Source organism: Bordetella sp. H567 (genome assembly GCF_001704295.1).
GTDB lineage: Bacteria > Pseudomonadota > Gammaproteobacteria > Burkholderiales > Burkholderiaceae_B > Bordetella_C.
In genome coordinates, this window is sequence record NZ_CP012334.1 from 1,195,166 (window position 1) to 1,650,105 (window position 454,940).

A 454,940-nucleotide genomic window follows, 5' to 3' on the forward strand; every position below is an offset into this window, starting at 1 on the left:
CTCAAGGGCAAGACGATCATCCGCGTCCGGCCGTGAGGACGGGGTGATCGCGCAGCGGCCGGACACTGCCCCTCCCGTGCTCGACGCAGTAGCGCTCGCGTGCGAACGGGACCAACGGCGGCTGTTCGCCGGCCTGAGCTTCCAGCTGCGGGCCGGCGACATGTTGCGGGTCCGCGGGCCCAACGGAAGCGGCAAAAGCAGCCTGCTGCGTCTGCTCTGCGGGTTGGCCCGGCCGACGGCGGGACATGTCGAGCTGTTTGGCCAGGCCCTGGCCCGGCAGCGTGGATCCCTTGCTTCCAGGCTGCTATGGATAGGCCACGCCGCGGGCATCAAGGCGCTGTTGACCGCCGAGGAAAACCTGGCCTGGCTGGCAGCCTTGCACGCACGGGGAGAAACCGCCGCGATCGGGCAGGCCTTGGCGGCGGTGGGCTTGCGTGGCTTCGAGGACACACCCTGCCACGCGCTATCGGCAGGGCAACAGCGTCGCATCGCATTGGCGCGCCTGTATCTGCCCGGCACGCCGGCGCTGTGGCTGCTGGACGAACCGTTCACCGCGCTGGACGCGGCAGGAACGGCGCAACTGGAAGCGCACCTGGCCATGCATTGCGGGCGTGGCGGTACGGTGGTGCTGACCACGCATCACGAACCGAGCCGGCGAGCGCAAGCCTACGCCGACCTTGATCTGGGGCAGTACGGCAGTTGAGCATGGCCTTCATTTCCTTATTGAATAGTGAGCTACGTCTGTTATGCCGCCGTCCCGCGGACCTTGCCAACCCCTTGGTGTTCTTCTCGGTTGTCGTCGTGCTGTTTCCGTTGGCGCTTGGTCCGCAATCGCAGCTGCTGCGGCAGGCCGCGCCCGGGCTGCTGTGGGTCGCGGCGCTGCTGGCCGTGCTGCTCTCGCTGGACGGCCTGTTCCGTGCCGATTTCGAGGACGGTTCCCTGGAGCAGTGGATGCTCTCAACCCATCCGCTGGCGCTACTGGTGTTGGCGAAGGTCTCGGCGCATTGGCTTTGCAGCGGCCTCGCACTGGTGGTGCTCGCTCCGCTCGTGGCGCTGATGCTGGGCCTGCCGGCCGATTGCCTTCCGGTGCTGCTGCTGTCCTTGCTGCTGGGCACGCCGGTGCTCAGCCTGCTCGGCGCGGTGGGCGCGGCGCTCACGGTCGGTTTGCGGCGGGGCGGACTATTGCTGGCCCTGCTGATCCTGCCGCTGTATATCCCGGCACTGATCCTGGGCAGCGGCGCCCTGCAGGCGGCCTTGCAGGATCTCCCGGTCGCGGGACACTTGCTGTGGCTTGCCTGCCTCTCCGTGCTGGCGATCACCCTGGCGCCGTTTGCCATCGCCGCGGGGCTATCCATCAGCGTTGCCGAATGACACGCCATCCACGGCGCCGGCGGACGAATCCTCACGAGCGACTCGAATGAACTGGACCTGGCTACACAAATGGGGCTCGCCCAAATGGTTCTACGACATGAGCGGAAGAAGCCTGCCCTGGCTTGCCGTGGCCAGTGCGCTGCTGCTGGCGATCGGCTTGGCATGGGGACTGGTATTCGCGCCCGCCGACTACCAGCAGGGCAACAGCTTCCGGATCATCTATATCCACGTGCCGGCGGCGCTGCTGGCCCAATCCATCTACGTCACGCTGGCGCTGGCCGGTGCCGTCGGCCTGATCTGGAAAATCAAGCTGGCCGACGTGGCCCTGCGTCAGGCCGCGCCCGTCGGCGCCTGGATGACGGCCATCGCACTGGTCTCCGGCGCCATCTGGGGCAGGCCCACCTGGGGCGCCTATTGGGTATGGGACGCGCGCCTGACGTCCATGCTCATCCTGCTGTTCCTGTATCTGGGCATCATCGCGCTGGGCCAGGCAATCACGAATCGCGACAGCGCGGCCCGGGCTTGCGCGGTGCTGGCCCTGGTCGGCGTCGTCAACATCCCCATCATCAAATATTCCGTCGAGTGGTGGAACACCCTGCACCAGCCCGCCACCTTCTCGCTCACGCACAAGCCCGCCATGCCTGCGCAGATGTGGCTGCCGCTGCTGTTGTCGGTGCTGGGTTTCTATTGCTTCTTCGGGGCGGTACTTCTCGCGCGTATGCGCCTGGAAGTGTTGCGGCGCGAGGCCGGCAGCCGCTGGGTCGACGCTGAAATCGATCGACTGCTCAAGGATCGGACATGATTGCATTTCCGTCGCTCGCGGATTTTCTGGCCATGGGTCGCCATGGCGCTTACGTCTGGAGCGCGTATGGGTTCTGCCTGGCACTGATGTCATTGAACGTGATGCAGCCCCTGCTGGCGCGCCGCCGCTACTTGAAGGACCTGGCGCGCCGCCGGCGCCGTGGGGTCTCGCCATGACCCCCGTCCGCAAAAAGCGTATGTATTGGATACTCGCCCTGGTCTGCGGCGCCAGTGCCGCCGCGGCGTTGGCGCTGGCCGCCCTGCAGGAAAACATCAACCTGTTCTACACCCCAAGCCAGATTGCCGCGGGCGAGGCGCCGCACGGCACGCGCATCCGCGCCGGCGGCATGGTCGAGACCGGGTCGCTGCAACGCACGCAAGACTCGCTGGCGCTGCGATTTCGCGTCACCGACGGCGCCCGCAGCATCGTGGTGCGCTACCAGGGCATCCTGCCCGACCTGTTCCGCGAGGGCCAGGGCATCGTCGCTCTGGGCAGGCTCGACGACGACGGCATGCTGCGCGCCGACGAAGTCCTGGCCAAGCACGACGAAAACTATATGCCACCCGAAGCCATGAACGCACTGAAGCAAGCCGGCGCGAGCGGCTATTCCACGCGCAGCAAGCAGGAGCCCGCCCGATGATCCCCGAACTTGGCCTGCTGGCTTTGATCCTGGCGCTATGCCTTTCCCTGGTGCAAGCCAGCGTCCCGCTCGCCGGGGCGTGGCGCGGCGAGCGGCGCTGGATGGCGCTGGCGCGACCTGCCGCCTGGGGGCAACTGACGTTCCTGGTCTTCTCGTTCGCCTGCCTGGCTCAGGCTTTCCTGACCGACGATTTCTCGGTCGCGTATGTGGCGGAAAACTCCAACAGCATGCTGCCCTGGTACTACAAGTTCAGCGCGATCTGGGGCTCGCACGAGGGTTCGCTGCTGCTATGGGTGTTGATACTGTCCGGCTGGACATCCGCGGTCTCGCTCGGCTCCCGCCAATTGCCGGAGGCGATGCTGGCGCGGGTTCTGGCCGTGATGGGCATGATCAGTACCGGATTCCTGCTGTTCCTGATCGGCACCTCCAACCCTTTCGCGCGCTTGCTACCCAATGTCCCCGCCGATGGCCGAGACCTCAATCCGCTGCTGCAGGACATCGGCCTGATCGTCCATCCGCCCATACTGTACATGGGCTACGTCGGCTTCTCGGTCGCGTTCGCCTTCGCCATCGCGGCCCTGCTGGACGGCAAGCTGGACGCTGCCTGGGCACGCTGGTCGCGCCCCTGGACTACCGTGGCCTGGGCCTTTCTGGGCGTGGGCATCGCCCTCGGGTCATGGTGGGCCTATGCCGAGCTGGGTTGGGGTAGTTGGTGGTTCTGGGATCCCGTCGAGAACGCGTCCTTCATGCCGTGGCTGGTCGGCGCGGCCTTGATCCACTCGCTGGCGGCGACCGAGAAACGCGGCGTGTTCAAGAGCTGGACCGTGCTGCTCGCGATCGCCGCGTTCTCGCTCAGCTTGTTGGGCACTTTCCTGGTCCGCTCGGGTGTGCTGACCTCCGTGCACGCCTTCGCCACCGATCCGGCGCGCGGCGTCTTCGTGCTGGCGTTCCTGCTTGCGGTGGTAGGCGGCTCGCTTGCGTTATTCGCGCTACGGGCGCCCGTCGTCAAGAGCGAGGCCGGCTTCGATATCTTGTCGCGCGAGACGCTGCTATTGGTCAACAACCTGCTGCTGTCGGTCGCGGCGGCCATGGTCCTGCTGGGTACGCTCTATCCCTTGATTCTCGACGCCCTGACGGGCGCCAAGCTGTCGGTCGGCCCACCGTACTTCAATGCGATGTTCGTGCCGCTGATGGCGCTGCTGATGGTCACCGCCGCCGTCGGCATGCTGGCGCGCTGGAAAGGCACGCCGGTGCGCTGGCTGGCCCGCATGCTTGCTCCCGTGCTGGCGGCCAGCCTGTTGGTCGCGCTGGCCGCGGCGACGCTGCATGGCCGGTCGCGCTGGGCGGTGGCAATGGGCTGCCTGCTGGCCGCGTGGATCGTGTTCGCCGGCGTGCGCGACATTCTCGACAAGACGCGCAACACCGGGCTGCGCAAGGGCTTGCCGGCCTTGGGGCGCAGCTATTGGGGCATGCAGCTGGGCCACCTGGGCTTCGCCGTGTGCGTCTTGGGAGTCGTGTTGGCCAGTGCGGGAAGCCTCGAGCGCGAGTTGCGCATGGCGCCGGGCAGCACTGTCGAACTGGGCCATTATCAGTTCGTGTTCGAGGGTACGAGCCCCCTGCAGGGGCCCAACTACAGCGGGGACCGCGGCAGTGTAAGGGTCATGCACGATGGCCGGGAGGTCGCGATGCTGTATCCCGAAAAACGCGTGTACAACGCCCAGCGAACCCAGACGACCGAGGCCGGAATCCAGGGCGGCTTCATTCGCGACCTGTTCGTGGCATTGGGAGAGCCGTTGGGCGGCGGAGCCTGGGCAGTGCGGGTACAGATAAAGCCGTTCGTGCGTTGGATCTGGCTGGGTGCGCTGATGATGGCCCTCGGCGGCCTGCTCGCGGCGGCCGATCGGCGCTATCGCGCCAGGGTGGCACGGCCGGTAGCGGACATGCGCATGGCCGGAGCGCGGCCGTGAAGCGATTGCTGTTGCTCCTGCCGCTGGCGGTGTTCCTGATCATCGCGGTATTGCTGTATCGCGGCCTGTTCCTCGATCCAACCCGGCTGCCCTCCGCCCTCATCGGCAAGCCCTTCCCGGTCTTCTCTTTACCGGATATCGACGCGCCGTCGCACATGCTGACGCGCGACGATTTCAAGGCGCGCCCGGCACTGGTGAACGTCTGGGCGACATGGTGTCCATCCTGTCGCCAGGAACACCCGGTGTTGACGAGGCTGGCCGAGCAGGGGGTCTACATCTATGGCGTCAATTACAAGGACGACCGGAATGCGGCGCGGCGCTGGCTGCAGACGTTGCGCAACCCATACCGGCTGACCATCGAGGATGCCGCCGGCACACTGGGCCTGGACCTGGGCGTTTATGGTGCTCCCGAGACCTTCTTCATCGACGCGCGCGGCATCGTTCGCGCCAAGTACGTAGGCGCCATCGACGAGCGCGTCTGGCGTGAAGAATTGGCGCCCATCTACGACAAGCTGCTACGGGAGGCGGCGCCATGAAGCGCCTGATCGTTGCGATCGTCCTGGGGCTAGGGCTTTTGGGCGGCAGCCATGCCGCCATCGATGCCCGCGAACCCGCCGACGAAAGCCAGCGTCAACGCTATTACGAGCTGTCCTCGGTACTACGCTGCCCCAAGTGCCAGAACCAGAACATCGCGGACTCGAGCGCGCCCATCGCACAGGATCTGCGTGGCGAAATCCAGCGCATGCTGGGTGAAGGCCGAAGCGACGAACAGATCATCGAGTTCATGGTCGCCCGCTATGGCGATTTCGTGCTGTACGACCCGCCGCTGTCCTCCCACACGCTGCTTCTATGGTTCGGTCCGGCCGCGCTGCTGCTGGCCGGCGGCGTCGCCGTGGCCGCCATCGTCGCAAGCAGGCGCCGTTCTCGTTCGGGCGCCGCGCGGCCCTTGTCGGACGCCGAGCGGCGTCGCCTGGCCGGCCTTCTGCAAGACCCCAGCCTATCCATCGAGCAAGATCCATGACCGCTTTCTGGCTCTACGCGGGGTTGCTGTTCGCGGCAGCCCTGGCCTTCATCCTCGTGCCCCAGCTGCAGCTCACGCGCAGCCGCGCCGGTACCAACCGCCTCGGTATGAATGTGGCGCTCTACCGGGAACGTCTGCGCGAACTGGAAATACAGCACGACGCCGGTACGCTGGACGCGGGACAACTCGCGGCGGGGCGCGTGGAGGCGGCACGCGACTTGTTGGACGATGCACAGCGCGCCGACCCCGCCGCCGGGGTCTCGCGGAGTCGGGCAATTCCGGTGCTCGCGGCGCTCGCCACGCCGCTGCTGGGATGTGCGCTGTATCTGCACTGGGGCTCGCTGGACCAGCTTTTGCAGCCACGCCAACAGACCGGCCAGGTCGCGCAAAGTATCGGGAACATCACTACGCGCCTGGAAGGATTGCTAGCCGCGTCACCCGACTCGGCCGAGGGTTGGTCCTTGCTGGGACGCGCCTACACGGTCCAGGGTCGCATGGGCGAAGCCGCCCACGCGTTCGAGCGCGCGGCCACCTTGGCGGGGCGTCCGCCGGAGCTCCTGGGGCGCTGGGCCGAGGCCTGGTATTACGCGGGCGGTCGTCAATGGACGCCTCAGCTGCAGGCGCTGACCGACGAAGCCTTGGCCGCCAATCCGCACGAGGCGACCGCGTTGAGGCTGGCGGGCATGGCCGCGTTCCAGTCCGGTCGCTACCCCGAGGCAGCCTCCTATTGGGAACGCCTGGCGGCCACTCTGCCCGAGGGAGATCCGAGTCGCGCCGCTGTCGACGTCGACATCGGACGCGCTCGTGCGCTGGAAAGCCAGCCGCCGCAAGGAACAAGCGGCGCCGTGGCCCAGCCTAGCGGTATCGATCGATGATCTTGAATAGTTGGCGGCACGACGCTGCGACGTGGTGTGCAGGCGCGGTGGCGACCCCGAGCAAAAGACCGGGCAAGGCCAGCGATGGGGCCGCGAACCACGCGGACAAAGGGGAGGGGGCCATGCCCATGGTCATCGCTTCCCGCACGATTTGCACGTCCGGCGCGCCGTCGGGGAGCCGGAGAAGGACGGCCAGGCCGGCATTGACCCACTCCGCGTCGCGGATACGCAGCTGCTCGCATAGCGCGTCCTGCTGGCCGGAATAGAGACGTTTGAGCCGGCGAACGCGCCGGACGTAGTGGCCATCGCGCATGAAGCGAGCGGTGGCGAGTTGGACTACCGGTGAGGGCGCGGGGGCGAGCGTTGCCGCGACCTCGGCGAAAGCGTTGGCCAGGTCGGTCGGCGCCACGATGAATCCAAGGCGCAGCCCCGGGCTGATCGTCTTGCTGAAGGAGCCTATATGGATAACACGTTTTCCCTCATCCAGGGATGCCAAGGCAGGTGCCGGCCTGCCTTGCAGTTGCAGCTCGCTGAGGTAGTCGTCTTCGATGATCCAGGCGTCGCTGGAGGCCGCCCATTCAAGCAGCTGAAGCCGTCGCCGCAGGGACAGGGTCGAACCCAAGGGCGCTTGTTGACCGGGCGTCACGACGACCAGCGCGGCGTCCGCGGCGTTCTCGATCCCATATCCCACGTCGATGCCTTCCGCATCCACGGGTACCGGCACGATATTCAAGCGGGCCAGCTCCAGGCCTTTTCGAGTGACCATGAAACCAGGTTCTTCCATCCATGCTTTCTTACCGTCCAAACCCAGCACCCGCAGTGCAAGTCCCAAGCCGGAGATGTATCCCGAAGTGATGAACACCTGCTCCGGGTAGCAGTGGAGGTTTCTGGCGATGGAGAGATAGCCGGCGATCTCCCTGCGCAGCTCGACTTCCCCTCGGGGATCGGGATAGAGCAGGGACGATAAACCTCCCGTCTTCAGTAGATTGGATGAGCGTGCACGTGCAAACAGCTTTTCCGGCAGGCCTTCGAACGCGGGAATGCCGAGCTGGAAGATGGCCGGCCCGGCGTTCATCTCCTGATAGGACTGCATGAAAGCGCCGAGCCGTGGTGCTTCGGGCTGGCCGCCGGCGGTACGGGGCCGTGGGGCCACTCGGGTACCGCCCGCGCGGAAGGTTTCGATCATTTGCGCGTCGGACAACCGTTCATATGCCGCTTGTACCGTACCGCGCGCCACGCCGAGCTGCGCCGCCAGGTCCAGCCACGACGGCAGGCGGGTGCCAGGTGCGAGCAGGCCTGATTCTATGGCCCTGCTGATGCTCATGCGTATCTGTTCCGACAGGGAGAGCTTCGCCGTCCGGTCCAGCTGTATCCGCAGGTTTGAAGCCATATGCTTAGTACACACAAAAATGAGGAGTCTTGGTTCTTCAGTTCATACCATGAATCGTACAGAATTCCGCCATCAACGCGGGAAGAAATCCGACCACCATCGTTCTCTTGCACCTCAACCTATCCCTTGATCCACAGGAATAAGCATGACCGACAGAATCACCGCGACCAATGCCGTTATCGACTGCATACTGAGCCGCAGCGCCGCCAAGTATTACGATCCGACCGCCACCCTGAGCGACGAGCAGATCTCCGAGCTGGTGCGCATCGGAACCAGTGCGCCGACATCCTTCCACCTGCAGAACTGGCGCTTCATCGCCGTACGTTCGCCTGAAGCCAAGGCCCGGCTGCGGCCCATCGCCTGGGATCAGCCCGCGACCACCGATGCGGCCGTTACTTTCATCGTGTGCGGCCAGTTGGTGGAGACCAGCGTAATACCTGAGCGCCTGGCACCGCTGGTGGCAGCGGGCGTCATGCCGGCAGCCATGGTGCCGGAGTGGGAGATCCCCGCACGCAATCTGTATATGGCCTACCCGCAGCGCCGACGCGACGAGGCCATACGCACCGCCACCTTTGGTGCCGCGGCGATGATCTATGCGGCTCGCTCCATGGGCCTGGGCTCCACGCCGATGATCGGTTTCGACGACGAAGCCGTGCACCGCGAGTTTGGATTGGCCCAGGACGAGGTGCCGGTCATGCTCTTGTCCGTCGGAGCGGAGCGGCCGGGCAACTGGGCGCAGAAGCCGCGCATGCCGGTGTCGGCTGTGCTGGAGCTCGTTTGATCAATCGTAAATCCGGTGTCTTGTGCATGCCACGCTGGCAAAGGACCGCTGCGCTGAAGCCGGAGCAGGGGTTCGAGTCCATCATCGGTTTTGCGAGGACGCTGAAGTAACGCGCATGAACATCCTCCACATCGATTGCAGCCCGCGACCGACGTCGCACAGCCGACGGCTGTCGGCGGCAGTTGTCGAAAAGCTACTCACGCTACTGCCCGATGCGCAGATCATCCGCCGGGACCTGGGATATGAACCGATACCGCATGCCGGCGCGGACTATGCCGCCGCGCTGGCGTCGCCCGCGACGCTGGCGGCCGTAGGGCGGTCCACCGAATCGGTGCAGCTGTCCGAGCAGCTCATTCAAGAGATCGAGCGATCCGGTGTCGTTGTCATCGGCACGCCGATGAACAACTTCACGATCCCCTCGGTCCTGAAGGCGTGGATCGACCAGATCCTGCGTGTCGGCCGCACGATGAAGTCCACGCCGGCCGGCAAGGTCGGGATGCTCCGGGACCGACCGGTTTTCGTCGGGATCGCTTCGGGCGGCGTGTTCACCGGTGACGGCGCCAATCAAACGGATTTCCTCACGCCCTATCTTTCCGCCGCACTCGACTGTATCGGTCTCAAGACAGTCCATTACCTGCCTTTGCAGGCCACCGCTCTCATCGATGAGGCGCGCGCGGCCGAAGTCCGCCACTCGCTTGTCGCGACGATAGAACCCGCGATGCTCGGCCGCGTGCGGGACCTCGCTTAAGTATCCGTATAACCCGCAATTCATAAGGAAGACGACAATGGCAAGAACTGCCGCCCTGAAGCCGGAACACGTGCCGGCGGAATCGAAAGCGACGCTCGATGCGTTCAGCAAGGGCCTGGGGTTCACCCCCACGATGATGGCGAGCTTTGCGCAAAGCCCCATCGCCTTCAACGCCTGGGCGACCCTGCTGGGCTCGCTGAGCAAGGCGCTGGACGTGAAGACGCGAGACAGCATCGGTCTCGCTGTATCGGAAGTGAATGGCTGCGACTACTGCCTGACGGTGCATAGCTTTACGGCCGAACATATGGCCAAGCTGCCGGCCGACGAGATCGTTCTGGCCCGCAAAGGCCATGCCAAGGATCCCAAGCGCGACGCCGCGCTGCAGTTCGCGCGCAAGGTCATCGAGACCCGCGGCCAGGTCGGCGATGCCGATCTGAAGGCCGTGCGCGATGCCGGCTACACGGACGCGAACATCATGGAAATCGTCGCACTGGTGGCCATGTACTCGCTGACCAACTTTTTCAATAACGTGTTCGATCCCGAGAAGGACTTTCCCGCCGTTACGCCGGCCGGCTCCATCTGACCGGTGTCCGCTCGCATCGGTCCTGTCCCTGGGGGCCGGACGGCGTCATGTGATGCGAGCCTGACCCCCAAAGCCCGGAGGCACCCATGGAGAGTTTTGGGAACGCGTCCGGGCTTTTTTGCATGCACAGACAATCCGCGTTGAAGCGGAGAGATCATTTTCAGGGGTAGAGCTGTGAACACGTCACAGAAGGTTGTCGTCGTGACCGGTGCTTCGCAAGGCATCGGCGCGGAAGTCGTCAAGGCATTCCGAAAGCACGATTGCCGCATCGTCGCAACCTCGCGCTCGATCGAGCCGTCGAACGACGAGAATATCCTGAGCATCGCCGGTGATATCGGCGATCCAGAGACCGCGCAACGCGTCATTTCCGCCGGCGTTGCACGATTTGGCCGCATCGATACGCTGGTGAACAATGCCGGCATCTACATCGGGAAGCCTTTCACCGAACACACCGCCGAAGACTACGCCGCCGTGATGAACGTGAACATGGCGGGCTTCTATCACATCACGCAACGCGCGATCGCCGAGATGGAAAAGCATGGCAGCGGCCACGTGGTGAGCGTCACGACCACCATAGACCAGGTGGCGATCAGCGGGGTCTACTCGGTCTTGGCGGCCATGACGAAGGGCGGCATCAATGCAGCCACGAAGTCGCTGGCAATCGAGTACGCGAAGAAGGGCATCCGTGTGAACGCCGTCGCGCCGGGGAACATAAAGACGCCCATGCACGCCCCGCAGAACCACGATGCGCTGGCAGCTTTCCAGCCTATCGGGCGGATGGGCGAAACCAGCGATATCGCCAACGCCATCCTGTTCCTGGACTCGGCGCCGTTCATCACCGGAGAAATCCTGCATGTCGACGGTGGCCAAAGTGCCGGCCGCTGAGAGGGCCCGGGAGCATCCCGTGCAATCAGTCCTGCCTGGCGCGCCCCGTGCGGGGCCTCGTCCCATGACGAACGTCGATTGGCTGAGCCATCTCCTGCAAATGATGACGGTCACGGGACAGCTGGAGGTCCGCTGCGTCTATGGTGCGCCATGGCGTATCGCCTGGGCTCGGTCCGCGGCGCAGGAGATCCCGTACCACGTCGTGCTCAAGGGCCGAGCCTTTATCGAGGATCCGGATACGGGAACGGCCAAGGCGCTGCGGGGAGGAGATATCGTGCTGTTGCCCCACGGGTCTGCGCACGTACTGCACGATGGCAGCGGCCAGGCGCCGGGCCACACCTACAGTCGACAGGACGCTGAAGGATGGACGATCAGCCGCAATGATGGTCAGGGCGCGCAGCTGGACATGTTGTGCGGTCGATTTTTCATCAAGCCGCCCCATGATCGGCTGATACGCGATTATCTACCCACGACGCTGGTGGTGCGGACCATGCACGGCCGTGGCGAAGACGGCAGCGTGTCCGCTTCGGAGCATCTCGCCAGTCTCGTGGGGCTGATGCGCATGGAGTCCGCCGGCGACAAACCGGGCCGATACGCCATACTCAACGCGCTTACATCGGCGCTGTTCACATTGGCCCTGCGCGCGGCCAGCGAATCCGACGCGGCCCCGGCCGGCTTGTTGGCGCTTGCCGGCCATCCCCGACTTGCCCCAGCCATTTCGGCCATCTTCGCCGATCCCGCGCACCCGTGGAATCTGCCAAGTCTGGCCAGCCTGTGCAGCATGTCACGCGCCACCTTCATGCGGCACTTCCAGGAAAAGCTGGGGCGTTCTGCCATCGAACTGCTGACCGATATCCGGATGAGCCTGGCCGCCAACGAGCTGAAGAAGCCCGCGGTAACCACGGAGGCCGTGGCCGATTCGGTCGGCTATCGATCCGTCGCAGCCTTCCGACGCGTGTTCACCGAGAAGATGGGCATGACGCCCGGCCAATGGCGCCGCCTGGCGCGCGAAGGCCAGTAATGCGCGTCGTTTTCGATGTTCGGTTTGGATGGGGCGCCGACCGCCCTTCTCTGTTCAAGTTAGTCTCGTCATCGCGTACATGTTGGAATCGTCTTTATCCGCGCATGTGATCCTGGATCGTTTGCTGGCCACGCTTGATATCGGTGTAACCCATTTCTCGGTTTGCGATATACGTGACGGTTGGGGAATGCACTTCGATTCCTGCAAGGCCGCGAGTCTGCATTACTGCCTGGCAGGCGTCGGTACCCTGGCTGTTGGTGGCGTACCGCCTATTCAACTGGAACCGCACAGTTTCGTACTCTTGCCGCCCGGCGGCGCATACCGCCTTGTAAGCGCCTCGGCAAAGCCCGTCCGGTTTGAACGCCGGGGAGACCTGCGTGGCGTGTCCTCGCAGACATCCGCTTTCACGCTAACCGCCGGCGAAGGCCAGCGGGGCATCGAGACGGCGTGCGCTGAGCTGCGCGTCGGGTTGGCGGATGGGTCTGACCTTTTCGCCTGCTTGGGAAATCCGCTGGTCGTGCACTTTGCCGGCACCGACGGCTTGAGAGAGCAGTTCGTGATGTTGTTGGCGGAGTCGGCCCGGCCTGGCGTCGGCTCGAATGTCCTGAGAGAGGCATTGCTCAAGCAGTGCCTGGTGCTGGCGCTACGGCGGTGGATAGAGCGTGATCCCTGTCCGCTACCCTGGTTGGCCGCCATGGTCGACACGCGGCTAAGTCGCGCCTTGCGCGCGATTTCGGAGCAGCCTGCCGTCGCATATACGGTAGATAGTCTCGCTCTGATCGCGGGCATGAGCCGTTCGGCGTTTGCTTGCTCGTTCCGGCGCGCCTTCGGTCAATCGCCGATGAGTCTGGTCAAGGTGGTGCGGCTACGTCGCGCCGGTGAACTATTGATTACGACGGTACTGCCCGTGGGTGAAGTCGCCAAGCGGGTGGGCTTCTCCAGCAGGAGCAATTTTTCCGTCGCGTTCAGCGAACTTCACGGCATGGACCCGAGTCGCTTTCGGCGTGCGTTTTCAGTCATCGCGGGAAGATAGCGTTGCAAGAAAAAGGGTCCATACCCTGGGCGGCGCCCGGGGGCCATCTTGACCCTGATCTACCAATAGATAAAAATCGCGGTCATGAATGCCGCCACTACCCGCGAACAGCTTTTGAGCCACGCCCAGACCCTTATCCGGCAACGAGGCTACAACGGCTTCAGCTACCGGGATTTGGCCGACCGGGTGGGGGTCAAGACGGCCAGTATCCATTACTACTTTCCCTCCAAGGACGACCTGCTCATCGCGGCGATCGATGACTATGCCGCGCAGGAGGCGGCCCTGATACAGGGTATCGACGCGACACTGCCGGCCAATGAGCGGCTGCAGCGCTATGCGGCCCTATTCGAGGGCACGCCCGCCGACCAGGTTTGCCTGTGCGGCATGCTGGCTGCCGATTTCGCGTCGCTGTCCGACCGTGCGCGCCAGGCCGTCCGGGCCTTTTTCCACGCGCACGAGACCTGGCTTGCCAAGGTCGTTGCCGATGGCCAACGTGATGGAACGCTGGCGTGGTCCGGAAATCCCGAGACCGCGGGACGCTATCTGTCCGCGGCATTTCAGGGCGCCTTGATCACCTCGCGCCTGTTTCATGAGCCGGTCCGGATACACGACGTCGTGGCCTCGCTGCAAGTCGGCCAGCGTGCCGCTTGAGGCCTGGCAGTACGCTGCGTGGCGCCGTCTTTTTCCTCGTGGTGTTCAGGCAGGCGGCCGCTGCGTGCAGGCGCGGTCCACATCGCATGTTTCCTTCACGCCGATCCGTGGAGGCCCAGGGTGGCGGCCAGCAGGTCATCCACACGCTCGCTGTTCTTGAACAAGCGCGCGCCGACGAGGCTGCCCTGCAGCGCCGCGAACATCGAGCGCGCAGCGGCGCGTACGTCGCTTGGTACTTGCAGGCTGCGCTCACCTGCACCTTGCTCCAGCACCCGCACCAGCCAGTCTTCATTGGCACGATAAAAATGCCGGACCGCCTGCCGCACTCCGTCGGGCAATGACGCCGAGTCGGCCGCCAGCGCGGCCGCGAGGCAGATACGTCCGGTACCGCCGAAGGCCTGCCTGTGCACATCGACATAGGCGCGTAGCTTGGCGTCCGCGCGCAGGCCGGCATCGATGGCGCGCTCGGCGGCCTGCCAGCGCGTGTGGTATCGCTGCACGACAGCCAGCAACAAGTCCTCTTTCTGTGGGAAGTAATAGTGGATGCTGGATGTCTTGATTCCGATCAGCGAGGCCAGGTCGCGATAGCTGAAACCGTTGCAGCCGCGCTCCTCGATCAGGCGTTCTGCATGTTGCATGATCTGGGTGCGGGTGGTTTCGGTGTCCATGGGCCTTCCTTAGCCGCGCGACGCGTCGGCCGGGCTATCGCTGGATGGGTAGTCCAACTCGCCAAACGCGTAGGAACCGTTCGCATGCGCTGCGACGGCGTCGGTGTGGACCTGGCCCCGGGTCAGGGTACTGGCGGTGCCCTGAGGAGCAGCCTCCTCGATTTCTCCGAAAGTGACTTGGCCGGCGGCTTGGGCGGCCCGCCGCGCGGCGACGGCCTGATCACGGGTCAGGGAGCCGGTCTGGCTGATGGGCGGCGGGTAGTCCAGCTCTCCCGAAGGTTCGTGGGCGTAGGCGGCAGTGCCGGCCAATGTTGCGGAAATCAGTAGCAAGGAAGCGAGGGTTTTCATGGTCGAAGTCCTGGAAAGCGATTGACGTCAACTATCTACGTGTAGATAGATTGATGGGGAAAATAAAAGCCGGTCAGGCGCCGGTGTCGGGATAGCCTGCGCCCCCGAACGCGACCGGACCGTTTTCGCGGACGGCCGCGGCTTCAGCCTGTACGTCTTGGCGGGTCAGCGTGTTCGCGGCGATCGGGGTAGCAGGTTCGTCGATTTCACCGAAAGTCACTTGGCCGGCGGCCTTGGCGGCGCGCAGTTCGGCCACGACCTGGGCACGGGTCAGCGAGCGGGTCTGGCTGAGGACAGGGGGGTAGTCCAGTTCGCCGGAAGCCTCGTGGGCGTAGGCGGCGGAGGCGGCAAAAGTGGCGGAAACGAGCAGCAAGGAGGCGAGGGTTTTCATGATGTGTTCCTGATCCGATTCGAGGTAAGTAGAAGAAGTGGATTCTATCTATTCATAGATAGGTATTGTGGGTCATAAAAACGCGCTTTCGGCGCGGTGGGCGGGAAGTGAGTGGTGTGCTTCCCATCCATGAACGCAGTTTATCTACTACTAGATAGACTGCGCAAGGCGGTCGTTGTATTCAATTGTATCTGCGGTGCGGGAACGCTGTCCTGGTGCCCCCGTCAGCAAACGGGGCGAAGGTGGCGCTTCCGAAATCCAACGGCCCAGTGCCTGGAGATCCGCATTGCATGGCAGTGGCGAGTTGGAAGGAAGTGCCTCGGCGTTTTGATCCATTCGGGCATTTTATTGAGCAAAGGTAGTCTCGAAATCGGTAACGCGCAGTCCTAAAGTGGAGGCTCCTGACCACCTGAAGAAAGAGCCACGCCATGAGCCGTATCTCTGTTCCCGCGATCGAGTCCGCCGCCGGCCCCGCCACTGATATCCACGCTCAAGCCAATAAGCGTGGCGTTGGCCCTGTCTCGGACACGCTCATGGATGCGCTGCGCGCCAATCGCGGAGATATCGAGCGATGACCCCGCTAGCCTTCGAATTTGACGGCCCGCGCGGCTATCGGCTTGCCGGCAGATTGGAATTGCCCGACGGGCAGCCGCACGCCTGGGCCATACTGGCCCACTGCTTTACATGTGGCAAGGACAGCCTGGCGGCCACACGCCTGTCGCGCGCCCTGGCCGCGCGTGGCATCGGCGTGCTGCGCTTCGATTTTGCCGGGCTGGGCAATAGCGGCGGCAGTTTTGCCGACACGACTTTTGCCGCGGACGTGGACGATCTGGTCGCGGCCGGCAAAGCGATGGCCGAAGATGGCAAGCCGCCATCCATACTGGTCGGTCATAGCCTCGGTGGTGCGGCCGTCCTGATGGCGGCCGGCGAAATGCCGGGCGTACGCGCCGTTGTCACATTGGGCGCCCCTTTCTATACCAGCCATGTCCTGCATCAGTTCGACCCGCAAAGCCTACAAACCATCGATGCAGAGGGACAAGCGGAGGTAACGCTGGCCGGCAGGCCGTTCGTCGTGCGCAAGAGCTTCATCGAAGACCTGGCGCGCCACGACCTGGCATCGCGCATCGCGCAGCTGCGAGTCCCATTGCTGGTCTTGCATGCGCCTCTGGATTCGACGGTGGGTATCGAGAACGCCGCGCGGATTTTTTTTGCCGCGAAGCATCCCAAGAGCTTCATCTCTCTGGACAACGCCGACCACTTGCTGACGCGCCGCGTCGATGCGGACTATGCCGCCGCGATGATATCGACCTGGGCCAGCCGGTATCTGGTTCCGGAATCTTGAAGCAAGCCTCGGAAGGGTTGCTGTACGGACCTTTCCTTTCAATGAAAGCAGTAACTACGGAGATCATGATGGCAAGAACCGCACCCCTGAAGCCGGAACACGTGCCGGCGGAATCGAAAGCGACGCTCGATGCGTTCAGCAAGGGCCTGGGGTTCACCCCCACGATGATGGCGAGCTTTGCGCAGAGCCCCATCGCCTTCAACGCCTGGGCGACCCTGTTGGGCTCGCTGAGCAAGGCGCTGGACGTGAAGACGCGAGACAGCATCGGTCTCGCTGTATCGGAAGTGAATGGCTGCGACTACTGCCTGACGGTGCATAGCTTTACGGCCGAACATATGGCCAAGCTGCCGGCCGACGAGATCGTTCTGGCCCGCAAAGGCCATGCCAAGGATCCCAAGCGCGACGCCGCGCTGCAGTTCGCGCGCAAGGTCATCGAGACCCGCGGCCAGGTCGGCGATGCCGATCTGAAGGCCGTGCGCGATGCCGGCTACACGGACGCGAACATCATGGAAATCGTCGCACTGGTGGCCATGTACTCGCTGACCAACTTTTTCAATAACGTGTTCGATCCCGAGAAGGACTTTCCCGCCGTTACGCCGGCCGGAGAGATCTGAACGCCATTCGCTCGCATCGGCCTGTCCGAGCGCCTTGGCGGTGTCGCCTGATGCGAGCATAACGCCAAGGCCCGTAGGTGGCCTTGGAGATGTACCCGCGGTCTTCACATGACCCAACAAGTCCAGGAGATAGAAAGTGACACTCGATCATCCGATTTTCACACGCTGGCCGGCACAGCACCCGGATCGGCTGCAGCTCTTTTCCCTGCCGACGCCCAATGGGGTGAAGGTGGGCATCATGCTGGAGGAGACGGGCCTGGCCTATGAGCCGCACCGCATCGACATCACGGCGAACGAGAGCCACGATCCCGCCTTCCTTGCCCTCAATCCCAACGGCAAGATTCCGGCGATCTACGATCCGGACGGGCCGAGCGGCCGACCGCTGGCGCTGTTCGAATCAGGGGCGATCCTGGTCTATCTCGCCGAGAAGACGGGACAGTTCCTTTCCAAGGATCCCAACACCCGCTATGAAACGATACAGTGGCTGATGTGGCAGATGGGCGGTGTGGGGCCGATGTTCGGGCAGGTCGGTTTCTTCAACAAGTTCGCCGGCAAGGCCTACGAGGACAAGCGTCCGCTGCAACGCTACGTGGCCGAATCGGCGCGGCTGCTCGGTGTCCTGGACGAACGCCTTACGGGTCGCGACTGGGTAATGGGCACCGACTACAGCATCGCCGACATTTCGCTGCTCGGCTGGGTGCGCAACCTGATCGGCTTCTACGAAGCACGCGAGCTGGTCGGCTTCGACCGTTTTCCTCGCGTGCAGGCGTGGTTCGATCGCGGCCTCGCCCGTCCGGGAGTGCAGCGTGGGCTGCTGGTGACGGCGGCCGAGCCGGGAAGGTGAACATGAAAATCGTCGTGATCGGCGGCACCGGCTTGATAGGCTCGAAGACCGTGGCGATGCTGCGGCAGGGCGGTCACGAGGCAATCGCCGCGTCGCCCAAGGCCGGCGTCAACACCGTCACCGGCGTCGGGCTTAAAGAAGCGCTGGCCGGCGCGCAGGTGGTCATCGACCTTTCCAATGCGCCTTCATACGACGTGAATGCGGTGAGGGAATTCTTCGAGACCTCCGGCCGCAATCTGCTCGCGGCGGAGACCGCGGCCGGCGTCCAGCACCATGTCGTCTTGTCGATTGTCGGGGTTGACCGGGTCCCTGGCCAAGAGTATTACCGCGCCAAGCTTGCCCAGGAAAAGCGGGTCCAGGCTTCCGGTATTCCCTACACGATCATCCGCTCGACCCAGTTCCTGGAATTCCTGGGCAGCATCGCCGATGCGAGTACGGACGGAAGCGTCGTCAGGCTACCGCCGGGCTTGCTTCAGCCTATCGCGGCCGATGATGTCGCGGCCATCGTCACCGAAGTGGCGCTCGCCCATCCGCGAAATGGAATTGTCGAGATCGCCGGCCCGGAACGAGCGCCGTTCAAGGAAATCGTCGCTCGGTATTTGACGTCCATTGGCGACCCGAGGACCGTCGAGAGAGATCCCGAAGCACGCTATTTCGGCGGCCGGCTCGAGGAAAAATCGCTGGTGCCATGGGGCGAGGCGCGCCTTGGCCGCCTCGATCTGGAGCACTGGCTACGTGGTTTGCAGAACGAAATTTGATCAGGGCGGCGCGTGCGCCCCCGAAGCTTTGCGCGAAACAACATCGCGTTCCCACAATGACGAATCGAGGATACCCATGATGGAAATCACTGCCGATATGGAGGCAATCATCAAGCAGGCAATACTGTCGTTCGTCGCGACAGTAAACGAGGATGGAACGCCCAGTCTCTCTCCCAAGGCGTCGTTGAAGGTCGTGAACGGCGTGCTGTATTTCGCCGATATCGCCTCGCCTCGGACGATACGCAACCTGAAGCGCAATCCCGCTGTCGAAATCAACGTGGTCGATATCTTCCAGCGGCGCGGTTATCGCTTCACGGGTCGTGCATCGATACTGCCTCCGGACGATGGCGAGTTTCTGGTGTTCGCCGACTGGGTCAGGGCCACGAATGGCCCGGAGTATCCCGTCGATCATGTCGTCAGAATCGAAACGACTTCGATCAGCCCGTTGCTGTCGCCCGCCCATGTCTTTGCCCAGCCGCCTCGGAGCCAGGAGGAAATCAGGAACACCTACTATCAAAAATACGGTGTGAAACCCGTCGGGGAATCGCCCGAGGTCCTATGTGCCAAGTCGACTGGCTGAGCCATCTACTGGGAATAATGAACATCACTGGCCGGCTGGAGGTGCGCTGCGTCTATGGTGCGCCATGGCGCGTGGCCTGGGGCCGGTCCGCGGCGCACGAGATTCCCTACCACGTCGTACTCGAGGGCCGGGCCGTTCTCGAGGATGCGGAGACGGGGACGGCCACGGAGCTCCTGCGAGGCGATGTCGTGCTGTTGCCGCGTGGTGCGGCGCACGTGCTGCACGATGGCAGCGGTCGACTGCCGGGTTGTACCTGCGATCACCAAGGTCCGGCAGGATGGACGCTCAGCAGGAATGATGGCGAAGGCGAACATCTCGACCTGCTGTGCGGTCGGTTTTTCATCGGGCCGCCTCATGATCGGCTGGTTCGCAGTCTTCTGCCCCCGAATCTCGTGGTGCGGGCCTCGGATAGCCAAGAGGAAGAGGGTGTAGTGTCCGCTTCCGATCCCCTGACGAGCGTTGTGGGGCTGATGCGCACCGAGTCCTCCGGCGACAAGCCGGGCGGAGACGCCATGGTGAACGCGCTCAGCGTGGCGCTGTTCGCCGTGGTGCTGCGCGCGGGGAGCCAATCCGGGCAGGCTTCCGTAGGCTTGTTGGCGCTTGCGGGCCATCCGCCCCTGGCCCCGGCCATGTCGGCCATGTTCGCCGATCCGGCGCGCTCCTGGAGACTGCATGATCTGGCCGATTTGTGCGGCATGTCGCGCGACACCTTCATGCGGCGCTTTCAGGACAAGCTCGGGCGCTCGGCCCTTGAACTTCTCACCGATATCCGCGTGAGCCTGGCCGCCAACAAGCTGAGGACGCCAACGATGAGCACGAAGACCGTGGCCAGGTCGGTAGCGTATCGGTCCTTGGCGGCATTCCGGCGTGTGTTTGTCGAGAGGGTGGGCATGACGCCAGGGCAGTGGCGCCGGCTCTCGGGTGAGGGCCAGTAAGAGGCCACCAAGCGCGGCGTCTCGGTCAAGGCCGGCGCGGACACCGGTGCCGGGCGGTGCCGATCGCTCGAATGCATGCCGTCGCGATGCCAGACCAGACGATGTGGGCCAATATCCGGACTTATGGGCAGCACTATTGATCTACACTGGAAAGTCCTTGGCCGGCTCCAGATTCCTTCGTCCGATCGAATACATGGAGACCGTTCTGGCGACCATGCCGGTCATGGTGCCAGGGCAGCGGCTCTGACTTCGATGGGTGTTTCATGAACAAGGGTGCGGCCGGCCAACATAGCGACCAGCCGATGGCGCGAATCTCCAGCGCTCAACTCGACGGACTGTTATCCGCACTGAGTGTGGACTTCGTGCGCCTGACCGAATGCCTGGTAAGTCCGGGTTGGCGCCTGAACCTGGGAGGCACGTCGGCACCGGGCATACATTACAACCTGTCCGGCCATGGCCGCATGGTCCTGGAGGGACATCCCCCCATCGCGCTTGCTCCGCACACGCTGGTCATTACGCCGCCAAACCAGTATTTCCATGTCGAGGTGCCTTCGGAAGATCCCGAACGCGGGGTGTCCAACGAAGTCGAGGGGCGTTGGAAGGCGTTCCCGCCTGGTGCGATTCGTCGCTTCGTCGCAGGCGGGGAAGGTCCGCAACTGATGTTGATCTGCGGCTACTTCCAGGCGTCCTATGGCACGGCCGTGAACCTTTTTTCGACGCTGACGGCTCCCGTCGTCGAACAGTTCGACAGCGCACAGCAGATTGACCGCACACTGATGTCGGTCCTGCAGGAGCTCATAGACCAGGAAGTCGGCACGGGGGCCATGACGACGACGCTGCTCAAGGTGGTCTTGATCGCATTGCTAAGGCGCTCATTGACTTCAAGCAGCCTATGGGTCGAGCGGTTTTCGCTATTGGGAGACGTCAATATCGCGCGAGCCTTCGCGCAGATGGCAGCGCATCCCGGCGCTGAACACTCTGTCACCGCCCTGGCCCGCACCGCTTGCATGAGCAGATCTTCGTTCATGGCCCGGTTCACGGAAGTGGTGGGCTTGCCGCCCATGACAGTTCTCCGTGGACTGCGCATGCGTCAAGCCGCTTGCATGCTGATCACCGGCGAACTATCGGTCGACCAGGTTGCCCGTTCGGTCGGATACACCAGCCGAAGCAGCTTCCTGAAGGCATTTCACGACGCTTACGGCGTCCATCCTTCCGATTACCGCGCTCAGCGCCACAGCTGAATCGCGCCCACCCGGGCATGAATTGCCTTGTCGTTTTGATCCTTTCAGGCATCCGATTGAGCAAAAGTAGTCTCGAAATCGGTATCGGGTACGCCTACAGTGGAGGTTTCGAGCCACTAATCAAAACCTGAAAGGAAAAACCCGAAATGACCACTGGCGCAAATCCGCTTCGTCTGCAGATCGCTGAAAAAGGCGTTGGCTCTTTTTCTGCTCTGGCCCTGCTCAGATGGGCGCTGGTCGTTATCTTCCTGTGGTTCGGCGGGATGAAGTTCACCGCTTACGAAGCCAACGGCATCGCGCCGTTCATCGCCCATAGCCCGGTCATGGGCTGGTTGAACGGCATGTTCGGTGTACAGGGGACAAGCTACGTGATAGGCGTACTGGAGCTGGCAACCGCAGCGGCCCTGATTATTGGAGCCTTCCAGCCCATATTCTCTGCATTGGGAGCGGCGATGTCGGCCGCGACCTATCTGATCACGCTCACCTTTTTCTTCAGCACGCCCGGCGTGGCGGAAGCGACGGCGGGCGGCTTTCCGGCCATTTCCGCGATGCCCGGCCAATTCCTTCTGAAGGACCTTGTTTTGCTCGCAGCATCGCTTTCTCTTCTTTTTGCGTCGGTCCAGGCCTCCGCGGTCGACGTTCGGAAGTGGTGAGATACGGCTTGGTGCATTAAGCCCGGGCACGCGTCCTGGGCGCGCGAAGCCCTGACGGGCAAGGCGTCATGAGAACGGCTGCACCGGACTGCGATACGCAGTGAGGTGTTTCGGCGCTATCCGTGATGTGACAACGCACTCGTGGGGACGCAGGGTGATCGAGGCAAGCTCAGTGAAATGAAAAAGGCCGAAAGACAAAATCTTTCGGCCTTTCTTATCGCCTGATGGTCTCGGTAGAGACATCGACAAAGAATCTGGAGCGGGAAACGAGTCTCGAACTCGCGACCTCAACCTTGGCAAGGTTGCGCTCTACCAACTGAGCTATTCCCGCATGGCTGCACGACGATGGCCTGGGCCAAATTTTAACCGCGGCGCCAGGCCGCGGTCGTCAGCAGGAACGAGATTATACATGAAACGAAATTCCGTGCTCCCGACGCCGCCCCGTGTCGGGAACGCACCTGCGGTGCGGCTTCCGGCGCGTGCTTCCAGTGCGTGCATCCCTCGCTTGCATCCGGTGCGCGCGAAACGGCAGCCTCAACCTGCGCCATAAGCCGACCTTGGACCGATAGCAGGGGAATGGCGACCATCGTCCCGCCCTGTGACGATACAAGACGCATCAGCGGCAGCCCCAACCGCCCTGCGTGGCAGACCGCGGATACGCTACGAGCGCTTACCCGTCGAGCCTATCGTTACATCCGTTCGTACGAAATCTTTAGGATGAGGCGTCTCATGGCTGAGCTGGCGCGCAGCGGCGCGCGGTTCGGCGATCCTGGACCCTTCTTCCCGTATGCCCATGTCGAATCAAGCCTGCGCCGCCGCGCATCGCCGCATCGCCTTTTTCCTCTTGTTTTCCGGGTTCACCGTGTTCGCCGCCCGCGCCGAGGCAGGCACTGTATGGATGGACAACGGCGACCGCATCACCGGCACGATCCTGTCCCTGGACAACGGCATCCTGCTGGTGAATACGCCCTACGGCGGCGATGTGCGCCTGGAGTTCAAGCATGTGAAGACCCTGCAGAGCGACAAGGACCTGGTCGTGCGCGACAAGTCGGTGGAGCATGACTACTACGCCAAGCTGGTCCGCGCCGACACGGGCAAGGTGGTGGTCGACGGCGTGGAGCGCAGCTCCGACGGCGAAAGCAACGTGAAGACGGACGTCAGCCTGTCGTCCTTGGACAGCATGACCGCCCCCAAGCCCCTGTGGGGCGAGACCGCCGTCAAGGGCAAGCTGGATCTTTCCCTGAACCAGAAGACCGCCTCCGTCAATTCGCAGGACTATGCGGCGGACTTCGCACTGGATGCGCGCCGTGGCTTGTGGCGCAATATCCTGACCGCGGGCTATCACCGCAGCAAGGACGGCGACGACATCGGCGCCGACAACTACGGCGGCGATTACACCCTGGACCGCTTCATTACCCAAAAGGCCTTCTGGCAAGGGCGCCTGCGCTACAAGCGCGATTTCGTCGAGGACGTCAGCCGCCAGACCGCCTACGGCACTGGCCCGGGCTATCAGTTCTGGGACGACGAGCTGGGCGCGTTCTCGCTGTCCGGCCTGGTCGGGCGCATGGACTACGGCTACCGCGACGGCGCGCAGGAAGGCTTCTATGCGGGCGGCCTGCGTTGGAACTATTCGCGATACCTGAGCGGCAAGCAGTTCCAGGTGTACACGATGGGCGAAGTGTATCGAGCCCTGGGCGCCGCCGGATTCGGCATGAACGGGGAAGTGGGGCTGCGGTACCGCGTCAACAACACGCTCTCACTGTATGTGAAGGTCGCGCGGGACCAGGTCAGCGGTACCCGGGAAAGCATGACGGAGTCAACCTACGGCACGGGCCTGGGCCTGAGCTGGTGAGGCGGCCGGGACGAGCGTCGGCCGGGCCGCCGCTCGGTGCGCGGCCACGGACATCGTCCGCGGCAGGCCAGCGCGATATGCGGCCACGCGCACCGTCCGCGGCAGGCCGCCCGGCACGCGGGCATGTGCACCGCCCCGGCGGGCGACCACCTAGACGGACAGATGCCGCCTGACCTCCGCGTCCCCCATCGCCGCCTGTACGCCGCGTGCCACGACTTCCCCGCGCGACATCACGACGAAGCGGTCCGCCAGTTCATGCGCGAAATCGAAGTACTGCTCGCACAGCAGGATGCCGATATCGCCGCGCGCGCGCAGCAGGCGGATCACGCGGCCGATGTCCTTGATGATGGAAGGCTGGATGCCCTCGGTCGGCTCGTCGAAGATGATCAACCGGGGCTGCGCCACCAGCGCGCGTGCGATCGCCAGCTGTTGCTGCTGGCCACCGGACAGGTCGCCGCCGCGGCGCGCCAGCATGGTCTTCAGGACGGGGAACAGTTCGTAGATCTCGTCCTTGATGCGCCGCGCCTTCGACCCCGGGAAGGCGGCCATGCCCATGACGATGTTCTCCTCCACGGTCAGGCGGGCGAAGATATCGCGTCCTTGCGGCACGTAGGCCATGCCCATGGCCGCGCGCCGGTGCGGGGACAGCCGGGAAATATCCTGGCCATCCAACAGCACCTTGCCGCTGGCCACGGGCAGTACGCCCATCAGGCATTTCAGCAGCGTGGTCTTGCCCACGCCGTTGCGTCCCAGCAAGGCCAGGCATTCGCCCTGTTTCACGTCCAGCGACACGCCGCGCAGCGTATGGCTGCCGCCGTAGTATTGGTTGATGTCTTGTACGTCCAACATGTCAGTTTTCCATGGTCTCGCAAGGGCCTGCCACGCATCAAATAGGTGTAGCCAGATCGGGGACGCCGCAGAGCCGGCTTTGCCGGTCCGCCGGCGTCGCCCCCTTGAGGGGGAAGCGCGCAGCGCTTCGGGGGTGGGCTTCATCCCTTAGCGGCCCAGGTAGACTTCGATGACGCGCGGGTGGGCCTGGACATCGGTCATGCTGCCTTCGGCCAGTACCGCGCCTTCGTGCAGCACGGTCACCTTGCCGCCGCCGGCGATGCGGGTAACGAAATCCATGTCGTGCTCCACCACCATCAGCGAATGGCGGCCGCGCAGTTCGTTCAGCAGTTCGCCGGTGCGTTCGGTTTCGGCATCGGTCATGCCGGCCACCGGTTCGTCCAGCAGCAATAGGCGCGGTTCCTGCATCAGCAGCATGCCGATCTCCAGCCATTGCTTCTGGCCGTGCGACAGCAGGCCGGCGGGCCGGTAGGCCTGCGCCGACAAGCGGATCAGCGCCAGGGTCTCGGCGATGCGGTCGGCCTGGGTGCTGTCCAGGCGCGCGAACAGCGTGGGCCGCACGCGCTTGTCGGTCTTCATGGCCAGTTCGAGGTTCTCGAACACCGTGTGGTTCTCGAATACCGTGGGGCGCTGGAACTTGCGGCCGATCCCGGCATGCGCGATCTGCGCCTCGTTAAGGGTGGTCAGGTCGATGTTCTGCCCGAAGTATGCGGAACCGGCGGTCGGGCGGGTCTTGCCGGTGATCACGTCCATCATCGTGGTCTTGCCCGCGCCGTTGGGGCCGATGATGCAGCGCAGCTCCCCGACGCTGATGTCCAACGTCAGGTTGTTCAGTGCCTTGAAGCCGTCGAAGCTGACCGTGATGCCGTCCAGGTACAGGATGGCGCCGTGGGTCGTGTCGACCTCCTTGGGATTGACGCGGCCGTTCATTCCGTGACCCTCCCATCGCCGCGCGGTGCATCCTGGGCGGACGCGGTGGCGCGCGTGTGCGCCCGCGCCGCCGCGAGTCGCCGCACCAGGCCGACGATGCCCTGCGGCAGGAACAGCGTGACCAGCACGAAGATCAGGCCCAGCGCGTATAGCCAGAACTCCGGGAAGACGCTGGTGAACCAGGTCTTCAGCCCGTTCACCACACCGGCACCCAGGATGGGCCCGATCAGCGTGCCTCGTCCGCCGGTGGCCACCCAGATGACCATTTCGATGGAGTTCTCGGTGGACATTTCGCCCGGGTTGATGATGCCGACCTGCGGCACGTAGAGCGCGCCGGCGATGCCGCACATGACGGCCGACAGGGTCCATACGAACAGCTTGAACCCCAGCGGCTCGTAGCCCAGGAAGCGCAGGCGGTTTTCCGCATCTCGCACTGCCGTCAGCACGCGGCCCAGCTTGGATTGGGTGACGGCGCGCGCCAGCACCAGGCAGCCGGCCAGCACGGCCAGGGTGATCCAGTACAGGCCCGCGCGCGTGCTGGCCGAGGTGATATCGAAGCCCAGGATGCGCTTGAAATCGGTGAAGCCGTTGTTGCCGCCAAAGCCGGTGTCGTTGCGAAAGAACAGCAGCATGGCCGCGAAGGTCAGGGCTTGCGTGATGATGGAGAAGTACACCCCCTTGATGCGCGATCTGAAGGCGAAATAGCCGAAGACGAAGGCCAGGGCGCCAGGCACCAGCACCACCAGCAGCGCGGCATACCAGAAATGCTCGGTGAAGGACCAATACCAGGGATAGGACTTCCAGTTCAGGAACACCATGAAGTCAGGCAGGTCGCTCTTGTACACGCCATCGTGGCCGATGGCGCGCATCAGGTACATGCCGTGCGCGTAGCCGCCCAGCGCGAAGAACAGCCCGTGCCCCAGCGAGAGAATGCCCGCATAGCCCCAGACCAGGTCCAGGGCCAGCGCGGCCAGCGCGTAGCACATGAATTTGCCCAGGAGCGCCACCACGTAGGAAGACATATGCAGCGGGCTGCCGGACGGAAAGGCCAGGTTCAGCAGGGGAGGCAGGGCCAGGATCAGCCCGGCGACGGCCAGGGCGAGCCAGGCCCGCCTGGAGTACAGGGGTGGCCGCGCCATCGCGGCCAGGTCCATGGAAGGCGACATCTTCATTCGACGCTCCGGCCGCGCGGGGCGAACAGGCCCTGCGGGCGTTTTTGAACGAACAGCACGATCAGTACCAGGATGGCGATCTTGGCCAGCACGGCGCCCGCGTAGGGCTCCATGACCTTGTTCAGCCCACCCAGGCCCAGGGCGGCGATGACGGTGCCAGCCAGTTGGCCGACGCCTCCCAGCACCACCACCATGAAGGAATCGACGATGTAGCCGCGGCCCAGGTCGGGTCCCACATTGCCCAGTTGGGACAACGCCACCCCGGCCAGCCCGGCGATCCCCGAGCCCAGCCCGAAGGCCAGCATGTCGATGCGGCCCGTCGGCACGCCCACGCAGTCGGCCATGCGGCGGTTCTGCGTGATGGCGCGCACGAACAGGCCCAGCCGCGTGTGATTCAGCAGGACCCAGACGAAGAAGAGCACCAGCAGCGAGAAGACGATGATGACCAGGCGGTTGTAGGTCAGCACCAATCCGCCCATGATGGTGACGCCGCCGCTCATCCAGCCGGGATTGCTCACTTCCACGTTCTGCGCGCCGAACAGCGAGCGCACCAGTTGCATCAGGATCAGGCTGATGCCCCACGTCGCCAGCAAGGTTTCCAGGGGCCGCCCGTAGAGCCAGCGGATGACCGTGCGTTCCAGCGCCATGCCCACCAGCGCCGTCAGGACGAAGGCCACCGGCAGCGCGGCGATTACGTACCAGTCCATCCAGGCCGGCGCCCAGGCGCGGAATGCGGCCTGCACGATGAAGGTGGCGTAGGCACCGATCATCAGCAATTCACCATGGGCCATGTTGATGACGCCCATCAGGCCGAAGGTGATGGCCAGCCCGAGCGCGGCCAGCAGCAGTACGCTGCCCAGGCTGATGCCGTAGAACAGGTTCCCGGCCCATTCGATGGCGGCAAGATGGCGGTCGATGGCGCGCAGTGCGGCGGCCGCCGCGTCACGTACGCCGGCGTCCGGCTCCGCGTAGTTGCCTTGCGCATCGCGGCTCGTCATCGTCGTCAGCACCGGAATGAAACCGGTGTTCAAGCTGCGGCCCAGGATGTCGACGGCATGCCGCCGCACGTTGGCGGCGGGACTTTTCAGTTCGAGATTGGCTTGGGCGATCTCCAGCGCGCCGCGCACGCCGGGGTCTTTCTCCTTGTCCAGCGCCGCCACGATCAGGGGCAGCACGGACGGCTGCGTCGCCTGCTGCAGCCGCTGCGCGGCGGCCAGGCGTTGCGCGGGATCAGCGGCGTGCAATCTGGATTCCGCCAGCGCGCCGTCGATCGCGCGGCGCAGGCGGTTATTGATCATCACCGCGCCCGCATCCGGCGGCATGGGCAGGCTGAGTCCCGTGGACGGATCGACGGCGGCCTTGCCCGCGTCGACCAGCACGTGGCCGTCGGGCGTGGCGTAGAGGCGGTCCGAGCCCATCGCCGCCAGGACCTCGGCGGCAGCGGGATCGGTGGACTGGCCCAGTTTGCCGATCGCTTCCAGCCTGGCGTCGGTGTCGTCGCCGGCCAGCGGCGCGAGCAGCGAGGCATCGAGCCCCGCGCCCAGCGCCGCCGCCATGGGCATGGCCAATAGCCAGGCAGCCAGCAGGCGGCGCGGAATGCTTGCGATGAGCGCGATGCGCATGGCGATGCCGTTCCTTTCCTACAGGGCCTGCTTGCCTTCGTTGCCGGAAATGTAGGGGCTCCACGGCTGCGCGCGGATCGGACCCTTGCTTTTCCAGACGACGTTGAACTGGCCATCGGCGCGAATCTCGCCGATGTAGACGGGCTTGTGCAGGTGATGGTTGGTCTTGTCCATCTCCACGGTGTAGCCGTCCGGCGCATTGAACTTCTGGCCGCCCACGGCCGCGATGACCTTCTCCACATTCGTGGTCTTGGCCTGTTCGACGGCCTGCTTCCACATGTGGATGCCGATGTAGGTGGCTTCCATCGGGTCGTTGGTGACGACCGTATCGGCGTTGGGCAGGTTCTTGGCCTTGGCGTAGGCCTTCCACTTTTTGATGAACTCGGCGTTGACCGGATTCTTGATCGACTCGAAGTAGTTCCAGGCGGCCAGGTGGCCGACCAGCGGCTTGGTATCGACGCCGCGCAGTTCTTCTTCCCCGACGGAGAATGCCACCACCGGCACGTCCGTCGCCTTCAGGCCGGCGTTGCCCAGTTCCTTGTAGAAAGGCACGTTGGAATCGCCGTTGATGGTGGAGACCACCGCGGTCTTGCCGCCGGTGGCGAATTTCTTGATGTTGGCGACGATGGTCTGGTAGTCGGAATGGCCGAAGGGCGTGTAGACCTCCTGGATATCGTCATCCTTCACGCCCTTGGAATGCAGGAAGGCGCGCAGGATCTTGTTGGTGGTGCGCGGGTAGACGTAGTCGGTGCCCAGGAGCACGAAGCGCTTTGCGCCGCCGCCGTCCTCGCTCATCAGGTATTCCACCGCCGGGATGGCCTGCTGGTTGGGCGCGGCGCCGGTATAGAAGACGTTGTGTTCCAGTTCCTCGCCTTCGTACTGGACGGGGTAGAACAGCAGGCCGTTCAGCTCCTTGAAGACCGGCAGCACCGACTTGCGCGAGACCGATGTCCAGCACCCGAACACAACGGCCACTTTTTCCTGCGAGAGCAGCTGGCGGGCCTTCTCCGCGAACAGCGGCCAGTTCGATGCAGGATCCACCACGACCGGTTCGAGCTTTTTGCCCATGACGCCGCCCGCCGCGTTGATCTCTTCGATCGCCATCAGCGCGACGTCTTTCAGCGAGGTCTCGGAGATCGCCATGGTGCCGGACAGCGAATGCAGGATGCCGACCTTGATGGTCTCTTCGGCGGCCAGGGCTTCCGGCAGCCATCCCGTCATCGCCAGCATGCTGGCGGCCGTCAATTGTTTGAGTACGTGTCTGCGGTTCATGTGTCGGGATCCTTAACGGTAAGCCGGCGTGCGCCGGCAGGAGTGCATGGCCTAACTTCGTACAGCCGCCACGTGCGCATCGGACGATGACGCAGGTGCACAAACCTCAAAAGCAAAACGTGTGCCAATTTGCGACGCAGGGGTGATGTGCATGATCAGGCCGATATCGCGCGACGCGGCGCCGTTTGCCGCTGGCAGGCGCCATGGGACAAGATCGAGTCATGGATGCACAGGGCCGTTCATGGCCCGCGCGCGCGTCATCGTGCGCGGGCGGCACCATAAGGAGGCGGTGCGCGCGGGGCGGGGCACGCTTGTGGTGCATGCCCCGGACTGGAGTGGTGCGGGTGGACCGCTAACGGGAGAATTCCGGTAGCCGCTGGGGCGCGAAGGAATCGGGCTGGTGCAGTGGGTCGTGCATCGGCCGCGCGCGCAGGCCGTTTGCCGATTCAGCCTTGTAGCGCCGCGACGCCGTGGGATAGGCGCGCGTCCATCAGCTTCCGTAGTTCCGCCGGCAGGGGTGCCTTCACGAGCGGATAGGCGTCGGCGATACGCTTCACCAAGGATGCGAGATGGGCGGATGCCGCGTCTTTATGCGGCAGTCCAAAACGCCCCGCATCGGCCAGGGTAGCCTCCCGCGTGATATCGAATCGGCCTTCGGACAGTTGCATGGATAGCGCGCGTGGCGTTTCCTCCGTGGTGGGGACGATATCGAAGGCCGGGGAAAGGCGCCACCGCCTCTCTTCGTGGCGATAGATGGCCGCGTGATTGCGCGGATGATCGTCATCGTTGCCGACGATGGCATTGAATACCATGCGGTCGAATAGTTCGATCTGGTCTTCTCGTGGTGCACCTATCCGCCGTAGCTGTTCAGCCATCCGTGGGTAGCTCCACGAGGCGCGCGCTGCCCCGGGATACTCGGTGCTCAGGAGCGTCGCGCCGCTGATCGCCATCAATCGCCGCTCGCCCTGCCTGTCGAATCGGCGGACACGCAGCACGCTCAAGCTGTCGCCGGCCCCGTGATGGACAGACTGCGCGACGCTCAGGCCCGCGGCTGCAGCCCATGACAGCGTGTGGTGTTCCAAGGCCGGAATGTCGACCGTATCGCTTGGCAGTAGGGGTTTGACGAGCCAGCAGTCATGGCCGTCTTTCAGCGTGCCCTTGGGCCGCGCACCGCCCAGACTGGGGGTGGCCATCAGCATTTTCCGCAGTCTGGCATTCACAGGCGGCCGTCGTTCGTACAGGGCAAGCAGCTCGTCGGCCAGTTCTTCCAACTGGGCCAGTTTCGGGCTTTGAATGAGGTCTATCGACGGTTTACGGGATGTGCCTACGGCCAGTGCTCCCCAGAGGTCGCCGTTGCGCGCATAACGGAGATAATCGATGTCAGGTGCATTGTCGGACAGGCCATGTTGTCGCTGGAGAAGCAGCTTGCCCCAGGAATCGGGGCATGTATCACGCAGCGCGTCGTGTAGGCCTCCATACCGTTGCGCCAGGAAATCGATATCGCCGACCAAGGGGATGTTCACGGGATCGATGGACCAAGGATGAGCCGCATCGATGTAGCTGGGGGCGTAGCGGAAAGCGCCAGTGCGGGCATCCTCGCGCAGGGCGTAGCGTCCGACGGTGACCCATTCGCCCGTGTCTGGGCGCTGTAGGTAGACATACAAGGGCTTAGAAATAGTCATCGCCAGCCTCGGATGCCGGAGTACGCGCCCGTGAATTCGGGCGGGATGACCAATACACGGGATCGAGCGGGGGGGCGGCAGTATCCAGGACGCCGAGTATCCAAAGCGCTGTCAGATAGACGGCCGCGCCGGCGCCAGGGTCGCCCCGCTCTATCCGTCGAAGCGTGGCGTCGGAGATTTCCATTCGCCTGCAAAGGTCGACCGCCGGCATGTGCTGGGAAACGCGTTGCGTTCGGATGCAGCGTCCCCAGGTGCGCAATCGTTCCGCGACCAGCGTCGGGACGGCGTCGGCCGGCTGCAGTTTTTTCGGCATGATAGCCCCATAGATATCGTTTTATGCACATTAAAGCGATATCTATAAGGAAAATCAAGTTTGGTTCGCCATCGAGGACCGTCATAGATATCTACTTACAGGTTCTAAACTGTTATCTATGATGATGCACGCGTGCGGCGGACACGCTGGACGTGCCCGGCCAACGAGGCCTTCACGGCAGGGTAAACGCCGTTTTGTCTTCCTGGCGGCCCATGAGCGAGCGCGCGGCGCGGGTGAGTTGGATTGCACAGGCGTTCACCAGTTCGATGCAGCGCGCCGTCTTCCCGGGATCCTTGCGGACGAGCGGCATGGAGATCCCGACGCATCCGATGACCGCGCCGTTGGCACCGAAGACCGGCGCGGCGATGGCATGCGAGCCTTCGTAGCGCTGGCCGTCCGACACGCTGTAGCCCGTGGCCCGGGTGTCGCGCATCAACTGCAGGAAGGCGTCCCAATCCGGCAGCGCGGCGACGCCTTCGCCGCCTTCCTTTTCCCGGTCGTAGATCGTACGCAAGGTCGATTCCGGCAGCTGCGACGCGATGGACCGGCCCGACGCGCCCCACAGCACGGAGTAGGTCTGGTCGGTACGCATGACGTATTGGATGGCGTGGTGCGAGTGCAGGTTGGCGATGAAGCGCAGGCGGCAGACTTGTTCCAGATAGGCGCCGTAGAACGCCGATTCGCCGCTGCCATCCACCAGCAACCGCAGGGCGTCGTTCACGGAAGCGGGGAAGGTACTGGTCGCCACCATCACGGTCGCGACGCGCAGGAAAGCGGGGCCAGGGCTATAGGCGCCGGTCTCTTCATCCTGGATGACGTAATCGGCCAGACGCAGCACGTTCAGGATGCGATGCGTGGTGCTTGCCGGCAGGCCGAGCACCGTTGCCAGCCGCGTGACGGTGATGGGCCGCCCCGCCTCGGCCAGCCCGAAAAGAACCCGGACGCTGCGTAGCAGCGTGCTTTGGGCTTCGTCGCTCATGGATATGGCTCCTGATTGGTTTATTGGCCGTGCGTTGCTCGCTATGTCGTTCCGGTGATGTATTGCGGCCGCTGATTCAAGTGTATAGAATCCCATTCCATTCAGTTCAATAGTACAAGATTCCGGTCAACGGAATGCGAGGAGACGACATGGCCGACGCCAAACCTGCCGCGGCGCTGACCGTACTGCCCTATCTCGAGACGGTCGGCGGCGACGTACACCTGCTTGCCACCCAATGCGACGAATGCGGGTACCACACCTTCCCGCCATCCACCGTCTGCCCACGCTGCATGTCGCTGGCCGTGCGCCCGCTGCGGCTGCAGGGCCAAGGGGTGCTTTACAGCTACACCACCCTGCGTCACGGCCAGGGCACGGCGTACGCGGGGTATGTGGATTTCCCGGAGCGGATCCGCGTATTCGGTCATCTGGGCGGCTATACCGATGCGGCACCGCCAGTGTGCGACAGCCTGGTCCGCGTGGTCGCGGCCGAACCGGTGGAAGGCGCGCGCACCAGCGCGCCGGTCGATTTCAAATTCGTGGCGGCGGAGGCAACCCGATGACACGCAAGGCCTATCTCATCGGCACGGGCATGGTGCCCTTCGGCCGCTTCCCCGGAATGAGCCATCGCGAATTCGCGTGGCCGGCCGTGCGCGAGGCCATCCTGGACAGCGGCGTGGCGAAGGAAGATATCGACGTGGCGTACTCGGCTTCCATGCTGGGTGGCATGCTGACCGGCCAGCAGGTACTGGGCAAGATCGGCTTGACGGGATTGCCCATCATCAACGTGGAGAACGCCTGCTCCAGCGGCTCGACCGCACTGGGCGAAGCGGTCGGCCGCATCCGCGCCGGCAATGCCGATGTAGCGCTCGTATTCGGCGTGGAGATGCTGAGCAAGCTGGGCGGGGGGCCGTTGCCGCTCAGCCCGGACGATTGGGACGCAGCGCATGGCTTGACCATGCCTGGCGTGTATGCGATGCGCGCGCAGCGCTACGTCCATGAGCACGGCATTTCTCGGGGCGACTTTTCCCACGTGTCGGTGAAGGCGCGCAAGCATGGCGTCTTGAATCCCCTGGCGCAGATGCGCAAGTCCGTGACGCTGGAGGAGGTCGAGGAATCGCGCATGATCGCGGATCCCCTCCGCCTGTTGCATTGCTGCCCGACCGGCGATGGCGCGGCCGCCGTGGTGGTCGCCTCGGAAGACTGGGTCAAGCGGACCCAGGTCGAGATGCCCGTGGAGATCTGCGCCACCGTGCTGCATTCCGGCCACTTCGAGCCGGGGCCCAGCTCGATGATCAAGTCGCATGTATCGGGCAAATCGGCCGCGGAGGCCTATGAAATCGCCGGCCTGGGACCCGAGGATATCGATGTCGCGGAGATCCACGACTCGTTCGCGATCGCCGAACTCATGTACTACGAAACCTTCCAGTTCTGCCGTCCCGGCGACGCGGTCAGCCTGCTCAAGAGCGGTGCCACCTCGTTGGGCGGCAAGCATCCCATCAATCCCTCCGGCGGGCTGATGGCGCGCGGCCATCCAGTGGCGGCGACCGGCGTGGCGCAGATCGTCGAGATCGTGCGCCAGTTGCAAGGACGCTGCGGCGCCCACCAGGTGCCAGGCGCGCGCGTGGGCCTGGCACACGCCACGGGCGGCGGCATTTCAGGATTCGAACACGGCGCTTGCGCGGTGACGATCCTGAAGCGCTGAGGCCGCCGCCGCCGTCCTGACACATCAACCAACACCCCCTACACAGACCGGGAACACCCGCACAGAACGGGCAATACGGCAATAACCAAGGAGACAAAGCATGAATTCCGTCCACCCTACGACCCGGGGGCTTCCCCGTTTTGCCGGACGGGCCTGGTCCGGCCTGCTGCTTGCCGCGTCGGCGCTGGCATGGGGCGCGCCGGCCGCGGCGCAATCGAGTGCGCCACTGTTCGACTATCCGGTGCACATTGCCGTGCCGTTCTCGGCCGGCGGCACGGTGGATGTGGCCGCGCGCGTGATCGCGCAGGGACTGCAGAAGCGAATCAACCAATCCGTGGTGGTCGAGAACAAACCCGGCGCGGGCGGCAATATCGCCGCGGTCTATGTGGCGCATGCGCCGGCCAGCCAGCCCACGCTGCTGGTCACCATGGTCAATCACTTCGTCAATCCCGTGATCTTCAAGGATCCCGGTTATGACCCCGACAAGGACTTCGTGCCTATCCTGCAGCTGGGAACCTCGCCTTATGTATTCGTCGTGCCGGGCAACAGCAGATTCAAAAGCCTGTCCGACGTGGCCGCCTACGCCAAGGCCAATCCCGGCAAGCTGGCCTGGGGCTTCGGCGGCATCGGGTCGCCTGGACACTTCTTCGGCATCGAGTTCGCGCGTGCCGCCCAGGTGCAGACCAACCCCATTTCCTACCGGGGCGGCCCGGACCTGCTGACCGCGGTCGGCGGCGGGCAGGTCGATATGGTCGTGATGTCGGCCGAAACCTCCCTGCCGCTGATCCGCGAAGGCAAGCTGAAAGCCCTCGCGAGCACGGGCGAACGGCGCAATGCCGCGCTGCCGGACGTGCCGACGGCAAGCGAGCAGATCGCGGGTTACGCACCCCTGACGGGCTACACCATCATGCTTGCCGCGCCGACCATACCGCGGGACAAGCTCATGCGTCTGCATGACGCCGTCGTCGACGTCGTGAAGTCGCCCGAATACCAGGCGTCGCTGCAACGCGTCGGGGCCACGGTGACCACCACCGCGACGCTGGAGGAAAGCCGTGCCTTCTTCCAGCAGGAAGGCGGCCGGTGGCGCGCCATCGCCACTGAATCGGGACTGCAGATTCAATAAGGAGCCGCGCATGCAACTTGATCTGGCGGGCAAGACCGTGCTGGTGACCGGCGCCTCGCGCGGTATCGGCTACGCGGCGGCTGAACGCTTCGCGGCCGAAGGCTGTGCCGTAAGGCTCGTGTCGCGCAGTGCGCAAGCGCTGGCCGAGGCGGCGGCGAGCCTGCGGGAACGGCACGGCGCCGACGTGCAGACCCTGGCCATGGACATGCGCGCGCCCGGCGCGGTGGATGCCGTGGCGAACCGCTTTGGCGATGAGCTGGACATCCTGGTGAACAATGCCGGCGACATCCCGCACGGCACCTTGCAGGATATCGATGCGCAGCGCTGGCGTACGGCCTGGGACCTGAAGGTGTATGGCTATATCGACCTGACGCGGGCCATGTATGCCCAGATGCGCGAACGCGGCCGGGGCGGCGTGGTGTTGAACGTGATCGGCATGGCGGGCGGGGAAGGCGTGATCCCGGAGTACATCGCCGGCAGCGCGGGCAATGCGGCCCTGGACGCGTTTACGCGGGCGCTCGGCGCGCTCAGCCCCAACGACGGCATCCGGGTGGTGGGCCTGCATCCTGGCATGGTCGCCACCGACCGACAGATCACGCGCTGGCGACAGCGTGCAACCGACAGCCTGGGCGATCCGGAACGGTGGGCGGAATTGACCACGCATCTGCCTTTCGGGCGCCTGGCGCAGCCGGCGGAGATCGGCAACGCCCTTGTGTTCCTGGCTTCAGGCGCGGCCTCGTATATCAGCGGCACCACCTTGACGGTAGATGGGGGGCTGAGCCAGCGGCGGTCGGCCCGATAGCCGACGCCTCGCCTCTACCCCCAGGCGATTCCCGGCCGCCCACCGGAAACCCACTGCATGAACGAGGCAGATCGGGGCCGCGCTGTCAGCCTCCGCCGGAAAAAGGACCCCTCATGAGCACACCTTCCAAAGTTTCTCCCGCCACGCGCAATGTGTCTGAATTGATCGCCGGCGCCCTGGGTACCGCGATGTCGGACCGGCTGGTCGAAAAAGCCAAGCATCACATCGTCGATACGGTGGCCGCCATGGTGTCGGGCGCCGACCTGGACGTCGGCAAGCGCGCGCTGGCCACCGCTCCGCTGTTCGCCGGCCAGGAGCAGGCCACGGTCATCGGTACCGGCCAGCGCCTGCCGGTATTTTCGGCCGCCATGCTGAATGCGATGCTGGCGCATGCGGACGAGACCGACGATTCGCACGAGAAATCGGTGTTCCACCCCGGCTGCGCCGTGGTGCCGGCCGCGCTCGCGATGGCGCAGTTGCACCATCGTGGTGGCCGGGAACTGATCGCTGCGGTGGCGGCCGGCTATGACGTGGGAGCCCGCGTGCTGGAAGAGATGGGCGCGATGGCGCTGAACCATCGTGGTCGTTCGACCCACGCCGTGGGCGCCCTGTTTGGCGCCGGCGCCGCGGCGGGCGCCCTGGCGGGCTTCGATGCCGATGCCGCGCGCCGGCTACTTTCCTACCTGGGGCACGAGGTGTCGGGCCTGTCCTGCTGGATGGTGGATCACGACCACGTGCAGAAGGCCTATGTGTTCGGCGCGATGGCGGCGAAGAACGCCATCTTCGCGACCTTGCTGACGCAGGCGGGCTGGACCGGGGTGGATGACGTGCTGCGCGGCGACCGCACGCTGTTCGTGGCCTTCGGCCGCGGCGAAAAAGGCCGTACGCTGGACGACCCCATGACGCTGGGCGATGAGATCCTGTCATCCAACATCAAGAAATGGTGCGTCGGTTCGCCGGTGCAGGCACCCCTGGACAGCCTGGAAGCCTTGCGCGACCAGTTGCCGCCGCCGGCACGCATCCGCAGCGTCACGGTAGAGATCCAGGCCAACGAGGCATTCATCGTCGACGGGCGGGACATGCCCAACATCAGCCTGCAACACCTGAGTGCGCTGTATATCGTCGATCGTGGCCTGACCTTTGAATCGGCCCACGATTTCTCCCGCATGGCTGATCCCGTGGTATCGGCGCTGCGTGCGCGGATCAAGCTGGTGCCCAGCGAGGAATTGCAGCGTAGCGGCGGACGGCAGGCCATCGTGACCATACAAACCGATGATGGCCGCGTCCTGAAGCATCACACGCCCGCCGTTCGCGGCACCTGGGGCAACCCGATGCCGCGCGAGGAAGTGGACGCCAAGGCGCGCGACCTGATTGCGCCGCTGCTGGGCAGGCAGCGCGCGGATGCGCTGCTGGCGCAATTGTGGCGCCTGGAGACCCTGGATGCCGCATCGCTGGACCGGCTGATGGATACGCTGCGTCCCGCCTGACGCACCATCCGCTCTTTTCGCTTTCATTCACGCCCCATCCGGCGCATTTTCTCGGGGGCGTCATCTTCCAGTTTCCTTGGGCAGAACCATGGCCACCGAAGCCTCCCCCCGCGGCAATACCGCGCCGCGCAAGACCGCGGGTCCCCTGTCGGGGTACCGCGTCCTGGACATGACCACCTTCCTGTCTGGTCCTTTCTGCACGCAGATACTGGCAGACCTGGGCGCGGAAGTCGTCAAGCTGGAATCGCCGTCGGGGGACTCCAGCCGCGCGATCCCGCCTTATTTCGTGAAGGATGAAAGTGCGTATTTCCTGGGTATCAACCGCAACAAGCGCAGCGTCGCCGTCGATATGAAGCGGCCGGAAGGCATGGACCTGACCCGTCGCCTGATGGACGCGGCCGACGTGGTGGTCGAGAACTACCGCCCCGGCGTGCTGGCCCGCATGGGGATCGATATCGACGTGCTGCGGGCGGCGCGGCCGGGACTGGTCTGGGCATCCATCAGCGGCTTTGGCCAGCATGGGCCCTGGCGCGACCAGCCGGCCTACGACATGATCGTGCAGGCCTTGTCGGGCGTGATGAGCTTGACGGGCGAAGCGGGGCGTCCTGCCGTGCGGCTCGGCATTCCGGCCGGCGACATGGTGGCCGGCATGTACGCCGCGATCGCCATCAATGCGGCGCTGGCCGATCGCGAGCGCGGCGGCCAGGGCCGGACCGTGGATGTATCCATGCTGGATTGCCAACTTGCGATGCTGTCGTACCAGAGCACCTATGCCCTGGTGGCGGGCGTCACGCCGCAGCCGCAAGGTGCGCGGCACGATTCCATTCCGACGTACCGTTCCTTCGTGGCGGGCGACGGCCGCGAACTGGTCGTCACGGCGAATACCGAGCGCATGTGGAAGGGATTGTGCGTGGCGCTGGGGCGCGAAGCGCTGGCCAGCGATGCGCGCTTCCAGACCGGCGCCCTGCGCTTGACCCACCGCGAGGCGCTGTGGCAGCTGTTGGAAGAGGCCTTTCTGGCGCGGCCCGCGGCCGACTGGATCGAACCCCTGCAGCGCGAAGGCGTGCCGGTGGCCTTGATCAAGAATGTGCCGGAGGCATTGAACGATGCCCGCGCGGCGGGACGCGGCATGGTGGCGTCCCTGTGCGACGAGGATGGCGATACCATCGAGGTGGTGGGTAACCCGATCAAGTTCAGCGGCGAACCCGCGGCGCCCGCGACGTATCCGCCGCGCTTGGGCGCGGATGCGCGCGACGTGCTGCGCGCCTGGCTGGACATGGCGCCGCCGGACATCCAGGCATTGTCCGATTGCGGTGCGCTGACGGCGGGTGTGGAACCGCCCGGGCGCGGTGCGGATATCCGCTGATCAGCCGATATGGTCCGGGCCGTGTTGGGGGTATGCTAGCTCCATGAGGCGCCGCGCCCGGGCCGGGGCGGGCGTGCGGCGACAGGAGAAATCCATGCCATACGCCTATGATCTGAAGGATCTGCGTCTGTTCAAGGCCGTCGCCCAGACGCGCAACCTGGCGGCCGGTGCGGCGGCTCTCAACATGACGGCGTCCTCGGCCAGCTACCGCCTCAAGAGCCTGGAATACACCGCCGGCAGTCCGCTGTTCGTGCGGAGCCCGCAAGGGATGAGCTTGACGCCTGCCGGCCAGGCCATGGCCAAGCACCTGGAGGTGCTGTTCGCCGATCTGCAAGCCATGCAGGATGAGGTCGGCGGCTATGCCCGGGAACTGCATGGGAAGATCAGGTTGTTCGCCAACAGCAGTTCGCTGCATGGCTTCATCGTTCCCAGCGTCGCGCGATTCCTGGTCGCCAATCCCCGCATCGATGTCGACATCACGGAAATGGGCAGCGAGTCCATCGCGCGGTGCGTCCAGGATGGCGAAGCCGATATCGGCGTGTTCGCCGGCCGCGTGGACGAGCCGGACCTCGTCTGCGAGCTGTATGCAATGGACAGGCTGGTGTGTGTCACGCCGCCGGCTCACCCGCTGGTGCAGCGTTCGCGGGCCGCCCTGAAGGACGTCCTGGATAACGACTTCGTGTGTCGCGACTCGGTCAGCAGCAATACCCAATTCCTGCTGGAACATGCCCAGGAGATCGGCAAGGCCGTGAAGGCACGCGTGCATGCGCACGACTTCGCGGCCGTGATGCACCTGGTGGCGGCCGGCGTGGGCGTCGCGCTGGTGCCCCTCAGCGTGGCCGAGCCTTTCCTGCGCGACGGGCGGGTGGGGGCGGTGAGCCTGCTCGATCATTGGGCCTGCCGCGAACTGCACCTGGTGCGCAAGCGCGCGCCTGAGCAGGAAGAGCTGGTCCGCCAGTTCGCCACGATATTGATGCACGATCCGCTCGTCGTGGCGACGCGTTCGGCGACGCATTGGGTGTGACAGCGGGCCTTCGAAGACACCGCTGGCCGTCGACGTCCCTATTGGACGGCGCGGCGAAATAAGGCCTCCTCCGCCCGGCCTATTGGCAGACCGCGCCCGGCTGCGTAGAATGAATACGAAACCATCCACTCCGCATGGCTGAACAGCCGGATGCGGAGTTTTTTTAAACTGATGATGGTTACGTATTCAATAAAAGCGGACAGGCTTGTTTCCGCGACAAGCCACGGACCGTCACGGCTGCCCTTTGCCCGGGCGGCCGCACGGCCGGGGGATCCGCGCCACCTGGAGAGAGACGACATGAAATTCACCTTCAACCACCTATGGATGCGGCTGGGTGCCGTCGCCCTGTGCGGCGCTTTGTCCGCGACGGCGGGCGCTGCCGATACCGACTACCCGGCGCACGAAATCCGTTTCATCGTGCCCTGGGCCCCCGGCGGGTCCACCGATATCGTCGGCCGCGCCCTGCAGCACCTGGCCGCCAAGGACGGCTACAAGCTCGTGGTCGAAAACCTGGCAGGCGCCAGCGGCTCCATCGGGCTGGCCAAGGTGGCCCGTTCGGCGCCCGACGGCTACACGCTGGGCTTGGGAACGACGTCCACGCTGGTCCTGCATACGCAGGGCGTGACCGATCTGCGGCCTGACCAGTTCACCACCATCGCCTCCGCTTCCGTCGACCCGATGGTGCTGGTCGTGCCCAAGGACGGTCCGGCTACCCTGGAGGCCTTCCTGGACGACATGAAGAAGAACCCGGGCAAGGTGTCGGTCGGTACCTCGGGCGCGAACAACATCAGCCATCTCTTCGCCGTCATGACGAGCCGCGCCGCGAAGGCTCCGTTCATCCATGTTCCCTACACCGGTGGGTCGCGCGTCGTCACCGACCTGGGCGGGCACCAGATCACGGCCGGCATCCTGAAGCCCTCCGAAAGCAAGGCGCAGATGGACGCCGGGGTCATCAAGCCCCTGGCCGTCTACGCGCAGGAGCGGCTGTCCTTCATGCCGGACGTGCCCACCTTCAAGGAGAAGGGTTATGACGTCTTTCCCTATGGCCAGGTTACGCAGGCCAGCTATGTGGTGACGCCCGCGGGGATTCCCGAGCCCGTTCGGAAAAAGCTGGTCGCCGAGTTCCACAAGATCATCCAGAGCGACGAATTCCAAGACTTCGCCCGCCAGAACGGCTTCTTCGTCGAGGACTCCACCGGCACGCAGCTGCAGAAGCAGATCGCCGATATGCAAGTGTCCTTCGACAAGATGGGCACCCAGATCTTCAATACCTCCAAATAAGGCATGCCATGCGAATCACGGACATCCGTTCCTATCCCATCTCGTTCCCGGTGCCGCCCGACAAGTCGGTCACGCTGAGCATCGGCCGCACGGTCAAGCGCGACGCCGTCATCGTGCGCGTCGAGACCGACGAAGGCCTGGTCGGCTGGGGCGAGGCGCATCACGGGCGCTGCCCCGGCGCGGTCAGCCGGGTGGTCGATACGACGCTGCGCGAACTTGCCCTGGGCCGCGATGCCATGGACGTGGTCGGCCTGTGGGAATACGTCTACAGGAAGCAGCTGGCCAGCCACGGCGTCGGCGCCGCCGCCGCCATGGCGCTGAGCGGCCTGGACTGCGCGCTGTGGGACATCCGCGCGAAGGCCGCGGGCTGGCCGCTGTATCGCCTGCTGGGCGGCGCCAACCGCGCGATCAAGGCCTACGCGGGCGGAATCTCGCTGGGATGGCAGGCGCCCGAGGCGCTGGCCGACGAAGCGCGCCGCCTGGTCGCGCAGGGCTATCGCGCCATGAAACTGCGCATGGGCGACGTGCCGGCCAACGACATCGCCCGCGCCCGTGCCGTGCGCAAGGCCGTCGGCGATGACATCGACATCCTGCTGGACGCCAATACCGGCTACACCGTCGAACAGCTGCGCAAGGTCATGCCGGCCTTCGAGGAAATCCAGGCCGGATGGCTGGAAGAGCCTTTCCCGCCGCACGACCGGCATTCCTATGCCAAAGGCGCGGCGCTGGGCAATGTTCCCTTCGCCGCGGGGGAAAACCACTTCACGCGCTTTGATTTCAACAGCCTGCTGGAGGACGGCAACGTGCGCTTCCTGCAGCCCGATATGTCGAAGACCGGTGGCATCACGGAAGGCCTGCGTATCGCGGCGCTCGGCTCGGCACGCAAGCTGTCGTTCAATCCGCATACCTCCACCACCGCCCCGAATATGGCGGTCACGATCCACGTCCTGTGCGCCGTGGAAAACCCCGGCTATTTCGAAGCCGACGTCACGGAGCTGAATCCCTTCCGCGACGAACTGGGCGGACGGGCGCCCTACGAACTGGACGCGGACGGCTGCGTGCGCCCTTGCGACGATGCCAGCATCGGCCTGGAAGTGGACGAAGCCTTCCTGAAGGCGCATCCGCTGATCGAGGGTCCGTGTTACGTTTGAACGAAAGCACAACGAGGAGACCTGGATGAGTAAACAGACTGTCGGCGTGATCGGCCTGGGCGCGATGGGCGGCGGGATGGCGCGGTCCCTGCGGCGCGCCGGCCATGACGTTCACGTGCACGACGCGCGCCCGGAAGCCGCGGCGGCCTTCGCGCGCGAGGGCGGTCAGGCCCATGGAAGCGGAGCCGCGCTGGCGCGGCATTGCGATGTGGTGATCTCGGTCGTGGTGAATGCGGCGCAGACGGAATCCGTGCTGTTCGGCGAACAGGGTTGCGCAGCCGCCATGGCGCCCGGTTCGGTGTTCGTGATGTGCTCGACGGTCGATCCGGGCTGGTCCGCGGCCATGGAAAGCCGGCTGGCGGCGCTGGGGCTGCTGTACGTGGACGCGCCGATTTCCGGCGGCGCCGCGCGCGCGGCCAGCGGCGAAATCACCATGATGACGGCGGCGCGGCCCGAAGCCTATGCCAGATGCGACGCGCTCTTCGACGCCATGGCCGCCCGCGTGTACAAACTGGGCGACCGTGCCGGCGCCGGCAGCAAGGTGAAGATCATCAACCAGCTGCTGGCCGGCGTGCATATCGCCGCCGCCGCGGAGGCCATGGCGCTGGGCCTGCGCGAAGGCGTGGATCCCGAGGCCCTGTACGACGTCATCACCCACAGCGCCGGCAACAGCTGGATGTTCGAAAACCGCATGGCCCACGTGCTGGCGGCGGACTACACCCCCCTGTCGTCGGTGGATATCTTCGTGAAGGACCTGGGGCTGGTGCTGGACATGGCGCGGGCCAGCAAGTTTCCCCTGCCGCTGTCCGCCACGGCGCACCAGATGTTCATGCAGGCATCCACCGCCGGGCACGCGGCCGAGGACGACAGCGCGGTGATCAAGATTTTCCCCGGCATCGAGCTGCCTGGAGCACGCTCATGATCCGCCTTGGCTGCATTGCCGACGACTTCACCGGCGCCACCGACCTGGCCAACAATCTGGTGCGCGCCGGCATGCGCACAGTACAGACCTTTGGCGTGCCGAAGGGCGCGGCCGCCATCAAAGGTATGGACGCGGTCGTGGTGGCGCTGAAATCCCGCACCACGCCACCGGAAGACGCCGTCGCGCAATCGCTGCACGCTTTGGAATGGCTGCGCGAGCAGGGCGCCGCGCAGATCTACTTCAAGTACTGCTCCACCTTCGACAGCACCGCCCGCGGCAATATCGGCCCCGTGGCCGAAGCGCTGATGGATGCGCTGGGCGTCGATTTCACCATCGCGACGCCGGCGTTTCCCGACAATCAGCGCACGGTCTTCAAGGGCTATCTGTTCGTCGGCGATGTGCTGCTGAGCGAAAGCGGCATGCGCGATCATCCGCTCACGCCCATGACTGACGCCAACCTGGTGCGGGTGCTGCGGGCGCAGAGCCGGCGGCCGGTCGGCTTGGTCGATTACCGCACGGTGGCCGCCGGCGCGCCGGCCATTCGCGCGCGCATCGATGCGCTACGCAAGGACGGCATCGGCCTGGCCATCGTCGACGCGGTGTCCAACGACGACTTGCTGCGGCTGGGCGAGGCCGCCAGGGATCTGCCGCTGGTAACCGGCGGTTCCGGGCTGGCTATCGGGCTGCCCGCGAATTTCGGCTTGCAGCCATCGGCGGCGGCGCAACGCCTGCCGGCGGCCGGCGGCGCGCGAGCCATCGTTTCCGGCAGCTGCTCGCAGGCCACGCTGCGCCAGGTGCGCCACTACATCCATGCGGGCGGCGCCGCGCTGGCCGTCGACCCAACGCGGTGGGAGCAGGGGCAGATCCTGGACGAGGTCCAACGGGCGCTCGAATGGGCCCGTCCACGATTGGCGCAGGGCCCGGTGCTGATCTATTCATCGGCCGCGCCCGACGCCGTGCGGCGCGCGCAGGAATCGCTGGGCGCCGATCGCGCCGGCGCGCTGGTGGAGGACGCCTTGGCGCGCATCGCCCATGGGCTGGTCCAGGCCGGCGTGCGGCAAATGATCGTGGCGGGCGGCGAAACCTCCGGCGCCTGCGTGCAGGCCATGGGGCTGACGCAATTGCAGATCGGGGCGCAGATCGATCCCGGCATCCCGTGGTGTTACGGCAAGGGCGCGGACCCCAGCGTGCCTTCCCTGCATGTGGCGCTGAAGTCCGGGAATTTCGGGGCGGACAATTTCTACGTTCGGGCGTTTTCCCTATTGGCGGCCGCGGCGGTCCCGCGCGACGCGCTTCACGATGGGAGCCGGGCAGGGAAGGGCGAATGATAAGATTGCCGCGCTCCCGCGTGCGCCACAACCGCGCATCGCGCGCGTATCCGCGCCATGCCGCCGTCCCGGCTCATCCCGCGTCGTCCAATCCAAATCGTGAGACCGACCAAGAAAACCCTGACCAGCCGCGATATCGCCAAGGTGGCGGGTGTATCGCAAACCACGGTATCCCGCGTGCTGCAGGGGTCGCCGCTGGTGCAGCCGGAAACGCGCAAGGCCGTGCTGCAGGTCATCGACCAGCTGGGCTACCAGCCCAGCCAGGCCGCGCGGTCCATGCGCACAAGGCGCACCAATACCGTGGCGCTGGTGGTTGCCAGCCTGTCGATCAACCCGCTTTATCCCGCGCTGCTGCAGCTGATGTCTGCCGCGCTGCGCCGCAACGGATTGTATGCGTCCGTGTGGGAGGCGGAGGACTCCGACGAGGACACCATGCGGGCGCTGGCCGCGACATCGGTGGACGGCGTGATCGTCGCCACGGCCATGGATGCGGCGCTGCCGCTCCTGGCGCGCATCGGCGAGACGCGTCCCGTGGTGCTGGTCAACCGCACCGTCGCGTCGGATGCCTTCGACCAGATTTCCAGCGACAACCGCGCGGGCGCCGCGCAGGTGGCCGCGTATTTCGACGAACACCGCCGGCATCGGGTCGGCCTGGTGACGGGCGCCCTGGGCCGTGCGCACCCCAGTCCCATCCGCGACCGCGAAGCCGGCTTTCTGGCGGAACTCCACCGCCGCGGCATACCCATGAACGAAGACGTCATCGCCCGCGTGCCGTACTTCGCGTACCAGACCGGCTTCGACGCCGCCCGGCAATTGCTGGCGCGGGGCGACCTGGATGCGATCTTCTGCGCCAACGACATCGTGGCGATCGGCGCGCTGGACGGCGTGCGGGCCGGCGGCGCCAGGGTGCCGGACGACACCTGGGTGGTGGGCTACGACGATATTCCGATGTGCGCCTGGCAGGCGATAGACTTGACCACGGTACGCCAGCCGCTGGACGCGATGGTGGAGGCTGCCGTGGCGCGCCTGTGCGAGCGCCTGGGCACGGGCAATCTGCCGCCGCGTCGCGTGGTGCTGCCCAATACGCTGGTCGTGCGCGGCAGCAGCGCGTGAATGCAGCGCTGCGCATGGCTGGCTTGCCGGTAGCGCCGTCGAGCGCTTTTCCGTCCCGGTGGCTTCGAGCCGGGGCGTACCGTATCGAAGCAGCCGTCATGGAGATCCGATGGATACCGGACTGAAATCGTTGCGCGAGGAACTATGCCGAGCCGGGCGCAGCCTGTTCGAGCGCGGCTATGTGCATGGCACGACGGGCAATATCAGCGCGCGCGTGCCGGCGGCGGATGGCGGCGGCTTCCTGATCACCCCCACCGATGCCAGCCTGGGCTGCCTGGAGCCGGCGCGTCTCGCTTGGGTTGGCGAGGACGGCGTGCAGCGTGACGGCGATCGCGCCAGTAAAACGCTGGCCTTGCATCGCCGGATCTACCAGGCCGCGCCGCACGCCGGCTGCGTGCTGCATACGCATTCCCGCCATCTGGTGGCGCTGACCCTGCGCGGCGTGTGGCGCGATGGCGATATCCTCCCGCCGTTGACGCCCTACCAGGTAATGAAGGTAGGGCACGTGCCGCTCGTTCCTTATTGCCGGCCGGGCGATTCCGCCGTGGCCGAGCACGTGGCCCACCTGATCGCCGACCACGCGCGCGACGGCCGGACGCTGCGTGCCGTCATGTGCGACCGGCTGGGACCGCAGGTGTGGCACGAAACGCCGGCCGCGGCCATGGCGGTGCTGGAAGAACTGGAAGAAACCGCGGCGCTGTGGATTCTGGCCGATGGCCTGGCCCAGCCGCTGGACGACGCACGCATCGATGAACTGCGCCGGCATTTCGGGGCGCAATGGTAAGGAGCCATCGTGGTCAAGTTCGCAGCGAATCTCAGCATGCTTTACACCGAACACGGTTTCCTGGACCGCTTCCAGGCGGCCGCGGAAGACGGCTTCAAGGGCGTGGAGTTCATGTTTCCCTACGCCTGGCCGGCGCACGAACTGGCGGCCCGCCTGCGCGGATGCGGATTGGCGCAGGCGCTGTTCAACGCGCCGCCCGGCAGGGAAGACGCCGGTGAACGCGGGCTCGCCTGCCTGCCCGGCCGCCAGGCCGAATTCCGTGACGGCATCGAACGCGCGCTGGAATACGCGGAAGCGCTGTCATGCCCGCGCGTGCACGTCATGGCGGGGCTGGCGCCGCAGGGCGCGGACCGTGCCCGTCTGCGCGAGACCTATGTCGGCAACCTTGCATGGGCCGCGCAGGCCGCGGTCAAGGCCGGCCGCGACGTGCTGATGGAACCCATCAATACGCGGGACATTCCCGGCTATTTCCTGAACCGGCAGGCCGACGCGCATGCGATCGCCGAAGAGGTCGGGGCGCCCAACCTTAGGGTGCAGATGGACCTCTATCACTGCCAGATCGTCGAAGGCGACCTGGAGATGCGCATCCGCCAATACCTGCCCACCGGGCGCGTCGGGCATATCCAGATCGCGGGCGTGCCCGCCCGTCACGAACCGGACGATGGCGAGGTGAATTATCCCCATCTGTTCAAGGTGCTGGACGAATTGGGTTATGACGGGTGGATAGGCTGCGAATACCGCCCGGCGAACGGCACGCGCGCCGGACTGGGCTGGCTGCGCAGCGCGCGCGCCGCGGGCCTGGGAGCGTGATGCCATGGCAAAGAACACGGGCGTGAAGATATTGATCACCGGCGGCGCGGGCTTCCTGGGCACCCAATTGGCTCGCGCATTGCTGCGGCTCGGCCATTTCCGCGGGCAACCTATCGAGCGGCTGACATTGGCCGACCGCGTGGCCCCGGCGCATCCGGAAGTCGTCGCCGATGCTCGCGTAGCCGCGGACGTCGGCGATCTGCTGCAGCGCATGCCGGCCTTGCTGGCGGGGGCGCAAGATGTGGTCTTCCATCTTGCCTCGGCGGTCTCCGCCGAGTGCGAGGCCGACTTCGATCTTGGATTGCGTTCCAACCTGGACGCCACGCGCGCGCTGCTGGACGGGCTGCGCCAGCAGGCGATGCGCTCGGGCCAGCTGCCGGTGTTGTTCTTTTCCAGCTCCGTGGCGGTGTTCGGCTCGGATCCCGGCATTCCCCTGCCCGCGGTCATCCGAGACGACACCTTTCCCACGCCGCAATCCAGCTATGGCGCGCAGAAATTCATTTGCGAACAACTCATCGCGGAATACACGCGCAAAGACTTTCTTGACGGACGCGTGGCGCGCCTGATGACCGTCTCCGTGCGGCCGGGTCGACCCAACGGCGCCGCGTCCAGCTTCCTGTCCGGGATCATCCGGGAACCGCTGGCGGGGCTGCCGGCCGTCTGTCCCGTCGACCTGGACACCGCGGTCGCGCTGGCATCGCCGGCGAATACCGTAGCCGGCATCCTGGCTGTCGCGCAGGCGGACCGGGAAGCGCTGGGCGGCCGGACGGCCATCAACCTGCCCGCCTTGACCGTCACCGTCCGCCAGATGCTCCAGGCCCTGGAAGCCGTGGCCGGTAAAGAAACCGCCGCCCTGGTCACCCTTTCGCCCGACCCGGCGATCGCCCGGATCGTGGGCGGATGGCCGGCCCACTTCGACAGCCCCCGGGCGGCCGCGTTGGGGCTGAAGCCCGACGCCTCATACCGGGCGGTAATCGAGCAATACATCGCGGACAATAAAACAACGGGTTGACCGCTGGTTCCGCGATGAACGCCGGCCTAGCCGTTGTCGGACCGTGCGGGTGTTGCGCTCGCGGCCTGCCCGCATCGAAGGCGCGTGAGCCCCGCGGCCCGGCCTACTTGCGCCGCGCCGGGATCGTCAAGGCCGCGACCACCCCCAATGCGTGTATCACGCAGAACACCGCGAAGGTGCTGGAGAACGCGAAGGCTTGCCGTGCCTCGTGCGCCGCCAGGCTGGCGTGCAGCCAGATGGCCAGGCAGGTGGTGGCGATAGGCCCGCCCAGGCGCTGCACGATATTCAGCGCCGTGGTGGCCACGGGCAGTTTTTCCCTGGGGATGCTGGCGTACGCGGACGACATCGACGGGATGTTGATGGAGCCCAACCCCATGCCGCGCATCCACAGCAGCACGCAGATCACGGTGTCCGGCATGTCATAAAGGCCGACCAGCATGAAGGGCAGGGTGCCGGCCAACCCCAATAGGGCGCCGGCGGTGGCCACGCGCCGCGAGCCGAAGCGGTCCGTCAGCCGGCCCATCCACGGGAAGGCGCACAGCAGGCCGATGCCCATCGCCGCCAGCAGGATGCCGGCGCGCGAGGGGCTGTATCCGCGCGCGGCGATCAGGTACAGGGGGAACAGCAACTGCCCCCCGTAGGTCATGCAGTTGGTCAGGAACTGCGTGACGGCCGAGGGCGCGAACGAGCGTGCGCGGAACAGGCGGATGTCGATCAGCGCCGCACCGCCGCGGCGCGCGGCATGCCACAGGAAGGCCGCGAGCAGCAGCACCGCGGCGCCCAGTTCCAGCCAAATCGCCTCGGCATCGGCGGCGTCCGCGGTGCTGGCCAGCGTTTCCAGGCTGTGCAAAAGCATGGCCAGCGCGGGCGCCAGCATCAGGAAGCCTAGCGCGTCGAAATTGCGCCGGACGCGCATGTCCCTGTCCGGCGGCAGCACGCGCCAGGCCAGCAGGGTGGCCAGTATGCCGACCGGCAGGTTGACCAGGAAGATCCACGGCCATCCGGCGTGCTGCAGGATCACGCCCGCCAGGGTCGGCCCCAGGATGGGGCCTATCATCACCGGCATGACGGCGAACCCCATGACGCGGGCCATGTGCGGGCCAGCGGTGCGCGCCATCATCATTTGCGACATCGGCGTCAGCAGCCCCCCGGCCATGCCCTGCAGGACGCGGGACACGATCAGGCTGCTGGCGTCTGTCGCAATCCCGCAGAACAGCGACGTCAGGGTGAATATCGAAAAGCAGATCAGGTACACCCGCTTGGCGCCGAGCCGGTCCACCAGCCAGCCGGTCAGCGGCAGCGTCAGGGCCAGGGCGAGCAGATAGCCGCTCGATACCCACTGGATGGTCGTCAGGCTGGTATCCAGTTCCTGCGCCAGGGTGGACAGCGACACGTTGACGACCGTGGAATCCAGCTGCGCCATCAGCGGCGCCAGCATCACGACGCCGGCGATCTTCCATACCTGGGGATCGATGCGGCCTTCGTGGCGGGGCGCGGGGGCGGTGGTCTTGGATTTACCGGGCGATGTGGCGGACACAGGAGCGGGGAAAGGTCGGCTTGCGCGTGGCGAAGGATCTGCGCGGGGAATTCTAGTGGAATTCCCTTAAAAAGACCTGCGATCGCCACCGCGAGGCCCCGCCGTCCGCCGTAGGGCTGGGCTTGCGCCTGGCGCGGTCCCCGTCTTGCGTCAGTGGTTGAGAGCGGCCTCGATGGCGGCGACGCATTCCGCCACGTGCCTGTCGATGAGGCGCTGCCGCGTCTCCGTCATGCGGCTGCTGATGGAAGCCACGAATACCGCGGCGCTGGGCACGCCGCCGCGGTTGCGTATGGCGCGGCCCACCGCGACGATATCGAGCGCCGCGCGGCCTTCGTCCAGCGCGTAGCCCCGGCGGCGCGTCAGGCTGACCCGCTCGCGCAATACCTGTTCGGTCAGGCTATAGCGGCTCAGCTGCGGCGAGATCGCGCTGATCGCGGCATCCGCATCGTTGTTGTTCATGGCAGCCAGGATCGCCAGACCGGCGGCGCCTATCCCGAGCGGATGCCGGTCCCCCACATTGCGGGCCAATGTCTGGATCTCGAAAGCGCCCGCGATCCGCCGCAGGCATACGATTTCAAGGCCGCTGCGCCCGCTCAGGAAGGCCATGTCTCCGGTCGTTCGGGCGAGTTGCCGCAGCGCGGGCTCGGCGGCGTCCTCCACATTGGTCTCGGGAAGGGCGCCAAGGCCCAATTCGTGCAGCAAAGGACCGAGCCGGTACCCCCTTCTCCCGGGATCGCGCGCCAGCATGCGTTCATGCACCAGGCGTTGCAGCAGGCGGTGCGCCGTCGACTTATCCAGTGAAGCCATTTCCGCGATGTCGATCAGCCGCAGATTGTGCGACTTGCTGGATGCGACCAGTCGAATCAGCTGTATGGCCCTGCCCACGGTCTGTGACGTCGATGTGGCGTTGGTCACGATTTGTTCCTTGCGTACCAATGTACAGTCGCCGGCGCGAACGGCGCTACGGCCAGCCGGCCCCACTGGTTTCAAGCCTCGCGCAGCAGCTTCAGCGCCGTACCGCAGCAGATGCATTGGCGCTCCGTGGGCGTCATCCCCGGGACCGCGTCCAGCGTAGCGCCGGGATGGTCATCGGCCATGTCGAATGGCGCATCGGTCCCAATGCAGACATGATCCGCGCCCACAAGGTCGATAAGATAGCGCAGTGCCTGCGGCTCGAAGACAAGGCTGTCGAAATAGATGCGCTTGAGCAGCGCCTTCGGGGTGGATTTGCTGATGCCATGTGTCTCGCCGCGCACCGCATGCCCGTGAACCAGCCGCCCGATCTGGTAGGGAGCGAAGCCGCCGCCATGCGCAAGCACGATCTTCAGGTCGGGCAGTTCGTCGAGCCGGCCGGAAAACATAAGATTGGCAAGCATCACCGTTGTGTCGAGGGGATTGCCGATTAGATTGGTAAGGTAATAATTTTCCAGGCCGCTCTTGGCGCCAACATAATAAGGGTGCGCAAATACGAAGACGCCCAGCTCGGAGGCCCGCCGCAGCAGGGGGCGAAAACGTTCCTCGGCCAGCTGTGCGCCCTCGATGGAAGTGCCGATCTCCACGGCCTTGAAGCCGAACTCCCGGACCACGCGTTCCAGTTCGGCGATCGCGGCATCGGGGTGCTGCATCGGCACGGTCGCCATGCCGCGCAGCCTTGCGGGCGCGCCCGCGACCATGTCGGCGACGCCATCATTCACCAGGCCGGCCACATCGAGCGCCAGATCGGCGTCGGCCCAGTAATAGAACATCGGCGGCGCGGGCGAAATGACGGATATCTCGATGCCCCTGCGGTCCATGGCCTGCAGTTTGGCTTCGGTCTTGTGGAATTCATCGAACAGCGGATAGACATATCCCTGATCGTGAATGACCTTGCGCGCGGCGCCTTGTCCCTCGATACGCGCGCGAAAGCGGCCTGGGTCGGCCGCGATCGCCGCGATGATGCGATCGGGGATGACGTGGCTATGGATGTCGATCCGCTTGGGTTGCATGCCCTTCCTATCCTTCCCATCCTGCGTTTACATGTGGAACCGACCACTGGCTGACCGCCATGGGCTTGAGCACCGGCTCGCCCAGGAACGGTGCCGACAGGCAGTAAAGGCCCGCGTGCGTCGATAGCCAGATCAGCTTGCGGTCCCATTCGATGAAAACGGCTTCCGACGTGCCGCGGCGCCAGCTCATGTAGTCCTCGATTTCGCCGTCGCGCGGCGGCACGAAATACGCAACCTCCGTGGGGGAGGTCGGGTCGGAGATGTCGAAAAGGCGCAGGCCCGCATTGAGATACGACAGCGCCACGACATCGGGGCGAGCTTGTCCGGGCGCGATCCAGTGCTGCATGACGCGCGAACTGAACCGGCCTCGCGCCATCGCGAAATCCTTGTACGGCGCGTCCGGGTGCGGCGTCGGACGCGGGAACAGCCCGATGATGCGCGGATTGGCCGGGTCTTTCACGTCGACGACGTAGCTGGTATGGAAGGGTTCGCGGCAGTCGGATTCGAGGGATTCCGGTATCGCGATAACCAGGTTCTGCAATCGGGGATAGTGCTTTGCATCGGCGGTCACGGGAACGACATGGTGATAAGGAATTCCCCCGATGGCTTCGAGCGGATGCGTCACCTTGCCATACACCTTGGGATTGCGGATGTCGGACAAGTCGTGCACATACATGCCGAAATGGCCCCAGCCGCCGTAGCCGACGGTGCCGCCATCCTCGACCCTGACCGGGACGATGCAAGGGGTACGGTTGCACGTCCAGGAGCACTGGTCTCCGGCGAACGGATAAGTCGCGCGGTAGTACGCTTCCTCGTCCAGGCGCTGGCCCGGGACCCACCAGCGCGATACTTCCTTCACATTGGCGGGATCGGACATGTCGACGATCATCAGTGCGTTGCTGTAGACGCGCTCCGTGCTCTCCATGCGCAGTTGATCGTCCCACCCGCAGGCCAGGTAGGCGTACTTGCCGCCGTCATAAAAAGGCAGGTGGACCCCGTGGCCGGTTTTTCCCGTTTCGAATTCGTTCAGCAGCACCGTCTTTTCGGGGTTGGTCACGTCGTAGGTCTTGATGCCGCGAAAGCCGGGATCGCCGACGGACTTGGCGGCGTATTCATCGTGATATTTTCCGCGCGGATATTGCGTGGTTCCTGGCGTCAGCGGCATCTGGTGCGCAACGACGCGTATCCACTTCTTCAGATCCTTGTTGTAGACGCAGCTTTGGAACGTGGCAAGCCCAGCCTCCGAAATCACAGTCGCCTTCCTGGGATCCGTGATGTCCACCCAGCCGCCCTGGAAAGCGATCAGACGGCGCGTGCCTTTCGCCCACAGGCACGAATGCTCGTCCCCGAAAATCGTCAGCTTGATCGACGGGAAAAAATCGATGATCTCCATGTTGGAGATGTATTGATTGCGGTCGAGATAATTCAAGGCACCGGCTGGCAGCCGGAAAGGCACTGTTCCACCACCCGGCATCACGCCATCGATTCTTCCGGCCTTGGCGGCGGACGTTGAAGACGGAACGTGATCGTCATTTCGTGCCATTGCTGATCTCCTGCAGGTATGGGCTGTTTGTGTTGTGCGCCGATCTGGGGCCGAGTGTTGCGCCGGCGCGTGCCGAAATCGCCTTGCGGCGCATCACGCCGGCGATCGCGACCATGACGAGCGACAGCATCGCGAAGCCGGAGGTCTGGATAACGCCGGCGGCGGTCCAACCGAATACTTCCTTCAGTTCCGCCAGGAGGTAGCCCGCGAAGGCCGCAGGGATGTAATAGGCGGCGATGAACAGGCCGGACCCCTGTGCCGTCTTGGCGGGAGTCATCGATTCAATGATGATGGCGGACAGGTTCGAGTAAAGCAGGCTGAGTATCGAGACCCCGTAGATGGCGGCCAACGCGGCGTGCAAGAACACCGACCGGTTCAGTTCCGTGAAGGAGAGCCCGCCGGAGAGCGCCGCCAAGGGCAGCGCCACGAAAAGGATCCTGCGATAGCCGAAACGGTCGCCAAGCCAGCCGCTGAGGGGGGCGACGAACCCGCCGATCCCGATGGCGCTCATCACGGCAGCGGCCTGCGCCGGCGTGAAATTGAGCGCGTTGCGCAGGTAGGTCGGATAAAGGCCGAAGAGACCGAAAACAGCCACGCCCGCGCAGATCGCCGCGATCCCCAGCGCGATGGTGTTCGGGTTCCAGATGGTTTCGTTCGTTCCCAGCGCGGCGGTCCCGCCCGCCCTGGTCAGGGCTTCTTCGTTTTCCTTGCTTTCGCTGAACCACGGCTTGACCCATATCCAGACGGCGGCCATCGTGATAACGCCCACCAGGCCGAACACGATGAACGGCCTTTTCCAGTCGAATGCATTCAAGAGCATGACCGTGGTCGTGGGCCCCAGGAAGGATCCGATGCCGTAGAAGCATGAGATCGAACCGGTCACCAGCGCGCGGTGCTTGTAGAAATGGCAGGTGCCGATGGCGATCAGTGCGGTTGCCTGCATCGCTTCGCCCAGGCCGGATATGAAACGGTAGGCCAGAAGGTCTGGAATCCCTTGCGCATAAGCGGTCAGCAGCGTGGCAAGGGAAAAAATGAAGAGTCCCAGCAGCACCACCGACTTTCGCGACATGAATCCGAGCAGATAGCCGGTCGGGATGGCGGCGATGCCCATGCCCAGCGTGAACATGGTGGAGGCAAGGCCGACCTGAGGCAACGATAGATTCATCGCGCCGCGCACCTCGACCGCGAGCACCGAGAACAGGCTGCGATCGACCGCGTTCAATATATAGGTCAGCAGCAGGATTAGGAACATTACCAACGCGGCGTGGCGTTTCTGCACGATGTAGCCTCCTTGGGGAGCTGTGACGCGGCGCTCACGCCGCGTTCAGGTGGCTTGCTGTCCTGCTGCGCTCGGTGATGCGTTTCACGTCGGCCCAGGCCCTGGTCATGTCGGCGAGCGCGTCCATCTCATGCGCGGCGATCCGCGCCAGCACGGCGCCGGCCTTGGCCAGATCCTGCTCGTAGCGAAGCACCTTGAAGAGCTCCGACGACGCCTGCATGTGTTCTGCCGCCGACGCTGTCGGCGCCGTTTCCAACCCGCGGATGGCAAGCTCCCGCGTGACGCGGCGCAGATAACCGGCGGCGCCGGCACGGCCGAGCACGCCGTGGTTGGGGATGTTTCCCCGCACGAAAAGCGGAACCGGCGCACCGTCCGGCCCGAACGTATCCTTAACCTTGCCGGTCTGGATCAGTGCCGCGAACGCCGCCATACCGGGCGCGCCGGTCTCGAAACGCGGGATCTGCCATTGGTTGCCGAACATCGCATACGGCTTCGGAAAATCGCCGGACAGGATTTTCAGATTGCGGCGGAATGAATGGCGGATCGATTGCGCGATATCCCAGTCGGGGTCGCGGCCAGGCTCCACCCAGACCATCAGATAGGGGCCATAGCCATCGTGCAGGCTCCATTCGCCCTCGAACGGATGATGATGTTCCCACGGCTCGTAACCGCGCGGACCTCGCTGCGATGCCTGCTCCCAGGCGGCGCGGAAAACATCGATGGGCGCCTCGTAGCGCGAATGAGGCATCAGGTCGTTCGGTTCGAAGATGGTGACGGTACCGCGATCGAGCTCGTAGCCGGCGACCACCACATGATGGCCGAATCCGGTCTTGCCCATCGTTTCATGCTGGAATTTCAGCCGCGGCGAAGTCTTCGCGCCGTACGGCAGCATCAGCGAGTAGTGCAGCCCGACCTGTACGGGAACGCCGCGATCGACCAAGCCGCGCAGCTTCGCGAAAGCCTCCTCGAAGCCGCCTTCATGGTCCTGCTCCCAATAGCCATGGAAGCCCAACGCGCGCGGCGTGTACTCCCATATCTCGTGGAAGGCGCCCGCGCCCCCGTTGAAGGCGGGCGCGCCCCATGCCGGCGTCCAACGGAACGAGAAACCGTCGCCCGAGGTGCCGTCGGCGAATAGGACGTCGCGTTCGCCATGCAAGCGGAACATGCCCAGCAATCCCGTGAAGTAGCAGCGTCCGGCATTGCCGTTTTCCGGATACCCCTTCGGGCCCAGCCACGTCATGGAGTAATAGGCTTCGTCATAAGGCTGTATTACGGGCATATGCGCCTCCCCTTGGGGTGGATGCCGGATTCAAACCAGTGGATTCATCGCCGTTTTGCGTAGTTCGCGTTCGTCGATCCCGAACTGGTCGGTAAGCCAGTCGATCATCAGCTCCTGGCCGATGGTCGGGTTGTCATGCTGGCAGTGGTCCGCGCCGGTCTCGCTTTCGCTTACCAGGCGCAGCGTCACGTTGACGCCTTTCGACTTCGCATAATCGGCGACCTTCTGCGCCGACGCGACGCCAAGGACGTCGTGGCCGCCATGGACGATCAGGTAGGGGCATTTCATGTGATCCAGGTGGCCTTCCAGCGCGAAAGGCCGGGCCTTCTCCAGCGCTTCTTTCATCGAACCGGCGCCGAACACGGTCTTGATGTGATCGGCAAGGCCATGGTCCTCTTTTGCATTGGCCCACAGTTCCGTTATTGACCAGATCGCGCCGTGCGAGATGGCCGCGGCCAGTCGATGTTCATAACAGCCGGCACGCGCCGCGTAATACCCGCCAAGGGACGACCCGCAGACGGCGATTCTTGTGGGGTCGATATCCTGGCGAGTCAGCAGGTAGTCGATGCACTTGCCGATCGGCACTTCGTAGTCGGGCCGGGTCGGTATCTTGTGGCGGCGCAGGGTCCCGCCCTGGCCCGGGCCGTCGATCATCAGTACGGAGATACCCCGTTGCAGCGCGCCGTGCGCCTGCATGAACCACATCTCGTCCTTGATGGAATCCAGGCCGCCCATGCAGATCATCACGGGCTGTTTTCCGTTGGCGAATGGCGCCCGCACGAAATAGGCGTACAGCGGCTTGCCGTTCTCGTAGGGAATCTCCAGCACCTCTCCGGCCGGCGTCAGGTTCTGGATGAATTTGCGCGAGCATTCCTCCATGTTGGTGAAGGCGACGAGCCGGCGCGGGTCCGAATAGTCGAGCCAGAATTCGGTGTGGCGGTAGTAGTTGGCGGCACGCAGCCAGCAGTTCATCGCGGTGCGGACGTGGCCCTTGCCGTATTGTTCGTCGCCGCGGGCCTGATTGAAATCGGCGATGCGTTTCCATTCCTGGTGCCAGCTTTCCCTGTCCCCGGGGATCATGCGGCTGGCCGCGAGGAAGCATTCGGACACGGCGCCTCCGCCTTCCTGGGTCTCGCCCAGCGCGCGCCGGAACTGGTAGGACATCCACGGATGATTCGGCCAATGGTGCCAGCCGTAAGGCTGGTATATGCCGTGTTTCACATCCGTGACCTGATCGATCAGAAGCTCTTCTGCCATGCGCCGACTCCGAAGCTAGGATGGATGGGCAGAAGGGGCCGGTCTCTTGCTGCATGACCGTGCGCCGTTGAACTGCCTGAATGCATCCTAGTGGCGCGTTCAAAATACGGTCAAACGGGATTCGCGGGTTTTCCCACATAGCAATAATTTTTGGGGAAAACGATAGCGGCGTGGCGCGCAGTGAAAAAAGGGCGAATCTTGCGATTCGCCCTTCGATCGGTGCCTACGGATATCCCCGCAATCCAGGGCGCCGGTGCACGGCGCGCTTCAGCCGGAGACCGCGTTGCGCATGCTGCTTGATGGCACGGACGAGCTGCTGGATATTCCGGATACCGCGCCGGATCGCCGCTGTCGCGCCGACGCCCGTCGTTGCACGGGCGCCGCAAAGAAAAGGGGCGAATCCTGCGATTCGCCCCTTTTAACCCTTTGATCAACTTCTTGCAGATTTCCCGATTCTCGTTCTTCATCGGGACACCGCGGATCGGAATTCTGGAGCGGGAAACGAGTCTCGAACTCGCGACCTCAACCTTGGCAAGGTTGCGCTCTACCAACTGAGCTATTCCCGCGTAAAAGCTGCCACTTAAAATCACTGCCGCGTAAGATCACCGCGTAAAATCAGTGAAGAACGAAACTATATCAGGTTGCCAAACGTAATGTCAAACCTATCGGCGTCATCCACCGATCCCGACACACTCACGCCGATAGCGGCCGACCTTACCGCCTTGAACACCTTCGGCCTGGCTTCCACCGCCCAGGCCTACGTCCGCATCGTCTCCCCCCGGCAGCTTCCCGCCTTGTCCGCGCTCGCCAAGCGCCACGGACGCGTGTTCGTGCTGGGCGGCGGCAGCAATGTAGTGCTGCCTTCCACGATGGATGGCCTGGTGGCGCACATGGCGATCCCCGGCATCCGCCTGCTGGAAGCACGCGAAGACGCCTGGGTCGTCGAGGCCGGCGGCGGGGAGAACTGGCATGGTTTCGTCGACCACTGCCTGCGCCAGGGCTGGGACGGCCTGGAAAATCTGGCCTTGATTCCCGGTACCGTGGGTGCTGCCCCGGTGCAGAACATCGGCGCGTACGGCGTCGAGCTGGACCAGCGCTTCCTCGGCCTGAGCGCATGGGACATCGAGCGCGGCGAGATGATAGAGATGTCCGCGCGGGATTGCCACTTCGCCTATCGGGACAGCCGTTTCAAGCATGACGAGCCCGGACGATGGCTGATCGTGGCCGTGCGTTTCGCGCTGCCGCGGCCGTGGCGGCCGGTGCTGGACTATCCGGATCTGCAGCGTCACCCTGCGCTCGCGTCCTTGCCTCCGGCGGGGTCCATCGACACGCGCACGGCGCTTTCCGCGCGCGCCGTGTTCGATGCGGTCTGTGCCATCCGTCGCGAGAAGCTGCCCGATCCCGCCGTCATCGGCAACGCGGGTAGCTTTTTCAAGAACCCCATCGTCACCGCGGACCGCCATGCCAGCCTGCGCCAGCGCTATCCCGGGCTGGTGGCGTATCCGCAAAAGGATGGACGGTACAAGCTGGCGGCAGGGTGGCTGATCGACCAGTGCGGGTGGAAAGGGCGATCGATGGGAGCAGCCGGCGTACACGACCGGCAGGCGCTGGTGCTGGTGAACCGCGGAGGCGCCCGGGCCGCGGACATCCTGGCCCTGGCCGGCGCCATTCGCGCCGATGTCAAGGCGCGCTACGGTGTCGATCTGGAGCCGGAGCCGGTGCGACCGTAGGGCTTTCGCGCTTGCACCGCGCGTCCCCCGGCTGGCGGCTTACAGCCCGAGCACGGCCTGCATGTCGAACAGTCCCTGCGCCTTGTCGCGCAGGAATGCGGCCGCGCGCAGGCTGCCTTGCGCATAGGTTGCGCGGCTGCTGCTGCGATGCGTGATCTCGACGCGTTCGCCGACACCGCAGAAATACACCGTGTGATCGCCGACGATGTCCCCGCCGCGCACCACGGAAAAGCCGATGGTGCCCGGTTCGCGCACGCCGGTATCGCCATGGCGGGTCCAGGTGGCCACCTCAGGCAGATCGACGCCCCAGGCCTTCGCGACGGTTTCGCCCATCTTCAGCGCGGTGCCGGAAGGGGCGTCCACCTTTTTGTTGTGATGCGCTTCGAATACTTCCACGTCGTAGCCGGCGTTCAGGATGCGCGCGGCCATGTCCAGGAGCTTGAGCGTGGCATTGACGCCCACGCTCATATTCGGTGCGAAGACGATGGCGATGCGTTGGGCGGCCTGCGCGATGGCCGCGCGGCCGGCGTCGTCGAAGCCGGTGGTGCCGATGACCGCCTTGACGCCGTGCTGCACGCAGGCGTCCAGGTGGCGCAGCGTGCCTTCGGGGCGGGTGAAATCGATCAGGCAATCCGCGCCGGCCAGGGCCTGCGTATCGTCGGTAATTGCAACGCCAGTGTCACGACCGAGGAACGCGCCTGCGTCCTGCCCGATATGGTCGCCGCCGGCGCGATCGAGCGCGACGGCCAGCGTCATGTCGGGGTGGTTCAGAACCGCTTCGATGAGCATGCGGCCCATCCGGCCACTTGCGCCGGCAATGGCGATGCGCATGGGGAATCCTTGTCGTGGGTGGTTTACGTTTACTGCGCCCCGCCTGGCTGGCTCGTCCGGGACGTGCCGGCGGGAGCTGCGCCGGCTGGCGAGGCCGGGGCCGGCGTATTGACCGGCGGGACGGTGACCGCGGCGCCGTTGACGGAGGTGGAGACCCCGGCGGGCAGCCCGCCGCCCGACGGACCGGCCGGCGCCGTCGTTGCCGGCCCGCTGGGGGCGGGCGCGGGAGCCTGCGGCGCCGGGGCATTGCCGGAGGGCTTGCCCTGTTCATTCGCCAACTGGAAGGGCTGGACGTCCGGCTGCTTGTCGCCTTCCCAGCGCACGACCTTGTCGTTATCGAAGTACACCGTGAACTTTCGTTCCTGGGTCGGCCCGTAGCCCGGCTTGAAGTAGTACGGGTAGTCCCAGCGGTCGGCGTGCAGCACGCTGGTCAGCGTAGGGCTGCCCAGGGCGAAGCGCACCTGCTCGCGGGTCATGCCGGGACGCAGCAGCGATACTTGTTCGCTGGTGATCCAATTGCCTTGCTGAACCGGCGCGATATACGGAAAACCCCATTTGCCGGAGGTGCACCCCGCAAGGGCGGCGGCGATCGCCGTGATGGCGATGGCCGCTTTCAGGCGGCGGGATGTGGAACGTACGATCGTGGACACTCGGGGTTCCCCGTAATGGATACTGGCAAAACCGTTATCATAAAGGTTTATCAAGTCATTCCGCGTGGCGTAGGCGACGGGGCGCGCAAGCGCAGGGGAAAATGGGTCGGCGGCCACGCAAGCCCAGGGTCCCGGGTTCCCGCCCCCACCGACGGCGCGGAACCTCTCCTACTGGACCATGACCGATCAAAGCGACCTCAAGACCATGGGTTTGAAGGCGACCTTTCCGCGCCTGAAGATCCTGGACATTTTCCGCAAAGCGGAGCAGCGCCATCTTAGCGCGGAAGACGTTTACCGCGCCCTGATCGGCGAAAACGTCGAAATCGGCCTGGCCACCGTCTACCGGGTGCTCACGCAGTTCGAGCAGGCCGGCATCCTGGCGCGCAGCCAGTTCGATAGCGGCAAGGCCGTGTTCGAGCTGAACGATGGGGATCACCACGATCACCTTATCTGCACGAACTGCGGAAAAGTCGTTGAATTCAACGACATCGATATCGAAAAGCGCCAGCACAAGATCGCCAAGGACAACGGCTTCCTATTGGAAAGCCATGCGATGGTGCTCTACGGTACTTGCGGGGATTGCGGCACCCGGCGCTAGGCGCCGGCACCCCGAAACGCGCGCTGCTCATGCGCCCAGCATTTCCCGGGCGTGTTCCCGCGTGGTGGCGGTGATCTTGATCCCGCCCAGCATGCGCGCGATTTCCTCGATGCGCGCATCGGCATCCAGTTCGACGATGCGCGAATGCGTGGTGCCGGCTTTTTCAGTCTTGCTGACCTGATAGTGCGCGCCGCCGCGTGCCGCCACCTGGGGAAGGTGGGTCACGCACAGCACTTGGTGCCGCTGGCCCAGTTCGCCCAGCAGCCGGCCTACCACTTCGGCCACCGCGCCCCCCACGCCGCTATCGACTTCGTCGAAGATCAGGGTGGGTACACGCGCGGCGCGGCTGGCAATCACCGACAGGGCGAGGGAAATACGGGATAGTTCGCCGCCCGACGCGACCTTGGCCAGCGGGCGGGGCGTGGTGCCGGCATGGCCGGCCACCAGGAATTCCACCACGTCGTCCCCCTGCGCGGAGGCGGCTGACGCTTTTTCGACCGACACTTCGAAGCGTCCGCCTTGCATGGCGAGCGTCTGCATGGCGTCGGTCACCACCTTGCCGAGTTCCTTGGCGGTCTTGCGGCGTGCGGTCGACAGCTTGGCGGCGGCCTTGGCGTAGTCCGCCTGCGCGGCCTGGGCCTGCGCGCGCAGGGCATCGACGTCGGCGGCCGCGGCCATGTCCGCCAGCTGCGCCTGCAGCGATTCGCGCAGCGCGGGCAGCGCTTCGGGTTCGGTTTTGAATTTGCGCGCCAGTTCAAAGACGGCGCCCAGCCTTTCCTCGACCTGCGCCAATCGCGCGGGATCCAGTTCGACCCGGCTGACGTAGTTGTTCAGGTCCGAGACGGCCTCTGCAATGGCGATGCGCGCGGACTCCAGTTCCTCGCACACGCCTGCCAGGCCGGGGTCGTGGCGCTTGAGCTGTTCCAGCACGTGGGCCGCGGCGACCACCCGGCTATGCGCGGATTCATCGTCGCCGTCCAACGCCTGCAGCGTGCGCGATGCCCCGTCCAGCAGGGATTGCGCATGCGCCAGGCGCGTATGTTCCACCTGGAGGGCTTCCCATTCGCCGGGACGCGGATCGAGCTTGTCCAGCTCGTCGACCTGCCATTGCAGGCGTTCGCGGTCGGCCTCCAGCGAGGCGCTGTCATGTTCGGCGCCTTCCAGCTGCCTGGCGAGCTGGCGCCAGCGCTTCCAGGCCTGGGCAATCGCCTGGCGCAAGTCGCCATGGCCGCCGTGCGCGTCCAGCAGATCGCGTTGGGCGTCCGGCCGCATCAGGCTCTGGTGCGCATGTTGCCCGTGGATGTCCACCAGGCTGTCGCCCAGCTCGCGCAGCTGCGCCACCGTCGCGGGAACGCCATTGATGAAGGCGCGGCTGCGGCCTTGCGGGTCGACCACGCGGCGCAGGACAAGTTCTTCTTCGGCCTCGATCTCGCGTTCGGCCAGCCATTCGCGCAGGTGGCCGGGCGTATCGAACACGGCGCTGATGTCCGCGCGGGCCGCGCCTTCGCGCAGGACGGATGCATCGGCGCGCTCGCCCAGGGTGAGCGCCAGCGCGTCGATCAGTATGGACTTGCCGGCGCCGGTTTCGCCGGAGAAGACGGTAAAGCCCGCACCAAAATGGATGTCGGCTTTTTCCACGATGACGAAATCCCGGATGTGCAGCGTGCGCAGCATGGCGGCGTCATTCCCCGCTATCCGTGGCCTGGGGCATCAGGTTCCAGTGCAGTTTGCGGCGCAGGGTGGTGAAGAAGCTGTAGCCTTCGGGATGCAAGAAGCGGATGGTGTGCGGGGCACGCCGCACGACGATGCGGTCGCCGGGCTGCAGGTCCGACCAGGTCTGCATGTCGAAATGGCAGGAGGCGCCATGTTCGACGCGGCCCATGCCGGTAAGGGTCATGGTCAGCTCCCCGTTGTCGGGAATGACGATGGGGCGGTTGGAGAGCGTCTGCGGCGCGACGGGCACCAGCACCATGGCCTGCAGGCCGGGATGCAGGATGGGGCCGTTGGCCGACAGCGCGTAGGCGGTGGAGCCGGTGGGCGTGGCCACGATCAGGCCGTCCGCCCGTTGCGTGTACATGAAGGTGCCGTCCAGTTCGACGCGGACCTCGATCATGCCGCCGCGGCCCGCGCGGTTGAGCACCACGTCGTTCACCGCGGACGCCCGGAACATCTGCTTGTCGCCGCGCCAGATGCTGCCTTCCAGCAGCATGCGATCCTCGGCCTTGAAGTTGCCTTCCAGGACGCGCGCCAGGGCGTTCTTGGCGTCGTGCAGGGGGATATCGGTGATGAAACCCAGCCGGCCATGGTTCACGCCGATCAGCGGCACGCCGTGGGGTGCCAGGTAGCGCGCCGCGCCCAGCATGGTACCGTCGCCCCCCATGACCACCGCCAGGTCGGCGCGCTCGCCGATTTCGTCGATGTCGGCAACGGGGAATTCCGCCAAGCCGGTGTTGTGGGACGTGTCCCGTTCGATGAGCACGCCGCGGCCTTCCTCGGTCAACATCTGTGCCAAGGCGCGTAGCGGCGCGTCCAGGCCGGTGTCCTGGTACCTGCCGATGAGGGCGACGGTCGGGAAATGCATGCTGGAGAGGCGCTTCCGGGTGGGGGTTGAGCTCGGATTCAACGATTATATGGGGCCATATTTGCCTTTGCGGGACAAAATTGGCACCGTTGCAAAAAAGTTTCCATAAAATAGCCACATGGACGACCGCGCACGCGCACTGCTCAAGGCGTTGATTGAACGCTATATCGCCGACGGCCAGCCGGTCGGATCGCGCACCCTTTCCAAGGTGTTCGACCTTTCGCCGGCCACGATCCGCAACGTCATGGCGGATCTGGAGGAATCCGGCCTCATCCATAGCCCGCACACGTCGTCCGGGCGCATTCCCACGCCCCGCGGCTACCGGCTGTTCGTGGACTCCCTGCTGGCGGTGCGCAGCTATGACATCCAGCACGAGCACATCCGCGAAAGCCTGCCGGCGGCCGAGCCCGCGCGCGCGGTCAACGCCGCGGCGGCCCTGTTGTCCAACCTGACCCAGTTCGCGGGCGTCGTGCTCACGCCCAAGCGCGCCCACGTCTTTCGCCAGATCGAATTCATCCGGCTCTCCGAAAAGCGCGTGCTGCTGATCATCGTCACGCCGGACGGCGACGTGCAGAACCGCATCCTGTTCGTTCAGCGCGACTACGCCGAACACGAACTGCTGGAAGCCGCCAATTTCTTCAACGTCCATTTCGCCGGCAAGTCCTTCGATGCGGTGCGTCGCACGCTGGCCACCGAACTGGCGCAGCTGCGCGACGATATTTCGCGCCTGATGCAGGCGGCGGTGGAAGCGGGCACCGAAGCCGTCGAGGACGGCGACGCGGTGGTGATTTCCGGCGAACGCAAGCTGCTGGACGTCACCGACATCGCCTCGGACATGGACAGGCTGCGCAAGATGTTCGCGCTTTTCGAAAAGAAGACCGACCTGCTGCAGCTGCTGGACGTCTCCAGCCGCGCGCAAGGGGTGCAGATCTACATCGGCGGCGATTCGCAGCTGATGCCCCTGGAAGAGGTCTCCGTCATCACGGCGCCTTATGGCGTCGACGGCCAGGTGGTCGGCACGCTGGGCGTGATCGGCCCCACCCGCATGTCCTACGAGCGCGTCATTCCCATCGTGGACATTACGGCGCGCCTGCTGTCCAACGCCCTGAGTCATAACCACAAATAATCCGGCGGTCCCTGCGGGGGACGGCATGGCTGTCGAGGTATCCGCGTGTTCCTGCGTGCGTTCAAGTATCTGTGGCCCGAACGTTTCCTGCCCGAGCCGGAGCAGGCCGATCCATTCTCCGAACAGGCGCCTTCCGGGCCCGGCAAGACCGGTGTGCTGCTGATCAATCTGGGCACCCCGCAGGCCCCGACGGCCACGGAAATCCGCCGCTACCTGGGCGAGTTCCTGGCCGATCCGCGCGTGATCGAAATTCCGCGCTATCTGTGGTGGCCCATCCTGCATGGCCTGATCCTGACGCTGCGGCCGAAGAAGCTGGTGCCGCGCTATCGCGGCATCTGGATGGAGGAAGGCTCGCCGCTCATGGTCTACAGCCGGCGCCAGGCGCAGGGCCTGAGCCGCCTGCTGGCCCAGCGCGGCGTGCAGGCCGAGGTGGCGCTGGGCATGCGCTATGGCGCCCCCTCGGTGGCCGACGCGATCGACGACCTGCGCCGGCGCGGCTGCGAGCGCATCCTGGCCGTGCCGCTCTACCCGCAGTATGCGGCCAGCACGACCGCCACGGCCGTGGACGCGGTCACCCGCCATGCGGCCCGCCTGCGCGACCAGCCGGAACTGCGCTTCATCAAGCGCTTTCACGAAGATCCCGGCTACCTGCAGGCGGTGGTGGGACGCATCGAAGCCTATTGGCGCGAGCATGGCCGGCCGCAGACGCTGGTCATGAGCTTTCACGGCCTGCCGCGCTATTCCGTGGAGCTGGGCGATCCGTACTACCAGGACTGCCTGCGCACCGGCCGCCTGTTGCGCGAACGCCTCGGCCTGATGCCGGAACAGGCGCTGATCACCTTCCAGAGCCGCTTCGGCACGGCCCGCTGGCTGGAGCCCTATACCGCGCCGACGCTCATGGCGCTGGCGCGGGACGGCGTGACGGAGGTCGACGTCGTCTGTCCCGGTTTCCTGGCGGATTGCCTGGAAACCCTGGAGGAAATTCAGGTGGAAGGTCGGGATGCCTTTCTGGAGACCGGAGGCAAGCGGCTGCGCTACATACCCGCCGTCAACGATGACGAGGCATGGATCGCCGCTTTGACCGACCTGGTCCAGCGCAACCTGCAGGGCTGGCCCACGGCGGCCTGAAAGACAAATAACTTCAAATACTTGGACGAATTCCGGGTTTGTCGCTTAACCCGCCTTGAAATGGGGGCATTGGCCCCCATAGTGGAGGGCAAACGTTATTTGTCACCCGGAGGATGTATCCATGACGGCACAGAACGAGCCTGCCGAGAAAAGGCCCGATAACGACGCAGCCGCCGAGGCGGCCGGTACCGGTACGCCCGGCCAGGGGGCGGGCGACCATGAAAGCCTGGTGGCGGTGCTGCGCGCCGAACTGGAGGCCGCACAGGCCAAGGCCGCCGAAGCCCACGATCAACTGCTGCGCACCCGCGCCGACGCGGAAAACATCCGCCGCCGCGCGCAGGATGACGTGTCCAAGGCCCACAAGTTCGGCATCGAGTCCTTTGCCGAGAGCCTGGTGCCCGTGAAGGACAGCCTGGAAGCGGCGCTGGCCCAGCAGGACCAGACCGTCGAATTCCTGCGCGAGGGCGTGGAGGCCACGCTCAAGCAGCTGGTCTCCGCCTTCGAGCGCAACCGTCTGATCGAAATCGCGCCCGCCGCTGGCGAAAAGTTCGATCCGCATCAGCATCAGGCCATCTCGTCGGTGCCTTCCGAGCAGCCCGCCAATACCGTGGTCCAGACCCTGCAAAAGGGCTACCTGATCGTCGACCGCGTGCTGCGTCCGGCGCTGGTGGTGGTGTCCGCGGGGCAACAGGGCTGACGGAGCGCGCCGTGTCCATCGCCCAGGCTTTCGATCCCGCCCAGGTATTCGACCTGTTCGGGATGCGGCCCGTCGACAGCGGCGGTTTCGACCGCGACGTCGTCCAGGCGCCGGGCGATGACCTGCGCTGCGTATTCCTGTGGGGCACCGACTGCTACAACTGCAATCGCTTCAAGCAGGCCGCGCTGCTGCACAAGGATGCGCTGCTGGCACTGGGGCTGAGCTGGTTCCAGGCCGACGTCTATGCCGACGTGGCGCTGGGGCGGCGATTTTCCCTGCATGGTGTCCCCACTTTTGTGATGTATCGGGCGGGCAAGCGTCTGGGCCGGATCACCGGCTGGCCGGGCCTGCCGCAGTTCTCCGAGGCTGTTGGGCGGCTGCGGGTGGAAAAGCGCTGAATTCCACGCTTGAAAACCCTGGCGGCAGCCCCACTTATCCGCTAACCAAGTTTTTTACCAATCCTAGAACCGACCTCATTCAAGGTAATCCATCATGAGCAAGATCATCGGCATCGACCTGGGTACGACCAACAGCTGCGTGGCTGTGATGGACGGTGGCCAGGTTCGCATCATCGAAAACGCCGAAGGCGCCCGCACGACGCCTTCCATCATCGCGTACATGGACGACGGTGAAACCCTGGTGGGCGCACCCGCGAAGCGCCAGGCCGTCACCAATCCCAAGAACACGCTGTACGCCGTCAAGCGGCTGATCGGCCGCAAATTCGACGAGAAGGAAGTCCAGAAGGACATCAACCTGATGCCCTACAAGATTTCCAAGGCGGACAACGGCGATGCCTGGGTCGAAGCGCATGGCAAGAAGCTGGCGCCGCCGCAGGTTTCGGCCGAAGTGCTGCGCAAGATGAAAAAGACGGCCGAGGACTACCTGGGCGAAGAAGTCACCGAAGCCGTGATCACGGTGCCGGCGTACTTCAACGACAGCCAGCGCCAGGCGACCAAGGACGCCGGCCGCATCGCGGGCCTGGAAGTCAAGCGCATCATCAACGAGCCGACCGCGGCCGCGCTGGCTTTCGGACTGGACAAGGCCGAAAAGGGCGACCGCAAGATCGCGGTCTATGACCTGGGCGGCGGCACCTTCGATATCTCCATCATCGAAATCGCCGATGTCGAGGGTGAAAAGCAGTTCGAAGTGCTGTCGACCAACGGCGATACCTTCCTGGGCGGCGAAGACTTCGACCAGCGCATCATCGACTACATCATCGGCGAGTTCAAGAAAGAGCAGGGCGTCGACCTGTCCAAGGACGTGCTGGCGCTGCAGCGCCTGAAGGAAGCGGCCGAAAAAGCCAAGATCGAACTGTCCTCCAGCCAGCAGACCGAAATCAACCTGCCGTACATCACGGCCGATGCGTCCGGTCCCAAGCACCTTAACCTGAAGATCACGCGCGCCAAGCTGGAAGCGCTGGTCGAGGAGCTGATCGAGCGCACCATCGAACCGTGCCGCATCGCCATCAAGGACGCCGGCGTGAAAGTGTCGGAAATCCATGACGTGATCCTGGTCGGCGGGATGACGCGCATGCCCAAGGTGCAGGAGAAGGTCAAGGAATTCTTCGGCCGCGAACCGCGCAAGGACGTGAACCCGGACGAAGCCGTGGCCGCCGGCGCCGCGATCCAGGGCTCCGTGCTGTCGGGCGACCGCAAGGACGTGCTGCTGCTGGACGTGACCCCGCTGTCCCTGGGTATCGAAACCCTGGGTGGCGTCATGACCAAGATGATCCAGAAGAACACCACCATCCCGACGCGGTTCTCGCAGACGTTCTCCACGGCCGACGATAACCAGCCGGCGGTGACCATCAAGGTCTTCCAGGGCGAACGCGAGATTGCCGCGGGCAACAAGACGCTGGGCGAGTTCAACCTGGAAGGCATTCCGCCGGCGCCGCGCGGCGTGCCGCAGATCGAGGTGACCTTCGACATCGACGCCAACGGCATCCTGCACGTGTCCGCGAAGGACAAGGGCACGGGCAAGGAAAGCAAGATCACCATCAAGGCGAACTCGGGTCTGTCGGAAGAAGAGATCCAGCGCATGGTGAAGGACGCCGAAGCCAACGCCGACGAGGATCACCGCCTGGCCGAACTGGCGCAGACGCGCAACCAGGCCGACGCGTTGGTGCATGCCACCCGCAAGTCGCTGACCGAGTATGGCGACAAGCTGGATGCCGCCGAAAAGGAAAGCATCGAGGCCGCGATCAAGGACCTGGAAGCCACCTTGAAGGATGGTGACAAGGCCGCGATCGACGCCAAGGTGCAGGCGCTGTCCACCGCGTCGCAGAAGCTGGGCGAAAAGATGTACGCCGATATGCAGGCGCAGCAGTCCGCGCAGCAGCAGTCGGCGGCGGACAACGCCAAGCCGGCTGATGACAACGTGGTCGACGCCGATTTCAAGGAAGTGAAGCGCGACCAGTGATGAACCGCTGCATCCTGTGACGTGAAAACGCCCGGGCCCGGAAATATTCCGGTCCCGGGCGCGGTCGTATGCGAGCAGGGTTCTGGTCGGCGCGGGTCCGTCCCGCCGGATGCGGTGGCGCCCTCGCTAGAAGAAAAGCCTCTGGAAGATCATGGCAAAACGTGACTATTACGAGATCCTGGGTGTCGCCAAGAACGCCTCGGACGATGACATCAAAAAGGCCTATCGCAAACTGGCGATGAAGCACCATCCGGACCGCAATCCGGATAACAAAGAGGCCGAGGAAAAGTTCAAGGAAGCCAAGGAGGCCTACGAGGTACTGACCGACGAGCAGAAGCGCGCGGCGTACGACCGCTACGGCCATGCCGGCGTCGACCCCAATGCGGCGGGCGGCATGGGGGCCGGCATGGGCGGCGGTTTCGCCGATGCTTTCGGCGACATCTTCGGTGAAATCTTCGGTGGCGCGGCCCGCCGCGGCGGCGGCCCGCAGGTCTATCGCGGCGCTGACCTGAAGTACGCCCTGGAAATCACGCTGGAGCAGGCCGCCAACGGCTTCGATACCGAAATCCGCGTGCCCAGCTGGGAAAACTGCGAGGTCTGCCACGGCTCCGGCGCCAAGCCGGGCACCAGCCCCAAGACCTGCCGTACCTGCGGCGGCTCCGGGGCGGTGCGCATGCAGCAGGGCTTTTTCAGCGTCCAGCAGACCTGCCCCACCTGTCATGGCAGCGGCAAGGAAATCACCGATCCCTGCGTCAACTGCGATGGCGTCGGCCGTATCCGCCGCAACAAGACGCTGCAGGTCAAGATCCCGGCCGGCATCGACGACGGCATGCGCATCCGCTCGGGCGGCAACGGCGAACCAGGATTGAATGGGGGCCCGCCGGGCGACCTGTATGTGGAAATCCACATCAAGCAGCACAAGATCTTCCAGCGCGACGGTGACGATCTGCACTGCGAGCTGACCATCCCGTTCACCACGGCGGCGCTGGGCGGCGATCTGCAGGTGCCCACGCTGGGCGGCAAGGCCGAAATCACCATCCCGGAAGGCACGCAGTCGGGCAAGACTTTCCGGCTGCGCGGCAAGGGCATACGCGGCGTGCGGGGCACCTACCCGGGCGACCTGTACTGCCACGTGGTGGTCGAAACCCCGGTGCGCCTGAGCGAAGAGCAAAAGAGCATACTGCGGCAGTTCGAGGCATCGTTGAACGATGGCGGCGACCGCCACTCGCCGCAAAGCAAGTCCTGGACGGATCGGGTGAAGGAGTTCTTCAGCTGATCCTGCGCCGCTGCCGGCGCGCCAGGCTGGCGCACGATGAAAAGGCCGGGTCTCCGAAGGAGCCCGGCCTTTTGTCTGGGGGACCGCTTGCGTCATCGCGACGTCAAGGGATCGCGGCGCGCGCCGCGCGCCGACCTCAGTCGACCTTGGCGCCCACTTCCTTCACCACCTTGCCGTATCGGGGAATATCGGCGTTGATCTGGGCCAGCATCTGTTCCGGCGTCACGGCCACCGGCTCGGCGCCCAGCGTCGCGTAGACGGTTTTGACCTCATCGCTGTTGGCGGCTTCGTTGAAGGCCGCGTTCAGGCGCTTGACGATGGCCGGCGGCAGATTGGCGGGTCCGAGCACGCCGTTGTACAGCACGACCTCGGCGGCCGGGACGCCGGCTTCGGCGATGGTCGGCACATCCGGCGCGGCCGAAATGCGCTTGGGCGTGCTGACCGCCAGTGCGCGCAGTTTGCCGGCGTTTACCTGGGAAATGGCCGGCGGCATGCTGCTCCATGCGTAAGCCACGTCGCCCGACAGCAGCGACTGGATGATGGGCGCGCTGCCCTTGTAGGGAATGTGGACGGCCTGCACATGGGCCGCGCGGTCCATCATTTCGCTGGCCAGGTGGATGATGGTGCCGTTGCCCGACGAACCGTAGGCGTAGCCGCCCGGCTTGGCGGCCAGCATGGCAAGCAATTCCTTCACCGTCTTGGCCGGCGAATCGGCCTTGACCACCAGCATCAGCGGCGAAGTCGATACCAGCGAAATCGGCGTGAAGCTCTTGACGGTATCGAAAGGCAGCTTGGGATACAGGCTGGCGTTGATCGCGTGCGTGGTGGTGTCCTGCAGCAGCAACGTGTAGCCGTCGGGGGCCGAGCGCGCCACCGTATCGGCCGCGATGGTCGTGCCCGCGCCGGGGCGGTTTTCCACGACGATGTTCTGCTTCAGGATCGTGCTGGCCTTGGACGCGACGGTGCGCGCGATCACGTCCGAGATGCCGCCGGGCGGGAAGCCGACGAGCAGGCGGATAGGACGGTTGGGATAGTCGTCGGCCTGGGCCAGGGCGCCGGTGCTGGCCGACGCGGCGAAGAGGCAGGCAAAGACGGTAAGTAGACTGCGGATACGCATGGAGACTCCGAACGGATTTGAATAAACAGGGCGGTTACGCGGCTTGCTTGATCTGCCGCGAGATGATGTGGACGCTACGCGTCCTTTGTTTTCCCCCACCGCCCAGACCCCTTGATTTATCGGCGCCGGCCCATGTCCTTGCAGGCATGGGCCGCTGTCCGGGTGCCGCTTGTGATGTCGCGACGGATGCTCAGGCCTGCTGGGCCTGGTACCAGTCCAGTATCTGCGCGCCGGTCATGAACTTGACATGGTCATGGCCCGCGACGTAGGCCAGCGCTTCCTCGAAGTACTTGATCCGATGCGGCACGCCGCTCAGGAAAGGATGCACGGCGATGCCCATGACGCGCACATGATCGCCGCCTTCCTGGTAGAGCCGGTCGAAGGTGTCCTTCACGCGGATCAACAGTTCGTCCGAGGAATGATGCTGGACCGCCACTACGGGGATGTCGTTCAGCTCCAGGGCATAGGGCATGGCCACCATATCGCCGGTCGCCGTGCGTACCTTGCACGGCTGGTCGTCCAGGCACCAGTCGCCGATATAGCGGATGCCCGCCTCGTGCAGGTAATCGACGGTTTCCAGTGTCTGGGTCAGCCCCGGGCCGAGCCAGCCTACCGGCTTTTTGCCGGTGAACTGCTCGATGGTGTCCACCGTGCGCTTGATCATCGCGCGCTGGTCGTCGACCTGGTGCGTGGGCATCTGGATGAAGCCGTGGCCCATGAATTCCCAGCCGGACTTGTGCGCTTCTTCCGCGACGCGCGGGTAGTTCAGGCAAACGCTCCCGTTGATGGACAGGGTGGGCACGATGCCCAGGCGGTCCAGCGCGGCCTTCAGGCGCCAGAAGCCGACGCGCATGCCGTATTCGTGCCATGCCCAGTTGGCGATGTCCGGCAGGGCCGTGACGCCCGTGGGCGGCGGCAGTACCTGGCGCGGCATATAACGGTCGATCTGCCAGTCCTCCACATTGACGATGGGCCAGACGATCACGCGGGCCCCGTCGGGCGGGGTGAGCTTGGGGCGATCGATGATCGCCGAATAATCGATGCGTTCCTTGGGTATCATGATATGTCCATATGATGGATGTTTGACCCGGGCGTTCCGCCTCTGTATTGTTGAGGTTCAATTTATGTACCGGCAAAACCGCTGTCAACGCGTGCCGGTGAAGTATCCATATTCTGGAATAAATCCTCGTGGTTAACCCTGATCCGGTCGCCGAAACGCCCGCGCCCGACCTCCTTGCCCCCGGCATTTCGGCGGCCGCGGGCGCGGCGCCGGGCGGCACGCAAGCCATCCGCCGCGTCGTCAATGTGTTGAAAACGCTGGCCCAGCACCAGGAAACCGGTTTGCGCTTCGTGGACGTGGCGCGCCTGTGCGGGCTGGAAGCGCCCACCGCGCATCGCATGCTCAAGGCGCTGGTGGCCGAGGGCATGGTGTCGCGTGATGATCGTGCGCGGCGTTACCGGCTCGGCACCCTGGTCTTCGAGCTCGGCCTGGTGGCCGCACCGCAATTCAACCTGCGCGAACTGTGCGCCGCGTCGCTCCAGCGACTGGCCGAGGCCACGGGGGATACGGCCTTCCTGTTCATCCGCCGCGGCAACGATGCGGTATGCATCAGCCGCGTGCAAGGGCATTACCCCATCCAGACGCCCGTCGTCACCGTGGGCAGCCGCCAGCCGCTGGGGGTGAATGCCGGCGGCCTGGCGATCCTGCTGGCCCTCGCGCCTGGCGAGGTCGATCGCGTGGTCGAGGCCATCCGCCCGCGTATCGGCGCCTACGGCGAACTGGACGAACGCGACCTCAAGGACGCCGTGGCCGCCGGGCGGGCGCAGGGGTATGCCGCCATCGGTGAAAAAGCCGTGCCGGGCGTGACGGCCATCGGCCTGGCGGTGCGCAACCCTTTCGGGGCGCCCGTGGCCGCGCTGGCGATCGCGGCGATTTCCAGCCGCATGACGCCCGCGCGGCGGGCGGCCTTGTACCCCTTGCTGCGCAATGAAGTCAACGTAATCGGAACCCTCTTGTATCGGTGACCCCATGACAGAAGCGAACACAGCGCCGGCCTCCGCCGGTGGTCGGCCGGCGGTTGCCGATCCGGCCAATCCCCACGGCGCCTTCGCGCCGGAAGGCAGATTCGACCTGCCCGGCGCCGCAGGCGGGCCCCTGGCCCGGCTGCGTGTCGGCGTGAAGGACATGATCGACATCCAGGGCCGCAACACCGGCGCCGGCAATCCGGACTGGCGCGCCACACATGGGGTCGCCGCGCAACATGCACCCGTGGTGCGCCAACTGCTGGACGCCGGGGCGGACGTCATCGGCAAAACGCTGACCGACGAGCTGGCCTATAGCCTGAACGGCGAAAACTTCCACTACGGCACGCCGGTGAATCCCGTCGCTCCGGATCGCATCCCGGGCGGATCGTCCTGCGGCTCGGCGGTGGCGGCGGCCAGCGGGCTATGTGATATCGGGCTGGGCACCGATACGGCGGGCTCCATCCGCCTGCCCGCGACCTTCTGCGGCGCCTGGGGCCTGCGTCCCACGCATGGCGCGGTTTCCAGTACGGGCGTCGTCCCGTTGGCGCCCAGTTATGACGTGGTGGGCTGGATCACCCGCGATGCGGCCACGCTGGCGCGCGTGGGACAGGTGCTGCTGCCCGCGCCGGCGCCCGGACGGGATAGCCTGCCCGGCCGCCTGCTGGTGGCCGACGACGCCTGGTCTTTGGCATCCGAAGAGGTGCGCCAGGGCCTGGCCGCGCCGCTGGAACAGATGATGGGGCGGTTCGGCGCCGCCGAACATGTGCGGCTCGCGCCCGAAGGACTCCTGGCCTGGCAGCAGGTATTCCGGGTGATACAGGGGCGTGAAGTGTGGGCCGCGCACGGCGACTGGATCACGCGCCACGCGCCGCGTTTCGGTCCGGATATCGCCGAACGCTTCAAATGGGCGTCGACGATCGGCGCCGAGGAAGCCGACGCCGCCTCAGTGGAGCGCCGGCGTATCGCGGCCGGGCTGGACGATCTGCTGGGCGATGCGGTGCTTTGCCTGCCGACCGTGTCTTTCGTCGCCCCGATCAAGGGCTCGACCACGGCGGCCGAAGACCGCACGCGGGCCCTGTGCCTGCTTTGCATCGCAAGCCTGGCGGGCTTGCCGCAACTGACCATGCCCGTGATGGCGGGGAACCGTTGCTCGGTCGGCTTGTCTTTGATAGCGGCACGCGGTCGCGATCTGGCCTTGCTGGAGCAGGCGGCCCGCTGGGCATCGTAAATCCGGCGATACACTGCGTGTCGGCGCTTGCCCATGCGGCCGCGCCGGCGGCCATCCCGGTTCGCCGGCGGCGTCCGCTTTCCCTGTCATTTCCAGGAGCCATCGATGTCCGTCACGCCTTCCGCAGCTTCCCTTGCTCCGGTCCGCTATAGCCGCCCCGCCATCATCCTGCATTGGTTGATTTTCCTGATCGTGGCGGTGGGTTTGTTCGCCATCGAGATCCGGGGCCCGCGCGGCAGCGCGTCGCGCGCGTTCTGGACCGGTATCCATATATGGGCAGGCGTATCGGTCCTATGCCTCACCGCCTTGCGGCTGGTATGGCGCCTGGTGCATGGGGCGCCCGCGGCGGAAAAAGACGGCGGCCTGGCGGCGGCCTGTGCACGCGGGCTGCACTGGGTGTTCTATATCGTGCTGTTGGCCCAGCCGCTGCTGGGTATCCTGATGTTCAATTTCGACGGCCATCCCGTGACCTTGATGGGCACGGGGATTTCCATCTCGATCGCCGGCGCCAACGGCGCGGCCGACACGATCGAGGATATCCACAAGTTCCTGGGCAATACGCTGTACTACCTGATCGGCCTGCATGCGCTGGCGGCCTTGTGGCACCAATACGTGCTGAAGGACGGCACGCTGCGCAAGATGCTGTAGCGTGGACAGGCCTTGCGCGGTCAGCTGCGCACGTAGTAGATCCGCATGGCCTGCTGCTTCTGTGCCGAATCCAGTACCTTGATGGTGACGCCCCGCGCGATGAAGCCATCGGGCAGTTGCAGCGTGCCGCTCAAGTTGTCGAAACGGTCCATGTCCACGGGCAGGGCGTCCGGCGTGATGGTGCCGCTGCGGCCGTTCGGATAGCGGCCCTCGATGGAGAATTCCAGGCTGCCCTTGAACGGCACGCCGGCCGTGCCCTTGTCACGCATGACGAGCACCTGGTAAGTCAACTGCCCGGGCTGCCGCGATAGCGTTGCGGATCGTATGCCGATGGGGCCGCCGCGAGGATCCGGCGGCACGGCCTCCTGGAACAGTGCAAGGTCCTTGTTCAGGCCCTGGATCTGCTGGCGCGCTTGTGCAAGATCCGTGGTCAGCTTGTCGTGCGTTGCGCGCGCGGCGTCACGCTGCTGGGTGAGTTCTTCCACCTGGCCCTGCAGGCGCTGGCGATCGATGTTGGCGGCGCTGAGTTCGCCGTGCAGCTGTTCGGACTGTTCCACCGTCAGCCGCTGCGGCCCGTAGTTGGTTTGCAGGAACAATACGCCGCCCGCGCCCAGCACGACGCCGGCAAGCAGCAGAACCAGCCAGCGCGGCATGCGCCGCGACCGTTTTCCAGGCTGATACACCGAAGGTTTGAAAACCGCGCGCTGCGACCGTCCGAACATCCCCATCCATCCAAAAAAATATCGTCCACGCCGCGCCGGCGGACCGGCTCGCCGCCACTCAAGGGGCTTCTTGCCTTGGGGCGGCCGGCGGAAAAAACACGGCGTGCCTCCTTGGCGTCCCGCCGCCAGGACTGGCGGTCTTGTGACGGTATGCAGGCAATGATGCCGTGTCGGCCATCGGCCCGCCGATGGGCGGGCCGATGGCCGAAAGCCTGCAAGGATAACCCGGCAGGCCAGGGCGTTGCCATTTCGACAAGCCTGGTTGCCTACCTTGATATTGTGAAATATCCCGTCAGGAAGGGGCTTGGCCCCGTAGCCCCGCGTCCAGCGCGGCCAGCCGCTCGGGCGTGCCGACATCCACCCAGCGCCCTTCATGGCGGCCACCGCGCGCCGCGCGCCGGCCGATGGCCTGCGCCAGCAAGGGCCCCAGCCGCGCCGGCGCGCCGGGGGCGATATCTTCGAAAAGCGTAGGATGGTAAATGCCGATGCCTGAAAACGTGAGCCGCTGGCCTTGCGCGGCGTCCAGGACGCCATCCGGCCGGAGATGGAAGTCGCCGGCGGGATGGTGCCCGGGATTGTCCACCAGCAGCAGCCAGGCCAGCGTGGCCTGGCCATCGATATCGCGGGCCAGCGCCGGCGCCTGCGCGGGATCCCAGTCACACCAGATATCGCCGTTGACGACCAGGAAGGGCGCCTGGCCCAGCATCGGCAGGGCCAGGGCGATGCCGCCGGCGGTTTCCAATGCCGTGCCCTCGCGGGAATAGCGCAGGCGGGCGCCATGGGCCGACCCGTCGCCCAGCGCGGCCTCCAGCCGGTGGCCGAGCCAGGCGTGGTTGATGACGATGTCTTTCATGCCGGCGGCGACCAGGCGCTCGATGTGCCAGACGATCAAGGGCTTGCCGCCGGCTTGCAGCAAGGGCTTGGGCGTGGTGTCGGTCAAGGGCCGCATGCGCTCGCCGCGTCCGGCCGCAAGTATCATGGCCTGCATCAGAAGGTATATCCCACCGTGGGCTGCCGGTCGTCCAGCGTGTCCAGCAGGCGCAGCAACGGCGCGAATGCGCCATAGCGGGCCGCCACCTGGCGGACGTAGGTGTTGACGCGGGGTATATGCGCCAGGTAGCCGGGCTTGCCGTCGCGGTGGTGCAGGCGCGCGAACACCCCCAGGATGCGCAGATTGCGCTGCAGCCCCATCCATTCGTACGCGCGGTGGAACTCGGCGAAATCCGGTCGCACCGGCAAGCCCGCGGCGCGTGCCATTTCCCAATAGCGGATCGCCCAATCCAGCTGCTGCGCTTCTTCCCAGGTGGTGCGGGCGTCGGTGACGAGCGAGGCCAGGTCGTAGGTGATCGGACCGGCCAGCGCGTCCTGGAAATCGATGATGCCCGGATTCGGCCCATAGCGGTCGTCGTCGCACGCCATCAGGTTGGGCGAGTGGAAATCCCGGTGCACCAGCACGGACGGCTGCGTGCCGTTGGCCGTGGAAAGCAGCGAAAAGACGCCTTGCAGCGCCTCTTGCGTGGCCGTGTCCAGCGTGACGCCGTGATGGCGCGCCACGTACCACGCCGGGAACAGTTCCAGTTCCGTCATCAGCCGGCTGCTGTCGTAGTGCGCCAGTCCACGGACGGAAGCCTGCTGCATGCGCACCAGAGCCGCGATCGCCTGGCGGTACAGCGTCTGCAGCGTGGCGTCGTCCAGCCCGTCCTGGATGCGCTGGTAGTAGGTGCACGGGCCGAGGTCCGAGAGCAACAGGAAGCCCTGCGCCGGGTCCTGCGCCAGGATGGCCGGGACGTTGAGCCCCGCATCGCGCAGCAGTGCCGCGACGTGCAGGAAGGGACCGGTATCCTCGTGCGCCGGGGGCGCATCCATGACCACCACGGAACCGGCCGCGGCGTCCAGTCGGAAGTAACGGCGAAAACTGGCGTCGCTGGAAGCGGGGCGCAGGGCATCGGGCTGCAGCCCCAGGCGGGCGGGCAGGCCGCGCAGCCAATGGCGCAGGGCGTCCAGGCGGGGATCGGCGATGGAGGACAAGGAGAAGACCTGTGTACGAAAAATGGGGATTTTCGGGGTGCGGGGCGACTGGCCATGCGGGGATATCATGCATGCCGGAAATCCAGCAGCTACGCTGACGCCCGGCTTATCTATAATACCGGCTCTTCGCGGGTTTCACGGGACGGTCGTACCCCGCCGTTTCGTCCGCATCGCCCTTTTTTTTCAGGTCCCCTCGTACGTGCGCATCGTCCGGTCGTTGATCCTATTCCTTGCTGGCGCGGTCTCTGTCGCCCAGGCCCAAGTCGCAACGGATACGTCAGCGAATTCGAAGTCGTCGGCGCCCCCCGTCTCCAACACCGGTTCGCAAGGCGTCGAGGTCCTGGGCCTGCGGTCCTCGCCTGGTCTGCGCGTACACCGCCTGACCAGCGACCAGATGCCCGCCTACCTGGAAGCGGACACCATCGACAGCGATCCGGACTCCAACGTGACGCTCTCCGGCAGCGCGCAGGTTCGGCGGCTCGACACCGTGTTGAAAGGGGACAAGATCACTTATCACCGGGCGTCCGGCGAGGTCGATTCCCAGGGCGGCGCGCGGCTGATGCGTGACGGCACCCTCATCACCGCGCCGGCCATGCAATACAGCCTGGACACCAACAGCGGCCAGATGAGCGCGCCGGATTTCTGGCTGGGCGCCACCGGCGGCTTCGCCAAGGCGGACCACGCGGACATCTTCAGCCGTTCCACGATGCGCCTGCAGAACACCACCTATACCGGGTGCGGCTGCGCCGAGCCATCGTGGTACATCAAGTCCCAGTCGGTGGACCTGGACTTCGACGAGAACGAAGGCGTGGCGCGCAATGGCGTCCTGTATTTCAAGGATGTGCCCATCCTGGCGTCGCCCTACATGACCTTCCCGATCAAGAAGGAACGCAAGTCGGGTTTCCTGCTGCCGACCTACGGCTCCACGAGCCGCAGCGGTTTTGAGATCCAGACGCCGTATTACTTCAACCTGGCGCCCAATTACGACGCCACCTTGTATCCTCGCCTGTTGTCCAAGCGCGGTCTGCAGCTGGGCGGCGAATTCCGCTACGCCGGCCCCGGCTACGGTGGCGTGCTCGCCGGTACCTATCTGCCGAGCGACGCTCAGACCGGTGAAAAACGCTGGATGTACAGCAGCCGGCACGCGCAAGATCTCGGTGATGGTTTCTATACGAGCTGGGACATCAACGGCGTGTCGGATAACGACTACTACCGTGATTTTTCGACTATCGGCCTGAATTACGCATCCACAACGTATCTACCCCGCCAAGGTCTCGTCGGGTGGAGCAATCAGTATTGGCAGACTTATGCCCAGGTGTACAAGTACCAGACCCTGCAAGATGTCAATGCGCTTATTGTTCCGCCCTACGATAAGATCCCGGAGCTCTCCTTGCGTGGGCAGCGCTACAATTTCCACGGATTCGATGCCGAATTCGCGAGTACGGCAACTCGGTTCCAACGCACTCTCGTAGGTCCGGCCGAAAACCTGACGGGCGCCATCAACGGCCATTATGGCCCCGATGGCGACCGCCTCAAGATGTATCCCACGTTGGCGTTCCCGATCGTGCGCCCCGGCTGGTACGTCACGCCCAAGGTTGGCTACAACTTCACGCAGTACCAGAGTACCAATTGGTATGGCGGTGACTGGAACAACCTGGGGACGACGAACTACCCCAGTAGCATGTCGCGCGGCTTGCCGATTTTTTCTGTCGATAGCGGCATGACGTTCGAGCGGGATACCACGCTGTTCGGCAAGGACTCCCTCCAGACCTTGGAACCGCGTCTGTACTACTTGCGCGTGCCCTATCGCAATCAATCGAAGCTGCCCAACTACGATACGGCATTGGCCGATTTCAGTTTTGCCCAGGCATTCGAGGAAAATATCTACACTGGCGGTTGGGATCGCATCGCCAATGCGAACCAATTGACCGCAGCGCTTACGACGCGTTGGCTCGATGCAAATACCGGCTTCGAGCGCTTGTCGGCGTCCGTGGGACAGCAGGTATATTTCGAGGACCAGCGCGTCACGCTACCGAACGAATCGCCGCGCACCAATGTCCGGTCCAACTTCCTGGCTGAAACGACCGCGGCCCTGACCGATACCCTGAGCACCACGGTCAGCGCGCAGTACGATCCCTATAACTCACGATTCCAGCAGGGCCTGGTGTCGGCGCGTTGGGCGCCGCAGCGTTTGACTTCCGTGTCCCTGTCTTACCGCTATCAGCGTGATCCCCCAACGGTGAGCACGGGGGCGCAGCAATCCTATGTGCAGGGACAGAACCAGATCAGCATGGCGTTCCAGTGGCCGTTCACTCAGCGAATCTATGGCGTGGGCCGTGTCGACTATTCCCTGCATACTGGCCCGATCACGGATTCCAACGGCGTGCCCACGCAGGATTCCCGCCGCATTACGCAGGCCATCGCCGGCCTGGAGTACAAAGGCGATTGCTGCTGGACGGGCCGGGTGGTGTTCCAACGCTATGCCGTGGCCGCGGATGAAGTGAATACCGCGGTATTTTTCCAGCTGGAACTGACGGGGCTGGGCGCCTTGGGTACCGACCCCTTGAAGCTGATGCGCCGCAGCATACCCGGCTACGAGTCGGTCAACCCGCCGCCGCAGCCTGGAACGACTTTCGAAAGGTATGAATGATGCGTAGTGTGTTTTCGCCGGTTCGCCTTGCGCGCGGCATCCTGATGCTGGTTGCCTGCGCCGCGTTGCCGCTGGCCGCTGTCGCGCAGGCGCAATCCCCATCCCACGGCCACCCGGCCGCGCAGTCCCGCAAACCCGCGGCCAAGCCCGCTGCTCCCGCGCCGGCTGATACGCCTGCGCAAGCGGCGCCGCAAGGAGACCAGTTCGCCGACGGTATCGCCGCGGTCGTGAACAAGGACGTCATCACGATGCGGGAGGTCAACGAGGGCGTCAAGGCCGCCACGCAGGAGCTGACCCGCCAGAACATCCAGCTGCCGGATCCCAAGGTCTTGCAGCGCCAGGTGCTCCAGCGGCTGATCATGGAAGATCTGCAGCGGCAGGAAGCCAAGCGCCTGAACATTCGCATCGACGACGCCCAGGTGGACCAGGCCATCGGCACCGTGGCCGCCCGCAACAAGATGTCGATGGACCAATTGCGCCAGGCCATCGAAAAACAAGGCATCAACTGGCAGATGTACCGCAAGAGCATCCGCAATGAAGTGCTGGCGGACCGCCTGCGCCAGCGCACGGTCGATGCCAATCTGGTGATTTCCGATGCGGAAGTGGATGCCTTTCTGAAAGAACAGCAGCGCCGCCAAGGCGCCGCGGGCGCGGCGCCCGCCGGCCCGGCGCCGTCTGCCGCGGCGGCATCCCAGCCCCAGATGCCGACCGGTCCGGAAGTCGTCGGCCTGGCGCAGATCCTGGTGCGCGTGCCCGAAAGCGCCACGCGCGATCAGGTCGCCACGCTGCGCAAGAAAGCGGAAGACATCCTGGCGCGCTTGAAGAGCGGCGGCGATTTCGCCAGCCTGGCCGCGGCCACTTCGGACGGTCCTGAAGCCCTGCAGGGCGGCGCCATGGGTGATCGCCCGCTGGAAGGGTGGCCGGACCTCTTCGTCAATGCCATCGCCAACCTGAAGAAGGGCGAGGTATCGGGCATCATCCAGAGCGGCAACGGCTTCCATATCCTGAAGGTGCTGGACCGCCGCAGCGCCGGCGGTCCGGCGCCGGCCCGCAATCCGGCGCAAACGCCGGCCACCGCGCCTGCCGCGCCGCCGACCAATCCCAGTTCCGACGGCGCCATCCCCTTGCCGCAAGGGCCGGTGCAGGTTACCCAGACGCATGCAAGGCACATCCTGATCAAGACCTCCGCCGTCATGACCGACGAGGAAGCACGCCAGCGCCTGGCGCTGCTGCGCCAGCGCATCGTCGAAGGCCACGAGGATTTCGGCGCGCTGGCACGGCAGAATTCCCAGGATGCGAGCGCGCCGCAGGGCGGCGACCTGGGTTGGCTCAATCCCGGCGAAACCGTGCCGGAATTCGAGCAAGCCATGAACGCGCTGCAGCCGGACGAAGTCAGCGAGCCTGTTCACACCCGTTTCGGATGGCACCTGATCCAGGTGCTGGAGCGTCGGCAGAAAGACGTCAAGGACGAGGTCGAACGCCTGCAGGCACGCCGCGTCTTGTTCGAGCGGCGCTCCGAGCTTGCCTTCGACGACTACCTGGAACAGCTGCGCGACCAGGCCTATATCGACAACCGCCTGGAAAAGCGGGACCAGCAGAATAACCAGGACAGCGGTGCCCGGTAAGCCGGCCTTCGTTTCATCAGCCCATGCCCCAGCATCAGGCGCGTAAGCGCTTCGGACAGCACTTCCTGGTCGACGAAGGCGTCATCGACGCCATCGTCCGCGCGATAGGTCCCGCCGCCGACGACCGAATGATCGAAATCGGCCCGGGCCTGTCGGCGCTGACGCGGCCCTTGCTGGACCGCGTGCGGCAATTGAATGTGGTGGAAATCGACCGGGACCTGGCCGAACGCCTGCGGCGCGATCACGCGCCCGACCGCCTGGCGGTGGTCCAGGCCGATGCGCTGACGGTGGATTTCGCGCAGTTCGGCACCGATCTGCGCATCGTGGGCAACCTGCCGTACAACATTTCCAGTCCCATCCTGTTCCACCTGATGAGCGTCAGCGATCGGGTGCGGGACCAGCATTTCATGCTGCAGCGGGAAGTCATCGACCGCATGGCGGCGCAACCCGCGTCGGGCGACTATGGCCGGCTGTCCGTGATGCTGCAGTCACGCTATCGCATCGAAAAACTGTTCGACGTTCCGCCGGAGGCCTTCGACCCCCCGCCGCGCGTCGTCTCTGCGGTGGTGCGCATGGTGCCGCTGCCGTCCGATCGTATCCGCCCGCGCAGCGAAGCGGCGCTCGAGCAGGTCGTGGCGCGCGCTTTCTCCCAGCGGCGCAAGATGCTGCGGCGGGGCCTAGGCGATTGGGCGCCGCGCGTACCGTGGGAAGAACTGGGCATCGCGCCTACCGCGCGTGCCGAAGAAGTGTCCGTGGCGAAATTCATCGCCCTGGCCGATGCCTTGCTCGATGCGGGCCTGGTCGGCCCGGAGCGGCCGCATAGCGCCGAACTGGATACTTGAGGCCATGGCGCGCCGCCTCACGCGGGCTGGTCAGCCGGGCTGTTCGCCGCGCCGTCCCGCCAGGAACAGGCGGGTGGCATCGCGGGCACGATCGGTCAGCAGTTCCGCCGCCTGCGCGCAGGCTTGCGCCAGCGTCATCGGCCCGCAGGCCAGACTGTAGGCCGCCGTAATACCCACCTCGTACAGCTTTTCGTAGCCGCCACCCAGCGAGCCGGCCAGCGCGACCACCGGCACGCCGGCCCGGTTCGCGATGCGGGCGACACCAGCCGGCGTCTTGCCATGCAGGGTTTGTTCGTCCATGCGTCCTTCGCCGGTGAACGCCAGCGTTGCCCCGCGCATCGCTTGCGCCAAACCGCCAAGCTCGGCGACCACCTCCACGCCGGGCCGGAAGGACGCGTCCAGGAAGGCATGTGCGGCGAAGCCGAGTCCGCCGGCCGCGCCGGCACCCGGGCGGTCGCGCGCATCGCGCCCCAGCGTGCGCGCGCACAGGTCCGCGAAATGCCCGAGCGCGGCATCCAGCTGCCGCACCTGGTCGGGCGTCGCGCCCTTCTGCGGGCCGAAGACCGCCGACGCGCCGTGCGGCCCACACAGCGGATTGTCGACGTCCGAGGCGACTTCGATGCGGACGGACGCCAGCCTGGGATCGAGCGCATCGGTGTCTATCGTCACGGCCTGGGCCAAGCCCGCACCGCCATCGGCGACCGGCATGCCCTGGCCATCGAGAATCCGCAGGCCGAGCGCGCAGAGCATGCCGGCGCCGGCGTCGTTGGTAGCCGAGCCGCCCAACCCGAGAATAATGCGGCGCGCACCGGCATCCAGCGCGGCGCGCATGAGTTCGCCAACGCCGCGGCTTGTCGCGCGCAAGGGGTCGCGCCGTTCCACGGGAACCTGTTCCAGGCCTGCCGCCGCCGCCATTTCGATGACCGCCGTGTCTGCTCCCAGCCAGCCCCATGCCGCGGGTGCCATCGCGCCCAGCGCATCGGTCACATCGGTCGACCGCCACTGCCCGCCCGCGGCCGCGAGCACCGCCGCTACCGTACCTTCGCCGCCGTCGGCCATGGGAATCGTGACGATATCGGCATCGGCGCAGGCGGCACGGACGCCGCGGGCGATCGCGGCGGCGGCTTCGGGAGCGGAAAGGCTTTCCTTGAAGGAGTCGGGCGCGATGACGATTTTCACGGGCGTTCTCGTTGCGTGCGGGCTGCGTTGTATGGCCGGAAGGCGACCATGATAACGCCGTGGCTCAGCGCGCATGACCGTTGCACGCCGGCAGGCGTACCATAGGACGCTTGCTCAATTACCAGAGGAATCCCGTCATGGCAGTGCTGCGCCGCACCAAAATTGTCGCTACCCTGGGCCCCGCGACTTCGTCGCCGGAGCGGATCGAGGCACTCGTACGTGCCGGCATGGACGTGGCTCGCCTGAACTTCTCGCATGGCGACCCGGACGATCATCGGCAACGCGCGCAGCTGGTGCGCGAAGCGGCAGCCAAGCAGGGGCGCTTCGTGGCCTTGATGGGGGACCTGCAAGGACCCAAGATACGGATCGCCCGATTCAAGGACGGCAAGGTGACGCTGAAGGTCGGCTCGACCTTCGTCCTGTCCAACAGCCATCCCTATGACGAAGGCACCGCGGAAATCGTCGGCATCGATTATCCGGAGCTGGTGCAGGATTGCCGGCCCGGCGACGAACTGCTGCTGGATGACGGGCGCGTGGTGCTGCGCGTGGACAGCATTGCGCTCGATTCGGTGCAGACAACCGTGATGGTGGGGGGCACCCTGTCGAACAACAAGGGCATCAATCGCCGCGGGGGCGGCTTGTCCGCGCCCAGCCTGACCGACAAGGACCGCGCCGACATCAAGGTGGCGGCGGAGCTGCAGCTGGACTACGTGGCCGTGTCGTTTCCGCGCCATGGCTCGGATATCGACGAGGCTCGCGAACTGGTGCTGGCCGCCGGTAGCCAGGCCTGGATCATCGCGAAGATCGAACGGGCCGAGGCAGTGGCGGACGACGAGGCGCTCGATGCGCTGATCCGTGCCAGCGACGGCGTGATGGTGGCGCGCGGCGATCTGGGCGTGGAAGTCGGCGACGCCGAACTGGCCGGCATCCAGAAGCGCATCATCCAGCACGCGCGCACCTTGAACAAGGTCGTGATCACGGCCACGCAAATGATGGAATCGATGATCAGCAATCCGCTGCCCACGCGCGCGGAAGTGTCGGACGTCGCCAACGCGGTACTGGACTACACCGACGCCGTGATGCTGTCGGCCGAAAGCGCTTCGGGCCAGTATCCCGTCGAGGCGGTCGAGGCCATGGCGCGCGTGTGCCTGGGCGCGGAGAAGCATCCGACTTCCACGCACTCGCATCACCGGCTGGGCGAGACCTTTACCCGCTGCGACGAGACCATCGCTCTGGCCGCGATGTACGCGGCCAATCACTTTCCAGGCATCAAGGCCGTTATCGCGATGACCGAAAGCGGCCACACGCCCTTGATCATGTCGCGCATCCGCTCCGGCGTGCCCATCTATTGCTACAGCCCGCATCCCGTCACGCAAAACCGCGCCGCGCTTTTCCGTGGCGTGTATACGGTGCCGTTCGATCCCTCGTCTTTCGATCCCGCGGAACTGAGCAATGCCGCGATCGCCGAGTTGAAGCGGCGCGGGCGGGTCGAGCCGGGAGATTGGGTCATTCTGACCAAGGGCGATTTCTATCGCGACAGCGGCGGCACCAACGGCATGAAGTTGCTGCCGGTGGAGTAAGCGGCAGGGCGTCTGGCGTTAACAGGCTTCAGGCGAAGAACCAGTAGCAGACGCCGATCGAGGCCAGCACACCGGCCAGGTCGGCCAGCAGTGCGCAACCCACGGCGTGGCGCGCGCGCCGCACGCCCACGGCGCCGAAGTACACCGCCAGTACATAGAAGGTGGTTTCCGTGCTGCCCTGCATGGTCGCGGCCAGCAGGGCGGGAAAACTGTCCACGCCAAAGTGCGCCATGGTGTCCAGCATCATCGCGCGCGCGGCACTGCCGGAGAATGGCTTGACGAGCGCAGTGGGCAGGGCATCGACGAAACGTGTATCCCAGTTTGCCGCGTGTGCCAGCCACCGTATGCCGTCCAGCACGGCGTCCAGCGCGCCGGAAGCGCGCAGTACGCCGACGGCGCACAGCATGGCGACCAGGTAGGGCAGCAGGTCGCGCGCGATATCGAAGCCCTGGCGCGCGCCTTCGATAAACGACTCGTACACCGGGACTTTTTTCCAGGCGCCCAGCAGCAGGAAGGCGATGATGACGCCGAACAAGGCCAGGTTGCCCATCAGGGAGGACAGCGCGGCCAACGCGGCGGCCGACAGGGTGGCCAGCAGCGCGACAAAGCCGCCGAACAATAAGAGTCCCGACAAGAGCCACGCCAGTACCACCGGATCCCCCAGTCGCAGCCGCTGGCACCACGCGACGCTCAGCAGCCCCGTCAATGTCGATACGCACGTGGCAAGCAGAATCGGCAGAAACACCAGGGTGGGATCGGAGGCGCCCTGTTGGGCGCGGTACATGAAGATGGTGACTGGCAACACCGTGAGGGACGAGGCATTCAGCACCAGGAACAGGATCTGTGCGTTCGTCGCCGTTTCAGGCCGGGGGTTGAGCGACTGAAGTTCGCGCATGGCGCGAAGGCCGATCGGCGTGGCGGTGTTATCCAGGCCCAGTGCATTCGCGGCGAAATTCAGGGTGATGAGGCCGATCGCGGGATGGCCGCGTGGCACGTCAGGCATGAGCCTGGTGAACAGCGGCCCCAGTAGCCAGGCCAGGCCCCGGACGATGCCGGCCTGTTCCGCGATGCGGAGCAGGCCCAGCCACAGGGTGAGGGTGCCGAAAAGCAGCACCATGAGTTCCACCGAAAGCCGCGCCATATCGAAGAGCGCGCCCACCATGGCGGAGAAGACTTCGGCATGGCCGCCGGCCAGCCAGCGCAGTGCGCCCGTCACGGCGCTTACCAGGAAAAAAGCCAGCCATACTTGATTGAGCATCGCGTGGCGCGCCCTATGACACAGGTCTGTCGGCAATCTTGCGAAGCGACAACTTTAACTCAAGCGCCGGATGTTCAATCGTCGGCCTTGGGGTCCATTCCCGGAAACAGTACTTCGATGAAGCCGAGTTTGGTCAGGTCAGTCATGCGCGTGGGATAGAGGCGCCCCATCAGGTGATCGCATTCGTGTTGCACGACGCGCGCATGGAAACCGCGGGCCTCCCGTTCCACCATGTTGCCGGCGGGGTCGTAGCCGGTATAACGGATGTGGGTATGGCGCGGCACAAGCCCGCGCAGGCCGGGTACCGACAGGCAGCCTTCCCAGCCGTCTTCGCGCTCATCTGACAGCGGCGTGATGATGGGGTTGCACAGCACGGTCTGCGGTACCGGTTCGGCATCCGGATAGCGTTCGTTGCGTTCGAAGCCGAAGATCACCACCTGCAGGTCCACGCCGATCTGCGGCGCGGCCAGGCCGACGCCCTTGGCGTGCTTCATGGTGTCGAACATGTCCTGCACCAGGGCATGCAATTCCGGGGTGTCGAATTCGCGGACGGGGGCGGCCACGCGCAGCAGGCGCGGGTCACCCATTTTGAGGATTTCGTGGATCATGGCGTCGGCCTTGGAAGGACGAAAGAGGCGGGGGACTGAACCAGTCATTCTAGGCCGTACGGCATGCAATGGCGCATGCCACCGGAAACTCGGATCGATCGCCAGGGCCCTTCCGCGCGGGCGTGCTGCCGCGGTGGCCGCCACGGTGGCGCAAGCGGGTTGCGGCGCGTGGAAAGCCACCCTGGCGTTAACAGGCCCTAGTCGTTCTGCGATCCTTTCTGGATGAATTCGATCTTGTAGCCGTCCGGGTCCTCGACGAAAGCGATTACCGTGGTGCCGTGCTTCATCGGCCCGGCCTCGCGTGTGACCTTGCCGCCGCGTTCGCGCACGCGGTCACAGGCCTCGTACGCGTTGGGCACGTCGATGGCGATGTGGCCATAGCCGGTGCCCAGGTCATAGCGCTCGGTGTCCCAGTTGTGCGTCAATTCCAGCACGGCGCCGTCTTTTTCGTCCTGGTAGCCGACGAAAGCCAGCGTGAATTTGCCTTCGGGATAGTCCTTGCGGCGCAGCAGCCGCATCCCCAGCACGTTGGTATAGAAATCGATGGAGCGGTCCAGATTGCCGACACGGAGCATGGTGTGGAGCAGTCGCATGGTGGTTTCCTTTTTGGCTGGTGAACCCGGGCAATAGACATATCGACGGCCGCTCACGCCGGCGCGAATCACCGTGCCGGAGAGCGACCCGCCGCCTGGTTTGTTGTCCCGACATGAAGACGAGTGCAGTAGCGCTTATTGTAGGGCGAGTCGCGGGAATGTCGCGGCGGAACCTATCGACCGTCACCTCGCACACATCCGCCCGCTATTCATGTGGACAGCCGGATTGGTATTCGAAAAATAGAACGATCGGAGACAAAATGCATTTGTGCAAGCGAGAATTGGCGGCCGTTGCCTTGGTGGGGGGGATGGTTCCGTTGGTAGCGGGCGCTTATGACGCGGAAGTCCTGTATCCCCAGCGTCCCCTCACGCTCGTGCTCGGTTACCCGCCCGGCGGGAATAACGACTTTCTCGGGCGGCTGTTGGCACAGCAAATGGAGGAGCACCTCGGGCAGAAGATCGTGATCGACTACCGGCCAGGCGCCGCAAGCAACATCGGCGCGGAAGCCGTTGCACGCACCCCGCCTGATGGATATACGCTCTATCTCGGAGGCCGCCCCAACACCATCCATAAGGTGATCTATCCGCATATCAAGTACGATTTCGCGCGGGACCTGGCGCCTGTCGGATTGGTTGCCACCACGACATACGTCATGGTCGTCGACGAACACGCGCCTGTTGCAAGTGTCGAAGATATCGTCGCGCTTGCGAAGGCCTATCCGGGCGGCCTGACGTGTGCGTCGGGCGGGACAGGAACGACCGACCATCTGCTGTGCGAGCTCTTCCAGCAGGAGGCCGGGATCGATATGGTGCATGTCCCCTATCGCGGTAGCGCGGGCGCGTTTATCGATGTGATGGGCGGACGGGTGGATGCCTACATCACGCCGCTTGCCGCGGCGCTTCCACATATAAAAGACGCGAAGCTGCGCGCCATTGCCATTATGTCGACCGAAAGGTCTTCGGCTTTACCGCATGTTCCCACGATCGCCGAAGCGGGTTATCCGCAGTTGGCCTTGGGCGCATGGTATGGGCTGCTGGTTCCCTCGGGCACACCGCCGCATGCTGTCGCCCGGTTGAATCTATCCGTCAATACCGCATTGGCGGACCCGGCTTTGCATCAAGCCCTGATGGCGCGGGGATACGGCATCCCTACGCAGCCGAATACCCCCGCCATGCTGGCTCAGCTGATCGCGGACGAGACCGAACGGTGGACAGCCATCCTGCGGGAGAGGAATGTCAAGCCGTTGAATTGATCGCCGCACACCGGTCGATGGCGGTTCGTCAGGCCGCGACGGGCAGTTCGCTCAACGCCTGGCCCATCGCATCCACCGCCCGCGACATGTCGGCGGGTGTGATGGCGCCGATGCAGCCCACGCGGAAGGTGGGCTGCTCGGTGTTGTAGAAGTTGCTGATGACGAAGCCGCGCTGCTTCAAGGCATCGACGAAGCCCTGCAGGCTCCAGCCCGGCACCGTCGGCCATAGGACGTTGACGATGATCGGCCCCTGCAGCTCCGGGGGCAGATAGGGCGTCAGGCCCAGCGCCCTGATACCCTCGTAAAGCGTCTGCTGGTTGGCGGTGTAGCGCGCCAGCCGCGCGGCGCGCCCCTCCTGCCGGTAAAGGTCCATCGCGACGGACAGCGCGGCCAATGTCGGCGCGGGCGGGGTGAAGCGCGCGCCGCCGTTGTTCTTCTTGTCGTGTTCATGGATGTCCGCCAGGTTCAGCGACCAGCTACCGGCGTTGCCGTGGGCAGCCTCCAGGCGATCCACGCGGCAGACCGCGAAGGCGGCGCCCGGCGGCCCTTCCAGGCATTTATTCGACGTCAGGATGACGGCGTCGACCGACGGCAGGGCCGAGACGTCCAGCGGCAGCGCGCCGAAAGCCGATACGGCGTCGACGATGACGCGCCGGCCGAGGTCTCCCGCCACCTGGGCCAGCATGGGCACGTCGTGGCAAATTCCGCTGCCGGTTTCACTGTAGACCAGACCGACATGGGTGATACGGGGGTCGTCGCACAAGGCCTCGGCCAGGCGCGCCGGCTGCACGCGTTCGCGCACGCCCACCGGTATGGTCGCCACCGCGCGTCCTGCCTCGCTGGCCAGGCGCTGCAGGCGGGCGGCATAGGCACCGGTCGCGGGGATCAGGATCTTGCCGGTGCGCGGCACGAAAGTGCGGACCGCGGCTTCCAGCGCGAAATGGCCGCTGCCCGACAGCGGCAGCGCGACATGGGTGTCCGGCGCGCCCCCGGCGGCCTCCCGGATGTCGGCGCACAGCTTGCGCACGATCGCGCGGAAATCGTTGTCCCAGGGCGCATAGTCTTGCGCCAGGGCCGCCTTGACAACATCTGCCGTGGTGACGGGGCCTGGTATGAGCAATAGCATGGTTAGGTTCGCGGGTCAGAACTGCGGAAGCATGGCCGGATCGTGGCGCCGCAGGACCTCGCGCGCCTGCTGGTAGTCGGGCAGGATGTGCCCGACCTCGGTCCAGAAATTGGGGCTGTGATTCATTTCGCGCAGATGCGCCAATTCGTGCACGATGACGTAATCGATGATGGCGGGCGCGAAGTGGATCAGCCGCCAGTTCAGCATGATGTTGCCGTCGCTGGTGCAGGAACCCCAGCGCGTGGCGGCCGACGATAGGCGCCAGCGGCGGATCTTCAACCCGCTGGCTTGCAGGAAATGCGCCAGCCGCGAACCGAAGCATATGCCGGCGCGCTGCTGCAGCCAGGCCTGCGCGGCGTCTCGGATGCGCGATGCCGCGGCATCGGCGGGCAGGGCCAGGCGCAGCGCGTCGCCGTCGCAGGGCGCGTCGGCGTCGCCGGACAGGGTGGCATGCCGTTCGCGCGATCCCAGTTCCAGGACGATGCGCTTGCCCAGATAGGGCAGTTCACCACCCGCGCGCCATTGGGTCTGGGACAGCGCCAGCTGCTCGCGCCGCTTGTGCCAGTCGCGCAGCTTGGCCAGGATCCAGCCGGACTTTTCGACCACGGCTTCGTCGACCTGGCGCAGCGTGACCCAGTTCGGCGCGGTCACGCGCAGGCCATCGTCGCTGATGACGAAGCCGATGGTACGGCGGCGCGAACGCAGCAGTACGAAACCGATCTCCTGCTGCGGCGTCGCCACGGTACGCCAGCGTGCATTGGGCGGCAAGCTCTCCGGACAGGACGTGGCGACGACGAAGCGGCTTGCGGACGACGGTTTCAGGTCGAAGCGGTCCGCCGTGACGAGGTTTCCCGCGGCGTTGACCGCGCTGTGGCCGGCCTCCGTCCGTTGCGCGTCGTCCTTGGCGGCCTGATCGGGCAGGGTGGGCGATCCCGGCGTGCCGCGCGCGCACGTGCCGTGGCCGGTGTCGTGCACGGCCTGTGCCGCCGGGGGCGACGGGAACGCAAGGCCAGGAAGATGCGATTCGGAGGGCGACTCGGGAGCACCGCCGCCCGTGTCGCCGGGCGGCGCGTCGAACAGCAGTTCGAGCTGGTTATTCCGAGACATACCTTTCAGGGTTGAGGCGGCGCATTTCGCCTTCGATCCAGTCCTGGACTTCGCGGTTCAGGGCTTCGGGAGACTTGCCCTGGGATTCTATCGCGGGCCCGATGGAAACAGTGATCATACCGGGGCGTTTGACGAAAGCGTTGCGCGGCCAACACTCCCCGGCGTTGTGGGCAACGGGGATGACGACGCTATTCGTGCGCGACGCCAGCAAGGCCCCGCCCATCTTGAAGCGGCCGGCCTTGCCGGGGGCGATGCGCGTGCCTTCCGGGAACAACAGCGGCCAGCGGCCCTCATTGAGGCGGCGCTGACCCTGTCGCACCACCTGTTCGAAGGCATCGCGTCCCTTGCTGCGGTCGATGGGGATCATGCGCAGCAGCGCCAGTCCCCAGCCGAAGCAGGGCACCCAATGCAATTCGCGCTTGTAGACGAAGCAGACTTCCCGCGGCATGTGCGCCGGAAAGTACAGCGTTTCCCACGCCGACTGATGCTTGGACAGCAGGATTGCAGGCCCGTCCGGCAGGTTTTCCCAGCCGCGCACCTGCCACCGTATGCCGCAGAACACGCGCGCGCCCCAGATCGCCAGGCGGGGCCATCCCACCGTCAGGCGATAACGCCAATGCTGCGGCAAGGGGGCCCACAGAACACAAGCCAGCGCATAGGGGACGACCGTGACGCTAAGGAAGACCAGGTACAGCAGCGAGCGCAAAAAGGAAACGGCCTTCATGCGGCGCTTTCTTCCAGCAGCGCATCGACGACCGCGGCCAGGTCCTCGGCCACCCGCGTGCCGGGCGGCAACTGGCCGGATGCCAGCGTTTTTGGTCCGTTGCCGGTTTTCACCAGCCATGGCGTGCACCCCATGGCCACGCAGGCCTGCAGGTCGCGCAGCGAATCACCCACCGCCGGCACGCCGGTCAGGTCGACGTCATAGCGTTCGGCGATCTGCTCGTACATGCCCGGCAGCGGCTTGCGGCAGCGGCAGTTTTCCTCGGGCAGGTGCGGGCAGAGGAAGATGGCGTCGATCGCGCCGCCTGCCTGGGCCAGTTCCCGCCGCATCTTGGCGTGGATGGCGGTAAGGGTGCTCATGTCGAACAGCCGGCGTCCCAGCCCGGATTGGTTGGATGCGACGACGACGGTCCATCCGGCCTGGCACAGGCGCGAGATTGCATGGATGGCCCCAGGCAGGGCGATCCATTCGTCGGGCGATTTGACGAAGGCGTCGCTGTCCTGATTGATGACGCCGTCGCGGTCGAGAATGATGAGTTTCACTGGGCCAGCCGGGAAATGTCTGCGACCTTGTTCATCAAGCCATGGAGTTCGCCCAGCAAGGCCAGGCGGTTGGCGCGCACGGCCGGGTCGTCGGCCATGACCATGACATCGGCGAAAAACGCGTCCACCGCTTCGCGCGCCTGGGCCAGCGTGCTCAGGCTGCCGGCGAAGTCGCCGGCCTCGAACTGCGACTGCGCGCGCGGACTCAAGCGTTCGATCGCCTGTGCGAGCGCAAGTTCCGCGGGTTCCCGCAGGCGCGCGGCGTCGACGGCGCCGATATCGCCTTCGGCCTTCTTCAGCAGATTGCCCACCCGTTTATTCGCGGCGGCCAGGCTGCCGGCTTCCGGCAGCGCGCCGAAGTTCGTGACGGCACGTACGCGGGCGGCAACCTGGTGCAGCGGCGGCGCCAGGGCGATCACGGCATCCACGGCATTGCGTTCGAATTCCGCGGCCAGCTGGTTGCGGTAGCGTTCGTAGATGAAGTCGCCGACTTCGGCCAGCACGCTGTCGGCGATCTGGCCCGGTCCGAAGCTGTCCGCCGCCAGGCGCAGCACGCCGTGCAGCGCCAGCGGACCGTTTTCACTGGGTTTGAGCCAGCCGCCGGCAGCCAGTTGTTCGAAGGCGCTGATCAGGCCCAGGGCAGCGCGGCGCAGCCCATACGGATCGCGTTCGCCGGTCGGCGCCAGGCCGATGCTCCAGATGCCGACCAGGGTTTCGGCGCGTTCGGCGATGAACAGCACGGCCATGATCAGGTCATCGCGCTGCACCGGCGTATCGAGGCGGTTGCGGTACTGTTCGCGCAGCGCCCGGACCACCTCCGGCGCTTCGCCGTCCGCTTCGGCGTAGTAGGCGCCCATGATTCCCTGCAGCTCCGGGAACTCGCCAACCATCAGCGTGCCCAGGTCGGCCTTGGCCAGCAGGGCAGCGCGATCGGCCGCTTGCGGATCCGCGCCCAGCGCCTGCGCCACGCCGCGCGCCACCGCGCGCACGCGCTCCACGCGCTGCAGCTGGGTGCCCAGCTTGTTGTGATAGACGATGCTGCCCAGCTGGGCCACACGCTCGGCCAGCGGTGTCTTGCGGTCGGTCTCGAAGAAGAACTGCGCATCGGCCAGCCGCGGCCGCACCACGCGCTGGTTCCCTTCGACGATATTCACCGGATCGCGCACTTGCACATTGCTGACGATCAGGAAACGGTGTGTCAGCTTGCCCGTGTCCGGCGCGAAGAGCGGGAAGTACTTCTGGTTCAGGCGCATGGTCAGGATCAGGCATTCCTGCGGCACCTGGAGGAAGCGCGGTTCGAATTCGCCGACGTACACCGTGGGGTGCTCGACCAGCGCCGTGACTTCATCCAGCAGCGCGGGGACTTCCGGATCGCTGCCCAGCGTGGCGCCCAGACGGGTGGCATGGGTATCCAACTGGCGCGAGATTTCGTCGCGGCGGGCGTCGAAGGCGGCGATCACACGGCCGGTGTCGGCCAACTGGCCGACATAGGCGTCGGCATCGCGCAGGGCGATGGCGCCTTCGCTCATGAATCGATGGCCCAGCGTGGCGCGGCCGGCGCTCAGGCCCAGCACAGCGATATCGACCACATCGGCCCCGAACAGCGCCACCAGGCCATGCGCGGGACGCACGAACTTCACGGTGGTCACGCCGTCGGCCAACTGGTAGCTCATGACCTTGGGTATCGGCAGGCCGGCGAGGGCGGCCTCCAGCGCCTGCTGCAGCCCGTCGGCCAGGCGCGCGCCGGGCGCGGTGCCGCGCGCCACCAGGTAATCCTGCTTGCCGTCGGATTCGCGCGCCAGCGTGGCGGCGTCCACGGCATCCAGTCCCTTGGCGGCCAGTTTCTTCAGCAGCGCAGGCGTCGGGCGCCCGTCGGCATCCAGGCCCACTTTCACGGGCATCAGTTTTTCCGCGTAGTCCTGGTCGGGCGCCTGGGCCAGCACGGCCGACAGGTGCACGGCCAGGCGCCGCGGCGTGGCATAGGGCTCGGCGCGGCAATCCGCGGCCAGCAGGCCGCGCGTCGCCAGCCCCTGGCGGATGCCCTCGGCAAACGCATCGCCCAACTTGCGCAAGGCCTTGGGGGGCAGTTCTTCGGTCAGCAGCTCGACCAGCAGCGGGCGGAAGTCGCTCATTGCACGGCCTCCGCGGCGGCGCGGCCGGCAAGCATGGGGAAGCCCAGCCGTTCGCGGGAATCGTAATAGGCCTGCGCGATGGCGCGCGACAGGTTGCGGATGCGGCCGATGTAGGCGGCACGCTCGGTGACGCTGATGGCGCCGCGCGCATCCAGCATGTTGAAGGTGTGCGCGGCCTTGAGCACCGCTTCATAGGCCGGCAGGGCCAGCGGCACTTCCATCAGGCGCTTCGCCTCGGATTCGTAGTCGTTGAAATGCGCGAACAGCATATCGGCCGAGGAGTATTCGAAGTTGTAGGTGGATTGCTCCACCTCGTTCTGGTGAAAGACGTCGCCGTACTTGACCGGGCGGCCGTCGGGGCCGAGCGTCCAGACCAGGTCGTAGACGCTCTGGACGTCCTGCAGGTACATGGCCAGGCGTTCCAGGCCATAGGTGATCTCTCCGGTGGTGGGCGTGCAATTCAGGCCGCCGACCTGCTGGAAGTAGGTGAATTGAGTGACTTCCATCCCGTTCAGCCAGACTTCCCAGCCCAGGCCCCAGGCACCCAGCGTGGGGTTTTCCCAGTCATCCTCGACGAAGCGGATGTCGTGGTGCGTGGGGTCGATGCCCAGCGCCTTCAAGGAGCCGATGTACAGGTCCAGGATTTCCGGGGGCGCCGGTTTCAGCACGACCTGGTACTGGTAATAGTGCTGCAAGCGGTTGGGGTTTTCGCCGTAGCGGCCGTCCTTGGGGCGGCGCGACGGCTGCACATAGGCGGCGCGCCAGGGCTCGGGCCCGATCGCGCGCAGAAAAGTGGCCGTATGGGAGGTTCCCGCGCCGACTTCCATGTCGTAGGGCTGCAGCAGCGTGCAACCCTGCTTATCCCAGTATTCCTGGAGTTTTAGGATGATTTGCTGAAAGGTAAGCATGGTGCTGGGGAAATCGCCGGGTGGGCCTGCCGATAGGAAACCCGGCATTTTACTGGACCCGGCCCGCCTGCCGGAAAATCGTCCGCCGGCGTTGGTCGTATCATTCCATTTCCGCGGCCAGCCCGGGCCCGCAAGCCGGCGCGCCGCCCATCGGAAGGAGAACAACGCCATGGCCGACCTGATCAAGGTTGAACTGGTCGACGGTATTCAGACCATTACCATCAACCGTCCCGACGCCCGCAATGCCATCAACCTGGAAACCGCGCAGGCCATGGCCGCCGCGTTGGACGAGCTGGACAACAACCCGGCCGCGCGCATCGGCATCCTGACCGGCGCCAATAATACGTTTTCCTCCGGCATGGACCTGAAAGCCTTCGCGCAGAGCGGCGAGCGGCCCTTGATTCCCGGGCGCGGCTTTGCCGGGCTGAACGAAGCGCCGCCCAAGAAGCCGCTGATCGCGGCCGTGGAAGGCTTTGCCCTGGCCGGCGGCTTCGAGATCGCGCTGGCCTGCGACCTGATCGTCGCCGCCCGCAACGCCAATTTCGGCTTGCCGGAAGTCAAGCGCGGGCTGGTGGCGGGATCCGGCGGCATGCTGCGGTTGCCCCGCCGCCTGCCCTACCACATCGCCATGGAAGTCATCCTGACCGGCGACATGCTCAGCGCGGAACGCGCCCATTCCTACGGCCTGGTGAATCGCCTGGCGGAGCCCGGCCAGGCGCTGGCCGAGGCCATGGCGCTGGCCCGCGCCATCGTCGAAAACGCGCCGCTCGCGGTGCAGACCGCCAAGAGCATCGTCTCGCAAGCGGTCGACTGGGAGCAGGCCGGCATGTTCGATCGCCAGCGGCCCCTGATCGCCCATATTTTCACTTCCGCCGATGCCAAGGAAGGCTCCACCGCCTTCAAGGAAAAGCGCAAGCCCGTCTGGCAGGGAAAATAAACGACCCGGCGGGCCGGCGCCGACAAAGCCGGCCCGCCGTCCTATACTCTTGCGCCGCGGTTCCGCCGGCCGGTGCCGCCCAAGCTCCCACTACAGCTCACCCCTTACCGCTACCGTACGTCATGACCGTCATCAAGGAAGAAGATTTCATCCAGTCCATCGCGGATGGCATCCAGTTCATCAGCTACTACCATCCCGTTGACTACATCCGCCACCTGGCGCGCGCCTACGAGCGCGAGGAAAGCGAGGCGGCGCGCGACGCCATCGCGCAGATCCTGACCAATTCGCGCATGTGCGCCGAAGGCAAGCGGCCGTTGTGCCAGGACACCGGCATCGTCAACGTCTTCCTGAAGGTCGGCATGAACGTGCGTTTCGAGACGTCGCGCAGCCTGCAGGAACTGTGCGACGAAGGCGTGCGGCGCGGCTATACGAACACGGACAACCCGCTGCGCGCCTCCGTGCTGGACGATCCGCTGTTCGCCCGCCGCAATACCAAGGACAACACGCCCTGTATCGTGAACGTCGAACTGGTGCCCGGCGACAAGGTCGACGTGCAACTGGCGTCCAAGGGGGGCGGGTCGGAGAATAAATCCAAGTTCGCCATGCTCAATCCCAGCGATTCGCTGGTGGACTGGGTGCTGAAGACGGTGCCCACCATGGGCGCGGGCTGGTGTCCCCCGGGCATGCTGGGCATCGGCGTGGGCGGCACGGCCGAAAAAGCCATGCTGATGGCCAAGCAGTCGCTCATGGACGATATCGACATGTACGAGCTGCTGCAGCGCGGCCCGCAGAACAAGCTGGAAGAGCTGCGCATCGAGCTGTACGAGAAGGTCAATGCGCTGGGTATCGGCGCGCAGGGCCTGGGTGGGCTGACCACCGTGCTGGACATCAAGATCGCCACCTTCCCGACGCACGCCGCCTCGCTGCCCGTGGCGATGATCCCCAACTGCGCGGCCACGCGCCACGCGCATTTCGAACTGGACGGCAGCGGCGCCGCGCATCTGACGCCGCCGTCGCTGTCCGAATGGCCGGAAGTCCGCTGGGCGCCGGACTACAACAAGTCCCGGCAGGTCAACCTGGATACGCTGACCAAGGAAGAAGTGGCCAGCTGGAAACCCGGCCAGACGCTGCTGCTGTCGGGCAAGATGCTGACCGGCCGCGACGCCGCGCACAAGCGCATCCAGGACATGCTGGCCAAGGGCGAGCCGCTGCCGGTGGATTTCCGCAACCGCGTGATCTATTACGTCGGCCCGGTGGACCCCGTGCGCGACGAGGTCGTCGGCCCCGCCGGCCCGACCACGTCCACCCGCATGGACAAGTTCACCGACATGATGCTGGACAAGACCGGCCTGATCGCCATGATAGGCAAGTCCGAGCGCGGCCCGGTCGCCATCGACGCCATCCGCAAGCATCAATCGGCCTACCTGATGGCCGTGGGTGGCGCGGCCTACCTGGTGTCCAAGGCAATCCGCGCCGCCAAGGTCCTGGCCTTCGAGGACCTGGGCATGGAAGCCATCTACGAGTTCGACGTCAAGGATATGCCCGTTACCGTGGCCGTGGATGCGCAGGGTACCTCGGTGCATACGACCGGCCCGCGCGAGTGGCAGGCCCGTATCGGCAAGATCCCGGTCGCGGTGGCCTGAAGCGCCGGCCGCGTAGCGGCGGCGGGCACGATACGGCGAGGACCGAAGCATCGGCCCCTCCATCCGCATCAGAATGCAAGCAGTGCCGCGGGTGTCGCGGCATTGTGGCCATCTGATCGGAGCGTCTCGCATGCATCTGGCTTGCACACTGCCGCCCTCGCGGTTCTTCGGCACACGGGTGGTGCGATGCGCCTTCGTGCTCGCCATGCTCGGCTGGGGCACGGGCTTCTACGGGCCGCCCATCTATCTGGCCGAAGTGGCGGCCCGGACCGGGTGGCCGTTGACACGGGTCTCCGCCGCGGTGACGGTGCATTTTCTGGTCGGCGCGCTGGTGGCCGCCAACCTGCCTCGCCTGCATGCGCGCCTGGGATTGGCGGTCACCACCACCTTGGGCGCGGTGATGACCGGTATCGGCGTGTTCGGATGGGCGGTGGCCTGGCACGCCTGGCACTTGTTCGCCGCCGCCCTGTTGAGCGGCGCGGGATGGGTGGCGATGGGGGCGGTGGCCGTCAATGCCATCGTCGCGCGCTGGTATGTCGGCGGGCGGCCCGGGGCCTTGGCCCGCGCGTACAACGGCGCGAGCGTGGGCGGCGCGGTTTTTTCGCCCTTATGGGTGGCGTTGATCCATGCCTGGGGGTTTCCCGCCGCGGCAGCCGTGGTGGGGGCGGCGATGGTCCTTATCGTCGCGGCGATGAGCCGTCTGGTGTTCTCGCGGACCCCCGAATCGCTGGGGCAAGCCTTGGACGGCGGCACCGGCCGGCATGGCCTGGACGGTGGCGCCGTCTTGCATGAGAAGGACGGCGCGGCCATTCAGGCCAGCGGCCGGACGGCTCGATCCCGCCCGGCGGCCGGATTGCCCGGCGGCGCGCTATGGCGTGACCGCGCCTTCCAGACGCTGGCGGCGGGCATGGCGCTGGGCCTGTTCGCGCAGATCGGCTTGCTGGCGCACCTGTTCACGCAGCTGGCGCCTATCGTGGGGGCGCAGGAGGCCGGAATCCTCATGGGTGCCTGCACGGCCTGCGCGATTCTCGGACGCACCGTGGCCGTACGGGCGCTTGCGCCCGGGGGGCCGGCAAGCCGGCTGGCCGGCGCGGCACCGGGGGGCACCGCGCCGTTTGGCGACAGGCGCCTCGTGGCCGCGGCAAGCTACGGGGTCCAGGCCGCGGGCGCCGCCATCCTGCTGGCCGCATGGGGCGGCCCGGTGTGGCCCATCGCCGCGGGCGTGGCGCTATTCGGCATGGGTATCGGTAACGCGACGTCGCTGCCGCCGGCCATCGCGCAAGCCGATTTCGCGGCGGCCGACGTCCCGCGGGTCGTGGCCCTGATCGTCGCGATCGCCCAGGCGAGCTATGCGTTCGCGCCCGCGATATTCGGGATACTGCTGTACGCCGGCCAGCCAGGCTCGTCATCGACCAGCGGCCACACCGCCCTGCTGTTCTCTGGAGCGGTCGCCATCCAGATCGCCGCGGCGGCCATGCTGCTTGCCGGCCGCCGCGCGGGTGGGCACTTGCCGTCCTCGGCAGCGTCCGGCCAGCCTTGATTCACGCCGGCGATTCAGGCAAGGGCTGGATGGCCTGGCCGCCGCAGCGGGCCAGCAGCGTGTCCAGGCCTGCACCGTCCAGCACCATGCCCGGCGCCAGGTCGCGCAGCGGCAGTAGAACGAAGGCACGTTCCCGCATGCGCGGATGCGGCAGGGTCAAGCGCGGCGAGTCCAGCCGCAAGTCGCCGTAAATCAGCAGATCCAGGTCCAGCGTGCGGGGGGCATTGCGATAGGGGCGTTCGCGGCCATGCGCTTGTTCGATCGCTTGTAGCGCGTCCAGCAGCGCCAGCGGCGGCAGCGTGGTGCGCAGGCGGGCGACCGCGTTGATGAAATCCGGGCCGCTCGCATCCACCGGCGCGGATCGGTAGAAGGGCGATGCGGCGCATTCGCCGATGCCTGGGGTGGCGGCGAGTTCGCGCAAGGCCTGGCGCAGTGTCTCCGCGCCGTCGCCCAGGTTGGCGCCCAGGCCGATATAGGCGGTGGCACCGGACGCCGCGGCGTCGGACGGCGCGCATTGCGCGGCCTCTGTCCCGTACGCCGCCATGGCTTTACTCGTCGTGGCCGTGCGCCACCACGGCCTGGCCGCCACCACCGCTGCTGCGGCGGCGCGAACGCCGGCGGCGCGGCGCCGCCGCGTCATCGCCCTTGGCGCGCGGCGCGCGCGCGGCCTCGTCGATCATCTGGGCGCGCGTGGCGTCGTCGGCATTGGCCAGGTCCATCCACCATTGCGCCAGCACGCTGTCGAATTCCCCGGCCGCGGCGCGCAGCTGCAGGAAGTCACAGGCGGCACGGAAGCGAGGCTGCTCCAGCATGCGATAGATGGTCTTGCCCATGCGGCGCTCGAAGCGCGGCTGCATGAACCAGATTTCGCGCATATCGGCGGAAAAACGGCGCTGGATGGCCAGTTTTTCGGTTTGTTCGTCCAGCACCGAATCGGCCGCCTGCAGCAGCGCGGGTATCGGCAGCTCGCCCTGCTTGCACAGGTCGCGCCAACGGACTTCCACCTGCTGCCACAACAGCGCGGCAAAGAGGAAGCTGGGGCTGATGGTCTTGCCGGCGCGCACGCGGGCGTCGGTGCGTTCCAGCGCCAGTTCGACGAACTGCTCGCCCTGCGGCTGTTCCAGCACCACGTCGAGCAGGGGCAGCACCCCGTGATGCAGGCCCACGGCCCGCAACTGCCGCAGGCAATCCATGGCGTGGCCACAGGTCAGCAGCTTGAGCATTTCGTCGAACAGGCGCGAGGCCGGTACGTTTTCGATCAGGCTGGCCATGGACTGGATGGGCGCGCGCGTGTCGTCGTCGATGGCACCGTTCAGCTTGGCCGCGAAGCGCACCGCGCGCAGCATGCGCACCGGGTCTTCGCGATAGCGCTTGGCCGGATCGCCGATCATGCGCACCATGCGCTTTTTCAAGTCGGCGACGCCGTTGTGGTAATCGATGACGATTTCCGTCAGCGGGTCGTAGTACAGCGCGTTCATGGTGAAATCGCGGCGCGCCGCGTCTTCTTCCTGGCTGCCGAAGACGTTGTCGCGCAGGATGCGGCCGTGTTCGTCGGTTTCCGTGTCTTCCGTGGCCAAGGCGCGGAAAGTCGACGTTTCGATGATTTCCTGGCCGAAGACCACGTGGACCAGCTGGAAACGGCGGCCGATGATGCGGGCGCGCCGGAACAGCGGGCGTATCTGCTCCGGCGTGGCGTTGGTCGCGATGTCGAAATCCTTGGGTTCGATGCCGACGATCAGGTCGCGCACCGCGCCCCCGACGAGATAGGCCTCGTAGCCCGCCTGGCGCAGGACTTCACAGACCTTGATGGCATGCCGCGATACGTTGCGGCGGTCGATGCCGTGGCGCTCTTGCGGGATGCGTAGCGGCCCGCGTGCCGGGAATAGCCGGGCGACGAATTTTTTTATGGTTTCCGTGATCATCGAATTCAGGACTTCGCATCTTCCATGTGGGCAAACAGATCCAGCACCTGCCATCCCTTCGCCTGCGCAAGCTCGCGCAGCGCGGGACTGGGATTGGTCGCCACCGGCCGGGTGACCGCTTCCAGCAGCGGCACGTCGTTGATCGAGTCGCTATAAAAAAACGTTTCGGAAAAATCCGCAAGGGCCAGGCCCATTCCGGCCAGCCACTCGTTTACCCGCACTACCTTGCCTTCCTTGAAGCTGGGCGTACCCGCGATGCGGCCCGTATAGCGGCCGGCGACGTATTCCGGCAGGGTTGCGACCAGGTGCGGCACGCCGAAGGCGCGGCTGATCGGCGCGGTGACGAAGTGGTTGGTGGCGGTGACCACCGCGCACAGGTCGCCGTTTTCGAGGTGTTCCTGCACCAGCCGCACGGCGGTGCCTTCGATGGCCGGACGGATGACCTCGGCCATGTATTGCTCGTGCCACAGGGCCAGTTCGAAAGGCGTATGGGCGGCCAGCAGCCCCAGCATGAATTCCGCCGATTGTTCCGCGGTCAGCTCGCCGCGGTTGTAGCGAACCATGAGGTCTTCGTTGCGCGCCCGCGCTTCGTCCGGATCGCCGGCGCGCCCCGTGCGGGCCAGGAAATCGGCCCACTGGTAATCGCTGTCCAGGGGCAGCAGCGTGTGATCGAGATCGAAGAGGGCCAGGCGTGCAGCAGTCATGAGGTAGGGGTATCCGGGTCCGCCAGCATTGCGCGCAGCAGCGGTATGGTCAAGGGCCGGCGCGTGGCCAGCGAATAGCGATCCAGGGCGTCCAGCAGCGCGGCCAGGCGGCGCATGTCGCGCTCGTAATGGGTGAGCATCCAGTTGATGACTTCCGGCGCCAGTTGCAGGCCGCGTTCGGCGGCCTGCGCGGAAAGCGCCGCCAGTTTGTCGGCGTCGGACAGCGGATCGAGGCGGAATACCAGGTCCCACCCCAGCCGGGTGCGCAGGTCCTCGCGCAGCGGCATGGCCAACGGGGCGCGGTCGCCGGCGACGGCCAGGGCGAAGGCATGCTGGGTTGCCGCCGATTCGCGCCAGCGATTGTACAAGGCAAACAGCGCCGCCTGCCCGGCATCGTCCATGCGGTGCAGGTCGTCCACCGCCACGATGGCCGGCATGGGATCGCCCGGATTGACCTGCGCCAGGGTCGCGAGTTCCGCCGCGGCGTCGCGGGCGCCGATATAGCGGCCCCCCGGCGCCCCCGCGATCGCGCGCAGCAGGTGGCTGCGCCCGCAACCGGCCGGACCCCACAGGTACAGCGCCCCCCCCGGCGACAGGCGGCGCGCCGCGTCCAGCGCCTGGCCATTGGGGCCGGCGATGTAGTTGCCCAGCGATGGCGCGGGCTCGGGAAGGACGTCTAGCAGCAGCTGTCGGTTCATGTGGACAAGACGGCCCGGCCATTGCCGGCGCCAGGCGCGGCCGGGCGGAAGGGCCGTCCAGGTACCCGCTGGCGAAGAAAAGGTGGGCTCATCGTAAAATCAGTAGGGCTGACTCGAAAAAATCCCGCAATTTTTACATACCCCACGGTTTTCCTCATGACAAATCAACCTTCCGCCCCGCTGACCTACCGCGATGCCGGTGTCGATATCGACGCGGGCGACGCCCTGGTCGACCGCATCAAGCCGCTGGCGGCCCGCACCATGCGGCCCGGCGTGCTGGCCGGCATAGGCGGCTTCGGCGCGCTGTTCGAAGTCCCCGGGAAATACCGCGAACCCGTGCTGGTGTCCGGCACGGATGGCGTGGGCACCAAGCTGAAGCTGGCCTTCCAGTGGAACCGGCACGATACCGTGGGCATCGACCTGGTGGCCATGAGCGTGAACGACATCCTGGTCCAGGGCGCCGAACCCTTGTTCTTCCTGGACTACTTCGCCTGCGGCAAGCTGGCGGTGGATACCGCCGCCGCCGTGGTCGGCGGCGTGGCCCGCGGCTGCGAACTGGCGGGCTGCGCGCTGATCGGCGGCGAAACCGCCGAAATGCCGGGCATGTATCCGGACGGCGAATACGACCTGGCCGGATTCGCCGTCGGCGCGGTCGAAAAATCCGCGATCATCGACGGCAAGTCCATCCGGCCGGGCGACGCCATCCTGGGCCTGGCCTCCAGCGGCGCGCATTCCAACGGCTATTCGCTGGTCCGCAAGATCCTGGATCGCGCCGGCGCCACGCCGGAACAGGAATTCGACGGGCGGACGCTGGGCGACGCCGTCATGGCCCCCACCCGCATTTACGTCAAGCCCGTGCTGGCGGCGCTGGCCCGCCATGGCGCGGCCATCAAGGGCCTGGCTCACATCACCGGCGGCGGCCTGGTCGAGAACGTGCCGCGCATCCTGCAGGCCGATGTGGCCGCCGTGCTGCATCGTGACGCCTGGCGGATGCCGGCCCTGTTCGATTGGCTGCAGCAGCAGGGCGGCGTGGCGGACGCGGAAATGCATCGCGTCTTCAACTGCGGAATCGGCATGGTCATCGTCGTGGACGCGGCGCAGGCCGACGCCGTGGCGGCCACCCTGCGGGAACAGGGCGAAACCGTGGACCGCATCGGCGAAATCGTTGCCCGCCAGGGCGACGCCCCGCGGACCGTGGTGCGGTAAGGGAAACGCGGCGGGCGAAGGCGCGATGGCGATGCGCGGTCCGGCACTCCGGTCCTGGCGGTGTGGGGCGGTGGCGCGGGCTTACGCGCACGCCTGCGGCCCGGGGAACACGAGGGGGAAGCGCCCCGCCCGGCTCCTCGAGTAGCGCCCGGCCATCGTTTCCTGGAACGCGACCGCCATCACTTTTATGAAGCGCAGTTTTTTCTCGATGGCGCGGTCATCCATCGCGTCGAGGGCGCTCCAGTCGGACAGTGCGTCGCAGGCCTGGCGGTTCATCAACCAGGTTCTTCGATAGGGCGCGCCTGTCAGTGCGGCGGAGAGCCGTTCATGGATGCTGTCCAGCGCGATATTGGCCCCGGCCAGCCGGAACCATGATCCGTCCAGCTGCATTTCAGCGACAAGGGCATCGAGCAGTAATTCTAGGGATCCGGAATCCCTCCAGTTGCCATACGCCACACGGACTTGCGGTGAAGGCCCTGCCTTATGCCATCGCTCGAGTATGTCGCGGATGATGGGCAATTCGGCATATTTGCCCTGGCCGGTGCGCAGCTCCGCGAGCGCCTGTTCTTCGACAGGGTAGAGCGGCCCCGCGAGGGTGCCGGTATCCGTGTCGCCCTGATAGTGCCTTATCGGGTGTTTTGCCCGGAAATCGACCGGCATCGCTACAGGCTCGATCCCGGCGGCTTCGGGCGTGGGCCGATAGGGCGTGAACGAGGCGAAAGAAGCGCCGGCGCCGGTATCCCCGGCTTTTCGCGATGCATGGACCGGAGCGGGCAAAGGTGCAAATGGCGGGTCGGGAAGCAAAGACGGACAGGCTGGCGCGGAAGCGGTGCTGGGAACTTTCATGGCCCTTCTCATTGCGATGTACGGCAGACCGCGTTTTGTGTCCGGATGAGGGTGGGCGGGTTCCCTTTCGGGCGCTGTCGGTCGGCACGCAAGCGGGCGCTGTCCGCCGGCACGCAAGCGGACTTACACCGAATGCAATAGTGGCCCGTCCGGCAGACCGCCCAGGATCCGTGCGTCGAATCAGCCGCCGCGCACGGCAGGGTGCCCGGTCAGCCCGGCAGGCCGTTCCACGCCTTCAGGATCTCGGCGCCGGCATCCGCCACCCGGTCCACGGCGTCCGCGGACAGGCAATCGACGACGATGCGGTCCGGCTGCGCCCGCAGCCAGGTCAATTGCCGCTTGGCCAGCTGGCGGGTAGCGGCAATGCCCTGTTCGCGGGCAGTTGAAAGGTCGGTCTCGCCATCCAGGAAGGTCCATAGCTGGCGGTAACCCACGCAGCGCATCGAAGGCATACCCGCGTGCAGGTCACCCCGCGCGCGCAGCGTGCGCACCTCGTCCACCAGGCCCTGTTCCAGCATGAGGTCGAACCGCTGGGCGATGCGCGCATGCAGCGCCGCGCGATCCGTGGGCTCCAGGCTGATCGTCACGTAGCGGTGTGCGTCTTCGGTGGTTTGCTGGCGCGGCTCGGTCGAGCGCCGCAGCAGGGCGGACATCGGTTGTCCGCTGACGATGCAGACTTCCAGCGCGCGCTGGATGCGCTGGCTGTCATTGGGTTTCAGCCTTGACGCGGTGGCAGGGTCCAGCCGCGCCAGTTCGGCGTGCATGGCCGGCCAGCCTATATCGGCCGCGCGGGCTTCCAGCGAGGCGCGTAGCGCCGGGTCGGCCGACGGCAGATCGTCCAGTCCCTCGCGCAAGGCCTTGAAGTACAGCATGGTGCCGCCCGCCAGCAGGGGTACGTGGCCGCGGCCATGGATTTCGTCGATCAGCCGCAGCGCATCGGCGCGGAATTCCGCGGCCGAATACGCCTGCGCGGGGTCGCGAATGTCCAGGAGGTGCTGCGGCACGCGCGCGCGTTCCTCGGCGCCGGGCTTCGCCGTGCCGATGTCCATGCCGCGATAGATGGTGGCCGAATCGACGTTCACGATCTCCAGCGGCCATCGCTGGGCGAGCGCGAGCGTGGCGGCGCTCTTGCCGGCCGCGGTGGGGCCGGTCAGGCAAAGAATGGGTCGCGCCGTCATGCCTGGGCGTGGCTCTTCATGGGGTTATTGGCCGCGCAGGAACAGGCGGTCCAGCTCGGATACCGACCATTGCACCCACGTGGGCCGGCCATGATTGCACTGGTCCGCGCGTTCGGTGGCCTCCATGCGGCGTAGCAGGGCGTTCATTTCCTCGAGGGTCAGGCGGCGATTGGCACGCACCGAGCCGTGGCAGGCCATGGTGGAGAGCAGTTCGTTGCGCTGTTCCGTCAGCAGGCGGGATACGCCCACCGTGGCCAGGTCGCGCAGCAGCGCCCGCGCCAGCGATTCCACGTCGCCCCGCGCCAGCAGCGCGGGCACGGAGCGCACGGCGATGGACGCCGGCCCCGCGGGCCGCATGCGGAATCCCAGTTCTTCCAGCTGCGCTTCGCATTCCTCGACCAGCGCGACGTCTTTTTCCTGCGCGTTGAACACCACCGGCACCAGCAGGTCCTGGCGCGGCATACTGCGCGCGTCCAGCGCGGATTTCAGCTGCTCGTAGACGACGCGTTCGTGGGCGGCGTGCATATCGACGAGGACGAGGCCGCGCTTGTTCTGCGCCAGGATGTAGATGCCGTGCAACTGGCCCAGCGCCATGCCCAGCGGGTGGTCCTCGTCGTCGGGCAGTGCGGCATTGCCCGCCGACGGTTCGCGCAGGGGCATGGCGGACGGGCCGCCTGCGGCCCCCGCCAGCGCAGCGGCATAGTCCACCACGGCCGGCGGCGCGGCGCTTTCACCGCTGCCCCGCGCGGGGTCTTGCATGGCATGGCCGGATCCGTCCTCCAGCGGACGGTACAGGCTTTGCCAGTCGCCGGCGCCGCCCGTCGCCGGGCCGCCTTGCAGCCGGAAGGGCACTTGCGTATGCGGCCTGGGCGCCGGGAAGGCGGGATGGAGGGGGCGGTATGTCGACGCCGGCGCGGCGCCGCCTCCCGGCGGGTGGGCGCTGCCGGCGCGGAAACCGTCGCCGCCGTCCGCCGCGCCGGGGCCGGTGTCGGGGCGGTCCGGCATATCGGCGTTGACCGATCCCGCGAAGACGCTTTGCCCGCCGGTCTGGGCCAGCGCGTCGGAGACGGCCTGGGAAACGAAGCGGTGGACCGCGCCGCTATCGCGAAAACGCACCTCGTGCTTGGCCGGATGCACGTTGACGTCGACCGCCGCCGGATCGATCTCCAGGAACAGGACATAGGCCGGCTGCCGGTCGCCATGCAGGACGTCGGCATAGGCACTGCGCAGGGCATGGCTGACGGTGCGATCGCGCACGTAGCGTCCGTTGACGTACAGGTATTGGCGGTCCGCTCGGGCGCGTGCGGCGGTGGGCCGGGTGATCATGCCGGTCAGCGCGACTGGACCGATGGCACGATCGACCAGCACGCCCTGGTCGGCGAACTCCGCGCCCAGCACATCGCGGATGCGCTGCGGCGCATCGGCGGGCAGCCATTGGCGATGCGCCCGGTCGTGATGAAACAGCCGGAAGGCGATGCCCGGATGCGCCATGGCGATGCGCTCCATGGCATCCAGGCAATGGCCGAACTCCGTCGCCTCGGCGCGCAGGAATTTGCGGCGCGCCGGCACGGCATCGAACAGCTGCCGCACGTCCACGGTGGTGCCGGGCGGTCCGGACGCCGGCGCGATCTCGCCGCTACCGGCATCGATCTGCGAGGCGTGCGCGTCGTCGCGCGTCCGTGAAATCAACGTCAAACGCGCGACCGATGCGATGGACGCCAGCGCTTCGCCGCGAAACCCCATGGACCCCACGGCTTCCAGTTCGTCCAGCGTGGCGATCTTGCTGGTCGCGTGGCGGCGCAGGGCCAGGGGCAGTTCGTCGGGCGGGATGCCGCCGCCGTCGTCGGTGACCGCGATGCGGCGGATGCCGCCGCCTTCGAGCCTGACTTCGATGGCCCTTGCCCCGGCGTCGATCGCGTTCTCCAGCAGTTCCTTCAGGACGGACGCCGGGCGCTCGATGACCTCGCCGGCGGCGATCTGGCTGATCAAGAGGTCGGGAAGGGCGGCGATGGGGCGGCGATCGGACATGGACGGGGAATGACTAGGGTTTGCGATCGATTTTAGCCCTGGTGCCCGGTCGGCTATAGTCGCGGGCTGGCCCACCCTCCTTACTGATTCCCCTGGCATGCTCGATTTACTCAATATGGTGTTGCACATCGACCAGACTCTGGGAGTCTGGGTCGCCCAGTACGGCTCCTGGGTCTACCTGGTGCTGTTCCTGATCGTGTTTGGAGAAACGGGCTTCGTGGTCCTGCCTTTCCTGCCGGGCGATTCGCTGCTGTTCATCGCCGGTGCGTTCGGGGCCTCCGGCCATATCGACCCCATGCTGCTTGCCGTGCTGCTGATCATCGCGGCAATCACCGGCAACACCTTGAACTATGCGATCGGCCGCTACATCGGGCCTCGGGTTTTTTCCATGAACGTGCGCTTCCTGGATCGCTCGGCGCTGATGCGCACCCATGCCTTCTACGAAAAGCACGGCGGCAAGACCATCGTCCTGTCGCGCTTCATCCCGCTGGTACGCACCTTCGCGCCCTTCGTGGCCGGTGTCGCGGAGATGAGCGTGGCGCGTTTCCAGCTGTTCAATATCAGCGGGGCGGTCCTGTGGGTGGGCAGCCTGGTGACGGCCGGTTATTTCTTCGGCAACATCCCGATGGTCAAGGAACGCCTGAACCTGATCGTGCTGATCGGGCTGGGGGCGGCCATACTGCCGCTGGTCCTGGCCGGTTTGTGGAAGATCGTCCGCCGCCGGCATGGCAGCACGACGCATATTCCCAAGCATTGAACACGGCGCCGGCTTGCCCGCGGGGCGCCGGCTCGATCGTCAGCTGACGTCGCCCACCCGCGCCAGCGGCGGATTGGTGGTCAGGTAGCGCTGGATGCCGGTGAACATCGCCAGCGCCAGCTTGTCCTGGTGCGCGGACGATTTCAACAGCGCTTCTTCATTGGGATTGCTGATGAAGGCGGTTTCCACCAGGATGGAAGGGATGTCCGGCGCCTTCAGCACGGCGAAGCCGGCCTGTTCGACGTCGTCCTTGTGCAGCCGGTTGATCTTCTTGATCTCTTCCAGCAGCACGCTGCCCAGTTTCAGCGAATCGTGGATCTGCGCCGAGGTGGAAAGGTCCAGCAGCACTTTGGCCACTTGCTCGTCGTGCGAGCCCAGGTTGACCCCGCCGATCAGGTCCGCGGCATTTTCCTTGTTGGCCATCCAGCGCGCGGCCGCGCTGGACGCGCCGCGCTGGGACAGGGCGAACACCGAGGAACCGCTTGCGCTGGGCTTGATCCACGCGTCCGCGTGGATGGATACGAACAGATCGGCGCGTACGCGCCGCGCCTTTTGCACGCGCACGTGCAGCGGCACGAAATAATCATCGTCGCGCGTCAGGTAGGCGCGCATGTTCGGTTGCGCGTCGATCAGCGTCTTCAGGCGATGCGCGATGCGCAGCACCACGTCTTTTTCCCGCAGGCCGGTCTGGCCACTGGCGCCCGGGTCCTCGCCGCCATGGCCGGGATCCAGCGCGATGGTCAGCATGCGCTTGCGGCCGCTCAATTTGGGCGAGGGTTCGGAAGGACGTGGCAAGGCCACCGTGGGCGGCGTATTGGGCAGCGGCGCCGGCGGCGGAATGGTGGCGGTCGCGGGCCCCGGCGGATTGCGCGAGATGTCTTCCAGGATGCGCGCGAGCGGGTCGTCGACATCCGGTCCGGCGGGTTTTTTCAGTATCGCCATCAAGGGGTCTTGCGCCACCTTGGGGTACAGGTCCAGCACCAGGCGGTACTGGTAGTCCGCCACCGGCTTCAGCGTGAAGATCTGCGGCGCCACGGCTTGCTTCAGATCGAAGACCAGGCGCACGACGTTGGGGCGGTTCTGCGCGATGCGCAGCGAACGGATATACGGATCGTCGCGGCGGATCCTGGCCGCCAGGTCGTTCAGGGACTGGCTCATGGACAATCCCTGGATATCGACCACGAGGCGGTCAGGATTTTCCAGGGTGAATTGTTCCGCCTTGAGTTCGCTGTCCAGTTCCAGCGTGACGCGCGTGTATTCGTCCGCGGGCCAGGTGCGTACCGCCAGTATCGTGGCGGCCCGCGCCAGGCGGGGAATGACGGGCAGGACGAGCAGCGTGGCCGCGGCGCCGATCAGGCGTCGCCGGGAGACGGCGCGCCGGGAGACCGGGGCGCCTGGAGGGGGACAATCGCGTTCAGCCATAGTTGTCCTCGAGCGGTATGCGCGGTCAATGTGGCATCCCGTCCTTGCCCGGCGTAGGCCAGGTCAATGTGCAGATCGGGTGGGGGTAAAAGGCCCCCCGCCCGTTCCGGCCATTCGATCAAGACGACCACATCATCCCGCAGTAAATCGCGGAATCCTGCGTCCAGCCACTCGCGTGGATCGCTAAATCTATAAAAATCAAAGTGATAGAAGTATAAGTTAGAAACTTTATAGGATTCAAGCAGCGCATAACTTGGGCTTTTGATCCGGCCCTTAATGCCGCTTTCCCGCAACAAGGCGCGTACGAAGGCGGTTTTCCCCGCCCCCAGGTCCCCGGAAAGGTGGATGCGGCCCCCCGGCGCCGCGGTGCCGGCCGCGCCGTTCAGCAGGGGCGCGACGCGACGCGCCAGGTCGTCGGTGGCGCGGTCGTCGGGCAAATGCAGGGTCAGGCTGCTGAGGGCGGACATGACGCGGGTCGAGTGGTAAAAACAGGGGATTATAGAAACCGCCGGCGCGTGCCGCGCAGGCGAACCAAGGAGCCGCATCGCCATGAAGACCCGCACCGAGAAAGACACCTTCGGCCCCATCGACGTCCCCGCCGATCATCTCTGGGGCGCGCAGACGCAGCGATCGCTGCAGTTCTTCGCCATCTCCACGGAGAAGATGCCGGTGCCCCTGGTCGATGCGATGGCGCGGCTGAAGAAGGCGGCAGCGCAGGTCAATGCCCAGCTCGGCGAACTGGACCGGGGCATCGCCGATGCCATCGTACAGGCAGCCGACGAAGTCATCGCCGGCAAGTGGCCCAACGAATTTCCCCTGTCGGTGTGGCAGACGGGGTCGGGCACGCAAAGCAATATGAACATGAACGAAGTGCTGGCGAACCGCGCGTCGGAAATCCTGGGCGGTGAACGCGGCGAAGGCCGCAAGGTGCATCCGAACGACCACGTGAACCGCGGCCAGTCGTCCAACGACACGTTCCCCACCGCCATGCACGTCGCGGCCGCGGTGCAAGTGGAACAGCATCTGTTGCCTGCGCTGAAGGCGCTGCGCGCCACGATGGCGGAAAAGAGCGCCGCGTTCTACGACATCGTCAAGATCGGCCGCACGCACTTGCAGGACGCGACGCCGCTGACGCTGGGGCAGGAGTTCTCAGGCCACGTCGCGCAGCTCGATCTGTCCGAACAGCAGATACGCGCGGCGCTGCCCGGCCTGCACCAGTTGGCGATCGGCGGCACGGCGGTCGGCACCGGCCTGAACGCGCATCCGGAATTCAGCGCGCGCGTGTCGGCCCAGCTCGCGCACGATACCGGCGCGGCCTTCGTGTCGGCGCCGAACAAATTCCAGGCGCTCGCCTCGCACGAGGGCTTGCTGTTCATGCACGGCGCGCTCAAGACGCTGGCCGCGGGCCTGATCAAGCTGGCCAACGACGTGCGGTGGCTGGCCAGCGGTCCGCGCTCAGGCCTGGGAGAAATCAGCATTCCTGAAAACGAGCCGGGCAGTTCCATCATGCCGGGCAAGGTGAATCCCACGCAGTGCGAGGCGATCACCATGCTGGGCGCCCAGGTGCTGGGCAATGACGTGGCGATCAATATCGGCGGCGCCAGCGGCAATTTCGAGCTCAACGTCTTCAAGCCGCTGCTCATACACAACTTCCTGCAGTCGGTGCGCCTGCTCGCCGACGGCATGAACAGTTTCAACGCGCATTGCGCCAAGGGCATCGAGCCCAACCGCGAGCGCATCGCCGAACTGGTGGACCGGTCGCTGATGCTGGTGACGGCGCTGAATCCCCACATCGGCTATGACAAGGCCGCGCAGATCGCCAAGAAGGCGCACAAGGAGAACCTGTCGTTGAAGGAAGCCGCGCTGCAGCTTGGCCATGTCACCGACGCCCAGTTCCAGCAATGGGTCGTGCCCGCCGACATGACCAACGCCGTGCGCAAACCGTAATTGCCGGCATTCGGGTTTCGCAAGTCCGCGGTCGCGGGACCAAGGGCTTGCCCCGGTACCTCGTGTAAAAAAATGCTGCTATCCTGCGCGGTCGTGCAGGAGCGTGCACCTGCCCATGAGGCGAAGGAATGCACGCCCGCAGCCAAATCAGCCCGCAAAGGGCGGGTTGAAGAACATACAGGAGATCAGTCCATGATGAAAATCCGCACGCTGGCGATGGCCATCGGGCTGGGCGCGGGTGCCCTGGCCGCATCTGCGCAGGCCGCCGACAAATACCCCAGCCATGCCATACGCGTAATCGTGCCGTTCGCTCCCGGCGGCTCCACCGATATCATCGCGCGCCTGGTCACGCAGCGCATGAGCCAGGAGCTGGGCCAGCCCATGGTGATCGAGAACAAGGGCGGCGCGGGTGGCGCGATCGGCGCGGCGGAAGCCGCCAAGGCCGCGCCCGACGGCTACACCTTGTCCATCGCGACGGTGTCGACGATGGCCGTGAACCCGGCCTGCCGTCCCAACGACCTGCCCTACGATCCGATCAAGGACTTCCAGCCGGTCACCAACTTCGCCAACACCGCCAATGTGGTGTCGGTGAATCCGAAGAAGCTGCCGGTCAAGGACTTCAAGGAATTCCTCGATCGGCTGAAGAAGAATCCGGGCAAGTATTCCTACGGCAGCTCGGGCACCTGCGGCGTGCTGCACCTGATGGGCGAATCGTTCAAGCTGGCCACGGGGACGGACATCGTGCACGTTCCCTACAAGGGCTCGGGCCCCGCGCTGGCCGACGTGGTGGGCGGCCAGATCGAAATCCTGTTCGACAACCTGCCGTCGTCCATGCCGCAGATCCAGGCGAAGGCCATCAAGCCGATGGCGGTGGCGTGGCCGACGCGCATCAAGTCCATGCCTGACGTGCCGACCTTCGCCGAGGTGGGCTACCCGTCGGTCAACCAGCCGGTGTGGTATGGCCTGCTGGCGCCCGCCGGCACGCCCATGGACGTCGTGAACAAGCTGCGCAATGCCGCCGTGGTGGCGCTGAAGGATCCCAGGGTGATCAAGGCCTTGGACGAGCAGGGCTCCGAAGCTTCGGGCAATACGCCCGAGGAATTCGCCAAGGAAATCCGCTCGCAGTACGACTGGGCCAAGGAAATCGTGAAGAAGCAGAACATCAAGCTCGAATAAGCGGCGCGATGCCGATGGGAAAAAAGCCAGGCCGGTGTGCCTGGCTTTTTTTTCCGCGGCCGTGCCTGGGCGTAGCAGCATGCGCGACGTACCCCGGCATGGCGAGCGCCTACAATGCCGCCATGAGCAAGAGCCGACACGTCTCCGAAACCCCGGCGACGCAATTCTTGAAGCAGCACAAGGTGGCCTATACCGAGCACACCTACGACTACGTCGACCACGGCGGGGCCGGCGAAGCCGCGCGCCAACTGGGCCTGGACCCGCATGCCGTCGTCAAGACGCTGGTCATGGAAGACGAGGCCGCGCGGCCGCTGATCGTGCTGATGCACGGAGACCGCGAGGTCTCCACCAAGAACCTGGCGCGGCAGGCCGGCCTGAAGAAGGTCGCGCCGTGCCAGCCGGAAGCGGCGCAGCGCCACTCTGGCTACCAGGTGGGCGGCACGTCGCCTTTCGGCACACGCAAGCGCATGCCGGTCTGGGTGGAGGCCAGCGTGCTGGAGCACTCCACCATCTACATCAACGGCGGCCGGCGGGGCTACCTGGTCGGCATTGCCCCGGCCGTGCTGGTCGACCTGCTGGGTGCGCGTCCGGTCTCGGTGGCCTTGGATTAGTGGCGGGACGCCTTGCCGGTGTCGCGATGGCAGCGCGGCCGGGAATGTCCCGGCGATGCGCGCCAGGCGCCGCGCGCGGTGGGCGATGCGGCGCGTCCTTCACGCGTCGTGCGGATGCGCATGGCGGCGCCTGTATTCGGCCGGGGTCACGCCGACATGCTTGTAGAAGGTGCGGCGCAGCGTATCGGCATTGGCGAAGCCGCATTCCGCCGCGACCTGCTTGGGTGTCCGCGAGCCGCTTTCCAGCAGGGAACGGGCGGCCGATACGCGGGCCGCTTCCACCCATGCCGCGGGCGTGATGCCGGTCTGGGTGCGGAACAGCCGGGCGAAGTGGCGCGGACTCAGTCCCGCGTGTTGCGCCAGGCTCGGCACGTCATGCCGCAGCCCCGGATGGGCCGCAACCCAGCGCTGCACCTCTTGCAGGACGGAACGGCCGGCGGGATGGGTTTCGCCCTTGCGGCTGAACTGCAATTGGCCGCCGGGCCGCTTGAAGAACATGACCAATTGGCTGGCCACGCGCCGCGCGATCTCCCGCCCCAGGTCTTCTTCCACCAGCGCCAGGGCCAGGTCCAACCCGGCCGTTACGCCGGCGGCGGTGCGCAGCTTGCCGTCGCGCACGTATAGGGCGTCTTCGTCCACCGTGACCGTGGGGTAGGCCTGGATCAGCGCTTCGGCCGATGCCCAATGTGTGGTGATGTGGCGGCCATCCAGCAGCCCGGCCGCGGCCAGGACGAAGGCGCCGGTGCAAACCGAGCCGTAGCGCCGCGATCGCGACGCGCAGTCGCGCAGCCACGGGGCCAGATGCGCGGGCAGGTGCAGCTCGTGGGCGTGCGGGGCCCCTGCGACCAGCAGGGTATCGAACCGGTCGTCCGCCTGTCCGGCCACCGTATCCGGCAGGATCCGCGCCCCGGAGGAGCTGCGGACCGGCCCTGGCTCGCAGCCGATCACATGCAAGGTGTAGTACTCCCGCCCGGCCTCCAGGTTGGCCTGGGCGAACACATCCAGGGGACCGGAGATATCCAACAGCTGGACGCCCGGCAGAGCAAGAACGGCAATGGATTTGGGCATATTTGGATGAGGCGCGACGCCATGTCTCGATAGCACGTGAAATGGCAGTATACGACGTATTGCGCCGATTGATGCCATGAGGCCGCGGTTTCACAATGACTGCACACACTTTTTTTGGAGTAGCCATCATGACCCTCAAGATCGGCAACATCGCCATTCCCGACAGCCAACTCGCCCGCGAGATCACGGACCTGGTCCGCGATACCGAATCGCCGCTGCTTTTCCACCATTCCAGCCGGGTGTATTACTTTGCCGCCCTTGCCGGGGAGCGGCGCGGCCTGAAGTTCGACCCGGAGCTCCTTTACGCGGGCGCCATGTTCCATGACATGGGGCTGACCCATGAGCATGCCAGCGACAATTTGCGTTTCGAAGTGGACGGGGCCAACGTGGCGCGGGGCTTCCTTCAGAGCCGCGGTATCTCCCACCAGGATGTCGACCTGGTGTGGACCGCCATCGCGCTGCATACCACGCCCGGCATTCCTGAGCACATGCACCCCGTCGTCGCGCTGCTGACCGCAGGGGTGGAGATGGACGTCCTGGGCATCGACTATTCGGGATTCAACGAAGCCGACCGCGAAGCTGTCGTGCACGCGCATCCGCGCGGGGACAACTTCAAGGAAAACATCATCCAGACCTTCTACGACGGCATCAAGCACAAGCCCGATACGACCTTCGGCAACGTCAAGGCCGACGTCCTGGCCGACAAGGACCCGCATTTCCATCGGGGCAACTTCTGCAGCGTCATTCGCCAGTCCTCCTGGCGCTCCTGACGCCATGCCATGTGCCAAGGCGGGCGCGGCTACAATCGCTGGCGCTTTTCCGGCGCCGCGCAGGATTGCGGTGCCGGGAAGGATCCGCGTACCCATCCTCACCGCAACCGACCCCGCCGGCCGCCATGGACAGACTCGACGCGATGCGCCTATTCATCCGGGTCGTGGAGCGCCGCAGCTTCACGCTGGCCGCGCACGACATGGATATTCCGCGGTCTACCTGCACCAAGGTCATCCGCCAAATGGAGCTGCGCCTGGGCGTGCGGCTGCTGCAGCGGACCACGCGCGTGGTGCGGCCGACACTGGATGGCGAAGCCTACTATCGTCGCTGCCTGGGCATCCTCGATGACATCGAGGACGCAGAGGGCGCCTTCCGCGGCCAGCATCCCAAGGGACAGTTGCGGGTAGAGGTGCAGGGCACATTGGCCCGCCATTTCCTGATGCCGGGATTGCCGGCTTTTTTTGCCCGCTATCCCGATATCGAACTCTCAATGAGCGAGAGCGATCGTTGGGTGGACCTGGTGCAGGAAGGCGTCGATTGCGTCCTGCGCTACGGCCAGCTGCGCGACAGCGAACTGGTGGCGCGGCCAGTCACCATGCTGGAACGCCTGACCTGCGCCACGCCGGAATATCTGGAGCGCCACGGCACGCCGGCGGACATCGACGCGCTTGCCGGACACCGGATGGTGGGCATACGGTCGCTGACCACCGGTACGGTCACTCCACTGGAATTCCGCGTGGGCGAGCAGACCCGTGCGCTCGCCCTGCCTTGCACCCTATCGGTGACAGGAACCGAGAGCTACCTCGCGGGGATACGCCTGGGGCTCGGCCTGGCCCAGGTGCCGCGCTTTCATGTGCAAGAGGATTTGCGGCAGGGCAGGCTGATCGAGCTGCTGCGCGAGACGCCGCCGCCGGCGGCGCCCGTATCGCTGCTTTATCCGCGTGCGCGGCAGCTGTCGCCGCGGGTCAGGGTGTTCCTGGACTGGGCCGCGGGCGAATTCGCCGCGCGGCAGGCCGGTGATCGTTGAAACGCCTTGGCAGGCTGGCGTTGACGATCACCATGTCTTTACATCATCGCGACTTCGTTCTGCACGAATTTGCGGATGCGCAAGGCATCGGCGATGCGCGAATACTTGCCCTGCGCGTCCAGCAGCACGATGGCCAGGTCGCGGCCCTGGATGTGAGCCAGCATGACGAGGCATTCGCCGGCTTCATTGATGAAGCCCGTCTTGGACACCTTGATATCCCAGTCGGCATTGCGGACCAGCGCATTGGTGTTGCGGAAGGTGCGCGTGTGGCCCTTGCCCATGTCCACGTCGTATTCCGTGTCGGTGGTGTAGCGGTGGATCATGGGGCGCTGCGATGCCGCGCGCAGCAGGCGAACCAGGTCGCGCGGCGAGGAAACGTTTTCGCTGGACAGGCCGGTAGGTTCGACGAAGTGCGTGTCCATCATGCCCAGGTCGCGCGCCTTGGCGTTCATGGCCTTGACGAAGGCGGGCATTCCGCCGGGGTAGTAGCGTCCCAGCGCATGCGCCGCGCGGTTTTCGGAGGACATCAGCGCCACGTGCAGCATGTCCGCGCGCGTCAGGCGCGAACCCACGGGCAGGCGCGACGCGGCATGGCGCAGCCGGTCGATATCGTCATCGCTGACTTCCAGCACCTCGTCCATGGGCTGGTTGGCATCGACGATCACCAGCGCCGTCATCAGCTTGGAGATCGAGGCGATGGGCCGGATGGTGTCCTCGTTCTTCGAGAACAGCACCGTGGAGGTGGCCAGGTCCTGCACATAGGCGACGCTGGAGCGCAGGGCCGCGGCCTGCGCCGAGGTCGAGGCCGGCGTGGCGGCGGCGGACACTTTGCTGCGCGTGGCGGTGGCGGTATGGCTGACCACCTTCTTGCCCGATTTGGTGGTCGTGTCGGCAACGACTTCCTTGCGCGTCGTGGTGCTTGTCTTGCCGCTGGCGGCCTTCTTGGCCACCGTGGTGGTCTTGGTCTCGGTCTTCGCCACCGTGGTCTTGCTGCCCGCCTTCGCGGTCGTGGTGGACTTGGTCACCGTAGTGGTGGTGGTTTTCTTTGCCGCGGTCTTGGCTTGGACGGCCTTGCAGGCCGACGACTTCGCGTCGGTCTTGCAGGGATCGGCGGCGGCGCGGGCGCCGGGCGAGAGCAATAGCGATGCCGCGACCAGTAGCGGGGCCACCGCTGTCACGACCGAACGTGTCGGAAATAGCGCCATAGGTAAGACGGATCCGTAAGGCTGAGCGACGCGCCCACAGGATGGGCTGTCAGAAAATTGAGTGGAATTATAGGGTTAGCCTGACAATTTAAACAATCTTTTTAAGCTAATCCGGGAAAATTCTCTGACGGGTCCTCGGACCCATCCTGGGGGCCGTGCTCATCCGTACCGCTATATCGCCCACGAGGGATGGGGTCAACCACGAGGAATGGGGCTAATCAATGGAGCGGGGGAGGGAGGCTTGCGTCCGGCGTTGCGCCGAGAGCGCCGACACGGCGACACAGCCGAATCGGGAAAGGTCCCCGTGAAGATATCCGGCGAGTTTTTTTGCCGAAGGGCCAGCGTGGCAAACGGGAGGGCGAGGAGGAGGAGAACGGGGAGGGGGATCGCGGATGCAGGCGCGGTTGGCCTCGCCGGGTGGAATCGAACCACCAATTGACCCTTAGGAGGGGCCGGTTATATCCATTTAACTACGGCGAGATGTGCTTCTTGCAGGGATCGAGCAATCCCTGAAAAACCCTGGATCTTTGTCTAAGCTATTGATTTTTCTAGGGAAGAGCAGGCCAAAACTATATCACGATTTATCTCGCAATCCCATCAGATCCAAATCTTCGACATCTCGTTCATCAACGCAATGTTGATGTCGCGCTGCCTATTCTGCAGGGCCTTCGCGCCTACAGAACTAGGACAGCAGGGCAAGGATCATGGCCGCGATTGCAAAGACCGGCGCCAGGTGGCGCGTGCGGATAAGCAATGCCGGGCGCAAGTCTATCAGCAGGACGTTCGACGCCAAAATCCAGGCGCAAGGCGCCCGGCGATAGTCATATTTCAAGTCTCCATGTGGCTATGGATAGTCGGTCGATACGGGCCGTTCGTGGAAAAGGTGGTTTGCCGGTCCGTGGCTTGTCGGTCCCTTTACGTCCCTGGCTGTATGTGCCAACGGTCGCGTGACAGGCAGCGCTCCCGCCCGGCGAACCTTCGCATGGCGGGCGGGGGTACTTGAGCGTGGCGCCATCCTTTCGATGGCGCGCCCAAGGTCGGATGGCGTTATGCCCTTTGCCACGTGCCGGAAGGCTGCGCCGGCGTTTGGCCGGCGGAAGCGGCTTCGTCAGCCAATTTTTCGCTGCGCGGCGGAGACATCTGCGCATAAGGACGCAGAATATCCTTGAGCTCTTCGGCCATGGAGCGGGCCTGCGGCCGCACGGATTCCATCGCTTGCTGGAATCTCTTATCGAATGACGCGTCCGTTTCCTGGCGGTTGTCTAATTGCCTTACCAGGGGGTACGGGTCTCTTCCGCAGCCCACTACGAATTCGCAGTTTTTCTTGATGTCCAGGGAATAGACGTTGTTGAATTCGCGCGCCTGCTCGGACGTGCTTATTGTTTCAAAACTCTGGATATTGCGAAGCACCGCATCGATGATGTCCATGGCTTCGGCGACTTGCGCCTCGCCATCGACGCCCCGCTGGGCGAGGACGAGTTTGGCTTCCTGGAGCAAAGCCGTCATTTGCCAGCTGGGGATCTCCGTGGTGGGCAGCAGTATGCTCTGCTTGTCCACCAGGATTGCCTCGGTATTGCTGGTCGAAGGCCTCAGCCCGGGAGCCGGGTTCGTCGGCCCGGCCTGCGGCTCCATGTCCGACGCCGGCTGGCCGGCGTAATAGGCGGACAGCCGTGACTGGTCGGGGTTGGCAGGATTGTCATAAATGCGTTTGGCCAGTGCCGTAAAACGATCCTGATCAGAGTCGGGCGAGCCACGCGTCCCCCGGACATTCATGTATTTGATGTCTTCCTTTGGTAGGGTTCTATCCAGGTGCGTAAGCGTATCGCGCATGGGCTGGGACGCAGGCGCGGTGGCATATCCTGTTTGAACTAGGGGCAGTGATCCGATAGTCATGTTTTCGAAGGTCCATGTGGATATTGATACGGGGGAACAACAACGCGTGCGCGCGCCCGCCGTGTTGCCCTCCCCAACTTTCGTTAACGATCGCGCGGGGCGCCCTTACACCGGCTGCCAGGCGGTCTTGCGTTGGGTCTGGTCTTGGCCCGCGTTTTGCGGTTCCTGGCGCGCCTCACCCGACTCCGGCGGCGAAATCTGTGCGTAAGGACCCAGCACGGCCTTCAACGTTTCCGCCATGGTCCGCGCCTGCGGCTGCACGGATTCCAGCACCTGTTGCGCCTTTTGATCGAACGATCCCGGGTCGGCCTTGTAGGCGGCGTGCAGTTGCTTCGACAAGGGATAGGGGTTTCTTCCCATTCCAACCGCGAGCTCGCAAGCCGATTTGACCTCTCCGGAGTAGATCTGGAAGAACTTCGCGGCTTCCTCGGACGTACCGGGTTTGTCGAAGGAGCGGATATTGTTCAGGACCGCATCGATGATGTGGGTGGCTTCGACGACCTGGGCTTCGCCGGTGACGCCGCGTTGGGACAGCACCAGCTTGGCTTCTTCGAGCAATCGGGTCATTTGCTCCTTGGGGCGTTCCCGCGTGACGAGCAAGGTGTCCACGGACTGTTGCAGGGTCGCCTTGGCTTCCTGCGGCAGGTAAGGCTGCTGGAGCATGAAGCCCAGCGAGGCGAGCGCGGCTTCGTTGTTTTGCGCGATCGGCCCGTCGTAGTAGGCGTAGGGGTGGACTACGTCGGGATTGTCGGGGTCTTCCGCATAAATGCGTTGGGCAAGGCTGACGAAAGCCGCCTCGATGTTGGTGTTGGGTTCGCCCCATGCGCCTCGGGCGTTCAAGAATGCCGTGTCTTCCGGCGCCAGATATTTGCGGACCTGGGAATGCTCATCCGGTTGTCTCGCGATGACGGGCACATATGGCGTTGCGATATGGACGGTGGCGATAGTCATATTTCGAATCTCCGATAAACAGCTCTTGATCGCCGAATGCCGATCAATGCGGGCGTTCGTGCCTGGGTGATGGGGGGGGTCCGCCCTGTCCCCGTTTGCAAATGACGTTGCAGACGGGATTACCCCGTTGTCGCGCCCGGCTCCTACGTATCCGATGCGGACAAGCGGCCGCCCGTGTGCATCCCGGGGGGGCGGTGCGCGATCGCCGCACGCGGGTCACGGCGCGTATCGTTATGACCTGCTAGAATCCGTGCTGGCGGGCCCCTTCGCATGGTCCGGCGGTGAACCTGGTCAGGTCGGGAACGAAGCAGCCATAGCCGTTTAGGGTCAGTGCCGGAGTAAGGCTCGCCTTTCGAATACGCCAGCAAAGGACGGATCAGGTGCCCGGCATCGTTCCGTCCTTTCTTGTTCTGCGCGCCGCCGGCTCTACAATCCGCCCATGACCTATCTCGTATTGGCCCGCAAGTGGCGGCCCCGCTCGTTCGATACCCTGGTCGGGCAGGATCATGTGGTGCGCGCCCTCACGCATGCGCTGGATGCCCAGCGGCTGCATCACGCCTGGCTGTTCACCGGTACGCGTGGGGTGGGCAAGACGACGCTGTCGCGCATCCTGGCCAAGTCGCTCAATTGCGAAACGGGCGTCACTTCCAAGCCCTGTGGCGTCTGCCAGGCCTGCACGGAAATCGATGCCGGCCGCTTCGTCGATTACCTGGAACTGGACGCGGCCTCCAATCGCGGCGTCGACGAAATGACGCAGCTGCTGGAACAGGCGGTCTATTCGCCGGGGGCAGGGCGCTTCAAGGTCTACATGATCGACGAAGTCCACATGCTGACCGGCCACGCCTTCAACGCCATGTTGAAGACGCTGGAAGAGCCGCCGCCGCACGTCAAGTTCATCCTGGCGACCACCGATCCGCAGAAAATTCCGGTCACGGTGTTGTCGCGCTGCCTGCAGTTCAACCTGAAGCAGATGCCGCCCGATGCCATCGTCGGCCACCTGCGCCAGGTGCTGGGCGATGAGCAATTGGCCTTCGAGGTGCCGGCGCTGCGCCTGATCGCGCAAGCCGCCTCGGGTTCCATGCGCGACGCGCTGTCGCTGACCGACCAGGCCATCGCGTACAGCGCGGGCAACCTGACTGAAGAAGCCGTGCGCGGCATGCTGGGCACCATCGATCAGCGCCACCTGGTGCGCCTGCTCGATGCCCTTGGCGTCGGCGATGCGCCGGCCGTGCTGGCCGTCGCCGATGAGCTCGCGACGCGCGGGCTGTCGTATGGCGGCGCGCTGGCGGACCTGGCGGGCCTGCTGTCGCGGGTGGCCATCGAACAGCGCGTTGCGGGCGCGATTTCCTCGGACGATCCGCTGGCGGGGGATATCGCGCGCCTGGCGCGCAGCCTGCATCCCGATGCGGTGCAGCTTTTCTATTCCGTTGCCGTGCACAGCCGCGGCGAACTCGCGCTGGCGCCGGACGAATATGCGGGCTTCGTGATGGCCTGCCTGCGCATGCTGTCGCTGAGCGGTGAGGCCGGGCCGCAGGCCATGCCCGCCATGCCGCCGGCCACGAGCGCGGAGGCGCCGGCGGGCGCCGCTGCAACGGCCGCCGCGACATCGACGGTATCCACGGCTTCCTCGGCGTCCACGGCATCCACGGCATCGAACGCATCCACGGCGCCCCCGGCTGCAACGACGGCGCCTGCCGCCATTGCACCTGTTGCCTCTACACCTGCCACCAGCACCGCACCTGCTGCTCCAGCTTTGGCCGCCACACCCGCGGACACGGCGGCTCCGGCCGCAATCGCGCCATCAACCGCCGCTTCGGCCGCAAGCACGCCGTCAACGGCGGCTTCGGCTGCGCCCGCTTCGTCTACGACTACCGCTGCTTCGTCCATGCCGCCCACGCCGGCGGCCGGGCCATCCGGCCCGGGGAGCGAGCCCGCCACGCCGGCACCCGTCTCCGCGCCCGTGGTGGCCGAGGCCGCGCCCGGCGTGCCGGCGCGTACGTCGACGCCAGGAACGTCTTCGCCCGGCGCCGCGGCTCTGGCGGTGACGCCGCCGGCCGCCTCGACTACGCCGGCCCCTGTTCCGGCAGCCGGTATCGCACCCTGGGATGACGCGGCTGATGCAAAGCCCGGCAAGCGGGACGCCCGCGATACCGCCGCGCCTGAACGTCCTCGCGAAGCCCGCGCTGCCCCTGCCGCCACGAACGGTGTCGCGGCGACGCCGAAAGACGACGGCGGGCCGCCGGCGTGGGTTGATGAAATCATCCCCGACGACGCGGAGGGCGGCTATGTATCGTCCGGCCCCGACGACGGCGGCTTCATCGCCAGCCCGGACGACGACGATGACTTCGAGACCATGGCCAGTCCCGGCGACCGTGTCCCGACAGCGCCCGCCGCCGCGCCGGTGCGCCGTGCGCCCGCGTCCGGCGGCAAGTCCCGCCAGCGGCCCCGCCTGGCCGATATGTCGGAGGCGAACTGGCCGGAACTGGCCGCGCGCCTGCCCGTGACCGGGCTTGCCGCCGAACTGGCCCGCCAGAGCGAATGGCATGGCGTGCAGGGCGACACCGTCATGCTGCGCGTGGCCGTCCGCACCCTGGCCGACAGCGCCAGCCGGGTGCGTCTGCAGACCGTGCTGTGTGAGCATTTCGGGCAAAGCCTGCGGCTGGATGTCCTGGTGGGCGCCACGGGCGAGGCCACCGCGCATGCCGTGGCGCAGCAGGAACGCGCCGAACGCCAGCGCGCCGCGGAGGCCGCGGTCCAGGCCGATCCCTTCGTGCGCTCGCTATTGTCGGATTTCGGTGGCCAGGTGGTGCCCGGCTCTATCCGCCACGTGGATTCGCCGCCGGCGGCGCCGCGTTGATCGCCGCCGTCTTCCTCTATTCGTTTATCCGCTGAAAAGGATGCTTCCATCATGATGAAAGGACAATTGGCGGGCCTGATGCGTCAGGCCCAGCAGATGCAGGAAAACATGAAAAAGGCGCAGGAGGCGCTGGCCGACGTCCTGGTCGAAGGGACGTCCGGTGGCGGCCTGGTCAAGGTGACCATGTCCTGCCGCAACGACGTCAAGCGCATCGTCATCGATCCCTCGCTGGTGGGCGACGACAAGGACATGCTGGAAGACCTGGTTGCGGCCGCCTTCAACGACGCCCTGCGCAAGGCCGAAGCGACCGCCCAGGAAAAGATGTCGTCCGTGACGGCCGGCATGCCCCTGCCCCCGGGAATGAAGTTTCCGTTCTGAACAATCGGCGCGCCGGCGGGGCACGCGGAGCGTGTGCCGCCTGGCGCCCGCGCGCCCCATGGATCCTTCACTTCCCGAACCCGAACCGCTGCGCGCGCTGATCGAAGCGCTGCGGCGCCTGCCCGGCGTGGGCGTGCGCTCGGCACGGCGCATGGCGTACCACCTGCTGCAGCACGATCCGCGCGGCGCGGACCTGCTGGGCCAGGCTCTCGCATCGGCCGTGCATAACCTGCGGCACTGCGCGCGCTGCAACAGCTTCACGGAAGACGAGATCTGCGTCACGTGCAGCAATCCCAAGCGGGATCCCACTCAGCTGTGCATCGTCGAAACGCCGGCGGACCAGAACATGATCGAGTCCAGCCACGGCTATCGCGGCCTGTACTACGTCCTGATGGGCCGCGTGGCACCGCTGGAGGGTGTCGGTCCCCGGGAGCTCGATTTCGAGCGCTTGCTGACGCGCGCGGGCGACGGTGTCGTCACGGAGGTCATACTGGCCACCAACTTCACGGCGGAAGGGGAGACGACGGCGCATTTCCTCAATGAAGCCCTGCGTGAACGCGGCCTGTCGGTGACGCGCCTGGCGCGTGGCGTGCCGGCCGGCAGCGAACTGGAATACGTGGATGCCGGCACCATCGCCTGGGCCTTGATGGAGCGCAAGTCCACCTAGGCTCGCGGCATGGCGTCGCCGGCATCATCGGCACGACCGAAGATTCCGGTTTCGAAGCGTCCACGTTCCGAAGACGCCTGGATCCTGGTATCCCCCATCCCGAAGAAGCAGCGGCCGCAACGTCCGGCACTGCGCTGACAAGAACCACGGAGACTCCTGCCATGTCCGCCTTGGCCGGTTTGAAAGTCCTGGAGTTGGGCACGCTGATCGCGGGGCCCTTTGCCGCCCGCCTGTTCGGCGAATTCGGCGCCGACGTCATCAAGATCGAAACCCCCGAGGGGCCGGACGGCAAGGGCGGCGGCGACCCGATTCGCACCTGGCGCCACCTGCATGAAGGCAATTCGCTCTGGTGGACGGTTCAGGCTCGCAACAAGCGCTCGGTGGCCTTGAACATGAAGGACCCGGTCGCCCGCGAAATCGCCTTGAAACTGGCGCTGGACGCGGACGTAATCGTCGAGAACTACCGGCCCGGCGTCCTGGAGAAATGGGGCTTGGGCTATGAGCAGCTGCGGGCGCTGAACCCTGCCACCATCATGGTCCGCCTGTCCGGCTATGGCCAGACGGGGCCGCTGCGCGACCGCCCCGGTTTCGGGGCGATCGGCGAATCCATGGGCGGCCTGCGTTATGTGTCCGGCCATCCGGACCGGCCGCCGGTGCGGGTGGGCATCTCCATCGGCGATTCGATCGCCGCGCTGCATGGCGTCATCGGCGCCATGATGGCCCTGCGCCACCGCGACGCGACGGGGGGGCGCTGGAACGGCGTGTCGGGCGGCCAGGGGCAGATGGTCGACGTGGCGCTGTACGAGGCGGTCTTCAACCTGATGGAAAGCCTGGTGCCGGAATACGACGTGGCCGGCGTGGTACGCGAGCGCACGGGCGGCGCCTTGCCCGGCATCGTGCCGTCCAACACCTACACCACGCGCGATGGGCAGAATATCGTCATCGCCGGCAACGGCGATGCCATCTTCCATCGGCTGATGCTGGCCATCGGGCGCGAGGACCTGGCCCACGATCCCGCCCTGGCGCGCAACGACGGCCGGGCGCGGCGGGTGGACGACATCGACGGCGCCATCCAGGCGTGGTGCGATACGCGCACCATCGACGAAGCGCTGGAGGCCTTGCAGCAGGCCGACGTCCCGGTCGGCAAGATCTATAGCGTGGCGGATATGTTTCGCGATCCCCAGTTCATCGCGCGGGGCATGATCGAGCAGCACCGCTTCGCCGACGGTACGCCGGTCAAGCTGCCGGCGGTCACGCCCAAGCTGTCCGAAACCCCTGGCGGCACGCGCTGGCTGGGGCCGCGCTTAGGGGAACATACCGAGGAAGTGCTGAAATCGCTGGGGTATGATGCTGCGGCTATCGCCGCCCTGGCTGCTTCGGGCGCCATCGGCACATAGGATTCATTACCTGGAGACAAAAAAATGTCCGTGACTCGACGTGATTGGCTCAAGCTTGCCGGTGCGGCCGGCGCCCTGGGCCTGGCCCCCGCCATCGTGCGGGCGCAGAAGCTGGAAAAGAAAGAGGTCGCGATCGCCGTGGGCGGCAAGCCGCTGACCTACTATCTGCCGCTGACCATCGCGGAGGTGCGCGGCTACTTCAAGGATGAAGGGCTGGACGTCACCATCGCCGACTTCGCCGGCGGCGCCAAGGCCTTGCAGGCCGTCGTGGGCGGCAGCGCGGACGTCGTCTCCGGGGCCTTCGAGCACGCGCTGAACCTGCAGTCCAAGGGCCAGTTCTACCGCGATTTCGTGCTGCAGGGCCGCGCGCCCATGATCGGTTTTGGCGTGTCCACCAAGAACATGCCGAACTACAAGTCGCCGGCCGACCTGAAGGGCAAGAAGATCGGCGTCACCGCGCCGGGCTCCTCCACCAACATGGTCGTCAACTTTTTCCTGGCCAAGCATGGCCTGAAGCCGTCGGACGTGTCCATCATCGGCGTGGGCGCGGGCGCCGGCGCGATCACCGCCTTGAAGACGGGCCAGATCGATGCCATTTCGAATACCGATCCGGTGGTCACGTCGCTGGAACACTCCGGCGACCTGAAAATCATCGTCGATACCCGCACGCTGAAGGACACGCAGGAGATCTTCGGCGGCAATATGCCGGCCGGCTGCCTGTATTGCTCGCAAAGCTACATCGACGCCAATCCGAACACGGTTCAGGCCTTGGCCAACGCCATCGTGCGCGCCGACAAGTGGATCCAGGCGCAGAAAAACAACCTGGACGCCATCGCCAACGCCGTGCCCAAGAGCTATCTTCTGGGCGAGCCGGAGGTCTACAAGGCGTCGCTGCGCGCCAGCATGGACGGCTTCTCGCCGGACGGCATGATCCCGGAAGACGGCGCGGCCACGGCCGTGAAGGCGTTGGCCGCCTTCGTGCCCGACTTCGATCCCAAGAAGGTCGATCCGTCCAAGATGTGGACCAACGAGTTCGCCAAGCGCGCCAACCAGAAGTATCCGAATGGCTGACGCTGCACTGTCGCTGGACAACATCACCTGCACTTTCGTTTCGCGGGAAGGGGGCGGACGCTACACCGCCGTCCGCGAAGCGAGCCTGTCCATCGCGCCAGGCGAGTTCGTGTCCGTGGTCGGCCCGACGGGCTGCGGCAAGTCCACCTTGCTGAATGTGGGGGCCGGCCTGCTGGCGCCGTCTTCCGGCCAGGTGCGCGTCTTCGGCGAGCCGCTGTCCGGCATCAATCGCCGCGCCGGCTATATGTTCCAGGGCGAGGCCCTGATGCCCTGGCGCAATGCGCTGGACAACGTGACCGCCGGCCTGCAGTTCGCCAGGATGTCCCCCGGGGAAGCGGCCGACCGCGGCGGCGAATGGCTGCGCCGGGTGGGGCTGGGCGGTTCCGAGCAGCGCTATCCGCACCAGATGTCGGGCGGCATGCGCAAGCGCGTGATGCTTGCCCAGACGCTGATCCGCGACCCCGACATCATCCTGATGGACGAGCCGTTCTCCGCACTGGACATCCAGACGCGGCAGCTGATGGAAAACGAAGTCCTGGAGCTCTGGATGGCCAAGCGCAAGGCCGTGCTGTTCATTACGCACGACCTGGACGAAGCCATCGCGATGAGCGACCGGGTGGTGGTGTTGTCGGCCGGGCCGGCCACCCATCCCATCGGCGAGTTCGCCATCGACCTGCCGCGTCCCCGCGACGTGGCGGAAGTCCGCACGCATCCGCGCTTCGTCGAGCTGCACGCCGCCATCTGGGACGTGTTGCGCGAGGAAGTGCTCAAGGGCTACGCCCAGCAGAAACGGGCCTAGCGGCCTTAACGGAAGGAGCCTCGGCTGCCCGCCTCCACCATGATCAAAACCGATTCCAAATCCCTGCGCATCTGGCAGGTGTCGCTGTTGGTCATCCTGCTGCTGGGTTGGCATATCGCCTCGCGCAGTCCCAACATCGCGTTTTTCTTCGGCCAGCCCTGGGAAGTCGCCCAGCGGATCTGGGCCTGGTTCGTGACCGACGCCGACATCTACCGGCATTTGTGGGTCACCCTGGCCGAAACCGTGCTGGCTTTTCTGATTGGGACGGTGTCCGGCCTGGCCTGCGGACTGTGGCTGGGCTTGTCGCCCAAGGCGAGCGCGATCCTCGATCCCTACATCACCGCGGCGAACTCCATGCCGCGCGTCATCCTGGCGCCCATCTTCGGCATGTGGTTCGGGCTGGGCATCTGGTCCAAGGTGGCGCTGGCGGTCACGCTGGTGTTCTTCATCGTGTTCTTCAACGTCTACCAGGGCGTGCGTGAAGTCAGCACGACGCTGCTGGACAATGCCCGCATGCTGGGGGCGGACCGCCGGCAGTTGCTGCGCTACGTATACCTGCCCTCGGCCACCAGCTGGGTATTCTCCAGCCTGCATACGTCCGTGGGCCTGGCCTTCGTGGGCGCGGTCGTGGGTGAATACCTGGGCTCGGCCAGTGGCGTCGGATACCTGATCCTGCAGGCCGAAGGCACGCTGGACGTGAACACGGTCTTCGCCGGCATCGTCGTGCTGACCCTTTTCGCACTGGTGCTGGACGGCCTGGTAACGCTCGTCGAGCGCCGCCTGATGAAGTGGCAGCCGCGCGCCGGCGAAACCGAGAAGCTATAGCCCACCCCCGAAGCGCTGCGCGCTTCCCCCTCAAGGGGGCGACGCTGGCGGAAGGGAAGGCCCACCCCCGAAGCGCTGCGCGCTTCCCCCTCAAGGGGGCGACGCTGGCGGACCGGCGGAGCCGGATCCGCGGCGTCCCCGGTCTGGGTAGACCTGTGTCATGCGTCGAGAGGGCGAACCCCGGATCCGCGGCGTCCCCGCTTTTGTCGCACCGGTTTCGTGCGGCGGGCGGATGCCCGACATCGGGCGGAAAGCCCCGGCTGGCGCGGCTTTCCGGGGAAAGAGGCCGTTCGCGGTATAATCCCAAGGTTTGCTTACTGATTCTGAAACCGGGGTTTATCGTGCTGCCGCAACTTCTTCCAGGACTTTTCTCAGCAGGGGCTGATGGTCTGCATCGGCCTTCTCCTGCAATTCTGGCTTTGGCGGACGGTACCGTGTTCCGAGGTATCTCCATCGGCGCACCCGGGCATACCGTGGCCGAGGTGGTGTTCAACACCGCCATGACCGGCTACCAGGAAATCCTGACCGATCCGAGCTATGCCGGCCAGATCGTCACGCTGACCTACCCGCACATCGGCAATACCGGCGTCAATGCCGAGGACGTCGAGTCGCGCCAGGTGTTCGCTTCCGGGCTGATCGTGCGCGATTGCCCGGCGCGCGTGTCGAACTTCCGCGCCACCAGTTCGCTGCCCGAGTACCTGAAGGCGCAGGGCATCGTGGCCATCGCCGGCATCGATACACGCAAGCTGACGCGCATCCTGCGCGAAAAAGGCGCCCAGGGCGGCTGCATCCTGGTCGGCGACGACGTCGACCGCGCCGTGGCGCTGGCGCGCGCTTTCCCCGGCATGTCCGGCCAGGATCTGGCCAAGACGGTGTCGATCGACAGCCGCGGCCAATGGGACCAGGGTACATGGCAGCTGGGGCAGGGCTATGCCCATCCCAAGACCGGCAAGTACCACGTGGTGGCTTACGATTTCGGCGTCAAGAGCAACATCCTGCGCCTGCTGGCCGACCGTGGCTGCCACATCACCCTCGTGCCGGCCCAGACGCCGGCCGAGGACGCGCTCAAGCTCAATCCGGACGGCCTGTTCCTGGCCAACGGCCCCGGCGACCCGGAACCCTGCGAGTACGCCATCGAGGCCACGCGCGCCTTCCTGGACCGCAAGCTGCCCGTCTTCGGCATTTGCCTGGGGCACCAGATCATGGGCCTGGCCGTGGGCGGCAAGACCCGCAAGATGAAGACCGGCCACCACGGCGCCAACCATCCGGTGCAGGACCTCGACAGCAAGCGGGTCTTCATCACCAGCCAGAACCACGGTTTCGAGGTCGACGCGGCGACCCTGCCGAAGAACACCCGCGTCACCCATATTTCGTTGTTCGACGGTACGCTGCAGGGCTTTGAACTGAGCGACCGGCCCGCGTTCTGCTTCCAGGGCCACCCTGAAGCCAGCCCGGGGCCGCACGACATCCTCGTGTTGTTCGACAAGTTCATCAGCCAGATGGCCGGCCAAGCCAAGACCGCGTAAAAGATTGCACCATGCCCAAGCGTACAGACATAAAGAGCATACTGATCATCGGGGCGGGCCCCATCATCATCGGCCAGGCTTGCGAATTCGACTATTCCGGTGCCCAGGCCTGCAAGGCGTTGAAGGCCGAGGGCTACCGCACCATCCTGGTCAACAGCAACCCCGCCACGATCATGACGGACCCGGAAACGGCGGACGTCACCTACATCGAACCCATTACCTGGCAGGCCGTCGAAAAGATCATCGAACGTGAACGGCCCGACGCGCTGCTGCCCACCATGGGCGGCCAGACCGCGCTGAACTGCGCGCTGGACCTGGCCCACAACGGCGTGCTGGAGCGCTACAAGGTCGAACTGATCGGCGCCAACGAGCAAGCCATCGAAAAGGCCGAGGACCGCCAGAAGTTCAAGCAAGCCATGACCGACATCGGCCTGGAATCCGCCAAGTCCGGCGTCGCCCATTCCATGGACGAAGCCTGGGAAGTGCAGAAGCGCATCGCCGCGGACCTCGGCACGTCGGGCTTTCCCGCGGTGATCCGGCCCAGCTTCACGCTGGGCGGCACCGGCGGCGGCATCGCTTACAACGCCGAAGAATTCGAAACGATCTGCCGGCGCGGGCTGGAAGCGTCGCCCACCAACGAACTGCTGATCGAAGAATCCCTGTTGGGCTGGAAGGAATTCGAGATGGAAGTCGTGCGTGACAGCGCCGACAACTGCATCATCGTCTGCTCCATCGAAAACCTGGACCCCATGGGGGTGCATACGGGGGATTCCATCACTGTCGCGCCGGCGCAGACGCTGACCGACAAGGAATACCAGATCATGCGCGACGCCTCCATCGCGGTGCTGCGCGAGATCGGCGTCGATACCGGCGGCTCCAACGTGCAGTTCGCGGTGAACCCCACCAACGGCCGCATGATCGTCATCGAGATGAACCCGCGCGTATCGCGTTCGTCGGCGCTGGCGTCCAAGGCCACGGGCTTTCCCATCGCCAAGGTCGCGGCGCGCCTGGCGGTCGGCTATACGCTGGACGAGCTGCGCAACGAAATCACGGGTGGCGCGACGCCGGCGTCTTTCGAGCCGACCATCGACTACGTGGTCACCAAGGTGCCGCGTTTCGCTTTCGAGAAATTCCCCACCGCCGACGCGCGCCTGACCACGCAGATGAAGTCGGTGGGCGAGGTCATGGCCATCGGCCGGACCTTCCAGGAATCCTTCCAGAAAGCCCTGCGCGGCCTGGAAGTGGGAGTGGACGGCCTGAACCAGAAAACCACCGACCGCGAAAAGCTGCAGGTCGAACTGGGCGAACCCGGTCCCGAGCGCATCTGGTACGTGGGCGATGCGTTCGCCCAGGGCTTCACGCTGGACGAGGTCTACAACCTGACGCACATCGACCCCTGGTTCCTGGCGCAGATCAAGGAAATCGTCGACATCGAGCTCGCGCTCGAACAGAAGACCCTGGCCGATCTGGATTTCGATACCCTGTGGCAATTGAAGCGCCGCGGGTTCTCCGATCGCCGCCTGGCCTTCCTGCTGGATACGTCCGAAGCCGAAGTGCGCCGCCTGCGGCATCAGCTGAACGTGCGCCCGGTGTACAAGCGGGTGGATACCTGCGCGGCGGAATTCGCCACGCGTACCGCCTACATGTACTCGACGTATGAAGAAGAATGCGAAGCGGCGCCGACCGATCGGAAGAAAATCATCGTGCTGGGCGGCGGTCCCAACCGCATCGGCCAGGGCATCGAGTTTGACTACTGCTGCGTGCATGCGGCGCTGGCGCTGCGCGAAGACGGCTACGAGACCATCATGGTCAACTGCAACCCCGAGACGGTGTCGACGGACTATGACACCTCGGACCGCTTGTATTTCGAGCCGCTGACGCTGGAGGATGTGCTGGAGATCGTCCACAAGGAAAATCCCTTGGGCATGATCGTCCAGTACGGCGGACAGACCCCGCTGAAGCTGGCGCGGGCCCTGGAAGCCAACGGCGTGCCCATCATCGGCACCAGCCCGGAATCCATCGACGTGGCGGAAGACCGGGAACGCTTCCAGAAGCTGCTGAACAAGCTGGGCCTGCGCCAGCCGCCCAACCGGACGGCGCGCACGGAAGCGGAGGCCTTGACGCACGCCGCCGAAATCGGCTACCCGCTAGTGGTCCGCCCCAGCTACGTGCTGGGCGGCCGCGCCATGGAAATCGTCCATGAACAGCAGGACCTGGAGCGCTATATGCGCGAAGCGGTCAAGGTCAGCAACGATTCGCCGGTGCTGCTGGACCGCTTCCTGAACAATGCCACCGAGGTGGACGTCGATTGCCTGGCCGATGGCGAAACCGTCTTCATCGGCGGCGTCATGGAACACATCGAGCAGGCCGGCGTGCATTCCGGCGACTCCGCGTGCAGCCTGCCGCCGTACTCGCTGTCCCAGGACATCATCGCGGAAATCAAGCGCCAGACCACCATGATGGCGAAGGCGCTGAACGTCAGCGGCCTGATGAACGTGCAGTTCGCCATCCAGGACGGCGACGTCTACGTGCTGGAAGTGAACCCACGCGCCTCACGCACAGTGCCCTATGTGTCCAAGGCGACCGGCCTGCAACTGGCCAAGATCGCCGCGCGCGCCATGGCCGGCAAGACGCTGGCTTCGCAGGGCGTGACGCGCGAAGTGGTGCCGGGCTACTTCTCGGTCAAGGAAGCCGTGTTCCCCTTCGTCAAGTTCCCGGGCGTGGATACCATCCTGGGCCCGGAGATGAAGTCGACCGGCGAGGTCATGGGCGTGGGTGCCAGCTTCGGTGAAGCCTTCGTGAAGTCGCAACTGGCGGCCAATGTGCGTCTGCCGGAGAACGGCACCGCCTTCATCAGCGTCAAGCCGCAGGACAAGCCGCGCGCCGTCGAAGTCGCGCGCGGGCTGCACGCCCTGGGGTTCAAGCTGGTGGCCACGCGCGGCACGGCCGCCGAAATCGAAGCGGCGGGCATCCCCGTGCAGGTGGTCAACAAGGTGACGGAAGGCCGTCCGCACATCGTGGACATGCTCAAGAACGGCGAAGTCTCGCTGGTCATCAATACGGTGGAAGAACGCCGTAATGCCATTGCCGATTCGCGTGCGATCCGCACGCAGGCCCTCGCCGCCCGGGTGACCTTCTACACCACGATCGCCGGCGCGCGCGCCGCAGTGGAGGGGATGCAGTATCTGCGGCAGGGGCATGGCTTGCAGGTATATTCTTTGCAGACATTGCACGCATCGCTGGCCACGGCGGTCTGAACGCCGGTACGGCCGTGTCGGTCCCTGGCGGCAAGCTCAGCTGCCGCCAGGCCGATACCAGCCATAGAAGATACGAAGGACAGCGCCGGGCGCTGGAGGTCGATATGAAATGGTGGGTACTCGCGCTGTTCGTCATCTGCGCGATCGTGGTGCATTATCGTGGGCGGGTACGACATCGTTTCTCCCGTCAGGTGCTGGATCACTCCACCTTTACCGCCCCCATCAACGTGTTCATGTACGCGTTTTCGCGCGTGCCGAACCAGCCCTATCTGTCCCTGTCGGAGTTTCCTGAGCTCAAGGTGCTGCAGCAGCGCTGGCAGGATATCCGGGCCGAAGCGGAAGCCTTGTTTTCCGCCGGCCATATCAAGGTGGCGAACACGTACAACGACGCCGGGTTCAACTCGTTCTTCAAAAGCGGCTGGAAGCGTTTCTACCTGAAGTGGTACGACACCGATCATCCGTCGGCGCGAGCCCTCTGTCCGGTCACGACCCGCCTGCTGGCGGATATTCCCAGCATCAAGGGCGCGATGTTCACCGCGCTGCCCCCGGGCAGCCGGCTGCCGCGGCACCGGGATCCCTACGCCGGTTCGCTGCGCTTCCACATGGGACTGATCACGCCGAACGATGCCGGCTGCTATATCGACGTCGATGGCCAGCCGTATTACTGGCGCGATGGCGAAGCGGTCGTGTTCGACGAAACCTTCATCCACTACGCCGAAAACAAGACGGACGTCAACCGCATCATCCTTTTTGCCGATATCGAGCGTCCGATGCGCTACCGCTGGGCGCAGGCGGTCAATCACTTCATCGGCAGCGTCCTGCTGCGGGCAGCCACCTCGCCCAACCAGGAAGGCGACCGCACCGGCGGCATCAACCATATCTTCGGCTCCGTCTATGCCGTGCGCCGCTTCGGCAAGCGCGTCAAAAAGAAGAGCAAGCCGCTGTACTACGGCATGAAGTGGGCCGTCGTGCTAGCCATCCTGGCCTGGATATTCTGGCCCTGATGCCACCCGTCGCGCCGGCCATGCGCCATGTCTTCATTACCGGCGCCAGCAGCGGCCTGGGACGGGCCTTGGCGCGGCATTATGCGGCGCATGGCGCATGCGTCGGCCTGGTCGGGCGGCGCGAGGACGCGCTGCGCGAGCTCGCCGCGACATTGCCCGGGTCGCATCCCTGGTATGCCGTCGATGTGCGCGATCGCGCGGCCCTGCACGCGGCAGCGGCGGATTTCCTGTCGCGCTGCGGCGGCGTGGTCGACTGCGTGATCGCCAGCGCCGGCATCAGCGCCGGCACCCTGACCCAACAGGTCGAGGATTTCGATGTCTTCCAGGCCATCATGCAGACCAATCTGCTGGCAACCGTGGCCACCTTCGAGCCTTTCATCGCGGGCATGCGGCGCGTGGGCGCGGGACGGCTGGTGGGCATTTCCAGCGTGGCGGGCGTGCGCGGATTGCCGGGGGCGGGTGCGTACAGTGCCTCCAAGGCGGCCGTGACGGTGTATTGCGAAAGCCTGCGGACTGAACTGGCCGCCGATGGCATCCGGGTGGTTACCATCGCGCCCGGCTACATCCGTACCGCAATGACGGCGCACAACCCGTATCGCATGCCTTTCCTGATGGACGCCGACGACTTCGCGGCGCGCGCGGCGGCCACCATCGAACGCGGCCGCGCCTATCGCGTGATTCCGTGGCAGATGGGCATGGTTGCCAAGCTGATGCGGCTGCTGCCCGACGCGGTGTACGACCGTCTCGCCCGCAACGCGCCGCGCAAGCCGCGGCAGGGCGATACAGCCGCCCGGTAGCGCCGCTAGACGATGTCGTCGGCGGCCAGCGCCGCGATATGGGTGACATCGCCCCAGCCCATGACATGCCAGCGCCGGCTCTCCACCGCCAGCCGGTTCACGCCCGCATTCAGCAGGGCCGCATCGCGAGGATGGGTCAAGGGTATGCCATGCGCATGGCGCCACACGATGTCCAGCACGCCGCCGTGGGTGAAGACCAGCACGCGCCCGTCATCATGGCGTTCGGCGATGTCGTCGATGGTGGCGACGATGCGGTTATGGAACTGGCGCAAGGTTTCGCCGCCGTCCAAGGCGCGGTCCGGCTCGCGGCTTTTCCAGGCGGCGGATGCCTCGGGCTGTTCGATGTCCAGGCGATCCATGGTGACGCCTTCCAGCACGCCGTAGCAGCGTTCGCGCAGCCCAGGTTCCGGGCGCACCCGCAGGCCCAGGCGCGCGGCGGCAGGCTCGGCCGTCTGCAGGGTGCGCTGCAGGTCGCTGCTGTACAAGGCATCGAAGCGGCCGTTGCCCGTCTCGTGCTCCAGGCGTTCGGCCAGGCGGCGCGCCTGGTTCTGGCCATGGGCGTTCAGCGGCGTGTCCTTCCAGCCCTGCAGCCGGCGGGCGCGATTCCAATCGGTTTCACCGTGGCGGATCAGCCAGATTTCTGTCATGACGAAGGAAAAGAGTCCGTGGAAATGGGCGGCGCCCTGCCATCCGGGCGCGGCGCGAAACCTCGATAGTATCCGCGATCCGGCCGCGCGGTTCAGGCGGCGATGGCGCACGCGATGCGCACCCGGCCGGCCCGCCGCGACGGATGAGTAACCGCACGCTACCCTAAAAACCCGAGCCCCGATACACTTGCGGCCGCCTTGTATACATCACCGAGGGGAAGGTATGTCCGGTTCGTATTTCCCGCGCTGGCGCGTGGTGCGCGACATCGCGCCCGATGCCGTCATGGCGCCCGATGAACGCCTGCCCTGGCCGAAGACCGTCGCGATGGGGCTGCAGCATGTGGTCGCCATGTTCGGGTCCACCGTGCTGGCGCCATTGCTGATGGGGTTCGACCCCAACGTCGCCATCCTGATGTCTGGAATCGGCTCGCTGATCTTTTTCGTCTTCGTCGGCGGCCGGGTGCCGAGCTACCTGGGTTCCAGCTTCGCCTTCATCGGGGGCGTGATCGCGGTGACCGGTTATGCGGGCGCGGGCCCCAATCCCAATATTGGGGTAGCGCTGGGGGGCATCATCCTGTGCGGGCTGGCCTATACGCTGATCGGCGTCCTGGTCTGGACGGCCAGCGCCGGGACCGGCGGCGGCGCGCGGTGGATCGAGGCGCTGATGCCCCCCGTGGTCACGGGCGCGGTGGTGGCGGTCATCGGCCTGAACCTGGCGCCGGTCGCCGCCAAGGGCGCCATGGGTGCCTCCGGCTTCGACGCCTGCATGGCCGTGGTAACCGTCCTGTGCGTGGGCGGCATCGCCGTGTACACGCGCGGCATGCTGCAGCGCCTGCTGATCCTGGCGGGCCTGATCCTGGCGTGCGTGGTCTATGCGGTCTGCGCGAACGGCCTGGGATGGGGCAAGCCGATGGATTTCTCCGGCGTGGCGCACGCGGCGTGGCTGGGCCTGCCGCGTTTCGCCACCCCCGTCTTCCAGGCCTCGGCGATGGGGCTGCTGGTGCCCGTGGCCATCATCCTGGTGGCGGAGAACCTGGGCCATATCAAGGCCGTGAGCGCCATGACGGGCCGCGACCTGGACCGCTACCTTGGGCGGGCCTTCGTCGGCGACGGTATCGCGACCATGGTGTCCGGGGCGGTGGGCGGAACGGGCGTGACCACCTATGCGGAAAACATCGGCGTCATGGCGGTGACGCGCATCTACTCCACGGTGGTGTTCGCGGTGGCTGCGCTGATCGCCATCCTGCTTGGTTTTTCGCCCAAGTTCGGCGCGCTCATCCAGACCATCCCGGGGCCGGTGCTGGGCGGCATGTCGGTGGTGGTCTTCGGCCTGATCGCCGTGGCGGGCGCGCGCATCTGGGTCGTCAACCGGGTGGACTTCAGCGATAACCGGAATCTGATCGTGGCGGCGGTTACCTTGGTCCTGGGCGCCGGGGATTTCACCGTGCGTCTGGGCGGCTTCTCGCTTGGGGGGATAGGCACGGCGACCTTCGGCGCCATCATCCTTTACGCGGTATTGCGGCCCTTGAACGCCCGGCGCGGCGTCTCGTCATAATCCATGGGGCCTGGCCTCCAGGAAGTGGGGACGAATCCGACCCCATCCTTTGGGCGGCTTGCAATTCAGTCCGACTTTGACCACAATGTCACCTGATCGCCCCGGTTTCCGAGCCGGGGTTTTGTTTTGGTCGAAGCTTGCCGCCGCCGGCGTGGACGCCGGTAGAAAGAGCGGGCATGGCGAGGAGATCCGGCAGGGCTTCTTCCCCTGGAAGACGCCGGGGCGCGGCTGCGATGGCGGCGCCTGGCCCGCCGGCGCACGCGGAAATACGTCCCTGTTTGTTCGCCGCTGGCCGGCACGATGCCGCCTTGCTTAGACCGTTACCGAAACGCCCCGGCGGGGCGTTTTCCACTTTTGGTAGAGATTGCGATATGTCAGCTATTCCGTTGACGGTAGATGGCGCGGAGCGCCTGCGACACGAATTGCACCGTCTCAAGACTGTTGAGCGGCCCTCGGTGATCAGCGCCATCGCGGAGGCGCGCGCTCAGGGCGACCTGTCCGAAAACGCCGAATACGATGCGGCGCGGGAACGCCAGGGCTTTATCGAGGCGCGCATCGCCGAACTGGAGGCGACCCTGTCCAATGCCCATGTGATCAATCCAGGCGAGCTCGATGCCGACGGCCGGGCGGTGTTCGGCGCGACGGTGGAAATCGAAGACCTGGATTCGGGCGACCGGGTGGTCTATCAGATCGTCGGCGATGTCGAAGCGGACATCCGCGCGAACAAGATCTCCGTGTCCAGCCCGGTGGCGCGCGCGCTCATCGGCAAGAGCGAAGGGGATGTGGTCGAAGTCCAGGCGCCCTCGGGCGTGCGCGAGTACGAGGTGATTAGCGTTCGCTACCTGTGAGCATGGCCGCGGCGCGGAGCAATCCGCGCGGCAGCGCCGCGGCGGCGGGGCGGATCGCGTGGCGGTATCGCCGATGCACGCGGCGCCACGGCCGGCTGAGCGCGGTGTCGGCCTAGCGCTTGACGGTCTTGCGAGCCGGCCGCGCGGCACCACCACGGGCGCCGGCCCGCAGGCTGAGCGCGCTGCCGGTGCGGCGCGGGATGCCGTGGGCGGGGGCAGCGCCGGACTTGCGCGTGCTGGGACGGATGGGCTTGCCGGCCTTGTTCAGTTCGGTTGAGCCCGGACGGCGGCTTTCATCCGTGGGCGTGGCCGTCTTGCGCGGTGCGCGGGCGGGTTTTGCCAGGGTCTTGCCTTCCGCGGCCAGTTTTTTCGGGGTGTAGGGCTCTGACGGCTTGCGTTTCGGCGGCGCGGCCGGCGCGAGCAACGACGGCATGCCGGGTTGCGGACGGTACAGAATGAGCATCTTGCCCAGATGATGAACCGGCGCACAGGACAGGGCATCGCAAATGGACGCCAGCATTTCCTCGCGCGTGTCGCGGTCCTCGCCGCCGGCGCGCACCTTGATCAGGCCGTGCGCGGTCAGGTTGGCATCGATTTCCTTCAGGACCGCATCCGACAGTCCTTTATCGCCGATCAGGACGACAGGGCGCAGGGCATGGGCTGCGGACCGCAGCGCGCTGCGCTCTCGGGATGTAATTTCTAATATAGGCATGTCGGAATTGTACGGGAATGGCCAAGAATAAATTTTCCAAGGATTGGTTGCACCAGCATATCAACGATCCTTATGTGAAGATGGCGCAGCAAAAGGGCTACCGGGCCCGTGCCGCCTTCAAGCTGATCGAAATCCTGGAAGCGGAAAAGCTGATGCGCCGGGGCGATGTGGTGGTGGACCTGGGCTCCGCGCCAGGCAGCTGGTCGCAGGTCGCCCGCGAGCGCCTGGTCGGGCAAGGCGGGGTGGTGGACGGGCGTATCGTCGCGCTGGATATCCTGCCGATGGAGCCGGTGGCCGGGGTGGAATTCATCCAGGGCGACTTCCGCGAGGAATCCGTGCTGGGCATCCTGGAGAAAACCCTCGATGGCCAGGCGGTGGACCTTGTTATTTCCGACATGGCCCCCAACCTGTCCGGAGTGAGCGTCGCCGATGCGGCGCGCATCCAGCATGTCTGCGACCTTGCGCTCGAGTTTTCGCTGGCCCATTTGAAGCCGGACGGCGCCCTGATCGTGAAAGCCTTCCACGGGAGCGGGTTTTCACAGATCGTGCAATCGTTCAAGCAGCACTTCAAAAGGGTGGTGGAGCGCAAGCCGAAGGCGTCGCGGCCCAATTCTTCCGAAACCTTTCTAGTCGCGAGGAACCTCAAGCAGCGAGGCTGATATCCGGATATCCCGGGCCCGGGGAACCGCCCTTGACGGGGCAGCTACCCGGATCGGAAACCCTATCCGCCTGCTTTTTACATTTGCATTCGGCCAAATGCGCCAAAAAGCCCTATAACCGGCGTTCCGCGGGGAACGTCCCACGCGTGCCCCACGACGGGGTAGAATCGCTATTGACATACTTGTGGTTGTGTCCTATGGCAGAGGCTGCCGCAATCACCGGTCGGAATCGAAAGCAGGAGATCGACCTTGAATAATTCATTTTCCAAAGTTGCGGTGTGGATGGTGATAGCGCTGGTGCTATTCACCGTCTTCAAGCAATTCGACGGGCGCACCCAGTCGCAGGACGGCGTGAGCTATACGCAGTTCATGGACGACGCCAAGGCGGGTCGCATCCGCAAGGTCGACGTGCAGGGCGACATGCTCTACGTGACGCCGGACGCCGGCCGTCCCTATACCCTGACTTCGCCGGGTGACCTCTGGATGGTCTCCGATCTGCTGAAGTACGGGGTGCAGGTTTCCGGCAAGGCACGCGAAGAACAATCGCTGCTGATGAATATCTTCGTCTCATGGTTCCCCATGCTGCTGCTGATCGGCGTATGGATATTCTTCATGAGGCAGATGCAGGGCGGCGGGCGCGGCGGGGCATTCAGCTTCGGCAAATCGCGCGCGCGCATGCTCGACGAAAACACCAACCAGGTCACGTTTTCGGACGTCGCGGGTTGCGACGAAGCCAAGGAAGACGTGCAGGAGCTCGTCGATTTCCTGCGCGATCCCAGCAAGTTCCAGAAGCTGGGCGGCCGTATTCCGCGCGGCGTGCTGATGGTGGGTTCGCCCGGTACCGGCAAGACGCTGCTGGCCAAGGCGATTGCCGGCGAAGCAAAGGTGCCTTTCTTCAGCATCTCGGGCTCGGACTTCGTGGAAATGTTCGTCGGCGTGGGCGCCGCGCGTGTCCGCGACATGTTCGAAAATGCCAAGAAGCACGCCCCCTGCATCATCTTCATCGATGAAATCGACGCCGTGGGCCGCCAGCGTGGCGCCGGCCTGGGCGGTGGCAACGACGAACGCGAACAGACCCTGAACCAGATGCTGGTGGAAATGGACGGCTTCGAGTCCGGCCAGGGCGTCATCGTGATCGCCGCCACCAACCGTCCCGACGTGCTGGATCCGGCGCTGCTGCGTCCGGGCCGTTTCGACCGCCAGGTCGTGGTGCCGCTGCCTGACATCCGCGGCCGTGAGCAGATCCTGAAGGTCCACATGCGCAAGGTTCCGCTGTCGCCCAACGTGGACGCTTCCGTCCTGGCGCGCGGCACCCCGGGCTTTTCGGGCGCGGACCTGGCGAACCTGGTCAACGAAGCGGCGCTGTTCGCCGCGCGCCGCAACGGCCGCACGGTGGACATGTCCGACTTCGAAAAGGCCAAGGACAAGATCATCATGGGCGCGGAACGCCGCTCCATCGTGATGCCCGAGGACGAGCGCAAGAACACCGCGTATCACGAATCCGGCCACGCCATCGTGGCGCGCATGCTGCCCAAGACCGATCCCGTGCACAAGGTCACCATCATCCCGCGCGGCCGCGCGCTGGGCGTGACCATGCAGCTGCCGGAAAGCGACCGCTACAGCATGGACAAGCTGCGCCTGCTGAGCACCATCGCCGTGCTGTTCGGGGGCCGCATCGCCGAAGAGCTGTTCATGGACCAGATGACCACGGGCGCCTCGAACGACTTCGAGCGGGCCACCGCCATCGCCCGCGATATCGTCACGCGGTACGGGATGGACCAGGAGCTGGGCCCCATGGTCTATGCGGAAAACGAAGGTGAAGTCTTCCTGGGGCGCAGCGTCACCAAGACGACGCACGTATCCGAAGCGACCATGCAGAAGGTGGACGCCTCCATACGCCGCATCATCGATGAGCAGTACGACGTGGCGCGCAAGATCCTGGAGGGCAACCGCGACAAGGTGGAAGCCATGGCCGCCGCGCTGCTCGAATGGGAAACCATCGACGCGGACCAGATCGACGACATCATCTCCGGCCGTCCGCCGCGTCCGCCCAAGACGCCGCAGGGTCCTTCCGACACTGCCGACAGCCCGCCCAGCGGCCTGGCACCCGGCGGCAGCAGCACCGCGCCGGCGGTCTAAGGCCGGCCTGGACCCGACACGCTAGATGGCCAACACGTTCCTGTGCGGGCGCTACGAGTTCGATCTCGAGCGCCCGCTGGTCATGGGGATAGTCAATGTCACGCCCGATTCCTTTTCGGACGGGGGACAGCATGACAGCGCGGACGCCGCCATTGCCCATGCACGGCAACTGGTCCAGGAGGGCGCGCACATCCTGGATATCGGCGGCGAATCCACCCGCCCCGGCGCCGCGCCGGTGTCCGAGCAGGACGAACTGGCACGCGTGCTGCCACTGATCGAAGCGCTGCGCGATTGCGGCGTGCCGCTGTCCATTGATACCTTCAAGCCCGGTGTGATGCGGGCGGTACTGGACGCCGGCGCCGACATGATCAACGACATCTACGGTTTCCGGCAGCCTGGCGCGATCGAGGCCGTGGCCGGTTCTCGCTGCGGGCTCTGCGTCATGCACATGAAGGGCGACCCGCGCACGATGCAGGAACGACCCGAATACAGCGACCTGCTGGGCGAAATCGGCCTGTTCCTGGGCGCTCGCGCGCAGAAGCTGCGCAGCGCCTGGGTCGATCCCCGCCGCATCGTGCTGGACCCGGGATTCGGTTTCGGCAAGACGCCGGAGCAGAACTACCAGTTGGCCAGGCGCCTCGGCAGCCTGCGGGTATCCAGCTATCCCCTGCTGGTGGGCATGTCGCGCAAATCCATGATCGGCCATGCCACGGGCAGGGATGTGCATAACCGCCTGCCCGGCAGCATCGCGGCGGCCCTGGCCTGCGTGGCGCGCGGCGCCGCCATCGTGCGCGTGCACGACGTCGCGGCGACCGTGGACGCGCTTAAGGTATGGCAGGCCGTGGAGCAGGGCGGTATTCCCACCGATGTCCGGAATCCCGTCAGGGAAACCGGTAAATAATCCGGCGCTTACGCTACAGGAATCACTACATGAGTACACGCAAATATTTCGGCACGGATGGCGTGCGAGGTGAAGTCGGCGGTCCCGTCATCAATGCCGAATTCGCGTTGCGGCTGGGCTATGCGGCGGGCAAGGTGTTCGCGCGCGGCATGCGCGGCGGCAGCCGGCCCAAGGTCCTGATCGGAAAGGACACGCGCATTTCGGGCTATATGCTGGAATCGGCGCTGGAAGCCGGCTTTTCGGCGGCCGGTATCGACGTGTTGCTGGCGGGGCCGCTGCCCACGCCGGCCATTGCTTACCTGACGCGCGTGCTGCGCCAGACCGCGGGCATCGTGATCAGCGCGTCCCATAATCCCTATCACGACAACGGCATCAAATTCTTTTCCAGTCTCGGCATGAAGCTGCCCGACGAGACCGAGGCGGCGATCGAGGCCGCGCTGGACGAGCCGCTGGGCTGCGTCAGCTCCGAGGCCCTGGGCCGCGCGCGGCGGCTGGACGACGCGGCCGGGCGCTACATCGAATTCTGCAAAAGCACCTTCCCGAACGACCTGGACCTGAATGGCCTGAGCCTGGTGGTGGACGCTGCCCATGGCGCCGCCTATCACATTGCCCCCCACGTGTTCCGCGAACTGGGCGCGGACGTGTATGCGGTAGGTGTGCAACCCGACGGCTTCAATATCAACAAGGGCGTGGGCGCCCTGTATCCCGAGGCCCTGGCCGCCGAAGTGCGCGCCCGTGGGGCGCAGCTGGGTATCGCCCTGGACGGCGATGCGGATCGCCTGCAGATGGTGGACGCCAGCGGACGCATCTATAACGGCGACGAACTGCTTTACGCCATCCTGAAGGAGCGCATGCAGCGCGGTGCCGTGGCGGGCGTGGTGGGCACCCTGATGACCAACTACGGCTTCGAACGCCGGCTGGAGCAACTGGGCGTCGGCTTCCACCGGGCCGACGTGGGCGACCGCTATGTCATGGAACAGATGCAGGCGCGCGGCTGGCTGTACGGCGGCGAGAGCTCCGGCCACCTGATCTGCCTGGATTGCCATACCACCGGCGACGGCATCATTGCCGCCCTGCAGGTACTGACGGCCCTGCGCCGCAACGACACCACGCTGGCGGACTGGGTCGTCGACCTGCGCATGTATCCGCAGCAGATGATCAACGTGCCCCTGGCGCCGGGGCAGGATTGGAAGACCCACCCCGGGCTGCTCGCCGCCCGCGGCGACGTTGAAAAGCAGCTGGCGGGCAAAGGGCGCGTGCTGATCCGGGCGTCCGGGACCGAACCGAAACTGCGCCTGATGGTCGAAGCGGAGGAATCCGCCCTCGCCATGGCTTGCGCGCAGAATCTGGCCGCCAGCCTGGCGGCGGAATAGTCCTTCTGATTTTTTGCGGTGGGAAGTCAGCCATTCCTGGGCGGGGTGCGGAGCGCCATGCTTAACAATCACGTCACATGTCGGTCAAATACCTGACATACATGCCGCCCACACTACTCGGACACCTAGGAGTTGGCCGAATGCTTGAATTAGTCCGCATCGACCCTGATCGTACCGCCACGCCCGATACGTGGAACCATCCCGCCGAAGGCGGCCTCGTCGTCGGTCTGGCGCGTACCGCGGAAGAGGTCGAGGAAATCCAGCGACTGCGCTTTCGGGTCTTTACCGAGGACATGGGCGCCGTGTTCCCGGACGCCCACGATGGCATAGACCAGGATCGTTTCGATGCCTGGTGCGAGCACGTCATGGTCCGTGAACTGCACACCGGGCGGGTCGTGGGCACCTATCGCCTGCTGACCCCCGAAAACGCCCACCAGGCGGGCGGCTACTATTCCGAATCCGAATTCGACCTGGCCGGCCTGGGCGCCTTGCGCGAACGGATGGTGGAGGCGGGGCGCTCCTGTACGCACCCGGACTTCCGCAATGGCGCCGTGATCATGCTGCTATGGTCCGGCGTGGCCGAGTTCATGCGGCGTGGCGGCTATGACTACCTGCTGGGCTGTGCCAGCGTCAGCTTGCGCGACGATGGCGTGACGGCGGCAGAGGTCTGGCGGGCGGTGTCCGGCCATCTGGGCGATACCACCCTGCCGCGCGTACAGCCGCGGCATCGCTATCCCCTGGAAAAGCTCGCCAGCACCACGCTGCCGGCGCGCGTGCCCCCGTTGATCAAGGGCTACCTGAAACTGGGCGCCAAGATCTGCGGCGAGCCGGCCTGGGATCCGGACTTCAATGCCGCGGATTTCCCCGTCTTGCTGGACATGAAGCGCATGGACGAACGGTATCGCCGGCATTTCGGCCTGATATCGCCCGACGAGGCCGTGCAGGGTGACAGCCGCGCGGTCCGCAAGGCTGCCTGACCTTCAGAATTCCAGCAGCTCGAACGAAAAACCCACCTTGCGCCATTCCGATTCCTCGGCGCGCAGGGTGAAATCGCTCAAGGGGTGCTCGGCCAGCCAGTCGTGCCGCACGCGCACGACGATGGAATCGCCGCGCACGGACACCGACAACGGCAGCGCTGCCAGGTCCTCGCGCCGGCGAAACAGCAATACCGCCAGGCGTAGGCACAGGATGGCCAGCCATTCCTCGCGGTTGCGCACCAGGGGCTCCAGCTTGCCCAGCTTGCCGTGGTGGCCCAGGGCCAGCAAGGCAAGCAGGCGCTGGTCGTCGCGGGAAAAGCCCGGCATGTCCGCGTTGCCCAGCACATAGGCGGAATGCTTGTGATAGTCGTTGTGGGCGATCGACAGGCCGATTTCGTGCAGGTCGGCCGCCCAGCCCAGCGCATGCGCGAGTTCGTGGCGCTCGGTGCCGGCTTCGATGCCGGATTCCTTGAACAGCGTCAGGGCGGCGCGCCGCACCCGTGCAGCCTGGTTCACGTCGATGTGATAGCGCTTCATGAACTGCCGCACCGACTCGTCGCGCTTGTCATGCTGGTCGTCGCGTCCCAGCAGGTCGTAGAGCACCCCCAGGCGCAGGGCACCGTCGCCCGTATGCATGACGTCGATGTTCAGCTCGTCGAACAGCGCGCTCATGATGGCCAGGCCGCCCGGCAGCACGTCGGCGCGTTCTACCTTGATGCCCGGCAATTCGGAAGGGATGACGCGACCCGAGCGGATGATGCGGTCCTTCAGTTTGGCCAGGCCGGCGCGCGTGATGCCCCGGTTGGAAAACCCGCACTCGGTCAGGATCGCGTACAGCGCCTTGGCCGTGCCGGAGGACCCATAGGCTTCCTTCCAGCCCATCTTGCGGTACTGCTTGGCAATGACTTCCGCCTCGCGCCGCGCGGCAAGTTCGGCCAGTTTCATCTGGTGCGCGTCCACGACGCCGTCGCGGAAGAACTGCCGGCTATAGCTGACGCACCCCATGTACAGCGACGACATGAGGGCGGGCTCGTACCCTTTGCCGATGATGACTTCGGTGGATCCGCCGCCGATGTCGATCACCAGCCGCTTGTTCTGGGACGGGGGCAGGGTGTGGACCACACCCGAAAAAATCAGGCGGGCCTCTTCGCGGCCGGCGATGACTTCGATGGGAAAGCCCAGCGCCGCCCCGGCGCGCGGCAGGAATTCGGCCGTATTGCGGGCGACGCGGAAGGTGTTGGTGGCGACGGCGCGCACGCGGCTGGGATGGAAGTTGCGCAATCTTTCGCCGAACCGTTCCAGCACTTCGATGGCGCGGTCCACGGCGTCCCGGGATAGGTGCTTGTCGGCATCCAGGCCGGCCGCCAGGCGTACGGTTTCCTTCAGCCTGTCGATCTGGTAGATCTGGGCGGCGCCTTCCTGCTGGACGACCCGCCCGATGGACAGGCGGAAACTGTTGGAACCGAGGTCGACGGCGGCCAGAAGATGATCCATGCGGCTGAAATGCGAGAAAGCGGGGGACGCGCCATTATAGAGAGGTGACTTTCCCATGGTCGCGTCGAGGGTAAATTGGGCGTAGGCTTGCAGGGTTTGACACCAGGTTGTCATGGAATAGTCACAAAACTGACGTAAAACCCGTCCGCTGGCTTACAAGATACGGAATTCCGAATGACATCGAATGTGGCATCCCAGCCCTTGTTCTTGAACCGGGAGTTGTCGCTCCTGAAGTTCAACGAGCGCGTCCTGGCCATGGCCGAGAATCCGGCGACCCCGCTGCTCGAGCGCCTGCGCTACGTATGCATCGTCAGCTCCAATCTGGACGAATTCTTTGAAATCCGTATTTCCAGCCTGAAGGAGCAGCAGCGCCAGACCCCGAACCTGGTGGGGGCGGATGGCCTGACGCCGGGCGAGGCCTATGCCCAGGTGCAGGTGGCCGTCCATACCCTGGTGGACCGGCAGTACGACCTCTTGAACGAGGAAATCCTGCCCCGCCTGCACGAGCAGGGCATCGTCCTGCACCATGCCTCGGAATGGAACGAGGCGCAGCAGGCCTGGGCCCGCGAGACCTTTCATCGCGACGTCATGCCCTTGCTGACGCCGATCGGCCTGGATCCCGCCCACCCGTTTCCGCGCGTCTATAACAAAAGCCTGAATTACATCGTGCCGCTGCGCGGTATCGACGCCTTCGGCCGCAAGGCCTCCATCGCCATCGTGCAGGCGCCGCGCGCGCTGTCGCGCTTGATCTCCATGCCGCCGGAGCTGTCCGGTCACCCCGACGGCTATGTGCTGCTGACGTCGCTGATGCGCGCCTTCGTCGGCGAGCTGTTCCCCGGCTTGGAGATGCTGGGCTGTTACCAGTGGCGGGTGACGCGCAACAGCGACCTGTTCGTCGACGAGGAAGAAGTCACCAACCTGCGGCAGGCCTTGCAGGGGGAATTGTCGCAGCGCAATTTCGGCTCGGCCGTGCGCCTGGAAATCGACAAGCTGACGCCGCCGGACCTGGAAACCTTCCTGCAGCGCGAGTTTTCCCTGGCTCCCAGCGACACGTACCGGGTCAACGGGCCGGTCAACCTTTCGCGCTTGATGCAACTGTGCAACGTTCCCGACCGCCCCGGCCTGCTGTTTCCGGAGTATCGGGCACCGGCGCCGGAGCCGTTCAACCAGCCCTCGGTGAATCCGGCGACCCTGTTCGCGGCGATCGCGGCCGGCGACCGGCTGTTGCACCATCCTTACCAGTCCTTCCAGCCGGTCATCGATTTCCTGACCGCCGCGGCGCTGGATCCCGATGTGATGGCCATCAAGCAGACCATCTATCGTACCGGCGAGGACTCCGAACTGATGCAGATCCTGCTGGCCGCGGCAAGGGCCGGCAAGGAAGTGACGGTGGTCGTGGAGTTGATGGCCCGCTTCGACGAGCAGACCAACATCAACTGGGCCGCTCGCCTGGAGGAAGTGGGCGCGCATGTCGTCTACGGCGTCGTCGGCCACAAGACCCACGCCAAGATGGCCGTCGTCCTGCGCCGGGAGCAGGGGCGCCTGCGCCGCTATGCCCACCTGGGCACCGGCAACTATCACCCGCGCACCGCGCGCCTGTATACCGATTTCGGCCTGCTCACGGCCGATCCGGCCATCTGCGAGGACATGGACAAGGTCTTCGCCCAACTGACCGGCCTGGGCGCGCGCCGGCCGCTGAAGGCCCTGCTGCAGTCGCCCTTCACCCTGCATGAAAGCATGGTGGCGCTGATCCGCGCCGAAGCCCAGGCCGCCCGGGAGGGGCGCAAGGCCCGCATCATGGCCAAGATGAACTCGCTGCTGGAAACCGGGGTCATCGAAGAGCTGTACGAGGCCAGCCAGGCGGGGGTCAAGATAGACCTGATCGTACGCGGCGTCTGCGCCTTGCGCAGCGGTGTGCGCGGCCTGTCCGAGAACATCCGGGTGCGCTCGATCGTGGGGCGTTTCCTGGAGCACTCCCGCGTGTTCTATTTCCATGCCGACGGCAATGAGACGGTCTATCTGTCCTCCGCGGACTGGATGGACCGCAATTTCTTCCGGCGCGTGGAAGTCGCCTTCCCGGTGCAGGACAAGGCCCTGAAGAAACGCGTCGTGGACGAGGCCTTCACCTATGCGCTGCGTGACAACCAGTTGGCCTGGCAACAGCAGGCGGACGGCGACTACACGCGGGTGCGCAGCCGTGCGGCCCCCTTCAACCTGCACGAATACCTGATGAGCAAGCTCGGCAATGGCGGGGCGGCGTCCGAGGTATTATCACCCGGGTAAAAGTCCCGTATCTGACCGGTATATGACTGTCACTATCTTGTCATTTTTGCCTCTTAACATGCGGGGCATGACAGGAAGCGGGGCCCACCCCGCGGTCATTTACCCACAGACGATAAGGAAACCACAATGCGTGTGTTCAAGCAGATCTCCCTGGGCATCGCCCTGAGCGCTGCGGTATTTGCCGTGCAGGCTGCCGACATCACCGGCGCCGGTGCCTCGTTCCCGTACCCGGTCTACGCCAAGTGGGCGTCGGACTACAAGGCGGCGACCGGCAACGCGGTCAACTACCAATCCATCGGTTCGGGTGGCGGCCAGCAACAGATCATCGCCAAGACCGTGGACTTCGGCGCCTCGGATGATCCGATGAGCGGCGCGGACCTGGACAAGAACGGCTTGCAGCAGTTCCCCGGCGTGATCGGCGGCACCGTGGCCGTGGTCAACATCGAGGGCGTGAGCGCCGGCCAGCTGAAGCTGTCGGGCCCCGTGCTGGCCGACATCTTCATGGGCAAGATCAAGAAGTGGGACGACGCCCAGATCAAGGCGATGAACCCCGACTTGAAGCTGCCGTCGGCCGACCTCATCGTGGTGCACCGTTCCGATGGCTCGGGCACGACTTTCGGCTGGACCAACTACCTGTCCAAGGTCTCCGCCGACTGGAAGTCGCAAGTGGGCGAGGGCAAGGCCGTCAAGTGGCCCGTCGGCCAGGGCGGCAAGGGCAACGAGGGCGTTTCCGCCTACGTCGGCCAGCTGAAGAACTCCATCGGCTACGTGGAATACGCCTACGCCAAGCAGAACAAGCTGGCCTGGACGCAGCTGAAGAACGAAGCCGGCAAGTTCGTGCAGCCGGAACAGTCCGCTTTCGCCGCCGCGGCCGCCAACGCCGACTGGAAGAGCGCGCCCGGCATGGGCGTGGTGCTGACCAACGAGCCGGGTGAAAAGTCCTGGCCCGTGACGTCCGCCACCTTCATCCTGGTGCACAAGGCCCAGGACAAGCCGGTGCAGGGCGAGGCCGTGCTGAAGTTCTTCGACTGGGCCTTCAAGAACGGCCAGAAGTCGGCCGCGGACCTGGATTATGTCCCGCTGCCTGACGCCGTGACGGCCCAGATCCGCGCTTCCTGGAGCGAGATCAAGTCCGCCGACGGCAAGGCTGTCTGGAAGTAAAAGCCGTCCCTGCAAGGCCCGGGCCCCGGTGCCCGGGCCTTTCTCTTCCCCAAGGAAAGCCCATCCATGAGCGCGGTAGTGGATAATAATGTGCCGATTCCGCATGGCGCGGACGTCTCCGCAGTTCACGGCACACCCTCCCCAATGAAGCAAAACAACAACGCGCTGATGGATGCGCTGTTCAAGAACCTTACGCGTCTATTTGCCTTTCTGGTTTTCAGCCTGCTGGCCGCGGTACTGGTTTCACTGATCTACGGCAGCCGGGAAACGCTGGCGCACTATGGCCTGTCCTTCCTGTTCACCAACGATTGGGACCCGGTCAAGCGCAACTTCGGCGCTGTCGTGCCGATCTTCGGCACGCTGGCCACATCGGCCATCGCGCTGATCATCGCCGTGCCGGTGTCCTTCGGCATCGCGATCTTCCTGACCGAGCTCTCGCCCACCTGGCTGCGCCGTCCGCTGGGTACCGCCATCGAAATGCTGGCGGCGATCCCGTCCATCATCTACGGCATGTGGGGCCTGTTCATTTTCGTCCCCGTCTTCCAGCAGTATGTGCAGCCGACGCTGATCGAAGTGCTGGGCAATATCCCGCTGGTCGGCGGCTGGTTCGCCGGGCCGCCGTTCGGCATCGGCATCTTCACCGCCGGGCTGATCCTGTCCATCATGATCATTCCCTTCATCACCGCGGTGATGCGCGACGTGTTCGAGCTCGTCCCGCCGATGCTGAAGGAATCGGCCTACGGCCTGGGCAGCACGACCTGGGAAGTGATGTGGCGGGTGGTCCTGCCGTTCACCAAGTCGGGCGTCATCGGCGGCATCATGCTGGGCCTGGGGCGCGCGCTGGGCGAAACCATGGCGGTGACCTTCGTGATCGGCAATTCCTTCTCGCTGGGCGGTTCGATTTTTTCGCCGGGCAATTCCATCGCTTCGGCCCTGGCCAACGAGTTCAACGAAGCGGGCGGCTTGCAGAAGTCCGCGCTGCTGGAACTGGGCCTGGTGCTGTTCATCATCACCACGATCGTCCTCGCGCTGTCCAAGCTGCTGCTGGCTCGGCTGGCGCTGCAGGAAGGCAAGAAAAACTAGGGCGCCGGGAAATCCTCATGGCCGTATCCGTCATCACCATGCAGAACGCCATCTACCGGCGCCGCACCGTCGTCAACAAGGTCATGCTTACCTTGTCGATGGCGGCGCTGGTGTTCGGCCTGTTCTGGCTGTTCTGGATCATCGTCACCTTGCTGCTGAAAGGCGGCGCCGCGGTCTCGTTCACGCTGTTCACGGAAATCACGCCGCCGCCGGGACAGGCCGGCGGCCTGATCAACGCGATCGTGGGCAGCCTGCTCATGGTGGGTGTCGGTACCCTGATCGGGACGCCGGTGGGCATACTGGCCGGCACCTACCTGGCCGAATATGGCCGGGCGGGCTGGCTGGCGCCCGCCACGCGCTTCCTGAACGATGTGCTGCTGTCGGCGCCCTCGATCATCATCGGCCTGTTCATCTACGCCGTGTACGTCGCGCAGGTGGGACATTATTCGGGCTGGGCCGGGTCGCTGGCCCTGGCCATCCTGGTGGTGCCGGTGGTGGTGCGCACCACGGACAACATGCTGCTGCTGGTGCCCAACGGCCTGCGCGAGGCGACCGCCGCGCTGGGCTGCCCCAAGTGGCGCATGATCACGATGGTCTGCTATCGCGCCGCGCGGTCCGGGATCATGACCGGCGTTCTGCTGGCGATCGCCCGCATCTCGGGCGAAACCGCGCCGCTGCTGTTCACCGCGCTGTCCAACCAATTCCTGTCCTTGAACATGAACGCGCCCATGGCCAACCTGCCGGTGGTGATCTACCAGTTCGCCGCCAGCCCGTTCAAGGAATGGAACAACCTGGCCTGGGCTGGTGCCGGGCTGATCACGCTGGTCGTCCTGGCGATCAACATCATCGCCCGCAACATGTTCCGCAAGTCCTGAACCGACCGACCTGATCCGCTGCGCGCGCCGCCGGCGCGGCCCTGGGAAACGATATGGAAAACTCCGCACAAGCCCTCGCCTCGAAGCTCGAGGTCAAGAACCTGAACTTCTACTACGGCAAGTTTCACGCGATCCGCAACGTGAACATGTCGATCCGGGAAAAGAAAGTCACCGCCTTCATCGGCCCGTCCGGTTGCGGCAAGTCGACGCTGCTGCGCACCTTCAACCGCATGTTCGAGCTGTATCCCGGCCAGCGCGCGGAAGGCGAAATCCTGCTGGACGGCGAAAACCTGCTGACCACGCGCACGGATATCTCGCTGATCCGAGCAAAGGTGGGCATGGTGTTCCAGAAGCCCACGCCGTTTCCCATGAGCATCTACGACAACATCGCCTTCGGCGTGCGCTTGTTCGAGCGCCTGAGCAAGGGTGAAATGGACGAGCGCGTCGAATGGGCCCTGACCAAGGCCGCGCTGTGGAGCGAGGTCAAGGACAAGATCCATCAAAGCGGCAACAGCCTGTCGGGCGGGCAGCAGCAGCGCCTGTGCATCGCGCGCGGCGTTGCCATCAAGCCGGAAGTCCTGCTGCTCGACGAACCCTGCTCGGCGCTGGACCCGATTTCCACCGCCAAGATCGAGGAACTGATCGCGGAACTCAAGAACGAGTACACCGTGGTCATCGTGACGCACAATATGCAGCAGGCCGCGCGCTGCTCGGACTACACGGCCTATATGTACCTGGGCGAGCTGATGGAATTCGGCGAAACCGACCAGATTTTCGTCAAGCCTAAGCGCAAGGAAACGGAAGACTACATCACCGGCCGTTTCGGCTGAGGGCGCTCGGGCGGCCCTCTATCGTTGCAAGCCCAGCCGGTATTCGAAGCGGTCGCCAGGATGGGTGCTGATGGTGATCTGGCAGACCCGGCCCGCGCCGTCCTTGTAGTGGCGGGTGATCTCCAGCGCCGCGTCGTCGGGCGCGCAACCCAGCGGCTGGGCCAGCCGGGCATCCACCTTCACTGCGCGCATGGTTTGCGTGATGTCGACGATGACCACGCCGCACTTGACCTGCATAAGGTCGCAGATCAGGCCTTTTTCCTGCTTGACGTAGCGGCGTATGCGCCGGCCGATGGCGGGATCCAGGTAGACCTCGGTCCAGCAGATGGCCGGTCCCTCGTCGGGCTCGGTGCGCAGCATCTTCACGTTCAGCCAGCGCTGGCCCGGGCGGCAGCCCAGGCGGTCCGCCAGCGCATCGTCGGCGACGATTTCCTCGATGTGCCTGACATGCCGTTCCGTTTCGGCGGCGTACTGCACCAGGTCTTCCACCGTGGCCACGGAGCGCGCATAGCGCGCGGCAGGGGCCATCGCTTCGACACGCGTGCCTGAACGGCGGCGACGCGAGATCAGTCCCAGTCCCTCCACGATATCCAGGGCGGCACGCACGGTGGCGCGGCTGACGCCGCGCTGCTGCGCCATGTCGACTTCGCTGGGCAGCCGGTCGCCCACCGCCATCTGGCCGCCGGCGATCTCCTGCACGATTGTCTGCGCGAGTTCCGCGTAACGCGCTGCCATCCCTGTTTTTCCGTCACGACGCTGGCTGGAGATTGTAATTGACACCGCTATGCGCCGATTCGTAATATTAGTCCGTACCATTCAATGGTACGGACTATAGGACGGCGGCCGGCGCCTGATGGCATGGCGAACGCGCGGCAATACATTGCCGGCTCCGGTTGCCGGATTCCCAACAAGAGCAGAGAGAGAGCAGGCCGCTACGCAGGCCTGATTCCGGGAGGAAGACATGTTCAAGCACATCCTGCGCGCGGCGGCCTTGTCGCTGGCGGCCATCGCGGGCACGGCCGCGGCGCAATATCCATCCAAGCCGATCCGGCTGATCGTCCCGTTTCCCGCCGGCCAGTCGGGCGACCTGATCGGCCGCGTGTTCGCGGAGCAGCTCACCCGACGGCTGGGGCAGTCCGTCGTGGTGGAAAACCGTCCCGGCGCGGGCGGTACCCTGGGAACAGACGTCGCCGTGCGTGCCCCCGTCGATGGCTACACCTTGGTGTTGATCAGCAATGGCCCGTATGCCATCGCGCCAGGGCTCTATCCCAAGCTGACTTACCACCCCGGGAAGGACCTGCGCGGCGTGGCGCTGCTGGGAACGTCGCCACAGGTCTTCGCCGCCAACCCGCAGGCCGGGTTCACCGACATCAAGTCACTGGTCGCGCAGGCGAAGAGCAAGCCGCTGACCTTCGGGTCTTCCGGCAACGGGTCCACGCAGCACCTGACGATGGAGTACTTCGAGAAGACCGCCGGCATCAAGCTGATGCACGTGCCGTTCCGCGGCAGCGCGGATGCGCAGACGCAAGTGCTGGGCGGGCAGATCCCCATGCTGGTCGACTCCGTGCCGGCGTCGCTGGCGCAGATCAAGGCAGGCCGCCTGAAGGCGATCGCCGTCACCTCGTTGAAGCGATCGGAATTCCTGCCGGACGTCCCCACGGTGGCGGAACAGGGCTACGCCGGATTCGAATCCATCGGCTGGTTCGGGTTGGCCGCGCCCGCCGGTACGCCGCAGGCCGCGATCGACACCTTGAACGACGCGGTCAAGGCCGCGCTGGGCGATGTTGCGGTGGTGGACAAGCTGGCGGGGATGGCGGTCACGCCCGCGCCGCGGCAGGCCCCGGCGCAATTCGACCAGTTCCTGTCCAGCGAAATCGCCAAATGGGGCAAGGTCGTCAAGGAATCGGGCGCGACCATCGACTAGGGCCAGTGCGAGGCTCCTTCCAGCGTTAACAGTCCCCAGCATCCGCGGCCGGCCGGCGCTGGACATTCGCCGCGCTGCCGGCCGGATCGATCACCAGGAATCAACCTATCATCATGCGCATCACCGCCATCCAGGAAGTTACGGTCCCGCTCGCGGGCAATATCGCCAATGCGCTGGTCAACTTTTCCCAGCACACGGTGTCGCTGGTCGCCGTGCGGACGGACGTCGTGCGCAATGGCCGGCCCGTGGTGGGCTATGCCTTCGATTCTATCGGCCGCTTCGCCCAGGGCGGCATACTGCGCGACCGCGTGATACCGCGCGTGCTGGCGGCCGATCCGCCGTCGCTGCTGAACGAGGCCGGCGATGCCTTCGACCCGGCCAAGGTGGCGGCGGCCGCCATGCGCAACGAAAAGCCCGGTGGCCATGGCGACCGCGCCTGCGCAGTCGCCGCCGTGGAACTGGCGATCTGGGACCTGAACGCCAAGCTGGCCGATGAACCGGCGCATGCCACCATCGCGCGCCATTTCGGCCGCCAGGGCGCCCGCACCGACGTCGACGTGTATGCGGCCGGCGGCTATTACTACCCGCCGGGCAGCGGCCACACGTTGACGCAGGAACTCCTTGCCTACCGCGAACTGGGTTTCGATGCCTACAAGATCAAGATCGGCGGGGCTTCCCTGGAGGCCGATATCGCGCGCATCGAGGAAGCCCTGAACATCGCGGGCGACGGCAGGCGGCTGTCGGTGGATGCGAACGGGCGCTTCGACCTGCCCACGGCACTGCGCTATGCGCAGGCCATCGCACCTTATGGGCTGCGCTGGTACGAAGAAGCCGGCGATCCGCTGGACTACGGGTTGAACCGTGAACTGGCGCAGGCGTACGGGGGCGCGCTGGCCACCGGTGAAAACCTGTTCTCCCTGCGCGAGGTCGTCAACCTGCTGGACTACGGCGGGCCGCGCCCCGGCCAGGATATCTTCCAGATGGATGCCGGCCTGTGCTATGGCCTGACCGAATACGCCGCCATCGTGGATCTGCTGGAATCGCGCGGATACAGCCGCCGGCAGGCGTATCCGCATGGCGGGCATCTGATCAACCTGCACATCGCCGTGGGCCTGGAGCTGGGCGGCTGCGAAGCCTATCCCGGCGTGTTCCAGCCCTTCGGCGGCTACCCGCCCGGCTGCGGCCTGGCACAGGGCCGCGTGCGGCCGACGTCCGCGCCGGGATTCGGGCTTGAAGAGAAAGCCGAACTGGCGCCCTGGATCGCGAAACTGACCGGCTGAGAGCCGGTGCCCGGCTGCCTTGGCGCAGGGGTCCTGCCTATCGGTGTGCCGTCCCAGAATTGGTTCGCCGCTATACAATTTGCACACTGCGCGGGCGGACGAATCCGCCATGGCGCGGCGCGCCGTGTAGGCGCGTGGCCAATGGGACAGGAGTTTCGGAATGCGCTGGCGCTATGAAGACATAGGAAAACGGGTAAAAGCCTTCAGGATGGCGTCGGGCCTGAGTGCCGACGAGGTGGCGCAGAAGATCGGTATCTCGCGCACAGCCCTGTACCGTGTCGAAAAGGGTGAGATCGCCAAGGTCGATACGCTGGAGCGTTTGTCGGATCTGCTGGACGTGTCCATGCCGACCCTGCTGGGCGTGGGCATCGAATACATGGCCTCGGCCGTCAGCTATTTCGAACGCACCCGCCAGCTGGAGGAAAGCGCGGACCAGATCATCGTTCTGGCCGGCCCCGTTTCCTTCCTGCTGGCCTCCGACGAGTTCGACGGCAACCTGGAACAGGTGCTGCGCGAAAGCGTTCCGGAAGACGCGCCGCGCCGCAAGCGCACGCTGGCCGATATCGACCTGATCATGGAAATACTGCGGGAGCGCAAGCGTACCTACATGCGGCGCCGGCCCAGTATCGTCAACCTGATCTCGGCCGAGCAGATTGCCCGCTTCCTGAACGGTGGCCTGCTGGGGCGCCCGGACCTGCCGGAAAAGGTACTGCGCGAGCGCCACGCGGCGACGCGCGCCGAGATCGAACACCTGGCCCGGCTGATCGAGGCGGACAATCTAGGCGTGCAGATCGGGCTGGTCACCGATACGCTGCCCCAGAACGGCTTCCAGATTTTCCGCCAGGCCGAGCGCAGCACCTTGACGATCAGCCCGTTCAGGCTGGGCGCCCAGCCGAATATCCGCGTCGGCGTGGCGATGCTGACCTCGGCGCCGGAAGCGCTGAAGCTGCATGACCAGATCGTCAAGGATGCCTGGAAGACGGCATTGAAGGGGCCTGCCGCCGTGGACTACCTGCGCGGGCTGCTCGATGCGGACGCGGCCGCGCAGGACGACGGCCGCGAGGGCAGGGGTGTGCAGGAGAAGGCCGGGGCCGTTCGGGCCAAGGCGGGCGCGACGCCGGTGTCGCCCCGGCGCGGCAAGGCCACCGCGCCAACGGACTGAGCGCGCGGCGCGGCAAGCCCGCCGCGCCAACGGACTGAGCGCGGCACAGCAGGCCCGTCACGTGGGTTCTACAGGCGCAGCTGCGGGGCCATCACGGCCAGCCAGTGATTCCAGCATCGCATGATGGGATCGGGACGCAGCGTGCCGGCCAGGTTTTGTTCCTGTTCGCTCAGCGGCTGGACCGCGCCCAGTGCGGCGGCGCGGATCTGGTTGGCCGCATCGGCGCAGCCGTGCACCGTGCGGAAGACGCATTCGTGCAGATCGCGTCCCACCACCGTGGCGCCGTGCCGCCGCATCAGCACCGTCCACCAGGGCCCCAGCGCGCGCGCCAGCGAATCGCCTTCGGCCTGGGTGACCACCAGCAGGCGCGTATCGCCGAATTCGTCGCGGCTGTCCCAATAGGGCACCCGCGCGCCCATTGCCGCGCCGGTCTGGCAACTGGGCAGGAGCGGGGCGCCGGTTTGGGCGAACGGCATGATCGAAGGCGAGTGATGATGGCAAACCGCGCCCACGTCCGGACGGGCGCGGAAGATGGCGCTATGGATGATGCGCTCGGAAAACAGGCCCGCCGACGTGGCTTGCACGGGTTCGGCGTTCATGTCGTATTCGATGATGTCGTCGGGCGTCACGCGGCTGGGCGCGCCCGACACCGGCAGCAGGAAGCGGTCGGGCCGGTCGGGATGCCGCACGCTGACGTGGCCGAACGCATCCATCGCCCCCTGGTCCACGAGCAGGCGGTGCGCCAGGGCCAGATCGCGTTTCAGGGTGGTCAGGTCGGTAGCCATGTGTGCGTGCTTCCAGAGGGCGATGAACCGGCGGTAGCGATTCAGCGGGCGGCGCGAGGCGCGCCGCGGGAAAACGGCAAAGTACCATATTTGGTATTCGTACCGTATTCAGTGCAAACCCTGGATGCGATAGGGGCGCCACCATGTGGCTTATTTCTTCGATGGGGAAGCGGAGGCAACAGGCGAGGTCTCCGCACGGTCGCATTACGTAGACGAGGGCGATCCCGGGTGGGCGGATGCGGAGAAGGCGTTATGCCGGTCCGGAATGGGCGAACAGCCGGGCCTGCATGAACGATGTGAATGCGCGGGCCTTGGCGCTGGCCTGCCTGCCCGTTGGAAAGACGGCCCACAGGTCGAGGGGCGGCAGCTCCCATTCGGCCAGGACGGGGCGCACCTGCCCCGATTCCAGTTCCGGCGCGAACATCCATTCCGATGAAACGGTCAGGCCCAGCCCGGATAACACCGCCTCGCGGATGCCCTCGGCCGCGGTCGCCCGCACCCTGCCCCTGAGGGTAACCGCCGTCTCGTTGGCCCCCTGCTTGAAGACCCAGGCCGCCCCGCCGCCCCGCTGGTCGTAGATGATGGCCTGGTGGCCGAGCAGGTCCAGTGGCGCCGCCGGCACGCCCATCCGCTCGAAATAGGCGGGAGTCCCGAGCACCATGCGGCGCCCCTGGGCGATCTTGCGCGCGGTCAATGCGGAATCCGTCAGCGCGCCCATGCGCAGCGCGACATCGATACCTGCCTCGATGAGGTCCAGATTGCGGTCATCCAGGAACAGGTCGATGTCCAAGGATGGGTACGCCTCCAGGAACTCCGGCAATAGCGGCATCACGTGCAGACGGGCGAAGGTGACGGCCGCGCTCACCCGCAGGCGTCCCGACAGCGCGGCACTGGCGCCGCGCGCTGCCAGTTCGGCTTCTTCCACCTCCTCCAGCGCGCGCTTGGCATGCTCGTAGAAGTTTTGCCCCGACTCCGTCGGGGTCAGGCCATGGGTCGAGCGCAGCAGCAGCCTTACCCCCAGATGCGTTTCCAGCTGCGCGATTGCCTTGGATACCGCGGGCTGGCCGATGCGAAGCTGCCTCGCCGCCCCGGAAAAAGACCCCGTATCGACGACCAGAACGAAGGCTTCCATGGCGGATAGTCGGTTCATGCTTATTCTCCTTTGGAATGAACAATATCACTGATCCGCGGCTACCGCATTGAAAGTGGAATGAGCACATTACGGGTTATGGACTCGCTGCAACGCCGCCCAGGTTTGGCGGGCGACGCGAAGGCCGGTCTGCCTACTACCCACCAAGCAAAGGAAACGCCATGTCTCTTCAAGCCCAACTCGATGCGTTCAAAGCCGACTTCGAAGCTGGAAAGCCCCCGTATAACGTGCCGTATTCGGTCATCGAGACCATGCACCGCGCCACTGCGGAACTCAAGGCCTCCGGCCTGGCCGAACGCGCCAAAAAGGTGGGCGACAAAGCGCCTGCCTTTACGCTGCAAGATCCCGAAGGCAATACGGTGTCCTCCGCCGAGCTGCTGGCCAAGGGGCCGCTCGTCGTCAGTTTCTACCGCGGCGTCTGGTGCCCCTACTGCAATATGGAGCTGCAGGCCCTGCAGGCGGCGCTGCCGTCGTTCCAGGAACTGGGCGCCAGCCTGGTGGCCATTTCCCCGCAGACCGCGCCGAACAGCCGCAAGTCGACCCGCCAGAACAACCTGACCTTCCCCATCCTGTCCGACGTGAAAGGCGAAGTCGGCGCGAGCTTCGGCCTGAAGTTCAAGCTGCCCGACTACCTGGTGGCCTTGTACCAGGGCCTGAAGAACGACCTGCCGCGCTTTAACGACGATCCCGAGTGGACGCTGCCGATGCCGGCCCGGTACGTCATCGCGCAAGACGGCACGATCGTCTACGCCGAAGTGAACCCTGATTACACCCGCCGTCCCGAGCCGGAAGAGATGCTGCCGGCATTGCGCCAGGCCGCCGGCAAGGCCGCCTGAACGGCGCTTCCCCCTTGATTGCGGCGCGGCCCCCAGCCGTTGATGGGGCCACCCCGCTTACCCTGCAAATAGGAAAGAAGATGTCCACGCTGTTCACACCCACCCAAGTCGGCCCTTATGCGGTCTCCCACCGCGTGGTGCTGGCACCGCTCACCCGCATGCGCACCGATGCCGGCGATGTGCCGGGCGACCTGATGGTCCAGTACTACACCCAGCGGGCATCGAAAGGCGCGCTGCTGATCGCCGAGGCCACCGCCGTTTCGCCGCGCGCCATTGCCTATGCCGGCGCACCCGGTATCCATACCGACGCGCAGCAGCGCGGCTGGAAGCGTGTGGTGGACGCGGTGCATGCGCGCGGCGCGCGCATCTTCCTGCAGCTCTGGCACGGTGGCCGGCAGGCGCATCCGGACAATATGGGCGGCGAGCTGCCCATCGCGCCTTCCGCCATCCGGTCGGAGGAGAAGGCGGTGGTCCGGGACGCCGCCGGAGCCTTCCTGGAGGTGGACCAGGTCGTGCCGCGCGCGATGGCGGCCGTGGAAATCCCCCTCGTGATCGAGGAATTCCGGCAAGCCGCCGAACGGGCGAAGCAAGCGGGCTTTGACGGGGTCGAACTGCACGCGGCCAATGGCTATTTGCCTGACCAGTTTTTGCAGGACGGCTCGAACCTGCGCACCGACGCCTACGGCGGCCCTATCGAAAACCGCGCGCGCTTCCTGCTGGAAGCGGTGGAGGCGCTGGTGGGCGTATGGGGCGGCGACCGGGTGGCCGTGCGGATTTCTCCCAGCGGCAAGTTCGGCACCATGTCCGACAGCGATCCAGTCGGGACCTTCGGCTATGTCGCCGAGCAGCTCAATCGATACGGCCTGGCGTACCTGCACGTGGTCGAGCCGCGCATCCGGGGCTACGAGGATCTGGCCTTGGACGCGCCGGCCGTCGCATCGAAAAGCCTGGGCGGCCTATTCAAGGGGCCTATCGTCGCGGCGGGCGGTTTCTCGCGCGAGAGCGCGGAGCAGATTCTTGCCGCGGGCGATGCAGACCTGGTCGCGTTCGGGCGCTTCTTCATTTCCAACCCCGACCTGCCCGAGCGCTTCCGTCTCGGCCTGCCGTTGACGACGTATGACCGGAACACCTTCTATGGCGGCGATCACCGCGGTTATACGGACTATGCGTCCCATCGGGAGCCCATGCCGGCATAGCGCGCCAGAGACGGGTACAATCCATCCCCGTCGTTCTGGAAACCCATCGGGTTTTCGATAGAATGGCGCCCATCGGGGCGTAGCGCAGCCTGGTAGCGCATCTGCTTTGGGAGCAGAGGGTCGCGAGTTCGAATCCCGCCGCCCCGACCAAATCAAGGGCTTACAGATATGACGCTGTAAGCCCTTTTCCTTTTTCGCGGTTTTACCGGCAGCGGTGTGCGGCTGGTGGCTCGTGATAACACCTCGTTTCGGACGTAAAATCGGCAGATCTCTGCCAGATGTCGATGCGCCGTACCTCTGTGTTGGCGGTCTTGAGATGGATCCAGGTCTATGGACAAGCAACGTGCCCTCGATGTCCTGAGGCGCAGCAAACCGGAATTGGCGGCCCGCTTCGGCGTGACGCGGCTGGCCCTGTTTGGCTCCACCGCCCGGGGGGCTGCAACCAGCAACAGCGATGTCGATGTCCTGGTCGACTTCGACGGCCCGGCCACGTCCAAACGCTATTTCGGCGTCCAGTTCTATCTAGAAGACGCCCTGGGTTGTTCCGTCGATCTCGTGACGGAAAAGGCCCTTCGCCCGAGACTGCGTCCGTATATCGCGCAGGACCAGATCAATGTCTGATATCCAAGGCAGGCAATGGCACTTCTACCTCGATGACATGATCGAGTTCGCCGAGAAGGTTGTCGCCTATACCGACGGCTTTGATCAGGCAAGATTCGTGGCAAGTGGCATCACCTACGATGCGACTTTACGCAATCTGGAATTGATCGGCGAGGCAGCCACCCACATTCCGGATGATGTTCGGGCGGCGAATCCCGCCATCCCGTGGCGGATGGTCATTGCCACACGAAATCGCCTTATCCACGGCTATCTCGGGATCGACGATGATACCGTCTGGAGCATCATCAGGGATGACGTTCCCGACCTGCTGTCTTTGCTGATCGGATTGAAGCACAAAGCCTAAGGGTGGTGCGATTGCGGTCGGCAGCGCATGCGGTCGGATCAAGGCGGGGCCGAGCAGGAGAAATCGACCACTCACGTTCCCACGTGGAGCCGCACCGGCGCGATTCAGTATGATTCCCGCCATGCCCTTACTGGAACTGAATCAGCTATCGTCCCCGCGCCTGGCGCCGGTGGACCTGTGTTGCGAGCCGGGCGACTGCCATGCGGTCATGGGGCCCTCCGGGGCGGGGAAATCCGTGCTGCTGCGGCTGATCGCCGACCTGGATCCTGGCCACGGAACCGCCGCCTTGCGCGGCGTGCCGCGGTCGCGGATGTCCGGACCGCAATGGCGGCGGCAGGTCGTGTATTGCCAGGCCGAAGCAGGCTGGTGGCATGAACAGGTGGCGCCGCACTTCCCGGACCCGAACGTCGCCACGCCTATCATGGAACGTCTTGGCCTGTCCGCGGACAAGCTCGATGCCATGGTGCATGAACTCTCCACCGGCGAACGGCAGCGGCTGGGTTTGATCCGCGCCTTGTTGCTGCGTCCTCCCGTCCTGCTGCTGGACGAGCCCACCGCGGCGCTGGATGCGCAGACCACCCTGCGGGTCGAGCAGGAGATCCAGGGCTGTATGCGCGACGGCGCGGCGGTGCTGTGGGTCACGCATAGCGCCGAGCAGGCGCGGCGCGTGGCCACGCATTGCTGGCGCCTGCATCAGGGGCTGCTGGAACGCGCCGCATGAACGTCATCTACCTGAGCGCCGCCGACATCGCCCTGGCCGCCTGCCTGGTGGCGCTGGCCGCGCTGATATCCATGGGCATGCGGCTGGCCCTGCACGGCCAGGTGCTGTGGGCGGCGGCACGCACGATCGTGCAGCTGCTGCTGGTCGGGCACATCCTGCGTCTGGTGTTCTCGCATGCGTCCGCGTGGCTGACCGTGCTGGTCTGCGCGGTGATGATGGCGCTGGCCGCGCGCGAGGTCGCCGCGCGTCCGGCCGTCCGGATGCAGGGGCACGGCAACGGGATCGTCGCCGCGCTCACGGTGATCTCGACGACGCTGGTCACCGCCATGTTCGTCCTGCAGACCGCGATGCGGCCCGATCCCTGGTATGACCCGCGCTATACCATCGCGCTGGTCGGCATCGTATTGGGCAGCGTTTTGAACGCGGCCAGTCTGAGCCTGGATACGATGCTGTCCGGCGTGCGCCGCGAGCGCGCGGGTATCGAAGCTAGGCTGGCACTGGGCGCGCCCGCGCGGCAGGCGTTTTCCGGCCTGCTGCGTGAATCGGTGCGCCGGGGCATCGTTCCCAGCATCAACCAGATGTCGGCCGCCGGCATCATCACCTTGCCCGGCATCATGACGGGCCAGATCATCGCGGGCATGGACCCGGTGGAAGCGGCCAAGTACCAGATCCTGCTGATGTTCCTGCTGTGCGGCGCCAGTGCGCTGGCCGCGATGGGCGCGGCCTATGCGGCGATGAAGCGTCTGACCGACGCGCGGGACCGGTTGCGCCTGGACAGGCTGCAGGACCCCGCGCGCCGGCCCGGCCGGTAACGGGGCGCCGCGCGCCGCGGCGGCGCGGTGCGCCAGCGGCGTAATCCCGCCGGGTATTGCCGCGTGGTTCGTGCATCGTGTCAGCCCAACTTCGCGGCATATCCACCGTCGGCGTGATCCCGCCGTATATTGCCGCGTGCTTCCTGCATCGTGTCAGCCCAGCTTCGCGGCATATCCACCGGCGGCGCTTTCACAGACTTCCCGGCAAAAGCCCAGGAACGCTTCCACGGCGGCCGAGGGCAGGCGCCGCGATGGGCGCACGGCGTACAGCGGATAGGTTTCGCTGGACCAGTCGGGAAACAGGTCCACCAGGGCCCCGCTGGCCACCAGGTGTCCCACGCCCAAGGCCAGCATCTGTGCGACACCGCCCCCCGCCAGGCAGGTCTGGATCAGCGTATCGACGTCGATCAGCGTCAGCCGGCCGCGGGTGGCCACGTGCACGATTTCCTTGCCGCGATGAAATTCCCAGGGGTAGGGCTTGCCCCGCCTGGGGTCGATGAATTGGATGCAGTTGTGTTCGGTCAGGCCCGTGGGCGTCTTGGGACAGCCGTGGCGTTTGATGTAGGACGGCGCGGCCACTGTCAGGACGCGTGTTTCCAACAGCAGGCGCGAGGACATGCCGGACGCCGGCTGCGGACCGAAGCGCACCGCCACGTCCACGCCTTCGGCCACCAGGTCGCCCACGTCGGGCAGTTGCAGCACCGTCAGGTCCAGCTCCGGATAGCGTTCGGTGAACTGGACCAGCCGCGCTGCCATGACGTATTGCGAAAACAGGGGATTCAGGCTGACGCGCAGCGACCCGCGGACCGCGACCGCTGCCCCGGCCACCGTATTGGCGGCGTTTTCGATGCCGGACAGGTGCGGCGCCGCCAGCTGATAAAGCCGGGCGCCTTCGCCCGTCAGGTGCAGCGCGCGGGTGGTGCGGTCCAGCAGCCTGACGCCGATGCGTGTCTCCAGCCGCGACACCGCGCGGCTGACCCCGGACGCCGATAAGCCGAGCACCTCGCCGGCGCGCGTGAAGCTGCCGGTTTCCACCACCGCCGCCAGCACGCTCATTCCCGCAAGCAGCCTGCCATCGAAGCCCATATTCGGCGACCTTTGCTTTTTGGCAACAATGTTGTGAACAACACTATCTTAATCAAAAATCCGCCTGGGCCTATCTTTCGTTCGCGGCGCGACGCAACGGTCGCGGATCCTGAACCCGATAACGAGGAAGCCCACGATGTCATTCATCACCGGCAAGCGTATTTTCAAGGGCGGCACCATCGTGACGACGGATGCCGATGTTCCCAACCTGGCCACTGGCGACGTCCTGGTGCAAGGCGAGCGCATCGCCGCCGTCGGTACCGATATTCCCGCGGATGGCGCGGAGATCATCGACGCCGGCGGCTGCATCGTGATGCCCGGCCTGGTCGACGCCCACCACCATGCCTGGCTGGGGGTCATGCGCCGCATGATGCCCGACGTCGACGACTTGTTCGCCTATATCGGCGTGGTGGCGGAAACGCTGGGCGCGCATTACCGCCCGCTGGATATGTACCTGAGCACCAAGCTGACGGCGGCCGCCTCCCTGGACGCGGGTATCACCACGATCATCGACGCCTGCCACAGCTCGCGCAGCCCCGCGCATACCGATGCCGCGCTGGAAGCGCTGGAATCCGCGGGAATACGCGCCCTGCACATGGTCGGCCCCGCCATGGACAAGCAGGCGTCGTCCGCGCACCTGCCGGGTGACCTCGAACGCCTGGCGCGCATATGGAACACCGGCGGCAGCCGCGTCCGCGTCGGCCTCTTCGGCCAATTCAACCTGGACTGGTGGAAGGTGGCGCGCGGGCTCGATATGCGCATCCTGACGGAATTCATCGGCGATCTGGCCAAGCTGGGGCCGGCGTTCGCACAGCCGGGCGTGCTGGGCCCGCACAACATCTTCAACCACTGCACCCGCTTGCCGCGCGAGACCTGGATGCTGCTGGCCGACGCCGGCGTCAACGTGACCGTCAACCCGCGTTCGGATGCGCTGTTCGGCTTCGACGACGAGACTTGCGCCTACCAGCAGGCCGTGGACCATGGTCTGGCGCCGGCCCTGGGCATCGACCTGGACACGGCCTTCGGCAGCGACCTGTTCGGCGAGATGCGCGCCTTGTTCAACCAGCAGCGCTGCGCCATGCGCTACCGGCGTTTCCGTGGCGAAGCCGATGTGCCGGCGCCGATCGGGGTCGAGGCCGTGTTGCGGGCGGCCACCGTCAACGGCGCGCGCGCGGCGGGACTGGAACGGGACATCGGCACGCTTACCCCGGGCAAGCAGGCGGACATCATCATGGTCCGTACCGGCGGCATCGCCGTGGCGCCCGTCACCCACGCGATCGGTACGGTGGTGCAGGCGGTCGAGCGCGCCGACGTCGACACCGTCATGGTGGGCGGCCGCCTGCGCAAGCGCGCCGGCCAGCTGCTGGACATCGACGTGGCCAAGCTGACCGCGGAAGCCATCGGCTCGCGCGACTACCTGCTGGGCGCCAGCGGCTATCGCCCGGGCCTGTTCGACGGCGCCGCCACGCCGCTGAAAACCGCGGCTTGACCCGGACCGCCCTTTACCGAAACGTGCCCGGCCGTGCCTGCCGCGGCCGGGACATCCATCCATGAACTCCTGGACTTCATCATGTCATCGTTGACCCTGAAATCGGCAGGGCGGGCCGGCGCCACGCCGGCCTACCTGTCCCGGCCCGCCCCCGCCGTCATCGCGGCGCTGTTCTGCGGTTACCTGGCCGTCGGCCTGCCGCTGCCGGTCATGCCGCTGTTCATCCACGACAAACTCGGCTTCGACAGCGTGGTCGTGGGGCTGGTGATCGGCATACAGTTCCTTGCCACGGTGCTGACCCGCGGCTATGCCGGCCGGGTGACCGACCACAAGGGCGGCAAGCGCGCGGCGCTTCAGGGGGCGGGCTTTTCGGCCTGCGGGGGGCTGCTCTATCTGCTTGCCGCGCTGCCCGGCCTGCCGCCCGCCGTCAGCCTGGCCATCGTGGTGGCCGGCCGGCTGGCGGCCGGGCTGGGAGAGAGCCAGTTCGTCACCGGCTGCGTATCCTGGTCGATCGCCTCGGTGGGGCCGGCGCGGGCAGGCATGTCGATGTCGTGGACCGGCATCGCCATGTTCGCCGCACTGGCCATCGGTGCGCCCATCGGCATGTCGCTCTATACCGGCTGGGGCTTCGTCGCGGCCATGGCGGCCTGCATCGTATTGCCCTTGCTGGCGGCCGCCATCGCCTTCGGCGCGAGCGCCTACCTGTCCGCGGGCGGCCAGCGCCTGCCGTTTTACCGCATGATCGGCCAGATATGGCGCGAGGGCCTGGGCTTGATGCTGTCCGGCGTCGGCCTCTCCGGACTGGCGGCCTTCGCCTCCCTCTATTTCGCCGCCCAACACTGGGGCGGTGCGGGGCTGGTGATGACCGCCTTCGGCATCGGGTTCATCTTCGTGCGGCTCGTGCTGGGCCATCTGCCGGACCGGATCGGCGGCTATCGCGTCGCGCTGTGGTCGCTGGCCGTGGAAGCCGCGGGGCAGTTCATGATCCAAGCCGCGCCCAATGTATGGATGGCGCTGGGCGGCGCGCTCGTCACTGGCCTGGGATGCGCGCTGGTGTTTCCCGGTCTGGGTGTCGAAGCGCTCAAGCGCGTGCCCCCCGCGAACCGGGGCAGCGCCATGGGCGGCTTCGTGGCCTTCCTGGACATCGCTTATGGACTGGCCGGCCCCGCGGCGGGACTGGTGGCCGGCACTTTCGGCTATGCCGCGGTGTATGCGCTGGGCGGGGCATGTGCGTTGGCGGGCGTGGCCTTGATCGCGGTTGCCCGAGGGGCTGCCGCGCGATGAGAATTTGCGCCGGATCGAGCGTCACGGTAAGTCGTGGAATGGCCGGCTTCCATCGTCGGGAACGCCAGGAACATTCTGATGGACGGCCGCACACAAGCTGCTCCTTCAGTCCAGGCGAGCAGTATGTACGGCAACAGCAAGAACAGCAGAAAAAAAGGCAGCAGCAAGAAGGAGCGTAGCGGCAAGCGCGCAAGGTTCTGGGGGTGGGGCGGCGCGCTGGCCGCCGGCCTGTTCCTCCCATCCTCGGCCTGCGCGGCGGGCGGTGTGCCGGAATCACGATGGCCGGGGGACTACCGTACGCAGGAATACCAGGCTTCGCAGGGGCTTGAAGCGATCCACGCGGCCGACGCCTACGCGCTTGGATATACCGGAAAGGGTGTGCGGGTAGGCGTGGTCGACGATGGCGACGTCCTGGATCACCACGAGTTCTCGGGGCGTACCTTGCAATGGGCCCTGATAGGACCGGCGCGCTCGATGGAGGTCGGCTGGCGCGGCGAGCATAGTACGGCAGTGGCCGGCGTGCTGGCCGCCGCCCGGGACGGACGCGGCATGCACGGTGTTGCTCATGAGGCCGAGCTCATCTCCATTTCCTACGGCACACCGAATGGTGGTACGCAGGGCGGCGCCGCGATACCAGACGCCGTCGATCGCGGGGCCCGGGTGATCAACGGCAGTTATGGCTACGATGTCTTTCCCCTCCTGTATGCCGACGATGGCAACGGGAATATGGTGCCGCGGCCCCAGGCGGTGCAGACCTTCTTGCTGGACATCGATGGCCGTACGATCGTTGGTCACAGCGAGGAGGTGCAGGCCTTGCGTTACGCCGCCGCCCACGATGTGGTGATGGTTTATGCGGCGGGTAACGAATATCTGGAGCATCCCGTTGCCGCGATGCATCCGTCCAGCATGGGCCTGTTGCCCTATATCCGCCCCGCCAACCATGGCGCCGGTGTTTACCGCATCGTGGATCCTAAACGTATCTTCCACGATCCGCGGTATGGCGCGGAAGACTTCGTGACGATCGACCCCACGGACAGCCGCTTGCAGGACCTGGATTTCAGCGATATCGAAGCGACCGTGATCGCCGTGGTGGCGGTGGGGCCGAACAAGCAGATTGCGTCCTACAGCAATAGCTGTGGTGTGGCATGGCGTTGGTGTATGGCGGCGCCGGGGGGCGACTATCCGTACGATGCCCGATCCTGGTCATCGTCGGCGATGACCGTCCCCTACGGAAAGAATGGCTATGCCGTCGACGGCATAATCGGCACCTCGTTTGCAGCGCCGATGGTAACGGGGGCCCTCGCCGTTATGCAGCACGCCTTCCCCTACATGACGATGCGCCAGCTCCGCGAGATCGTGCTGACGTCCGCCGACCGCACCGGGCATCTGGCCGACCCCTTCGTCTATGGCTGGGGACTGCTGGACCTGGGCCGCGCGGTGAGAGGACCAGTGGAATTTGGCGCGGCGGGCTTCGCGCCTGTCTTCGATGTGGATACCCGGGGGCACGACTCCTGGTGGTCCAACGATATCGTCGGCTCGGGGGGCATGACCAAGCGCGGCCGCGGCCTGCTGGTGATGACGGGCCACAATACCTACACCGGCCCCACCACGGTGAAGGGCGGCACGCTGGGCGTGTACGGTTCGATCGCGCGCTCGGCGGTCCGCGTCGAACGGGACGGCACGCTGGCCGGGACCGGCACGGTGGGATCGGCCGAAGTCGCCGGAACGGTGGCCCCCGGCAATCCCGGCGCGGCGCTGCGCGTGGCGGGCAACTACGTCCAGCACACCGAAGGCATCTATGTCGCCGGCATCAGCGAGGACGGCAGCTCGTCGGATCTTATCGAGGTACAAGGAAGCGCGCGTATCGACAACGCCACCTTGCGCATCGAAGGCATAGGGCCGAAAGCGGTGAACCGGGATTACATCGTGCTACGCGCCGATGGCGGAATCCAGGGCAGTTATGCCAAGGTGCCGGATCCTTATCTCTTCCTGGACCTGGACCAGGGCGTGCGCGGCAGCGATCCCACGCGCTATCGCTTCGCCGTGCGGCGCGATGCCACGCCCTTTGCCACGGCCGCGCGCACGCCGAACCAGCGTGCGGTGGCGGCCGCGCTGGACACGGCCGGCGTCGGGGTGGCACCGTATGACGTCACGGTGATGGCGACGCAAGCCGACGGCCTGACACGCCGCTTCGACCGCTGGTCCGGCGAAGCGCATGCCAGCGCGCTGACTGCGTTCACCATGCAATCCGCACAGGTGCGCGATGGGATGCTGGGCCGGGCGCAGGCAATGGGGCGCGGCTATGGGGCGGGCAGTGGGGCTGGCAGTGGTCGTGGCGGTGGCGGCGCGAGCGCCGTGGGAGGCCGCTTCGCTTCCGCCCAATCGCAGTCCGTCGTCCAGGACGATACCGGCAAGGCGGTGTGGGCCCAGTATGCGGGAGCGCGGGATCGCATGTCCGGCAACCTCGATACGGCAGGGTTCGACGCGACAAGCTCGGGCCTGTTCCTGGGCGCCGACATGCCGCTGCCAGGCCGCGCCGGCGGCGGGGCACGCCTGGGCTTGATGGCGGGTTTCACCAGCGGCGGGATGAAGGTCCGCGACCGCGGCAGCCACGCCAAGGTCGACAGCTATACGCTGGGCGCCTACGGTAATGTGCCACTTTCCGCGCCAGGCGATGGTGCCGCCGATAGGGCGGACCACGCCCGCACGGCGGCCGGCGTTCAGGTCCGCTACGGCGCCGCTTATACCTGGCATGGCGTATCGGCCCGCCGGGAGACAGCCGGGCTGGAAACGGCGGAAGGCCGTTACAAGGCCGGCACGGCCCAAGTATTCGCGGAAGCGGGATTGCCGTATGCATTGGGCGGCGTCACGGTCGAACCCTATGCCGGCCTGGCCTGGGTCGACACGCGCCGTCGCGCCTTCCGTGAATCGGGCAACGCGGCACTCCATGCGGACGCCGCCGCGCAGCGGCTGGGCTATTCCACGCTGGGCCTGCGCGGGGACACCGGCGGGGAGATGAAGGACGGCTCCCGATGGGCGCTGCATGCCGGCGCCGGCTGGCGCCATGCCTACGGCAACATCGCGCCGGCAGCGCGTGTGCGGTTCGCGCAGGGCAATGGCTTCGACGTGCAGGGCACGCCGGTCGCACGCGACGCCATGCTGCTGGAGGCGGGCGCCAGCGTGTATACGGATCGCGGCATGCGGCTCGGCCTGGGCTACACGGCCCAGCTGGCGCGTGGCGCGCAGTCGCATGCGCTCAAGGCCGACGCCGTCTGGATGTTCTAGGCCGCAGGCTGCGCATGGCCTTGCGCGTCCAACCGTGGGGTTCCCCTGGCGTAGGCCATGAGGCCGCCGGCGTCGGCCAGTCCATCCAGGACCCACACGCCGTCGATGATGGCCTGGGGATCGCAGCCGGTGCCGCCATATGCACAGAGCTCGCGCACCTTCTGTTCGATGTCGGCATCGGATAGCGGGTTGGCGGCGGAGCCTCGCGCGGCGGCGACACGATGCGCAAGGACGCGGCCGTCGGCCAGCGTGATGCGGACCTCCACGGCGTCGACCGTGCTGCGCTCGTCATCGTGGAAATGCAGTCGCGCATCCAGGGCGTGCGTGCGTGGATCCGCGACGGCGGCGTCGGAGAATTCCGCCAGGCCGGCGCGTCCGTGCAGCAGGGCGGCGGCGACGGCATGCTGGGCGCTGACTTGCGATTCGCGCCCGGTGCGCACCCCCGGGCGGTCGGTGCGCTGGCGCAGCAGCGGGTGGCCGGTAAGGTCCACCCGCGCCACCCGCGCGAGGTCCGGCGTGGCCAGGGCCGGATCGCGCCGCAGCGCCAGGACGGCCTCGATCACCGGATTGAGCACCACGCCGCAAGGGTAGGGCTTGTAGGTATTGCCGCACAGCTCCCAGCGCAGGCCCAGTTCGTCGTTGAGCCGCGCCGGCGCCGGAGTATCCGACAACACGTTCAGCACGCCGCGCGGTCCTTCCAGCGGCTGGTCGGGACCGGCATAGCCTTCGCGCGCGAGCAGCGCGGACAGCAGTCCGTTGCGGGCGGCGTTGCCGACGGCAATGCTTTTCGCCATCGTCCCCAGGGTCTCCACCAGGCCTCCAGTCTGGTTGCCGGCACTGGCCAGGGCCCAGGCCGTATGGCGCATGTCCAGGCCCATCATGCGCGCGGCCGCGATGGCCGCGCCGAAGACGCCGCAGGTCGAGGTGATATGCCAGCCTCGCGCGTAGTGGCCCAGCGTCAGGGCATTGCCCATGCGGCATTCGATTTCCGCGCCCAGGATGAATGCGTGCAGCAGCCGCGCGCCGCTGGCGCCGTGGGCCTGGGCCAGCGCGAAGACCACCGGCGCCACCGGGGCAGTGGGGTGAATGATGGTGGGAGGGTGGGTATCGTCGAAATCGAAGACGTTGGCGGCCATGGCGTTCAGGCTGGCCGCGTGCAGGATGTCGGTGCGCATGCCGCGCCCGATCACATCGGCCTGCCGGCTTGCCCCGAATGGCGCGAACACGCGTGCGGCGATGTCCAAGGTCGTGTCGGTGGCGCCGGCCAGCGCGACCGCGAAGTAGTTCAGCAGGGACCGCTTGGCTTCGTGGCGTACGGTGTCCGGGATGTCTTCCCATGGCCATTCCGCGGCGAACCGGGCCACGTCGCCGGTGAGGGGACCGAAATTGTCCAGGTCGGGCAGGTCGCTCATGGGTGCTCCAGGCAAACGCCGGCGGATCGTCGTGCCCCATATTCGCGCATGCTCATCGCCCGTGGCCGGGTTGGGATATGCGCGTGCACGGGCTGTCTCGCGAGCCGAGGCGAGGATTGTATGATTGACTGAATATGGCTATAGTGCAGCTCAGTACTAGTAATACAATCATACCGACTTGACCGCAAGGCGTATCGTTGTCCGCCCGCCCCCACGCGGGCCCGGAGACAGGAACGATCATGGAGAACGACGAAGCACTCTCGCCATCCCTGCGCGGCAGGCGTGCGCTGGTGACAGGTTCGGTGGCGGGGCTGGGCTATGCCGTCGCGCACCGGCTGGCCGCCGCCGGCGCCGATGTGATTCTGCACGGGATCGAACCGGACCACGTGGCGCGGGCCGCGGTGGACCGCTTGGCGCGGGAGAGCGGCGCGCGCATCCTGCTGTCGCGCGCGGACCTGAACGATGTCGGCCAGATCGAGGCGATGATGGCCCAGGCCGAAAAAGACCTGGGCGGTATCGATATCCTGGTGAACAACGCGGTGGTCAGGCATTTCGCCCCGGTCGACGCGCTGCGCACGGAACAATGGAACGAGGCGCTGGCCGTCAACCTGTCGGCCGCCTTCCATACCGTGCGTCTAAGCCTGCCCGGCATGCGCGCGCGCGGCTGGGGACGCATCGTCAATATGTCGTCCGTATATGGCGCGGGCGCGACGCCAGACCGTATTGCCTACATCACCACCAAGACCGCGCTGATCGGCATGACGCGCGCCATCGCCATCGAAGCCGCGCGTACGGGCGTGACCTGCAATGCGCTGATGCCGGGCACGGTGCCCACGCCGCCCATCGTCGAACGGATCGCCGGGTTGGCAGCGGAGCAGGGAATTTCCCAAGAAGCGGCCGCGGCGAATTACCTGCGGGCTCGCCAGCCCACCGGCCGCTTCGTCGCGATGGATAGCGTGGCCGCCATGGTGTTGCTGCTGTGTTCGCCGGCGGGCGCGGACATTACGGGCGCCATGCTGCCCGTCGATGGCGGCTGGACGGCGGCCTGAGGGGCCGCGGGCGCGAAGGCTGCCAACCGCGGCAGGCACCCGATGCATATCGGAACAGCAAGAACCCCTACACATCGCGAGACGGAGGCGACAATGAACGACAAAGCCAAACCTGCCCTGGGATTCGTGGGCATCGGCCGCATGGGCGCGCCCATGGCGCGGCGCCTGCTGGAAGCTGGCTACCCGCTGACGATCCACGACACCCAGGTGGACGCCGTACAGGCATTGGTGGCGCTGGGCGCGCGCGCGGCCGACTCGCCGCGCGCGGTGGCCGACGCGGCGTCCATCGTGCTGGTGTCGCTGCCCAAGCCCGACATCGTGACCGAAGTAGCACTGGGCGCGCAGGGACTGGTGCACGGCAAGGCGGCGCGCATCGTGGTCGATCTGTCCACATCGGGCGCACAGGCGGCGCAGCGCCTGGCGCGCGGGCTGGGCGAACGGGGAATCGCGTCGATCGACTGCCCCGTCAGCGGTGGGATGGGCGGCGCGGCCAAGGGCACGCTGGCCCTGATGGTGTCCGGTCCGCGCGACGCCTTCGACACGCTGGCGCCGGTGCTGGAAGTATTGGGCAAGTCCTTCTACATCGGCGAAAAGCCGGGCCTGGCGCAAACCATGAAGGTCCTCAACAACCTTGTCTCGGTGACGGCGCTGGCGGTGACGTCCGAAGCCCTGGTGATGGGCGTGAAGGCCGGCCTGGATCCCGACATCATGGTGCAGGTCATCAATTCCGGATCGGGCCGCAGCAATGCCTCGGAAGACAAGATTCCCAAGTACGTCCTGAGCCGCAGCTTCGGCTTCGGTTTCGCGCTGGGCCTGTCGGCCAAGGATGTGGGGCTGTGCCTGTCCGAAAGCGAGGCGATCGGCGCGCCGCTGCGCGTGGGCAGCGCGGTGCGGGACCTGCTGAACGATGCCCTTGCCCGTTTGGGCGACCAGGCCGACATGACCGAGATCGTGCGACTGGCCGAGGAGGCCGCGGGCGTCGAGGTACGCGGCAAGGCCGCGCAGAAAGCGTGAGGCCGCCATGACGCCCCGAATCACGGCAGCCCTCATCGCGTCCGGCCTGGCAGTCATGGGAACGATGGTCCACGCGCAGGCAAGAGAAGACACCTTTCCGGACAAGCCCGTCACGCTGGTCGTGCCGTACTCCCCCGGCGGAGGCAGCGACAACATCGCCCGCGCGACCGCCAATTTCCTGACGCAGTACTGGAAGCATCCGGTCATCGTCGAGAACAAACCCGGGGCGGACGGCATGATCGCCACCCGCCAGGTCATGCGCGCGGCGCCGGACGGCTATACCCTGCTGATTTCCATCCCCGCCATCGCCGCGCTGAAATACATCAACAAGGCGATGGAGGGCGATCCGTTGGTCGAATTGCGGCCGGTCAGCATGCTGGCGTCCGGCCCCACCGGCATCGTGGTGAAGGGCGGGACCGCGATCCAGACCATCGAGGACCTGAAGCGGGCCTGCGCCCAGGCATCGGCAGGCTGCAGCTGGGCCAGCGGTGAGCCGTTCACCTTGCTGGCCGGCACGGGGCTGGTTGAAAAGATGGGCTTGAAGGATATGACCAACGTGCGCTACGCCGGAACCTCGGCGGCCGTCAACGACATCATCGGAGGACGCGTCACCATGGTCGTGACGGGGCTGTCTTCCGTGGTGCCGCACCACAAGTCCGGCACCATGAAGATCCTGGCGCTGAGCAGCGACAAGCGTCTGCCGGAAGTCCCGGACGTACCGACCTATGCGGAAAGCGGCCTGGGCGACGTCGACTTCACCAATAACTGGTATGGCATCTTCGTGCCGGCCAAAACGCCCGATGCCGTGGTCATGAAAATCGCCGATGGCATGCACCTGGCGGCGCAGGATCCGCAGGTACTGAAGGTCCTGCAGCCCCTGCTGATCCAGCCGGTGGGCAGCACGCCGGACGCGTTCGCCGCGACCGTCAAGCGCGCGCAGGCCACCGTTGACAAGCTGTCCAGCCATCTGACCCAGTAGTTTCCCGCCGTGCCACGGGCAGGCGCCCGTGGCGCCGTCCCCCTATATGACGTCCGGCAGCGTCTCGACGACGTCCCCGTTGAAACGCGCGCGCCAGGTACGCAGGCGGTGTTCCGGATACTCCACGCATTGGCCGTCCCGCAGCCGGAAGTGCTGCTTGTACAAAGGCGAGGCCACCACCAGTTCTCCCCCGAGCTGGCCGACGATGCCGCGTCCCAGTACATTGGCGCCGGACTTGGGATCGCGGTTGTCGATCGCGTACAGGGTCTGGGTTTCATGGCCCGGCAGATAGAACAGCGCGATCTGCGCGTCGTCCAGCAGGGCAACGACGCCGGAATTGCCGACCAGGTCGCGGCGCTGGCAGATGGGGCGCCAGGCCGGCTGGCGCTTGTCGGATGCGTTCATCAGGCGATCTCCTCGACGATGGGAATGGCGCGGATCTCATCCGGCCGCGCCGGCCGGGGCTGGCCGCGTTCCTGCACGAAGCGGATGTCCGGATCGGCGCGCCGGTCGTTGACGAAGGTGCGGAAGCGCTTGAGCTTCTCCGGGTCCTTCAGGGCATTGGCCCATTCGCATTCGTAGCGGTCGACGACCAGCTGCATCTGGGCCTCGAGTTCGGCCGCGAGGCCCAGGCTGTCGTCGATGATGACGGCCTTCAGGTAATCCAGCCCGCCTTCGAGCGCGTCGCGCCATACCGAGGTGCGCTGCAGCTTGTCGGCCGTGCGGATGTAGAACATCAGGAAGCGGTCGATATAGCGGATCAGGGTGGCGTCGTCCAGGTCGGTGGCGAAGAGTTCGGCGTGGCGGGGCCGCATGCCGCCGTTGCCGCAGACATACAGGTTCCAGCCCTTTTCGGTGGCGATCACACCAACGTCCTTGCTTTGGGCCTCGGCGCATTCCCGTGTGCAGCCCGATACCGCGAACTTCAGCTTGTGCGGGGCGCGCAGGCCTTTGTAGCGGTTCTCGATGTGCAGGGCCATCTTCACGCTGTCCTGGACGCCGTAGCGGCACCAGGTGCTGCCCACGCAGGACTTCACCGTGCGCGTGGCCTTGCCGTAGGCATGTCCGGTCTCGAAGCCCGCCGCGATCAGGGCTTCCCAGATGTCGGGCAGCTCGTGCAGCTGCGCGCCGAACAGGTCGATGCGCTGGCCGCCGGTGATCTTGGTGTACAGCTTGTACTGCTTGGCGATGGAAGCAATGGCCAGCAGGCCGTCGGGCGTGACCTCGCCGCCGGGAATGCGCGGCACCACGGAATACGTGCCGTTCTTCTGCATATTGGCCATGAAGGTATCGTTGGTGTCCTGCAGCGGCACCAGGCTGGGGTCCTGGATGGGACGGTTCCAGCACGACGCCAGGATGGACGCCACGGCAGGCTTGCAGATATCGCAGCCGATGGCGCCACGGCCATGCCGCGCCAGCAGCGCCTCGAAGCTCTCGATGCCTTCGACGCGCACCATGCCGTACAGCTCCTGGCGGGTGTAGGGAAAGTGCTCGCACAGGCTCTTGTCGACGGCCACGCCACGGCGCGACAGCTCGTGTTCGAAGACCTGCTTCAGCAGAGCGGTGCAGCCGCCGCAGCCGGTGGATGCCTTCGTGCACGCTTTCACCGCAGCCAGGTCCGTGCAGCCGTCGTCGATGGCGGCGCATACGGCGCCCTTGCTGACGTTGTGGCAGGAACAGATCGTTGCCGTGGCGGGCAGGGCGTCCGGCCCCAGCGCCGGCGCGCCTTGTCCCACCGGCAGGATCAGGCTGGCGGGATCCGCGGGCGGCGCGATGCCGTTCTGCGCGTACTGCAACAGCGTGTCGTAATAGCTGTTGTCCCCGACCAGCACCGCGCCCAGCACCCGCTTGCCGTCACCGGAGACGACCAGGCGCCGATAGCTGGCGCCGGCTTCATCGATATAGCGATAGCTGACCGCGCCGGGCGTCCTGGCATGCGCGTCGCCGATGGAGCCCACGTCCACGCCCAGCAGTTTCAGCTTGGTCGACATGTCGGCGCCCGTGAACGGCTGGGCGTCCTGCCCGCACAGCTGGGCCGCGGCGGTGCGCGCCATCTGGTAGCCGGGCGCCACCAGGCCGAACACCATGCCGTTCCAAAGTGCGCATTCGCCGATGGCGTAGATATGCGGGTCGCTGGTGCGGCAATGATCGTCGATGACGACGCCGCCGCGCTCACCCACCGTCAGGCCGGCGGCACGCCCCAGCCCGTCGCGTGGCCGGATGCCCGCCGAAAACACCACCAGGTCGGTCTCCAGCGGTTCGCCTTCCGCGAAGCGCATGCTGTAGCGGTAGCGCAGGCCCTGCTTGATCGCCTGCGTGGAGCGCGACAGGTGCACGCTGGCGCCCAGGGCTTCGATGCGCGACTTCAATGCGGCGCCGCCGAAGTCGTCCAGTTGCACCGGCATCAGGCGCGGCGCGAACTCCACCACGTGCACTTCCAGTCCCAGCGTCTTCAAGGAGTTGGCGGCCTCCAGGCCCAGCAGGCCGCCCCCCACCACCACCCCGCGGCGCGCGCCCGCGGCCGCCTCGCGGATCATGTCCAGGTCGTCCAGCGTGCGATACACCAGGCCGGCCGTGCCTTCCGCGCCGGCCACGGGCGGCACGAAAGGAAAGGACCCGGTGGCCAGGACGAGCTTGTCGTACGGCTGGCGGCCTTCTTCGGTGACGATCTCGCGCGCGCGGCGATCGATTTCCTGTACCCGGACGCCCAGGCGCAGGATCAGGCCGGGACGTTCGTAGAACGCCGCGTCGCTCATGGCCATCGACTCGGCGTCGCGCCCGCCCAGGTATTCCGAGAGATGCACGCGATCGTAGGCGCGCCGCGTTTCCTCGCCATAGACCAGAATGCGATAGCGGTCGAGCGCGCCCTGGGCGATCAGTTGTTCGACGAAATGATGGCCGACCATGCCATTGCCGATCACCACCAGGGTCTGGAGGGGATGCGTGGGGTGCGCTGCATTCATGGATATCACCGGGGCGTAGCGATTGCGTTTTCAAAAGGCAAAAAGGCGCCGACGACCGTGGGGTCGAAGGCGCCTTTGCCTGTGATGCTCGGATTGTGTGGCCGGGATCGCGCCCGGCATAAACATCAAAGCAATATGCATGCCATGCCGCGCAGGCCCGGCCGGATCGACGTCGCGGCCGCCGTGCGCCACGGTGGTGCCCAATATTGTGCGGCGCGCACGGTTTTGGGGCGGCCGGCGACCGCTACGGCAGGTCCAGGTCCAGGAGCAGGGGCGAGCGGTCCGGATACAGGGCGTGGATATATCGCCGGCAGGTCTTGATGTTGCCGTCGTAGCCGCTACCCCGGACGATGTTGTCGTGGTCCACGTGCAGCTTGACGGTGCAATGGGCGTGCAGGACGACCGGTGTCGTGATGGCGAATTGCGCGCCGTACTCCTTGGGTTTTTCTCCCCCGTACCTCCCCGCGGAGGCCGAGGTGGACTGCGTGACGTAGTCTGTTCGCGTTTCGTTGAGGGACCAGACCAGTACCCGCATGCCGGCGATATTCTCTTCCCCCACCGGTACGCCGAGGCGCTGCATGGCCATTTGCAGGGGTTGGCCATGCAGTGTTTGCAGGCCTTGCTGGAACCTTTGCTGGCTCGTCATGCAGCCTGTCAGCAGGCAACTGCCGAGTACCAGAATCCGGATGCTGTTCTTCATTTCCCGTCGCGGCGTGGCCGTCCTCGTGAGCGGCAGGCGAGGAGAGCCTTGCAGGTCCGCGCTTGCCGAAAATCCGGATAGCCTAAGCGCGGGACGCGGCGGGGTAAGCCGGCGCATGCCGAAAAGAGCGGGCGTGCGGGCTGATAGCGTCGTAGGAAAGGGCTGCCGGCGTCGTCGTCGAAGATGGGTGCCCGCCGTCATGCGCGGCGTCGACCGCGGCTTGCGCAACGTCGGCAGGGCAACGGGGCGCCGCGGGTGGAGCGATCGGGGCGAGCGCCGATCAGTCCAGCAGCCGAGCCATGATGATGATGTCCTCGTAGCGGCCGTCCAGGTAGCGCGCCTTGCGCTTGATGCCTTCCTCGACGAAACCGTAGGACTGGTATAGCGCGCGGGCCACGGCGTTGGCGGCATAGACCTCGAGTTCGACACGCGTGAGGTCCAGCGCCGCCGCGGCGGCGATGGTGGCGTTCAGCAAGGCCTTGCCGATGCCCCGGCCGCGCCAGTCCGGACGCACGCCCATGCCCAGCACGCCGGTGTGCGTGAAACCGCGCTGGCCCAGGGGAACGATATCGCACCAGCCGACGATTTCGCGGCCGACGAGCGCGACGAAATGCGGATGGCGCATCGCGATGTTGTTCATGACGAAGGCGCGCGTCTGCTCCGATGGCGGCGCCTCCAGGAAGCTCAAATGCCGGCGTTCACGCGCAACGGAGTCCAATGCGCGCCGATAGCCGTCGATATGAGCGGGCGCGATCGGCAGGATCTGGTAGTCCGGGGACGGCCCCGCGGCCGCCGCGTCGGATAGGGCGCCGCGTGTGCGCTGCAATGGTTTCATGGTTGCCAGGATGGTGATACGGGCGTTTGCCGCATAGTACGCCGCGCAGGGGGCCGATGCGATCACCGGCGACCGCCTTATGGATGCCACTTTTGGATTTATGCCGTCGGCGTGGAATGACGCGATTGCATGTACGCACCGGGCGGCACGCCGTGCCCACGGCGTGTGCGGAGTTTGACAATCGCGGGGCTGCAAAATTATAGTCCGTTCAACGATATGATGGTTCGATAAACGGAACAATCAGCAGAACAGTCTGACGAGCACAGTCAGGGGGATGCAGGGCGTGGCGGGCCGGGACGATGGCCCGCGTGACACCCGGCGTCGATCCGGCCGGCAGGGGTATTGAACAAGCGCGGCTCGACACGCGCGGATGACGGCATCGGCCTGGCGCGGACCGGTGCATCGCACAGGAGACCAGCGCATGCATGCAACGCTTCCGGCGCAAGCCGTTTCGCCGCAAGACGCGGCACCTCCGCGGACGGCAGCCGCCGGGATGCCCACCGTCGCCGAGCAATGGGCGGCATTCCTGCACGACACCCGCTTCGAGGACTTGCCCGCGGACATCGTTGCCCGCGCCAAGTCGCGGCTGCTGGATGCCCTGGCCACCGCGGTCGCCGCGCGCGACCTGCCGGTGCCTGCCGTGGCGCGCCGTTTCGTGCAGGCCAACCGCGGTCCCGCCACGGTGATCGGCCATGCGGACACGCTGCCCACCGTCGATGCCGCCTTCGTCAACGCAACCCTGGTGAACGGCTGCACCCATGACGATTTCCTGGCGAAGTCCCATCCGGGGGCGGTTGCTATCCCCGCCGCGATGGCACTGGGCGAAGCGCATGGCGTGGGCGGCGCCGAACTGCTGACCGCCATCGTGCTGGGCTATGACATCGTGGCGCGCGCCTATTTGGGATCGCCCGGCATGCTGCCCGCATTTCGCGGCACGGGCGTGGCCGGCGCGATCGGCGCGGCCGCCGCGGCAGGCAGGATGCTCGCGCTGGATCGGGCGCGGATGGTCAACGCCCTGGGCTGCGCGGCGATGTTCGCCTCCGGCTTCGGCGAAGGTTTCCGTTCCGGGACCATGGACGTCAAGCTGAACGTGGGCTGGGCCGCCCGTACCGGCGTATCGGCGGCCGAACTGGCCGCGGCGGGCGCCACGGCATCGCCGCTGGCCTTCGAAGGCGAGTCCGGCTACTTCCGCGCCTTCGGCCGAACGGCCGAGCACGCCGCCGAGGCCACGCGCGATCTGGGCAAGCGCTTTCTCATCGAGGACGTCGTTTACAAGGAACGGCCGGTATGCATCTTCGTGCAGACGCCGGTGCACCTGGCGCTGACGCTGAAGGCGCGGCACGGCTTCGACGCGGCCCGCATCGAGCGTGTGACCATACGCGCGCCATGGCTGACCCTGACCAATCCGGGCTACACCAATGTGGCGCCGTACCAGACGCCGTTGAAAGCGCGCATCAGCGTGCGCTTTACCGTCGCGGCCGCGCTGCTGGGCCGTCCGGTGGACGAATACGCCTACTACGACAACACCGCCGATGCCGACGTCCTGGCGCTGTCCGACCGGATCGAGCTGCTCGATCCGGCGCCGGGGCAGGACGGCCGCGTCGATCTCGAGGTGGTGTGCGCGGGCGCCTCGCACGCGATTTCCGGCCTGGAGATGGACAGCCTGACGCCGACCACCGACAAGATCATCGCCAAGTTCCGCCGCCTGACCGCGCCCACCATGCCGGCAGGGCGAAGCGAGGCGTTGCTGGACATGGTGCTCGCGCTGCAGGACGTGCCGGACATCGGCGCGCTGACGGCCTTGCTGCGACCCGCCCAATGACCCACGGGCCCCGGAGGCCGGGGCCCACCCACAACAATCAGGAGACACCCCCATGAAACTGGCCAGCCTCGTGGCCGCGGGCGCTGCTGCGCTCGCCGTCGGCGCCGCCGCGCATGCCGCCTATCCGGACCATCCCATCCACGTCATCGTGCCGTTCCCGCCGGGCGGGTCCACCGACGTGGTCACGCGCATCGTCGTGGCCAAGGCCCAGGAGCTGCTGGGCCAGAACATCATCGTGGAAAACCGCGGCGGCGCGGGCAGCATCATCGGTTCGGACTATGTGGCCAAGGCCGTGCCGGACGGCTATACGCTGCTGGTCGGCCAGACCGCCTTCGCGGTGAACGCCTCGCTGCGCGAGAAACTGCCCTACGACACCGTCAAGGATTTCACGCCGATCGCGTTGATGGCCGATCATCCGGGTGTCTTCCTGGCCCAGTACACCAAGCCCTACAACACGTTCAAGGAATTCATCGCCTACACCAAGGCCAATCCCGGCAAGGTCGTGTATTCGTCCGCCGGCACCGGCAGCTGGCCGCATCTTGCCATGGCGATGCTGGCCAAGGACGCCGGGCTGCAGATGGTGCACGTGCCCTATCAGGGCACGGGTCCGGCCAAGGCCGACCTGATCGCCGGCCGCGTGGACGTGAAGATCGAGGCCTATGCCACGTCGATGGGCATGGTCAAGGACGGCAAGCTGAAGGTGTTGGCGGTGACCAGCGCGCAGCGCGATCCCATCCTGCCCGACGTGCCTACCATCGCGGAGCTGGGCTATCCCGGCTATGAGACGTCGTACTGGATCGGCCTGCTCGGGCCCGCGAAGATGCCGCCGGACGTCACCGCCAAGCTGGAGAAAGTCTTCCTGCAGGCCGTGAACGATCCGGAGGTCAAGCAGAAGCTGGATGCGCAGACCATCCACCCGCATCCCCTGCCGGCCAAGGACCTGGAGGCGCTGATCCACAAGGAAATCGACAAGTGGGCGGCGGTCATCAAGGACAGCAACATCGATAAGCAATAAGGCCGGAAAGGAGACCCGCATGCAGCAGCGCAATGACACTCCGGCGTCCCCCGCCGCCGGCGGCAGGTTCGCGGACTACGCCGCGGCGCGCCGCGGCGCCGCACGGATGGCGGTGGCCCCCGGCGTGGATATCGCCTATGTGGTGGATGACTACACCGATGGGTGGAAGAACGCCCCTGTCGTGATGCTGCTGCACGGCGTCGCCGAGTCGGCGGAGGCCTTCATCGGCTGGGTCCCGCAGCTGGCGCGGCACTGCCGCGTCATCCGCGTGGACCTGCGCGGCCACGGCCTGTCGTCGCCGGTGGGCGAACACGACGCGCTGTCGATCGCGGACATGGCCGACGACATCGACACGCTGGCGCGGCGGATCGGCGCGCCCGTGCACGTGGTGGGCGCCAAGCTGGGCGCGCAGATCGGGCTGGAGCTGGCACAGCGGGCGGTGCCCTGGATGGCGTCGCTGACCTTGGCCGGCGTGCTGATTTCGCCCGGCGGCGCGCTGGGCAAATGGGTGCCCGAATGGATCGGCCTGATCGAGCAATCCGGCGTGGAGGGCTGGGCGCGCGCCACGATGCCGGGCCGCATGGGCACGGCGCTGACGCCGGAGGGCATGGCCTGGTGGACGCGCTACATGGCCATGGCGCCGGCGGCCACGGTGAAGGCATGCATCCGCATGTTCCCGCGCCTGGCGGAGCCCGCGCGGCTGGAATCCATCGTCTGCCCTACGCAGGTCATCGTGGCGGTGCAGCCTGAGCAACCCGGTGCCTATGACCAGCGCCAACCCGTCGCCGAAGTGCGCCGCTGGCAAACCCGCATACCCGGATCGGCACTGGTCGAGCTGCAGGCCGATTCGTACCACATCGCCGCCACGCATCCCGACGCGTGCGCGGCCATCGCTCTACGTTTCATAGAAAGGATTTCATCATGATGGGATGGCGCGGCCGCATCGGCTTTCTGGTTCCTCCGGGCAACCCCACCGTCGAGCCCGAGATGCAGCAGTTGGTTCCCCGCGGAGTCTCCCTGCACTACACGCGCATGGTGGCCCATGGGCTGACCGGCGCGCATGCCGGCCAGGAAGACCGCAATCGCACGCAGATCGAACACATACCGGAAAACGTCGAACTGCTGGCCATGGTCAAGCCGGGGGTGATCGTCATGGCGCATACCGCCACCAGCTACACCCTGGGCAAGCAGGGAGAAGCCGAACTGGTGGCGCGCATGGAAAAGCAGTACGGGATTCCCTTCATCACGGCCTTCGGCAGCGTGCTGGCGGCATTCCGGCACCTGGGGATAGAGCGCGTGGCCTATGCCACGCCCTATAACGAGCAGACCACGCTGCAGGGCAAGGCGCATCTGGAGTCCTACGGCATGAACGTGGTGGCCCACGGCATCCTGCCCAATGTCGTGAACATCTATGAGGAGACGCCGGAACGCGCCTATGCGCTGGGCCGCCAGGTCGATCATCCGGACGCCCAGGCGCTGTTCCTGAGCGGCGTCGGCATGCCCACCGTGGATGCGATCAACCTGCTGGAACGCGACCTGGGCAAGCCGGTGATATCCAGCGCGACCGCGATGATGTGGAATGCCTTGCGCGTCATCGGCGTACGCGATGCGGCCGCCGAGGGCGGCCTGCTGCTCTCGGGTACCGCCGGCCCCATGGCCGCACGGGTTTAATATTTTTCCTTCGGCGCGAGCCGCATCACACAGGATACCGGCATGGTTCTCTACCTGAATGAATCGGACGTGCGTCAGCTGTTGACCATGTCCCAGGCGGTCGAAGAAGTGGAACGCGCGTTTTCCGCGCATGGCCGCGGCAAGGCAGTGGATGTTCCGCGCCGCCGCACACGGCAGCCCAGCGGGCATCTGCACATCCTGCAGGCCGCCGCGCCGGAGATCGGCTACATCGGCTACAAGGCCTATTACAACCGGCCCGGCAAGCCGCTGAATACCCTGCTGCACATGATGAACCACGAGCAGGGGAACACCGAAGCCATCATCGAATCGGACTGGCTGGGGCGTATCCGCACCGGCGCCGCCACGGGTGTCGCGGCGCGCTACCTCGCCCGCAAGGATGCGCGCATCCTGGGCTTGTTCGGCTACGGCCGCCACGCGCGCACCCAGCTCGAGGCCGTCTGCACCGTGCGCGACATCGCCGAAGTCAAGGTATTCGGCCGCAACCAGGACGGCGTGCGCGCCTTCTGCGACGAGATGTCCCAACGCGTCTCGGCCCGTGTGCGGCCGGCGCAGTCGCGCGAGGAAGCCGTGCGCGGCTCCGACATCATCGTCACCATGACGCGCGCCGCCGAGCCGCTGTTCGACGGCCGTTGGCTGGAGCCGGGGCAGTTCGTCGCCGCCACCGGATCCAATGCGCTGGACCGGCGCGAGATCGACACCGAAACCGTGCGGCGCGCGGACGTCATCGTGGTCGATTCCCGCGAGGTCGCGCAAGGCGAGTGCGGCGACCTGCTGCCCGCCTACGAGAACGGCTTGATCTACTGGGAGAACCTGGCCGACATGGGTGGCGTCGTCGCGGGCCGCTGGCCCGGGCGCACCTCGGACGCGCAGATCACGCTGTTCGAGTCGCACGGAATGGCGGTGCAGGACCTGTACGCGGGCGCCGCCATACTGGCTGCCGCCCGCGAGCGCGGCATGGGCGTCGCCCTGCCGATGGGGCCGGCGGGGGGCTGATGCGTCACACGCATCAATCAACCGAATATTTGCGCTTTACCGGATAAGCGCGCTTGCGCATCATGCTCGCCGTGCCGCCTGAACCAGGCGGCGCTTCTGCTTTCAATCGGATGAGACGAGCCATGACCGCGCCAGCACAAGAGAAAACCCTTTTCACCGAGGCGGAATTGACCGCCCTGGGAACCCGCGCCTTCGTCGGCCTGGGGCTGCCCGAGGCGGATGCCGCCGACGTGGCGCGCGTCCTGGTGCTGGCGGACCTGTTCGGCCTCTCCACGCACGGCCTGAGCCGCATCGAGTCGTACGGCGACCGCCTGCAGGTGCAAGGCATCAATGCCCGCGCCCGCGTGGCCACGCAAACCGTCGCGCCGGCCCTGCGCCTGGTGGATGGGGACAACGGCGTGGGCCCGCTGGTGGGCATGCACGCGCTGCGCGCCGCGATGGAGGCTGCCGAATCCTGCGGCGTGGGCGTGGCCTTCGCGCGAGGCAGCAATCACTTCGGCCCGATTTCGCCGTACGGCCTGATCGCCGCGCAGGCGGGCTTCGCCAGCATCATCGGCAGCAACGCCACCACGACCATCGCGCCCTGGGGCGGCAGCGACGCCCGGCTGGGCAACAGCCCCCTGGGCTTCGGCGTGCCCAATCCCGGGGGCGATCCCTTCCTGCTGGACATGGCGATGAGCGTCGTGGCGCGCGCCAAGATCCGCAACGCGTTCAAGCGCGGCGAGGCCATACCGGATACCTGGGCCACCGATGCCGGCGGCCGTCCCACCACCGATCCCAAGGCCGCGCTGGATGGCTTCCTGCTGCCCATCGGCGGCCACAAGGGCTACGGGCTGGCGCTGCTGGTGGACATGTTCGCCGGCGTGCTTTCCAACGCCGCCTACCTGACGCATGTGAAGTCGTGGGTCGACGCGCCGGACGAGCCGCAGAACCTGGGGCACTTTTTCATCCTGATCGATACGCGCCGCCTGGGATCGACCCAGTGGCTGGCCGACCGGATGAACGATTTCGCGGCAATCCTGCACGACAGCCCGCCCACCGACCCCAAGCAGCCGGTCATCGTGCCCGGCGAGATCGAATTGCGCAAGATGGCGCGCCAGCGCCAGGAAGGCATCGCGCTGGACGCGGCCACCGTGGCGCTGCTGCGCCAGCACGCCGCGAAGGCGCCGGCCTGAGGCCGGCCGATGGGCAGGCGGCGGGGGGTTCCTCCGCCGGCACGAACGTAAAAGAATGGGAGACACCCAAATGCACAAGATCCTCGGCCGTCTGGCCCTGTTCGCGCTGGCGCTGACCGGCGTCGGCGCGCGGGCCGATACCTATCCCAGCAAGCCGATACGCGTCATCGTGCCCTACGTGGCCGGCGGCGCGGCCGATATCACGGCGCGCGTCATGGCGCAGAAAATGTCGATGAGCATGGGCGTGGCGCTGGTCGTCGAGAACAAGCCCGGGGCCAACGGCATGATAGGCACCGACTTCGTCGCCAAGGCGGCGCCGGACGGCTATACCCTGCTGCTGGACGCCAGCGGCCCGCTGGTGGTCAATCCTTCGCTGTATGCGCGCAAGACGCCCTACGATCCGGTAAAGGATTTCGCGCCGATATCGCAGATCGCCAGCTACCAGTACGTGGTGGTCGTTCCGCAGAAGTCGCCGATCCGCAGCCTGGACGACCTGATCGCGCAGGCCCGCGCGCATCCGGGCCAGCTCAGCTATGGATCGGCCGGCGTGGGCGCCGGTGGCCATCTGGCCGGCGAACTGCTGGCCCTGATGACCAATACGCAACTGGTGCATGTGCCGTACAAGGGCAACGCCCAGGCCTTGACGGACGTGCTGAGCGGCCAGCTGTCCTTCACCTTCGATACGGTGGTTACCTCGGCGCCGCAGATACAGGCCGGCCGCTTGCGCCCCTTCGCGGTGTCGGGCCCGCATCGCGCCGCCGTATTGCCCAATATCCCCACCATGGAAGAGTTGGGCTATAAAGGCTTCTCGATCACCCAGTTCCAGGGCCTGTTGGCGCCGGCGGGTACCGATCCGAAGATCATCGCCCGGCTGCACGATGAAGTCGTCAAGGCATCGCGCGATCCGGACGTGGTGCGCAAGCTGGTCACCGAAGGCGGCAACGACATCGTGGCCGGCACGCCGGATGAGTTCGCCGCGCAGATCAGCTCGGACCTGGTGCTGTACCGCAAGCTGATCGAGGATGCCAGGATACCCAAGCAATAAAACCCAGGGCGAACCCATGTACCAACTCGATGTTCTGATCAACGGCTATCCCGGCCGCAGCCTGTTCCATGGCAGCCTGGGCTGGAGCACCACGACACTGCTGCGCGGCGACGGCCGCAATATCCTGGTGGACGTCGGCGCCTTCGGCGCGCGCCATCTGCTGAAGAAGCAGCTGACCGAATTGCGCATGGATGCCGCCGACATCACCGATGTCGTGCTCACGCATGCGCACTACGACCACTCGGTGAATTTCACCTTGTTCCCCAACGCCACGGTGTGGATCGGCGACCGCGAACTGGAATGGGCCGCGGCCCAGCCGCCCGGCTTCGATCCGCTGCCCGAGCTGTATGTCCGCGAGCTGACGGTCTCGCCGCGCGTGCGCCGCATCGCCGACGGCGAAAGTTTCCTGCCGGGCTTCACGGCGATCGTCGCGCCTGGCCACACGCCGGGGCATCTGCTTTTCACCGTATCGGGCGCGGCGCAACCGCTGCTGTTCACCGGCGACGCCGCGAAAAACCGCGCCGAACTGCTCAGCATGACGGTCAACGACACCTACGATATGCAGGTCAGCCGTGCGACGCTGGAACTGATCTGGGCGACATGGCGCCGTCATCCCGATACCCTGCTGATCCCCGGACATGACCTGTGCATGCGCCTGGACGACAAAGGCGAACCCGTCTATGTCGGCGAACGGCGCGCCGCCATGAATGCCTGGTTCGGCGAAAACCTGGAACCTACCGTCATCGACCTGTGCTGCGGCGGCGAAACGGCCCGCTACAGCGCCTGATCCATTTGTCCACCGCCACGGTGCATCCACGAGAGATTCGACATGCCGCTTGATCCGCAAATCCTAGCCAAGTTCATTCCGACCGGCCGCCTGCGTGCGTCCATCAATGTCGGCAATCCCATCCTGGCGCGCCGCGACGACGGCCCCGGCGGCGCGGCGGGCGTGTCCGTCGACCTGGCCCGCGCGTTCGCCAAGCGGCTGGGCGTGGAGTTGGAATTGGTGGTGTTCGACAGCGCAGGCAAATCGGTGGACGCGGTGACGGCCGAGCAGGCGGACATCGGCTTTTTCGCCATCGATCCCGTGCGCGGCGCCGGAATCAATTTCACCGACGCGTATGTGCTGATCGAAGGCGCCTACCTGGTGCGCGAGGATTCGCCGTTGCGCGATCGCGCCGAAGTCGATCGTTCCGGCACCCGCGTCACCGTGGGCAAGGGTAGCGCGTATGACCTGTACCTGACGCGCGAGCTGAAGCAGGCCGAGATCGTGCGCGCCCCGACTTCGCCGGCCGTCGTGGACTTCTTCCTTGCGGAAAAGACCGAGGTCGCCGCCGGGGTCAAACAGCAGCTGGAAGCCGATATGCAACGCGTGCCGGGCCTGCGCCTGCTGCCGGGCAGCTTCATGGTGATCCGCCAGGCGATGGGCATGCCCAAGGGCCGAGGCGACGCGGCGGCCAATGAACTGCGCGCCTTCGTCGAAGAAATGAAGGCCAATGGTTTCGTGGCCGAGGCCCTGAAGCGCCACAAGATCGAAGGCGCCGCCGTCGCTCCCGCATCGGCTTGACCGTTACGGCGCATGAAGGCCGGCAGGGCGTGTGCCCCGCCGGCTTTTTTTATTTCGGGACGACTCGCCCGGTGCGAGGCGCCCTCCAGCGCGAACGAGCCCTGGCTTCCGCGGACGACGCCCGCCTCGATGGTGCATTGATCTTGCTCATTCTTGGTGCATGAACTTGGACCTCAGGCGATGCAGAATAGTCATGCCATTTCAATTTCAGGTAGGAGTACCCAGGCATGAACGTTCGCCACATCGCCGCCGCCCTCTGCTCGACCGCATTGCTCGCCTGGGCTGGCCCCTCGCTAGCGCATGGGGAGGGTGACAAGGTCACGCCCAATTTCCAACAAGCCATCCCCAATATCCCTGGAAAGTCCCTGATTGCGGTAGAGGTGGACTATCCGCCCGGCGGCGCTTCCGTACCGCACGTGCATGCCAAGTCGGCGTTCATCTATGCCTATGTCGTATCCGGCGCGGTTGAATCCAAGGTCAACAATGGCGAGACCCGTGTCTACAAGGCGGGCCAGAGCTGGTCGGAGCCGCCGGGCGCAAGCCATCCGGTCAGCCGCAACGCGAGCAAAACCGAGCCTGCAAAGTTGCTGGCGGTCTTTGTCGTCGATACCAGCGATAAGGAACTGACAACGCCGACCAAGTAATCTAAGAGGGGGGAGCCCACAGGAAAGGAGTAAACATGAAAATCTTTATCGCAGGCGCCACTGGCGTCATCGGTCTTCCCCTGGTGCGTTCCCTGGTGACGCTCGGGCACGAGGTCGTGGGCATGACCCGCGGGGGCCATGGCCTGTCGGCGCTCAAGGAAGTGGGCGCGTCGGCAACGGCCGTCGATGCGCTCGACGCGGCAGCGGTTCGCGAAGCCGTGGGCCATGCCCGGCCGGACGTTGTGATCGACCAGTTGACCTGGTTGCCACGCACACCCGCCGAGGTCTTCGCGTCCTTGCCCCAGGACACCCGTCTGCACGAGGTGGGCGGCGCCAATCTGCTCGCGGCGGCACAGGCGGCCGGGGCCAAACGGTACATCATGCAGTCCCGTGGCTTTTTCCTGGAGGGTGCGGGCGGCCAATTGGCGGACGAGTCGGCAAGGATGCGGAGCGACGCGCCCGGCGTGGTGGGCGATTCCACGCGTGTGTTCGACGCCTATGAGGCCAATGTCCTGGACGCCGCGCTGGAGGGCGTCGTGCTGCGCTACGGCTTTTTCTATGGGCCCGGCACCTGGTACCGCCCCGACGGTGCGGTCGCGGACCAGCTGCGTGCCGGTACGGCAGGCATACTGGGCGAGGGCAACGCGCCCTGGTCTTTCGTCCATATCGACGATGCGGTGGCGGCCACGGTCGCCGCGCTGGATGGACCGGCCGGCGTCTACAACATCGTCGACGATAGCCCGCTGCCGGCGGGCGAGCACCTTCGTGCGCTGGCGCGCTGGGTTGGCGCGGACGAACCGAAACAGATCCTCGATCCCGCGGAGCTTCAGGCGATCGGGCCGGAAGCCCTGTATTACCACACGCGGCTTTCCGGCGCGTCCAATCTTCGCGCGAAGTCGCTGCTTGGATTCAGGCCCCGCCGCCTCTTGTGGCTGCAGCCGGGCACGTAAAGCGCCCGGCGTACGAAGGGGCTGGCGTCCGGCGCGGCCTACATTCTTCGGGCGGGCGTGGGCGCCTCCACCACCCGCGCGATGAAGGCGTCCAGCGCCGGGTTGTCGTAGCGCTCGTGCCAGGCCAGGTAGATGTCCGCATACAGCTTGGTGCGCGCCAGCGGCAGGAAGGACACGCCGTCCAGTCGTAGTTCGCGGGCGGACCCCGGCACCAGGCCGACACCCAGGCCGGCGCGTACCAGCCCCAGCAGCGTATGCGTCTGGCCGGCATGTTGGACGTAATCCGGCTCGACGCCGGCCGCGCCCAGGGCGGCGGCGATCCGGTCGTAGAAGTACTTGCCTTCGCTGGGCGCGTAGGCGACGAACGGCTGGCGGTGCAGGGCGCTCAGCGGCACGGCCTGGTAGGCCAGCAGCGGCGATTTGCGCGGGACCGCCAGCACCAGGGGCTCGCGTTCGATCAGTCGGTGCGCCAGCCCGTCCTGCCGCGGCAGATGGCGGGCCAGCATGGCGTCCAGTTCGCCGGCCACCAGCAGCCGGCCCAGGTCGGTGGAGACACGCTCGCGCAGTTCGATGTCCACGTCGGGCAACAGCTTGCGCGCCTTCATGACCCAGTCCGGCACCAGGCGATAGGCCGCCACGGCGGTGAACCCCAGCGTGATGTGCCCGGCTTCCCCGCCGGAAGCGCGCCGCGCGCTGGAGACGGCGCGCGCGGAATACGCCAGCAGATGGCGTGCGTCGCGCAGAAAGCGGCGGCCGGCCGATGTCAGGGTGACGACACGGCTGCTGCGTTCCAGCAGGGTCACGCCCAGGCCTTGCTCCAGCAATTGGATCTGCCGGCTGAGCGGCGGCTGGGTCATGCACAGGCGGGCCGCCGCGTGGCCGAAGTGCAGCTCTTCCGCGACGGCCACGAAGCATTCGAGTTGGCGCAGGTCCATCGATACAAATCCTGTATGGGTTGGATAGGTCCGCCCACGCCCCATGCGCGCGTACGCTGTGGGGCCGCGGCCTATCGATATAAGCCTTGTATTGATCGTTGCCATTTATAGCTTGATCGGACAGGCCAGGGAAATCGTTCCTATACTCCTGCCTCGACACGTATCGGCCCGCGGCCTTCATCCGGAAGGCAGGTCCGGTTGGGGGCAGGCCGGCGCAGACCGGCCCCACTGCCGGCACGGCGCGGCCGAGGCCCATGGCCCTGGCGCGCATCCCGCGTCGCCGTGTCGCCATCGAAGAGGAGACGACAATGAGGACGAAGCAAGTTGCGCGCTTGCGCGTACGGATGATGGCGGCCGCCTTCGCGCTGGCCGCAACGCTGCCGGGCGCGGGCCGCGCCGCCGACGATTTTCCCACTCGGCCCATCAGCCTCATCGTGCCGTTTTCGCCGGGCGGGGGCACCGATATCTCCGCGCGCCTGCTGGCCGCGGCGCTGGGCCAGCAGATGAATGCCTCCGTGGTGGTCGACAACCGCCCGGGCGCGGGCGGGCAGATCGCCGCCGACCTGGTGGCGCGCGCCACGCCCGACGGCTACACGCTGCTGTTCGCCAATTCCGGCATGCTGGCCATCAATCCGTGGCTGTACAAGCTGCACAGCGATCCGGCCAAGGCCTACGTGCCGGTTTCGCTGTTCTCCGACCTGCCCTTCGTCCTGGTCGTTCCCACCACCCTGCAGGCCCAGTCCGTCGCCGAGCTCGTCGCGATGGCCAGGTCGCAGCCGGGCGCGCATACCTTCGCCAGCTCGGGCACGGGCGGCGCGCCGCACCTGGCGGGCGAGATCTTCCAGCAAGCCACGGGCGTGCAGCTGACCCACGTCCCCTACAAGGGCGGCGGGCCGGCGATGACCGACCTGATGGCCGGGCGCGTCGATATGCTGTTCGCGTCCGTGCTGGAGACGGTCACGTACGTGAATGCCGGCAAGCTGCGCGCGCTGGCGGTGACCGGGCCGGCGCGTTCGCCCGTGATGCCGGACGTGCCCACGTTGGACGAGGCCGGCGTGTCGAACGCGCAGACGGGCTCGTGGACGGCGGTCCTGGCGCCCGCCGGCACGCCGCAGGCCATCGTCGATAAACTGTCGCTCGCGATCCGCCAGGTCGCTGCGCTGCCGGACGTCAAGGAAAAGCTGGTCTCGCAAGGCGCGGTGCCGCACGGCTCCACGCCGCAGGAACTGGCCGAGCTTGCCGCGCGCGAACGCGCGCGCTACGGCGATATCATCAAACAGCGCAAGCTGCACGTCGACTAGCCTGGCCGATATGCGGATGGCGCCCACGCTACGATCCCGACCCATGCAGAAATTTTCCGACCCAAGCAAGACAACCGCGCCGTCCGGCGCGGCAGACGGCGCGGCTTCATCCGCCGCCAGGACGGCCGGCGCCGCGCGCGCCGAACTGCTGATGGCCGGCCCTCTGTTGCCGGACCTGATGGCGCGCATCGAGGCGAAGTACCGCGTCCATCGATGGTGGGAGATCGACGATCGCGCCGGCTTCCTCGCGCGGCATGGGCCGGCCATACGCGGCATCGCCACCAGCGGGCGCCACGGCGCCACGCGCGACATGATTTCGTCCCTGCCGGCGCTGGAGGTGATCGTCAGCTTCGGCGTGGGCGTCGACCCCATCGATATGGCCGGGGCGCGCCAGCACGGCGTCGTCGTGGCCAATACGCCCGGCGTGCTGGACGATTGCGTCGCCGACACGGCGCTGGCGCTGATGCTGTCCGTATCGCGGCGCATCTGCGAACTGGACCGCTTCGTGCGCGCGGGACGCTGGCGCAAGGAATCGCCGCCGATGGGACGCAAGCTCGGCGGGCGGCGCTGCGGCATCCTGGGCCTGGGCAACATCGGCAGGCAGATCGCGCGCCGCGCCGAGGCCTTCGGCATGGAGATCGCCTACCACAATCGATCGCCGCGCGCGGATGCACCGGCGCACTACCTGTATTGCGCCGACGTCCATGCGCTGGCGCGGGAAAGCGACATCCTGGTGTTGTCCTTGCCGGGCGGCGGCGATACGCGCAAGCTGGTCGACCAGCGCGTGATCGATGCCCTGGGGCCGCAGGGCATCCTGGTCAACGTATCGCGCGGCAGCGTGGTCGATCAGGACGCGCTGGTCCTGGCGCTGCGCGAAGGGCGGTTGGCCGGCGCGGGGCTGGATGTCTTCGAGAACGAACCGGACGTGCCCGCGGCGCTATGCGCGATGGAGCAGGTGGTGCTGTCGCCGCACATTGGCAGCAGCACGGTCGAAACGCGCCAGGCCATGGCGGAGCTGGTCCTGGCGAATCTGGATGGGTGGTTCGAACATCGCCGGGTGCTGACGCCAGTGGCTTGATCCGCGCCGCGGGCGCGACCCAGCGGCAGGAAGGGCGCAGGGAACCCGTGCCGGACTGGGGGCCTTCACGCGGCCGCGCTGCTGCGCGTTTCTCCGAGCATCGCATCGGCGATGCGCACCGCGGTATTCACGGAATCCGTCAGCCCAAGATGGCCATGCCCCGCGGCCAGCCACAAGCCCGGCTGGCCCGGCACTTCGCCGATCACCGGCACGGAATCCGGCATGCAGGGCCGATGTCCCATCCATTGGGTACTGGGCGCCTGCCCGATGCCCGCGAAGGTCTCGCGCGCGATCCGTTCCAGTACCTGGCCGCGCCGTGGATCCGGCGCGCGCGACAGCCCGGCGATTTCCACCGTGCCGCCCACGCGCAGTCCTTCTTCCATCGGCGTGACGAAGATCTTGCGGTCCGCCAGCACGACCGTGCGCGAGATCGTCGGCGACGCGCCCTGGAACTGCACGTGATAGCCGCGCTGGCTTTCCAGCTGCAGCCGCACGCCCAACGGGCGCAGCAGAGGCGGCGTCCACGCGCCGGCGGCGACCACGACGTGCTGGAAATCATGCCGCGCGCCGTCGACGGTGAGCGACCAGCCGCCGTCTGCGCGTTGCGGTGTGCCGGCGTGGCCGCGCAGCAGGGCGCCGCCGCGCGCGCGATAGGCGCGCACCACCGCCTGCACGTAGCGCAGGGGATTCAGGACCGTGGCGTGGTCGGCCAGGAACAGGCCGATCCGGTAGCGCGGGCCGACGCCCGGCTCCAGCGCCAGGATGCCTTCGCGGTCCAGTTTTTCGAATCGGTAGCCGTACTGCTCGCGTAGCCGCCAGCCGCCGGCATCCTTGGCCAGCGCCGCTTCGTCGGGATAGAGATGCAGGTGGCCCCGTTGCAGGACGAGCTCCGGCACGCCGATTTCGCGCGCCAGCGCCAGGTGGCGCTCCACCGCGCCCGCATGCAGCGCCGCCAGGCGGCGCGCCGCGTCGGCGACGGCGCTGGCGCGCGACGCCGCGACGAAGCGCGCCAGCCAGGGCAGGGCGCGGGGAAGATAGGACAGCGGCAGGCGCAGGGGGCTTTCCGGATCCAGCAGCATGCCGGGCACGGACTTCAGGATGCCCGGCATGGCCAGCGGTGCCACGGATCCGGGGCTGATCGCGCCCGAATTGCCGTAGCTGCAGCCGCTGCCCGGTTCGTCGCGATCGATCAGCGTGACCTGCGCGCCGCGCCGGCACAGCGTATAGGCGGTGACGGCGCCGACGATGCCGGCGCCGATGACGGCGACGCGCATGCCGGAGTGGCCGCCGCCGGCGCTGTAGGTTCCCGTCGTGTCGCGCATCGCTTAGGGCCTGTTAACGCTGGAAGGAGCCTCGCACTGGCCGAGTCCGGGGCGGCAGACTAGGCGCGGGCGATGCGGCGTGGTTAATCCACGTAAGGAGCCCGTAACGACGTATGCCGCCCCGGACTCGGCCAGCCCGAAGGGTGAGTACGCAATCAGGCGCCTGCCTGCGTTGCGAATGCTCGCCGTGGCACCACCAAGGCTGCGCTTCGCGCCTTGCCATCCACCTGATTGCGTACTCATGCGAGGCTCCTTCCAGCGTTAACAGGCCCTAAATATCCTCGTTGCCGATCACGTATCGCACGAAGCCGCTATGGGACGTGTACTTGTCGTAAAGGCTGCGCGCCCGGTAGTTGTTTTCCTTGGTCTGCCAGTACAGGCGCGACCACTTGCGGGCCTTCATCTCGTCGACGAGCCAATCGATCATCCGCTTGCCCGCGCCTTGCGCGCGTACCGCCGGGTCGACGAACAGATCCTGCAGGTAGCACACCTGTGTCATCGTCGAGGTGTTCTCGTGCAGCAGGTAGTTGGCGATGCCGATCACCATGCCGGCCTCGTCTTCGGCAACGATCGCATGGACAGGCGTGTGCGGATCCAGGATGCGGGCCCAGGTATGGCGGGTCTGGGCTTCCTGGGGTTCGCGTTCGTAGAAGCGCGTGTAGGCGTCCCACAGGACGCGCCAGCGTGCTTCGTCGCGGGCTTCGATGGGACGGATGAGGGGCGTTGTTGACATGGACCGGGCCGGTTGAGCGCCACGCGGACGGCCGGCGCGGCCGTCCTAGCGCGGGAACAGCTGATCGTACACGTCGCTGGCCAGGGCCTGCAATTCCGAGCCCGGCAGGTCGCCGTTCAATGCGTAGCCGTAGCCATTTTCGACCCAGTAGAAGGAGGTGCCGTTGGCCGACTGGACCGAGCGGAAAGCCGTTTCCCCCGGCGCCACGCCGGTCGGGAAGACGGCGACATACAGCGTGACGCGGCGCCCGCGTCCATCCTCGTACATGAACTGGGCGCGTGCCAGCGTATTGGCCGAGGCGCCGCCGGCAGGCTTGGCGGCGGTCCCGGCGGCGGAAGGCGGGGCCGCGGTCGGGGCACCGGCTTGCGCGGCCGGCTCGCCGGGCAGCAGCCGGCCGCCCAGCAAGTGAAAGCCACGGTCCTGCAGCGCCGGCGCCGCCAGGGGCCGCCCCAGGCGGCGGCTCAGCCATTGCACGAGGTGCGCTTCATCCTGCGCGCTGACTTCGACCGGATGGCGTACCTCCGGCGAATACACGACATAGGCGGCGGTGGCGTCGCGCACGAACTGCGGCGGCGCCGAAGCGACGGCCGTCGCCACCGTGCCCAGCCCTTGCTGCCATGCATGCATGCCCGTGGCGCCCGCGGCGATCAGCACGACGGCGGCGGCGGCCTGGGTCCAGGGATTCCAGCGGCGCCGCCGGTGGCGCAGCACCGTATCGGCCAGCGCGGCGGGGGTGGCGCCGGGATCGATATCGCGGTGCAGGCGCCGCAGCGCGAAACGCTGGGCATGCCAATGCGCGACGCGCACCGCGGCGTCCGGGTGGCGTTGCAGATGCCGCAGCACCGCGGACACGCGCGTCGCGTCCAGCTGGCCGTCGACGAAGGCGTGCAGGTCGTCATCCGAGACATGGGCGTCGGTTTCGGTCATCGCTTCACCAGATGCAGGGGAGTGCGCGCGGCCGCATCGTCCGGCGCCATGGCGGCACGAACGGCTTCGCGCGCGCGGTGCAGCCGCGACATGACGGTGCCCACGGGGATCTGCAGGATTTCCGCGGCCTCGGCATACGTGTACTCCTCCACGCTGACCAGCAGGAGCACGGTGCGCAGCGTGGGTGTCAGGCGCGCCAGGGCGCGCTCCAGGTCCAGCATATCGGGCGCGTGGGCCATGGGCTCGTGCGCCAGATCGGTGTGTTCGTCCCAGATGGCGTGATTGTCGTCATGGCGCCAGTCGCGCACCCGGTTCAGGTACAGGTTGTGCATCAGCGTCATCAGCCACGCGCGCAGAGCGGTGCCGGGCTTCCATAGCGACCACTTGGTGCAGGCGCGTTCCAGCGTGTCCTGCACCAGGTCGTCCGCGCCGGCCGCGTCGCCCGCCAGCAGGCGGGCATAGCGGCGCAGCGACGGAATATGGGCGAGGATCTGCTCCACGCCCGGGGCCGATGCCATGGCCGGTTAGGGCTTGGCCACGTGCCAGACGCCGCCGACGCCGTCGCCGGTCTTCTCGCCGGCGGCCTTGTCCTTCGTCCAGTAGTACACCGGCTGGCCCTTGTAGGCCCACTGCTTGTTGCCGTCGTCACGGGTGACGATGGTCCACGATCCGTCCGCCTTGGCGCCGGCCGTGGCCATCAGGGGAGGCCAGTTGGTGGCGCATTTGTCGTTGCAGACGCTTTTGCCGGAATTGGCGGCGTCCTTGTCGAACGTGTACAGCGTCATGCCCTTGTCGCCGACCAGCACGCCATTGCTGGCCTTGCCGGGGGCGGCGGCGACCGCGCAGCCGGCGATCAACAGGGTGGCGGCGCCGAGGGCGGAAAGCGAGAATTTGCGAACCATAAGACCTCCGTGTGGTGGGTTTGCATGGGAGTGAACACCGTTGGCGGCCGATTTATTCCATCGGCGCCTGCGTCAGTCCCGCCACCACGTCCACCACCTGTTCCAGCGCCACCTGGATATGCGCGCGCAGCGCCTTGACGGCGCCGGCGGCGTCGCCCTTTTCCGCGTATTCGATCAGCGCCAGATGCTCGGCATGGGCCTGCTGGCGCAGCGGCACGTTGACAACCTGGAAGCGCAGGTAGCGGTCGCCACGGTCGTGCAGCTGCCGCAGGACGGTCATGGCCAGCTCGCGCCGCGCCGGCAGGTACAGCGCTTCGTGCAGGCGCCAGTTGACCCGCCCCCACTCGGCGGCGTCCGCGTGCCGCGAGGCGTCCAGCGCCGCCCGCGCCGCTTCCAGCCGCCGGCCGCCGCCGGCATGGATGGCTTCGCCGAACAGCCAGGGTTCGATCTGCAGCCGCAATTCGAAGGTTTCGACGACATCGGCCGCGGAGACCCCGCAAACATAGGCGCCGCGATGCGCATGCACGGAGACCAGGCCTTCGGCCTCCAGCCGGCGGATGGCCTCGCGCACGGGGATGCGGCTGACACCCAGTTCTTCCGCCAATGCTTCCTGGCGCAGCGGCGCGCCGGGCCGCAGCTGGCCGGACAGGATCCGCTGGCGCAGGGCTTCCAGCACCAGGTCTACCGTGGTGCGCCGCACGAGTTTGCTGTCCCCTTCAGGCAAGGCAGGATCGTTCATGAAGTCTCTCGTAAACCCCTAGTCCCCATCTTGTTGACCCGAGGGTGAGGGAAGTTTAGCATGAGGTCCGTATCCAGGATATTGGATCCAATTTCTGTGAGAGCGCCATGAATCGCCGTCTTTGCCTTGCCGCCACCCTGGTCGCTGCCGTGGCCAGCAGCTTCAGCCTGCCCACACAGGCGCAGACGCCGGACTTCGTCGTCGGCGCGCTAAGTCCCCTTACCGGTTCCGGCGCGCCCTACGGGCCCGGCATGGTCAAGGCCATCCAGCTCGCGGCCAAGGAAATCAACGCGGCCGGCGGCGCGCAGGGCGCCCAGTTCCGGGTCGTGGTGGAAGACACTCAGACCGCGCCGCAGGCGGCGGTCACCGGCGCCAAGAAGATGATCGAGGTGGACAAGGTCCGCGCCATCCTGGGCTGCTGGAGTTCCGGCGAATCGCTGGCCGTCATTCCGTTGACGAACGAGGCCGACATTCCCCTCATGCATGGATCGGGCGCGCCCGCACTGAGCGCGGACGCCAACCCCAAGCGCCTGGGCTTCCGCTTCCAGGCCACCAACGGCCGCTTCGGCCAGGCCTTCGCCAAGATCGCCCAACGCCAGGGCTACAAGCAGCCCGCCACCATGGCGTTCAACAATGCCTCCGGCATCGGCAATACCGAAGGCTTCACGCAAGCCTGGAAAGCCGCGGGCGGCAAGGTGGTGGCCAGCGTGGTGTACGAGCCCAATCGGCCTTCCTACCGTTCGGAACTGCAGTCGGTGCTGCGCGCCAAGCCGGACGTCATCGTCACGGGCTCCTACCTGGCCGACACCACCATCCTGCTGCGCGAGTGGTACCAGACCGGTATCGACACCCACTGGATCATTCCCGGCTGGGCCGCCAATCCGGACCTTATCAAGGCGCTCGGCCCGAAAGTCACCGAAGGCGTGATCTCGGTGGAATCCGTCAGCAACGAGAACGCGCCCAACTATGCCCATGTGCGCGATGCGCTGGGCAAGGAGGGCGTGGACGTCACGGCCAACGTCTATGCGCCCATGGCCTATGACCAGGCCATCATCCTGGCCCTGGCGGTGCAGGCGCTGGGCCCCAAGGCAACGGGGCCCGAACTGGCCCGCAAGATGCATGAAATGGGCACGCCCGGCGGCGAGGCGGTCTATGGCTACGCCGAGGGCAAGAAACTGCTGGAAGCCGGCAAGCGCATCACCTACGTCGGCGCCTCCAGCGCGCTGAACTTCGACCAGTACAACGACGTCACGCCGGATTTCGCGGCGTCGTTCGTGGAAAACGGCAAACTCGTGCGCAAGTACGTGGTCAAGCTGTAAGGCCGCCGCGTGTCGTACGCCGATTACGTCAATCTGGTCATCAACGGGCTGGTGGAAGGGCTGATCATCGCCCTGCCGGCCCTGGCGCTGACGCTGGTCTATGGGCTGGCGCGCTTTCCTAACGCGGCCACCGGCGACATCGTCGCCGTGGGCGGCTATGCGAGCCTGGCCGCCCACCACTTGACCGGCTCGCTGGTCGTGGCCGGGCTGGCGGGCGCGGCGGGCGGCGCCGCCGCATCGGTGCTGGCCTTCCTGCTGGCGTTCCGGCCCGTCATCCGCCGTTCCGTGATCACGCTGCTGTTGACCTCCATCGGCGTGGGCTTCGTCATACGCGCCGCGCTGGGGGTGGCTTTCGGCCACGATCCGCGCGCCTTCGATATGCCGCTCGAACGCGCCTGGCGCTTCGGCGATGTGGCCCTCGCGCCGGCCGACCTCAGCTTGGCCGCCCTGACGCTGCTGACGCTGGCGCTGGTGTTCATCATGCTCTATGCCACGCCGCTGGGGCGCTCGCTGCGGGCGATCGCGGACGACCCGGACCTGGCGCGGGTCAGCGGCATACGGCGCGAACGCTGCATGCTGGCCATGTGGGCGATCGCCGGGCTGGTGTGCGGCATCGCCGGCACGGTGACCGGGATGCGCACGGTGGTCTATCCCGACGTGGGCTGGAACCTGCTGCTGCCGGCCTTCGCCGCGGCGGTGGTGGGCGGGCTGGGCAACCCCGCGGGCGCCGTCATGGGCGCGCTGCTGCTCGGGGTGCTGCAGGAGCTGTCCACGCCTTTCGTCGGCTTCGTCTACAAGATCGCGCTGGGCTACGTCTTCATGATGATCGTGCTGCTGCTGCGCCCGCAGGGCCTGTTCAACCGTCCGGTGGGGGTGCGCTGATGCTGAGCTATCTGCTCTCCATCCTGGTGATCATGGGCATCTACATGCTGCTGGCGCTCGCGCTGGACCTGCAATACGGTTTTACCGGCCTGATCAATTTCGGCCTGGCAGGCTTCTTCGGCGTCGGCGCCTATGCGTCGGCGTTGTTGACGATGAAGGCGGGATGGACCCCCCTGCTGTCGTTCCCGGCGGCGATGCTGGCCGCGGCGCTATTGGCCTGGCCGCTGGGGCGCGTGGCCTTGCGGCTGCGCGACGACTACCTGGCCATCGTCACGCTGGGATTCTCGGAGATCGTGCGCCTGGTGCTGGTGCAGGAACAATGGCTGACCAACGGCGTGCAGGGCATCCCGGGCGTGCCGCGGCTGGGCGCCGGCTGGGGCAACGCGCGCTTCAGCGACAGCCTGCTGCTGGGGCTGCTCGCGCTGTCCATCGCCGCCGCCGTCGTGCTGTTGCGGCGGGTGACGTACAGTCCCTATGGCCGCACCATCCAGGCAGTGCGCGACGACGAGACCGCGGTGCGCGTGCTGGGCAAGGAGCCGGCCCGCTTCAAGACCCAGGTGCTGATGCTGGGCGCCGCGCTGTCGGGCCTGGCGGGCGCCTACTTCGCCCACTACATGACCTACATCGTGCCCGACCAGTTCGTGCCGCTGATCACCTTCTACGTCTGGATGGCCATCATCATGGGCGGCGTGGCGCGGCTGTCGGGCAGCGTGGCGGGGGCGGTGCTGCTGGTGCTGTTCCTGGAAGGCGTGCGCTTCACGCGCGGCATCATTCCGGGCGTCTCGGACGCCGACATGGGCAGCGTGCAGCTGGGCGTGGTGGGACTGGTCCTGATCCTGTTCATGCGCTGGCGGCCGCGCGGCCTGTTCGGCGCGAGGGGAGCACGATGACCTCCCTGTCGACCAGCGATATTTCACTGTCCTATGGCGATTTCCAGGTGCTGGACGGCGTGACGCTGTCCATGAGCCTGGGCGGCCTGCACGGCATGATCGGCCCCAACGGCGCCGGCAAGAGCACTTTTTTCGCGGTGCTGAGCGGCTTTCTGCAGCCGTCGGCCGGGCAGGTCGGTTTCGGCGGCACCGTGCTGCGCGGGGCCAATCCCGCCGCGCGCGCCCGCATGGGGCTGGGGCGCACTTTCCAGATTCCGCGCGAATTCACCCACCTGACGGTGCGGCAGAACCTGATGGTCGGGCCGCGCGACCAGCCTGGCGAATCCTTGCTGCCGCTGTTCTTCGCGCCGGGCCGCGTGCGCCGGGCCGAAGCGGAAATCGCCGAGCGTGCCCAGGCCATCCTGGACTTCCTGAAGCTGAACGCGGTGGCCGACAAGCCGGCGGGCGGCCTGTCCGGCGGGCAGAAGAAACTGCTGGAGCTGGGGCGCGCGCTGATGTCGGAGCCGAAATTCATCCTGCTCGACGAACCGTATGCGGGCGTCAACCCGGTGCTGATCGAGGAGATCTCGCAGCGCATCCGCGAGATCAATACCGAGCGCGGCATCGGCTTTCTTATCATCGAGCACAATCTCATGGCCCTGAACCGCCTGGTGCAGGATCTGTACGTCCTGGACGCGGGCCGGCTACTGGCGCATGGCGAACCCGACGGCGTGCTGGCGGATCCGCGCGTGCGCGCCGCCTATATGGGAGCGGCGGCATGAGCGCGGTCCTGCGCCTGTCGGACCTGCGCGGCGGCTACGGCGACGCTGACATCCTCAAGGGGCTGTCGCTGCACGTGCTGCCCGGCGAAATCGTGACGATCGCCGGGACCAACGGGGCCGGCAAGTCCACCATCATCAAGGCCGTGATGGGCCTGCTGCCGCGCACGGCCGGCCAGGTCGTGCTGCGCGGGCGCGACCTGGCGGGCCTGAGCGTCGAATCGCGCCTGGAATGCGGCATCGGCTACGTGCCGCAGGTCGCCAATGTGTTCGCGTCGCTCACCGTCCACGAAAACCTGCTGGTGGTGCAGGGCGTGAAGCGCCCGCGCGCGCGGGCCGACGCCATGTACCAGATGTTTCCCGCCCTGGTGCGCCATCGCCGCCGCGCGGCCGGCACGCTGTCCGGTGGCGAGCGCCAGCAGCTGGCATTCGCGCGGGCCTTGATGCGCGAGCCGGATATGCTGCTGCTGGACGAGCCGACGGCGGCGCTGTCGCCGGCGCGCGTGGACGAGATCTTCGCGTATGTGCGCGGCCTGCCCGCGGCGGGCACCACGGTGCTGATGGTGGAACAGCGCGCGCGCCAGTCGCTTGCCGTCAGCCAGCGCGGGTACATCATCGATCAGGGCGTGGTCGCCATGGAAGGCGCCGCGCACGACCTGCTGCATGACAGCCGCGCGGCCGATCTTTTCCTGGGCAAACATGATGCGTAATACGGATAGAGCATGACAGAACTCGTCGTCGTGGGCGCGGGCGTGATCGGCCTGGCCTGTGCCCGCCGCGCACAGCAGCTGGGCTGGCGCGTCACCCTGCTGGACAGGGACTTCGAAGGCGACCGCGCCTCGCATGGCAATGCCGGCGGCATCGCCGTCAGCGAATCGACACCCATCGCCGTGTCGGGCTTCAGCCTGAAGGCCGCTCGCTGGCTGCTGGACCCGCTGGGGCCGCTGGCCATCCGCCTGCGCCATGCGCCGCGGCTGCTGCCCTGGCTGCGCGTATTCAATCAGGTCGGGCGCCCCGAGCATTTTCGTCGCATCTCGCGCGCGCTGGCGGCGCTGAACGACCGGGTGCTGGACGATCTGCTGCCCATGCTCGAAGACCTGGGCCTGTCTGGCCAGTTGCATCGGCGCGGCGCGCTGACCGTCTACGAAACCGACGCAGCCTTCGCCGCCGATGCGCAGGAATGGGCCTGGAAGCGCGAGCTGGGCGTGCGCTGGTCGCCGGTATCCATGGATGCCCTGCGCGAACTGGAGCCCGCGCTGGCGCCCGTTTTCCGCCATGCCGTCATGCTGGAGGACTGGGCCCACGTGGACGATCCGCTGAATATCGTGCGCGCCCTGCGCGAGCGCATCCGCGAGGATGGCGGACGGCTGGTCGCCACCGATGTCGCCGCGCTGGCGCTGGACGATACGGCGCGGCCGGCGGCGCTGGATCGCGCCGGCCGCCGCCACGAGGGCGATCGCCTGCTGGTCGCGGCCGGTGCCTGGTCGGGCGCGCTGGCGCGTTCGGCGGGCGACCGCGTGCTGCTGGAAAGCGAGCGTGGCTACAACACCACGCTGCCCGCGGCGATCGGAATGCTGGACCGCGAGGTCATCTTCGCCGAACGCAAATTCGTGGCGACGCCGCTGGCGGTCGGCCTGCGCATCGGCGGCGCCGCGGAATTCGCCGGGCTGGAGGCGCCCCCCAACTACCGCCGCAGCGACGCGCTGCTGGCCTTGGCGCGACGCTACCTGCCCGGCATGGACGAGCGCGATGCGCGGCGCTGGATGGGCCATCGCCCCGCCACGCCGGATTCGCTGCCCGTGATCGGGCCGTCGCCGGCATCGGAACGCCTGCTGTACGCCTTCGGCCACGGCCACCTTGGCCTGACCCAGGCGGCCACCACCGCGGCCATCGTCGGCAGCCTGCTGGCCGGCGGCGAGGCCGGCATCGACCTGCGCCCGTATTCGATTTCCCGTTTCAACAAGGCGAGCCCGCTATGCTGATTCTGAAGAACGCTCGCGTCCTGGACGCGCATCACAAGGACGACGACAGTGCCTACGATGTCGTCGTCGAAGGCGACCGCATCCGCGAGGTGTCGCCGCGGCCCGTGCAAGCGGGCCGGGCGGACCAGGTCATCGACGTCGCTGGCCGCACGCTGATGCCGGGCATGATCGATTGCCACGTCCACGTGGTGGCGTCGATGGCCAACCTGGGGACCAATGCACGCATGCCGGCGGCCTTCGCCACGCTGCGCGCCGTACCCATCCTGGCGGCCATGCTGCGGCGCGGTTTCACGACCGTGCGCGATGCCGGCGGCGCGGATTACGCGCTGCGCCGCGCGGTGGAGGACGGGCTGATCGACGGCCCACGCCTGTTCATCGCCGGCAAGGCGTTGTCGCAAACGGGCGGCCATGGCGATTTTCGCGAACGCTTCGATTTCAGCGATCCGGATCCTTGTCCCTGCCACCGCAACCTGGGCGCCATCGCCCGCGTCGTCGACGGCGTGGACGCGGTGCGCAAGGCCGTGCGCGAGGAGATGCGCGCCGGCGCCACTCACATCAAGATCATGGCATCCGGCGGCGTGGCTTCGCCCAACGATCCTATCGGCAATCTGCAGTATTCGCGCGACGAGATCGCCGCCATCGTCGAGGAAGCCGCTTCGCACCACACCTACGTGATGGCGCATGCCTACACCGGCCAGGCCATCGCCCGGGCCGTGGAACTGGGCGTACGCACCATCGAGCACGGCAACCTCGTCGATGACGCCGCCGCCGCGGCAATGGCCGAACACCAGGCGTACGCGGTACCCACGCTGGTGACCTACGACGCCTTGCACAAGGTGGGCGCGCAATACGGCGTGCCGCCGGAAGCCGTGGCCAAGATCGACGACGTGCGCCTGCAAGGCCTGCAATCGCTGGAGATATTCAAGCGCCATGGCGTGCGCATGGGCCTGGGTTCCGACCTGCTGGGCGAGATGCATGCCTTCCAGGGCGACGAGCTGCGCATCCGTGCGCAGGTATTGAGCAATTTCGAAGTGATCTGCCAGGCGACCCAGGTCGGGGCCGAGATCGTCGGGCAGAAAGACAAGCTGGGCGTCGTCGCGCCGGACGCGTTGGCCGACCTGTTGATCGTCGACGGCGATCCCGTTGCCGATATCTCCTTGTTGTGCGGCCAGGGGGAACACCTGGCCATGGTGATGAAGGCCGGTAAACCCGTATACCTGCGCTGAGGCTTTGTTCCCGGCGGCCCGCGCGGGGCTAGCTGGCGCTACGCGCCGCCGGGGTTTTCCATCTTTTCTATTGGACTGAAACCATGAAAGTAAATTGGGCTGGTGTCTTTCCCGCCGCGACCACGAAGATGAAGGCGGATCAATCCCTGGATCACGACGCAATCGCCGCAGGCCTGGAACGGCTGATCGCCAATGGCGTGGGCGGCGTGGTGATGATGGGCATGGTGGGCGAAAACGCGTCGCTGGCGCCGGAGGAAAAGCTGACGGTGCTGCGCATCGCCAAGGAAACCATTAAGGGCCGCGTGCCTATCCTGTCGGGACTGGCGGAAACCACCACCGCCGCGGCCGCGCGCTATGCCAAGGAGGCCGAACGCATCGGCGTGGACGGCTTGATGGTCTTCCCGGCCTTGACCTACAAATCGGATGCGGCCGAAACCATGGCCTTCTACCGCGGCGTCGCGCGCGCCAGCGGCCTGCCCATCATGATCTACAACAATCCGCGCGGCTATGGCGTCGATATGACGCCCCAGGTGCTGGAACAGCTGGCCGACGAGCCCACGCTGGCCTGCGTCAAGGAAGAGACCTACGACACCACGCGCGTGACGGATATCTACGCGCGGCTGGGTGACCGCTATACCGTCTTCTGCGGCGTGGATGACCTGGTGCTGGAAAGCGTAGCGCTGGGCGTGAAGGGCTGGGTCTCGGGCATGGCCAACGCGCTGCCCAGGGAATCGGTGCAGTTGCTGGATCTGGCGGTGAAGGGCGACTACGACAATGCCCGCATCCTGTACCGCAAGCTGATCAAGCTTTTCCACCTGGATACGCACGTCAAGCTGGTGCAGTACATCAAGCTGGCGGAGAACATTACCGCGGGTTATGCCGAAACCGTACGCGAACCGCGCCTGCCGCTGACGGGGGCGGAACGCGAGGCCACGCTGGCGATCATCCATGAAACGCTGGCGGCCCTGAAGGCGGCGTGAAAGCGCCCCCGGACGGTTGCGCCGGGACGATGCCGGGTTATGCCAGCGGGTACTGCAAGCCCAGGTCGCTCATGGCCGCTTCGCGGTAGTCGGGGGGGCGCGGTCCGCCGTGGCGACCATTTGTTCGAATTTGCCTTTGAACGGTCTGTTATAGAAGTACTGGCGTTCTTCGTCGCCCAGCGCGGCCGTGCGCAGGTTCACCATAAAGCTGTTCAGGTTTCGTAGGGCGGGGTGCTGTTGTCCTGGCGATGCTGCGCCAGCAGCGCCGTGGTCTTGTCGTACAGCGCCAGCAACTGATGCAGGATGCGTAGCTCCGCTGTTGTGCCGCGCACGCGGGGTAGGCGACCGCGATACTGCGTTCCCTGGGCCAGCTGCAACTCTTCTGCGGGCGTCGTCCGGGCATGGGGCAGAGCAATATATTAATATATATAACTTATATAAGACTTCAATGCCGTCCCCTATTTTCTGCGGGCGCGCTTTCCTTCCGTCGCCCCTCCGTCGCAGCATCATGTCCACGCCTACCGGCACCCTCGCTTCAACGCCAGCCTCCGCTTCTTCCCCCGCCGCCAGCTTGACCCATCGCGAGATCATGCGCGTGATCGGCGGTATCGTGCTCTGCATCCTGCTGGCCGCGCTGGACCAGACGGTGGTCATTCCCGCCGTGCCCGCCATCGCGGCGGACCTGAACGGATTCGGGCACCTGTCGTGGATCGTGGCGGCCTATCTCATCGCGGCCACCGTCACCACGCCCATCTACGGCAAGCTCTCCGATATCTACGGGCGCCGGCAACTGCTGACGGTTTCCATCGGCTTGTTCGTGGTCACCTCGGTAATGTGCGCGCTGGCCCAGACGCTGAACCAGCTGATCCTGTTCCGCGCGCTGCAAGGACTGGGCGGCGGCGGCCTGATGTCGCTGGCGCAGGCGGCCATCGCCGACGTCGTGGCCCCGCGCCAGCGCGGCCGGTACCAGGGCTACATGGCGGCGGTGTGGGGCGTGGCGTCCATCGCCGGGCCGCTGGTGGGCGGCTATGTGTCCGAGCATTTGTCGTGGCGCTGGCTGTTCTGGCTGAACCTGCCGCTGGGCCTGTTCGCCATGTATTCCTGCAATCGCGGCCTGCGCATGCTCAAGCCGCGTGGCGGCAAGATGCGCCTGGACATCATGGGCTCGCTGCTGCTTGCATCGACCATCGTGTCCTGCCTGCTGGCGCTCAGCTGGGGCGGCAGCAGCTATGCCTGGCTTTCGCCGGAAATCCTGGGCCTGCTGACGCTGAGCGCGGCCGCGCTCGCCGCGCTGGTGTGGCAGGAGCGCCGCGCGGCCGATCCGCTGCTGCCGCCGCGCATGTTCCGCAATCCCACCTTCGTCTGCGGCATCGCGGCCTCGTCGCTGGGCGCGCTGGCGATCTTCCTGTGCATCTTCGCGCTGCCGCTGTATTTCCAACTGGTGCGGGGGACCAGCGCATCGGAATCCGGCCTGTTCGTTACGCCGTTCCTGCTGTCGAACGTGCTGGGCAACATCATCAGCAGCAATCTGGCGCGGCGCACCGGCCGCATGCGGGGCATATTGTCGGCCGGCTTCATCGGCGGCTGCATAGGCCTGTGCCTGCTGGCCTTCATGGGCCCGGGCGTCCCGCTCGCCTTCGTCCTGGCCGCCACGCTGCTGACCGGCGTGGGGCTGGGCTCCTGCATGGTGGGTACGATCATGGTGGTGCAGAACGCACTGGAGCCGCGCGATATCGGCGCGGGCACCGGTTCGGTGCTGGTGCTGCGGTCGATGGGCAGTGCCTTCGGCAGCGCGTTGGCGGGCACCCTGCTGGGCCTGGGTTTCGCCGCGTCGCTCACGGCGGCGGGCATCACGCAGCAGATCGACCTGGGCGCCCTGCGCCATGGCAGCGATGTGCTCTCGCAGCTGCCCGACGCGACGCGGCGCGTGCTGATGGACGGCGTGGCGTCCACCTTCCGCGACATCTATGCCTTCGGCGCGGCGGTCGCGCTGGTGTCGCTGCTGGTCGTGCGCCGCATGCCGGACCTGGAGCTGCGCGGCGGCCTGGCCGCGCATACGCCCATCGGCGAGTAAACCGGACCACCGGCGTGGCATCGGCGTATGCCGTCCCGTCGGCAAACCGGCGCCTCCCCGCAACGGCCGTCAGGGCACGAGCGAAAGACCGATGCCAATCTGTGAGGTCTGGCGCTGGTTGTAGGCCAGCAAGGTGTCGCCGTAGCCATTGAAGTACTGCAGGTGCAGATAGCCGTTCATGTTCAGGAAGGTGCGCTTCAGCGGCCACGCCAGATCCAGCTGCGCGGTACGCCGCGAGCTGGCGCCCTGGCGATACATCACCGAGGCCACGAGCCCATTGTCCTGCGCCCAGCGCAGGTGATAGTCCACCCATCCCGTGTAGTCGGTGTAGTCGCGGTTCTGGTCCTCCAGCGCGAAATAGCCCTTGATGCGCGGCGCGAAGGTCAGCGTGCTGCCGCCGTCGAAGCGATAGTTCAGGGCCGGCTGCACGAAGGCATCGTTCACGGAACGCGAATCGTCGCCCGCCTTGCCGTTGGACGCGTGCTCCACGCCACTGGTCAGCCCCAGGCTCCAGTCGTTGTTCTTCGATTGCCAGATCTTGTCCGACTGCCAGAACAGGCTGGGGTTGAAGGTCGTATCGATGAACGGCCACGAATCGCCCTGCAGATCCCACACGGACGTCTGCGTGTAGGCCAGGTACAGATGGTCCAGGAAACCGGGGTGCTCGTCCCGATTGGGCGTGAACAGCCGGTATTTGAAGCTGAACTGGAATTTCGCCGTGGTGCTGTCGCGCGTGCGCAGGTCGAAGTACGTCGGCTCGTATTCCGACAGGCCCGCGCGCAGGCGGTCGAAGGCGGGATTGCCGGTCGGCTGCGGCGCTGCCGTGTTCGCGGCCTGGGTGGGCGCCGGCCCGCCGTCTGGCGAAACCCCAGTCGCCTGGACTTCCGCCGGCGGCAGGGGCTTGCCGGTACGGGCATCGACCACCGGCACATCGGCCGGTTTGCTGGCGATCGCGCCGATGCCGCTGGCGTCCAGGGCCATCATCGCCGGCTCGCCTTCGATCGACACGGCCTGCAACCCCGTGGCGCTGGCCGGCACCACCGCGGTCCACGACATGCGGGCAAAGTTGTTGACCGGCACATTGATGTCCAGCTCGTCGCTATCGGCGTGCGCCAGGCTGCGGACCACGGCGCCGGAGGGCGAGCGCCATTGCAATACCAGGTCGCGTGGCGGCTGCCACCGGCCGCCGGTTTCGCTGTCGTTGAAATAGACGGCTTGTACGTGGACGTTGGTGCCGGGCGGTGCGCTGGCGCGGTCCAGCTTGTAGCTGATGTCGGCGTGGGCGTTGAAGGCGGCGGCTGCGGATAGCAGGGCAGCAATACCCCCCAAGTGCCGCGCGCGGCGCGGATGAACAATGCGAGGCATGGTATGACAGGCCAAATCGAGGACGTTGCACTCTAGCATTCGGCCTACAATGCGTTGAAACAGCTTGTAATGTGATGGCGGAGCTGGGGGTAGGCACCGGCCCGGCGCCCGCACCGACCGTCAGCATGGACTGCTCACGGTTCACGTGCATTGGGTTGCGTACGACTTCGTTACGCGCGGCTGATAATGGATTACACCTGTTCCGTGGCCGCGACAGCGCTTGCACGGAATAGGGCCCTGACGGGGCGATTCGTGTGTACGAACAAGGTAAAATTCGCCGCGCCCTGATCGCGGCGGCACCGTCCGGCGCAGGTCAGTCCACCCGCCCTTAGCTCAGTTGGATAGAGCACTCGCCTTCTAAGCGAGCGGTCACACGTTCGAATCGTGTAGGGCGGGCCAAGTTTCCTGGTAATTGCAGCCACTGACGCCATTGCGCCCGCGCCGGACCCCCGTTGTGAGCCTGCTACCACTACAGCCGGAGCGCCGCAGCTAGACCCGAGCTACACCTATTTTGCCGGCCGCTTCAGTTCCTCAAGGGCTGAGAGGTAGCGCAGGGCAGCGTCCTTGTTGTCACTCCACGCGTCGTACATCAGGGTGCCCTCGGGCGTCCGTGAGCGCACGTACCACCAGCGCCCCTTGGAGAACAGATAGTTCTTGCCGATAGACGAGTAGTACACCCGGACCACCTTCTGCTTGGCCGCGTCCCGGCCGAACCAGGCGCCGTGCTTGGTCCAGGTCGCGTCCGCCACCTCGAAGTACTCATTCGTCACGCGCACGGACTCAGGCCGCTGCCTTTCTGGCTGCTCGTTCAGGTACCGCTCGACCACAGCGAGTGGGTCAGCGGGCGGGGGCGGGGCAGTGTAGGGCTCCATGCTGGAGCAGCCCGCCAGGAACAGGACCAACAGCGCGGTCAGGAATTTATGCATCTCTCCTTTTTTGTGAGCAGACATGATAGCCAACTGGACCGGGCTGAAATTGTTGCGATTTTCTGTGGGGGTAGGGCTGATCTCGAAGTTCATCCAACTTGGAATTTCATTATCCAGTTTGGAATTCGGGAATTTCCGATATACGAGCATTGACGCCGCTCGTGTCCTATTTCGCTCCTGATGTCGAATTCCTTTCTCTTGGAATTTGTATCGCTCAACTTGAGATTGGAGCCAATCGATCGTTAGCGTGGCTCTGGACTACCGGTCGGAGGCGACCCAATCCGGCGCGGTCATAGCTGGTGCGCCGGCACCTGTCCGCTTGCGGTCTTTCTCGGGGGGGGGCACAGCCCAGCCTAAATGTGGCGAGCGGGTTGTCCCGCTGTGAACCTGGTTAGCCGGAGCCGGCAACAGCGTGTGCTGAGGGCGCGACAACGTTGCGCCATGTCTGCGGCCAGGCATAGCGGAGTAGCCTACGATGCCAACGGCTGATTTCGACCTTGAAGAGACATTGAGCCACGAAGTCTGGATGACTACTCTCGGCATCAGCGGGGCGTTGCCTGTTCCCGGATCATGTCGTAAAGCGCCTGAGCCGCCGGGGATAGGTGAGCAGTCTTGCGCGTTACGAGAACCAAAGTTCGGGAAACAATCGGATCGGCAAGTTCGACCGTTCGCACGGTAGGATAAGCACCTTTCTGTATCGCCAGCCTCGGCACGACGGCGACGCCCACGCCTTGAGCAACCAGTCCTACAGCAGTCGAACTACGCTGCACTTCATAGAACGAGCGCAATGCGAGGCTATTGGCCTCCAGGGCAGGATCAAGCAAGGCTCGATTGGCGCTCACCTCGCCTGCAAAAATCAGCGGATAGGGCTGCAACTGCACCCACGCGATGCGCCGACGTTTGGCCAGAGGATGATCTTCATGGCAAATCAGCACGTACCGGTCCTCGGTCAACGGCAGGCTGACGAGTTCGGGGTGATGTTCCCCGGCAATGTTGATACCGAATTCCGCCTCACGACGCAGCACCGCCTCCACGACAGCAGATGAAGCATGATCGAGAATCTTGATGCGGTTGTGCGGGTAACGCGCAGAATATGCCTGCATGATACGCGGCAGGTACTGCACTCCCACGGTCGGTACGCATGCAATCGAGACGTCGCCACGCCGAGCGATTCCGGTCTCACGAATTTCGACCAGAGCATCGGCCAGTTCACCGAGCAGGCGTCGCGCCTGAGGGAGGAAGTCCCGGCCGATTTCCGTGAGAGCAATCGAACGTGTGGTGCGTTCGATCAGCGTTACGCCGAGAAAATCTTCGAGCTTGCGCAAACGCAGCGTTATCGCCGTTTGAGTCACGTGCAAGGCATCGGCGGCGCCCTGAAAACTACCCCTATCAGCAATACCGACAAACGCCTGCACACCAAGGATGTCGATTTTCATAAGAAAAATTTGTTAATCTAAGAAATAATTTCGTTTTACCCTCTGTCCTGAAGAGCTCAAGATATGAGTCCAGGTAAGAGAAAGGCTGATTATGAATATCACCATTCTGGACGATTATTTCGACACGCTGCGCGGCCTGCCATGTTTCCGCAAACTGGACGGACATACCGTGACCATATGGAACGATCACGTGCAGGAGACGGATGCGCTGGCCGAACGCCTACGCGATACCGAAATGCTTGTTCTAATCCGCGAGCGTACGCAGATCCGGGCACCGCTCATCGCCCGGCTGCCGAAATTGCAGTTGATCAGCCAGCGTAGCGTCTTTCCACATATCGATATCGATGCCTGTACCACGCATGGTGTGATCGTTTCCTCGAACCCGCATGCCGATACCCCGTCTTATGCCGCAGCCGAGTTGACTTGGGGATTGATCCTCGCCGCCATGCGCCAGATTCCGCAACAAATGCGGGCACTGCAGGACGGCCGCTGGCAGATCGGTGTGGGCAAGACCTTGCGAGGGCGAACGCTAGGCATTTACGGATATGGCCGCATCGGCGCCGAGGTGGCACGCTACGGTGCGGCTTTCGGGATGAAGGTATTGATCTGGGCCAGCGAGACGTCGCTGCAGCGTGCCCGCGAAGATGGCTGGGACATCGCGCCCGACAAGCAGACTTTTTTCGAAACTTGCGACGTGCTTTCACTGCACATGCGCTTAGTGCCGGCAACCCGTGGCATCGTGACGGCGGAAGACTTGGGTGGGATGAAGCCCACAGCCCTGCTTGTGAACACCAGTCGTGCTGGATTGATTGCGCCGGGCGCGCTGGAGCGGGCATTGCACGCCGGACGGCCCGGCATGGCGGCCGTGGATGTCTACGATATAGAGCCGCTGCGGGATCCGCGGCATCCACTGCTGCGCATGCCCAGCGTGGTGTGTACTCCCCATATCGGCTACGTGACAGAAGACGAGTTCGAGCTCCAGTTCTCCGACATTTTCGAGCAGATTGTGTCCTTTGCTGCCGGACGCCCGATCCACGTTGTCAATCCAGAGGTGCTTGCTCAGGCTCGGTTCGGTCACGCCGAACCGGACTCATACGATGTCGTCGAGCCTCTGATCCTTGATCTTCTGGAATGGATCGGACCTTATGCACGACCTTACAGCGAGGTCATCGAAGCCTGGCGCACCTCGTGCCCTCGCCTGCCGGTTTGGGAAGAAGCCAACTCGCGAGGTTATCTGACCCGCATCCATTCACCAGGTGGCGTTGCCGAGGTGAAGGTCAGCGAGGCCGGCGCCGCCCATTTGCGCGTTAGTCGTGGCAGGCCGATGGGGAGTTCGCAGCCTTAGCTTGAATTTCAGGGCAACGCTTTCGCCGCCGGGAAGGGATATACAGGATGGGATATCGAATGACTGCTTCTGGCCGATAGCAGGCGTTGAAGTGTGCGCTCGCAAAGTTCCAGAGTGCGTGAAATTTCGCTCGCAAAATTCCAACTTCATTGACGCGCCAATTCCAAATTGGGTGACGCGCTTTCTCCAAGTCGTTGATCTGTACGGACGTGGAAATCTAAATTAGGTGAACTTCGACAGCTGACGGGCCGGTGACTGCCCGCTATCCGAGCGAGCGGTCACACGTTCGAATCGTGTAGGGCGGGCCATACGATACGGTGGCCTGCCGTGTCTTCCCTACCACCGGCCATCCGCGCCGCGCCGATGCGGCTCGAAGGCATCCATCAGAAACTCCACCAGCGCGCGCGTCTTGGCCGACAAGTGGCTGCGCGTGGGGAATACCGCGTAAATATCCGCGGGCGGCAAGTCCCACTTGGACAGCACGCGTTGCAGCCGGCCGGATCGCAGCAAGGGGGCGATCTCCCATAGCGAGCGCATCAGGATCCCATGCCCGTCCAGCGCCCAGCTGACGACACATTCGCCATCGTTGCAGGCTAGCGGGCCGCGCACCTTCACCGTCTCGGCATGGGTGCCTGACCTCAGGTGCCAGGTGCCGAACGTCTCGTCGCTTTCCTGGATGAACAGGCAGGCGTGCTGCGCCAGTTCGCGCGGCGTGGCGGGCTGTCCATGCTTGTCCAGATAGGACCTGGCCGCACCCAGGACCCGCCGGTTATGAGCCAGGAGCCGCGCAGTCAGGGTGGAGTCGCGCAGCTCGCCGACGCGAACCTGCAGATCGAAGCCTTGTTCGATCGGATTGACTGGCCGGTCCGTCAGCGTCAGCTGGACTTCGACTTCCGGATAGCGCCGCGCGAAGTCCGAGAGGACGGACGAGATGTGCCTGCGCCCGAACCCCAAGGTACTGACCACGCGCAGGATGCCGCGCGGGGTGGCGTGCGAGCCCGCTACCTTGCGCTCCAGCGCCTCGAGTTCCTCCAGCACCCTCGCGCCTTCCACCAGATAGGTTTCCCCTTCCGGCGTCAGGCTGGCGCGCCGCGTCGTACGCTGCAGAAGGCGTACGCCCAGCCTGCGCTCCACGGCGGCCAGCCGCTTGCTGACCGCAGGGGGCGTGATGCCCAATTGCTGCGCGACTTCCCGCAGGTTGCTGTGCTTGGCGACGATCGAAAAGAACTCCAGGTCCGAAAGCGAACTCATTATTAACCTGTAAGAATCAAACAACTACTCTGGACGGAACTATATTGCTGTAATTCACTATTAATATTAACCACACAAGAAACCATAAAGGGAGACACCATGTTCCGCCGTTTGCTTCCCCTTGTTGCCACGCTGGCGATTTGCGCTTCGGCCGCCGCGCAATATCCCGATCGTCCCGTCAAACTCATCGTGCCCTACGCGCCGGGCGGCAGTGCCGACATCGTCGCCCGCATGATCAGCGACGAATGGGGCAAGACGCTGGGCCGGCCAGTCGTCATCGAAAACAGGGGAGGCGCGGGCGGCAATGTGGGCGTGGACGCCGTGGCCAAGGCCGCCCCCGACGGCTACACCATCGGCCTGCAGACCGTCTCGCTGGCGATCAATCCGGCGCTGTTCTCCCACATGCCTTACGACACCTTGAAGGATCTGGCCCCCATCAGCATGGTGGCATCGTCGCAGCATGTGCTGGTGGTCAACAACGAGGTACCCGCCAAGAGCGTCAAGGAATTGGTCGACCTGGCGAAACGCGAGCCGGGAAAATTGAGCTACGCATCCGCCGGCCCCGGCAGCACCTTCCATATGGCCGCCGAGCTGTTCAAGTCGGTCGCCGGGGTGGACATCGCCCACATTCCCTATCGCGGCGGTGGCCCGGCCCTGATCGACACGATCGGCGGCCAAGTGCAGCTGTGCTTCCCGGTCCTTTCCGCCGCGCGTGGCCAGGTGGAGGCCGGCAAGGTCCGTGCCCTGGGCGTCACGGGGCGCAAGCGATCGCCCCTGATGCCGGACGTGCCCACCATCGCCGAGGCGGGACTGCCCGACTATGCATTCGAGACGTGGTTCATGGTGTTCGCGCCAGCCGGCACACCGGCGCCCGTCATCGACAAGCTAAATAGCACGCTCGGGAAAGTCCTTGCCGCGCCGACGATGATGGATCGCATGACGCGCGAAGGCTTCGACGCCATCCCCTCGTCGCCGTCCGAAGCCCGCGCGCGCCTGCAAACCGAAATGCCCCAATGGGCACAACTGATCAAAAAAAGCGGCATCACGATGCAGTGATGCCGGTCCGAGGTCTTTCCCTGCCTTCACCCTACGCCAAATGTCTCCACGAACCCTCTACCAAAAGCTCATCGACGCGCACACGGTGGCAAAGCTGGACGAGCAGAACATCCTGCTTTTCTGCGACTTGCACCTGATGAACGAGTACACCAGCCCGGAGGCTTTCGCGGGACTGCGCGAGCAAGGCCGGGGCGTGGCCATGCCCGGGCAGAACGTGGCCATGGTCAGCCACATCATTCCGACCCATCCGGCAAGGCCGCGCGTCATCGCCGATCCCGCGTCGGCGCTACAGGCCCTTACCTTGAAGCGGAACTGCGACACGTTCGATATCCCGCTCTTCGACACGAACGACGCCTTGCAGGGAATCGAACATGTGGTCGCACCCGAGCACGGCATGATCAGGCCGGGCATGGTCGTGATCTGCGGCGACAGCCACACGACGACCTACGGCGCCTTGGGGGCACTGGGCTTCGGCATCGGCACGACCGAGGTCGAGCATGTGCTTGCCACGCAGACCTTGGTCTATCGTGTGGCGCAGACCATGCACATCCGCGTCGACGGCGAATTGGGATTCGGCGTTACGGGCAAGGACCTGGTGCTGGCCATCATCGGCCGGATCGGCGCCCAAGGCGCCCGCGGCTACGTCGTCGAATACAGCGGCAGCGCGGTCGCGGCGCTTTCCATCGAGGCGCGCTTCACGCTGTGCAACATGATCGTGGAGGCCGGCGCGCGTGGCGCGCTGATCGCGCCCGACCAGAAAGCCATCGACTACGTGATGGCGCGTGCGCCGGATCTGGGCGGGGCCTGCCGGCACGCGGCGCTGGAGGCCTGGGCGGATCTGCGTTCGGACGAAGGGGCAGACTTTGATGCCTGCTACACGATCGATGCAGGGACGATCGCGCCGCAGGTCACATGGGGCACGAGTCCCGACCAGGTCGTCGCCATCGATGGGCATGTGCCTTGCCCGAACCAGATGGACGACGCGGTGGCGCGCGACAGCGCCGCGCGGGCCATGGAATACACCCGCATGGGTGCCGGCGCCGCCATCGAGGGAACCCCCGTACAGCACGTCTTCATCGGGTCATGCACCAATGGCCGCATCGAGGACCTGCGTGCCGCCGCGGCAGTCGTGCGGGGCCGTCACGTTGCCGAGGGTGTGCGGGCCATGGTGGTGCCCGGCTCGGGGGCCGTGAGAGTCGCCGCGGAGTCGGAAGGGCTGGACAAGGTCTTCATCGACGCGGGCTTCGAATGGCGCAATGCGGGCTGCTCCATGTGCCTGGCGATGAATGACGACGTGCTCGGCGATGGCGTGCGCTGCGCGTCGACCACGAACCGCAACTTCGAGGGACGGCAGGGCCGGGGCGCCATCACGCATCTCATGAGCCCGGCCATGGCCGCGGCGGCGGCAACCACCGGCCGCATCACCGATGTGCGCCAATTGAAGGAGTCGCGCCCATGACCCAGTCCACTGTCATCGAAGGGCGCGCCGCTGCCCTGCGTATCGAGAACCTGGACACCGACCAGATCATGCCGAAGCAATTCCTGCGCGGCATCGACAAGTCCGGTCTGAAGGAGGGGCTGCTGTACGACCTGCGCTTTGACGCGCAGGGACGGCCTTGTCCGGATTTCGTGTTGAATCGAGATGCCTATGCCGGTGTCTCCATCTTGGTCGGCGGCTCCAATTTCGGTTGTGGCTCCAGCCGCGAACACGCCGTGTGGGGACTTCAGCAATTTGGCATCAAGGCGGTCGTGGCCTGCAGTTTCGCGGAGATCTTTTTCTCCAACGCGATGAACAACCGCCTGCTGCTGGTTACCCTCCCGGCAGATGACATCGCGCGGCTGATGGCCGACGCGGATGAGCCTTTGCATAACACCGTCAGGATCGACGTCGCCGCGCAGACACTGCAAAGCCGCGGCGTGCGCGCGGAGTTCGACCTGGTGTCGCAGCACAGGCGCATGTTCCTGGAGGGTCTGGACAACATCGGCCTGTCCTTGACCTACGAGGAACAGATCAAGGGCTTTGCCGCCGGCCATTGGCAACGGCAACCGTGGCTGAAGGACGTTGCCGCCATGACGCGGGAACGGCTTTCCCATGACGGTCCGGCATCACCGCCGCCATTTGCTCAGCCATGAAGCAGCCATGGCGTCGCCCGCGCGTCCATGCGGCGCGCATCCTCATGGGAACTGCCGGGCATGCCCCTTGCTGAACCTTGGTTCATGCGCCAATTCCGGCGTTTCTTGAAAGGAGTGCAGCGATGAACAAGGACCAGGTAAAAGGCGTGGGCGAGCAGGTCAAGGGCAAGGTTAACGAGACCGTGGGCAAGGCCACCGGAAACAAGAGCCAGGAGCTGAAGGGCGACGTCCAGCAAGGTGTCGGCAAGGCGCAGAAGGCGGCCGGCGACGTGCGCGAAGACGTCAAGAAGAACCAGCCCTAAGTCGTAGTCCAGCCAATAGACGCTCGCCGTACGCGCCGCGCGTACGGCGAACCCGTTGAACAAGGGCGGCCCCGGCCGCCCTTGTCCTTGCCCGGCTTCAGGCGCCGGGCGCTTCTTCGTCCACCATCGCCTCCTGCAGGTTTTCCAGTACCTCGCCCGTCTGCCCCTTGGTCTGCAGCGTGAACAGCAGCAGCGAGCGACCCGTGACCTGGTAGACATCGCCGGATCCGAAGCTGGGAAGCTCGGTACGGATCGGGGCATTGGTGTCGATCATGCATGTCCATTGATCGCTGCCCGGAATTTCCGGCACCGTGAACTCGACCACGTCGTGATAGGCATTGAAGACCAGCATCAGCGTCGCGTCGGACGCTGGACGGCGGATGCCCGTCGCGCGCGCGCGCCCATCGATGATCAGGCCGAAGCAGCGCATGGCCGGATCGCACCACTGCTCATCCGAGATATCCACGCCGGCCGGGCTGATCCAGCGCACGTCCGCGACATCCATAAATTCGTCGAACTCCCCCGTCAGGAAGCGTCCCCGGCGCAACACCGGCAAGGTGTGCCGCAGCGTCGTCAGCTTGCGCGTGAACTCGATCAGCGCGTGCCCCTCTTCGCCGATGTCCCAGTCCACCCAGCTGATGTCGTTGTCCTGGCAGTAGGCGTTATTGTTGCCCTGCTGGGTGCGGCCGAATTCATCGCCGGCCAGCAGCATGGGCGTGCCCTGGGAAAACAGCAGCGTGGCCAGCAGGTTGCGCTTCTGCCGCTCACGCAGCGCCCGGATTTCCGCCTCGTCCGTCGGGCCCTCCGCGCCGCAGTTCCAGGAGCGGTTGTCGGAATGCCCGTCGCGGTTCTCCTCGCCATTGGCCTCGTTGTGCTTGTCGTTGTAGGAAACCAGGTCGTGCAGCGTGAAGCCGTCGTGGGCGGTGATGAAGTTGACGCTGGCCCAGGGGCTGCGCCCGTTGTGGTTGAACTTGTCGCCCGATGCGGTGATGCGCGCGGCCAGTTCGGCGGCGACACCCTCGTCGCCCTTCCAGTAGGCGCGTACGCAGTCGCGGAATCGGTCGTTCCATTCCGCCCATCCCGGCGGAAAGCCGCCCACCTGGTAGCCGCCCGGGCCGCAATCCCAGGGCTCGGCGATCAGTTTTACGCTCGACAGGATGGGATCCTGGCGGCAGGCCTTCAGGAAGCCGCTCTCGTAGTCGAAGCCGCCCGGCTCGCGGGCCAGGATGGTCGCGAGGTCGAAGCGGAAACCGTCCACGTTCATCTCGGTGACCCAGTAGCGCAGGCTGTCCATGACCATCTGCAGCACCCGCGGATGGGACAGGTTCAGCGTATTGCCGGTGCCCGTATCGTTGATGTAATAGCGCTTCTGGTCCGGCAGCAGGCGGTAGTAGGACGCGTTGTCGATGCCGCGGAAGGACAGCGTCGGGCCCAGTTCGCTCCCCTCGGCCGTATGGTTGTAGACCACGTCCAGGATGACTTCCAGGTTCGCTTCATGGAAGCGGTCGATCATCTGCTTCAGTTCGGTGATCACGCCGGGCCCCCGCGCGAAATAGCGCGGGTCGGCCGCGAAAAAGCCGATGGTGTTGTAGCCCCAATAGTTGGTCAGTCCCTTGTCCAGCAGATGGCTGTCATTGACGAAAGCGTGGATGGGCAACAGTTCCACGGAGGTGACGCCCAGGGCCTTGATGTGGTCGATGACCGCCTTCTGGCCCAGGCCTTCGAAGGTGCCGCGCATGGATTCCGGCACGGCGGGGTGGCGCTTGGTATAGCCGCGTACGTGGGTTTCGTAGAAGATGGTCTGCTCCCACGGCACGCGCACGCGCGTCGGGTGTTCCCAGCTGAAGCGCTGGTCGACGACCTGGCATTTCGGCATGAACGGCGCACTGTCCCGTCCGTCCAAACCGAGATCGCCGTCCTCGCCGCCGATGGTGTAGCCGAACACGGCCGGGTCCCATTTCAGTTCGCCGACATAGGCCTTGGCATAGGGGTCCAGAAGGAGCTTGTGGGGGTTGAAGCGATGGCCGTTTTCCGGCTCGTAGGGTCCGTGCACGCGGTAGGCGTAGACCGTGCCCGGCTCCAGGTCGCGCACGTGAACGTGCCAGACCTCATCCGTGAATTCGGGCAACTCGATGCACTCGATCTGTTTTTGGCCGGTACGGTCGAACAGGCAGACCTCCACTCGCGTGGCGTGCGCGGAAAACAAGGCGAAGTTCACGCCTTCGCCATCCCAGGTGGCGCCCAGGGGGAATGGCGAGCCTTCGGTAATACGTGGCTGGTCGGTCATGGTAAAGCTCCGGGGGATTTTTGCCGCGCGAACGGATGAGCAGGCGGCGGGGCTTAGGGAGCAATCAGCATGCCCACTGCGGGAATGGGGATTGCGGCCCGCCGCAGGCAACCGGAGATAGGCAATGAACACCATGAAAGACACCATGCGCGGCCTGGCGATGGAGTTGGGCGTCGAGTCCCCCATGGACGCGAAGCAGCTGCAGGACGGCACGCCCGCGGCGCATCAATTTGCCTTGTCCGCGGCGGCCGGCCGTTTGTATATCCAGAATGCCGCCGGAAAAGTCATCGAGGTCGGCGATTTGTTCGAGGAACAAGGCCGCTACGGCTATCGCCTGGATCAGGGGGCCATCCAGGGGCAGGACTTGCCGGACCTGGGCAGTGCGCTGCGGCACCTGGCCAGCCAGCTGACTTTCCTTTATGTGGACGGCCTGTTCCAGCAATTGCCTGACAGCGCGGCGGAGGCATCCGTGCATTCGATGTCGGCGCCCCCGCTGTTCATCACCCTGGCCGACGGCACGGATGAATTGCGCGGTCCGGAAGGCACCGAGACGCTGGATCGTTGAGGGCCTGGGCCGTCAGACGGCGGCCGCCCGCCGCGTCTTGCCGGACTTGGCCTCCGCGCGCGGCTTGCGCGCTTCACGGACCAGGCGCGGATAGACCGTCCTGGCGCCCGCCAGGAAATTTTCCACGGCCCAGCGCACCTTGTCGTCGAAGGACACTTCCATCGGCGATTGATAGATGGTCTCGCGGATCGCGGTGTAGAACAGCCCGTCGTGCAGCGTCCAATAGAACTCGATTTCCTGTTCGGAGACGGGCGTATCGTCCGGGACGCCGCAATAGTCGCGCAGTTCCTGGCAGCAGGGCGCGAGCAGGTCTTTCTTGATCACCTGCAGGTAGCGCCTGTTCAGCCCGCTGCTTTCCAGGCCCGCGAACATGTAGATGCGTATCCACTCGGGCTGGTAGGTGGCCCGCGCATAGTCGCGGTAGAAGCGGACCAGCCTTTCCTGCAGCGGCACGGCGCGATCGCGCAGCAGGGTCACCCACTGCGGCTGCCACCGGCCCATGAAGACGTGCAGGTAGACCTTGTCGATCAAATCCTGCTTGGACTTGAAATACCGGTAAAGCAAGGGCTGCGTGATCCCCAGGCGTTGCGAGAGTTCGCGCGTGTGGCCGGCGAAGCCCTTTTCGGAGAAATAACGGATGGCGCCGTGCAGGATCTGCTGCTCGCGTTCCGCGGCGCGCAGGCGCTGTTTCTTTTCAGGCGTGGCGGGGGCCTTCGCCGCCCGCGCGGCGGCCTCCGGCGCCGGCGACCTGGGCGCGGTCTTCGTGGTAGCTCGCGCCCGGGTGGTTTTTCCGGCTGGGGCGGATGTGGCCTTCGCAGGCGAGGCGGATCGCGCCGCGCGTGCGGGTTTGATCGTCGACACCATGATGACTACAGCGGGTCCCCCGTATCGGGCGTCAAGCCCGCGGCGCGCACCGCCGGGATCAGGCACAGTTCGTCATTGTCCGAGGTATCCCCGGAAATGCCGATGGAGCCGATCACCTGGCCCGCGGCATCGCGAATCAGCGCGCCGCCCGCGACGGGGGCCAGCCGGCCATCCGAGATCGTGTTCAGCGCCGCGAAGAACGCCGGCGCGCCCTGGGCGCGGCGCGCCAGTTCGCGGCCGCCCAGCCCCATGCCCAGGACGCCCCACGCCTTGGCCATGGCCAGCTGGGGCCGCATGATGCCGGAGTTGTCCGCGCGCTTGAGCACCACCAGATGCCCGCCGGCGTCCATGACGGCGACCGTCAGCGGCGCGAAGCCGCGCTCGCGTCCCTGCTTCAGGGCCTCGTCCGCGATGCGGTCGGCCTGTTCCAGAAGCACATTGCTCATCCTGCATTTCTCCCGAGTGGCGGCATCGCGTTCAATCCACGCGTATGCCCTTGTCCTTGATGATTTTCGCGTACTTGACGGTTTCGGAGCGATTGAAGCGTACCAGTTCTTCGGTGCTGGTATGCATGGCGTCCACGCCCAGGTCATAGTAAAGCTTGACCAGGGCGGGATCGGACATGGCCCGGTCGAGCGCTTGCCGATAGCTGGCCACCACGTCGGCGGGCGTGTTGGCCGGCAGATAAACGCCCCAGGAATTCAAGGCCACCATGCCGGGCAAACCGCTTTCGGCCACGGTGGGTACGTCGGGCAGCTGGGGAAAGCGTTGCGCGCTGGTGATCGCCAGCGGGCGCAGCTTGCCCGCCTTGATGTACTGCATCACGGCCTGGGTGTCGGCGAAAATCATATCGATCTGGCCGCCCAGGACATCGTTGACCGCGGCGACTCCGCCCTTGTAGGGCACATGCTGCATCTTGATGCCGGCCGCTTCGTCCAGCATTTCGCCGCTCAGATGGGCCAGGGTGCCGGCCCCGCCGGAGCCAAAGTTCAGCGCGCCCGGTTTCGCCTTCGCGGCCTGGATCACATCGTGCAGCGTGCGGAACGGGGATTTGGGGTTCACCACCAGCACCACGGGGCCCGTGGCGACCAGGGACACGGGGATGAAGTCGCGCTCCATGTTGTACGGCACCTTGCTCAATAGGGGATTGACCAGGGTCGGGCCCATATTCCCCATCATGAAGGTGTAGCCGTCGGCGGGCTGGCGAGCCGCGTATTCCGTGCCCAGGGAGCCCGCCGCGCCCGGCTTGTTGTCGACGATCACCGGCTGTTTCCAGACGTCGCCCAGGCGCTGGCCGAGGATACGCGCCATCAGGTCGGAGGCGCCGCCGGGCGGGAAGGTGACGACGAGGTGTACGGGGCGATCGGGGAAGGCAGCCGCGGCGAGGTTCGCCCAAAGGGCGAACAGCAAGGCCGCGACCGTGCGGGTCGGGATTCGGCGGTACATTCGTTGTCTCCTGGTGGTATATGGGCGACACCGTTCTGTGCGGCGCCTTTGCGGGATATACTATCGATCGATAAATTAGAAAGCAATCGCGAAATACTCCATTGGGAAAACTCATGGCAACCTTCAGCAGTCCCAGCCAGGCCGGCCGCGCCGACCAGACCCTGGCGCACAATATGAAACTGTTGGCTCAACACGAGCTGGAAGGCTTTGGCGGACTGGGCGAAGGCATCGCCATGCAGCAGACCGGCGACGGGCGCCGCATCCTGTGGATGGCGCACGAATCGGCCCCCAAGAATTTCACCGCCGTCGACGTCACCGATCCGCGCCAGCCAAAAATGGTGGTGCAGACCGAATTGCCGCATATGAAGGTGCGATCCAATTCGCTGGACGTGTGCGGCAACCTGATGGCCGTGGCCTACCAGGTGCAGTCCCCGGGCATGAAACCCGCGGGTTTCGACCTTTTCGATATTTCCGTGCCAGAGCAGCCCCGGCTGATTTCGCACTTCGACTGTTCCGGCCCGTATTCGCGCGGCGTGCACGCGCTGTGGTTCGTCGACGGCAAGACCGTGCACATGGCCTCCGGCGCGCCGGACTTCCAGCCGCACAATCCCAAGGACGACCAGTTCTACCGCATCGTCGACGTCAGCTATCCCGCCAAGCCGGTGGAGGCCGGACGCTGGTGGTATCCCGGCACCCGGGTAGGCGACAAGGAGCCGCAGCCGCAGCGCCTGCCGGAAAAGTTCGACACGGGCTTTCGCGCGCACAATACCAACGTATTCCCGCAGCGTCCGGACCGCGCCTATGTCGGCTATATCGACGGGGGCGCCTTCGTGCTGGACATCTCGGACAAGTCGAACATCAAGGTGGTTTCCAGCTGGAACCATTCGCCGCCGAACAACGGCTTCACGCACACCGTGCTGCCCTTGTTCGAGCGCGACCTGTGGATCGTCAGCGACGAATGCGTGCAGGACGATGGCGCGGACTGGCCCAAGCTGGTCTGGGTGGTGAACGCCAAGTCCGAGGCGCATCCGCTGCCCATCGGCACGTTCCCGATGCCGCCGGTGGAGGCCTTCGCCAAGCGCGGCGGCCGCTTCGGCGCGCATAACCTGCACGAGAACCTGCCGCTGCCGGTCTCTTTCCAATCCGATACGCTCATCGTCGGTACCTTCTTCAACGGCGGTGTGCGTGTCTATGACACCAGCGACCCTTATCATGTGGAAGAGGTCGCCTACTATGTGCCTGGCGCGCCCAAGCTGTCGCCGGCCGGCGCCATTCAATTGAACGACGTGTACGTGGACGACCGCCGCATCGTCTACACCATAGACCGCTTCGCCGGCGGCCTGTACATCCTGGAGCTGACCATCTGACCGGCGGCGCCGGAGCTTTCCGCATGGCATATCAGCGCGATCCCCTGGCGGGCAAGTTGCCCGTCACCCTTATCACCGGCTTCCTGGGCAGCGGCAAGACCACGCTGATCCGGCGCCTGCTGACGCATCCCGACATGAATCGCGTGGCGGTGGTGATCAACGAGGTCGGCGAGATCGGGATCGACAACGATCTCGTTGTGACGTCGTCGGAGAACGTCAGCCTGCTCGCCAACGGCTGCCTGTGCTGCACGGTGCGCACCGATCTGCAGGAGACGCTGCGCGAGCTCTTCGGCCAGCGCCGCGCCGGCCAGATCGCGGATTTCGATCGCGTCGTCATCGAAACCACCGGGCTGGCCGACCCGGCGCCGGTCATCCAGACCCTGGCCAGCGATACGATGCTGGGTGCGCAGTATCGGCTGGACGGCGTGGTGACGCTGGTCGATGCGGTGAACGGGCCGGAGCAGCTTGCCACGCAGCCCGAGGCCGTCAAGCAGGCGGCGGTGGCCGATCTGCTGGTGATCACCAAGGAAGACCTGGCCCAGCCCGCCAGCGTGCAGGCACTGATGGCGTCGCTGCGCGCGATCAACGGCAACGCGGCGGTGCGCCACACCAGCATGGGACAGATCGAGCCCGCGGAACTGACGGGGCTCGGTTTGACCAGCGCGCGCTCGCGCGAAGGCGCATTGCGCTTCCTGGGGACGGCGTTCGACGAGGCGCCGGCGGAGGCCGCACAGGGCGGCTACCTGGGCGACCGGGTACCGTCGCGCCATGCCGGCATCGATACGCTGGCCTTGCGCTTCGATGCGCCCTTCACCTGGGACGTGTTCGCGGCGGCCATGGATATGCTGATCGGCATGCGCGGCGTGGACCTGCTGCGCGTCAAGGGCATCGTCAACGTGGAGGGCAAGCCGGTGGTGGTGCAGGCGGTGCAGCACATCATGCATCCGCCTGTCACGCTGGAGGATTGGCCCACCCAGGACCATGGGTCCCGCCTGGTCTTCATTACCCGCAATATCAAGGCCGCGGCGATACGGGGCCTGTTCGATGCGGTCGGGGCCATACGGTCGTAGTCCAAGGGCGGCGTGGCGTATGGGTCCGTGATCGGGCAGATCCGCCCGGGGCGGCCTATCCGCGCAATGCCGACATCCTTTCCAATACGTCGTACACGGCCGCGGTATCCGAGTCCCCATGGCCCATGCCCATGGCCGCGTTGTAGACCGGGATGCAGGCGCTGAACAGCGGCGCCGGCACGTTGGCGTCGGCCAGTGCCGCCGCGATCAGCTTCATGTCCTTCTGCCAGGTAGAGACCTTCATGGTGGCCTCGTCCCATGCGCCCGCGCTCATGGCGGGCCCACGCACCTGCAGCATGCGCGAACCGCCGGCGCCGTCGGATAGCACCTGCACGGCCAGGTCCATATCGATGCCCATGCGCTGGCCCATCAACAGGGCCTCCGCGGCGGAGATGTTATGGATGGCGACCAGCAAGTTGGCCATCAGCTTCATGCGCATGCCGTTGCCAAAGGCGCCGATGTTGTAGGTGACGCGGGCGAAGCCGTCGAAGACGTCCTTCATTGCCTCGATCGCCGCGGCGTGGCCGCTGGCATAGACGGCCAGGTCGCGGGTGACCGCTTGCGCGCCGGTACCCGACAGGGGACAGTCCAGCAGGGTGATGCCTCGCGCCGACAGCAGCTCGGCGGCCTGCTGCTTGGTTGGGATGGCCAGCGTGCTGGTCTCGGCCACGCACAGTCCTTCCGCGCCGGCCGCGGCGATTTGCCGCGATACGTCGCAGAGCGCCGCGTCGTTGGGCAGGCAGAGGATCAGGAACTGCGCCGGCCAGATGGCGTCTTCGGGCACGGTCACGACTTTCCCGCCGGTGGCTTCCAGCGTGGCCCGCGCGGCCGGCAGCGGGTCGTAGCCCACGACCGGGAATCCGGCCTTGACGAGATTCGCGGAAATCGCCGATCCCATGATGCCGATGCCCAAGACGCCCACCGTGGGGCGGGACGTCGTGGATGCGGAGGATGATGCGGAAGATGCGGTCACGGCCAGTCCTCGTGCTATGCGCGGTCGCGCAGCGGGACGGCCCCTCCGGCGAACGTGCTAGTTGATCTTTCGATAACTTAGCTAGTATAGCGCCGGCCGGGCGGGGCCACGGGGCCGTGGCTTAACCGCCCGCCACGCCCTGGGTATTGACGTACAGGGAGTAAATGGACGTGCAGGAGGCCATGAACAGCCGGTTCCGGTGCTTGCCGCCGAAGCACAGGTTGGCGCAGCGCTCCGGCAGGCCGATGTGGCCGATTGGCTCGCCCTCCGGGGAAAACACGCGGACGCCGTCCCGCTCCGGCGTGCCCATGCCCCAGCCGCACCACAGGTTTCCGTGGATGTCGACGCGAAAGCCGTCCGGCGTGCCCGGTCCTGCGTCAACCAGGACGCGGCTATTCGCCAACCGGCTACCTTGCGCGGTGACATCGAATGCCCGGATGGTACGCGGCCGCGCGCGCGACTCGATCACGTATAGCTTGGATTCGTCGGGGGAAAACGCCAGGCCGTTCGGGCCGTTGACGTCATCGGCCACGACGTCAAGGCGGCCGCTGTCCGGATCCAGGCGATAGACGTTGGCGGGCAGTTCCTGCTCTGCCTTCTCACCCTGGTAGTAGCCCACGATGCCGAAGGGCGGGTCGGTGAACCAGATCGATCCGTCGGACTTCACCACCACGTCGTTCGGTGAATTCAGGCGCTTGCCTTCGTAGGTATCGGCCAGCACGGTGATGCGGCCGTCGTATTCGGTGCGCGTGACGCGCCGGCCGCCGTGCTCGCAGGTGATCAGCCTGCCTTGGCGATCGCGTGTATTGCCATTGGCATTATTCGACGGCCCGCGAAAAACCCCGACCTGTCCGGTGGCTTCGTCCCAGCGCATGATGCGGTCGTTGGGGATATCGCTCCAGAGCAGGTAGCGGCCGTCGCCGAACCAGACCGGGCCTTCGGCCCAACGGCTGCCGGTGGCAATGCGTTCCACCGCCGCGAGCGGCAGATGCAAGGCGTTGAAGGCCGGCGTCAAGCTGCGCACGGCCGGATCGGGATAGCGTTGCGTGGGTTCCCACATGATGAAGGCTCCGGATGACGGATGGATGAAGCGCGTGATGGCGCGCCAGGCCCTGCCTGAATCGTCCCGCTCCGCGCCGGTGTGCCGTGACGCGGCGTACGGCGCGTCAGGCGTACAGCCGCGCCGGATTGGTGGTCAGCAGCGCCCGTAGTGTGGCGGCATCGCCACAGGCTTGCCGCGCCAAGTCCAGCAGCCCGCCGTCGTCCGGCGTCGCGTATTGGATGTTCACATGAGGCCAATCGCTGCCCCACAGCACGCGGTCTGGCGCGGCGGCGATCAAGGCCCGCATCAGCGCGATGGCGCGATCCGGTTGCCCGGCGGTCACGCGGTCCGCGCCGGAGACCTTGATCCAGACGTCCGGCGACGCCAGCCAGCGCAGCAGCGCCTGTCCCGCTGCGGTTTGCAGCCCGCCGTCCGCCGGCAGGCGCGCCATGTGATCCACCACCACGGGCACGCCGCAGCCATCCAGCGCTTCCAGGACGGCGATGGTGTCGTCCGGCCCGGCATGGATGACGGCATGCCAGCCATAAGGAACCACACGGGCAATGGCGGCGCGCATGCGCCCCGCATCGATGCGCGGGGCGCCGCCGCTCAAATGCGCCAGCACGTTGAACCGGATGCCGCGCACGCCCGCATCGTGCATGGTGCGCAGCGTGGCCTCTGGAATATCGGGATCGATGATCGCGATCCCGCGGTAGGCGCCGCGGCTGGCGATCAATGCGCCGAGCATCGCCGAATGATCGTCGCCATAGTTCGCGCCATGGACGATCACGCCGCGGGTCACGCCCATGCGGGTGTGCAGGGCGCGCAGCGTGTCGAAAGGCGCCTCGGCGGGGCGGTAGGAGGGGTTGGGCGGCAGGGGATACCTGTCCCACGGGCCGAAGACATGGAAATGGCTGTCCCAGATGTCTTCGGCTTGCGCGCCCTGTTGTGCGCTTGATTGTGCGCCTTGTTGCTCGCCTTTCGCGCCTGGTCGCGCGCCGTTCGGCGAATCCTGTTTAGCGGCTTGTTGTGCCATGGCGTCTCTGTTCGAATCGGACCTAGTCGCAGCGCACGCTCATGCCGCCGTCGACCACGATTTCCGCGCCGGTGATGAAGCGCGCCTCTTCCGAGGCGAGGAACAGCGCCGCATTGGCGGTATCCCGGCCGTCGCCCATGAAGTTCAGCGGAATGCGCGACTGGCGCTGCTGCAGCAGGGTGCCCACATCGCCGCCCGCGCGCTGCTTGGCCAGGCGAACCTCGACCATCGGCGTATGCATCTGGCCCGGGATGACGGTGTTGACGCGGATGTTCTTCTTGGCGTACTCCACCGCCACGACGCGCGAAAACTGGATCACGCCGGCCTTGGCCGAGGCGTAGCCGACCTGTGCGGATCCGGTCCAGCGGATGCCGGAGGTCGACGCCGTATTGACGATGGCCCCCCCGCCCTGCGCTTCCATCAGCGGCAGCACGTGCTTGCAGGTCAGGAACACGCTCTTCAGGTTGAAGGCGATCTGCGCGTCCCAGACTTCCTCGGACAACGTCACCGGTCCGCCCTTGGCGGAACCGCCCACGTTGTTGACCAGGATGTCCACCCGGCCGTACTGCTTGCGGCAGGCTTCGACCATGGCGGCCACTTCGTCGTCGCGGGTGACGTCGCAGGTCCACGGGGTGACGTCGCCGCCATCGGCGCGTATGCGCTCCAGCGTTTCCGTCATTGCGTCGGCGTTCTTGTCCACCGCGAAAATACGCGCGCCTTCCTGCGCGAAACGCACCGCGACGGCGCGCCCGTTGCCCCAGCCCGGGCCGACACATCCCGCGCCGACCACGATGGCCACTTTGTCTTGCAGTCTTCCGCTCATGCCGTGTCTCCCAGGCCGTCAGCTGTCGTTACTTGGATTGCGTATGCGGGCCCATTTCGATCGGCTCGCCCTCGGGCGGCATGACCTCGAACACATTCAGGGTCATCGACACCAGCGAGTAATAGCCGGCGATGCCGACCAGATCGATGATGCCCGTCTCGCCCAGGACCACGGTGGCCCGCTCGTAGAGCGCATCGGGAATATGGCGCTGGGCATGCAGCGTCGTCAGGAATTCGTGGACCAGGATTTCGTCGTCGTTGACGTAGGGGATGGGCTTATCGTCGCGCAGCGCATCGATCATGGATTCGGCCAGCCCCGCCTTCAACGCCAGCTGCTTGTGTGCCCACCATTCGAATTCGGAGCGCCAGTGCCGGGCCAGGATCAGGATCGCCCATTCGGACAGCCGGGCCGGCAGGCTGGTTTCGTAGCGGCAGTAGCGGCCCAGCGCTTGCGCCGGCTCGGCCAGCGCGGGCCGGTGCAGCCAAACGGCCAGGGGGCCGCGGACGCGGCCACGCGGGCCGCTTGCGATGAGGTCGTGAATGCGCTTCTGCTCGGCGTTCATCTGGCCGGGCTGCAGCGGTTGTATGCGTGCCATGTGGGTCTCCGTTCGTTTGTCTCGCCGCGGCGCGCCGTCGCGGGCGCCTGCGGGGCGTCGCCATTGTTGATCGTCGTCACGACTTTGCCAGGAATTCTGGGCGGCGTCTTGGTTTCCGTCCAATATAATTTTTGGAAAGGTTTGATTCCGAAAAGGAATTAGTCGTACGCGTGTCCCCACGCAAAGGCATGATCGATGGATTCCAAGTCCCTACGCTATTTTCTCGCGGTCGCGGAAGAACTGCACTACGGCAGGGCGGCGCAACGCCTGCATATATCCCAACCGCCGCTGACCAAGCATATCCAGCAGCTGGAGGCGCGCCTGGGCGTGGCGCTGTTCGATCGCAACAAGCGCAGCGTGCGTCTGACGCCCGCCGGCCTCACGCTGGTGGAAGAGGCCCGGCGGCTGCTGGCGCAAAGCGAGCTTTCCATGCGCGCGGTGCAGCGCAGTGCCCTGGGGGACACCGGCCGCGTCCGCATCGGTTTCGTCGCGGCGGTGCTGTTCATGGGCGTGGAGGCCGCCTTCCGGCGCATCGATCGAGAGGCCTCCGGCATCGACAGCATATGGGAAGAAATGGGATCCTCCGAACAGCTGCAAGCCTTGCAGCAGGATCGCATCGACCTGGGCTTCGGACAGATTTCGCATGGCGCGGCCGGGATGGGTTTCCATCGGGTGGCCAGCGACCCCCTGGTGGTTGCCATGCCGCAGTCTCATCCCCTGGCGTCGCGGCGCCGGGTGCCGCTGGCCCGCCTCACCGGAGACCCCTTCATCCTGATACCGCGCCAGAGCGCGCCCACTTTCCATGACCTGACCATCGCGGCCTGCATGCAGGCCGGCTTCAGTCCCAACATCCGCCACTACGCCATGCATCTGGTCTCGGTGGTCAGCCTGGTCGCAATGGGCCGCGGCGTTTCACTCGTCCCCCGCGCCTTCGCCCGCGCCGGCCTGCCGGGTGTCGTGTTCCGCCCCATCGACGGCGTCAAGGCCCATGCCGAATATTCGGTGGTCTGGAACCCACGGAACAATTTGCCGATATTGCCGCGCGTGCTGGCGTTGCTTGGGGTGCCCGACACCTCCATTCGCGTTTAGCGCGGGGATATTGGCGCGAAGCTAGGGTGTTTTGTCAGGACGTCGGCGGCGATACGGGCGACGCTGTCCAGGTCGTTTCCGGCCGCCATGCGCGGGAAAGCTGCACATATCCTCAAAGGTTCGAAGCCGCGGCGCTGTGGGTAGCATATGACAGAGCCCTGTTCGATCTCATTGGACAGCACGCATATGGGCAGCAGGCTGATCGCTATTCCAGCGCGGACTAGGCCGGCGATAATCGAGAGGCTGCTACATGTGTTCAATGCGGGTGGAGGCGCGTTCTCCTTCAGGCACCATTCCACCAGCATTTCGTGCAGAGGTGAGGGCGGCGGCACGCTCAAGATGCTTTGACCTGCCAAGCGGGAAGGCGAGAAAGTCGTGCCTGCCCGCAAGCGTCGTTCGGACCCCAACCATCCTACCTGTGCCAGCGCAATGGGCTCCAGACGTACCACTCGGCTCGCCCCTGGGTGTGTGAGCAGGCATATATCGAGCTTGCCGGTCGCCAGTAGATCATGAAGCGTGAAGCTATTGGCGACCGTGATATCGATCTGCAAGCCGGGATAGCGGCCTTCGAGTTGCCGCACTATCTCGGGCAAGCTGGTCATGGCGATCGTTTCCGACGATCCGAGGCGAAGCGTTCCGTTTAACGGTGTTCCGTTTCCCAGCCTGGCTTCCAACTCCTCCAGCAGACCAAGCGAACGTTCGGCGTAGCGTACCGCCAGCATGCCGGATGGCGTTAGCGTTACCCCACGTCCTGCGCGGGCGAAGAGCCGCGTTCCCAGGGCGGTTTCCAGTTCCCGGACCCGCATCGAGATGGTCGGCTGCGTCACATGCATGCGACGGGCAGCGGCGTGAAACGAGCCATATTTCGCGATGGCCAACAACGCTTCCATTTGAGGGAGGGACAGTTTTCTCATAAGCGATGTTTATCGGTCCATGCGTGAACAATTGATTGGATGAGATCTACCCCTGTTGCTAGCATCGGCATCGCTGTGGTTGAAGAGAGATCGGAGGCGATATGAAGAACACCAGATGCTTGCGGAGATTGATAAACGACGCGCGAATCTGCATCCTGCTTCCCGCAAAAGGGGGATACCGGGCGCTCCCAAGATCGCCCGGGATATCAGCTGGGCGCGTGAACTTCGCCGAAGCGTTGGGACCGGTACTGGTTGGAGACATGTTGACGGGCGTGGACGTGGGGTTCACTGCGGATGGCGGTCACCGGGCTTGCGAGGAGGAATATCGGATCGCCAGGATGGACGTCTCGCATGGATCGGCGATGCGCTTGTATGACAGCGTGTGTGCCATGGAGCGCGCGGGAGTTTCGGGCGTCGTGCTGGAAAATTCACGGGATAGTGGCAGTCCGTTGGACAAGCAGGGCACGCAAGCTATGTGGAGGCTTGTCGAAACGCTTGTCGGTGTCAGGTGGGACCCTGATTTCGTTATCGCTGCGCGTATGAGTGCGTTCGGAAGCAGAAACGATTCGGCCTTGGCAGGTGGCTTGGCGGATTGTGCGCGTGCCGGGGCAGACCTGCTGTTTGTTGATGGTTCTATACCGAGCTGCGAAGTGAGAAAGCTCGTGGAAGAAGTGCCTAAAGGCCTTTGCATCGATTACTCCGGCGTTGGGCATAGGCCGCTTGAATGGCGAACTTCTGTGCTGAAGAGGCTACAGGGTATGGGGGTGACGGCAGCGGTTATGCCTGCAATACACCCGGCATATGCAAGGGAGGGTGGCCCTGGCAACGCTATGCGGGCTGCTTTGCGTTCCTGCTTGTGCGTTCGGAATCAGCGCTCGCGCCCTGTTACACAACCTGTCCGCCGTATACGGTCGACCGCGAAAGCCGAACGCTGACATGGCTCTATGTGTTCGTCATGGGAGAGGACCGGCGGCGTGCACGATGAACGCAGCTACCTATAGGAGACGAAGGCGCCATGAACTACATCCACGGAATCATTTTCACGGTCTTGGCGACGGTCATGACGTCGGCCGGCGCGGGCGAGGCTATACGGCTTATTGTTCCCACCACCGCCGGAGGCGGCACTGACGGATTCTTTCGTGTCCTGGCGAAAGAAGCCGAGCCCTACTTAGGAAGCCGCGTCGTAGTGATGAACATCTGTTCAGCCAGCGGCTGCGCGGGCGGGACCATAGGAGTGTCGAAATTGGTGCAGTCCGCACCGGACGGATATACCTTGGCGGGCGCTTGGATGGGGCCGCTCACGATGGCACCGCATAGCATCCCCGTCACCTATCAACCTACGGATTACGTGCCCATTATTCGCGTCACCAGCGCTCCCTATGCGGTTTGCACGAGGGCTGATTTTCCCGCGGCGTCGGCTGGCGAGTTGATAGATCTGCTACGTGCGAAACCGAACGCCTACACCTACGGAACCGATGGCGTGCGCAATGGCGCGCATCTTGCCATGTTGCGTATATTCGGGCGGCTGGGTATCGCCAGCGCGACGTTCCCTTCAAGGGCGCGGGAGAGACCCTGCCAGCGATGCTGGGCGGGCACGTTGATATCTACGTGGGTTCCTTGCCGCCCATCATGGCGCACGTCCGTTCCGGTCGCGCCAAATGCCAGCTTCTGACGTCGGCTGACAAAGTGGCGCAACTGCCGGAGGCCGCGAGTTTGGGCGAGCTGGGGCTGGAGCAAGAAGAAACCTTGCTATGGCGCGGAATCATCGCACCCAAAGGCACCCCTGCCGCCCGCATACGGGAATTGGAGGCTGCGTTCGAGGCGGCGGCGAGTTCGAGGGCGACGCAGGCCTATGTCGAGAACGCGGGCGAACAGATCGTGATCTATAAGGGAGATGCTTTTCGCCAGCGTATCAATGCGGAGTACGAGCAACTTCGCAAACTGGTGGATGCGCTGTAGTCCCGGACACCCGGTGACTGAACCGGTGGCGAGATGACGGTGGTGGAGGAATAGGAAAGTAGAACTTTGCGCTACGAAAGGCCTCGCTCCACCGTCTATGATGTGGCATCCAGCACCCGTGTGTGACTGCAGTTTCCGGTGGTACGTCGGTATGACAGTGGGGTCGCCCGGGCGGCCCAAGTGCCTCAATCTCGTCCGTCAGCCATGCCAGCAAAACACACTGCCCCAGCCATCGAGATCCAGCGTGCCTACGACTCCAAGCCCGGCGGTACGGCTTACCGTGTACTGGTGGATCGTTTCTGGCCCCGTGGGTTGCGGAAGGCGGATCTGCAGCCGGATGCCTGGGCCAGGGATCTCGCGCCCACGTCGGCGCTGATCAAATGGTTTGGCCATCAGCCGGACCGCTGGGCAGAATTTCGCGAGCGGTATATGGATGAGCTTTCCGCGCCGGAATCGAAGGACGCCTTGGCGGGTTTGCTTGCCGCGGCGGAAGGCCGCGATGTGATCCTGCTCTACGGTGCGCGCGATGATGAACACAACCAGGCGGTGGTGTTGCGCGAGGTCCTGCAGGGCATAAAGGGGCAGGGCGCCGGCAAAGCCGCACGCGCCAAGAAATAGGGCGGTAAACCGGGACGGCTTCTCGTGCGTCACGGGAAAAAAACCTGCCCATTGCGGCATGGGGGTGCGTACTGCCGGCCGCGGCCCGGCGGTACGGCCCTTCTCCCGATGGCATGACGCTTGCGGACCGGCTGTGTGCCCATCGTTACGGCGATGGGGTTGCAGCCATACACCACAGGCTATCCAGGGAGACTGTCATGGCACTTATCGTCGCCGCACGGTTCACCACCTTCGAGCAGGCCCAGGGCGCCGCAAGAGCGTTGTTCGCCCAGGGCTTCGCCGAAGAGGACGTGCATATTTTTTACGTCAACATGGCGGGTGCGCACGCGCAATATCCGATAGGCGGAGATCGCCAGGCCGACCCCGATGCGGGGCAGGCGCAATACGGGGCGCTGCTGGGCGGCGCCGGGCTGGCGCTGATTGGCGCGGTGGTGGGCGGATTGATCGGCGGGGCGTTGGGTCTGGCCCCTTTCGGCGTGCTGGCCGTGGCGGCCGTGGGCGCCTATATCGGCTCCTTGATAGGCGCGTTGTGGGTCACGGGGCGGCGCAAGCCTGGCGTGTCGCGCAATAGAGGCGCACCGGCCGACCACCCGGAAGCCCGGCATGCCGGGGTGCTGCTGGCCTTGCATACCGATCCTGGCCGCGAGGCCGACGCATGCAGGGTGTTGCGGGACGCGGGCGGCGTGGATGTGGAGCGCGCCCAGGGACGCTGGCAAGAGGGCCATTGGGTGGATTTCGACCCCTTGCGGCCGCCGGAGCGCGAACCCGATTCCATGGGCCGCACCGCCTCGACGGACGTGCCCCGCGGCGGGCAGGTCAGTCCGCGCTAGAACGCGACACTTCGCCGTTTGAAGCAGGGACCTTTGCCATCCGCAGAAGAGGAGTACGCCATGGCGCATTACCGTGATTTCGATATCGAGATGACCATCGTCCCCGACGCCGCGGGTCAATATGAGGCGGCCTTCCTTATCCACGAGGCGCGGGGCGCCCCGCAGGCCGACAAGCAGGAGGACAGCGGCGGCGATGGCCCGGGCGACGAACAGGATCAGCCGACGCGCAACCGGCCGTCAGGGCAGCAGGATGCCGGACGCAGCCGCGACGCGCAGAGCGGCGATGCGCGCGGCGGCCGCTATGCGTTTCCGCCCGTGGGAAGCTATCTGACACCCGACGATGCCCGCGAACAGACGGAAGCCTGGGCGCGCAAGTGGATAGACGCGAATTTCTCGAAATAGAGCGGTGCCAGGCTTGCCGGCAGGCGGTGTACGGTGACACCACCGGCAAGATGCGGCCCGCGCACGACGTGCGGGCCGCCTGTTTCGCGTTCGCCTTACGCGCCCGCCAGTTCGGGTTCGACCGGCTTCATGTAGCCCTGCTGATAATGATGGCTGAAGGTCTTCAGCGCATGCAGGGCCTTGACGGGATCATGGCCAGGCTTGACGGCGAAGCTATCGAAGCCGCACCGCGCCTGGTAGTGTATGGTGTCGATCAGGACATCGCCCACCGCGCGCAGTTCGCCCCGCCAGCCGTAATGCGTGCGCAGGATCTGGGCGATCGAGTAGCCGCGGCCGTCCGTGTACGTGGGGAAGTTCACCGCGATAAACGCGATGCCGGTCGCATCGATGGTGCGCGAGCCGTTTTCCAGCAGGTCGGAAGGCTCGGCGTCCGGCTCCAGCAGGATGGCCACGGGATGCCGCCGCGTACGCAGCGTATCGCGCGCCTTCAGCCAGATGGACAAAGAGACGACCCAGTCCGGCTCGTCGGGCGGGCCGGAGGCCGGGTCGTCCGTTTCCGCGGGTTCGTAGCGGCGCGAGGCATCGGCCTGCAGGCGACCGTAGCGGATCAGGTTGTCGGGAGTCAGTTCAGGCATGAGCGGCCTCTCCGGTCTTCGGGCGGTCGGCGTCGCCATAGACGTCGTTCTTGAAGGGTTCGATACCCACGCGGCCGACCACGTCGACGAAGCGTTCTTCTTCGTTGTCGCGCAGGCGCAGGTAGGTGCGGATCAGGGTTTCGACCACATCGGGCACTTCATCGCGGGCAAAGGAAGGCCCAATGATGCGGCCGATGGCGGCGCCGCCGGCACGTAGCGGATCGACATCGTTCAGGTTGTCGCCGGCGCCGTTCTGCCGGCCGCCTATCGTGACTTGGTACCACTCCTCGCCGGCCTTGTCGACACCCAGAATGCCGATATGCCCGACGTGGTGATGGCCGCAGGCGTTGATGCAGCCGGAGATGTTCAGGTCCAGTTCGCCGATCTCGAACAGGTAATCCAGGTTATCGAAGCGGCGCTGGATGGCGTCGGCCACCGGTATGGAAACGGCATTGGCCAGGGCGCAGAAATCGCCGCCGGGACAGGCGATGATGTTGGTCAGCAGCCCGATATTGGGCGTGGCCAGCTTCAGCGGCTTCAAGGCGTTCCACAGCTCGTAGAGGCGGCTGCGGCGCACGTCGGCCAGCGTCAGGTTCTGTTCATGCGAGACGCGCATTTCGCCAAACGAATACTCGTCGGCCAGGTCCGCGATGGCGTCCATCTGGTCGGCCGTCACATCGCCGGGCGGCGTGCCCGTCGGCTTGAGCGATAGCGTGACCGACGCATAGCCGGCGACGCGGTGCGCGCGCACGTTCTTGCGCAGCCAGCGGCCGAAGGCCGGATCGGCCGCCGCCAACGTATCGGTGGGATCGTGGTCCTGCGCGGCGGCCGCGTCGTAGGTGGGCCAGGTGAAGCGGCTGGCGATCTTGTCCAGGTCAGCCTGCGTCAGCTTGTTGGGGCCGTCCTTCAGGTACGCCCACTCCTGTTCGACCTGCTCCGTGAATACTTCCGGCGTCAGGTCTTTCACCAGGATCTTGATGCGGGCCTTGTACTTGTTGTCGCGCCGGCCGTGCAGGTTGTAGACGCGCAGGACGGCTTGCAGGTAAGTCAGCAGATCGTGCCAGGCGACGAAGGGGCGGATCAGCTTGCCGACGATGGGTGTGCGGCCCAGGCCGCCTCCGACCCAGACGCGGAAACCGACCTGTCCATCCTGTTCCAAGGCTTGCAGGCCGATGTCGTGCACGCCGACCGCTGCGCGGTCTTCGTGGGCGCCGCTGACCGCGATCTTGAACTTGCGCGGCAGGAAGGCGAATTCCGGATGCAGCATGGACCACTGGCGAATGATCTCGCACCACACCAGGGGATTGGTGACCTCGTCGGGGGCCACGCCGGCGAAATGATCCGTCGTGGTGTTGCGGATGCAGTTGCCGCTGGTCTGGATGGCATGCATCTGCACCGTCGCCAGGTCGGCCAGTATATCGGGCACGTCTTCCAGTTTCGGCCAGTTGAACTGCATGTTCTGGCGCGTGCTGAAATGCCCGTAGCCACGGTCGTACTTGCGCGCCACGTGGCCCAGCATGCGCAGTTGTCGCGACGTCAACATGCCATACGGAATCGCCACGCGCAGCATGGGGGCGTGGCGCTGTATATAGAGGCCGTTCTGCAGACGAAGGGTGCGGAAATCGTCTTCGGACAGGTCGCCGGCCAGGAAGCGTTGCGTCTGGTCCCGGAACTGGGCCACGCGTTCTTCGACCAGCTGCTGGTCTATGGGGTCATACACGTACATGTCTATGCGCCTCGATGCGCACGCCGGTAGCGCGTGCGGCGGCCCGGGAATGGACCGGAAAGTGCAATCGTAGCGTGGAAGTCGGGGGCCTGTCCCCGCTATTGACCTGAGGTTATTTGCTTAGATGGTCCGCTTATTTGGTGGGGCGGCGCGGCCGCCGTTGCCGCCAAAAGAAAAACCCGCCTTGCGACGGGTTTTCCAGTGTGACGCACGCTTCGAAAGCACGCCGCCTTTAATGCATGCTTTTAAAGCAGGCTTCTGAAGCTGCCTTCAGAACTTGCGCGGATTACTGCGCGGCGTCCTTCAGCTTCTTCAGCGGGCGGACCTTCACCTTGACCGAAGCGGGCTTGGCGGGGAACCAGCGCTCTTCGCCAGTGAACGGATCCTTGCCGAAGCGCTTGGGCTTGGCGGGGACCTTTTGCACGGTGACCTTGAACAGGCCGGGCAGCGAGAATTCGCCGGAGCCCTTCTTGTTCACGGACGCCAGCACGGCACCTTCCAGGCTGGCCAGTACGGCCTTGACCGACTTGGCTTCTACGCCGCTCTGTTCGACCACATGGGCGACCAGTTGGCTTTTGTTCAGGGCGCTCTTCAGCGCGGTTACGGGCGCGGCGGCTTTCTTGGCCGGCGCGGACTTGGTCACAGCGGCCTTCTTGGCCACGGCTTTTTTGGCCGGGGCTTTCTTGGCAGCAGTCGTGGAGGCTTTCTTTGCAGGAGCTTTAGCTTTAGTGGCCATGGTCGAAAGAATGGTGAGGTTGAAATAGCAGAAGGCTCAAGCCGTACGCCTGGCGACGGCTGAACGCGATAATACTTAAGCCGCGTGCTTATGTACATTATTTGGCGTGGATTGCACGCGAAAAAGCCCTGTAGAGGCGCTACAACAACGGTTGCGCCGCTTCAGAGCCCTAAAAAAAGGGGTTTTTTGGGGAGTCGCGCGTGTTCGCGCCGTTGAAGTTTCAGGCCGCCATGGTCGTCGCGCAGGTATCGGCGGCCGCCTCCATCAGCGATACCGCGGGCCCGATAACGATGACGGCGGGGCTGGATAAGCCGGCATCGGCGATATCCGCGGCCATGCGGTCGAGCCGCGTCACGATGTGGCGCTGGTCCGGACACGACACGCGATGCGCCACGGCGACCGGGACGTCCGCCGCGTAACCCGCTTCCCGCAGCTCGCGCTCGAGCGTGCCGGCATCGCGCATGCCCATGTAGCACACCAGCGTCAGGCCGCTGGCGGCCAGCGTGCGCCAGTCCGGGCGACTGTCGTCCATGGTGTGCGCGGTGACCAGCGCCACGCCGCGGCTCAGGCCGCGATGCGTCAGCGGCAGTCCCAGCGCGGCGCCCACGGCCAGGCCCGCGGTGATGCCGCCCACGGCTTCCGCAGCGATGCCGCGGGCCGCGAGCCACTGCAGTTCTTCGCCGCCGCGCCCGAAAATGAAGGGATCTCCGCCCTTGACCCGGGCCACGATCCTTCCCTGGCGGGCGTAGCGCGCCATCAGGCGCAGGATGAAATCCTGCGGTGTGGATCGGCAGCCGCCGCGCTTGCCGACCTTGACGATGCGCGCGCCGGGGGCCGCCAGCCCGTGGATGTCCGCGCCTACAAGATCGTCCACCAGCCAGACTTGGGCTTGCCGCAGGATGCGCGCGGCCTTCACGGTAAGCAGGTCGGGATCGCCCGGCCCCGCGCCCACCAGCCACACCTTGCCGCGGGGCGTGGTGCCGCCTGCCCGGGAAACCGTCGTCCCCCGCGCCACTGGCGTCGCATGCGGCGAATATGGCTCGATCGAGGACGCCGAGGATCCGGCGTCGCCGGTCCTCGCGCGTCGCCCCCTTGAGGGCGAAGCGCGCAGCGCTTCGGGGGCGGGAAAATCCAGCACGCCGGTGGAGCGGAACAGGTGCCGCCCGACCGGGGACGCCGAGGATCCGGCTTTGCCGGTCCTCTGGCGTCGCCCCCTTGAGGGGGAAGCGCGCAGCGCTTCGGGGGTGGGCTTTTTCATTTTTGCGCGCGTGCCACCATGCGCGCGACTTCCGGCCCGCAGGAGCCGCAGCCGGTCCCGCAGCGCAGGGTGCGGCGCAGCCCTTCCAGGTCCAGTCCGGCGGCGATTCCAGCGTGGATGGCGCGGTCGGTCACGCCGTGGCAGATGCAGACCGTCCGGGCCCGCGCGATCGGGGCGGTGCGGCCCATCAGCAACTGCACCAGGCTGGTAGGCGCGGCGCCGCCATCGGCCCAGGCCGACAAGGTGTCCAGGATGCGCGTGTCGCCGGCCAGCAGGAAGGCCGTGGGCGCATTGTCCACCAGGGCGACGCGGCGCACGATGCCGCGATGCGGGTCGTCATAGGCGGCGTGCGGCTGCGCCACATCCAGCGCGGCGCACAGGGCGTGCAGCGTGTCGATGTCCGGGGCCTGCGCTGCCGCCAGGGCGATGCGTGCGCCGCCGCCGCCCAGCGCGGTCGGCAGCACCGCCGCGTACGGGAATCGGCGCAGCCACGGTGCCAGGCGGCGCCGCAGCAGCGCCGCATCGCCGCGCATCCATCCCGCGGCCTGCCAGGGCAGCGCGGCGTGCTCCACCGCGATCGCGCTGTGCTTCAGTTCGGGCTGGCGCGATATCGGATCGCGGGCGGGGTTGGTCAGCGCGTTCACGCCGTCGCCCGCGATGAACGCGCTGCCCCAATGCATGGGCAGGAAGGCGTGGCCCGCGCGCAGGCTGTCGTCCGCGCGTACGGCGATGTACAGCTCGCCGCGCCGCGAGCGAACCTTGGCCAGCGCGCCTTCGGCCAGGCCGGCCGCGGCCATGTCGTCCGGGTGCAAGGATAGCCAGGGCTCCTCGACATGCCGCGTCAGCGCCGGTGAAAGCGCGGTGCGCGCCATCGTGTGCCAGTGGTCGCGCAGGCGGCCGGTGGTCAGGCGCAGGGGATAGTTCTCGCAAACTTCTTCGGCGACGGGCACGTAGCCCACGTCGACGAAGCGGGCGCGGCCGTTGGCCGTGGCAAAGCGGCCGTCGGCGTACAGGCGCGGCGTGCCACCCTGCGTGTCGCGTCGATACGGCCACTGCGGCGGGCCTTCTCGCTCCAGGATGGCATAGCTCAGGCCGCTGTAGTCCAGGTCGCGGCCGGCCGTGGTCCGCGCGTGTTCGGCGAATACCTGGCTTTCATCGGCATACGCGAAATGCGCGGCCTTCGGCGGCGCGATGCGTTGCGCCAGCCGCGTGGCCACGCCGGCGGCCAGGCGCCAGTCGGGCCGCGCATCGCCCGGCGGCTCGATCGCGGCACGCACGCGGCTGATCCGCCGTTCGGAGTTGGTCGTCGTGCCGTCTTTCTCCGGCCAGGTCGCGGCCGGCAGCACCAGGTCGGCGTAGGCCATCGTTTCCGTGCCGGCATAGGCGTCCTGCACGATGACGAATTCGGCTTTCGCCAGCGCGGCGCGCACGCGCGACTGGTCCGGTAGCGACTGCGCCGGATTGGTCGCCACGATCCACAGCGCCTTGATGCGCCCCTCCAGTACCGCGTCGAACATCTCCAGCGCGGGCAGGCCGGGGGCGGCGGGAATGCTGTCCACCCCCCACAGCGCCGCGACTTCGGCACGGTCGGCCGCGCTGCCGGGGTCGCGGTGGCCGGGCAGCAGGGTCGCCATGCCGCCGGCTTCGCGACCGCCCATGGCGTTGGGCTGGCCCGTCAGCGAAAACGGCCCCGCGCCCGGCTTGCCGATCTGCCCCGTGGCCAGGTGCAGATGGATCAGCGCCGCGTTCTTCGCCGTTCCGCTGCTGGACTGGTTCAGGCCCATGGTGTACAGCGACAGGGCGGCCGGGGCGCGCGCGAACCAGCGCGCCGCCTGCGCGATATCGGCGGCCGGCACGCCGCAGATCGCCGCCGCGGCGTCGGGCGTGTACGCGCGGATGCGGGCGTGCAGCGCGTCGAAACCTTCGGTATGCCGTTCGATATAGGCGCGGTCGATCAGTGCTTCTGCGGCCATGACATGCAGCATGGCATGGAAGAGCGCGACGTCCGTGCCGGGCAGGATGGGCAGGTGCAGGTCGGCGGCCGCCGCGGTATCGGTGCGCCGTGGGTCGGCCACGATAATGCGCATGTGCGGCCGGGCCTGGCGCGCCGCTTCCAGTCGGCGGAACAGCACGGGATGGGCGTACGCCACATTGGCGCCCGCGATGAAAACCGTGGCCGCCAGCTCCAGGTCTTCGTAGCAGGCGGGCGGCGCATCGGCGCCCAGCGTCTGCTTGTAGCCGGCCACGGCGCTCGACATGCACAGCCGCGAGTTGGTGTCAATATTGTTGGTGCCCACCAGCGCGCGCGCCAGCTTGTTGAAGACGCTGTAGTCCTCGGTCAGCAGCTGCCCCGACAGGTAGAAACCCACCGCATCGGGACCGTGGCGCGCGATGATGTCGGCCAGCCGGTCCGCCGCGATATCCAGCGCCCGGTCCAGGCCGATGTCGGCGCGCGGTTCGCCGCGCCCCGCGCGCCATTGCGCCCTCAGCACGCGCGCCGCATCGCCGCGCACGGTATCGGCCAGCTGCATGCCCTTGCTGCACAGGCGTCCGCGGTTGGACGGATGGCTATCGTCCCCGCTGACGGCGATGACCCGGTTGTCCTGGGCCTGGACGCGTACGCCGCAGCCGGTCCCGCAATAGCAGCAGACCGACGCGACGGTGCGCATGCCGGCGGACCGGCTGGGTGTCGCGGCGGCGCTTTCCTGGAGATACGGGGTATCCATCGTCAGGGCTCCACGGCGAGGCTTGCATCGCGGTCCGCCGGGATGGCGGGGCGGCGGGTGGATGTTTTCAAGATTCCCCCATCGCTTCCGGTTCGCCGAGCATCAGTTGGTCGCGCAGCCCCGCCAAGGCCGTGCCTTCGCGGATCAAGCGGAAATACCAGGCACCGTCCGCGGTATCGCCGTACAGGCAGGCGCCCACCAGCTTGTCGTCCTTCACGACCAGTTTCTTGTAGATGCCGTCCACGGTATCGGCCAGCGTGATGGCTTGCGTGCCGTCGCCGCCGATGAAATCGCCGGCGGAAAACACGTCGATGCCCGTCACCTTCAGCTTGGTCGACGTGATGCTGCCGGCATAGCGGCCGGTGCCGCGCAAGGCCAGGTGATTGGCCGCCACCCGGGCCTGCTCGAACAGCGGCGCCACCAGCCCATAGGCGATGCCGCGATGGCTTACGCATTCGCCCACCGCGTAGATGAGCGGATCGTAGGTCTGCATGGTGTCGCTGACGACGATGCCGCGATCGACGTACAGGCCGGCGCGTTCGGCCAGCGCCGTATGAGGACGGATGCCGACGGCCATGACGACCAGGTCGGCGGCGATTTCCTGGCCATCGGCGAACTGCAATCCGCGCACGCGTCCGGCCTCGTCGCCCAGGATGGCGGCGGTCTGGCGTTCCATCATGAAGTGCAACCCGCGCCCTTCCAGGCTGCGGCGCAACAGCTGGGCCGCGTGGGCATCCAGCTGGCGGTCCAGCAGGGTCGCGCCCAGATGCACCACCGAGACGTCCATCCCGCGCGTGGCCAGTCCATTGGCCGCTTCCAGGCCCAGCAGGCCACCGCCGATGACGACGGCGCGCCGGTGGGTGGCGGCGGCTTCGATCATGCGGTTGACGTCCTGGATGTCCCGGAAGGTCAGGACGCCTTGCAGGTCCTTGCCGGGAACGGGCAGGACGAAGGGGGTCGAGCCGGTGGCCAGCAGCAGCTTGTCGTAGGGCGTGACGCTGCCGTCCGCGGCCAGGACCTGGCGGCGGGCGCGGTCGATCTTCGTGACGGGGCGGTTCAGCAATAGCCGTATGCCGTGATCCGCGTACCACTGCTCATCGTTCAGCACGATGTCCCGCAGGCTCTGTTCGCCGGTCAGCACGGGCGACAGCATGATGCGGTTGTAGTTGGGATGCGGTTCGGCGCCGAACACCGTGATGTCGTACAGCTGCGGGTCCAGCGCCAATAGTTCTTCCAGGGTACGGGTGCCGGCCATGCCGTTGCCGACCACCACCAGCTTCTGCCTAGTCATGCCGAGTCTCCGGGTTATCGATGCGTGCCAGCGGCATCAGGCCACGTTGTGCGCCCGTACCGCTTCCAGCCGCGCGGGGGAACGGATGGCGACCGGCGATGCCGAAGCGGATGCGGACAGGGATGCCACGGATGCCACCGGTGCCACGGATTCGGATACCGCTGCCGCGGCCGCCGGCGCCGCCTCATCGGCGTGCGCCGGGGACTGCGCCGGATGTCCATAGCGGCGATGCAGGAAATCGACCACGGCGGCCCGGCAGGCCAGGTAGCGCGGGTCTTCGGCCAGGGCGACGCGGTCGCGCGGCCGGGGCAGCGGGACGTCCTGGATCTGGCCGATGGTCGCGGCGGGCCCGTTGGTCAGCATGACGACGCGATCGGACAGCAGCACGGCCTCGTCCACGTCGTGCGTGACCATCATGGTCGTGGTGCGCGTCTTGGCGACGATCTTCAGCAGCTCGTCCTGCAGATGGGCGCGCGTGAGCGCGTCCAGGGCGCCGAAGGGTTCGTCCATCAGGAGCACCTTGGGCTCGATGGCCAGGGCGCGGGCGATACCGACACGCTGCTTCATGCCGCCCGAGATCTCCCGCGGCAGTTTGCCCTGCGCGTGGGCCAGGCCCACGAGTTCCAGCGCGGCATGCGCCCGCTCCGCCAGGCGCGCCTTGCTTTCCCGGCGTCCGAATACACGCTCCACGGCCAGGTGGACGTTCTGGAAGCAGCTCAGCCACGGCAGCAGGGAGTGGTTCTGGAACACCACCGCGCGCTCCGGGCCGGGGCCGGTGATTTCCTTTTCCGCGCACAGCAGCACGCCGGATGTGGGTCGGGTCAGCCCGGCCACCAGGTTCAGCAGCGTGGACTTGCCGCAGCCGGAATGGCCGATCAGCGTGATGAATTCGCCTTGGGCAACCGTCAGGTCGATATCCCGCAAGGCAACGAAGGACCCCTTGCGCGTCTGGAAGACCTGGCCCACGCTTTCGATCCGTACGAATTTTTCCATGGCTTACTCCTCGTAGGTATAGCGTTTGGCCAGCTGCATCAGCAGCGCGTCCAGCGTCAGCCCGACGATACCGATCACGAAGATCGCGATCACGATGTGCTCGACCTTGAGGTTGTTCCACTCGTCCCACAGCCAGAAGCCGATGCCCGTGCCGCCGGTCAGCATCTCGGCCGCGACGATCACCAGCCAGGCGGTGCCGATGGACAGCCGCACGCCGGTCAGCACGTGCGGCAGCGCGGCCGGCAGCAGGACGCGGCTCATGACCTTCCATTCCGACAGGTCCAGCACGCGCGCCACGTTCAGGTAGTCCTGCGGCACGCGCTGCACGCCGGCGGCCGTGTTCAGGATCATTGGCCAGATCGAACAGATGAAGATGGTCCAGATGGCCGCCGGATTGGCCGCCTTGAACAGCAGCAGACCCAGCGGCAGCCAGGCCAGCGGCGATACGGGACGCAGCAGGCTGACGATGGGCGACACCATGGCGTTCAGCGCCTTGAAGCGGCCGATGGCAAAGCCCAGCGGAATGCCCACCAGCGCGGCCAGGCCGAAGCCCGCCGCCACGCGCAGCAGCGAGGCCAGCACGTTCCAGCCTATGCCCTGGTCGTTCGGGCCGTTGTCGTAGAAAGGGTGGGCGAACAGCACGACGGCGGCGTCCCAGGTCTTGGCCGGCGTGGGGATCGCCGGCACCAGCAGGGCGATGGTCTGCCATATCAGCACGAAGACGGCGAAGCCGGCGGCCGGCCCGACCACGGCGCGCAACGCGCTGTCGAAGGTATCGCGCCACGGCCAGGACGGTCGTGCGCGAGAGAGGGGAAGCGATCGGTCCATGGCGGTGTCCTCAGGCCTTGATCTTGAAACCGTCCGCGTACGCGGCGGGATTGCTGCCGTCCCACGCCACGCCGTCGATCAGCGTGGAGGCGCGCATGTCGCCGGCGGGCAGCGGGACCCCGACCGCGGCGGCGGCCTGCTTGTAGACGTCGACGCGGTTGATCTGCCGAGCGACGGCCAGATAGTCTGGATGCTCCTTCAGCAGCCCCCAGCGCTTGTGCTGCGTCAGGAACCACATGCCGTCGCTCAAATAGGGAAAATTGACGGCGCCGTCGCCATGAAAGCGCATGGGGTGCGCGTCGTCCCAGGTCTTGCCCAGGCCGTTGTCATAGCGGCCCAGCATCCGGTCGACGATCACGGCGACATCGGTGTTCACGTACGATTTGGCGGCCACGGTTTCGGCCGTCTTGCGGCGGTTTTCCGCGGAGGCGTCTATCCATTTGCCGGCCTCGAGCACGGCGGCCGTCACCGCGCGCGCGGTATTCGGATAGCGGGAGACGAATTCCGCCGAGCCGCCCAGGACTTTTTCCGGATGATCGGGCCAGATTTCCTGCGTGGTGACGGCCGTGTAGCCCACCTTGTCCAGGATGGCGCGCGCATTCCAGGGCTCGCCCACGCAGAAGCCGTCCATGTTGCCGATCCGCATATTGGCCACCATCTGGGGCGGAGGCACCGTGATCACCTTGGCGTCGCGCATGGGGTTGATGCCGTTGGCGGCCAGCCAGTAGTACAGCCACATGGCATGCGTGCCGGTGGGAAAGGTCTGCGCGAAGGTGTAGTCGCGCTTCTTTTCGGTCATGACCCGCGCGAGCGATGTGCCGTCGGTGACGCCGGCATCCTTCAGTTGCTGCGATAGCGTGATGGCCTGGCCGTTCTGGTTCAGGCCCATCAGCACGGCCATGTCCTTCTTCGGGCCGCCTATGCCCAGGTGCACGCCATAGACCAGGCCGTAAAGCACGTGCGCCACATCCAGTTCGCCGTTGATGAGCTTGTCGCGTACGCCTGCCCAGGAGGCTTCTTTGGACAGGACGAACTTCACGCCGTGCTTCTTGTCCAGTCCCAGGACCGACGCCATCACCACGGACGAACAGTCGGTCAAGGGAATAAAGCCGATCTTGACTTCCGTCTTTTCCGGCGCGTCGGTGCCCGCGGCCCAGGCGCCTGCCCGCACGCGCGGGTCGACCATCCCGAGGATGCCCGCGCCGGCCAGCGTCCGGCTCGCCCATCTCATGATCCGGCGGCGTTGAGGGTCGGCCGGCGCGACGGCGCTGGCGTAGGCTGGATGCTGCGGAAAAGTCTTGAGCTTCATTCGATCATCCCAATAAGAGGCGCCCCGCGCGCCTGGAAAAGAACACGTGCACCGTCATCGGCTTGCCCTCACGGGGCAAAAAAAAACGTCCCGCGCGCGCAGGGCTATCCCTGTGCGTGCGGAACGTCGTTGTTCCGGGCGCCGCTAGGCGGCGTATGACGGCCGCCGTTGGCCGTCGGTGTTCTCAAAGCAATAGATATGCCAATTTCCACGAGGCGGAGGCGTGGCGGCGAATAGGTATAGGAATCAAGCGCTTGTGCCCCCAGTCTGGCGTTGCGCGAGACATCCTGGAGAAGCGGTGTCCGGGTTGTGCGGCCAAATGGTGCAGTGCGGCGCGGCTGTGCGCCATTGCGGTGCGGAAGTCGCTATGCGTGTGCATGTCTCGGGCAAGCGCGCCCATATGCCGGCCGGCAACCGTTGCCCGAGGCGGCTACCCTGCAAGGCCCGTTGTGAACGCGCCCTTTCCAAAATGGCATGCATCTTGCATTGCTTGAGACGTGGCAGGGAGGGCACATGCTCAGGGTGATGCTTATCAAGGATGGTGAAGGACGCGTGGCCGAGCTTCGGAGCACCCTGGAGCAAGCCGGCGTCAAGATCGTCGCGGACGTCATGCCGGCCGCCGATCTTTCCGCCCTGATCGCCCGCCATGCGCCCGACGTGGTGCTGATCGACGCCGACGCGCCCTCGCGCGACACGCTGGAGGGCGTCTGCGTCGCCAGCGCGCACGGCGACCGTCCCGTCGTCATGTTCACGGAAAGCAATGACCGCCAGGCCATGCGGGCGGCGCTGCAGGCCGGCGTGGCCGCGTATGTCGTCGGCGAGGTGCCCGCGTCCCGCATCCGCAGCCTGCTGGACGTGGCCATCGAGCGCTACGCCGTGGATCGCGCGCGCCGCGAGGAATTGACCGAGGCGCGCCAGCGCCTGGCCGAGCGTCAGTGGGTGGACAAGGCCAAGGGCCTGCTCATGTCGCTGCGCGGGGTCTCGGAAGACGAGGCGTATCGCCTGCTGCGCGACCATGCCATGAAAAACCAGCAGCGCATAGGCGAAGTCGCCCGGGCGATGGTCCAAGCCGCGGGTTGGCTGAAGGGCTGAGGCGACTACGCCGCCCCGCTCGTCAAAACACGCTTTGGATCCACGCGTGGCCGATTTGAGGCCCTGGGTCCGTCGAGGGCGTGGACAGACCTATTGATCCGGGAACTCAATTGCGGCGGAGTGCTTTGTCACTTTGCGGGCTTATCTGCGATGGAATATGCTCTCGCGAGATCTGCGATGGTTGACGATGGATGGCGTGCTCGACTCGCCACGCAGCCCTTTAGAACATAAGCGACACAGCGATGAACCGAGCTGCGGCACCATTGTTTATTCCTTCTCGCTTCGTACCGACCCGTGAGCAGTGCGATATTCAACTGTCACATGATCGACTAACGCTCATAGAAGCCAATGCTGGAGCGGCGAAGACCACCACGTTGGCGCTTCGCATAGGAGAAGCGCTCGTGCGAGGGCTCCCCCCAGAGAGAATCCTGGCCCTTACATTTACACCCGAGGCCCGGGACGTCATGCGGTCGAGATTGGCAGATGTCGGTATTTCTGCCGGCATATCCGCGCGGATATGTGTGCGAACCATAGATGATTTCGCACACGAAGTGCTGGCGAAAATTGAGGATGCGGTACCGCCGAAACGGGTTTCCAGTCGACATTTGCGGGACGCGGCGCTGGAGGCGCTGACGAACGTCAGCGCCAGGTACGAACACCTTGATGACCTGCTTGATATACGAACGCATAACATCGCCGTGAGTCAGTTCCTGGATGCGCTGCTGCGGCTGAAGGCTATGATGGCTTTCGATCATGTCGACAACGCCCTCGGCCTTGAATCCGCCGCGGAGGATTTAGGCGTTACGCTGACTACTTATCTATGGGCGCGGGAATACGAGGAACTGCGGTGCGGCCTTTTTGATGAGATTCAGTTTCGCGGGCCGCTTGACGCCACGTACGACTTGGCGAAAATGCTTCGCGCCGACCCGGCGGTACCGGAACTGCTGCCCGACTTTGGCCTCATAACGGCAGATGAACTACATGACCTGAACGAGGCTTCCTTCACTATTCTGGAAGCGTTGTCTCGAAGGACTGACGCGTATTTTGTCGGGGCAGGCGATCGCGACCAGGTTATTCATACGCAAAGCGGCGCTGATGCACAGTTCCTGACCAGGCGTTTTTCATATGCCGCCCGCTACCCTTTAACCATGACCTATCGTCATGGGCCCCACCTTGCGTACGCAATGCGGGAGTTCAAGAACAAGCCCATCGAGTCTGCGCTATCTTTGCCCGCCGATATAGAGGTGCTGACCTATTCTGATGCGCAGCCGCATGAGTGTGCGGATCGAATAATACAGGCCGTACGGGCATGGCAGTCCACAGGGAAATCGTTGGACGGTTGCGCGATTTTATTGCGGGAAAGGCACCAGTCGGTGGAGATCGAGAATGTGCTTATGCGGGCCAATATTGGCTATCGTACCGGCAGCATGCAGAGCTATCTTCTCCGCGAAGAAATCTTGTTCCTTCGTGGGATGCTTGCTATTGCATTGGACGACCTGGATGCGGTGCGTTCCGAATCCATTCGAGGTGCCATCATCGAGGCGCTGGCGGTTTTTGGAGAGGTGCCGCTGACGGCAAAAGAGATAGAAGAGGCCAAACAAACCATAACGCGGTACCCCGACATGCTGCGCGACTTCTTTGTCGGGCAAATCACGCGAGCGGGCAACCAGGTTGTGAGTGGGCGCATCGCCGCCGCTGTGCAATTGGTGCGCTCCTCTGTGCCGGAGACGCCAGCATATGAAACGCTCCATGCCGTTTGCGACGTGTTGGATATAGAGGTCCTTGCGCGTCGCATTTATGTCGATCCGCACGAGGCGGCGATCATTGCCCATTCCATTGACGGCTTCATTGCCATGGCACAGCGGTCTGCAATGAGCTTGCGGGAGTTTTACAATTGGTTGGGCGCTGCTGATGCTTTTGTCTCTACGCGCCGGAGTAAAAATCTGGTCCTGCTCGAATACGCGGCTCATTCCAAGGGCAAGGAGTTCGACCACGTTTTGATCCCCTTTCTGGAGGATGGGGAATTCCCGAGTTCGATATACGCTCTACGTGACGAGGAAAACCTTTTTTATGTGGCGGCTACTCGGGCACGCTTTCGGCTGACGTTGATTGCACCCTCTCGGCAAGAGCGTCGTAGCCCCTTCATAGCGAGAATGCGGTTAAGCGAAACCGGTTCGTATGCGAATGCCGTTTTACGGCGAGAGCCGCCGCGGCCGACTGTATCCCCGGCACGGCAGGATCTGTCTGTTCCATTCGCGGACAAGGACGTGGCCAAGGCCCTCGGCGCAAGATGGGATTCAGTGCGCAAAGTATGGTATCTGCTTCCGGATCAAGACCCCGGACCGTTCGCGCCTTGGTTGCCAGAGCGCTAAGCTGGTTTCGTATTCGCGAGGCCCGATCAACGGGCATTTCGCTCCCGGTACTGCGCCGCTATAGATACGGCGTGGCCAGCCAGATCACCTTGTTCCGCAGGCGCGTCAGGAAAGGCACGGCGCGCAGGGTTTCCAGTGTCTGCGGGATGGCGGCCGCGATGGTCGCATCGATACGCGCGCTGATGGCGCGGGCCGTGGCGCAATCGTAGATCTCCGTATCGAGCTCGAAGTTCAGCCGCAGGCTGCGCGGATCCAGGTTCGACGAGCCCGTGTACGACCACGCGTCGTCCACCGTCATCAGCTTGGAATGATCGAACATGCCGGTCGTGCGCCACACCTTGCAGCCCCAGCGGATGACCTGGTCCAGCTGCGCCGTCATCGCGTAGTCGACCAGCCGAAGGTTGTTTTTGCCCGGGATCACGATGTCCACCCGCACCCCGCGCCGCGCCGCCGTGGCCAGGGCGCCGATCAGCGTCTGGTCGGGCAGGAAGTAGGGGGACTGGATGCGGACGTGCCGCTGGGCCACTGCCAACGCGCCCAGCAGCATGTTGTGCGTACTGCCGATGGAGCGGTCCGGCCCCGAGGGCACGCAGCGCACCGCCGCCTTGCCGGGTGGGGCGCTGGTAATGGGGGCGCTGGGGATCGCGGTGGTATCAGCTTTGACGGGGGCGGTGAGGGTAGCAGTGGTGTCAGCCGGGAGGGAGGGGCTGGTGACCTTGGTCCCGCTTATGGCGCCGGCCGCGTGGTTGAACCACAGGCTGCCGGCCAGCGATTCACCGGTCGTGAAGTCCCAGTCGTGCGCGAACACGGAAAGCAATTGGGTCACCACCGGGCCTTCGTAGCGGAAATGGGTGTCGCGGTTGGTATCTGCACGGGCCAGCGCGCTGACGAAGGCCGCACGGATATTCATGCCCCCGGAAAACCCGACGCGGCCGTCCACCACCAGGATCTTGCGGTGGCTGCGCAGGTTGGCGTACGGCATGCGCAGCACGCCCAGCGGGTTGGTCATGAAGCGCGCTGTCGGCACGCCGCCTTTTTTCAGCATCCGGACGATCGGCGGACGCGAATAGTGTGACCCGATCGCGTCGATCAGGACGCGGACCTGGACGCCGCGCTCCCGGGCTTCGATCAGGGCCTGCGCGACTTCCCGGCCGATGGGGTCGTTGTCGAAGATGTAGCTTTGCAGCGCCACCGTGTAGCGCGCCTGGCGGATCGCCTGGATCATCGCGGGATACGCCTCGTCGCCGCCGTCCAGCAGCTGCACCGAATTACCGCCCAGCAGCTGGAAATGGCTGACCTTGTCCGCCAGGGTCTTTAGCGAGGCGAATTGCGGCGCGGACAGCGGCACCACGTCGGGATCCGGCGCCGACGGCGCGCGGGCGTAGGTCACCATGGCTTCGTCGCGCTGCTGTGACACCCGGGTGATGCGAATGCGGTTGACTCCCGCCACGAAATAGGCGGCGGCACCCAGCAAGGGCGAAAACAGGGTTATGCCGACCCAGCCGATGGCGGCGCGCACGTCGTTCTTGGTCATGGCGGCATGGACGGCCGCACCCGCGCCGACCACGAGGCTGACCGTGAAGACGATATGCGGCCAATAAGCTTCCAGGATCTGATGCAGTTCGCGCATGGTTCTTGGTGTTCGTTGCCCAGCGAGTCGCAAAAGCGATGCGCCGGTCCTCCGCGAACCGGCCAGGTCGGGAGAATACCAAGCCGCGGCCCGGAACTGTGGCGGGGTGGACGGAAACGACACGGGGCGTCCAGGATTCTTGGGGCATGTAAACAGCGCGGTATGGTGCTTGGCCTGGGACTAGATTGTGGATCTGGATCTGGATCTGGACCGGGGCTGGAACTGGCGTTGGGCTTGGTGGGGGCAGAGGGCTCACGTCGCAGGGGCTTGAAAAACCCCCCACAAAGCATGTTAGAATCTCGCTTCTTTGCTGCGGTGGCTGTAGCTCAGTTGGTAGAGTCCCGGATTGTGATTCCGGTTGTCGTGGGTTCGAGTCCCATCAGCCACCCCAAAAAGACTTTGAATTCAGGCGCTTGCGGTTACGCAAAGCGCCTTTTTTCTTTTGCTGCCTGTCCGATGATGTCTCGGCGTGGTCTTTGACGCTGCCGGCCGCTTCGACCTCCATGCCAATTCAACACCCGGCACATCAGCGGCTACCTTCGCGCGCATAAGCCTCGGCCGCCCCATCTATCAAAAGCTTCCGTCCGGACTCATCGTGTCGGGGAGACCCCCGCGAAAGGCCTGACGAGCGGCCTTGATCCGGTCTATCCCGCCTTGTCGGATCCCGTCGCCGGAGGGGGTTACAACCCGGGAACCTCGCTACTGCCATCCGCCGCCGCGTAGGGATAGATCCGCTCGCGGCGGTCCTCTATGACCTCCAGCAAGGTCTGGGTGAAGGCCTCCAGCACCGCGGGCTGTTCGCGGCCGCGCTTCATGATCAGATGAAAGCCCAGCGATAGCACCGGGTCCACCAGTAGCGCGGTGGATATCTGTGCATCCATGCCCACCGGCGCCGCGAAGGATGGGATGATGGTGGGGCCCACGCCCGCCGCCGCCATGCCAACCAGGGATTCCAGCCGGTTCATCCGGATGCCGTCCGTGCGGCGCACCCCGCGGGCGGCGCGGCATTTGTCGACCTGCTCCTGCAATTCCATGTCGGGATGCAGTTCCACGAAAGGAACATCCGGCAGGTCGTCCCAGCGTATACGCCTGGCGGCGCGGCCGCGTCCCCTGGCGCGCGGCGGCGGTGCCGCGCGCGATTCCAGGTAGATGAAATCGAACTTGAACAGCGTGCGCCGCGACACCTCCGGTATGTGGCGCGGAAAAACGCCCAGGCCGCAATCCAGTTCGCCGCTGCGCACCTGGCGTTCGACTTCCGGCTTGGGCAGATCCTGGATATGCAGGTCCAGCGCCGGCTGGGTCTCGCGCAGCTTCATGTAGACGTTGGGCATCACCGTGGCCGAAAAGATGGGCGGCACGCCCACGCGCAACGTTCGGCGGCGCTTCTCCGACAGCTGGCTCAGTACGGGGACGATGGCCTCTACCTCGTCGACCACCTGCTGGGCCACCGGCATCAGCCGCTGTCCCGCCGCGGTCAGCCGCACCGAGCGCGTGGTGCGTTCGAACAGGCGGCAGGAGAGCTGGCTTTCCATCTCCTGCATCATCAGGCTGAGCCCCGGCTGGCTGATGTGCAGCTGTTCCGCCGCGCGGGTAAACCCGCGCGTATGCACGATGGCCAGGAAGGCCTTGAAATGCCGGATGGACAGATTCATAAGTATCTAAAATCAATAGATATTAGATATATATTAGACAAATAAAGTCGCCCTTCCTAGACTGCTCTCCACACAAGAACACGATACGAGAGGAGACAAGCACATGGACGACACGCTGAACGACGAACTGCAAATACGCCGCATGGTGGAGCGCTGGGCGGTCTGGCGCGATGCCGGCGACTGGGAGCGCTTCGCGACCGTCTGGCATCCGGAAGGATTCATGATGGCGACCTGGTTCCAGGGGCCTTACGCCGAATTCATCCGCGTCACGCGCGAGGGCTGGGACAAGGGCGTCAGCATCCTGCACTTCCTGGGCGGTACCGCGGTGGACATCCAGGGCGATCGCGCGATCGCGCAGACCAAGATGACGATCTCCCAACGTGGTCCGATCGACGGCGTGCAATGCGACGTGGTCTGCACCGGCCGCTTCTACGATTTCGTGGTGCGGCACGAAGGGCAGTGGAAATTGCTGCATCGCCAGCCCATTTATGAAAAGGACCGCGTCGACCCCGTCGATCCCGCGGCGATCTTGAAGCTGGATCAGGCGGAATTGGCGCGCATGCCGGAGGGATATCGGCACCTGGCCTATATCCAGACGCGGATCGGATACGACGTCTACATGCATATGCCCATGCTGAAGGGTGATGCGGTACAGGCCTTGTACCGGCGCGGCGCCGCCTGGCTGGCCGGCGGCCCGCTGGAACGCTGAACAGGGAGACCGGCATGGCCATCAATGCATCCCCACGCGGGTGCGGCAGGCCCCTGGCCGGCGCCATCGCGCCCGCCATCGCACGCCTTATCGCGCCCGCCATCGCATCCCTTATCGCGCGCCTTGTCGCGCCCGCCATCGCACCCGTCATCGCCGCAACGCTGTCCATGACGGTGCTGTTCGTTCCGGCGCCCGCGCGCGCCGCGGCGTGGCCGGAACGGCCGATCACCATCGTGGTGCCCTACACCCCGGGGACCAGCATGGACACCCTGGCGCGCGTCATCAGCCCACGGCTCGCGCAAAGCCTAGGGCAACCCGTCATCGTCGAGAACCGTTCCGGCGCGAGCGGCAACATCGGCACGGGCTACGTGGCCCATGCCGCGCCCGACGGATACACCCTGCTGATGACGGTCAGTACCTTCGCGATGAATCCCAAGCTGTTCAAGCGCGTGCCCTACGACCCGGTCACCAGCTTCGTGCCGGTTGGCCGCGTGGCCGTGGGCGCATTGGTGTTCGCCGTGAATCCGGGTTTTCCGGCCCAAACGCTGGCGCAGGCCATGGAGGCGTTCCGCGCCCACCCGGGCAAGTATGCCTACGCGTCGCCGGGCAACGGCACGCCGCAGCACCTGGCGATGGAGCTGTTCAAGCTGCATACGGGCGTCGACCTGATGCACGTGCCTTATAGCGGTTCGGCGGGGGCGATCACCGATCTGATGGGCGGGCAGGTCGACGCCATGATCCTGCCGGTCAATACCGCCTTGCCGTTGAAGGAGTCGGGCAAGCTGCGCGTCCTGGCCGCGACCCAGGAACGCCGGATCGCCGTCATGCCCGACGTGCCCACGCTCGCCGAAAGCGGCGTGCAAGGCGCCGACGTCAGCCTGTGGTTCGGCCTGCTGGCGCCGGCGCGCACGCCCGCGGACATCGTCGCCCGCCTGAATGGCGAGATCGGGCGCATCCTGGCCTTGCCCGACATACAGGAAACCCTGGACAAGCAGGGCCTGACCGTCGCGCCCGACACGCCGGAGGCCTTCGGGGCCCTGGTGGCGGCCGAAACGGCGCGCTGGGCGCAGGTCATTACCCAAGCCGGCATCACCGGCAATTGAATGGAATGAACATGAATAGCAAGCCCCGGATCATCATCGTCGGCGCGGGCATCGGCGGCCTGACCGCCGCGGCCAGCCTGCTGAAGCGCGGCTTTGCCGTGAAGGTGTACGAGCAGGCGACCGTGCTCGCCGAAGTGGGCGCGGGCATACAGTCCAGCGCGAATGCGGTCAAGGTGCTCTACGACCTGGGCCTGGAGGACGCCCTGGACACCATCGTGGTGCGCCCGCAAGCCTTCGAGTTTCGCCGCTTTAATACGGGCGAGATGATGTATCGCATACCGCTGGGCGAGACCCACGAGCGGATCAATGGCGCGCCGTACTTCCATATCCACCGCGCCGACCTGCATGAACTCCTGGCCAAGGCCGTCCTGGCGATGGATCCCGACTGCATCGTCCTGGGCGCGCGCGCCATGGGCTTTGAGGAAGGCGCCGACAGCGTCACATTGCACCTTGCCGATGGCCAGCGCGCGACGGCGGACGTCCTGGTGGGCGCCGATGGCATCAAGTCGGCGATCCGTGCGCAGATACTCGGTGCCACGCCGGCCAGCTACACCGGCGATATTGCCTGGCGTGCCGTCATTCCCACCGAGCGCCTGCCGCGCGGCATCATGGAAACCGTATCCACCGTATGGTGCGGGCCGAAGAAGCACGCGGTGATGTACTACCTGCGCGGGGGCACGCTGATGAACTTCGTGGGACTGGTCGAGCATGCGTACCCGGAGAACGAATCCTGGACGCAGAAACGCCCCTGGACCGACCTGAAGGCCGACTTCGAGGGTTGGCATCCCGCCATCCAGACCGTGATCGACGCGATAGACCGCGACGGCTGCTACCGCTATGCCCTGAACGACCGGGCGCCGGCGGACCACTGGAGCACCGGGCGCGCCACGCTGCTCGGCGACGCGGCGCACCCGACGCTGCCTTACCTGGCCTCCGGGGCGGCCATGGCCATCGAGGACGGCGCGGTATTGGCGCGCTGCCTGCAGGCGCATGCCTCCATCCCCGACGCGCTGGGGGTATATCAGGACAGCCGCCTGGAGCGCACGGCCCGGGTCGTGCGCGAGTCCGCCGGCAACCGCGGCCTGTACCGCGTGGAGGACGAACAGGAGATGCGCCGCCGCTTCCAGGAAATGAACATGAGTAAAAGTCGCTCGGAATGGCTATATTCCTACGACCCGTTGACGGTTCCCCTGACGAACCGTTGATATTCCGGTCGTTGAGCGGCTGGCCGCCTTGTGCGGCCTTGCCGGGCGGCGGCCTGGTCTTGAAGGAAGCTACCGTGCGTAACCTGAATCACGAAACCATCACCGAAGCCGTCCTGGAGCGCCAGGATAAAACCGCGGACCCCCGCCTGAAGCAGATCATGACCAGCCTGGTCCGGCATCTGCATGATTTCGCGCGCGAAGTGCAATTGACCGAGGACGAGTGGTTCAAGGGCATCGAGTTCCTGACGCGATGCGGCGACATCACCGACGGAAAGCGCCAGGAATTCATCCTGCTGTCAGATGTGCTGGGCCTGTCCATGTTGACCGTCGCCATGAACAACGACAAGCCGGCCCAATGCACGGAAGCGACCGTATTCGGCCCCTTCCACGTGCAGGGCGCGCCGGATTACGAGCTGGGCGCCGATATCTCCAACGGCGCGCGGGGCATTCCCTGTCTGGTGCGCGGCACCGTGCGGGACGCCAATGGCGCGCCGGTGCCGCACGCCCGCATGGATGTGTGGCAATCCGACGAGGACGGCCGGTACGATGTCCAGTACACGGATATCGACCATGCGCAGGCCCGCGGGGTGCTGCATGCCGACGCCGACGGCCGCTATCATTTCCGCTCGATCCTGGCGGTGCCTTATGCCATTCCCGACGACGGTCCGGTGGGCGACCTGCTGGAGGCGACCGGTCGCCATCCCTGGCGTCCGGCGCACCTACATTTCATGATCGAGGCGCCGGGCTACGAAACGCTGATCACCCATGTTTTTCGCAGCGACGATCCCTATCTGGATTCGGACGCCGTCTTCGGCGTCAGGCAGTCGCTCATCGCCGAGTGGAAGGCGCAGCCCGACGGCAGTTACCTGGTGGAATATGACTTCGTGCTGAATCCCGTCGCGGCGAGGATGCCGTGAAAGCGTTCGTCTATAACGGCCAGCCGGGCAGGGTGGTATTCGGCAACGGCGCGCTGTCGCAGCTGGAACAGGAAGTCGATCTTCTGCGGGCCAGCCGCGTACTGGTGTTGTCCACGCCGGGGCAGCAGGCGCAGGCGCAGGCTGTCGCGGGCCGCCTGGGCGCGCGCGCGGCCGGCGTTTTCGCGCGCGCCGTCATGCACGTGCCCTTGGCCCTTGCCGAAGAGGCCCGTGCCGAAGCGCGGCGACTGGGCGCGGATTGCACGCTGGCCATCGGCGGGGGCTCCACCGTCGGTTTGGCGAAGGCGATCGCCCTGGAACTGGGGCTGCCCATTTTGGCCATACCCACCACCTATGCCGGCAGCGAGATGACGCCCGTCTACGGCATCACCGACGGCGGCATCAAGAAAACCGGCAAGGACGCCCGCGTGCTGCCCCGCACCGTCATCTACGACCCGGACCTGACGCTGCGCCTGCCAGTCGGCCTGAGCATCACCAGCGGCATGAACGCCATTGCGCATGCCGCGGAAGGGCTCTATGCGAAGGATGGCAATCCCATCATGGAGATGATGGCCGAAGAGGGCATACGCGCCTTGGCGCGCGCCATGCCCGCCATCCGGCAACAGCCCGCCGATGCGCAGGCGCGGGGCGACGCCCTGTATGGCGCCTGGCTGTGCGGCACCGTGCTGGGCAATGTCGGCATGGCGCTGCACCACAAGCTGTGCCATACCCTGGGCGGAACATTCAATCTGCCGCACGCGGAAGTCCATACGGTCATCCTTCCGCATGCGATCGGATTCAATGCGCCGTTCGCCGCGCCGGCGATGCGGCGCATCGAACGCGCGCTGGGCACGGAAGGATCGGCCAGCGCCGCGGCTGCCTTGTTCGACCTGGCCCGCGATAACGGCGCGCCGGTGGCGCTGAAGGACATCGGGGGCATCACGGAGGCCGACCTGGCCGTCGCGGCGGACCTCGCCGTGCAGGCCCCGTATTGGAACCCGCGCGAGATCGGCCCGGACCAGCGTGAGGACATTCACCGCTTGCTGGTGGCGGCCTATCACGGCATCAGGCCGGATTGAGCCGCGGGACGGCCCCATCCGCCGCCGCGCGTCAGGTGGTGACGGTGCGGGACCGGCCGATGGGGCCGTCCTCGGCAAGATCCCGAAGAAAGGACAGCAGCGCCTTGCCCGGGTCGCTCTCGTGCGACGAGATCACCTGTATGCCCCATTGCGCCAGGACGGCACTGGCGACAGGGTTGTCCATGTGCCAGAACAGATAGGACGGCGGCCGGTCGCTGGCCTGCAGCGGCTGCTGCCACAGCTTCGCGAGTTTCCAGAACAGCATCCGGATATTGATATCCGAAATGCTGTAGCCGACGAACAGCACGGGGTAGACGAGCAGGTCGGCGCGCAGCTTCAAGTCCAATGGGGATTCGAAGCTCAGGCGTTCGAAATAGGCCGACTCGGCCAGCACCATCGAATCCGGATCGTCCAGGTCGCCGTGGAACTTGATGATCGGCCGCGCCGTGCTTTCGGCCAGGGCGGCCAGGTCGCGCACGCTGGTGACCTTGATATAGGGTTTCCCGTAGGCTTCGTGCGCGGCTTCCAGCCAGCGGTCGAAGTTGGTCGTGTAGATGCTGTGGAAGCGGGCATGCACGATCAGCCTGTGCAGCTCCGAACCCTTGATGTCGATGTCCGGCCGGTGCCATTCCTTGCACATCCATCCGTGCAGGGGGGCCAGTCCCCGGCGCAGGCGATAGTATTCCGCCAGTGCCCGCACGTCGCCGTAGTTGCAAAACTCCTGCGCGTCCTCTTCCAGGTGTCCCGCCATTTCGACCGCCAGCTCCGGTCCGGTCGGCAGGCCCAGGCCCGCCGATACGCCCGCGCCGGCGAACAGGATGAGCCGTCCGGTGCGATAGGCGTCACGCAATCCCTCTAGCGCGGAATGCCGCTGTTCCTGTGTCTTCGCCATAAGCCTGATCGTGCAAAGCGGTTCGGATGGAGGTGATCGCTATGGGTTCGCGGGCTCCAGCACCGTTCTTCCGACCTGTTCGCGCAAGGTCTCGAACTCGTGTGGGTCGTGGCTGCAGCAGATGGTGATCTCGCCGCCGTGTTCGCGGCGCAGTGCTCGCAGCCGAAGCTGGTTGCGCAGCCTGGCCTTGCGGTTCTTTTCCATCATCCACTGATAGAAGCGCAGCCCCGGCGTACAGCGGGGCCGGTCCGGGTCCAGCTCCTGGTGATAGAAATAGGCGTCGCCCGCCTGCAGCAGCCACCCGGCGCCGCGCCGCACGGCGACCCCCGCATGGCCCAGGGTGTGGCCGTGCAGCGGCACCAGCGCGATCTCTTCGTGGATGCCTTCGATGGCGCGCGTGCCTTGAAAGCCGAACCAGGTATCGCCCGTGGCGGGATATTCCTTCCATCGGCGCTTGGAGGACCACTGCTGCGGGCGATATCGCTGGCGGTCGAGCCGGGTGGATTGTCTCGCCGCGGCCTCGCGTTCGGGGCGCGACAGATGCACGGCGGCCTCGGCGAAATCGTCCAAGCCTCCCGCGTGATCGAAATCCAGGTGCGTCAGCACGATATGCCGCACGTCTCGTGTCTGGAAACCCAGGCGTTCGATCTGCCGCGCCGCCGTCATGGACTCCTTGAAATCGGGCTTGAGCAGGGACAGGAAGAAGGCGCTGAGGCGGGTGCGGGGCGCATGGACATCGCGCAGGCCGAAGCCCGTATCGATGAGCACCAGGCCGTTCCGGTCGGTTTCCACCAGGATGCAATGGCAGCACAGGGTGCCGCGGCAGAACAGGCAGTCGCTGCGCCCGTCCATGAGGTGGCCGCCCAGCGGGCAGGAGGAAATGCAGTTCAGGTGATGGAGTCGCATGATGCCGGCTTGCGAAGACGAGACATTGCCGCTGCAAGCCTCATGCCGCGCTACTTCTTCAGCGCCTGCCGCAGCTGGCTGACCTCGGTGCCGGACACCGGCGGCGCGTCGTTGCCCCAGGAACTGCGGACGTAGGTCAGCACCTGGGCGATCTGCGCCTCGGTCAGGATCGTATCGAAGGGCGGCATGTGCTGCGAGGCCGGGCCATGCTCGGTCGCCGCGCTGTGACCGCCTTCCATCACGATGCGCATCAGCGCGGTCTTGTCCTGCGCCAGCAGCGAGGGATTGCCCGCCAACCGGGGATAGACGCCGGGCACGCCCTTGCCGTCGGCCTGATGGCATTGGACGCAGAAGGTCTTGTAGACGGCCGCGCCGACCGATTCCACGTCCAGCGTGCGGTTGCCCTGGTCCGCGGTCGCTTCCGTCACGGTCGCGCGATCCGGGTGGAAGCGGCCGCCGTCCGCATTGGGCGGCAGGCTTTTCAGGTAGACCGCGATCGCGCGCAAGTCCTCATCCGTCAGATGCTGCAGGCTGGTTTCGATGGTCTCGACCATGCTGCCGTAGGCCATGTTGCCATTGGCATGGCCGGTCTTCATGAAGGCGGCGAGCTCGTCCACGCTCATGCGGCCCAGTCCCGAGCCCATGCCGCTGTTCAGGTTGGGCGCGAACCAGTGGTCGTTCACGCCGCCGGTCAAAAAGTGGCGCGAGGATTCGTCGTCGCCGCGTTCCTGGAAGGCCGGTCCGCGCGGCGTATGGCAGGCGCCGCAATGCCCCAGGGCTTGGACCAGATAGGCGCCACGGTTCCACTGCGCGTCGCGTCCGGCCTTGGCCTGGTAGACCTGCTCCGGAACGAAGAAATGCTGCCAGATGCGCAGGATCCAGCGCTGGTTGAAGGGGAAGGGCAGCTTCGTGGGCGGCGGCGCGCTGTCGACCGCCGGGACGCCGCGCGTCATATACGCATAGAGCGCGCGCATGTCGTCTTCGCTCATCCTGGCGAAGGACGCATAGGGCATGGCGGGGTATAGCGGCTTGTCGCCCCGGGCCACGCCGTGGCGCAGTACCCGGGCGAACTCCTCGTAGGTGTAGCCGCCGATTCCATGCCGCGGGTCTGGCGTGATGTTGGTGGAGACGATGGTGCCGAAGGGTGACCACAATTCGCGGCCGCCTGCATAGGGCGCGCCGCCCTTGGGGTTGGTATGGCATCCCATGCAGTCGCCCGCGCTGGCGACGTACTTGCCGCGCGCGATGAGCGTGGCGTCGGCATCCGGCGGGGCCGCGGCCGCGCCGGCGGCGTGGGCGCGCGGTGCGGCGGCGAGCAAGGGCGTCGCCAGCAGCGCCAGGCCAAGCAGGGATAGCGCGGGGCGCGACAGCCAGCGCCAGCCGACGTACAGGCCGCCGATCAGATAGGCGAGCCCCCCAGGCACCCACATGACCAGCCCGCCCAGTTGCTGGTCGCGCAGCGGGTCGATGCCCAGCGCGGCCGCCGGTTCCATGTACGCGGGGTACCACAATCCGGGCGCGAGCGTCAGCAGCGCGCCCAGCGCGCCGGTGTGGACCATGGTCGTGAAGAGCGACAGCATGGCGTAGGCCCCGGGCCCGTCCCGCCGCGGCATGCCGAAGATGGGCCACCAGAACAGCAGCGCGCTCGCCAGGAAACTGGCGTGCTGCCACGCGTGGATGGCGGGGTCGGCCAATGCGGCCTGGAAGAAGCGCGGGACATGCCACAGCCACAGCGCCGCCGCGTGCAGCAGCCAGGCCGCCAGCGCGCCGGTCAGCAGGTGCCAGGCGCCCAGCAAGGGGCGCCAGCGCCACGCCTGCGCGACGGGCCGCCGCCATCGATGCGGAAACGCCCATAGCCACACGGCCAGCGGCCGCCCCATGACCAGCAGCGGCGCGGCGACGATCATCAGTACCTCGTGCTGCACCATATGCGCGGAGAACAGCACGCCGCTCAGCGCATCCAGGGGCGACACCAGCGCGACGCAAAGCGCGGCCCAGCCGGCCAGGAAGGCCAGCAGCTGGCGACCGCGTGTTCGTCGGCCTTCGTGCGCGCCGGCGCCCAGCGCACGGCGTCCGCGCAGCCGCGCGTAGCCGGCCAGGTACAGCAGCAGGCTGACGGCTAGCAGCGCCACGACCCAGGGCTCGGGCGCGGCGTACAGGCTAGGCTGGCCCCCGGCCTCGGGCGAGGCGACGTGGGCGCCCGCGAGGGCGGGCAGCAGCGTGAGCGGGAGCATCGCGATCCGGAACCGCCCGCGGGGCTGGCGTGCGTGGGATGGGCAAGGCCGGTGTGTCATCGCGTCCTCTAGAGCCGCGGCGCCAGGTAGATCACCGCGTAGATCGGCACCCAGCTGAACACCACGAAATACCAGTACAGCGCGTTTTCGCTGACATCCACATAGCGGCGTCCGTCGAAGGGGCCCGTGAACAGCAGCGCGCCCAGGACCGCGGTGTCCACGGTGTCGGTGATCAGGTGCGTGGTATGCAGGCCCAGCAGGAACCAGACGACCGCCCCGTACGCGTTCTCGTTCCAGCGCACATTCAGCGTGGTGAACTCCAGCGCGCGCAGCGCGAGGAAGACCAGGGCCAGGGCCACGCACACCACGACCCAGAGCGCGGCGCGCCGCCGCTGCAGGCGTTCCGCGGCGCGTTTGGCGAGGTGGTTGGGCCACAGGCTGAAGAGCAGCAGGACCGTGTTCACCGTTCCCCAGATCATCCCGGGCGGGTCCGCGCTGATCGGCCATTGCGGGGCCAGTCCGCGCAGGTAGAAGTAGGCCATGATGCCGATGGCGAAGACGGTGCCCTCGATCAGCATCAAGCCCATGGTGGCCCACCACATCAGGCTGCGATGGCTGAAGCCATAGGTCTGCAGGCCCGATACGTCGATGACGCCCGCCTGCATGACCGTATCGCCGTGCTTGGGTTGGCTCATGGCGTGCGCTCCAGCCGTATGGCCTGCGCGGTCGCGCGCCGTTCCGGCCAGAACCACAGGATCAGTGCCGCCGCCACCGGGACCGAGAGCCATACGACCGCCCAGGGCGTGAAGACCGACCCGATGAACAGGGCCGTCGTGGCGACGGCGCTGACGAAAGGCCAGATCGAGGGCGTGGGGAACAAGACCCGTAGATCCGGACGCGCGTCCACCACGGTGCTCGCCAGCACTTCACGCGCGTCGGCCGCCAGCCCCGCCACGCTACCGACGGGACCGTCGTCCCACAAAGGGTCGCGCGAGCGGACGACGGGCAGCGTATCGAAATTGTGTGGCGGGGGCGGGCTGCTGGTTTGCCATTCCAGCGTGCCGGCGCCCCAAGGGTCCGCGCCGGCCCATGCGCCGTGGCGGCGGCAACGCAGCACATTGAACATGAACACCAGGACGCCGGCCGCCAGCATGCCGGCGCCGACGGTGGCGCCCAGGTTCATGCCGTTCCAGCCCATGTCGGCGGGATAGGTCCACACCCGCCGCGGCATGCCTTGCAGCCCCAGCACATGCATCGGGAAGAACGTGACATTGAAGCCGATGAAAAACAGCCAGAAATGCCAATAGCCCAGTTTCTCGTTCAGGAGGCGGCCGGTGAACTTCGGAAACCAGTAGTAGAACGCGCCGAACAGGGGAAAGACCGCGCCGCCAAACAGCACGTAGTGCAGGTGGGCCACCACGAAGTAGGTATCGTGTACCTGCAGGTCCAGCGAGACGCTGCCCAGCATGATCCCCGTCATGCCGCCCAGCACCAGGATCACGAAAAAAGCCAGCACGAAGCACAGCGGCACGCTCCAGCGCAGCCGGCCGGTGCCCAGCGTGGTCAGCCAGCAGAATATCTGGATGCCCGAGGGAATGGCGATGGCCAGGCTGGACGCGGTGAAGAAGCGCTTGCCCAGTTCCGGCATGCTGGTGGCGTACATATGGTGCGCCCAGAGCCCGAAGGCCAGGAAGGCGATGGCGATCAGGGCCAGCACCATCGCCGGATAGCCGAACACCGGCCGGCGCGCAAAGGTCGGGATGATGGTGGAGATGAACCCCAGCGGCGGGATGAAGATCAGGTAGACCTCCGGGTGCCCGAAGAACCAGAACAGGTGTTGCCACAGCAGCACGTCGCCGCCGCGCGCGGGATTGTAGAAGTGCGTGCCGACCAGCCGGTCCAGGATCAGGGCGGTACTGCCGAACATGACCGACGGCATGGCGAACAGCACCATGAACTGCGTCACCAGGGTGGCCCATACGAAAAGCGGCATGCGGTTCAGCGTCATGCCGGGAGCGCGCAGCTTGAAGATGGTGGTGATCAGCACGATGGCCTCCAGCAGGGCCGCCAGCTCCGTGAAGGTGATCATCTGCGCCCAGATGTCGACGCCCTTGCCGGTCGAATAGTCGGGGCCGGACAAGGGCACATAGGCGAACCAGCCGGCGTCCGGCCCGGAACCCAACAGGAATCCCCCGAAAAGAAAGAGGCCACCGAAGACGAATATCCAGAACGCGTAGGCGTTCAGGCGCGGGAAGGCGACACTGCGCGTGCCTATCATCAGAGGCACCAGATAGCCCGCGACCGCCTGCATCACCGGCACCGCGAAGAGGAACATCATGGTGGTGCCGTGCATGGTGAAGAGCTGGTTGTATAGCGTGGGGCCGATCAGGCGGTTGTCCGGCTGGATCAGCTGCAGGCGCATCGCCAGCGCCAGCGCGCCACCCAGCAGGAAGAAGACGAAAGTGGCCAGCATGAAGCGCAGGCTGATCGTCTTGTGGTTGATCGCGCAAAGAAGTCCGCGCCACCCCGGGGGATCGCGCCAGGTTTCGGCCAGGGCGGCCCGCGCGGCGGCCGGCGCATCCGGACCGTCCAGCAGGCGCGGGGTGCCCGTGCCCACGGGCGCGTGCGCGGCCTGGCCCCGTGGCGCCTGCGCGGCGCCAGGCGCCCCTGCATCGGAGGGCAGAAAGGGAGCGGAGGTGGTGCTCATTGCAGGGATCCCAGGTAGTGCACCAGCGCCCGCAGGTCTTCGGGCGGCAGTTGGGTCGGTGGCATCGTGGTGGCGGGCTTCATGGAGCCCGGCGCGGTGAGCCATTGCGCCAGGTTTTCCGGCGTGTTCGCGATGGTCCCGGCCGCCAGCAGGGATCGGCCGGCCAGGTGCGTCAGGTCGGGGCCCAGCGTGCCCACCGCGGACGTCCCGCGTATGGTGTGGCACTGCGCGCAGGAATTGCCCAGGAACAGGCCCATGCCGCGCCGCGCCACCGCTTCGTCGGGCAGCCGCGCGTCCTGCCGTTCGCGGTCGGCCCAGTCGGCGTAGTCGTCGGTGGAGACGGCGGCCACGGAGAAGGCCATCAGCGCATGTTCGGCGCCGCAGAATTCCGCGCATTGCCCGCGATAGTCGCCCGCGCGGTCGGCTCGCAGCATCATGGCCGCATCACGCCCCGGAATCATGTCGCGCTTGCCGTGCAGATTGGGCACCCAGAAGGTGTGGATCACGTCCGAGGATTTCAGCGTCACCAGCACGGGCCGTCCCACCGGCAGGCGCAGCTGGTTCGCCGTCACGAAACCCGGGCGGCCGCCGTCGGCTTCATAGCGGGTTTCCCACCACCACTGGTGCCCGATCATCTCCACGCGCAGGGGATCCGCCATGGGCAGGCGCGACAGGGCGCGATCGGTCAGGAAGTCCGCCGCGACCAGGCCGCACAACAGGACGACGGAAGTCCAGGTTGCCGCCGCGACGCGGCGCCGCGCGCGGCGCTCGGCGTGCCCATCGCGCGGCGAGGGCGCCTCCCGGGCGCGTGCGCCGCGCCGTATGGCGATGAACAGGGCGACCAGCACGGCCACGAACACCGCGGTGCATACCGCCAACGTCACATGCCAGAGCGCGAGTATGCGTTCGGCCTGTATGCCCGCCGGCGCCAGCACGTCCTGCGCGGGCGCCGCGCTGGCCGCTGCGCTCCAGCTCAATAGCGTCCACCCCCACGCGCGGCGCGGCATATCAACGGCCAGCCTCTTTGCGCAGGGTAATGGGAATGGACTTGGCCGCCGGCACTTTGCTTTCCTTCGCGTGGTGCCAAAGCGGAATCAGCGGATTGCATTCCGGATAGTAGGACCACGCACAGCCGGCCGGGATGTCATAGGGCCGGACCTTCAGGCCGCCGACCTCGCGCTTGAACCCGTCGTGCGCCACCGTGCTGGCCACCACGACGTCGTCTTCGCGCAAGCCCAGCCTGGCCATGTCGTCGGAGTTCATCATGATCACCTGCCGTGTGCCATGCACGCCGCGGAAGCGATCGTCCAGGGTGTAGACGGTGGTATTGAACTGGCTGTCCCCGCGGGTGGTCATCAGGCGGATGACGTCCGGGCCGTGCTCGGGCATGTCGGGATCGTCATCCAGCGTTTCGGGCACGACGAAGTTGGCCTTGCCGGTTTCGGTTTCCCACTTGCGCTCCGTGGCGCCCAAGGGGCGGTGAAAGCCCCCGGGATTCCACATGCGGCGGTTGAAGTCCTTGAAGATTTTTGGATAGGTGGCTTCGATGGCGTCCCGGACCAGGGAATAGTCGCCGACCCACCGGTTCCAGTCGACGTAGGGATTCGGCCGCAGCGTGGCCTTGGCGATGCCCGCCACGATGGCCGGTTCGGAAAGCAGCTTGTCGCTGGCCGGTTCATGCACGCCCCGCGATCCGTGAAAGCAACCGGTGCTGTCTTCCATCGATACCGCCTGTTCGCCGGTGGCCTGCCGGTCCACCTCGATACGGCTCAGGCAGGGCAGCAGGTAGGCCTGCCTGCCGTGCAGCAGATGGCTGCGGTTCAGCCGGGTGGTGATGCCCACGGTCAGGTCCAGCCGCCGCCAGGCCGGCTCCATGCGGTAATGATCCGGCGTGGCCCGCGCGAAATTGCCGCCCAGGCTGATGAAGGCCGACACGCGTCCGTCGAGCATGGCCTCGCAGGCCTCCACGGTATTCATGCCCTTCTTCGTGGGCGGATCGAAGTGGTAGAGCTCGCGCAGCTTGTCGGCGGGAACGTGTTCCGGCTTTTCCGTGATGCCGACGGTGCGCTGTCCTTGCACGTTGGAATGCCCGCGTATCGGGCAGACGCCGGCGCCGGGCTTGCCGATGTTGCCTCTGAGCAGCAGCAGGTTGGTAATCATCTGCACGCTCTGCACGCCGTTGCGGTGCTGCGTCAGTCCCATGCCGTACAGCAACATGGCGGCCTTGGCGCGGGAATAGGTGGCGGCGGCCTCGGCCAGCGCGGCGCGAGTCAAGCCGGATTCGCGTTCGATGTCGTCCCATGGCATCTCGCGCATCGCCTGCGCGAAGTCCTCGAAGCCATGGGTGTGTTCGGCGATGAAGGCATGGTCCAGAACTGGCGCCCCGCCGTCCAGGCGGGCGGCATCGTCGGCCTCGATCAGCCATTTGCACAGGCCGGCCAGCGCCGCGGTATCGCCGCCCAGCTTCAGCTGCAGATACTGCGTGCTGATCTGCGTTTCCTTGCCCGTCAGCATTTCCATCGGCGACTGCGGGTTGGTGAAGCTGACCAGCCCGGCCTCGCGCAAGGGATTGAAGGTCACGATGGGAACGCCGCGCTTGCGGGCGTCCTGCAAGGGGTGAAGCATGCGTGGCGCGTTGGTGCCGGTGTTGTGGCCGAAGAACAGCATGCAATCGGTGTGTTCGAAGTCTTCCAGCGTCACCGTGCCCACCGGCACGCCTATGGTTTTCGGCAGGCCCACGGAGGTGCTTTCGTGACACATGTTCGAACTATCCGGCAGGTTGTTGGTGCCGTACATGCGGGCGAACAGCGCGAACATGTAGGAGGTCTCCAGCGATGCCCGGCCCGAGGTATAGAACACCACGGAGTCCGGGTCGCGGCCGCGCAGCAGCGCGCCGATCTCCTCGAACGCCTGCCGCCAGCTGATCTCCACGTACTTGTCGGTGGCGGCGTTCCAGCGCATGGGCACCGTCAGGCGGCCGATCGCTTCCAGCTCGTGATCCGACCAGGACTCCAGTTCGGCACAGGTGTGCGAGTCGAAAAAGCGGGCGGACACCTTCTTGCTGGTGATATCCCAGGCCGTGGCCTTGGCGCCGTTTTCGCAGAACTCGAAGGGATGCGGATGCGCGGGCTTGGCCCAGGAACAGCTGACGCACATGAATCCGTCGGGCTTGTTCTGGTGCATCAGCACCTTCGTGCCGTGCATCAGGCGGTGTTCCTTGACCAGGATGGATCCCACGGCCCGGGCCGATCCCCAGCCGCCGGCGGGCTCGGTGGGCTGGCCAGAAGAAGTATGTTCGTTTGCCATTTGCTCGTACCCTCGTCACCGGGCGGTCCCCACGCGCATGGCGTTCGCCGGGAGGGCGGCCGGTCCGGCAGGGCCGGACGGGCGCTGGGACACCCTGTTGTTTGTAGTCGGTATGGCGGCGGTCCGCCGAGGGCGGCCGCAGCGCGGGTGCGGCGCCAGTAGCAGAAAGCATGCCCGGCGCGGCGTCGCCGCCGGTGGCCTGCAGCGCGGCGGTATACTGTACATAAACACAGTATTCGTCATGCCGCCACGCTCCCCCACACCAGCCCCCGCCGCCGCGCCGCGCATGCCGGCGCAGGATGCAACGCCGCCCGCCGCGGTTGCCGCTGGGCGTGATGCGATGCACGCCCCCGAGCCGGCCGCCTATGTCGTCGCCGTGCGCGCCCTGTGCGATTTCACGGCGCGGCGGGGCGATCTGGATCTGCGGTTCACGCCCTCGCCGTCCGCGCAGGAAGGCCAGGCGGGACACGCGTTCGTCACTGGACGGCGGGCCGCGGACTACCAGGCCGAGATCCCGTTGGCCGGCACCCATGGGCCGTTGCGGGTGCGCGGCCGCGCCGACGGCTACGACCCCGGCCGCAATCGCGTGGAAGAGATCAAGACGCATCGCGGCAACGTCGAACGCATCGCGCCGAACCACCGGGCCGTGCACTGGGCGCAGGCCAAGGTCTACGGCCATTTGCTGTGCCAGGATCGTGGCCTGTCCGGCCTGGATGTCGCGTTGGTGTATTTCGACATCGCCACCCAGCAGGAGACCGTGCTCGTCGAGTCGTACACCGCGCGGGAATTGCGCGATTTCTTCGTCGGGCAATGCACATGCTTCCTGGCCTGGGCGCGCCGGGAGATCGCCCACCGCCAGGCGCGCGACGCGGCAATGGCGGCCTTGCGGTTTCCGCTGGGCCCGTTCCGCGCCGGACAGCGCGACCTGGCCAAGGCGGTGTTTCGCGCGGCGCGCGATGCGAAATGCGTGCTCGCGCAGGCGCCGACGGGCATCGGCAAGACCATGGCCACGCTTTTTCCCATGCTGAAGGCCTGTGCCGATACGCTGGACAAGGTGTTCTTTCTTTGCGCCAAGACCGCCGGCCGCCAGGCGGCGCTCGATGCGCTGGGCCGCCTGCGCCAGGACATGCCGGGCTTGCCCCTGCGCACGCTGGAACTGGTGGCGCGCGACCAGGCCTGCGAGCATCCGGACAAAGCCTGCCATGGCGACTCCTGCCCCTTGGCGCGGGGCTTCCACGATCGCTTGCCGGCGGCCCGCGCCGAGGCGGTGGCGCGGTACGCCATGGACCGCGCCACCGTTCGGGCCGCCGCGTTGGCGCACGGGGTCTGCCCGTATTTCCTGAGCCAGGAACTGGTGCGCTGGAGCGATGTGGTGGTGGGCGACTACAACTACTACTTCGATACCAGCGCGATGCTGTATGCCCTGACCATGGCGAACCAGTGGCGCGTCGGCCTGCTGGTGGACGAAGCCCACAACATGCTGGAGCGCGCGCGGCGCATGTACACCGCGAACCTGAGCCTGGATGCCATGGCCCTGGCGCGGCGCGCGTCGCCGGCGGTGCTGCGCAAGCCGCTGGATGCGCTGCGGCGCCTGTGCGGCCAGATGCTCAAGCAGCAGGTGCCGGCCTACGCCGCACACGAATCCATCCCGCCGCCGCTGCTGGCGCAATTGCAGCAGACGGCGGCCGCGCTGTCGGCGTATTTCGCGGAGCAGGGCGGCGAGGCGCCCGAGCCGCTGCTGCGTTTTTACTTCGACGTGCTGGCCTTCTCGCGGCTGGCGGAAAGCTTCGGCGAGCACTCCCTCTTCGATATCACGCGTGAAGCGGGGCCGGCGGGCCGGCCTATGCAGGGCACCCTGTGCATCCGCAACGTCGTGCCGGCGCCGTTCGTCGCGCCGCGGGTGGCAGCCGCGCACGGCGCCGTGCTGTTTTCCGCGACGCTGAACCCGATGGGCTTTTATCGCGACACGCTGGGCCTGCCGCGCGATTGCCGGTGGCTGGATGTGCCAGGGCCGTTCCGCGCGGAACAGCTGGCCGTGCACCTGGTGGGCCATGTATCCACGCGGTACCGCGACCGGGAAGCATCCATATCGGCCATCGTGGACATCATGGCGCAGGCGTACCGCAGGCAGCCCGGCAACTATCTTTGCTTTGCCAGCAGCTTCGACTATGCGGGACGCCTGGCCCGCGACGTCCGCGCCCGCTTTCCGCACCTGCCCGTGTGGGAACAGGCCGCCGGCATGGACGTAATGCACCGCGACGCCTTCCTGGCGCGTTTCGCGCCCGGCGGCCACGGCCTGGGCTTCGCCGTGCTGGGCGGTGTATTCGGCGAAGGCGTGGACCTTCCCGGCGACCGACTGATCGGCGCCTTCATCGTCACGCTCGGGCTGCCGCAGGTCAATCCCGTCAATGAACAGATGATGCAGCGCATGCAGGCCCGCTTCGGCAACGGTTTCGACTACACCTACTTGTACCCGGGGCTGCAGAAAGTGGTGCAGGCGGCGGGACGCGTCATCCGCACGGAGACCGACCAGGGCAGCGTGTATCTGATCGACGACCGGTTCCGCCGCGCAAAGGTGCGCGCGCTGTTGCCGGCGTGGTGGCGGCCTGAAGTGTCAGGAAAACTGACGGAACGGCAGGATTAATCGATATCGGCGCGGTCCGCGTCTGCGTAAGATCCTCATCGTCATTCAACGATACGAAGCGGGAGCGCGCATGAACGCCGAGAGCTGGAAGGCCATGGATTCCTACCTTGAAGACATACTGTGCCTGCGAGATCCCCGCCTGGACGCTGCCCTGGCCAGGTGCGAGCAGGCGGGCCTGCCGCCGCATGGCGTGGCGCTGAACCAGGGCAGGATGCTGCAGATTTTTGCACGGATGGCGGGTGCGCGCCGCATCCTGGAGATCGGTACGTTGGGGGGCTATAGCGCCATCTGCATGGCCGATGCCCTGCCGCAAGGCGGCAAGCTGGTGTCGCTGGAAAGCAACCTCCGGTATGCCGAGGTCGCGCGCGAGAACATCCGCGTGGCGGGGCTGAGCCAGGTCGTGGACGTCGTGGTCGGCGACGCCGGCGCGACGCTGGACGGCATGGTGGCTTCGCGCGTGCCGCCGTTCGACCTGATCTTCATCGACGCCGACAAGAAGGACAATCCGCGCTATATGGCCGCGGCGCTGGCGCTGTCCCGGGACGGCACCGTCATTGTCGGCGACAACATCATCCGTGGCGGGCGCCTGATGGACGAGGCCGGCCGCGCCCAGCCCGACGTCCTGGGTACCCGCGCTTTCCTGGCCGACATGGCGCGCGACCTGCGGCTGACCTGCACGGCGCTGCAGACGGTGGGTGCGAAAGGATGGGATGGTTTTTCGCTGGCCATCGTGTCGAAGCCGGCCTGACCGCGGGCACACGTCCTGCACGGCGGCGCGGACAACCTCCGGCCAGGCGGCGCCCCGACATACCGAAGCCCGCGCCGGCCCGGCCGGAATCCGCCAAGTAACCCAGCGCCCTCAGACTTTCGCTTTCGCGCCTGGCACCTGCGCCAGTTCGAGAAAGCGCCGCGACAGGCTTGCCAGGTTGTGCTGCAGCCAGTCCGCCATGGCTTGCTCCTGCGGCAGGATGCGCTCGCATACCGCCATTGTTTCCCGATCTCCCACCAGCCGCGCGGCTTCGATCAGGTTCCGGTACGAGGCGATTTCGAAGTGTTCGAACGCGTAGCTCAGCATGCCGCCCTTGACGATTTCATCGCTGGCGAACATGCCCACGGCGCCCTGCATGCCGGCCATGGTCTTGCCTGCCAGGTCCTTCATGACCGACGTGTCGCCGCCGCGGCGTTGGATGCATTCCGCGACAAGCTGCGCCTGGCTGCGCGTCTCTTCGATATGCTGCTCGATCCTGCGCTTCAGGTCCGGATAGTTCTCGATGCGGTTGGCCATCGCGGTCAACATGGTTTCCGCCTGCTGTTCCATGGCGTGGGCGTCGCGCAGCCAATCCATGAAGTGCGATTCCAGAACGTCCCGGTCCATCGTGGTGCCCTCGTTTTCCATCGTCGTCTCCCGTAGGGTTACCGCTCGGCGTTACGCCGGTGTACGCACGCGCACGCTGTAGCAGACCCACGCGTCGGCGCAGGCCGCATACCCGGCGGGCCCTCGCACGCCCGCGTTCCCCGGCGCGGCGACCTCCCTACAACGCAGTGGCAATCCGTACTGAGCCTGCGCTACCCGCCGGCGCGGGACCCAGGGCTGGGCAGGCCCGCGCATCCCGTGCGGCAAGCCGCGCCGCCGCGGCGCCCGGAGCGGGAATGCGCAATGCATTGCTTGCCGCCGTTCCTGGGAGGGCACATCCATGATTCCGTCGAGACGCAATTTCCTGAAGCGCGCCGGCTTCGCGGCGGCCACCGTCGGCACCGTCACCACCGCACCGGCGGCACTCGCGGCGCAGGCGCCGGAGGAGCAAGCCACTTTCATCTTTCTCACGCCGGAAGAGGCTGCCTTCGTGCATGCCGCGGTGGCTCGCCTGATCCCGCAGGACGAGGCCGGCCCGGGCGCATTGGAGGCGGGCGTGCCGAACTATATCGATAAGCAGCTGGGCGGCGCGTGGGGCGCCGGCGAAAGGCTGTACCGCGGCGGCCCGTGGCGGCAAGGCGCGCCCACGCAGGGGTACCAGCTGCCGTTCACGCCGGCCGAGTTGTTCCGCAATGCCTGCCGCGCGCTGCGCGATGAGGCCGCGAAGGGCGGGACGCCCTTCGAAAAACGCCCTCCCGCGGAACAGGATGCCTACCTGCGCGACTTGCAGGAGAGCACGCGGGACCTCAACGGCGTGCCCGCCAACGTGTTCTTCGAGTCGCTGTGGGCGCTGACCGTGGAAGGCTTCCTGAGCGATCCTGTCTATGGCGGCAACAAGGACATGGTGTCGTGGAAGATGATCGGTTTTCCGGGGGCCTATGCCACCTACTACGACCTGGTCGACCAGCATGGCATCGATTTTCACCGGGCGCCCATGAGCCTGGCCGAGGACGGCCGCGGCGTCATCCATGTCCATCCGGAAGTGTCGGCCTCCGCCGGCAACGCGATGGCCGGCACGACGTCCATGCCGGGCCATGCGCCCGCCGATACACCGCCCGCGGCCGGCCAGGGGCCCGCGCAATCCCAGGGAGGGCGCTGACATGGCTACCAAACTACCGGAAACGGACGCAGTGCTCATCGGTGTCGGCCTCGTCGGCACCATGCTGGGACGGGAATTGACGCGGGCCGGCCTGCGCGTGGTCGGCCTGGAGCGCGGCGAACCGCGCTCTACCGTGCCGGATTTCCAGGGACCGCATATGCATGACGAACTGCGCTATTCCGTGCGCAAGGCGCTTATGCAGGACAACACCAAGGAAGCCGTCACCTTCCGCAATAGCATCCGGGAGGAGGCCCTGCCCATACGGCGCTGGGAGAGCTTTCTTCCGGGCACCGGCCTGGGCGGCGCGGCGGTGCATTGGAACGGGCAAACGTATCGCTTCCAGGATACCGACCTACGCATGCGTACTCTGACCACCCAACGCTACGGCGCGAAGTTCACGGCGGAGGACCTGTTCGTGCAGGATTGGGGCGTCGACGCCGCGACGCTGGAGCCTTACTACGACCGCTTTGAATATCTGCTGGGCGTCAGCGGCAAGGCCGGCAACCTGAAGTCGGGCAAGGTGGAGGGCGGCAATCCCTTCGAGGACCCGCGTGCCCGGGATTACCCCACGCCACCCATGAAGGAGCCTTATGGCTCGGCCATGTTCAGGAAGGCCGCGTCCGGCCTGGGATACCATCCGTATCCGCAGCCGTCGGCGAACCTGAGCCAGCCCTACACCAACCCGGAAGGCATGACGCTGAACACCTGCATGTTTTGCGGGTTCTGCGAGCGCTACGGCTGCGAGCACTTCGCCAAGGCGTCGCCGCAGACGATACTGCTGCCGGTGCTGCTGAAGGACAAGAACTTCGAGCTGCGCACGCAGTGCCAGGTGTTGCGCATCAACGTGGCGAGCGACGGCAAGCGCGCCACCGGCGTGACCTACGTCGATGCGGCGGGCCGCGAGTTCGAACAGCCGGCGCAGTTGGTCATCCTGGGCGGGTTCGCGCTGAACAACGTCAGGATGCTGCTGCTGTCGCGCATCGGCGAACCCTACGATCCCGTATCGGGAAAAGGCGTGGTCGGGCGCGGCTATGCCTACCAGACCATGAGCGCGGTTCAGATCTTCTACGACACCAGCGTCAATATCAATCCGTATATGCGGTCCGGCGCCTGCGGTACGGTGGTGTCCGATTTCGTTTCGGACAACTTCGATCATGGGCCGCATGGTTTCGTCGGCGGCGCCTATATCGGCGAAATCATGAGCCATGGGCGGCCCATCGAGTTCCATCCGACGCCGGTCGGCACGCCCAGCTGGGGGTCGGAATGGAAAAAGGCAGTCATCCGCCACTACAACCACACCTCCGTGCTCAATGTCCATGGCAGTTCCGTGTCCTGCCGGGCGAACTACCTGGACCTGGACCCGACCTATCGCGATGCCTGGGGGCTGCCGCTGTTGCGCATGACCTTCGATTTCCACGAAAACGATCTGAAGATGTCGCGCTTCCTGACCGATCGCGCGCTGGAAATCGGCAAGGCCATGGGCGGCAAGCAGGTGCATGGCGGGGCGCGGGAGCGCCCTTATACCGTGACGCAGTACCAGACGACCCACAATACGGGCGGCACGGTGATGGGCGAGGACAGGTCGACCAGCGTGGTCAACCGCTATCTGCAAAGCTGGGACCTGCACAACCTTTTCGTGATCGGCGCCTCGAATTTCCCGCAGAACGCCTCCTACAACCCCACCGGTACCGTTGGCGCGCTGGCCTATTGGGCCGCCGATGCCATCGTGTCGCGCTATCTGAAATCGCCGGCTCCGCTGATGAATGCCTGAGGTGGCCCATGAACATTCCAGTTTCCTTATCGAGAGCCGTACTGCCGCTGGCGATAGCCTGTGCATGCGCGCCGGCTTGCGCGCAGACCGCTGCGGGGAGCACCGCGACTGGCGCGGGCGATGCCGGCGCGGGGCAGCGTATCGCCACCAGCGGCAACCCGGGCAAGGGTGTGATCGCCTGCGTGACCTGTCATGGCGCGCAGGGCGAGGGCAATGCAGCCAGCGGCTTTCCGCGCCTGGCGGGCCAATCGGCCGGCTATATGCAGGCGCAGCTGGACAGCTACGCCGACGGCCGCCGGCAGAATCCCATCATGGCGCCTATCGCCAAGGGCCTGGCGCAGGACGAGCGCGCCGCCGTGTCGGCTTACTACGCCGACATGGGAACCGCGGGCGCCGCGGCGGCGGGTGGTAACGCGGCGGCGGCCGGCACGCCGGCCGCAAGCGCAACCCCTGTGGGAGGCGCCGCGCCCGCGCTGGCGCCGGATGCGCACAAGCGCGGCGAGACGCTGTTCATGTTGGGCGACGACGCCCTGCGCGTGCAGGGCTGCGTCAATTGCCACGGCCCCGGCGGGGCTGGCGAGCCGCCCACCTATCCTTACCTGGCGGGGCAGCACGCCGGCTACCTGGCCGCGGCGCTGCGCGAGTTCAAGAGCGGCACGCGCAGCAACGATCCCACGGGGCAAATGCCCTACATCGCCCAACAGCTTGGCGACGCGGACATCGAGGCCGTCGCCGCCTACCTGGCGCAATTGCCGCCGCCCGCGCGCTACGACGCCGACACGGCGGCGATCCGCGATCGCGCCGTCAAGGGCGCCGCCCAGGCTTCGCCCAGCCAGGCCGGGCCCACCGCGCCCCGAGGCGTGGGCGCCGAGCAGGGCGCACCGCTTACCGGCGGCGCTCAGGGTCCGGGCGGGGGAGGCGGCGGATCGGGCACGGGGCCGTCCGGTAGCGGAACGGGCCGCTGAAGGTCCGCGGCGACGTGGCTCACGATCAGGTCGACCAGGAAAGGCCAAAGCGCCGGCGGCAGGTCGTGTCCCATCCCTGGGACGATGTGCAGGTCTGCCCCAGGGATGGCACGCGCCAGCGCCTTGCCGGCGGCCATCGGCAGCATGCGGTCCTTTTCTCCATGGATGACCTGGGTGGGGCTGCGTATGCAACCGCAGAAGGGGCGCAGGTCGCCCGTGCCGAGCACGGCCATCAATTGGCGGCGCACCCCCGCGGCATCGAAGCCCCTGTGGGCCATGCTGTCCACGACCTGGTCCAGCTCCGCCTCGGGAACGGGATAGCGCCGCGTGCCCAGCGCGCGCAGCATCCCTTTCGCGTGCGCCTTCTGCCGCGGCATGGCGGCGTCAGGGGGCGGGCCGCGCAGCATCTTCCATAGCAGAGCGGGCGAAGTCGGTGGCAGCAAGGGCTGATTGGTGCTGGAGAACAGTAGCGTCAGGGTAGCGACGCGGTCCGGCTGGGTCGCGGCAAGGACCTGTCCGATCATGCCGCCCATGGAGGCCCCGACGACATGGGCGCGTTGCAGATGCAGCGCATCCATCAGCATGGCGGTATCGCGGGCCATATCCACCAGCGAGTAGGGCACGCGCGACGCCCGGCCGAACTGCGCCCGCAGCATCAGGCGCCACAGCGAAGGCCCGCGTGTGTCCGCTTGCACCCGGTCCGAAAGGCCGACGTCCCGGTTATCGAAGCGGATCATGCGCAGGCCCGCCTTCACCAGTTCCCGGCAGAACGCGTCGGGCCACAGTACCATCTGCGCCCCCAGGCCCATGATCATCAGCAGCACGGGCGAGGCGGGATCGCCCCAGTCCTCATAGGCAAGCCGCAGGATGCCCGCGCGAGCCATGCCGCGCTTGATGGCGATGTCGTCCGGTCCCCGTTCCGTTTGCGCGTACATGCCGATGCCTCGATTCCGCCGATGGACCGCCGCCGCGTGCAAATCACATGCCCCGGCGCTGCAGGGGGGCGCGATCGCGCGTGTACGGGACCATGGGCGGCGCTTTTTGGCGGAGCCCACCCGCCCGAGGCCCTGACGGAGCACAGCCCTAGCCCGTGCATGCCCGGCTGGCGATGGCCCGCCAGGCGGCCAGATACGGCCATATACGGCCACAAGCAGCCTTCAGCCTTTCGGCTCGTAGCCCAGCGTCTTCATCGCGGCGGCCACGGACTGCGGCCGGTAGTCCGCCCAGGGGGCGTTGCCGGCATCCAGGCGGGTGTGGGCGTTGCTGATCGTCCACTGCGCGCTGCTGTTGAGTTCCGGCAGCTCGTCCCAGGCGATGGGCACCGAGATACCCAGGCCGGGGCGGGCGCGCGCCGACCACGCGGCCACCGTCGTCGCGCCAAAGCCGTTGCGCAGGTAGTCCGGGTAGATTTTGCCCACCCGATTCTTGGGGCCGCTTTTCGCCACGAACATCTGGGGCAGTGTCCGGGCCAGGTGGCGGACGATGGCCTCGGAAAACCCCTTGATGGCGTCCCAGCCGTATTGCTTGCGCAGCGGGACCACCACATGCAGGCCCTTGCCGCCGCTGGTCTTCAGCCAGCACTGCATGCCCAGCTCCCGCAACAGCACGCGCACCAGTCCGGCCGCCTGCTGCATGGCCGGCCATTTCACGCCGTCGCCGGGATCCAGATCGAAGAGCATGCGATCGGGCTTGTCGATCGCGCTCTTGACGGCATTCCAGGTATGGAATTCGACCACATTCATCTGCGCGGCCGACATGATGGCCACGTCGGAAGGCACTTCCAGCAGCGACGGGTGGCCCGGGTCCAGCCGCTGCGGCAGCGCCTTGACGCCCGGCATGGCGGCTTCCAGGTGCTTCTGGAAGAACAAGGGTTCCTGTATGCCGCCCGGCGCGCGCACCAGCGATACGGGCCTGCCTTTCAGGTGGTCCAGCAGCAGCGGCGCGACCAGGCCGTAGTAGCGGGCGAGATCGAGCTTGGTGAGTCCGGTGGACGGATCGATGACGCGATCCGGATTGGAGAGGCGGCCTGGCTTTTCTTTCACCGTGGCAGCCTTCTTCGCCTTGGCTTGCCGCGAGGGGGCCTGGAGGGGTGGCGTTTCCGCATCGCTGCCCGCGGCGGCGGCGACGGCCTCGGCGGGTACCGGCGCTTCGCGGGTAATGGCGCGCGCCGGCTTGTCCGTGCGCAGGCCGCGGAACACGGAATGCCGTATGTGGCCCGACTGTGTCCATTCACCGAACGAGACTTCGGCCACCAGCTCGGGCTTGACCCAATGCGCGCGGCGCGGCATATCGGCCTGGTGGGGCAGGGGCCGTTCCTCGATCTCGATGGCCTGCAGCTTCTTCGCCATCTCGTTCAGCCCGCGCGTATCGAAACCGGTACCCACCTTGCCGGCATAGCGCAAGCCGCCTTTTTCATCATGCACCGCCACCAGCAGCGCACCCAGGCCCGTGCGGCTGCCGGCAGGATCGGTATATCCGACGATGACGAACTCCTGTCGCCGTGCGCATTTGATCTTGAGCCAGCTATCCGAGCGCCGCGACACGTAGCCGGCGTTCCGGCGTTTGGCGATGATCCCTTCCAGCCCCATCTTGCAGGCGGATTGCACCAGCTCCTGCGGGGCCGCGTCGAAGGCCGCGCTGAAACGCACGGGGCCGTCCGGCGCGGCGCCGAGCAACTGCTCCAGCAGCGCGCGACGCGTCGTCAGCGGTTCCTCGCGCAGGTCTCGGCCCGCCACGAAAGGAAGGTCGAAGGCATAGAAAACGATGTCGCCCGTCCGCTCGCCTTCGAAGGCATTCTGCAGCGCCTGGAAGCTGGGCGCGCCGTTGTCGGCCAGGACGACGATCTCGCCGTCGATCCAGGTTCCCGGCACCTTCAGCTTGCCCAGCACCTGGACCAGGTGCGGCATCTTGCGGCTCCAGTCGTGGCCATTGCGCGTGTAGAGGCGCGGCCCGTCCTCGTCCAGGCGGGCCAGGATGCGGTAGCCGTCGAACTTCACCTCGTAGATCCAGTCGGCCACATTGGGCGGCACGCCATCGACCAGCGTGGCGAGCTGCGGCTTCAAGGTGGCGGGTACTGCACGCGCCACGCCCGGCAGTTTGTGCGCCGGACCATCCTCTTCGGTCTTCCCGGCCTTCTCGGTCTTCCCGGTCTTCGCGGTCTTCCCGGTCTTCGGCGCCTTCCCGGCCGTGCCCGTGTCCGCGGCACGGGCCAGCGCCTTCTTGCGCTGCGCACGCAGCGGCACCACGCTGTCGGGCATTTCGTCGACCACGCTGAATTCCTGTTCCGGGCGGGCGAATTCATCGCGGTCCTTGATCAGGAGCCACGGCGGCTGACGCTCGTTTTCCTTGCCATGCAGCCGTACCAGCGCCCAGCGGCCCTGCATCTTCGCGCCCATGAGGTCGAATTTCAGGTGGCCATCCCGATACCCCTTGCGCGGATCGCCCACCGGCTGCCAGGTACCTTCATCCCAGATGATGACCTTGCCCGCGCCGTACTGGCCTTTCGGAATCTCGCCTTCGAACTGGTTGTAGGCGATGGGATGGTCTTCCACCTGGACCGCCATGCGCTTGATGGCGGGGTCGTAGCTGGGGCCCTTGGGCACCGCCCAGCTTTTCATGGCGCCATCCAGCTCCAGCCTGAAATCGTAGTGCAGCCGCGTGGCCCAGTGCTTCTGGATCACGAAGGCGCGCGCCGCGGCATTGGCCTTGCCGCCACCGGCCGGTTCCGACGTGACGTCGAAATTGCGCTTCTGCCGGTACTTCGCAAGCGTGTCGGCCATGATCAAGCCGCCTTGCGGGTCCGGCTGCCGGATTTACTGGCGGATTTGGCGCTGGACTTCGAGGCGGTTTTCGCGCCGGATTTCGCCTCGGATTTCGTCTTGGCGGCGGCTTTCCTGGGGGCGCTCTTCTTCTCGCCGCCCGTTTTCTCCGCCACCGCCTTGCCGGCACCGTGCCCGCCCTTCAGGCTGCGTTGCAGCAGTTCGGTCAGGTCGATGACGTTATCCCCGCCCATGCTCGGGGCTTCCTCTTGCGGCTCGATCACCGTCTCGGTCTTGCCGGCCTTCACCTTCTGTTCAACCAGCGCCATGATGGCATGCCGGAATTCATCCTTGAAGTCGTCGGGATTCCAGTCGCCCGACATGTCGTCCACCAGCATTTTGGCCATCTTCTGTTCCTGCGGGCTGGCGGCCAGCGCCTTGGCGCCCGCGGCCGGCAGTTCAAGGTCGTCCATGGCCTTCACCTCGTCGCCCCAGCGCATCAGGTTCAGCACCAACGCATCCCCCGTCGGCACCAGGGCGGCCAGGTGCTGCTTGGTCTGGATCACGACCTTGGCGATGCCGACCTTGCCGGTCTTGGCCAGCGTATCGCGCAACAGCGCATACACCTTCTGGCCCTTGTTGATGGGAGCGACGTAATAGGGGCGCTCCAGGTAAACGAAGGGCAGTTGATCGGCCGGCACGAAGCGCTGGATCTCGATGGTCTGCGTCGTGCGCGGATAGGCCTCGGCGATCTCCTCGGGCGAAATGATGACGTACTGGCCGTCTTCGTACGCCACGCCCTTGACGATGTTCTCGCGATCTATCTCGCGGCCGGTGCGCTTGTTGATGCGCTTGTAGCCCACCGGGTCCATGGTGCGCTTGTCCAGCCAGTCGAAATCCACGCCGGAGTCGACGGCGGCGGTATGCAATCCGACCGGGATATTGACCAGGCCGAACGAGATCGCGCCTTTCCAGATCGTTCTAGTGGACGAGGCCATGGCAGCTCCTGTTTTCATGGCGCACGCGCCAGGCCGCCTGCGCCGTTTACTCAGGCGTAGCAACTACCATGCCAGATGTATCGCGTCACACGGCCAGCCATTGCGAGACGACGGCGTCGTTGGCCATCAACTCCGCCGGGTTGCCTTGGAAGACGATGCGGCCGTGTCCCATCACGCAGACGCGTGTCGCGACCTTGAGCGCGATGGTCAGCTTTTGTTCCACCAGCAGCACCGATACGCCCTTGCGCTGCATATCCGCGATGCATTCGCCGACCTGGCTGACGATGCGGGGCGCCAGGCCTTCCGTGGGCTCGTCGATCAAAATCACCAGCGGGTTTCCGAGCAGCGAGCGGCAGATGGTCAGCATCTGCTGCTCGCCGCCGGACAGGCTGCCGGCCTTGGTATCGCGCCGCTCCTTCAGCCGCGGGAAATAGTCAAACATCTGCGCGATCGTCCAGCGAGGCGCGCCAGCGACGGGCGGCTGCTCGCCCATGCGCAGGTTTTCATCGACGGTAAGGTTGGCGAAGATCTCGCGCTCTTCCGGCACGTAGGCGATGCCCGCCCGGCAAATGGCGTAGGGGCGTGCGCCGGCCAGGTCGCGGCCGCGCAGCCGGATACAGCCGGACGCGGGCGCCACCAATCCCATGATGGTCTTCATGGTGGTCGAGCGTCCCGAGCCGTTGCGGCCCACCAGGCTGACCACTTCGTTCGGCGCCACGCGCAGGTTCACGCCGTGCAGCACGTGGCTTTTGCCGTAGCGCGCGTGCAGGTCTTCGACGTCCAGCAGGGGCGTTTCCATCTCGTTCATGCCGCCACCTCGTTGCCCAGATACGCTTCGCGCACGCGCGCGTTGGCGCGGATGGCCTCGGGCGTGCCCGTGGCGATGACCTCCCCATAGACCAGGACGCTGATGCGGTCGCTCAGCGCGAACACGACGTCCATGTCGTGTTCCACGATCAGCAGGGTGCGTCCCGCGGTCGCTTCCCGGATCAGCTGCGCCGTGTATGCCGTTTCTTCATGGGACATGCCGGCCATGGGTTCGTCCAGCAGCACGAGGCGCGGATCGGACGCCAGGGTCATCGCGATCTCCAGCGAGCGCTGGTCCGAATACGCCATCTCTCCGGCTATGGCCGATGCCTTGGCCGTTAGGCGCACCAGTTCCAGCAGCCGTTCCGTTTCGTCCCGGATGCGCCGGTCCCGGTCGATGAATTTCCAGAACACGTATTGCGTGCCGTGCGCGCGCATCACGGCCAGCCGGATGTTCTCGAAGGTGCTCAGCCGGGGAAAGATATTGGTGATCTGGAAGGAACGCGCCAGGCCCAGGCGGTTGATGGCTTGCGGCGAGCGGCCGCCGATCTCCCGGCCCTCGAAACGGATGCTGCCGGACGTCGGTGCCAGCTGTCCGGACACCAGGTGAAAGACGGTGGACTTGCCCGCGCCGTTGGGGCCGATCAGGGCATGCCGTTCCCCCTGGCGCACCTGCAGGTCCACGCCCCGTATGATCTCCGTCATGCCGAAGGACTTGCGCAGGCCGCCGAGGCTCAGGATCGGTTCGTTCATACCATCTCCTTCCCATGCTGCCGGTCCGCGGGCGCTGGTGTCGGGCGGCGCGGCCGATGGACCAGACCGACCAGGCCGGCGGGCATGAACATCATGACCAGCACGAAGAGGATGCCCTGGTACAACAACCAGGCGCGGCTCAGGTCCGAAAGCGCATAGCCGAAGAAGGTCATCAGCGAGGCGCCGAAGGCCGGACCGAGGAAGACCTGGATACCGCCGATATAGGTATTGAGGACCGCGGCGGCCGACAGGGCCGGGTCGAAGACGACGTAGTTGGCCGACTCGTTGGACAGTACCTGCAGTCCGCCCGCCATGCCGGAGAACATCGCGGAGATGGCGAATACCAAGGTGCGCAGTCCATGGACGTTGTAGCCCAGGAATCCGAGGCGATGGCTGTTTTCGCGCAGGCCCAGCGTCAGCCTGCCCAATGGCGTGCGCGTGTACAGGTAAAGCAGTGCCATGGCCAGCAGCACCCAGGCGAGGGTCAGGTAGTACACCTGCGTGGTCGAGCCGAAGTCCAGCCCCCAGGCCGGCATGCGCATGGTCGAGATCCCCGCTTCGCCGCCGAATGTTCCCTTCAGGTGCGGGGCGAGCGAATGGACGAGTTCGGCGATGGCCAATGTGATCATGGCGAAATAGGTACCGCTGCGCTGGGTGGCGAACCAGCCGGCGATAGCCCCGAAGGCCAGCCCGCCCGCCGCGCCGGCCAGCGGCATCAGCGGGGTGGGCAGCAGGCCGGCGCCGCCCAGGGCGTTCATCGCATGGACGGTGGCGAAGGCGCCGACGCCGAAATAGGCGGCGTGGCCGAAGGACAGCATCCCGGCCTGGCCGCACAGAAGGTTGTATGCGCTGGCGAACAGCGCGGCGATCAGCATCTGCACGGCCGCGTTGAGCAGCCCTTGGGATAGCAGGAAAGGCAGGGCGGCCAGCACGGCGACGCCAGCCAGGCAGCCCAGGAGGTTCTTCTTCATGCCCTACTCCTTCTCGCCCATGAGACCGCCGGGCCGGACCAGCAGGATCACCAGCATGATGGCGAAGGGCAGGGTGGCGGCCAGCCTGGAGAGGCTCAGCGTCATCAGGCCGCCGATCCCGCGCGCCCAGTCTCCCAGCCCGAACCAGGCGAACAGGTCCGCCAGGCTGGCATCCACCGCCACGGCCATCGAGGTGACGATGCCGATCAGCAGCGAGGCCAGCATCGCTCCGACCAGGGATCCCAGGCCGCCGACCACGACCACCACGAAGACCATCACGCCCAGCTCCAGCGCCATGTTGGGATTGGTGGTGTAGAAGGCGCCCGCCACGGCGCCGGCCAGGCCGGCCAGCGCGGCGCCCGCGCCGAAAACCCCCATGAAAACCAGGGGTACGTTATGTCCCAGCGCTTCGGCCATGCGCGGCCGGTGGATGGCCGAGCGCACCACGATGCCGACCCGGGTACGCGTCAGCACCGCGTAGATGACGACGAACATCGCGATCGCGATGCCGCCCATCAGCAGCCGGTAGGCGGGATACTGGCTGCCGCCCAGGCTGAAGGCGGAAAAATCCAGCGACGCGGGCACGCGATAGTCGACGGGATAATTGCCGAAGACCAGCTTGATCGATTCGGTGATGATGAAGGACAGGCCGAAGGTCAGCAGCAGCTCATGGGCATGGCCGTGATGATGCACGCGGCGTAGGAAGTACCGTTCCACCACGACACCGACCAGGCCGACCAGCAGGGGGGAAGCGATCAGCGCGGGCCAGAAGCCGATCGCGCCCTGCAATGCGTAGGCGAAGTAGGCGCCTAGCATGTAGAAGGACGCGTGCGCGAAGTTCAGCACGCCCATCATGCCGAAGATCAGCGTCAGGCCGGCGGACACCATGAAGAGCAGGAGTCCATAGATGACGCCGTTCAGCAGCGAGAAGAGTATGGCTTCCATGGGGAGGCGCGCGCGTATCAGTTGGGCCGTTTCATCTTGCAGCTGGCCTGCGCGGGCGTGGAGGCGTCCTGGGCCGACAGCAGCAGGACGGGCTTGAAGCCCATGTCGGTTCCGTCGACCTTGTACCTGGCATCGCGCGTGACGGTGGAAACCACCATCGGCAGCTGGGCCTGGTGGTCCGACGCGCGCATGCTCATTTCACCCATGGGCGTGGGGATGCGCGCCGTTTCCAGGGCCTTGGCGAACGCGTTGACGTTCAGCGCCCCATTGCTGGCCGGGGTCTGCCGGAGTGCTTCGGCCACCATCTTCATGCCGTAGAAGGTCTGCGGTTCGACGAACACCGGGATGTGTCCCGTCTTGGCCTTGTAGTCGTCGACGAATTGGGCCGCATCGGCGCCGCCGGCCTCGGCGTTGAAGGTGTGCACCACGAAATTGCCGACGGCAAGCTCGCCGGCGTTGGCAAGGTTGCCCGGTTGGTCCAGGTACACGGTGCCATAGCGCGCCTTCAGGCCGGCGGCCTTGGATGCCTTCATCAGCAGGAGCAGGTCGTTGGACCAGTTGCCGGTGATGACCGTATCGGCGCCCGAAGCCGCGATCTTGGCGACGTAGGGGGCGAAGTCCTGGATCCGGTTCACATCATGCAGCGTTTTTTCGACCACCCTGTAGCCGCCCACCTTCTGGTCGTCCACGATGGCTTTCTCCATGTCCTGGCCCCAGGAGTAGTTCTGGTTGATGGCGTAGACCTTGGTCCCCAGGGCGTTGGCCTTTTTCATGCCCTCCACCAGGGATTTCGTACGGACATCGGCATTGCCGGCGAAGCGGAAATGGTAGAAGTTGCATTTCTCGCCGGTGAGCTCCAAGGCTTCGGCGCCGACGTTGATATAGACCATCTCCTTGCCGGGATTGCGCAGGTTGTACTTGCGCACGTCCTCGGTGATCTGCCCGCCGATGGCCGACGATGCGCCCTGCACGACGATCTGCACGCCGTCGGCGGCGGCTCCCTTCAGCTTGTCCGCCGCGCCCGCGGGCCCGCCCTGGTTGTCGTATTCCAGCAGTTGCACCGGTTCGCCGTTCCATCCTCCGGCCGCGTTGACCTGGTCGATGGCGTAGCGCACCGCCGACCGGTACGCCTGCCCGGTCGAGGCCTGCGGGCCGGAAAGGGTCTCCACCAGGCCGATCTTGACGGGCGCGGCCGAAGCGGGCATGGCGGCGCAAGCACCCAGCGCGGAAGCGATGGCGATGGCCTGAATGTCGAGCTTGTGCATGGTTGTCTCCTTGTTTTTAAGTGGAAATGCGGTGGCGGCGGGGCGCCGCCCGGGCGATCAGAGATATTCCACGTTGCCGTCCACGCTGATCGCCTGCCCGGTGATGTTGCGCGCCGCCGGCGAACAAAGGAACAGCGCCAGCGCAGCGACGTCCTCGGCTGTGACCATGCGCCGCAGCGAGATCTTGCGCAGGTATTCCTCGCGCATGGCCTCCACCGGCACGCCGGCCGCCGCGGCGCGGGCACCGATCACGCCGTTCATGCGGTCGCCTTCCACCGTGCCGGGAAGAATCGCATTGACGCGCACGCCATGGGGGCCCAGCTCGATCGCCAGGGATTTCATCAGGCCGACGATCGCCCATTTGGTGGCGGCGTAAGGCGTGCGCAGGGCGTAGCCCAGCCGTCCCGCCACGGAGCTCATGGCGATCAGGCAGGGACTGCCGGAGGATTCCTTCAGCAGCGGAACCGCGCGCCGGGCGAAATAGAAATGGCTGTTCAGATTCACATCGATCGTGCGGTCCCAGTCGCCGTGCTGCAACTGCTCCACGGGGCCGGTCGGCCCCGAGATGCCTACGTTGTTGACCAGGACGTCCAGGCCGCCCAGCGTGTTGGCCACGTCGTCGAAGACGGTGTCCACGTCGCGGGCGACGGAGGCGTCCGCCGTACTGGTCGTGATGTCGGGCGCGTCGGCCGTCAGCCGCCCCAGGGCGGTGCGATCGATGTCGCAGACATGGACCCGGGCGCGCGCCTCCCGGAAAGCCAGCGCCACGGCCGCCCCGATGCCGGATCCGCCGGCGGTAACGAGAACGCGCAGGCCTGGCGGCGGGCGCAGCGAGTCGATGATACCCATGGGCACGTGCTTGTCTCCCGGATTCCTGGATACGGATAGTGTCGGGGAAGCACGGGACGACGTGTATGTGCGTAGTGCACATCTGGATGGTCCTGTTGATATCATGTTCGCACTCCCCGGGGCGGCATCGTCGCGCGGGCGCGGTGGGTTCGGCGGCCCCGGCGCCCTGGCCCCGGCCGGTCGCCGGTGCCATCCGGGTAGTCCATGGAACGTAAAAGACACATAGGCATCCGTCCGGATTCCGCGGCAGGCCCGGACATGGGGGCGATCGCGGCCGACCTGGTCGGGTTGCTGCACGCCAACGCGCCTGCGGACGACTTCGCCGCCCGTCTGGCTGCCCTGGAGGCCCTGCCGGATGCCTTCCCACGCAAGAGCGGCCTGATCGAGCTTGCGCGGATGGCGATGGGCCTGCGCCACCGCCTGGAACAGCACGAACAGCGCGAACGCGGCATGCTGGCGGTCATCGAATCGGCCCAGGACCTGGCCAGCCGTCTCGATCTGTCCGAGCTGCTCAAGGCGATCGTGATACGGGCCAGGGATCTCCTGCGCGCCCACCTGTGCTGGTTGACCATCTACGACGCCGACATCGGCGAATTCAAGGTAGTGGTGGCCGACGGCGCCATTGCCCAACGCACGGGCAGGATGACGGCACAGCGCGCGCTCGGGGTGGCGGGTGTGGTCATGTCCACGCGCTTGCCTTTTGCCACCCCGGATTACCTGCATGACAACCGTTTCATCCACGATCCGGAGCTGGACGATATTTTTCGCGACGAAGGGGTGGCGGCGCTCGTGGGTGCGCCCTTGATCTGGGAGGACAGCGTCATCGGCCTGCTTTTCGTCGCCGATCGCTACCACCGTACCCATACGGCGCTGAATGTCTCCATCCTGTGCACGCTGGCGACTCACGCGGCCGTGGCCATCAACAATGCCAAGGCCTTCGCGGATGCGCGGTCCGCCCTCGAAAAGGCCGGCCTGGCGCGCGCGGAACTGGAGCAGCGCGCGCGAGACGTCCAGGATGCCGTCGAGGCGCATGAACGCCTGACCTCGCTGCTCGCCCGGGGCGCGACGCTGGGAGAACTGTGCCAGGCCGTCGCGCAGCTATTGCAGGGCGGCATCCTGGTGCTGGACGAAGCGCACCATGTCATCGCGCGCGCCGCGGCGCCCGGCTACACGGGCGGGGCGGCCGACGCCTACGGCCCCTACGGCCCCTACGGCGCGGCGCTGGCCCGATCGCTGAAAGACAGCCGGCGGGCCGGCCGCTCCACCATCGCCTATGAAAGCGATGGCGAGATCTGCCGCGCGATCGCCGTGATCGGAGGCGACGATGTCCTTGGCGCCGTCCTGCTGTTCCGGCACGAGGACATGCGCGACATCTCCATCCGGACCTTCGAAAGAAGCTCCAGCGTCATCGGCATCGTGCTTTTGTCGCAGGAGCGCATGGAGGCCAGCAAACGCCGCGACGTATCGGAGTTCCTGCGATCGCTCATTTCGCCCAGGCAGGGCGAACCTGCGCTGACGCGCGATGACGCCGACCGTCTCGGCCTGGACCTGTCGCGGCCGCTGACGGTCATGCTGGTGGAGTCGGACCGGCCCAAGCCCCTGTCCCTGGCGCGGCGCGCGCGCGGCACCCTGGCGCTGCCTGGGCTGGTCCTGGATGAAGTCGACGGCGTGCTGGCCCTGGTGTGCGCGGCAGAACAGGCAACGGCAGTGCGTCAGGCCGTCGGCGAGTTTGCCCGCCGCGAACTGGGCGATGCGTACCGGGGCGTGTTGTCGCGGCCCGTGCGCGGCACGGCCGAAATACCGGCCCTGTATGCCTCGTTGCGGCGCGCGCTGTCCATCGTCGCGCGGCTGGGCATGGGCGGGCGTATCGTCGAGCAACACGAAATCGCCCTGTATTCCGTCTTGTTCGAAACGCAGGATCGCGCGAGCCTGAACGCCTTCCTGGCTTCGACCGTCGGTCCGCTCATCGAACAGGACCGCCAGCGCGGGACCGAACTGGCGGCGACCCTGCTTGCGTATTTAGACCAGCAGCAGAACGCCACCACGATCGCTTCCATGCTGGGCATCCACGTCAATACCGTCCGGCAGCGGCTGGCCAGCGCGGAGGCGCTGATCGGCACCTGGCGCGACGGCAGCCGTGCGCTGGAAATTCACGTCGCCCTGCGCCTGTGGCATATTGGCGTCGGCGCCGATCAGCGGCCGGACGGTCTCAGTTTCCCTTCAGGCCCAGCCGCTTGATCGTCGTGGACCAGCGCTCGTATTCGCTGGCGATATACGCCTGGCATTGTGCCGGGTCCTTGTCCATCGGCTCCGCGCCCTGGAATCGCAGGCTCTTCATGACCTCCGGATCCTTCAGCGCGGATTGCAGCGCGGCGTCCAGCTTCTTCAGGATGGGCTCCGGCGTGCCCCGCGGCGCGGCCAGTATCTGCCAGGTGCCCGCATCGAAGCCCTGCAGCGCCTTGACGCTTTCGCTCAGCGTGGGCACTTGCGGCAGGGCCTGCGAACGCTTGCCGGAGGTGACGGCAAGTGGCTTGACCTGCCCGTTCTGGATGAAGGGCAGGGCGCTGTTGAACGAGCCGGAATACATGAAGCTGGTATTGCCGGCGACCAGGTCGGTCAGCGCCGGGCCATTGCCCTTGTACGGGACATGTTGGAAGTTCAGGCCCAGCCGGTTGGCGATATCCATGCCGACCAGATGATCGATGGACCCGTTGCCCGACGAGCCCATGAAGTACTTGCCGGGATTGGCCTTGACCGCGGCGTAGAGATCCTCGGCGGTGGCGACGTTCATCTTGGCCGGGGTGAGCAGGATCAACGGCACGTTGACCGAGCAACTGGCGGCGACGAAGGCCTTGCGCGGATCCAGGTCGGCGCGGTCGAACAGCGGGGGCGCGGTCGTGACGGACGACGTGCCGTACATCAGCGTATAGCCGTCCGGCCTGGCCCGCATCAGTTCCTGCGTGCCGATGTTGCCGCCGGCGCCTGCCTTGTTCTCGATGATGATCGGGGTATTGAGTTCCTGGGACACCTTCTTGAACAGGACGCGCCCGATGGCGTCCGTCGGACCGCCGGGCGCGAAGCCGATGATCAGCGTGATGGGCTTGCTGGGATAGTCGTCGGCGGCCTGTGCGGCGCCGGCCGCGAGCGGCAGCGCCAGGGCGGCGCACAGCGCCGCGATGCCTGATCGATGGTCCATTCTTCTTGTCTCCTCGAACCTTGCTAATTGAAGTGGAAGTGTGAGCAACAGGTATTTTCGCGTCTTGTCCCGCCGGTCAGGCGGCCAGCCATTCCGGCGCATGCGCGCCATTGGGCGCGGGCGGCAGCGTCCAGCCCGCCGGCGTGCGCGAAAACCGCGCCACCGGTGGCAGCTGTTCCAGCGGGCCGTAGGCCGACTGGCGCGTTTCCAGCACCGGCGTCAGCGCTTCGGCGAAGTGGCGGCGCGGCTTGGCGGCGTCGAAGGCGGGATCCAGGCCCAGTTCCTGCACCCACATCGACGTCCGCGCCAGCGATACCTTGACGTGATAGCTGCCGCCTTCGCGCGCGCGGCGGATCAGCGCCATCATGACGCCGGCCGCGCCCAGATAGCCGGTCAGATAGTCGTTCAGCAGATACGTCGGCACGATGCGCGGACGGCCGCCGCCGCCCTCGGCGACCGACACGCCGCTGATCGCCTGGCCCAGTTGCTCGAAGCCGCCGCGATTCCCCCAGGGGCCCGTGTCGCCGAAGCAGCTGACGCTGACGTAGATGACACCGGGACGGATGTGCGCGGCTTCTTCCGCGCCCAGGCCACGTCGCGCCATGCTGCCCGGCCGCCAGGACTGCACCACCACATCGGCGCCGGCGATCAGCCCGCGAGTCCGCTGCAGGTCCACGGCCCGGTCCAGGTCCAGGAAGGCCGAGCGCTTACCGATATTGGTGTCCACGGTCTGGCGAAACGGATCCTGCATCATGGGCGAGGTCACGCGCAGCACATCGGCGCCGTGTTCCGCCAGCGAACGGGCGACGACCGGCCCGGCGATCACATGGCCCAGGTCCAGCACCCGCAGGCCCTGCAGCGCGCGCGTATCGGTGGGCAATGCGGTGGCGCCGGCAGGTTCGGGCTCGCTGTCGGCAATCTTCTCCACCTGGATCACCGGCAGGTTCGCCAGCATCGCGCCTTGCGGATGCGCCAGCCATTCCTGTCGCGACCGGGCGTGGATGCCGGGCAGCTTGCGCTGCGCGAAGGCCTCTTCCAGTTCCGCCGCCTCACGCCGGCCGATCGCCGCGCCCAGGGCTTCGGCGGTATTCGCGCATTGCAGCAGGTCCAGCACGCCATCGCGCAGGTGCGGATACGACCCGATGGGGAAGAACCAGCGGCCATCGACCGTCCGGTAGAAATCCGCCTTCAGTTCGGTCAGCAGCGACAGGGCCGGCAGCGAATAGCCGCTCTGCGTCTGGAAATGGCCGGGATTCAGCGAGCAGGCCGCCTGCATCCAGTCGATGCCGATGGTCTGGTGCTGCCCGCGCGCCATGCGCCACCATTGCTCTACGCCCAATGCGTAGACGCCGATCGCGCTGGCCGCGGCCAGCGTCAGCTTGTGCGGCGTATCGAAGGCCGGCGCCGCGCCGTGAAAGCGCAGGCGGGTGGCGGGGTCGGCGTCCAGCGTTTGGTGCGGCGCGGACAAGGCGGAAATGGCGCGGCAGGCCTCTTCGGCCAGCGGGGATAAAGTGGGCATCTCGGCTCTCGCAGGGAAGGGACGGAAAGTCTAGGGCGCGGCATTCCTTGCGTCCAATATATGATTGCGGGGTCTGTAAGACAGGAAATGTCTTGACTCCACCCCATGCTGAACGCCCGACTCCTGCGCCAATTCATCGCCGTCGCCGAAGAACTGCACTACGGCCGCGCCGCGCAGCGCGTGGGCATTGCCCAGTCCCCGCTCAGCCAGGCCATCCAGCGCCTGGAGGTCTACGTCGGTACGCCCCTGTTCCTGCGCAACAAGCGTTCGGTCGCGCTCACGCCGGCCGGCCGCGTTTTCCTGGAAGAAGCCCATCAATGGCTGCAATACGAGCGCATCGCGGTGGAGCGCGCGCAGCACGCGGCCGGCGGCGAGATCGGGCAGCTGTCCATCGGCTTCATCGGCAGCGCCGGCTACGGCTTCATGCCGGAATTGATCGGCCGCTTCCGCAGCCTGTATCCCCAGGTGCGCCTGCGCGTCGTCGAAATGACCACGCGCGACCAGCTTGACCAGTTGAAGGGCCGTTCGCTGGACGTTGGCTTGCTGCGTACGCCCCTGCCGCAGGAAGGGGCGATGATCCATACACGGCTGCATCAATACGACCGCCTGATGGCCGCCGTGCCCCTGCACCACCCCTTGGCCGGCCGCAAGCGGATCGCCTTGCGCGAACTGGCGCAGGATTCCTTCGTCGCGTTCTCGCGCGACAAGGTACCGGCCGCGCATGCGCAGCTGATCTCGGCCTGCGCGACCGCCGGCTTCCATCCACGCATCGAACAGGAATGCGCCCAGGTGGCGAGCGTGGTGTGCCTGGTGGCCGCGGGCCTGTCGGTGGCGCTCATCCCCAGCAATCTCGCGTCCCTGATCCATCCCAAGGTGCGCTACATCCCGCTGTCGGACAAGACGGAATCCCTGCGCCAGGAAATCTCGCTGGCCTGGCGCCGCGATGACGACAACCCCGCCCTGGCGTGCTTCCTGGATGCGGCACGGCCCCTGTCGATGGCGCGGGGATAGAGCGTCGCGCCGGCTGGCGCCTTCCAAGAAGCTCCCGGTGGGAATACGGGTTTTCCGCTGTCAGAAAAGCGGAACGCGCGTCCTCATAACTCCACGTACCGGGGTCAGGGCGGCTCGCCCCGGTTTTCATGGAGGAGGCCTTATGGTGCAAGTAGGAGGACCGACAGATTCTTCCGTCATCGTTGGCGGGGCGGGCGTCCCGTCCCGTCCGCCGGAGCAGGAACTGGATTCCCTGGGAGGAGGATTGCTCCTGGCAACGCTCTTTTTCTCTGCAACGCCGTATCGGGAGCGAATCGTCGATATCCTCCGCGTCATCCAGGGGACGCAGAGAGGTCGTGAATTGCTGCACGACTTCCGTACGCTTGCCGCGCAGGGCAAATACCCGTCGCTGGACCTCGCGGACCCTGGCGAAATCCCAGGGCGAGAGGCCGACAACCCGCAGGGCCTTTTCCTGAGCCAGGACGCGCTTACCGCGGGCGCTTCGGAAATCGGCCTGTCGCCCGAAGAAGAACATGCGCCGGCCGTCGTGCTGCGCTTGACGCAGATCCGGAATTTCCTCGCGCTGCATGGCCAGAATGGGCAGTCCAACACGTCGGGGATGGATGTCCTGGACGTGCCGATGGACCCGGAGGCCACGGCGGCGGTTTTCCGCCAGGAACTGGAGGCCGCCGCGGCGAGCAGGTCGAAGGCCGCGGCCATCGACCCGACCGTGCCGGGCCGTTCGGAGCAGCACGCCGTGCTCCGCAGGCAATCGACGGGCGGCGCCAATCCCTACGCGGCTGTCACCGAACCGCCGCCTGGGTCCACGGGCATTTCGTCCCTCGAAACCAATGGCTCGCCGCAGGAAGAACACCGCATTGGTCCCGGCGGCGCGCGCCGTGTGTTTCGCTGGGCCGAACGGAAGGTCCAGGCCTTCCGGGATTTCGTGCTTCGCCGGCGCGAACCGGATGGTATCGAGCAACCCGTGGAGCAAACCGATCGGCCCATCATCAAGGGCGCCACGGATCCAAAGACGAGCCGTCACAAGCGTACGCACTCCATCAGGAATTTTCGCGAGATAAACAGCGCGAAGACGGATACGAATACGGCCCGTCCGCGCTCCGACACCACTCACCCCACGCGCTAAGGAGAGATCATGACCGTCCAAACAGTCAATGCCACGCCTGCCAATTTTGTGCCCACGCAGGAAACCGCGCCTCCCGACCGCCCACCCAAGCCGGAACTGGACGATCTAGACGGTCATCTGGAGGCCTATCTCGCGCAAACCGTCAAGCCGCACCGTGAACGGCTTGCCGATATCATGAGCGTGATAGACGGCACCGACATCGGAAAGGCGTTGCTGGATCACTTTCGCGATCGGGCCAAGCAGAACAACGCACTGGTGGTGAACCTGCTGCCGGCGGGGACGCCGCTACCAGAGGGCGCGGCCGCGCTAGGCCTGTGGGTGAACGAGGCAGAACTGACGGCGGGGGCGCAGCAGATCGGCGTTTCGCCCGAAGTGCAATATGCGCCTTCGGTTTTCCAGGGCCTGGTGTTGGCGCGCAATGCCTCGCTGGGCCAGCTCCCTATCGGAAACGCCGGGCCGGACGATAACGGGCATGCCGCCAATGCTGCCAAGGATCTCGCGAATCTGCTGGCCCGCTTCCAGCAGGAATCGGCGGATCGCCACGACGGCGTCGTCTGGCGCCCGGCGTCCGGGGACCCCGCTCATGCCCAGGAACAGGCCCGCCTGGCCGCCGAGGCCATCACGCAGAAGGCGCAGGCGTTGCGCCTGGTCCCCACCGACCCGAAGCCCGGCGCGAATGCGGGCAGTCCGAATGGGAACGACATCGCTGCCGCGGCCCAGCCGCCCATCCCCGATATAACGGTGTCATCGCCGTCCTCCGGTAAGCCCGGGTTCGACGCAGCTGCGGTGGTCCCTCAACAGGGCCGTCAGCGTATCGGCTCGGCGCCGGCTGCGTTGACAGGGCTGGATGGCGCGTCGGATTCGCGCAGGGCCTCCACCGGCTCCGTACACAATTCTCCTGGCCCTGTTCCTGTCGAGGTTACGAACAACGGCGCGCCAGGCCCGAGTGGCTTGCCCATGGTTGCCGCGCAGCCATCGGACAAGGGATCGAACGTTGATTCAACCGACTCCGGCATCACTCCGGCTTCCAAGGTGAAGAAGCGCTGGCCGGGGCGCGTCACGCAGTGGGTGGACAAGCGTTTCCAGGGACTTGTCGACATAGCGTCGAGATTGCGACAGCGTCGTGGACACGAAATCGTCTCGCAGCAGTCTGGGTCTCGATCGAATTCCGTCAGTTCGACCGGCAGCTCGACGGCGAAATCGGAAGAGAACAAGCCGGTGTAAGCCCGCCGAAGCGCTTCATCGCCGAAGCGCTTCATATACGCCAGGAGGCACCGCGCGCCTAAGCGGGCGCGTGCCGACCGCCGCTATGCCGGCCGGTCGGCGCGCGCCGCGCGGCGGCGCCCTCCAAAGGTATTGATCACCAGTCCGGCCATCACCAGCAGGGCGCCTCCGATCTGCGGCGGTGTAGGGATTTCTCCCAGCAGGCCCGCCGCCGCCGCCAATCCGATGACCGGGATCAACAGCGAAAACGGCGCCACCTGCGCGGCAGGATGGCGCGACATCAGCCACGCCCATAGCCCATAGCCGACCAGCGTGGCGATGAAGGAAAGGTAAATCACCGCGAACACCGACGAGCCATGCACCGACACCAGCGCGGCGTGGATGCGGTCCGGTCCCTCCAGCCACCAGGACAACAGGAAGAAAGGTATCGGCGGTATCAAGCTTCCCCAGACCACCAGCCCCAGCATGTCGGCCTTGCCGGCCTTCTTGGTGGCGATATTTCCCAGGCCCCACATCAGCGCCGCGCACAATGTCAGGGTGAAGCCCATCAGCGTCATGCCGGCACCGCCTTGCTCGCCGATCAAGGCCAGCCCGCAGGCCGCGACGATCAATCCCGCGGCATTGTGCGCGCGGAAGCGTTCGTGCAACAGCAGCGCGCTCAAGGCCACCGTGAAGAAGGCCTGGGCCTGCAGTACCACCGAGGCCAGGCCGGCCGGCATGCCCACCGCCATGGCGGTAAACAGGAAGGCGAATTGCCCCAACGATATCGTCGCGCCGTAGGCCGCCAGCCAGCGCAGGGGGATGGCGGGGCGCTTGACGAAGAAAATCGCCGGAACGGCGGCCAGCAGGAAACGCAGGCCACCCAGCAGCATGGGCGGAATACCGTTCAGGCCGACCTTGATGACGACAAAGTTCATTCCCCAGGCAAGAATGACGACGAAGGCCAAGGCCAGATCGCGGGGCGGCATTGCGGCTCCATGATGTAACAGAGCCTTGATTGTCCTATATTTGCGCAAGCCGGCACCCGCCGGCGCACAGGGGGGCTCATGCGCGATACCGAATCGTTCGAATACCGCGACCATCGGATCACGATAGACATCCAGCGGGTGCCGGCCGAATCCGATACCGGCGTCTATATGACAACCATCACGATCGCCGCGCCCGGCCCGGACGGCAAGCTCGGTGCGCCCGCCTATCTGTGCAGACGGGCGCAGTACATATTCCTCGATGAAGCCGCCGCCTACGCCGCCGCGGCCGCGCGAGCCAGGGCCTATGTCGACGCGGCCGGGGCCGCGCCCTAGGCCTTGTCAACTGTTGAGGGTCATGGCAGGAGCATGGCGACGGCATAGCGTTTGCGTAAAAGACGCGCGCCTCATGGCGAGGCCAAGGAGATCACCATGAATTCCATTCCGCCCATCGGTCCCGTGCGACCGGTCGATCGCCTCGGGGCAGCCCATCGTGTCCATGCCGTCGAGCGCATCAACGCTGTCGATCCGCTCCGGCCCATCGATCCGGGCCTGCCGGAAAATCCCGACATCCCGCCCAAGGACCCCGTGCCCGGTCCCGGCAAACCGCCCGTGGGGGCGCCGGTGCCGCCGCAGCCGGCCAAGCCGGACAAGGGAAAGGGAGAGGGCGTCCCCATGCCGGGCCCCAGCGCGCCTGACGGTGGCTGGGTGGCCTGACGCAGCCACACCGTCCGCGTACGATCCCGACCGCGGTCGTCCGCCCCGGATCAAGCAGCCTCATTTGCCCAGCAATTCGCCGATGGCGCCTCCCAGGCCCTTGACCGCGGAGCCGACGCCCTCGGCCACGCCTTCGACACTGACGCCCACGGCCTTGGCGAATCCGCCCACGATGCGAGTGGAAAGGTCGTCCGTCAGCGAAAACTTGGGGTCCTTCAAGCTGCCCTGCAGGGTGAACTCGAAACTGACCTCGCCCTTGCGGTCCTCGAGCGCGGCAATGATGGCCCTGCGCGGCAGCGTGCTCAAGCTGCTGCTGTTGTTGAATTCCAGGTCGCGCAGCTTGGCCTTGCCCTGCGCGGACAAGCGCTGATCGCGAACGTGCGTCGTCATGTCCAGGTCCAGCTGCCCCGCCGCCAGGAGGGATGGCGCGTGTCTCTGCAGATACGGCGCCAGCAGGCCTACGTCGGCACCGGATGTCGTGGTGCGCATATCGGTGTCGTGGCTGGGCAGGGCGAGCCAGCCGTCGACGGTGACGGTGCCGCGTCGCTGCTTGCCGACCATCTGGCCCTTCATCTTTATCTGTGTGTGTTCGTCGTTGGCAGGGGCATGCAGGGGCCCGATTTCGGCGTGGACGTTCTCGAAAGGGACCCGGTACGGCGTTTTGGCGATGCGGCCGTCGAAGAAATCCAGGCGTCCCTTGTCCAGCACCAGCAGGCCGACGGCGGTTTCGCGCTTGGGATGGCCTTGCTCCTCGGTCGCTTCGCCACGGGCCTCGGCGCGTTCGCGGGCACGCTGGCGCAGCGTCGGCAGGATCTGCAGGCTGCCGTCCGCGGAACGCAGGATGGACAGGTAGTAGTCGCTGACCTCCACCCGGCGAATGTCGATGCGATCCGAAAGCAGGGCCCGCCAGTCCGGCTCCAGCGTGACGCGGGCCGCACGCAGCGTCTGGCGCGAGGGCCAGTCGGGTGGGGCGCCGATTTCCACATCCTGCAGCACGATGCGCGTCCAACCCACGTCGATGTGGGCGGCGTGGCCCTTGTCACCCATGATGTCCTGGATGCGGCTGATCACGAGACGCGACGCGATATGCAGGGCGCCGACCGCGATGAGGACGATGAGCAGGACGGCGAGGAGGATGATTTTGGCCGGTTTGGTCATGGGGATCTGTTCTGTGCTTGCGCGGCTGCGGCGTATTCGGCGGCGCCGGTGCGACCTGGACTTTATAGAGCGATGTTGGCCTTATAGCGGAAAGACGGCAAGCCTATCCTGATGGCGGAGTCGGCATGCGCGCCATGCTGCACGGATGACCATGGAACGGGGTGTCGGCGTAGGGCCGTGCTAGCATGCGCCGCTTGGCCGACAATGGCGGCAGTGGCGCGTATCGCCGCATTGATTCGCATGCCTGCAATGCCCGCGATGGCTTCCATGCCGACATCGCCAACGCGCCTTCCCGCGCATCGTCCTTGCGTTCGGGAGACAGCCATTGAACATCGAGGAGCGTCCATGGACACCGACGAAAAACTCGCGCTGATCGCGCAAACCATTGCCCACCAGGGCGGCCAGATCAGCGCACTCACGGCATCGCTGCTGTGCGTGCTGCATATCGCGCGTGGCTCGCCTGGCCTGCGCGAGGCCGTCGAAGCTCGCTTGGAACAGAATTACGCCGGCCTGCTTGCCCGCTCGGAAAGCCAGCAATACGTGGCCGGCTTCGAATCGATGCGTGATTCGGTGATCGCGGCGCTCAAGGACTGACTCCCGGCCGCCAGCGCCCTGTGCCGCATCCGCGCAGCCCCGCTTCAGTGCTTTTCCTCCGCCTGCCGCGCGCCTTCGCCGGGCAGCATCGCGTCCACGATCGCGTCGCCGAAGCCCTCGCGCAACCCCAAGGCATTGCGGCCCTGCGGTGTCACGGCCAAGCCACCTTCCCGCTGCGCGACCAGCCCCTGCTCCATCAATTCCCTGGCCCGCAGCTCATCAATGGTGTGCTCGCCAGCGTGAATTTGTTTAAGCAGTTGTAGTTGTTCCTGGGTCAACATGGCCGCCTCCCTATGCGCGGCGAGGGGGCCCGCCGGCGCGTTGCAAAAAACCGACTTTGCGCAAGCGGCATTCCCGCGCGCTGGGCAAAAGCGGCATGCGAATGCGGTCCACGAGGCGGCATGCGCGCAGGGCCGCCGGGAAAACCCGGGTTAACTTTTTGTCATATTGTGGTTACAAAACATTCCGCGACATGTCATGCAACGGGGGTATGCTCGTTCGGCAACTTCGTATAGGGGAGAACGCGTGCATCGAAATAACGACGTCTATAAGGGCTATCGCCTGACCGCCAAGGTGGCGCGCGATCTACCGCCGCCGGTGGATGGCGGCGCGCCCGTGTTCCGCGCGGTGGTGTGCGTGGCGCCTGCCTCGCTACAACCGACGGACGGGGACGAATATCCTATTCCACGCTTTATGGACGGCGGATTCGTTTACAGCCCCGCCGAGGCCGTCCATGCGGCCGTGGCCTATGGGCGTGAAATCGTGGACGGCCTGGCGGGAGCGCGTCTGGCTGCGTCATGACGGCTTTTTCCCAGTCCACACTGGGACAGCTGCGCGCCCTGGTCGGGCCACGGCCTTTATTGTGTCCATGCGTGCGTATCGTGCTGGAACAGCCGGACGGCGCCATCCTGCTGCATGCGCGCGCCGACTTTGCCGGTATGTGGGGATTGCCGGGCGGGCACATCGAAATCGGCGAATCCGCCGAACAAGCGGCGCGGCGTGAAATCCAAGAGGAAACCGGCCTGGTCCCAGGCGCCCTGCATCCTTTCGGACATGCGTCCGACCCGAAGGTGGAGATCGTGACGCTGCCCAATGGCGACGTCTGCCACTATCAAGCCGTGCTGTTTCACTGCCGGCAATTCCAAGGCAAGATGCGCGCCGATCCGCTCGAAACGCCGGAGTTGCGATGGATCGGCCTGGACGCCGACCCGCTTCCGCCCATGATGCCGCACGTGCGCGCCACCGTGGAAGCATTCCGCCGCTATCGTGCCGGCGCGGGCTTCCAGCTGCTTTGACGCGAGGCAGGGAAGAGGCAGGCCTGGCGGACGCGGGCCCGGCGGGATGGGTGACCGGGCCGTTGCGCGCGGCGCCCCGAACGGCGCGGCAGGAAAGCCGCTGGCGCTACATCGAGGTCAAAGCGCCTGTGCGCTGAAGGTATCGCACTGGCGCGGATCGCCGCTGGCCAGCCCGCGCTTGAACCAGCGCACCCGTTGCGCCGACGTTCCGTGCGTGAACGCGTCCGGCACCACATAGCCCTGGCTTTGCTTCTGCAGGCGATCGTCGCCGATGGCGCTGGCGGCGTTCAATGCTTCTTCCACGTCACCGGATTCCAGGATGTGCCGGGCGCTGTCGGCCTGCTTGGCCCACAGGCCGGCGTAGCAGTCCGCCTGCAGTTCCAGGCGCACCGACAGCGCGTTGGCTTGGCGCGGGTTTTCCTGCTGCAGCGAAGTCACGCGTTCGGAGATGCCCAGTAAATGCTGCACGTGGTGCCCGACTTCGTGCGCGATGACGTAGGCTTGCGCGAAATCGCCGGGCGCCTGGAAGCGGCGCTTCATGTCGTCGAAGAAGCTCAGGTCCAGGTAGACCTTGCTGTCGGCCGGACAGTAGAAGGGCCCCATCGCGGCGCGTCCGGTGCCGCAGGCGGTATTCGTCGCGCCGGTGTACAGCACCAGCTTGGGCGGGACATAGGACCGCTTGGCATGGTCGCGGAAAATCGCCTGCCAGGTCTCTTCCGTTTCGCCCAGCACTTTCGCGACGAAGCGTCGTTGCGGGTCGTTGGCGGGGGGCGCCGTGGCGGTGGCGGGGGCCTGCTGGCCCGCCGGGTCCTGCAGCACCTGCAGCACCACGGACGGATCGACGCCAAAGTACATCGCCACCAGGGCCAGGATGATCGCGCCTATGCCGAGTTTGCCGCCGCCAAGGCGCATTCCCATTCCACGCCGATCTTCCACATTTTCGCTTTCAGGCGAATCGTCCAAGCGCATGAGCTTCTCCTTCGCACCGCCGGGCGGCGGATGTGTTCTTGCAAGATGTTAGGATAGCCGCATGGCGCAATTCTTTACCGTACATCCCGCGAATCCACAGCCGCGTTTATTGAAGCAGGCCGCCCAATTGCTGCGCGACGGCGGCCTGGCCGCCGTGCCCACCGATTCCAGCTATGCCGTCATCGCGCGCCTGGATGACAAGGCCGCGGCGGACGGACTGCGCCGTTTGCGCGGCCTGGATGAACGCCATCACCTGACGCTGATTTGCCGCGACCTGGCCCAGCTCGGTCATTTCGCGCGCGTGGACAACCGTCAGTATCGTATGCTGAAGGCCGCCACGCCGGGGCCTTTCACCTTCATCCTGGAAGCCACGCGCGAGGTGCCGCGGCGCGTTTCCCATCCTTCGCGCAAAACGATAGGGTTGCGTGTGCCCGCTCATCCGGTCACCCTGGGTTTGTTGGAGCAATTCGGCGAACCCTTGCTCTCCACCACGCTGATCCCGGCCGGCGAGACGGAGGCCCTGAACGACGCGCAGGAAATCCGCGAACGCTACGAACACGTCCTGGCCGCCGTCGTGGACAGCGGCGCCTGCCCCAAGGAACCCACGACCGTCGTCGACCTGACCGGCGACAGCGCGGAACTCATCCGGGTGGGGCGCGGCGACCCCTCCCAGCTCGGAATCGCCTGATCCATGGACGACATCATCCAGTCGATCGCGATATACGCGATCCCCGTCATTTTTGCCATCACGCTGCACGAGGCGGCGCATGGCTATGTCGCCCGCATGTTCGGCGATCCCACCGCCTACCAGATGGGCCGGGTCAGCCTGAATCCGGCCCGGCATATCGATCCGGTCGGCACGCTGCTGGTGCCCCTGGTCATCCTGCTGGCCTCCAAGCTGCTCGGCAGTCCGGGCATCCTGTTCGGCTGGGCCAAGCCCGTTCCAGTGGATTTCAGCCGGCTGCGCCGGCCCAAGCAGGACATGCTGTGGGTGGCCGCGGCCGGCCCGGCCTCCAACCTCGTCATGGCCATCCTGTGGGGCATCATGCTCAAGCTGGTCTACCAGAGCGGCGGGGCCGGCGGATACTGGTTCGACATGGCCTCGGCCGGGGTGCAGATCAACCTGGTGCTGATGGCCCTCAACCTGTTGCCGCTGCTGCCGCTGGATGGGGGACGGATGCTCTACAGCCTGTTGCCGCATCGGCTCGCCTACCAATACGGGCGTATCGAGCCCTACGGCATGATGATCGTGCTGCTGCTCCTGTTCAGCGGCGCCCTCTGGGTGTTCCTGAAGCCGATTTTTGCGCTGGGCAGCACGGTGGTCGGCTGGTTTCTATAGGTTTTTTCCCGCTATCCGGTAAACTCGCGGGATTTACAATTCAAGTCCCCGCCGGCGTCGGCCAGCGGGCTCCGGAGCCCCCATCACATGGCATCCTCGGCATCCGCCGCTGGCGTTACTTTTCAGGGCAGCATGGTGGCCCTCGTCACTCCCATGCATCCCGACGGCAGTCTCGATTACGCCGCCTACCGCGCGTTGATCGACTGGCACGTGGCCGAAGGCACTGACGCCCTGGTGGTGGTCGGCACCACGGGCGAGTCTCCCACGGTGTCCATGGAAGAACATGCCGAATTGATACGCGTGGCGGTGGAACATGCCGCGGGACGCGTGCCGGTCATCGCGGGCGTTGGCGCCAATTCCACGGACGAAGCCATCCACCTGGCTCGCCACGCCAAGGCCGTGGGCGCCCAGGCGGGGCTGTCCGTCGTTCCCTACTACAACAAGCCTTCCCAGGAAGGCCTGTACCAGCATTTCCGGCGCATCGCCGAAGCCGTGGACCTGCCCACCGTCCTGTACAACGTGCCGGGGCGCACGGTCGCGGATATGTCCAATGAAACCGTCCTGCGCCTGGCGCAGGTGCCGGGCATCGTCGGCATCAAGGACGCCACCGGCGATATCGGCCGGGGCGCCTTGCTGCTGCGCGAAGCGCCGGCGGGTTTCCAGGTGTTCAGCGGCGACGATCCCACGGCGGCAGCCCTGATGCTGCTGGGGGGGCGCGGCAATATCTCCGTGACCGCCAATGTCGCGCCTCGCCTCATGCACGATCTGTGCGCGGCGGCGCTGGCGATGGACGTGCCCAAGGTGCGTGAACTCAACGCGCGGGTGGCTCGTCTGAACAAGGCCCTTTTTGTCGAGGCCAATCCGATTCCCGTCAAGTGGGCCCTGTCCCGTCTGGGACGCATGCCCTTGGGCTACAGGCTGCCACTGGTGGAGCTCGGTTCGCAGCACCACGCTACGGTGGAAGCCGCGTTACGGGACGCGGGCCTGCTCTAAAAGCATTCAATGAGGATACGTATGAACAAGCGCCATGCCGGTTTCGCGGCATTGCTTACCCTGGTCATGCTGGCCGGTTGCAGCGACGTCAATCAAATGCTCGGGAAGGAAGAGCCTATCGATTACAAGAGCGCGAGCAGCCAGCAGGCCCAGCCGCTCAGCATTCCACCCGACCTGACCCAGGCCGCCGCGGACCCGCGCTACAAGGCGCCGCCCAGCGGCACGACGACCTTCTCGCAATACCAGGCGGAAGGCCAGCAGCAGGCCGTCGCCCAGGCCCAGGGCAAGGGCAGCGACGTGCTGCCCCAGCGTACCGATATGCACGTCGAGCGCGATGGCGATGTGCGCTGGCTGGTGGTCGATCTGCCGCCGGCCCAGATCTTCGGCAAGGTGGTCGATTTCTGGACCAGCAACGGCTTCACCATCCAGACGAACAATCCCACCGCGGGCTTGATCGAAACCGATTGGGCGGAGAACCGCGCCAAGATCCCGGAAAGCTGGCTGCGCCAGGCATTGGGATTCGTGCTGGAGCAGGCCTACGATAGCGGCGAGCGCGAGAAATTCCGCACGCGCATGGAGCGCGTCAACGGGCATACCGAGATCTATATCAGCCACCAGCACATGGTGGAAAAGAATGTCGGCCAGCGCGATTCCGGCAATCTGCAGTGGCAGCCCGGTCCGGAAGATCCCGGCTTGAATGCCGCGATGCTGGCCCGCCTGATGGTCTATCTGGGCACCAGCGTGGACCAGGCCAAGACCATGGTCGCCAAGGCCGAGAACACGCCCGTGCAACCGAAGGTGGTGCGTGATGTACAGGCCGACGGTGCCCGCCTGAACGTGCAGGAATCCTTCGACCGCGCATGGCGCCGTGTCGGCGTGGCGCTGGATTCGGGCGGCTTCACGGTCGACGACCGCGATCGCTCGGCCGGCGACTTCTATGTTCGCTACCTGGATACGGATACGGGCGTGCAGCGGGATGAACCGGGCTTCTTCAGCCGCCTGTTCGGTACCGCCCGGCCCAGCCAGGCCCCGCAATACCGTATCCATGTCGTGGGCCAGGGCGCCAGCACACAGGTCACCGTGCTCGATACGAACGGCAAGCTCGACAGCAGTCCCACGGCCCAGCGTCTGCTGAGCGTCCTCGCGGACAAGATGTCGGCGGTGCAGTAAACCGCGTGGGGCGGTTCGTCGCCGTACGGACCGCCGGCCTGCCCATCGCGCGGTGTTTCAGGGGCGGCGCCTCGGCGCGCCTCGCCTGAAGGCCTATCCACCCGACGGGCAATAAAAAAGGAACGCACAATGCGTTCCTTTTTTGTTGCCGGCCGACTGGTCGGCGTGGCGGGGGATCTTCCGTCGCCGGCCCTGTCAGGCCCGCGATATCCGGCGATCCCTTACACAGCCACCGTTACTTCGTGGTGGTCGTGCCGCTGCCGGCCGCGCCGGGCGTCGTGGTGGCGCCGCCAGCCGCCGGGGGCGTGGGGGCGGTCGACGGTGCCGTGGTGGACGGCGTGCTGCTGGTCGAACCCGTCGGGGCGTTGCTGTCATGCTTATTGCAAGCGGTCAGAGAGACGGCCAGAACGCTAGCCAGAAGCAGTGTTTTCGTCATCATTCGAGATCTCCTTTGTGATGGCATCCGTGCGACCCGGCGAGTCTGCCCGCGCAGAGCCCTAGCCGGGATGACGGATCCAGGCTACAGGAGATACCCGAACGATTGAGTATGGAAATTAAAGCTTGCGAGACCCAAACGAAACAGGCCTTGCTCGGATGTATAGGGTTTTTCCTAATGTGTCGTTTGGGGGGTAAAACCGTCCGAATTGTGTGGTCTGGAAACTTTTCAGGCTTTTCAGGGTGCTTTTTTATGCGGCCGAGGCGGCGCCCAGCGTGCCTGAGGGCGCGCCACGCGGCGTATTACGCCTCGGGGTCATAGACCAGCCAGCCATCGTCCAGCCACTGCGTCAGGCATTCCCGTTCTTCTTCCGTCAGGGTGCGGGCCGCCGGCTCCGCGCAGGCCAGGCGGCGGGCATCGGCCAGCCGGCGCAAGGCCGGGCTGGCCGACACGGGCGCTGTTTCGCCATTGATGAACAGCTGCCGGCCGCGATAGAGGAGACGGGTGCGGCGATCCAGGCGGAGCATGCCGGTCTCGGGCCATTCGGCCGCGAGGTCCGGGCCATCGGCGGCCGGCGTGTCGAACACGGCCGTGGCGCCCGGTTCCGTCAACCAGCAGCCCAGGAAGCGATGCGCCAGGGCCTCGTCGAAACGCACGCGGCCCACGGCATCCAGCGCCGCGGCGGCCAGGCCGTCGGGCAATTCTGCGGGATGCGCGGTCGCGGCCTGGCTCGGGTCGCGGTAGCGCCCCTGCAGGCGCGGGCCGGGGAGGGCGGGTTCGCCATAAGGTCCGCTGGGCTGGCCTGCGCGCGCCAGGACCTGTTCCGCGGCGGCCTCGAGCATCCCGCGGGCCAGCGTGGCCTGGTCGGGCGCGCGAAAGCCGATCGAAATCGTCATGCAGTCGCCTTGGGCGATGCCGTCATGCGCGAGCTGCGGCGGCAGATACAGCATGTCGCCCGGTTCCAGTACGTAGGTGGCTTCGGGTTCGAAGCGGCGCAGGATTTTCAGAGGCAGATCAGGCTGCAGGCTCAGGTCCCGCTGGCGGCCGATGCGCCATTCGCGCCGCCCCACCGCCTGCAGCAGGAAGACGTCATAGCTGTCGAAGTGGGGCCCCACGCCGCCGCCATCGGTCGCGATGCTGATCATGATGTCATCCAGCCGCGCGTCCGGAACGAAGCGGAAACGGTGCATCAGTTCGGCCGCGGCATCGTGATGCAGGTCCACGCTCTGGACCAGCAGCGTCCAGTCCGGCTCGGAAGCCTTGGGCAGCCGAGCGAAGGGGCCTTGCTCCATCTGCCACTGCCCGTCCTCGCGCCAGATCAGGCGTGACGCCACGTCGTCCCGGCGCGCCATCCGCTTCAGGTCGGCGATGCCCAGCGGCGGCTTGAAGCCGGGGATGGCCTGGCGGATCAACAGCGGCTTGCGCTGCCAATGGGACTTCATGAATTGGGCCGGGGTACGGCCGCCCAGGAGATCCAGCGGCTGGTTCGGATTCGGAGAGGTCATGGCCGGGATGTCCAGGTCGGGGTGGGATCGTCGATTCCCGTGCGAGGCCTGTGGTCGGCGGTCGTCATGGCAATTGCGCCTTCAGTCGATACAAGGTTTCCAGGGCCTCGCGCGGGGTCAGGCTGTCCGGATCGACGTCGGCCAGCGCGTCACGCAGGGCCAGCAGCGATTCGCTTTCCTGCGCTGCCGCGGACTGCGCCGCGGAGTGCGCATCGGCTTGCGCGGCGGCGGCGAACAAGCCCAGCTGTGGCGTGGGCGCGCCCTGGGCCTCCAGCCGTTCGAGTTCGCGGGAGGCCTGGCGGATGACGGCCGCCGGCACGCCGGCGCGCTGCGCGACCTGGATGCCGTAGCTGCGGCTGGCGGGACCCTCGCGGACTTCGTGCAGGAAGACGATGCCGCCGGCCGATTCCGCCGCCGCCAGGTGGACGTTGGCGGCCGTGGCCTGTTCCGCGGCCATGCGGGTGATCTCGAAATAATGCGTGGCGAACAAGGTCAGCGCGCGGTTGTGCGTGAGCAGCCGCAGCGCGATGGCCCAGGCCAGGGCCAGGCCGTCGTAGGTGGAGGTGCCGCGGCCGATTTCGTCCATCAGCACCAGGCTGGCGGGTGTGCTGGCGGCCAGGATGGCGGCCGCCTCGGTCATCTCCATCATGAAGGTGGAGCGGCCGCCGGCCAGGTCGTCGGCGGCCCCGATGCGCGTGAAGATGCGGTCCAGCCTGCCGATGCGGGCGCGCGCGGCGGGGACGAAGCTGCCCGTGCGAGCCAGCAGCGCGATGAGCGCGACCTGCCGCATATAGGTCGATTTACCGCCCATGTTGGGGCCCGTGATCAGTAGCATGCGCCGCGTCGCGTCCAGCTTGCAGCTGTTGGGCGTGAAGCGCTCGATGGCGCGCTCCACGACGGGATGGCGGCCGGCCTCGATATCGATCTCGGCGTCCTCGGAGAGTTCCGGCGCGTTCCAGTCGTGGCGGCGCGCGTGCTCGGCCAGGGCCGCCAGCGTATCCAGCTCCGCCAGCGCCGATGCACAGTCCGACAGCGCGCGCACGTGTCCGCCCAATTGTTCCAGGACCTGCTCGTACAGCCATTTTTCCCGGGCCAGCGAGCGGTCCTGCGCGGACAGCACGCGGTCTTCCCAGGTTTTCAGTTCCGGCGTGATGTAGCGTTCGGCGTTCTTCAAGGTCTGCCGGCGGCGGTAGTCTTCCGGCACCTTGTCGGCCTGGCCTTTGCTGACCTCGATATAGAAGCCGTGCACGCGGTTGAATTCGACGCGCAGGTTGGAGATGCCGCTGCGTTCGCGTTCGCGGGCTTCCAGCTGGATCAGGAAGTCGCCGCCATCGGTGGCCAGGGCGCGCAGTTCGTCCAGGTCGGCGTCGTGGCCGGGAGCGATGACGCCGCCGTCGCGGATGGCCGCGGCCGGCTCGGCGGCGATGGCGCCGGCCAGCAGGGCGTGGATCGTGGGATCGGGCGACAGATGCGCGGCCAGGGCCGCGAAGCGGCCGTCGCTGGCCAGGGCCCGCACCTGCTCGCACAGGACGGGCAACTCCGCCAGCGCGTCGCGCAGGCTGGCGAGTTCGCGCGGCCGCACGGAGCGCAGCGCGACGCGCGCCGCAATGCGCTCGATATCCGGAAAGCGCTTCAGCGTATCGCGCAGCGATTCCAGCGGCAGCGCGGCGGCCAGGCCGGCCGAGGTATCCAGCCGGGCCGCCAGCAGGGCGCCGATGGCCTGCTGGCGCTCGCGCACCGGCGCGTTGTCGCGTAGGGGGTGATGCAGCCAGCGCCGCAGCAGCCGGCTGCCCATGGGCGTGCGGCAGTTGTCCAGGATGGAGAACAGGGTGGGCGCTTCCTCGCCGCTGAGGGTCTGCGTCAGCTCCAGGTTGCGGCGCGTGACGGGATCCATCAGCACGTATTGGCCGGGGCGGTCGACGCGGATCCCTTGCACATGCGACAGTGCCTGCGACTGGGTGCGCGCCGCATAGCGCAGCAGCGCGCCCGCGGCGCGCACGCCGGCGGGCATGTCTTCCACGTCGAAGCCGGCCAGGGAGTCGGTGCGGAAATGCGCCAGCAGATGCCCCCGCGCCCCATCGCTTTCGAAATGCCAGTCCGGGACACGCGTCTGCGCGCCTTCGATGGCAACACGCAATTCCACCCCTTCCGGGTAGATGATTTCCGCCGGGGCGATGCGATGCAGTTCCGATTCGATCTGCGCGGGCGCGCATTCGGTGACGTGGAAATCGCCGCTGGCCAGGTTCAGCCACGCCAGGCCGGCGCGCGACGCGCGCGCGCCGCCGGGGAAAACGGCCGCCAGGCAGCGGTCCGCCTTGGCGGGCAGCAGCGCGTCGTCCGTGAGCGTGCCGGGCGTGACGATGCGCACGATGCGGCGTTCGACGGGCCCCTTGGATGCGGCCGGATCGCCGATCTGTTCGCAGATGGCGATCGATTCGCCCAGCGCGACCAGCTTGGCGAGGTATTGCTCCATGGCATGGACAGGCACGCCCGCCATGGGGATCGGGCTGCCGTTGGAGGCGCCGCGCTTGGTCAGGGTCAGATTGAGCAGCCGCGCGCCGCGCTCGGCGTCTTCATAGAACATTTCATAGAAGTCGCCCATGCGGTAGAACAGCAGCAGGGGGCCGGCTTCGGCCTTCAGCCTGAGATACTGCTGCATCATCGGCGTGTGGCCGGACAGATCGCTTTTTTCCATTAACACCGGGCAAATGACAGGCGCGGCCGCCGCGGGCGCGCAAAGGTTCGATTGTATCGGGATGGCCGAGTCTGGGGGCGCCCGCCCGCCCCTGCGTTGCCGACTGGAGCCGCGACCGCCGCGCGCCAGGTGGCGCGAACCTAGGGGAACCCCGCGGCGCACGGGGCAGTGCACCGCAGGGTGCGTCGGGCGATTCGTGGAAGTCGCCGATAAATGCATTGGATTTTTTAATTTGTGGCCGGGCTGCGTCCTCGCCCATAGTTCAGGAAACGTTCCCGCGGCGCTGGACGGCGGGCCCGACGATAGGATCGCAAGGGGCTTGGATGCACGGATCGATACGCATGCTGCTGTCGGCGGCCGCCTGTGCGGCGGCCATGGTCCTGGGCGGCACGGCCGCGCGCGCGGCTTATCCGGATCGTCCCATCCGCCTCATCATCCCCTGGTCGGTCGGCGGCTCGACCGACATGCTGGGCCGCGTGCTGGCCGACGGCATGGGCAGGCGGCTGGGCGCGCCCGTGGTCGTGGAAAACAAACCCGGCGCGACCGGCACGATAGGGTATGCGCAGGTCGCCCGCGCGGATCGGGACGGCTATACGCTGCTGCTGGGAACCAATAGCACCTTCGCGATAGCGCCGCATTTCTACCATGCGCTGCCCTACGATACCGACAAGGATTTCGCCGCCATCGGGATGATAGGCGCCAACCAGCAGGTGCTGTGCGTGCGTCCGGACGAACCGTTCAAGACCTTGGCGGACCTGGTGGCGGCGGCCAAGGCCAAGCCGGGCGGCACCAGCTATGCGTCCTCCGGCGTGGGCGGTTCCAGCCATCTGGCCACCGAGCTGCTGATGGCGATGACGGGCATCAACATGCTCCATGTCCCGTACCGTGGCGGCGCGCCGGCCGTACAGGGCATCCTGGGCGGGCAGACGCAAGTGGGCTTCGTCGACATCAGCGTGGCGGAACCCTTGATCCGCGGCGGCAAGCTGCGCGCGCTGGGGACCAGCGGCACCAAGCGCGCGGATCTGTTGCCCGATGTGCCGACGCTGTCCGAAGCCGGCGCGCCCGGCTTCGAATCGCTGACGACCTTCGGCCTGTTCGTGCCGGCGGGCACGCCGCCGGAAATCGTGAAGAATCTGAACAAGGTATTGAACGACGTACTGCGCGATCCGCAGACACGAGGACAACTGGCCGCGCAGGGTTTCGAATTGAACGGCGGGTCGCCCGAAGCCTATCGCGGCTATGCCATGACGGAGAGCAGGAAATGGGGAACGCTGATCGAGCAGCGCGGCATCAAGCTGCCCTGACGCCAATCAAGGCGAAGCAGGACGCGGACACGGTGCCCGCTGGCACGGCCGGCACCGACACGGCCGCCGCTGTCGCGGCCCATGCCGACACGGCCCACGCTGCCATGGCGCCCGCGGGCACGGCGCTGCTGTTCACGCCCTACACGCTACGTGGGCTGACGCTGCGCAACCGCGTCGTGGTCTCGCCGATGTGCCAGTACAAGTCGGACGACGGCGCGGCCACCGACTGGCACCTGGTGCATCTGGGCAAGTTTGCGCTAGGCGGCGCCGGGCTGGTGTTCTGCGAGGAAACCGCCGTGGAGGCACGTGGGCGCAAGACCTATGGCTGCGCGGGCATGTACGAAGACCGGCACGTGGCCGCGTCGCGCCGCGTCACGGATTTCATCCACGAGGCCTGCGCGGCCGCCGGCATCCAGTTGGGGCATGCGGGCCGCAAGGCGTCCTGCGGCCCGCCATGGACGGGGTTCAGGCCCTTGACCGACGAGGACGCACGCCACGGCATGCCGCCCTGGCGCGGCGTGTCGGCCAGCCCCTTGCCCGCCAAGCCGGGCGCGCTCGTCCCCCACGAGATGGACGCGCACGATATCGCCCGCATGATCGAGACCTGGCGCATCGCGGCGCGCCGCAGCGTGGATGCGGGCTTCGATGTCTGCGAAGTCCATGGCGCGCATGGCTACCTGCTCCACCAGTTCCTGTCCCCCCTGGCCAACCGGCGCACCGACGCCTGGGGCGGCGACCTGCAAGGCCGCATGCGGCTGGCGCTGGAAATCGCCGAGACGGTCCGGCAGGAATGGCCCGTCGACAAACCGGTGTTTTTTCGCGTTTCCGCGGTCGACGGCGAGGGCGGTGCATGGGATATGGACGATACGGTGACGCTGTCGCGGGCCTTGCGCGAACGCGGCATCGATCTGGTGACCTGTTCTTCCGGCGGCATCGACGGCCCCTTGAACATGGCGGTCGTGCCGCGCACGCCCGGCTACCAGGTGCCTTATGCCGCGCGCGTGCGCCGCGAGGCCGGCATGCCCAGTTGCGCGGTCGGCTTGATCACCGAAGCAGCGCACGCGGAAGCCATTCTGCGCGAAGGCAGCGCGGATCTGATCGCCCTGGCCCGGGAGCTGATGGCGAACCCCAACTGGCCGGTGCAGGCCGCGCGCGAATTGGGCGTGGCGCAGCCCCTGGACCTGCTGCCGGACGACTATGCCTGGTGGCTGAAGCGGCGCGAGGAAATACGCGCCTTGAATGCGCGGGCGTGAAGCGATACGTTCGCGGCACGCGGCGGCACGCGCGCAATGTGGGCCTGTTGCGGGCTTGCCTGTGGGAGTGCTTGCCGCGCGGGGCCTGCCGTCGGACGGGGTGGCCTTACACCTGCGCGATGCCTTCAGGCAGATCGCGCAGCCGCAAGGTCTCCACCAGCGCTTGCTGCAGGCCCTGCGCGGATGACGACAGCGCGCGCAAGCTGCGCGATACCAGGAATAGCTCGCGATGCAGCACCGGGCCTTCCAAAGGTTGGAACGGCAGCTTTTCCAGTTGATGCGTCAGCGCGGTCAGCCTGGGCAGGATGCACAGGCGCCGCCCCAGCATCAGCATGGGATAGAGCGAGGTCGAGCTGGACACTTCCTCGCGATGCTCGGCCAGGTCGAAGTCCTGCAGTGTGCGGCGGTGCAGGCTGCCGATCTGCGTATCCGATGCCAGGCCCACGAGATCCTGGCGGTAGGGCGATACCTGCGACCAGCCGATCGAACCGGCCGCCTTGGCCAACGGGTGATCGGGGCTGCACACGATGCCGTAGCGGTCGCGCAGCAGCAGGGTGTATTCCAGGTCCGCGTAGTCGGACAGGCGGCTGGTGATGCCGAAGTCGACCTCGCCATCGCGCACGCGGCGTTCGATTTCCGCGGAGCCCGCCTCCCGTACGGATAGCGTGACGTGCGGATATTCCGCCTGGAAGCGCGGCAGCGAAGGGATCAGCAGCCAGGCGACGATCGACGGCGCCGCGGCGATGCGCAAGTGCCCGTGCTGCCGCAAGGCCACCGCGCGCAGGTCGCTGACCATCGCATCGAACTGCAGCAGCAGGGCTTTCGCCTGCTGGTGCAGATGCAGGGCGGCGGGCGTCAGCGTCACGCTGCGCGTGGTGCGGTCGAACAGCTTGATGCCGACGTCTTCCTCCAACTGGTGGATGGTAGAGCTGAGCGAGGACTGGGTCAGGAAGAGCCGTTCCGCGGCGCGCGTGAACGATCCCGTATCGGCGACAGCGACAAAGCTGCGCAAGTGACGCAACGTGATGGTGGTCGACATGGTGGATACCGGCGCGGTGGACTGGCCCGCACAGAATATATAGACGGTACGAATCAATCAACCCGAATTTTTCATTTGTAGTCGTTAATGCCGGGTCCTTATCATTTTTTCGGTGCGGCTGGCGCAGAGGGAGCTGAAGCGTGGGAAAAATAGAATCGCAATTCGTCCAGGCCGGCGCGCAGAAGCTGCGCATCGCCGTGGATATCGGCGGCACGTTCACCGACGGCGTCGCCACGCGTGACTCGGACGGCTGCATTTGGGTCGGCAAGACGCTGACCACGCCCGACGACCCGGGCGTGGCGGTGTCCGCGGTCATCGCCAATCTGCTGGCGCAGGCGCGCGACGCGGGCGCCGCCGCCTATGTGCTGGACGAGGTGGTGCACGGCACGACGCTGGTCACCAATACGCTGATCGAGCGCAAGGGCGTGGACACGGCACTGGTGACCACGCAGGGCATGTGCGATGCCCTGGATATCGGGCGCGAATGGCGCTACGACCTCTACGACCTGGAGCTGGTACTGCCCCGTCCCCTGATCGATGCCGGCAAGCGCGTGCAGGCCCGGGAACGCCTGAACGCGTCGGGCAAGGTCCTGGTGGCCTTGAACCGGGCGGAGCTGGATCGCATCGCCCGCGATGTGCACGCGCTGGGCGTGCGTTCCGTGGCGGTCTCGCTGCTGCATTCCTATCTGAACGACGAACACGAGCGCGAGATCGGCGCGTATCTGCAGTCCGCGCTGCCCGGCGTGGAAGTTTCCTTGTCCGCCGACCTGGCGCGCGAGGTGAAGGAATTCGAGCGGACCTCGACCGTGGCCGCCAATGCCTACGTCAAGCCCATCGTGGCCGATTACCTGCGGCAGCTGGAATCGCGCGTGGACGCGGTGCAGCGCGGGGTGCCCTTGCGCATCATGGTCTCCAGCGGCGGTTTCACGTCGGCCAGGTCCGCCGCGCACACGCCCATCTTCCTGCTGGAGTCGGGGCCGGCCGCCGGCGTGCTGTCCGCCTTGAACACCGCGCGCGCGCAGGACCTGCGGCGGGTGCTGGCCTTCGACATGGGCGGTACCACCGCCAAGGCCTGTGTGGTGGCCGAAGGAGAACCGCCGGTCGCGCACAGTTTCGAGTGCGCGCGGGTACACCGCTTCAAGCGCGGCTCGGGGCTGCCCATTTTGATTCCCAGCATCGACCTGATCGAGATCGGCGCGGGTGGCGGGTCGATTGCCCACCTGAACCGCATGGGGCTGCTGAACATCGGTCCGGAGTCCTCGGGTTCCGTGCCCGGCCCCATCTGCTACGGCAACGGGGGCACAGAGGTCACGGTTACCGATGCCGACCTGGTGCTGGGTTATCTGAATCCCGACAACTTCCTGGGCGGCGAAATGCGCCTGCGCAAGGACCTGGCCCTGCAAGGCATGCAGCAGCTGGCCGATCGCCTGGGCATGGCGCCACTGGACGTGGCCTGGGGCATCCACGATATGGTCAACGAGAACATGGCCAGCGCCGCGCGCATCCACATCGCGGAAAAAGGCCACGACCCGCGGGACTTCACCTTTGTCGCCACCGGCGGCGCCGGCCCCGTGCATGCCGCGGAAGTGGCGCGCAAGCTGCGCATTCCGCGGCTGCTGGCCACCATCGCGGCGGGCGCCGGGTCCTGCCTGGGCATGCTGGCCGCGCCCGCGCGCGCGGACCGGGCCTGGTCGCAGCCCGCGCTGCTGGACGAGATCGACTGGCGCGACGTCAACGAGCGGCTGCGCCGCCTGCGCGCCGAGGCGGAGTCGGAGCTGGAAACCGCCGGCGCGCGCACGCAGGACCTGCAGTGGACCATCGGCGCGGAGATGCGCTACTACGGGCAGGGCGATAACGTACCCGTGTCGCTGCCGTGGCAGCCGTTCGGCGACGATGCCGGACAGACGATGCGACAGCGATTCGAGCAGCGCTACGAAACCCTGTACGGCCATCTGGTGCCCGGCGCCCGCCCGCAGGTGCTGACCTGGCGCCTTACCGGCAGGTCGGCCTCCGTGGCGCGCACCTTCCATTGGGGCGGAGGGCGCGGCCATGCCGAGGGCGCCGGCAAGCCGCGCCAACGCGATATCTATCTTCCCCTGACGCGGGCCTTTCATCCCGTCGATGTCCATGACCGCTATTCGCTGCGCCCCGGTGCGCGCCTGCAGGGCCCGCTGGTGCTGGAGGAACGCGAGTCCACCCTGGTCGTGCCCGTCCGGTCGGAGGTGGAGATCCTGCCCGACCTGACGGTTTCCGTCACCTTGAAGGAGTTCGAATGATGCCGTCCGATGTTCATGGCGCGTATGGCGAACCGGCCGGCCAGCTGGCGCGGCGCTTCGATCCGATCGAACTGGAAATCCTGTGGCGCAGGCTGATCAGCATCGTCGACGAGGCGTCCACCGCTTTCGTGCGCACCTGCTTTTCGACGCTGGTCCGCGACGCCAACGATTTCGCGGTCGTGCTGACCGACGCGCAGGGGCGCTCGCTGGCCCAATCGACCATGAGCATTCCTTCCTTCATCGGCAGCCTGCCCGCGACCGTGAAGCACTTCCTGCGCAAGTATCCGGCGGATACCCTCAAGCCCGGCGACGTGCTGGTCACCAATGACCCCTGGATGGGAACCGGCCATATCCACGACGTCAACACCGTCATGCCGATATTCTTTCGCGGCCGGCTGGTGGCGTTCGCGGCGCTGGTGTCGCACCTGCCGGATATCGGCGGCCGCCTGCGCAGCAATGCCAACCGCGAAATCTACGAGGAAGGCCTGCAGATCCCGCTGCTGAAGCTGATGGACGGGGGCCAGGTCAACGAGACGCTGGTGGACATGATCCGCCAGAACATCCGCGTACCGGAGCAGGGCATGGGGGATATCTGGGCGCAGGTCAGCGCCTGCCGGATGATGGAAGAAAGGCTCGCGCCGCTGCTGGAATCGGTGGACCTGGATGCGCTGGGCGCCGCCATCCGCCTGCGTTCGGAAGCGGCGATGCGCGCGGCGATCGCCGCGCTGCCGGACGGCACCTACGAATCCGAGGTGCTGCACGACGGCTTCGAGGAACCCATACGCATCCACTGCAAGCTGACCGTGGCGGGCGACACGATCGCCATCGATTATGCGGGCTCCAGCCCGCAGCAGCCGCGCGCCGTCAATGTGGTGCCCATCTATGCCTTCGCCTATTCGGCCTATCCGATCAAGGCGCTGCTGTGTCCCGAGGTGCCGAACAACGAAGGCGGCTTCCTGCCCATTACGACGCAGGCGCCGCTGGGGTCCATCCTGAACCCGACCTATCCGGCGGCCTCCGGCGGACGTGGCGCGATTGGCCATATGCTGTCACCGGCGATCTTCCTGGCGCTGGCCGAGGTGCTGCCCGAACGCGTATGGGCGTCCGGATCGGCGAATTCGTCCGTGACGATGTTCGGACAGTATCGGAACCGGCCCTTCAACGTGGTGAACTTCATCAACGGCGGACAGGGCGCGACGGCATCGCGGGATGGCTTGTCGGCCATCTCCTTCCCGGCGAACCTGGGCAATACGCCGGTGGAAATGATGGAGACCCTGGCGCCCATCCTGGTGCATCGGCGCGAAATCCGGCGCGGCAGCGGTGGCGCGGGGGCGCATCGCGGTGGCGATGGCTTGACCTTCGAGTTCGAGATCACGTCAGAGGCCTCCAGCGTGGCGACGTCGTTCCTGATGACGCGGCTGAAGCATCCGCCGCCGGGCTTGCGGGGCGGCCAGGCGGGGCAGCGGGGCAGGCTGGTGATCAACGGCACGGAAACGGATCCCACGGAGCAGCGGGTACTCAAGCCCGGGGATCGCGTGCTGATGGAAACCGCGGGCGGCGGCGGGTTCGGGCAGCGGTAGTGGCGGCGATATGGGCGTCGCCGGCAAGGGGCGCCGCCGCGGCGCAAGGGCGGCCCGCCTTCGTCCTGCTCAGAACTGCCGCGCCTGCATGCTGGCTGCCGGTGTTCCGCGGTCGGTCAACCCCATCTTGGCGATCAGCATGTCGAACACGTACCGCGTCAGCGGGTTGATGGAGTCGCCTCGCATCCACAGGAAGTAGTTGGCGTCCGGCAGCGGTGGCAGGCCGTCTTTTTCGCCCAGCACCCGCATGTCCGGTCCCAGGAACTCGATGCTGCGCGCGGTGACGCCCAGGCCGGCGCGCACCGCGGCCCGGATACCCACCAGGTTGGGCGCGACGTAGTTGGTCTGCCACGGTACGCGCGCCTGTTCCAGCGCGTTCAGGGCCAGCCGGCGGAACAGGCTGGGTTCATCGGCCAGCACCAGCGGCACCGGCGCGCCGGCATCGTGCACATAGGCCGCGGAAGCGATCCAGGCGGTGGGCGAAGTGCGCAGGATCACGCCTTCGTATGCTGGATCGAAGCGCGTCGATATGCACAGATCCAGTTCCCCCGCGCGCAGGGCGTTCATCAGGAACGGGCTGCGATCCACGCGGATCTCCAGCCTGACGCGCGGAGACCAGCGCGTGATGTGGGTCAGCACGGTCGGCAGGATGGTATCGGCCACGTCGTGCGGCGAGCCCAGGCGCAGTTCGCCTTCCAGCTGGCCGTCCTGCATCGCGCGCATGGCCTCGTCGTTGATGGCCAGCATATGGCGCGCATAATCGACCAGCTTGCGCCCGTGCGGCGACAGCAGCTTGTTGCGCCCCTGCTTTTCGAATAGCGGCAGCCCCACCAGGCTTTCCAGGCGCTGCATCTGCTGCGTGATCGCGGATTGGGTCTTGTGCAGGCGCTCGGCCGCGCCCGAGAATGTCTGGGCCTGGTCGATGGCCGCGAGCGTACGCAGCAGGTCGAGATCCAGATTGCGCATACGGCCTCCAACATATTACGCATGCTAATGAGTTATTAAGGCAAATTAATTTGTCACGCCGCATTCATGGCCGTAGAGTATCCCCGAAATCGCCTCAATAAAGGAGTATTTCCGCATGGGCAGCCCACATCCGCACCAAAAAGACATCACGCTGGCGATCGAAAACATAAAGGATACTGTACGAACGCAGGGGTTGAACTGCGGAAGCCTGGACGACGTGCTGCGCACCGTCATCGGCCTGGCCAGCCACCGCGACTGGTGGGCCGCCGACCGCTACGCACCGCCGGAGGGCGACGAACGCCAGGCGCGCTACCTGATCAGCGAGGAACCCGACCACGGCTACGCGCTGTACCTGAACGTGATGCGGCCCGGCAAGAAGATCGTCCCGCACAACCATACGACCTGGGCGTGCATCGCCGCCGTCGAGGGAGTCGAATACAACTACGTCTACGACCGCCTGGATGACGGCAAGGAGCCCGGCGTAGGCCGCCTGGCCAAGAAGGACACCGTCGTGGTCGAACCCGGTACCGGCATCGCCCTGATGCCCGACGACATACACGCGGTGGAAATCCGCGGCGACGGCGTGATCCGGCACCTGCACATGTACGGGCGCGCGCTGGAAACCCTGACGGAGCGGCTGTCCTTCGACCTGGACGCCGGCACCTGCAAGGTCATGCCGATCGGCGTGCAGACGCGCCGCTGACGGGAACCCGCGCCATGGAAGAACGATACAAGCCGGGCACGCGGCTGCTGCGTGCCGGGCGGCCACATCGCGGCTGGGTGAACACGCCGGTGACCCGCGCCAGCACCTATATATTCGACAGCGTGCGGCAGTGGCGCGATACGCGCGCCCGCCGCGACCAGGAAAGGCTGCTGTCGTACGGCGCGCGCGGGACGGACAGCACCTATGCGCTGGAAGACGCGCTGGTCGAGCTGGAAGGCGGCTATCGCGCCAAGATGTACCCCACCGGGCAGGCCGCCATCGCGGTGGTGCTGCTGGCCTATCTGAAGGCTGGCGACCATGTCCTGATCACCGATGCGGTGTACGAACCGGTGCGGCGCTTCTGCGCCGAGCAGCTGTCGCGCTGGGGCATCGAGTTCAGCTACTACCGGCCGGACGGCAGCGATCTGCCGGATCGCATCCGTCCCAACACCCGCATGATCTACGCGGAGTGCCCGGGTTCGCTGGTCTACGAAATGATGGACCTGCCCGCGGTGGCGGAACTGGCGCATCGCCATGACTGCTGGCTGGCGGTGGACAACACCTGGGGATCCGGGCTGCTATACCGGCCCCTGACGCTGGGCGCCGATATTTCGGTTACCGCCGCGACCAAATACCTGGGCGGCCACGCCGACGTCATGATGGGCACGGTCGTCACGACGGAGCGCGCCTGGGCGCCGCTGGAACGCGCGACCGTGGACATGGGCCAGACCGTGGGCGCCGACGATGCCTATCTGGTGCTGCGTGGCATGCGATCCATGGCGGCGCGGCTGGCGATGCATGGCCGCCACGCGCTGCGCGTGGCCGAATGGCTGCAGGGACGCGCGGAAGTGGCCCGTGTCCTGTGCCCGGCCCTGCCCGACGATCCCGGCCATGCGCTGTGGAAGCGCGATTGCAGCGGCACCAATGGCCTGCTGTCCATCGAATTCGCGCGCGGCATCACGGACGCCGACGTCGAACGCATGGTCGACGCATTCGGCCTGTTCGGCCTGGGCGCCTCCTGGGGCGGCTTCGAAAGCCTGTGCGTGCCGGTCAACATGGCGCGCGCCCGCACCGTCTCGGATTGGTCGGGACGCGGGGCGATCCTGCGCCTGCATATCGGGCTGGAGGATCCGGAAGATCTGCTGGCCGATCTGGACCAGGCCATGGCCGCGCTGAAACGCTGAGCCGCCGGCGCCGCGCGCGCCGCGATACGACTACCCATCCCGGCATGCCGCGTCCGCGCGGCGTGAAGGGCACGCTTTTTCCTCGATTTCTTGCAGAGTCACATGACGCAGCATTACACCGACACTTCGTCCATCCCGCGCATCGACGCGCCGACGCTCAAGCGCTGGCTGCATGATGGCGCCGAGATCGGCCTGCTGGATGTGCGCGAGCATGGCCAGTACGGCGAGGGGCATCCCTTCCTGGCGGTTTCGCTGCCGTACAGCCGCCTGGAAGCCGAGGCGCCGCGCCTGCTGCCGCGCAAGGGCGCGCGGCTGGTGGCCTTCGATGCCGGCGACGGCGTGGCGCCGCGCGCGGCGGCGGCCCTGCGCGCGCTGGGCTACACGGACGTCCACGTCCTGCAGGGCGGGGCGCCGGGCTGGCGCGACGCCGGCTATACCCTGTTCGCGGGCGTCAACCTGCCCAGCAAGACCTTCGGCGAACTGGCCGAGCACATCTGCCACACGCCGCGCATCAGCGCGGCGGACCTGGAAAGCCGCCAGCGCGGCGGCGACAAGCTGGTCGTCCTGGACGGCCGGCCCTATGCCGAATACCGCAAGATGAATATCCCGGGCGGCATCTGCTGCCCCAACGGTGAACTGGCCCTGCGCATCCAGGACCTGGTGCCCGATCCGGATACCACCATCGTCGTCAACTGTGCGGGCCGCACGCGCAGCATCATCGGCGCGCAGACGCTGATCAACCTGGGCGTGCCGAATCCGGTGCTGGCGCTGGAGAACGGCACGCAGGGCTGGTACCTGGCCGATCTGCCGCTGGAACATGGTTCGCGGCGCAAATACGCCGAGGCGGTCTCCGCCGGCGCGCTGCCCGCGCTGCGCGAGCGCGCACAAGCCGTGGCGCGGCAGCATGGCGTCGTCACCGTGGACGCGGCACGGGTGCGCGAGTGGCTGGCGGATGCCAGCCGCACCACCTATCTGTGCGACGTGCGCACCGAAGAAGAATACGCGGCCGGCACGCTGGCCGGCGCGCAGCACACCCCCGGGGGGCAGCTGATCCAGGCCACCGATCAGTACATCGGCGTGCGCAATGCGCGGATCGTGGTCGCGGATGGCGAGGGCGTGCGCGCGCCCGTGGTGGCGAGCTGGCTGCGGCAGATGGGCTGGGACGTGTACGTGTTGCGCGAGGGCGTGGCGGCGGACGTCGGTGCGCCGGCAGCCGCCGTCCCGCTGGCGACACCGCCGGCGATCGCGACCGCGGACCTGGCCGCCGCGCGGCGCGATGGCGCCGTGCTGGTGGACGTGCGTCCCGGCATGGCGTACCGGAAGGGGCATATCGCCGGCGCGCGCTGGTCGATACGGCCGCGACTCCCTGACTTGGGCATCGCGGCGGATGCGCGGGTGATCCTGTTGGCCGCGGACGCCGCCGTGGCCGCGCTGGCCGCGCGCGAGCTGGCCGGCATGGGCATCGACCAGGTGCGGTTGAACATGGACGGCCCCGACGCCTGGCGCGCGGCCGGATTGCCCATGGAGGCCAGCGAGAACGAGCCGGCCGACAAGGACTGCATCGACTACCTGTTCTTCGTGCACGACCGCCACGACGGCAACAAGGCCGCCGCGCGGCAGTACCTGGCCTGGGAAACCAATCTGATCCATCAGATCGACGAACAGGAGCGGTCGATCTTCCGTTTTCCGGTCCGTACGGACCAGGATTGAACGCACCGCCGGTCTACCGGATCCGGCGCCAACCACCAAGGGGAAACAACGATGAGAACCACTCTGTACCTGTTCGCCGCGGCCGCCACGCTGGGTGCCGCCGTGGCCCACGCCGACGCGCTGGACGACGTGAGGGCGCGCGGCAAGCTGATCTGCGGCACGCAAAGCGCCAGCGTCCCCTATGCCTACCAGGACACGGCCACGCGCAGCTTCGTGGGCTACGACGTCGACATGTGTGCCGCCCTGGCCAAGGGCCTGGGCGTGGCGCTGGAGCACAAGCCGCTGTCGACCGAGGCGCGCATTCCGGAACTGAAGATGAATCGCGTCGATGTGGTCGCCGGTTCGATGGCTTACCTGCCCGAGCGCGCGCAACAGGTGGACTACAGCCTGCAGTACCTGCAGGGCAGCATCAAGGTGCTGGTGCGCAAGGATTCCGGCATCGCGTCGCTGAAGGGCCTGGCGGGCCACAAGGTATGCGCCTCCAAGGGCTCCAGCTCGGCCGCCATCGCCGCGCGCGTGCTGCCCGAATCGCAGGTGCTGTCCTTCCAGGACGTGGCGTCCTGCTACCTGGGCCTGCAGAACGACAAGGTGGATGGTTTCACCGCCGGTGAACTGATCCTGAAGCGATTCGAGCTGGATTCGCAGAAGTCCGGCAGGCCGACGGTCCTGCTGCCCGAGCCGACCTATGTCGAGCATATCGGCGTGGTCGTCAACAAGGGCAATCCCAAGCTGCTGGCCGCGATCAACAAGGTGATCCAGGACATGGACAAGGACGGCACGCTGAACGCCATGTACGACAGGTGGCTGGGCGCCAATTCGATCTACAAGCTGACCCGCACCTTCAAGGTCGAGCCGGTCGACGCCGAATAGGGCGGTCGCGAGCGCCATGCATTTCGATTTTGCTTTCCTCACGAGCGGGAACTACGGCGCCACGCTGCTGGCGGGCGCCGTCACCACCGTGCGCCTGTTCGCGGGCGCATGGGTGCTGGGTCTCGCGATCGCGCTGCTGCTGGTCGTGCTGCGCGCGATCCCCTGGCGCCCGCTGCAGCTGGTGGTGGCCGCCTTCGTCGAATACCACCGCAACGTGCCGACCGTGGTGCAGATCATGGTGTGGTATTTCGGCATGCCGCAGATCCTGCCGGAGGGCCTGCGCCTGTGGATCAACCGCGGGGATACCGAGTTCCTGTTCGGCCTGATCGCGCTGAGCCTGAATGTCAGCGGCTTCATGTCCGAGGACATCCGCGCCGGGTTGCGCGCCATCCCCGGGACGCAGGTGGAGGCGGCGCGTTCCGTCGGCCTGAGCGCCTGGGGCGCGCTGCGCCACGTCATGCTGCCGCAGGCGGTACGCATCGCCGTGCCGCCGCTGGTCAACCGCTCGCTGATCCTGTTCAAGGACACCAGCCTGGCGATGGTGATCGGCGTGGGCGAGCTGACCTACCAGGTCAAGGCGATCGAGAACCAGACTTTCCGGTCGTTCGAAGTCTTCGCCGTGTCGACCGCCCTGTACCTGGCCGCATCGCTTGCGCTGATGGGCCTGGGGGCGTGGTTCGGCCGCCGCTATCCGCCCGCTTTCAGGAGATGAGCCATGTGGCAGATTCTGCATGACTACGGCCTGATGTTCCTGGTCGGCGCCTGGCCGCAGGGGCCGCTTGGCGGCTTTGCCGCGACGCTGATCCTGGCGGGCGCCGGCCTGGCGATTTCCTTCCCGCTGGCGATCTGCCTGGGCCTGGCGCGCACGAGCGGCGTGCGGGCGCTGCGCTGGCCGGCCACGGCGTGGGTCTACGCCTTCCGCGGCGTGCCGCTGATCATGATCATCTTCTGGGCGTACTTCGTCCTGCCGGTGCTGACCGGCGCCACCGTGCCGGCCTTTGCCACCGCGCTGTGCGCCATCGTGCTGTACGAATCCGCCTTCCTGGGCGAAATCGTGCGCGCCGGCCTGGAAGGGCTGCCGCCGGGCCAGACCGAGGCGGCGCGCGCCGTCGGCCTGAACTACGCGCAGTCCATGCGGCACGTGATCCTGCCGCAGGCGCTGGCCAACATGATTCCCTCGCTGGTCAACCAGTTCGTGTCGACCATCAAGGCCACGTCCATCGTGTATGTGATCGGCGTCCAGGAAGTGACCTTCGCCGCCCAGCAGGTCAACAGCATGGAGATGGCCCATGCGCTGCAGACCTTCCTGGTGCTGGCCGCCCTGTATTTCGTGCCGTGCTTCGCCCTGTCGCGCCTGGCGGGCCGCCTGGAGCGCGGACTGGCGCGCAAACGGCTGCGCGCCGCCTGAGCGCGCACGGCCATAGCCTTGGAGATTGCCGTGATAGAACTCGACAAAGTACAGAAATGGTATGGAAGCTACCACGCGCTGGACAACGTCTGCGGGCGCGTGGAGGCGGGGCAGGTGGTGGTGGTGTGCGGTCCGTCCGGGTCCGGCAAGTCGACGATGATACGCACCATCAACCGGCTGGAACCGATACAGGGCGGCGTCATCCGCGTGGCCGGGCAGGACATTCATGCGAAGGGCCGTGACATCAATGCGCTGCGGGCCGGCGTCGGCTTCGTCTTCCAGCAGTTCAACCTGTTTCCGCACCTGTCGGTGGCCGAGAACATCATGCTCTCGCCCGTCCGCGTGCACGGGATGTCGCGGCCACGCGCCGCCGCGCTGGCCCGCGAGCTGCTGGCCAAGGTGGGCCTGGAGCATAAGTTCGACGCGATGCCGGCCAGCTTGTCCGGCGGCCAGCAGCAGCGCGTCGCCATTGCCCGCGCGCTGGCGCAGCATCCGCCGCTGATCCTGTTCGACGAGCCGACCAGTGCGCTCGATCCCGAGATGGTGGGCGAGGTGCTGGCGGTCATGAAGCAGCTGGCCGCCGAGGGCATGACCATGGTGGTGGTCACGCATGAAATGGGATTCGCGCGCGAGGTCGCCGATCGCATCTGGTTCATGGACGAAGGGCGCATCCTGGAGGACTCCACGCCGGACCGCTTCTTTGCCAACCCGGATCATCCGCGCGCCCGCAAGTTCCTGTCCGACGTGCTGCGGCCGGGCGCGCCGCTGGCCGTGGCCGCCGGCGCTCCCGCGCCGTCGCCGCGCTCCGGCCTGTCGGCATCGGCGGCCTAGCGCGACCGGCCCCGGACGCGGCTGCGCGCCATACGTCAACCTACCGTTTCATCAACACGGCCGCTCAGCTAGTACATCGCGGCCGACAAGGGGAAGTACCATGCCATTCAAACGAATCGCCGCCTGCGGCGCCGCCGCGCTCTGCGCGCTGTCCATCTCCACCGCCCAGGCGGCCTATCCGGAATCGGGCACGCCGGTCCGCATCGTGGTCGGCTTTCCGCCCGGCGGCGGCGCCGACGTGTTGGCGCGCGCCGCCGCGCTGGGCGTGTCCAAGGCCCTGAACGCCAACGTCATGGTCGAGAACCGGCCCGGCGCCAGCGGCATCATCGCCACCGACTACGTGTCGCGCGCCAAGCCCGACGGCTACACGCTCTACATCGCCACGCCGGGTTCGCTGACCATCCTGCCCAATCTGCAGAAGGTGCCCTACAACCCGGCCAAGGACTTCACGCCGATCTCGCTGCTGGTCACCATGCCCAACGTCCTGGTCACCAGCCCGAATTCCGGCATCAACAGCATCAAGGACCTGATCGAGCGCGCGAAGTCGAAGGACGTAACCTATGCATCCGGCGGCAACGGCACCATCGGCCAGATGGCGGCGGAGCAGTTCAACATGATGGCGGGCGTGCATATGCGGCACATCCCGTACAAGGGCACCACGCCCGCCCTGACCGACGTGGCCGGCGGGCTGGTGGAAGTGACGTTTTCCGATCCCTCGGTCAAATCGCTGGTGCAATCCGGCAAGCTGAAGGCCCTGGGGGTGACGACGGTGAAGGGCTCCGACGAGTTCCCCGGCGCGCCACCCATCGGGCAGGCCGGGGTGCCGGGCTACGAGCTGACCAACTGGTACGGCGTCATCGCGCCGGCCGGGGTGCCGCAGGACATCGTGGAAACGCTCAACCGCGCCTTCGCGCAGGCCATGGCCAATCCCGATATCGTCAAGACGCTTGCCGCTTCCGGCATGACGGCCACCTCCGACACGCCCGCCCAGTTTGGCGAGCTGATGACCAAGGAGCGCGCCAAATGGGCGGATCTGGTCAAGAAGGCCAACATACGGCTGGATTGATGAAGGGAATCGGCGGCGGCATGCGCCGCCGCGGGAGAGCGATATGACATCCATTGCGTCGAACGAGCGCCGCTATCCGCAGCTGGCGCACTGGGGCGCGTTCACGGCCGTGGTGCGCGACGGGCGGCTGGTCGCCTGCGAACCCTTCCAGCAGGATCCCGCCCCATCGCGGCTGCTGGAAGCCATCGCGCCCATGGTGTATTCACCGCATCGCATCGCGCGGCCGGCGGTGCGCAAATCGTGGCTGGCCTCGCGCGGCGCGGCGGGCGGGGCGCTGCGCGGACGCGATGAGTTCGTGGAAGTCGACTGGGACGCGGCGCTGGACCTGGTGGCGGGGGAGATCGCCCGCACGCGCGCCGAGCACGGCCCGGCCGGGCTGTTCTGCGGCTCCTATGGCTGGTCGTCCGCCGGGCGGCTGCACCACGCCCGTTCGCTGATCCGCCGTTTCTACTTCGCGGGCGGCGGCGGCGTCGACCAGCTGGGAAACTACAGCTGGGGCACGGCGCAATTCCTGCTGCCGCACGTGATCGGCACCTATACGCCCTTGACGGGGCGGGTGACGTCCTGGCCCAGCATCATCGCGCATACCCAGGTATTCCTGGCCTTCGGCGGGCTGGCGCTGAAGAACGGCCAGGTATCGTCGGGCGGCGCGGCCGAACACACGCAGGAATACTGGCTGCGGCAGCTGGCGGCCAAGGGAGCGCGGGTGATCAACGTAAGCCCCACGCGCGACGACTGCCCCGATTTCCTGAACGCCGAATGGATACCGATACGGCCGAACACCGACGTCGCGCTGATGCTGGCGCTGGCGTACGAATTGCGCCGCGCGGACGCGCACGACCGCGCTTTCCTGGCCACTCACTGCGTGGGCTACGAAGCGCTGGAAGCCTACTTCACCGGCGCGGCAGACGGCGTGGCCAAGGATGCCGATTGGGCCGCCGGCATCACGGGCATCCCGGCGCCGCGCATACGCGAGCTGGCACGCGCCCTGCACGGCACGCGCAGCTATCTGACCTGTTCGTTCGCCGTGCAGCGCGCGCAGCATGGCGAGCAGCCCTACTGGATGGTGATCGCGCTGGCCGCGATGCTGGGGCAGATCGGGCTGCCGGGCGGCGGCTTCGGTTTCGGCCACGGGTCCATGAACGGCGTGGGCAATCCCCGCATCGCCACGCCGGGTCCGGAAATGCCCGTGGGGCGCAACCCGGCGGACCTGGCGATTCCGGTCGCCCGCCTGACCGAGATGCTGGAAAAACCTGGGCAGCCGTACCCGTTCCAGGGGGAAACCCGCCATTATCCCGACATCCATTTCATCCACTGGGCGGGCGGCAATCCTTTCCACCACCATCAGCAATTGAACCGCCTGCTGGCGGCGTGGCGCAGCAAGCCCCGCACGATCGTGGTCAATGAGATCTGGTGGACGCCGGTGGCGCGGCATGCCGATATCGTGCTGCCCATCACCACATCGCTGGAGCGCAATGATATCGGCGGCTCGTCGCGCGATCGCTATGCGCTGGCGATGCATCGTGCTATCGAGCCGCTGGGGCAGGCCCGCAACGACCTGGACGTGTTCGCGGCGCTGGCACAGCGCCTGGGCTACGGCGAACGCTATACCGAAGGCCGCGACGAGATGGACTGGATCCGGCACATCTATGCGCAGTTCGCGCAAACGCACGAACGGGCCGGCGTGCCGCTGCCGCGGTTCGAGGACTTCTGGGCGCAGGGCCACGTCAAGCTGCCGCCGCCCAGTCGGGACTTCATCCTCTTCGAGGACTTCCGCAAGGACCCGGCCGCGCATCCCTTGCGCACGCCCAGCGGGCGCATCGAACTCTATAGCGAAACACTGGCCGCCTATGGCTGCGCCGACTGCGGACCGCATCCGCGCTGGATACCGCCCGGCGAGTGGCTGGGCGCGGACAGCGCACGGGACTATCCGCTGCACCTGCTGACGGTGCAACCGGCCGACCGCCTGCACAGCCAGCTGGACGCGGCGCCGCTGGCGCAGTCCAACAAGGTGGGTGGCCACGAAGCCGTGCGCATCCACCCCGACGACGCGGGCGCACGGGGCCTGCGCGACGGCGATGTCGTGCGTTTGTACAACGCGCGCGGTGCCTGCCTGGCCGGCGCGCAGCTGGACGCGGGGCTGCTGCCCGGCACGGTTGTCATGTCGACCGGGGCCTGGTTCGCGCCCGGTGCGCAAGACGATGCCCCCGAAACCGCGGGCACCGCGAACGTACTGACGCTGGATGTGGGTACTTCCACGCTGACGCAGGGACCGAATGCCATGAGCTGCCTGGTACAGGCCGAGCGCTGGCAAGGATAGCCAATCGAAATTCAAGCAAGGAGCATGACGATGGGCATTATTGGAGAATTCCTGGCGGGCCGCGATGGCGCCGCCCGTCGCCACGGCGAGATCGCGGTCGGGTCGATGTCGTCCGGCATGGCGGTCGCATTGCCGTACGTCGCGGTGCGCGGCGCCCGGCCAGGCAAGACGCTATGGCTGCACGGGCAGGTACACGGCGACGAGATCAACGGGATGGTAGCCGCGTTGCGGTTCGCCGCGCGGCTGGATTCGCAGTCCATGCAGGGCAACGTGGTGGTCACGCCGACCGGCAATCCGCATGCGTTGGATAGCCGGCGCAAGCGCAATCCCTATGACGATCTGGACCTGGATCAATGCTACCCGGGCAACCCGCGCGGGCTGATCTCCGAACGGCTGGCACATGCGTTGATGAACGAGATTCGCGGCACGGCGGATTGGTTGATCAATCTGCATACGATGAATGCGCTGTTCGATTCGAAGCCGTATGCGGTGTACAAGCTGCATCCGGACAGCGGTGTTTCGGAAGCCGGTTTGCTGCGTGCCATCGCCTTGTTCGAGCCGCATGTTGCCTGCCGCATGGATGTGGGTGGCAAGGGCGAGCTGCCGGGCAATATCGCCGGCGCGCTGGACTACCAATGCCTGGCCGCGGGCATTCCGGCCTTCATGCTGGAACTGGGCGGCGGTAGCCGCTATGAAGCCGCCAATGTCGCGCTGGCGGAACGGGGGTTCGAGCGTTTGGCCATTCAGATGGGGATCCTGGAAGGGGCGGTCGATGCGGCGCGGAAGGTGCGGCGGGTGACGCGCCGCGGCTGGGTCACCTTCGATCGCGGGGGGCTGTTCGTGCCGCAGGTGCAGGCGGGGGATACGGTGTCGGTCGGGGCGGCGTTGGGTACCTCCATGGATATCCATGGCAACGCGCTGGAGGAAATCTGCGTGCCTGGGGATGGGATCGTCATCGGATTGCGTCGTGATCCTGTCGTGCATACGGGGGAGCGGGCGGCTTTCGTGGGGTATGAGTGGGATAGTTTCGATCTCGCTTGATCGGGTTGGGGGTGCGGTGATTTGGGGGATGTTGGGCTAGGCGGCAATCCGGTTATCGCTCGGTTCTCTTGGGGTTTATGTTGTTGCTAGGGCCGTCCGCCGGGGGTGAGGCCTACCGGGCCCGGCCCGGAGGAGCCGGTCCGCCGCCTTCGCGGCGGACTTCCGCGTCGTCATCCTCGTCCGGCGGCCGAACCTCGTTTGCGTTCTTGCGGGTTTTTTGCCCGGCCGTCCTTCCTTCGGATTCCCTCGCGCGGCTCCTACGGGCCGGACCCGGCAGGCCTCACCCCCGGCGGACTCCGTTGTGCCTTAATCACGGTCGCTGGGGCGGGCGGGTTTCTTGCGCTTCGTGGGTGATGTGATTCGCCGATCGAAGATATTGTGTTGCCCGTCGTTTCGGGTCCGCCCAGCGCGGCCCCGAAACGCCTACGCGTTGCGTCATGCCACGGTTGTCGGCGTGCGTGGATCGGAGTGGCCAAGTGAAATCCGATGCCTGCGCAAATCGGATCATCGCTGGGGACTGTCAGGATTTTTGTGTTTGAGGCATTTGAACGTCGTCGTGTTTCTGACTCTCCAGGTTCATGCTACTTCAGTGATATGGGTCGGTGAAGCGTTCTGCATAGATGATGGCAAACTGGTTCATGGCCAACCTCCAGTCGTGCGTGGCGCAGCCCCAGGTGCCCGTGATATTGCGCAGGACTAACCACAATAACTTGGTTGCGGCGTCGTCACTGGGGAAGTGTCCACGGGTCTTTACCGATCGGCGCAATTGCGCATTCAAGCTCTCGATGGCATTGGTGGTGTAGATGATCTTTCGGATCGCCGGGGGAAACGTAAAGAACGGGATCACGCGGTCCCAGGCGCGATGCCAGGTCTGGGCGATGGTCGGATATCTTTGGCCCCAACTGCCTTGCTCGAACACTGCCAGCGCCGCTTGCGCAGCCTCCACGGTCGGTGCGGTGTAGATCGGCCTGAGAGCCGCAGCCACTATCCGGCGCTCCTTCCAGCTCGCATATTCGACGCTACTGCGCATCAGATGCACGATGCACGTTTGCAGTGTGGTGCTTGGAAATACCGCGTTCAGCGCCTGCTCCATTCCCTTTAAGCCGTCGGTGACCGCGATCAGGATATCCAGCGTGCCCCGAGTCTTGAGTTCGTTGAACACCTTCATCCAGAACTTCGATCCCTCGGTCTGCTCGATCCACAGGCCCAGGATGTCACGAGTGCCGTCCGGCAGGATCGCCAGCGCCAGGTACACCGCCTTGTTGCGTACCACGCCATCTTCGCGGATCTTCACCCGCAACGCGTCGAAGAACACCACCGGATACATGGTCTCCAAAGGGCGGTTCTGCCAGGCGATCACCTCTTCCATAACCGCGTCGGTCACCGAACTGATGAACTCGGGCGAGACTTCCGTGCCGTACTGCTCAAGCAGAAAACCTTGGATCTCGCGCACCGTCATCCCCCGGGCGTACATGGCGATGATCTTGTCATCAAATCCCGTAAATCGACGCTTGTGCTTGGGAATCAGGATCGGCGCAAAACTGCCTTGCCGGTCCCGGGGAATGTCCACGCGTAGCGGCCCATCGTCGGTTATCACCGTCTTGCCACTGGTGCCGTTGCGATGGTTAGTGCTGCCTTCGGGCGGGTCCGTGCCGGCGCCATAGCCCAGGTGCTGGCCCATTTCCGCGCCCAGCGCCCGTTCGATCAGGGCCTTCTTGAACGCCATCGAAAGGTCCTGCACCGACTCCGGCGTCATCGGACCTTTGACGAACTCATCCATCAGATTTGCAGGAATCGATGGCAATTCCCTCGGAGGTGCCTTTTGCTTGGTAGCCATAATGTGCTCCTCTGGAGCAGCTATGTTAGGCCTCAAACACAAAATTTATGACACTCCCCATCGCTGGCGCTGGCCGCCGCAGCCGGCGAAAGATCTCGCCATGCCCGTCGCTTCGAGGCCGCCCAGCGCGGCCTCGAAGCGACGGGCATGCCAAACGCTTCCATCGGCCAACGGAGCGTACCTACGAAGTGCCAAGCACACCGTCCGTCCCAGCGGCCCGTGGCTGAGGCACGGCGGAGTCCGGTGGGGTAGTGGCCTGTTGGCGCCAGCCTGTTGAGGGCGAACGAGCGGGCGCCGTAGGGAGCCGAGGCGCGGATGCCCTGAGCAAGGACGCGCACAGTCAACGCCCGGCGGACGAGGTCAGCGACGTGGTGTCCGGCCCCCGCGGGCCGGACCGCCCGATCAGGCTGGCGCCAACAGGCCACTACCCCGCCGGACGGCACGAGCACTACGATCTACGCTCACTACGACCCACGCTGAGTCCTGACCCACGTTCGCCACGATCCGCGCGCAATGCGATTCCCCAGCGGATATCACACAAGCGAACAAAACCATCACGCCCCGACGGACGTGCCGAAAGCCTTCCGCCGCAGCATCTCCTGGAAGGCAGCGAAAATGCGCCGCATGTAGGCGGGCTTGTAGGGATACAGGTCCTCTGGATCCATGGCGTGGATCACCCCGCAGGTATCGCCTTCGAACACCAGCAATCGCCCATCCTGCGTCTCCGCGCAATCCATCACCAGATAATCCAGCCCCACGCGCCGGTGAATATCGGCGAAGGCCGCGGTGTGCCGGGCGCCGAAGCCGCTGTCGAAGTCGCGCATCTGTTCCGCTTCTTCCGCGCGGTTGGCGGCGTTCTCCGCCATGTCGGCGTTCAGGTAATGCACCATCCAGCGCGGCGAAATCCCCAAGTGGCCCAGGTAAGGTTTCCCATCGACCAGCACCACGCGGTACTTGCGATAGCGGCCGTCCGCGCTGCGGTATTCGACGAAGCGCGTCAGGTAGAAGTCGGTCGCTTCGCTGCCGGCCAGGTATTGCGCCATGCCCGCCGCATCGTCGATTTTTGCCAGGCCGTTGCCCGCGTGCGTATCGATGGGACGAACCAGCACGGGGTAATCGACGCCGGGCAACACCGTGGACGGCGTCGCGCTGCCGTCCGCGATGGCGGACAAGGCCGCGCGCGCGATGCGTGCGATGTCCGGCACCACGATGCCCTGGGCGCCGCGCAGGGCGGCGGACAGGCCGTCCCGTGACGTGTTCAGCACGTGTTCGGGCCGGTTCACCACAGGCTTGTGCCACGCGCCTACCGGGCCCGTCAGCGCTTGCAGCAGCGGACGGTTCGCGGCGGATTCGCCGATGGCGATCATCAAGGCGTCGTGCTCCGGCAGCGTGGCCGGCGCCGGCACCCCTTCGCCCACGTACAGGATGTCCAGCGACACGTCGGAATCGGCGATCAGGAATTCCAGCGGCGTGTTGGCCAGGAAGTCGCCGCAGGATACCAGCGCAAGCAGGCGCAGCGTGGCGGGGCGTGCCGCGGGCATGTGATACAGCGGCTGGCTTTGCACCGCGTGGCGTTGCAATGCCAGCGCGGTGTCGCGCTGGCCCAGCAGCAGCAGCGTCATGGAAAGATCCAGCGCGGCGTTGGCGTCATCGGGGTCCTGCCGGGCGCGCGCCAGCAGTTCCTGGCGCAGGGCTTCCAGGTCGCCCTGCTGGAACGCCAGGGTGATCAGCCGCGCCTTGCCGATCAGCGGCGGATGTTCGATGTGCCCGTCGGCGGGGGAGGCGATGTCGTTCATGCGATGTCGTTCACGGTATGGGCTGGGGTTCGGGCGTGGAGATGGCCGCCAGTTCGGCGCCGATCCGCAAGACCGCGTCGCACAGGCGATCGACATCCGCGGGGGCGGTGCGATGGTTGACGATGGCCGCGCGGATGGCCAGCCTGCCATGCACGCGCGTGGTCGATGGCGCGGCGATGCCGGATTCCTGCACGGCCAGCACGATGGCGGCGTTCAGGCGGTCGTCGGCGGCCGCGTCGTGGCCGGCCGCGCGGTAGCCGAAGCAAACGATGTTCAGGGCGACGGGAGCCAGCAGTTCCAGCGCCGGTTCGGCGTTGACGCGGCGCGCGAGGTGACGCGCGACATCGCAGGTGCGCGCGATGGCGGCGCCCAGCCGGTCGGCGCCGTAGACGGTCAGCGTGAACCAGGTCTTCAAGGCCCGAAAGCCGCGCGACAGGTCCGGACCGTAGTCGCAGGGCCAGGGCGAGCCCGCCGCCATTCCGCGGGTTTCCCGGCTCAGGTAGGCGGCGCTGGCGTCGAAGGCGGCGCGATGGGTTTCGCCGTCACGCACCAGGATGAAGCCGGCGTCGTAGGGCACCTGGCCCCATTTGTGGAAATCGAAAGCGATGGAATCGGCGCGTTCGATGCCGGCCAGCAGGGGGGCCAGGGCCGGCGACAGCATGGCCAGGGCGCCGTACGCGCCATCGACGTGAAACCACAGCCCTTCGTCGGCGGCAACGTCGGCCAGGGCGTCCAGCGGGTCGACGGCCCCGACATCGACGGTGCCCGCGGTGCCGGCCACCAGGAAAGGCTGGAAGCCGGCGTGCCGATCGGCCGCGATGGCTGCGCGCAGGGCGGCCATGTCCATCCGGAAATCGCCGTCCACCGGAATCAGCCGCAGCGCATCGGATCCAAGTCCAGTGATGTCCATGGCCTGCGCGATGCAGTTATGGGCGCAGGCCGACGTATAGGCCGTCAGCCGGGTCGCTTGCGCCGCCACGCCGGTGCGCCGTACCGGCCGGCCCAGCGCCGCGGCGCGCGCGACCAGGACACCGACCAGGTTGGCCATCGACGTGCCGGTCACGAACAGGCCGCTGGCGGCTTCCGGGAAGCTGAACAGTTCGCGCATCCAGCGCGTGATCTGCCGTTCCACTTCCACCGGCACCTGATTGCGGCCGCCCAGATTGGCGTTCAGGCCCGCGGCCAGCGTTTCGGCCAGCATGCCGATCGCCGTGCCGCCGCCGTGCACCCAGCCCATGAAGCCCGGATGGGCGTTGCCGACGGCATAGGGCAGGATGTCGCGCATGAAGCGTTCATGCGCCGCCTCCAGGCTGGACGGCGCGCGCGGCAGGGCCTCATGGAAGCCGGCGCGGATTTCGGCGGGCGCGGGCTGCCAGACCGGGCGCTCGCGCAGCGTGGACAGGTAGTCGAACATGTCGTCGAGCATCCTGTGGCCTTGCGCGCGCAGGTCCGTCCAATCGTCGGGATCCAGCGAACCGTCGGGCAAGGGCGGCGCGGCGGGGGAATGGGTCATGCGTGTCTGCTGGGTAAAGTGGCGCCAAGGCGCGCCCGTATCGGGCACGGCCGCAGGCATGTTGCCATTGCCGGTGCCGGCGGGGATATCCGATCAGCGGGCGAGTACCGGGCCATTTTGGGCTTTTGCCCCGGGCAAGCCCGGCGGGCGGGTTGTATTTACAATTCCCGCCGTCCCGTACCGTCGCGCTGCGCCATCCCGGCGTAGCGAAACGGCGCCACGCAGCAGGAGACACCGTGAGCATCGCGAAGCATGAGGCTAGCCCCGGAAACGCGGAATCATCCGCAAGCGGCCACGGGACATCCGCTGGCGGCCCGGGGCCATCCGGGGCGGGCGAGGGCGCCTCGGGCGCCGCCGGCGGGGGCCAGGGCATGCCCGGCGGTGGACAGGGCGTCGCATGGCTGGTGGCCGGCGCATTCTTCATGGAAATGCTGGACGCCACGGTCATCACCACGGCCTTGCCGGAGATGGCGCGCAGCTTCGGGGTACGGCCGGCCGATATGTCGATCGGGATGAGCGCCTACCTGCTGGCGCTGGCGGTGTTCATTCCCGTCAGCGGCTGGGTGGCGGACCGTTATGGGCCACGGCGGGTGTTCGGTGGCGCGCTGGCGCTCTTCACCGTGGCGTCCATCCTGTGCGGCCTTTCGCAATCGCTGACGCAGTTCACGGCCGCGCGCATCCTGCAGGGCCTGGGCGGGGCGATGATGGTGCCCGTCGGCCGGCTGGCCGTGTTGCGGGTCACACCCAAGCAAGACTTGGTCAAGGCGATCGCCATCATCACCTGGCCGGGCCTGGCGGCGCCCGTGATCGGGCCCTTGGTCGGCGGCATCGTGACGTCCACGCTGAGCTGGCATTGGATTTTTTTCCTGAACGTACCGCTGGGCCTGATCGCGCTGGTGGCCAATGCGCGCCTGGTACGCGGCGCGGCGGGCGGCCCACGGCCTTTCGACGTCATGGGCTTCGTGCTGACCGGCGTGGGCTGCAGCGTGCTCATGTATGCCGTCGACCTGTGCGGCAAGCTGGACGTGGACGTCGGCCAGGTGCTGGGCCTGATGGCGCTGGCCGTGGTGTCGCTGGCCTTGGCCGCGCGCCATCTGCGGCGGACGCGGCATCCCCTGGTGGATCTGTCGCCCATGCGCTACCAGACCTTCGCGGTCACGATGTATGGCGGGTCGCTGTTCCGCATCGCCATCGGCAGCGCCCCATTCCTTTTGCCCTTGATGTTCCAGGTGGGCTTCGGCCTGTCGCCGGTGCAGGCCGGCTCCTTGATGCTGGCCCTGTTCGGCGGCAATCTGGCGATGAAGCCGGCGACCAGCTGGGTGATGCGCACGTATGGCTTCCGGCGTGTCCTGGTGGTCAATGGGCTGCTGGTGGCGATGGGCTTCGCGCTGTGCGCCACCCTGACCGCGGGGACGCCGGTGTGGTGGACATCGGCCTTGCTGTTCGTCGCCGGCCTGAGCCGGTCCATGCAGTTCACGGCGCTGAATACCCTGGGGTTCGCCGACGTGCCCAAGCCGGCCATGACGGGCGCCACGACGCTGTTCAGCGCGTGCCAGCAGCTCAATGCCGGGCTCGGTATCGCGTTCGGCGCGGTGGCGCTGCGCGCCGCCGAATGGGTCAGCGGCAACGGCCAGGCCGCGCCCGGACCCTTGCAGTTCAGGATCGCCTTGCTGCTATCCGCGGCGCTGGCCGCCGCGGCCGTCATCGACAGTGTGCGCCTGCCCGCCAATGCCGGCGCGGACATCAGCGGCCATCGGCGTCCCGCGTGAACGAAACGGGCCGATGGCCGGGCGCCGGGGCCCTAGTCGCCGTCTTCGCTCGCCGTCACGTGGTCCTGCCCCGCTTCCAGGAAGCGCTTGAGCCGCAGCAGGTCGTCGCGCGCCTGCACGCCCGGACTTTCTCCCCATAGCTTGGCCACGATGCGGCCGAGCTCGCCGGCCGGCGGCTCGTAGGCGATGATGGCCTGCACCTCCGTACCCAGCCCGACCACGTCGCTGAAGTTCAGCGAGCCCGTGTGCCGTATCGGCGATTCGGGCGTGGATTCCCACGCGATGCGGGTGTCCGGCACGTCCTCGGTGACGACCGTATCCCACTCCAGGGTCCTGCCCAGCGGTGCTTCGATGGTCCAGTGGCTGTGCCGCTCATCGACCACGTCCACCCGCTTGATGTGCTGCATGAATTGCGCCACGTTCTGGAACTCGCGGCAGAAGGCGTAGACCTCGTGGATGGGCCGCTGTATGACGATGCGTTGCGACGATGCCGCCGCCGTCTGCCAGCCGCGTTCCGCCGCCACCAGCCGTTCGTGCGGCGTCTTGGCAAGCCGCGCCTTGACCGCACAGCGGCCGGACAGCCCGCGGCTGACCAGCGCGCCGCCGGCAAGCGCGGACAGAACGCCAATGATGCCGCCTCGCCGCAGGCCGGCCAACACCAGGGCACCGCCGCCGACGCCGGAGATCCAGCGTTCCTTGTCGTTCAGGTTCATCGGCCCGATCTGCGGCTTGGCGGACAGGAAGGACAGCAACTGCGACACGTTCTTGGACGTTGTGGATGCCATGGGTTTCTCCGCGCCGGCTCAATGGGCATGCTGCGCGTGCCGGTTGGCGGCGCGGGTGCGGGCCGCCTTGCGCGCGGCGGCGGAGCGGCCGGCGGCGCCCTTGGTTTGCGCGGCCTTGCGCGCTGCCGCCGAGCGGTCGGACGCGGTGCGCTTGCGGGCCGCGGTCTTGGCCTGTCCCGACAGCGCGCGCTTGGACGCGCCGGCGGTGCTTTCGCGCTTCAGGGCGCGGGTGGTGGCTGCAGAGCGCTTGGCGGACTTGGGGCCGCCCTTGTCGGTCTTGGCCTTGGCCTCGTCCTGGCTGGCCTTTTTCTTGGTGGCCTTGGAGGCGGTGGACTTGGTTGGCACCTTGACGCCGGACCGCCGCGCTTCCGACAAGCCGATCGCGACGGCCTGCTTGGCCGACCGCACGCCATGCTTGCCTTCGCGTACGTGTTCGATCTGTTCGCGGACGAATTCGCCGGCCTGGGTGGACGCCGACTTGCCTTGTTTCTTGTCGCGCTCCGCGCGGGCGAGGGTTTTGCGTTCGGGCATGATCACCTCCGTCGTAGAGCGGGCTCAGGTTGGGCCCGATGGGTGTCGGTTCGCGCAGCAAACCCCATGCCGTGCATCGCGCCGGTAGATGCCGTGGACCGCGGTGTCCGCGTGGCGCGCACGGCATTTGCGGACGGCCTGAGCGGGGTCCGTCCGGACCCCGCTCATTGCCGTGCGCGGCGATCAAGGAGAACTCACATGGCCAATCACGTATACAAGCAGATCGAGCTGGTCGGTTCGTCGACCAGCTCCAGCGACGACGCGATTTCGCGCGCCATCGAGCGGGCATCATCGACCCTGCGCAATATCGAGTGGTTCGAGGTGACGAACGTCCGCGGGCACATCGAACAGGGCAAGGTCGCCCATTGGCAGGTATGCCTGAAAATCGGCATGCGCATCGAGGACACGGATTGACCGCGTCCGCGCCTTTCTACGCCGCCTGTTTTTCCACCCACGCGACATACCGGTCCACCCAACCCTGCAGGAAGGCGCGGGTGTCGGTATTCGCGATGGCGCCGTCGGCGTCGAAGAAGCCCTCCTTCATCTGCAGGAAGACCTCCGGCAGCGTCAGGATCACCGACCCCTCCGCCGCCAGGATGTTGCGCAGGTGCTGCTGGGCCATCGCGGTGCCCGCAGGGCTGGGCGAGATGCCGACCATGCCGCCAGGCTTGCCGGCCCACACGTTCTGGCCGTAGGGCCGCGTGCCCCAATCGATGGCGTTCTTCAGCGCGGCGGGAATGGAGCGGTTGTGTTCCGGCGTCACGAACAGCACACCGTGCGATTGGCGGATCTGGTCCTTGAAGGCGGTCGCGGGTGCGGGCATGGATTGGTCCAGATCCTGGTTGTACAAGGGAAGATCCAGGTTGGCGTGGGTCAGCTTGAAGTGCGAGGGCATCAGCTTTTCCAGCGCGTGGGCCAATTGCAGGTTGAACGAAGCCTTGCGCAGGCTGCCGACGAGGACGGCGATCTGGTAGTCCATGATTACGCTCCCTGAACAGGTGATGGGGTCCCCCAGTGTAGGGGACCACGCGTCGCGCGAGTAAGGCAAAACACGGGCCAGGCGGCGCGGGGGCCGCGCCCCTGCGCTTGTGCGCACGCCGCGCCTGCGGGCCGGCATGGACTGCCGTGCCGGGCGGGCTTGCGGGATGATGTGCACCGCCGTGGTGCCTGAGCGCGGGTTTTCACTAGGGCAGGGAATTGTGCGGTGCAGAAAATGCCTTCATCCTCCCCAAGTAACCCGGGTGAGGGGCGGATATTGCACTGCAAAAATTGGCACGCATATTGCTCTACTTGAACTTGCCAGCGCCGTATCTGGCCAGACCCAGGAGCAGTACGCCATGTCCGCCACCGCCATGCCAGCCCCCGTCACCCTGCTGATCACGCGCCAGATCGCGCCGGAACGCTACAGCGATTTCCTGTCATGGCTGCGCCAGGGAGAGATCCTGGCGGCGGGCTTTCCCGGCTTCCTGGGCTCCGGCGTGCTGCAGCCGCCGGAAGGGGGAGATCAATACCAGATCGTCTTGCGTTTCCATGACGAGGACAGCCTGGCCCGCTGGGAGCACTCGCTACCGCGCAGGATGTGGCTGGAACGCGGGCGCGAACTGGTGCGCGAGAGCCGTGTGCACCGGGCAACCGGCATGGATGCCTGGTTCGGTTCGCCCCGGCGCGCGCCCCCGCGCTGGAAGCAGGCATTCAGCATCTGGGTGGTCTATTGTCCGTCGCTGCTGTTGTTCAACGTCGTTTTCCAGGACCTGCTGGCGTCGCTGTCGCTCTTCTGGCGGGTGTTGGTGACGACGTCGACCATGAGTCCCATCCTTTCCTTCTTCCTCATTCCCTTCATCAGCCGGGTCCTGCACGGCTGGCTGCATCCGGCCACCGGGCGGGCGGACGGGATGCGGTCGGGATCCGCCCGATACACGCGTTGCCTGGGTGCGCGATCGCGATAGCGCACCGTGGCTTCTGATAAAGTCCGGCTGGTTTTCGGCGGCGGTGCCGCCGGCCATGGATATTCAGGAGCCCCGCATGATCCTCAACCTGGACGGCTTTGCCGCCATGATTCCCACCGCCGTCGATATCGGGCTGAACCTGCTTTGGGGCGTGGTGATACTGGGCCTGGGCTGGTGGGCGGCGGGCCTGCTGGGCCGCTGGGTGCGGCGCCTGGCGCAGCGGTCCGAGCGTGTCGACCGCACCGTCGTTCCGATGTTCTGCACGACCGTCGTGTGGTCCGTGCGCGTCTTCACGCTGATCGCGGTGCTCGCGCAATTTGGCGTGCAGACGGCCAGCATCATCGCCGTGCTCGGCGCCGCCGGCCTGGCCGTGGGCCTGGCACTGCAGGGCACGCTGCAGAACATCGCCGCCGGCATCATGCTGCTGATGCTGCGCCCCATACGCGCGGGCGAGTATGTGGCGCTCAGTTCCGGCAGCGAGGGCACCGTGGAGGAAGTCGGCCTGTTCCTGACGCGGCTGGTGCAAGGCGACGGCATCCACGTGACCTTGCCCAACAGCACGATCTGGAACGCCACCATCACCAACTACAGCCGCAACGCCACGCGCCGTTTCGACATGGCGGTTGGCATACGCTACGGCGACGACCTGGACCTGGCGATCGCCACGCTGCGCGATACGGTAAGCGCCCACCCCCTGGCGCTGCAGTCGCCCGCGCCGGACGTGCGCGTCTTCGAATACCGCGACAACGTCGTTATCGTGAACGTACGGGTATGGGCGGAGTCCGCGCGCTATTGGGAATTTCGCTGGGATCTGCTGCACAAGACGCGCCTGGCGCTGGATGCCGCCGGCCTGCGTCCGCCCGTGCCGGTGCGCGAAGTGGTCAACCTTGCAGGCGCGCCAGTTCAGCCTTGATCCAGCCGGCGATTTCCCGTTGCCGCTGGGCCGGCATGCGGTCGATGATGGCCGTGACGCTGATCGCCAGCGACGGGACGCCCTCGTCATCGAGCAGCGCGCATCCGACGCCCAAGGCGCCGCGCACGGCATGGTTGCCCACCACGGAATAGCCGCGCGACCGGGTGTTTTCGATCAGGCGCAGCATTTCGTGCGAGGTCATCCCGCCGTATTCGTCCAGGTGCGCCGCGTTGCGCTCGACGATGCCGCGGGCCTCGTCGTCAGGCAGCGCCGCCAGCAGCGCCATGCCGCCGGAGCCGACGCCCAGCGGCTGCCGCTTGCCGGCATAGGTGGCAAGGATCTGCACCGGATAGCCGCCGATCTCGCGGTGCAGGCTGACCGACTCGTCGCCCTCGCGCACGACCAGGAACACCGCATCGCCGGTGCGTTCGGCCAGCCGTCGCAGCGCCGGCAACGTCTGCCGCAGGCGGGGATCCGCCTCCGCCACGCCGGCCTCCTGCGCCAATTGGGCGCGATACCGCTTCGTGCCGGCGATGGGGTGGGCAAGTCCGGCTTCCATCAATGCCGCCATCAGGCGATAAATCGTAGGACGCTGGATACCGGTGTAGCGCGCCAGGTCGGTAACGCCCAGGCCGTTCGCGCCATGGTCGCGCAGTGCCGCCAATACCTGCAGCCCGCGGCGTAGCGTGCGAGGTCCGACCGCGTGGGACGTGGCATCTTCCGTGATGCCGGGCGGCGCATGGCCGCTGAGGGCTGGCGAGGTATGCATGGCAGGAAACCAGAACGGAAACGTCCGCGGGGCGGACGATATATGCGGGATTTGTTGCAAATGTAGCGGGATTGCGGACAATCCTGCGGCAAAAAGAATACTAAACGTCCACTACCCGGACAGCATAATCGAAACGTCCATTACCTGGACACTTTTGGAGTGAGACAGATGAGTCAAAAGCTTGCCCTGTTCCGTCGCGCCGCCGCTACGCTCGCCAGCGCCGCCGCCCTGTTCGCCGCCAGCGCCCCCGCGCAGGCCGCCTACCCAGACAAACCCGTGCGCATCGTGGTCGGTTTCTCCGCCGGCGGCACCACCGACGTGATCGCGCGCATCATGGCCAAGGAGCTGACGGAATCCCTGCACCAGTCCTTCGTCATCGAGAACAAGCCCGGTGCCGGCAGCAATATCGGCGCCGAGTACGTTGCCCGTGCCACGCCGGACGGCTACACGCTGTACTTCGTGGCGGTGACCAGCGCCATCAACCAGACTTTGTATTCCAAGCTGAACTTCGATTTGGTGAAGGATTTCGCGCCCATCGCCCTGGCCGCCAAGGTGCCCAACGTGCTCGTGGTGAACCCGCAGCTGCCGGTCAAATCCGTCAAGGAGCTGATCGACTACGCCAAGGCCCACCCCGGCAAGCTGGCCTTCGCGTCGTCGGGCAGCGGTACGTCCATACACATGGCCGGCGAGCTCTTCAAGCTGCAGGCGGGCGTCGATGTGCTGCACGTGCCGTACAAGGGCAGCGCGCCCGCGCTGACGGACTTGATCGGCGGACAGGTGCAGTTCATGTTCGATAACATGCCGTCGTCCTGGCCGCATGTGCAATCGGGCAAGCTGCGCGCCCTGGCCGTCACGACCAAGGAACGTTCGCCGACGGCGCCAGACCTGCCCACCATGGCCGAGTCGGGCTTCCCCACCTTCGATGTGTCGTCCTGGTTCGGACTGATCGCGCCCAAGGGCACGCCTCCAGACGTCATCAAGACGCTGAACGCGGCGATGGAAAAGGCGCTGGACAAGCCCGAGGTGAAGGATGCCTTCGACAAACTGGGCGCGGTCCCGTCCAAGACCACGCCCGCGCAGTTCGGCGAGTTCATCCAGTCGGAAGTCAAGACCTGGGCGACCGTGGTGAAGGCGTCCGGGGCCCGCGTCGACTGAAGGACGGGGGCGTCCCGCGGCTACGCGGTGGGGCGGCCAGCAGTGTTGCCCGCCCGGCCGCTATTCCGCGGGCTTGGCGGTCTTCAGCATGGCCGTGCACACGCCGCGCAGCATATCGACTTCGTCGCGGGTCAGGGCGCTGCGGCTGAACAGGTGGCGCATGCGCGGCATCAGCTTCTTGGGATGCTTCGGGTCCAGGAACTTCACGGCCACCAGGGCTTCTTCCCAATGCGCCAGCAAGGCATGCACGGCTTCCACCGGGGCCGGCGCCGCGCCGGGGTCGGGCGCCTGCGCCGTCGTGGCCGGCAGCAGGCTGCCGCCCTGCGCGGAGATCAGCGCATAGCGCAATTCCCACGCGGCCAGCTGCAGGGCCTGCGCGACGTTCAGCGAGCTGTATTCGGGATTGGCGGGGATGTGGCAGATGCGGTGGCAGGCGGCGATCTGGGCATTGGTCAGCCCGGCGCGTTCCGTTCCCAGCACGATCGCCACGCCGCCCGTTTCGTGGCTGTCCAGGTGCTCCCGCGCCAGGACCGCGGCTTCGCGGATATCGCAGGGCGGCGGCCCCAGGTCGCGCACCCGTGCCGTCAGCGCGAAGGCCAGCGTGACCGGTCCCAGGGCGTCTTCCAGCGTATCGTGCACGCTTGCGCGCGCCAGCACGTCGCCGGCGCCGCTGGCCAGGGCCACCGCTTCCGGCTGCCCCACCATATCCTCCAGCCGCGGCGCCACCAGCGCCAGGTCGGAAAATCCCATGGTTTTGATGGCGCGCGCGGCAGAGCCCACATTGCCCGGATGGCTGGGCGCCACCATGACGAAACGTACCCGGGCGTATGCCGGTTCGGTTGTCGATGCCTGAGTCATTTAAAATGCCACGTTTGGCGCTGTGGAGCCGGCCGTCCGGCGGGCTACCGACCGCGCATTAGCGAAAATCGTACGGAATTTTATGCACCCGATGCTCAACATCGCCATCAAGGCGGCCCGGCGTGCCGGCACCATCATCAATCGTGCCAGCCTCGACCTGGAAAGACTGAACGTGGCTCGAAAGGGGCCGCGGGATTATGTCACGGAAGTCGATCAAGCCGCGGAGACGTCCATCGTGGAGACGCTGCGCACGGCGTATCCGGACCATGCCGTCATGGGCGAGGAATTCGGGCTGCAGGGCGATGAACACGCCGAATTCCGCTGGATCATCGATCCCCTGGATGGCACGACCAACTTCATCCACGGCTTGCCCAACTACGCCGTATCGATCGCCCTGATGCAGCGCGGCGTGGCAGTGCAGGCGGTGATCTACGACCCGTCGCGCAACGAAATGTTCACCTCCAGCCGGGGCGGTGGGGCCTTCCTGAACGATCGCCGCGTGCGCGTTTCCGGGCGTACACGCTTACACGAGGCCTTGCTGGGCGCGCATTGGCCGGGTTCGGCCGAGCCCGACCAGGGCGGCGGCAAGTTCAAGCAGATGGCGCAGGGCAGCGCCGGCGTGCGCCGCATGGGCGCGACGGTACTGGACCTGGCCTACGTGGCCTGCGGCCGGCTTGACGGTTTCTGCGGCGTGGCGCTCAAGTCCTGGGACATGGCGGCGGGCAGCCTGCTGGTGCAGGAAGCCGGCGGCCTGGTGGCGGATTTCACCGGCGAACAGGGCTGGCTGGAATCGGGCAATGTGCTGGCCGCCAGTCCCAAGATCTTCACGCAGATGCTGGGCGTGCTGCAGGGGTCGGCCGGCTAGGACGATCTCAACGCCGGGCAGGTGAACCGGCTGTTGCCCGCCACCGCCTTTCGCCTTGGGCGCGCCCGGCGGGGACGATGTCCCCTGTGCCCGCCCGGTGAACGGCGCGTCGCACCGTGCCCGGTAAATGGTCAGACCCGTCGGGCCTGGCCTTGCGCGCGCGGGGCCAACTTGTGGGTAGGCCGGGGGAGAGGGGGCCGCGGGCGCTCGGGCAGGGGGCCGATCGGGTCTGTGTATCTATTTCAACGCCTGCCCGGTGAACGCACCATCGTCCACACGGACTAAGGCCCTGCCCGCGCCTGGGCATACGGTCCAAGGCGCCTGGCGAATTTCCCCGCCTTTGCGTGACCGGCGTGTAGCGGGTTTTCCATGTACGATTACCGGTCCCTCACTGCTGGAGTTGCCAATGGAGTGGCTGCTGGACCCCGCTGCCTGGGTCGGCTTGCTTACCCTAGTCATCCTCGAAATCGTCCTCGGGATCGACAACCTTATCTTCATCGCCATCCTGGCGGACAAGCTGCCCCCCGCGCAACGCGACCGCGCGCGCCTGATGGGTTTGTCGATGGCGCTTGTCATGCGGCTGGTGCTGCTGTCCGTCATGTCCTGGCTGGTCACGCTGACCGAGCCGCTCTTCTCCATCGGTCTCCTGCATCCCTCGGCACGCGATCTCATCCTGATGGCCGGCGGTTTCTTCCTGCTCTTCAAGGGCACGATGGAACTGCACGAACGCCTGGAAGGCGGCATGCAGGTCAGTTACGGGCCACGCGTCTATGCCAGTTTCTGGGTCATCGTCACGCAGATCGTCGTGCTGGACGCCGTGTTTTCGCTCGATTCCATCATCACGGCCGTGGGCATGGTGGATCACCTGGTCATCATGATGATGGCGGTGATCATCGCCATCGGCATCATGCTGGTGGCGTCCAAGCCGTTGACGCGCTTCGTCAACGCGCATCCCACGGTGGTCGTGCTGTGCCTGGGATTCCTGCTGATGATCGGCTTCTCGCTGGTGGCCGAGGCCTTCGGCTTTAAGGTGCCCAAGGGCTACCTGTACGCCGCCATCGGCTTCTCGGCGCTGATCGAGGCCCTGAACCAGGTCGCCCGCCGCAACCTGCTCAAGCTGGACTCGCGCCGGCCCATGCGCGAACGCACGGCCGAGGGTGTGCTGCGCATGCTGGGCAAGCGCCCGCCGCAACCCGTCATGGACGAGCCCGAGGCCGCGGAATCCCGGGAATCGGGGGAAGCGCCGGCCTTCGGCGTGGAGGAACGCAATATGGTCAGCGGCGTGCTGACGCTGGCCGAGCGTTCCATCCATTCCATCATGACGCCGCGCACGGATATTTCCTGGATCGATATCAACGATGACGCGGCCACCATGCGCGGGCAGATCGAGGCGGCGCCGCATACCTTCTTTCCGGTGTGCCGCGGCAGCCTGGACGAAGTGCTGGGCATCGGCCGCGCCAAGGAAATGGTGGCGGACTTGATCACCGAAGGCAACATCCGCCCCAACCGGCTGCGCGATCCCATCATCGTCCATGAGTCCATCGGCATCCTGCGCCTGATGGACACGCTCAAGCGCGCGCGCGGACAGTTGGTGCTGGTGGCCGACGAATTCGGCGCCATCGAAGGCCTGGTGACGCCCATGGACCTGTTCGAGGCCATCGCCGGCGAATTCCCCGACGAGGACGAACTTCCGGACATCGTCCACGAGGGCGACGGCAGGTGGAAGATCGACGGCGCGGCGGACCTGCGACACGTCGAGCAGGTACTGGAAACCGATGGCCTGGTGGACGAAGCGCAGGACTACGCCACCCTGGCGGGCTACCTGTTGTCGCGCTTCGGCCATCTGCCGCAGCCGGGCGACAGCTGCGAGTTCGTGGCGCCGCACCAGCGCTACCGTTTCGAGGTGCTGCAACTGGACGGACGCCGTATTGCCTCCGTCGGCGTGGAGCGCCTACCCTTCGAGCTTTCGTCGCCCGACGAAAGCGCTTCATCCTGAGCGCCCTACCTGACTGACCGAGCCGCACCGTGACCGACTACACCTTGTACCTGATCAAGGCCTTCTTCCTGGGCATTATCGAGGGGCTGACGGAGTTCATCCCCGTCTCCAGCACCGGCCATCTCATCCTGATCGGCGACTGGATCAATTTCCAGTCCAGCTCGGCCAAGGTGTTCGAGGTGGTCATCCAGTTCGGCTCCATCCTGGCCGTGATGTGGATCTTCCGCGCACGCCTGTGGCAGTTGATCCAGGGCACCTTCACCGGCGTGCGCAGTGAAATAATGTTCACGCGCAACCTGCTGCTGGCCTTCCTGCCGGCCGCGGTCATCGGCGCCATCTTCATCCACGCCATCAAGAATCTGTTCTACCACCCCGCCGTCGTGGCGACGACCCTGGTACTGGGCGGCCTGATCATGCTGTACGTGGAACGCCATACGCATCGCACGCGCGGCGCTGCGGCCGGCGCGGGCGGGGACGACAGCGCGTCGGAGACCCACGCGACCGCGCACCGGCTGGAGCAAATCTCGTGGAAGCAGGCGCTGGGCGTGGGCGCGGCGCAATGCCTGGCCATGGTCCCGGGCGTTTCGCGATCCGGGTCCACCATCATCGGGGGCATGATCGCCGGCATACAGCGCAAGACGGCGACGGAGTTTTCCTTCTTCCTGGCCATGCCCACCATGCTGGGCGCCGCGGTGTACGACTCCTACCGCAACATGAGCGTGCTCAGCCAGCATGACGTCGTCGGGATCGCGGTGGGGTTCATCGCGGCCTTCCTGAGCGCCCTGGTGGTGGTTCGCGCTGTGCTGCGTTTCGTCGCCAATCACACCTACCGGGTTTTCGCCTGGTATCGCATCGCGCTGGGCATTCTCGTCGCCGTGGTGTTGTTCGCGCACTGAGCGCATCGCGCATCCGGCGCCGGCGTGGTGCCGGCGTCCCTCAGGCGACTTCCAGGTCGAACAACTGCAATCCGTCCCGGTCGATGGACAGCCAGCCCCCGCGGGGCGGCTGCGCATGATCGCAGTCCCAGTCCGGCAGGACCCATCGTTCCCGGCGTTTGCCGGCCACATCCAGCACATGGCGATCCGGGCGGTGGGTATGGCCATGTATCAACGTGGCCACGCCGGTATCGCGGAACAGGGCCTCGACCGCGTCCGCGTTCACGTCCATGATGTCCGCGTGCTTGGCCTGCGTGGCCGCCTTGCTTTCGCCGCGCGCCTGTTGCGCCAGGGTCAGCCGCTCCGGGATGGATTTGCCCAGGAATTCCTGTTGCCAGGCGGGATCCCGCACCATGGCGCGAAACGTCTGGTAGGCCTCATCGTCCAGGCACAGCTCATCGCCGTGCGTCAGCAGGATCACGCCGTAGTCCGTATCCAGCAGGGCGGGCTCCGGCAGCAGGTGCGCGCCCACGGTCTGCGCCAGTTCCGCGCCCATCAGGAAATCGCGGTTGCCGCGTCCCAGCCAGACGGGAATGGCGGCGGTCGTGCGCTGCAGCGCCTGCAGGACCGACGCCAGCCAGGGCGGCGCCTGGCGTATGACGTCGTCGCCTATCCATGCGTCGAAGATATCCCCCGGCAGCAGGAGCGCGGACGCTTCGGCCGCCGCTGCTTCCAGAAAACCCAGGAAGGCTTCGGACGTGGCCGGCGTGGCCGGCCCCAGATGCATGTCCGACGCTACCCAGATCGTCCCGGGCAGCGTGATCTTATTCAACAACTTCGGCCTTCTCGATGATGACGTCCTGCGCGGGGACGTTCTGGTGAAAGCCGCTGTTGCCGGTCTTCACGGCCTTGATCTTGTCGATCGTGTCCGTGCCTTCGGTGACCTTGCCGAACACCGTATAGCCCCAGCCGTTGGCCGTGGGGGCGGTGAAGTTCAGGAAGTCGTTGTCCGCGACGTTGACGAAGAACTGCGCCGTTGCCGACTGCGGGTCGCTGGTGCGTGCCATGGCGACCGTGTATTTGTCGTTTTTCAACCCGTTGTTGGCCTCGTTTTCCACGGGCGCGTGGGTCTGCTTTTGCTTCATGCCCGGTTCGAAGCCGCCGCCCTGGATCATGAAGCCGTCGATGACGCGATGGAACACGGTGTTGTTGTAGAAGCCTTCCTTGACGTAGGTCAGGAAGTTCGCCACCGTCTTCGGCGCCTTGTCGGCATCCAGGGTAATGACAAAGGCGCCGTAGTTGGTCGTCATCTTGACGCGGGGGGAAGAAGCCATGGAATGTTTGCCCTCGGTAGTGTTGGTGGAGGTCGCGCCGGTGGGCGCGGCGCCGGCGGTCGCCGGCAGGATCGCGGCGAACGCCACGCCGCATGCCGCATAGCGCAGCACGCGCAGTACAGAAGCTGAGAACGTCATTGTTTACTCGGTTCCTTCAACAGATTGTCGACGGCGCGGGCTTTGTTGCCGCTGCCCGTGACGCCCAGTTTGGCGGCTTCGCCATAGGACCGACGCGCCTGGAGCAATTGGACGTCGGCCAGGTTGGCGCGTGCCGCCGCGTAGTCGGGGTCGGCGCGCAAGGCATTGCGCAAGGCCGTTTCGGCCCGGTCGATCTCGCCCCGCTTGGCATAGATGACCGCCATGTTGTTCCAGGGTTCCGGCAATTCGGGGAAGCGGGACGTCATGTCTTCATAGATATCCAACGCTTCCTGTTCGCGGCCCAGGGCCGCCAGCACGCGCGCATGCTGGAATTCGAGCTGGACATCGGTGCCGCCCGGCGGGGGCGGATTGGCGGTTTGGGCCAGGCGCTTTTCGATCATTGCAAGCGCCTCCTCATTGCGGCCGGTACTGATCAACTGTTCGATTTTGTCGGTGATCTGCGAAGGCGTGGGTTGCAAGCGCGTGTCCACGCCCGGCTTGGCCGCTTCGAGCAGGCGCGCCAGCGCATCCCAGCCGCCTTCGGGCGGGGGCTCGTCCAGCGTGGTCGCATTGTTGCTGCGGCCGGGGCTGGCGGAGCCGCCGGGCATGCCCTGCGCTTCAGCCGCGCCTATGGGCAGCCACAGCAGGGCGGCTGCCAGCAGGGCCGGAATGAGTCGTGTCTTGATGGTCACTCGGGTTTCCAGTGTAAGCCTGGCCGGCCGCGCGTCATGCGCGCGCGGTCAGGCCGCTTGCTATACTTGACGACCGCCATTTTAGCCTTGTCCGGGGCAACCCGTGGCGCGCCGCCGGGGCGTGGCCGCCAGGACACGGTATGCCGGTCATCCCATCCATGCGACACGGCCGTCCCCGGTCGGCGGGCCGCGGCGATGGCGGCAGTCCCGATACCGGCTCATCCATCTTATTTCTATGCTGCACATCTACGACACGCTATCGCGCACGAAAGTCCCTTTCAACCCCGTCGAAGCCGGCCGGGTGCGCATGTACGTGTGCGGCATGACCGTCTACGATTACTGCCACCTGGGCCACGCGCGGATGCTGGTCGGTTTCGACATCATCCAGCGCTGGCTGCGCGCCAGCGGACTGCAGGTGGACTACGTCCGCAACATCACCGATATCGATGACAAGATCATCCGCCGCGCCGTGCAGACCAACCGGCGCATCGGCGAGGTCACTGCCTTCTTCATCGACGCCATGCACGCGGACGAGCGCGCGCTGGGCGTGCAGGCGCCGGATCACGAACCGCGCGCCACGGCGTACATCGGCGATATGCTCGACATCATCGGCAAGCTCGAGGCCAACGGCCTGGCCTATCGGGCGCAGGACGGCGACGTCAATTTCGCGGTGCGCGGCTTTGCCGGCTACGGCAAGCTGTCGGGTAAATCCCTGGACGACCTGCGCGCCGGCGAGCGCGTGGCGGTCGCCGCGGGCAAGCGGGATCCCCTGGATTTCGTGCTCTGGAAGGCGGCCAAGGCGGAGGAGCCGGACGATACCAAATGGCAGTCGCCCTACGGATTGGGCCGGCCGGGTTGGCATATCGAATGTTCCGCGATGAGCAAAAGCCTGCTGGGCCTGCCGCTGGATATCCATGGCGGCGGTCCGGACCTGAAATTTCCGCACCACGAAAACGAAATCGCCCAGACCGAAGGTGCTTACGGCGGCGTCCTGGCCAATGTGTGGATGCATTGCGCCCCGCTCATGGTCGACGACGACAAGATGTCCAAGTCGCTCAACAACTTCCGCACCATCCGCCAGACCGTGGCGGCGGGCGAGCTCGACGACAGCAAGGCGGATTACGCCTTCAATCCGCGCGAAGCGGAAATGGTGCGCTTCTTCATTGCGCGCAATCACTATCGCAGTCCGCAGAACTACACCCCGGACAATCTGAACGACGCGCAGAACGCGCTGGACCGCCTGTACCAGGCCCTGGCGAACACGGCGCCGGACGGGCAGGGCGTGGACTGGGACGAACCCCAGGCCCAGGCTTTCAAGGCCGCGATGGACGACGATTTCAATACCTCCGGCGCGATGGCCGCGCTGTTCCAGCTGGCCGGCGACGCCAACCGTACCGGCAGCGCGCGCACGGCGGGCCAGCTGAAGGCGCTTGGCGCCATCCTGGGCCTGCTGCAGCAGGATCCGCAGGCCTACCTGCGCACGCCCACCCGCTACAAGCTGGGCACGGCCGCCCCGTCGGCCGCCATGGACGACACCACCATCCAGAACCTGATCGACGCGCGCGCCGCCGCCAAGCGCGACCGTGACTTCGCCGAAGCCGACCGCATCCGCGGCGCGCTGCGCGAAGCCGGGATCGAGCTCGAAGACAAGCCGGGCGGCGTCACCAACTGGCGCCGGGTTTGAGCCGCATCCAGGAGCCGCCCGTCATGCCGACCGTCGATACCACCGTCAGCAAGCCGCACTATTGGGAAGATGCCGTCTCCCACCTGGTGCGCCGCGACCGCATTTTGAAAAAACTCATCCCGCAGCATCCGGAAGTCTGGCTGACGCCGCTGGGCACGCCTTTCGTGACGCTGGCGCGTTCCATCGTCGGCCAGCAGATCTCGGCCAAGGCGGCCGAAGCGTCCTGGCAGCGCTTCGTGCAGGCGGCCGGCGCACGGCCCTCGCCCACGTCGGTGCTGCGCGTCGGCGTGGAAGGGCTGCGCGAAGCGGGCCTGTCCAAGCGCAAGGCCGAATACGTGCAGGACCTGGCGGCGCATTTCAGCGAACGCAAGGTCCACCCGGACCGCTGGCCCCTGATGGAGGACGAGGCCGTCATCGAGGAACTGGTCGCCATCCGCGGCATCAGCCGCTGGACGGCGGAAATGTTCCTGATCTTCAATCTCCAGCGGCCGGACGTCCTGCCGCTGGACGACCTGGGATTGCTCAAGGCGATCTCGCTACACTATTTCAGTGGCGAACCCGTCTCGCGCTTCGAGGCGCGGGAAGTTTCGCTGGCCTGGCAACCCTGGCGTACCGTGGCAACCTGGTATCTGTGGCGCAGCCTGGACCCGCTCTCGGTCTAGGCCACGCCCCGATGCCGCATGGCCCAACAACGGAACCACACCTACATGCGCAATACCTTCCTGGACTTCGAACAACCGCTGGCCGAGCTCGACAACAAGATCGAACAGCTGCGTTTCGTGCAAGCCGACTCCGCGGTCGACATCTCCGACGAAATCGCACGCCTGCAGCAGAAAAGCCAGGCCCTGGCCAAGGAGATCTACGGCAAGCTGACGCCTTGGCAGACCGCGCTGGTCGCCCGGCATCCGCAGCGTCCTTACACCATGGACTATGTCCGGGAAATCTTCACCGATTTCCATGAACTGCACGGCGACCGCATGTACGCCGACGACCAGTCCATCATTGGCGGGCTGGCGCGCTTCAACGGCACGTCGTGCATGGTCATCGGCCACCAGAAGGGCCGCGACACCAAGGAACGCGCGATGCGCAACTTCGGCATGCCGCGCCCGGAGGGCTATCGCAAGGCGTTGCGCCTGATGCGCCTGGCGGAAAAATTCGGCGTTCCGGTCTTCACCTTCGTCGACACGCCGGGCGCCTATCCGGGCATCGGGGCGGAAGAGCGCGGGCAATCGGAAGCCATCGGCCACAACCTGTACGCCATGGCCGAACTGCGGGTTCCCATCATCGCCACCGTCATCGGCGAAGGCGGGTCCGGCGGCGCGCTGGCCATTGCCGTCGCCAACGCGGTCCTGATGCTGCAGTACGCCACGTACTCCGTGATCTCGCCCGAAGGCTGTGCGTCCATCCTGTGGCGCAGCCCCGACAAGGCCCCCGAAGCCGCCGAAGCGCTGGGCATCACCGCGCCGCGGTTGAAGGACCTGGGGCTGATCGATCGCGTGGTCAACGAACCCGTGGGCGGCGCGCACCGCGATCCGCGCGTCATGGCACGCCTGCTGCGCCGTTCCTTGGGCGATACCATGCGCCAGCTGTCCGGCATGACCGCCGACCAGCTGGTGGAGCAACGCCTGCAACGCGTCCTGGGGTATGGCCGCGTCCAGGAAGCGCGCGCCTGACATCTTCGCGACCTGGCATCATGGCCCCCGCCGACGATCCCGACAGCGAGGGCTTCCGCAAGCCGGCGGGAACCGGACGTCCGGCTGGGCCGGGCAAACCGGCTGCGTCGGGCAATCCGGCTGGGCCGGGCAATCCAGCTGGGCCAGGCAATTTAGCTACGCCGGGCAATCCAACGCCCGGCAATCCAGCTGCCCCGGGCGATCCAGCTGCGCCGGCCAATCCAGCTGCGTCCGGCAATCCATCGCCAGATAGCAATCCAGCGCGACGTGGCGGTCCTGCTGCTCCTGCATCGTCGGCGCGCGTGCGCTCGGCGCCTGACCAGCCCGCGACAGGGTCCGGGGATACGCGCAGCGCACTGATGCGTCCCCTGCGAGATGCCTTGGCCCCGGCGCGGGCCGATTCCCAACCCGTCGGCGTGGCCGTCAGCGGCGGGGCCGATTCCGTCATGCTGGCCGTGCATGCCGCCGCGGCGGCCCGGGATCTGGGCATCCCGCTGCATCTCCTGCACGTCCACCATGGCCTGTTCGAACAGGCCGACGGCTGGGCGGATGCCGTGCGCCGGCTGGCGGACGCGCTGCAAACCCCTGTGCACATCCTGCGCGTGCAGGTTGCCGTCAGCGACGGCAGCGGCATCGAAGCGGCTGCCCGACAGTCGCGCTATGCGGCGCTGGGTCAGGCGGCGGCCGATCTGGGCCTGCGCCATATCCTGCTGGCCCATCACCGCGACGACCAGGCGGAAACCGTGCTGCTGCGCCTGCTGCGCGGTGCCGGGCCGACCGGGTTGGCGGCCATGTCGCCGTGCATGACGCGCGACGGCGTGGTCTACCTGCGCCCCTGGCTGGACATCCCGCGCGCCGCCATTCGCGACGCCGCGGCCGCCTATGCCGCCGGGCACGGCTGGATGCCGGTGCAGGATCCTTCCAATGCCGACGAGCGCTACACGCGGGCTGCCTTGCGCACCCTGCTGGTCCCGGCCCTGGATGCGCGCTGGCCGGGCTGGCAGGCGATCGTGGCTCGCCATGCGCGCCTGGCGGGGGAGAGCGCCCAGATCCTGGACGAGGTCGCTGCCGGCGATTTCGCCGGGCTGGAGCCCTCCGCCCTGGGCGACAGCTTCTCCCTGGCCTCCTGGCGACGCCTGTCGTCCGCGCGGCAGGCCCACGTCCTGCGCTACTGGCTGGCGCGGCAGGGCGCCCGCATGCCGACCGAAGCGCGCCTGGCCGAGCTGCTGAAACAATTGCGGCAGCTGCACAGCCTGGGGCACGACCGCCACCTGGTCTGGAACCACGCCGCCCATTGCGTGCGCTGCATCCGCGGAAGAGTCAGCGTCGCGCCGCGGGAAAAATCCTGATCGCCGCGGATTTCCTGGATGGGGTCGTGCCCAGACACGGCACTGCATGGTCCCAGCCAGGCCAGCGGCATGGGCCGATACAGGCAGCGCCCGATGTGCGCCCAGCGTTTTTTTCACGGCACGCTAAAATACCCAGCTTTGCCTGCCGGGCATGACGGCAGATTTCCAGCCAGAGTACGAGATGTCCCTGATCGTTCATAAGTATGGCGGTACTTCGATGGGCTCGGTCGAGCGCATCAAGAACGTGGCGCGCCGCGTCGCGAAGTGGCATGCCGCCGGTCACAAAGTCGTGGTCGTGCCATCCGCCATGGCGGGCGAGACCAATCGCCTGCTGGGCCTGGCCCGGGAAATCACGCCGCAGCCCGATGGCCGTGAACTGGACATGATCGCCGCCACCGGCGAACAGGCCTCCAGCGGCCTGCTGGCCGTGGCGCTGCACGCCGAAGGCGTGGACGCGCGCAGCTACGCCGGCTGGCAGGTGCCCGTGCGCACCGATTCCGCCTACACCAAGGCCCGCATCACCTCGATCGACGACGAGCGCATCCGCGCCGACCTGGACGCCGGCCGCGTCGTCATCGTGACGGGTTTCCAGGGCATCGACGAGGACGGGCATATCACCACGCTGGGCCGCGGTGGTTCCGATACGTCCGCCGTTGCCGTGGCCGCCGCCATCAAGGCCGATGAGTGCCTGATCTACACCGACGTGGACGGCGTATACACCACCGACCCGCGTGTCGTGCCGGAAGCGCGCCGCATGCCCGTGGTGTCCTTCGAGGAAATGCTGGAAATGGCCTCGCTGGGATCCAAGGTGCTGCAGATCCGCTCGGTCGAATTCGCCGGCAAGTACCGCGTGCCCACGCGCGTCCTGTCCTCGCTGACCGACCCCATGATTCCGCTCGACGAAGAAATGCGCTCGGGCACGCTGATTACCTTTGAGGATGACGAAAAAATGGAAGCCGCCGTTGTCTCCGGCATCGCCTTCAGCCGCGACGAAGCCAAGATCACCCTGCTGGCCGTGCCGGACAAGCCCGGCGTGGCCTATTCCATCCTGGGCCCTGTCGCCGCCGCCAACATCGACGTGGACATGATCGTCCAGAACCAGTCGGTCGCCGGCACCACCGACTTCTCCTTTACCGTCAACCGCAACGAGTTCCTGCGCACCATCGACGTGCTCAAGCGCGATGTCATGCCCGCCGTGCACGCCCGCGAACTCGTCACCGACGACAAGGTCTGCAAGGTGTCCATCGTCGGCATCGGCATGCGCTCGCACGTCGGCGTCGCCAGCCTGATGTTCCAGACCCTGTCGAACGAAGGCATCAACATCCAGATGATCAGCACCAGCGAAATCAAGACCTCGGTGATCATCGACGACAAGTACATGGAATTGGCCGTCCGCTCGCTGCACAAGGCCTTCGGGCTGGACCAGGCGCCCGGCGCAAAGGCGTAAGGTTTTCCGTATCGGGTCGCTTCCAGGCTCTGATTGGAATAGCCGGGTTTTCCGGTGCGATCAGGAAGAGATCCATGCTTTGGGAAGCTGCGATACCGGGCGTTAAACCCTGGCCGCCATCCGGCCCTGTTGCGGCCGGATGACAGCGAAACCGCGGTTCTTTATGCTAGAATCGCGAATTCTTCGGAGACGTGCCCGAGAGGCTGAAGGGGCTCCCCTGCTAAGGGAGTATGTGGCTAAAAACTGCATCGTGGGTTCGAATCCCACCGTCTCCGCCAAGAGCTTTCATAGGCTTGGTTCGAATTACTCAAAAACCCGCACAGCGTCAGGCTCTGCGGGTTTTGTCATCTTGCGATCATCGCATTCTTCGCGATATCGATTCCGGATCTTGGCACCATCATCGTCAGTGTGACCGACGTGCCGACCGCAACTTCCATTGCATATTTCGCTGCCACAGCGAAGAGAGCCGTAGCCGCCGTGATGTGGGCGAACAGCGAACGTTGAATGCCGTGGGGCGACATGGCAAGCGGGGATGCGAATCGGACCGCATCTTGTTGAACGACCTGCGCCAGCGATGCACTCATTCACGCATTGCTTCCGATGCGCGATCAGGAGTTCACTTATGTCTATTGACACACTCGGCGCTATTCAGAGTCACCCCTACCTGGGGCCCGTACATACGGGGCTAGACCAAAACCAATCCGAGGCATTTCGAGAATATGCCTTGCTCAAAGCCAGGGAGATCGCCGCAACGGCCATCGCCGACCATCCGGGTGGCGCGCAGGCCGGCCCCGTGCCCTGGTTGACGTGCGACGTTCCCGCTGCCAAGGACGCGTCCTTGCAGGAAAAGGTCTTGGGGATCACCAAGGCCGAGAACGAGGTGAAGACCCTGGTCGAGCGCATGCGAAACGATCCATCGCTGGGGCCCCGTTCCGAAAGGGCGGAGCGTGTCGGAACGCTGGAGGGCGCCCTGGACTATATCGTCTCCGAAACCAAGAAGAGCGGGCTCTATGGCAACTTGCAGCAGGCTGCCGTCGAAAGGTTGAAGGCCTCCGGCAACTACGAAGACCTGATCCGGAAAATACTGGAGAAGGAAGCGTCCATGGGCAGCACGCGGGATCGCGCCTGGGCCGAAGATTGGATTGAAGGCCAGTTCGACTACGATCGCGTCGACGCCAATCATGACCAGGGCATGCCTTACTTCGAATTGCGCGCCACCTATGGAGAGGTTCGGCCGCGTCCTGGCAACCAGGGTTCCGCTGCCTTCTTTGGCAACAAATCCGATGTCCACGCGCAGGGGGCGTTTGCCATTGAGTTCAGCGGCAGCACCGAACGGCCCCTCTATACCGTCGAGAACAGGCTCACGGGCGAAAAATCCGCCCCGCGTCCCTTCGATGTCCGCGGTACGGTGATAGAAGCGGACGGCCTGCGCGCCGAAATGTTCGGTGCTCCGGCGCCGGGCGATGTGTTCTCCATCTTCAAGCCGTCCCGAGGCGCTTCGCAGGAATCCGACTATTACGTCGGTTATCCCGATTCCATGTTCACGTCGTCGGCCCACAACCGTAAAGTAGACCTGTTCAACAACCTCTTCGCGCCGTCCACGGGTGCGGACGGGGAGAAGTCGCCCATCTCCATCGTCCGCCAATTCCTCTATACGCCGGTGTGATATTCGCTGGCAGCCCGTCCCATCATGTCCGCGCGGCCGGTTTCCGGCACGTTTTCATGAACATGGGCACGTAAAGAGCGATAAAGCAAAGACCCGCATGGCGTAGCGCTGTGCGGGTCTTCATGCGTCTTCAGGTGTCTTTGGGCTTGCGGCTGCGAGCCTGGCGACGCGGGCGGTCTTCGATTCCCTGCGTGCGCCGACGAAGCGTTGGCCCCTTCCCGAGGCTATTCGATCGGAAAATCGAAGTAGGTTGCCGGATAGGGTTCTTCTGCCAGCTGGAAATGCCACCATTCGGTTTCGATAGACCGAAAGCCCGCCTGTACCATCAATGTACGAAGCAACAGCCGATTGGCTTTCTGCTGCGCGGTCAAGGCCGGGTACGAGGGGTGCGATTCCGGGCCGAAGTAGTCGTAAGGCGTGCCGAAATCCAGGTCCTGTCCGGCGGCCCCAATGATGGGGGCGATCACGACGTCCATGGCGCTGCCGCGGCTGTGGCTCGATCTGGCGGCCAGATAGCCGTCCCTGATCAAGTGCCGCTTATCGATGTCGGGATAGAACGCCGCTTTCATCTCGTCTTCGTCCGGCTTGTTCATCCAGGCGATGAAGTCCTCCACCGCGCGTTGCGGGCGATAGGCGTCCAGGAACCTTAAGGTCAGCCCGAAAGGCGATAGCCTGTCGATCACCTGGATGGCGGCTCGCGCAGCGGCTTGCGTCAGCAGGCACTTGTTGGCCTTGTATCCCGCGACCGGCCGGCCGATGAAGTTGTTGCACGTGGCGTAGCGGATATCGATATGGACGTGCCGCTTCTTATCCTGCCGCGCGAACTCGGCCAGATCCACGAAATCATCTGGTCGCTGCAGGCGCGTTTCGACAGTCGCCGCCGGGCCAGGGGCCAGGGCGGTCAAGCGGCAAGGCAAGGTCGATCTCATGGAAGGTACAAGGCGCATGTCGTGTTCACGGGTGCGGGTGCGGTACGTATGCCAGCCTGATTGCCTACCCTGCAAGCGATTTGCTCATGATCACGCTGCGGTAGTTGGTGTGCTTCCATTGGGCGTATTCGATAAAGCGATAGCCGAGCGACGTGTACCAGCGTTGCAGATGCGTGGCGGGTTCCGCCGTATCCAGCGCGATTTCCCGCGCGCCGGCCTGCTTGGCGCGCGTTTCGGCCAGGGTCATCAGGCGGGTGCCCAATCCGGACTTCTGCAGCGTGGGTTCCACGGCGAGCTGCCCCAGGCTCGCGACGTCGGCGCGTTCCAGCCATGGGCTGCCGCGGGTCTGTTCGGCGGGTTTGAAAAGCACCGTTCCGACGATAACCTCGCCGATCAGGGCGACGTAGCATTCGCCCAGCGACATGCGCTTGCGGGTGATGTCGTCGGTCTGGTCGACGGCCATGTAGCGCAGCCCCATGTTGCCCAGCCGCGCGTAGGCCCGGTGCAGCAGGGCGGTCAGGGACGCGACATCGTCTTCGGGCGCAGCCAGGCGGATTGTCATTGCGTCGGGATGGGCCGACGTGAGCGGGGCCACGGGCGTGTCGGTGCGACGGGTGGGCGTGTTCATTTTCCTGGTGCCAGGCGGAAGACTATCATTCTACTTTTACCTGCCCGGACCCACGATCATGTCTCAGTCCCTTGTTTCCGTTACGCCGGATATCGTCTGCGGTAACGACCGGCCTTTTGTGCTGTTTGGCGGCATCAATGTGCTGGAATCGCGCGACCTGGCCCTGCGTTCCTGCGAGCATTATCAGAAAGTGACGCGCAAGCTCGGTATTCCCTACGTTTTCAAGGCATCGTTCGACAAGGCCAACCGTTCGTCCATCCACTCCTATCGTGGGCCTGGGTTGGAAGAGGGACTGAAGATCTTCGAGGCCGTGAAGGCGGAGTTCGGCGTGCCGGTGCTGACCGACGTGCACGAACCCTGGCAGGCGGACCCGGTCGCGCAGGTCGTCGATGTCCTGCAATTGCCGGCCTTCCTGGCGCGGCAGACGGATCTGGCGGTGGCGCTGGCCAAGACGGGCCGCGTGATCAACATCAAGAAACCGCAGTTCATGAGCCCGTCGCAGATCCAGAACGTCGCCGAGAAGATCGCCGAGGCGGGCAACGAGCAGATCATCCTGTGCGATCGCGGCACCAGCTTCGGCTACGACAACCTGGTCGTCGATATGCTGGGTTTCGGCGTGATGAAGAAGGTAAGCGGAAACCGGCCGGTGATTTTCGACGTGACGCATGCGCTGCAGCAGCGTGCCGCGGGCGCGGCGGCCTCGGGCGGACGGCGCGAACAGGTGGTCGAACTCGCGCGCGCGGGGATGGCTGCCGGGCTGGCCGGGCTGTTCCTGGAGGCACACCCGGACCCGGACAACGCTAAATGCGACGGCCCAAGCGCCTTGCCGCTGGACAAGCTGGAACCCTTCCTGACGCAGCTCAAGCGTCTGGACGACCTGGTGAAGTCTTTCGAGCCGCTCGATATCGTCTGAGCCGTGCAGGCGTCGGGGCGCCGGCGTGCTGTGCCCCGATGCAAGACAATGCGCCCGGTCCTGGGCTTACGCGTGCGCTTCTACGTCGCGGACCTCCAGGCTGACGCCCAGCCGTCGCGTGATAACGCTGAAGATCACGGCAAGGTTGTCCATGCTGGGATTGCCGGCTCGGGATAGCATCCGGTGAAGGCTTTTGCTCGGGCGGGCCGACTCTCGGGCAAGTTGTTCGAAGCCAACGGTCGCATTGACCAGGTCGCGCAGTATCAGGCGCGCCGTTTCAGCCTCGCCATTGAGGAACAACGTTGCTGCTTCATCAAGCAGCGCCTTTGCGAAGTCGGGGTCGCGTTCCACCCGCTCGACGATGGTTGCTTTGAAGTCGCGCGTTAGGGCCATGGTTATCACCTATATGGATCGCTTACCTTCCGGGCGGCCGGCATAGGGCCTTTTTACGTGCCTTGTACTCGGCATGAAGCTGCTTGACCTGATCGATATCTTTCTGCTGACCGCGTTTGGTGCCGCCGCCGAATAGCACGATCAAGGTGTTGCCATCGCGTGCGAGGTATATCCGATATCCTGGACCCCAATCGATGACGTATTCGCCTATACCTTCAAACCATTTGACTCGTGACGTATTGCCAAGCTCCAGTCGCAGCTTGGCGGTAACGATTTTCGCCGCGGCTTGTGGATCCAACTGGTCAAACCTTTCTTGTACGGGCACGAGCCATCTGGCCGTAGGTACTCTTCAACTTTCAGGCTCATGGCGAATAGCATTATGGTAACACAAAAGTTACCATGAGAAAAAGGGGGGTGCGGAATTGTCCTGGCGGACGCCGTTCGTTTCAGCAACGTCCGCCGTGCGGTTGTGTACGTAGGCCGTCCTTTTGATAGGTTCGGCCAGGCAGTGATAAAGCGCTCATTGCGGAGCGCCACACGCGTTAGATGGCACGGGATTTGTGTCCCGGGGCGTTGGTCGGCTCCATACTTGCCGCCGTGATGACGGCGCGGATGCGTGATGGCGGCTTAGCGGGCCGCTTCTTCCATCTGCCCGGTTTCCTGGACGATCCATTCCTCGAATGCGCGGATCATCGGCGTATCCTGGCGACCCTTCGGGTAGGCCAGGTAGTAGGCATTGTCGGTGTGCACGCGCAATGGCAGCGGGGCAAGCAGGCGGCCGGTGCGCAGATCGTCTTCGACGAAAGCGCGCTGCGCCATGACGATGCCCAGTTCGTCGGTGGCCGCCTGGTAGGCCAAGGCGGAGTTCTCGAACTTCAGGCCGCTATTGCCGTCTATCGTCGTCACCTGCGCCGCGGCGAGCCAATCCGGCCAGTCCGACGCGCGATGCATGGAGCACAACAGCACGAAACGGGACAGGTCCGCCGCATCGCGCGGGGGATCGGCATTCTTGAACAGGCCGGGGCTGCAGACGGGCAGCAGGATTTCGCCGAAGAGCTTGCGGCATATCGCGCCCGGAATGGGCGCCGGCCCTGAATGGATGCACAAGTCGACCTCGTCGCGCTCGAATTCCACCTGCTGGTGCGAGGTGGTGATGTGCACGTCGATGTGGCGATGCAGGGCATGAAAGCGCGCCAGCCGAGGCACGAACCAGCGGATGGCGAAGGTGGGCGGCAGCTTGATGCGGAGGATGTTGTCCGTCGGGCGCGTGCGCAACTGGCGCGTCTGGGTTTCGATCAGGTCGAATGCGGCGCGCAGGGTGGCGGCGTAGGTGGCGCCCTCCGGCGTGGCCTCGATGCCGTGGCGCAGGCGCAGGCACAGCGGGATGCCCAGCCACTCTTCCAACTGGCTGACCTGGCGGCTGACGGCGCCCTGGGTGACCGAAAGTTCCTGGGCGGCGCGGGTCAGGCTGCCGTGGCGCGCGGTGGCCTCGAAGGCCCGCAGCGCATTCAAGGGAGGGAGGCGTCTGGCCATCTGCTCTGAGTTTTTCTCAAGGGAGCCTGCATAAATTTCGGTTTGAAGCGCCGGGGCTTCCAATTATCCTAACGCAAAACCGCTGCGAATAAAGCGGAAAACCGGGCGCCGAGGGTGCGCGGTCACGGATAAGCCGGGATGCGGTGCAGCATCCCTGGAGGAGAAAAAATCATGCCACGGACCGTCTTCGACAAGATCTGGGACGCGCATCGCATTACCTGCCTGGATGACGGCCGCGAACTCGTCTTCGTCGATCGCCATGTCCTGCAAGAAACCACCAGCGCCGTCGCGTTCGCGGGCTTGAAGCGGGAAGGCCGCACCGTCCGGCATCCCGAACTGACCATCGCCACCCAGGATCACATCGTGTCCACGGCGCCGGGCCGCGACGAGGAAAGCTATCCGGGGGGCCGTGAGCTGCTGACGCTGATGCGTGCCAACGCCTTGCAAGGCCATATCCGGCATTTCGGCATCGAGGACCCGCGCCAGGGCATCGTCCACGTCATTGCGCCGGAGCTGGGGTTCGCGCTGCCGGGCTGCATCCTGGCCTGTGGCGACAGCCATACGTCCACGGCGGGGGGCCTGGGCGCCCTCGGAATCGGCGTCGGCACCAGCGAGGTCGAACACGTCCTGGCCACGCAGACGCTGGCGTTGGCGCGGCCCCGCAATATGCGCGTGCGGTTCGAGGGGCGTCCCGGCGCCGGCATCACCGCCAAGGACCTGATCCTGCTTGCCATGGGCGCGCTGGGCGTGGCCGGCGGGCGTGGCTGCGCCGTCGAGTACGCCGGCGATGCCGTGCAGGCGCTGCCGGTGGAAGCGCGGTTGACGCTGTGCAATATGTCCATCGAGCTGGGCGCCCGCCTGGGCCTGGTGGCGCCGGACGAGCAGACCTTCGAGTACGTCCGCGGACGCGAGTTCGCGCCCGTGGGCGCGGCCTTCGAGCAGGCAGTGCGGGCGTGGCGCGCCCTGCGCAGCGATGCGGACGCGGAATTCGACCGCGACGTCGTGGTCGATTGTGCCGGTATCGCGCCGCAGGTAACGTGGGGCACGACGCCGGCCCATGTCGGCGGGGTGGACGGCCGCGTGCCGGATCCCGCCGGCTATGCGGACGCCAGGCAGCGCGACAGCGTGGCCGCGGCGCTGAACTACATGGGCCTGACGCCCGGCATGCCGCTGGAAGGCATCCCCGTCGATGTGGCGTTCATCGGTTCCTGTACCAATTCGCGCCTGTCCGATCTGCAGGCCGCCGCGGCGGTGGTGCAAGGGCGGCACGTCGCGCCCGGCGTCCGGGCGCTGGTGGTGCCAGGCTCCATGGCCGTCAAGCGCGAGGCCGAGGCGCTGGGCCTGCATCGCGTTTTCCGCGAGGCCGGATTCGAATGGCGCGAAGCGGGCTGTTCGATGTGCGTCAGCATCAACGACGACATGGTCCCGGCCGGCGCACGCTGCATCGCCACCAGCAATCGCAATTTCGAGAACCGCCAAGGGCAGGGCAGCCGCACCCATCTGGCCAGCCCCGCCATGGTGGCGGCCGCCGCGCTGCGTGGCCACATCACGGACGTGCGCAAGGAGATGCGGCCATGAGCGTACCGCTGCGTCCGCAACGGGACACGGACATTGAGCAACCAGTGCGCGGATGCGCAGGGGAGACCAGGGCATGAGGAAAGCCGTGAAAGAGATCGCCGGCGTCATGGCCGTCATGCCCATGGCCGACATCAATACCGACGCCATCATTCCGTCGGTGTGGCTGCGCACCGCCACCGCCGATATGGGCAAGGGCCTGTTCGGCGGCTACCGGTACGACGAGCAAGGCCGCGAACGCCCGGATTTCGTGCTGAACCGCGAGCCCTATCGCCATGCCCGCATCCTGCTGGCGGACGAAAACTTCGGCTGCGGCAGTTCGCGCGAAGCCGCGGTGTGGGCGCTGGCGCAGTTCGGCATTGGTTGCGTGCTGGCGCCCAGCTTTGCCGATATCTTCTACGAGAACGCATTTCGCAATGGGCTGGTGGCGGCCATTATCGAGCCGCGCAGCTATCAGGCGCTGCGCGCCGCGGCGCAGGCTTGTGAAGATGCAGCTCCAGGCCGCGGCGCGCCCCTATGCCGCGTGGACCTGGCCACCGCCACCGTCACCGGCCCCGACGGTGCCGTGCATACCTTCACGATCCCGGCCTCGCGCGCGCAGGCGCTGATGCGCGGTGACGACGAGATCGCCATGACACTGTCCCACCTGCCGGCCATCGAGGCGCACTACGAGCGCATGCGCGCCGAAGCCGGCTGGCTGTTTCCCTCCGCGCTGCAAAGGAGTTCCGCATCATGACCCGTCCCAGCCTACGCGATGCGCTCAAGCGCGAAACGCCGCTGGTCACCCCGCTGGCGCACGATGCGCTGTCGGCCCGCCTGATCGAACAGGCAGGCTTTCATGCGTTCGCCGTCGGCGGTTCCGCCATGCTGGCGGCGCGCCATGCCTATCCGGACATCGGGCTGATCGGCTTGACCGATATGGTCCAGGGCCTGCGCGACATCGCGGCGGCCTCCAACCTGCCCTTCGTGGCCGATGCCGACGACGGCTATGGCGACGTCAAGAGCGTGGCGCGGCTGGTGGCCGAGTACGAAGCCATCGGCGTCAGTGGCTTCCTGGTGGAGGACCAGAGCCGCGACCACAAGCAGCAGCGCGCCGACAAGGCCGCGCTGGTGGTGGACGAGGCCGTCATCGAAGCCAAGCTCAAGGCCGCCATGCAGGCCCGCCGCAATCCCGAAACCTTCATCATCGGCCGCACCGACGCCTACGGCCCGCTGGGGCTGGATGCGGCGTTGCGGCGCGCCGAGCGCTTTCTTGCGCTGGGCGTGGACGGCGTCTTCATCGCCGGCCTGCGCCGGGAAGAAGACTACCGACGCGTGGGCGCCGCCTTGAAGGGCGCCTATCTGTCGGCGGCCATGTTTGAAGGAGGCGATACGCCGTGGCTCAGTCCCGCGGAATTGGGCGCGATGGGGTTCACCCAGGTGTCGTATCCCGCCAGCTTGATCCTGCGGGTGGTCCAGGGCCTGCGGGATGGCCTGTCGGCCCTGCGGCGCCATGCCGACGGGGTCGAACCGATGAACCCCATGCCACAAGGCGGCGAGTTGCGCCAGGTGCTGGATCGTGCAACGGATCTGGCGGGGTGGCGGGCCATCGAAGCCGGCCAGCCCGGAAATTCATGACGCGTTGCGAGGATACGGGCGTTCGCGGCCTGGGTACCTGGCCCTGGTGCATGCGTCCGAAGAAGTCGGTACCAGCCTGACCGCCCAGGAACGACGGCGCATCGACGCCATCAAACGAGAAAAACGGAGGAGACCATGCAGAGAACATTCAACAGGATCGCGCTGATGCGCTGCGCCGGCGCGGCCGTACTGGGCCTGGCGCTGGCCGGCGCCGCCCAGGCCGAGGACATCGTCGTCAGCAATTACGGCGTCTCCGCCAACGGCATGCCCTTCGCCGTCGCCATGGCCAAGGGCTTCTTCAAGCAGGAAGGCGCCAATGTCACCGGCATCCTGACCTCGGCCGGCGGCGGCACCACGCTGCGCAACATGCTGGCCGGCAACGCGCCGTATGCGGAGGTCAATCCCAACGCCGTCATCGCCGCTGCCCAGCAGGGCGCCGACATCAAGATCGTCAGCGACAACGTCCTGACGGTGGCCGAGTTCGTGTGGGCGGTGAAGAAGGATTCACCCATCCAGTCCGTGAAGGACTTGAAGGGAAGGAAGATGGGCTACACCAACCCGCGATCCACCAGCCAGGCGCTGGCCACGCTGGTGCTGCAGTCCGGCGGCCTGAAGACGGAAGACGTCGAACTGGTCAAGACCGGCGGCTTCGGCGAAGGCGTCGCCGCCCTGGATACCGGCCTGGTGGACGCCACGCCGATGCCGGAACCGCTGTGGTCCAAGTATCGCGACAAATACCGTGCCATCGCCGTGGCGCAGGACATGCTGCCGCCCATCGCCAACGTTATCGGCATCGCGGCGGGTTCGGGCGTGTCGCCGGAACGCGAAGCCTTCATCAAGGGCGTGATCCGCGCACGCCGGCTGGCGGTGGAATACATGGAGAAGCACCCCGACGAATCGGGCGACATCGTCGCCAAGGTCTACAACCTGGAGCCCGCCGTGGCGCGGGCCGCCGTGCGCAACCTGGTGGCCAGCCGCACCAGCGGCATTCCCTACTGGGGCGCGGGCGAAATCCACATGGACGGCCTGAAGCGCGCCGTCGACGTGCAGAAAATGGTGGGCGCCATCAAGGGCGACGTCGACCTGGACAAGCTTGTCGACACGCGTTATCTGCCTGACGATCTGAAGAAGGTGAAGTAGCCATGTCTCCCGTCGCCCAAGTCTATCCGCATGCCTTGCCTGGCCGGCGGGCCGGGGATCCGAAGCCTGGCACGCCGGCCGTCGCGCACGTTGCCATGCGCGGCGTGGACAAGTTGTTTACCCGTCCGGGCGGCAATCCCGCGGATGCCGTCCATGCGCTGGGGCCGATCGACCTGGAATTGCGCCAGGGCGAGTTCTTCGCCGTGGTGGGCCCGTCCGGCTGCGGCAAGACCACGCTGCTGGAGCTGGTGGCGGGCTTGTCCACCGCCACGCGCGGCGAGGTGGCCTTCGAAGGCGAGCCCATCGTCGGCCGCATCCCGGACGGCGTCGGCGTCGTGTTCCAGGAAGACGCTTCCTTTCCCTGGCTGACGGTGCGCGAGAACATCGCCTTCGGCTTGCGGCGCCAGCGTATCGACGCCGCGGAAAAAAACCGCCGCGTGGACCGGGCGCTGGCGATGATGGGGTTGGCGCCATTCGCCGGCAGCTATCCTGCCCAGTTGTCCGGCGGCATGCGGCAGCGCGTATGCATCGCCCGCACGCTGGTCACGGAGCCGCGGCTGATCCTGCTGGACGAGCCGTTCGGCGCCCTGGACCAGCAGACCCGGCTGCTGATGGGCGACGAGGTCCTGAACCTGTGGCGCAAGACCGGCGCCACGGTTTTCCTGATCACGCACGCGCTGGATGAAGCAGCGATGCTGGCCGATCGCATCGGCGTCATGTCGGCACGGCCGGGGCGCCTGATCGATATCGTCGAAACGGGCTGGCCGCGCGAGCGCGACAGCCGCATCGTGCAGGACGAGCGCTTCGGCGCCATCACGGCGCGGCTGTGGGGCTCGCTGCGCGAGGAGTCCATGAAGTCCATCGGTGCCATGGCGCCGGGAGCCCAGCCATGAAGCGCGCCCGCGTCTGGCGCCTGGCTATCGTGGTGGCGTGCGTGGCCTTGCTGGAGGTCCTGTGCCTGGCCGGCGTCATCGACAAGCTGACCATGCAGCCGCCGCATCGCATGATCGTCGACCTGGTCAACATGCTGGTGTCGGGCTCGCTGAACGGCGCCATCGCCAAGACGCTGGGCAATGCCGCGGTGGCCTTCGTCGCGGCGGTCGTGCTGGGGGTGTCGGGCGCCATCGTGATCCACCGCATGCGCCGTGTGCGCGACACGCTGGAGCCGCTGTTCGCCACCTACTACGCCATACCGGTTTTCGCCTTCTATCCGCTGCTGATCATCGTCTTCGGCCTGAACGCGGCGCCGCAGATTTTCATCGGCGCGATGCTGGGCGTGGTGGCGGTGATCGTCAATACCCTGAACGGGCTGGACCGCGTGCCCAACGTGCTGCTGAAGACGGCGCGCGTCCAGCACATGGGCGTGCGCGAAACCGCCTGGCGCATCACGCTGCCGTATGCCGCCCCCTATATCCTGACCGGCGCGAAGCTGGCGGTGGCGTATTCGCTGATCGGCATCATCGGCGCCGAATTCATCATGTCCAACGGCGGCATGGGCTACGAGATCAGTTTCGCCTACAACAATTTCGACAACAAGACGATGTACCCGCTGATCCTGTTGATCCTGCTGGTGTCCGTGTCGATCAATATGCTGTTCGCGCGTTGGGAAAAAGCGATCCTGGCGCGAAGGGGCCTGCGATGAACCGCCGCACATCCATAACGCGCAATACCCTGACGCTGCTGGTCGCGATCGTGGCGGTCTGGCAGGTGCTGTATTGGCTGGTGGGCGACGTGGCGCTGCGCTCGCCGGCACAGACGCTGGAGTTCACGCTGCGCTTCGTGACGACGGCGCAGTTCGCCGCGCATCTGGCCGAGACGGCCAGGGCCTTCGGCATGGCGCTGGTGCTGGCGGTCGTCAGCGGGTTGACGATAGGCTTCGCGCTGGGCGGCCACCGCTTCCTGGGTGAAGTGTTCGAGCCGATGCTGATCGCGCTGTACTCGATACCGAAGATCACGCTGTATCCCATCCTGCTGCTGGCCTTCGGGCTGGGCATATCCTCCAAGGTGGCGTTCGGGACCATCCACGGGGTGATACCCATCGCGCTCTTCACGATCAACGCGGTCCGCAACGTGCGCGCCGTGCATTTGAAGACCGGCAGGGTGATGTCCCTGGGGCCGTGGGATATGGTCACGCGGATCATTTTTCCTTCCGCCTTGCCGGAGATCTTCGCCGGCTTGCGGATCGGGTTTTCGCTGACGCTGATCGGCACCCTGCTGGGTGAAATGTTCGCCTCCCAGCGGGGACTGGGGTTTCTGCTGATGAGCGCGATCGGGCTGCACAACGTGGACCTGATCATGACCTTGACGGTGTTGCTGACCTTGTTCGCCGGCACGGCCAGCGTGATTTTGCTGGCGATCAACCAGCGGCTGCGGGCAAGGATGAGCGCCTAGGGCGGGACAATTTGTCCAGGTCGCACGGCGTGCGTTCGCGCGTACACTTGCGGACGAGTATCATTCCGCCGTCATGATCCACCCTGTTCGCCGACAATTGACCGCCTGGCTTGGCCTGATCGCCATGTGCCTGGTGGCGCTCGCGCCGACGGTCAGCCACCTCGTCCGCACGGCACGAACCCTTACCGTGCCGGTGTGCACCATCGACGGCCAGCAGGGCGTGCACAGGGTCGTCCTGTCCAGCGTGTCGATACCGGCCACCAGCGCCGTCGCGATGACCGTCATGGCGATGAGTGGCATGGCTGGCATGTCGCACGACATCGCGCCCGACCCCGACCAGCCCGCGCATGCAGGCCATGGTTCGCGGCCCATGGACGACTGCGGCTATTGTGATCTGTTGAACCATGCGCCGGCGCTGTCCATGGCGCCGCCCGCGCCGCTCGCGCCCTTGCTGCTGTTGTTCGGCGTATTCGTCCTGCCCGCCCTGAGGCGATTCGTCGCGCTGGGCGCATTCCCATCGGGCCGCCCGCGCGGCCCGCCTGCCGTTTCCTGATCCCGCTCCGCGATTCCAACGCCGCCGCCTTATCGTGCCGGCGGCGTTCGGGCTACCCATTTCGCCATCAGGAAACACCATGTCCCGTCCTTTACCGTCGCGTGCGCGATTGCGCGCCCGCCTGGCCGCGAGCTTGACCAGCGGCGCGCTATTGCCGCTGCTCCTGGCCCCCTGCGTCCGGGCCGCCGGTACGGCACCGCCCGTGCCCCCCGTCCCCACGGCAGCGGCCGATACGGCGCCCGCCGTGCTGCCCATGGTCAGCGTCACGACCGACGCCGAAGCCCCGCCGCCCACCGATCCCAACCTGCCCGCGTCCGTCGAATCCGTCACTCGCGCGCAATTCGACAAGTGGAATGTCGTCAACAGCGAGGACGCGCTCAAGTACATGCCGAACCTGGCCGTGCGCAAGCGCTTCATCGGGGACCAGAATTCCATCATCGCCGTGCGTGGCACCAGCAACAGCCAGAGCGCGCGCGGCCTGGTCTATGCCGACGGCTTGCTGCTGAGCAATCTGCTGGGCAACAGTTTTACCTTCCCGCCGCGCTGGTCCATGGTGGCGCCCGACGAAATCGACCGCGTCGACGTCATCTACGGCCCGTATTCGGCGCTGTATCCAGGCAATTCCCTGGGCGCCACGGTGCTCATCACCACCCGCATGCCCGACCGCTTCGAAGCCCATGCGGACGCCAGGGGCTACACGCAGCACTTCAGCCTCTTCGGCGTGGACCGCGACTTCGCGGGCGGCCAGGCGTCCGCGTCCATCGGCGATCGCATCGGCAAGCTGTCCTATCGCATGGATCTCAGCCATTTGGAGAACACCAGCCAGCCGCTGCAGTTCGCCACGCTGCCGCGTTCCACCACGCCGGCCCGCCCCGGCGACACGCCGGTGACCGGCGCGCGGTTCTACAACAACCAGACCGGCGCGCCCACCGCCGTGCTGGGCGTGAACGGCGAGGGCATCGAGCACACCATCGAGGACCAGTTCAAGCTCAAGCTGCGATATGACTTCACGCCCACGCTGCAGGGCGGGATGATGCTGGGCTACTGGCGCGACCGCTACCGCAGCGATACGTCGACCTTCCTGCGCGATGCCGACGGCAACAAGATCTACCAAGGCCGCGTTGACATCGGGGGCTACGAGTACAACATTCCGGCTTCCGCGATGGCGCCCAGCCGCGGCGAGAGCGAGAACTGGCTTTACGGCCTGTCGCTGAAGACGCGTAACCCAACGGGGTGGAACGGCGAGGCCATCGCGTCGTACTACGACGTGGCGCGCAACGTCGCCCGCACCGCCCGCCAGGGTGGCCCCGGCGACGGCCCGGGCACGGTCGCCTACGGCGATGGCACGGGGTGGAAAACGCTGGACCTGAAGTCCACGTACACGCAGGCGCCGTCCGCGGTCGGCCTGTTGGCCCACGACCTGACGTTCGGCTATCACCTGGACAGTTATTTTTCCGATAGCAAGACCTTCAATACGAGCGATTGGTCGGACGGCGACGCCGGTTCGTTCGCCAATGCCTTCAAGGGACGCACGCAGACCCAGGCGTGGTATGCCCAGGACGCGTGGCGTTTCCTGCCGCGCTGGAAGCTCGTCTATGGCGTGCGTTACGAAGACTGGCGTGCCTATGGGGGCTCGCAGGCCGTGGGCGACGTGCGGGTCCCGTATGCCAACGCCGATCAGCAGCATGCCTCACCCAAGGCGTCGTTGTCCTTCGACGCCACGGACGACCTGACGCTGCGGGCCTCCGTCGGCCGTGCCTACCGCTTTCCGACGGTGGGGGAATTGTTCCAGGGCAAGCTCAACGGTTCGACGCTGGTCAACAACAACCCGAACCTGCAGCCCGAAAACGACCTGTCCAAGGAGCTGACGGCGGAATGGACCCACGAAAGCGGCGTGTATCGCGTGTCGCTGTTCCAGGACGATGTGAAGAACACCATCTTCAGCCAGACCGACACCACCACCATCCCCAACGTCACCAGCTTCCAGAATATCGACAAGGTGCGCTCGCGCGGCGTGGAGACCAGCTACCAGGGGCAGGACGTCGGTATCCAGGGCCTGGATGTCATCGCCAACCTCGCCTATACGCAGTCGAAGATCCTGGCCAATTCCCAGAATCCCGCTTCCGTGGGCAAGTACTTCTATCGGATCCCGTTGTGGCGCGCCAACCTGGTCGGCATCTACCGCTTCGGCGACAAGGCCTCGCTGACCGGCGCGGTGCGCTATTCCGGACGCCAGTACAACACGCTGACCAATGAGGACAGCAATCCCGACGTCTTCGGCGGCACCAGCACGTATACCGTCGTGGACGCGAAGTTCACCTACAAGCTGGATCGCCATAGCGAAGTGAGCGTGGGCGTGGACAATCTTTTCGACGAAAGGTATTTCGTCTACCACCCCTATCCGGGGCGCACGCTGTACGTCGAAACCCGATTGCACCTGTAGCGGCGGGTCCTAGGGTATCCACCAATCCGCATTGCATTGACATCGCGATGCGGCAGTCCGGATAATTTGCCACAGGCTCGTGACAAGATAGTCGCGTGCCGACCGCAGCAGGATTGCTGCGCAAACATCGGCTATGAAAGCCCTCGCATCGCGCTTCCTGCGTGGTCGAGGGCTTTTTGTTTTTGGAGTTGCCATGACGTCTTCCGATTCCTCGGGCGAACGGGTATTCCCGGACACCATCGTCGCGGCTGTGCAGATGGAGTGCCGCGTGGGCCAGAAGGACGCCAACGTTGCGCGTTCGCTGGCATTGATTGAAGAGGCCGCGACCCACGGTGCCGCCATCGTGGTGCTGCCCGAGCTGTGCAATACCGGCTATGTCTTCGACAGCCGTCCCGAAGCCTTTGGCCTGGCGGAAAGCGTGCCGGACGGTCCCACGGCCCAGGCCTGGATCGCGGCGGCGGCCCGGCTGAACATCCATATCGTTGCGGGCATTACCGAACGCACGGGCGACCGGCTCTACAACGCCGCTGCCATCATCGGCCCACGCGGCCACCTGGGTACCTATCGCAAGCTCCATCTGTGGGGCGAGGAAAATCTTTTCTTCGAACCGGGCGACCTGGGGCTGCCGGTGTTCGATACGGAGCACGGGCGCCTGGGCGTGGCGATCTGCTACGACGGCTGGTTTCCGGAGGTCTATCGGCTACTGGCCATGCAGGGCGTCGATATCGTCTGCATGCCGACCAACTGGGTGCCCATGCCCGGACAAGACCCGCGCCATCCGACCATGGCCAATACCCTGGCGATGGCGGCCGCGCACAGCAACGGCCTGAACATCGTGTGCGCCGACCGCGTGGGCGTGGAGCGCGGGCAGCTGTTCCTGGGCCAAAGCCTGGTGGTTGGCGTCCAGGGCTGGCCGCTGTCGGGGCCGGCGAGCCCCGACCGGGAGGAAATCCTTTACGCCGCGATCAACCTGAAGCGTTCACGCGCCGCCCGCCAACTGAATCCCTATAACGTCGTGCTGCGCGACCGGCGCGACGATCTTTACCGAGTCGTACCGGGGCCAGGGCCGCTCCGGGGAGCTTAGCGCGGTCCGCGCGCATGTCGTCCCGTTTCGCGAGGTACCGCGCGCCTTGGCGCCGCGTGGCCGTCCGACCTTACTCTCATACAGGATCGAAGATGAAAACCACAACGACTTTCCTTGCCTCCGCCGTCCTGGCGTCCACGGGCCTGCTTGCCGCGGCGCATGCGGCAGAACCCATCCGGATCGGGGTCGCCGTCGGCCTGTCCGGTGCCAATAGCGTGGTCGCGCCGGCGGCGGTGCAATCGTCGCAACTGGCGGTGGACGAAATCAACGCGGCCGGCGGCATCCTGGGCCGCCAGGTGCAGCTGGAGATCGCCGATGACGGCTCCGGCGCGGTCGGGGCGCAGAAAGCCTTCGACACCCTGGTCTTCCAGAAAAAGGTCGATGCCGTGATCGGCATGGAGACCAGCGCGGCGCGCAGCGCCGGTCTGCCCGTAGTGGCCCGCGGAAAAACCCCGTATATCTACTCCTCGTTCTACGAAGGCCGCTCGTGCAGCAAGTGGCTGTACGTGAACGGCTGGGTGCCTGAACAGCAGGTGGCACCGGTCGTGGACTACTTCACCGGACATGAGAAAGCCAAGACCTTCTTCCTGGTCGGCAGCGATTATTCCTTCGGCCGGGGCATGCTGGGTTTTACCCGCAAGTACATCGAGCAGAAGGGCGGCAAGGTGGTGGGCGAGGAGTACCTGCCCATGGACGGCAGCGACTGGACGGCGGTCATCGCCAAGATCCGGGCCGCCAAGCCGGATGCGCTGATCAGCTCCACGGCCGGCGGCGCGCCGAATGTGTCGCTGGCCAAGCAGCTGAAGGCGGCCGGCATCGCTATCCCGTACGGCAACCTGGCGATCGACGAGGGCACGGCCAGAACGATGGGCGACGTGGCCTCCGGCATGTATCTGTCCGCCTCCTACCTGACCAGCATCGACAACGCCCAGAACAAGCGTTTCCTGGAGGCCATGCGCAAGAAGTTCGGCGCCGACCTGAAGACACCCAACGAGCTGTCCGAGCCGCAGTACGAAGCGTTCTTCCTGTACAAGGCCGCGGTGGAGAAGGCGGGCACGACGGATCCTGACAAGGTCATACCCGCGCTCGCGCAAGTGTCTTACGACGGGCCGCGCGGGCCGGTCAGTATGAGCAAGAGCCGCCACGCGGCCTTGAACATGCACCTGGGACAGATCCAACCCGACGGCTCGGTGAAGATCCTGCAAACCTTCAACGCCGTGGATCCCGGCCCGCAATGCCCGAACATCAAGTAAGAGGGGGCATGTGGCAACGCACGTACGCCGCGCGGGACGCCGGGCCCGCGCGCGGAGGCTGATATGGATCTGCTGCTGGATGTACTGACGACGACGGCGATGCTGTTCGTCGTCACCGTGGGCCTGATGGTGATCTTCGGCGTGATGAAGATCGTCAACTTCGCGCATGGGGCCTTGATCACGCTGGGTGGCTACGTCAGCTATGTCGTGACGCGCCTGGGCCTGGACCCGTGGCTGGCGTGGCCCCTGGCTGTGCTGTGCGGCATCGTGGCCGGGATGGCGGTCGAGCGCCTGGTCGTGCGCCCGCTGTACCGGCGCCCGCTGGACGCCATCCTGGCGACGTGGGGCCTGGGCATCATCATCGGGCAGCTGATCGTACTGGCCTTCGGGCGGGAGGTGCAGTTTGCCGACGCCCCGCTGTCCGGCATCTGGACCGTGGCGGGCACCGGCTATTCGGCGTACCGCATCGTGCTGATCCCCGTGGCGCTGGTCCTGTGGGCGCTGCTGGCCGCGCTGCTCAACGGCACGCGCTTCGGCGTGCGGACGCGCGCGGTCATCATGAACGAGCCCTTGGCCAGTGGCCTGGGCATCAACGCAGCGCGTATCCGCTTCGTGACCTTCAGCCTGGGCGCGGGGCTGGGCACGCTGGGGGGCGCGCTGGTGACGCCGCTGTCCAGCGTCGATCCCAACATGGGCGTGGGCTGGCTGATCAGCGCGTTCATGCTGGTCATGGTGGCGGGCCATTCGATTTCCAGCCTGATGCTGACCTGCCTGGTCTTCGGCGCCTGCCAGGTGCTGGTCAGCATCTATGTGAACCCGGTTCTGGGCGGCCTGACGATCGCCGTGCTCGCGGCGCTCACCTTGCGCGTGCGGCCCAAGGGGTTCGCGCATGAGTGATGCCGCGACTGATCGCAATGAGGCGGCAGCCGGCCGCCCGGCACGGAGCGCGGCTTCCGGCGGCAGGCTGGCCGGCCTGGCGGTGGCGGGCCTGGTGCTGGTGGCCGCCGGGCCTTTCCTGTTCGATACGTATCTGCTGAACGTCCTGATCAAGGCGTACTTCTTCGCCATCGCGGCGCTGACCGTCGACCTGCTATGGGGCTATACCGGCTACCTGACCTTCGGCCAATCGGCATTTTTCGGCATGGGCGCCTACGCGGCGGGGCTGGCCTTCACCCACTACGGGTTTTCGCCCGGTGTGGCGGCGCTGGCGCTGCTGGCCGCGGTGGCGGGAACGGCGCTGCTGGCGGCCATCGTCGGCTGGTTGTCCTTCTATCGCGGCGCGTCGCCTTTCTTTTCCACGGTGATATCGCTGGTACTCCCCATCGTGCTGACCCAGCTGGTGCTGTCCGGCGGCGAGTGGACGGGATCCAGCTCCGGACTGACCGGCTACGACAGCGTCGAGCTGTCGTTGGCCGGCTGGTACTGGGTGGCCGCCGCCGCGCTGGCCGTCGCCGGCGCGGCGGGCTGGGTGCTGGTGCGCAGCGACGGCGGCCGCGTACTGACCGCGATCCGCGACAACGAAACGCGCTGCGAGTACCTGGGCCTGCGCGTGTCGCGCGTGCGCATCCTGCTGCTGGTGGCGATGGCCGCCGTGGCGGGGCTGGCGGGCTTCGGCTACGGCGCCTTCAGCGGCGTGGTGGCGCCCGAGCTGACCGGCTTCGTGCTGGGCACGGAGCTGATCATCTGGGTCGCGCTTGGTGGGCGCGGCACCCTGTGGGGGCCGCTGATCGGCGCGGTGCTGATCAACGTGGCCAGCGCCTACCTGAGCGGCAGCATGCCCTTCGCCTGGCAGTTGATACTGGGCGTTGCGTTCGTCGCTGTCATCCTGCTGCTGCCGCGAGGACTGGTGCCGCTGCTCCTGCGTCCCTTCGGCCTGGGACGACTGGCGCCGCGCATCCCGTCGCTGGCGGCGCGCGACCTTGCCCCGCCGGACCGCGTCGATGCGCCGGTGCTGCGCATGCAGGACGTCAGCCGGCGTTTCGGTTCGCTGCAGGTCCTGCGCGGCATCACGTTGACCGCGCGCGCCGGCGAGCTGCTCGGCCTGATCGGCCCCAACGGCGCGGGCAAGACCACACTGATGCGCGCGCTGAGCGACGGTGCCGAGCGCAACGGCGGGGCCATCGCCCTGTGCGGCCATGATATCGGCCGGCAGCCGCCGCAGGACTGCGTGCGCGATGGCCTGGGACGCAAGTTCCAGAACGCCAATATCTTCGACAGCCTGACGGTGGCCGACAGCTTGCGCATTGCCGGGTCGCTGCACGATCGCCCTTCGCTGTGGCGCCGCTCGGACACGCTGCGCTTGCCTTCCTATGCCCTGGAGGTGCTGCGCGCCACGGAACTGGATCGCAAACTGGCCGCGGTGGCGCGTGACCTGTCGCACGGCGAGCAGCAGGCGCTGGAGCTGGCCATGGTGCTGGCGCTGGCGCCGCGTATCGTCCTGCTGGACGAGCCCACCGCGGGACTGAGCAAGCATGAGCGTGCCCGCATCGGCGAAATCCTGGCTTCCCTGGCACATCGCCATGGTTTGTGCTGCCTGCTGGTGGAGCACGATCTGGACTTCGTCGAACAGGTCGCCACACGCATCGTCGTCCTGCACCAGGGCGCCATCGTCATGGACGGCAGCTTCGCCGACGTGGTCGGATCCGAACTGGTCAAGACCATCTACGCGGGAACGGGGCAGGCGGAGGCCGCGGGATCGCCCGGCCGCCCGGAGAAGGCGCCCCTTCCCGTGGCGATGCAGTCGCGCGGCGACGGGAGGGTGCGTCGATGACCGCATTGAAACTCGAGGGGGTGACCAGCGGCTATGGCGCCTCGGTGGTGCTGCGCGGGGTGTCGATGGAAGTCGCGGCCGGCCAGGCCGTGGCCTTGCTGGGCAAGAACGGCATGGGCAAGAGCACCTTGCTGAAGACGGTGATGGGCTATCTGCCCAAGCAAGCCGGCACGGTGGTGCTGGGCAACGAGGACATCACGCGGCTGGGGCCGCACCGCGTGGCGCGCAAGGGCGTGGCCTATGCCGCGCAGGAGCAGGCCATCTTCACCGAACTGAGCGTGCGCGACAACCTGCGGCTGGGCCTTGCGCGCGAGGCGGACTTCGCCGCGCGCTTTGCCGCCGTCGAATCGCTTTTCCCGGTATTCAAGGACAGGCTGCGGCAGCCGGCGGGCACGCTGTCGGGGGGCGAGCAGAAAATGCTGCTGGTGGCGCGGGCGCTGATGCTGCGCCCGTCCGTTATCCTTCTGGACGAAATCACGGAGGGCCTGCAGCCCTCGGTGATCGATCGCCTGGCGCAGGCCCTGCTGTGGGAGCGCCGGGAAAATGGCACGACGATGCTGCTGATCGAACAGAATGTCGCCTTCGCCCTGCGCGTGGCCGACCGTTTCCTGGTCTTGAAGCAGGGTGAAATCGTCGAACAGGGCGACGCCAGAAATGAAACGGCGGCGGAAACGATATTTGCCCACCTGCGCGTCTAGGGCGGCCACCATGGGCAACACCCTGGTGGCGGGCAGTGGATACGCGGCGGGCGGGATGGAGCTATGACGGGAACCAGGGGATCGTCGGCGGACTGGCGCATCGGGATACTATTTTCGCGCACGGGCGTGACGCGCGTGACCGGCTCGGAACACTTCCTGGGCACCGTGCTCGCGGTGGAGGAGATCAACGCCGCGGGCGGCGTGCTGGACCGCCAGCTGGCACCGGTCTGCTACGACCCGGGCAGCAACCCGGCGCAATACCGCCGCCTGGCGACGCAGCTGATGGCCGACGACGACGTCAACGTGATCTTCGGCTGTTCCACGTCGTCCAGCCGCAAGGCGGTCCTGCCGGTGGTGGAGCGCAACAACGGCCTGCTGTGGTATTGCTCCTTCTATGAAGGCTTCGAATACTCGCCCAACGTCATCTACACCGGTGCCGTCCTGAACCAGAACGCCATGCAGCTGGCGGCCTACCTGCTGCAGCACAACGGCTCGCGGTTCTTCCTGGTGGGGTCCGACTATATTTACCCGCGCGAATCCAATCGCGTTATGCGCGACATGGTCGAACAGCACGGCGGCGAGGTGCTGGACGAAGTCTACTTGCCGCTGACGGCGGGCCCGGCCGAGGTGGCGGAGGTCATCCGCGATATCCGGGCAGCCCAGCCGGAGGTGGTGTTCTCTACCGTCGTGGGCGATTCGGCGCGCATGCTGTATCGCCAGTACGCCGAGAGCGGCCTGGACCCCCGCCGCGTTCCCATCGCCAGTCTCTCCATGGCGGAAGAGGAAATTCGCCTGGTCGGCCCGCCGCTGTGCGCGGGCCATATCACTGCCGCGACGTATTTCAACTCGCTGGATAACGAAAGCAACCGCCGCTTTACCGCGCTTTGGCGCCGGCGGTATGGCGACCGGCCTACGAGTACGTGGTCAGAGTCCGCGTACAACCAGGTCCATCTGTTTGCCCGCGCGCTGGAGCGCACGGGTAGCCTGGATCCCAGCAAGCTGGTGCGCATGGCGCATTCGGTACGTTACGATTCGCCGGAAGGGCCGCTGGCCATCGATTCGGAGAACAACCATTGCCTGTTGACGCCGCGCATCGGCGTCTGCCGCGAGGACGGGCAGTTCGATGTCGTCTGGCAGGGATCGGGGCCTGTCCGGCCAGATCCCTACCTGTCCACCTTCGGGTTGGCAGAGTTCTGGCTGAAGTGACGCAATGAGCAGCATACGCCGCCTCTACGAAGATCTGCGCAGCATCAGCGTCGCCGTCGTGCATCCGCCCGGCGAGGACCGCGACCTGTTGATCGAGCAGCTCAAGCGCATCGGCTGCCGCCTGCAGGTCTTCTGGCCGTATTGCCCCGAGCCGCCGCGCGGCGCGGACGTCGTGTTCTTCCATTTGTCGCAGGACATACCCAGCGGCGGCATGTGGTGCGCCAGCGCGACCGATGCGACCTTGATCGCGCTGTCCGATTACGAAAGCCCCACCACCTTGAAGCTGCTGCTGGACAGCAATGCCCATGGCGTATTGACCAAGCCTTTCCGGTCCTCCGGCGTGCTCAGCACCCTGGTGCTTGCGCGCTCGGCGCAAGGCTTCCAGCAGCGCCAGCAGGCCAAGATCCAGAAGCTGGAGGCGACCATCAAGTCGCGCCGCCAAATCGACAAGGCGATCAAGGTGCTGGTGGACCACCAGGGCATGGACGAGGTCAAGGCCTACGAACATATGCGTGCGCGGGCCACCAGCCTGCGCGTGACGGTGGCCGAAGTGGCGTCGATGGTGATCGACGCGCAGGAAGTCATGGAAAAGTTGGGCCTGGGACGGTCCTAGGTCCTGCCAGCCCGGGCGGTATCCGCCCAAGGCTCTCGTCCGGGGCGGCCGGCCAGCATGTCGCGCAGCTCCGCCTCGAAGGCGTCGCGCATGGCCGGGGCCGCGTGGCCTCCGACCTGGATGCGGATCGCGCCCTGGCGCAGCCAGAGCGTATCGGCATCCTCCTTGACCAGGCGCAGTCCCTGTGCCTGCAGCAGATAGGTTTCGTGCCGCAGGCCCCGGTCGATTTCCACGCGGACGTCACGCGTTTCCGTCAGCGTGATGGTTTCGCCGTCTATCGCGTGCCGCGCGTAGGCCAAGGCCGCGACGGCGACGGCACTGAGTTCGATGCAACAGAAGATGGGAACCAGCCAGATGCCGCCTATCCAGCAGGCGATCGCCACCACCGCCGAAATGCCCATCAGCAGGCCCATGGCCGCCGCATATTGGGTGGGCCGCAGCGCGCAGTTGCGCTTGAGCCGCCAGACATGGCGGCCAGGCGGCGGACGCCAGGCGGGCGCCCACACACCGGCGGTCGGCGGGGCCGCCGACACCAGATCGTCGGTATTCAGGCTCGCGTGTCTCATGCTGGTCGTCGTCCTGGCGCGTTGGCGCGCCATCGCGGTGGGGCAGGCGCTGCGCCGCCTGCTACTTTACTTCCGGCGGTGTCGCGAACGTATGGAAGGGTGCGGGCGAAGGTACGGTCCACTCCAGCCCCGTCGCGCCTTCCCAGGGGCTGGCGCTGGCCCTTTCCCCCTTGCCGGCGAAGCAGCGCACCGCCACCACCAGGAAGATCAACTGCGAGAGGCCGAACCAGTACGCACCGATGGTGGCGACCTGGTGCCAGGTCGTGAACTGCGCGGCGTAGTCCACATAGCGGCGCGGCATGCCCGCCAGTCCCAGGAAGTGCATGGGAAAGAAGGCCAGGTTGAAGGAAAGCATCGAGGACCAGAAGTGCAGCTTGCCCAGCCGTTCGTTGTACATATAGCCGGTCCACTTCGGTAGCCAGTAATAGGCGCCCGCGAACAGCCCGAACAGCGAACCCGCCACCAGCACGTAATGGAAGTGCGCCACCACGTAATAGGTGTCGTGCACCTGGATGTCGATGGGTGCCACCGACAGGATCAGGCCGGTGAAGCCCCCCATGGTGAACACGAATATGAAGCCGATGGCCCACAGCATGGGCGTCTCGAAACTCAAGGACCCGCGCCACATCGTTGCCGTCCAGTTGAAGACCTTCACGCCGGTCGGTATGGAAATCAGCATGGTCGCGTACATGAAGTACAGCTGCCCCGTCACGGGCATGCCGGTGGCGAACATATGGTGCGCCCAGACAATGAAGGACAGCACCGCGATGGCCGCCACCGCATACACCATGGAGGCGTAGCCGAACAGCTGCTTGCGCGAAAACGTCGGGATGACGGATGAGATGATCCCGAAGGCCGGCAGGATCATGATGTAGACCTCGGGGTGCCCGAAGAACCAGAACAGGTGCTGGAACAGTACGGGATCGCCGCCGGCGGCCGCGTTGAAGAAATCGGTGCCGAAGTGGCGGTCCGTCAGCACCATGGTGATGGTCGCCGCCAGCACCGGCATCACGCCCAGCAGCAGGAAGGCGGTAATCAGCCAGGTCCAGCAGAACAGCGGCATCTTCATCAGGGTCATGCCCGGCGCGCGCATGTTCAGGATGGTCACGATGATATTGATCGAACCCATGATGGACGAGGCGCCCATGATATGCAGCGCGAAGATTGCCATGTCCATCCCCGGGCCCATCTGCACCGACAGCGGCGCATACAGGGTCCACCCGGCGGCGGTGGCGCCCCCGGGCACGAAGAAGGAGGTGGTCAGCAGCAACGCGGCCATGGGCAGGATCCAGAAGCTCAGGTTGTTCATCCGCGCGAACGCCATGTCCGCGGCGCCAACCTGCAGCGGGATCATCCAATTGGCGAAGCCCACGAAGGCAGGCATGATGGCGCCGAACACCATGATCAGGCCGTGCATGGTAGTGAACTGGTTGAAGAGTTCGGGCTGGAAGAACTGGATGCCGGGTTCGAAGAGTTCCGTGCGCAGCAGGAGCGCCAGCGTGCCGCCTTCCAGCAGCATGACGAACGCGAAGATCAGGTACATCGTGCCGATGTCCTTGTGGTTCGTCGCCAGCAGCCAGCGCCGCCACCCGTGGGGCATGCCGTGCGTGTGGTCGTCGAGGCCGTGATCCGCGTGGCCGGGGGCGTGCACCACCCCTTGTTCGCTGGTGTAGCTGCTCATTCCGCTCTCCTGGGACGAGACCCCCAAGCCCTGCTCGGCTGCCCATCCGCGCGGATATCGTTGGTGTCCCGTGCGGACCGGCTTGCCTATGATCTGCGTATTCCGCCGCAAGCGAACCAAGAGATTCTTAGCGCCGCATGCACGCGCGGTGCAAAGGCCGCGCGTGCTGGAAAAGACGACGCCGGCAGCTTGCGATGCCGGCGTCGTCGGTGCTCAAGTGCAGGGGATGCCCCGTGTCAGGTCCGCATCATGTCACGGACAAGACCGGTTCGCCGTTCTGTTTGACGCTGCACACGCCCAGCAGCACGTACCGGGCATGGCGTTCCGCGTCTTCGCGGGTATCGAAGTTCTGCGTCGCGGCGGAGCGCCACGCCAATGCCTGCGGCGTGCCTTGATGCCCCTCCGGCGAGGTGGCGATGGCGACGGCATAGCCGCGCTCTCCTTGCCGGGTTATCTTGCAGATGACGCGGTGTCCATCGATCACGATTTCACTTGAACCATCCATCTCGTCCCCCTCGTCGATACATGGTGTGCGGTTAAGTTACCCGGTTTCGCCAACAACTGTGCAACCAACAGTGAATGAAGCGGTGCTAGGCTGGGCTCTTCATCCCTACAGGCACATCCTGGTCGCCACCCGCGGCTTCCCATACCGCCGCAGGGCAGGTAATTTGCTGGTAGGCGCGCAAGCGCAGCGGAGGGCTCATGAACGAAGTCAGCAGGGAGCGTCACATGCGGCGCATGTCCACCGATCGTGTCGCCAGGGCATTGCTGGAAAGCGCCACCGATTTCGCCATTTTCACTTTGGATCTCTCCCTGCGCATCACCAGCTGGAATACCGGCGCCTGCAAGGTATTCGGCTGGACAGAGGACGAGGCGCTGGGCGCGGACGCGGCGATGATCTTCACGCCCGAGTCGCGCGAGCGCGGCGACCATCTCATGGAAGCAGAGACGGCGCGAACGCAGGGTCGCGCGGAGGACGAACGCTGGCATCTGCGCAAGGACGGCTCGCGCCTGTGGGCTTCCGGGCTCATGCAGCGGTTCGTGGACGAGCGCACGCGCCAGCACATCGGCTACCTGAAGATCGTGCGGGACCGCACGGAGCAGCATCTGGCCGAAAGCCGCGCCAGGGCCGTGGACGCGCGTTTCCGGGCACTCGTCGAGGGTTCGCCTCAGATGACCTTCTTTACCGACGCCAGCGGTCGCGTCATCTATACCAGCCCCTACTGGCAGCGCTATACGGGCCGCGACCACCCCGGCGAGCAGCGTGGCGACTGGACGGAATCGATCCATCCGGACGATCGCAAGCCCGTGCAGCAAGCCTGGCGCGACGCCATGGCGAAGGGCATAGGCTGCGAAATGGAGATCCGTTTCCTGTGCGCGGCGGACAGTACCTGGCGATGGTTCATGGCACGCGCGGCGCCCATCGAAGAGGAGGGCTATATCAGCGGCTGGCTCATCATTGCCTTCGACATCGACCTGGTGGTCGCGGCCCGCAACGATCTGCGGCGCAGCCAGAGACTGCTGCTGAACGAAGTGGCGCGCGGCAAGGCGGAACGGGACCGCACCTGGCAGCTCGCCAATGACCTGATGGTGGTGACCGACTTCGATGGCTATGTGCTGGACGCCAATCCCGCCTGGACCGACCGGCTGGGCTGGAAGCACGAGGAATTGCTCGGCAACAACATCCTGGGCCTGATGCATGGGGATTACGCCTCGCTTGCGCAGAGCCAGCTCAAGCGGTTGCAGCGCGGCCACGCGACGTCGCGCTTCGTGTGCGAATGCCGGCATCGTGACGGCAGCTTTCGCACGCTATCGTGGACGGCCGTCCCGGGCGATGGCCTGGTGCACGCCGTGGCCCAGGACGTTACCGCCGAAAATGAAGCCACGGCGGAACTGGAATTGGCCCAGGAGGCGCTGCGTCAATCGCAGAAGATGGAGGCCGTGGGCCAACTGACGGGCGGCATCGCGCACGACTTCAACAACCTGCTGACCGGCATCATCGGCGCGCTGCAGCTCATGCAAAAGCGCGCCGAGCGCGGCATGCTGGTGGACGTCACGCGCTATACCGATATGGCGATGGAATCGGCCAAGCGCGCCGCCGCCCTGACGCATCGCCTGCTGGCATTCTCGCGCCGCCAGCCGCTGGCGCCCAAGCCCACGCAGCCGACCCAGCTCATCCGTTCGCTGACCGAGCTGTTCGAGCGCACCCTGGGCGAAAGAATCGCCCTGGAAGTGGACCTGCAGGACGGCCTTTGGAACGTGTTGTGCGATCCGCACCAGCTGGAAAACGCCATCCTGAACCTGGTGATCAATGCCCGCGATGCCATGCCCGACGGCGGCACGCTTACCATCACAGCGCGCAATGTGGACCTGGACAACATCGCCGTGGCGCGCGCCGTCATCCTGACCGCGGGCGAATACGTATGCCTGTGCGTGGCCGACACGGGCGTGGGCATGCCGCCCGATGTTGCGGCCAAGGCCTTCGAACCCTTCTTCAGCACCAAGCCGCAGGGGGAGGGCACCGGCCTGGGGCTTTCCATGGTCTACGGCTTCGTCCGGCAGTCGGGCGGCTATACCGAACTGGACAGCCGGCCGGGCGAAGGCACGTCCATTCGCATGTATCTGCCGCGGTACGCCGGCCCCGTGACGGAAGAACCGGATGCCGACACGTCGCAGGAGCTCCCCGCCGTCCCGGCGCCGACCCAGCAGCCGCTGGTGCTGGTCGTGGAGGACGATCCGCGCGTGCGCGACCTGCTGGTGGAAGTGCTGCAGGACTTGCGGTGCCGTGTCGTCGAGGCCGCCGACGGCCTCTCCGGCCTGCGCATCCTCAAGGACACGCCCAGCATCCGGCTGGTGATCAGCGACATCGGCTTGCCGGGCATGGACGGCCGTCGCATGGTGGAGGAAGCGCGCGTCCACCACCCGGGGCTGAAGGTGATCCTGGTCACGGGCTACGCGCAAAGCCTGGCCTTGACCGAAGGCTTGCGCGATCCGGGCATGGAGCTGGTCACCAAGCCTTTCGGCATCGACGAGATCACGCGGCGGATCACGGCCGTCCTGGCGGCCTGATAAAGAATTACTTTACTCGAATAGCATAATTATTCGCTTTTGCTTTTTATAAGCGCCGTTCGACAATACGACTCCACGAGAGGCGCGCCTCTCCATCGCCATCGGATACGCCATGGATATGTTGGAAGTCAAGGTATGGCGCAGCGCCGGCGCCGGCGGCTTCGTTACCTACCGCGTCCCGCGCCACACCAGCCAGACGGTGCTGGATGTGGTCACCTTCATCCAGCGCGAGCTGCAGCCGGACTTGGGTTATCGCTATGCCTGCCGCGTCGGCATGTGCGGCTCCTGCGCCATGACGGTCAACGGCAAGGCGCGCTGGACCTGCCGCACGCACGTCTCCAAGGTGGCCGTGGATGGCCGCCTGGAAGTCGCGCCGCTGTCCAACCTGCCGGTCATCAAGGACCTGGTGACGGACATGAGCAGCTTTTTCGACAAGTGGGCCCAGGCCAAGGGCAGCTTCACCGGCACGCTGTCGCGCCATGACGATTTCGCGCGCGTGCCGCCGGCGTCCCCACGCCGGCAGGCGGTGGACGCCGGCATCGAATGCATAGGCTGCGGCGTCTGCTATGCCTCCTGCGACGTGGTGACGTGGCGTCCCGATTATCTCGGTCCGGCGGCGCTGAACCGCGCCTGGACGCTGATGAACGACGAACGCGATACGCAAGGCGCGGAACGCTTGCGCGCCGTGGCGGGAGACGCCGGCTGCCATTCCTGCCATACGCAGGGCAGCTGCACCGAGCGCTGCCCCAAGGCGATCTCGCCCACCGCCGGTATCGCCGGACTGAAGCGCATGGCCGCCAAGGCCGCGATGAAGGGAGAGCTGTGATGGCGGCGATCAGCGTGCGGACACAGGCGCGGCTGTGGTATTTGCAGCGCATCAGCGCCATGGTGCTGGCGCTGTTCGTCGCGGTCCACATCGGCATCATCGTCTATGCGGTGCGCGGGGGCCTGACCGGGGCGGAGATCCTGGCCCGCACCCGCGGTAGCATGGGCTTCGCGGTTTTCTACGGTGTCTTCGTGCTGGCGTGCGCGGTGCACGTGCCCATCGGCCTGCTGCGCATCGCCGAGGAATGGCTGCGCTGGCGCGGACCGTCGGCGCTGGCGGCCGCCGTGGCGTTCGCGGCCTTGCTGGCCGTCATGGGACTGCGCGCCGTATACGGAGTGGTCGCATGACGATGCGCCGCAACGATGCGCGTGCCCGCAACCACCCGGCGTACTGGGCGTTCCTGGTGCACCGCTTGTCCGGCCTTGCGCTGGGCCTGTTCCTGCCGGTGCATTTCTGGGCCTTGGGACAGGCTATCGCCGGCGAGCAGGCGCTGGATGGGTTCCTGCGTTTCGCCGATCGGCCGCTGTTCAAGTTCGCGGAATGGGGACTGGTGGTGCTGCTCTCGCTGCACCTGATGGGGGGCCTGCGCCTGCTTGTCATCGAATTCGCGCCCTGGACCCATTTGCGCAAGGATTGGATGGCCGTGGGACTGGGTGTCGGCGCCTGTACGGGGCTGGCGTTTCTGCTGGCGTTGTTGCGGTAATCGCGCATTGACGCAGCTAGGGCGAGGTGCCACGCTGATGCGCCGCCTCGATCGCGGTACGAGCTTCGCCGCAGATGCGAAGCCGGAAATTCAACGGAGACAACCATCATGCATGAGTATCTGTACGAACTGTCCAGACGTCCCAGGCATTGGCTGCATACCTGCATCCTGGCCTTCGCGACGACGGCGATGACGCTATCCGGCGTGGTCCAGGCCGAATCGGCGTGGCCGGACAAGCCGGTGCGCATCATCGTTCCCTTCACCGCCGGTGGCACGACGGACGTCGTCGCGCGCGTGATCGGGGCGGAGCTGGGCCAGATGTGGCACCAGTCGGTCGTCGTCGACAACCGTCCCGGCGCGGGCGGGGCGATCGGCGCGACGCTGACCGCCAAGTCGCCGCCCGACGGCTATACCCTGCTCATGGCGTCGGGCAGCATGTTCACGGTCAATCCTTATCTGTACCGCAACCTGCCCTATACGCTGAAGGACTTCGACTACATCACTACCGTGGCCAGCGGTCCGATGCTGGTGCTGGTGAACAGCTCGGTACCGGCCCATAACCTGAAGGAGCTCATCGCGCTGGCCAAGTCCCAGCCGAAAAAGCTGAACTTCGGTTCGGCCGGCAACGGCAGCCAGGTGCACATGGCGGGCGAGTACCTGGCCGACGCCGCGGGCATCCAGATCACGCACGTCCCTTACAAGGGAGAAGCCCTGGCCTATAACGACTTGATGGCCGGCCAGGTGCAACTGGTGGTCGGCAATATCGCCGCGGCGTCGGTGTTCGCCAAGAGCGGCAAGGCGCGTGCGCTGGCCGTCACCGGCCCGACGCGCTCGCCCATGATGCCCGACGTGCCCACCGCCAAGGAAGCCGGCCTGCCGGGTTACGAAACGACGGGATGGTTCGCGCTGGTGACCGCCGCCGGCACGCCCAAGGCCGTGGTCGACAAGATCCAGCGCGACACGGCCAAGGTGCTGCAGATGCCGGCCGTGCGCGAGAAGCTGGCCGGGCAGGGCATGACGCCGGTGGGCGATACGCCGGCGCAGCTGGCCAAGAGCATTCAGGATGAATCCGGAAAGTGGAAGGCGATCGTCGAACGCCGGAATCTTTCCATCGATTGAACGCTGCGATCGCGTGGCGCGGCGGCCGTTTGCCGCCGCATCGGCGCGCCGCGATGGAGACCTCGCATGAACCCAGACCTCGCGGCGGTGGAAGAAGCCGCCAAAGACCTTTATATCCGCGCGCTCAAGATCCTGCCGCCCGACATCAAGGCGGGTATCGATAGGCTGGCGGACGCGGAAAGCTCGGAAGTCGCGCGCGGGGTGCTGCAAACCATGCGCACGAATATCCGCGTCGCGGAGGACAACGAAAACCTGCTGTGCCAGGATACCGGCATACCGATCTACAACGTATCGATCGGCCGCAACGTCCAGGTGGACGGCCATGCGCTGAAGCAGGCCATCCGCATGGGCTGCGAACGCGCCACGCGCGAACATCCGCTGCGCTCGTCGGTGGTGCATCCGCTGACGCGCCGGAACAACCATACGTCTTGCGGCTTCGATGTTCCCGTCATCCACATCGACTTCGACGAAGCGCCAGAGCGCCTGTCCATCGAGATGATCCCCAAGGGCAGCGGATCCGAAAACAACTCCTTCCTGAAGATGGCCGTGCCGGCGGAAGGCATCGATGCCATCAAGACCTTCGTCGTGGACTGCGTCATCGCCGCGGGCGGCAAGACCTGTCCGCCCACCATCGTTGGCGTCGGCGTGGGCGGCACTTCCGACCTGTGCGTGGCCTTGGCCAAGCGCGCGGCCACGCGCCCGCTGGGCACGCACTGCGACGACCCGGACGGCGCCGAACTGGAGCGCGTGCTGTCGGCCGCCGTGAACCAGCTGGGCGTCGGGCCGCAGGGCCTGGGCGGCGATGCCACCGCCTTTGCCGTGCACATCGAACTGGCGCATACGCATATCACCATGAACCCCGTCGCGGTGAACATGCAATGCCATTCGGCGCGGCGCGCCCGTGCCGTGTTCACGCCGCAAGGCATCGACTACGGATTCTGACCATGGCGCATCACGAACTGACCATGCCCATCACCGAGGCGCAGGCGCGGCAGCTGCGCGTGAACGATACCGTCACCCTGCAGCGCACGCTGTACGGCATCCGTGATGCCACGCAAATCCATATGTTCGACAAGGGCCGCAAGACGCGGATGGACTTGAACGGACACGCGGTCATCCATACCGCGCCCAACGTGCGCAAGGTGCCCGTCAGCGACGCGCATCCCGCCGGCTACGAGTCCGTGTGCATCGGCACCACCACGTCGGACCGCATGGAGCGCTTCACGCGGCCGCTGATGGACCAGTACGGCGTACGGCTGATCATCGGCAAGGGCGGGCTGCGCCAGGGATCGCAGGAGGCCTTTCGCGATCTGGGGGGCGCCTACCTGGCCATCATCGGCGGCACGGCGGCGCTGGAAACCACGTGGATCGAGCAGATCGAGGACGTCGACCTGGACGACCTCAACCCGGAATCGCTGTGGCGCTTCCGCATCCGGGATTTCGGTCCCTTGCTGGTCGCGATGGACAGCCACGGCGGCAGCCTGTACGACGCGGTCCGGCAGGATACCGCCGACCGCCGCGCGGCGGTCCTGGCCAGCCTGGGAGTGACGGCGCCATGAGCCCCTCCCAGCCGATCAAGCGCCTGAAAACCGACATCCTGATCCTGGGCTCGGGCGGCGCGGGACTGTTCGCCGCGCTGCATGCGCACCGCCGCGATCCGGACTTGTCCATCACGGTGGCGGTCAAGGGCCTGCTGGGCAAGTGCGGCTGCACGCGCATGGTCCAGGGCGGCTACAACGTGGCCCTGGCCCCGGGCGATTCGGTGGAGCGCCATTTCATGGACACCATCGAAGGCAGCAAGTGGCTGGCCAACCAGGACCTGGCGTGGACGCTGGTCAGCACCGCCATCGAGCGTATCCATGAACTGGAAAACGAGCTGGGCTGCTTCTTCGATCGCAACCCGGACGGCACGGTGCACCAGAAGGCCTTCGCCGGCCAGACCTTCGACCGTACGGTGCACAAGGGCGATCTGACCGGCATCGAAATCATCAACCGCTTGTCCGAACAGGTCTGGCGGCGCGGGATCGGCCGGCTGGAGGAACATCGCGCGCTGGCCTTGATCCGCACCGCGGACGGTCAGGCGCTGGCCGGCGTGCTGATGATCGATGTGCGCACCGGCGAATTCGTCTTCGTGCAGGCGCGCGCGGTGCTGCTGGCCACGGGCGGCGGGCCGACGATGTACAAGTACCACACGCCGTCCGGCGACAAGAGTTGCGACGGGCTGGCGATGGCCCTGGCCGCGGGGCTGCCCTTGCGCGATATGGAGATGGTGCAGTTCCACCCGACGGGCCTGCTCGCGGGCACGGACACCCGGATGACCGGCACCGTGCTGGAAGAAGGGCTGCGGGGGGCCGGCGGCTACCTGCTGAACGGCGATAAGGAGCGCTTCATGCAGCGCTACGATGCGCGCGGCGAGCGGGCCACGCGGGATATCGTGTCGCGCGGGATTTATGCGGAGATGCGCGAGGGCAGGACCTCGCCGAATGGCGGCGTCTATATCCAGATGCATCATCTCGGCGTGGACGCGGTGCGCCGGCAGTTCAAGGGCATGGTGGAACGCTGCGCGGATTGCGGTTTCGACCTGGCCGGCGGCCTGGTGGAGGTCGTTCCCACCGCGCATTACATGATGGGGGGCGTCGTATTCCAGCCGGATTGCCGGACGGCGTTGCGCGGCCTGTTCGCCGCGGGCGAGGACACCGGCGGCGTGCATGGCGCGAACCGGCTGGGCGGCAACGGCGTGGCGAACTCCACGGTATTCGGCGGTATCGCCGGCGACAGCATGGCCGAGTGGGTGCGCCGCGAGGGCAGCTGGCAGACGCCGGACGAACAGGCGATCTCGGCGGCCATCGACGACGCCATGGCGCCTTTCGCGCGGCCGTCCGAAGGACTGCACCCGATCCGCGAAGCCTTGTATGACTGCATGTGGGCGGATGTCGGCATCATGCGCGACCAGGCGGGCCTGCTGCGGGCGCGCGATACGCTGGCCGGCCTGCGCGACCGCTTGTCGCGGGCGGGCCTGGCGAGCGCCGACCGTGCCTTCAACCTCACCTGGCACGATTGGCTGAACCTGCGCAGCCTGATCGCCGTCAGCCAGGTCATCACCGAGGCCGCGCTGGCGCGCGAGGATTCGCGCGGGGCGCACTTCCGGGAGGACTTCCCGCAGGCAGGCGATCTAGGCAGTTCGGCCTACACGGTGGTGCGCTGGGACGATGGCGCCATCCGTATCGCGCGTGAGCCCGTGCACTTCACCCGGGTCGCGCCGGGGCAAAGCCTGCTGCAGGACGCCGCCTGAGGGCCGCCACGCCGGTTCCGGATCGCCGCGGCCTGCGCGCGCCTCCGGAACCGAGCGGGCCCGCCCGGGCGGGCCGCATCCCATCTGGCGAGTCCGCTCATCCCCGTATCGATTTGACGAGCAGGCTCACGCTGCCCACGATCAGGATGGTCCACAGCAGGCGCGAGATATACGCGGCCGGCACGCGGTGCCGCAGCCAGGAGCCGGCACGGATGCCCACCAGGCAGCAAGGCACCAGCCACACCATCAAGGCCAGCACGGCGGGTTGCAGCAGCAGCCCCGTGACGGCGAACATCACCAGGCGGGTCAGGCCGGTCAGCATGATGAGCGTGCTGACGGTCGCGCGCAGCGCGTTGCGGTCTTCCAGCCGTCCGGCCAGATAGATGGTGTAAAGCGGCCCGCCCGTCCCGAACATGGCGGTGAAGCCGCCGCCGCTCAGCCCCAGCGGGATGGCCCAGCGCGGACCCAGCTGGCGAAAGGTATCGCCGCCGCGCAGCCGCCACAGCGAATACATCAGTACCCCCACGGCCAGCAGTATCAGCAGCGGCCGCTCGGGTACGTACATCAGCAGGCCCAGGCCCGTCAGCATGCCCAGCAGCATCCAGGGCACGATGCGCCGCAGCTCCGTCATCTGCACATTGCTGCGGCTGGTGGCGCCGAGCAGCATCCCGGAAATCATGTCGCAGATCAGCATGACCGGTACGGCGCGATGCAGGGGCATGACCTGCGTCAGCAGCGGCATGGCGACGATCGCCGATCCGAAGCCCGTCATGCCGAATATGGTATAGCCGCCCGTGAGGGCGAGCCCGGCGACCAGCAGCGCGTCGACGTCGATGCCGGTGGCTGCCGCCCCAAGGTGTGATGCCAGAAAATCCCACATATCGCGGACCCCTGGCGGCTCAGGCCTGCGCCGGGCGCGATACGTTGGGCGCGGGCACGCCCTCGATCATGATGTTCAGGCAGGCCGGCAACGCGCAGCGATGCGCTTCGTCGATGGCGGCGGCAAGCTGCAGGGGATCGGTGACCTGCCGGCCGAAACCGCCGAATGCGGCGGTGACGGCGTCGTAGCGCGCCGGCAGCAGTTCGCAGCCGATCAGGCGGTCCTTGCCGTAGTCGCGCAGCTGGATCTGGTATTCCGCGTTCCAGCGCGCATCGTTGCCCACCACGGCGATGAAGGGCAGCTTGTAGCGCACGGCGGTATCGATTTCCGCCGTATGGAAGCCGAAGGTGCCGTCGCCCATCACGGTGACGACGGGCGCGTCGGGACGCGCCAGCCGCGCCGCCAGGGCGAAGGGCAGGGCCGCGCCTATGGACCCCGCCACGCCGTTGATGACGCGGTTGGGCGCGTGCAGGCAGGCCTGGGCCCATTGGCCGATTTCGCCGCCGTCGGCGATGAAGACCGAATCGGGATGGCTGTCCAGCAGCTTCTGCAGCGGGGCCAGCGCTTGCACGGGATGCATGCGGCCCGCCAGCGTGGAGCTGGCGGTCTGCCACGCCGGCGGCCGATAGGCGATGGCGTCGCGCACATCGCGCGTCCACGCATCATGCCTGTCCGAACCGGCCGCGGTGGCCTGCAGCAGGGCCTCGAGCGCGCAAGCCGCATCGGCCAGCGCACATTCCGCCAGGCGCGCGCCCACCACGCGTCGCGTGCGTTCGAATTCCGCGGCTTCCGCGTCGACCTGCAGGAAAAGGCAGTCCGCCGCGATGGCCGGCGCCTGGCCGAACTTCAGGGTAAAGTCCAGCCGCTTGCCCAGCAGCAGGATGCAATCCGCCTGCGCGAGCATCTGCGCGAAGGCGCCCAGGCTGGGATCGCCGATGCCGCGCGGGCTTTCCATGCCGACCACCGGGATGCCGCACGCGGATTCTAGTTCGCGGGCCCGCGCCAGCGTCCGCCCCCTCATCGCGGCGGGGCCGGTCAGGATCAGCGGGCGTTTGGCGGCCTGCAGGCGGCGGATCAGCGATGCGGCGGTCTCGGCATCGAGTGCCTGGGGAACGGCCTCGAACGATTGCGGGGCGTCGGCCTGTGCGCTGCATGCCGTTTCCAGCGCATCGGTCGGCAGCCCCAGGCTGACCGGGCCGGGGCGGCCGGCGCGCGCCATGCGGATGGCCTGGCCGACCTGTTGCGCCATGCCGTCCGCGCCGGCCACCGTGCCCGACCACTTGGTCAGCGGCTCGGCGACGTCCGCCTGGCGCATTTCCTGGAAGGCGCCCATGCCCAGCTGATTGTTCGGTGCATGGCCGGACAGCAGCAGTACGGGGGACTCCGCCATGGCGGCGGTGTACAGCGCCGACACCGCGTTGGCATGGCCAGGTCCGCCGGTGACCATGGCCACGCCCACTTCGCCGGTCAGGCGCGCCCACGCGTCCGCCATGTGCACGGCCGCGCCCTCATGGCGCACGTGGATCAGATCGATATCGGCGTCGATGCAGGCGTCGAACACCGGCATGATGTGGTTGCCCGACAGCGTGAAGATGCGTTTGACGCCGGCGCTGGCCAAGGTCTGCACGAGCGCGTCGGCGCCGTTGCGGGATCGGGTCATGATGCGGTGTTCCTCCTGTCGTCGGCCCGCGCCGGTGGCGCAGGCCTGGTGCATATCGGCATACGCGTGTGGCGTCTGCCTGGTTTGTATCGGCGGCTGCGCGTGGCGTCCGCCAGCCTTATTTGATCTGTATATCCAGCTTCTTTCCCAGGTCGCGAAAGAGAAGATACTGCTCCTGGGCAAACCGCGTGGTGGCGGCCGGCGCCATCACGTTGGGGATGGAACCGATATTCTGCACGCCGGCGAGCCAGTTGGGGTCTTTCGCGACCCGTTGCAGCACGTCCGCCCATTGCCGCACGAGCGGGGCCGGCATGCCCGGCGGCCCATACAGGGCACTCCAGCCGCTGATGTGCTCCAGCTGGGGATAGCCAGTTTCCTTGGCCGTCGGCACGTCGGGCAGTTCCGGCAGGCGCTGTGCGGTGGTGGTCACCAAGGCGCGCAGCCGCCCGGCCTTGACGTTGCCGATCAGCGCCGTGACGTTGTTGCAGCTGAACTGGACTTCCTTGGACAGCACGGCGGCGGTGGCTTCGCCGCCGCCCTTGTAGACGATCTGGGCGGCGGCCTGCGGCGGCAGGCCGGCGGCGTCCAGCAGTATCTGCGTGGCCAGGTTCAGTACGGTCGCCGGGCCGGACGTGCTGTAGTTCAGCTTGCCAGGTTGCGTGCGGATGGCGTCCACCAGATCGCGCAGCGTGCGGTACGGTGCATCGCCGTTGACCACGCACACCATGGGATTGAGATCCAGCAGGCCCAGCGGCGTGAAGTCGTTCCATTGGTACTTCAGGTCGGATTGCAGCGCGGGCAGGATGGCCTGCGAGCCCACGCGCGCCAGCAGCAGCGTATAGCCGTCCGGGGCGGCCTCGCGCACGAACATCGATCCGATCGCGCCATTCGCGCCGCCCTTGTTCAGCACCACCATGGGCTGGGGCAGCATGGCCTGCACCGCCTTGGCCAGGTTGCGCGCCGCCAGGTCGGCATCGCCGCCCGCGCTGAAGGGCACCACGATGGTCATGGGGTGGTCCGGATAGCGGGCGTCCGCCGCTGCCGCGCAGGCCGGCAGCGTACAGGCCAGGATGGCGGCCGTGTGCCGTGCGGCGGCGGTGGTCCTGGCCAGCGGCGCGTGGGCCAGTGGACAGGCGCGCCGCCGCAGCCAGGTGTACGCGCGCATGGCGCTCGATGCGATGCGTTTCATGGGGTCTCCTCCGGTGGCGCGTCACCCGCCGCGCGCGTCCTGCGCCACGCTGTCATGGATGTCGTTGTGGTTATGCGGGCCGGAGTCGCCGTTGCCGCCTGGCATGGCCCGCCCCATTGTTCTATGGGGCATCTATAAAGTAAAAGCTAATAATTCTTCCGTTGAGCAAAAGTAAGGCTTGTCGTCATGGCGCTCCTTCGATGCGCGCGCCGGCCCCGGCCTTCCGCGGCGTCCCAGGCGCGCGGGCCTACCCCTTGATTGCCATGTCCTCCATACGAACCTTGAAAACCTTCCTTGCCGTCGCGCGCCACGGTACGTTCGCGGCCGCCGGCAAGGAAATCGGGCTGACGCCGGCGGCCGTCGGCCTGCAGATACGTGCCTTGGAAGAAAGCCTGAATTGCCAGCTTTTCGATCGCAGCGCCCGCGCGGCGGTACTGAACCCGGCCGGCCGCGCGCTTGTGCCGGAGATTTCCGACATCGTGCGGCGCTACGAGTCGCTGGGCGCGGAAGCCGGCGGCGACGGCATGTTTGGAACCATGGTGGTGGGCGCGCTGGTGTCGGCCCTGATGGGATCCTTTGCCGATGCCTTGTGGACCGTGCGGCAGCGCTACCCGCGCCTGGACGTGCGCCTGTTCGCGGGGTTGTCCAGCGATTTCGCGCTGCGCGTCGAACGCGGCGAGCTGGATGCGGCCATCGTCACGCAGCCGCCGCATCCGCTGTCCTCCAACCTGCTGTGGACTCCGCTGTACACGGAACCCATGATCCTGATCGTGCCGCGCGAACCGCATTTCGCCCTGCCGGCCAAGGTGGACCGTGTGCTGGCGGAATCGCCCTTTCTACGCTTCGAGCGCAATACCTGGACCGGCATCCTGGTGCAGGAGGTCCTGGACCGGGTGGACGCGCAGGTGCGCGAAAGCATGGAATTGAATTCGGTGGAGGCCATCATCGAGTTGGTGCGCCATGGCTTCGGCGTATCCATCGTGCCACGCCTGGCCAATGTGACCTGGGCAGAAGACCGTGCCTTGCGCGTGATTCCCTTGCCGGGCGTCGAGGTGCATCGCCGGGTGGGCCTGCTGGAGCGCGCCCGCCACAGCCGCACCGCCTTCACGGACGCCATCAAGGAATACTTCAGCCAGGTGTCCGGGCAAGCGAGCGGCAAGGGCAAGGCGGCCGCGCGCGCTCCACATTCCGCCCGCCGCCGAGCCGCGCCGCTGAAACGCCGAGCCAAGAGTTGAGCCCGCCGGCTTTCTGATATAGTTGCGGGCTTTCCTGCGGCGACAGGGCGTTTCTTCTCGAAAGAGACGCCGCTGAAGCGCAGGGGATTCAAGGCCAAGCCCTCCGGGCTTGAAGAGAAAGAAAAGCGTGCTATAATCTTTCTCCTTTACTGAAGCGTTGCGCGGATCCTTGCCAAACGGCGAATTCCAGCAAAACTTCAGCAGCAGTACCAAAGCGCCCGTAGCTCAGTTGGATAGAGTACTTGGCTACGAACCAAGGGGTCGTGGGTTCGAATCCTGCCGGGCGCGCCAATATTCACTGTTTGTTCTCAAGCAGTTAGAAGCGGTTTGAAGGCTTACTCCTTCAAGCCGCTTTTTTATTTCCCGGGACTTTTTGGGAACTTGCTGCATGCGAATTGTGCGCATGACTGCCAGCAGGTTGATTGACTGGTGGGCAGTACACCTACATTCCGACTATCGATATTCTGCGCGGCTTGTTCGGCGCCCGTTAGTTTCCGTGCGCCTATGCGGTCGGAATCGTGCCCCCGTCAATCACGTACTCCGTTCCCGTGATGGAAGCAGCACGTGGGGAGGCTAGGAATGCGATGAGATTTGCCACCTCTATGGGCTTTGATGGCCGTCCCAGCGGAATGCCTCCTAGCGAATCCATGATGATCTTCTTGCCGCCTTCGTAGTCTGTGCCCGCCTGCGTGGCAAGCCGCTCGGCCAGAGCCACCGACGCCTCTGTCTCGATCCACCCCGGCGCTACCCGGACGACACGAATGCCCTTCGGTGAAACTTCCTTTGACAGACTCTTGCTATACGTAGAGAGTGCGGCCTTCGCCGCCGCATACGCGGTGGTCGATTCCGGCAAGGGAAGCTCGCGCTGGATCGAGGTGACATGAATGACAACGCCGGCGCTTTGCGCCAGCATGACGGGTAAAAGCGCACGATCCAGTCGAACAGCAGGCAGCAGATTGAGATTCAGTTCATGCTGCCACTCGTCTTCGTCCAGCGCGGCGAAGCCTCCGCCGGGTGCCGTCGAACCGCCCACGACGTGGACGATGATGTCAACGCCGCCGAAGTTGGCCAGGACTGCCTGCGCCACGGTGTCGCAGCCCTCGATGGTCGTCAGGTCGGCAGCTACAAAAATGTCTGCCGACGTGTTGGCTGGTTGCTTTCGTGCCGTGGTGAGCACCTTCGCACCGAGTTCGCGGAACAGGCCGACAACAGCCTTGCCGACGCCCTTGGTGCCTGCGGTCACCAGGACGCGCTTGCCGTGCAATTCGAAGTTCATGGACATCACTCGATCCTCAGTGACTGGATCTTGTCGGCCACCAGACTAAAAACATGGTCGAGCTGCACCGGGCTACCAGGGAAGCTGCCAACGACATTGGTCTTCACCTCAAAGTAGATAGAAATGGAATATGGCAGAGAGAGAGACATAGTTGCGTACTCCTGTGGTTTGCTGTACATCCATTTTGGTCATAGACTATGGATTCATCAAGAACGCACAAAAAAGTAAGCTACTGAGTTATGAGCAAGGTATACACCCCGGCAACCGCCGCAAACGGCGTAGAAGAAGTGCTTCGGCTGCTAGAAGGTCGATGGAAGCTGATCATCCTTTTCCATCTGTTTGATGGAAAAGTGCAGCGCTATTCGGACTTCGAGAAACTGATCCCCGGGATCTCTCAGAAGATGCTGGCTCAGCAGCTTCGGCAGTTGGAGGCTGACGGGATCGTGTCTCGAAAGCTGTATCCGCAGGTGCCCCCCAAGGTCGAGTACCGCCTAACGGAGTGGGGGCAAGCCTTGTGTCCTGCCTTGGATGCAATGCTGAAATGGGCGGAAAAGCGAGATTCCTCGCTTGAAAATAAAGTCCCGGACGAAGCCCCGAGTGCCTGACGGCTTTAGCTAATCGAGATTCCTCGATTGCACCCGACTTCCCAAGACACCCCACCTCCACGCACAGTCGCGGCGATCTGCTGCCCCAGCCGCGGTTCGATCACGGGTTTCCACGGGACGGACATGGCAGGCTTGCTCATAGGTGTTCTTCGGGAATTGAGGGTGATGGCCCAGGACGGCGGCAGGGCGAGAAGGTGACTCGCTTGCCGATAGGCCAACTTACGGGGAGGTGTCGTGGGTTCGAATCCTGCCGGGCGCGCCAGAATTTCTTGCAGTACCGATCAAAAAGCGGTTCAGGGTTCATCCCTGAACCGTTTTTTTTCTAGCGCGTTCCGGCCGTCCGCAGAAATTCAACAATATCGGATGCCGGCAACGGCCGCGAGAACAAATACCCCTGTGCTTCGTCGAAGCCTTCGGCATGGATAACATCCAACTGCGCCTGCGTTTCCACGCCTTCCACCGTGGTGGTAATCCCCAGGCTGCGTCCGATGCCCGCGACCGCGCGCACGATGGCCAGGGATTCCCGGCCGTCCGGCAGATCGCTGATGAAGCCGCGGTCCACCTTGATCTTGTCGAATGGGAAGGTACGCAGATAGCCCAGCGACGAATAGCCGGTGCCGAAGTCGTCCATCGCGAACGTCACCCCCAGCCGCCGGATCTCCTGCAGGATACGCAGGTTCGTATCGCTCTCGTCTAGCATCACCGATTCCGTGATTTCCAGCTGCAGCCGGCTGGCGGCCAGCCCTGAGGCGCCGAGGGCGGCGGAAACCGTGCGCACCAGATCGCCTTTCTTGAACTGCAAGCTCGATAGGTTGACCGCGACGCCGATGTCGCCCGGCCAGGCTGCCGCTTCGCGGCACGCCGTGTACAAGACCCATTCTCCGATCGGAATGATCAGCCCGCTTTCCTCGGCCAGGGGAATGAACTCCGCCGGCGAAATCATGCCCTTGACGGGGTGGCGCCACCGAATCAGCGCCTCGCAGCAGGTGACCTTGTTCGATGCCAGTTCGATCTGCGGCTGGAAGTACAGTTCCAGCTCGCGACGCTCGATGGCGCCCTTCAGCGCGACCTTGAGCTCCTGCCCGGCCTGGACGCTCGCGTCCATGCTGTCCACATATCGTCGATACGTGCTTCGTCCGCCGGATTTCGCGCGATAAAGCGCGACATCGGCGGCCCGGATCAACTGGTCCGCGGTGTTGCCGCCCTCGGGCGCGAAAGCAATCCCCACGCTGGCGCCGATGGTGACCGACAGTCCTTCCAGGTCGAAAGGCTCGTCCAGCGTGCGGATGATCTGCTCGGCCAAGCGGTCGGCCTCGTCGCGGTGCGCGACGGCGGGCTGTATGAGAACGAATTCGTCGCCGCCCAACCGGGCGAGGGTGCCGGCTTCGCCGGCAAATGCACGCAAGCGGTCCGCGACCCGTCGCAACAACAAGTCCCCGACGGGGTGGCCGTAGGCGTCGTTGACGGACTTGAAGCCGTCCAGGTCCAGTATCAGGATCGCCAACAGCGTGTCGGGCTTCATGTCGGCCAGCGCCCATTCCAGCCGCTCCCGGGTAAGGACCCGGTTCGGCAGGTTGGTCAGGGCATCGTGCCGGGACATGTGCACGATCTGGGTTTGGGCCTGGAAACGCTCCTGCTCCGCTCTGCGGCGGTCGGATATGTCGCGGAAGAATATCGAAAGTCCTTCTTCCGTGGGGGCGGCCTGGACCTCCAGCCATATGCCCAGGCTTGCCAGATATTCCTCGAACGTGATGGACTCCCGCGTCGCCACGGCTTTCCTGTACTGCGCGGCAAACGCGCCGTCCACTTCCTCCGGATACAGATGCCAAATGCTCTGGCCGATCGCCTCGTCCCCCAGGCCGAGCAGCCGCCGCGCCTTGGTATTCATGTAGGTCAGCCGCCAGTCGTGGTCCACCACCCAAACGCAATCCAGCGTGCTCTCCAGGACGGACGCAAGCCGGTCCGCGGCCTTCTCGGCCGCGCGCAGTGCCGACTCGGTCACATCGCGGGCGGCCTGCGCTTCGGTGATATCGCGCCAGATGGTCAGGATACGGACCACCTTGCCCTCCTTGTCCACGACAGGCGAGGCGATCACGTCCATGCAGCGGACCTTCCCGTCATGCGCCGTGATGGTCAGCTCGAACCTGGCGCGCTTGCCCGCTCGCGCGCGGGAAAACGCTGCCTGTATCGCCGGGGCATGCTCGGGCGCCACCACGCGTTCCCATCGCGCCTCGCCCGGGTCCGCGTCCTCCGACAAACCGAAGATCTCCCGTCCAGCCGGATTCATCAGCAGCGGTTTCTCGGTCAGGTCCAGGAGACGGACGCAATCGGGGCTGCTTTCGAACATGCTGCGGATAAGCGCCTCGCCTTCCCGCAGGACCCGCTCGGCTTCCCGCAGCTGCGTCACATCCGTGATCATGGCGATCAGGAAGCGGCGAAGCTGGTCGACGTCGGGCAGCACGACGCAATGCTTGTGCGTGACCAGGGTCCTGCTGCCTTGCGGCGATGTGATGGTTTCCTCGAAAACACGTTCCTCGCCGGTCGCGAACACCGAGCGATCGACCGCGACGACGGCGTCGGCCTCCTCGCGCGGCAGGAAGTCGTGGTCCGTTTTTCCGATGACCTCCGCCAGGGGACGCCGCAGCATCGTACAGGCCGGCGGATTCAGATAGACGAAGCGAAACTGCTCATCCTTGACGATGACGGGATGCCGGAATCCCGCGAAGATGGCGTTCAATATTCCCGGCGCGCTAACCCGCCAGTCCGGCTGGTTCGTAGGTATAGCGACAGACATCCCATGCTCCCGATGTATGCAGGGCCGCCCTGCGTTTGGCGGCGTTCTGGTCCTGCTCTATTGCGCCTATGATTTCGACGTCTGGCAATACTATGCGATTTGAAAAGGACCGGCGCCGCTTGCCGCATGCGCAGGAATCGCGCCGCACGCGGAATTGACGCACCCAAGCCACAACATGGACAGGAGACAAGCATGACTGCCGAGACCTGGTCGGACCGGACGATACTGATAACGGGCGCCGCGGGCGGCATCGGCGCGGCCTGCGCGCGCCAGCTGGATGCGTTGGGGGTTTCGGTGATCCTGGTGGACCGCGACGAAGCCGCGCTGAGGCGCGTGGCCGCGACGCTGCGTCCGGACGGCGCGCACCGCGCGCTCGCCGCGGACCTGAGCGAGCCCGGGGCCTGCCGCCAGCTTTTCGATACGACCGGTGAACTGTATGGGGTGGTCCACATGGCCGGTATCTACCAGGCGGACGACCTGACGCCGGAAAGCCGCGCGGTGTGGGACCGCACCATGTCGGTGAACCTGGATATGGCCTTCGACCTGGCCAGCGCGGCAGCGCCGCGCTTGCGCGCCCCGGACGGGCGCGCCGCGCGCATCGTGATGGCCGCCTCGCTGGCCTATCGGCGAGGCTCCTTCGACCATCTGGCGTATTCCGCGTCCAAGGGCGGCATCGCGGGACTGACGCGCGCGCTGTCGCGCCGATTGGCCCCGGACGTGCTGGTCAATGCCGTGGCCCCGGGCATCATCGATACGGCCATGCCCGCCGGGCTGATCGCAGCGCGCGGCGACGCACTGCGGCGCGAGATCCCGCTGGGCCGCTGGGGCAGTGCCGATGAAGTCGCCGGCACGATCGTGTTCCTGTGCAGCGATGCGGCAAGCTACATCACGGGCCAGATCATCAACATCGACGGCGGCATGGTCAACGGCTGAAGCGCACCCCCTCGGGGTGACCACTCCCGCCCGCTTCGCCACCAACGGCATGCCCCGCAAGGGAGGGCGCGGCTGCGTAGCGTCTCCTCGGGTAAACCCCAGGTCAATAATATTGACCGATTGTATGACGCGTTTTAGTCTGTGCCTGGGCCGTCCCCGCGCGTGCGCCGGTACGGTCCTGGGCCCTTACCCCGTCATCACCGGGGAATACTCGCGACGCGATGGCCATGTCGGCATCGCCTGATCCCGCCGAGTCCCGGCGGAATTTTTTTGTCGGATTTGTCGTCAGACAATCCGTCAATCACATCGATAAGGAGGACGCAGCCCCATGGTCTCGATCGCCCAAGCCGCGCCGGCGACGCTCGCCGACGATTCCACCGAGCAGAAACGCAAGAACGCCATCAAGGGCGCGTTCTTCTCGGAGTTCATCGACATGTTCGACATCTATCTGCCCGTGGTGGTGCTGGCCCCCGTGCTGTTCTATTTCCAGCCGCGCGGCATCGCGCCGGAAACCGAGACCTTGCTGGCGTCGCTGGTGTTCATCACCACGCTGCTGGGCCGTCCCATCGGCGCCTTGATATTCGGCATGGTGGCCGACCGTATCGGACGCCGCAAGGCATCGATCTGGTCGGTCTCGGGTTTTGGCGTGGTCACGCTGTTGATCGGCTTGCTGCCCGGCTATGACAGCATCGGCATCGCGTCTTATCTACTGCTGGTGGCGCTGCGGTTCGTCGACGGCATTTTCCTGGGCGGCGGCTATACCGGCGCGATGCCGCTGGCCATCGAATACTCGCACAAGTCGCAGCGCGGCTTCGTCGGGGGCCTGATCCTGGCCGGGTTTCCGGCGGCCTATGTCTGCATCAACCTGGTGGCGATGCTGATGTTCGCGCTGTTTCCACTGGCCGGCGCACAGTCGCCGTATGCGCAGGTGGGCTGGCGCATTCCGTTCCTGATCGGCGCGGGCCTGGCCGGCGTGCTGGCCTGGTACTACATCCACAAGGTTGCCGAATCGGAGATCTGGCAGACTGAGGTGCAGAAAGAGGGCGGCCGCGCCGCCGTCGCCAAGGAAAAACTTCCGCTGATGGACCTGGTGCGCGGACGCAGCGGACGCAACCTGCTGCAGGTACTGCTGCTGATGACCGGCTTTTGGCTGACCCAGAACCTGATCACCATCTATATGCCCACGGGCCTGCTGTCCGGTACCCTGCACTTGAATGCCTTCGATACCTCCGCCACCCTGCTGGTGTGTTATGCGGCGCTTTTCTTCAGCTATATCGGTTCCGGCATGCTGGGCCAGCACATCGGGCGCCGGCGCTTCTTCATCCTGGCGGGGCCCTTGATCGCTACCGTCGGGGCGGCGCTGTTCTACGCGCTGTCGCGCGCGGACGGCATGCCGCTGCCCGTGATCATGCTGCTGGTCGTGCTGCTGTCGGTACTGGTGACCTCGCCGTGGGGCGTGATCGTCACCTACATCAACGAACGGTTCGTCACCGATGTGCGCGCGACAGGCTTCGGCGTGGGGTTTAGCCTGTCCGTGATCATTCCCTCGTTCTATGCCTTCTATATGAACGGGCTGGCCAGGTTCATGCCCATGCGGGCGGCGCCGGTGGCATTGCTGGTGATCGGGGGCGTGATCGGCACGATCGGCGCCATGATGGGTCCGGAGACCCGTGACGTGGACTTCTGAGGATAGCGGCCATGCGCAAGGACAAGGCAGGTTTCATTGGATTGGGCAATATGGGCGGCCGCATGACGCGGCGGCTGGTGCAGGCGGGCATCGCGGTCATCGGCTTCGATACCGATTCGTCGCGCGCGGCCGCCTGCGGCGCGGACGCCGCCGGCAGCGTGCGCGACGTCGTGGCCGGGGCCGACGTGGTGCTGATGTCGCTGCCGGACAGCCATGTCGTCGAGGCCGTGGTCGAAGGCCCCGACGGCGTGCTGGCGCATTGCCGCGCCGGACAGGTCGTCGTGGACCTGAGCACGGCGGCGGCAAGCTCCACCATGCGGCTGCACAAGCTGTTCCGCGACAAAGGCGTCCATTACATCGACGCCGGCATTTCGGGCGGCGCGGCGGCGGCCGAGAAAGGCACGCTGACACTGATGATAGGCGGCGACGCCGATGCGGTGGAATCGGTGCGCTGGGTCTTCGCGCCCTTCAGCGCCAAGGCGCTGCACATGGGCGCCAGCGGCGCCGGGCACACCACCAAGCTGCTGAACAACTTCCTGAACGCGGTCAGTCTGGCCGCCACCGCGGAAGTCATGGTGGCGGGCAAGAAGGCCGGCCTGGACCTGCACCAACTGCTGGATGTATTGAACAGCAGCAGCGGGGTGAACTTCGCCACGCAGAATCGCTTTCCCTACATCGTCGACGGCAATTACCTGGAAGGCGGCCTGACGAACAAGCTCATGACCAAGGACGTGGTCCTGTACGTGGACCTGGCGCGCGAGCTGGGCGTGGCGACGCTCAACGCCGCGGGGCCCATGTCCTGCTTCGGGCTGGCGACCGCGCTGGGCTATGGCGACAAGATCAGCAATCGGGTGGTCGATGCGATCGGCGATGTGTCGGGCGGCGTAAGGCTCAAGGACTAGAGGGGACGAACCATGGATCTGACCGAACGGCAGCGGAATCTGAAGGACGCCTTCGTGCGTCTGCGCGGCGCCTGGGGCCCGGAATGGGAAAGCATCCTGCGTCTGGACCCGGGCTTCTTCGAGGCCTACCTGAACCTGGCGGCAGTGCCCTGGCAGAAGAACCACCTGGAAGACAAGGTCAAGGAGTTCATCCATATCGCCGCCGATGCGGCGGCCACGCATCTTTACCGGCCGGGGATCCGGACGCATATCGAGGCCGCCATCCGCCACGGCGCCACGCGCGAGGAACTGATGGAGGTCCTGGAGCTGACGAGCACCATCGGCATCCACGCCGCCAATGTGGGCGTGCCGCTCCTGCTGGAGGTCCTCCGGGAAGAGGGCCTGCGGGGCGGTCCGGCGCCGCTGGACGCCCGGCGGGAGGCATTGAAGCAGGACTTCCGCAAGCACCGCGGCTATTGGCACGAAACCTTCGAAGGGCTGCTGGAGCTGGATCCGGAGTTCTTCCAGGCCTATCTGGATTTTTCGGCCGTGCCATGGCGCACCGGCGTGCTGGCCCCGAAGGTCAAGGAACTCATCTACTGCGCCTTCGACGCTTCGGCCACGCACCTGTACCTGCCGGGGCTGAAGCTGCACATGCGCAACGCCATCGGCTATGGCGCCACGCCGCACGAAATCATGGAGATGCTGGAGATCGTCAGCACCCTGGGCATCCATGGTGCCGCCGTGGCGGTTCCTATCCTGGAAGAGGCGTGGGCCGCGCGGGGCGCCTAGGGTGCGGCTGGGCCCGTTTGCATCATGCACCGTACCCCGGCCCGCGCGGCGGTGTCACGGCGCGGACAACGACTCTGCCACGATGAGCAGGTTCTCCGGCGCCACCCGTATGATGCCGCCGCGCGGGCTGTCGACGTCGGCGATGAGCATGAACGACAAGGCGACGACCATGGGCATGATCACCAGGAAGCGGCTGCGGGATGCGGCGCTGCGCGAGCCGTAGCCGACCAGTACGTTGCCCAGCAGGCCGATCACGATCATCAAGTACCACGCGGCCGGCGGGATGCGGTTGGACCATTCGGCCTACGTGTAGCCCTGTCGGTTGATGACATCGTTCATGCCCGATACCGCGAGCGCGTTGACGGCGTTGGGCTGCGCCGCGACGCCGGCACGCACGGCGTGCCACATCCGGGCCTGCAGTTTTTCGCTGGCCCGGTTGATCGCGTCCAGCGTGTCCTTGTCGCGCACCTGGTAGTACCTGATGCGCAGCTCCAGGTATTTGGCCAGCAGCGCGCGCAAGGCTGCCGCCTCGTCGGTGGGCAGCAGGTCCGCCCGGAGCAGCTGCGTGCCGATCGCGTTGGCTTCCTCTTCCTCGTAGTTCTTGCGCTGGTCATAGCGGCTGACGGCCATCGAAAGATTGAACCCGATGACCAATGCCAGCAGCGTCAGCGTGGCGGACTGCACCACGCTGAAGTCCTCTCGCGCGTCGTTGCCCAGGAGGCGGCTGCGCCGCAAGAGCAGAACACCGCCCAGGCGGCAAGGGACATCGCCACAAGGCAAACGATGAAAAACAGCACTGGACGACTGATGACTTCTGCCATTCATGACTCTCCGGTGGGATCCCGGCGCCGATCTGCGCGGGCGCAGATGACCTATATGCGAGGGACGCGCACGCGGAGCGTACTGAATGAATACAAAATGTATCTACTGCTGCGGCGGCACGTGCAATACCGCGACTTTGCCGGCCAGAGCGGGGGTGGGCGGCGGATAGCGGAGGAGCACCTGGGGGTCGTGTCCGGGCACGATGTGGGCATGGCTGTCGGCCAGCGCTTCCAGCCGGCGGTGTCCTTCCAGCATGTCCCCGACGTTGAACACGGCGGGGAAGGGGCGGCCTTCCTCCATATTGCGGTAGTAGTGCGAGGCATCGGATGCCAGCACGACCCAACCCCGCGCCGTATGCACCCGCACCACCTGCAGGCCCTTGGTATGGCCGCCGACGTGGTGCACCGTGAGCCCGGGCGCGATCTCGGCATCCCCGTCATGGAAGCGGACGCGGCCCGCGTAGACCTGTTCGACCATCTGCAGTACGTCGCGCAGGTTGAAGGCTTCGGCGATGCAGCGGTGCGCCATGTACCGGCCCGTGGCGTACTCCATCTCGCGGTCCTGCAGATGGAAAACGGCATTGGGATAGGCCGCCAGATTGCCGACGTGGTCATAGTGCATGTGCGTGACGATCAGGTCGCGCACGGCGTCGACATCCACGTTCATCAACTTCATCGCGTCGCGCATGGGGTGAATCAGCTTGCGGCCGCGGGCGCGCGCTTCCTCGGCATCGAAGCCGGCGTCCACGACCCACACGCGCGAAGCGTCGCGGATCAGCCAGACGAAATAATCCATGGGCATGGGCCCGTTGTGAGGGTCCCCGCCCAGGAAATTGGCGCTGGCCGTGCGTTGATGTTCGCCGTACTTGATGGCAAAGACTTCGTACTCGGGAAGCATGGCGGGTCTCCTCCGTCCGGGATGCGGGATGGCCGATCATAGGCAATGTATTACAGTCAGTCAATAATACAATTCAACCCGCCGAGAAGCGCTATCATGCGTCCGCGGTTCCAACCCTCAACAGGAGATGTACGGATGATCGTCGAAATGCGTGTCTATCACTGCGCCCCCGGCCGGCTGCCGGCCCTGCATGAGCGTTTCACCACTATCACGCTAGGGTTCTTCGAAAAGTACGGGATCGAACAGATCGGCTTCTGGACCACCCTGGCCGGCCCGAGCAACCAGGCGCTGACTTATCTGCTGAAGTGGGAAAGCCTCGCCGAGCGCGAGCAAAAGTGGAATGCCTTCCAGTCGGATCCGGAGTGGATACGGCAGCGCAATGCGACCGAAGCCGAGAAGATCATCGTGGAAAGGGTGGAGAACCAGTTCCTGGCACCGACGGCCTACTCGGCATTGCGCTAGGGCCCGGCCACGCCATGTCTGGCATGGCGCTTGCAGCCTGGTCGGGTTCACTCTGGGGAGATGCAACATGGACTCAGGTCGCGATGGGCGCATGGTCAGGCATGGCGGCAGTTTTTACCATTTCCGCACCGTGGAGCAGGCGGCCGGGTTCTACCGCGGACTGCAGGAAGGCAAAAGCGTCGAATCGTGCAGGCAGCGCTGGCGTCCCAACCTGGTCCGCGTGGCCGTGGGCACCGCACCGGGCAGCGAGCGGCCGGCAAGGCCCGAGCGCGACGCCACGCCGCGGCGCTAGGGGCTACTTCACCGCCACCAGGACCGGCTGTTCCTGGTAAAGGCCGGGGAACAACTGCTTCAGGTTGGCGATCTTGGGCAGGTCGTTGAAGACGATGTACGGATAGCGCGGGTTGTTCACCAGAAAGTTCTGGTGATAGGCCTCGGCGGGATAGAAGCCCTTCAGGTCTTCCAGCGTCGTGACGATGGGCTTGCCATACACGCCGGCCTTGCCGAGTTGCGCGATATAGGCCTGCGCCACCTGGCGCTGCATCTCGTTGGCGGCGAAGATGGTCGAGCGGTACTGCGTTCCGGTATCGGGACCCTGCCGGTTCAGCTGCGTGGGGTCGTGGGCGACCGAGAAATACACTTGCAGCAGCTTGCCGTAGCTGATCAGGCGAGGGTCGTAGGTGACTTGTACCGACTCCGCGTGACCCGTATCGCCGTCGCTGACCTGCTCGTAATGCGCCGTGCCGGCCTTGCCGCCGGCGTAGCCGGACACGGCCTGGGTCACGCCGCGCACGTGCTGGAAAACGCCCTGCACGCCCCAGAAACAGCCGCCGGCGAAGACGGCGGTCTCGGTGGCCGCCGCCGTTGCCGGCTCGTCCAGCGCGGGGGCCGGAAGGGTGACGGCATCTTCGGCGGCAGCGGCCGGGGCATGGCCGGCCAACAAGGCCGCCGCGATGGCGGCGCCGGCGGCCAGGGCCAGGAAAGGCCATCTGGCCAGGGAACGGGTGGCAAGCATCATGGCGGGACTCCGAAGGCGGCGGTGCGGGCGAAGAGGGCGGTTTGCGAGCAAATTATGCCGCCGCCATGCAGGTGCAAACTTAAATTAACCGTGATATTCCCGCGCTGGCGCGGCCGGTGGCTTGCCGCTGCGCGACAATAGCGGCCGTCGGGCCACACCGCAGGCCCGGACGCCCTTGCCGATATGACCTCGCCCAAACGCATCCTGATCGTCGAAGACGATGCCCACATCGCCGAACTGCTGCGGCTGCACCTGCGCGACGAAGGCTATGACGTAGTCCATGCCGCCGACGGTGACAGCGGCCTGCGCCTGCTCGAGGGCGGTGGCTGGGACCTGCTGGTCCTGGACCTGATGCTGCCGGGCGTGGACGGACTCGAAATCTGCCGCCGGGCACGCGCCATGGTGCGCTATACGCCCATCGTCGTGACCAGCGCCCGCGCCAGCGAAGTGCATCGGATCATCGGCCTGGAACTGGGCGCGGATGACTACCTGGCCAAGCCGTTTTCGATGCTGGAGCTGGTGGCGCGCGTGAAGGCGCTGCTGCGCCGCGTGGACGCGCTGGCGCGCGATGCCCGCATGGAGGGCGGCGTGCTGGACATCGCCGGCCTGCGCATCGATCCGCTGGCGCGCGAGGCCTATGTGGACGGCAAGGCGGTGGACCTGACGCCCCGCGAATTCGATCTGCTGTATTTCTTCGCGCGCCATCCGGGCAAGGTTTTTTCCCGCATGGACCTGCTGCACCAGGTGTGGGGATACCAGCACGACGGCTACGAGCATACGGTCAACACCCACATCAACCGGCTGCGGCTGAAGGTCGAGGCCGACCCTGCGCAACCGCGGCGCATCCTGACGGTATGGGGCAAGGGCTACCGCTTCGCCGCGGCCGGTAGCGGAGACGACGCATGAAACGGCTGAGCTTGTCGCAGCGCCTGTCGCTGGTTTTTGCCGTGCTGCTGTTGGCATGCACCGCCGCCGCGGCGTGGCTGCAGGTCAGCGCCAGCCGGATGCGCGAGGAGGAAACCGCGCAGCGCCTGTCCATCGGGCTGGCCCGGCATATCGCCGACAGCGCGCCTTTGATGGATGCGGAAGGCCTGCGCCCGGCCGCCGTGCGCGAACTGTTCGACAAGCTGATGGCGGTGAATCCCAGCGTCGAAGTCTATCTGTTGTCGGAAGACGGCCATATCGTCGGCGACGCGGCGCCGCGCGGGCACCTGAAACGCAATCAGGTGGATATCGAACCGGTTCGGCAGCTGCTGGCCGGCGCGCCCCTGCCCATCCTGGGCGACGATCCGCGCAGCCCGGCCGGACGCAAGGTCTTCGATGCCGCGCCCTTGAAGGTCAACGGGCAGGACGCCGGCTATGTCTATGTTGTGCTCCAGGGGGAACGCCGCGATGCCGTGGCGGCAAACCTCGGGGCCAGTGCCGCGACGCGCACGACGCTGCTGTCCCTGGGGCTGGTCGCCTTGTGCTGCCTGATCGCCGGGCTGGTCGCATTCGGCCTGATTACCCGGCCGTTGCGGCGCCTGACCGCGGTAGTGCGGGATTTCGACGGCAATGAAGCGGCCGCCACCGCCACCTTGCGGGCCTCGCCCGCCACGGCCATGCCGCCGGCCGGCGGAGACGAAATCGGCGTGCTGGAGCAGGCCTTCCGCCAGATGGCCGCACGTATCGCGGAGCAATGGCGCGAACTCAGCCGCCAGGACCAGCAGCGTCGCGAGCTGGTCGCCAATATTTCGCACGACCTGCGCACGCCGCTGACCTCGCTGCACGGGTATCTGGAAACGCTGCTGATGAAGGCCGATAGCCTGGACAGCGCGGAGCGCCGCCGCTACCTGGAAATCGCGCTCGGCCAGAGCCGCAAGGTTGGGCGGCTGGCGCAGTCCCTGTTCGAACTGGCGCGCCTGGAATCGGGATTGATCCAACCGGATAAGGAGGTGTTCGCGTTGCCCGATCTGGTGCAGGACGTCTTCCAGAAGTTCGAACTGGCGGCCGAGGCGCGCGGCTTACGCCTGGCGGCAGGATTCGATCGCGATCTACCGCCCGTGCAGGCCGACCTCGGGATGATCGAACGCGTCCTGACCAATCTGCTCGACAACGCCATTCGCCATAGCCCAGCCGGTGGTACCGTGGACGTTCGCATGACGGCGGCCGATGGCGCCGCCATGGTCACCGTCAGCGACGAGGGGCCCGGCATCCCCGAACCCCTGCGGGAAAACCTGTTCACGCGCGCGTCGGTATGGCGCGCGGATCGCCGCCAGACCGGCGGCCTGGGCCTGCTTACCGTGCACAGGATTCTGGCGCTGCACGGTTGCGACATACGGCTGGTGCCCCACGCCGGCCGCGGCGCCGTCTTCGAGTTCCGCCTGCCCGCGCGGGCCGTCTTGTCGACAATTCCGGACGTCTAGCACCGACGCCACCAGTAGGCACAAGGCACCGCGCGGTCGCTCCTGTACACCGATAGGTGTATGGCCGTGCTTTCGACCTAGGATACGCCGCAAGCATGATCGCACGTCCGTCCTAGGATGAACGCATTCTGGAGCTCTCGCATTACTGCGCGCACTATCTTCGCGGTGTAGGTATGACGTGAACGCTGGAACCGGATACGACATGGACAAAAAGACCATTGCGTTACTCGTGAATGCCACGAATCAGGCGGGGTGGGTGCATGACATTGCCCAGTGGCTATCGCGGGATGAGCACTTTCACATTGCCGCGCTGATCGTCGCGGGTGACGCCACCCCATCCACGGAACGCAGCCTGCCCTGGCCGCGCGACCCGCTAGGCACCGTGGCGCGGCTGGAGTCGCGCATGCTGGAGACGCGGCATCGCGCCCAGCTGGCGACGAGCGAGCTGAGCGCATCGCTACCTGCCGATACACCTGTGGTGGCCCTGGGCATCACGCGCGGTGCCGGTGGACAGGTGGTCGCGGATACCGCGCAGCTGCGCGCGCTGATGGCGTTGAACCTGGATGTGATACTCATCCTCGGCGCGCCGGCGATACGGGGCGAACTGGCCTCGCTGCCGGCGGCGGGCGTATGGATGCTGGTGCATTCCGAGCTGAAGGACCAACTGGATCTCGCCCATGCCGGCTTCTGGGAGGTCTACCAGCGTGCCGACTACACCACGGTCAAGTTGTGGCGCGTGGGGGCGACCGAACAGGCCGACGAGCTGCTGGATGCGCGGAGTTTCAATACCGAGGTGTTCTGGCTGAAGAACCGCGCGCGCGCCCTGAGCCTGGGAAATCTGATGATCTTCGATACCCTGGAGGCGATGGTGAGTCCCGAGCGGCGCAAGCAGCCGTCATCGTCCCTGCAGATCCACACGGCCATGACGCGCCCGCTGCCTGTGCAGTGGGATGGCGCCGCCTACCTGGCGCGTCAGGCATGGCTGGCCTCGAGCATGGTGCTGCGGCGCGCCATGAAGCGGAACGTGCGATGGCGCATCGGCATGTGCCCGACCGGGCGCCAGGAAGTCGTTACCTCCGAGGCCGCGGTGATGGAGCCGCCCAAGGACCGTTTCTTCGCCGACCCCTTCGTGTATACCCGTAATGGACAACCCTATATTTTCTTCGAGGATTATTACTTCCGTGAACGAAAAGGGAAGATTTCCGTCGCGACGTATATCGATGGCCAATTCCGCTTTCTGGGGGTGGTGCTGGACCTGCCCTACCACCTGAGCTTTCCCTATATTTTCGAGTATTCGGGCCATACCTACATGGTTCCGGAAACCTGCGGTAACCGCACCATCGAATTGTGGAAGTGCAGCGAGTTCCCGTTGAAATGGGAACTGCACTGCACACTGATGAATAATATTTCCGCCGTCGATACCATCGTTTTCCCTTATGGGGGACACTGGTGGCTGTTCACCAACATCGACCGTACCGACGGCGTGAGCCATTGCGATGAGCTGTTCGCGTTCTACGCCGAACGGCCGGATACGGACCACTGGACCCCGCACTCGCAAAATCCCATCGTGCATAGCCCCATCAAGGCCCGCAACGCAGGGATGATCCTGGCCCCGGACGGCAGCGTGATCCGCTGCGCGCAGTCGCAGGGCTTCCAGCATTACGGCAAGGGCGTATCGCTGAACCGGATAGAAGAGCTGACGCCGCACACCTACCGGGAGGCCGACGGGCCGGTGCATTACCCGAATTTCCTGCGTAAGCCTTTCGCATCCATGCATCATTGGCACCACCACGGCGGGCATACCGTGTTCGACTTTGCATTTATGGAATAACAAGTACCGGAAAGCGTTACCGCGCGTGGCGCGCCGGTAAACGGCGCTCCCCCGCGGCATTATCACGGCGCATCGCACGAAGCAGCAGCAGCGTAGCGCCGCTCCCCCTCGAAACCCGCATGAAACAAGGCTTGGAGCTCAACATGAAGACACAACTCGCCCTGCGGCACTTGCAAAAGCTTGCAGTCCGACTCCATTCAAAACTCTTTTAGTTCCGCTTTTAAACCAGCGCGGCGGCATGTTTATTGGTGCGGAAAAAATCAGGAACAGCGGCGCGGCGGGCACCCGATTGATACTAACGGATGACTTCGCTTCCTGTCGGTTTATGTCGATTGGACAAGCTTGATTTTGAACGGGGCTAACCATAACATGAGTGCGTCATCCAAACGATGACTACTCAAGTTTCGGTCGGTTCCGCCAACGTCTCGTCCATGTGGTCGGCAGGCACACCGAACAAAAAAATAGCCGCCGTGTGTTTGCGCTACGTACCATTCACTGCTGCACTCTTGTTGCATCTAATGATGTCCTATGGGGAAAGCTATGTCGAAAATGGTCTTGATCGAGGCTCATCCACTCTTGAGGTTGGGCTTGCGTCAAATTCTGGGCAAGGTTGAAGGCGTGTGGGAAATCGTCGGACTGGATCTGGCGAATCTGGACGAAGCCGCGGAACAGAACCGCGGCGCCGAATTGCTTATCTTCGGTTTGCCTATCGAAACCGAAGCCGGTTGGCAGGCACTGGCGGACGTGCGTCGCGTTCTCGCGCCCAAGCGCATCCTCCTGCTGGTGGACAACATGCCTATGCAGGCCTTGTCCCGCCTTCCGGAGGGCAGCATACATGGCTGTCTCCTGAAAACGGCGTCGATCGAGGTGCTTGAGGCGGCCATAAGGCTGGTCATGGCGGGCGGGCAATGCTTCCCCAGCGGCCAGATGGCTCAGGCGCCCGCGACCGCCGAAGCGCCCGTCGCGGCCACCGCCTCGCATGCGCAACCCGCCGCCGCGATGCTGATGTCGGCCGAGGGCGACCACGGGACGGGCCAGAAGATGGCGATGCCGATCACGGCCGGCGCGCAATTGCTGAAGATCACGCCGCGGCAATACGAAGTCCTGGTGCTGCTGTCGCGCGGCTATCCGATCAAGACGGTAAGCCGCATGCTCAATATTTCGGTAGCGACGGCGAAGACCCATGCCTGCACGCTGTACCAGCGGCTACAGGTCAAAAACAAGGGGGAGGCGGTATATACGGCCTTGCAACGTGGCGCCACGCTGGATTGGGATTCGGGCGGCGCCAATGGATCCAGTTATGAGCGCAGCCGACTCTAGCGCGACAGGATCGCGGTTCAGGTCGCACTTCGAAGCAAGCTTCCGATGAGAGTCGGGGCTTGCTTTTTGCATTGGGAATACGGTCGTTGAGCCCCATGCGTCTGCCGTCATCCGCACGACGGAGGTGCATCGTGGCGTGCCGCTGATACGATGGCGCAGGCCGTTCCCTAGCAAGCCGCGATCGATCCGATCCGCGCCATGGCTGGGACGCTCAGCACATCGTGAGAGGCTCCCGGCGAATGACTACCGTCCTGATCGAGGAATACGCCATTCTGCGCATCGCCATCCAACATATATTGGAGACGGCACGCAGCCCTGAAAGCGTCATGGCCATGGCGCCGCAGAAGTTGAACGAGTTGTCCTTATCCGCGGTGCGCCCGGTGGAGTTGCTGGTTCTGGGCATCGCGGGCGTGACGGACAACGATCTGCATTTGTTGTCGACATCGATGAGCCTGCTGGCACCGCGCCATACGCTGGTGCTGCACGATGCCCTGGACCCGCGCTTCATGCTGGAGGCGGCCCGTACGGGCGTCTGTGGCCTGCTGCCCAAGTCTTCGACAACCGAGGCGATCACCGCGGCCGTGCACCTGGTGCTGGCCGGCGGGCAATGCTTTCCGCGCACCATCGTGGAGGCGACGCAGGCCACGCCGCACCTGCCGGGACGCGGCCACGCGGCCATACGCATGCTGACCCCCCGGCAGGAGGAAATCCTGCGCCTGCTGGCGAAGGGCCGCACGATGCGCGAGATCAGCCGCGAGATCGGCATTTCCGTCGCCACGGTCAAAAGCCACGCGCGGACGCTGTATTGGAAACTGAATGCGCGGAACCAGGCAGAAGCGGCCTATATCGCCGTGCAGGAAGGGTTGTTGCGGGACGAGCCGACGGGCGGCCATACCGAGGAACCGCCCCCCGGCTCATAGCGGCCCTCGGGCCGGCGCGGCGCGAACCGCCTGCCCCTCCGGGGCAGGGGCAGGGCGCTATTGTGCTTTTTGGACCGCGGTGCCTGGCGGTGCGCGCAGCGCCATCAGCTGCTGTTCCAGGCGGTCCAGGACGGTATCGGTATGCAGCTGCGCCTTCGCATAGCGCAGTGCGGCGCTGCCCAGCGCCGCGCGCCGCGCGGGCGAGCCGGCCAGGCGCAGCAGCGCGCGCGCCATGGCGCGCGGATTCTCCGGTTGCACGATGACGCCGCACTGGGCCACGACCTGGGCAAGCTCGGTGCCGGGTGCGGCGCCGCAGATGACCGGTTTGCCGCTGGCCAGCATGCCGGTCAACTTGGATGGCATGACCAGGTCGGCTGCGCCGGCGCGCTGGGGCAGCAGGTGCACATCGGCCGTGGCCAGCAGCGCCGGCAGGTGCTCGGCCGGTTGCAGGGGTAGGAAGTGCACCTGGGACAGGTCCGCGCAGCGGCGTTGCAGCGCCTCGCGCTGGTGGCCTTCGCCGCAGAAGATGAAATGGATGTCCGGCCGGCGGCGCAGGATATAGGCGAGGTCCGCCAGCGTTTCCAGGCCCTGCTTGCCACCCATGTTGCCCGAATAGACCGCGACGGTGGCATCGCGCGGAATGCCGAGCTGGACGCGATAGTCCACCGCCGCGCCGCCGGCGCGGGCGGCGTCCACGTCTATCCAGTTGGGGAACAGCACGAGGCGGGCCTCGTCGATGCCCTTGTGGCGCGCCAGTGCCAGCATGCGGGCGGAAATGGTGGAGACCCGGTCGAAGCGCCGCATCAGCCAGCGTTCCATGCCGCCGACCAGCCGCTGCAGGCGGCGTCCTTTCAGCAGCCCCAGTTCAAACGCCGCATCGATTTCATAGTCCTGGATGTGCAGCCAGGCATGGGCGCCGCACAGGCGGGCGGCGGCGACGGCGGCCGGCGCGCAGAAGAGCGGCGGCTCGATCACCATGATGACGTCGGGCCGCCGGAGGGCGCAGGCCAGCAGTAGGGGCAGGCTGGACAGGGCGAAGGTGGCCAGGTGCAGCAGGCGCTTGGCGCCACCGGGCTTGGGCGGCACCCAGAGCGGGGCGCGCAGCACCTTGACGCCCTGCCAGGACTGGGCGGCGTAGCGGCCGGCGCGGTAGCCGGGCTGTACGCGCCATTGCGGGTAGTACGGCGGCGCGGTGATGGCGGTGACCTGGTGGCCGCGCGCGGCCAGCCAGGCGGCCATGTCGCCGGTGTACTTGCCGGTGCCGGTGAGCTCGGGCGCGAAATTGATGCCGTACAGGACAATCTTCATGGAAGCATCCGCACGCGCGGCCGTATCGGGCGGCAGGGTGTTCCGTGGCAGACCATGTCCGACGGCATATCCTTGAAGACCGAGCTGCGCGCGCCGATGACGGCGTTGCGGCGTATGGTCACGCCTGGGGCGATGAAGACGTCGGTGGCGATCCAGGCGCCGTCCTCGATCACGATGGGCTTGCCGCGGATGGGGAACTCGGGCTGGGCTGCGTCATGGTCGCCGGCGCACAGGTAGCCCCGCTGCGACACGACGGCATGCTGGCCGATGTCGATATCGGCCAGGCTGTACAGAACGACGTCGTCGCCGATCCAGGAGTAGTCGCCGATGCGTACTTTCCAGGGGTAGGTAATCTTCGCGCTGGCGCGGACCAGGACCTTGTGCCCCACCTGGGCGCCGAACAATCGCAGCAGGAAGCGGCGGAAGCCGTACGCGAACTGCGGCGAATAGCGGAACGCGGTGCTTTGCACCATCCACCACACCTGCACGTAAAGGGCGTTCCGGCCGCGGAAGCCGGCGGGCAACTGGAAAAGATTGAGTCTCTGGAAAGTGTCCATGGCGCCGGCTCCATCTCGTTAGTGTGTGCCGCCGCGTACGGGGTCGGCTCCCGTGTCGGCCGCGGGGGAGGCAGCGGCCATCGCTGCGCGCAGCTCGCGCGACTTGATGCCGATCTGCCAGTAATACATGGACCGCGCCACGGCGTAGTCCAGGCCAGCCTTGCCGTCGAGGAAACCCAGGCGCAGGACGTAGCAGTGCACGAAAGCGGCCGCGGCCTTGAAGGGCATGGCGGCAAAGATCCGCTTCATGACGGAGCGCAGCCCGATGTTGGCCTCGCGCGGGTCGTTCAGCAGGCCCTTGACGCGCAGGCTGGCTTCCCAGTCGGAATACTTGTTGTGCTTGTCGAAGTAGTGGAACAGGCCGTCGTGGTCATGGTGGGCCATACGGTGCTTGAGCAGGAATACCGGGCCGTTGACCTGCGGCTGGTAGTGGCCTTCGACTTCCCACATGTTCGCGACGTCCAGATCGTTGTAATCGAGGAAGCGCGAGCGGGCACGCGGCAGCAGCACCAGCTTGTAGACGCGATGGCCGTGGTTCAGCAGCTTGCCGCAGAAGACATAGTTGAAGCCGACGAAGGCCCCGCCGGCACCCTGGGCGAATCGCGGCAGGCAGTCGTTGATCTCGCGCGCCAGCTCGGGGGTCATGACTTCATCCGCGTCCACGTAGAGCACCACGTCATGCGAGAAGGGCAGGTTGTCCAGGCACCATTGCTTCTTCTTGGGATACCTCCGGTTCCATTGGAATTGAACGACGCGCGCGCCCAGGCCGGTGGCGATCTCCACTGTCCGATCGGTGCTGTGGGAGTCGACGACGAAGACTTCATCGAAATCGGCCAGTGCCCGCAGGCACTTTTCAATGTTCCGTTCCTCGTTCTTTGTCATGACGATGACGGATACTGGTACACGGGTCATGTGCGTGCTCCTACGCGGTCCAGCGCCTGCTTGCCCAGCAGGGGCCGGAACAGATCAGCCACGTTGCGGCAATGGCGTTCGAGGGAAAAGTCGGCGGCCCGCTGCGGGCCGAGGTCGGCGAGGTGCTCGCGGCGCGAGCCATCGTCGGCCAGCGACTGGATGGCGCGCGCCACGGCGGCCGCATCGCCCACGGGGACGAGCTCACCGAACTTGCCGTCCTCCAGGATCTCGGCTGGCCCGGACGGGCAGTCGGTCGCGACCACCGGTATGCCCAGGCACAGCGCTTCCACCAGCACGATGCCGAAGCTTTCGCGCTCCGAGACCGACAGGAAGATGTCCGCGCCGGCCAACATGGGGAAGGGATTGTCGATGTGGCCCGCCAGGCGTACGGGACTGCCCGGCCGGCGCGACGCGATCTGCGCTTCGAATTCGCCGCGCTGCGGGCCTTCGCCGATGATGGTGAAGACGATGCCGGGATCGTTCAGCAGGCAGGCCGCGTCGATCAGGGTCTGGAAGCCCTTGTTCCTGACCAGCCGCCCGACGGACACCACGTGTATCTTGCCGTCGCGCGGCAGCGTCTGGCCGGCGGCGCGGGCTTGCGCGCGTACGTCGTCCAGCGGGATGCCGTTGTAGATGTGCCGGCACTTGTCCCGCAGCGCCGGCGCCATGGCGAGCAGGTCGCGCACGACGCCGCGCGACACGCCCACCACGTCGTCATGCGCGCCGTAGCAGGTGCGCAGCATGGTGCGCTTCAGCGTGCCCATGCTGGTGGACCGGTAGTGCGCGGATGGGCTGTTGTGTTCGAAAGCCACCGTGCGGAAACTGCCGGGCATCAGCGTGCGGGCGGCGGCGACCAGGAGGTTGCAGATCAGGCCGTGCGAACAGACCACGGCGGGCCGTTCCCGGCGGATGGTGGCCATCAGGCTGGCCAGGCACCACGGCGCGGACAGCTGCATGGCGCGATTGCTGAGCTTGCGCGCGACGCCGCGGGTAACGGTGGCCTTGCTGGGCGTGAACTCGTGCTCGATCTCGCGCATGCAGAACAGCGAGGTCGTCAGCCCGTGCCTGGGCAGTTCTTCCAGCATGAAATAGACGCATCGACCCACGCCACCGCGATGCAGGTCGGGAACGACGAAGAGGATATCAACCATGGTGCGGCAACCTCGGATAGGCGGATTTCCCGGGCGTTTGCCCGGACATGATCGGACGCGGGTCGCGGCGGGGCGGCCACGCGGGCGTTACGGGCCCTGCCGGCGCGGCGGCCCGGATGGCCGCCTCGTAAGGCGACAGTGGCGGACGGTAGTTGCGCAACAGGGACAGGCAGTAGGTCAACAGGAAACCCGTGAGGGCGGTCTTGGGCGCGTAGGCCAGTCCGCCGGACAGCGAGTCGATGAAGATGTATATCGGGACGCAGGCGATCAAGTAGCGCCGGTGCATATCCACGCCGGCGTTGCCGTTGCGCCGGCTGAGCGACAGCAGCATCAGCAGCAAGGGTGGCCCCATGATGACTATGCTGCCGATAAGGCCGAACTTCATCAGGTAGAAGGCCCAGGAGTTGTGCGCGAACGTGCCGAGCTCGAAACCGTTCTCGCCCATGACCCAGTAGCGGTAGCCGGCGCCGTGGCCGAACATGGGACGTTCGCGGAACTGGTCCATCTGGCCGTCGTACTCCTGCACGCGCGCGCCGTAGCTGGAATCGTCGTCCAGCGCCTCGACGGTCAGGACGCGGCTCTCCAGCACGTCCAGGTAGCCGATGGCGTAGAACACCAGCAGTCCGCCGATGATGGCCGGCGCGAAGATGAAGCTGACGCGTCGCAGGGCGCCCACCTTGCCGCCCAGCACCACGGCGATCCCTACCGTGACGCCCAGCTGCAGGTACTGGCTGCGGTTCAAGGAGAACACCAGGGCCATGAACAAGAACATGGTCAGGAAATACGCCGTGCGCGATTTCAGGCCCAGCACCTCGCGGAAGTACAGGATGGAGGTGATGGACATGGGGATGACCCAGATGCCCAGGGTGACGTCGCGCACCGGTTCGACGGTGCTGAACCCGATGGCCACCTTGGTGATCATCAGCGCCGCCACCGTCAGGCCCGAGGCGACGATGGTCCATTGCAGCTTGCGATAGGCCGCCGGTCCGTCGATGTCCTTGTAGCAAAGGTAGGGCGTGAGCAGGAAGTAGGCGACGATCCGCATATCGCGCGCCATGTCGCCCACTTCGACGCCCTGCGGCGGCGGGGCCATGTAGACCAGGTAGACCCATGCCAGCAAATTCAGCGCCATCAGCAGGGTGATGCGCGCGGAGGGCAGGGAATAAGCCGCGGGGTCGGTCAGCCGCACGAGCTTGACGGCCAGGATGGCCACGAAGAGCAGGTCGAAGATCGACAGCTTGAAGCCGCCCACCCCGATGACCAGCGCTTCGTTGCTCAGCGCCAGGGCGCTGAACACGAAGGCGCACAGCAGCGGTACGGTCGAGTAATGACGTTGGACGTGGCGCATGGCGGCTCCCTAGCGCGCGTTCCAGTCGTCGCGACCGGCTACTTTGTTCAGCAGCTTGTCGAACAGATAGTCCAGGTCTCCCTGGCGGGCGTGGGCGGCCACTTTCGCCGCCCGGCACGACAGGCCGAACAGCGGTCCGATGCCGGCCTCGGTGGCCCGGATGTCGCCGACGATCTGGTCGCGCTCTCGTTCCAGCACGTCCTGCAGCAGGGCGGTCTTGGTTTCCTCATGCACGGTATAGACGCCCATGGCGGAGGGCACGATCATGTTGGGCCCGTCGTGCAGCAGGCGGCTCCACAGTTCCAGGTCCATGCAATAGCGCATCTCTTCCTTGAGCAGGCCGTGGCGCTCCAGACAGTCGCGGCGGAACAGCGCGACCTGGTTGGGGATGGAGGCGCGGATCACGGCCAGCTTGGCGCGCGTCAAGGGGGTGTAGTACACCCGCCTGAAGACGCGGTTGTCGGCGTCCGCGATGTACAGGTGTCCGTTGACGATGGGCGGACGGTGCGCGGACGCGGCGCGTCCCAGCTTGACGAGCGCGCCGCGGCAATACAGGTCGTCGGAATTCTGCCAGCCGACGTAGTCGCCGGTGGCCATGGCGAAGCCCTTGTTGATGGCATGCGACTGTCCGCGGTCCTTCTTGCTTTCCCAATAGGCCAGGTGCGATTCGTACTTGCGGATGATCTCCACGCTGCCATCGGTGGAGCCGCCGTCCATGATGATGTATTCCAGCTTGGGATACCCCTGGTTCAGGACGGACAGGATGGTGCGCTCCAGAAAGCGCGCCTGGTTGTACGAAGGCGTGACGATGGTGATCTTCGGCAGGCTGTCGCTGTCCGGCGGCGGCGGGGGCACCTGCAGCCGGCTGACGAAGTTGACCAGCTCGCGGGTGGATTTCAAATGGCGCTTGCGCATCAAGGACCTCAGCATGGGCGAGAAACTAACGTGTTGCGGTGTGGGCGGGGACGAAAGGTGGGGGGCGCGACTGGCGCAAGGCAAGATAGATTCCATAGAGCGTCGTCAGCGAGTAGGCGATGCGGGCCCATCCGGCCGCGCTCTCGCCCACCGGCGCGACAAGCAGGAACAGCACGCAAACCATGCTGACGCCCGCCAGGCCGTTCAGGACCGCCACCGCGCGGCTGTTGCCCATGCCCAGCAGCGAGAAATGCGCCACCACGTTCAGCGAGAGCAAGCCGGCGGCCACGATCAGCAGGCGGAAGGTCGCCAGGTGTCCGGGCGTGTAGGCATGGCCCAGCATCAGGGAGAGCGCCGGTCCGCTGACCGCGAGCGCGACCGTGGTGCCCAGGATGGACAAGGTCAGGTTCACCGCCATCAGCCGGCGTACTTCGCGCGACACCGCGCGCTCGCCGTCGGCGCCGGCGGCCAGGTGGCTGACGCGCGGCATGGTTTTCTGGAATACGGCCACCGACGCGGTGTGGATCATCTGCCCCACTTGCGCGCCTACCGTATAGATGGCCAGGGTGGCCGGGCCCAGCAGCGAGCCCACCAGGATGCGGTCCACCGATCCGAAGGCGACGGCGCTCAGGCTGTTCAACCAGGACCAGCGCGAAAAGCGGAAGGCCGCGCCCATCGCGCCGCGGTCCGGCAGCGGACGGACCGCGTAATGGCCATCGCGTCGCGCGAACAGGTGCATCTTGATCAGCCCCGTGGCGAGCAGGCCGCCGGCCTGGGTCAGGCTGACCAGCGTGGGCGAGTGCGTGAGCATGGCTGCGCCGCAGGTGACCGTATAGGCGGTGAGGCGCCCGCCGACCTCGCACAGGGCCGTGGTGGCAAAGGCCTCGCGTCCCTTCAGGCAGCCGGTGAACAGCTGGTCGAACTGCTGGCTCAGGTAGACGGCCAGCGCGGGGAGCGCCAGCGTCGACACCGCGATGCCGCCGAAGGTGGCGTGGGGCCACAGCCACGACACGCCGCCCCAGGCCAGCAGCGCGAGCGCCGCGACGAAGGCCAGCGCGCAGGCCACCAGGGCAAAGCTGACGCCGGCGCCGTGCATGGCGCCGCCCGGCTCGTGCAGGCGCTCGGAAACCAGCTTGGTGCCGGTGACCGCCGCGCCCAGGTTGGCGACGTTGCCGAAGCCGGCCAGCGCCATGATCATGGCGAACTGGCCGAAGCCTACCGTGCCCAGCTGCCGCAGCAGGATAGGCGTGGCCGCCAGGGCGATCATCGGCCCCAGCCCGTATTCCATCAAGCCCCAGAAGGAGGCATTGCCCGAGATGTATTTCCTGACGAGCGCACGCATGAGCGCGATTCCCCCGTGTCGATTGCGCGAGCCCCTGGGAGCGGACCCTAGGCAAGCGGCAGCGCCTGCCGCGGGGCATGGCGCAGATAGTCGTGATAGGTGGACTGGATGCCCTGGCGCAGTCCCATTTCCGCACGCCACCCCAGGGCATGGATGCGGCTGACGTCCAGCAGCTTGCGCGGTGTGCCGTCCGGCTTGCTGGTGTCGTAGACCAGTTCCCCCTGGTAGCCGACCGCCTGCGCCACCATGGCGGCCAGTTCCGCGATCGATACGTCGGTACCCAGCCCGATGTTGTAGACGCCTTGGGCCTGTTCCGATTCCATCAGCGTCACGCAGGCGCGCGCCAGGTCGTCCACGTGCAGGAATTCGCGGCGCGGCTTGCCGGTGCCCCAGATGGTGACCGTGGGCGAGCCGTGTTCGCGCGCCTCGTGGAACTTGCGGATCAGCGCCGGCAGCACGTGGCTGCTTTCCAGGTCGTAGTTGTCGTTCGGCCCGTAGAGATTGGTCGGCATGGCGCACAGGTAACGCGCGCCATATTGGCGGTTGTAGGCTTCGCACAGCTTCAGTCCCGCGATCTTGGCGATGGCATAGGGCTCGTTGGTGGGTTCCAGCGGGCCGGTCAGCAGCGCGTCCTCGCTCATGGGCTGGGGCGCCAGCTTGGGATAGATGCACGATGATCCTAGGAAGAGCAGGCGGCGCACGCCCGCGGCGTAGGCGGCGTGGATGATGTTGCATTCCATCATCAGGTTGCGGTACAGGAAGTCGACGGGATGGTTCTGGTTGGCCAGGATCCCGCCCACTTTCGCGGCGGCCAGGTAGACCGTGTCCACGCGCTGTGTACAGAAGAAGCGGTTGACCTGGTTCTGGTTCTCCAGATCCAGTTCGCTATGCACGCGCGTAACGATGTTCCGATAGCCGCGCTGGCGCAGTTCCCGCTCGATGGCGGAGCCGACCATGCCGCGATGGCCGGCGACGAAGACGTGTTGATCCAGGTCAGCCATGGCGCTATTCCTTGTAGGCGTAGACTTCGTAGCCGTTCTGCTCGACCAGCGCGTCGCGTTGCGCTTCCTTCAGGTCGCTGGCGATCATTTCCTTGACCAGGCCCTCGAAAGAGGTGCGCGGCGTCCAGCCCAGCTTCTCGCGCGCCTTGGTCGGATCGCCCAGCAGCGTCTCGACCTCGGTCGGGCGGAAGTAACGCGGATCCACCCGCACGATGACCTGGCCCGGCTTGACGGCCTCGTAGGCGGGGCTGAGCAGCACGGTGGCCGTCTCGTTCACCCCTTCGCCTTCCCAGGCCAGCAGCAGGCCGAGTTCTCGCGCGGCGATGTTGATGAAGTCGCGCACGCTGTACTGCATCCCGGTGGCGATGACGAAGTCTTCCGGCTTGTCCTGCTGCAGCATCAGCCATTGCATCTCGACGTAGTCGCGTGCGTGTCCCCAGTCGCGCAGCGCGGACAGGTTGCCCAGGTAGAGGCAATCCTCCAGTCCCAGGGCGATGCGCGCCAGGGCCCGGGTAATCTTGCGCGTGACGAAGGTTTCCCCGCGGCGCGGCGATTCGTGGTTGAACAGGATGCCGTTGCACGCATACATGCCGTAGGCTTCGCGATAGTTCACGCAGATCCAGTACGCATACAGCTTGGCCACCGCGTAGGGGCTGCGCGGATAGAAAGGCGTGGTCTCCCGTTGCGGGACTTCCTGCACCAGGCCGTAGAGTTCGGAGGTCGAGGCCTGGTACAGGCGGGTACGATCCTCCATTTTCAGGATGCGCATGGCTTCCAGCAGGCGCAGCGTGCCCAGGCCGTCGGCATTGGCGGTGTATTCGGGTTCCTCGAACGAGACCCCCACATGGCTCTGCGCGGCCAGGTTGTAGATCTCGTCCGGCTGGACGGCCTGCACGATGCGGATCAGGCTGCAGGCGTCGGTCATGTCGCCGTGATGCAGCACGAAGTTGCGCGGGCTGGTATGGGGATCCTGGTACAGGTGATCGATACGGGCCGTATTGAAAAGCGAGGCGCGGCGCTTGATGCCGTGCACCTCATAGCCTTTGCCCAGGAGGAATTCGGCGAGATAGGCGCCGTCCTGGCCGGTAATTCCCGTAATCAGTGCCCGTTTTGGCATGGTTGTATCCTTAAGGCTGAGAGGTTCAAGAAGATTACTGAGGTCGTGCTAGCCGGGGTATCGGCCGGAAGGTCTAAGGCGCGGCCCGCGGACCGCCCCAAGAACGAGGCGCCGCGCCCCACGCATGAGACGCGGACACCCATATGGCTGAACAGAGCTACCCTCGCGTCGCCGCGCGACGTCCTCCCAAGGGAAAGCGCGCGTGCCCTCATACGCGCCCGTACATATCCTCGAAACGCACGATGTCGTCCTCGCCGAGGTAGGCGCCCGATTGCACTTCGATGAGTTCCAGGGGGATCTTGCCGGGGTTCTCCAGGCAGTGGACCTCGCCCAGGGGGATGTAGGTCGATTGGTTTTCGGTCAACAGGAAGGTGCGATCGCCGTTGTGGATGCGCGCGGTGCCCGATACCACTACCCAGTGTTCCGCGCGGTGATGATGCATCTGTGACGACAGGCGTGCGCCCGGCTTCACGGTGATGCGCTTGATCTGGTAGCGCGGACCCTGGCCGATGGAATCATAGGAACCCCACGGGCGCCGCACCTCGCGGTGATGCTCCATCTCGGAGCGATGCTGGGCGCGGAAGGTCTCCACCACGCGCTTGACGTCCTGCGTATGGTCCTTGTGCACCACCAGCACGGCGTCCGCGGTCTCAATCACCACGATGTTGTCCAGGCCGATGGTGGCCACCAGCCGGTTGGTGGCATGCACCAGGCAATTGCGCGAATCCTCGATGACCACGTCGCCCGACGTGGAGTTGCCCTCGGGGCACTTGGCGGCGATATCCCACACGGCGTCCCAGGCGCCCACGTCGCTCCAGCCGGCGTCCAGCGGCACGGCGACGGCACTGTCGGTGCGCTCCATGATCGCGTAGTCGATCGAGTCGCTGGGGCAGGTGGCGAAGGCCGCCGCGTCCAGGCGGAAGGCCGCGTCGTCGCCCACGCCGGCTCGCACCGCGGCGCGCACCGCGTCCAGCATGGCCGGCGCCAGCCGCTCCAGCTCCTGCACGAACACGGAGGCGCGGAAGGCGAACATCCCGCTGTTCCAGTAGTAGCCGCCATCGCGCAGGAACTGCGCGGCGCGTTCCGCGTTCGGCTTCTCGACAAAGGCCTCGACACGGCGCCAGGCGTTGTCGGAAGCTTCCGTACGCAGGTAGCCGTAGCCCGTCAGCGGGGCCGTGGGGCGCACCCCGAAGGTCACCAGCGCGCCGTCGCTGGCCGCCTCGTGCGCCACGCGGAAAGCCGTGCGCAGCGCTTCGCCTTCCTCCATCACGTGATCCGAAGGCACCACCAGCATGACGGGATCGTCGCCGTCGCGCATGGCGCGCAGGGCCGCCGCGGCGATGGCCGGCGCCGTATTACGGGCGCAGGGTTCCAGCAGCAGCTCCGGCTGGATTCCGTCCAGCTCCTGCATCTGCTCGGCGGCGATGAAACGGTGGGCGTCGTTGCACACCAGCAGCGGCCGCCGTGCGTCGGCATTGTTGGCCAGGCGCATCACGGTGTTCTGCAGCAGGCTGCGTTCACCCGTCAGGCGGATGAACTGCTTGGGCAGCAGCTCGCGCGATAGCGGCCACAGGCGAGAACCGGATCCGCCGCACAGTATGACGGGGCGAAACTCGGGATAGGGTCGAGTCATGGGTGTTGCTCCGTGAAATAGGCCTTCGTATAGGGGTGCACGTCCGGGTCCGTCGCGGCATCCTCGGGGGTGTCCCAGCGGTAGCCCAGGTGCTGGGTCGCGGGCAGGGCCGCGGCCAGCGGGCCGGATGGCAGCTGGACCTGGTATGCCAGCACCACGTAATGCGTCGACATGCCGGATTCACCGGCGAAGTTGACGTCGTAGAAGTGTTCGTAGACGCCGCGCAGGCGCCAGCGCACCGGCGGCAGCGACATGCCGAGTTCTTCATCCGCCAGGCGCCGCAGGGCCTGCGCCAAGGCCTCGCCCTTGCGGATGCGGCCGCCCGGAACGAACCACCGGCCCTGCGCGGGCGGATTGCCGCGCAGGCCCAGCAGATAGCGGCCGCGCGGGTCGCGCACCAGCAGGTCGATGGAGACCAGGGGGAGCATGTCCACGGCGGCGCGAAAGTGCTCCTCGCTCAGCCTGCCTCCGGCATGGGCCGCCTGCCGCTCAATAGACATTTTTTCCTGTCCAGCCCGACACGGCGGTCTTGGCGATGATGCGCAGGTCCATCAGGAAGGTCCAGTTCTGGATGTAATACAGATCGAACTCGACGCGGCTGCGCATCTTGTTGACGGTGTCGGTCTGCCCGCGATAGCCGTTCACCTGCGCCCAGCCGGTAATGCCGGGCTTGACGCGATGGCGCATCATGTAGCGGGCCACCACATCCTTGTATTGCTCGTTGTGCTCCAGCGCGTGCGGACGCGGGCCCACCACCGACATCTCGCCGCGCAGCACGTTGATGAACTGCGGCAGTTCGTCAAGGCTGGTCCGGCGCAGGAAGGCGCCGATGGAGGTTACCCGCGCATCGTCGCGCGTGGCCTGCGTGACGGTGCCGTGCTTCTCGTGGTGCACCGTCATGCTGCGGAACTTGTAGACGTTGAACACCTTGCCGTCCACGCCCAGGCGCTTCTGCGTGAACAATACGGGGCCGCGCGAGGTCAGCTTGATCAGCAACGCGATCGTCAGCAGCACCGGCGACAGGCCGAACAGCACGCAGGATGCGAACACGCGGTCGAAGATTTCCTTGGCCAGCCCGCGTATGCCGGCGGCGGGAAGACTGTTCAATTCGATGGCCGGAACGCCCAGGAATTCGTCCACGCGGTGTCCCAGCAGCCGCACCGACATCAGGTCGGGTATCCAGCGGACATCGATGCAGTCATGGCGCAAGTGGTAGATCGCTTCGCGCACCAGCTGGCTGTTTTCGACGGGCAGCGCGATCCAGACTTCGCGTACTTCCTGTTGGCGGATGAAGGCCGGCAAGTCCTTGAGCGATTCGATGCGACGGACCTGCGCCGGCAGGTGCTCCTTGGTATTGACGTGGATGCCGACGATGTCGTAGCCGGTGCCACGCGCCGCGGCGGCGCGCCGCCACAGGTCGTGGCCCAAGGTGCCGAAGCCGATCATCGCGACGCGCTTGCGATCCAGGCCGCGATCGCGCGCTTCGCGCAGGATGCCGTGCACGATGAGGCGCAGTCCCACCAGGCCCCCGGCCGTGCCGGCGTACCACGCCAGTGCCCACATGCGCGATATCGCACCGACCTGGTGGTTCACGAAGCTGATAAGAATGCCCAGCGCGAACACGGCGGTCCACGCGGCGAAGCTCCGCACGGACAGATCGAACAGGCTGCGGCCTCGCCATGAACTGTATAGACGAAACGCGGGGAAAAGCGCGATGGTGCAGAAGCTGCACAGATACACCAGCATCGCATGTATGGGTGCGACATCCGGTCCTTGGCGGACATCGAGCCATGCGGTCGCGACCAGTCCGACGCTCGCGACGACAGCGGCATCGGTCAATCGAAACAACAGACTCGTATCGGCAAGCCTGCCCGATACATTCACCGACGAAGTGTCCATGACGTGCTCCCATGCGATTCGGTCGGCGCGGCCGGCGGGCTGCGCGGCGCTGCAATATGGCGACCGAAAAATCATAGGGACCGGTCATGCACGTCGAAACGTCCAAAGGGCTTATGTGAGGTATTAGGCCATCAGCCCAATGTGCGGCTCCGCCAAAATCGCGTGCAATGTCGCAACCCGTTACGCGGCCGTAGTACCGCGAAACAGTAGGCCCTAACAGGTCATTAACCGTGGAAAGCCAATGAACACGATCCTTCGCACGCTATGCCGGGGCGGCCTTATGGTCGCTCTGGTTTCGCTCTTGGGCGCCTGCGCATTCGCGCCGGGCATGCGTTATAAGCCCGACTTCCTGGTCGATCCGAACGATCCGAATTCGCGCGTCGAGGTCAAGGCGATCACGCCACGGCTTGCGCTGGAAGAAACACGTGCGCGCGAACAGCCGGTCAACGATAACGTTCGTCAACTTATCGGCACGGCGAAGCCCTATGTGATCGGCCCCGGCGACATCCTTTCGATCGTTGTCTGGGACCACCCTGAACTAGTCCTTCCGACGCAAACCTACAGCATCGGCACGGGGCCGACCGAACTCACCTTTGGGGATACGGGGGCCGGCATTCCGGGCTATCCCGTGTCCTCGGATGGCTACATTCAGTTCCCCTATGTAGGCCTTGTGAAGGTAGTCGGGCTTACGGAGGCGCAGGTTCGTACCAACCTCATACGCGGCTCGGCCAACTATATTCAGGATCCTCAAATCACGGTGCGCGTGCTAGGTTATCGCAGCAAACGCGTATTCGTGGAAGGCGAGGTAAAGACGCCGGGGCCGCTGCCCATCACTGATGTGCCCATGACCTTGCCGCAAGCCATCAACACGGCGGGCGGGGCGCTTGCTACGGCGGATCGCAGCCGCGTCTACGTGACGCGTAACGGTCAAACGACACGCGTGGATTTGCCGATGCTTCAGCAGGCGGGGATCGATCCGACCGCCATCCTGCTGCAGCCCAACGACATTGTTCGCGTCGTTCCGCGCGACGAGAACAAGGTCTATGTAATGGGAGAAGTAACGCAGCCCCTGGCGTTGACCATGCACGACGGCGTACTGACGTTGGGCGATGCCTTGGGCGAGACCGGAGGTCCCAGTCAACTGACCAGCGAGCCCGCGGACATCTATGTCGTCCGCGCCCTGCCCAACGCAACACCGGAGGTATTCCGCCTGAACAGTGCATCGCCCCAGGCCATGGCAGTCGCCCAGAAGTTCCCGCTGCAGTCCAAGGACGTGGTCTTTGTCGACGCGGGCAACCTGGTGCGGTGGAATCGCTTTATCTCGCTCTTGTTCCCCAGCGCGCAGACGGTCCAGACCGTGGACTCGGTGCGCAAATAGCAATCTCTTCCGCACGCGGCCCGCATGGTGTTGCGATGCGGGCCACGACGTGCCGGCCGTTGCCGGCGCGATGTTTCTTACTACTAGCGAGTCGACAATGAAGCAGCCTCCTCTCCAGCTGGAATACGCCAATGCCGGGGGTACACCCCCGGACACCCCGATGATGTCGTACGTGGACGTATTGCTGGCGAACCGTTTCATGATCATCGTCGTGACCCTGCTCGCGACGTTAGTCGGAGTGGCTTACTACCTCATCAGGCCACCCGTGTACCAGTCCGACATCGCGGTGCAGGTGGAAGAGGAGTTGCCGACGGGACAACGGACCAGCATGCTGGGCGACGTCTCGTCCATCTTCGACATCAAACAGGCGGCATCGGGCGAAATGGAAATCCTGCGTTCGCGCCTGGTGGTGGGGCATGCCGTGGACTATTACCAGCTCTATGTCCACGCCACGCCGGACTACTTTCCGGTCATCGGCCGCTGGCTGGCCAAGCGGCGTGAGAGCTTCGCGCTGCCGACCGCCGTCACCGACGCGATTCCAGGCGGCTGGGCCTGGGGTGGCGAGCGCATCCAGCTCAATCGCATCGATGTGCCGGACGACCTGATCGGCAAGAAGCTGCGCGTGGTGGCGCTGGGCGCCGGCGCCTACGAGCTGGTGGACCCGGTGCACGACCGGCGTTTCGAAGGCCGTGTCGGGCAGCTGGAGCGCTTTGAAGTGCCCGGCGGCGCGATCGAAATGCAGATCGACACGCTGCATGCCCGGCCGGAGACCAGCTTCACCGTGGTGCGCGAGTCGCGTCTGGAAGCGATCGAATCGCTGCAGACGCGCATGGGCATCTTCGAACGGGGACGCCAGTCCAACGTCATCGGCGTGACGCTGCAGGGCCAGGATCCGGTGCTGACGGCGGCCGTGCTGAACGAAATCGGCCAGGAGTATGTGCGGCAGAACACCAACCGCAAAACCGCCCAGGCGGAAAAATCCCTGGCTTTCCTGGACCAGCAGCTGCCGGTGCTGAAAAAGCAGCTGGAAGAATCGGAGACCCGCTACAACGCCCTGCGCAATTCACGCGGGACCATCGACCTGACCGAGGAAGCCAAGCTGATCCTGGGCCAATCGGTGGAAACGCAGAACAAGATCTTCGAACTGAAGGCCCGGCGTCAGGAACTGGTCACGCGCTTCGCGGCCTCGCATCCTAGCATCGCCGCCATCGACCGGCAGATCGCTTCGCTGACCGGCGACATGAACAAGCTGAACAGCAAGATCCGCGAACTCCCCGACCTGGAACAGGACGTCGTGCGCCTGACTCGCGACGTCAAGGTCAACACCGACTTGTACACGGGCCTGCTGAACAACGCGCAGCAACTGCGCATGATCCGCGCGGGCAAGGTCGGCAATGTCCGGGTGGTCGATACGGCCGTCGCGGCGGAAAAGCCGCTGAGCCCGAAGGCGCCTATCGCGCTGGGCGTGGCAGCGCTGGCCGGCCTGGTGCTTGGCGTGGTCGCGGCCTTCCTGCGCAACGCACTGTTCGGCGGACTGACGGACCCGGACGAGATCGAGCGCTATACCGGCCTGCCCGTGCTGGCGACGGTGCCCTACAGCGATCTGCAGGACCGGTTGTGGCGCCGCGCGCGCCGCAAGAATGCGCGCATCCCGGCACTGCTGGCGCAGAGCAACGGCAGTACGCCGCCCATTGAAAGCCTGCGCAGTTTCCGCACCGTGCTGCAGGTGGCCATGCGCGATTCTTCCAACAACATCGTCGTGTTCACGGGGCCGCTGGCCGGCGTGGGCAAGTCCTTCCTGTCGGCCAACTTCGCCTTCATCCAGGCGGCGGTCGGTAAGCGGGTGCTGCTGATCGACGCCGACTTCCGCCGCGGTACGCTGAACCGCTACTTCGCCACGCCGGCCGAGAACGGCCTGTTCGAGGTGCTGGCGGGCACGGTGCCGCTGGAGGCGGTCACCAAGCGCAACATCATGAACGGCGTGGACTTCATCTCCACCGGCAGGGTCACCTTCGATCCTTCCGAACTGCTGGCTTCCGAAGCCTTCGGCGAGTGCCTGCATGCGCTGGCGGCCGACTACGACATCGTGATCGTCGATACGGCGCCGGTGCTGTCCTCGTCCGACGCCGCGGTGGTGGGTGCGCATGCCGCGGCGGTCATGGTGGTGGTGCGGTCCGGCATGAACACGGTGGGCGAGATCCGGGAAACCAACAAGCGCCTGCAGCAGGCCGGCGCGCCGGTCGCGGGCGTGGTCTTCAATGGCCTGAAGCTGCAGTCCGAAGGCTGGGGCTATCGCTCCAAGTATGGTCCCTATCGATATTCGCGCGCGTCGTATTACGGCGAAAACCAGCCCTAGCCCATTGGAGACGTCATGGATTCCCTGGGTGTTCCGGAATCGTCCGGATTCCCGCCGCACGTCTTCCGCGCCGATGAGATACGTGGCCGCGTCGGCCACGACATCAACGCCCACTTCGCGCACGCGTTGGGGGTGGCGCTGGGGGGCTGGGCGGCCGAGCAGGGCCGGCGCGCCGTGGTCATCGGCAAGGACGCGCGGCTAAGCAGTGTCGAATTGGCTGCAGCGCTGCAGGCCGGCGTGCGCGAGTCCGGGATGGCGGTGATCGATATCGGCATGGCGACGACGCCGCTGACATGGTTCGCCGCGCGCCTGACGGATACGGGCACGGCGGTATCGGTGACCGGTGGCCACGACGACGACGGCTACAACGGCTTCAAGCTCATGCTGGACGGCGATGTCGTGGGCCATGCGGGCTTGCACGCCCTGCGCGGGCGCATGCAGGCGCAGGCCAGCAGCGTTGCGCGTCCCGGTGCACGGACGCTGATCAGCGCCGCGCCCTGCTACGTGTCCAGGCTGGTCAGTGATATCCGCCTGGAACGCTCGCTGAAAGTGGCGCTGGACTGCGGCCATGGCGTGGCCGGCAGCCTGGCACCCGATGCGCTGCGCGAACTGGGCTGCGAGGTCACCGAACTGGCCTGCGACATGACGGGTGCATACCCCGACGACGAGCCCAGGCCCGGCGAAGCGCGCTACCTGGCCGACCTCGCGGCGCGCCTGCGCTACAACGGCTGCGAGCTGGCGCTGTCGATCACCGGCGACGGCGATCGCGTGACGGTGATCAGCAAGTCGGGAGCGCGCGTGTGCGCGGACCGCCTGCTGATCCTCTTCGCCCGCGACATCCTGGGCGCGGCTCAGGGCGGGGCGGTCGTCCACGACGTGAAAAGCAGCCGCAACCTCGCGCGCGAGATCCGCGCGCTGCGCGGCGCGTCGGTGGTCAGCCGGGGCGGCGATGCGCATATCGGCGAAAAGATGCGCGAGACGGGGGCGCTGCTGGGCGGCGAAACGGGCGGCGGCATCCGCTTCAAGGACCGCTGGCTTGGCCATGGCGACGGCCTGTACACCGCGGCACGATTGTTGGAGCTGCTGTCGCGGCATCGAGATGCCTCGGCGGTGCTTGATGCCTTGCCGCAGTCCTGCGCCACGCCGGAGCTGCGCGTGGACATGGCCGACGGCGAACAGCACCGCCTGGTCGAGGCGCTGCGCACGCGGGGCCGCTTCATGGGCGCGCGGGAAATCATCCACCTGGACGGCGTGCGCGTCGAATACGAGGACGGTTTTGGCCTGGCGCGCGCGGCCGCGGCGCAGCCCGCCGTCATGCTGCGGTTCGAGGGCGACAACGGTATCGCACTGTCGCGCATCCAGGAGGACTTCCGCCGACAGCTGCTTAGCGTGGCACCAGGATTGCGACTGCCTTTTTAACGTGTAGGGCAACGGAGCGGCAATGACGACGCTATTGGTCACCGGCGGGGCCGGCTACATCGGCAGCCATACCTTGATAGAGCTTATCGGGGCGGGATACCGCCCCATCATCATCGACAACCTGTGCAATGGCAGCCGTGCCGCCGTGCGCCGCGTCGAGCGCATCGCCGGTGCGCGGATCTCGTTCGTGGAAGGCGATATCCGCTCCGCGTCGCTGCTCGACACGCTGTTTTCGCTGCAGAAACGACAAGGGCATCCCATCGAGTGCGTGTTGCATCTGGCGGGCGTCAAGGCGGTGGGGGAGTCGGTTCGAGACCCTATCAAGTATTTCGACAACAATGTCTCCGGGACGGTGGCGCTGCTGTCGGCGATGCGGGCGCACGGCGTTCGGCGGCTGGTCTTCAGTTCTTCCGCCACCGTGTACGGGGTGCCGCGCTTCCTGCCGTTCACCGAGGAACATCCGCTTCAGCCGACCAACCCGTATGGACGGTCCAAGTTGATCGTCGAGCAGATGCTGCAGGACGCCTGCGCCGCCGACCCCGACTTCAGCGCCGTGACCCTGCGCTATTTCAACCCGATTGGCGCGCATCCCAGCGGCTTGATCGGCGAGAATCCGCGCGACGTGCCCAACAACCTGTTCCCGTACATCACGCAGGTGGCGGTGGGCCGCCAGCCGCACTTGAAGGTCTTCGGCAACGACTACGACACCGAGGACGGCACGGGGGTGCGCGATTACCTTCATGTCATGGACCTGGCCGCGGGGCATGTGCGCGCGGTCGATTATGCGCTGCGCCATGCCGGTTTTGTTGCCGTCAACCTGGGGACGGGGAAGGGTACCAGCGTGATGGAGCTGGTGCGCACTTTCGAGCGCGTCAATGGGCTGCGCATCCCCTGCCGGATCGAAGCCCGGCGCCCTGGGGATGTGGACCGGGTCTGGGCCGACCCCAGCCTGGCCCGCAGGCTATTGCGTTGGCAGACCTCCCACGGCGTGGAGAGCATGTGCAGGGATGGCTGGCGCTGGCAGCAGTCCAACCCGGAGGGCTACGGGGCGGTGCAGTGACCGTATAACTGGGCACGGCGGTTGCTCTGGGTGAGCACTTACAACACAACATGGCGTCCCTCAGGCCGCCGGTAGCACGACACCCCTGAATCGTCGCCCTCCATGAGCTCACAGCCACGCGTGCCGTCCGTCAACACGACGACGGTGTCCGCCGCCGCCCCCACCGTTTCCGTCGCCGGCGCCGCAGCCGGCGAGACCGCCACGGCGATGCCGCCGCCGCGTGCCTTCGACCGGCGGCACGCGCCCTTGTCCGTCATCGCGGTGCTTGCGGTCGTGTTCGCCTTGCACCTGGCCAGCGACTTCATCATCCCGCTGGTCATTTCCATCATCCTGTCGTACGCGCTGGATACGCCCGTCACGTTCCTAAACCGCCGCGTTCGCTTGCCTCGCGCGGTGGCCGCGACCATCGTGGTGGTGGCGCTGCTCGCAGTCGTGGCCTTCGGCATTTCGTCGTTGCGCGGCCAGGTCATGTCCATCGTGGATAGCCTGCCGCAAACGGCGCAGAAAGTGTCGCGCTCCGTGGCAAGCTTCAATGCCGGCAACGGCTCGGTCCTGGAAAAGCTGCGCGCCGCCGCCAACGCGGTCAATGCCCCGGAGAAGCCGCGCTCCGATGGCGCACGGGTGGTGGTGACGCGGCCCGCCGACAAGCTGGACGAAATGCTGCTCGCGGGTTCCAAGGGCATCGCGCAGTTCCTCGGCCAGGCGCTCATGGTGATTTTCCTGGTGTTCTTCCTGCTGCTGTCGGGCGACACCTTCAAGCGCAAATTCGTCCACGTTTGCGGCCACAACCTGACCGAGAAAAAAATCAGCGTGCACATGCTGGACGAGATCCACCGCTCCATCCGGCTGTACATGATGATGATGGTGGTCACCAATGTCCTGCTGGGCCTGTTGACCTGGCTCGCCTTCCGCTGGATAGGCCTGCACAACGCCGGTACATGGGCCGTCGTCGCCGGCGCCCTGCACGTGGTCCCCTATTTCGGCCCGCTGCTGGTCGCCCTGTTCACCGGCGTCGCCGCGGTGGTGCAGTTCGGCGAATTGGGCACCGCGCTGCTGGTGGCCGGGGTGTCGCTGCTGATCGCGGCCCTGATCGGTTTCGTCATCCAAACCTGGATGACGGGCCGCATCGCCAAGATGAACCCCGTGGCGGTCTTCGTCATCCTGCTGCTGTTCACATGGGCCTGGGGCCTGTGGGGCACGCTGTTGTCCATTCCCATCGCGGTCATCGTGAAGGTTGTCGCGGACCACGTGGAAGGCTTCCAGGGCGTGGCGGAGTTCCTGGGCGAATAGTCCGGCACGTCGTATGCTTCAGCTGCCATTTACCCTGGCGGTTGTCCACAGCTTCTGTGGACAACCCTCTGGATAGTCTGCGAACAGCCCCGAAAAAACCTTGTATGACAAGGGCTTGCGCCCAGAGGTCAAAATCCTCCCAGGCCGTGGGCACCGCCCTCCGGCCGTGCGCCGGCTTCCTCGTCCTTGGACAAAAGCGGCAGCAGCGCGGCCAGGGTGTCGGCGCAAGGCTGTTCTATCTTCAGGGCCAGCAGCGGATCGGCCCGGGTACGGCCCAGGTTGATGGCGGCAACGGGCAGCCCCGCGCGGTCCGCGGCGGCGACGAAGCGGTAGCCCGAATACACCATCAGGGACGACCCCACCACCAGCACGGCGTCGGCATGGGCCAGGCCGTCATTGGCGCGCGCCACGCGATCGCGCGGCACGGTTTCGCCGAAGAACACCACGTCGGGCTTGAGGATGCCGCCGCAGACGGGACAGGGAGGCACCTGAAATCCGGAAAAGTCCAGTCCGTCCAGGTCGGCGTCGCCGTCCGGAGCGTCTGTGGCATCCAGGTCTAGCCAGTCGGGATTCAGCGATTCCAGTGACGCCTGCATGTGCGCGCGCGGCAGCATGTGCCCGCATTGGGTGCAGATGACGCGGTCCATGCGGCCGTGCAAGTCGACGACGTCGCGGCTGCCGGCTCTTTCGTGCAGGCCGTCGACGTTCTGCGTCACCAGGCACGAAAGCCGGCCCTGGCTTTCCAGCCGCGCCAGCGCCAGATGCGCCGCATTGGGCGCGACGTTGCCGAACATGCGCCAGCCGATCATGCCGCGCGCCCAATAGCGCGAGCGCGACAGGGCGCTGCCCATGAAGGTGCTGAAGTTCATCGGCGGGCGGCGCTTCCACGCGCCCTCGCTGTCGCGGTAATCGGGGATGCCGGAACCGGTACTGCAGCCCGCACCCGTGAGCACGAACAGCCGCGGATGCGCCAGCACGAAATCCCGCAGGGCACCCGCCCCGCCGCCTACCATCGCCATATCAGAGTCCATCGCACATTGAACTAGCCGCGTCGAACCACCCACGCCGCATGAAACAGGTGTCGCCCGATCGGGGACGCCGCGGATCCGGCTCCGCCGGTCCGCCAGCGTCGCCCCCCTTGAGGGGGGAAGCGCGCAGCGCTTCGGGGGGTGGGTCTCTCCAGGCCCTCTACCCCCCAAGCCCGGCGTCGGGCGAGGTGTTCAGCGTGCCGGCCTGGGTCACGTTGGAGCCGGGCGGCACGTCGCGCGTCAGCCAGACATTGCCGCCGATGACGGAGCCGCGGCCGATGGTGATGCGGCCGAGGATGGTCGCGCCGGCATACACCACCACGTCGTCTTCCAGCACCGGATGGCGCGGCAGTCCTTTCTTCAGCTCGCCGTTTTCGCCGGGGGGAAAACGCTTCGCGCCCAGCGTCACCATCTGGTATAGCCGCACGCGGTCGCCGATCACGGCGGTTTCGCCGATCACCACGCCGGTACCGTGATCGATGAAGAAGCTGCGCCCGATGGTCGCGCCGGGATGGATATCGATGCCCGTATCGGCATGCGCGATCTCGGCAACGATGCGGGCCAGCAGCGGTACGCCGAGCAGGTAGAGTTCATGCGCCAGGCGGTGGTGGATCATCGCCAGCACGCCGGGATAGCACAGCAGCACTTCATCGACGCTGCGCGCCGCCGGATCGCCCTGGTAGGCCGCGATCACGTCGGCGTCCAGCTTGCGGCGCACCGCGGGCAGCCGCGCGCCGAAGGCACGCACGATTTCTTCCGCGCGCTGTTCGGTTTCCGTACGGATGGGGCCGCGATTGCGTTCCGCATGGTTCAGTTCCAGCCGCACCTGGTGCAGCAGGGCATCGAGCGCGGTACCGATGGTATGGCCCACGTAGAAGTCTTCCAGCTCTTCGCGCAGGTCGATGGGGCCCAGGCGCATGGGGAAGAGGGCGCCGCACAGCGCCGCGACGATCTGGCGGATACTTTCCTGTGATGGGAATTCGCGGCCGCCGGCATCGCGCAGGCGACCGAGCGGCTCGCGCCATTCCGTACGGACGCCGCGCAGTTCCGAAACGATACGGTCCAGGTTCCAGGATGCGCTGTGGTGGTTCAGGGGTGCGTTCATGGCGCTCAGGCTGCGGGTGGAGGTGACATACACGCGCCGGCACCGGAGCGCGGCGGTGGCGTAATCCTAATTTACCCCGATGGCAGCTCGTCCGCCGGGGCAAACCTTGCCATGCAAAGGGTTTATGGCGCACCGCGGGCGGGAATGCGCGCGTCTGGCCGGTGTGTGTCGCGCGGGCGTCGCGATGCGGCCGCCGGGCCCGCCAGGGCGGATGCTAATCCGCCCCCAACAGCAGGCGCCGCGCCGCTTTCCAGCTGCCCGCGTCCGGCGCATAGAGCAGGCCGCCGCCGCGATGCGTGGGCTTGTACGGCGATCCGTCGAAATGGGCGCTGTAGCCGCCGGCCTCGTGATGCAGCAGCCAGCCGGCCGCGTGGTCCCAGGGCATCAGGCGACCGTACAGCAGCACGTCGGCATGGCCGCCCGCGATCATGCGGTACTCATGGGCGGAACAGTTCAGGATGGTCGACGACGCCAGGCCTAGTGCATTGGCGTTGACGGTGGTGCGCAGTGGCTCGTCCAGATGGCGCACAGCGATCAGGCCGGTCATTTCCTCCGCAGGCACCGGCGTCGCCACGCGCAGGGGCGTCTGGACGCCGTGTTCGTTTTCCAGCCACGCGCCTTCGCCGCGCACCGCGATGGCGGCATCGCGGCAGAGGGGGTCGTAGATGATGCCCGCCATGACTTCGCCGCGGCTGACCACGGCCACCATGACGCCGAACAAGGGCAGGCCGGCCACGTAGTTGCGCGTGCCGTCGATGGGGTCGATGAGGAAGGCCAGTTCGGCGTCGATCCACACGTTCAGCAGCGTCGGGTTGCGCGAACAGGCTTCTTCGCCCACCACGACGGCGCCCGGATAGGCGCGCGACAGCCGTTCGCCGATCAGGCGTTCGGCCGCTTCATCGGCGTCCGTGACGACGTCCAGCGGGGAGGTCTTGCTGCGCACGGCAGCCGCGGCCAGATGGCGGAAGCGCGGCATGATTTCGGCGTCCGCCGCCTCGGCCATGAGCGCGGCGATGCGGCGCGTGTCTTCACGGGTGATGGATCGGAGCATGGGATGCCGAATCTACCACGAGACGGGCCGGCCGGGGCCGGCATGGCGGCCCCGGCATCCCTGCGCCGATTTTGCCCGGCATGGCCAAGTGCTTGTACGGCAAGGCATTTTTGAAACTCCCCCGAAGCTATCCCTAGGGTTGTCCACAAAACGTGGGGATAAGCCTGGGGCGGGGCGCCTGGGCCATCCCTGCTCGCCAGGCGCAAGTGCTTGTGCGCAAAAGGGTTTTTGAATCTGCCCAAGGGCTATCCCTAGGGTTGTCCACACAATGTGGGGATAAATCAGGCGCGGATCAGGCCACCGGCGATGAAGCCGCCGTCCACGCAGATGACCTGGCCGGTGACATAGCCCGACCTGCGGTCGTCCAGCAGCCAGCTGATCGTCCCGCTCAATTCCGAAGGCTCGGCATAGCGTTTCTGCGGCACGTGCGCCAGCCAGCGTTGGCGCGCTTCCGGGGCATGCATGCGGCTGACCAGCGGCGTGTCGATGGGGCCGGGCGCCACGGCGTTGACGCGGATGCCATACTCGGCGAGCTCGATCGCCATGACCTGCGTCAGCGTCACCACGCCGCCCTTGGATGCACCATAGGCCGCGCGGCCCAGATTGCCGCGCAGTCCCGAGACCGAGGTGATGTTGACGATGGCGCCGTGTCCGCGCCCCCGCATGCGACGCGCCGTTTCGCGAGCCACGACGAAGGTACCGACCAGGTTCACTTCCAGAGTGCGGCGCAGCAGCGCGACGTCGGTATCCAGGAAGGGCACGTCGCGGCCGATACCGGCGCAATTGACCAGCCCCGCGAGGGGCGCGAAGTGCCTTTCGACATGCTCCAGCGTGTCCGCCACCGCGGCTTCGTCGGTGACGTCGAGCACGACGCAGCGGGCGTGGTCCGAGGGCATGCTGGCCCGCGCGGCATCGATGCTGTTGGCGTCGACGTCCGCCACCACGACCTTCCAGCCTTCTTCCAGCAGGCTGTGTGCGACAGCGAGTCCGATGCCGGACGCACCGCCGGTGATAAGAACCGCATAGGCGTTGAAGTCCATGATGTCTCCTTGTAATAGCGCAGGAACATTCTTAAGCCATGTGCAATGTCTCTATGATCTAATACTTTCGCCGCGCGCGGGGAGGGGCTGTTTTTACGGTACCGTGGCGCGTGCGCGTAAACCCGCACATCGCGCAGCGATGCAGCGGAAAAACAAAACGGAGACGAGAGGACACAGGATGGACCAGACACGACGGAAGTTGATGCTTGCCGCCGCAGGCGGCGCGACGCTCGCCGCCACGCCGATGCGGCAAGCCCTTGCGGCCCCCGAATTCCGCTACAAGTACGCCAACAACCTGCCCGCCACGCACCCCATGAACGTGCGCGCGCGTGAAGCCGCGGCCGAGATCGCCAAGGACACGAACGGCCGCTTCCAGCTGGATGTATTTCCCAGCAGCCAGCTGGGCTCGGACACCGACACCTTGAGCCAGCTGCGCTCGGGCGCGGTCGAATTCTTCACCCTGTCCGGACTGATTCTTTCCACGCTGGTGCCGACCGCGTCGATCAGCGGCGTGGGCTTTGCCTTCCCGGACTACGACACCGTGTGGAAGGCCATGGACGGCGACCTGGGCGCTTTCATTCGCAAGGAAATCAACGCCAAGGGCCTGCTGGTGATGGACAAGATCTGGGATAACGGCTTTCGCCAGGTCACGACCAGCACGCATCCGATCAACGGCCCGGGCGACTTCAAGGATATGAAGATCCGCGTGCCGGTCAGCCCGCTGTGGACGTCCATGTTCCAGGCGCTGGGCGCGGCGCCGGCCAGCATCAACTTCAACGAGACCTATTCGGCGCTGCAGACGCGGATCGTGGACGGCCAGGAAAATCCGCTGGCCATCATCCAGACCGCCAAGCTCTACGAAGTGCAGAAGTACTGCTCGATGACCAACCACATGTGGGACGGCTTCTGGTTCCTGATGAACCGTCGCGCATGGGAAAAACTGCCCAAGGACATCCAGGGCATCGTCGAGAGGCACATCAACGACGCCGGCATGAAGATGCGCGCCGACACGTTCAAGCTGAACGGCGAACTGCAAACGCAATTGGCGCAGCAGGGGCTCACCTTCAACACGCCCGATCCCGCCCCCATCCGCGAGGCCTTGCGCAAGGCCGGTTTCTACAAGGAGTGGCAGGGCAAGTACGGCGAGAAAGCCTGGGCCGTCCTGGAACAGTCGGTCGGCAAGCTGTCGTGATGCACGACGCGCACACGCAGGCCGCCGGGCCTGCCGTTCCGCCTGCGGGCGGCGGCACTGGCGCGGGTCCAGCCTGGGTGGGCCGTGCCGACGCCGTGCTGGGCTGGCTGGTCGAGATCCCGGCGGTCATGCTCGTGGTCGCGGAAATCGTGGTGCTGTTCGCCGGGATCGTCGCTCGCTACGTCTTTCACACGCCCCTGGTGTGGTCGGACGAATTGGCGTCCATCCTGTTCCTGTGGCTGGCCATGCTGGGCGCCGTGGTGGCGTTTCGCCGCGGCGAACACATGCGCATGACGGCGCTGGTGAACCGCGCCTCGCCGGTGGCGCGGGCCTTCCTGGAAGTGGTGGCGGTGGCCGGCGCCCTGGCCTTCCTGCTCATGACCGCCATGCCGGGCTACGAGTACGCGATCGAGGAACAGTACGTCACCACGCCAGCCCTGGAGATTTCCAATATCTGGCGCGCCGCGGCGCTGCCGGTGGGCACCGCGCTGATGATCCTGATCGCCTTGCTGCGGCTGGCGGGGCGCGGCGCATGGCGCGTGACGCTGGGCGCGGTGGCGCTGGTGGCGGCGATCGTCGCCGCCATGACGGTGCTGCAGCCGGTATTCGCGGGATTGGGCAATGCCAACCTGGTCGTGTTCTTCGTCGGCATCGTCGCCGTCTGCGTTTTCGCGGGCGTGCCCATCGCGTTCTGCTTCGGCCTGGCGACCTTCGGCTATCTGGCCCTGACCACGGGCACGCCGATGATGGTGGTGGTCGGGCGCATGGACGAAGGCATGTCGCACCTGATCCTGCTGGCGGTGCCGATGTTCGTTTTCCTGGGCGTACTGATCGAGATGACGGGCATGGCCGAACGCATGGTCGGTTTCCTGGCCAGCCTGCTGGGCCATGTGCGCGGCGGCCTGTCCTACGTACTGATCGGCGCGATGTACCTGGTATCCGGCATATCCGGCGCCAAGGCCGCCGACATGGCCGCGGTCGCGCCGGTGCTGTTCCCCGAAATGCGCAAGCGCGGCGCGCGCGAAGGGGACCTGGTGGCACTGCTGTCGGCCACGGGCGCCCAGACCGAAACGATTCCGCCCAGCCTGGTGCTGATCACCATCGGCTCCGTGACCGGCGTGTCCATTACCGCGCTGTTCACCGGCGGGCTGCTGCCGGGCGTGGTGCTGGGCATCATGTTGTGCTTCGTGGTGTGGCGCCGCAGCCGCCACGAGAACGTCGATAGCGTGGCGCGGGCGACCCGGGCCGAGATCCTGCGCGCGCTCTTGATCGCCCTGCCGGCGCTCGCGCTGCCGTTCGTGATCCGTGCGGCCGTCGTCGAAGGCGTGGCCACCGCGACGGAAGTGTCGACCATCGGCATCGTGTATTCGGCCCTGGTCGGCCTGCTGGTGTACCGGCGTTTCGACTACAGGCGCCTGTGGCCCATGCTGGTCGACACGGCCAGCCTGTCCGGCGCCATCCTGTTGATCATCGGCGCGGCCACCGGCATGGCGTGGGCGCTGACGCAATCGGGGTTTTCGCACCAGCTGGCCGATATGATGGCGAAGCTGCCCGGTGGCGCGTTCACCTTCATGGCCGTATCCATCGTGGCCTTCGTGATCCTGGGCAGCGTGCTGGAAGGGATTCCGGCCATCGTGCTGTTCGGGCCGCTGTTGTTCCCGATCGCCAGGCAGATCGGCGTGCACGAAGTCCATTACGCCATGGTGGTGATATTGGCCATGGGCATAGGCCTGTTCGCGCCGCCTTTCGGCGTGGGGTATTACGCCGCCTGCGCCATCAGCCGCGTGCCGCCGGACCGCGGCATGCGGGCCATCGTGGGATATATGGCCTCCATCGCGATCGGCCTGGTCATCGTCGCCGCGATTCCCTGGTTGTCCATCGGATTCCTGAAGTAGCGGATTCCTGACGTAGCGGATTCCTGAAGGAGCGGATTCCTGTAGGCGCCCGCTGGTTCTTTTCACCGCCGCTGCGGCTTGCCGGCGCGGCGCCGGTTTTCATGCCGGCAGCCGCTGCAGCGCCTGCATCAGGCCTTGGGCGTTGCGCACACCCTGGTCCTCGAAATTGGTGTTCAGGATGACGTGGGTCTTGCCTGCCCGTTGCGCCAGCGCACGGACGCGCCGGGCCATCTCCTCCAGTTCGGCCACGCTGTACACGTAGTTGAACCGGCTGGACGAAGCCTTGCCGGACGATGCCCAGGCCGCGGTATTGCGGCCGTGCATGCGGACCATGGCCATATCGTCGCGCGTGATTTCCCACACCGCCGGCACGCTGTCTTCCGATGCCGATGGCGAGTCCACCACCGTATGTACGGCGCGCAGCTCCCGCAGGAAGTCCAGCGTGGCCGTTGCGGCGCCGTCCTCGAACCAGGCGCGATGGCGGAACTCGACCGATGCGATATGGTCTTCGAGGCGGGCGACGCAGTCGGCGACGCGCGCTCGGCCACGGCGATCCGGCTTGATCCAGCGCGGAAACTGGAAATGCACCGTGCCCAGCTTGCCGGTCATGCGCAGGGGCTCCAGTGCGAACACGAAGCGGCGCCAGGCTTCGTCCACGATATCGCGCGGCAGGTCGTCGACGAATACGACCGCGTTCTCCTCATCGGGCAGTTCGCGGCGCAGGTCCGCGTCCAGGGCGGACGGCGGTGTCTGGTGTCCGGTGAACAGCCGGAATGCCTTTACATTGACCACGAAGGCCGGTGGCGTGCGCGTGGCCCAGGCCTGCGCCGCGCGGGCGGAGGGCAGGGCGTAAAAGCTGGAGTCCACTTCCACCAGGGGAAAGCGCGAGGCGTAGTAGCGCAGCCGCCCTTCGGCCGTATCGACCTCGGGTGGATAGAAGCGCCCGCAAGCCAGCAGGGTGGGGTCGGTCCAGGAGGCGGTGCCGACCAGGATGGACGGGGACATCATCAGGCCTTAGACGCTGCCGCGATTCGGCAGGCCCCGATTTTACGGCCTAGATCTGCACCGCATCCACGTCGTAGGTAAACAGCCATTCGTACCGCTCGCGCACGCGGTCTTCATTCCATTCGCGGGCCACATAGGACGCCGCGCCATCGGCGTGGGCGAGGGCGGGGTTGTGGAAGCGCCGGGCGTTTTCCGCCGACCCGCGCACCACCCTGGCCGTACGGTCCTTGCGCAGTGCTTCATAGCGCCTCAGGGCCTCCTCGATGCCGGCTTGCCCTTCGTCCAGGCAGCGCGCGAGGATGTAGCCGTCCTCGATCGCCATCGCCGCGCCCGACGCCAGCATCGGCAGGGTCGGATGGCAGGCGTCGCCCAGCAACGTGATACGGCCTTGCGTCCAGACGGACAAGGGCTCGCGCAGCATCAGCGCCCATTTGAACGGCTGGTCCAGGGCGCGGATCAGTGTTTGCACGTCCTCGTGCCAGCCCGCGAAATCCGCCAGGCATTCCTCGATGGACCCCTGCTGGGTCCAGGACTCCACCTGCCAGTCGTCGCGTTCCAGGATCCCCACGAAGTTGACCAGCTCGCCGCGCCGCAGCGGGTAATGGATCACGTGCGCGCCGGGTCCGACCCAGTTCACGGCATACGGTTCGCGTAGATGCGCGGGCAAGCGCGCGGCGGGAATGACGCCGCGCCATGCCAGCGCGCCCGAGAATGCGGCGTCGTCCGCGCCGAACAGGTGGGCCCGTATCCGAGAGTGCACGCCGTCGGCGCCAATCAGGATGTCACCATGGCGCGTGCTGCCGTCCGCCAGCGTGGCGAGGACCTGCGCACCCTCCTGGCGGACCGCTTCCACCTTCGCGTTCAGCTCGATGGCGTGTGGATCCATCGCCCGCACGGCGTCGACCAGGCAGGCGTGGAGATCGGCACGGTATATGGTCAGGTAGGGATAGCCGTAGCGTGATACGGACTCCGCGCCCAGGTCGAACAGCGGCCAGGTCTGGCCGGTATTCCACAGGCGTATGCGCTTGCCGGCCGCGGTGCTGGCGCGGCGCGTCAGATCCTCGCCCAGGCCCAGCTTGAAGAGGGCGTGGTTGGCGTTGGCGCTCAGCTGTATGCCGGCGCCCAGTTCGCGCAGTTCCGGCGCCTGTTCCAGCACGCGTACGGGGAAGCCGCGCCGCTGCAGGGCCAGGGCCGCCGTCAGGCCTCCCAGGCCGGCGCCGGCGATCAGGATCCGTGGTTTGCGCGCATCGCTGCTATGCATGATTCATTCCTTGTTGCGGTGAAGAGCGGCCCGAGCCCTGTCCGTGTCCTTGGCGGCCATATCGGCGGCATCCCCTTACTCGGGTTTGACGTTGGCCTGCTTGACGATATCGGTCCACTTGGCCAGATCGGCCGCGATGGCCGCCGCATAGTCCTGCGGCGAGCCGCCGACGGGTTCCAGGCCCAGGTCCTGCATCTGCCTGACGACGTCCGCATCCTTGGCGGCGGCGGTAAGGGCTGCCGCCAGCTTATCGACGACGGGCCGCGGCGTGCCGGCGGGCGCCAGCAAGCCGAACCACGAGTACGCTTCGTACGGTTGGCCCAGTGCCTCGGCCAGCGTTGGAACATCGGGCAGCTTGGCATAGCGATGCGCGCCGGTGGTGGCGTAGGCGCGCAGCTTGCCGGCGGCGATCTGCGGATAGAGCAGCGTCACGGTGTCGAACAGCAGATCGACCTGTCCTCCCATGACGTCGGTCATCGCGGGCGCGCCGCCGCGATACGGCACATGCAGCAGATGGAGGCCGGCCGTTTTATTGAAGAGCTCCGCGGCCAGATGGTCGATGGAGCCCGTGCCGGCGGACGCCACCGTGACGCGATGGTCCTTCGCATACGCGACCAGCGCGGCCAGCGTGTCGGGCGGGAAGTCGGGCCGGCCGACCAGGATGAGCGGGCCGCGCACCGCCATGCCGATGGGCGTGAAGGATTTCACCGGGTCGTATTGCAAATGCGGGTACAAGGCGGGCGCGACGACCATGCTGCTGGTGCCGCCCCATAGCAGGGTGTAGCCATCGGCGGGGGCGCGGGTGACGGCCGCGGTTCCCACCGTACCGCCGGCGCCAGCGCGGTTCTCCACGATGACCGCCTGTCCCAGCCGCTCTCCCATGACCTTGCCGAACAGGCGTGCGCTGCTGTCGGTCGGGCCTCCCGGCGGAAAGGGCACGACCAGGGTGATGGGCTTGGCCGGATAGTCCGACGCGGCGCCGGCAGGCGGCGCGCCAAGGACGAGCAGGGCCAGCAGGCCCAGCAGCGCCGCCCGTACAGTGGACCCGGCGCCGCGGCCGCGATGCCGCGGCAGGCTGCCTGGACAGCGGTCCGCACCGGCAAGAAAGTTGGACATGGTTGTCTCCGAGCGTGATTCTTGTTGGGATGGGCCTGCCGTTCCACGGGAGGGCAATGCCTGCATGCATTTCAACAAAACCGTCTGGACAAGTGAATGCACATTGTCTACTCAATTAACAACTAGAATTTGTGAATCGAGGAGAGCCCGGGGGAAACCATGAATTTTTCGCTGCGCCAGTTGAACGCCTTCATCGCGGTCGCGCGCAATGCCAGTTTCACCAAGGCTGCCGAGCAGTTCCACATCACCCAGGCAGGATTGAGCGCGATGGTCCGCGAACTGGAAGAGCAGCTGAATTGCCGGCTTTTCGAACGCACCACGCGCGTGGTGCGGCTGACGCCAGCCGGCGCGCGGCTGCTGCCGGTGGTCGAACGCACCGTGGGCGAGCTGGGCGCCGCGGCCGCGGACGTCGCCAGCCTGGAGCGACCCCAACGCAATCGCGCGCGCATCGGCGTGACCCCGTTGATTGCCTGTAGCGTGATTCCCGACGTGCTCAAGCGCCTGCAGCGGATCGTGCCGGAGGCGGATTTCGAAGTGTCGGACCTGGATCGCGCCCTGATCCAGGGACAGGTGGAACGTGGCGAACTCGATGCCGGTTTCGGCGCATTCTTCAATCGCGTATCGGGCATACGCCGGCGCGCCCTGTTCCAGTGGCATCCGGTCCTGGCCGTGGCGCCCGGCTCTCGCCGCACGACCAGTCCGACGGCATGGACCGACGTTGCCATCGACAACCTGATTTCGCTGCCGCGCGACAATCCCATCCAGCAGCTGGTCGACCGGCGCCTGCATATCACGCCGGCCGATGCGCCGAAGGGCCGCACCGTGACTCACCTGGAAACCGCCATGGCGATGGTGGAAGCGGGGTTGGGCCAAGCCATCGTGCCCTCTTTCGCGGCCGTGGCGCGATCGCGTTGGCGCGTACGGTTCGTGACGATGGAGCCCGTCCTGGCGCTGAACTACTACTGCATCACCCCGGCGGGACGTCCCGTGCCCCCGCTGGTGGAGCACTTCGCCGCGGTCTTCACGGCGGTGGCGGGCATGCACATGAAAACGCCGAAAAAAACGCCGCTTTCGCAGCGGCGTCCAACGCGCATCGGGAACGATATGGCGCGTCAGGTGCTGGCACGATAGCGGTCGCGCAGCGCCCGGATCTGGTCGTGATTGCGCAACACGCCTTCATACTGCCTTTGCACCACCGCGCGGATGTCCTCCGGCAGGGGCTCGCGCAAGGCGTTGGTGTAATCGTGCTTGGCGACGTCCTCGCCGCGTTCGCATTCTTCCAGGATGGCGGCGTCGCTGCGGCCGGTGACGGCGGCCTTCAGGTTGACCCATCCGCGATGCACGGCGCCGGCCACGCTGCCGCCGGTTTCGGGCTTGCCGCCCAGCCGCGAGACGATGGCCTGCAGCTCAGCCGCGCCGGCCGCGCAGTCGTTCGCACGGTTCTGGAAAAGTCCCCGCAGTTCCGGGTCCTTGGTGTCTTCGGCGGCCGCCAGAAAACCCTTTTCTCCGTTCTTGCTGGTTTCGGTCAGGTCGTTCAGCAGTTTGACGATACGATCGGCCATGGCATTCTCCTTGGTGAGTAAAACCGCGCGCCGCCTTCCGCGGACGCGCACACAGGGGCATTCCGCAAACCCCGTACCCATGGGCGGCTCCCGGACGGACTGAGGTTTTATCCAGTATCATGGCGGCCTGTCGCGCCGTCTTGTTGGCGGCGCCTGCCCATCCACGACGCGGCTCCAGCCCGTCTCGCCCGCCCATGTCCGAACGCCCCGCCACCGGCGCCGAAGCGCCCGATCCGCTTGCGGAATTGAACCCCAGCCAGCGCGAAGCCGCCGAATATGGCGCCGGGCCGGCGGGGGGCGGCCCGCTGCTGGTCATCGCCGGGGCGGGATCGGGCAAGACGAGCACGCTGGCCCATCGCGTCGCCAACCTGATCCTGAAGGGCGCGGACGCGCAGCGCATGCTGCTGCTGACGTTCTCGCGGCGCGCGGCCATCGAAATGGAAAGACGGGCCGGGGCGGTATTGCAGAAGGTGCTGCGGCTGGGCGCCGGCCACGTACCTCCCGCCCTGCCATGGGCCGGCACGTTCCACGCCATCGGCGCGCGCCTGCTGCGCGAGTTCGCCCCGCGCATCGGCCTGGCCGAGTCCTTCACCATCCACGACCGCGGCGATTCCGAAGACCTGATGGGCATGCTGCGCCACGAACTGGGGCTCTCGTCCACCGAATCGCGTTTTCCGCTGAAGGGCACCTGCCTGTCCATCTATTCACGCGTGGTGAACAGCCAGACGCCGCTGGACGGTATCCTGAAGGAAGTCTATCCCTGGTGCGCGCAGTGGGAAGAACAGCTCAAGCGCCTGTTCCGCGCCTACGTGGAAGCCAAGCAGGCCCAGCAGGTCCTGGACTACGACGACTTGCTGCTTTATTGGTCGGAAATGATGGCCCACCCCGACATCGCGGGCGACGTGGGCGGCCGCTTCGATCACGTCATGGTGGACGAATACCAGGACACCAATCGCCTGCAGGCCGCCATCCTGCTGGCGATGAAGCCGGACGGCCGTGGGCTGACGGTGGTGGGCGACGACGCGCAGGCCATCTATTCCTTCCGCGCCGCGACGGTGCGCAACATCCTGGATTTCCCCGCGCAATTCGGCGCGCCCGCCAAAGTGGTCACGCTGGAACGCAACTACCGTTCGACACAGCCCATCCTGGATGCGTCCAACGCGGTCATCGCGCTCGCGCGGGAACGCCACGCCAAGCAGTTGTGGACCGAGCGCAAGTCGTCGAACCGTCCCAAGCTGGTCACGGTCAGCGATGAAGCCGGCCAGGCCCGCTGGGTGGCGGACCAGGTGTTGGCGCAGCGTGAAGCCGGCGCCACGCTGAAATCCCAGGCCGTGCTGTTCCGCGCCTCTGGCCACAGCGCCGCAGTGGAGCTGGAGCTGACACGCCGGAATATTCCCTTCGTCAAGTTCGGTGGGCTGCGCTTCCTGGAAGCCGCCCACATCAAGGACTTGCTGGCGCTGCTGCGTTGGGCGCAGAACCCGCGCGGCCGCATGTCGGGATTCCGCGTGGCGCAACTGGTGCCCGGCATCGGTCCCGCCACGGCAGCGCGCCTGCTGGATGCGATGGACAGCGCGCCGGACCCGCTCGCGGTACTGGACGACTTCAAGCCGGGTAGCGCCGCGCGCGAGGACTGGCAGGGGTTCGCGAAGGTGTACAAGGATTTGTGCGCACCGGGCCTGGCGTGGCCGGCGGACCTCGACATTGCCCTGCGCTGGTATGCGCCGCATCTCGAACGGCTGTACGAGGACGCGCGAGTGCGCAAGGCAGACCTGGACCAGCTGGCCCGGATCGCGTCGGGCTATGCCTCGCGTGAACGCTTCCTGACCGAGCTCACGCTGGATCCTCCCGACGCCACCAGCGCGGAATCGGGCCCGCCGCTGCGCGACGAGGACTACATGATTCTCTCGACCATCCATTCGGCCAAGGGCCAGGAATGGAAGTCCGTCTATGTGCTGAACGTCGTGGACGGCTGCATTCCCTCGGACATGGCCACCGGCTCGGCCGAGGAAATCGAGGAAGAACGCCGCCTGCTGTACGTGGCGATGACGCGTGCCAAGGAAGACCTCCACCTGATCGTGCCGCAGCGCTTCTACGTGCACCAGCAAACGGGCATGGGCGATCGGCACGTCTATGGCTCGCGTACGCGCTTCATCCCGGACGACCTGGGCGCGCTATTCGAATCCTTGCCCAAGGCGCCCGAGCTTGCGCCCCGGCGCGGCGCCGCGCCGGCGCCCGTGGCGCAAGTGGACGTGGCGGCGCGGCTGCGCAAGCTCTTCTAGCGGTGGCAGGGCCTGGCGTTAACAGGCCCTGGCGATGACAGGCCCGGCTATTTCTTCTTGCCGCTCTTATCGTTCTGGCCGCTCTTGCCGCTCTTGTCGTGCGAGGCTTTCCAATCGACCTCGTCCTTGGACGTGGATACCTTGCGGTCGGCTTTTTCCGCGACGCCCGGCGAAATGGGGTCGCTGGCGGGGAAGCTTTCCTCCACCGCCTCGTCCAGGGCTTCCTGGTAGGTGGGCACCTTATCGCCCGTGTGATCGGCGTCCTTGTCCGCCTTGGCCTGGCCACCGTGTTTCGGGTTTTCTCGCGTCATGGCGTTCTCCGTCTGACGCGGCGGGTCGGCCCGCACCGTCCGCCGCGGTTTTCTCCGGGATACGGAGCAGGCTCATTCCCGCTCCACCGGCTGCCCATCAGCAATCGGCATGCCTTCGCCGGGCGCTTCGGGATGCATGGGCAGCCGCAGCGCGCCCATCAAGGCCCGCGCGTCGCGGGGGGCCATGACCTTGATGTCGTTGTCGAAATAACAATAGACGTCACGCGGTCCCGTCGCGCGCGGGCGTGGTCCGGCCAGGCGCGCCCCGCGCGGCGTGGCGCCGCGCGACCAGGCGCCGATGCGCCGCGCCCAATCGGCGATGGCCTCGTCGCTGTAGCCGCTGCTGTACAGCGCCTTGTCCCCATGCAGCCGCACATAGGCGAAGTCGGCGGTGGCATCCTCCAGCAGTGGCCACTTGCCGGCGGTGTCAGCCGTGACCAGGGCGACGCCATGCCGGCGCAGCGCGGCGATGAACGCCGGGCAGGCAAAGCTGGGGTGGCGGATTTCCACGGCGTGGCGCAAGGGGCGCCGGGCATCCGTTTCCGTCAGGCTGCGGCCCGCCATGCGCCGGCCATGGCGCCGGGCCAGGGCCGCCGCGGCCTCGGTATCGCGGGGCAGCATTTGCAAAAAGGGTTCGATGCGCGCGGCGTCCCAAGGCAGGGTGGGGGGCAGTTGCCATAGGAAAGGCCCCAGCTTTTCGTGCAGTGCCAACACCCCCGACGCGAAGAAATTCGCCAGCGGTTCATCGATATTGCGCAGGCGCAGCGTGTGGGTGATGAAGCGCGGCCCTTTCACGGCGAAGACAAAGCCGCCCGGGGTCTCATCGCGCCAATGGGCGAAGAATTCGGGGCGCTGCAGGGAATAGAAGGTGCCGTTGATCTCCACCGTGCATACCTGGTGGGAAGCGTAGGCCAGCTCCTTGTCCTGCGGCAGGTCCTTGGGATAAAAGCGCCCGCGCCAGGGCGCATAGCGCCATCCTGAAATGCCGATGCGTATGGCGGATCGTTGCGGATGTTCAGCCATGCGTGGGATCCAATACGGGACAATATCGCGGTCGACCCCATTGCAAGCGCCATGCCATGCTCCGCCTTGGCTGCCTGACAGACGGCGGGCGCGGATGGCCGCATGCCCGGTGCTATCATCGTCGGCTGCCTGAAACGGCGACCCGCTGGCCGCATGGCGCGCGCGCCTTTCAAGAGACCTGAAGGAAGGACTTATGCAGGATCCCGAATCCAAACCGGCCGCCGGTCCCGATGCGGCGCAGGGCGCGGGGGGCGAGTACAACGGCGAGGTCGTCGCGTCGATCTCGTACGTGAAGGGCCGCCGCGACGCCGCGGTCCCCATCGAGCAGATCCATTCCTACGTGGGCCAGTCGGAGCGGCTGCTGTGGCTGGGTGTGCGCAATCCCCATCCCGACCTGCTGGCGCGCGTAGGCGAAGAGCTGCGCCTGGGGCCCAAGGCGATGGAAGAAATCATGGAGCCGCACAAGCGCCCGAAGATCATCGACTACGGGAATGTGGTCCAGGTGGTGGCGGTGACGCTGGAAGTGGACGGCGACCGGCCGCTGTTCGGCGAAACCCAGTTGATCATCGGCGACGGCTTCTTGCTCACCATACGGCGCGGCTCGACGGCGCCCTACAGCGCCTTGCGCGAGCGGCTGGAAGCCGCGCCGGACCTGCTGGCGCGCGGCAGCGACTACGTCGCCTCCGAGCTGCTGGACTTCCTTGTCGATCGCTACGTGCAGGCGGTGACGAAGCTGGAAAGCGTGGTGGAGAACGCGGAACAAAAACTCCTGATACGCGGGGCGAAGGACACGGATATCCGCAGGCTTTACCGGCAGCGGCGCGACCTGCTGCGGATACACAACGCCATTGCGCCGATGTCGGAAATCTGCCGCCGGCTGGCGCGCGTCGAAATGACGGCCATCGACGAGCATGCCAGGCCCTACTTCGCGGAAGTGGCGGACCGCGTCATGCGCATCGATGAACTGGTGGCGGCGCTGCGCGATGCGCTGGCGTTCGCCTTCGAGGCCAGCCTGATGATCGGGCAGTCGCAGCAGAACGACACGACCCGCCGGCTGGCGTCCTGGGCGGCCATCCTGGCCGTGCCGACGGCAGTGGCGGGCATCTATGGCATGAACTTCAAGAACATGCCGGAATTGGATTGGACGTATGGATATCCGGTGACGCTGGGCGGGATCGGGCTGGCGTGCGGGTTGTTGTATTGGCGGTTTCGGAGAGCAGGGTGGTTGTAGGGGCAGTGCGCGCCGTTTTGCGGCGCATGGGAGTTCCGCGTGTTGTTATCGCGCTGGTGGCCGCGACGGCGAGTGCCGGCGTGGCGTATTGCTCGTCGCCGCGCGGGCCGGCTGCCGCGGCGCGGCCGGGCTACACGCTGGAAGGGCGCATCGTGCGCGTCGCGGACGGCGATACGGTGAGCTTGCTGGGCAGCAACAACAGGCAGTACAAGATCCGGCTGGCCAGCATCGATGCGCCGGAAACCGGGCATGGCAAGGACAAGCCGGGGCAGCCTTACGCCCAGGCGTCGCGACGCAATCTGGAAAGCCTGGTGGCCGGCCATACCTTGACGGCGCGCTGCTACGAGCAGGACCAGTACGGCCGGGACGTCTGCGACCTGCCGCTCGACGGCGGCGAAACCGCCAACCGGCGGCAGGTGGCGGGCGGATTCGCCTGGGCCAACACCGTGCGTCGTGGGGAATATCTGCGCGACGCATCGCTGCCGGCACTGGAACGCGCGGCCCGCGAGGCCCGCAAGGGGATATGGGCCCAGCCGGGCGCGGTCGCCCCCTGGGTGTGGCGCTTCGACTGCTGGAAGCAGCGACTATGCGCGGTAACCGCCCAGGCCGCGCCCTGATCCGCTGCCCGGGATTACCCCCGGATCGTGATCCGGGGCGATGCACCGGCGGTTAATTGGTCCTATATTGCAGCCCAGTTTGCTATCCTTGCCGCGACACAGACTCGCGGGCAGCATCGGAGTAAACATGGGGAGCATCAGGCGGCTTTGGGTCATCGCGGCGCTGTGCGTGGCCGCGCTGGCGGGCTGCGGGCAGGAAAGCCCGATCAACAGCCCTTATCCGTCGGGCGCGGAAAAGGACAATACGCTGTATACGGCGTTCACCCGCAATTCCCCCAAGTACCTCGATCCCGCCAGTTCCTATTCGGTGGACGAGACGCCGTTCACCTACAACATCTACGAGCCGCTGTACGGCTACGACTACCTGGCGCGTCCGTACAAACTGGTCCCGCGCGCGGCGGCGCGCATCGATCCGCCCACCTATCTGGATGCCCAGGGGCACGTCTTGCCGGCGGACGCGCCCGGCGAGGCCATCGCCGAGAGCGTGTACGAAATCCCGATTCGCCCGGGTATCCGCTTCCAGCCGCATCCGGCCTTTGCGCGCAACCCGGATGGCAGCTACGTCTATTTCCCGCTGCGGCCGGGCGAGCTGGACGACAAGTCGGCGATTCCGGATTTCCCGCGGACGGGAACCCGCGAGCTCACCGCCGACGATTATGTCTATGCGTTCCGCCGCCTGGCCAGCCCGCGCCTGGCGTCGCCGATTTATTCCCTGATGGCCGATTACGTCGTGGGCATGAAGGCGTATGGCGACCGGTTGCGGGCGCTGGACCAGGCCGCTCGCGCCAAGCAGCCCCCGGACGCGCGCGATCTACCGTGGCTGGACCTGCGCCAGGCCGGCTTCGACGGCGTGACCGCGCCCGATCCGCATACGCTGCGCATCCGCATCAAGGGCAAGTATCCGCAGTTCAAATACTGGCTGGCGATGACCTTCACCGCGCCGGTGCCCTGGGAGGCGGAACGCTTCTACAGCCAGCCCGGGATGGCGACGCGCAACCTGTCCTTGAATACCTGGCCGGTCGGGACGGGCCCCTACATGATGGTGGAGTCGCTGCAGAACCGCCGGCACGTCCTGGCGCGCAATCCGGATTTCCATGGCGAAGCCTATCCCTGCGACGGCGAGCCCGCCGACCGCGCCGCGGGACGCCTGGACGATTGCGGCAAGCCGACGCCTTTCATCGACCGCGTGGTCTTCAGCATCGAAAAGGAGTCGACACCGCTGGCCGGCAAGTTCATGCAGGGCTATTACGACATTCCGCAGGTGGAGCGCGGCGAATATGGCGTGTCGATGCTGGTGGCCGCGGGGGATTCGCCCGACAAGGCGGCGCTCTACCGCGAGCACGGCATCCAGCTGCCGACCACGGTGGAAACCCAGAACTGGTACTTGGGCTTCAACTGGAACGACCCGGTCGTGGGCAAGGGGGATACGCCGGAGCGGCAGGCGCGCAACCGCAAGCTGCGCCAGGCCATCAGCATCGCCTTCGACTGGGAAGAGTACGTCGCGATCTTCGAGAACAGCCAGGCAGCGGTGGCGTACGGTCCCGTGCCGCCCGGCGTACTGGGCTACAAGCCCGCGCCGGAGGGCATCAACCCGGT

416 protein-coding genes, 8 tRNA genes, 1 other RNA gene and 4 pseudogenes (2 of these 429 running past the window's edge) are annotated in these 454,940 nt (G+C 66.1%); 250 read left to right on the top strand and 179 right to left on the bottom strand.

Features of this window, described 5'->3' with window-relative positions; translation table 11 throughout:
• The 10 genes in view from AKI39_RS05365 to ccmI are tightly spaced (at most 46 nt apart) and all read left to right on the top strand, a layout consistent with a single transcriptional unit that may run on beyond the window.
• Positions 1–36, top strand: partial view of an NADP-dependent oxidoreductase gene (locus AKI39_RS05365; RefSeq protein ID WP_066633349.1) — the 3' end only. Its footprint begins 882 nt before the window's first position; 36 of the gene's 918 nt are visible here — the last part of the coding sequence; its start codon lies beyond the left edge, outside the window; it ends in the stop codon at positions 34–36.
• A 40-nt stretch (positions 37–76) separates the two neighbouring features.
• Complete coding sequence (ccmA, locus tag AKI39_RS05370) at positions 77–703, top strand: cytochrome c biogenesis heme-transporting ATPase CcmA (RefSeq protein ID WP_235610752.1); 627 nt, start codon at positions 77–79, stop codon at positions 701–703.
• A 2-nt stretch (positions 704–705) separates the two neighbouring features.
• Positions 706–1,371, top strand: coding sequence for a heme exporter protein CcmB (ccmB, locus tag AKI39_RS05375; protein WP_066633351.1), 666 nt, complete (start codon positions 706–708; stop codon positions 1,369–1,371).
• A gap of 46 nt (positions 1,372–1,417) precedes the next feature.
• Complete coding sequence (locus AKI39_RS05380) at positions 1,418–2,173, top strand: heme ABC transporter permease (protein WP_066633352.1); 756 nt, start codon at positions 1,418–1,420, stop codon at positions 2,171–2,173.
• Entirely contained in the window at positions 2,170–2,349 is a 180-nt protein-coding gene (gene ccmD / locus AKI39_RS05385; protein ID WP_201258553.1) for a heme exporter protein CcmD, read from the top strand. Before AKI39_RS05380 ends, ccmD begins: the two co-directional genes overlap by 4 nt.
• Entirely contained in the window at positions 2,346–2,813 is a 468-nt protein-coding gene (ccmE, locus tag AKI39_RS05390) for a cytochrome c maturation protein CcmE (RefSeq protein ID WP_066633354.1), read from the top strand. Before ccmD ends, ccmE begins: the two co-directional genes overlap by 4 nt.
• A complete protein-coding gene (locus AKI39_RS05395) occupies positions 2,810–4,780 on the top strand; it encodes a heme lyase CcmF/NrfE family subunit (RefSeq protein WP_066633357.1) in 1,971 nt (656 codons plus the stop codon). Before ccmE ends, AKI39_RS05395 begins: the two co-directional genes overlap by 4 nt.
• The gene (locus AKI39_RS05400; protein ID WP_066633361.1) at positions 4,777–5,316 is read left to right on the top strand and encodes a DsbE family thiol:disulfide interchange protein; all 540 of its coding nucleotides are present in this window, start codon (positions 4,777–4,779) and stop codon (positions 5,314–5,316) included. The genes AKI39_RS05395 and AKI39_RS05400 overlap by 4 nt, the downstream gene beginning before the upstream one ends.
• Positions 5,313–5,801 (top strand): cytochrome c-type biogenesis protein, encoded by a 489-nt coding sequence (locus AKI39_RS05405; protein WP_066633363.1) that lies wholly within the window; start codon positions 5,313–5,315, stop codon positions 5,799–5,801. Before AKI39_RS05400 ends, AKI39_RS05405 begins: the two co-directional genes overlap by 4 nt.
• Entirely contained in the window at positions 5,798–6,676 is an 879-nt protein-coding gene (ccmI, locus tag AKI39_RS05410; protein WP_066633365.1) for a c-type cytochrome biogenesis protein CcmI, read from the top strand. The genes AKI39_RS05405 and ccmI overlap by 4 nt, the downstream gene beginning before the upstream one ends.
• Here the strand turns inward: ccmI and pdxR are convergent.
• Positions 6,657–8,066: a MocR-like pyridoxine biosynthesis transcription factor PdxR gene (gene pdxR, locus AKI39_RS05415; RefSeq protein WP_066633367.1), complete on the bottom strand. Its 1,410-nt coding sequence runs from the start codon at positions 8,064–8,066 to the stop codon at positions 6,657–6,659. The genes ccmI and pdxR overlap by 20 nt on opposite strands.
• 145 nt (positions 8,067–8,211) lie before the next feature.
• Between pdxR and AKI39_RS05420 the strand changes: the two genes are divergently transcribed.
• The 7 genes from AKI39_RS05420 (at position 8,212) to AKI39_RS05450 (ending at position 13,768) form a co-directional block, all read left to right on the top strand.
• On the top strand, positions 8,212–8,847 hold the full coding sequence (locus AKI39_RS05420; protein ID WP_066633369.1) for a nitroreductase family protein: 636 nt from the start codon (positions 8,212–8,214) through the stop codon (positions 8,845–8,847).
• 115 nt (positions 8,848–8,962) lie between these two features.
• Complete coding sequence (locus AKI39_RS05425; protein WP_066633372.1) at positions 8,963–9,595, top strand: FMN-dependent NADH-azoreductase; 633 nt, start codon at positions 8,963–8,965, stop codon at positions 9,593–9,595.
• 37 nt (positions 9,596–9,632) lie between these two features.
• The gene (locus tag AKI39_RS05430) at positions 9,633–10,178 is read left to right on the top strand and encodes a carboxymuconolactone decarboxylase family protein (protein WP_066633375.1); all 546 of its coding nucleotides are present in this window, start codon (positions 9,633–9,635) and stop codon (positions 10,176–10,178) included.
• A 174-nt stretch (positions 10,179–10,352) separates the two neighbouring features.
• Positions 10,353–11,063, top strand: a complete 711-nt coding sequence (locus AKI39_RS05435; protein ID WP_066633377.1) for an SDR family NAD(P)-dependent oxidoreductase — start codon at positions 10,353–10,355, stop codon at positions 11,061–11,063.
• A 64-nt stretch (positions 11,064–11,127) separates the two neighbouring features.
• Complete coding sequence (locus AKI39_RS05440) at positions 11,128–12,084, top strand: cupin domain-containing protein (protein ID WP_066633380.1); 957 nt, start codon at positions 11,128–11,130, stop codon at positions 12,082–12,084.
• 79 nt (positions 12,085–12,163) lie between these two features.
• Positions 12,164–13,117 carry a helix-turn-helix transcriptional regulator gene (locus AKI39_RS05445; RefSeq protein ID WP_066642261.1) on the top strand — a complete coding sequence of 318 codons (954 nt, stop codon included), beginning with the start codon at positions 12,164–12,166 and terminating at the stop codon, positions 13,115–13,117.
• Between the two features lie 84 nt (positions 13,118–13,201).
• Complete coding sequence (locus AKI39_RS05450) at positions 13,202–13,768, top strand: TetR/AcrR family transcriptional regulator (RefSeq protein ID WP_066633382.1); 567 nt, start codon at positions 13,202–13,204, stop codon at positions 13,766–13,768.
• Between the two features lie 95 nt (positions 13,769–13,863).
• On the opposite strand, the gene AKI39_RS05455 is transcribed toward AKI39_RS05450, so the two are convergent.
• The 3 genes from AKI39_RS05455 to AKI39_RS05465 form a co-directional block, all read right to left on the bottom strand.
• Positions 13,864–14,436, bottom strand: coding sequence for a TetR/AcrR family transcriptional regulator (locus AKI39_RS05455; protein WP_066633385.1), 573 nt, complete (start codon positions 14,434–14,436; stop codon positions 13,864–13,866).
• A gap of 9 nt (positions 14,437–14,445) precedes the next feature.
• Positions 14,446–14,784 carry a DUF4148 domain-containing protein gene (locus AKI39_RS05460; protein ID WP_066633388.1) on the bottom strand — a complete coding sequence of 113 codons (339 nt, stop codon included), beginning with the start codon at positions 14,782–14,784 and terminating at the stop codon, positions 14,446–14,448.
• Positions 14,785–14,857: 73 nt separating this feature from the next.
• The gene (locus AKI39_RS05465) at positions 14,858–15,175 is read right to left on the bottom strand and encodes a DUF4148 domain-containing protein (protein ID WP_066633390.1); all 318 of its coding nucleotides are present in this window, start codon (positions 15,173–15,175) and stop codon (positions 14,858–14,860) included.
• Between the two features lie 428 nt (positions 15,176–15,603).
• Between AKI39_RS05465 and AKI39_RS25710 the strand changes: the two genes are divergently transcribed.
• The 9 genes from AKI39_RS25710 (at position 15,604) to AKI39_RS05505 (ending at position 22,142) form a co-directional block, all read left to right on the top strand.
• Positions 15,604–15,750, top strand: a complete 147-nt coding sequence (locus AKI39_RS25710) for a hypothetical protein (protein ID WP_158515154.1) — start codon at positions 15,604–15,606, stop codon at positions 15,748–15,750.
• A complete protein-coding gene (locus tag AKI39_RS05470) occupies positions 15,747–16,517 on the top strand; it encodes an alpha/beta hydrolase family protein (RefSeq protein WP_066633398.1) in 771 nt (256 codons plus the stop codon). Before AKI39_RS25710 ends, AKI39_RS05470 begins: the two co-directional genes overlap by 4 nt.
• Positions 16,518–16,585: 68 nt before the next feature.
• On the top strand, positions 16,586–17,131 hold the full coding sequence (locus AKI39_RS05475; RefSeq protein WP_066633401.1) for a carboxymuconolactone decarboxylase family protein: 546 nt from the start codon (positions 16,586–16,588) through the stop codon (positions 17,129–17,131).
• A 136-nt stretch (positions 17,132–17,267) separates the two neighbouring features.
• Positions 17,268–17,975 (top strand): glutathione S-transferase N-terminal domain-containing protein, encoded by a 708-nt coding sequence (locus AKI39_RS05480; RefSeq protein WP_066633403.1) that lies wholly within the window; start codon positions 17,268–17,270, stop codon positions 17,973–17,975.
• 2 nt (positions 17,976–17,977) lie between these two features.
• Complete coding sequence (locus tag AKI39_RS05485; RefSeq protein ID WP_066633405.1) at positions 17,978–18,733, top strand: SDR family oxidoreductase; 756 nt, start codon at positions 17,978–17,980, stop codon at positions 18,731–18,733.
• Positions 18,734–18,809: 76 nt separating this feature from the next.
• Complete coding sequence (locus AKI39_RS05490; protein WP_066633412.1) at positions 18,810–19,313, top strand: pyridoxamine 5'-phosphate oxidase family protein; 504 nt, start codon at positions 18,810–18,812, stop codon at positions 19,311–19,313.
• A complete protein-coding gene (locus AKI39_RS05495; RefSeq protein WP_066633415.1) occupies positions 19,292–20,248 on the top strand; it encodes an AraC family transcriptional regulator in 957 nt (318 codons plus the stop codon). The genes AKI39_RS05490 and AKI39_RS05495 overlap by 22 nt, the downstream gene beginning before the upstream one ends.
• 263 nt (positions 20,249–20,511) lie before the next feature.
• The gene (locus AKI39_RS05500; RefSeq protein WP_066633418.1) at positions 20,512–21,489 is read left to right on the top strand and encodes an AraC family transcriptional regulator; all 978 of its coding nucleotides are present in this window, start codon (positions 20,512–20,514) and stop codon (positions 21,487–21,489) included.
• A 146-nt stretch (positions 21,490–21,635) separates the two neighbouring features.
• Positions 21,636–22,142 carry a YkgB family protein gene (locus AKI39_RS05505; protein ID WP_066633421.1) on the top strand — a complete coding sequence of 169 codons (507 nt, stop codon included), beginning with the start codon at positions 21,636–21,638 and terminating at the stop codon, positions 22,140–22,142.
• A 255-nt stretch (positions 22,143–22,397) separates the two neighbouring features.
• Here AKI39_RS05505 and AKI39_RS05510 read toward each other — a convergent pair.
• Positions 22,398–22,473 (bottom strand) — tRNA-Gly (locus AKI39_RS05510).
• 462 nt (positions 22,474–22,935) lie between these two features.
• Here AKI39_RS05510 and AKI39_RS05515 point away from each other — a divergent pair.
• Positions 22,936–23,994, top strand: coding sequence for a DUF481 domain-containing protein (locus AKI39_RS05515; protein ID WP_158515155.1), 1,059 nt, complete (start codon positions 22,936–22,938; stop codon positions 23,992–23,994).
• A gap of 150 nt (positions 23,995–24,144) precedes the next feature.
• Here AKI39_RS05515 and urtE read toward each other — a convergent pair whose 3' ends face one another.
• The 7 genes from urtE to AKI39_RS05550 form a co-directional block, all read right to left on the bottom strand.
• On the bottom strand, positions 24,145–24,843 hold the full coding sequence (urtE, locus tag AKI39_RS05520; protein ID WP_066633424.1) for an urea ABC transporter ATP-binding subunit UrtE: 699 nt from the start codon (positions 24,841–24,843) through the stop codon (positions 24,145–24,147).
• Between the two features lie 147 nt (positions 24,844–24,990).
• On the bottom strand, positions 24,991–25,773 hold the full coding sequence (gene urtD / locus AKI39_RS05525; RefSeq protein WP_066633426.1) for an urea ABC transporter ATP-binding protein UrtD: 783 nt from the start codon (positions 25,771–25,773) through the stop codon (positions 24,991–24,993).
• A complete protein-coding gene (gene urtC / locus AKI39_RS05530) occupies positions 25,770–26,945 on the bottom strand; it encodes an urea ABC transporter permease subunit UrtC (protein ID WP_083228643.1) in 1,176 nt (391 codons plus the stop codon). Before urtC ends, urtD begins: the two co-directional genes overlap by 4 nt.
• Entirely contained in the window at positions 26,942–28,567 is a 1,626-nt protein-coding gene (gene urtB / locus AKI39_RS05535; RefSeq protein WP_066633428.1) for an urea ABC transporter permease subunit UrtB, read from the bottom strand. The genes urtC and urtB overlap by 4 nt, the downstream gene beginning before the upstream one ends.
• 18 nt (positions 28,568–28,585) lie before the next feature.
• Positions 28,586–29,839, bottom strand: coding sequence for an urea ABC transporter substrate-binding protein (gene urtA / locus AKI39_RS05540; RefSeq protein WP_066633430.1), 1,254 nt, complete (start codon positions 29,837–29,839; stop codon positions 28,586–28,588).
• A gap of 446 nt (positions 29,840–30,285) precedes the next feature.
• Entirely contained in the window at positions 30,286–31,521 is a 1,236-nt protein-coding gene (locus AKI39_RS05545) for a type II toxin-antitoxin system HipA family toxin (RefSeq protein WP_066633432.1), read from the bottom strand.
• 485 nt (positions 31,522–32,006) lie between these two features.
• Positions 32,007–32,813 carry an IclR family transcriptional regulator gene (locus AKI39_RS05550; RefSeq protein WP_066633434.1) on the bottom strand — a complete coding sequence of 269 codons (807 nt, stop codon included), beginning with the start codon at positions 32,811–32,813 and terminating at the stop codon, positions 32,007–32,009.
• A 149-nt stretch (positions 32,814–32,962) separates the two neighbouring features.
• Here AKI39_RS05550 and AKI39_RS05555 point away from each other — a divergent pair, with 149 nt between their 5' ends.
• From AKI39_RS05555 to denD, 15 genes are all read left to right on the top strand, one after another.
• Positions 32,963–33,373, top strand: coding sequence for a Zn-ribbon domain-containing OB-fold protein (locus tag AKI39_RS05555; RefSeq protein ID WP_066633435.1), 411 nt, complete (start codon positions 32,963–32,965; stop codon positions 33,371–33,373).
• The gene (locus tag AKI39_RS05560; RefSeq protein ID WP_066633441.1) at positions 33,370–34,515 is read left to right on the top strand and encodes a thiolase family protein; all 1,146 of its coding nucleotides are present in this window, start codon (positions 33,370–33,372) and stop codon (positions 34,513–34,515) included. Before AKI39_RS05555 ends, AKI39_RS05560 begins: the two co-directional genes overlap by 4 nt.
• Positions 34,516–34,615: 100 nt before the next feature.
• Positions 34,616–35,638, top strand: a complete 1,023-nt coding sequence (locus AKI39_RS05565) for a Bug family tripartite tricarboxylate transporter substrate binding protein (protein WP_066633444.1) — start codon at positions 34,616–34,618, stop codon at positions 35,636–35,638.
• Between the two features lie 10 nt (positions 35,639–35,648).
• The gene (locus AKI39_RS05570) at positions 35,649–36,440 is read left to right on the top strand and encodes a short-chain dehydrogenase/reductase (RefSeq protein ID WP_066633447.1); all 792 of its coding nucleotides are present in this window, start codon (positions 35,649–35,651) and stop codon (positions 36,438–36,440) included.
• 113 nt (positions 36,441–36,553) lie between these two features.
• Positions 36,554–37,927 (top strand): MmgE/PrpD family protein, encoded by a 1,374-nt coding sequence (locus tag AKI39_RS05575; RefSeq protein ID WP_066633450.1) that lies wholly within the window; start codon positions 36,554–36,556, stop codon positions 37,925–37,927.
• Between the two features lie 88 nt (positions 37,928–38,015).
• Positions 38,016–39,293: a CaiB/BaiF CoA transferase family protein gene (locus AKI39_RS05580; protein ID WP_066633451.1), complete on the top strand. Its 1,278-nt coding sequence runs from the start codon at positions 38,016–38,018 to the stop codon at positions 39,291–39,293.
• 94 nt (positions 39,294–39,387) lie between these two features.
• A complete protein-coding gene (locus AKI39_RS05585) occupies positions 39,388–40,317 on the top strand; it encodes a LysR family transcriptional regulator (RefSeq protein ID WP_066633452.1) in 930 nt (309 codons plus the stop codon).
• 297 nt (positions 40,318–40,614) lie between these two features.
• Positions 40,615–41,598 carry a Bug family tripartite tricarboxylate transporter substrate binding protein gene (locus AKI39_RS05590; protein ID WP_066633454.1) on the top strand — a complete coding sequence of 328 codons (984 nt, stop codon included), beginning with the start codon at positions 40,615–40,617 and terminating at the stop codon, positions 41,596–41,598.
• A gap of 8 nt (positions 41,599–41,606) precedes the next feature.
• Complete coding sequence (locus AKI39_RS05595; RefSeq protein WP_066633457.1) at positions 41,607–42,749, top strand: mandelate racemase/muconate lactonizing enzyme family protein; 1,143 nt, start codon at positions 41,607–41,609, stop codon at positions 42,747–42,749.
• A gap of 25 nt (positions 42,750–42,774) precedes the next feature.
• A complete protein-coding gene (ltnD, locus tag AKI39_RS05600; RefSeq protein WP_066633460.1) occupies positions 42,775–43,671 on the top strand; it encodes an L-threonate dehydrogenase in 897 nt (298 codons plus the stop codon).
• Complete coding sequence (otnK, locus tag AKI39_RS05605) at positions 43,668–44,999, top strand: 3-oxo-tetronate kinase (protein ID WP_066633463.1); 1,332 nt, start codon at positions 43,668–43,670, stop codon at positions 44,997–44,999. Before ltnD ends, otnK begins: the two co-directional genes overlap by 4 nt.
• 99 nt (positions 45,000–45,098) lie before the next feature.
• Positions 45,099–46,112 (top strand): LacI family DNA-binding transcriptional regulator, encoded by a 1,014-nt coding sequence (locus AKI39_RS05610; RefSeq protein ID WP_235610754.1) that lies wholly within the window; start codon positions 45,099–45,101, stop codon positions 46,110–46,112.
• Between the two features lie 109 nt (positions 46,113–46,221).
• Positions 46,222–46,896 carry a class II aldolase/adducin family protein gene (locus AKI39_RS05615; RefSeq protein WP_066633466.1) on the top strand — a complete coding sequence of 225 codons (675 nt, stop codon included), beginning with the start codon at positions 46,222–46,224 and terminating at the stop codon, positions 46,894–46,896.
• A gap of 9 nt (positions 46,897–46,905) precedes the next feature.
• Entirely contained in the window at positions 46,906–47,706 is an 801-nt protein-coding gene (gene otnI / locus AKI39_RS05620; RefSeq protein WP_066633469.1) for a 2-oxo-tetronate isomerase, read from the top strand.
• A gap of 22 nt (positions 47,707–47,728) precedes the next feature.
• Complete coding sequence (gene denD / locus AKI39_RS05625; RefSeq protein ID WP_066642269.1) at positions 47,729–48,718, top strand: D-erythronate dehydrogenase; 990 nt, start codon at positions 47,729–47,731, stop codon at positions 48,716–48,718.
• A 103-nt stretch (positions 48,719–48,821) separates the two neighbouring features.
• Here the strand turns inward: denD and AKI39_RS05630 are convergent, their stop codons facing one another.
• The 8 genes from AKI39_RS05630 to AKI39_RS05665 form a co-directional block, all read right to left on the bottom strand.
• Complete coding sequence (locus AKI39_RS05630; protein WP_066633471.1) at positions 48,822–50,255, bottom strand: DHA2 family efflux MFS transporter permease subunit; 1,434 nt, start codon at positions 50,253–50,255, stop codon at positions 48,822–48,824.
• Between the two features lie 150 nt (positions 50,256–50,405).
• The gene (locus AKI39_RS05635; RefSeq protein WP_066642271.1) at positions 50,406–51,170 is read right to left on the bottom strand and encodes an IclR family transcriptional regulator; all 765 of its coding nucleotides are present in this window, start codon (positions 51,168–51,170) and stop codon (positions 50,406–50,408) included.
• A 71-nt stretch (positions 51,171–51,241) separates the two neighbouring features.
• The gene (locus AKI39_RS05640) at positions 51,242–52,240 is read right to left on the bottom strand and encodes an amidohydrolase family protein (protein ID WP_066633472.1); all 999 of its coding nucleotides are present in this window, start codon (positions 52,238–52,240) and stop codon (positions 51,242–51,244) included.
• 7 nt (positions 52,241–52,247) lie between these two features.
• The gene (locus tag AKI39_RS05645) at positions 52,248–53,783 is read right to left on the bottom strand and encodes an LVIVD repeat-containing protein (RefSeq protein WP_145925198.1); all 1,536 of its coding nucleotides are present in this window, start codon (positions 53,781–53,783) and stop codon (positions 52,248–52,250) included.
• Positions 53,770–55,062, bottom strand: coding sequence for an MFS transporter (locus tag AKI39_RS05650; RefSeq protein WP_145925199.1), 1,293 nt, complete (start codon positions 55,060–55,062; stop codon positions 53,770–53,772). The genes AKI39_RS05645 and AKI39_RS05650 overlap by 14 nt, the downstream gene beginning before the upstream one ends.
• A gap of 34 nt (positions 55,063–55,096) precedes the next feature.
• Positions 55,097–56,227 carry a hypothetical protein gene (locus AKI39_RS05655; RefSeq protein WP_145925200.1) on the bottom strand — a complete coding sequence of 377 codons (1,131 nt, stop codon included), beginning with the start codon at positions 56,225–56,227 and terminating at the stop codon, positions 55,097–55,099.
• A gap of 144 nt (positions 56,228–56,371) precedes the next feature.
• Positions 56,372–57,598: an alpha/beta hydrolase family protein gene (locus tag AKI39_RS05660; protein WP_066633488.1), complete on the bottom strand. Its 1,227-nt coding sequence runs from the start codon at positions 57,596–57,598 to the stop codon at positions 56,372–56,374.
• 490 nt (positions 57,599–58,088) lie between these two features.
• A tRNA-Gly gene (locus AKI39_RS05665) sits at positions 58,089–58,164 on the bottom strand.
• An 87-nt stretch (positions 58,165–58,251) separates the two neighbouring features.
• Between AKI39_RS05665 and murB the strand changes: the two genes are divergently transcribed.
• Positions 58,252–59,328 carry a UDP-N-acetylmuramate dehydrogenase gene (murB, locus tag AKI39_RS05670; protein ID WP_066633490.1) on the top strand — a complete coding sequence of 359 codons (1,077 nt, stop codon included), beginning with the start codon at positions 58,252–58,254 and terminating at the stop codon, positions 59,326–59,328.
• A gap of 39 nt (positions 59,329–59,367) precedes the next feature.
• Here murB and dapB read toward each other — a convergent pair whose 3' ends face one another.
• Together dapB and AKI39_RS25975 are read right to left on the bottom strand one after the other, a co-directional pair.
• A complete protein-coding gene (dapB, locus tag AKI39_RS05675; RefSeq protein WP_066633492.1) occupies positions 59,368–60,159 on the bottom strand; it encodes a 4-hydroxy-tetrahydrodipicolinate reductase in 792 nt (263 codons plus the stop codon).
• Positions 60,160–60,188: 29 nt separating this feature from the next.
• Positions 60,189–60,809, bottom strand: coding sequence for an outer membrane protein assembly factor BamE (locus AKI39_RS25975; RefSeq protein ID WP_443103085.1), 621 nt, complete (start codon positions 60,807–60,809; stop codon positions 60,189–60,191).
• A gap of 178 nt (positions 60,810–60,987) precedes the next feature.
• Between AKI39_RS25975 and fur the strand changes: the two genes are divergently transcribed.
• Positions 60,988–61,407 (top strand): ferric iron uptake transcriptional regulator, encoded by a 420-nt coding sequence (gene fur / locus AKI39_RS05685; RefSeq protein WP_066633494.1) that lies wholly within the window; start codon positions 60,988–60,990, stop codon positions 61,405–61,407.
• 27 nt (positions 61,408–61,434) lie between these two features.
• On the opposite strand, the gene recN is transcribed toward fur, so the two are convergent.
• Complete coding sequence (gene recN, locus AKI39_RS05690) at positions 61,435–63,081, bottom strand: DNA repair protein RecN (protein ID WP_066633497.1); 1,647 nt, start codon at positions 63,079–63,081, stop codon at positions 61,435–61,437.
• A gap of 7 nt (positions 63,082–63,088) precedes the next feature.
• Entirely contained in the window at positions 63,089–63,988 is a 900-nt protein-coding gene (locus tag AKI39_RS05695; RefSeq protein WP_066633500.1) for an NAD kinase, read from the bottom strand.
• A 118-nt stretch (positions 63,989–64,106) separates the two neighbouring features.
• Between AKI39_RS05695 and hrcA the strand changes: the two genes are divergently transcribed.
• From hrcA to dnaJ, 6 genes are all read left to right on the top strand, one after another.
• Positions 64,107–65,114, top strand: a complete 1,008-nt coding sequence (gene hrcA / locus AKI39_RS05700) for a heat-inducible transcriptional repressor HrcA (RefSeq protein ID WP_066633502.1) — start codon at positions 64,107–64,109, stop codon at positions 65,112–65,114.
• Between the two features lie 45 nt (positions 65,115–65,159).
• Positions 65,160–66,242 (top strand): ferrochelatase, encoded by a 1,083-nt coding sequence (hemH, locus tag AKI39_RS05705; protein WP_066633504.1) that lies wholly within the window; start codon positions 65,160–65,162, stop codon positions 66,240–66,242.
• 121 nt (positions 66,243–66,363) lie between these two features.
• A complete protein-coding gene (gene grpE, locus AKI39_RS05710) occupies positions 66,364–66,939 on the top strand; it encodes a nucleotide exchange factor GrpE (RefSeq protein ID WP_066633506.1) in 576 nt (191 codons plus the stop codon).
• Positions 66,940–67,001: 62 nt separating this feature from the next.
• Entirely contained in the window at positions 67,002–67,337 is a 336-nt protein-coding gene (locus tag AKI39_RS05715; protein ID WP_066642273.1) for a thioredoxin family protein, read from the top strand.
• Positions 67,338–67,431: 94 nt separating this feature from the next.
• Positions 67,432–69,357, top strand: a complete 1,926-nt coding sequence (dnaK, locus tag AKI39_RS05720) for a molecular chaperone DnaK (protein WP_066633509.1) — start codon at positions 67,432–67,434, stop codon at positions 69,355–69,357.
• A gap of 151 nt (positions 69,358–69,508) precedes the next feature.
• Positions 69,509–70,633 carry a molecular chaperone DnaJ gene (gene dnaJ / locus AKI39_RS05725; protein ID WP_066633512.1) on the top strand — a complete coding sequence of 375 codons (1,125 nt, stop codon included), beginning with the start codon at positions 69,509–69,511 and terminating at the stop codon, positions 70,631–70,633.
• Between the two features lie 136 nt (positions 70,634–70,769).
• Here dnaJ and AKI39_RS05730 read toward each other — a convergent pair whose 3' ends face one another.
• Together AKI39_RS05730 and AKI39_RS05735 are read right to left on the bottom strand one after the other, a co-directional pair.
• Positions 70,770–71,750: a Bug family tripartite tricarboxylate transporter substrate binding protein gene (locus AKI39_RS05730; RefSeq protein WP_066633513.1), complete on the bottom strand. Its 981-nt coding sequence runs from the start codon at positions 71,748–71,750 to the stop codon at positions 70,770–70,772.
• Positions 71,751–71,940: 190 nt separating this feature from the next.
• Positions 71,941–72,810: a polysaccharide deacetylase family protein gene (locus AKI39_RS05735; RefSeq protein ID WP_066633514.1), complete on the bottom strand. Its 870-nt coding sequence runs from the start codon at positions 72,808–72,810 to the stop codon at positions 71,941–71,943.
• Positions 72,811–72,938: 128 nt separating this feature from the next.
• On the opposite strand from AKI39_RS05735, the gene AKI39_RS05740 reads away from it, so the two are divergent.
• The 3 genes from AKI39_RS05740 (at position 72,939) to AKI39_RS05750 (ending at position 75,651) form a co-directional block, all read left to right on the top strand.
• Positions 72,939–73,775 (top strand): IclR family transcriptional regulator, encoded by an 837-nt coding sequence (locus AKI39_RS05740; protein WP_235610755.1) that lies wholly within the window; start codon positions 72,939–72,941, stop codon positions 73,773–73,775.
• A gap of 4 nt (positions 73,776–73,779) precedes the next feature.
• Complete coding sequence (locus AKI39_RS05745) at positions 73,780–75,003, top strand: amidase (RefSeq protein WP_083228648.1); 1,224 nt, start codon at positions 73,780–73,782, stop codon at positions 75,001–75,003.
• A gap of 105 nt (positions 75,004–75,108) precedes the next feature.
• On the top strand, positions 75,109–75,651 hold the full coding sequence (locus AKI39_RS05750) for a cytochrome b (protein ID WP_066633516.1): 543 nt from the start codon (positions 75,109–75,111) through the stop codon (positions 75,649–75,651).
• Positions 75,652–75,671: 20 nt separating this feature from the next.
• Here AKI39_RS05750 and AKI39_RS05755 read toward each other — a convergent pair whose 3' ends face one another.
• The 3 genes from AKI39_RS05755 to AKI39_RS05765 form a co-directional block, all read right to left on the bottom strand.
• The gene (locus tag AKI39_RS05755) at positions 75,672–76,373 is read right to left on the bottom strand and encodes a DUF6776 family protein (protein ID WP_066633518.1); all 702 of its coding nucleotides are present in this window, start codon (positions 76,371–76,373) and stop codon (positions 75,672–75,674) included.
• Positions 76,374–76,665: 292 nt separating this feature from the next.
• A complete protein-coding gene (gene murU, locus AKI39_RS05760) occupies positions 76,666–77,361 on the bottom strand; it encodes an N-acetylmuramate alpha-1-phosphate uridylyltransferase MurU (protein WP_066633519.1) in 696 nt (231 codons plus the stop codon).
• Positions 77,361–78,401, bottom strand: a complete 1,041-nt coding sequence (locus tag AKI39_RS05765; RefSeq protein WP_066642279.1) for an aminoglycoside phosphotransferase family protein — start codon at positions 78,399–78,401, stop codon at positions 77,361–77,363. The genes murU and AKI39_RS05765 overlap by 1 nt, the downstream gene beginning before the upstream one ends.
• Before the next feature lie 199 nt (positions 78,402–78,600).
• Between AKI39_RS05765 and AKI39_RS05770 the strand changes: the two genes are divergently transcribed.
• Genes AKI39_RS05770 through rsmA form a run of 3 tightly spaced genes read left to right on the top strand, consistent with a single transcriptional unit; the run spans position 78,601 to position 83,518 of the window.
• Complete coding sequence (locus AKI39_RS05770; protein ID WP_443103587.1) at positions 78,601–81,051, top strand: LPS-assembly protein LptD; 2,451 nt, start codon at positions 78,601–78,603, stop codon at positions 81,049–81,051.
• Positions 81,048–82,676, top strand: coding sequence for a peptidylprolyl isomerase (locus tag AKI39_RS05775; protein ID WP_066633522.1), 1,629 nt, complete (start codon positions 81,048–81,050; stop codon positions 82,674–82,676). Before AKI39_RS05770 ends, AKI39_RS05775 begins: the two co-directional genes overlap by 4 nt.
• A gap of 23 nt (positions 82,677–82,699) precedes the next feature.
• On the top strand, positions 82,700–83,518 hold the full coding sequence (gene rsmA, locus AKI39_RS05780) for a 16S rRNA (adenine(1518)-N(6)/adenine(1519)-N(6))-dimethyltransferase RsmA (protein ID WP_066633539.1): 819 nt from the start codon (positions 82,700–82,702) through the stop codon (positions 83,516–83,518).
• Between the two features lie 30 nt (positions 83,519–83,548).
• Here rsmA and AKI39_RS05785 read toward each other — a convergent pair whose 3' ends face one another.
• On the bottom strand, positions 83,549–84,697 hold the full coding sequence (locus tag AKI39_RS05785; RefSeq protein WP_066633543.1) for a glycerate kinase: 1,149 nt from the start codon (positions 84,695–84,697) through the stop codon (positions 83,549–83,551).
• Positions 84,698–84,834: 137 nt separating this feature from the next.
• Here AKI39_RS05785 and pyk point away from each other — a divergent pair, with 137 nt between their 5' ends.
• Positions 84,835–86,277, top strand: coding sequence for a pyruvate kinase (gene pyk, locus AKI39_RS05790; RefSeq protein WP_066633545.1), 1,443 nt, complete (start codon positions 84,835–84,837; stop codon positions 86,275–86,277).
• 28 nt (positions 86,278–86,305) lie between these two features.
• Here the strand turns inward: pyk and AKI39_RS05795 are convergent, their stop codons facing one another.
• The 3 genes from AKI39_RS05795 to gloA form a co-directional block, all read right to left on the bottom strand.
• Positions 86,306–87,535, bottom strand: coding sequence for a nucleoside recognition domain-containing protein (locus AKI39_RS05795; RefSeq protein ID WP_066633547.1), 1,230 nt, complete (start codon positions 87,533–87,535; stop codon positions 86,306–86,308).
• A gap of 74 nt (positions 87,536–87,609) precedes the next feature.
• Positions 87,610–88,143 (bottom strand): peptide deformylase, encoded by a 534-nt coding sequence (gene def, locus AKI39_RS05800; protein ID WP_066633549.1) that lies wholly within the window; start codon positions 88,141–88,143, stop codon positions 87,610–87,612.
• A 197-nt stretch (positions 88,144–88,340) separates the two neighbouring features.
• Positions 88,341–88,736: a lactoylglutathione lyase gene (gene gloA, locus AKI39_RS05805; protein ID WP_066633551.1), complete on the bottom strand. Its 396-nt coding sequence runs from the start codon at positions 88,734–88,736 to the stop codon at positions 88,341–88,343.
• 260 nt (positions 88,737–88,996) lie between these two features.
• On the opposite strand from gloA, the gene AKI39_RS05810 reads away from it, so the two are divergent.
• Positions 88,997–89,989 (top strand): Bug family tripartite tricarboxylate transporter substrate binding protein, encoded by a 993-nt coding sequence (locus AKI39_RS05810; protein ID WP_066633554.1) that lies wholly within the window; start codon positions 88,997–88,999, stop codon positions 89,987–89,989.
• 28 nt (positions 89,990–90,017) lie between these two features.
• Here the strand turns inward: AKI39_RS05810 and AKI39_RS05815 are convergent, their stop codons facing one another.
• From AKI39_RS05815 to glyQ, 6 genes are read right to left on the bottom strand one after another with little or no spacing between them, the layout of a single operon-like run.
• Positions 90,018–91,115, bottom strand: a complete 1,098-nt coding sequence (locus AKI39_RS05815; RefSeq protein ID WP_066633559.1) for a 2-aminoethylphosphonate--pyruvate transaminase — start codon at positions 91,113–91,115, stop codon at positions 90,018–90,020.
• 15 nt (positions 91,116–91,130) lie between these two features.
• Positions 91,131–92,222 (bottom strand): M48 family metallopeptidase, encoded by a 1,092-nt coding sequence (locus AKI39_RS05820; protein ID WP_083228651.1) that lies wholly within the window; start codon positions 92,220–92,222, stop codon positions 91,131–91,133.
• A complete protein-coding gene (locus AKI39_RS05825) occupies positions 92,209–92,946 on the bottom strand; it encodes a lysophospholipid acyltransferase family protein (protein WP_066633562.1) in 738 nt (245 codons plus the stop codon). The genes AKI39_RS05820 and AKI39_RS05825 overlap by 14 nt, the downstream gene beginning before the upstream one ends.
• Complete coding sequence (gene gmhB / locus AKI39_RS05830) at positions 92,943–93,488, bottom strand: D-glycero-beta-D-manno-heptose 1,7-bisphosphate 7-phosphatase (RefSeq protein ID WP_066633566.1); 546 nt, start codon at positions 93,486–93,488, stop codon at positions 92,943–92,945. The genes AKI39_RS05825 and gmhB overlap by 4 nt, the downstream gene beginning before the upstream one ends.
• Positions 93,485–95,620 carry a glycine--tRNA ligase subunit beta gene (gene glyS / locus AKI39_RS05835; protein ID WP_066633568.1) on the bottom strand — a complete coding sequence of 712 codons (2,136 nt, stop codon included), beginning with the start codon at positions 95,618–95,620 and terminating at the stop codon, positions 93,485–93,487. Before glyS ends, gmhB begins: the two co-directional genes overlap by 4 nt.
• Positions 95,617–96,528 carry a glycine--tRNA ligase subunit alpha gene (gene glyQ, locus AKI39_RS05840; RefSeq protein WP_066633570.1) on the bottom strand — a complete coding sequence of 304 codons (912 nt, stop codon included), beginning with the start codon at positions 96,526–96,528 and terminating at the stop codon, positions 95,617–95,619. Before glyQ ends, glyS begins: the two co-directional genes overlap by 4 nt.
• Positions 96,529–96,697: 169 nt before the next feature.
• On the opposite strand from glyQ, the gene AKI39_RS05845 reads away from it, so the two are divergent.
• The 3 genes from AKI39_RS05845 (at position 96,698) to AKI39_RS05855 (ending at position 100,648) form a co-directional block, all read left to right on the top strand.
• The gene (locus AKI39_RS05845) at positions 96,698–97,465 is read left to right on the top strand and encodes a crotonase/enoyl-CoA hydratase family protein (protein WP_066642285.1); all 768 of its coding nucleotides are present in this window, start codon (positions 96,698–96,700) and stop codon (positions 97,463–97,465) included.
• A 122-nt stretch (positions 97,466–97,587) separates the two neighbouring features.
• On the top strand, positions 97,588–99,108 hold the full coding sequence (locus AKI39_RS05850) for a fumarate hydratase (protein ID WP_066633572.1): 1,521 nt from the start codon (positions 97,588–97,590) through the stop codon (positions 99,106–99,108).
• A 130-nt stretch (positions 99,109–99,238) separates the two neighbouring features.
• A complete protein-coding gene (locus tag AKI39_RS05855; protein ID WP_066633575.1) occupies positions 99,239–100,648 on the top strand; it encodes an MFS transporter in 1,410 nt (469 codons plus the stop codon).
• Between the two features lies 1 nt (position 100,649).
• Here AKI39_RS05855 and AKI39_RS05860 read toward each other — a convergent pair whose 3' ends face one another.
• The 4 genes from AKI39_RS05860 to hda are packed head-to-tail and all read right to left on the bottom strand — an operon-like array spanning position 100,650 to position 103,972.
• Entirely contained in the window at positions 100,650–101,192 is a 543-nt protein-coding gene (locus tag AKI39_RS05860; protein ID WP_066633578.1) for a 2-amino-4-hydroxy-6-hydroxymethyldihydropteridine diphosphokinase, read from the bottom strand.
• 4 nt (positions 101,193–101,196) lie between these two features.
• A complete protein-coding gene (gene pcnB, locus AKI39_RS05865; protein WP_066633579.1) occupies positions 101,197–102,570 on the bottom strand; it encodes a polynucleotide adenylyltransferase PcnB in 1,374 nt (457 codons plus the stop codon).
• A 5-nt stretch (positions 102,571–102,575) separates the two neighbouring features.
• A complete protein-coding gene (locus AKI39_RS05870; protein ID WP_066633584.1) occupies positions 102,576–103,274 on the bottom strand; it encodes an HAD family hydrolase in 699 nt (232 codons plus the stop codon).
• Positions 103,271–103,972: a DnaA regulatory inactivator Hda gene (gene hda / locus AKI39_RS05875; RefSeq protein ID WP_066633588.1), complete on the bottom strand. Its 702-nt coding sequence runs from the start codon at positions 103,970–103,972 to the stop codon at positions 103,271–103,273. The genes AKI39_RS05870 and hda overlap by 4 nt, the downstream gene beginning before the upstream one ends.
• 156 nt (positions 103,973–104,128) lie before the next feature.
• Here hda and purM point away from each other — a divergent pair, with 156 nt between their 5' ends.
• Positions 104,129–105,178 carry a phosphoribosylformylglycinamidine cyclo-ligase gene (gene purM / locus AKI39_RS05880; RefSeq protein ID WP_066633589.1) on the top strand — a complete coding sequence of 350 codons (1,050 nt, stop codon included), beginning with the start codon at positions 104,129–104,131 and terminating at the stop codon, positions 105,176–105,178.
• Between the two features lie 81 nt (positions 105,179–105,259).
• Here the strand turns inward: purM and AKI39_RS05885 are convergent, their stop codons facing one another.
• From AKI39_RS05885 to mutL, 3 genes are all read right to left on the bottom strand, one after another.
• The gene (locus tag AKI39_RS05885) at positions 105,260–106,024 is read right to left on the bottom strand and encodes a hypothetical protein (RefSeq protein WP_145925204.1); all 765 of its coding nucleotides are present in this window, start codon (positions 106,022–106,024) and stop codon (positions 105,260–105,262) included.
• Between the two features lie 209 nt (positions 106,025–106,233).
• Positions 106,234–107,202 carry a tRNA (adenosine(37)-N6)-dimethylallyltransferase MiaA gene (miaA, locus tag AKI39_RS05890; RefSeq protein ID WP_066633594.1) on the bottom strand — a complete coding sequence of 323 codons (969 nt, stop codon included), beginning with the start codon at positions 107,200–107,202 and terminating at the stop codon, positions 106,234–106,236.
• Between the two features lie 24 nt (positions 107,203–107,226).
• On the bottom strand, positions 107,227–109,230 hold the full coding sequence (mutL, locus tag AKI39_RS05895) for a DNA mismatch repair endonuclease MutL (protein WP_066633597.1): 2,004 nt from the start codon (positions 109,228–109,230) through the stop codon (positions 107,227–107,229).
• Between the two features lie 97 nt (positions 109,231–109,327).
• Between mutL and AKI39_RS05900 the strand changes: the two genes are divergently transcribed.
• Positions 109,328–109,987, top strand: coding sequence for a VTT domain-containing protein (locus AKI39_RS05900; protein WP_076879665.1), 660 nt, complete (start codon positions 109,328–109,330; stop codon positions 109,985–109,987).
• 39 nt (positions 109,988–110,026) lie between these two features.
• Here AKI39_RS05900 and AKI39_RS05905 read toward each other — a convergent pair whose 3' ends face one another.
• Entirely contained in the window at positions 110,027–111,409 is a 1,383-nt protein-coding gene (locus tag AKI39_RS05905; RefSeq protein ID WP_066633608.1) for an N-acetylmuramoyl-L-alanine amidase, read from the bottom strand.
• On the bottom strand, positions 111,340–111,876 hold the full coding sequence (gene tsaE / locus AKI39_RS05910; RefSeq protein WP_066642287.1) for a tRNA (adenosine(37)-N6)-threonylcarbamoyltransferase complex ATPase subunit type 1 TsaE: 537 nt from the start codon (positions 111,874–111,876) through the stop codon (positions 111,340–111,342). Before tsaE ends, AKI39_RS05905 begins: the two co-directional genes overlap by 70 nt.
• Positions 111,877–111,958: 82 nt before the next feature.
• On the opposite strand from tsaE, the gene fumC reads away from it, so the two are divergent.
• The 3 genes from fumC to ybaK all read left to right on the top strand — a co-directional run bounded on the left by fumC (position 111,959) and on the right by ybaK (position 115,143).
• The gene (gene fumC, locus AKI39_RS05915) at positions 111,959–113,356 is read left to right on the top strand and encodes a class II fumarate hydratase (RefSeq protein WP_066633610.1); all 1,398 of its coding nucleotides are present in this window, start codon (positions 111,959–111,961) and stop codon (positions 113,354–113,356) included.
• 192 nt (positions 113,357–113,548) lie between these two features.
• A complete protein-coding gene (locus AKI39_RS05920; RefSeq protein WP_066633611.1) occupies positions 113,549–114,532 on the top strand; it encodes a tripartite tricarboxylate transporter substrate binding protein BugE in 984 nt (327 codons plus the stop codon).
• A gap of 122 nt (positions 114,533–114,654) precedes the next feature.
• Positions 114,655–115,143, top strand: a complete 489-nt coding sequence (gene ybaK, locus AKI39_RS05925; protein WP_066642289.1) for a Cys-tRNA(Pro) deacylase — start codon at positions 114,655–114,657, stop codon at positions 115,141–115,143.
• Between the two features lie 99 nt (positions 115,144–115,242).
• On the opposite strand, the gene AKI39_RS05930 is transcribed toward ybaK, so the two are convergent.
• Positions 115,243–116,211 (bottom strand): GlxA family transcriptional regulator, encoded by a 969-nt coding sequence (locus AKI39_RS05930; protein WP_066633614.1) that lies wholly within the window; start codon positions 116,209–116,211, stop codon positions 115,243–115,245.
• Between the two features lie 128 nt (positions 116,212–116,339).
• Here AKI39_RS05930 and AKI39_RS05935 point away from each other — a divergent pair, with 128 nt between their 5' ends.
• A complete protein-coding gene (locus AKI39_RS05935) occupies positions 116,340–116,981 on the top strand; it encodes an HD domain-containing protein (protein WP_066633616.1) in 642 nt (213 codons plus the stop codon).
• Between the two features lie 125 nt (positions 116,982–117,106).
• Positions 117,107–118,009 (top strand): LysR family transcriptional regulator, encoded by a 903-nt coding sequence (locus AKI39_RS05940; protein ID WP_066633619.1) that lies wholly within the window; start codon positions 117,107–117,109, stop codon positions 118,007–118,009.
• Positions 118,010–118,047: 38 nt separating this feature from the next.
• On the opposite strand, the gene pbpG is transcribed toward AKI39_RS05940, so the two are convergent.
• From pbpG to AKI39_RS05960, 4 genes are all read right to left on the bottom strand, one after another.
• Positions 118,048–119,214: a D-alanyl-D-alanine endopeptidase gene (gene pbpG / locus AKI39_RS05945; RefSeq protein WP_066633622.1), complete on the bottom strand. Its 1,167-nt coding sequence runs from the start codon at positions 119,212–119,214 to the stop codon at positions 118,048–118,050.
• 405 nt (positions 119,215–119,619) lie between these two features.
• Positions 119,620–119,694, bottom strand: a tRNA-Arg gene (locus tag AKI39_RS05950).
• Between the two features lie 567 nt (positions 119,695–120,261).
• Positions 120,262–121,044: a hypothetical protein gene (locus tag AKI39_RS05955; RefSeq protein ID WP_066633623.1), complete on the bottom strand. Its 783-nt coding sequence runs from the start codon at positions 121,042–121,044 to the stop codon at positions 120,262–120,264.
• 168 nt (positions 121,045–121,212) lie between these two features.
• Positions 121,213–122,058, bottom strand: coding sequence for a hypothetical protein (locus AKI39_RS05960; RefSeq protein WP_066633624.1), 846 nt, complete (start codon positions 122,056–122,058; stop codon positions 121,213–121,215).
• A 255-nt stretch (positions 122,059–122,313) separates the two neighbouring features.
• Between AKI39_RS05960 and ffs the strand changes: the two genes are divergently transcribed.
• From ffs to AKI39_RS06020, 12 genes are all read left to right on the top strand, one after another.
• An RNA gene (gene ffs, locus AKI39_RS05965) (signal recognition particle sRNA small type) lies at positions 122,314–122,411 on the top strand.
• An 86-nt stretch (positions 122,412–122,497) separates the two neighbouring features.
• Positions 122,498–124,915, top strand: coding sequence for a DNA polymerase III subunit gamma/tau (locus AKI39_RS05970; RefSeq protein ID WP_066633626.1), 2,418 nt, complete (start codon positions 122,498–122,500; stop codon positions 124,913–124,915).
• Between the two features lie 51 nt (positions 124,916–124,966).
• Positions 124,967–125,293: a YbaB/EbfC family nucleoid-associated protein gene (locus AKI39_RS05975; RefSeq protein WP_066633629.1), complete on the top strand. Its 327-nt coding sequence runs from the start codon at positions 124,967–124,969 to the stop codon at positions 125,291–125,293.
• 58 nt (positions 125,294–125,351) lie between these two features.
• Positions 125,352–125,960 carry a recombination mediator RecR gene (recR, locus tag AKI39_RS05980; protein WP_066633632.1) on the top strand — a complete coding sequence of 203 codons (609 nt, stop codon included), beginning with the start codon at positions 125,352–125,354 and terminating at the stop codon, positions 125,958–125,960.
• A gap of 161 nt (positions 125,961–126,121) precedes the next feature.
• Entirely contained in the window at positions 126,122–127,357 is a 1,236-nt protein-coding gene (locus AKI39_RS05985; protein WP_066633635.1) for a CaiB/BaiF CoA transferase family protein, read from the top strand.
• Positions 127,358–127,381: 24 nt separating this feature from the next.
• Positions 127,382–128,428, top strand: coding sequence for an ABC transporter substrate-binding protein (locus AKI39_RS05990; RefSeq protein WP_066633637.1), 1,047 nt, complete (start codon positions 127,382–127,384; stop codon positions 128,426–128,428).
• Positions 128,421–129,227 (top strand): ABC transporter ATP-binding protein, encoded by an 807-nt coding sequence (locus tag AKI39_RS05995; RefSeq protein ID WP_066633644.1) that lies wholly within the window; start codon positions 128,421–128,423, stop codon positions 129,225–129,227. The genes AKI39_RS05990 and AKI39_RS05995 overlap by 8 nt, the downstream gene beginning before the upstream one ends.
• A 39-nt stretch (positions 129,228–129,266) precedes the next feature.
• Entirely contained in the window at positions 129,267–130,052 is a 786-nt protein-coding gene (locus AKI39_RS06000) for an ABC transporter permease (protein ID WP_066633646.1), read from the top strand.
• Positions 130,053–130,393: 341 nt separating this feature from the next.
• Entirely contained in the window at positions 130,394–131,578 is a 1,185-nt protein-coding gene (gene carA / locus AKI39_RS06005) for a glutamine-hydrolyzing carbamoyl-phosphate synthase small subunit (protein ID WP_066633649.1), read from the top strand.
• An 11-nt stretch (positions 131,579–131,589) separates the two neighbouring features.
• Positions 131,590–134,835, top strand: a complete 3,246-nt coding sequence (gene carB / locus AKI39_RS06010; RefSeq protein WP_066633651.1) for a carbamoyl-phosphate synthase large subunit — start codon at positions 131,590–131,592, stop codon at positions 134,833–134,835.
• A 104-nt stretch (positions 134,836–134,939) separates the two neighbouring features.
• Positions 134,940–135,839: a lipid A hydroxylase LpxO gene (lpxO, locus tag AKI39_RS06015; protein ID WP_066633654.1), complete on the top strand. Its 900-nt coding sequence runs from the start codon at positions 134,940–134,942 to the stop codon at positions 135,837–135,839.
• Between the two features lie 20 nt (positions 135,840–135,859).
• Positions 135,860–136,636 carry an SDR family oxidoreductase gene (locus AKI39_RS06020; RefSeq protein WP_066642291.1) on the top strand — a complete coding sequence of 259 codons (777 nt, stop codon included), beginning with the start codon at positions 135,860–135,862 and terminating at the stop codon, positions 136,634–136,636.
• Between the two features lie 5 nt (positions 136,637–136,641).
• Here AKI39_RS06020 and AKI39_RS06025 read toward each other — a convergent pair whose 3' ends face one another.
• Complete coding sequence (locus AKI39_RS06025; RefSeq protein ID WP_066642293.1) at positions 136,642–137,283, bottom strand: histidine phosphatase family protein; 642 nt, start codon at positions 137,281–137,283, stop codon at positions 136,642–136,644.
• A gap of 223 nt (positions 137,284–137,506) precedes the next feature.
• Between AKI39_RS06025 and AKI39_RS06030 the strand changes: the two genes are divergently transcribed.
• Both AKI39_RS06030 and greA read left to right on the top strand, forming a co-directional pair.
• Positions 137,507–138,838: a solute carrier family 23 protein gene (locus tag AKI39_RS06030; protein WP_066633656.1), complete on the top strand. Its 1,332-nt coding sequence runs from the start codon at positions 137,507–137,509 to the stop codon at positions 138,836–138,838.
• Between the two features lie 371 nt (positions 138,839–139,209).
• Positions 139,210–139,686 (top strand): transcription elongation factor GreA, encoded by a 477-nt coding sequence (gene greA / locus AKI39_RS06035; protein WP_066633659.1) that lies wholly within the window; start codon positions 139,210–139,212, stop codon positions 139,684–139,686.
• 112 nt (positions 139,687–139,798) lie between these two features.
• On the opposite strand, the gene AKI39_RS06040 is transcribed toward greA, so the two are convergent.
• On the bottom strand, positions 139,799–140,398 hold the full coding sequence (locus tag AKI39_RS06040) for a YhbY family RNA-binding protein (RefSeq protein ID WP_066633661.1): 600 nt from the start codon (positions 140,396–140,398) through the stop codon (positions 139,799–139,801).
• 17 nt (positions 140,399–140,415) lie between these two features.
• On the opposite strand from AKI39_RS06040, the gene AKI39_RS06045 reads away from it, so the two are divergent.
• The 5 genes from AKI39_RS06045 to AKI39_RS06065 all read left to right on the top strand — a co-directional run bounded on the left by AKI39_RS06045 (position 140,416) and on the right by AKI39_RS06065 (position 146,447).
• Positions 140,416–141,057: an RlmE family RNA methyltransferase gene (locus tag AKI39_RS06045; protein ID WP_066633667.1), complete on the top strand. Its 642-nt coding sequence runs from the start codon at positions 140,416–140,418 to the stop codon at positions 141,055–141,057.
• Positions 141,058–141,306: 249 nt separating this feature from the next.
• Positions 141,307–143,196 carry an ATP-dependent zinc metalloprotease FtsH gene (ftsH, locus tag AKI39_RS06050; protein ID WP_066633671.1) on the top strand — a complete coding sequence of 630 codons (1,890 nt, stop codon included), beginning with the start codon at positions 141,307–141,309 and terminating at the stop codon, positions 143,194–143,196.
• Positions 143,197–143,221: 25 nt separating this feature from the next.
• Positions 143,222–144,097 carry a dihydropteroate synthase gene (gene folP / locus AKI39_RS06055; RefSeq protein WP_066633672.1) on the top strand — a complete coding sequence of 292 codons (876 nt, stop codon included), beginning with the start codon at positions 143,222–143,224 and terminating at the stop codon, positions 144,095–144,097.
• A gap of 29 nt (positions 144,098–144,126) precedes the next feature.
• Positions 144,127–145,470 (top strand): phosphoglucosamine mutase, encoded by a 1,344-nt coding sequence (glmM, locus tag AKI39_RS06060; protein ID WP_066633675.1) that lies wholly within the window; start codon positions 144,127–144,129, stop codon positions 145,468–145,470.
• Between the two features lie 140 nt (positions 145,471–145,610).
• Positions 145,611–146,447 (top strand): GNAT family N-acetyltransferase, encoded by an 837-nt coding sequence (locus tag AKI39_RS06065; RefSeq protein ID WP_066633676.1) that lies wholly within the window; start codon positions 145,611–145,613, stop codon positions 146,445–146,447.
• 3 nt (positions 146,448–146,450) lie between these two features.
• On the opposite strand, the gene ppx is transcribed toward AKI39_RS06065, so the two are convergent.
• A complete protein-coding gene (gene ppx, locus AKI39_RS06070; RefSeq protein ID WP_066633678.1) occupies positions 146,451–147,941 on the bottom strand; it encodes an exopolyphosphatase in 1,491 nt (496 codons plus the stop codon).
• Between the two features lie 174 nt (positions 147,942–148,115).
• On the opposite strand from ppx, the gene ppk1 reads away from it, so the two are divergent.
• From ppk1 to pstB, 5 genes are all read left to right on the top strand, one after another.
• Positions 148,116–150,224 carry a polyphosphate kinase 1 gene (ppk1, locus tag AKI39_RS06075; protein WP_066633679.1) on the top strand — a complete coding sequence of 703 codons (2,109 nt, stop codon included), beginning with the start codon at positions 148,116–148,118 and terminating at the stop codon, positions 150,222–150,224.
• 126 nt (positions 150,225–150,350) lie between these two features.
• Positions 150,351–151,385, top strand: coding sequence for a phosphate ABC transporter substrate-binding protein PstS (gene pstS, locus AKI39_RS06080; RefSeq protein ID WP_066633682.1), 1,035 nt, complete (start codon positions 150,351–150,353; stop codon positions 151,383–151,385).
• Between the two features lie 66 nt (positions 151,386–151,451).
• Positions 151,452–152,468 carry a phosphate ABC transporter permease subunit PstC gene (gene pstC, locus AKI39_RS06085; protein WP_066633684.1) on the top strand — a complete coding sequence of 339 codons (1,017 nt, stop codon included), beginning with the start codon at positions 151,452–151,454 and terminating at the stop codon, positions 152,466–152,468.
• A 17-nt stretch (positions 152,469–152,485) separates the two neighbouring features.
• On the top strand, positions 152,486–153,343 hold the full coding sequence (pstA, locus tag AKI39_RS06090; protein WP_076879666.1) for a phosphate ABC transporter permease PstA: 858 nt from the start codon (positions 152,486–152,488) through the stop codon (positions 153,341–153,343).
• 53 nt (positions 153,344–153,396) lie between these two features.
• The gene (pstB, locus tag AKI39_RS06095) at positions 153,397–154,173 is read left to right on the top strand and encodes a phosphate ABC transporter ATP-binding protein PstB (RefSeq protein WP_066633686.1); all 777 of its coding nucleotides are present in this window, start codon (positions 153,397–153,399) and stop codon (positions 154,171–154,173) included.
• A gap of 18 nt (positions 154,174–154,191) precedes the next feature.
• Here pstB and AKI39_RS06100 read toward each other — a convergent pair whose 3' ends face one another.
• Positions 154,192–154,908 carry a GntR family transcriptional regulator gene (locus AKI39_RS06100; protein ID WP_066633688.1) on the bottom strand — a complete coding sequence of 239 codons (717 nt, stop codon included), beginning with the start codon at positions 154,906–154,908 and terminating at the stop codon, positions 154,192–154,194.
• Positions 154,909–155,134: 226 nt separating this feature from the next.
• Between AKI39_RS06100 and AKI39_RS06105 the strand changes: the two genes are divergently transcribed.
• The 3 genes from AKI39_RS06105 to AKI39_RS06115 all read left to right on the top strand — a co-directional run bounded on the left by AKI39_RS06105 (position 155,135) and on the right by AKI39_RS06115 (position 158,539).
• Positions 155,135–156,097: a Bug family tripartite tricarboxylate transporter substrate binding protein gene (locus tag AKI39_RS06105; protein ID WP_066633690.1), complete on the top strand. Its 963-nt coding sequence runs from the start codon at positions 155,135–155,137 to the stop codon at positions 156,095–156,097.
• A gap of 113 nt (positions 156,098–156,210) precedes the next feature.
• Positions 156,211–157,377 (top strand): enolase C-terminal domain-like protein, encoded by a 1,167-nt coding sequence (locus AKI39_RS06110; protein WP_066633692.1) that lies wholly within the window; start codon positions 156,211–156,213, stop codon positions 157,375–157,377.
• 160 nt (positions 157,378–157,537) lie between these two features.
• Positions 157,538–158,539, top strand: a complete 1,002-nt coding sequence (locus AKI39_RS06115; protein WP_076879667.1) for a helix-turn-helix domain-containing protein — start codon at positions 157,538–157,540, stop codon at positions 158,537–158,539.
• Positions 158,540–158,607: 68 nt separating this feature from the next.
• Here the strand turns inward: AKI39_RS06115 and AKI39_RS06120 are convergent, their stop codons facing one another.
• Both AKI39_RS06120 and AKI39_RS06125 read right to left on the bottom strand, forming a co-directional pair.
• Complete coding sequence (locus AKI39_RS06120; RefSeq protein WP_066633698.1) at positions 158,608–159,324, bottom strand: class II aldolase/adducin family protein; 717 nt, start codon at positions 159,322–159,324, stop codon at positions 158,608–158,610.
• Positions 159,325–159,574: 250 nt separating this feature from the next.
• The gene (locus AKI39_RS06125) at positions 159,575–160,474 is read right to left on the bottom strand and encodes a LysR family transcriptional regulator (RefSeq protein ID WP_066633700.1); all 900 of its coding nucleotides are present in this window, start codon (positions 160,472–160,474) and stop codon (positions 159,575–159,577) included.
• A gap of 161 nt (positions 160,475–160,635) precedes the next feature.
• Here AKI39_RS06125 and AKI39_RS06130 point away from each other — a divergent pair, with 161 nt between their 5' ends.
• The 7 genes from AKI39_RS06130 to AKI39_RS06160 all read left to right on the top strand — a co-directional run bounded on the left by AKI39_RS06130 (position 160,636) and on the right by AKI39_RS06160 (position 165,003).
• Positions 160,636–161,310 (top strand): peroxiredoxin-like family protein, encoded by a 675-nt coding sequence (locus AKI39_RS06130; RefSeq protein ID WP_066633707.1) that lies wholly within the window; start codon positions 160,636–160,638, stop codon positions 161,308–161,310.
• A gap of 80 nt (positions 161,311–161,390) precedes the next feature.
• Positions 161,391–162,506, top strand: a complete 1,116-nt coding sequence (locus AKI39_RS06135; protein ID WP_066633711.1) for an alkene reductase — start codon at positions 161,391–161,393, stop codon at positions 162,504–162,506.
• A 73-nt stretch (positions 162,507–162,579) separates the two neighbouring features.
• Positions 162,580–162,656 (top strand) — tRNA-Pro (locus AKI39_RS06140).
• A gap of 180 nt (positions 162,657–162,836) precedes the next feature.
• The gene (locus AKI39_RS06145) at positions 162,837–163,127 is read left to right on the top strand and encodes a nucleotidyltransferase family protein (RefSeq protein ID WP_066633713.1); all 291 of its coding nucleotides are present in this window, start codon (positions 162,837–162,839) and stop codon (positions 163,125–163,127) included.
• The gene (locus AKI39_RS06150; RefSeq protein ID WP_066633715.1) at positions 163,120–163,470 is read left to right on the top strand and encodes a HepT-like ribonuclease domain-containing protein; all 351 of its coding nucleotides are present in this window, start codon (positions 163,120–163,122) and stop codon (positions 163,468–163,470) included. Before AKI39_RS06145 ends, AKI39_RS06150 begins: the two co-directional genes overlap by 8 nt.
• Before the next feature lie 121 nt (positions 163,471–163,591).
• Entirely contained in the window at positions 163,592–164,191 is a 600-nt protein-coding gene (locus AKI39_RS06155) for an ABC transporter ATP-binding protein (protein WP_235610756.1), read from the top strand.
• The gene (locus AKI39_RS06160; RefSeq protein ID WP_066633726.1) at positions 164,188–165,003 is read left to right on the top strand and encodes an ABC transporter permease; all 816 of its coding nucleotides are present in this window, start codon (positions 164,188–164,190) and stop codon (positions 165,001–165,003) included. Before AKI39_RS06155 ends, AKI39_RS06160 begins: the two co-directional genes overlap by 4 nt.
• Before the next feature lie 153 nt (positions 165,004–165,156).
• Here the strand turns inward: AKI39_RS06160 and AKI39_RS06165 are convergent, their stop codons facing one another.
• Entirely contained in the window at positions 165,157–166,089 is a 933-nt protein-coding gene (locus tag AKI39_RS06165) for a LysR family transcriptional regulator (RefSeq protein WP_066633728.1), read from the bottom strand.
• A 136-nt stretch (positions 166,090–166,225) separates the two neighbouring features.
• On the opposite strand from AKI39_RS06165, the gene AKI39_RS06170 reads away from it, so the two are divergent.
• From AKI39_RS06170 to AKI39_RS06180, 3 genes are all read left to right on the top strand, one after another.
• The gene (locus AKI39_RS06170) at positions 166,226–167,578 is read left to right on the top strand and encodes an amidohydrolase family protein (RefSeq protein WP_066633730.1); all 1,353 of its coding nucleotides are present in this window, start codon (positions 166,226–166,228) and stop codon (positions 167,576–167,578) included.
• Positions 167,579–167,659: 81 nt separating this feature from the next.
• Positions 167,660–168,862 carry an arabinose transporter gene (locus AKI39_RS06175; protein WP_066642299.1) on the top strand — a complete coding sequence of 401 codons (1,203 nt, stop codon included), beginning with the start codon at positions 167,660–167,662 and terminating at the stop codon, positions 168,860–168,862.
• Between the two features lie 123 nt (positions 168,863–168,985).
• A complete protein-coding gene (locus AKI39_RS06180; protein ID WP_066633733.1) occupies positions 168,986–172,147 on the top strand; it encodes an autotransporter serine protease in 3,162 nt (1,053 codons plus the stop codon).
• On the opposite strand, the gene AKI39_RS06185 is transcribed toward AKI39_RS06180, so the two are convergent.
• Positions 172,144–173,559: an MmgE/PrpD family protein gene (locus AKI39_RS06185; protein ID WP_066633736.1), complete on the bottom strand. Its 1,416-nt coding sequence runs from the start codon at positions 173,557–173,559 to the stop codon at positions 172,144–172,146. The genes AKI39_RS06180 and AKI39_RS06185 overlap by 4 nt on opposite strands.
• A gap of 239 nt (positions 173,560–173,798) precedes the next feature.
• Here AKI39_RS06185 and AKI39_RS06190 point away from each other — a divergent pair, with 239 nt between their 5' ends.
• The 3 genes from AKI39_RS06190 to AKI39_RS06200 all read left to right on the top strand — a co-directional run bounded on the left by AKI39_RS06190 (position 173,799) and on the right by AKI39_RS06200 (position 176,601).
• On the top strand, positions 173,799–174,608 hold the full coding sequence (locus AKI39_RS06190) for an SDR family oxidoreductase (protein ID WP_145925206.1): 810 nt from the start codon (positions 173,799–173,801) through the stop codon (positions 174,606–174,608).
• A 93-nt stretch (positions 174,609–174,701) separates the two neighbouring features.
• A complete protein-coding gene (locus AKI39_RS06195; RefSeq protein WP_066633739.1) occupies positions 174,702–175,622 on the top strand; it encodes an NAD(P)-dependent oxidoreductase in 921 nt (306 codons plus the stop codon).
• A gap of 7 nt (positions 175,623–175,629) precedes the next feature.
• Complete coding sequence (locus AKI39_RS06200) at positions 175,630–176,601, top strand: Bug family tripartite tricarboxylate transporter substrate binding protein (protein ID WP_066633742.1); 972 nt, start codon at positions 175,630–175,632, stop codon at positions 176,599–176,601.
• Between the two features lie 42 nt (positions 176,602–176,643).
• On the opposite strand, the gene nirD is transcribed toward AKI39_RS06200, so the two are convergent.
• The 4 genes from nirD to AKI39_RS06220 form a co-directional block, all read right to left on the bottom strand.
• Positions 176,644–177,006, bottom strand: coding sequence for a nitrite reductase small subunit NirD (gene nirD, locus AKI39_RS06205; RefSeq protein WP_066633745.1), 363 nt, complete (start codon positions 177,004–177,006; stop codon positions 176,644–176,646).
• The gene (gene nirB / locus AKI39_RS06210; RefSeq protein WP_066633747.1) at positions 177,006–179,564 is read right to left on the bottom strand and encodes a nitrite reductase large subunit NirB; all 2,559 of its coding nucleotides are present in this window, start codon (positions 179,562–179,564) and stop codon (positions 177,006–177,008) included. The genes nirD and nirB overlap by 1 nt, the downstream gene beginning before the upstream one ends.
• Before the next feature lie 244 nt (positions 179,565–179,808).
• On the bottom strand, positions 179,809–180,264 hold the full coding sequence (locus AKI39_RS06215; RefSeq protein ID WP_066633749.1) for a hypothetical protein: 456 nt from the start codon (positions 180,262–180,264) through the stop codon (positions 179,809–179,811).
• A 280-nt stretch (positions 180,265–180,544) separates the two neighbouring features.
• Positions 180,545–181,099, bottom strand: coding sequence for a GNAT family N-acetyltransferase (locus AKI39_RS06220; protein WP_066642303.1), 555 nt, complete (start codon positions 181,097–181,099; stop codon positions 180,545–180,547).
• 421 nt (positions 181,100–181,520) lie between these two features.
• On the opposite strand from AKI39_RS06220, the gene AKI39_RS06225 reads away from it, so the two are divergent.
• The 11 genes from AKI39_RS06225 (at position 181,521) to AKI39_RS06275 (ending at position 192,002) form a co-directional block, all read left to right on the top strand.
• Positions 181,521–182,921, top strand: a complete 1,401-nt coding sequence (locus AKI39_RS06225) for an MmgE/PrpD family protein (protein ID WP_066633752.1) — start codon at positions 181,521–181,523, stop codon at positions 182,919–182,921.
• A gap of 52 nt (positions 182,922–182,973) precedes the next feature.
• Entirely contained in the window at positions 182,974–183,936 is a 963-nt protein-coding gene (locus AKI39_RS06230; RefSeq protein ID WP_066633757.1) for a Bug family tripartite tricarboxylate transporter substrate binding protein, read from the top strand.
• A 19-nt stretch (positions 183,937–183,955) separates the two neighbouring features.
• On the top strand, positions 183,956–184,861 hold the full coding sequence (locus AKI39_RS06235) for an alpha/beta fold hydrolase (protein WP_066633759.1): 906 nt from the start codon (positions 183,956–183,958) through the stop codon (positions 184,859–184,861).
• Positions 184,858–185,607, top strand: coding sequence for a maleate cis-trans isomerase family protein (locus AKI39_RS06240; protein WP_066633761.1), 750 nt, complete (start codon positions 184,858–184,860; stop codon positions 185,605–185,607). Before AKI39_RS06235 ends, AKI39_RS06240 begins: the two co-directional genes overlap by 4 nt.
• 42 nt (positions 185,608–185,649) lie before the next feature.
• Positions 185,650–186,621, top strand: a complete 972-nt coding sequence (locus AKI39_RS06245; protein WP_066633762.1) for an ornithine cyclodeaminase family protein — start codon at positions 185,650–185,652, stop codon at positions 186,619–186,621.
• A 122-nt stretch (positions 186,622–186,743) separates the two neighbouring features.
• A complete protein-coding gene (locus AKI39_RS06250) occupies positions 186,744–187,796 on the top strand; it encodes an Ldh family oxidoreductase (RefSeq protein WP_066633763.1) in 1,053 nt (350 codons plus the stop codon).
• A gap of 70 nt (positions 187,797–187,866) precedes the next feature.
• Entirely contained in the window at positions 187,867–188,841 is a 975-nt protein-coding gene (locus tag AKI39_RS06255; protein WP_066633765.1) for a Bug family tripartite tricarboxylate transporter substrate binding protein, read from the top strand.
• A 16-nt stretch (positions 188,842–188,857) separates the two neighbouring features.
• Positions 188,858–189,628 carry an MBL fold metallo-hydrolase gene (locus tag AKI39_RS06260; protein ID WP_066633767.1) on the top strand — a complete coding sequence of 257 codons (771 nt, stop codon included), beginning with the start codon at positions 188,858–188,860 and terminating at the stop codon, positions 189,626–189,628.
• Positions 189,629–189,670: 42 nt separating this feature from the next.
• Positions 189,671–190,408: an ABC transporter substrate-binding protein gene (locus AKI39_RS06265; RefSeq protein WP_066633770.1), complete on the top strand. Its 738-nt coding sequence runs from the start codon at positions 189,671–189,673 to the stop codon at positions 190,406–190,408.
• A gap of 227 nt (positions 190,409–190,635) precedes the next feature.
• A complete protein-coding gene (locus AKI39_RS06270; protein ID WP_066633783.1) occupies positions 190,636–191,052 on the top strand; it encodes a cupin domain-containing protein in 417 nt (138 codons plus the stop codon).
• Positions 191,053–191,087: 35 nt separating this feature from the next.
• Positions 191,088–192,002 (top strand): NAD-dependent epimerase/dehydratase family protein, encoded by a 915-nt coding sequence (locus tag AKI39_RS06275; RefSeq protein WP_066633785.1) that lies wholly within the window; start codon positions 191,088–191,090, stop codon positions 192,000–192,002.
• A gap of 38 nt (positions 192,003–192,040) precedes the next feature.
• Here the strand turns inward: AKI39_RS06275 and AKI39_RS06280 are convergent, their stop codons facing one another.
• Positions 192,041–192,937, bottom strand: a complete 897-nt coding sequence (locus AKI39_RS06280) for a LysR family transcriptional regulator (RefSeq protein ID WP_066633787.1) — start codon at positions 192,935–192,937, stop codon at positions 192,041–192,043.
• A 308-nt stretch (positions 192,938–193,245) separates the two neighbouring features.
• On the opposite strand from AKI39_RS06280, the gene AKI39_RS06285 reads away from it, so the two are divergent.
• Positions 193,246–194,238, top strand: coding sequence for a Bug family tripartite tricarboxylate transporter substrate binding protein (locus AKI39_RS06285; protein ID WP_066633789.1), 993 nt, complete (start codon positions 193,246–193,248; stop codon positions 194,236–194,238).
• Positions 194,239–194,389: 151 nt separating this feature from the next.
• Positions 194,390–195,316, top strand: a complete 927-nt coding sequence (locus tag AKI39_RS06290; protein WP_066642305.1) for a 2-hydroxyacid dehydrogenase — start codon at positions 194,390–194,392, stop codon at positions 195,314–195,316.
• 65 nt (positions 195,317–195,381) lie between these two features.
• Here AKI39_RS06290 and AKI39_RS06295 read toward each other — a convergent pair whose 3' ends face one another.
• The 6 genes from AKI39_RS06295 to AKI39_RS06320 form a co-directional block, all read right to left on the bottom strand.
• The gene (locus AKI39_RS06295) at positions 195,382–196,638 is read right to left on the bottom strand and encodes an NAD(P)/FAD-dependent oxidoreductase (RefSeq protein WP_145925207.1); all 1,257 of its coding nucleotides are present in this window, start codon (positions 196,636–196,638) and stop codon (positions 195,382–195,384) included.
• Positions 196,639–196,909: 271 nt separating this feature from the next.
• Positions 196,910–197,371 (bottom strand): GNAT family N-acetyltransferase, encoded by a 462-nt coding sequence (locus AKI39_RS06300; RefSeq protein ID WP_066633791.1) that lies wholly within the window; start codon positions 197,369–197,371, stop codon positions 196,910–196,912.
• A gap of 45 nt (positions 197,372–197,416) precedes the next feature.
• A complete protein-coding gene (locus AKI39_RS06305; protein WP_066633794.1) occupies positions 197,417–198,298 on the bottom strand; it encodes an anti-sigma factor family protein in 882 nt (293 codons plus the stop codon).
• Positions 198,295–198,816, bottom strand: coding sequence for an RNA polymerase sigma factor (locus AKI39_RS06310; RefSeq protein ID WP_066633797.1), 522 nt, complete (start codon positions 198,814–198,816; stop codon positions 198,295–198,297). The genes AKI39_RS06305 and AKI39_RS06310 overlap by 4 nt, the downstream gene beginning before the upstream one ends.
• Before the next feature lie 6 nt (positions 198,817–198,822).
• Complete coding sequence (locus AKI39_RS06315; RefSeq protein ID WP_066633800.1) at positions 198,823–199,200, bottom strand: COG4315 family predicted lipoprotein; 378 nt, start codon at positions 199,198–199,200, stop codon at positions 198,823–198,825.
• A 52-nt stretch (positions 199,201–199,252) separates the two neighbouring features.
• Positions 199,253–199,939 (bottom strand): GntR family transcriptional regulator, encoded by a 687-nt coding sequence (locus AKI39_RS06320; protein ID WP_066633802.1) that lies wholly within the window; start codon positions 199,937–199,939, stop codon positions 199,253–199,255.
• 107 nt (positions 199,940–200,046) lie between these two features.
• On the opposite strand from AKI39_RS06320, the gene AKI39_RS06325 reads away from it, so the two are divergent.
• The 9 genes from AKI39_RS06325 to AKI39_RS06365 all read left to right on the top strand — a co-directional run bounded on the left by AKI39_RS06325 (position 200,047) and on the right by AKI39_RS06365 (position 210,050).
• Positions 200,047–201,258, top strand: a complete 1,212-nt coding sequence (locus AKI39_RS06325; RefSeq protein ID WP_066633805.1) for an ABC transporter substrate-binding protein — start codon at positions 200,047–200,049, stop codon at positions 201,256–201,258.
• A gap of 9 nt (positions 201,259–201,267) precedes the next feature.
• A complete protein-coding gene (locus AKI39_RS06330; protein ID WP_066633806.1) occupies positions 201,268–202,140 on the top strand; it encodes a branched-chain amino acid ABC transporter permease in 873 nt (290 codons plus the stop codon).
• Entirely contained in the window at positions 202,140–203,030 is an 891-nt protein-coding gene (locus AKI39_RS06335) for a branched-chain amino acid ABC transporter permease (RefSeq protein WP_066633809.1), read from the top strand. Before AKI39_RS06330 ends, AKI39_RS06335 begins: the two co-directional genes overlap by 1 nt.
• Positions 203,027–203,791 carry an ABC transporter ATP-binding protein gene (locus AKI39_RS06340; RefSeq protein ID WP_066633811.1) on the top strand — a complete coding sequence of 255 codons (765 nt, stop codon included), beginning with the start codon at positions 203,027–203,029 and terminating at the stop codon, positions 203,789–203,791. Before AKI39_RS06335 ends, AKI39_RS06340 begins: the two co-directional genes overlap by 4 nt.
• Positions 203,788–204,498, top strand: coding sequence for an ABC transporter ATP-binding protein (locus AKI39_RS06345; RefSeq protein ID WP_066633813.1), 711 nt, complete (start codon positions 203,788–203,790; stop codon positions 204,496–204,498). The genes AKI39_RS06340 and AKI39_RS06345 overlap by 4 nt, the downstream gene beginning before the upstream one ends.
• Before the next feature lie 12 nt (positions 204,499–204,510).
• A complete protein-coding gene (locus AKI39_RS06350) occupies positions 204,511–205,770 on the top strand; it encodes an NAD(P)/FAD-dependent oxidoreductase (RefSeq protein WP_066633814.1) in 1,260 nt (419 codons plus the stop codon).
• A complete protein-coding gene (locus AKI39_RS06355; RefSeq protein WP_066633815.1) occupies positions 205,764–206,996 on the top strand; it encodes a metal-dependent hydrolase family protein in 1,233 nt (410 codons plus the stop codon). The genes AKI39_RS06350 and AKI39_RS06355 overlap by 7 nt, the downstream gene beginning before the upstream one ends.
• Before the next feature lie 83 nt (positions 206,997–207,079).
• Entirely contained in the window at positions 207,080–207,976 is an 897-nt protein-coding gene (locus AKI39_RS06360; protein ID WP_066633817.1) for a dihydrodipicolinate synthase family protein, read from the top strand.
• Between the two features lie 589 nt (positions 207,977–208,565).
• Entirely contained in the window at positions 208,566–210,050 is a 1,485-nt protein-coding gene (locus AKI39_RS06365; protein WP_066633819.1) for an MDR family MFS transporter, read from the top strand.
• 69 nt (positions 210,051–210,119) lie between these two features.
• Here AKI39_RS06365 and AKI39_RS06370 read toward each other — a convergent pair whose 3' ends face one another.
• Positions 210,120–211,415: a phospholipase A gene (locus AKI39_RS06370; protein ID WP_066633821.1), complete on the bottom strand. Its 1,296-nt coding sequence runs from the start codon at positions 211,413–211,415 to the stop codon at positions 210,120–210,122.
• Between the two features lie 322 nt (positions 211,416–211,737).
• Here AKI39_RS06370 and AKI39_RS06375 point away from each other — a divergent pair.
• Positions 211,738–211,814, top strand: a tRNA-Arg gene (locus AKI39_RS06375).
• A gap of 107 nt (positions 211,815–211,921) precedes the next feature.
• Here the strand turns inward: AKI39_RS06375 and AKI39_RS06380 are convergent.
• Both AKI39_RS06380 and AKI39_RS06385 read right to left on the bottom strand, forming a co-directional pair.
• Complete coding sequence (locus AKI39_RS06380) at positions 211,922–212,434, bottom strand: hypothetical protein (protein WP_066633822.1); 513 nt, start codon at positions 212,432–212,434, stop codon at positions 211,922–211,924.
• A gap of 449 nt (positions 212,435–212,883) precedes the next feature.
• On the bottom strand, positions 212,884–213,777 hold the full coding sequence (locus AKI39_RS06385) for a LysR family transcriptional regulator (protein ID WP_066633824.1): 894 nt from the start codon (positions 213,775–213,777) through the stop codon (positions 212,884–212,886).
• 91 nt (positions 213,778–213,868) lie between these two features.
• Between AKI39_RS06385 and AKI39_RS06390 the strand changes: the two genes are divergently transcribed.
• Positions 213,869–215,122, top strand: a complete 1,254-nt coding sequence (locus tag AKI39_RS06390) for a D-2-hydroxyacid dehydrogenase family protein (protein WP_066633826.1) — start codon at positions 213,869–213,871, stop codon at positions 215,120–215,122.
• A gap of 336 nt (positions 215,123–215,458) precedes the next feature.
• Here AKI39_RS06390 and AKI39_RS06395 read toward each other — a convergent pair whose 3' ends face one another.
• Positions 215,459–216,373 carry a LysR family transcriptional regulator gene (locus AKI39_RS06395; protein ID WP_066633828.1) on the bottom strand — a complete coding sequence of 305 codons (915 nt, stop codon included), beginning with the start codon at positions 216,371–216,373 and terminating at the stop codon, positions 215,459–215,461.
• Positions 216,374–216,472: 99 nt separating this feature from the next.
• On the opposite strand from AKI39_RS06395, the gene AKI39_RS06400 reads away from it, so the two are divergent.
• The 4 genes from AKI39_RS06400 to AKI39_RS06415 all read left to right on the top strand — a co-directional run bounded on the left by AKI39_RS06400 (position 216,473) and on the right by AKI39_RS06415 (position 219,864).
• The gene (locus AKI39_RS06400) at positions 216,473–217,429 is read left to right on the top strand and encodes a tripartite tricarboxylate transporter substrate binding protein (protein WP_066633830.1); all 957 of its coding nucleotides are present in this window, start codon (positions 216,473–216,475) and stop codon (positions 217,427–217,429) included.
• Positions 217,430–217,469: 40 nt separating this feature from the next.
• Positions 217,470–218,888 carry a 3-isopropylmalate dehydratase large subunit gene (gene leuC / locus AKI39_RS06405; protein WP_066633833.1) on the top strand — a complete coding sequence of 473 codons (1,419 nt, stop codon included), beginning with the start codon at positions 217,470–217,472 and terminating at the stop codon, positions 218,886–218,888.
• Entirely contained in the window at positions 218,885–219,562 is a 678-nt protein-coding gene (gene leuD, locus AKI39_RS06410; protein ID WP_066633835.1) for a 3-isopropylmalate dehydratase small subunit, read from the top strand. The genes leuC (AKI39_RS06405) and leuD (AKI39_RS06410) overlap by 4 nt, the downstream gene beginning before the upstream one ends.
• 122 nt (positions 219,563–219,684) lie before the next feature.
• Positions 219,685–219,864, top strand: coding sequence for a CsbD family protein (locus AKI39_RS06415; RefSeq protein WP_066633837.1), 180 nt, complete (start codon positions 219,685–219,687; stop codon positions 219,862–219,864).
• 97 nt (positions 219,865–219,961) lie between these two features.
• Here AKI39_RS06415 and glgX read toward each other — a convergent pair whose 3' ends face one another.
• Positions 219,962–222,151: a glycogen debranching protein GlgX gene (glgX, locus tag AKI39_RS06420; RefSeq protein ID WP_066633839.1), complete on the bottom strand. Its 2,190-nt coding sequence runs from the start codon at positions 222,149–222,151 to the stop codon at positions 219,962–219,964.
• Between the two features lie 124 nt (positions 222,152–222,275).
• Here glgX and AKI39_RS06425 point away from each other — a divergent pair, with 124 nt between their 5' ends.
• Entirely contained in the window at positions 222,276–222,716 is a 441-nt protein-coding gene (locus AKI39_RS06425) for a hypothetical protein (RefSeq protein ID WP_066633841.1), read from the top strand.
• A 12-nt stretch (positions 222,717–222,728) separates the two neighbouring features.
• Here the strand turns inward: AKI39_RS06425 and AKI39_RS06430 are convergent, their stop codons facing one another.
• From AKI39_RS06430 to AKI39_RS06440, 3 genes are read right to left on the bottom strand one after another with little or no spacing between them, the layout of a single operon-like run.
• Positions 222,729–223,580 (bottom strand): TetR/AcrR family transcriptional regulator, encoded by an 852-nt coding sequence (locus AKI39_RS06430; RefSeq protein WP_083228656.1) that lies wholly within the window; start codon positions 223,578–223,580, stop codon positions 222,729–222,731.
• Positions 223,581–223,585: 5 nt separating this feature from the next.
• A complete protein-coding gene (locus AKI39_RS06435) occupies positions 223,586–224,026 on the bottom strand; it encodes a GlcG/HbpS family heme-binding protein (RefSeq protein ID WP_066633843.1) in 441 nt (146 codons plus the stop codon).
• A gap of 31 nt (positions 224,027–224,057) precedes the next feature.
• Positions 224,058–225,026 carry a Bug family tripartite tricarboxylate transporter substrate binding protein gene (locus tag AKI39_RS06440; protein ID WP_066633846.1) on the bottom strand — a complete coding sequence of 323 codons (969 nt, stop codon included), beginning with the start codon at positions 225,024–225,026 and terminating at the stop codon, positions 224,058–224,060.
• Between the two features lie 113 nt (positions 225,027–225,139).
• Here AKI39_RS06440 and AKI39_RS06445 point away from each other — a divergent pair, with 113 nt between their 5' ends.
• Together AKI39_RS06445 and AKI39_RS06450 are read left to right on the top strand one after the other, a co-directional pair.
• A complete protein-coding gene (locus AKI39_RS06445) occupies positions 225,140–226,393 on the top strand; it encodes an LVIVD repeat-containing protein (protein WP_201258554.1) in 1,254 nt (417 codons plus the stop codon).
• Between the two features lie 23 nt (positions 226,394–226,416).
• Complete coding sequence (locus AKI39_RS06450; protein WP_066633848.1) at positions 226,417–227,463, top strand: CobW family GTP-binding protein; 1,047 nt, start codon at positions 226,417–226,419, stop codon at positions 227,461–227,463.
• Positions 227,464–227,518: 55 nt separating this feature from the next.
• Here AKI39_RS06450 and AKI39_RS06455 read toward each other — a convergent pair whose 3' ends face one another.
• The 5 genes from AKI39_RS06455 to AKI39_RS06475 form a co-directional block, all read right to left on the bottom strand.
• The gene (locus AKI39_RS06455; RefSeq protein WP_145925209.1) at positions 227,519–228,436 is read right to left on the bottom strand and encodes an NAD(P)-dependent oxidoreductase; all 918 of its coding nucleotides are present in this window, start codon (positions 228,434–228,436) and stop codon (positions 227,519–227,521) included.
• 121 nt (positions 228,437–228,557) lie between these two features.
• On the bottom strand, positions 228,558–229,496 hold the full coding sequence (locus AKI39_RS06460; RefSeq protein WP_066633850.1) for an SMP-30/gluconolactonase/LRE family protein: 939 nt from the start codon (positions 229,494–229,496) through the stop codon (positions 228,558–228,560).
• A gap of 106 nt (positions 229,497–229,602) precedes the next feature.
• Positions 229,603–230,514 (bottom strand): amidohydrolase family protein, encoded by a 912-nt coding sequence (locus tag AKI39_RS06465; protein WP_083228658.1) that lies wholly within the window; start codon positions 230,512–230,514, stop codon positions 229,603–229,605.
• A gap of 22 nt (positions 230,515–230,536) precedes the next feature.
• A complete protein-coding gene (locus AKI39_RS06470; RefSeq protein ID WP_066633852.1) occupies positions 230,537–231,337 on the bottom strand; it encodes an SDR family NAD(P)-dependent oxidoreductase in 801 nt (266 codons plus the stop codon).
• Positions 231,338–231,365: 28 nt separating this feature from the next.
• On the bottom strand, positions 231,366–231,932 hold the full coding sequence (locus AKI39_RS06475; RefSeq protein WP_066633854.1) for a carboxymuconolactone decarboxylase family protein: 567 nt from the start codon (positions 231,930–231,932) through the stop codon (positions 231,366–231,368).
• A 195-nt stretch (positions 231,933–232,127) separates the two neighbouring features.
• On the opposite strand from AKI39_RS06475, the gene AKI39_RS06480 reads away from it, so the two are divergent.
• The gene (locus AKI39_RS06480) at positions 232,128–233,021 is read left to right on the top strand and encodes a LysR substrate-binding domain-containing protein (RefSeq protein ID WP_066633856.1); all 894 of its coding nucleotides are present in this window, start codon (positions 232,128–232,130) and stop codon (positions 233,019–233,021) included.
• Here AKI39_RS06480 and AKI39_RS06485 read toward each other — a convergent pair.
• Positions 233,018–233,935 (bottom strand): LysR family transcriptional regulator, encoded by a 918-nt coding sequence (locus AKI39_RS06485; RefSeq protein WP_083228659.1) that lies wholly within the window; start codon positions 233,933–233,935, stop codon positions 233,018–233,020. The two genes, AKI39_RS06480 and AKI39_RS06485, sit on opposite strands and share 4 nt — an antisense overlap.
• Positions 233,936–235,124: 1,189 nt before the next feature.
• Between AKI39_RS06485 and AKI39_RS25980 the strand changes: the two are divergent.
• The 4 genes and pseudogenes from AKI39_RS25980 to AKI39_RS06505 all read left to right on the top strand — a co-directional run bounded on the left by AKI39_RS25980 (position 235,125) and on the right by AKI39_RS06505 (position 237,744).
• A pseudogene (locus tag AKI39_RS25980) lies at positions 235,125–235,894 on the top strand (tripartite tricarboxylate transporter substrate binding protein).
• Positions 235,895–236,074: 180 nt separating this feature from the next.
• The gene (locus AKI39_RS06495; protein WP_235610757.1) at positions 236,075–236,512 is read left to right on the top strand and encodes a DUF488 domain-containing protein; all 438 of its coding nucleotides are present in this window, start codon (positions 236,075–236,077) and stop codon (positions 236,510–236,512) included.
• A gap of 197 nt (positions 236,513–236,709) precedes the next feature.
• Positions 236,710–237,342, top strand: a complete 633-nt coding sequence (locus tag AKI39_RS06500) for a hypothetical protein (RefSeq protein ID WP_066633864.1) — start codon at positions 236,710–236,712, stop codon at positions 237,340–237,342.
• A gap of 60 nt (positions 237,343–237,402) precedes the next feature.
• Positions 237,403–237,744 carry a hypothetical protein gene (locus tag AKI39_RS06505; RefSeq protein WP_066633867.1) on the top strand — a complete coding sequence of 114 codons (342 nt, stop codon included), beginning with the start codon at positions 237,403–237,405 and terminating at the stop codon, positions 237,742–237,744.
• Positions 237,745–237,839: 95 nt separating this feature from the next.
• Here the strand turns inward: AKI39_RS06505 and AKI39_RS06510 are convergent, their stop codons facing one another.
• From AKI39_RS06510 to AKI39_RS06550, 9 genes and pseudogenes are all read right to left on the bottom strand, one after another.
• Complete coding sequence (locus AKI39_RS06510) at positions 237,840–238,379, bottom strand: DUF934 domain-containing protein (protein WP_066633868.1); 540 nt, start codon at positions 238,377–238,379, stop codon at positions 237,840–237,842.
• Positions 238,372–240,105 carry a nitrite/sulfite reductase gene (locus AKI39_RS06515; RefSeq protein WP_066633872.1) on the bottom strand — a complete coding sequence of 578 codons (1,734 nt, stop codon included), beginning with the start codon at positions 240,103–240,105 and terminating at the stop codon, positions 238,372–238,374. The genes AKI39_RS06510 and AKI39_RS06515 overlap by 8 nt, the downstream gene beginning before the upstream one ends.
• A gap of 286 nt (positions 240,106–240,391) precedes the next feature.
• Positions 240,392–240,841 (bottom strand): HU family DNA-binding protein, encoded by a 450-nt coding sequence (locus AKI39_RS06520; protein ID WP_066633874.1) that lies wholly within the window; start codon positions 240,839–240,841, stop codon positions 240,392–240,394.
• 220 nt (positions 240,842–241,061) lie between these two features.
• Entirely contained in the window at positions 241,062–242,099 is a 1,038-nt protein-coding gene (gene cobA / locus AKI39_RS06525) for a uroporphyrinogen-III C-methyltransferase (protein WP_083228660.1), read from the bottom strand.
• Complete coding sequence (locus tag AKI39_RS06530; RefSeq protein WP_443103590.1) at positions 242,096–244,831, bottom strand: nitrate reductase; 2,736 nt, start codon at positions 244,829–244,831, stop codon at positions 242,096–242,098. The genes cobA and AKI39_RS06530 overlap by 4 nt, the downstream gene beginning before the upstream one ends.
• A gap of 85 nt (positions 244,832–244,916) precedes the next feature.
• Positions 244,917–246,116: pseudogene (locus tag AKI39_RS06535) on the bottom strand (NAD(P)/FAD-dependent oxidoreductase); the annotation flags it as partial.
• Positions 246,117–246,152: 36 nt separating this feature from the next.
• Complete coding sequence (locus tag AKI39_RS06540) at positions 246,153–247,109, bottom strand: nitrate ABC transporter ATP-binding protein (protein WP_083228661.1); 957 nt, start codon at positions 247,107–247,109, stop codon at positions 246,153–246,155.
• 3 nt (positions 247,110–247,112) lie between these two features.
• Positions 247,113–247,937 carry a nitrate ABC transporter permease gene (ntrB, locus tag AKI39_RS06545; protein ID WP_066633884.1) on the bottom strand — a complete coding sequence of 275 codons (825 nt, stop codon included), beginning with the start codon at positions 247,935–247,937 and terminating at the stop codon, positions 247,113–247,115.
• A gap of 10 nt (positions 247,938–247,947) precedes the next feature.
• A complete protein-coding gene (locus AKI39_RS06550) occupies positions 247,948–249,246 on the bottom strand; it encodes a CmpA/NrtA family ABC transporter substrate-binding protein (protein WP_066633886.1) in 1,299 nt (432 codons plus the stop codon).
• Positions 249,247–249,759: 513 nt separating this feature from the next.
• Between AKI39_RS06550 and AKI39_RS06555 the strand changes: the two genes are divergently transcribed.
• A complete protein-coding gene (locus tag AKI39_RS06555) occupies positions 249,760–250,338 on the top strand; it encodes an ANTAR domain-containing response regulator (protein WP_066633890.1) in 579 nt (192 codons plus the stop codon).
• A gap of 242 nt (positions 250,339–250,580) precedes the next feature.
• Positions 250,581–252,710 (top strand): 3'-5' exonuclease, encoded by a 2,130-nt coding sequence (locus tag AKI39_RS06560; protein WP_066633892.1) that lies wholly within the window; start codon positions 250,581–250,583, stop codon positions 252,708–252,710.
• 58 nt (positions 252,711–252,768) lie between these two features.
• Here AKI39_RS06560 and AKI39_RS25985 read toward each other — a convergent pair whose 3' ends face one another.
• Positions 252,769–254,340, bottom strand: coding sequence for a phospholipase D-like domain-containing protein (locus tag AKI39_RS25985; RefSeq protein WP_235610758.1), 1,572 nt, complete (start codon positions 254,338–254,340; stop codon positions 252,769–252,771).
• A gap of 315 nt (positions 254,341–254,655) precedes the next feature.
• Between AKI39_RS25985 and AKI39_RS06575 the strand changes: the two genes are divergently transcribed.
• Positions 254,656–254,731: transfer RNA gene (locus AKI39_RS06575), tRNA-His, on the top strand.
• 289 nt (positions 254,732–255,020) lie between these two features.
• Here the strand turns inward: AKI39_RS06575 and AKI39_RS06580 are convergent.
• Positions 255,021–255,992 (bottom strand): LysR family transcriptional regulator, encoded by a 972-nt coding sequence (locus tag AKI39_RS06580; protein ID WP_066633893.1) that lies wholly within the window; start codon positions 255,990–255,992, stop codon positions 255,021–255,023.
• Positions 255,993–256,095: 103 nt separating this feature from the next.
• Between AKI39_RS06580 and AKI39_RS06585 the strand changes: the two genes are divergently transcribed.
• The 5 genes from AKI39_RS06585 to AKI39_RS06605 all read left to right on the top strand — a co-directional run bounded on the left by AKI39_RS06585 (position 256,096) and on the right by AKI39_RS06605 (position 261,002).
• Complete coding sequence (locus tag AKI39_RS06585; RefSeq protein WP_066633894.1) at positions 256,096–256,701, top strand: nuclear transport factor 2 family protein; 606 nt, start codon at positions 256,096–256,098, stop codon at positions 256,699–256,701.
• Between the two features lie 14 nt (positions 256,702–256,715).
• Entirely contained in the window at positions 256,716–257,804 is a 1,089-nt protein-coding gene (locus AKI39_RS06590) for a tripartite tricarboxylate transporter substrate binding protein (RefSeq protein ID WP_235610759.1), read from the top strand.
• A gap of 11 nt (positions 257,805–257,815) precedes the next feature.
• Positions 257,816–259,009 (top strand): FAD-dependent monooxygenase, encoded by a 1,194-nt coding sequence (locus AKI39_RS06595; protein WP_158515157.1) that lies wholly within the window; start codon positions 257,816–257,818, stop codon positions 259,007–259,009.
• A gap of 74 nt (positions 259,010–259,083) precedes the next feature.
• Positions 259,084–259,926 (top strand): intradiol ring-cleavage dioxygenase, encoded by an 843-nt coding sequence (locus AKI39_RS06600; protein WP_066642325.1) that lies wholly within the window; start codon positions 259,084–259,086, stop codon positions 259,924–259,926.
• Positions 259,923–261,002: a maleylacetate reductase gene (locus tag AKI39_RS06605; RefSeq protein ID WP_066633898.1), complete on the top strand. Its 1,080-nt coding sequence runs from the start codon at positions 259,923–259,925 to the stop codon at positions 261,000–261,002. Before AKI39_RS06600 ends, AKI39_RS06605 begins: the two co-directional genes overlap by 4 nt.
• A 31-nt stretch (positions 261,003–261,033) precedes the next feature.
• Here the strand turns inward: AKI39_RS06605 and AKI39_RS06610 are convergent, their stop codons facing one another.
• The 7 genes from AKI39_RS06610 to AKI39_RS06640 form a co-directional block, all read right to left on the bottom strand.
• Complete coding sequence (locus tag AKI39_RS06610; RefSeq protein ID WP_066633900.1) at positions 261,034–261,894, bottom strand: SIR2 family protein; 861 nt, start codon at positions 261,892–261,894, stop codon at positions 261,034–261,036.
• Between the two features lie 39 nt (positions 261,895–261,933).
• Entirely contained in the window at positions 261,934–262,800 is an 867-nt protein-coding gene (locus AKI39_RS06615; RefSeq protein WP_066633902.1) for an MBL fold metallo-hydrolase, read from the bottom strand.
• Positions 262,801–262,850: 50 nt separating this feature from the next.
• Complete coding sequence (locus AKI39_RS06620; protein WP_158515158.1) at positions 262,851–265,034, bottom strand: cytochrome c oxidase assembly protein; 2,184 nt, start codon at positions 265,032–265,034, stop codon at positions 262,851–262,853.
• Between the two features lie 68 nt (positions 265,035–265,102).
• Entirely contained in the window at positions 265,103–265,729 is a 627-nt protein-coding gene (locus tag AKI39_RS06625; RefSeq protein ID WP_145925210.1) for a cytochrome c oxidase subunit 3, read from the bottom strand.
• Positions 265,726–267,741, bottom strand: a complete 2,016-nt coding sequence (gene ctaD / locus AKI39_RS06630; RefSeq protein WP_083228663.1) for a cytochrome c oxidase subunit I — start codon at positions 267,739–267,741, stop codon at positions 265,726–265,728. The genes AKI39_RS06625 and ctaD (AKI39_RS06630) overlap by 4 nt, the downstream gene beginning before the upstream one ends.
• Positions 267,738–268,718, bottom strand: coding sequence for a cytochrome c oxidase subunit II (gene coxB / locus AKI39_RS06635; RefSeq protein WP_235610760.1), 981 nt, complete (start codon positions 268,716–268,718; stop codon positions 267,738–267,740). Before coxB ends, ctaD (AKI39_RS06630) begins: the two co-directional genes overlap by 4 nt.
• Before the next feature lie 31 nt (positions 268,719–268,749).
• Complete coding sequence (locus AKI39_RS06640; RefSeq protein WP_066633904.1) at positions 268,750–271,047, bottom strand: FdhF/YdeP family oxidoreductase; 2,298 nt, start codon at positions 271,045–271,047, stop codon at positions 268,750–268,752.
• Positions 271,048–271,387: 340 nt separating this feature from the next.
• On the opposite strand from AKI39_RS06640, the gene AKI39_RS06645 reads away from it, so the two are divergent.
• On the top strand, positions 271,388–273,691 hold the full coding sequence (locus AKI39_RS06645; protein ID WP_066633906.1) for an ATP-dependent DNA helicase: 2,304 nt from the start codon (positions 271,388–271,390) through the stop codon (positions 273,689–273,691).
• Between the two features lie 70 nt (positions 273,692–273,761).
• Positions 273,762–274,439 carry an O-methyltransferase gene (locus AKI39_RS06650; RefSeq protein WP_066633908.1) on the top strand — a complete coding sequence of 226 codons (678 nt, stop codon included), beginning with the start codon at positions 273,762–273,764 and terminating at the stop codon, positions 274,437–274,439.
• A gap of 111 nt (positions 274,440–274,550) precedes the next feature.
• Here AKI39_RS06650 and AKI39_RS06655 read toward each other — a convergent pair whose 3' ends face one another.
• On the bottom strand, positions 274,551–275,087 hold the full coding sequence (locus tag AKI39_RS06655; protein WP_235610761.1) for a ferritin-like domain-containing protein: 537 nt from the start codon (positions 275,085–275,087) through the stop codon (positions 274,551–274,553).
• 298 nt (positions 275,088–275,385) lie between these two features.
• Between AKI39_RS06655 and AKI39_RS06660 the strand changes: the two genes are divergently transcribed.
• From AKI39_RS06660 to AKI39_RS25715, 3 genes are read left to right on the top strand one after another with little or no spacing between them, the layout of a single operon-like run.
• Entirely contained in the window at positions 275,386–276,204 is an 819-nt protein-coding gene (locus tag AKI39_RS06660) for a gluconate 2-dehydrogenase subunit 3 family protein (RefSeq protein ID WP_066633911.1), read from the top strand.
• Position 276,205: 1 nt separating this feature from the next.
• Positions 276,206–277,975: a GMC family oxidoreductase gene (locus AKI39_RS06665; protein WP_066633912.1), complete on the top strand. Its 1,770-nt coding sequence runs from the start codon at positions 276,206–276,208 to the stop codon at positions 277,973–277,975.
• 8 nt (positions 277,976–277,983) lie between these two features.
• Positions 277,984–278,940 (top strand): c-type cytochrome, encoded by a 957-nt coding sequence (locus AKI39_RS25715; RefSeq protein WP_083228665.1) that lies wholly within the window; start codon positions 277,984–277,986, stop codon positions 278,938–278,940.
• Here the strand turns inward: AKI39_RS25715 and AKI39_RS06675 are convergent.
• From AKI39_RS06675 to AKI39_RS06715, 9 genes and pseudogenes are all read right to left on the bottom strand, one after another.
• Positions 278,874–279,875 carry an alpha/beta fold hydrolase gene (locus AKI39_RS06675; RefSeq protein ID WP_066633915.1) on the bottom strand — a complete coding sequence of 334 codons (1,002 nt, stop codon included), beginning with the start codon at positions 279,873–279,875 and terminating at the stop codon, positions 278,874–278,876. The genes AKI39_RS25715 and AKI39_RS06675 overlap by 67 nt on opposite strands.
• Positions 279,876–280,097: 222 nt before the next feature.
• Positions 280,098–282,719, bottom strand: a complete 2,622-nt coding sequence (gene ligD, locus AKI39_RS06680; protein ID WP_066633918.1) for a DNA ligase D — start codon at positions 282,717–282,719, stop codon at positions 280,098–280,100.
• Positions 282,720–282,721: 2 nt separating this feature from the next.
• Positions 282,722–283,696 (bottom strand): non-homologous end joining protein Ku, encoded by a 975-nt coding sequence (ku, locus tag AKI39_RS06685; protein ID WP_066633920.1) that lies wholly within the window; start codon positions 283,694–283,696, stop codon positions 282,722–282,724.
• A gap of 85 nt (positions 283,697–283,781) precedes the next feature.
• Complete coding sequence (locus AKI39_RS06690) at positions 283,782–284,504, bottom strand: ABC transporter ATP-binding protein (RefSeq protein WP_066633922.1); 723 nt, start codon at positions 284,502–284,504, stop codon at positions 283,782–283,784.
• Entirely contained in the window at positions 284,501–285,256 is a 756-nt protein-coding gene (locus AKI39_RS06695) for an ABC transporter ATP-binding protein (protein WP_066633923.1), read from the bottom strand. The genes AKI39_RS06690 and AKI39_RS06695 overlap by 4 nt, the downstream gene beginning before the upstream one ends.
• Before the next feature lie 59 nt (positions 285,257–285,315).
• Positions 285,316–286,227, bottom strand: a pseudogene (locus AKI39_RS06700) (branched-chain amino acid ABC transporter permease); the annotation flags it as partial.
• Between the two features lie 3 nt (positions 286,228–286,230).
• The gene (locus AKI39_RS06705) at positions 286,231–287,172 is read right to left on the bottom strand and encodes a branched-chain amino acid ABC transporter permease (protein WP_066633925.1); all 942 of its coding nucleotides are present in this window, start codon (positions 287,170–287,172) and stop codon (positions 286,231–286,233) included.
• A gap of 17 nt (positions 287,173–287,189) precedes the next feature.
• Complete coding sequence (locus AKI39_RS06710) at positions 287,190–288,437, bottom strand: branched-chain amino acid ABC transporter substrate-binding protein (protein WP_066633926.1); 1,248 nt, start codon at positions 288,435–288,437, stop codon at positions 287,190–287,192.
• A gap of 57 nt (positions 288,438–288,494) precedes the next feature.
• Positions 288,495–289,286 carry an SDR family oxidoreductase gene (locus AKI39_RS06715; protein ID WP_066633927.1) on the bottom strand — a complete coding sequence of 264 codons (792 nt, stop codon included), beginning with the start codon at positions 289,284–289,286 and terminating at the stop codon, positions 288,495–288,497.
• 204 nt (positions 289,287–289,490) lie between these two features.
• On the opposite strand from AKI39_RS06715, the gene AKI39_RS06720 reads away from it, so the two are divergent.
• The gene (locus AKI39_RS06720) at positions 289,491–291,524 is read left to right on the top strand and encodes a helix-turn-helix domain-containing protein (protein WP_066633929.1); all 2,034 of its coding nucleotides are present in this window, start codon (positions 289,491–289,493) and stop codon (positions 291,522–291,524) included.
• Here AKI39_RS06720 and AKI39_RS06725 read toward each other — a convergent pair.
• Both AKI39_RS06725 and AKI39_RS06730 read right to left on the bottom strand, forming a co-directional pair.
• Positions 291,496–292,482 (bottom strand): Bug family tripartite tricarboxylate transporter substrate binding protein, encoded by a 987-nt coding sequence (locus AKI39_RS06725; protein WP_066633931.1) that lies wholly within the window; start codon positions 292,480–292,482, stop codon positions 291,496–291,498. The genes AKI39_RS06720 and AKI39_RS06725 overlap by 29 nt on opposite strands.
• A gap of 76 nt (positions 292,483–292,558) precedes the next feature.
• Positions 292,559–294,001, bottom strand: coding sequence for a CoA transferase (locus AKI39_RS06730; RefSeq protein ID WP_066633933.1), 1,443 nt, complete (start codon positions 293,999–294,001; stop codon positions 292,559–292,561).
• Between the two features lie 105 nt (positions 294,002–294,106).
• Here AKI39_RS06730 and AKI39_RS06735 point away from each other — a divergent pair, with 105 nt between their 5' ends.
• The 3 genes from AKI39_RS06735 to AKI39_RS06745 are packed head-to-tail and all read left to right on the top strand — an operon-like array spanning position 294,107 to position 297,362.
• Positions 294,107–295,012: a LysR family transcriptional regulator gene (locus tag AKI39_RS06735; protein WP_083228667.1), complete on the top strand. Its 906-nt coding sequence runs from the start codon at positions 294,107–294,109 to the stop codon at positions 295,010–295,012.
• A 37-nt stretch (positions 295,013–295,049) separates the two neighbouring features.
• On the top strand, positions 295,050–296,138 hold the full coding sequence (locus AKI39_RS06740) for a hypothetical protein (RefSeq protein WP_145925211.1): 1,089 nt from the start codon (positions 295,050–295,052) through the stop codon (positions 296,136–296,138).
• Positions 296,139–296,147: 9 nt separating this feature from the next.
• Positions 296,148–297,362, top strand: a complete 1,215-nt coding sequence (locus AKI39_RS06745; protein WP_066633937.1) for a hypothetical protein — start codon at positions 296,148–296,150, stop codon at positions 297,360–297,362.
• A gap of 83 nt (positions 297,363–297,445) precedes the next feature.
• Here AKI39_RS06745 and AKI39_RS06750 read toward each other — a convergent pair whose 3' ends face one another.
• On the bottom strand, positions 297,446–298,330 hold the full coding sequence (locus AKI39_RS06750; protein ID WP_066633938.1) for an EamA family transporter: 885 nt from the start codon (positions 298,328–298,330) through the stop codon (positions 297,446–297,448).
• A 78-nt stretch (positions 298,331–298,408) separates the two neighbouring features.
• Between AKI39_RS06750 and AKI39_RS06755 the strand changes: the two genes are divergently transcribed.
• Together AKI39_RS06755 and AKI39_RS06760 are read left to right on the top strand one after the other, a co-directional pair.
• Positions 298,409–298,663, top strand: coding sequence for a hypothetical protein (locus tag AKI39_RS06755; RefSeq protein WP_066633940.1), 255 nt, complete (start codon positions 298,409–298,411; stop codon positions 298,661–298,663).
• 96 nt (positions 298,664–298,759) lie between these two features.
• Positions 298,760–299,044, top strand: a complete 285-nt coding sequence (locus AKI39_RS06760; RefSeq protein WP_066633942.1) for a hypothetical protein — start codon at positions 298,760–298,762, stop codon at positions 299,042–299,044.
• A 60-nt stretch (positions 299,045–299,104) separates the two neighbouring features.
• On the opposite strand, the gene AKI39_RS06765 is transcribed toward AKI39_RS06760, so the two are convergent.
• On the bottom strand, positions 299,105–300,202 hold the full coding sequence (locus AKI39_RS06765; protein ID WP_066633944.1) for a DUF748 domain-containing protein: 1,098 nt from the start codon (positions 300,200–300,202) through the stop codon (positions 299,105–299,107).
• Between the two features lie 345 nt (positions 300,203–300,547).
• Between AKI39_RS06765 and AKI39_RS06770 the strand changes: the two genes are divergently transcribed.
• A complete protein-coding gene (locus AKI39_RS06770; RefSeq protein ID WP_066633946.1) occupies positions 300,548–300,796 on the top strand; it encodes a hypothetical protein in 249 nt (82 codons plus the stop codon).
• A gap of 44 nt (positions 300,797–300,840) precedes the next feature.
• Here AKI39_RS06770 and AKI39_RS06775 read toward each other — a convergent pair whose 3' ends face one another.
• The gene (locus AKI39_RS06775) at positions 300,841–301,077 is read right to left on the bottom strand and encodes a hypothetical protein (RefSeq protein ID WP_066633949.1); all 237 of its coding nucleotides are present in this window, start codon (positions 301,075–301,077) and stop codon (positions 300,841–300,843) included.
• 244 nt (positions 301,078–301,321) lie between these two features.
• Between AKI39_RS06775 and AKI39_RS06780 the strand changes: the two genes are divergently transcribed.
• Together AKI39_RS06780 and AKI39_RS06785 are read left to right on the top strand one after the other, a co-directional pair.
• Complete coding sequence (locus AKI39_RS06780; protein WP_145925212.1) at positions 301,322–301,597, top strand: hypothetical protein; 276 nt, start codon at positions 301,322–301,324, stop codon at positions 301,595–301,597.
• Positions 301,594–302,091, top strand: coding sequence for an NUDIX domain-containing protein (locus AKI39_RS06785; RefSeq protein ID WP_066633953.1), 498 nt, complete (start codon positions 301,594–301,596; stop codon positions 302,089–302,091). The genes AKI39_RS06780 and AKI39_RS06785 overlap by 4 nt, the downstream gene beginning before the upstream one ends.
• A 117-nt stretch (positions 302,092–302,208) precedes the next feature.
• Here the strand turns inward: AKI39_RS06785 and ypfJ are convergent, their stop codons facing one another.
• A complete protein-coding gene (gene ypfJ, locus AKI39_RS06790) occupies positions 302,209–303,060 on the bottom strand; it encodes a KPN_02809 family neutral zinc metallopeptidase (RefSeq protein ID WP_066633955.1) in 852 nt (283 codons plus the stop codon).
• A gap of 61 nt (positions 303,061–303,121) precedes the next feature.
• On the opposite strand from ypfJ, the gene AKI39_RS06795 reads away from it, so the two are divergent.
• The 4 genes from AKI39_RS06795 (at position 303,122) to bamC (ending at position 306,562) form a co-directional block, all read left to right on the top strand.
• Positions 303,122–303,748, top strand: coding sequence for an L-threonylcarbamoyladenylate synthase (locus AKI39_RS06795; protein WP_066633957.1), 627 nt, complete (start codon positions 303,122–303,124; stop codon positions 303,746–303,748).
• Between the two features lie 3 nt (positions 303,749–303,751).
• Entirely contained in the window at positions 303,752–304,399 is a 648-nt protein-coding gene (locus AKI39_RS06800) for a site-2 protease family protein (RefSeq protein ID WP_066633959.1), read from the top strand.
• An 87-nt stretch (positions 304,400–304,486) separates the two neighbouring features.
• Positions 304,487–305,392, top strand: coding sequence for a 4-hydroxy-tetrahydrodipicolinate synthase (gene dapA / locus AKI39_RS06805; protein WP_066633961.1), 906 nt, complete (start codon positions 304,487–304,489; stop codon positions 305,390–305,392).
• A 21-nt stretch (positions 305,393–305,413) separates the two neighbouring features.
• Positions 305,414–306,562: an outer membrane protein assembly factor BamC gene (gene bamC / locus AKI39_RS06810; protein ID WP_066633963.1), complete on the top strand. Its 1,149-nt coding sequence runs from the start codon at positions 305,414–305,416 to the stop codon at positions 306,560–306,562.
• Between the two features lie 235 nt (positions 306,563–306,797).
• Here bamC and AKI39_RS06815 read toward each other — a convergent pair whose 3' ends face one another.
• From AKI39_RS06815 to mutS, 3 genes are all read right to left on the bottom strand, one after another.
• Positions 306,798–307,001, bottom strand: a complete 204-nt coding sequence (locus AKI39_RS06815) for a hypothetical protein (protein ID WP_066633964.1) — start codon at positions 306,999–307,001, stop codon at positions 306,798–306,800.
• Positions 307,002–307,300: 299 nt separating this feature from the next.
• Positions 307,301–308,503 carry a cupin domain-containing protein gene (locus AKI39_RS06820; RefSeq protein WP_066633966.1) on the bottom strand — a complete coding sequence of 401 codons (1,203 nt, stop codon included), beginning with the start codon at positions 308,501–308,503 and terminating at the stop codon, positions 307,301–307,303.
• 64 nt (positions 308,504–308,567) lie between these two features.
• Positions 308,568–311,198 (bottom strand): DNA mismatch repair protein MutS, encoded by a 2,631-nt coding sequence (mutS, locus tag AKI39_RS06825; protein ID WP_443103161.1) that lies wholly within the window; start codon positions 311,196–311,198, stop codon positions 308,568–308,570.
• Between the two features lie 323 nt (positions 311,199–311,521).
• On the opposite strand from mutS, the gene AKI39_RS06830 reads away from it, so the two are divergent.
• Both AKI39_RS06830 and AKI39_RS06835 read left to right on the top strand, forming a co-directional pair.
• A complete protein-coding gene (locus AKI39_RS06830) occupies positions 311,522–312,502 on the top strand; it encodes a Bug family tripartite tricarboxylate transporter substrate binding protein (RefSeq protein ID WP_066633968.1) in 981 nt (326 codons plus the stop codon).
• Positions 312,460–313,755 carry an NADH:flavin oxidoreductase/NADH oxidase gene (locus tag AKI39_RS06835; RefSeq protein ID WP_235610762.1) on the top strand — a complete coding sequence of 432 codons (1,296 nt, stop codon included), beginning with the start codon at positions 312,460–312,462 and terminating at the stop codon, positions 313,753–313,755. The genes AKI39_RS06830 and AKI39_RS06835 overlap by 43 nt, the downstream gene beginning before the upstream one ends.
• A gap of 106 nt (positions 313,756–313,861) precedes the next feature.
• Here AKI39_RS06835 and AKI39_RS06840 read toward each other — a convergent pair whose 3' ends face one another.
• Complete coding sequence (locus AKI39_RS06840; protein WP_066642344.1) at positions 313,862–314,794, bottom strand: LysR family transcriptional regulator; 933 nt, start codon at positions 314,792–314,794, stop codon at positions 313,862–313,864.
• Between the two features lie 140 nt (positions 314,795–314,934).
• On the opposite strand from AKI39_RS06840, the gene AKI39_RS06845 reads away from it, so the two are divergent.
• On the top strand, positions 314,935–317,070 hold the full coding sequence (locus tag AKI39_RS06845; protein ID WP_083228669.1) for a hydantoinase/oxoprolinase family protein: 2,136 nt from the start codon (positions 314,935–314,937) through the stop codon (positions 317,068–317,070).
• Positions 317,067–318,650 (top strand): hydantoinase B/oxoprolinase family protein, encoded by a 1,584-nt coding sequence (locus AKI39_RS06850; RefSeq protein ID WP_235610763.1) that lies wholly within the window; start codon positions 317,067–317,069, stop codon positions 318,648–318,650. The genes AKI39_RS06845 and AKI39_RS06850 overlap by 4 nt, the downstream gene beginning before the upstream one ends.
• 69 nt (positions 318,651–318,719) lie before the next feature.
• Here AKI39_RS06850 and AKI39_RS06855 read toward each other — a convergent pair whose 3' ends face one another.
• Positions 318,720–319,616, bottom strand: a complete 897-nt coding sequence (locus tag AKI39_RS06855) for a LysR substrate-binding domain-containing protein (protein WP_066633970.1) — start codon at positions 319,614–319,616, stop codon at positions 318,720–318,722.
• Positions 319,617–319,731: 115 nt separating this feature from the next.
• On the opposite strand from AKI39_RS06855, the gene AKI39_RS06860 reads away from it, so the two are divergent.
• The 10 genes from AKI39_RS06860 to AKI39_RS06905 all read left to right on the top strand — a co-directional run bounded on the left by AKI39_RS06860 (position 319,732) and on the right by AKI39_RS06905 (position 330,749).
• Entirely contained in the window at positions 319,732–320,319 is a 588-nt protein-coding gene (locus AKI39_RS06860) for a hypothetical protein (protein ID WP_066633971.1), read from the top strand.
• A 14-nt stretch (positions 320,320–320,333) separates the two neighbouring features.
• Positions 320,334–321,503 (top strand): cystathionine beta-lyase, encoded by a 1,170-nt coding sequence (gene metC / locus AKI39_RS06865; protein WP_066633972.1) that lies wholly within the window; start codon positions 320,334–320,336, stop codon positions 321,501–321,503.
• 102 nt (positions 321,504–321,605) lie between these two features.
• Entirely contained in the window at positions 321,606–323,213 is a 1,608-nt protein-coding gene (locus AKI39_RS06870) for a rhodanese-like domain-containing protein (RefSeq protein ID WP_066633974.1), read from the top strand.
• A gap of 51 nt (positions 323,214–323,264) precedes the next feature.
• Positions 323,265–324,083, top strand: coding sequence for an ABC transporter substrate-binding protein (locus tag AKI39_RS06875; protein ID WP_066633978.1), 819 nt, complete (start codon positions 323,265–323,267; stop codon positions 324,081–324,083).
• Between the two features lie 16 nt (positions 324,084–324,099).
• On the top strand, positions 324,100–324,795 hold the full coding sequence (locus tag AKI39_RS06880; RefSeq protein WP_066633980.1) for an amino acid ABC transporter permease: 696 nt from the start codon (positions 324,100–324,102) through the stop codon (positions 324,793–324,795).
• Positions 324,796–324,798: 3 nt separating this feature from the next.
• Positions 324,799–325,491, top strand: a complete 693-nt coding sequence (locus tag AKI39_RS06885) for an amino acid ABC transporter permease (RefSeq protein WP_066633982.1) — start codon at positions 324,799–324,801, stop codon at positions 325,489–325,491.
• A 30-nt stretch (positions 325,492–325,521) separates the two neighbouring features.
• Complete coding sequence (locus AKI39_RS06890; RefSeq protein ID WP_083228670.1) at positions 325,522–326,322, top strand: amino acid ABC transporter ATP-binding protein; 801 nt, start codon at positions 325,522–325,524, stop codon at positions 326,320–326,322.
• Between the two features lie 100 nt (positions 326,323–326,422).
• Positions 326,423–327,388 carry a Bug family tripartite tricarboxylate transporter substrate binding protein gene (locus AKI39_RS06895; RefSeq protein ID WP_066633984.1) on the top strand — a complete coding sequence of 322 codons (966 nt, stop codon included), beginning with the start codon at positions 326,423–326,425 and terminating at the stop codon, positions 327,386–327,388.
• A gap of 43 nt (positions 327,389–327,431) precedes the next feature.
• On the top strand, positions 327,432–329,708 hold the full coding sequence (locus AKI39_RS06900; RefSeq protein ID WP_066633986.1) for a molybdopterin-dependent oxidoreductase: 2,277 nt from the start codon (positions 327,432–327,434) through the stop codon (positions 329,706–329,708).
• 30 nt (positions 329,709–329,738) lie between these two features.
• A complete protein-coding gene (locus AKI39_RS06905) occupies positions 329,739–330,749 on the top strand; it encodes a M14 family metallopeptidase (RefSeq protein ID WP_066633994.1) in 1,011 nt (336 codons plus the stop codon).
• A gap of 586 nt (positions 330,750–331,335) precedes the next feature.
• Here the strand turns inward: AKI39_RS06905 and AKI39_RS06910 are convergent.
• From AKI39_RS06910 to AKI39_RS06920, 3 genes are all read right to left on the bottom strand, one after another.
• Positions 331,336–332,586, bottom strand: coding sequence for an IS256 family transposase (locus AKI39_RS06910; protein WP_066631610.1), 1,251 nt, complete (start codon positions 332,584–332,586; stop codon positions 331,336–331,338).
• Positions 332,587–333,140: 554 nt separating this feature from the next.
• Complete coding sequence (locus AKI39_RS06915; protein ID WP_066633995.1) at positions 333,141–334,382, bottom strand: ATP-grasp domain-containing protein; 1,242 nt, start codon at positions 334,380–334,382, stop codon at positions 333,141–333,143.
• Positions 334,383–334,392: 10 nt separating this feature from the next.
• Positions 334,393–335,895, bottom strand: coding sequence for a pyridoxal phosphate-dependent decarboxylase family protein (locus AKI39_RS06920; protein ID WP_066642351.1), 1,503 nt, complete (start codon positions 335,893–335,895; stop codon positions 334,393–334,395).
• Between the two features lie 236 nt (positions 335,896–336,131).
• On the opposite strand from AKI39_RS06920, the gene AKI39_RS06925 reads away from it, so the two are divergent.
• The gene (locus AKI39_RS06925; protein ID WP_338012422.1) at positions 336,132–337,664 is read left to right on the top strand and encodes an MFS transporter; all 1,533 of its coding nucleotides are present in this window, start codon (positions 336,132–336,134) and stop codon (positions 337,662–337,664) included.
• A 32-nt stretch (positions 337,665–337,696) separates the two neighbouring features.
• On the opposite strand, the gene AKI39_RS06930 is transcribed toward AKI39_RS06925, so the two are convergent.
• Together AKI39_RS06930 and AKI39_RS06935 are read right to left on the bottom strand one after the other, a co-directional pair.
• Positions 337,697–338,449 (bottom strand): SRPBCC family protein, encoded by a 753-nt coding sequence (locus AKI39_RS06930; protein ID WP_083228671.1) that lies wholly within the window; start codon positions 338,447–338,449, stop codon positions 337,697–337,699.
• 18 nt (positions 338,450–338,467) lie between these two features.
• Positions 338,468–338,980 (bottom strand): DUF6496 domain-containing protein, encoded by a 513-nt coding sequence (locus tag AKI39_RS06935; protein WP_066633999.1) that lies wholly within the window; start codon positions 338,978–338,980, stop codon positions 338,468–338,470.
• 198 nt (positions 338,981–339,178) lie between these two features.
• On the opposite strand from AKI39_RS06935, the gene AKI39_RS06940 reads away from it, so the two are divergent.
• Positions 339,179–339,394, top strand: a complete 216-nt coding sequence (locus AKI39_RS06940; protein WP_066634000.1) for a dodecin — start codon at positions 339,179–339,181, stop codon at positions 339,392–339,394.
• Positions 339,395–339,410: 16 nt separating this feature from the next.
• Here AKI39_RS06940 and AKI39_RS06945 read toward each other — a convergent pair whose 3' ends face one another.
• On the bottom strand, positions 339,411–339,962 hold the full coding sequence (locus AKI39_RS06945) for an NADPH-dependent FMN reductase (RefSeq protein ID WP_145925405.1): 552 nt from the start codon (positions 339,960–339,962) through the stop codon (positions 339,411–339,413).
• 355 nt (positions 339,963–340,317) lie between these two features.
• On the opposite strand from AKI39_RS06945, the gene AKI39_RS06950 reads away from it, so the two are divergent.
• Positions 340,318–340,926 (top strand): antibiotic biosynthesis monooxygenase, encoded by a 609-nt coding sequence (locus tag AKI39_RS06950; RefSeq protein WP_083228672.1) that lies wholly within the window; start codon positions 340,318–340,320, stop codon positions 340,924–340,926.
• Between the two features lie 76 nt (positions 340,927–341,002).
• Positions 341,003–341,839 carry a mechanosensitive ion channel family protein gene (locus AKI39_RS06955; protein ID WP_066642369.1) on the top strand — a complete coding sequence of 279 codons (837 nt, stop codon included), beginning with the start codon at positions 341,003–341,005 and terminating at the stop codon, positions 341,837–341,839.
• Here AKI39_RS06955 and AKI39_RS06960 read toward each other — a convergent pair.
• Entirely contained in the window at positions 341,808–342,608 is an 801-nt protein-coding gene (locus AKI39_RS06960) for an IclR family transcriptional regulator (protein WP_066642372.1), read from the bottom strand. The genes AKI39_RS06955 and AKI39_RS06960 overlap by 32 nt on opposite strands.
• Before the next feature lie 168 nt (positions 342,609–342,776).
• Between AKI39_RS06960 and AKI39_RS06965 the strand changes: the two genes are divergently transcribed.
• Positions 342,777–343,763 (top strand): Bug family tripartite tricarboxylate transporter substrate binding protein, encoded by a 987-nt coding sequence (locus tag AKI39_RS06965; RefSeq protein WP_066634002.1) that lies wholly within the window; start codon positions 342,777–342,779, stop codon positions 343,761–343,763.
• A 60-nt stretch (positions 343,764–343,823) separates the two neighbouring features.
• On the opposite strand, the gene AKI39_RS06970 is transcribed toward AKI39_RS06965, so the two are convergent.
• Positions 343,824–344,570 (bottom strand): RNA methyltransferase, encoded by a 747-nt coding sequence (locus AKI39_RS06970; RefSeq protein WP_066634003.1) that lies wholly within the window; start codon positions 344,568–344,570, stop codon positions 343,824–343,826.
• 133 nt (positions 344,571–344,703) lie between these two features.
• On the opposite strand from AKI39_RS06970, the gene AKI39_RS06975 reads away from it, so the two are divergent.
• The 3 genes from AKI39_RS06975 (at position 344,704) to AKI39_RS06985 (ending at position 348,378) form a co-directional block, all read left to right on the top strand.
• Positions 344,704–345,486, top strand: coding sequence for an inositol monophosphatase family protein (locus tag AKI39_RS06975; RefSeq protein ID WP_066634006.1), 783 nt, complete (start codon positions 344,704–344,706; stop codon positions 345,484–345,486).
• 406 nt (positions 345,487–345,892) lie between these two features.
• Complete coding sequence (locus AKI39_RS06980) at positions 345,893–347,482, top strand: TerC family protein (protein ID WP_066634008.1); 1,590 nt, start codon at positions 345,893–345,895, stop codon at positions 347,480–347,482.
• Between the two features lie 29 nt (positions 347,483–347,511).
• On the top strand, positions 347,512–348,378 hold the full coding sequence (locus AKI39_RS06985; RefSeq protein ID WP_066634009.1) for an undecaprenyl-diphosphate phosphatase: 867 nt from the start codon (positions 347,512–347,514) through the stop codon (positions 348,376–348,378).
• A gap of 40 nt (positions 348,379–348,418) precedes the next feature.
• Here the strand turns inward: AKI39_RS06985 and AKI39_RS06990 are convergent, their stop codons facing one another.
• The 3 genes from AKI39_RS06990 to AKI39_RS07000 all read right to left on the bottom strand — a co-directional run bounded on the left by AKI39_RS06990 (position 348,419) and on the right by AKI39_RS07000 (position 350,521).
• On the bottom strand, positions 348,419–349,189 hold the full coding sequence (locus AKI39_RS06990; RefSeq protein WP_066634011.1) for a UDP-2,3-diacylglucosamine diphosphatase: 771 nt from the start codon (positions 349,187–349,189) through the stop codon (positions 348,419–348,421).
• Positions 349,182–349,691 carry a peptidylprolyl isomerase gene (locus AKI39_RS06995; protein WP_066642374.1) on the bottom strand — a complete coding sequence of 170 codons (510 nt, stop codon included), beginning with the start codon at positions 349,689–349,691 and terminating at the stop codon, positions 349,182–349,184. The genes AKI39_RS06990 and AKI39_RS06995 overlap by 8 nt, the downstream gene beginning before the upstream one ends.
• A gap of 134 nt (positions 349,692–349,825) precedes the next feature.
• A complete protein-coding gene (locus AKI39_RS07000) occupies positions 349,826–350,521 on the bottom strand; it encodes a tetratricopeptide repeat protein (RefSeq protein ID WP_066634013.1) in 696 nt (231 codons plus the stop codon).
• A gap of 235 nt (positions 350,522–350,756) precedes the next feature.
• Here AKI39_RS07000 and cysS point away from each other — a divergent pair, with 235 nt between their 5' ends.
• From cysS to AKI39_RS07015, 3 genes are read left to right on the top strand one after another with little or no spacing between them, the layout of a single operon-like run.
• On the top strand, positions 350,757–352,205 hold the full coding sequence (gene cysS / locus AKI39_RS07005) for a cysteine--tRNA ligase (protein ID WP_066634015.1): 1,449 nt from the start codon (positions 350,757–350,759) through the stop codon (positions 352,203–352,205).
• 23 nt (positions 352,206–352,228) lie between these two features.
• A complete protein-coding gene (locus AKI39_RS07010; protein WP_066634016.1) occupies positions 352,229–352,867 on the top strand; it encodes a DNA-3-methyladenine glycosylase family protein in 639 nt (212 codons plus the stop codon).
• 45 nt (positions 352,868–352,912) lie between these two features.
• A complete protein-coding gene (locus AKI39_RS07015; protein WP_066634017.1) occupies positions 352,913–353,878 on the top strand; it encodes an acetyl-CoA carboxylase carboxyltransferase subunit alpha in 966 nt (321 codons plus the stop codon).
• A 156-nt stretch (positions 353,879–354,034) separates the two neighbouring features.
• On the opposite strand, the gene AKI39_RS26160 is transcribed toward AKI39_RS07015, so the two are convergent.
• Positions 354,035–354,169, bottom strand: coding sequence for a hypothetical protein (locus AKI39_RS26160; protein ID WP_255364354.1), 135 nt, complete (start codon positions 354,167–354,169; stop codon positions 354,035–354,037).
• Between the two features lie 68 nt (positions 354,170–354,237).
• Between AKI39_RS26160 and tilS the strand changes: the two genes are divergently transcribed.
• From tilS to AKI39_RS07030, 3 genes are all read left to right on the top strand, one after another.
• Positions 354,238–355,227 carry a tRNA lysidine(34) synthetase TilS gene (gene tilS / locus AKI39_RS07020; RefSeq protein WP_066634019.1) on the top strand — a complete coding sequence of 330 codons (990 nt, stop codon included), beginning with the start codon at positions 354,238–354,240 and terminating at the stop codon, positions 355,225–355,227.
• Positions 355,228–355,408: 181 nt separating this feature from the next.
• A complete protein-coding gene (locus tag AKI39_RS07025) occupies positions 355,409–356,674 on the top strand; it encodes an aspartate kinase (protein WP_066634020.1) in 1,266 nt (421 codons plus the stop codon).
• Between the two features lie 185 nt (positions 356,675–356,859).
• Positions 356,860–356,952: transfer RNA gene (locus AKI39_RS07030), tRNA-Ser, on the top strand.
• A gap of 66 nt (positions 356,953–357,018) precedes the next feature.
• Here AKI39_RS07030 and AKI39_RS07035 read toward each other — a convergent pair.
• On the bottom strand, positions 357,019–357,258 hold the full coding sequence (locus tag AKI39_RS07035; protein ID WP_066634022.1) for a hypothetical protein: 240 nt from the start codon (positions 357,256–357,258) through the stop codon (positions 357,019–357,021).
• 38 nt (positions 357,259–357,296) lie between these two features.
• Here AKI39_RS07035 and AKI39_RS07040 point away from each other — a divergent pair, with 38 nt between their 5' ends.
• Positions 357,297–358,340, top strand: coding sequence for a hypothetical protein (locus tag AKI39_RS07040; protein WP_145925214.1), 1,044 nt, complete (start codon positions 357,297–357,299; stop codon positions 358,338–358,340).
• A gap of 224 nt (positions 358,341–358,564) precedes the next feature.
• On the opposite strand, the gene AKI39_RS07045 is transcribed toward AKI39_RS07040, so the two are convergent.
• Both AKI39_RS07045 and AKI39_RS07050 read right to left on the bottom strand, forming a co-directional pair.
• Complete coding sequence (locus tag AKI39_RS07045) at positions 358,565–359,269, bottom strand: M15 family metallopeptidase (RefSeq protein ID WP_145925215.1); 705 nt, start codon at positions 359,267–359,269, stop codon at positions 358,565–358,567.
• Positions 359,270–359,333: 64 nt separating this feature from the next.
• The gene (locus AKI39_RS07050) at positions 359,334–359,897 is read right to left on the bottom strand and encodes a GNAT family N-acetyltransferase (protein WP_083228673.1); all 564 of its coding nucleotides are present in this window, start codon (positions 359,895–359,897) and stop codon (positions 359,334–359,336) included.
• A 58-nt stretch (positions 359,898–359,955) separates the two neighbouring features.
• Here AKI39_RS07050 and kdsA point away from each other — a divergent pair, with 58 nt between their 5' ends.
• Positions 359,956–360,810: a 3-deoxy-8-phosphooctulonate synthase gene (kdsA, locus tag AKI39_RS07055; RefSeq protein ID WP_066634026.1), complete on the top strand. Its 855-nt coding sequence runs from the start codon at positions 359,956–359,958 to the stop codon at positions 360,808–360,810.
• A gap of 66 nt (positions 360,811–360,876) precedes the next feature.
• On the opposite strand, the gene AKI39_RS07060 is transcribed toward kdsA, so the two are convergent.
• The 3 genes from AKI39_RS07060 to gcvA all read right to left on the bottom strand — a co-directional run bounded on the left by AKI39_RS07060 (position 360,877) and on the right by gcvA (position 362,736).
• Positions 360,877–361,203 carry a helix-turn-helix domain-containing transcriptional regulator gene (locus tag AKI39_RS07060; RefSeq protein ID WP_066634028.1) on the bottom strand — a complete coding sequence of 109 codons (327 nt, stop codon included), beginning with the start codon at positions 361,201–361,203 and terminating at the stop codon, positions 360,877–360,879.
• 22 nt (positions 361,204–361,225) lie between these two features.
• Positions 361,226–361,528, bottom strand: a complete 303-nt coding sequence (locus AKI39_RS07065) for a type II toxin-antitoxin system RelE/ParE family toxin (RefSeq protein ID WP_235610765.1) — start codon at positions 361,526–361,528, stop codon at positions 361,226–361,228.
• Positions 361,529–361,830: 302 nt separating this feature from the next.
• The gene (gene gcvA / locus AKI39_RS07070; protein WP_066634030.1) at positions 361,831–362,736 is read right to left on the bottom strand and encodes a transcriptional regulator GcvA; all 906 of its coding nucleotides are present in this window, start codon (positions 362,734–362,736) and stop codon (positions 361,831–361,833) included.
• 171 nt (positions 362,737–362,907) lie between these two features.
• On the opposite strand from gcvA, the gene leuC (AKI39_RS07075) reads away from it, so the two are divergent.
• The 16 genes from leuC (AKI39_RS07075) to AKI39_RS07150 all read left to right on the top strand — a co-directional run bounded on the left by leuC (AKI39_RS07075) (position 362,908) and on the right by AKI39_RS07150 (position 380,079).
• Entirely contained in the window at positions 362,908–364,314 is a 1,407-nt protein-coding gene (gene leuC, locus AKI39_RS07075; protein WP_066634031.1) for a 3-isopropylmalate dehydratase large subunit, read from the top strand.
• A gap of 73 nt (positions 364,315–364,387) precedes the next feature.
• Complete coding sequence (gene leuD, locus AKI39_RS07080; RefSeq protein WP_066634032.1) at positions 364,388–365,047, top strand: 3-isopropylmalate dehydratase small subunit; 660 nt, start codon at positions 364,388–364,390, stop codon at positions 365,045–365,047.
• Positions 365,044–365,928: an isocitrate lyase/PEP mutase family protein gene (locus AKI39_RS07085; protein WP_066634033.1), complete on the top strand. Its 885-nt coding sequence runs from the start codon at positions 365,044–365,046 to the stop codon at positions 365,926–365,928. The genes leuD (AKI39_RS07080) and AKI39_RS07085 overlap by 4 nt, the downstream gene beginning before the upstream one ends.
• Positions 365,929–366,063: 135 nt before the next feature.
• Positions 366,064–367,068 carry an ABC transporter substrate-binding protein gene (locus AKI39_RS07090; protein ID WP_083228674.1) on the top strand — a complete coding sequence of 335 codons (1,005 nt, stop codon included), beginning with the start codon at positions 366,064–366,066 and terminating at the stop codon, positions 367,066–367,068.
• A 2-nt stretch (positions 367,069–367,070) separates the two neighbouring features.
• On the top strand, positions 367,071–367,961 hold the full coding sequence (locus AKI39_RS07095) for an ABC transporter ATP-binding protein (protein ID WP_083228675.1): 891 nt from the start codon (positions 367,071–367,073) through the stop codon (positions 367,959–367,961).
• Entirely contained in the window at positions 367,958–368,710 is a 753-nt protein-coding gene (locus AKI39_RS07100) for an ABC transporter permease (protein WP_066634035.1), read from the top strand. The genes AKI39_RS07095 and AKI39_RS07100 overlap by 4 nt, the downstream gene beginning before the upstream one ends.
• The gene (locus AKI39_RS07105) at positions 368,707–369,459 is read left to right on the top strand and encodes an ABC transporter permease (protein ID WP_066634037.1); all 753 of its coding nucleotides are present in this window, start codon (positions 368,707–368,709) and stop codon (positions 369,457–369,459) included. Before AKI39_RS07100 ends, AKI39_RS07105 begins: the two co-directional genes overlap by 4 nt.
• A gap of 73 nt (positions 369,460–369,532) precedes the next feature.
• Positions 369,533–370,012, top strand: a complete 480-nt coding sequence (locus AKI39_RS07110) for a DUF2946 domain-containing protein (protein ID WP_083228676.1) — start codon at positions 369,533–369,535, stop codon at positions 370,010–370,012.
• A gap of 79 nt (positions 370,013–370,091) precedes the next feature.
• Positions 370,092–372,455: a TonB-dependent receptor gene (locus AKI39_RS07115; RefSeq protein ID WP_083228677.1), complete on the top strand. Its 2,364-nt coding sequence runs from the start codon at positions 370,092–370,094 to the stop codon at positions 372,453–372,455.
• Between the two features lie 193 nt (positions 372,456–372,648).
• Positions 372,649–373,539 carry a nitrilase family protein gene (locus AKI39_RS07120; protein WP_066634041.1) on the top strand — a complete coding sequence of 297 codons (891 nt, stop codon included), beginning with the start codon at positions 372,649–372,651 and terminating at the stop codon, positions 373,537–373,539.
• Positions 373,540–373,631: 92 nt separating this feature from the next.
• Positions 373,632–374,792: a substrate-binding protein gene (locus tag AKI39_RS07125; protein ID WP_066634043.1), complete on the top strand. Its 1,161-nt coding sequence runs from the start codon at positions 373,632–373,634 to the stop codon at positions 374,790–374,792.
• Between the two features lie 63 nt (positions 374,793–374,855).
• Complete coding sequence (locus AKI39_RS07130) at positions 374,856–375,689, top strand: branched-chain amino acid ABC transporter permease (protein ID WP_066634045.1); 834 nt, start codon at positions 374,856–374,858, stop codon at positions 375,687–375,689.
• Positions 375,682–377,562 carry a branched-chain amino acid ABC transporter ATP-binding protein/permease gene (locus AKI39_RS07135; protein WP_083228678.1) on the top strand — a complete coding sequence of 627 codons (1,881 nt, stop codon included), beginning with the start codon at positions 375,682–375,684 and terminating at the stop codon, positions 377,560–377,562. Before AKI39_RS07130 ends, AKI39_RS07135 begins: the two co-directional genes overlap by 8 nt.
• Positions 377,559–378,260 (top strand): ABC transporter ATP-binding protein, encoded by a 702-nt coding sequence (locus AKI39_RS07140; RefSeq protein WP_066634046.1) that lies wholly within the window; start codon positions 377,559–377,561, stop codon positions 378,258–378,260. Before AKI39_RS07135 ends, AKI39_RS07140 begins: the two co-directional genes overlap by 4 nt.
• Positions 378,261–378,323: 63 nt before the next feature.
• Positions 378,324–379,466, top strand: coding sequence for a transporter substrate-binding domain-containing protein (locus tag AKI39_RS07145; protein WP_066634047.1), 1,143 nt, complete (start codon positions 378,324–378,326; stop codon positions 379,464–379,466).
• Positions 379,467–379,470: 4 nt separating this feature from the next.
• Complete coding sequence (locus AKI39_RS07150) at positions 379,471–380,079, top strand: ANTAR domain-containing response regulator (protein WP_201258555.1); 609 nt, start codon at positions 379,471–379,473, stop codon at positions 380,077–380,079.
• On the opposite strand, the gene AKI39_RS07155 is transcribed toward AKI39_RS07150, so the two are convergent.
• The 3 genes from AKI39_RS07155 to AKI39_RS07165 form a co-directional block, all read right to left on the bottom strand.
• Positions 380,076–380,645: a DUF2244 domain-containing protein gene (locus AKI39_RS07155; RefSeq protein ID WP_158515159.1), complete on the bottom strand. Its 570-nt coding sequence runs from the start codon at positions 380,643–380,645 to the stop codon at positions 380,076–380,078. The two genes, AKI39_RS07150 and AKI39_RS07155, sit on opposite strands and share 4 nt — an antisense overlap.
• A 61-nt stretch (positions 380,646–380,706) precedes the next feature.
• On the bottom strand, positions 380,707–382,326 hold the full coding sequence (ctaD, locus tag AKI39_RS07160; protein WP_066634052.1) for a cytochrome c oxidase subunit I: 1,620 nt from the start codon (positions 382,324–382,326) through the stop codon (positions 380,707–380,709).
• A 247-nt stretch (positions 382,327–382,573) separates the two neighbouring features.
• Complete coding sequence (locus tag AKI39_RS07165; protein WP_066634053.1) at positions 382,574–382,831, bottom strand: hypothetical protein; 258 nt, start codon at positions 382,829–382,831, stop codon at positions 382,574–382,576.
• 197 nt (positions 382,832–383,028) lie between these two features.
• Here AKI39_RS07165 and AKI39_RS07170 point away from each other — a divergent pair, with 197 nt between their 5' ends.
• From AKI39_RS07170 to AKI39_RS07205, 8 genes are all read left to right on the top strand, one after another.
• Positions 383,029–385,395, top strand: coding sequence for a PAS domain S-box protein (locus AKI39_RS07170; RefSeq protein ID WP_083228679.1), 2,367 nt, complete (start codon positions 383,029–383,031; stop codon positions 385,393–385,395).
• A 112-nt stretch (positions 385,396–385,507) separates the two neighbouring features.
• Positions 385,508–386,221: a succinate dehydrogenase/fumarate reductase iron-sulfur subunit gene (locus AKI39_RS07175; RefSeq protein ID WP_066634057.1), complete on the top strand. Its 714-nt coding sequence runs from the start codon at positions 385,508–385,510 to the stop codon at positions 386,219–386,221.
• Complete coding sequence (locus AKI39_RS07180; RefSeq protein ID WP_066634058.1) at positions 386,221–386,568, top strand: succinate dehydrogenase; 348 nt, start codon at positions 386,221–386,223, stop codon at positions 386,566–386,568. Before AKI39_RS07175 ends, AKI39_RS07180 begins: the two co-directional genes overlap by 1 nt.
• A gap of 2 nt (positions 386,569–386,570) precedes the next feature.
• Complete coding sequence (sdhC, locus tag AKI39_RS07185) at positions 386,571–386,924, top strand: succinate dehydrogenase, cytochrome b556 subunit (RefSeq protein WP_066642391.1); 354 nt, start codon at positions 386,571–386,573, stop codon at positions 386,922–386,924.
• Between the two features lie 108 nt (positions 386,925–387,032).
• Positions 387,033–388,043 carry a Bug family tripartite tricarboxylate transporter substrate binding protein gene (locus tag AKI39_RS07190; RefSeq protein WP_066634059.1) on the top strand — a complete coding sequence of 337 codons (1,011 nt, stop codon included), beginning with the start codon at positions 387,033–387,035 and terminating at the stop codon, positions 388,041–388,043.
• A 66-nt stretch (positions 388,044–388,109) separates the two neighbouring features.
• Positions 388,110–388,985: a fumarate hydratase gene (locus AKI39_RS07195; protein ID WP_066634060.1), complete on the top strand. Its 876-nt coding sequence runs from the start codon at positions 388,110–388,112 to the stop codon at positions 388,983–388,985.
• A gap of 2 nt (positions 388,986–388,987) precedes the next feature.
• A complete protein-coding gene (locus AKI39_RS07200) occupies positions 388,988–389,602 on the top strand; it encodes a fumarate hydratase C-terminal domain-containing protein (RefSeq protein ID WP_066634061.1) in 615 nt (204 codons plus the stop codon).
• The gene (locus tag AKI39_RS07205) at positions 389,599–391,335 is read left to right on the top strand and encodes an L-aspartate oxidase (RefSeq protein ID WP_066634062.1); all 1,737 of its coding nucleotides are present in this window, start codon (positions 389,599–389,601) and stop codon (positions 391,333–391,335) included. The genes AKI39_RS07200 and AKI39_RS07205 overlap by 4 nt, the downstream gene beginning before the upstream one ends.
• Positions 391,336–391,432: 97 nt before the next feature.
• Here the strand turns inward: AKI39_RS07205 and AKI39_RS07210 are convergent, their stop codons facing one another.
• From AKI39_RS07210 to AKI39_RS07220, 3 genes are all read right to left on the bottom strand, one after another.
• A complete protein-coding gene (locus AKI39_RS07210; RefSeq protein ID WP_083228680.1) occupies positions 391,433–392,215 on the bottom strand; it encodes a sulfite exporter TauE/SafE family protein in 783 nt (260 codons plus the stop codon).
• A 19-nt stretch (positions 392,216–392,234) separates the two neighbouring features.
• A complete protein-coding gene (locus tag AKI39_RS07215) occupies positions 392,235–393,875 on the bottom strand; it encodes a thiamine pyrophosphate-binding protein (protein ID WP_066642401.1) in 1,641 nt (546 codons plus the stop codon).
• Between the two features lie 118 nt (positions 393,876–393,993).
• Positions 393,994–395,064: a tripartite tricarboxylate transporter substrate binding protein gene (locus tag AKI39_RS07220; RefSeq protein WP_235610766.1), complete on the bottom strand. Its 1,071-nt coding sequence runs from the start codon at positions 395,062–395,064 to the stop codon at positions 393,994–393,996.
• Positions 395,065–395,327: 263 nt separating this feature from the next.
• Between AKI39_RS07220 and AKI39_RS07225 the strand changes: the two genes are divergently transcribed.
• Complete coding sequence (locus AKI39_RS07225; protein ID WP_066642405.1) at positions 395,328–396,299, top strand: LysR substrate-binding domain-containing protein; 972 nt, start codon at positions 395,328–395,330, stop codon at positions 396,297–396,299.
• 214 nt (positions 396,300–396,513) lie between these two features.
• Positions 396,514–396,590 (top strand) — tRNA-Arg (locus tag AKI39_RS07230).
• Positions 396,591–396,801: 211 nt separating this feature from the next.
• Here the strand turns inward: AKI39_RS07230 and AKI39_RS07235 are convergent.
• Complete coding sequence (locus tag AKI39_RS07235; RefSeq protein ID WP_066634064.1) at positions 396,802–397,581, bottom strand: SDR family oxidoreductase; 780 nt, start codon at positions 397,579–397,581, stop codon at positions 396,802–396,804.
• The gene (locus AKI39_RS25990; RefSeq protein ID WP_235610767.1) at positions 397,581–397,724 is read right to left on the bottom strand and encodes a hypothetical protein; all 144 of its coding nucleotides are present in this window, start codon (positions 397,722–397,724) and stop codon (positions 397,581–397,583) included. Before AKI39_RS25990 ends, AKI39_RS07235 begins: the two co-directional genes overlap by 1 nt.
• Positions 397,725–397,814: 90 nt before the next feature.
• Here AKI39_RS25990 and AKI39_RS07240 point away from each other — a divergent pair, with 90 nt between their 5' ends.
• Positions 397,815–398,180, top strand: a complete 366-nt coding sequence (locus AKI39_RS07240) for a winged helix-turn-helix transcriptional regulator (protein WP_066634066.1) — start codon at positions 397,815–397,817, stop codon at positions 398,178–398,180.
• A 5-nt stretch (positions 398,181–398,185) separates the two neighbouring features.
• On the opposite strand, the pseudogene AKI39_RS25445 reads toward AKI39_RS07240, so the two are convergent.
• Positions 398,186–398,299 (bottom strand): annotated as a pseudogene (locus AKI39_RS25445) (DUF3363 domain-containing protein); the annotation flags it as partial.
• 203 nt (positions 398,300–398,502) lie between these two features.
• Positions 398,503–400,974, bottom strand: a complete 2,472-nt coding sequence (locus tag AKI39_RS07245) for a sensor domain-containing protein (protein WP_066634068.1) — start codon at positions 400,972–400,974, stop codon at positions 398,503–398,505.
• Positions 400,975–401,166: 192 nt separating this feature from the next.
• Here AKI39_RS07245 and AKI39_RS07250 point away from each other — a divergent pair, with 192 nt between their 5' ends.
• From AKI39_RS07250 to AKI39_RS07265, 4 genes are all read left to right on the top strand, one after another.
• The gene (locus tag AKI39_RS07250; protein WP_066634070.1) at positions 401,167–401,907 is read left to right on the top strand and encodes an SDR family NAD(P)-dependent oxidoreductase; all 741 of its coding nucleotides are present in this window, start codon (positions 401,167–401,169) and stop codon (positions 401,905–401,907) included.
• A 328-nt stretch (positions 401,908–402,235) separates the two neighbouring features.
• Complete coding sequence (locus tag AKI39_RS07255; RefSeq protein WP_066634074.1) at positions 402,236–403,594, top strand: MFS transporter; 1,359 nt, start codon at positions 402,236–402,238, stop codon at positions 403,592–403,594.
• 11 nt (positions 403,595–403,605) lie between these two features.
• Entirely contained in the window at positions 403,606–404,496 is an 891-nt protein-coding gene (locus tag AKI39_RS07260; protein ID WP_066634076.1) for an NAD(P)-dependent oxidoreductase, read from the top strand.
• A gap of 12 nt (positions 404,497–404,508) precedes the next feature.
• Positions 404,509–405,267 (top strand): carboxymuconolactone decarboxylase family protein, encoded by a 759-nt coding sequence (locus tag AKI39_RS07265; protein WP_066634078.1) that lies wholly within the window; start codon positions 404,509–404,511, stop codon positions 405,265–405,267.
• Positions 405,268–405,321: 54 nt separating this feature from the next.
• Here the strand turns inward: AKI39_RS07265 and AKI39_RS26210 are convergent, their stop codons facing one another.
• The 3 genes from AKI39_RS26210 to AKI39_RS07275 form a co-directional block, all read right to left on the bottom strand.
• Entirely contained in the window at positions 405,322–405,531 is a 210-nt protein-coding gene (locus tag AKI39_RS26210; protein WP_338012423.1) for a hypothetical protein, read from the bottom strand.
• A gap of 39 nt (positions 405,532–405,570) precedes the next feature.
• Positions 405,571–406,002, bottom strand: a complete 432-nt coding sequence (locus tag AKI39_RS26215; protein ID WP_083228683.1) for a hypothetical protein — start codon at positions 406,000–406,002, stop codon at positions 405,571–405,573.
• 189 nt (positions 406,003–406,191) lie between these two features.
• Positions 406,192–406,986, bottom strand: a complete 795-nt coding sequence (locus tag AKI39_RS07275) for an N-acyl homoserine lactonase family protein (RefSeq protein ID WP_066634080.1) — start codon at positions 406,984–406,986, stop codon at positions 406,192–406,194.
• 135 nt (positions 406,987–407,121) lie between these two features.
• On the opposite strand from AKI39_RS07275, the gene AKI39_RS07280 reads away from it, so the two are divergent.
• Together AKI39_RS07280 and AKI39_RS07285 are read left to right on the top strand one after the other, a co-directional pair.
• Entirely contained in the window at positions 407,122–407,448 is a 327-nt protein-coding gene (locus tag AKI39_RS07280; protein WP_066634082.1) for an NIPSNAP family protein, read from the top strand.
• Positions 407,449–407,515: 67 nt separating this feature from the next.
• Entirely contained in the window at positions 407,516–407,740 is a 225-nt protein-coding gene (locus tag AKI39_RS07285; protein WP_145925216.1) for a hypothetical protein, read from the top strand.
• Positions 407,741–407,743: 3 nt separating this feature from the next.
• On the opposite strand, the gene msrA is transcribed toward AKI39_RS07285, so the two are convergent.
• Entirely contained in the window at positions 407,744–408,463 is a 720-nt protein-coding gene (gene msrA, locus AKI39_RS07290; protein WP_066642406.1) for a peptide-methionine (S)-S-oxide reductase MsrA, read from the bottom strand.
• Between the two features lie 186 nt (positions 408,464–408,649).
• On the opposite strand from msrA, the gene AKI39_RS07295 reads away from it, so the two are divergent.
• The 5 genes from AKI39_RS07295 to AKI39_RS07315 all read left to right on the top strand — a co-directional run bounded on the left by AKI39_RS07295 (position 408,650) and on the right by AKI39_RS07315 (position 414,942).
• Positions 408,650–409,372 carry a response regulator transcription factor gene (locus AKI39_RS07295; RefSeq protein ID WP_066634085.1) on the top strand — a complete coding sequence of 241 codons (723 nt, stop codon included), beginning with the start codon at positions 408,650–408,652 and terminating at the stop codon, positions 409,370–409,372.
• On the top strand, positions 409,369–410,871 hold the full coding sequence (locus AKI39_RS07300) for a sensor histidine kinase (protein ID WP_066634086.1): 1,503 nt from the start codon (positions 409,369–409,371) through the stop codon (positions 410,869–410,871). Before AKI39_RS07295 ends, AKI39_RS07300 begins: the two co-directional genes overlap by 4 nt.
• A 202-nt stretch (positions 410,872–411,073) precedes the next feature.
• Positions 411,074–412,702, top strand: a complete 1,629-nt coding sequence (locus AKI39_RS07305; protein WP_066634088.1) for a glucosamine inositolphosphorylceramide transferase family protein — start codon at positions 411,074–411,076, stop codon at positions 412,700–412,702.
• A gap of 540 nt (positions 412,703–413,242) precedes the next feature.
• Positions 413,243–414,022, top strand: coding sequence for a helix-turn-helix transcriptional regulator (locus AKI39_RS07310; RefSeq protein ID WP_066634090.1), 780 nt, complete (start codon positions 413,243–413,245; stop codon positions 414,020–414,022).
• 239 nt (positions 414,023–414,261) lie between these two features.
• On the top strand, positions 414,262–414,942 hold the full coding sequence (locus tag AKI39_RS07315) for a helix-turn-helix transcriptional regulator (protein ID WP_066634092.1): 681 nt from the start codon (positions 414,262–414,264) through the stop codon (positions 414,940–414,942).
• 57 nt (positions 414,943–414,999) lie between these two features.
• On the opposite strand, the gene AKI39_RS07320 is transcribed toward AKI39_RS07315, so the two are convergent.
• The 12 genes from AKI39_RS07320 to AKI39_RS07375 form a co-directional block, all read right to left on the bottom strand.
• A complete protein-coding gene (locus AKI39_RS07320) occupies positions 415,000–416,250 on the bottom strand; it encodes a glycosyltransferase WbuB (RefSeq protein ID WP_066634094.1) in 1,251 nt (416 codons plus the stop codon).
• Positions 416,247–416,807, bottom strand: coding sequence for a putative colanic acid biosynthesis acetyltransferase (locus tag AKI39_RS07325; RefSeq protein ID WP_066634095.1), 561 nt, complete (start codon positions 416,805–416,807; stop codon positions 416,247–416,249). The genes AKI39_RS07320 and AKI39_RS07325 overlap by 4 nt, the downstream gene beginning before the upstream one ends.
• An 18-nt stretch (positions 416,808–416,825) precedes the next feature.
• Positions 416,826–417,719, bottom strand: a complete 894-nt coding sequence (locus tag AKI39_RS07330) for a glycosyltransferase family 2 protein (RefSeq protein ID WP_066634096.1) — start codon at positions 417,717–417,719, stop codon at positions 416,826–416,828.
• The gene (locus AKI39_RS07335; RefSeq protein WP_066634098.1) at positions 417,716–418,870 is read right to left on the bottom strand and encodes a glycosyltransferase; all 1,155 of its coding nucleotides are present in this window, start codon (positions 418,868–418,870) and stop codon (positions 417,716–417,718) included. The genes AKI39_RS07330 and AKI39_RS07335 overlap by 4 nt, the downstream gene beginning before the upstream one ends.
• Positions 418,863–420,218 (bottom strand): O-antigen ligase family protein, encoded by a 1,356-nt coding sequence (locus AKI39_RS07340; RefSeq protein ID WP_066634100.1) that lies wholly within the window; start codon positions 420,216–420,218, stop codon positions 418,863–418,865. The genes AKI39_RS07335 and AKI39_RS07340 overlap by 8 nt, the downstream gene beginning before the upstream one ends.
• A 9-nt stretch (positions 420,219–420,227) precedes the next feature.
• Positions 420,228–421,133, bottom strand: a complete 906-nt coding sequence (locus AKI39_RS07345; protein WP_066634105.1) for a glycosyltransferase family 2 protein — start codon at positions 421,131–421,133, stop codon at positions 420,228–420,230.
• Positions 421,134–421,158: 25 nt separating this feature from the next.
• Entirely contained in the window at positions 421,159–422,475 is a 1,317-nt protein-coding gene (locus AKI39_RS07350; protein ID WP_066634110.1) for a lipopolysaccharide biosynthesis protein, read from the bottom strand.
• A gap of 47 nt (positions 422,476–422,522) precedes the next feature.
• Positions 422,523–423,476 carry a GDP-L-fucose synthase gene (gene fcl / locus AKI39_RS07355; protein WP_066634111.1) on the bottom strand — a complete coding sequence of 318 codons (954 nt, stop codon included), beginning with the start codon at positions 423,474–423,476 and terminating at the stop codon, positions 422,523–422,525.
• Between the two features lie 4 nt (positions 423,477–423,480).
• Entirely contained in the window at positions 423,481–424,593 is a 1,113-nt protein-coding gene (gene gmd / locus AKI39_RS07360) for a GDP-mannose 4,6-dehydratase (protein ID WP_066634114.1), read from the bottom strand.
• Between the two features lie 208 nt (positions 424,594–424,801).
• Positions 424,802–426,226, bottom strand: coding sequence for a mannose-1-phosphate guanylyltransferase/mannose-6-phosphate isomerase (locus AKI39_RS07365; RefSeq protein ID WP_066634116.1), 1,425 nt, complete (start codon positions 426,224–426,226; stop codon positions 424,802–424,804).
• Complete coding sequence (locus AKI39_RS07370; RefSeq protein WP_066634117.1) at positions 426,223–426,726, bottom strand: GDP-mannose mannosyl hydrolase; 504 nt, start codon at positions 426,724–426,726, stop codon at positions 426,223–426,225. Before AKI39_RS07370 ends, AKI39_RS07365 begins: the two co-directional genes overlap by 4 nt.
• Positions 426,716–428,125, bottom strand: a complete 1,410-nt coding sequence (locus tag AKI39_RS07375; protein WP_066642407.1) for an undecaprenyl-phosphate glucose phosphotransferase — start codon at positions 428,123–428,125, stop codon at positions 426,716–426,718. The genes AKI39_RS07370 and AKI39_RS07375 overlap by 11 nt, the downstream gene beginning before the upstream one ends.
• 241 nt (positions 428,126–428,366) lie before the next feature.
• Between AKI39_RS07375 and AKI39_RS07380 the strand changes: the two genes are divergently transcribed.
• From AKI39_RS07380 to AKI39_RS07400, 5 genes are all read left to right on the top strand, one after another.
• On the top strand, positions 428,367–429,503 hold the full coding sequence (locus tag AKI39_RS07380; RefSeq protein WP_066634118.1) for a polysaccharide biosynthesis/export family protein: 1,137 nt from the start codon (positions 428,367–428,369) through the stop codon (positions 429,501–429,503).
• A 97-nt stretch (positions 429,504–429,600) separates the two neighbouring features.
• On the top strand, positions 429,601–431,859 hold the full coding sequence (locus AKI39_RS07385; RefSeq protein WP_066634119.1) for a polysaccharide biosynthesis tyrosine autokinase: 2,259 nt from the start codon (positions 429,601–429,603) through the stop codon (positions 431,857–431,859).
• Positions 431,860–431,874: 15 nt separating this feature from the next.
• The gene (locus AKI39_RS07390; RefSeq protein WP_066634121.1) at positions 431,875–433,278 is read left to right on the top strand and encodes a phosphomannomutase/phosphoglucomutase; all 1,404 of its coding nucleotides are present in this window, start codon (positions 431,875–431,877) and stop codon (positions 433,276–433,278) included.
• A gap of 22 nt (positions 433,279–433,300) precedes the next feature.
• Complete coding sequence (galE, locus tag AKI39_RS07395; RefSeq protein WP_066634123.1) at positions 433,301–434,338, top strand: UDP-glucose 4-epimerase GalE; 1,038 nt, start codon at positions 433,301–433,303, stop codon at positions 434,336–434,338.
• 102 nt (positions 434,339–434,440) lie between these two features.
• The gene (locus AKI39_RS07400) at positions 434,441–435,628 is read left to right on the top strand and encodes an AI-2E family transporter (RefSeq protein ID WP_076879670.1); all 1,188 of its coding nucleotides are present in this window, start codon (positions 434,441–434,443) and stop codon (positions 435,626–435,628) included.
• Between the two features lie 128 nt (positions 435,629–435,756).
• Here AKI39_RS07400 and AKI39_RS07405 read toward each other — a convergent pair whose 3' ends face one another.
• From AKI39_RS07405 to AKI39_RS07420, 4 genes are all read right to left on the bottom strand, one after another.
• Entirely contained in the window at positions 435,757–436,659 is a 903-nt protein-coding gene (locus tag AKI39_RS07405) for an NAD-dependent protein deacetylase (RefSeq protein ID WP_083228684.1), read from the bottom strand.
• 157 nt (positions 436,660–436,816) lie between these two features.
• Entirely contained in the window at positions 436,817–437,761 is a 945-nt protein-coding gene (gene epsC / locus AKI39_RS07410) for a serine O-acetyltransferase EpsC (protein WP_066642409.1), read from the bottom strand.
• Positions 437,762–437,975: 214 nt separating this feature from the next.
• Positions 437,976–438,812 (bottom strand): inositol monophosphatase family protein, encoded by an 837-nt coding sequence (locus AKI39_RS07415; RefSeq protein WP_066634124.1) that lies wholly within the window; start codon positions 438,810–438,812, stop codon positions 437,976–437,978.
• Positions 438,813–439,093: 281 nt separating this feature from the next.
• Complete coding sequence (locus AKI39_RS07420; protein WP_066634125.1) at positions 439,094–439,852, bottom strand: SDR family NAD(P)-dependent oxidoreductase; 759 nt, start codon at positions 439,850–439,852, stop codon at positions 439,094–439,096.
• Positions 439,853–440,030: 178 nt separating this feature from the next.
• On the opposite strand from AKI39_RS07420, the gene AKI39_RS07425 reads away from it, so the two are divergent.
• Both AKI39_RS07425 and AKI39_RS07430 read left to right on the top strand, forming a co-directional pair.
• Positions 440,031–441,044 (top strand): TRAP transporter substrate-binding protein, encoded by a 1,014-nt coding sequence (locus tag AKI39_RS07425; RefSeq protein WP_066634126.1) that lies wholly within the window; start codon positions 440,031–440,033, stop codon positions 441,042–441,044.
• Entirely contained in the window at positions 441,044–442,939 is a 1,896-nt protein-coding gene (locus AKI39_RS07430) for a TRAP transporter large permease (RefSeq protein ID WP_066634128.1), read from the top strand. Before AKI39_RS07425 ends, AKI39_RS07430 begins: the two co-directional genes overlap by 1 nt.
• Positions 442,940–443,038: 99 nt before the next feature.
• Here AKI39_RS07430 and AKI39_RS07435 read toward each other — a convergent pair whose 3' ends face one another.
• From AKI39_RS07435 to AKI39_RS07445, 3 genes are all read right to left on the bottom strand, one after another.
• A complete protein-coding gene (locus AKI39_RS07435) occupies positions 443,039–443,947 on the bottom strand; it encodes a DUF72 domain-containing protein (protein ID WP_235610769.1) in 909 nt (302 codons plus the stop codon).
• 46 nt (positions 443,948–443,993) lie between these two features.
• The gene (locus tag AKI39_RS07440; RefSeq protein WP_066634130.1) at positions 443,994–445,205 is read right to left on the bottom strand and encodes an FAD-dependent monooxygenase; all 1,212 of its coding nucleotides are present in this window, start codon (positions 445,203–445,205) and stop codon (positions 443,994–443,996) included.
• A 75-nt stretch (positions 445,206–445,280) separates the two neighbouring features.
• A complete protein-coding gene (locus AKI39_RS07445; protein WP_083228685.1) occupies positions 445,281–446,321 on the bottom strand; it encodes a Bug family tripartite tricarboxylate transporter substrate binding protein in 1,041 nt (346 codons plus the stop codon).
• A gap of 159 nt (positions 446,322–446,480) precedes the next feature.
• Between AKI39_RS07445 and AKI39_RS07450 the strand changes: the two genes are divergently transcribed.
• A complete protein-coding gene (locus AKI39_RS07450) occupies positions 446,481–447,452 on the top strand; it encodes a LysR family transcriptional regulator (protein ID WP_066634132.1) in 972 nt (323 codons plus the stop codon).
• Here AKI39_RS07450 and AKI39_RS07455 read toward each other — a convergent pair.
• Complete coding sequence (locus AKI39_RS07455; RefSeq protein WP_066634134.1) at positions 447,434–447,883, bottom strand: PA2169 family four-helix-bundle protein; 450 nt, start codon at positions 447,881–447,883, stop codon at positions 447,434–447,436. The genes AKI39_RS07450 and AKI39_RS07455 overlap by 19 nt on opposite strands.
• A 194-nt stretch (positions 447,884–448,077) precedes the next feature.
• On the opposite strand from AKI39_RS07455, the gene AKI39_RS07460 reads away from it, so the two are divergent.
• A complete protein-coding gene (locus AKI39_RS07460; protein WP_066634136.1) occupies positions 448,078–450,162 on the top strand; it encodes an ATP-dependent helicase in 2,085 nt (694 codons plus the stop codon).
• A gap of 47 nt (positions 450,163–450,209) precedes the next feature.
• Here AKI39_RS07460 and AKI39_RS07465 read toward each other — a convergent pair whose 3' ends face one another.
• Positions 450,210–450,473, bottom strand: coding sequence for a hypothetical protein (locus AKI39_RS07465; protein WP_066634138.1), 264 nt, complete (start codon positions 450,471–450,473; stop codon positions 450,210–450,212).
• 72 nt (positions 450,474–450,545) lie between these two features.
• Positions 450,546–451,496: a DUF72 domain-containing protein gene (locus AKI39_RS07470; RefSeq protein WP_066634139.1), complete on the bottom strand. Its 951-nt coding sequence runs from the start codon at positions 451,494–451,496 to the stop codon at positions 450,546–450,548.
• A 193-nt stretch (positions 451,497–451,689) separates the two neighbouring features.
• Between AKI39_RS07470 and AKI39_RS07475 the strand changes: the two genes are divergently transcribed.
• The 3 genes from AKI39_RS07475 to AKI39_RS07485 all read left to right on the top strand — a co-directional run.
• On the top strand, positions 451,690–452,727 hold the full coding sequence (locus tag AKI39_RS07475; RefSeq protein ID WP_083228686.1) for a magnesium and cobalt transport protein CorA: 1,038 nt from the start codon (positions 451,690–451,692) through the stop codon (positions 452,725–452,727).
• Between the two features lie 26 nt (positions 452,728–452,753).
• Entirely contained in the window at positions 452,754–453,344 is a 591-nt protein-coding gene (locus tag AKI39_RS07480) for a thermonuclease family protein (RefSeq protein ID WP_066642420.1), read from the top strand.
• Positions 453,345–453,471: 127 nt separating this feature from the next.
• A protein-coding gene (locus tag AKI39_RS07485; protein WP_066634140.1) for an ABC transporter substrate-binding protein crosses the window boundary here: on the top strand, positions 453,472–454,940 show its 5' portion. 787 nt of this gene lie beyond the right edge of the window; 1,469 of the gene's 2,256 nt are visible here — the first part of the coding sequence; its start codon is at positions 453,472–453,474; its stop codon lies beyond the right edge, outside the window.

Bases quoted from the DNA above. Each gene is read 5' to 3' on its own strand.
- AKI39_RS06355 (WP_066633815.1), top strand. From the start codon at position 205,764: ATGCTGATTCTGAAGAACGCTCGCGTCCTGGACGCGCATCACAAGGAC.
- AKI39_RS06485 (WP_083228659.1), bottom strand. From the start codon at position 233,935: ATGAGAAAACTGTCCCTCCCTCAAATGGAAGCGTTGTTGGCCATCGCG.
- AKI39_RS06190 (WP_145925206.1), top strand. From the start codon at position 173,799: ATGGAGAACGACGAAGCACTCTCGCCATCCCTGCGCGGCAGGCGTGCG.
- AKI39_RS05460 (WP_066633388.1), bottom strand. From the start codon at position 14,784: ATGAAAACCCTCGCTTCCTTGCTACTGATTTCCGCAACATTGGCCGGC.
- fumC (WP_066633610.1), top strand. From the start codon at position 111,959: ATGAAGACCCGCACCGAGAAAGACACCTTCGGCCCCATCGACGTCCCC.
- AKI39_RS06290 (WP_066642305.1), top strand. From the start codon at position 194,390: ATGGCCGGCCCTCTGTTGCCGGACCTGATGGCGCGCATCGAGGCGAAG.
- AKI39_RS07190 (WP_066634059.1), top strand. From the start codon at position 387,033: ATGCATGAGTATCTGTACGAACTGTCCAGACGTCCCAGGCATTGGCTG.
- pstS (WP_066633682.1), top strand. From the start codon at position 150,351: ATGCGTGTGTTCAAGCAGATCTCCCTGGGCATCGCCCTGAGCGCTGCG.
- AKI39_RS06595 (WP_158515157.1), top strand. From the start codon at position 257,816: ATGAATAGCAAGCCCCGGATCATCATCGTCGGCGCGGGCATCGGCGGC.
- AKI39_RS05985 (WP_066633635.1), top strand. From the start codon at position 126,122: ATGTCCGCCTTGGCCGGTTTGAAAGTCCTGGAGTTGGGCACGCTGATC.
- AKI39_RS07195 (WP_066634060.1), top strand. From the start codon at position 388,110: ATGAACCCAGACCTCGCGGCGGTGGAAGAAGCCGCCAAAGACCTTTAT.
- AKI39_RS06470 (WP_066633852.1), bottom strand. From the start codon at position 231,337: ATGAGCGGAAGACTGCAAGACAAAGTGGCCATCGTGGTCGGCGCGGGA.
- AKI39_RS07370 (WP_066634117.1), bottom strand. From the start codon at position 426,726: ATGTCTATTGAGCGGCAGGCGGCCCATGCCGGAGGCAGGCTGAGCGAG.
- AKI39_RS05775 (WP_066633522.1), top strand. From the start codon at position 81,048: ATGATGCGTAGTGTGTTTTCGCCGGTTCGCCTTGCGCGCGGCATCCTG.
- AKI39_RS06110 (WP_066633692.1), top strand. From the start codon at position 156,211: ATGCGCATCACCGCCATCCAGGAAGTTACGGTCCCGCTCGCGGGCAAT.
- AKI39_RS05545 (WP_066633432.1), bottom strand. From the start codon at position 31,521: ATGACTATTTCTAAGCCCTTGTATGTCTACCTACAGCGCCCAGACACG.
- AKI39_RS06625 (WP_145925210.1), bottom strand. From the start codon at position 265,729: ATGAGCCAACCCAAGCACGGCGATACGGTCATGCAGGCGGGCGTCATC.
- AKI39_RS07200 (WP_066634061.1), top strand. From the start codon at position 388,988: ATGGCGCATCACGAACTGACCATGCCCATCACCGAGGCGCAGGCGCGG.
- AKI39_RS06045 (WP_066633667.1), top strand. From the start codon at position 140,416: ATGGCCAAGAATAAATTTTCCAAGGATTGGTTGCACCAGCATATCAAC.
- cysS (WP_066634015.1), top strand. From the start codon at position 350,757: ATGCTGCACATCTACGACACGCTATCGCGCACGAAAGTCCCTTTCAAC.
- AKI39_RS07040 (WP_145925214.1), top strand. From the start codon at position 357,297: ATGTCTATTGACACACTCGGCGCTATTCAGAGTCACCCCTACCTGGGG.
- AKI39_RS07420 (WP_066634125.1), bottom strand. From the start codon at position 439,852: ATGGACTTCAACGCCTATGCGGTTCTTATCACCGGCGGTGCGTCCGGC.
- AKI39_RS06935 (WP_066633999.1), bottom strand. From the start codon at position 338,980: ATGCCCGAACGCAAAACCCTCGCCCGCGCGGAGCGCGACAAGAAACAA.
- AKI39_RS06645 (WP_066633906.1), top strand. From the start codon at position 271,388: ATGCACGCCCCCGAGCCGGCCGCCTATGTCGTCGCCGTGCGCGCCCTG.
- AKI39_RS06125 (WP_066633700.1), bottom strand. From the start codon at position 160,474: ATGAACCGACTATCCGCCATGGAAGCCTTCGTTCTGGTCGTCGATACG.
- AKI39_RS05955 (WP_066633623.1), bottom strand. From the start codon at position 121,044: ATGCGCGATACGCTTACGCACCTGGATAGAACCCTACCAAAGGAAGAC.
- AKI39_RS06590 (WP_235610759.1), top strand. From the start codon at position 256,716: ATGGCCATCAATGCATCCCCACGCGGGTGCGGCAGGCCCCTGGCCGGC.
- AKI39_RS06000 (WP_066633646.1), top strand. From the start codon at position 129,267: ATGATCAAAACCGATTCCAAATCCCTGCGCATCTGGCAGGTGTCGCTG.
- AKI39_RS07110 (WP_083228676.1), top strand. From the start codon at position 369,533: ATGATCCACCCTGTTCGCCGACAATTGACCGCCTGGCTTGGCCTGATC.
- AKI39_RS05975 (WP_066633629.1), top strand. From the start codon at position 124,967: ATGATGAAAGGACAATTGGCGGGCCTGATGCGTCAGGCCCAGCAGATG.
- AKI39_RS06340 (WP_066633811.1), top strand. From the start codon at position 203,027: ATGACCTCCCTGTCGACCAGCGATATTTCACTGTCCTATGGCGATTTC.
- AKI39_RS06615 (WP_066633902.1), bottom strand. From the start codon at position 262,800: ATGCGACTCCATCACCTGAACTGCATTTCCTCCTGCCCGCTGGGCGGC.
- AKI39_RS06380 (WP_066633822.1), bottom strand. From the start codon at position 212,434: ATGAACTTCGAGATCAGCCCTACCCCCACAGAAAATCGCAACAATTTC.
- AKI39_RS06550 (WP_066633886.1), bottom strand. From the start codon at position 249,246: ATGAAGCTCAAGACTTTTCCGCAGCATCCAGCCTACGCCAGCGCCGTC.
- AKI39_RS06295 (WP_145925207.1), bottom strand. From the start codon at position 196,638: ATGCGCGACACGACGGGAACCTACAGCGCCGGCGGCGGCCACTCCGGC.
- AKI39_RS07215 (WP_066642401.1), bottom strand. From the start codon at position 393,875: ATGACCCGATCCCGCAACGGCGCCGACGCGCTCGTGCAGACCTTGGCC.
- AKI39_RS07240 (WP_066634066.1), top strand. From the start codon at position 397,815: ATGAGCAAGGTATACACCCCGGCAACCGCCGCAAACGGCGTAGAAGAA.
- AKI39_RS06135 (WP_066633711.1), top strand. From the start codon at position 161,391: ATGTCCACGCTGTTCACACCCACCCAAGTCGGCCCTTATGCGGTCTCC.
- AKI39_RS05395 (WP_066633357.1), top strand. From the start codon at position 2,810: ATGATCCCCGAACTTGGCCTGCTGGCTTTGATCCTGGCGCTATGCCTT.
- recN (WP_066633497.1), bottom strand. From the start codon at position 63,081: ATGCTGCGCACGCTGCACATCCGGGATTTCGTCATCGTGGAAAAAGCC.
- AKI39_RS07275 (WP_066634080.1), bottom strand. From the start codon at position 406,986: ATGCTTCCCGAGTACGAAGTCTTTGCCATCAAGTACGGCGAACATCAA.
- AKI39_RS06905 (WP_066633994.1), top strand. From the start codon at position 329,739: ATGGGCATTATTGGAGAATTCCTGGCGGGCCGCGATGGCGCCGCCCGT.
- AKI39_RS07125 (WP_066634043.1), top strand. From the start codon at position 373,632: ATGAAAACCACAACGACTTTCCTTGCCTCCGCCGTCCTGGCGTCCACG.
- AKI39_RS06965 (WP_066634002.1), top strand. From the start codon at position 342,777: ATGAGTCAAAAGCTTGCCCTGTTCCGTCGCGCCGCCGCTACGCTCGCC.
- AKI39_RS06280 (WP_066633787.1), bottom strand. From the start codon at position 192,937: ATGGACCTGCGCCAACTCGAATGCTTCGTGGCCGTCGCGGAAGAGCTG.
- AKI39_RS07255 (WP_066634074.1), top strand. From the start codon at position 402,236: ATGGTCTCGATCGCCCAAGCCGCGCCGGCGACGCTCGCCGACGATTCC.
- AKI39_RS26160 (WP_255364354.1), bottom strand. From the start codon at position 354,169: ATGCAGGAGCAGCAGGACCGCCACGTCGCGCTGGATTGCTATCTGGCG.
- AKI39_RS05420 (WP_066633369.1), top strand. From the start codon at position 8,212: ATGACCGACAGAATCACCGCGACCAATGCCGTTATCGACTGCATACTG.
- AKI39_RS07210 (WP_083228680.1), bottom strand. From the start codon at position 392,215: ATGTGGGATTTTCTGGCATCACACCTTGGGGCGGCAGCCACCGGCATC.
- AKI39_RS07045 (WP_145925215.1), bottom strand. From the start codon at position 359,269: ATGAGATCGACCTTGCCTTGCCGCTTGACCGCCCTGGCCCCTGGCCCG.
- AKI39_RS06840 (WP_066642344.1), bottom strand. From the start codon at position 314,794: ATGTCGACCACCATCACGTTGCGTCACTTGCGCAGCTTTGTCGCTGTC.
- AKI39_RS06950 (WP_083228672.1), top strand. From the start codon at position 340,318: ATGTCCGCCACCGCCATGCCAGCCCCCGTCACCCTGCTGATCACGCGC.
- AKI39_RS07405 (WP_083228684.1), bottom strand. From the start codon at position 436,659: ATGGACTCTGATATGGCGATGGTAGGCGGCGGGGCGGGTGCCCTGCGG.
- AKI39_RS06620 (WP_158515158.1), bottom strand. From the start codon at position 265,034: ATGCTCCCGCTCACGCTGCTGCCCGCCCTCGCGGGCGCCCACGTCGCC.
- leuC (WP_066634031.1), top strand. From the start codon at position 362,908: ATGCCACGGACCGTCTTCGACAAGATCTGGGACGCGCATCGCATTACC.
- AKI39_RS06855 (WP_066633970.1), bottom strand. From the start codon at position 319,616: ATGCGCAATCTGGATCTCGACCTGCTGCGTACGCTCGCGGCCATCGAC.
- fur (WP_066633494.1), top strand. From the start codon at position 60,988: ATGACCGATCAAAGCGACCTCAAGACCATGGGTTTGAAGGCGACCTTT.
- tsaE (WP_066642287.1), bottom strand. From the start codon at position 111,876: ATGTCCGCCCTCAGCAGCCTGACCCTGCATTTGCCCGACGACCGCGCC.
- AKI39_RS05815 (WP_066633559.1), bottom strand. From the start codon at position 91,115: ATGCTATTGCTCATACCAGGCCCCGTCACCACGGCAGATGTTGTCAAG.
- AKI39_RS05590 (WP_066633454.1), top strand. From the start codon at position 40,615: ATGAAATTCACCTTCAACCACCTATGGATGCGGCTGGGTGCCGTCGCC.
- AKI39_RS06750 (WP_066633938.1), bottom strand. From the start codon at position 298,330: ATGCCGCCCCGCGATCTGGCCTTGGCCTTCGTCGTCATTCTTGCCTGG.
- ku (WP_066633920.1), bottom strand. From the start codon at position 283,696: ATGGCCTCGTCCACTAGAACGATCTGGAAAGGCGCGATCTCGTTCGGC.
- AKI39_RS05505 (WP_066633421.1), top strand. From the start codon at position 21,636: ATGACCACTGGCGCAAATCCGCTTCGTCTGCAGATCGCTGAAAAAGGC.
- leuD (WP_066633835.1), top strand. From the start codon at position 218,885: ATGACCCAGTCCACTGTCATCGAAGGGCGCGCCGCTGCCCTGCGTATC.
- AKI39_RS07445 (WP_083228685.1), bottom strand. From the start codon at position 446,321: ATGTCCAACTTTCTTGCCGGTGCGGACCGCTGTCCAGGCAGCCTGCCG.
- AKI39_RS05900 (WP_076879665.1), top strand. From the start codon at position 109,328: ATGCTCGATTTACTCAATATGGTGTTGCACATCGACCAGACTCTGGGA.
- AKI39_RS07300 (WP_066634086.1), top strand. From the start codon at position 409,369: ATGAAACGGCTGAGCTTGTCGCAGCGCCTGTCGCTGGTTTTTGCCGTG.
- AKI39_RS25715 (WP_083228665.1), top strand. From the start codon at position 277,984: ATGAACATTCCAGTTTCCTTATCGAGAGCCGTACTGCCGCTGGCGATA.
- AKI39_RS06265 (WP_066633770.1), top strand. From the start codon at position 189,671: ATGCCGCTTGATCCGCAAATCCTAGCCAAGTTCATTCCGACCGGCCGC.
- AKI39_RS06285 (WP_066633789.1), top strand. From the start codon at position 193,246: ATGAGGACGAAGCAAGTTGCGCGCTTGCGCGTACGGATGATGGCGGCC.
- AKI39_RS06795 (WP_066633957.1), top strand. From the start codon at position 303,122: ATGGCGCAATTCTTTACCGTACATCCCGCGAATCCACAGCCGCGTTTA.
- AKI39_RS06395 (WP_066633828.1), bottom strand. From the start codon at position 216,373: ATGAGTTCGCTTTCGGACCTGGAGTTCTTTTCGATCGTCGCCAAGCAC.
- sdhC (WP_066642391.1), top strand. From the start codon at position 386,571: ATGCGCCGCAACGATGCGCGTGCCCGCAACCACCCGGCGTACTGGGCG.
- AKI39_RS06955 (WP_066642369.1), top strand. From the start codon at position 341,003: ATGATCCTCAACCTGGACGGCTTTGCCGCCATGATTCCCACCGCCGTC.
- urtB (WP_066633428.1), bottom strand. From the start codon at position 28,567: ATGCGCATCGCGCTCATCGCAAGCATTCCGCGCCGCCTGCTGGCTGCC.
- AKI39_RS06440 (WP_066633846.1), bottom strand. From the start codon at position 225,026: ATGTACCGCCGAATCCCGACCCGCACGGTCGCGGCCTTGCTGTTCGCC.
- urtC (WP_083228643.1), bottom strand. From the start codon at position 26,945: ATGAAGATGTCGCCTTCCATGGACCTGGCCGCGATGGCGCGGCCACCC.
- glyS (WP_066633568.1), bottom strand. From the start codon at position 95,620: ATGAGCGACTTCCGCCCGCTGCTGGTCGAGCTGCTGACCGAAGAACTG.
- AKI39_RS05940 (WP_066633619.1), top strand. From the start codon at position 117,107: ATGGACAGACTCGACGCGATGCGCCTATTCATCCGGGTCGTGGAGCGC.
- AKI39_RS06230 (WP_066633757.1), top strand. From the start codon at position 182,974: ATGAAACTGGCCAGCCTCGTGGCCGCGGGCGCTGCTGCGCTCGCCGTC.
- AKI39_RS06315 (WP_066633800.1), bottom strand. From the start codon at position 199,200: ATGGTTCGCAAATTCTCGCTTTCCGCCCTCGGCGCCGCCACCCTGTTG.
- AKI39_RS06665 (WP_066633912.1), top strand. From the start codon at position 276,206: ATGGCTACCAAACTACCGGAAACGGACGCAGTGCTCATCGGTGTCGGC.
- AKI39_RS06730 (WP_066633933.1), bottom strand. From the start codon at position 294,001: ATGCCCACTTTATCCCCGCTGGCCGAAGAGGCCTGCCGCGCCATTTCC.
- AKI39_RS05730 (WP_066633513.1), bottom strand. From the start codon at position 71,750: ATGCGTATCCGCAGTCTACTTACCGTCTTTGCCTGCCTCTTCGCCGCG.
- AKI39_RS06365 (WP_066633819.1), top strand. From the start codon at position 208,566: ATGCGCGTGATCGGCGGTATCGTGCTCTGCATCCTGCTGGCCGCGCTG.
- AKI39_RS07435 (WP_235610769.1), bottom strand. From the start codon at position 443,947: ATGATGTCCCCGTCCATCCTGGTCGGCACCGCCTCCTGGACCGACCCC.
- AKI39_RS07145 (WP_066634047.1), top strand. From the start codon at position 378,324: ATGACGGGAACCAGGGGATCGTCGGCGGACTGGCGCATCGGGATACTA.
- AKI39_RS06155 (WP_235610756.1), top strand. From the start codon at position 163,592: ATGCCCTTACTGGAACTGAATCAGCTATCGTCCCCGCGCCTGGCGCCG.
- AKI39_RS06505 (WP_066633867.1), top strand. From the start codon at position 237,403: ATGGCGCATTACCGTGATTTCGATATCGAGATGACCATCGTCCCCGAC.
- AKI39_RS05855 (WP_066633575.1), top strand. From the start codon at position 99,239: ATGCATCTGGCTTGCACACTGCCGCCCTCGCGGTTCTTCGGCACACGG.
- AKI39_RS07330 (WP_066634096.1), bottom strand. From the start codon at position 417,719: ATGACCCGTGTACCAGTATCCGTCATCGTCATGACAAAGAACGAGGAA.
- epsC (WP_066642409.1), bottom strand. From the start codon at position 437,761: ATGAACGCACCCCTGAACCACCACAGCGCATCCTGGAACCTGGACCGT.
- AKI39_RS06690 (WP_066633922.1), bottom strand. From the start codon at position 284,504: ATGAACGAGATGGAAACGCCCCTGCTGGACGTCGAAGACCTGCACGCG.
- AKI39_RS06930 (WP_083228671.1), bottom strand. From the start codon at position 338,449: ATGGCATCCACAACGTCCAAGAACGTGTCGCAGTTGCTGTCCTTCCTG.
- AKI39_RS07100 (WP_066634035.1), top strand. From the start codon at position 367,958: ATGAAGCGCGCCCGCGTCTGGCGCCTGGCTATCGTGGTGGCGTGCGTG.
- AKI39_RS05990 (WP_066633637.1), top strand. From the start codon at position 127,382: ATGTCCGTGACTCGACGTGATTGGCTCAAGCTTGCCGGTGCGGCCGGC.
- AKI39_RS07260 (WP_066634076.1), top strand. From the start codon at position 403,606: ATGCGCAAGGACAAGGCAGGTTTCATTGGATTGGGCAATATGGGCGGC.
- AKI39_RS07325 (WP_066634095.1), bottom strand. From the start codon at position 416,807: ATGGACACTTTCCAGAGACTCAATCTTTTCCAGTTGCCCGCCGGCTTC.
- AKI39_RS05935 (WP_066633616.1), top strand. From the start codon at position 116,340: ATGACCCTCAAGATCGGCAACATCGCCATTCCCGACAGCCAACTCGCC.
- AKI39_RS05995 (WP_066633644.1), top strand. From the start codon at position 128,421: ATGGCTGACGCTGCACTGTCGCTGGACAACATCACCTGCACTTTCGTT.
- AKI39_RS05490 (WP_066633412.1), top strand. From the start codon at position 18,810: ATGATGGAAATCACTGCCGATATGGAGGCAATCATCAAGCAGGCAATA.
- mutS (WP_443103161.1), bottom strand. From the start codon at position 311,198: ATGGAAAAAAGCGATCTGTCCGGCCACACGCCGATGATGCAGCAGTAT.
- AKI39_RS07035 (WP_066634022.1), bottom strand. From the start codon at position 357,258: ATGAGTGCATCGCTGGCGCAGGTCGTTCAACAAGATGCGGTCCGATTC.
- AKI39_RS07060 (WP_066634028.1), bottom strand. From the start codon at position 361,203: ATGGCCCTAACGCGCGACTTCAAAGCAACCATCGTCGAGCGGGTGGAA.
- dnaK (WP_066633509.1), top strand. From the start codon at position 67,432: ATGAGCAAGATCATCGGCATCGACCTGGGTACGACCAACAGCTGCGTG.
- AKI39_RS07365 (WP_066634116.1), bottom strand. From the start codon at position 426,226: ATGACTCGACCCTATCCCGAGTTTCGCCCCGTCATACTGTGCGGCGGA.
- AKI39_RS05825 (WP_066633562.1), bottom strand. From the start codon at position 92,946: ATGAAGGCCGTTTCCTTTTTGCGCTCGCTGCTGTACCTGGTCTTCCTT.
- AKI39_RS06360 (WP_066633817.1), top strand. From the start codon at position 207,080: ATGAAAGTAAATTGGGCTGGTGTCTTTCCCGCCGCGACCACGAAGATG.
- ccmE (WP_066633354.1), top strand. From the start codon at position 2,346: ATGACCCCCGTCCGCAAAAAGCGTATGTATTGGATACTCGCCCTGGTC.
- AKI39_RS06835 (WP_235610762.1), top strand. From the start codon at position 312,460: ATGGGGAACGCTGATCGAGCAGCGCGGCATCAAGCTGCCCTGACGCCA.
- AKI39_RS07095 (WP_083228675.1), top strand. From the start codon at position 367,071: ATGTCTCCCGTCGCCCAAGTCTATCCGCATGCCTTGCCTGGCCGGCGG.
- AKI39_RS06860 (WP_066633971.1), top strand. From the start codon at position 319,732: ATGGGCAGCCCACATCCGCACCAAAAAGACATCACGCTGGCGATCGAA.
- AKI39_RS06995 (WP_066642374.1), bottom strand. From the start codon at position 349,691: ATGGCTTCTTCCCCCCGCGTCAAGATGACGACCAACTACGGCGCCTTT.
- AKI39_RS07285 (WP_145925216.1), top strand. From the start codon at position 407,516: ATGGACTCAGGTCGCGATGGGCGCATGGTCAGGCATGGCGGCAGTTTT.
- AKI39_RS06270 (WP_066633783.1), top strand. From the start codon at position 190,636: ATGAACGTTCGCCACATCGCCGCCGCCCTCTGCTCGACCGCATTGCTC.
- AKI39_RS06180 (WP_066633733.1), top strand. From the start codon at position 168,986: ATGTACGGCAACAGCAAGAACAGCAGAAAAAAAGGCAGCAGCAAGAAG.
- AKI39_RS06385 (WP_066633824.1), bottom strand. From the start codon at position 213,777: ATGAAAATCGACATCCTTGGTGTGCAGGCGTTTGTCGGTATTGCTGAT.
- AKI39_RS06480 (WP_066633856.1), top strand. From the start codon at position 232,128: ATGGATTCCAAGTCCCTACGCTATTTTCTCGCGGTCGCGGAAGAACTG.
- AKI39_RS06775 (WP_066633949.1), bottom strand. From the start codon at position 301,077: ATGTTGACCCAGGAACAACTACAACTGCTTAAACAAATTCACGCTGGC.
- AKI39_RS06445 (WP_201258554.1), top strand. From the start codon at position 225,140: ATGGCAACCTTCAGCAGTCCCAGCCAGGCCGGCCGCGCCGACCAGACC.
- AKI39_RS06115 (WP_076879667.1), top strand. From the start codon at position 157,538: ATGCGCTGGCGCTATGAAGACATAGGAAAACGGGTAAAAGCCTTCAGG.
- AKI39_RS07135 (WP_083228678.1), top strand. From the start codon at position 375,682: ATGAGTGATGCCGCGACTGATCGCAATGAGGCGGCAGCCGGCCGCCCG.
- AKI39_RS06390 (WP_066633826.1), top strand. From the start codon at position 213,869: ATGAATATCACCATTCTGGACGATTATTTCGACACGCTGCGCGGCCTG.
- AKI39_RS06145 (WP_066633713.1), top strand. From the start codon at position 162,837: ATGGACAAGCAACGTGCCCTCGATGTCCTGAGGCGCAGCAAACCGGAA.
- AKI39_RS07440 (WP_066634130.1), bottom strand. From the start codon at position 445,205: ATGCATAGCAGCGATGCGCGCAAACCACGGATCCTGATCGCCGGCGCC.
- AKI39_RS06735 (WP_083228667.1), top strand. From the start codon at position 294,107: ATGCTGAACGCCCGACTCCTGCGCCAATTCATCGCCGTCGCCGAAGAA.
- ppk1 (WP_066633679.1), top strand. From the start codon at position 148,116: ATGACATCGAATGTGGCATCCCAGCCCTTGTTCTTGAACCGGGAGTTG.
- ccmI (WP_066633365.1), top strand. From the start codon at position 5,798: ATGACCGCTTTCTGGCTCTACGCGGGGTTGCTGTTCGCGGCAGCCCTG.
- AKI39_RS06130 (WP_066633707.1), top strand. From the start codon at position 160,636: ATGTCTCTTCAAGCCCAACTCGATGCGTTCAAAGCCGACTTCGAAGCT.
- AKI39_RS05820 (WP_083228651.1), bottom strand. From the start codon at position 92,222: ATGTCTCGGAATAACCAGCTCGAACTGCTGTTCGACGCGCCGCCCGGC.
- otnK (WP_066633463.1), top strand. From the start codon at position 43,668: ATGATCCGCCTTGGCTGCATTGCCGACGACTTCACCGGCGCCACCGAC.
- pstC (WP_066633684.1), top strand. From the start codon at position 151,452: ATGAGCGCGGTAGTGGATAATAATGTGCCGATTCCGCATGGCGCGGAC.
- AKI39_RS05500 (WP_066633418.1), top strand. From the start codon at position 20,512: ATGAACAAGGGTGCGGCCGGCCAACATAGCGACCAGCCGATGGCGCGA.
- AKI39_RS05750 (WP_066633516.1), top strand. From the start codon at position 75,109: ATGTCCGTCACGCCTTCCGCAGCTTCCCTTGCTCCGGTCCGCTATAGC.
- pdxR (WP_066633367.1), bottom strand. From the start codon at position 8,066: ATGGCTTCAAACCTGCGGATACAGCTGGACCGGACGGCGAAGCTCTCC.
- AKI39_RS07475 (WP_083228686.1), top strand. From the start codon at position 451,690: ATGCAGGATCCCGAATCCAAACCGGCCGCCGGTCCCGATGCGGCGCAG.
- nirB (WP_066633747.1), bottom strand. From the start codon at position 179,564: ATGAATGCAGCGCACCCCACGCATCCCCTCCAGACCCTGGTGGTGATC.
- AKI39_RS06770 (WP_066633946.1), top strand. From the start codon at position 300,548: ATGGACACCGACGAAAAACTCGCGCTGATCGCGCAAACCATTGCCCAC.
- AKI39_RS06185 (WP_066633736.1), bottom strand. From the start codon at position 173,559: ATGAGCGACCTGCCCGACCTGGACAATTTCGGTCCCCTCACCGGCGAC.
- AKI39_RS06760 (WP_066633942.1), top strand. From the start codon at position 298,760: ATGAATTCCATTCCGCCCATCGGTCCCGTGCGACCGGTCGATCGCCTC.
- AKI39_RS06235 (WP_066633759.1), top strand. From the start codon at position 183,956: ATGCAGCAGCGCAATGACACTCCGGCGTCCCCCGCCGCCGGCGGCAGG.
- AKI39_RS07415 (WP_066634124.1), bottom strand. From the start codon at position 438,812: ATGCTCCGATCCATCACCCGTGAAGACACGCGCCGCATCGCCGCGCTC.
- AKI39_RS05445 (WP_066642261.1), top strand. From the start codon at position 12,164: ATGTTGGAATCGTCTTTATCCGCGCATGTGATCCTGGATCGTTTGCTG.
- AKI39_RS05565 (WP_066633444.1), top strand. From the start codon at position 34,616: ATGAATTCCGTCCACCCTACGACCCGGGGGCTTCCCCGTTTTGCCGGA.
- leuD (WP_066634032.1), top strand. From the start codon at position 364,388: ATGAGGAAAGCCGTGAAAGAGATCGCCGGCGTCATGGCCGTCATGCCC.
- AKI39_RS07105 (WP_066634037.1), top strand. From the start codon at position 368,707: ATGAACCGCCGCACATCCATAACGCGCAATACCCTGACGCTGCTGGTC.
- gmd (WP_066634114.1), bottom strand. From the start codon at position 424,593: ATGCCAAAACGGGCACTGATTACGGGAATTACCGGCCAGGACGGCGCC.
- AKI39_RS05645 (WP_145925198.1), bottom strand. From the start codon at position 53,783: ATGGCACGAAATGACGATCACGTTCCGTCTTCAACGTCCGCCGCCAAG.
- ybaK (WP_066642289.1), top strand. From the start codon at position 114,655: ATGAGCAAGAGCCGACACGTCTCCGAAACCCCGGCGACGCAATTCTTG.
- AKI39_RS06830 (WP_066633968.1), top strand. From the start codon at position 311,522: ATGCACGGATCGATACGCATGCTGCTGTCGGCGGCCGCCTGTGCGGCG.
- murU (WP_066633519.1), bottom strand. From the start codon at position 77,361: ATGCAGGCCATGATACTTGCGGCCGGACGCGGCGAGCGCATGCGGCCC.
- dnaJ (WP_066633512.1), top strand. From the start codon at position 69,509: ATGGCAAAACGTGACTATTACGAGATCCTGGGTGTCGCCAAGAACGCC.
- AKI39_RS05515 (WP_158515155.1), top strand. From the start codon at position 22,936: ATGTCGAATCAAGCCTGCGCCGCCGCGCATCGCCGCATCGCCTTTTTC.
- AKI39_RS06325 (WP_066633805.1), top strand. From the start codon at position 200,047: ATGAATCGCCGTCTTTGCCTTGCCGCCACCCTGGTCGCTGCCGTGGCC.
- AKI39_RS07375 (WP_066642407.1), bottom strand. From the start codon at position 428,125: ATGGACACTTCGTCGGTGAATGTATCGGGCAGGCTTGCCGATACGAGT.
- ctaD (WP_066634052.1), bottom strand. From the start codon at position 382,326: ATGAGCAGCTACACCAGCGAACAAGGGGTGGTGCACGCCCCCGGCCAC.
- AKI39_RS06745 (WP_066633937.1), top strand. From the start codon at position 296,148: ATGACCGTCCAAACAGTCAATGCCACGCCTGCCAATTTTGTGCCCACG.
- AKI39_RS05845 (WP_066642285.1), top strand. From the start codon at position 96,698: ATGGCCGACCTGATCAAGGTTGAACTGGTCGACGGTATTCAGACCATT.
- AKI39_RS05745 (WP_083228648.1), top strand. From the start codon at position 73,780: ATGACAGAAGCGAACACAGCGCCGGCCTCCGCCGGTGGTCGGCCGGCG.
- AKI39_RS05550 (WP_066633434.1), bottom strand. From the start codon at position 32,813: ATGAGCGACGAAGCCCAAAGCACGCTGCTACGCAGCGTCCGGGTTCTT.
- AKI39_RS06885 (WP_066633982.1), top strand. From the start codon at position 324,799: ATGTGGCAGATTCTGCATGACTACGGCCTGATGTTCCTGGTCGGCGCC.
- tilS (WP_066634019.1), top strand. From the start codon at position 354,238: ATGCGTCCCCTGCGAGATGCCTTGGCCCCGGCGCGGGCCGATTCCCAA.
- galE (WP_066634123.1), top strand. From the start codon at position 433,301: ATGACGACGCTATTGGTCACCGGCGGGGCCGGCTACATCGGCAGCCAT.
- AKI39_RS06065 (WP_066633676.1), top strand. From the start codon at position 145,611: ATGCTTGAATTAGTCCGCATCGACCCTGATCGTACCGCCACGCCCGAT.
- AKI39_RS05810 (WP_066633554.1), top strand. From the start codon at position 88,997: ATGCATTTGTGCAAGCGAGAATTGGCGGCCGTTGCCTTGGTGGGGGGG.
- AKI39_RS07130 (WP_066634045.1), top strand. From the start codon at position 374,856: ATGGATCTGCTGCTGGATGTACTGACGACGACGGCGATGCTGTTCGTC.
- AKI39_RS06610 (WP_066633900.1), bottom strand. From the start codon at position 261,894: ATGGCGAAGACACAGGAACAGCGGCATTCCGCGCTAGAGGGATTGCGT.
- pbpG (WP_066633622.1), bottom strand. From the start codon at position 119,214: ATGGCGCTATTTCCGACACGTTCGGTCGTGACAGCGGTGGCCCCGCTA.
- AKI39_RS07010 (WP_066634016.1), top strand. From the start codon at position 352,229: ATGCCGACCGTCGATACCACCGTCAGCAAGCCGCACTATTGGGAAGAT.
- AKI39_RS06475 (WP_066633854.1), bottom strand. From the start codon at position 231,932: ATGGCACGCATACAACCGCTGCAGCCCGGCCAGATGAACGCCGAGCAG.
- AKI39_RS07265 (WP_066634078.1), top strand. From the start codon at position 404,509: ATGGATCTGACCGAACGGCAGCGGAATCTGAAGGACGCCTTCGTGCGT.
- AKI39_RS07140 (WP_066634046.1), top strand. From the start codon at position 377,559: ATGACCGCATTGAAACTCGAGGGGGTGACCAGCGGCTATGGCGCCTCG.
- pstA (WP_076879666.1), top strand. From the start codon at position 152,486: ATGGCCGTATCCGTCATCACCATGCAGAACGCCATCTACCGGCGCCGC.
- AKI39_RS06870 (WP_066633974.1), top strand. From the start codon at position 321,606: ATGACGCAGCATTACACCGACACTTCGTCCATCCCGCGCATCGACGCG.
- AKI39_RS05465 (WP_066633390.1), bottom strand. From the start codon at position 15,175: ATGAAAACCCTCGCCTCCTTGCTGCTCGTTTCCGCCACTTTTGCCGCC.
- rsmA (WP_066633539.1), top strand. From the start codon at position 82,700: ATGCCCCAGCATCAGGCGCGTAAGCGCTTCGGACAGCACTTCCTGGTC.
- AKI39_RS06450 (WP_066633848.1), top strand. From the start codon at position 226,417: ATGGCATATCAGCGCGATCCCCTGGCGGGCAAGTTGCCCGTCACCCTT.
- AKI39_RS07250 (WP_066634070.1), top strand. From the start codon at position 401,167: ATGACTGCCGAGACCTGGTCGGACCGGACGATACTGATAACGGGCGCC.
- AKI39_RS06105 (WP_066633690.1), top strand. From the start codon at position 155,135: ATGTTCAAGCACATCCTGCGCGCGGCGGCCTTGTCGCTGGCGGCCATC.
- AKI39_RS07205 (WP_066634062.1), top strand. From the start codon at position 389,599: ATGAGCCCCTCCCAGCCGATCAAGCGCCTGAAAACCGACATCCTGATC.
- AKI39_RS07115 (WP_083228677.1), top strand. From the start codon at position 370,092: ATGTCCCGTCCTTTACCGTCGCGTGCGCGATTGCGCGCCCGCCTGGCC.
- gcvA (WP_066634030.1), bottom strand. From the start codon at position 362,736: ATGGCCAGACGCCTCCCTCCCTTGAATGCGCTGCGGGCCTTCGAGGCC.
- AKI39_RS07015 (WP_066634017.1), top strand. From the start codon at position 352,913: ATGCGCAATACCTTCCTGGACTTCGAACAACCGCTGGCCGAGCTCGAC.
- AKI39_RS06755 (WP_066633940.1), top strand. From the start codon at position 298,409: ATGCGCGATACCGAATCGTTCGAATACCGCGACCATCGGATCACGATA.
- AKI39_RS07455 (WP_066634134.1), bottom strand. From the start codon at position 447,883: ATGGCCGATCGTATCGTCAAACTGCTGAACGACCTGACCGAAACCAGC.
- AKI39_RS06975 (WP_066634006.1), top strand. From the start codon at position 344,704: ATGCACCCGATGCTCAACATCGCCATCAAGGCGGCCCGGCGTGCCGGC.
- AKI39_RS05735 (WP_066633514.1), bottom strand. From the start codon at position 72,810: ATGATACCCAAGGAACGCATCGATTATTCGGCGATCATCGATCGCCCC.
- AKI39_RS06200 (WP_066633742.1), top strand. From the start codon at position 175,630: ATGACGCCCCGAATCACGGCAGCCCTCATCGCGTCCGGCCTGGCAGTC.
- AKI39_RS07480 (WP_066642420.1), top strand. From the start codon at position 452,754: ATGGGAGTTCCGCGTGTTGTTATCGCGCTGGTGGCCGCGACGGCGAGT.
- urtA (WP_066633430.1), bottom strand. From the start codon at position 29,839: ATGAACCGCAGACACGTACTCAAACAATTGACGGCCGCCAGCATGCTG.
- AKI39_RS06520 (WP_066633874.1), bottom strand. From the start codon at position 240,841: ATGGCCACTAAAGCTAAAGCTCCTGCAAAGAAAGCCTCCACGACTGCT.
- AKI39_RS06710 (WP_066633926.1), bottom strand. From the start codon at position 288,437: ATGCACAAGCTCGACATTCAGGCCATCGCCATCGCTTCCGCGCTGGGT.
- AKI39_RS06765 (WP_066633944.1), bottom strand. From the start codon at position 300,202: ATGACCAAACCGGCCAAAATCATCCTCCTCGCCGTCCTGCTCATCGTC.
- AKI39_RS05585 (WP_066633452.1), top strand. From the start codon at position 39,388: ATGCCATACGCCTATGATCTGAAGGATCTGCGTCTGTTCAAGGCCGTC.
- AKI39_RS06120 (WP_066633698.1), bottom strand. From the start codon at position 159,324: ATGGCTACCGACCTGACCACCCTGAAACGCGATCTGGCCCTGGCGCAC.
- leuC (WP_066633833.1), top strand. From the start codon at position 217,470: ATGTCTCCACGAACCCTCTACCAAAAGCTCATCGACGCGCACACGGTG.
- AKI39_RS25985 (WP_235610758.1), bottom strand. From the start codon at position 254,340: ATGCGCGAACTGCATCAGATCCTGGAAGCTTATTGGCCGCATATCGTC.
- AKI39_RS05495 (WP_066633415.1), top strand. From the start codon at position 19,292: ATGTGCCAAGTCGACTGGCTGAGCCATCTACTGGGAATAATGAACATC.
- AKI39_RS05640 (WP_066633472.1), bottom strand. From the start codon at position 52,240: ATGCAACCCAAGCGGATCGACATCCATAGCCACGTCATCCCCGATCGC.
- AKI39_RS06960 (WP_066642372.1), bottom strand. From the start codon at position 342,608: ATGCATACCTCGCCAGCCCTCAGCGGCCATGCGCCGCCCGGCATCACG.
- AKI39_RS06540 (WP_083228661.1), bottom strand. From the start codon at position 247,109: ATGGAAAAATTCGTACGGATCGAAAGCGTGGGCCAGGTCTTCCAGACG.
- AKI39_RS06815 (WP_066633964.1), bottom strand. From the start codon at position 307,001: ATGATGACGAAAACACTGCTTCTGGCTAGCGTTCTGGCCGTCTCTCTG.
- AKI39_RS06195 (WP_066633739.1), top strand. From the start codon at position 174,702: ATGAACGACAAAGCCAAACCTGCCCTGGGATTCGTGGGCATCGGCCGC.
- mutL (WP_066633597.1), bottom strand. From the start codon at position 109,230: ATGTCCGATCGCCGCCCCATCGCCGCCCTTCCCGACCTCTTGATCAGC.
- AKI39_RS06915 (WP_066633995.1), bottom strand. From the start codon at position 334,382: ATGAACGACATCGCCTCCCCCGCCGACGGGCACATCGAACATCCGCCG.
- carB (WP_066633651.1), top strand. From the start codon at position 131,590: ATGCCCAAGCGTACAGACATAAAGAGCATACTGATCATCGGGGCGGGC.
- AKI39_RS06400 (WP_066633830.1), top strand. From the start codon at position 216,473: ATGTTCCGCCGTTTGCTTCCCCTTGTTGCCACGCTGGCGATTTGCGCT.
- grpE (WP_066633506.1), top strand. From the start codon at position 66,364: ATGACGGCACAGAACGAGCCTGCCGAGAAAAGGCCCGATAACGACGCA.
- AKI39_RS06980 (WP_066634008.1), top strand. From the start codon at position 345,893: ATGGAGTGGCTGCTGGACCCCGCTGCCTGGGTCGGCTTGCTTACCCTA.
- AKI39_RS06370 (WP_066633821.1), bottom strand. From the start codon at position 211,415: ATGCCTCGCATTGTTCATCCGCGCCGCGCGCGGCACTTGGGGGGTATT.
- AKI39_RS07350 (WP_066634110.1), bottom strand. From the start codon at position 422,475: ATGCGTGCGCTCGTCAGGAAATACATCTCGGGCAATGCCTCCTTCTGG.
- AKI39_RS05580 (WP_066633451.1), top strand. From the start codon at position 38,016: ATGGCCACCGAAGCCTCCCCCCGCGGCAATACCGCGCCGCGCAAGACC.
- AKI39_RS06430 (WP_083228656.1), bottom strand. From the start codon at position 223,580: ATGGTGTCGACGATCAAACCCGCACGCGCGGCGCGATCCGCCTCGCCT.
- AKI39_RS07170 (WP_083228679.1), top strand. From the start codon at position 383,029: ATGAACGAAGTCAGCAGGGAGCGTCACATGCGGCGCATGTCCACCGAT.
- AKI39_RS07345 (WP_066634105.1), bottom strand. From the start codon at position 421,133: ATGCGCAAGCGCCATTTGAAATCCACCCGCGAGCTGGTCAACTTCGTC.
- dapA (WP_066633961.1), top strand. From the start codon at position 304,487: ATGGCATCCTCGGCATCCGCCGCTGGCGTTACTTTTCAGGGCAGCATG.
- nirD (WP_066633745.1), bottom strand. From the start codon at position 177,006: ATGAACGCATCCGACAAGCGCCAGCCGGCCTGGCGCCCCATCTGCCAG.
- AKI39_RS06460 (WP_066633850.1), bottom strand. From the start codon at position 229,496: ATGTGGGAACCCACGCAACGCTATCCCGATCCGGCCGTGCGCAGCTTG.
- AKI39_RS05555 (WP_066633435.1), top strand. From the start codon at position 32,963: ATGGCCGACGCCAAACCTGCCGCGGCGCTGACCGTACTGCCCTATCTC.
- AKI39_RS06245 (WP_066633762.1), top strand. From the start codon at position 185,650: ATGGTTCTCTACCTGAATGAATCGGACGTGCGTCAGCTGTTGACCATG.
- murB (WP_066633490.1), top strand. From the start codon at position 58,252: ATGTCAAACCTATCGGCGTCATCCACCGATCCCGACACACTCACGCCG.
- ltnD (WP_066633460.1), top strand. From the start codon at position 42,775: ATGAGTAAACAGACTGTCGGCGTGATCGGCCTGGGCGCGATGGGCGGC.
- AKI39_RS07085 (WP_066634033.1), top strand. From the start codon at position 365,044: ATGACCCGTCCCAGCCTACGCGATGCGCTCAAGCGCGAAACGCCGCTG.
- AKI39_RS07305 (WP_066634088.1), top strand. From the start codon at position 411,074: ATGGACAAAAAGACCATTGCGTTACTCGTGAATGCCACGAATCAGGCG.
- AKI39_RS06725 (WP_066633931.1), bottom strand. From the start codon at position 292,482: ATGGACCATCGATCAGGCATCGCGGCGCTGTGCGCCGCCCTGGCGCTG.
- AKI39_RS05960 (WP_066633624.1), bottom strand. From the start codon at position 122,058: ATGACTATCGCCACCGTCCATATCGCAACGCCATATGTGCCCGTCATC.
- AKI39_RS05930 (WP_066633614.1), bottom strand. From the start codon at position 116,211: ATGCCCAAATCCATTGCCGTTCTTGCTCTGCCGGGCGTCCAGCTGTTG.
- metC (WP_066633972.1), top strand. From the start codon at position 320,334: ATGGAAGAACGATACAAGCCGGGCACGCGGCTGCTGCGTGCCGGGCGG.
- AKI39_RS06785 (WP_066633953.1), top strand. From the start codon at position 301,594: ATGACGGCTTTTTCCCAGTCCACACTGGGACAGCTGCGCGCCCTGGTC.
- AKI39_RS05870 (WP_066633584.1), bottom strand. From the start codon at position 103,274: ATGACTGCTGCACGCCTGGCCCTCTTCGATCTCGATCACACGCTGCTG.
- def (WP_066633549.1), bottom strand. From the start codon at position 88,143: ATGATCCACGAAATCCTCAAAATGGGTGACCCGCGCCTGCTGCGCGTG.
- purM (WP_066633589.1), top strand. From the start codon at position 104,129: ATGACAAATCAACCTTCCGCCCCGCTGACCTACCGCGATGCCGGTGTC.
- recR (WP_066633632.1), top strand. From the start codon at position 125,352: ATGGATCCTTCACTTCCCGAACCCGAACCGCTGCGCGCGCTGATCGAA.
- AKI39_RS05470 (WP_066633398.1), top strand. From the start codon at position 15,747: ATGACCCCGCTAGCCTTCGAATTTGACGGCCCGCGCGGCTATCGGCTT.
- AKI39_RS07155 (WP_158515159.1), bottom strand. From the start codon at position 380,645: ATGAGACACGCGAGCCTGAATACCGACGATCTGGTGTCGGCGGCCCCG.
- AKI39_RS05475 (WP_066633401.1), top strand. From the start codon at position 16,586: ATGGCAAGAACCGCACCCCTGAAGCCGGAACACGTGCCGGCGGAATCG.
- AKI39_RS06560 (WP_066633892.1), top strand. From the start codon at position 250,581: ATGAACCGAGCTGCGGCACCATTGTTTATTCCTTCTCGCTTCGTACCG.
- AKI39_RS07470 (WP_066634139.1), bottom strand. From the start codon at position 451,496: ATGGCTGAACATCCGCAACGATCCGCCATACGCATCGGCATTTCAGGA.
- AKI39_RS06660 (WP_066633911.1), top strand. From the start codon at position 275,386: ATGATTCCGTCGAGACGCAATTTCCTGAAGCGCGCCGGCTTCGCGGCG.
- ypfJ (WP_066633955.1), bottom strand. From the start codon at position 303,060: ATGCGCTTGGACGATTCGCCTGAAAGCGAAAATGTGGAAGATCGGCGT.
- AKI39_RS05795 (WP_066633547.1), bottom strand. From the start codon at position 87,535: ATGCTCAATCAAGTATGGCTGGCTTTTTTCCTGGTAAGCGCCGTGACG.
- AKI39_RS05660 (WP_066633488.1), bottom strand. From the start codon at position 57,598: ATGGCAGAAGAGCTTCTGATCGATCAGGTCACGGATGTGAAACACGGC.
- AKI39_RS06895 (WP_066633984.1), top strand. From the start codon at position 326,423: ATGCCATTCAAACGAATCGCCGCCTGCGGCGCCGCCGCGCTCTGCGCG.
- ccmB (WP_066633351.1), top strand. From the start codon at position 706: ATGGCCTTCATTTCCTTATTGAATAGTGAGCTACGTCTGTTATGCCGC.
- AKI39_RS06640 (WP_066633904.1), bottom strand. From the start codon at position 271,047: ATGGCAAACGAACATACTTCTTCTGGCCAGCCCACCGAGCCCGCCGGC.
- AKI39_RS05695 (WP_066633500.1), bottom strand. From the start codon at position 63,988: ATGCATTTCCCGACCGTCGCCCTCATCGGCAGGTACCAGGACACCGGC.
- pyk (WP_066633545.1), top strand. From the start codon at position 84,835: ATGGCAGTGCTGCGCCGCACCAAAATTGTCGCTACCCTGGGCCCCGCG.
- AKI39_RS07450 (WP_066634132.1), top strand. From the start codon at position 446,481: ATGAATTTTTCGCTGCGCCAGTTGAACGCCTTCATCGCGGTCGCGCGC.
- AKI39_RS06170 (WP_066633730.1), top strand. From the start codon at position 166,226: ATGTCATTCATCACCGGCAAGCGTATTTTCAAGGGCGGCACCATCGTG.
- AKI39_RS06850 (WP_235610763.1), top strand. From the start codon at position 317,067: ATGATGCCGTCCGATGTTCATGGCGCGTATGGCGAACCGGCCGGCCAG.
- AKI39_RS06465 (WP_083228658.1), bottom strand. From the start codon at position 230,514: ATGGCACAACAAGCCGCTAAACAGGATTCGCCGAACGGCGCGCGACCA.
- AKI39_RS05860 (WP_066633578.1), bottom strand. From the start codon at position 101,192: ATGGCGGCGTACGGGACAGAGGCCGCGCAATGCGCGCCGTCCGACGCC.
- gloA (WP_066633551.1), bottom strand. From the start codon at position 88,736: ATGCGACTGCTCCACACCATGCTCCGTGTCGGCAATCTGGACCGCTCC.
- bamC (WP_066633963.1), top strand. From the start codon at position 305,414: ATGAACAAGCGCCATGCCGGTTTCGCGGCATTGCTTACCCTGGTCATG.
- AKI39_RS06040 (WP_066633661.1), bottom strand. From the start codon at position 140,398: ATGCCTATATTAGAAATTACATCCCGAGAGCGCAGCGCGCTGCGGTCC.
- AKI39_RS07150 (WP_201258555.1), top strand. From the start codon at position 379,471: ATGAGCAGCATACGCCGCCTCTACGAAGATCTGCGCAGCATCAGCGTC.
- urtD (WP_066633426.1), bottom strand. From the start codon at position 25,773: ATGAACGGCCGCGTCAATCCCAAGGAGGTCGACACGACCCACGGCGCC.
- AKI39_RS05905 (WP_066633608.1), bottom strand. From the start codon at position 111,409: ATGGCTGAACGCGATTGTCCCCCTCCAGGCGCCCCGGTCTCCCGGCGC.
- AKI39_RS05970 (WP_066633626.1), top strand. From the start codon at position 122,498: ATGACCTATCTCGTATTGGCCCGCAAGTGGCGGCCCCGCTCGTTCGAT.
- AKI39_RS06970 (WP_066634003.1), bottom strand. From the start codon at position 344,570: ATGGTGGCGCCCAGCCATCCGGGCAATGTGGGCTCTGCCGCGCGCGCC.
- AKI39_RS07050 (WP_083228673.1), bottom strand. From the start codon at position 359,897: ATGAACACGCCCACCCGTCGCACCGACACGCCCGTGGCCCCGCTCACG.
- AKI39_RS07430 (WP_066634128.1), top strand. From the start codon at position 441,044: ATGCACGACGCGCACACGCAGGCCGCCGGGCCTGCCGTTCCGCCTGCG.
- AKI39_RS06275 (WP_066633785.1), top strand. From the start codon at position 191,088: ATGAAAATCTTTATCGCAGGCGCCACTGGCGTCATCGGTCTTCCCCTG.
- AKI39_RS06240 (WP_066633761.1), top strand. From the start codon at position 184,858: ATGATGGGATGGCGCGGCCGCATCGGCTTTCTGGTTCCTCCGGGCAAC.
- AKI39_RS06585 (WP_066633894.1), top strand. From the start codon at position 256,096: ATGGACGACACGCTGAACGACGAACTGCAAATACGCCGCATGGTGGAG.
- miaA (WP_066633594.1), bottom strand. From the start codon at position 107,202: ATGACGGCGCGACCCATTCTTTGCCTGACCGGCCCCACCGCGGCCGGC.
- AKI39_RS06415 (WP_066633837.1), top strand. From the start codon at position 219,685: ATGAACAAGGACCAGGTAAAAGGCGTGGGCGAGCAGGTCAAGGGCAAG.
- hrcA (WP_066633502.1), top strand. From the start codon at position 64,107: ATGGACGACCGCGCACGCGCACTGCTCAAGGCGTTGATTGAACGCTAT.
- AKI39_RS05715 (WP_066642273.1), top strand. From the start codon at position 67,002: ATGCGGCCCGTCGACAGCGGCGGTTTCGACCGCGACGTCGTCCAGGCG.
- AKI39_RS05570 (WP_066633447.1), top strand. From the start codon at position 35,649: ATGCAACTTGATCTGGCGGGCAAGACCGTGCTGGTGACCGGCGCCTCG.
- AKI39_RS06335 (WP_066633809.1), top strand. From the start codon at position 202,140: ATGCTGAGCTATCTGCTCTCCATCCTGGTGATCATGGGCATCTACATG.
- AKI39_RS07465 (WP_066634138.1), bottom strand. From the start codon at position 450,473: ATGACGCGAGAAAACCCGAAACACGGTGGCCAGGCCAAGGCGGACAAG.
- AKI39_RS07025 (WP_066634020.1), top strand. From the start codon at position 355,409: ATGTCCCTGATCGTTCATAAGTATGGCGGTACTTCGATGGGCTCGGTC.
- AKI39_RS07385 (WP_066634119.1), top strand. From the start codon at position 429,601: ATGAAGCAGCCTCCTCTCCAGCTGGAATACGCCAATGCCGGGGGTACA.
- AKI39_RS05615 (WP_066633466.1), top strand. From the start codon at position 46,222: ATGGATACCGGACTGAAATCGTTGCGCGAGGAACTATGCCGAGCCGGG.
- AKI39_RS06820 (WP_066633966.1), bottom strand. From the start codon at position 308,503: ATGACCTCTCCGAATCCGAACCAGCCGCTGGATCTCCTGGGCGGCCGT.
- AKI39_RS07090 (WP_083228674.1), top strand. From the start codon at position 366,064: ATGCAGAGAACATTCAACAGGATCGCGCTGATGCGCTGCGCCGGCGCG.
- AKI39_RS05380 (WP_066633352.1), top strand. From the start codon at position 1,418: ATGAACTGGACCTGGCTACACAAATGGGGCTCGCCCAAATGGTTCTAC.
- AKI39_RS07390 (WP_066634121.1), top strand. From the start codon at position 431,875: ATGGATTCCCTGGGTGTTCCGGAATCGTCCGGATTCCCGCCGCACGTC.
- AKI39_RS06500 (WP_066633864.1), top strand. From the start codon at position 236,710: ATGGCACTTATCGTCGCCGCACGGTTCACCACCTTCGAGCAGGCCCAG.
- AKI39_RS07380 (WP_066634118.1), top strand. From the start codon at position 428,367: ATGAACACGATCCTTCGCACGCTATGCCGGGGCGGCCTTATGGTCGCT.
- AKI39_RS05575 (WP_066633450.1), top strand. From the start codon at position 36,554: ATGAGCACACCTTCCAAAGTTTCTCCCGCCACGCGCAATGTGTCTGAA.
- AKI39_RS07425 (WP_066634126.1), top strand. From the start codon at position 440,031: ATGGACCAGACACGACGGAAGTTGATGCTTGCCGCCGCAGGCGGCGCG.
- AKI39_RS05595 (WP_066633457.1), top strand. From the start codon at position 41,607: ATGCGAATCACGGACATCCGTTCCTATCCCATCTCGTTCCCGGTGCCG.
- AKI39_RS06300 (WP_066633791.1), bottom strand. From the start codon at position 197,371: ATGTCAACAACGCCCCTCATCCGTCCCATCGAAGCCCGCGACGAAGCA.
- AKI39_RS07400 (WP_076879670.1), top strand. From the start codon at position 434,441: ATGAGCTCACAGCCACGCGTGCCGTCCGTCAACACGACGACGGTGTCC.
- ntrB (WP_066633884.1), bottom strand. From the start codon at position 247,937: ATGGACCGATCGCTTCCCCTCTCTCGCGCACGACCGTCCTGGCCGTGG.
- AKI39_RS07120 (WP_066634041.1), top strand. From the start codon at position 372,649: ATGACGTCTTCCGATTCCTCGGGCGAACGGGTATTCCCGGACACCATC.
- AKI39_RS25710 (WP_158515154.1), top strand. From the start codon at position 15,604: ATGAGCCGTATCTCTGTTCCCGCGATCGAGTCCGCCGCCGGCCCCGCC.
- AKI39_RS07295 (WP_066634085.1), top strand. From the start codon at position 408,650: ATGACCTCGCCCAAACGCATCCTGATCGTCGAAGACGATGCCCACATC.
- hda (WP_066633588.1), bottom strand. From the start codon at position 103,972: ATGAACCGACAGCTGCTGCTAGACGTCCTTCCCGAGCCCGCGCCATCG.
- AKI39_RS06900 (WP_066633986.1), top strand. From the start codon at position 327,432: ATGACATCCATTGCGTCGAACGAGCGCCGCTATCCGCAGCTGGCGCAC.
- folP (WP_066633672.1), top strand. From the start codon at position 143,222: ATGGCCAACACGTTCCTGTGCGGGCGCTACGAGTTCGATCTCGAGCGC.
- urtE (WP_066633424.1), bottom strand. From the start codon at position 24,843: ATGTTGGACGTACAAGACATCAACCAATACTACGGCGGCAGCCATACG.
- AKI39_RS07235 (WP_066634064.1), bottom strand. From the start codon at position 397,581: ATGTCCATGAACTTCGAATTGCACGGCAAGCGCGTCCTGGTGACCGCA.
- glgX (WP_066633839.1), bottom strand. From the start codon at position 222,151: ATGACCGACCAGCCACGTATTACCGAAGGCTCGCCATTCCCCCTGGGC.
- glyQ (WP_066633570.1), bottom strand. From the start codon at position 96,528: ATGCTTACCTTTCAGCAAATCATCCTAAAACTCCAGGAATACTGGGAT.
- AKI39_RS05425 (WP_066633372.1), top strand. From the start codon at position 8,963: ATGAACATCCTCCACATCGATTGCAGCCCGCGACCGACGTCGCACAGC.
- AKI39_RS06720 (WP_066633929.1), top strand. From the start codon at position 289,491: ATGGAACGTAAAAGACACATAGGCATCCGTCCGGATTCCGCGGCAGGC.
- AKI39_RS06940 (WP_066634000.1), top strand. From the start codon at position 339,179: ATGGCCAATCACGTATACAAGCAGATCGAGCTGGTCGGTTCGTCGACC.
- AKI39_RS06910 (WP_066631610.1), bottom strand. From the start codon at position 332,586: ATGGCTACCAAGCAAAAGGCACCTCCGAGGGAATTGCCATCGATTCCT.
- AKI39_RS06175 (WP_066642299.1), top strand. From the start codon at position 167,660: ATGTCATCGTTGACCCTGAAATCGGCAGGGCGGGCCGGCGCCACGCCG.
- AKI39_RS07280 (WP_066634082.1), top strand. From the start codon at position 407,122: ATGATCGTCGAAATGCGTGTCTATCACTGCGCCCCCGGCCGGCTGCCG.
- AKI39_RS06150 (WP_066633715.1), top strand. From the start codon at position 163,120: ATGTCTGATATCCAAGGCAGGCAATGGCACTTCTACCTCGATGACATG.
- AKI39_RS06705 (WP_066633925.1), bottom strand. From the start codon at position 287,172: ATGGAAGCCATACTCTTCTCGCTGCTGAACGGCGTCATCTATGGACTC.
- AKI39_RS06350 (WP_066633814.1), top strand. From the start codon at position 204,511: ATGACAGAACTCGTCGTCGTGGGCGCGGGCGTGATCGGCCTGGCCTGT.
- AKI39_RS07165 (WP_066634053.1), bottom strand. From the start codon at position 382,831: ATGGATGGTTCAAGTGAAATCGTGATCGATGGACACCGCGTCATCTGC.
- AKI39_RS05850 (WP_066633572.1), top strand. From the start codon at position 97,588: ATGACCGTCATCAAGGAAGAAGATTTCATCCAGTCCATCGCGGATGGC.
- ctaD (WP_083228663.1), bottom strand. From the start codon at position 267,741: ATGAGCACCACCTCCGCTCCCTTTCTGCCCTCCGATGCAGGGGCGCCT.
- AKI39_RS25990 (WP_235610767.1), bottom strand. From the start codon at position 397,724: ATGTCTCTCTCTCTGCCATATTCCATTTCTATCTACTTTGAGGTGAAG.
- AKI39_RS05485 (WP_066633405.1), top strand. From the start codon at position 17,978: ATGAAAATCGTCGTGATCGGCGGCACCGGCTTGATAGGCTCGAAGACC.
- AKI39_RS06715 (WP_066633927.1), bottom strand. From the start codon at position 289,286: ATGGGTATCATCGACTCGCTGCGCCCGCCGCCAGGCCTGCGCGTTCTC.
- AKI39_RS06250 (WP_066633763.1), top strand. From the start codon at position 186,744: ATGACCGCGCCAGCACAAGAGAAAACCCTTTTCACCGAGGCGGAATTG.
- msrA (WP_066642406.1), bottom strand. From the start codon at position 408,463: ATGCTTGCCACCCGTTCCCTGGCCAGATGGCCTTTCCTGGCCCTGGCC.
- AKI39_RS07180 (WP_066634058.1), top strand. From the start codon at position 386,221: ATGGCGGCGATCAGCGTGCGGACACAGGCGCGGCTGTGGTATTTGCAG.
- AKI39_RS05430 (WP_066633375.1), top strand. From the start codon at position 9,633: ATGGCAAGAACTGCCGCCCTGAAGCCGGAACACGTGCCGGCGGAATCG.
- AKI39_RS05655 (WP_145925200.1), bottom strand. From the start codon at position 56,227: ATGTTCCGCTTGCATGGCGAACGCGACGTCCTATTCGCCGACGGCACC.
- AKI39_RS06580 (WP_066633893.1), bottom strand. From the start codon at position 255,992: ATGAATCTGTCCATCCGGCATTTCAAGGCCTTCCTGGCCATCGTGCAT.
- AKI39_RS06310 (WP_066633797.1), bottom strand. From the start codon at position 198,816: ATGGCATCGGCCCCGGGCGTGGAGCAGATCCTCGCCCATATTCCGTCG.
- AKI39_RS06875 (WP_066633978.1), top strand. From the start codon at position 323,265: ATGAGAACCACTCTGTACCTGTTCGCCGCGGCCGCCACGCTGGGTGCC.
- AKI39_RS07460 (WP_066634136.1), top strand. From the start codon at position 448,078: ATGTCCGAACGCCCCGCCACCGGCGCCGAAGCGCCCGATCCGCTTGCG.
- AKI39_RS07245 (WP_066634068.1), bottom strand. From the start codon at position 400,974: ATGTCTGTCGCTATACCTACGAACCAGCCGGACTGGCGGGTTAGCGCG.
- AKI39_RS06555 (WP_066633890.1), top strand. From the start codon at position 249,760: ATGCTCAGGGTGATGCTTATCAAGGATGGTGAAGGACGCGTGGCCGAG.
- AKI39_RS06255 (WP_066633765.1), top strand. From the start codon at position 187,867: ATGCACAAGATCCTCGGCCGTCTGGCCCTGTTCGCGCTGGCGCTGACC.
- AKI39_RS06020 (WP_066642291.1), top strand. From the start codon at position 135,860: ATGCGCCATGTCTTCATTACCGGCGCCAGCAGCGGCCTGGGACGGGCC.
- AKI39_RS06225 (WP_066633752.1), top strand. From the start codon at position 181,521: ATGCATGCAACGCTTCCGGCGCAAGCCGTTTCGCCGCAAGACGCGGCA.
- AKI39_RS07335 (WP_066634098.1), bottom strand. From the start codon at position 418,870: ATGGTTGATATCCTCTTCGTCGTTCCCGACCTGCATCGCGGTGGCGTG.
- AKI39_RS05920 (WP_066633611.1), top strand. From the start codon at position 113,549: ATGATGAAAATCCGCACGCTGGCGATGGCCATCGGGCTGGGCGCGGGT.
- cobA (WP_083228660.1), bottom strand. From the start codon at position 242,099: ATGAAAAAGCCCACCCCCGAAGCGCTGCGCGCTTCCCCCTCAAGGGGG.
- AKI39_RS06515 (WP_066633872.1), bottom strand. From the start codon at position 240,105: ATGTACGTGTATGACCCCATAGACCAGCAGCTGGTCGAAGAACGCGTG.
- AKI39_RS06220 (WP_066642303.1), bottom strand. From the start codon at position 181,099: ATGAAACCATTGCAGCGCACACGCGGCGCCCTATCCGACGCGGCGGCC.
- glmM (WP_066633675.1), top strand. From the start codon at position 144,127: ATGAGTACACGCAAATATTTCGGCACGGATGGCGTGCGAGGTGAAGTC.
- AKI39_RS06425 (WP_066633841.1), top strand. From the start codon at position 222,276: ATGAACACCATGAAAGACACCATGCGCGGCCTGGCGATGGAGTTGGGC.
- kdsA (WP_066634026.1), top strand. From the start codon at position 359,956: ATGTCTCAGTCCCTTGTTTCCGTTACGCCGGATATCGTCTGCGGTAAC.
- fcl (WP_066634111.1), bottom strand. From the start codon at position 423,476: ATGGCTGACCTGGATCAACACGTCTTCGTCGCCGGCCATCGCGGCATG.
- AKI39_RS05450 (WP_066633382.1), top strand. From the start codon at position 13,202: ATGAATGCCGCCACTACCCGCGAACAGCTTTTGAGCCACGCCCAGACC.
- AKI39_RS07340 (WP_066634100.1), bottom strand. From the start codon at position 420,218: ATGCGCCACGTCCAACGTCATTACTCGACCGTACCGCTGCTGTGCGCC.
- AKI39_RS06305 (WP_066633794.1), bottom strand. From the start codon at position 198,298: ATGACCGAAACCGACGCCCATGTCTCGGATGACGACCTGCACGCCTTC.
- pcnB (WP_066633579.1), bottom strand. From the start codon at position 102,570: ATGATCACGGAAACCATAAAAAAATTCGTCGCCCGGCTATTCCCGGCA.
- AKI39_RS05455 (WP_066633385.1), bottom strand. From the start codon at position 14,436: ATGGACACCGAAACCACCCGCACCCAGATCATGCAACATGCAGAACGC.
- AKI39_RS07220 (WP_235610766.1), bottom strand. From the start codon at position 395,064: ATGAAACGCATCGCATCGAGCGCCATGCGCGCGTACACCTGGCTGCGG.
- AKI39_RS07175 (WP_066634057.1), top strand. From the start codon at position 385,508: ATGGATATGTTGGAAGTCAAGGTATGGCGCAGCGCCGGCGCCGGCGGC.
- AKI39_RS05440 (WP_066633380.1), top strand. From the start codon at position 11,128: ATGACGAACGTCGATTGGCTGAGCCATCTCCTGCAAATGATGACGGTC.
- AKI39_RS05560 (WP_066633441.1), top strand. From the start codon at position 33,370: ATGACACGCAAGGCCTATCTCATCGGCACGGGCATGGTGCCCTTCGGC.
- AKI39_RS07310 (WP_066634090.1), top strand. From the start codon at position 413,243: ATGTCGAAAATGGTCTTGATCGAGGCTCATCCACTCTTGAGGTTGGGC.
- AKI39_RS06345 (WP_066633813.1), top strand. From the start codon at position 203,788: ATGAGCGCGGTCCTGCGCCTGTCGGACCTGCGCGGCGGCTACGGCGAC.
- pstB (WP_066633686.1), top strand. From the start codon at position 153,397: ATGGAAAACTCCGCACAAGCCCTCGCCTCGAAGCTCGAGGTCAAGAAC.
- AKI39_RS06650 (WP_066633908.1), top strand. From the start codon at position 273,762: ATGAACGCCGAGAGCTGGAAGGCCATGGATTCCTACCTTGAAGACATA.
- AKI39_RS05755 (WP_066633518.1), bottom strand. From the start codon at position 76,373: ATGTTCGGACGGTCGCAGCGCGCGGTTTTCAAACCTTCGGTGTATCAG.
- ccmD (WP_201258553.1), top strand. From the start codon at position 2,170: ATGATTGCATTTCCGTCGCTCGCGGATTTTCTGGCCATGGGTCGCCAT.
- AKI39_RS06030 (WP_066633656.1), top strand. From the start codon at position 137,507: ATGTCCGGTTCGTATTTCCCGCGCTGGCGCGTGGTGCGCGACATCGCG.
- AKI39_RS06435 (WP_066633843.1), bottom strand. From the start codon at position 224,026: ATGAGCAATGTGCTTCTGGAACAGGCCGACCGCATCGCGGACGAGGCC.
- AKI39_RS07225 (WP_066642405.1), top strand. From the start codon at position 395,328: ATGTCCTCCATACGAACCTTGAAAACCTTCCTTGCCGTCGCGCGCCAC.
- AKI39_RS05885 (WP_145925204.1), bottom strand. From the start codon at position 106,024: ATGAAAGTTCCCAGCACCGCTTCCGCGCCAGCCTGTCCGTCTTTGCTT.
- AKI39_RS06655 (WP_235610761.1), bottom strand. From the start codon at position 275,087: ATGGAAAACGAGGGCACCACGATGGACCGGGACGTTCTGGAATCGCAC.
- ppx (WP_066633678.1), bottom strand. From the start codon at position 147,941: ATGGATCATCTTCTGGCCGCCGTCGACCTCGGTTCCAACAGTTTCCGC.
- AKI39_RS07320 (WP_066634094.1), bottom strand. From the start codon at position 416,250: ATGAAGATTGTCCTGTACGGCATCAATTTCGCGCCCGAGCTCACCGGC.
- AKI39_RS06675 (WP_066633915.1), bottom strand. From the start codon at position 279,875: ATGTACGCGCAAACGGAACGGGGACCGGACGACATCGCCATCAAGCGC.
- AKI39_RS06160 (WP_066633726.1), top strand. From the start codon at position 164,188: ATGAACGTCATCTACCTGAGCGCCGCCGACATCGCCCTGGCCGCCTGC.
- AKI39_RS06320 (WP_066633802.1), bottom strand. From the start codon at position 199,939: ATGAACGATCCTGCCTTGCCTGAAGGGGACAGCAAACTCGTGCGGCGC.
- lpxO (WP_066633654.1), top strand. From the start codon at position 134,940: ATGAAATGGTGGGTACTCGCGCTGTTCGTCATCTGCGCGATCGTGGTG.
- AKI39_RS06025 (WP_066642293.1), bottom strand. From the start codon at position 137,283: ATGACAGAAATCTGGCTGATCCGCCACGGTGAAACCGATTGGAATCGC.
- AKI39_RS06695 (WP_066633923.1), bottom strand. From the start codon at position 285,256: ATGAACGAACCGATCCTGAGCCTCGGCGGCCTGCGCAAGTCCTTCGGC.
- AKI39_RS05405 (WP_066633363.1), top strand. From the start codon at position 5,313: ATGAAGCGCCTGATCGTTGCGATCGTCCTGGGGCTAGGGCTTTTGGGC.
- AKI39_RS06165 (WP_066633728.1), bottom strand. From the start codon at position 166,089: ATGGGCTTCGATGGCAGGCTGCTTGCGGGAATGAGCGTGCTGGCGGCG.
- AKI39_RS06800 (WP_066633959.1), top strand. From the start codon at position 303,752: ATGGACGACATCATCCAGTCGATCGCGATATACGCGATCCCCGTCATT.
- AKI39_RS06920 (WP_066642351.1), bottom strand. From the start codon at position 335,895: ATGACCCATTCCCCCGCCGCGCCGCCCTTGCCCGACGGTTCGCTGGAT.
- greA (WP_066633659.1), top strand. From the start codon at position 139,210: ATGTCAGCTATTCCGTTGACGGTAGATGGCGCGGAGCGCCTGCGACAC.
- dapB (WP_066633492.1), bottom strand. From the start codon at position 60,159: ATGCGCATCGCCATTGCCGGCGCAAGTGGCCGGATGGGCCGCATGCTC.
- AKI39_RS06215 (WP_066633749.1), bottom strand. From the start codon at position 180,264: ATGAAGAACAGCATCCGGATTCTGGTACTCGGCAGTTGCCTGCTGACA.
- AKI39_RS06510 (WP_066633868.1), bottom strand. From the start codon at position 238,379: ATGCCTGAACTGACTCCCGACAACCTGATCCGCTACGGTCGCCTGCAG.
- AKI39_RS06260 (WP_066633767.1), top strand. From the start codon at position 188,858: ATGTACCAACTCGATGTTCTGATCAACGGCTATCCCGGCCGCAGCCTG.
- ligD (WP_066633918.1), bottom strand. From the start codon at position 282,719: ATGGCCGACACGCTTGCGAAGTACCGGCAGAAGCGCAATTTCGACGTC.
- AKI39_RS07315 (WP_066634092.1), top strand. From the start codon at position 414,262: ATGACTACCGTCCTGATCGAGGAATACGCCATTCTGCGCATCGCCATC.
- AKI39_RS06100 (WP_066633688.1), bottom strand. From the start codon at position 154,908: ATGGCAGCGCGTTACGCGGAACTCGCGCAGACAATCGTGCAGGAGATC.
- AKI39_RS06880 (WP_066633980.1), top strand. From the start codon at position 324,100: ATGCATTTCGATTTTGCTTTCCTCACGAGCGGGAACTACGGCGCCACG.